Genomic DNA, 461,373 nt, shown 5'->3' with positions numbered 1-461,373 from the left:
TAATGGTGGTCCAGTCAGTAGCTGGAAATGGCCAACTGAGGGTAAAACGATCGATAGCTTCTCGGCTTCCGAAGGGGGCAATAAAGGGATAGATATCGCCGGTTCTCGTGGGCAACCCATCTTCGCTACAGCAAACGGGCGAGTTGTGTATGCTGGGAACGCACTGCGTGGTTACGGTAATCTTATTATCATCAAACATAATGATGATTACCTGAGCGCCTACGCTCATAACGATACAATGCTGGTCCGGGAACAAGAAGAAGTGAAGGCGGGTCAAAAAATAGCAACCATGGGTAGCACCGGAACCAGTTCAGTTAGATTGCATTTTGAAATTCGTTACAAGGGGAAATCCGTAAACCCGCTGCGTTACCTTCCGCAGCGATAGATTGGGCAGAATACGCTGTATTCTGCTCGCCGGATTCACGGGTAGGAGCAGCATATGAGCCAAAATACGCTGAAAGTTAACGAGTTGCATGAAGATGCTGATTTTGATGAAAACAGTACGGAAACTGAAATTTTCGACGAAAAAGCATTAGTAGAGGATGAACCTACTGAAAGCGAGTTAGCAGAAGATGAGCTGTTGGCGCAAGGTGTTACCCAGCGAGTGCTGGACGCGACGCAGCTCTATCTTGGTGAGATTGGTTATTCGCCGCTGTTAACCGCAGAAGAAGAGGTTTATTTTGCCCGGCGTGCATTGCGCGGTGATGTGCCTTCACGTCGGCGTATGATTGAAAGTAACTTGCGGTTGGTGGTGAAGATCGCCCGCCGTTACAGTAATCGCGGTTTAGCACTGCTGGATTTGATTGAAGAGGGAAACCTCGGTCTTATTCGGGCGGTGGAAAAATTTGATCCTGAACGCGGTTTCCGTTTCTCCACTTATGCCACTTGGTGGATTCGTCAAACGATTGAACGGGCGATAATGAACCAAACCCGGACCATCCGTTTACCTATCCATATCGTTAAAGAATTAAACGTTTATTTGCGTACTGCACGAGAACTTTCTCATAAATTGGATCATGAACCGAGCGCTGAAGAGATTGCTGAGCAACTCGACAAACCGGTTGATGACGTGAGCCGTATGTTACGTCTGAACGAACGTATCACTTCTGTTGATACACCGTTAGGCGGCGACTCAGAGAAAGCCTTGTTAGATATTCTGTCCGACGAAAATGAAAATGGTCCAGAAGATACAACGCAAGATGACGATATGAAGCAAAGTATCGTTAAATGGCTGTTTGAATTGAATGCTAAACAGCGCGAAGTGCTGGCCCGTCGTTTTGGTCTTTTAGGATATGAAGCAGCAACGCTGGAAGATGTTGGCCGTGAAATTGGTTTGACGCGTGAGCGTGTCCGCCAGATTCAGGTTGAAGGCTTACGTCGTTTGCGGGAAATTTTGCAAACACAAGGCTTGAGCATTGAGGCGTTGTTCCGTGAATAAATTTACCCGCCTTTCTGCAACACGAAATAGTTAGGGTATAGATAGTTATTCTTATAAAACACAAAAACGGTGAACAGATGTTCACCGTTTTTTTATGCCCGTTTACACCATATTCTTCAGGCGATAAATCCATTCCAATGCCTGACGTGGTGATAATGAGTCTGGGTCCAGTGCTTCCAATGCTTCAACCGCAGGTGGTGTCTCTTCATTTAACAACGTCAGTTGTGAGCCATCAATCTTACTGGCTGCGGCATTATTAGACAGGGACTCGAGCTCTTTCAGTTTTTGCCGTGCCCGCTTAATCACATCACGTGGTACACCGGCCAGGGCTGCGACTGCCAGACCATAACTTTTACTGGCTGCCCCATCCTGCACACTGTGCATGAAGGCGATAGTTTCGCCATGTTCCAGAGCATCAAGGTGGACGTTTACCACACCTTCCATTTTTTCCGGTAGGGTGGTTAACTCAAAGTAATGAGTGGCGAACAGCGTCATCGCTTTAATACGGCTCGCCAGATTTTCAGCACAAGCCCAGGCTAATGAAAGGCCATCATAAGTGGATGTACCGCGACCAATCTCATCCATCAGCACCAGACTTTGCTCCGTGGCGTTATGCAGGATATTGGCTGTTTCCGTCATTTCGACCATGAAGGTGGAACGGCCTGAAGCCAGATCGTCAGCGGCACCTACGCGGGTAAATATGCGATCAACCGGGCCAATGATAGCGCTTTCCGCCGGAACATAACTCCCCATGTGTGCCAACAAAACTATTAAGGCTGTTTGGCGCATATAGGTACTTTTACCCCCCATATTCGGGCCGGTAATGATCAGCATCCGCCGCTGAGGTGATAACGTCAGCGGGTTAGAAATAAAGGGCTCACTGAGAACCTGCTCGACGACCGGATGGCGGCCAGCGGTAATTTTAATCCCCGGTTTATCACTCAGGATTGGGCAGTTGTAGTTGAGTGTTTCCGCTCTTTCAGCCAGATTCGCCAGTACATCCAGCTCCGCCAACGCATTAGCACTGATTTGCAATTCAGGCAGATGTGGCAACAGAAGATCGAAAATCTCTTCATATAACCCTTTTTCAATCGCCAGCGCTTTGCCTTTAGAGGTCAGAACCTTGTCTTCATACTCTTTCAGTTCTGGAATGATATAGCGCTCAGCATTCTTCAGGGTTTGTCTACGGACATAATGAATCGGAACCAAGTGGCTCTGACCACGACTTACCTGAATGTAATAGCCGTGGACGCCATTAAAACCGACCTTCAGTGTATCCAGGCCCAGCTTTTCACGCTCACGGATCTCCAGCCGATCCAGATAATCGGTAGCACCATCGGCCAGAGCTCGCCATTCATCGAGTTCAGAATTATAACCCGGCGCAATGACACCACCATCACGTACTAACACTGGCGGTGCTTCTACAATTGCCCGCACCAACAGATCCTGTAATTCATCAAACTGGCCGACTTGTGACAACAAATTTTGCACGTGGGGAACATCCACCGATTGCAGTAGACGGTGAATCTCCGGCAATTGCTGGAAAGCATGGCGCATCCGCGCTAAATCTCTTGGGCGCGCAGTGCGCAGCGCCAAACGAGCCAGAATACGTTCTAAGTCGCCTACCTGACGCAACGGCGTTTGCAGTTCGGCGGTGATATCTTGTAAGCCGCCGATTGCTTGTTGGCGATCGCTTAATACCTTGATATCGCGAACCGGCATATGCAGCCAGCGTTTTAGCATGCGGCTGCCCATTGCGGTCACACTGCAATCGAGAATAGCAGCTAACGTATTTTCAGACCCACCAGACAGGTTCTGGGTCAGTTCAAGGTTACGACGGGTCGCGGCATCCATAACAATGCCATCTTGCTGGCGCTCCATGGTTAAACCGCGGATATGGGGTAGAGAGGTACGTTGGGTATCTTTGACATATTGCAGTAGGCAACCCGCAGCGCGCAGTGCTTGATGGGCTTGCTCTACACCAAACCCGATTAAATCACGGGTGCCGAATTGCAGATTAAGCTGCTGACGGGCGGTTTCTAGCTCAAACTCCCATAATGGACGGCGGCGCAAGCCATGCCGGTGTTCTATCAACGACATCTGCTCAAAGTTTTCTGGGTAAAGTAACTCTGCGGGATGCGTTCGCTGCAACTCGGCAGCCATGGTTTCAAGATCTGCGGGTTGTGCAACCCTAAAACGACCGGAGCTGATATCTAACGTCGCATAGCCAAAACCGCGCGCATCCTGCCAGATAGCAGCCAGCAGATTATCCTGACGTTCTTGTAGCAGAGCTTCATCACTGACAGTACCTGGTGTCACGATACGCACTACTTTACGCTCAACTGGCCCTTTACTGGTGGCGGGATCACCGATTTGCTCGCAAATTGCGGCAGACTCACCTAACTGGACCAGCTTCGCCAGATAGTTTTCTATCGAATGATAAGGTACCCCAGCCATCGGAATAGGCTCACCTGCGGAGGCTCCGCGTTTAGTGAGTGAGATATCCAGTAGCTGTGAAGCTCGCTTGGCATCACTGTAGAACAGTTCGTAAAAATCCCCCATCCGGTAGAACAATAGAATGTCAGGATGCTGGGCCTTGAGCCGAAGATACTGCTGCATCATCGGGGTGTGAGAATCGAGTTTATCGGTATTATTCATGTGGTTATGATTTATAGTCCATTGAATTTAAAGTTAATTGTGATTTTTATTATTATCGTTAGCTATCACATGATTTTACGGTTAACACGGAAATCTCGCTATCAATGCCGGCACAACAGCCGATAAAAATAAGCTATGAGCTTGAAACAGAAGGGCTGTAATTACAACCATTCATCAAGTCCTTTTTCCAGCCGATATACTAGCCCAGCAGCCCCAAAACTGACATAGGTAAAACTCGAGGCTGCCCGCAAACGGTGTAATAAGCCCCTTGATTTAGGGGCCAGGTGATTTGTGATTGCTGATAAGGTCGGCGTTATTGAAAGGCTGGGTTGGCGGGGAATAAAGCGCGAGCAGTTTGGTACAACTGATCGGCGTAAGCTGTTTCCTTCTGATACCGAGCAATCATGATCAGACTTTGATAAACATTCGGATCATTGTGTAATTGAATATACTGCTCGGCCCATACCCTAAATTGGCGTAATAACATGGGGTCAGGATGCTGGTTAAATCGCAATAATAGATTAACATTTCTTATATATTGATACCTTTCCCACTGGATATAGGGATTGGTCAGGCTATCTAAAGGCTGCATGTTAACCAAGCCACTTCTCTCGGCCAGTGTGAGTACCCGGCCAGTTTTAAAGCCTGTCACCATAAACACCAGTGTGCATAGCGCCGATAAAATCACGGCAGTGTGCAGCCAGCGTTGCCAGCAAGTTGGCTTCGATGTGGTGGGTTGCAGCATATCTTCTGTAACCATCAGGCGGCCAAGTAAAATCAGCACCAGCCAGTGGGCTGCTGATTGATAAAGAGGGAACTCCGTCATCAAATGCAACGCGATCGGCAACGTGAGAACCCACAGAGGGAAAACGGTTTTTGGTTGCATTAAGAGTGGCTTCACATAGCCGATAGCCAATAGCAACATCCCGATCAGTGCGGCAATGCCACCCTCAACCCAACCATAAAGCACTTCATTATGAGGGTGGGAAGGATAAGTTAAGTAAGTCGGTACCCGCCAATGCTGCGCCAACTCATGGGCAAAACTTGACTCAAAGCTACCATATCCCCAACCCTGCCATGGGTGCAGCTGTATCATCTGCCAGGTATATTGCAGTATCAGCCAGCGCTCGGTGTTGCTGGCATCTTTGGATACATGCATACCGATATTCATCTGTTCCAACAGATAAACGGCGACCAGTAAACTCAGCAGGCTACTCAGCCACACCCAGGCTATCTGTCGCTGACGCCAGTAATATAGCGACAGTAATAGCAAGGTTGTTATCCCGCCAACCCAACCGATCCTTGATTGCAACAGCACCAATAAGCCTGGGAATAGCAGCAGGGTAAGTGTGCTGATGCCTCGAACGGCCCGCTTGCTTGATAACATAAACAGATAGATTGCAATGCTATAACCGGTTGCCAGGTAACTGGCCAGTACATTGGTTTGCTGGAATATGCCATAAGGCCGCTGTGCACTATCAAATTCCATCCAATTATCGGATGTAAAAACAAAAAATTGCAACAGAGTCAGCACAGCTTGCCCCCAGGCCGACAAGAGGATGATCACCAGCCATCTCTGTCGCAGGGCTACATTCAGTTTCAGGCGGAACAACCCCAGTAGCAGTATTATCCCACCCCACAGGCCTAAAATCCGCGGTAACCAGGCAACGACATGCTGTAATGAGGCAGGAAATAGCCCCGGCAGGCTTATCATCAAGGCGCCAAACAGCAGCCACAAACGGCCAGGAGAATTTACAAGCTGAGTGGCTTCAGTATGGGGTAAATAGAGTGTTATCGTCAGCAGTGCCATCATGGCCCAGATGATTATATTGGCAGGAAGATGAAGCCCAGCCCCTCCTCGGTTGATTTCATAGTGCATCATGGTGACAAAGGTAATGGACATCAGCGCCATAACAACAAGGTTGAGCACTGGTACTGAAAGAGTGGGTCTTATAGATGGGGGTAAACAAAGTTTCATTTTTCTATCAACAAGTTACATATATAGCTAACATCCTGTTGTACGGAAACAGGTTAACTAATTGTCCAATATTGGGGTTATAACAGCTCAATGGGATAGTGTCTGGCAGCAATTAAAGCTGAATCTTTATCGCTATTCAAATTTATCTCGTTGAAAAATAATGTTTTTATTCTAATATGATGGCCGTTTCATTTTTTTTCTGGCTGAGTAACAAACCAGCGTAATGAGTTCATCACTTTGGTTTCTGACATTCTGGCCCTGTCTTCCTCGACTAGCTTCATTAATACCAATCTTGCCGTATAAATATCCAAGTGCGCTTTATCGGCAAGTTCTCTGGTTTTTGGCCAATTGATAACAGGTGGTGGCGACTCAGTAAACTGCTCCATTAACGAATTACAGTGGTTCTCCAGAATACCCATCACTTCTTCTTTTCTCTGATTCTTCGGTTTCATTGTTATTTACCCTATTAAATTTATATGTTGAGAATGTATAACTTTAAATTTCCTATATTCTTTATTTCTAATCAGTGCTTCCTACATATTATGTGGATATTTCCTACGCCATCGGTAATTGTTCTTACATTAACGTGGTTGTGTTCTCATTCCTTTTTATATGTTTTTATATTCTGTATTTTGTCACCCAGTATCTTACGCTCAGGATTTAACTTTTTGTCATTTTTGCCGCATAAGGAAAATAGGGTTATTAATTTGCATGTGAAATAAATGATATTTTAAGTAATTTAATAAAAACCTTTAAAATCAATCTATTGATTTATTTTTTATGGGTTTTGTTGAGATTTAACATATAAAAAAACCAAGCTAACCTAAGAAGGAATCAAAGGGTTCTCGGGTGTTTATACCATTATTACTAAGGTTTTTCTGCTTCTTAGGCTGAAATGTTAAGGATTTAATGTCGATTATAGATTGGGTCATGAAATAAGCAATCATTAATTTTGAAAAATCGCTCTTTAGCGATCAAATGTGTCGGGATGCTTATTTTTGGAGTGTTATATGTCGAGGGTATAATGTTTATCGATCAATCTTATCGATTTTATTTCGTTACTGTAATCAATTAAGTTAAACACTCTGAATTATAGTTATTTGAATTAAATGACTATCAACTAGATGCCTATATTTGTATTATCTGCCTCGAACAAAATAAGGGCTTTAAACGTTATTTGAATTTTTTTCTTAATGTGCAGGCGTTACCAATGCCTACATATTGACTTTATGGCTCTGTGCAGTTCTCAGCTTGTCCTTTGGTATTTTAACGGCAAGAAGCAACATGCATTTGTATTTTAAAACAACTTCTACGCGGTATTTACTTTGATTTTTTCAAAGCAAATCAGTGTATTAAATTTTAATTGTGTATAAAGGAATCACGTAATGAAACTGAATAAAACAATCTTGGCTGCTGCTCTGGTATTAGGTTTTGCTTCTATGGCTAACGCTGCTGATCAAGGCCAGGGTACTGTGACTTTCAATGGTTCAATCATTGATGCACCTTGCTCAATCGCATCAGGTTCTGATTCTCAGACTGTTGAAATGGGTCAGATCTCTAACGTACTTCTGCAGAATGGCGGCAAATCAAACCCTGCCAAAAAGTTCGACATCAAACTGGAAAACTGTGACATCGCTACTCTGAAAACTGTAACCACTACTTTTAGCGGTGCAGAATCAGAAGCAGTACCTGGCCTGCTGGGCATCACTGGTCTGGCTGAAGGCGCTGGTATCGCCATCGTTGATGGTACTGGTTCTGTTGTGAAACTGGGTCAAGCAACTGCTGAACAGACTCTGATCACCGGCAACAACACTTTGGCATTCTCTGCTTACCTGCAGGGCAGCACAGCTTCTGACGCTATCAAACCAGGTAGCTTCTCAAGCGTAGCTAACTTCATGCTGGCTTACCAATAAGCCCCCCTTTTTTAATTGGACATGCGGATTTATCCGCATGTCTTTTCTCTTGAGAAAGATACGTATTGGATGAGTTAGGTGATTTATGTCCAGGTCTTTTTTTTTGATAGTGCCTCCTTCCTTACTGATGGCGTTATTGCTGAGTTTACCGGTAACGGCAGATCCCATGAAAACAGCCTGGGGCCGCGTGAGTATGGAAGGAAGTATTACTGATACTGCTTGTGCGATAGAGCCCGGAAGCTTGGAACAGACCATCGATATGGCGATTTTGCCTATTGGTAAATTGGTTCAGAACGGTGCAGGGGATGAACACCCGTTTGAGATTCGGTTGCTGCATTGCACGATAGCTCACCCTGATCCAGATAAGTCGAACCAGCAGCATTTTGTTGTGACATTTGACGGTGCCGCAGACGGTAATAATTTTGCAGTTAATGGTGAAGCCGAAGGAGTGGCAATGCAAATTATTGATGATAAAGGCAATGTTTCGACGCCAGGGGTGGCATCACCGGAGATCAATATAATTCCTGCTGATATGAAACTCAATTATGCCCTGCGGTTAGTGGGCAATGGTAAGACACTGCGTGCTGGAACTTATCATTCTAGCGTTCGTTTCAAATTGGATTATTACTGATTTCAATGAGTAAGGTGACATATCCCATGGTATCCGCTCGTTCCATCACCTCCGGTTTTGCCCGTCGTGATTTATTGCGAATTTTGATTGCAGTTGCATTAAGTGGCAATGCTTATGGAGCGCAAGCCCGTGATGATATTCAGTTTAATACCGATGTGCTGGATACCAAGGATCGCGCTAATTTTGACCTGAGTCAGTTCTCCCAACGCGGCTACATCATGCCTGGGCACTATAACTTATTGGTTAGTATGAATAAGCAGGAGCTCAGCGAACAGCCGGTTGTGTTCTACGTCTCAGAAAAAGATCCTAATAAAAGTGAGGCCTGTTTAACACCCCAGTTAATTGAGTTGCTGGCATTGAAAGAAGACAGCTTCCAAAAGCTGACCTGGTCGCGTAATGGGGAGTGTCTCGATATCAGCAGCTTACCCGGTCTGACCGTGGAAGGTGATTTGGCGAAGTCAGCACTGTACCTGAGTGTGCCGCAAGCCTGGCTGGAATACAGCGAACCCGATTGGGATCCCCCTTCTCGTTGGGAGGATGGTATTCCCGGAGTGCTGTTCGATTACAACTTGTTAGGGCAATTGAACCGCCAGGAAACGAACAATACCAATAACAATACGTTAAGCGGAAACGGGACCACCGGCGCTAACTTGGGTGCCTGGCGATTCCGTGCTGATTGGCAAACGCGGGTTGACCAATCATCGGGTTCATCGACTGAGCGTCAGTGGGATTGGAGCCGCTATTACGCCTATCGCGCTATCCCGAATTTGGGTGCCAAGTTGACGCTGGGTGAAGATTTTCTGAACTCCGCCATCTTTGATAGCTTCCGCTTTAGCGGCGCTAGTCTGGCGACCGATGACAATATGTTACCGCCTAATTTGCGTGGCTATGCCCCTGAAATTACTGGTGTTGCCCGTACCAACGCGCGAGTTGTTGTGAGTCAGCAAGGGCGTGTGTTGAGTGAAACACTGGTCGCGGCTGGTCCTTTCCGTATTCAGAACTTGAACAGTTTTGTTTCCGGCACGCTGGATGTGCGAGTCGAGGAACTTGACGGACAAGTTCAACAATTCCAAGTGAATACCGCCAGTATTCCTTATCTGACCCGCCCTGGCATGGTGCGCTATCGCATGGCTGCCGGTAAGCCTTCGGATATCGGACGTCGGTCTGAAGGGCCAGTATTTGGTACCGGGGAATTCTCCTGGGGGATCAATAGCGGCTGGTCATTGTTTGGTGGTGGGATCAGTGGTGAAAACGAATATCAAGCGGCATCCATCGGGGTTGGCCGTGATTTGATGGAATTTGGTGCCGTATCGGTTGATATGACCCAATCTTGGGCCAATTTACCCGAGCAAGGTACGTTGAGTGGCGGCTCTTACCGAGTCAACTATTCGAAAAACTTTCAGGAAACAGGCAGTCAGGTGACATTTGCTGGCTATCGCTTCTCTGAACGTAACTTTATGAGCATGACTGAATATCTCGACGCGCGTTATCGCAACAATGACGTGGGTGGCAATAAAGAGATGTACACCATCAGCTTCAACCAGCAATTTCAAGATCTGGGGCTGAGCGCGTATCTGAACTATAGCCATCAGACCTATTGGGATCGCTCGGCGAATGACCGCTATAACCTGTCGCTCTCGCGTTATTTTGATATCGGTAAAGTGAAAAACGTCAGTTTGACCTTCTCGGCTTACCGTAACCGCTATAACGAAAGCAATGACGATGGCATGTATCTCTCCATGTCGATGCCGTTTGGTAACAGCGCAACAATCAGTTATAGCGCGACGGTGAGTGGCCGTGAACACAGTCAGCGAGTGGGTTATACCGATCGTCTGGATGCTCACAACAACTACCAGATCAATACCGGCGTAGCACGTAGCGGCGCGCTAGTCAGTGGTAACTATAACCACATAGGTAATAGTGCGGATATCAATGCCAACGCCAGCTATCAGGAAGGACAATACTCTTCTGTTGGTTTAGGTATTCAGGGCGGGGCAACTATCACCCCTGAAGGCGGGGCTTTGCATCGGGTTAATACCCTTGGCGGCACTCGCTTGTTACTCGATACCCAAGGGGTATCCGGCGTTCCGGTTCAGGGATATGGCTCATCGATACGGACCAACCAGTTTGGTAAAGCTGTGGTTGGTGATGTGAATAGCTACTACCGCAATCGGGCCAGTATAGATATTGATAACCTGGCAGACGATGTTGAAGCCAGAGGAACCATAGCCCAGGTCACATTGACTGAAGGTGCTATTGGTTATCGCCGCTTTAATGTGATTTCCGGCGAAAAAGCGATGGCCATGATACGTATGGCAGATGGCACATCACCGCCATTTGGGGCCACCGTGTTAAATGAAAATCAGCAAGAGACCGGCATTGTTAATGACGACGGTTCCACCTATCTCAGTGGGATCAAAGCCGGTGAAACCATGTCAGTACACTGGAATGGGAAGGCGCAATGCAGCATCACTCTGCCGCAGGCTCTTTCTCCAGCAATACTGGCGAATCTACTGTTGCCTTGCCAGCCAATAGCGACGGGGGATAAACCTCCGGTGTCGCAGTAGAAAGGTTTGGTAATGAACCTGCGGGTAACCGCCCGTTCAGCTAAGTGAAAACGATCGGCGCCACCAGGTTCTGACAAGATTAATTCGAAGGAAAAGGTAATGAAATTGAATAACAAACTGCGTATCACCGCGATTTTGGTGACGGCACTTATGGCTCAGCAAGCAACAGCAGCGATTGCACTGGATAGAACCCGGGCGATTCTTAATGGCGGCGATAAGTCGATCAGCTTGAACATCAGCAACCAGAATAAGGAGCTACCTTATCTGGCGCAGGGATGGATTGAAGATGAGCAGGGTAACAAAATCAATTCACCGTTGACGGTAGTTCCACCGGTTCAGCGAGTAGAGCCTGGCGCGATGAGTCAGTTAAAAATACAAAGCTTGCCTGCTGTGAGTCAGTTGGCGCAAGACCGGGAAACCTTGTTCTATTTTAACCTGCGTGAAATTCCACCGCGGTCGGACAAACCCAATACTTTGCAGATTGCACTGCAAACGCGCATCAAACTTTTCTACCGCCCAGTTAGCATCGTGCCACAAAAGGCTGATATGTCGACACCTTGGCAAGAGAAGTTACAGCTGACTCGTCAGGGTGATCGTTATCAGGTTAATAACCCAACGCCGTATTACATCACGTTGGTCGATGCCAGTGACGGCAAAGCCGGGAAAACAGCAGCCGACTTCAAGCCGCTGATGATCGCACCAAAAGCGCAAAGCATGTTGGATGTCAGTGCCGCCGCATTGGGCAGCAAACCGGTACTAACTTATGTCAATGATTTTGGCGGTCGTCCCAAGCTGATATTTAGCTGTTCGGGGAGCACGTGTTCTGTGGTTGAAAGCATCAAGTAACGGTGTATTTCAGGGCGCTGCATAAGAAGAATACTGGGCGGGTGTCAGGCTGAACGATGAATAAGGAATATGGGATGACTGTTGTTTGTAAGGGAATAGTTACCCGGCGGGCCATGACGTCCATCTTTGGGATGACAGCCATCGTAGGGACAGCGGCCGCAGTGATGACTATGTTGTTAAGTAGCTCAGCATGGGCATTAAATAAGTCTGCGACAGTCAATGTCTCAGTCACTATTTTTGCCGCACCGCCTTGCGAGATTAACGGTAACAATACTATCAACGTTAATTTTGGCGATACCGTCCTGACATCAAATATTGATGGTAGCAACTACATGCAGCCGGTGAATTATACGTTGAACTGTACTTCGGCCGCCTCTAATGCACTGAAATTAAGCATTAATGGTAATGGGGCAAATTTTGATACCAGTGTCTTGAAAACGAGTAATTCAGGTCTGGGGATCAAGTTGATACGTAATGGGCAGTCATTCCCACTGAATACGGCATCCAACTTTACCTATCCGAATGTTCCTGTATTGCAGGCGGTACCGGTTAAACAAACAAATGCAACGTTGAGCACGGGCTATTTTTCCGGCTCAGCGACCCTGGTTGTGGAGTACCAGTAATGAAAATTAATTCACTGATTTCACGCTGTTCCATTGCGGTGGTACTGACTCTCGGCAGTACGTTGGCCTATGCGGACAACATGCTGTTCTCCGGCACATTAATTAATCCTCCGCCCTGCGTGATTAACAATACCGGCACTATCCTTGTCGGTTTTGGCAATGATGTTCTGACTTCGCGGGTTGATGGCACTCAGTATATGCAGCCGGTGACCTATACATTGAATTGTACTGGGGCTGTATCCAATGCGCTGAAAATGACAATTAAAGGAAATGGTGCTGGTTTTGATTCCAGTGTCTTGAGCACGAATAATTCGGCGCTGGGGATCAAATTACTACGTAATGATCAAGCATTGTCACTGAATAGTGCTTTCACCTTTTCCTATCCGACTATCCCGGTGCTGAAGGCCGTACCGGTCAAACAACCCGGTGCAACGTTGAGCGCGGGAGATTTTTACGGTACAGCGACCATGGTTGTGGAGTATCAGTAATGAAAAACGGATCACTGATATCGCGTTGTTCCATTGCGGTGGTACTGACACTGAGTAGCACGCTGGTGTATGCGGATGACGTATTGTTCACGGGGACATTAATTAACCCCGCCCCTTGTGTGATTAATGGGGGAAATACGATAGATGTGCCTTTCGGGGAAAATCTGGGCGTGAACAAGATCGATGGTATTAATTATACCCGGGATGTGCCTTACAGCATGACCTGCGAAACAACCAGTAGCAGTTTGGAATTAGGTCTAACGATTGTCAGTGCATCGGTTACTACATTTGACTCCGCAGCGATACAAACCGATGTTCAGGATCTGGGTATTCGTTTACTGAAAAACGGTGTTCCTTTTGCACTTAATACCCGTGTTGCTTATGACAAAAATAACCCACCGGTACTTAAGGCCGTACCTGTTAAAGCTGCTGGGGCAACATTAAGTGAAGGAAGTTTTGAGGCTACCGCTACTTTATTAGTGGATTATCAATAGGATCAAATGATGACTAATTTAAATCTGCTGATGCGCCGTGGGCGAGCTATTTTAAGTATTCTAATTCTGAATTTATTTTGGATGATACCGGTATCGGCCGCTGACAATATGCGTTTTCATGGCGCCTTGGTCGCAGAGCCTTGCACTATTCGTCCCGGTGATGAAGCTATTAGTTTGAATTTTGGCACTATCGTCGATAAATATCTGTATTCGAATCAGCGTACATCAGGCAAACAGTTTCAACTACATCTGGTCGATTGCGATATCAGCTTAGGTACGACAGCCAATATTGTATTTACTGGTAATGATAGTGTTAATTTACCTGGGTTATTGGCGGTTGATGGCAGTGATGTTGGAATCGCCATTGGTCTTGAAACAATGGCGGGGACACCTCTGTATCTGAATCAGTCGAGTGACGATATTGCACTTGATACAGGAAATAACGTTATTACCTTGAAAGCTTATGTTCGGGGTGAACCCGAGGCGATATCTCAACGTACTATTAAGCGCGGTGAGTTCAATGCGGTCGCAACATTTAATCTGCAATATTATTAATGGGATCTCCCCTCTAATCTTATTTCAATACGAATATGTTAACGCTGAAAATCATTATCAACAGCTTAAATGCCGATATGCGGATAGAGACAATGGAACTTAAACGAATGACAAAGCCTAATATGCGACTAAGTCATAAATATTGCTGGCTAATTGCTTGCGTACTGTTTTTATTTCCGCTTTATAGTCAGGCCAGTGCCTGGGTTTCGACGCAAACACGAACCGGCGGTCAATATACCGGAACATTCTCCTGGCCGACGGAGGAGTTGAGCAACGTACTTTGTACCTCCTCATCTTGTTCTGTGGCGATATGTCACTACTCCACTCTTGAAGCTGAGCGGTGTGTTAACCCGAGTGGGGCATCAACGCGAGTCATTGTTTCTCAAGGAGCAACGGCGCAGACCATGCGAGATGCGTTTGTCAGTCGCAATGGCGCTTCTGGAAGTTGGAGCACCACGACCCCGGTTTTGAGTTCATCAAACACCTGTTTTGGCATTCTTTATTGGCAAGGGGTTGGTGATTTAAACTTTACCGGTAATCAGATCCCAGGCTCTTATTGTGGTGCGGTTCCTCCAACGCCAGAAACCTGTGAGGTTACCAATGATGTCTATATCAACCACGGCTCGCTTAATCAGCAAAATGTCGATGGTGCGATAAAAAGTGAACCGCTCATTATCAACTGTACAGCCAGAACATCGGTGAAATTAACGCTGGTCGGCGGGAAAAATATTAATCTTGGGCAAAATGGCAATCTGACTTCGACCTTAAAAGTGTCAGGGCAAGACTTATCCAATGGCGTGACGGTAACGGCAGCGATAGGCAACACCCCTTTCCAGATCGAATCAACACTTCATGCGCCAGCATTGCCTGACGCAGGTACATTTAGCGGGAGTGGAGTGGTTATTATGTCCTATCTCTAAATGTAGAATTATATGCATTCATTATTTGAGTGCATGATGATTATGAATATGAAATAGTGTTTTAAATTCGCTATTTTCATATTCATAAGTTGGGTGGTTTTACTGTTGTTTATATATGGCAGGGGGCTCCCATGGCATTTATTTATATATTATTTTAAATTAAATAAATGTTATCTTTAAGTTGTAATGTGTTGTACTAATATAGTATAACGCTGTTGCGTTAGATTAGTTAGGTATTAGGCTATAACCTAAATAATTCGAGTTGCAAGAAGGCGGCAAGGGAGATAATCCCGATGAGTTTACATGAGTAAGCGATTCGGGTTATTGAGCGTAGCCAACACACATGCAGCTTGAAGTATGACGGGTATACAACCTAAAAATGAAACGCATACTTCAATGGGCTATTAAATAAATAGGCTATAAATTTTTCTTTTAAGGATTTTCTCATGAAAAAAATGAACATGGCAGTTGCAAATACAATCGTTGGCGGTACTGGTCAAACTTGTAAAGATACTTTCCAGTGGCAGACTAGCGGTACAACTGCAACTTGCATGGCAGTAACTACTTGTACTGACAAACACGGTAAAGTATTAAGCACTACTTCTGCACCTAGCAACATTGCTAACTGCCGTTAATTAAGTATTTGTTAATTTTTATCGATATTTAATAGTATCCCAGGCAAGTGCGGGAGGGATTTCTGTACTTGCCTGACTTATTTATTCAAATGTGTCATCGATGCTTAAATTCAAGAATTTTCGCATTAATTGAATGTTAGAAAGATTATTTCGTGGGCATAAATGTTATTTGATTCTGTTTATGTCTTACCTGAACTCTGATTGTGAATAGAACTGAATCTATGTCTACTGAAAAAAATATGTTTAGGAGTAAGGGATTTTTTATAGGCTATACACTGTTAGTTATCCTTATTTCTTCATTGATAACAACGGCCTATTTCCACTATTTCGTTCTTAATCAGGATGAACAGGAAACCCTATTCGCTGTCAGCAACAGTGAAGTTGAAAACAGCCCAATCAAAGACGATAAAACTATTATTGAGATCTTCTCTTATGGCTGCCATTACTGCGCCATCAATGAAGAGAATGTCACCCAATTAGAAAACCGCATGCCAGAAGGGACGCGTTTTGTTCGCCTGCATATCAGCAGTGATAAAACCACCGGCTTGGGGCGTTTTGCACCTATTTTCGCCACTTTATCCGTCATGGGTATTGAACCGCAGCATCGCCAAAGTGCCTACAAAGCGGTACTGGAAGACAACATTGACCTGAGTGATAACAGCCAACTCGAAACCTGGCTAAAAGCCAATGGCATTGATGTTGCCCAATATCAGCAAGTCAGCCAATCCGCTGAAGTGAAAGAGTTACTCGCCTATATGACGGCAGTGACTGCGCATTACAAGATAGACGCCACCCCGAGCTTTATTGTCGGCAAAAAATGGATAGCGTTACAGGACAGGGAATTCCCAGCGTTCTCAGATCATCTCTTGTCATTACTCGAGCACGATAAGGCGCTGGAGAAATAATGAGACTGTTAGCCGTATGGGGTTACTTTGCCTGGAGAAACCAGCTCGACAAGCTGGCTTTGAGTGGGCGGTTACTTGCCCGCGGGCAGGCTAGGCTGGCTTGCTGGCTGTTACGGCACGGTGATTATCGTTTCTTACTGATGCTCGGTGCTTTGCGCCGGGCTTTAGGCTTGATGCCAAAGCGACAGAAGAATCTGGCGCGAGTGGCGGCGGCCAACAGCCAGTGTTTATTGAATGGTGACAATAGTCCATCAGCACAGAATTTTATGCGTACCGCCCAGCGCCGTCAGGTATTGGAGCTGGCAGCGACTTATGGCCAAAACCGGCGGGTTTTAGCTCAGTTAGCAGCATGTACTCAGCAGTTAGATAGCCAGGTTCGTGCACTGCATGAGGCCGGCTCACCGGTTATTTTAGCGCCGCTGCATATGGTTTCTGATGTGCTCGCTGGCATGGTGGGGGCTAATGCTTATCCGGGGCAGGCGACCGTGGTGGTATCAGCCAGTGCCGAGGCGTATGAAGAGCAGGCGCGGCAGATGGGCGGGGTGAATATTTCCTATTGTTCCATTCATGCTGACAGCCGTGCAATCGCCGGTAACTTGATGGAAGCCATCATGGAAGCGGCCGAGCATAAGCGCAATATTATGATTTTCCCAGATATTACGCCGGATTACACCGTCAATAACCAGATGGCTGAAACGGCAAAAATACCCTGCCAATTGTTCAACCGCCCAGCCAATTTACACAGTGGCATTATTCGCCTTGCCAGAGCACTTTCAGCGCAGGTGGTTTTTTATTATCTGTACTACGACAAAGAAATAAAAATAAATATTTATCCTGCACTTAGCGCGCGAGAAGTGAAAAGTAAATTACCCGAATTGATTGAAACATCAATGACGCAACATCCGCAAGATTGGCTGTTATGGCACTCACATTCGTTATTTTTTATTAACGAATAATGGCACTCATAAAGAATAGTAGAAAATGGAAAAGATAATCCCGACCCAGGTTTTTCAAAGCGAAACCAATGAATGCGGTTTAGCCTGTATTGCGATGCTGGCACAGACGCAAGGCATCAACGCGCCGTTGGAAAGCTTACGGGAGCGTTATCCTGCCTCGGCGCATGGCACCTCATTGGCTACGCTTTGTACTATTTTATCTGAATTGGCGATACCCGCTTACCCGGTGGTGTTTGAACATCAGGAGCTGTCTGCCTTACCGCTGCCCGCCATTCTGCATTATGGCGCGAACCACTACGTGTTACTTGCTTACCGTAAAGGCAACTATGTCTGTGTGATGAATCCGGCAATCGGTCAGCAATTGTTGCCAATGGATGCTTTGAAAGCGGAAATTAGCGGTTATGCCTTGGTGTTGGATCCAGAAACACCGGCAGACCCAGAGGCGGTGAAGAAAATTGAACACAGTACGCGATTGAGCGCACTGGACTGCATGAGCTTGAAAGAGACCGCCAGTGTTCGTGGCATCTACTGGCTGATGACGCTGGCATTTTTGATCTCGCTGACGCTGTTTATCATGCCGACCATGGTCAGTAGCGCCATTAATGACGTATTTTCTTCTGCGGGTGATAAAGACTTCCCCTATTTCTATTTCCTATTGGCTTTTGTGGTCTCAACGTCACTTGCTTTTTGCGTGCGATACATCACCGAGCGTTATATCAAACACTTTGTGGTGCTAAATAGTGTCGCCGGCTTCTCCCGTTTGCTCAGTCATTCACTTAACTTTTTTGATAAACGCGCACCGGGTGATATTTTCAGCCGCTTCTCCAACTGGCAAATGGCGGCTACGCAAAAAATAGAACTGGATAACGGCCTGCGTACCGACTGGATAATCGGTGCTATTGCGCTGGCGGTGATGTGCTATATGAGTCCGGTGCTGGCGATGGTTTCTGCCGTCGGCGTGATGCTGATGGGGCTTATCAGTATTTGGGCCATCTACCGTGACCGTTATTACACCCAACAGTTACAAGTAAAAGGTGCTGAGCAAAGTGATTTTATTCTGGAAACCATTCAGGGATTTTCCACTATTAAATCAGCCGGTTTGGCCAGTCAACGCCAAGGGGTGTTTGCCGGTCTGGCACTTTCATTATTCAGTGCGTTACAGAAGAAAAAAATTTACGATCAGGTCAAAAATAGTCTGTATCAACTGATCGGCAGCCTGGAAATGGTGTTCTTTATGCTGCTGGCGTTGCCGTTGTTGAAGCAGGGGACGCTGAGTTTGGGGGAATTCTTTGCCTATAGCTTTGTCCGTGAGATCTTTACCTCGTATATCACCAAGATCTTCTATGCGATTTTGCAGAAAAACCAACTGCATGTCATTGATATCCGTGCCCGTGATCTGTTCCCTGCTGGGGAGGCAACCCCCTCAAGCAGCGATTCACCGATCCCACCGGCGATCCCGGCATTTACCCGCCAATTGGTCTATCAGAATATCCGTTTTGCCTATGACGCCAGTCAGCCGGTATTGCGCAATTTGTCGCTGTCACTGACGCGTGGGCAAAGTGTGGCGATCATCGGGGAATCTGGTGCGGGCAAAAGTACTTTGTTGAAAGTGATGGCGGGGTTGATGCCACCACAGCAAGGGCAGGTATTGGTGGATGGGGAGCCGGTAGATTTTCAGCAGGCCCATGCCTTGTTCTTCCTGCAAAGCCAGGAAGATATCCTGTTTAATGCCTCGGTATTACAAAACATCACTTTGTTTGATGGGCATGTCGATGCTGAAAAACGTCAACGTATTGAACGTTCACTCCAAGGGCTGCAATTAACCCCGGTTATCGATAAGTTGCCCGGTGGCCTCAGCGCTTTGGTACGTGAAAGCCATGCCGCACTCTCTTTAGGCCAGCGTCAGCGGTTATTGCTGGCCAGAGCGATGTACAGCGATTGCCCGGTATTGGTGTTAGATGAACCTACTGCCAATCTGGATGAAGATACCGCCCATCAGGTGATGCAGACCTTATTGGCACATTGCCGGGAATATCAGAAAACACTGATCACCGTGACACACAGTGAAAGTGTCTTACCCATGTTTGACAGTGTTTTCCGCTTAAATGACGGTCAGTTGGCGCGTTTTGCGCAATCTGCGGCATTAAGCCGCCTGACACCGGTTGCAGGTTAATTATGCGTATAAACATAGTGAACAACAGACCACGGTTACTCCTGATCCTGCTTATTACACTGCTGTTAGTTATCGGCGGTGGGGTAGTGCTGTGGTTATCTAATAGCGAGCAGGACGTACCGCAATTAAGCGAAACTATTGGTCGCGGTGATATCGAACGAAACGTCATGGCAACCGGCAGCTTAAAACCCTCATTGCAGGTGAATGTCGGCGCGCAGGTCAACGGGCAGCTAACCAAACTCTATGTTAAACAGGGCGATCGCGTCACTCGTGGCCAATTGTTAGCTGAAATAGACCCGACCTTGCAGCAAAACGAGTTACGTAAATCGGAAGCTGAATTACAGAGCGCGCAGGCACAAAAGCAGGCAAGCCAAGCATTGTTACGCCAATATCTACTTGAATTTCGCCGTCAACAGACTTTGGCAACGGAAGGTTCTGGTGTGAAAAGTGCGCTAGAAAAAGCACAGGCGCAATACGACAGCCAGTTAGCACAATTGCACGTTAACGAAGCGCAAATTGTGCAAAGCCAAATGTCACTGGAAACCGCCAAAGCCAATCTGGGTTTTACCCGCATCATGGCGCCGATTGACGGCGAAGTACTGGGGATTGTCACCAAAGAGGGGCAAACCATTGTTTCCTCGCAAACCGTGCCGACAATTTTGGTGCTGGCGAATGTCGATACCATGACGGTTCACACCCGTATTTCAGAAACCGATATTCTCAAAGTCAGCGTTGGGCAGCCACTATGGTTCTATGTGGTCGCTGACCCCGAGCGCCGCTATGAGAGCCGGATGGATGCTATTCAGGAAGCGTCGGCAGAAAGCTTGCGCGAAGAGAGTTCCGTCACATCTAACAGTCAGCAACCTTCTGCCGTCTATTACAACGGCATATTCAGCATTGCCAACCGTGAGCGACTATTGCGCACATCAATGACGGCGCAGGTATTCATTATCACCGCGCAGGCGAAAAATGTGTTGCGAGTACCGCTATCAGCGCTGGGGAGTCAACAGTCAGATAAACGCTATCAGGTTCAGGTCATCCAAGGCAAACAAACGGTGGTTCGTGAGGTATTGCTCGGTCTGCGTAATGATCAATATGCCGAAGTAAAAGAAGGCTTACAGCCAGGTGATCAGGTGGTGCTAATGGGTGCACCTTCGGGAGTCACTAATGCGCGCTAATACCATTGATTCACCATGTCCGTTGATCGAACTTAATGGCATTTATCGCCATTTTGCGTCGGGTAGCCAATCGGTCGCGGTCCTTAAAGATATCTCGCTGTCTATTGGTAGCGGCGAAATGGTGGCGATCATCGGTGCTTCCGGGTCAGGTAAATCGACGCTAATGAATATCATTGGTTGCCTTGATAAGCCAACTCAGGGGGAGATGTCGATTCATAACATCTCTACCCGGCAGGCCAGCAGTGAGCAACTGGCGCAATTAAGAAGCCAGTACATCGGTTTTATTTTTCAGCGCTACCACCTGATGCCATATCTGACGGCAACGGAGAATGTGGTCATTCCGGCACTTTACACTGCTATGCCATCTGCTGAGCGTCAGGAGCGTGCGACCTATTTATTGCGCCGCTTAGGCCTTGGTCAGCACCTGTTACACAAACCAGCACAGCTCTCGGGCGGGCAACAGCAGCGTGTCAGTATTGCCCGCGCTCTGATGAATGGTGCCGGTATTATTTTGGCCGATGAGCCGACCGGTGCGCTCGACAGAGCCAGTGGGCAAGAGTTGATGGGAATATTGCATGGCCTGCATCAGTCCGGCCACACCATTATTATCGTGACCCATGATCGTAATATCGCTAATCAGGCCCAGCGCATTATTGAGATAAGCGACGGTGAAATCATTGCTGATCGCCATAATGAGGCGTCTGAGACGGAGGCTGTTCACGCCGCGTTACCCGCCACACTGGCAACGGGTCGGCCACACTGGTGGTTGAGTGTCAGGGAAGCTATCAAAATGGCCTGGCGCTCACTGCTCGGGCATCGTATCCGTGCTTTCTTATCGATGTTGGGCATCATTATCGGCATCTCATCGGTGGTCTCTTCCATGGCGGTGGGCGAAGGTGCGCGTCAAGAAATTCTAAGTGAAATCAGTCAACTGGGTACCAGTAATCTGGATATTCGTCCCGGATTGGGCTGGGATAAACCGCGCCCTGATTTTGAGCGCGCACTCACGCAGGCAGATGTGGCATTACTTAGCCAACAACCCTATGTCGATAGCGTGTCACCGGTGGTGAGCAAGATGGTTGCCGCGGTGCGTGGCGACAAACAAGTGATGATTTCGCTCTCTGGGGTCAGTAACGGTTTCTTTCAAGTAAAAGGGCTGAGTTTTACTGTGGGCGATGGTTTTACCCAGCACCACGTCAATGCGCGTGAGCCGGTGGTTATCTTGCAACCTGAACTCAGTGACACCCTGTTTGCTGTTGGGGAAAATCCGATTGGCGAAATTGTTCAACTCGATGGTATTCCTCTGCGGGTGATCGGGGTCGCCAAGCGTAATGGTTCGTCATTTGGCGGGTTATTGGCCGCTTGGATGCCTTATACCTCACTCACCGAGCGCATTTCAGGTGATATTCCACTCGAATCAATCACCGTGCGGGTACGTGAGGGTTACAACCTGAATGAGGTGCAGCGCGAGGTTGAAACGCTGCTGGATATGGCCCACGGCCAGCGGGACTTTTTCATTCTAAGCAATGACCAGATGAGCAAAGCGATTCAGAAAACCTCTGATTCGATGACATTGTTAATCACTTCCATTGCCGCGATTTCGTTGCTGGTGGGTGGGGTTGGGGTGATGAATATTATGCTGGTGTCAGTGACTGAACGGACCCATGAAATTGGTATTCGCTTGTCAGTTGGTGCTCGCCCCAGCGACATCATGATCCAGTTTCTGATTGAAGCGGTGGTTATCTGTACTCTCGGCGGCTTGATTGGGATTATCGGTTCGGCGCTGGCGGGGGTGATTTTCTCGTGGGTTACCCAAGAATTTACTATGATTTTTACCTGGCCGCCGTTAGTGCTGGCGTGCAGTTTCTCTGCGCTTATCGGGCTAGGGTTTGGTTTTTTCCCGGCGCGCAATGCCGCCCGTTTGCACCCAACCGAGGCACTGGCACGAGAATGAGCAGACTGATTAATGTAGGACTTATCATGCTGCTGTTAACCGGCTGTGGTTCATTACTGAAAAGCGATTATCAGCGCCCCATGCTGTCGGTTCCCGAGGAGTGGCGGGTTAAAGATACTGGCGGGGGTTACCTGCATCACAGTGTGCACTGGTGGGAAAATTTCGATGATCCACAACTGTCTGACAGCATCAGTCGGATGTTGGTCAGTAATAATGACTTAGCTGCTGCTGGCCTGAAGTTACAGCAGGCGCGCCTGACGGCAGGGCTGACCAATACCAATTTGACACCGGATATCACCATGACCGGTGCGGGCAGTAATACCCGTTCGCTGAATGAAAATACCCAGCCGCGAGAAAGCTATAGCACCTCGCTTGGTCTGAGTTACGAGCTGGATTTGTGGGGCAAACTGGCCCGCGCCCGTGAGCAATCCGCCTGGCTGGTCAATGCGACCGAACAGGATCGACAAGAAACTGCACTGTCACTGATTGGGACCACTGCGGATCTCTATTGGCAGATTGCTAAATTTAACCAGCAGTTGGGCTACCAACAGGCGGCGTTAGCTATTTCGCAAGATACGCTCAACATTGTGCGCTCGCGTCTGGCGGCGGGGGATGCCAGTGAAATTGAACTATTGCAGGCACAACAAGCCCTGCTGGATAGACAAAATCAGTATCAAAATCTCGAACAACTGCGGGAAGCTGCACGTAATGCCATGGCACTGCTATTTAACCGCGCGCCTGATTATCGTCAGGCCGAACGCAAGTCATTGGATTTACAACAGCAAGTTGCGATAGCGGAAAGTTTACCGTTACAGGTGATTGCTCAACGGCCTGATGTGCAGGCTGCCGAATGGCGCTTACGTGCAGCCTTGGCCGGATCTGATGTTGCCAAGCTGAATTTCTACCCGACCCTTTCGCTAGGAGCGAGTTTAGATGCCGGTAGCGCGGTGTTTTCACAATGGTTTAGCAACCCGAGCCGGACACTCAGTGTCAACAGCGCGCTGCCTTTCCTCCAGTGGAACACTGTGCAGCTCACCATCGAGCAGTCAAAGCTGGAAGTGAAATTGGCGGCTGTTGATTTTCGCAGCAAGGTTTATAGCGCCTTGAAAGATGTCGATGACGCGATGACGGCACGGCTGAGCTATCAGCAACAAAAACAGAATCAGTGGCAAAACCTGCAACTCAGCCAACGTCGGCTAATCCTGACTAACAGCCAATATCAAGCAGGTGCCGTCTCATTTCAGACCTTACTGGATGCGCAAGATGCCCTGCTGACCAGTGAAACCAATTTGCTCGAACTTCAATATAACTACCTAAATGCCACCATGAAACTGTGGTTGGCGCTAGGGGGGGGTGTTGATAACAGCAGGGAAAGTAAAGGAATTAAATCATGACAAATACAAATAAACAGCGCCGCGTGGTGGTAACCGGCTATGGCAGCGTGACCCCGATGGGCATGACGGCACAGCAGAGCTGGGCGGCGATTATGGACTATCAATTGGGTTATCGTTATTACGATAAATCTGAGCAGGGTATCAAGTCGCGCTTTTTTGGTTTGCTTGATGCTGAGCCGAATCTGAAATCAGTGCCTGCGGCTATCCGCCGCCGCCTACCGCGTTATGCCCGTTTGGTACTGGCGGCAGCGAAAGAGGCGATGGGGATGGCCTTCGCCGAGCAATCTCCTGAGGCTTATTATGACTTGTTGGACTGCGGAACCATCATTGGTAGCGGTTGGGCGGGGCAGGATGAAACACATGATAACTATGAAGGTTATCTGGCAACCGGGCTGGGTACGCCTTTTGGCTGCTTCCTCTCAATGCCTAATGCGGGCACTGCGGCGTGCAGCCTGTACTGGGGGTTACGCGGCTATCAGAACTCCCCGATTGCTGCCTGCGCTACCGGGACCATTGCCATCGGTGATGCATTTGAAATTATCCGTAGTGGTCGGGCGTCAATGATGCTGGCAGGGGCGGGTGAATCATTGCGCAGCGATGCCGCAGTATGGAATATCGATATTCTGGGTGCACTGGCGCGCGAGCAAGACGATATCACCAAAGCCAGTTGCCCGTTTAGTTTGGATCGCAACGGCTTTGTGCTGTCTGAAGGTGCGGCGGTACTGTGCTTGGAAGAACGAGAAGGTGCGATTGCACGCGGTGCGACCATCCTCGGTGAGATCAAAGGTTACGGTAACTACTCTGATGCATTTGATTTCACCGCACCGGCGGAAGATCGGGTGGCGCGGGTGAAGACTATCCGTCACGCCTTGCAACAGGCCGGTTTGAGTGCTGATGAGATTGATTATGTGAACTTGCACGGCACCTCGACCCAGCTTAACGATCTCAATGAGACTCAGGCCATTAAACAGGCCTTTGGCGAAGCGGCTTATACCACGCCACTGTCCAGTACCAAATCTTATTCCGGCCATCTGATTGCGGCGGCGGGCAGTTTTGAATCCATTATCTGTCTGCAAGCGCTTGAGCATCAGATAATGCCCGCCACCTGTAATTTGAAAAATGCTGATCCACAGTGCGACCTTGATTACATCAGCGAGGGGCATCGACCTAAAGCACTGCGCAATACCCTAAACCTGAGTTTCGGTTTTGGTGGCGCCAATGCCGCCTTGGTTATCGGGCTGGATTGAGCATGATATTCAACTACACCCTCAGTGATGCACAGCGTTGGGCTGCGTTTTCCGGCGATTACAATCCGATCCATTTTGATCTGCAACATGCACAACGGTTCGGCCAACAGGCACTTACCGTACATGGTATGCGTGCGATGTTAGATATCAAATATCAGCTCAGTGCTGGGTTATTACCCTGCTTGCCTGCAACGGATTTTCTGCGTTTTAACACCCGTTTACGTCAGCCGGTTCTGTGCAATACCCCCTACTACCTGCAACTCGAGCAAGGGGCTAGCCAGGCCAGTGGCAATCTGGTGGATATTGGCAGCGGCGAAAACTGTTTTAACAGCAAATTGCGCAGCGCACCGGCGTTGGTATTGTCAGAAAGCGAGCATTGGTCGGTCCTCTCGGCGGATAACCTTCATCAGTTAAGCCAACAGTATCCAGGAGATGCCACGCAACCTGCTGAATGTTGGGGTTTTTTCGATGCGTTGCTGTTTAAGTTATTAGTCGCAGCCCCACAAACACTGGCCACCGCAAAACAGGTGTTACCGGGCATTCAGGCTGACACCTTGATTGATGTCTTTAAGCATGTGCCAGTCATCCAGACTCACCATGACGTGCATTTCAGTGCTGAATTTATGGGCGTCAATAACCCAAATTTATTTGTCCGTGGCGCATTGCGCTACAGCATCGAGCCAACACTTATCGTCGGTAATGCCGATGATGGTTGGGTATTGCGCGCCGCTATTCAGGCCCGCTTAGATGCTGGGGCATTAATTACCACCGCTGTAACATTAAAAACGTGGCCATTAGCCGCGCACTAAATAAGGATAAGACCATGGAAAAGTATCAACACGTCTATGACACCGTTTGTGAAATGTTATCTGACGCCAAAGATCTGGAAATGTCGGCATTGTCGCCGGATATGCCGCTGCATCAGCTAAAACTCGACAGCCTTGATTATGTCGAGCTGATGGTGCTGGCAAAGCGCGAATTCGGGGCGACGCTGAATGCGGAAATGTTTATGGAAAATCCAGATATGACTTTAGGCGAGCTTTGCCAGAAGTTGGCAGAACAGAAGAAATAATATTATGAGTAGGCAATGGGTATTAATTACCGGTGGCAGTCGTGGTATTGGCCGTGCTTTGGTCGAAGAACTGGCCAAAGAGTGGAATGTGGTCTTTACCTGGCGCAGCGGTGAGCAACAGAGTCACGATGTGATAGAAAGCTGTGCCGGCCTGCCTGGCTGGGTAACCCACTATCGTTGTGATGGTAGCGATGAAGCGGATGTCGACCACCTCGCGCCACAACTGCTGGCTAAGTATGGTGCGCCCGGCGCGGTAATCCATAATGCGGGTATTACTGGTGATGGCCTGCATATTCAGCAAAATGGCGATAGCTGGCGCAATGTGATGAACACCAATTTGAACGCTATCTTCTATTGGAATAAGCACCTATTGCCGCCGATGATCATGCAGGGCGAGGGCGCAGTTTTGCTGATGTCGTCGGTAACCGCTATCAAAGGCAATGTCGGGCAGAGCGCATATGGTGCCAGTAAAGCTGCAATGATTGGCCTTGGTCGCTCATTGGCGCTGGAGATGGGGCGTTTTGGTATTCGGGTTAATTGCCTGCTGCCGGGGATAATCGACAGCGATATGACGCGCGCGATGCCTGCCGATGCCTTAAAAGGCTTACGTAAACAGATACCACTACGGCGTTTAGGTGATGCGCAAGAAGTCGCCCGTGTCAGTGCTTTTATGATAGGCAATGACAGCCGCTATATGACCGGGCAAACACTGGTATTGGACGGCGGATTGACCGCCTAATTCAGGTAGCCTGTTCAAATACACTTGGCCTGACCCCATCTTGAATTTCGTATGGATGGCGGGCAAAATCCCACTTTTCGCGGTGTTGTTATCAACGTGTTTGTTGGGTAATCGGGGGGCCAGCCCCCCTTTATATCGTAGGTCGACACAGGATAACGGCGGTTACACCCAACCCTGGGTGCGGAACATTTTTAGCACCGAGACAAAGGCCATCATCTCTTCCGGCGTCCCTAACGTGAGGCGGTTCCAACCCACAGCGGGGGGAAATTCACGCCCGACAAACACGTGATATTGTTTCATGCGGTTTTGATAGGTTTTCACATCCCCGTTCACCTGATGAAAAACAAAGTTTGCCTGCGACGGAACATAGGATAATTTCAGTTCGTCCAGGGTCTGAGTAACAATTCGACGCGCCTGATCGGCTGACTGGCGGCTGTATTGTACAAAGGCTTTGTCTTGCAACGAGGCTAAAGCCGCCGCTGCGCCGGCGGTATTGGTGTTATCCAGCGAAACAAAGTTTTCCACCGCGGCTATCAGTTCTGGATGCGCGATACCATAACCTACCCGAAGGCCCGCTAGCGCGTAAATTTTGGAGAATGTCCGGGTGACCAACAGATTTTTGTGGCCGGCTTGAACCAGCCCGATAGCACTGCGAAATGCAGGATCGCTGACAAACTCGGCATAAGCCTCGTCGATGATAAACAAGGTTTCCGGTGAGGCATTTTTAATCCAGGCTTCAATAAGGTTTGCCGGGGTAATGGTCGCGGTAGGGTTATTCGGATTACACAGATAGACGATTGAACGCCCTTTGAAGCTGGCGACTTTCTGCTGCATTACAGGCAGGTCAAATGCCATTTCTTTGGTCAGAACGACTTTCTCAATGGGAATGTCAAAAGGCTTGGCATAGAGTTCGGCGTAGTTAAATGTAGGGTCCGGCACCACGAGCTGGATTGGTGTATTCGCAAGTTCAGCTTGGCGGATAACCGCTTGAATGACGGCCTGAATCGTCTCTGATGAGCCATTCCCCAGCGAGATATTCTCGGTTTTGAGTTGGTATTCTGTGGCGATATTAGCAATCAATTGTTCGCGGGCAGCATCGGGGTAGCGAAATGCAGTCGGCAACGCGGCGATAATAGCCTGATGCGCTTTTGGTGACATTCCTAACGAGTTTTCATTAAAATTCAACAGCAGTGGCTGCTGTTCAGTAGGGATCCGCGGTTGTGCGTTTATCTTAGACCTTTTGGCCTGAGCCGTTGAAATAAAGTTACCCAGTGTTAATCCGCCCAGTAATAGACCGGATGATTTTAACAGTGTACGACGATCCATGCTAACTTCCCCTGTATACCCCTTTACTTGTTAGCGACGTTCACTCACCCGAATGGCTTACTGACGTAAGTTGAACTGGATTAATGAGCCTTTTTGAGATTCACCCTACGGGCATGGCATACATGCTGTTCAAATCAGTTCATAACCGATTCTCCCTTCACCTACCGCTCACCTGCAACTACAACTTCTTTGGGTATAACGCTCTGTTACATTTTGTTATAAGTGGGATGAGCATAGCCTGAGGCCTTATTTTTAAGCAATAACTTTTATCATAAACTCATTTTTTACCAGTAACTTACAAGATTATTCTTATCACTATCGGCGAATTCAATTTAGTTTGGGTTATTGGCTATTCATGGCGAAGATATCCGTTACAAAATGGATAATAGCCCCTCAACATACCAACGGGTATTGCGGGGGTAATACTCGTTATTGACGCGGAATATATCCCCCTATCGGCCTTTTCCGACCCGTCATCGTGATGCTGCTCACAATAATTTGTGCAGTTGCCTAAAAAAACACGCCTTTATTGCCAATTTTGCAGCCAATCTCCTAATGACTAATGCAAGGTTATCTTCAATACTGATAAGGTGAAATGACATTCCATTTAAATAGATCCGATGTTTTATTATTTTAAGTGAGCTAAATCATCATAAAAAATAGGGGTTTACTGCGTTAACTGACCAGAGACTCAATGAATTATAAAGGCAGGTAATCAGGTGAAAATAATATCAGTAGATGTAACCGTTTTTTCTTATCCGACCCGGCGTGTTTCTGATACCGCAGGGCACTCGCATCCAGGCGCAGAGTCCTTAGCCAAAATGGCCATGCTGACGCTGACCACTGACGAAGGTGATTGCGGTTATGCATTTGCACCACCGGAAGTGATTCGCCCGCACATCGTCAATAGCTTCTTTAAAAAAGTTCTGATTGGGCAAAACCCGTTTGACCGCGAACGGTTATGGAATGATCTGGTGCATTGGCAGCGCGGCAGTGCCAATCAGTTAACCGACCGGGCGCTGGCCATTGCCGAGCAAGCTATTTGGGATTTGTTGGGGCGCAAACTGGGCCAGCCAGTCTATAAATTACTGGGCGGATATCGCGACAAAGTATTGGCTTACGGTAGCACCATGTGTGGTGATGAGTTAGCTGATGGATTGTCGACCCCGGATGAGTATGCGCGCTTTGCCGAGCAACTGGTCGCCCGTGGCTATAAGGGTATTAAGCTGCATACCTGGATGCCGCCAGTCTCTTTTGCGCCAAGTCCGCAGATGGATGTTCGTGCTTGTGCGGCGGTGCGTGAAGCCGTCGGCCCGGATATTGCTCTGATGCTGGATGGCTACCATTGGTACAGCCGCAGTGACGCCCTCTATATTGGTCGCGAACTGCAAAAACTTAATTTCAGTTGGTTCGAAGAGCCGATGGAAGAGCAGAGCATGGCCTCTTACTGCTGGCTGCGGGAAAACCTACAAATTGACATTATCGGACCTGAAAGTCTGGCCGGTAAATACTTTAGCCGCGCTGATTGGGTGAAGGCCGGTGCCTGCGATATTTTACGCGCTGGCGTCCAAGGCGTGGGTGGTATCACACCTTGTCTGAAAGTGGCTCATCTGGCGGAATCGTTCGGCATGGATTGTGAAATCCACGGCAATGGTGCGCCGAATCTGGCGGTAGTCGGTGCAATCCGTAACTGCCGTTGGTATGAGCGTGGGTTGTTGCATCCATTCCTGGATTATGACGAGCCTGCCGCTTATCTCAACAGCATCATTGACCCGATGGACAGTGATGGCTATGTCTCTCTGCCAACGAGAGCAGGCTTGGGCGAAGATATTAATTTCGATTATATCGCCGCCAATACCCTTAGTGCTTGAAGCCGCGGCGGTGCGAACTGCCTACCTGCGACTCCAATCACTTTGGGGATAACTCTATTGTATCGACCTATAAAAACAAGCATTCAGATCTAGCCTTTTCTTACCGGAGATGGTCCATGAACGCGATAATAATAGTAAGAACACTCCTCCTTACCCTACTGATCACCCTGACGTCGACCGGCGTCAGTGTCGCTAAAACACCTGATGACCAACTGATTGTTGGCATGAATATGAATAACCTGCTGTCGCTCGATCCGGCAGCCATGACCGGCAATGATGCTGTCGCTATCATTGTTAACCTGTACGACTCTTTGGTGGAACTGGATCCACACACTCCCAGTAAGGTGCTGCCCGGTGCTGCCACCGAGTGGAAAATCAGTGACGACGGCAAGTTGATCACCTTTACGTTGCGTGAGGGTATGAAGTTTCACTCCGGCAATCCCGTGACGGCGGCAGATTTTGCCTGGTCGATGAACCGCTTGATGCATCTGAATCTGGCACAGGCCACCACCTGGAAATCCTACGGTTTTACCGCCGATAACGTGGAGCAATTGATCCGCGCCAAAGATCCACTGACGGTAGAAATTGAGTTACCGAAACCCACCGATCCCAAGCTGGTAATTTATTCATTAGGTACCTTAGGTAGTGGGTCGATTCTTGATCGCGCCACCGTCATGCAGCATGAGAAAAACGGTGACTGGGGTAATGGCTGGCTAACCACCAATGAAGCTGGCTCCGGCCCATTCAAACTGGATGTTTGGCAGGCAAAAGATGTGTTACGTATCAGCCGGGTAGATAATTACTGGCAAGGTGACGCCAAAATGAAGCGGGTGATATTCCGCCACATGACTGAGTCGCAGGCGCTGCGCTTAATGATTGAAAAAGGCGATATCGATATCGCCAGCGGGATGTCGGTACCGGATATCAAGGCGCTGAAAAGTAACCCGCAAATCCAGGTTGATGAGGTCCAGCGTGGCACTATTTATTATGTCGCGATGAGCCTGAAAGAGCCGCATTTCGCTAACCCTAAAGTACGAGAGGCTGTGCGCTATCTGGTTGATTATGATGGTATTAATAAAACGATTATGCCGGGTTATGGCATCTTCCATCAGCGGCCAATCCAGAAGGGTATGGATGTCACGCTACCGGATCCCGGCTACAAGTTGGATGTGGCTAAAGCTAAAGCATTGTTAGCGGAAGCCGGCTATCCCGACGGTTTCACCACCACCCTGCGGGTATTGTCTGATCCGCCGTTTATTAATGTCGCCACCTCGGTTCAATCGACACTGGCACAGGCAGGGATTCAGGCCAAAATTCTGACGGGCACCGGTAATCAGGTGTATGGCGCAATGCGTGATCGTCAGTTCGATATGCTGGTGGGTCGTGGTGGTGGTGGTGTCGATCCGCACCCGCACTCCAGTCTGCGTTCCATTGCTTATAACCCCGATAACAGCGATGCCGCCAAACTGACCAACTTCCAGGGTTGGCGCACTTCATTCTATGATCAACAACTCAACTCGCTGATCGACAACGCGTTAATCGAGAAAGATCCGGCTAAACAGAAGCAGATGTACATTGAAGTTCAGCAGCGTTATGACGCGCTATTCCCAGCCATTTTGCCGATTTCCCAAATGGTTGATTCGGTCGTCGTGCGTAAAGACGTGATGGATTATGTACCACATCCGTCGACCACAACCCGCCTGTTACAGGTGTATAAGCAGCGTTAAACCGCTGCATGTTGGGGGAGATAGCATGAATGTTTCAGATTGGATGGCTCCGCACGGGATCGTGCGGCGTTTATCGAAGCGCTTTTTGCAGGTGGCCGTAACCTTATTCGGTTTATTGATTCTTACTTTTATTATTGGTCGGGTGATGCCGATTGATCCGGTACTGGCGATTGTGGGTCAGGATGCGGATCAAAGTACCTATCAGCAGGTCTACCTGCAACTGGGGCTGGATAAGCCGCTATGGTCACAGTTCTTTATCTATTTTAACTCACTGATCCACGGTGATCTGGGCAATGCCTTACTCACCGGCCGTCCGGTAGTGGATGACATTATCCGGGTCTTCCCAGCCACCATTGAGCTGGCAACCATGGCGATTCTGGTCGGGGCTGGTCTCGGTATCCCGTTGGGGGTCATGGCGGCAGCACGTCGCGGCAAGTTTGCCGACTATGTGGTGCGGTTTATTAGTCTGGCGGGTTACTCAACTCCGATTTTCTGGGTGGGCATGATGGGCCTGTTGGTGTTCTACGCCTGGCTAAACTGGGTGGGGGGGGCAGGTCGGGTTGATATGGCCTACGACGGTTTAGTTGATCGCCGCACTGGCTTATTGTTGATTGATTCGGCGCTGGCAGGGGAGTGGGAGGTGTTTCGCAGCGCGGTAAACCATCTGGTGCTGCCCGCTACCATTCTCGGTTTCCACTCGCTGGCCTATATCAGCCGTATGACCCGCAGTTTTATGCTGGCGCAGTTGTCACAGGAATACATTATTACCGCCAAAGTGAAAGGATTGTCGGAGTTTCAGGTGCTGTGGGGCCATGCATTCCGCAATATTCTGGTGCAATTGCTGACCGTGGTGGCACTGGCCTACGGCTCATTACTGGAAGGCGCAGTCTTGATCGAAACCGTCTTTTCATGGCCCGGTTTTGGCTCTTATCTGACGGGCAGTCTGTTATTGGGTGACATGAATGCGGTGATGGGCTGTGTATTACTGGTGGGGCTGATCTTTGTTTCACTGAATTTACTGTCTGACATGCTGTATCAGATCTTCGACCCGAGGACGAATCAATGATGCTTTCCTCCGAACCCGATAATGTCGTAGCGCGCCCTGAGATGAAACCTCAGGGATGGAAGCGCGGGCTACGGCGGGTAGTTAATTTCTTCCGTTTGTTAATGGGTAACCCGCTGACGGCTATTGGTGTCGCTATCATCGGTTTGCTGTTAGTGGTGGCATTCTTGGCTCCGTGGCTGGCGACCCATGATCCATTGGCGCAAGATCTCAATAACTCACTACAGGCACCCGGTAGCCAACATTGGTTTGGCACCGATGAGTTTGGCCGTGATCAGTACAGCCGGTTGATTTATGGTGCCCGTACCACGCTGTATATCGTGGCGCTGGTGTCAGTGACTGTGGGACCAATCGGCCTGTTATTGGGGGTGGTAGCGGGTTACTTCGGCGGTAAAGTCGACAGTATCCTGATGCGTATTACCGATATTTTTATCTCATTCCCGAGCCTGGTGTTGGCGCTGGCTTTTGTCGCGGCATTAGGCCCCGGTCTGGAGCATGTGGTTATTGCTATTACCCTGACGGCATGGCCGCCGATTGCCCGTCTGGCAAGGGCGGAAACCCTCTCTTTGCGTAATGCGGACTTTGTTTCTGCGGTGAAATTGCAGGGCGCGTCGCCACTGCGGATCTTGCTGCGTCACATTGTGCCGCTGTGCCTGCCGTCGGTAATCATCCGTATCACCATGAATATGGCCGGTATCATTCTGACTGCTGCTGGTCTGGGCTTCCTTGGTTTGGGGGCTCAGCCACCGGACCCTGAGTGGGGAGCGATGATCTCCAGTGGCCGCCGTTACATGATGGAGTGTTGGTGGCTGGTGACAATTCCTGGTCTGGCGATTCTGCTGAACAGCCTGGCATTCAACTTCCTAGGAGATGGCCTACGTGACATTCTTGACCCCAGAACAGAATAAATCAGTGCCTTTGCTGGAAGTGGATGACCTGCGGGTTAGCTTCGTCAATGGCAAACAGGTGACCGACGCGGTGCGTGGTGTTTCGTTTTCCCTTGGTAAGGAGAAACTGGCGATTGTCGGTGAGTCCGGCTCGGGTAAATCTACGGTTGGGCGGGCGCTGCTCAAGCTGCATCCGGCCAGTGCACAGATCCACGCCAATAGGTTGCGCTTTGCCGAAGTGGATTTGCTGAAGGCCAGTGAAGCCCATATGCGTGAAGTGCGCGGTAAGCGTATGTCGATGATTATGCAGGATCCAAAATACTCGCTCAATCCGGTGGTGTGCGTGGGTGATCAGGTGGCAGAGGCCTATCTGGCGCACCATAAAGTCTCGCGACAGGAAGCGCGCGAGCGCGTATTGGCGATGTTTGATGTGGTGCGTATCCGTCAGCCACAAAGGGTGTATCACCTCTATCCACACGAGGTATCCGGCGGGCAGGGGCAGCGCATCATGATAGCGATGATGCTGATAACCGGGCCGGAAATGGTGATCGCCGATGAGCCAACCTCGGCACTGGATGTCTCGGTGCGTTTGCAGGTATTGGCGATGCTGGATGATTTGGTGCAAGAGCGTGGCTTGGGGCTGATCTTTATTAGTCATGATATCAATCTGGTGCGCAGTTTCTGCGATCGGGTGCTGGTGATGTATGCCGGTAGGGTCGTGGAGTCGATCGCGGCCTGTGACCTTGATCAGGCGCAACACCCCTATACCCGTGGTTTGCTAAATGCATTACCGGATATCGGTAACCGCCGTGATCGCTTGCCGGTTATGGTGCGTGATCCGGCCTGGATGAATGGTTAAGGAGCCTGTTATGTCTGCAAATGCGATGATTGAAATCAATAACCTTAACCTTATTTTTGGCGAAGGCAGCCAGCAGAATCAGGTGTTGTTTGATGTTAATCTGACGGTGAATAACGGTGAGATTTTTGGCTTGGTTGGGGAGTCCGGTTCGGGTAAAACCACAGTGCTGAAATGCCTGGCGGGGCTGTTTAACCATTGGAGCGGTCAGCTAACCTTGAATCAGATCCCCTTGGCACACCGCATTGAGCGTGAGCGCTGCCGCCATGTTCAGATGGTGTTTCAGGATCCCTATGGTTCGCTGCACCCGCGTCATACCATCGAATACATTTTGTCTGAGCCACTGATTATCCATGGCATTGGTGATCGCGACCAACGGATCGACACTATTTTAGATAAAGTGGGCCTCAACCGGCAGTTTCGCCAGCGCTATCCCCATCAGCTCTCGGGTGGGCAGCGCCAGCGCGTCGCCATTGCGCGGGCATTGATTCTTGAGCCGCGGGTATTGCTGCTGGATGAACCGACCTCGGCTCTGGATGTGTCGGTGCAGGCAGAGATCCTAAATCTGCTGGCTGAGTTGCAACAGCGGGAGAAACTAACCTATCTGATGGTGACTCATGATCTGGGGGTCATTGCTCATCTTTGCCATCGGGTTGCGGTGATGCAACATGGCCGGATTCTGGAAACACTGAACACTGAGGATTTGACCACTGATTGCGAAAAAACCGCTTATACCCATATGCTGGTAGATGCCAGCCGCCACTATAGCCGTGATTTGGCGCAAAAAGCTGCCGAGATGTCGTAATCGCGTCAGGCGCTTCTGCGAGGGAGCGCCTGCGCCTCAGGACTCATCAGCCATCTTCTTAAGCCACTGAATAAAGGCGTTAATCTTCGGCCATTGCCGGTCGGATAATGTTGAAATGTAATAGCGTTGTTCACATCTGACTTCCATGTCGGGGAACGGCATAATCAACTCTTGGTTTTCCAACCGTTTATTGACCAGCTTTTTACGGCCCATCGCCACCCCAACATGATTTATGGCTGCGATAATCGCCAAATCGGAGCGATCAAACCCCATGCTGCGCTGGGTGGGATCAAGATCAAAACCGATTTGCTGACTCCAGCTATTCCACTCACTGCGATCGGAATCATAGCTCCAGGCTTGCCGATCGTGCAGTAAGGTGCACTGCCGCAGATTGATCAGATTGCCGTGTAACTGATGTTTTTCCGCATATTCCGGGCTGCACACGGGGACCATCGATTCATCCATCAAGTGTTGATATGACAGTTTCTCCGGCGTTTTATCATCGAAATAAATCGCTAAATCAATGCCGCCGCCCTGAAAGTTAACATTCTCATTGCCGGTCAGAATATTCAGGCTAATGGCCGGATAGCGATGGGCAAAGTCCGCCAATTTTGGTACCAGCCAACATTGGGCGATGGATGGCCGGGAATAGACGGTTAATGTACCGGACAACTCCTGATTTTTTATCTCCAAAATTTCCTGATTCAGGTACTCCAGCGACGATTTAAGTACCCAAAAGACGCGTTCCCCCTCGCTGGTGAGTTCCACTTTACGATGAAAACGCTGGAACAGTTTGAACCCCAACTCCTCTTCCAAACTATTGATCCGGTGGCTAACGGCACTGGGGCTGATGGATAACTCATCAGCCGCCAGCGCAAATGAGCTGTGTCGCGCGGCAATTTCAAAGGTATAGAGTTTGGATAGCTGATAACCATTAAGCAGCTTATTACGGGTGATATAGCTTTTTTCCGGGTACATGCGGCGGCTCAGATAATCATTTTTGACTCAATAGCATATCGTATTTATTGCTGGAGCAGATATTTAGGGTTATCTAATGTGATGCAAACCTGAATAAATCATAAAACTTTGACTGATATTACCTATTTGGGTCAATCTAGTTCATCTGAAGCTGGATTTTCATCATTTGTCAGCCCCGGCTAATTCTTATTCAATAGTGATAGAACTTATTATTAGATGAGGTTGGCTATGGACTCACAAATATGGGTAGTGGGTACGTTATTATCAAGTATCATTATTATCATCTTCACCATTGTAAAACTGAAAATACATCCTTTTCTGGCGCTATTATTAGCCAGTTTTTATGTCGGGCTATTAATGGGCATGAATCCCATTGAGATGGTTAATTCCATTGAAAGTGGGATTGGCGGGACGCTGGGCTTTTTAGCCGCAGTGATCGGGCTGGGCACCATTTTAGGCAAAATGATGGAGATATCGGGTGCGGCAGAGCGTATCGGTATCACCTTACAACGTTGCCGCTGGCTATCACCTGATGTCACGATGGTGTTAGTTGGGTTGATCTGTGGCATTACGCTATTTGTTGAAGTGGGTGTGGTGTTATTGATTCCACTGGCTTTTTCCATCGCAAGAAAGACCAATACTTCGCTATTAAAACTGGCAATCCCGTTGTGTACGGCGCTAATGGCCGTTCACTGTGTGGTACCACCGCATCCGGCAGCCATGTATGTCACCAATGCCTTAGGGGCTGACATTGGCACTGTGATTGTCTACGGGCTGGTGGTTGGGCTGTCAGCATCATTAATTGGTGGGCCGTTATTCTTACGGCTAGTGGGTAATCGACTGCCCTTTAAAGCGGTACCGCAAGCGTTCTCTGAAATTAAAGTGCGCAATGAAGATGAATTACCCTCTCTGGGGGCAACTCTATTTACCGTATTACTGCCCATTATTCTGATGTTGGCGAAAACCGCCGCAGAACTGAATATGGAAAAAGGCACTCCGTTATATTCAGTATTATCGTTTATCGGTAACCCCATTACCGCCATGTTTATTGCCGCGTTTGTGGCCTACTACATGCTGGGCATTCGCCAAAATATGGGTATGAGTGCGCTGCTGGCTAAAACCGAAGATGGTTTCTCCTCGATTGCTAATATCCTGTTGATTATCGGTGCCGGTGGGGCTTTTAACGGCATATTAAAAGCCAGTGGTTTGGCAGATACGCTGGCAGTGATTTTATCCAATCTGGATATGCACCCGATTCTACTGGCCTGGTTGGTGGCCTTGATTCTGCATGCGGCGGTTGGCTCGGCTACGGTAGCAATGATGGGGGCGACGGCGATAGTGGCACCGATATTACCAATGTATCCCAATGTCAGCCCAGAAATTATCACCTTAGCGATTGGCTCCGGTGCCATTGGTTTCACCATCGTCACTGACTCGCTATTCTGGTTGGTAAAGCAATACTGCGGTGCCACCCTTAATGAGACCTTTAAATATTACACCACCGCGACGTTCATCGCCTCGGTGATCGCATTAGGTACGACCTTCCTACTTTCTTACATTATATGACCGAAAAGAGACATGCTATGAAACACACTGAAATTGATAAATTAATTACCGACTTTCCTTTGGTCAAAAAGCTTATCAATTTAGAGGAGGTCACTTGGTTTAACCCGTTATCGACCACATTGGCAGAGGGATTGCCATATGTTGGATTAACGCCGTGGGATGTGGCGGATGCCGAGGCACGGTTGCAACGCTTTGCGCCCTATCTGTGTCAGGCATTCCCTGAAACACAAAAAACCCACGGTATTATTGAATCTGATATCGTGGCGATTCCCACCATGAAAGAGACGTTGCAACAGCGATACGGCGTTGAAATTAGCGGTCGACTGCTATTAAAAAAAGATAGCCACCTGCCGATTTCTGGTTCGATTAAAGCGCGTGGCGGCATTTATGAAGTGTTAAGCCATGCTGAAAAGTTGGCGCTACAGGCTGGGTTATTGGCCGAAACCGATGATTACAGCAAACTGTTCTCAGATGATTTCCGCCAATTTTTCAGCCAGTACAGTATTGCGGTGGGGTCTACCGGTAATCTGGGGATGTCGATTGGCATCATGAGTGCCAAGCTGGGGTTCAGTGTCAGTGTGCATATGTCTGCCGATGCGCGTGAATGGAAAAAACGCAAACTGCGGGAACACGGCGTAAATGTAGTTGAGTATGCACAGGACTACGGCGTGGCGGTGGCACAAGGGCGCAAAGAGGCAGAATCTGATCCGAATTGCTTCTTTATCGACGATGAGAACTCGCCAACACTCTTTTTGGGCTACTCGGTGGCAGGCAGCCGGCTGAAAAAACAGTTTGCCGAGCAGCAGATTGTGGTTGATGAAAACCATCCGCTGTTCGTTTATCTGCCTTGTGGGGTTGGTGGTGGCCCTGGCGGGGTTGCTTTCGGCCTGAAGCTAGCGTTTGGTGACCATGTGCACTGCATTTTTGCCGAACCGAGTCATTCGCCGTGCATGCTATTAGGTGTCTATACTGGCCGGCATGATGGTATCTCCGTGCAGGATATTGGTATCGACAACATCACCGCCGCAGATGGTTTGGCGGTAGGGCGGGCATCAGGATTTGTTGGCCGCGCTATGGAACATTTACTGGACGGTTTCTATACCTTAAGTGATGCTGAGATGTACGATCTGCTCGGCTTGCTAAATCGCGATGAAGGTATTCAGTTGGAGCCTTCGGCACTGGCTGGAATGCCGGGTGCGGCGCGGGTAAATCAGTGTTCTGACTATTTAAGTAATAACCACTTTAGTGCTGAGAAAATGCAGAATGCGACCCATCTGGTTTGGGCTACCGGCGGTGGGATGGTACCTGCCGAAGAGATGAAAAAGTATCTCGCAACAGCAAAGATTTGATTTCATGAGATGATAACAATATAAAAACGGGGTAAATGATTACCCCGTTTTTATATGGGGGATTATGTTATCGGCTGGGCGTCGCCAGCGATGGGAGATAGGTCAACATCGTTGCCGCCTTCTTACATCATAAAAGCAATTTGATCATGATAGCTCTCAGGGATCTGTTTGGTCGGTTATTGCGTTGCGGTAATGTGTGGTGCGACATCTTTATATCTATATTATTGATAGGGGAATTTAACTAAATCATCGCGCCATGGCGGATGAAAAGGTAAAGGGATGTCGCAATGGAAAGAATGGCGTTAGCTGCCGGTGGTGTCGCTGCTCAAAAATCGCCCGGTAGAATTATGCTCGCGGGCGGCGCGCTTGGCGTGGTTTTCGGCGATATCGGTACTAGCCCTCTCTATACACTGAAAACCGTCCTGTTGCTGTCAGGAAATAACCCGACACCTGCAGTGATAATGGGTTTGTTATCACTGATTATCTGGACACTGATTCTGGTTACCTCGGTAAAGTATGCCGTTTTCGCCATGCGTATTGATAACAATGGTGAAGGGGGCATTATGGCCTTAATGTCGCTGTTGGTACGTAAGGGGAAGGGGAACAAGTGGGTTATTTTTTCTGCTTTACTCGGTGCGGCATTAATTTACGGTGATGGTGCCATTACGCCAGCGATATCTGTACTCTCAGCCCTTGAAGGTCTGAAAATTGTTCTCCCAGACGCTCAACCCTATATTTTGCCTGCGACAGTCATTATTTTGGTTGCGTTATTTGCTCTTCAGCCTTTTGGTACCGCAAAAATAGGCAAAGTTTTTGGCCCCATTATGGCACTGTGGTTTTTCGCTATTGCGGGGCTGGGAATATGGGGGATAGTTCAACACCCAGCAGTGTTGCTGGCTATTAATCCATACTATGGCATCAAGTTCTTGTTTTCCCATGGCTTTGCCAGCTTTCTGGTATTAGGCGGTATTTTCCTGTGTGTCACGGGGGCGGAAGCCTTATATGCGGACATGGGGCATTTTGGTAAAAAACCTATCTGGATGGCGTGGTTCGGTTTGGTTTTTCCCAGCCTGTTACTTAATTATGCCGGTCAGTCGGCGCTGATTTTAGCCGGTGCTGATATTTCACATAATATCTTCTTCCGCTTGTGCCCGCCGATAATGCAACTTCCGTTGGTGATTCTGGCGACACTCGCGACCATTATTGCCAGTCAGGCGATTATTACCGGCGCGTTTTCCATGACTCGCCAAGCGATTCAATTAGGGTGGCTACCTCGTTTGCGGATTAAGCAGACAGCCGCTGAGAGCTACGGGCAAATTTATATTGGCACGATCAATTGGCTATTAATGATAGTGACTATATTTCTGGCTGTATTCTTTAAATCCTCTGAAAACCTGGCCGCAGCTTACGGTATTGCAGTGTCGTTAACGATGTTGATGACGTCTGGTTTGTTATTTGTCGCTATGCGCAAGATATGGCGTTGGAATTTACCAACCAGTATGTTAGTGGCGGGGGGATTTCTGATTATCGATACCAGCTTTTTAATCGCTAATCTCATCAAAGTGTTGGACGGCGGTTATATCCCGCTGCTGCTGGCGACCGTGGTCTGTACAGTGATGTTGGTATGGCACCGAGGGGTTAAAGCAACCTCACTCGCTATCAGCGAGAAAGTGGTGGGAAGCGATGAATTCTTTAGTAAAATCCGCGATAAAAATATCCCTCGAGTATCGGGTTCTGCGGTGTTTTTGACCCGCACTCAGAATGAGATTCCCCCAGTCATGCGCTGGCATGTGGCCCGTAATCGCGCCCTACAACAGAAGGTGTTATCACTGACGATCACTATTTTGAATGTTCCACGGGCGGAGGCGGCAGAGCGGCTGGTGATGACCGAGCAAGCGCCAGATTATTGGCGCGGAACGGCACAATACGGTTTTATGGAGCGGCCGCATATACCGGCATTATTACAACGTATTGCCGATATGGATTGTCAGTTTGAGCTGGATGATGTGACCTATTATTTAGGCCATGAAACCATTGTGGGCCGTGAAGATGGCAGGGGATTACCGGCATGGCAACGAAGCAGCTTTGCTTTTATGGTCAGAAATTGCACTCATGTGACTGATTACTATCATTTACCCAGCGATCAGGTGGTAGAGATTAGCCGGCGGGTCGCTATCTAGCCAATTAAAAGCCGCCAGCGTAAAATTTTCCACTGGCGGCTGAGTATGTTACTGCGGTTTAACGTTTAGCCCTTACTGCCCCGGGCGGCAATAATCGTATCGGCGACATTACGTGGTGCTTCAGCATAGTGCTTGAACTCCATGGTATAGGTGGCACGGCCTTGCGACATGGAACGCAGCACGGTGGAGTAACCGAACATTTCGGATAACGGCACTTCTGCGCGGATAATCTTCCCGCCGCCAATCATCTCTTCCATGCCTTGTACCAAGCCACGGCGAGAAGAAAGGTCACCCATCACGTTACCGGCGTACTCTTCCGGTGTTTCTACTTCCACACTCATCACCGGTTCCAGAATCACTGGTGACGCCTGTTTGACCGCTTCTTTAAAACCAAAGATGGCGGCCATTTTAAACGCCAGTTCCGATGAATCCACTTCGTGATAGGAACCGAAAGTCAGTGTTACTTTCACATCCACTACCGGATAACCGGCCAATACACCGGTATTGGTGGCTTCGAGTACACCTTTCTCTACCGCACCGATATATTCACGCGGGACCACACCGCCTTTAGTTGCATCAACAAACGCAAAGCCGCTGCCCGCTTCCTGCGGTTCGAGGGTAAAGACCACATGGCCATATTGCCCCTTACCGCCAGACTGCCGCACAAATTTGCCTTCGACGTCAGTCACGGTTTTACGCACAGTTTCACGGTAGGTCACCTGTGGTTTACCGATATTGGCTTCCACACCGAACTCACGTTTCATCCGATCGACAATTATCTCCAGATGTAGCTCGCCCATACCGGAAATAATAGTCTGGCCTGATTCCTCGTCAGTACGGATACGGAACGACGGATCTTCTGATGCCAACCGTTGCAATGCGATCCCCATTTTCTCCTGATCGACTTTGGTCTTCGGTTCAATCGCTTGCGAAATCACTGGTTCGGGGAACTCCATCCGTACCAAGGTAATCACGGCATCCGGGTCACATAACGTCTCGCCGGTGGTGACATCTTTCAAACCGACACAGGCCGCAATATCACCGGCGCAGATTTCATCGACTTCAATGCGGTTGTTGGCATGCATCTGAACAATACGGCCAATACGCTCTTTCTTGCCGCGAATCGGGTTATAAACGCTATCACCTTTTCGCAACACACCGGAGTAAACCCGCACGAATGTTAACTGGCCGACGTAGGGGTCAGTCATCAGTTTAAATGCCAGTGCCGAGAATTTTTCATTATCATCGGCGCGGCGACTGACTTCATTGCCCTCTTCATCAGTGCCACTGACCGGTGGGATATCGACCGGTGACGGCATTAGTTCAACCACCGCATCCAGCATCCGCTGCACACCCTTGTTTTTAAAGGCACTGCCGCACATCATGGGCTGTATTTCGCCCGCAATGGTACGGATACGCAGACCTTGGGTGACCTCTTCCAGCGTCAGGTCACCGGTCTCCAGATACTCGGTCATTAGCGCCTCAGAGGCTTCAGCCGCTTCAGCGACCATCTTTTCGCGCCACTCATTGGCGGTTGCCAGCAAGTTTTCCGGGATCGGGGCGTAACTGAATGTCATACCCTGAGAGGCTTCATCCCAGATAATGGCCCGCATCAAACGAAGATCTACCACACCGATAAAGTGCTCTTCACTGCCGATCGGAATCACAATCGGCACTGGATTGGCCTTCAGGCGGTCAATCATCATCTGCCTAACGCGGAAGAAATCAGCGCCTGGGCGGTCCATCTTATTGACGAAAGCCAATCGTGGCACACGGTATTTGTTAGCCTGACGCCAGACCGTTTCTGATTGTGGCTGTACGCCACCGACCGCGTCATACACCATGACTGCACCGTCGAGTACCCGCATGGAGCGTTCCACCTCAATGGTGAAATCCACGTGCCCGGGGGTGTCGATAATATTAATACGGTGTTCCGGTAAGGTACGGTCCATACCTTTCCAGAAGCAGGTCACGGCAGCCGATGTAATGGTAATGCCACGTTCCTGCTCCTGAGCCATCCAGTCAGTTGTCGCGCCACCATCATGTACTTCACCCAGCTTATGACTGACGCCGGTGTAGAACAGAATACGCTCAGTGGTGGTTGTTTTACCGGCGTCGATGTGGGCGGAGATACCGATGTTGCGATAGCGCTCGATAGGAGTTTTACGTGCCATATTAAGTCCTTAAAAGATAATGGCAATTTCGGGGCGGGCGGTTTGCTGCTCTGCCGGGAAGTTGTTAAGTTATGATCTTGGTTGATCAATCGGTCGAGAGCAGTATAGTCAAATTGTACGAATATACACGTACAATTTGATTGTTTGTTCTTAAAATATGCAATAATGGCGGCGTACAACGGCTGAGGTAGCTTTCAGCATGGCATGAGAATTAATTGTAGGGTCGAGATGGCGTATAGGCTATATTGCGGCGCGCTAAGCTGTGTAGCGGTAGCCAAATCAGGCGTGCTGGCCTGTCACTTATCTATAGGAATACTATGATTGCAAATCACCCTGAGCGTGAGCAGATCCGGCTGGAAAATGTGCTGACGGCTTTAGGTAATCCGCTGCGGTTAGCGGTAGTACGTAGGTTGGCGGCTGGTGGGGAGCATGCATGTGGCACGTTAGTGCAAGGGTTGTCTAAATCCACCCTGACCCATCATTGGCGCGTATTACGGGAAAGCGGTGTTATCTGGCAGCGGCCTTGCGGGCGCGAGAGTTTGCTATCACTGCGACGCGATGATATTGATGCCCGTTTCCCCGGTTTATTGGATGTGTTGTTGAGCGCGGTGGAGAATGATGCAACCACCGATGAATCAACGGCGAAGCATCTGCCGGAGTGAGTTGAGGGCGACAGTGGCTATTTGCCGCCCTTAGTCAAAAGGTTAAATCTCTTGGGCGTGCGCCAAAACAAAATCTTCCGCTTCTTTCGACCACAAACCGTCGGTTTTACGCAAAATAGCCTGGAGTTGCTGTAATAACGGCAGCTCTTGTGATTGACTCATCAACTCACTTAATGATGTCAGCGGGATATTTTTACCGGTATAGACCAATTTCTTACCACCAATAATCTGCGGTAGATTTAAGGTGGTCTCTGCCGCGTCATTTAAACCCAGAATATGGGAGACCACTTTGCCGGCATTCACCTTCTTCGCTTCAATTAATTTTACTGCTTCGCGCATATCATCGGTATTACCGCCAGAGGTACCGACATAATGGGTAAATGAATAATGGATATCGTAGAAATTAACCGACGCCATAAAATTCTTATCCTGCGGGCCGGCAAAGAAATTAAAGCAGCCGTCCGGTGCCAATAAGCTTGAAGCCAAGGTGACTAATTCTGCGGAGGGTACGAAGACAAATATATCGTCGTAGCCTTTTCCGCCAGTCAAAGCCATTAAACGTTCAAACTGATCCTCTGTTTGTTTGGTATTGAGATAATGTACTGCTGTTGATGATTCGCTCGGATACAGGCGGGCGGCATAATCTAGTTTTTGCTGGTGACGGTCAGTTATCACCAGTAATTGTGGATTGACTGGCCCGTGCAGCGCGTAATCAATGGCCAATAATCCCATCGGACCAGTACCGCCGAGAATTAGCACATTCCCACCAGGTTTTATGCCCATCTTATGCTGGTATGTGCCGGGAATAAGATGGTAATTGGCGTTAAATGCGCCGATAACACAAGAAAGCGGTTCTACCAAGGATCCTTCGAAATAGCTTTCACCTTCATAAGGCAGCAGACAGTCTTGTTCCATCACCTCATTAGGGATAACCACATGGGTGGCTTCGCCGCCGACATAAGGGAATGAATAGCCTGGGCAGTCAGGGCGGTCGGGTAATTGCAAGTTGGCTTGAATCACATAACGGCTGCCGGATTTAAATTTATGCTGCCATTTTTTACCCACTTGTAAAATATCGCCGCAAAATTCATGGCCGATAATAATCGGATTTTCTGCCACATTATCCGGCACCTTTTTATGCTCAGCCCCCAGATTGGCCTCTTTCCACGAAGAAAGACAAATACTGTCGGTCACTACTGTGGCCAGAATTTCATCATCATTTATCTCCGGTAAGATGAAGCTTTCCAGTCGTAGGTCATTCTTACCATATAAACGCAATGCTTTGGTCTTCATTTGGAACCACCTCAATCATTTTTAAATATAAAAAACAGCAGATCGAATAAAAAATCTCCCCGGCATAAATCAGGAAAGAATGCCAAGCCATGAGCCTAAAATACCAAGGCCAAACAAGGAGAAGATAAGCCAGATAGGGTTAATTTTACGTTTGAGTAATCGCATCATTAACAGGGTTAGTGCCAGTGCCAACAGGCCGGGACAGAGCTGATCCAGAATGTTTTGCACCGTCATGGTTACCGTGCTGCCGTCCTGTGCCGGTGTTTTCGAAATCACCAGTGGCACATTGATGCTGGTCCATTTGGTGACCAAAACCCCCATGATAAACAGGCCCAGAATGGACGCGCCTTCCGTCAGCTTTTGTAGCAGATTGCCGCCAAGGTCTTTGACGATATTGACCCCCTTGGTAAAGCCGTATTGCAGGCCGAACCATTTCAATGCCAGACGAACAGAGTTGAAGGATAAGAAGAACAGTATCGGGCCTAGTACATTGCCATTTAGCGCCAGCGAGGCCCCCAAGGCTGCGGTGATTGGGCGTAAGGTTCCCCAGATCAATGGGTCACCGACTCCGGCCAATGGCCCCATTAGCCCGACTTTCAGACTATTAATTGCCCCTTCATCAATGTCGGCCCCATTGGCTCGCGCTTCTTCCATCGCCGCCGTCACCCCGATAACCGGGCCACAGACGGCGGGAGTGGTGTTGAAGAACACTAAATGACGTTTTAAGGCAGCAACCTGATCTTCTTTCAGTGGGTACAAACGCTTGATTGCGGGCACCATGTCATAGCAAAAACCTAAGCCGTGGATACGTTCATAGTTAAAAGAGGCCTGTTGTAAGTTACTGCGTAAGAACATTTTAAACAGATCAGAGCGAGTTAATTGTTTGTGAGGTGTGCTCATTTCAGCGTCTCCTAATCTTCTAATTCATCAAGTTTGGCGTGGCTGGCTGACGTCGCAGGAGCCGCCGGTTTCTGATACAGAGGATTTAACTGGATATATAGCAAGGCAATAATCAGGCCGATGCCACCGAAGGCGAGCAGGCTGAAACCAAGGTAGCCACCGACAATAAAACCGAGGAAGAAGAAGGGCATAAGGTATTTCACGCCCATCATGTTGAGTACCATGGCATAACCGACCACCACAATAAATCCGCCCGCGATTTGTAACCCATGGGTGACTACGGTTGGAATCGCGCTGAGCATGTGACTGACGGTATCGGCACTGACAAAGATGGATACGATCAAAACCGGTATCGCCACGCGCAGAGCCTGAACCAGTAGGGCTGAGACATGCATTAAGTCGATCATGGCAAAGTTGGCTTTTTCTGCGGCCCTATCTGCTGCGTGCTGGAAAACCACGGTAATGGTACGGGCGAACACTGTCAGCACCTGACCGGCTGCCGCCACGGGTAGGGCGATAGCAATCCCGGTGGCAATGTTTTGATGGCCGACAATCACCAGAATGGTTGAGATAATACTGGCGAGGGCGGAATCGGGGGATTGCGCCGCACCGACGTTCATCCACCCGAGGGCGATCAATTCCAAGGTACCGCCGAGAATCACGCCGGTGGTCATATCACCGAGGATCAGGCCAGTAATGGTACAGGCGATTAATGGCCGATGAGTTTGAAATTCATCCAGCACACTGCCCATACCGGCGATGCATGAGAAAATAAAGATTAAGATTATCTGTACTAAACTTATTTCCATGGTGGACCCCTTTCGGCAATATACTCCTATTAACCCTGGCCACTATCGCCATGGATTATCATTAAATAGTTTCATTGCCCAGGTTGAGTAAGCGGATTTAAATGTTTAATAAAACCTGAGTTATTATTTGTCGGTTGTGTTAAATGTCGTTATTTAGACTCCAGTTCACGTATTTTTTTAATCACATCTACCTGAGGGTCGGAAGTGACTACCCGTAAATCCAAATGTACGCCACGTTCAGCTAATGCATAAAAGGCTTTAATATCCTCCTGGTCAACTGATACTGCTTTAGTTAATTGCCTTTTACCTTGTTTAAATGCCATGCCACCAATATTAATAACTTCAATCTTCACGCCTTGATCCACCAGGCGCAAAACATCGGTCGGATTGGTAAATAAATAAAAAACCGTATCATTACTGTAATTAGGATTGTGGTAAACCGCGACGGCTTTTTCTATATTAACCACGTTTACTTTTATTCCCGGAGGTGCTGCCTGTTTTAATAACGTTTTACGAATATCATCGTTATAGACTTCGTCGCTACAGATAATAATCCGCCCAGCTTTGGCCTCTTTCGCCCATACCGTGGTGACCTGACCGTGAATCAGCCGGTCGTCAATTCTTGCCAGATTGATTTTCATATAAAGTCGGCCTCTTCTTCTTCGACATTCTGTAAGTGATGGAATGACTGCACACACTGCGCGCCGATTTCCAGTAAGTAATCAGCCAGTTCTATTACTGCCATCGAGTGCTGGTTATCGGCAATCTCCAGTGCCAGTGGTAGTGATAACCCACTGATAACTTGAATGTTGTGATTGTTGAATGCCAACCGTGCGGCAGCGTTGTATGGGCTGCCACCTTGCAAATCAACCGCAATCAGCCAAGAGCAACTGTCACTATGTGCCATCACATCCTGCATTTTTGTCACTAAATCTTCGGCATTTTCACCACGGTTAAATAACAGCGGGGTAATATTTTGTGTTTCGCCATACACCATATTGACGGAGTTAAGCATTGAAACCGCTAAATCACCATGAGCACAAAAAATGACACTAACCATCATACCTCCTGTTTAGCCTCGGGTTTTACCACCGGCAATGTTGTAGGTAACGCCGGTAATATAGCTGGCACGTTCGGATAATAAGTAAGTCACAAAATCAGCCACTTCTGATAGTTTTCCAGCCCGGCCAATTGGAATGGCATTCTTGGTATAACCGTCACGTAACTGCTCAACTGTTATATTACGGGTGTAGGCCAGTGCTTCTTCATAATCCAGGGTGCGCAAACCGGTTTTCTCCAAAATACCCGGCGCGACGCCCACCACACGAATACCGTATTTTCCCAGTTCTTTGGCCCAGGAGCGGGTAAAACTATATAGTGCGGCTTTAGTTGCGGCATAACAGCTTTGTCCTTCAGAGCCTTCTAATCCACTTTCCGACGTGAGATTAATAATGACACCGCGTTTGTTCTCAACCATATTGCGTGCCACGGCTTGTGACATCAGATACACCCCTTTCTGATTCACATTTACCATTTTTTCAAATTCGTTATCTTTCAGCTCATATTGGCTGTGGCTCTGTTTCGGATCGACCAGCAGACGGGGGAGATTAATCCCGGCATTATTAACTAATGCATCAATATGCCCATGTTGGGTTAGAATATTATCAATTGCAGTCTGTACACTGCTACGGTCTGAAATATCCAATTGAATAAAACTCAGCTGTGGATTATTTTTAATGTCACCGTCAAGTTTATTAACATCGGCTAATTGCACCTTGGCACCTGCCGCCAGTAACTCTTCCACAATAGCGTAGCCAATCCCTGATGCACCACCGGTTACAATGACAACTTTATCTTTTAAATTAAGCCAATCGTTCATAGAATTTCCCTGCTGTTCTGAATTTTGCTAATACTCAGCCATACACCCTAAGGCGCAATTAATTGAGTTTTTTGATATAAAGAGGAAAGGTTAATGATGACTGACAGTAAACTTTTCCTCATGGTATTTCTTTAGCTGCTTTTTATGCCGTTAGTTTGAGTATCTCCTCAGCAGTTTCTTTCGTGGTCACCAGACTATTAATATACTTTCCTTTAATTGCTCCGATGATCCCGCTGATTTTTTCATGGGAATGCGCAATACCGATGGAATAACGGGCTTTTTTAATTTTCTCTAAGTCGATAGTGATCGTCTTATCGCTAATGTAGGTTTCCACCGGGTTGCCCTGCAAATCGTAAAAACGTGAACAAATATCGCCAGCAACCTGTCGGTCATTAAAGTGATCAATAACATCACTGCCATAAAAAGCGCGCCAGGTGGAATTCCCCGAGATATTGGGTGAACCAATACCGAATATAGCGATATCCAGCCGCTGCCAATAGTCAGCGATAGCCTGATAATGCTGAGATTGCACAATGCCATCACGGATAACACTTTTCTCCAGAATTGCCGGGAAATCGATCAACAATGACTCGCCTTTTAATTTCATTGCGGCGCTATAAACCAGGGTATTCACATGATAACGGCTTTCCAGTTTACCTGAGGGGCCACCCACCATCGGGATACAGGTTAACTGACGCGATACCGGTGATATATCCATTTGCTCAATCAGGGTGGCAATCGCACTGCCCCAAGAGAAGCCGAGGATATCGCCATTTTCAATAATTCGGTTTAACAATGCGGCACACTGTTTTGCCATTAATATTAACTGATGTTCTGGCGATTGATCATGTTCTGAAGAGACGACAATCGCCTCACGTAATTTAAAACGCGACTTCAACTGCTGTTCCAGTAACAGATTCTCGTTATAGTTATAATTGATTGAAATAGTAACAATGCCCTGTTCGCGTACTTTTTTTAGCATTCGGCTGATACTGGTGCGATAAATACCGAGCGCGCGTGCTATCTCCGCTTGCGTGAAGTTTTGCTCGTAATACATTTGTGCAATTTTCACCATCAGGCGCAGATCGTCGCTCTTTTCCATTTTCAACCTCTTGCACATTTGTGCAAATGTCATTAAGTTATCTATGGCTTGATATAATCACTTTCCATTTTTGAAGTCAAAAGCACAATATAACGAATAACTCTCAATATCTTCCATAAAAAACCAATTGAAGCGCTATTACCCACTTTAGTTATCGCACAGATGTGCATTTATATTTAATGAATTGATTTATATTAAATAAATTGAAATAGGTTTTTTGTGTGCCGCAACGATCTTGACGACAAAATTTGGATTGTGATCACATTTTTATTTTGCGTGATATGGTTGGTTTTGCACATATGTGCAGAATAGCGCAAAAAAAAGCCCTGATATTAACTATCAGGGCAGGTTTCACTCAGTTTATTTAACCGCAGCGGTTACATCTTGATGCCTGGATCTGTTGGAAGAAATCATTACCTTTATCATCTACCAAGATAAAGGCTGGGAAGTCTTCCACTTCAATTTTCCAGATGGCTTCCATACCCAGTTCAGGATATTCCACACACTCCAGACTCTTAATGCTGTTTTGTGCCAATACTGCGGCTGGGCCGCCAATGCTGCCCAAATAGAAGCCGCCGTGTTTGTGACAGGCATCGGTCACTTGCTGGCTACGGTTGCCTTTTGCCAGCATGATCATGCTGCCGCCGTGGGATTGCAGGAGGTCCACGTAGGAATCCATGCGGCCCGCGGTGGTTGGCCCGAGGGAGCCTGATGCATAACCTTCTGGCGTTTTGGCCGGCCCGGCGTAGTAGATCGGATGATCTTTAATGTATTGCGGCAAACCTTCACCGTTATCCAACCGTTCTTTTAATTTTGCATGGGCAATATCACGGCCAACAATAATCGTCCCACTCAGTGACAGGCGGGTTGATACCGGATACTGAGACAGCTCTTTTAAGATATCGGCCATTGGGCGGTTAAGGTCGATTTTAACCACTTTGCCTTCGGTGCTCTGGCGCAAATGCTCAGGAATATATTTCCCTGGGTTTTGCTCTAGCCTTTCCAGCCAAATCCCTTTGCGGTTAATCTTGCCTTTAATATTACGGTCGGCAGAGCAGGAGACCCCCATCCCGACAGGGCAGGATGCACCATGACGCGGCAAACGCACCACCCGCACATCATGAGCAAAGTATTTGCCGCCGAACTGCGCGCCTAAACCTAAGTCCTGTGCCGCTTCCAGTAGCTCTTGTTCCAGCGCGGTATCACGGAAAGCTTGCCCGTGCTCATTCCCTTCAGTCGGCAGACCATCATAATATTTGGTTGAGGCTAATTTGACGGTTTTGAGGGTACTTTCAGCCGACGTCCCACCAATCACAAAGGCGATATGGTATGGCGGGCAGGCCGCGGTACCCAAGGTGCGCATTTTCTCGACCAGATACTCTTTCAGCTTGCCCGGAGACAGCAGCGCCTTGGTTTCCTGATACAGATAGGTCTTGTTGGCTGAGCCACCACCTTTGGTGACGAACAGGAATTTGTAGTCCTCGCCTTCAGTGCTGTACAGGTCAATTTGTGCTGGCAGGTTGGTGCCGGTGTTCACTTCTTGGTACATATCCAGCGCCGCGTTTTGCGAGTAGCGCAGGTTATCTTCAATAAAGGTGTTATACACGCCGCGTGACAGGGCTTCTGCGTCATTGCCACCGGTCCAAACACGTTGGCCTTTTTTGCCGACGATAATTGCGGTGCCGGTATCCTGACAGGTCGGTAAAATCCCTTTGGCGGAAATTTCCGAATTACGCAGGAATTGCAGGGCAACATATTTGTCATTTTCGCTCGCTTCTGGGTCATCCAAAATAGCGGCAACTTGCTTTTGGTGAGCGGGGCGTAGCAGGAATGAGGCGTCGTGGAAAGCGTGTTGGGCGAGGAGGGTCAGGGCTTCTGGCTCGACTTTTAGCATGTCGTGGCCTTCAAACTGGGTAACCGAGACGTGATTATTACTGACAAGGTAATACTCAGTATCATCTTCCTTTAACGGGAAGGGATCCTGATAGTGGAACGGTTTGTTTGACATATTTTTCTCACATTCAACATCAGTTAGCGAAAGCGTTCGATAACAGAAACAAGCGTTAGTAAGCCAAGCCGATATATTTTTACTTTCCCCTTCGAACTTGAAGTAGCAAGATTGTTAGCGGCGCTCACTTGCCGCCTACCTACCACTCTAATCTCTTTGGGGACATGACTTTGGCGATGATCTTACTATAGATTGTCAGTGCGAGGCGACGGCCCCACCCTCTTTATAAAGGGTGGATCTCATTTTCCGCACTTATCGATGGTTCTGGCAGGATGATGGTGGGACACTATTATATCCTTCATACTTGAAGCTGCCGGAGTGTTAGCTACGTTCACTCACCCGAATCACTGACTTATGTCAGCTCATCGGGATTCGCTTTCTTGCTGCCTACCTGTAACTCCAATTATTTTGGCTATAACTTGATGATGTTATTGTGTTTTTCACTAAGTTCTGCCTGTGATGCAACTACATGACTCTGCTTAACGCCTCGGCAATGCACTTAAACTTGTCAAAACGCGTTCTCAATATCTGGTGTTTTTCAGCATTGGGTAGCAGGCGAGTGATAGGCGGCGGGCTGGCAGTGATGGCGTCCTCAAAACCGCGATAATAGCCGCTTCCCACTGCCGCACATAGGGCCGCAGCCCGGCAACCGGATTGCTGAATATCGACAATTTCTAATGGCAAATTACTGGCATCACAAAACATTTGCATCCAGATGGCCGAGTGAGTGGGGCCGCCGCTGAAACGGATGCAGTCGGTGTTATCGCCCAGCGCCAGAATCTGGTCCTGATGCAACAGATGCGAAAAAACAATCCCCTGATAAATCGCGTAAACAATATCCTGGCGAGTATGGTGCCCGCTCAGCCCTAACAGACCGCCGCTAAGATTGGCACTGTAATTGGAGCCGTATAGCCACGGGAAAAACAGCAAATCTTCCGACTTCGCATAACCCAACTCAGCCCATTGATTGAGTGTTTGATAGCTGTCGGGCAAATCTGGTAGGAATTGCTGTACAAACCACGCCAGATTACTGGCGGAGGTTGGGCTGCCTTCGTGAACAAAGTAGCTACCGGGGATGCAATATTTCCCCCACACATAAGGGTAGTCAGATGGCTGTACGCCTTCGAATACCCGGGTAGCTATTGACCAGGTTCCTGCCACAGCACTGAGCTGGTGGCTATCATGCAAGCCGGAGGTTAACGCCGCACCGACTACATCAAACATACCACCGTATACCGCAATACCGGGTTTTAAGCCACAGGCCTGTGCCGCCTGTTGACTGACATAGCCTGCCAGATCCGCAGAGCCAATAATCGGTGCGGTTTTCTCGGCGACTTCCTCAATGGCGAATATCTTCATCAGTTGCGGATCAAAATTGCCGCTGTATTGGTTATAAAGATTACTGCCAGAGATATTAGTCTCTTCAATGGTGAACTCGCCTGTCAGGCGATAGCGGATATAGTCATGTGCCATTAACACATAACCGCTGCGGTGATAGTTTTCCGGTTCGTTCTCTTTAAGCCAACGCAGTAGGGCTGCCGGATGGGATGGCCACAGTTGTTGTAGGCTGAGTGCATAAGCTTGGTTTGCTTTGCCTTCTTTTTGCCAGCGGCTAACCAAAGTTTGCGCGCGGGAATCGGAAGAAACAATGCCATGGCGCACCGGTTGGCCCTGTTTATCTACCAAATACAATCCTTTACCGTGAGCAGAGAAGCTGATGCCGTGAATTTGCTCGGCCGCCACACCAGCCACCGCCTGCGCATTATTGAGGGTCTGGCGGATAACCTGGCAAGTCGCCGCCCATAGTGCTTCCATATTGCGCTCACAAAACCCTACCTGTGGGCTAAGCACCGGCAAAGCCTGCTCTGTAACCGCAATTTCGCACCCTTCGGCGGTATAAATCCCGGCCTTGGTTACCGTGCCGCCAAGGTCAATGCCGAGAAAATAGTGGCTCATTATGGCTCCTTAGCATGCAGCCGGTAAGGTATCGTTACCCCAACCAGCCAGCCGCATTTTGTCTTCAATCCAGTGGCGGGCATGGATGATGTCTAGCAACGGTTCGGCTGATTTCTCGGTCCACATTTCAATCAGAAAGGTGCCGCGATAGTTCAGACGCCGCAGGGTTTTAAACAGACTAACAAAGTCGACACAGCCTTCACCGAAGGGCACATCACGAAACTGACCAGGGCAATCTGTGGTGACGGCAAAAGTATCTTTCAGATGGATAGCCGCAATTCGGTCAATGCCACTTGCCAGTTCAGTATCCACTTCATTGCCCCACGCGGTGAGGTTGCCAATGTCGGGATACACGGTAAACCACGGCGAGCCAATTTTGCGGTCCAACGCCTTCCACTTGCTGATGGAATTCATAAACTGTGTGTCCATGATCTCTACCGCACACATCACTTGTGCCGCCGCTGCCTGCTGTGCTGCCCATGCCATACCTTGTTCAAAACGGCGGATGGTTTCGCTGTCTTGTGGCTCGTAATAAACGTCATAACCCGCCAGTTGAATGGTGCGAATACCCAGATCTTGCGCCAGCCGGATGGCTTGCAACATGATAGTGTGTGCTTGCTCACGGGTGGCAGCATCACGGCTGCCAAAGGGATAGCGGCGATGTGCCGACAGGCACAGTGTTGGAATTCTCACCCCGGTTTGCTGGATAGCGCTAATAACTGCCATGCGCTCCTCGCGGCTCCAATTTAACCGGGCCAGCCGCTCGTCGCTTTCATCAACCGACATCTCGACAAAGTCGAAACCGCAGGACTTTGCTACCGCCAGCTTTTCAACCCAACTGGTGTCCACAGGCAGTGCTTTTTCATAGATTCCTAATGGGTGAATTCGCATTATTCTGTTTTCCCTATGGCCATCTTACTGAAATTTTTCAATCGGTTATTTTTCATGGCACGTTTGGCTTTCCATTTCTCTTTGAAGAACTTAAAGGCCAGCGCGAAGATAAGCGTGATCCCCCAAACCGCCAGATTGAAGTGCAGGCTGACACCCAGTAGGCTCAGGCCGGTGGCGATGACCTGCAATACCAGTAGCGCACAAAACACATGGCTAACTTTCCCTACTCCGCCGAACGGATTGGTCCCACCCAGCACGATAGCCAACACGGTCAGTAACAGATAAGAGTCGCCATATCCCATGCGTGCTGAGTTAAAACGCGACATCATAATCAGGCCGGCTAACACACATAACAGGCTGGAGATGGAGTAGATAGCAATCATCACGCGGTCAGTACGGATACCACTGAACCAGGTGGCGTTGATATTACTGCCGCACATATAGATAGTTTTACCTAGCCGTGTTTTACCTAATATCAGTGCCAACAGCAGTGAGGCGACGACAAAAATAATCATCGGGATAGGGATGCCCATCACCACCTCTGATCCCATGCTGCGCACAATGGGCGGCATACCACTGAGTGCGGCCCCTTTGGTCAGATAAACACCGATCCCGCTAATAATGGTCATGCAGCCCAATGTCACCAGAATCGGGTGCGCGCCGATGCGAGCGATCATCAGCCCGGTTAGCGTGCCGATAATGACGGCAATCAGCGCCGCCCCCAACAGGGCAATCACCAGCCACATCAATTGTGTCGCGGTGCTGGCATCCGCTGGAACATATTGAATAAGCAACCAGGCCATAAACAGGCCGGTGAGGTTAGCTGTGCCGATGATGGACAGATTTAGCCCGCCGCTGAGCATCGGCACAAACATGGCAAAGGTCAGCAGCCCTAACTCCGGCAATTGGAAAGCGATGCTCAAAAAGGTGTTCGTGGTAAAGAAGTGACCGGGCATAGCCAGACTGAAAGCCAGTGTTGCCAGACAGCAAATACTCAGTAAACCGGAGATGGTGCCGTCGATATGGAAAAACGTGTTCTTTTTCATAAAAAGCCCCTGTCAGACAAAGCCAACATCAGTTTCTTTGCGTTTCTTGTAATGGGTGACGCAAATGGCGGCGACGATCACCACGCCAATCACAATGTTGACGAAGTAACTGGAAACGCCGATCAGGTTGAGGCCATTTTTCAGAATACCAATGAGGAAGACGCCCATCAGTGTGCCAACCACCGAGCCGCGCCCACCGGACAAACTGGCACCCCCTAACACGGCTGCGGCCAGAACATCCAACTCGCCGCCCACCAGTGCACTTGGTACCACCTCACTCATTCGGTAGGTCTGCAACATGCCACCGATTGCTGCCGTTGCCCCTAAATAGCCATAGGCGAACAGATAAAGCAGTGACACGCGAATACCGATACGGCGCGCAGATTCAGGGCTACCGCCGACGGCATATAATTGACGACCAATATGAGTTTTATTCAGTAGCAGCCAGGTGAGTAGGGCAATAGCGAGCATAATGACCAGCGGCAAGCCAATTTGGTAACTCTCGCCATCAACGCTAAAGGGCAGAATGGATCGCTGGGTTATCCACCAGTCCGGCAAGTCATAAATACTGTGGCCGTTGGTTATCCACATCAGGATGCCAAACAGTACCGATTGCATACTGATGGTGATAATGATGGAAACGATATTTAGATAGTAAATCAGTATCGCATTAACGAAACCGAGCAACACGCCGATGGAGATAGCGATAACCAGGCACAATAGCGGGCTGGCAATCACGTCATTGAGTAGCAGTGATGCCACCACGTATTGCACCACCGAGGCCACGGCAGCAAAGGAAATATCGATACCGCCGGTCACCAGTACTACAAAAAGCCCGAGGGCAAAGACGCCGGTGACGGCATAGCTTTCCGTCAGATCCAGCAGGTTTTGAATGGACAGAAACTCACTGCTAAGCAGGGAGAACAGGGCCAGCATAATGACGATAACCCAGGCTAGCCACCCTTCAACGGATTGCGGTTTGAGTCTGCTGATATTAGGCATTGATGGCCTCCGCAAGCTGTTGCTCAGTCATTTGATTCGGGATCAATTCATTGACGATGCGCCCCTGTTTCATATGCAGGATGCGATCACAGTTGTAATAGGCTTCTGGCACTTCGTCGGAGATAAGCAGTACCGAAATACCGACACCTGATAGGCGGTGAATTAGCTTGTAAATACTGTCTTTCGCACCGATATCGACGCCCACGGTAGGGGAGTCAAGAATCAGTACTTTCGGTTTGGTCAGAATCCATTTGGCCAGCACCACTTTTTGCTGATTACCGCCGGATAAGGTTGACAGTGGGTTATCGGGGTTGGTGACTTTAATGTCTAAATCTTTTACCCATTCCTGCACCAGCGCCGCTTTTTTCGTTTCATCAAGTAGGTAGAGCGGGGTGCGAATACGTTGCAATATTGACAGCATCATGTTGTCGGCGACCGATTGCGGCAGTACCGCACCGAGTGTCAGGCGGTCTTCAGAGACGTAACCAATCCCTAGCTCGATGGCGCGGGTATTGTCTTTGATGTGAACCGGTTTGCCATCAATAGCAATCTCGCCGCTATCAGGGTGAGTGATGCCAAACAGACTCAACGCCAGTTCTGTGCGCCCGGACCCGAGCAAGCCACAAAGCCCTAAAACCTCACCGCGATGCAGAGTAAAGGAAATATTCTCAAACTGCCCTTTACGGCTGAGATTATCTAACTGCAATACTACTTTGCCCAGTTCAGCATTCGGTAATTTCTGCTCATGGGTAATGGTTAAACCGGTCATCAGCTCGGTAATCCGCCCCACGGAAAGAGTGCTTGCCGGCCAGGTTCCCACTTTCTCGCCATCACGAATGACGGTAATTCGGTCCGAAATCTCTTTCACTTCATCCAACCGGTGGCTGACAAACACCACGGTGATGTTCTTGTCGCGCAGGTAATTCACCGTGCGCAGCAACTGATTCACTTCTGTTCGGGTGAGAGACGCAGTTGGCTCATCCATAATCACCAAACGGGCATCAGCAACCAATGCGCGACAAATAGCAACCTGCTGACGTTGAGCAATAGGTAAGTTTTGTACCAGCGCATCGGGGTCGATGGTAAAGGCCAATTCTTGTAAAACCTGGCAAGCTTTCTGTTTGAGTTTGGTTTTGCTAAACCAACCGAAGTAACCTTTCAGGTTGTATTCGAAAGCAATGTTTTCCGCCACCGTCAGGTTAGGGAACAGCGACAAGTCTTGATAGATAACCTGCACCCCCAAATCGCGAGCGCGATCAGGGGTTAAACGCAGGTACGATTTATCGTCGATAATAATTTCACTACCGTCATCAGGGGCATACACACCACTGATGGTTTTTATCAGCGTACTTTTGCCACAGCCATTGGCCCCAGCTAAACAGTGCACTTCACCTTTATTCAACGTCAGAGTGATATTTTTGAGTGCCTGATGTCCGCCAAAGCTTTTTGATAGCTCTTTTAGCGTGATAAGCGGCACTCCTTTATCAGCATCAGAAATATTAGTCATAGTGCTGTTCCCCGGAAAACGGCCTCAATGCTGCGGGCCGAAATAAGCACCGAGCAGTGCCCGGCGCTGTTTTTTAGTTTGGATTGTGTTTACAGACCAAGTTTGACCAGACGCTTGGTGTTTTCTACATCCAGTTTTTCCGGGTTATCACTGAGGATGGTATTCCCCTTGGTTTTGATTTCACCCATATCGCCCAGTTTGACGCCGTCTTTAATTGGCTCGCCGTTCATCATGGCGGTGGCTACCTGCACGAATACCTTACCGGCCACCATTGGATTGGAAATATAACCGCCATCAATCGCACCTTTCTCTAACAGCTTGATACCTTGACCCGGAGTAAAGGTACCGAATACGCAGGTGGTGTCGTTTTTCTTACGTTTATCAATCGCGCGGCCAGCGCCAATCGGACCTTGTGAACCGAAGGACATAATACCTTTTAGATCTTTATGTTTAGAGAGCAAGTCATTGGCGGTACGCATGGAGTCATCCACCGACTCAGCAACGCCGAAACGGTCTTCAACCAGGAGCATTTTTGGATAATGTGCTTTTTGATAAGCAATGGCGGCATCGGCCCACTCATTCACCAGTGGCACAGTCAAACTACCGACAAACATGGCATATTTGCCTTCCTCACCCATGCATTGCGCCATATCTTTCATATGGTTAGCGCCCATGCTTTGGGTGTCTAATAGCTCAAAGTCCCAGTCGGCATTGATTTGGCCTGGTGATTCGTGAGTAATGACTTTAATGCCTGCTTCCTGCGCCCGTTTCAGCACTGGCTCCAGCACTTTGGCATCATTTGGCACCACACCAATCACATCGACTTTTTTGGCAATCAAGTCTTCAATAGCACGAACTTGCTCGGCGGGGTCTGCGGTGGTTGGCCCGACTTGCCAGGCATTGACGCCGAGAGCCTGACCTTCTGCTTTAATACCCTGTTCCATCACATTGAACCAAGGAATACCCCCCACTTTAACCACTACCCCCATAGTGAATGGTTTATTGGCTTTTTGTGGCACTTTACTGTCATCCGCCCAAGCGGCATGGGAAGCAATTAATGTGGTTATTAAGCAGGGTAAGATTAACTTTTTCATTATTAAATCCTCTGAAAGAACAATTTTAGAAAGCATCAAGACGTCCTGCTTTGTATATATAAAGAGAGAAAACAAAGCAGCTTGGCTTATTCTTATTGTGTGACTGTTTCACTGGTGTTGACGCTATTATTCCGATGAATAATTTTGTTATTTATCTGATTCAATAATATTTAATTTTGGATTGTCACTGCGATAGTTTTGCGAACTTAATCTATTAGTAATAAGAATATCGACTTCATCTAACATGCATATTTTACAAAATGCATACTGGTCAAATTTACTAGAGTCGGCCAATAATATTTTTTGGCCCGAGACTTGTAACATAACTTGTTTTAACTTGGCGTTAATGTCGTTGCCATCACGCACCCCACTTTCCTGATTAATACCCTGGCAAGAGAAGAAAAAAGTATTGATCTGGAAATTGCGGATAGCATTCTCCGCCACCGGACCATGGAAGTCATCATGGCGGGCAGAATACTCACCGCCAATACCAATGATGCGCACTTTGTCACGGCAGGCCAGTGCCTGGATAATCTTCACTGAGTTGGTGACGACGGTAATCTCAATGTCTGGGATTTGGCGTGCCAGAAACCAGCAAGAGCTACTGTTATCCAGTAAAATACAGTCGCCCGGATGGATAAATTGTAATGCTGCTTTAGCAATTTTCATTTTAGTATCAGGGTGTTCCTCCGTACGTTTACGGAAGGATTCGGCCCGATCAATAGCATTAAGGCTGTAGTGGGTCTCTTTAATATCAATGACGGAGAGATCAGGGCCATCCAGTGCCACCGCGCCACCAAAGCTACGGATCAGTTTTTGCTTTTTTTCCAGCACCGTCAGGTCACGGCGAATAGTTTCTTGCGAAACCTGGCATAATACCGATAACTCAGTTACCAGCGCCGAGCCTTGCTGCTGCACATGGCTACAGATGATTTTATAGCGTTCGGCTTGTAACATATTTACCTCAAAAATTGTCTTAGCGCTTAATGCTAAAAAGCACCCGTAGCACTCATGCTGCTATACCTGAAGTTGTTGGTATTGCAGGTAGCACGTCTGCGGCTTCAAATACGATGATGATATATTGGTATTTATCTGCTGTTTATACAGTGACTGAATTCAAGTATTGCTTTAAGGGGTGTTTTCCTCTGAGATTATGTGGTGAGAATCACATATATTAATATGTTATTCATTTAATTATCATAAATAATGTGATTCATGCCTCATGTTAAGGGCTTCTTTGCCTTACGAATGGTCAATACTGGTAATGAAAGCACACATTCGGGCATGACAATAATGCCCGTTTGTGACCGAATTCAACCGATTCTTTTTGTTTGATGATTAACTCGCCTTTCATCCTCTTTAATTTAGCGATAAATAGAGTTAGGTTAGTTTGCAGCTAGATATTATTTTTGGGGATAGATAAAGCCTGGGCTGAAGAATAGATTTTGAATGGCGGATTTAAGTTGGTTATTTTTAATTAACAGTTTTCTTATTTATTAAGCTCATTACCAATGATGGCTATTTATAGCGAGTTGCTTGTTTAATCACGGCCATTAAATAATCTAACGACATCATGTGCGTTATTGGTGATTGTTAATTGCCGTACTGAATATTATTTCATGAGGTAGCATCATGTTAGAACAGTTAAAACAACAGGTTTTTGACGCTAATTTAGCATTACCAAAATATAAACTCGTGACTTTTACCTGGGGTAATGTCAGCGGTATTGATCGTGAGCTCGGGTTGGTGGTAATTAAGCCCTCTGGTGTTGAATACGAGGCCATGAGTGTGAATGACATGGTGGTGGTGGATTTGGCAACCGGTAAGGTGGTGGAGGGAAATAAAAAACCGTCTTCCGATACCGATACCCATCTGGTGCTATACCGGGCCTTTCCCGAAATAGGTGGTATTGTCCACACCCATTCTCGCCATGCCACCATTTGGGCGCAGGCGGGTAAGTCGCTCTCAGCATTAGGCACCACTCATGCTGATTATTTCTATGGCCCCATCCCATGCACCCGCCTTATGACTGATGCCGAAATTGCTGGCGACTATGAGTATGAAACCGGCAATGTCATTGTCGAAACCTTTGCCCATCAGGCGTTAAGTGCGGGGGAAATACCGGCGGTTCTGGTCAATGGCCATGGCCCGTTTGCCTGGGGTAGCAATGCGGCCAGTGCGGTGCATAACGCGGTAGTGCTGGAAGAAATTGCTTATATGAACCTGTTTACTCATCAACTTCGGCCTGCGGTGGCTAATATGCAGCAAACATTGTTGGATAAACACTATCTGCGCAAGCATGGCGCAAAAGCCTATTACGGTCAGTAAGGTGAATGGCAGCTTAGTGGCGTAGAGCAAGTCTGCGCCATCAGTTACTCCGCATCGACATTGGAGATGACCTGTTCTACATCATCCAGCGTCCCGATTTTTACCTCTCCCGTTCGGCACATTTTACTTTTGTCGATCAGTAAGATGGATTGCGTGGCCCGTTTTAACAGCATGGTCTTAAATTCGGCATTAAACGGGTTTGAATCCCATAAGATGCCATCGGCATCAATACCTTCGCACGAGAAAATAAACAGATCAATTTCGATGGTTTTTAGCAGTGAAAAGAGTGCGGGATTAACGTAGCAGGCATATTTACGTTGTAAGCGACCACCGGCACTGATCAACTCAATATTTTGGTGTTTCACCAATTCCTGGCAAATCCGTACACTATTGGTAAACACCGTTATATCGATATCGGGCAGCTTTTTGGCTAAATACCAGCAGGTGGAACTGGCATCCAATGCGATCACCATTCCACTGTCAATCAGTGACAGGGCATGGTCAGCAATGCTGGCTTTGCTGGATAGGTGACTTTTTAGCCGGGTGGTAAAAGGATCGCCGCTGTCTTTGGTGGCACGCTTAATGCTTTTGGCGCGCCCGTGCTGGCGGATGATCAGCCCTTGCGCCTGTAACTCGTTCAAGTCACGGCGAATGGTCTCTTGGCTGACCTCAAGTAACTGAGCCAGATCTGCGGTTGTCAGCGTTTCATGCTGTTTGATATGTTGCAGGATTTTCTGGTGACGAGATGCTTTCATGATCCTCTCCGTCAGCAAAGCCATGTATACATTGATTGATATTAATATATTGGTTAATACCAACACATCGGTTAATACCAACAAAGAGTACATGGCTAAAGGGATGAGGTTACGTGATCACGGGTTTAAAAAACAGGCGTCACCCCCTTCTTTAATAGAATATTACCGTATTTGGCGGTCTCTCCGGTGATGACGATGGCATAGGCTTGCTGAGCGCGCTGATAAAACGCAAAACGATCAATACGTTCCACTGGCAACGCTTCCTGGCTACCAAACAGGGCATGTAAATAGCGTTTTTCAACCGCGGCATCAAGGGTGTCGCCTGCCACCGCGGCCATCATTACCAATGGTGGCGCGTAGCTGTCCAGTTCAAATAACGGAATAGTGGCCGCTAGCAATGTGCTAACAGATAAACCATCGGCATGAATCACCAACGGGCCACCGTTTTTTCCAATCGCGTGCGCTGGGAAATGGGCATCCGAAAAGATTATTTCATCACCGTGCCCCATCTCTGCCAGCGTTTTTAGCAGTTGTGGTGACAGTAATGGCGAAATGGTTTTAAGCATGAATGGCTCCTTCAGTAATGGGATATGGGCTGTCGCTCAGTGCCTGATAAAGCGGTTGTTGCTCGCCTGGCTGATAGTATTGATAGCGGTAATTGACCTGCTCCCGCGCTTGTTCAGCACTGCGGTAATAGCCAGTGGCACTCCAGACAAACAACGCCGCCCCCAGAACCGTGGTTTCAGCTTCATCAATTACTTTGATGGGCAGATTGAGCACATCGGCTTTGATCTGGTTCCACAAGGTATTACGGCTACCACCACCAACCAGCAGCAGTTCGCGGGTACGGAATTCACCAATCTCTTCGAGTAATGACAGATTGCTTTTTAACTGCCAGGTAAGGCTTTCCAACGCAGAACGGTAAAAATGCCCGCGCCGCGCCGCCAGCGAGACCCCTTGCCAGCCGCCCGATTGATGATGCTGAGCACTGCCCAGTAGGTTGCAATTCATACGTATGCCGTTTGCCCCGGGTACGATAGCCTCAGCTTCACTAATCATTTGCTGGTAGACCTCGGCACTGGCTTCGTTATGCCAATACAACTGCCGCACCCATTCCAGTACCCCTGAAGCTAGCCATTGCAAACCTGGGTTAAACAACCTTGGGCAGCTATCAAGTTCACAAGTGGAACCGGCAAATTGTGGCAATAGTGTCGTATTCACTTTTGGGGTCCGAACCATCAGGATTTCCCAGGTACCGGATGACAGTACCGGTTGATCCAAATCAGCACCCGAACCAAATAGTGCAAACTGAGTATCGTGACCGGCTGATATCACCGGCAAACCCGCGGGTAACCCTAACTCAGCGGCGATATCTGGCAGTAGCTGACCAATGATTTCACCGGCGGCCACCATCGGTGGGAATAAATCAGCGTGAATACCGATCTTTTGTAAAATCGTGCTGCTGAATTGCTCACGTTTGACATCCAACAGTTGGCTGGTGCCAGCCATGGTGCGGTCGGTGGTAAATTCCCCGGTAAGGCGATGGTTGATTAAAGATGAAATAAACAGCCAGGCATGGGCTTGTTCAACTAAATCGGGTCGATTTTCCTGTAACCAAATCAACTTGTATAAGGTGTTAAAACTGAACTGACCGATACCGGATATTTGTTGTAACTTTTCTGCAGACATATAGCGGGAGATACTCTCCATCACCGCCACGGTACGCGGGCATTTCCAACTGATAATGGGGTACAGCATTTTGCCGTTGGCATCCACCAATGCACCGTCTACGCCGAAGGTAGTAACAGTCATGCCATGGATCTTATCCTGATGAATCTGTGGCAGTAATTGGCGGCAACACTGAGCGAAATTGTGCAAGATGCCATCGAGCGGCCACAACTGCCATTGCGGATTAGCCGGATCGGGTTGGCTGTGGTTCGGCATCACAGCTTTCGCCACCACCACACCTTGAGGATCGACTGCGATCGCCCGGATATTAGTTGCGCCGCAATCTAAAACAATGACCACATCGCGCTTCATAAATGCTCCTGTTACTGCTGTTAGGCAGAAAATGTCTTGTCACGGGGGCGGATAACGCGGAACTAAGGGAATATGGGGCGTCGAGGCGGTAACGACGTGAGCCGCTAAATCCTCGGGGCACGATAAACCCTTCGTTCACCTTGCTGACAGCAAGGGTTGTTTTATGACTCAGGTAAGGAGTGCTCCACACCTGAGACCCTGCTCAAACATCACATTATCTTTTGTATAGTGGGCCGTAATTTTGGCAGGCACGGTAATCCTGCCCTTCGATATCCATACCGTGCGCGCCCCACGCAGTTGGCCGGTAAACACTCTCTTCTTCGACGTTATGCATGCATACCGGGATGCGTAACATCGAGGCGAGTGTAATCAGGTCCGCCCCGACATGGCCGATGGTCAGCACGCCATGGTTAGCTCCCCAGTTCGCCATTACCGAATAAACATCGCTGAATGGCCCTTTGCCGGTCAGGCGTGGAGCAAACCAGGTGGTTGGCCAACTTGAATCGGTTCGCTTGTCCAGGGTGTCGTGAACGGATTTCGGTAATTCGACACTCCAGCCCTCGGCAATTTGCAAGACCGGCCCGACGCCTTTAATCAGATTGATACGGCTCATGGTGAAGGGCACCCCACCACGGGTCAGGAAACGCGAAGAGAAGCCACCGCCACGGAAGTATTCATGGATAGCAGGGCACCATTCGGTTGCCGCCAGACAAGCATCGGCTTCTTGCTGGCTCACTTGCCAGTGCGGTTTGATGGTCGGTTTACCTTGCGCATCGTTTTGGCGGCAAGTGCCGTCCAACGCGGCAGAGCCGGAGTTAATCAGATGGATAATGCCGTGTTCGGCAACCCCCTCCAGTTGGTGGCCGGTAACCCGCTGTACCGCTTCCGGTGACCAGTAGGTACGGACATCCGCAAAGATCTGCGCGGTGCCGGTCAGGGTATGGCCAAATAGCATCGCCACGCCGTTCAAACTGTCGTTTTCGGTGGCGACAACCATCGGTTCGCGCACGCCGTTCCAGTCGAACGAACTATTCAGCAAGGCTTCAGCGGTATCGCCATTTGGATATTGATCGGTCCAGTGGCGCTGACCCTGGAAACCGGCAGCAATAGCGTTATAGCCTAAGGCTTCTTCACCAAAACCTTTCGTTGCCAGTGTTGGATTACCTTGCATCATGTCGCGGATACATAACGCCATTTGCAGGCTTTCACGCAGTACCGCGCGGCTGCTTTCCGGTGAACGGCGGTATTGTTCTGCGTTTTTATCCGGTCCGTATTTGAAGTTTTTATCTGCCCATGACAACGCCAGTTCTAGCTCTTGCTCGTCATAGATTTTTTGATCAATGCGGCGGCGCAACTCTGTCATATCGACCGCTTGCACTTTCATTCCTAACCAGGATTCAAAGAAGTTATGGTCAACAATGGAGCCGGCAATCCCCATGGATACCCCACCGAGAGAGAGGTAACTTTTGCCCTTTAAGCTGGCAACGGCTAAACCTGCGCGAGTAAAGCGCAGCAGTTTTTCCTGCACATCGGCAGGGATGCGGGTGTCATTAGCATCCTGCACGTCATGGCCGTAAATGGAGAAGGCTGGCAATCCTTTTTGATTGTGCGCCGCCAGTGCTGCTGCCAGATAGACCGCGCCAGGGCGTTCGGTACCATTAAAGCCCCAAATAGCTTTCGGGCGGAACGGGTCCATATCAATGGTTTCGCTGCCGTAGCACCAACAAGGTGTCACCGTGATGGTTAGGCCAATATTCTGTGCGCTGAATTTATCGTCACAGGCGGCGGATTCTGCCATTCCGGCAATGCAGGTATCAGCAATGACACATTCAACGGGCGTGCCGCAAGGATGGCGTACCACCTCTTGCAGAAACTCTGCGGTGGCACGGGCCATTTTCATGGTTTGCTCTTCCAACGATTCACGCACACCCATTCTGCGTCCATCAATGACTGGGCGAATGCCAATTTTAGGTAATTGAATTGTCTTTTTCATTATTAGTCCTTGTGTTCAGTAGCAAAAATTTAATGTTAATTTGTCCGTTACCCGTATTATTAATTAACAGGAACTGTTTTGTACTTGGCGAAAATAAATATAATGGCAAAACATAAAGCAGGAATAATTTCAGCCGTAGGTATATTCCCTGCCGCATCGCTAACTAATCCCATGATCGGGGTGACGATACCACCACCGACAATGGTCATAACAATAATAGATGCGCCATATTTAGTGTCTTGATTTAGATTCTTAATGCCTAATGAGAATATGGTTGGGTATTGGATTGACATAAACATACTGCACAGGGTAAGTGCTAATAATCCAATGTGTCCGCCGAAGGCCGCAGAGATAATACATAACAACATAGAGATAAATGCATAAGCCGCTAAAACTTTCTCTGGTGCGAAACGAGTAATTAACCAGGTGCCACTGAATCGACCGATAAAGAAACATACCATAGTGGCCGTTAAATAATTAGCCGCATATCCCGGTGTGATATTCGGTAACTCTTCAATGGCATAACGAATTAAATAGCTCCAACATGCGGTTTGTGCGCCGACATAACAGAACTGTGCTAATACCGCCCAGCGCCAATGTGTTATCTTTAATAACCGTGGTAGTGATGCAAAGAAAGAACCGTTATGCGAATCATCCGATTCACTTTTTATTGCCGGGAAACGAGTGATTAAAATTAATAGCGCAACAAAAATAACCACCGCAACAATAATCAGATAGGGTAATTGAACAGCTTTTACTAAACTATGATGATAGCTATTCAAATCCTCAGCAGACAATTTATCCAGCACTTCCTGTGTTTGGTGGGGCACATTGGAGAGTATTAAACTTTGGCCGAACACTACCGCAATAATGGCCCCGAAAGAGTTAAAGGTCTGTGCCAAGTTAATACGGAAGTGACCGGTTTTTTCTGGCCCCAATACAGTGACAAAAGGATTGGCAGCCGTTTCAAGGCAACCTAAACCGGCAGCGATAATAAATAATCCGATTAAAAACAAGGTGTAATTCATCGTTTCGGCCGCAGGCCAGAACAATGCCGCCCCGAAGGCATAGAACAGTAATCCAGTAATAATCCCCGCCTTATAGCTAAACCTTTTCATCAATATCCCGGCAGGTATTGGGATTAAGAAGTAGCCAAAATAGAAGGAGGATTGAATCAGCCCTGCTTGAAAGTTGGTCAGGGTGAAAGCCTGTTGAAATTGAGGTAATAAAATATCATTTAGGTTGTTTGCTACTGCCCAAAGGAAGAACAGTGAACACAGTAATGCGAAAGGAATCAGATACCTTTTTTTATTTTCTGCCTCGTCACTTACCGAGGCGGAAATTTTAGTGCTATCTGTTTGTATTAAAATATTTCCCATGATGCCCTCGTCAGATACTTCACTAGTCCGAAAGTTTGTAATGTTCGACGGAATTATTTTTGTTTAATGAGTGATACTTTCTCTGGCAAGCCACAACTGCCTGAGTGACAAATTTAAATATCCTCATTGCGATAAGTCCCGTTCTTTATAAGGTAAAAATCGCTAAAAAGTATGAGCTGAATCACATTGGTAACTCAATGCTGATATTTTGTGATGATAGTCACTTTAAATAAAAACATTTCATGACCGTTTGAAATGAATTGTGTTTCAAACACACATAGGTAATGACCGATTTTTCTATTTCTGTCACAAACGGTCAGTTGTCGAGAAATATCCCGGCATTTAATCATTCAGCGTCACTTGACCGTTTGCCCATATTGTTTTTTCAAACGGACATTTAATGAAAATAAATAAGATCTAAATTACGATGAAGTCATGAATAGTCATGACATGGCTCACATTTTGGTGTGCTTTATTTTTCAGTTGAATTAAATGAGCGAAAGATATATCCACAGTTGTTAACGCTTATTCGCCTACATCCATTATTCAATGCATTTTTATATTTAGGTATTTGCATCTTAAGAGAGGAACAAATGAAGAGAGAAGCACTGGCGCGCGATATTATCAATACTTGCCTGGAAATGACCCGTTTAGGGTTGAATCAAGGGACTGCTGGCAATGTTAGTGTGCGTTACCAGGATGGATTTTTGATTACGCCCTCCGGTATTGCCTACGACAAACTGACGGAGTCGCATATTGTTTATATCGATGCCAGCGGCCACCATGAGCCTGGCAAAGTCCCTTCCAGTGAGTGGCGTTTTCATCAGGCGGTTTATCATACTCGGGCAGACGCCAATGCGGTGGTACACAACCACTCAGTCCATTGCACCGCAGTATCGATTCTTAACCGCCCGATCCCGGCGATTCATTACATGATTGCCGCTGCCGGTGGCGATGATATCCCCTGTGCGCCCTACGCCACTTTTGGTACCAAAGCGCTGTCTGAACATGTCGCCGTGGCGATGAAGCACCGCAAGGCCACGCTGTTGCAGCACCATGGCCTGATTGCTTGTGAGGAGAATTTGGCCAAAGCGTTGTGGCTTGCTCATGAAGTTGAGGTGTTGGCAACACTGCTGCTGGCTATCTTGCCGATTGTCGATGAGGTGCCGGTGTTATCCAAAGAAGAGATCAGCGTGGTACTGGAGAAATTCAAAACCTACGGTTTACGGGTTGAAGATTAGCGTGCGGGTTAAAATACCGAGAGGAATCAGTCATGAACAGAATGATTTTAAACGAAATGGCGTGGTTTGGGCGCGGTTCACTGGATGCGCTCACCGATGAAGTGACACGGCGGGGATATAAAAAGGCGTTAGTGGTCACCGACAAAATACTGATGGAGTGCGGTGTTGCGGCTTGCCTAATCAGCCGCTTGCAACAGGCCGGTCTGGATTTTGCTGTCTTTGATGCGGTAACGCCCAACCCGACAATCGCCATCGTACAACAAGGTGTGGCTGTTTTTCGCCAAAGCGAGGCGGATTATCTCATCGCGCTGGGCGGCGGTTCGCCACAAGATACCAGCAAGGCCATCGGCATTATTATCAATAATCCTGAGTTTGCTGATGTGCGCAGTTTGGAAGGGGTGGCTGACACCCGCAACGTTTGTGTACCTATTCTGGCCATTCCAACCACCGCCGGTACTGCGGCAGAAGTGACCATTAACTATGTAATTACTGATGAAGAGCGGCGGCGCAAATTTGTTTGCGTCGATCCTCATGCTATTCCGGCAGTGGCATTTATTGATGCTGACATGATGGACAGTATGCCAGCGGCCCTGAAAGCCGCGACCGGAGTTGATGCGTTGACCCACGCCATCGAAGGTTATCTGACTAAAGGGGCTTGGGAACTGACGGATGCTTTGCATCTTAAAGCCATTGAAGTCATCAGTCGTTCATTGCGGGCTTCCGTGCAAGGTGATGCCGCCGCCACCGAAGATATGGCTCTTGGGCAGTATATCGCTGGAATGGGGTTCTCAAACGTAGGGCTGGGGTTGGTTCATGGTATGGCACACCCTCTGGGGGCGTTTTACAACATGCCACACGGTGTCGCCAACGCCATTTTACTGCCTTATATCATGCGTTATAACGCCGCTTATACCGGTGAACGCTTGCGTCAAATCGCGATGGCGATGGGCCTCGACAATGCCCTGAGTGGGTCATTGGCACAGGTTCGTGAGCAAACCATTCAGGCAGTAATTGAATTGAACCGTGATATTGGCATTCCGTCATCCCTGAGTGCGGTGGGTTTGCTGGCTGATGATATTCCCGCGCTGGCAGCAGCAGCCTTCGCGGATGTATGTACCGGCGGGAACCCGCGTGAAGCGTCGATTGATGAAATTATGGCGCTGTATCATCAGGCTTGTTAAACCGAACGGTTATTTGTCACAGATTCATCATAAAGCAGTGAGGAGAAGGCAATCCCCACTGCTTTATTGATACCAGACAACACCCGCACTCCCCATAAGAGGTAGGCTCATAACTGCGGGGAGAACTGTTTATCATCCTAACTATAATAACTGCTGTAGCTGGGCCACTGCGCTCTCATTCATGACACAACCTCTCCCGCAGAATTACTCATTTTTTTGAATTAATCGGATTTCATCTATCACGGATGTTGTCCATTTTCTGGAATGCAACCAAGTGGGAATCTTATGAAAGAGACCAACGAATCCCGGCTATTAACGGCAGAAGTCACGCGCCGAAAACTGGTCCAAACGACGCTTATCGGCAGTCTTGCCATGGCAACCGGGGCCTTTTCGCTCCCGTTCTCCCGCGCCGCCCGTGCGGTGCAATCGGCAATAAATCCGCTCAATGATGACAAAGTGATCTGGAGTGCTTGTACTGTCAACTGCGGTAGCCGCTGCCCGCTACGTATGCATGTCGTTGATGGCGAAATCAAATATGTCGAAACCGACAACACTGGCAATGATGATTTTGATGGCTTGCATCAGGTGCGTGCCTGTTTGCGTGGCCGCTCCATGCGCCGCCGGGTATACAACCCTGACCGTCTGAAATACCCAATGAAGCGTATTGGCGCGCGTGGGGAAGGCAAATTCAAGCGCATCTCATGGGAAGAGGCATTCGACACCCTTGCGGGCAGCATGCAAAGTATCATTAAGGAATATGGTAACGAAGCTATCTATCTGAATTACGGCACCGGCACTTTAGGTGGCACCATGACCCGCTCATGGCCACCGGGATCGACGCTATTGGCGCGGCTGATGAATTGCTGTGGTGGCTACCTTAATCATTATGGTGACTACAGTACTGCGCAAATCGCTGCTGGCCTGAATTACACTTATGGTGGCTGGGCTGATGGTAACAGCCCGTCCGATATCGAAAACAGCAAGCTGGTGGTGCTGTTTGGTAACAATCCGGCTGAAACGCGCATGAGTGGTGGTGGGGTCACCTACTATCTGGAGCAAGCGCGGGAGAAATCCGATGCCAAGATGATAGTGATTGATCCACGCTATACCGATACCGCAGCAGGTCGGGAAGATGAATGGATCCCGCTGCGGCCCGGTACCGATGCGGCACTGGCATCGGCCTTGGCCTATGTGATGATTAGCGAGAATCTGGTCGATCAGCCGTTCCTCGATAAATATTGTGTCGGTTATGATGAGAAAACCTTGCCGGCAGATGCGCCAAAAAATAGCCACTACAAAGCCTATATTTTAGGGCAGGGTGCAGATGAAACCGCCAAAACACCACAATGGGCGCAAGCCATCACCGGTGTTCCAGCCGCAAGAATCATTAAACTGGGGCGTGAAATAGGGTCGGTGAAACCGGCTTATATTGCGCAAGGGTGGGGGCCGCAGCGCCATTCCAACGGCGAAAATACCAGTCGGGCCATTGCCATGTTGGCTATCCTGACGGGGAACGTTGGCATTAATGGCGGTAATTCAGGTGCCCGCGAAGGCTCTTACGGTTTGCCATTTGTCCGCATGCCAACACTGGAAAACCCAGTTAAAACCAGTATCTCGATGTTCCTGTGGACTGACGCGATTGAGCGCGGGCCAGAAATGACCGCTACCCGTGATGGTGTGCGCGGTAAAGATAAGCTGGATGTACCGATCAAGTTTATCTGGAATTACGCCAGTAACTGTTTGATTAATCAGCATTCAGAAATCAACCGTACCCACGACATTCTGCAAGATGATAAAAAATGTGAAATGGTGGTGGTTATCGATAATCACATGACCTCGTCAGCCAAATACGCCGATATCATCCTGCCTGACTGTACCGCCTCTGAGCAGATGGACTTCTGCCTTGACGCTTCCAGCGGCAATATGGCGTATGTGATTTTTGCCGATCAAGTCATCAAACCGCGTTTTGAATGCAAAAATATCTATGAAATGACCACTGAACTGGCAAAACGCATGGGGGTGGAGCAGCAATTTACCGAAGGGCGCACGCAAGAAGAGTGGTTGCGTCATCTCTACCAACAATCGCAACAGGCCATTCCTGAACTGCCTTCTTTTGAGGCGTTCCGCGAACAGGGTATCTTTAAAAAACGCGATCCGGCGGGGCATCATGTTGCCTATAAAGCGTTCCGCGCAGACCCTATTGCCAATCCGTTAACCACACCATCGGGAAAAATTGAGATTTACTCTGCCGAACTGGCACAGATTGCCGCCACGTGGGAACTGCAACAAGACGATGTTATCGATCCGCTGCCGGTCTATGCCGCAGGTTTTGAAAGCTACGATGACCCGCTCAATCAGCAGTATCCATTACAGTTAACGGGTTTCCACTACAAAGCCAGAACCCACTCCACCTACGGCAACGTCGATGTTTTAAAAGCGTCCTGCCGTCAGGAGATGTGGATTAACCCAATGGATGCCCGCGAGCGTGAGATCAAAAATGGCGATATGGTGCGTATTTTCAATGGCCGAGGCGAAGTTCAGATTAACGCCAAAGTCACGCCGCGCATGATGCCGGGGGTTGTGGCACTGGGTGAGGGGGCATGGTATAGCCCAGATGAGAAACGCATTGATCGCGCGGGCAGTATTAACGTATTGACCACTCAGCGGCCTTCTCCGTTGGCGAAAGGGAATCCATCCCATACCAACCTCGTTCAAGTTACCAAGGCATAAGGAGCTGACTGATGACAACGCAATATGGTTTTTACATCGACTCCAGCCGTTGCACTGGGTGCAAAACTTGCGAGTTGGCTTGCAAGGATTTCAAAAACTTGTCTACCGATGTCAGCTTCCGGCGTATCTACGAATATGCCGGTGGGGATTGGCAGCAAGATAACGGCGCATGGCACCAAAATGTGTTCGCTTACTATCTCTCTATCGCCTGTAATCACTGTAGTGATCCCGCCTGTACCAAAGTATGTCCGAGTGGCGCAATGCATAAGCGTGATGATGGTTTCGTTGTGGTAAACGAAGACATTTGCATCGGTTGCCGCTATTGCCATATGGCATGCCCATACGGTGCGCCGCAATATGACGAAGCAAAAGGGCATATGACCAAGTGTGACGGCTGCTATGAAAGAGTCGCTGCCGGTAAGAAACCGATTTGTGTCGATTCTTGCCCAGTGCGGGCACTGGATATGGCCCCTATTGATGAATTACGCGAGAAATACGGTGATTTGGCCGAAGTCGCACCATTGCCAGCAGCCCATTTCACGCTGCCGAATATTGTAGTGAAACCTAATGCCAACAGCCGTCCGGTCAGAGATACCACCGGTCATCTGGCAAATCCGAAGGAGGTATAATATGGGCATGGGATTGCATGAATGGCCACTAATGGTCTTTACGGTACTGGGGCAGTGCGTGGTCGGCGGCTTTATAGTGCTGGGGCTGGCGCTGATATTCGGTGGTTTGAGTCACGGGCAGCAACAGCGAATTCACCGCAGCATTTTGGTACTGTGGGTGCTGATGGCACTGGCTTTTATCGCCTCGACACTGCATTTAGGCTCGCCAATGCGAGCATTCAATTCATTAAGCCGCATTGGCGAGTCGGCGCTCAGTAATGAAATAGCCGCCGGTTCACTGTTCTTTGCGGTGGCAGGTTTTTACTGGTTGTTGGCCGTATTGGGTAAAATGCCAGCGGTACTCGGCAAAGTCTGGCTAGTGGTCGCCATGGTGCTGGGCGTGGTATTTGTCTATGCCATGTGTCGAGTCTATTCCATTGATACTGTTCCTACTTGGGACAACCTCTATACTCCGCTAGGTTTTGTTCTTACCACCTTGATTGGCGGCCCGATGTTGGGTTATTTGTTGTTACAACTGGCCGGGATTAATGGGCGAATGATGCTGCAACTACCGATGATCAGTGTATTGGCACTGATTATCAGTATTGCCAGTGTCATTATGCAGGCGGCCAGTTTGTCGACGATTTACAGCTCGGTACAGCAAGCTTCAGAGCTTATTCCCCACTATGGCACACTGATGGTATGGCGTTTGGTGCTACTGGTTCTGGGGCTGGGTTGCTGGATTTGTCCGTTAATCAGAGGCCGCACACCGACGACGCTCGGCATGGTCTTCGCTATGCTGCTTATTTTTGCGGGTGAGCTAATTGGCCGTGGCGTGTTTTACGGGTTGCATATGACAGTCGGAATGGCAATCGGCGGTTAAATATAGCCTGATGGCGACTGAGCAAAGCCCATGCTGGGTTTACGTCCAACGTGGCTTTGTTCGCAATGCTTCACCCGTTTGATGGCGAATTGATCGCGCTCCTGAGGTAACAAAATGGTTGAAAACAATATGACTTATCAACAAATTGCGCTGACTGGCCACGTATTGGGTGCGCTGTTTTATTGTGAACCGGACAGTCCGGCGTGCGGTGATATTGTGGCGCAACTCAGCAGCGATGAGTGGGTAGCCCAGTGGCCTTATGGCCTGGAAACTCAACTAATGCCCATTGCCGCTTTATTGGCGCAAGACAAGTCAGATGAAACCCTGGAAGAGGCTTGGCAGCGGCTGTTTATTGGCCCATATGCACTGCCCGCTCCCCCGTGGGGATCGGTTTATCTGGATAAAGAAAATGTCCTGTTTGGCGACTCGACGCTCAAACTGCGTGATTGGATGGCGCAGCAGCAAGTGGAGGTGACACTGGAGCAGCAAGAGCCAGAGGATCATTTCGGCTTATTGCTGATGATGGCCGCCTGGCTGGCAGAACATCAACCAGCGGATTTACCGGTTTTACTGGCAGAGCACCTGTTGCCGTGGGGGTATCGTTACCTCGCCTTGCTGCAATCTGATGCCGGACACCCGTTTTATCAGGGGCTAGCTGAGTTAACGACCCTGACATTGACCCACTGGCAACACGAATTACAGGTGACGCCTGCGGTGATTGAGTTATATCGCTGAGTATTAAGAAAATATAGCCTTGTTATTAATATAGATATTATTTTCAGTATATTAACACTGGCTTTCTTTGGTCCAGTCTTCTATTAGGAGGGCTGGAGCCATTGAAAAAGCTTTGTCGTTTGTCACCAAAATGGCTCCAAGGCTGAGTGCATGGGCTGCAATTAATTGATCTAGAGCTCCCATGATATGTCCCTTTTTTTCCATTTTTGCACGTAGTTTGCCATAGCATTCTGCAGCTTCGCTATCCCACGCTTGCAGGGTTACCGAGTCCAGAAAGGCTGCTACCATCGTTTTTAGCGCTTTGTTTTGACGTTTTGCTACTCCGTAGAGCAATTCAGCTTCTGTAATACTGGAAATACAGACATCAGAAGGTTTCACGTGCTGTATGCTGAGCAAAACATTAGGATGACGTCGAAATAAATGGCTCACTGTATTGGTATCAAGCATATACATGGCGCTACTTTATCCCGTCGAATGGGTCACGGTTTGCTGTACCTTGCTGACGTTCATTGATACTCAAGAAATCAGCAGGTACGCGTGTTTTATTGATTAACTGAAGCAGTTGGCTCCAGTCATCCGGTTTAGCTGGTTGCTTCGATAAGATTATATTTCCATTTTCGTCACGGCGAATATAGACTTGATCAGTATCAAACTCGAACTCAACGGGTAACCTAACTGCCTGATTTCTACCATTTTTAAATAACTTCGCAACTCTATCCATCATTTACTCCTTGTTTCTTGGCCTATGCCTTAGCATATGCTCGTTTTTGTTCTGTGCCAAGGGCTAAATTGCTTTTCCCTAATATGTAATTTCTCACTTATCTTTTAACTCTCTTTTTGACTAATTTGTGACCGGCTTCTACTTTCCTTGCACTCACATTGGACAAGCTGCGGGGCGTTTGTATTATTACATTGAATATAAATTTAATAGTGAATATATATTCAATGCGGAGAAAAATAATGAAAAATACCCTACTGAAATCCTGTCTTACCGCAGCATTGATCTCAATGGCGGGTGTTGCTGGTGCCGCCAGTAACGGCCTGATCGCCATTATCACCCCATCCCACGATAACCCGTTCTTTAAAGCGGAGGCGGAAGGTGCTAAAGCCAAAGCGACGGAACTGGGATACACCGTACTGGTGGCTTCCCATGATGATGATGTGAACAAACAAAACCAACTGCTGGAAACTGCCATCGCTCGTAAGGCTAAAGCGATCATTCTGGATAACGCCGGATCAGATGCCACTATCGGGCCATTGAAAAAAGCCAAAGCGGCCGGTATTCCGACTTTCCTGATTGACCGTGAAATCAATGAAACCGGAATCGCAGTATCGCAAATCGTGTCGAACAATTATCAGGGTGCACAACTCGGCGCTGAGAAATTCGTTACGTTGATGGGTGGCAAAGGCAAATATGTTGAATTGCTCGGCCGTGAGTCCGATACCAACGCTCATGTTCGTTCACAGGGTTATCACGACGTGATCGACGAACATAGCGACATGAAGATGGTTGCCCAACAGACTGCAAACTGGAGCCAGACTGAAGCATTCAACCGTATGGAGTCCATTTTGCAGGCTAACCCAGATATCACTGGGGTGATTTCCGGCAACGACACCATGGCACTCGGTGCAGAAGCGGCATTGAAAGCTGCGGGGCGTAATGATGTCATCGTCGTCGGCTTTGACGGCAGTGACTATGTTCGCGACTCCATCATCAACAAAGGCAATATCAAAGCCACTGTATTACAGCCGGGTTGGGCACAAGCTCAGATGGCGGTGGTGCAGGCTGATAAATATCTGAAAACCGGCAAAACCGGGTTGGAAGAAAAGCAACTGATGGATTGCGTATTGATTGATGAAAACAATGCCAAGAATCTGAATGTCTTTGCACTGAAACAATAATCGCGACTGAAACACCCATCTTATAATCACCGGTTATTAAAACCATGGTTTAAGAATGAGGGGCGTAATCGCCCCTCCTGACAGGAGGCAGTATGTGGTTCAGTGCCTTATCGAAAGCAGGCGGTTTGTTGGTTATCAGTACGGTGCTGGTGGCTTGTACCGTGGTTGATTTGGATGAGAACGGTAAACCGATTCTGCCAGTCGATCCTAACGCGGTGGTCAGTGACTATAACCAGCCACCGGACAAAGTCGCCTCCACCATTTGGGTGAGTAAAGTTATGCCGTTTGCCAATAGCAATGCGCTCAGTTGGCAGCAGGTAAAGCAGCAACAAAGTCAGCCAGCAGCAGGGAAAAATAGCCAAAGTCGTTTTGTTCGTTTTAACGGCAAAGTGGTGGCGGTAGACACAGAAGGGCGGGAAGGGTTGATTCGTTTGGCCATTGACGGTGATGAACAAGTGCTGCAAGTGGGGCCAATCGTCAAAGGTAATGCCATTCGTGATGCATCAACGTTTATCCGCTTCGAAGATTTTAAAAATCAGGTGCAATACGCCCAGCTCTCTAAAGCATTAAGCAAGCGTGCTTTGCAGGATGTGGCAAAACCCGATGCCAGTTGGGTCGGGCAGCAAGTCGAGGTATTGGCAGCGGTGACACTCACCCCTACCGGTCTGAGCAATGGTGTGCCGCTCAGTTTGAATAAGGAGAGCCACTAATGGATCACAGACCTGACATCGTCATGCGTGCTGAGGACATTTCAATGCGTTTTCCTGGCACATTGGCGCTAGATGCCGTCAGTTATAACGTTTATCGCGGCAAAGTGAATGTGATTATCGGCGAAAATGGCGCCGGAAAATCTACCTTAATGAAGATCTTGGCTGGGGTACAGCAACAAACATCCGGCCAAATCTACCTGAATGGTAACGCGGTGAGTATTGCCAATACTCGTGAGGCTGCGGCGCTGGGTATTGGCATGGTTCATCAGGAGCTGAACCTGTCGGAAAACCTCAATGTTGCGGAAAACATCTTTCTGGGGCGTGAGATTCAGCAAGGCTTGAAACCCATTAATCAGGCAGCGCAGGAGCTGATTGCTGAACAGTTAATGGTGCGTCTTGATCAGGTTATTTCGCCGAAAGAAATGGTATCAAACCTGAAAGTAGGCCAACAGCAATTGATTGAAATCGCCAAAGCACTGGCAGAACAGGCGGATATTCTGATTCTGGATGAGCCGACGTCGGCGTTGAGTAAAACCGAAGTTGATATCCTGTTTCGGGTTATTCGCGAACTGACGCGACAGGGTGTTTCCATCGTCTACATCTCACATCGTTTGGAAGAGTTGATGGCGATTGGTGACTACATCACTATTTTGCGTGATGGCCGTTTTCAGGCTGAAGCTGCGGTAAAAGATATTGATGTACCGTGGATTGTCCGTGAAATGCTGGGCAGTGACCCGGTTTCCAGTTTTCTTCACCCGGACCGTACATTTGGTGCGCCGATGATGGAGGTTGATAACGTCACGTTAATCAATGAATCCGGCAACACGGTAGTGAATCAGGTCTCATTGCAAGTGCGGGCGGGTGAAATTGTCGGCATCTATGGGTTGATGGGGGCAGGTCGTACCGAATTGTTTGAATGTCTGCTGGGCACGCAGCAGAACTACCTTGGCACTATCCGGCTCAATGGCACGTCGATTAATGCCAAGACCTCAACCGCAGAGCGCATTCGTCTGGGAATGAGTCTGGTACCGGAAGACCGTAAAAAAACCGGTATTTTCCCTGTGTCATCGGTGGCCAATAACCTGACCATTTCCAGCTTATGGCGTCGGTTAAAACACAGCTTCACTATCTGGCAAGAGAGTGAGTCACAAGTGGTGGCATCGGTTATCGGGGATTTGTCGATCAAAGTCTCTTCACCGGAAGTAGAGATTCAGGCTCTCAGTGGCGGTAATCAGCAAAAGGTGGTGATAGGGCGCTCATTACTGACCAGTCCAAACATTTTGCTGTTGGATGAGCCAACGCGAGGCATTGATGTCGGTGCGAAAGCTGATGTGTTTGAAATGATGGTGAAACTCTCTGAGCAGGGGATTGGTATTTTGTTCTCAACCTCTGATCTGAAAGAGATCATGGCGGTATCTGACCGCATACTGGTGATGTCGAATGGCAAGCTGACCGCGAACTTATCCCGTCAGTCGGCCAGTGAATCGGCATTGGTTACGGCAAGTGCACAAGGGTTCGAATGATGAAAGCAACAACTGGCACTGCGTTGGCGAGTCACCGGCCCGGTGGCGCGTCGTGGTCACGGGAAAATATGCTGCTGCTTCTGCTCAAGATGCGCACCTTTATTGCCCTGTTTTTGATTCTTGGTTTCTTCTCCGTGATGGTACCGGGCTTTCTGGCGACAGGCAGCTTGATCATTATGGTGAAGCATATCGCTATCAATGCCTTCCTCGCACTGGGCATCACGTTTGTCATTATCACCGCAGGGATTGACCTCTCTATCGGGGCAACCTTGGGGTTGTGCGGCATGATTGCGGGCTGGATGATCACCCAAGGTATTGTATTACCGATGTTTGGTATTGCCATTTTCCCCAGTGTTTGGGTGGTGGTCCCGGTGGTATTGGTCATCGGAGCACTGATTGGCGCGGTCAATGGTTGGATCATAACCCGCTATAACGTCGCGCCGTTTATCTGCACCCTCGGCACCATGTATGTGGTTCGTGGTGCGGCGATGCTGATTTCTGGCGGTGAAACCTTCCCAGGCTTACAGGGCAATCCACAACTTGGAAACACCGGTTTTGATCTGCTCGGGTCCGGCACGTTACTGGGTTTGCCGATCGCTATCTGGATCATGTTCATTTTGGCTCTGGTGATTGCCTATGTAGCGCGTCGCCTACCTTTTGGTCGCCATGTCTACGCTATCGGTGATAACGAGAGAGCAGCCGAACTGTCTGGTGTCAAAGTCCGGCAGGTCAAAGTTTGGGTTTACACCATTTCCGGTTTCTGTGCGGCAATTGCCGGGATCATTGTTTCCGCTCAATTGGTGGCCAGCCACCCTGCGAACGGCAGCGGCTTTGAGATGAATGCGATAGCGGCCGTGGTATTGGGGGGAACTTCTCTGGCCGGTGGCCGTGGCACCATCCTCGGCACACTGATCGGCGCATTTGTTATCGGTATTTTGGCTGACGGGCTGGTGATGATGGGGGTCAGTGAATTCTGGCAAATGGTTATTAAAGGTATCGTAATTATTGTGGCTGTGATTATCGACCAGATGCAAAACCGTATGCAGCATAAAGCAGCAATTGTGTCGCAAAAAGCCAACGTAGTTGCGCAAGTGGGCAAAAGCGAGCAGGCATAAAGAACCCATAACGGCTAATGGGCTGATGGGGTAACACCGTGCCCTAAGCCGCAGAACACTGAAGAGGTAACGCCGGAGGAGGCTTTCCGGTCAGGCTTGATGAAAGCTATTTTTTAGCACCATCAAGAATAAATATTCGCCAATGAGTAAAAATTCAATGGCGAAGGAAAATATAAGAGAGGTAATGTCATGAATCCGTATTCACTGTCAATCGATGAGCTGGTGAGAAAGGCGCGGGCTATCCGCCGCCGGATCGTCCTGCTTAATGCGAACAGCCCCGCAGGGGGGCATACCGGTGCTGATCTTTCGCAGGTAGAGATTCTGACCGCACTCTATTTCCGCATCCTTAATTGCGCACCTGACCGGTTAACTGATCCTGAGCGCGATATCTATGTGCAATCTAAGGGCCATGCCGTTGGCGGCTATTACTGTTGTCTGGCGGAAGCGGGTTATTTCCCAGAGGAATGGTTGGCAACTTATCAACACGCTAACTCTCATCTGCCGGGCCATCCGGTAAAACACAAAACGCCGGGGATCGAATTAAATACCGGCGCGCTAGGACATGGTTTGCCGGTCGCAGTCGGGATCGCATTAGCGGCAAAACGCGCCAACAGCAAACGCCGAGTGTTTGTTCTGACCGGCGACGGTGAATTAGCCGAAGGCAGTAACTGGGAAGCGGCATTAGTGGCTGCTCACTATCAGTTAGACAATCTGATAATCATTAACGATAAAAACAAACTCCAACTGGCGGGCACCACCAAGTCAATTATGAATACCGACCCGTTGGCGGATAAATGGCGTGCATTTGGTTTAGAAGTAACGGAATGCCAGGGTAATAACATGCAATCGGTGGTGGAAACACTGGAGGCATTACAACCCAAGGGTAAACCCAATGTGGTGATTGCCAACACCGAAAAAGGTGCCGGTATCTCCTTTATTCAAGGGCGCGTGGAGTGGCACCACCGGGTGCCGAAAGGTGCTGAAATTGATCTGGCACTGGAGGAATTGAGCGATGAGTAATGCAGAACATTTGGCCTCAGTGATGGTTGAGCAGTTTATCAAAGCCGTGGATAACGGTGTTGATCTGGTTCCGGTGGTGGCTGATTCCACTTCGACGGCGAAAATCGGGCCGTTTACTGCTCGCTTCCCTGATCGCGTGGTTAACGTAGGTATTGCCGAACAAGCGATGGTCGGCACCGCCGTGGGCTTATCCATGGGCGGGAAAGTTGCAGTAACCTGTAATGCCGCGCCATTCCTGATTTCACGCTCCAATGAGCAGCTAAAAATCGATGTTTGCTACAACAATAGCAATGTTAAGTTGTTCGGTCTCAATTCTGGCGCCAGTTACGGGCCGCTGGCCAGTACTCATCACTGTATCGATGATATTTCTATCTTACGTGGTTTTGGCAATATCGAAATTTATGCTCCCTCTGACCCACAAGAGTGCCGTCAAATAATTGATTATGCTATCGCCCATCAGGGACCGGTCTATATTCGTCTGGACGGCAAATCCTTGCCACAACTCCATGATGAGCACTACCACTTTGTACCGGGGCAGATTGATGTCTTGCAGGATGGTCAGGATATTGCTCTGGTAGCGATGGGTTCTACAGTGCATGAGGCTGTAAGCGCTGCCGCGATACTGGCGGATAACAACGTTTCTGCTGCGGTGGTCAACGTTTCTTCTATTCGTCCGTGTGATACTCAGCAACTGTTAGCCATTCTCCAGAAGAGTCAGCGGGTGATTACCATCGAAGAGCACAACATTAATGGTGGTGTGGGCAGTTTGGTGGCTGAAGTGTTGGCCGAAGCGGGCAGTGGGATCCCATTGGTGAGATTAGGTATTCCTGATGGCGGCTATGCGATTGCTGCCGACAGGGCAGATATGCGTGCCTATCATGGTTTTGATGCGGCAGGCATTGTAGCGCGTGCTCTGCGGTTTTGCCGAGGAGAGTAATCATGTCAACGCCGATTATTCTGGCTATTGATGAAGGCACCACCAATGCCAAAGCCATTGCAGTGGACACTGCCGGGCAGATTCTGGCGAAGGCTTCAGTGCCTCTTCTGTTGAATCACCCAAGGCCTGGTTGGGCAGAGCAGGACCCGCTGGCTATCTGGCAGGCGGTCTCTTTGGCAATCGAAGGCTGTCTGAACCAGTTGGCAGGTGCGCGGGTGGCCGGTGTTGCCATCAGTAACCAGCGTGAGTCGGTGCTGATTTGGGAGCGGGAGACCGGCACACCACTGACGCCAGTGGTGAGTTGGCAATGTCGGCGCTCAGAGCTTTTCTGTCAAACGCTGAGCCAGTTACCGGAGGCGGCAATGATTGCCGAACGCACTGGATTGCCGATTGATCCGCTGTTTCCGGCCGCCAAGGTTCACGGCATGCTGGCAGAAATCCCACGTGGTGTGGAACGTGCGGCTCACGGTGAACTGTGCGTCGGAACCATCGACTGTTGGTTAACCTGGCAGCTCAGTGGCGGCCAAAGTTTCTCGACCGATTTCTCCAATGCAGCCCGTACCCAACTGTTTAATATTCATTCCGGCCAATGGGATCCTGACCTGCTGGCGCTATTTGGTATTCCCAGTCTTTGTCTGCCTGCGGTATTACCCTCGGCGGCTATCCACGGACATACCGGTAATACCGGTATTATTGGCTTGCCACAGGGGATACCGATTGTGGCACAAATCGGCGACTCCCACGCTGCACTCTATGGGCAGGGCGGTGACCGTGCGGGCGAAATCAAAGCGACCTATGGTACCGGCTCTTCCCTGATGACTACCGTGAAGCAGGCGGTAACACAGAGCAATGGCCTGAGTACCACCATTGCCTGGCATGACGGTGAACTACGTTACGCCCTCGAAGGCAATATCACGCATACCGGTTCGGGGGTGGCGTGGGTTTCACGCATGCTAGGTATCACGGATTTAGCGCACTTGACCGAGATGGCGCAAAGTCAGTCAGGTAATCAGGGCGTCTATTTTGTTCCAGCCCTCTCGGGATTAGGGGCGCCTTATTGGGATAGCCAGGCTCGTGGTCTGTTCTGCGGCTTGACCGATGCTACCACCCCTGCGGTATTAGCCCGCGCCGGGTTAGAGTCGGTCGCCTACCAAATAGCCGACGTCTTTTTTGCTATGGAGCGGGCTGGCAACCATCGTCTTGAACGGCTGCGGGTAGATGGTGGAGCGACCAGCAACCGCTGGTTGATGCAATTTCAAGCCGACCTGTTGCAGCGCACGTTGATACGCAACCATACCGCCGAAGTATCGGCACTGGGGGCGGCATATTTAGGCGGGAAAACCCTTGGCTGGTGGCAAGATAACCAGCAATTAGCCGCACTTCCCCGTGAAGTGGAATACATCGAACCGCGCGCTCAAAGTGCGGAGATGCAAGATAACTATAGCCTCTGGCAAACGGCCATCGCGCGTGCGCGTTTTCAGCCGAAATAACCCACACTAGGAGTAAGCATATGTCAGCAATACCTCGTAAGTTAACTTTCGCGGTGATTATCGGCAACCGGGGGTTTTTCCCAAGCTATCTGGTGGCTGACGCGCGCCGTGATGCTCAGGCGCTGTTTGATAGACTGGGCATCAACATCATTATGCTCAATGAAGAGCAAACCCCCTTGGGGGGGGTTGAAAACTGGCGTGATGCCAACGTGTGTGCCGAGTTATTCCGTAAGCACAGCGAAGAGATCCATGGTGTAGTGGTGATTCTGCCCAACTTTGGTGATGAAAAAAGTGTCTCAGATGCTATTCGCCTTTCGGGCCTTAAAGTACCGGTATTAGTACAGGCTGAAGAAGATGCGCTGGATAAAATGGGGCTAGCGACGCGTCGCGACAGCTTCTGCGGCAAAATCTCGTTATGTAACAATCTGCGCCAATATGGCATTCCATTCACATTGACCAAGCAGCATGTTTGTAGTCTAAACAGCGAAATATTTAGCCACGACGTCGAACAATTTGTACAACTGTGCCGTGTGGTGCATGCCATGAAACGGGTGCGTGTCGGGGCTATTGGTGCTCGTCCAACTAACTTTAATACTGTGCGCTACAGCGAGAAGTTATTGGAGAATTTGGGCATTACTGTTGAAACGCTCGATTTATCCGAAGTGTTCTTCCGCGTCGCTAATCTCAGTGATAACGATATTCGTGTTGGTGAAAAACTGGCGCTGTTAAAAGCCAACGGTGACACCAGTGCCATCCCACAAGATAAGTTACACAAAATGGCGAAACTGTTTGTGGTTATCAGTGAATGGATTATCGCCAACGATATCGATACCACCGCCATGCAGTGCTGGACCTCGCTGCAACAGAATTTGGGTATCAACGTCTGTTCCATTATGAGCGTGATGTCCGGGCAACTGATGCCAAGTGCCTGTGAAGTGGATGTAATGGGGGCACTATCGATGTATGCACTGGCGAGTTGCTCACTGGCGCCGGCCTCAATTGCTGACTGGAATAATAACTTTGGCGCAGAACGTGATAAATGTGTGTTATTCCACTGTGGCAACTTTGCCAGTGAAAGTCTGGAAAGCTCAACCATGGGCACCGCTGATATTATCGGAACAACTGTAGGTTGCGAGAATACCTGTGGTGCTGTCCATGGCCGCATGAAATCCGGGCCATTGACCTATTTCCGCCTCTCTTCTGATGATTTTACCGGTCGGGTTCGGGCTTATGTCGGTGAAGGCCGTTCTGTCAGTGACGAGTTAGATACCGTGGGTTGCCGTGCGGTAGTGGAAGTGCCACAGCTGGAAAGCTTACTTACGCATATCTGTAATAATGGTTTCGAACACCATGTGGCAATGAACCATTCAGCGACGGCTCAGGTATTGCAAGAAGCATTCAGTAAGTATCTGGGAGTTGATTGTTACTGGCATGGGAAGTCGCCGCTTTAGTTTCAATGACATTATCAAATGCCGCACCAGGGAGGGCGCGGTGAATCATTATGGTGATTATTAACCGAGCACAGTCGCTTTAAAGTAAGGTTTCGGCGGTTAACCTGTCGGTAATCAATACATCAACATAGTTACCCGTCAGTGCACCACGAATGGCAGCACTTTTCCCTACCCCTCCTGCCAGCGCTACCACTCGGGGGCAGGCACGCAGTTGTGGTAGCGACATACCAATCACTGGATCTTCTTCATCGCTAAGTACCGCATCGCCAGCAGCATCAAAATAATGCAGACATAAATCACCCACGGCCCCACGCTCTGCCAGTAACTTGAGCATCTCTTCGTGATAATAGTTACCGGAGTTTCTCAATAGCTGTGATGGCTCCAGATCACCAATTCCCACCAATACCAGATCAACTTCGGCAAATTTATTCACTACATCGGCAACTTCACCACTGGATATCAAGCGTGCGCGGTCTTCTGTCGAACGTTCAATACTTTGAGCGGGCAGCAAGTAAGCCGGACAATTTAAAATATTGGCTAATGCTTGAGTTAACAAGGTGGCTTGCACATTACCATTGGGGCCAACCCCTCCCAGTAATTGGATAACCCCGCTGGTTTTGATGTTAAGCGGATGAAGATTATCAACCATCGCCCGGATAGTGCTACTCCACGAAGAGATCCCCACCATATCGTTTGGGCGAATACTGGTTTGCATGTAATGGGCAGCAGCAGAACCAATAGCTTGCTTTATTTGGACTGGGTTGGCGTCATCAGCAATATCCACCACAATGGCCTGATCGATTCCATAGTGTTTTTGAATCCGTGATTCGATACCAATAAACATATTGGCAGGCTGAATCACGCTGATTTTCACCACTCCTTCTTTAACGCAGCGGGTGATCGCTCGGGAGACAAAAGATTGAGATAAATGCAGGCTGTCAGCAATTTCAGATTGCTTCATACCTTCGCTGTAATACAGCGTGGCTATTTTCACCAGCAACCGTTGCTCATCTTGTCTCGACATGGTTCCGTCCCGCTAATTATCTGATGCTGGTATTTTTATTCAAAGCTGAATAAATAACAAGCTGTACCGAATTTTAACGTCAGAGAGGCTGTACAAACAAACTGATACCCCTATGACCCCGAGTTACGGGGCGTTAGGTGTGTCTGTTGCAGACGATTCCTCTGTTTTTTCTACTTCTTCTTGTTGGTCAGGAGGCGGCATAACATCGTGGATCATTTGCTCGTCAAAGCTAGGGTTCAGCGCTGGTGACAGTGGGGAACTGACCAGGCTGTCCGGTATTGCCATGTGTGGAACCGGGGCATCGTTAACGAATTCGTCCTGATCTTGTTTCACCGTTCTGCTCAGTGTTATCAGGCTCACACCACACAGTACGAAGAATGCATATAGAATATTGCCACCCAATGGCTGAATCAGGGCACCTACAGCGAGCGGCCCAATACTGGCGCCAACGCCAAATGACATCAGTAAGCATGCCGCCAGTGAAACTCGCCGCTCTGGTGCAATCAGGTCATTAGCCAGAGCGACCACCAGTGGGTAGAGGGTGAACTGCAACATGCTGACGACAAACCCCAGACCCAGTAAAAAATGGAACGAGATATGGGGCACCAGGGCCAGCGGCAGTGCAGTTAATGCCAGTAATAATGCGTTAATACGGATCAGTAGCGTGCGGTTATAGCGATCGGACAACCAACTGAGAGGAAGTTGGGCCACTAAACCGGCAAAGATAGATAATGCCATAAACAGGCCGGTCTCCTGCGTTGATAGCGATTGCAGGCTGGCATAGACCGGTGCCAGACCATAGAAGGAGCCGACAATCATGCCAATTACCAAAGTTGATGCCAGTATTTTGGGAATTGAACTGATAAAGAATTTCAGCTCCATAGGGGCTGGGGACATTTGTTGGGCATTACTGCGCGTTGTTAGGGCTACAGGCACCAGGCAAAGGGCAAAAAATAGCGCAATAATCATCAGGGTGCTCAGACCCAACTCAGGTTGGAGCATTAATACCACCTGACCTAACGCCATACCGGCATAGGTTGCAGCCATATAAACACCAAACACGATACCGCGTTGATTAGAGGCTGCCTGATCATTGAGCCAACTTTCCAGCACCATAAACTGACACATCATACAGAGGCCAATAATCAAGCGCAGAACTACCCATGCGGGGATGTATTCAGTAAGTCCATGGCTTAACACGGCTGCCGTGATAATACCGGCACAGGCGACATAAGCGCGAATATGGCCTACGCGGGCAATCAGAAAATGGCCAACCTTGCCACCGATCACCAGACCAATATAATTTGCGGCAATAATTGCCCCAATTAATGCACCTGAGACATGGATGGCGGTCAACCTTAGCGAAATATAGGTCGTCAATAAGCCTGAACCCAGCAACATCAAAACGGTTGCACTATAAAGTGGGAAAAAGGCGTTAAGCGTTTTTTTCACTATCTCGTCCTTAGTTCATCATCCCGGATAACTATCCAGTACCCCTGATGCAACTTGCCGCATCCTACGTTGCCGATAAATTCGAACAGCCCTTTTGATACTAACAGCTAAGCCTGTGAGGTAAAGCTTTGTACGGGAAAGCGCTTTTTTTCATTCCTCCTTGCGAGAGGTTTCGCATAACTGACAGTGGTTGTCGTTACGGGCTAAAGAAGTGCTACTATCGGCGGCGGGAGATTTTATTAGAGTAGGGGGCAACAATGAGCGAGAAACAATTACGCCAGCTCAGTATTGCAATCGGGAATAAGCTAAAGGCCCGTGGTGCCTGGGTGACCTGTGCTGAGTCCTGTACAGGGGGTTGGGTGGCCAAAGCATTAACTGATATTGCGGGGAGTTCAGCGTACTTTGACCGTGGTTTCGTGACATACAGTAATGCAGCCAAACACGATTTGCTCGGTGTGGACGAAATCACGTTAGCAAATTATGGTGCTGTGAGTGAAGCCGTAGTACGAGAGATGGCGCTCGGAGCATTGAGAGAAGCGAATGCTGACTTCGCGGTATCTATTAGTGGCATTGCCGGGCCTGATGGTGGCAGTGCGGATAAACCGGTTGGTACGGTATGGTTTGCTTTCGCGGCACGTGAAGGGCAGATTTTGGCATGCAAACAGATTTTCCCCGGTGATCGCGATGCAGTAAGGCTGCAAGCGGCTGTTTTCGCGCTACAAACACTATTCGATGATTTTCTGTAAAAATAGGCTTGATACTGTATGATTGTACAGTATAATTAGCGGTAATTTCCTGCATAAAACAACATTCAGTGGTAATGGTAGGGGTAACCCCTGCATACCAGAGAGGGAGTAAAAATGGCTATTGATGAGAATAAACAAAAGGCGTTAGCAGCAGCACTGGGCCAAATTGAAAAACAATTCGGTAAAGGCTCTATTATGCGCCTTGGCGAAGACCGCTCAATGGATGTTGAAACCATCTCTACCGGTTCCCTTTCTCTTGATATCGCATTGGGAGCCGGTGGCTTGCCAATGGGGCGTATTGTTGAGATTTATGGTCCTGAGTCATCAGGTAAAACAACGCTAACGTTACAGGTTATTGCTTCCGCACAGCGTGAAGGCAAGACTTGTGCATTTATCGATGCTGAGCATGCTCTTGACCCAATTTATGCCAAAAAATTAGGTGTAGATATTGATAACCTGCTTTGTTCTCAGCCAGATACTGGTGAGCAAGCATTGGAAATCTGTGATGCATTGACTCGTTCTGGTGCTGTTGACGTTATCATCGTTGACTCGGTTGCTGCATTGACGCCTAAAGCCGAGATTGAAGGCGAAATCGGTGACTCTCACATGGGCCTTGCGGCACGTATGATGAGCCAGGCTATGCGTAAGCTGGCGGGTAACTTGAAGAATGCGAATACCTTACTGATCTTCATTAACCAGATTCGTATGAAGATCGGCGTTATGTTTGGTAACCCTGAAACTACCACCGGTGGTAACGCACTTAAATTTTACGCGTCTGTGCGTTTGGATATTCGCCGTATTGGCGCAGTAAAAGAAGGCGATGTAGTTGTTGGTAGCGAAACTCGCGTTAAAGTTGTGAAAAACAAAATTGCAGCGCCATTTAAACAAGCTGAATTCCAGATTCTGTACGGTGAAGGCATCAATATTAACGGCGAACTCGTTGATTTGGGTGTTAAACACAAACTGATTGAGAAAGCAGGTGCATGGTATAGCTACAACGGCGACAAAATTGGTCAAGGTAAAGCGAATGCCAGCAACTATTTAAAAGAAAACCCAGCGGTTGCGGCAGAGTTGGATAAAAAACTGCGTGAAATGCTACTTAACGGTGGGAACGGCGAACAACCTGTAGCAACAGCAGCATTTGCCGATGAGACTGATGAAACTAGCGAAGAGTTTTAATTAATAAGGTTAAAACAGCGCGTTAGTATCAGCAGATTAAGTAGTTAACAAGCGGCCCATTAATTGGGCCGCTTGAGTAAGTAAATAGCAATTCGTATTCAGCTCTCCACTCCTGCTCATATCCAAAATAATCAGAGCCCGTACCTACCTGCAACGCCGAGAGAGAAGGCTGTTACCCAAAATAATTTGATTACAGCAAGGTAGCCAACGAATGAGTTCCGATGAACTGACCCTTGTCAGTAATTCGGGCGAGTGAGAGCCGCTAACACAGCAGTAACCTCAAGTAAGAAGGGTATATGAATGACCTGTTAAGCCGTGCCATGAGATTACTCTCTCAGCGTGATCATAGTGAATCGGAGTTGCGCCGTAAGCTTGCAGCCCAGCCTTTTTCGGCAAAAGGGAATTGGGGTAGGCGCACCAGCGGTGAAAATAGCAAACCTGTCGAAGATATTGATCCTCAAGCTATCGAACAAGTTATTGCTTATTGCTATCAACACGATTGGTTAGACGATTCCCGCTTTGCCACCAGTTATATTAATAGCCGTAGTCGGAAAGGATATGGGGCACAGCGCATCCGTTCGGAATTGATGCAAAAAGGGGTCGATAAAGAACTAATTCAAGCTGCTTTTGAAATCAGTGAAATCGACTGGTGTCTGCTCGCAAAAGAAGTCGCACAGCGTAAATTTAGTGAAACTTTACCTCTTGAGTGGAAAGAAAAGGCGAAAGTTCAGCGTTATCTCCTCTATCGTGGCTTCTTCCAAGAAGAAATTCAGTCGATTTACAATGATTTTGTCGAATGAATGCACGCGGGATTTTACTTCCCCTCGAAGAAAATTTATCTTATTCCCACTTTTTGTTCGTGAGCTTACCCACTGCGTTATCAATAATTGATGCGCAATATGCTTGCGGGCCATTCTTTTAGCTTGTTTCCGGGGCAATTATGAGCAAGAGCACCGCTGAGATTCGTCAAGCGTTTCTCGATTTCTTCCATAGCAAGGGACACCAGGTTGTATCAAGCAGCTCTTTGGTTCCCAATAATGACCCGACGCTGTTGTTTACCAATGCGGGGATGAACCAGTTCAAGGACGTTTTCTTAGGTTTGGATAAACGGGCCTATTCTCGTGCAACGACCTCTCAACGTTGTGTGCGTGCAGGTGGTAAGCATAACGATCTGGAAAACGTAGGTTATACCGCGCGTCATCACACATTTTTCGAAATGTTGGGTAACTTCAGCTTTGGTGATTATTTCAAACATGATGCTATCAGTTTCGCTTGGGAATTATTGACCAGCGAACAGTGGTTTAACTTACCAAAAGAAAAACTTTGGGTAACCGTCTACGAAACCGATGATGAAGCCTATGAAATCTGGGCTAACGACGTTGGTGTTCCTCGTGAACGTATCATTCGTATCGGTGATAACAAAGGTGGTGCTTTTGCGTCAGATAACTTCTGGCAAATGGGTGATACCGGTCCATGTGGTCCATGCACAGAGATTTTCTTTGATCATGGTGACCATATCTGGGGCGGACCTCCTGGGTCGGCAGAAGAAGATGGCGATCGCTATATTGAGATCTGGAATCTCGTCTTCATGCAGTTTAACCGCCAGTCAGATGGCACTATGCTGCCATTGCCTAAGCCCTCGGTTGATACCGGTATGGGGCTTGAGCGTATTGCTGCGGTATTACAACACGTTAATTCTAACTATGAGATTGACCTGTTCCGCGATTTGATTAAAGCGGTGGCGCAAGCCACTGGTGCAACCGATCTTTCCAGCAAGTCGCTGCGTGTCATCGCTGACCATATTCGATCTTGTGCCTTCCTGATTTCTGATGGGGTTATCCCGTCAAATGAAAACCGTGGTTATGTTTTGCGTCGTATTATTCGCCGCGCTATTCGCCATGGCAACATGTTGGGGGCTAAAGAGACTTTCTTCTACAAATTAGTTGCTCCGTTGATTGCCGTGATGGGATCTGCTGCTGCTGAATTGAAACAACAGCAGGCGATGGTTGAACAAGTTCTGAAAACTGAAGAAGAGCAGTTTGCGCGCACCTTAGAGCGTGGCTTAGCCCTGCTGGATGAAGAGCTCAGTAAATTGACCGGTGACACCCTCGACGGTGAGACGGCTTTCCGCTTATATGATACTTACGGCTTCCCGGTTGATTTAACTGCTGATGTTTGTCGTGAGCGTAATCTGAAAGTGGATGAAGCTGGTTTTGAACAAGCGATGGAAGCTCAGCGTCGTCGTGCCCGCGAATCCAGTGGTTTTGGTGCAGATTATAATAGTATGATCCGTGTTGATAGCGCGAGCCAGTTCTCGGGTTATGACCATGTTCATCAACAAGCTACCGTTACCGCATTGTTCCGCAACGGGGTAGCCGTTGATGAAATTAATGCCGGTGAAGAGGCAGTTGTTGTCTTGAATCAAACACCATTTTATGGTGAGTCTGGTGGTCAGGTTGGTGACAAAGGCGAACTTAAAAATGCTACCGCCACCTTCGTGGTTGCGGACACTCAGAAATACGGTCAGGCTATCGGTCACTTGGGGCAATTGACTCAAGGCACTCTGCGAGTTAACCACAGTATTGATGCTCAGGTTGACGTCGCACGTCGTAATCGCATTCGGTTGAACCACTCCGCAACCCATTTACTGCATGCGGCATTGCGTAAAACGCTGGGTGAGCACGTAGCTCAGAAAGGCTCGTTAGTTAACGACAAGTATTTGCGTTTTGACTTCTCTCATTTTGAAGCGATGAAGCCAGAACAAATTCGTCAGGTAGAAGATCTGGTCAACGAGCAGATTCGCCGTAACTTGCCAGTCCAGACAGAAGTGATGGAACTGGATGCGGCCAAAGAAAAAGGGGCGATGGCCCTGTTTGGTGAGAAGTATGACGACCAGGTACGAGTATTAACCATGGGCGATTTCTCAACTGAGCTGTGTGGCGGTATTCACGCCAGCCGCACTGGTGATATTGGCTTGTTCCGCATCCTGTCTGAATCAGGTACGGCGGCAGGTATCCGCCGTATCGAGGCAGTCACTGGAGAGGGGGCTATTGCACTGCTACACCAGCAAACTGACCTGCTGGCGGATGTTGCTCATCTGGTGAAGGGTGATACCCATAATTTGGCAGATAAAGTCCGTGCCGTGTTAGATCGCAGTAAACTGCTGGAACGTGAACTCCAGCAACTGAAAGATCAACAAGCCGCTCAAGAAAGTGCGTCATTGTCATCAAGTGCGAAATTGGTTAACGGTGTGAAGTTACTCGTTAGTCAGTTAGACAATGTTGAACCAAAAATGCTGCGTACCATGGTTGATGATCTTAAAAATCAACTGGGGTCGGCCATTATTGTGCTGGCAACAACAGCGGATGATAAGGTCAGCCTGATTGTTGGTGTAACCAAAGATCTTACCGGAAAAGTAAAAGCAGGTGAGTTAATCGCAGATATTGCCCTGCAAGTGGGCGGTAAAGGCGGTGGACGGCCTGATATGGCACAAGCGGGTGGTACTGATGTTCTGGCATTGCCAGCGGCATTGGCAAGCGTAGACGCTTGGGTAGCTTCCCGGTTATAAGCAAGTAATGACCTATTAAATCAATACGCCATATCTCTATGCTGGGTATGGCGTTTTTCAATTTTCATGTCATAGTTCGAAAACAAAGTTAAACGCAAAGTTGTTTGCTTCAGCTAAACTTGTATTAGTTAGATACTCGACCAAGCTACTTACATTTTATGTGAATGTGATGGCTTACGTTTTCACGGTGTATGATGGATAATGGCGGGGAAACTGAGAGACCCGACTCTTTTAATTTTTCAAGGAGCAAAGAATGCTTATTCTGACTCGTCGAGTTGGTGAAACACTCATGATTGGCGATGAGGTTACGGTTACTGTATTAGGGGTTAAAGGCAACCAAGTTCGAATTGGTGTAAATGCTCCGAAAGAGGTTTCTGTTCACCGTGAAGAGATCTACCAGCGCATCCAAGCAGAAAAGTCTCAACCGACGACTTACTGATTTTGAAGCAGCGTCTCGTGTTATACGAGACGCTACTGCTGTCTATTCTCCTCAGTTCTGCTGTTTTATCTCCTTTTAACCTTCTTCTCCCTGTAATAATTTTCTATTTTCAATCTCTTTAATTGGCCGCTGGTGAGAGTTTTATTTTTTCCTCTATCGAATTACGCCGCAATAAACACTATCTTGCCTGTTGATAAAACACTCTTTTTGACGTCAAACTGGTCATGTTGTGTGTGAATTGTGCAAATGAACGTGAGTTGGGAAAAATTGTTTGACTTATAAGTGCGGGAAAGTAATATGTGCGCCACGCAGTGCCGATGAGCTTCTTCAAAAGCAAGTCAGGCACAATTCGAAAGAAGCGTATGGTGAGGTGGCCGAGAGGCTGAAGGCGCTCCCCTGCTAAGGGAGTATACGGTCAAAAGCTGTATCGAGGGTTCGAATCCCTCCCTCACCGCCATTTACTATGCACCCATAGCTCAGCTGGATAGAGTACTCGGCTACGAACCGAGCGGTCGGAAGTTCGAATCTTCCTGGGTGCACCATATTTTGCAGTATGGTGAAATAGTCAAATGAACATCAGGTAGTGTCAAAGAATTAATTGCACCCATAGCTCAGCTGGATAGAGTACTCGGCTACGAACCGAGCGGTCGGAAGTTCGAATCTTCCTGGGTGCACCATCTTCTAGGTCATACATCTTGTTGTTAAGTTTCACTTGCTGAAACGCCTCCGTAAAATTAGAAATAAAAATCGCACCCATAGCTCAGCTGGATAGAGTACTCGGCTACGAACCGAGCGGTCGGAAGTTCGAATCTTCCTGGGTGCACCATATTAAGAAACCTCGCTACGGCGGGGTTTTCTGCTTTTTAGCAGCAGATAATTCGTAGAACCGAGCGGTTGGAAGTTCGAGCCGAGCGCAGCGAGACAACGTTGCTTTAGCAACGGCCCGTAGGGCGAGGCGTAAGCCGAGTCATCTTCCTGGGTGCACCATATTAAGAAACCTCGCTACGGCGGGGTTTTCTGCTTTTTAGTTTTTGCTTCATGTTCCCTATAGCCCAGCAAAACGAAATACCTGAATTCTCTTATCTCGTAATCAACGCTTCAACTCATTGGTTTCTTCTATATCAAATAGCAACTTTATTAAGCTGAATTTATTATTTATCAAGTAAATTCATGCAATTATACAGTAAGCGACAATTTAGTTAGTTTGCGATAAAGTAGCTTTTCATTTATTCCTAGGCGCGGGGCCACGATGTACGATCGCTACGAAGGCCTGATTTTTGATATGGATGGCACCATTCTGGACACTGAGTCCACACATCGTCAGGCCTGGCGTCAGGTGCTAACGCCTTATGGTATGCATTTCGATGATCAAGCGATGGTGGCTTTGAATGGCGCACCGACTTGGCGAATTGCCCAGGCAATCATCGCTAATCATCAATCTGATTTGGATCCTCATTTATTGGCCACTGAGAAAACAGCATTAGTGAAGACGATGCTGTTGGATAATGTGAAGCCTCTACCGCTCATAGACGTGGTTAAAGCCTATCATGGGCGTATACCTATGGCTGTAGGGACAGGAAGCGAGCATGCTATGGCAGAGATGCTCTTGTGTCATCTGGGTCTGCGCGGTTATTTCGCGGCCGTTGTCGGTGCTGATGATGTCACCAAACATAAACCAGAGCCTGAGACATTTTTACGCTGTGCGCAGTTACTCGGCGTGCAGCCAGATAAATGTGTCGTCTTCGAAGATGCTGACTTTGGTGTTGAAGCGGCTAAAAGGGCCAATATGGCAATAGTTGATGTGCGCCTGTTGTGAGTAGTACGCTAGCTATTGCTTCTTTATTCGGGAGTAGCTTCCTCAGTGCGACGCTCTTACCCGGAAATTCTGAAATTCTGTTAGTCACTCTATTAACGGCAGGTAGTGCGCCGGCAATGATGCTGGTGTTATCTGCCACTGTCGGAAATACCCTTGGGGGGCTAACAAATGTTGTTATAGGACGTTTATTACCGGAGCTAAAGCCACAGCGGGGGATGAGTACAGCATTAGGCTGGCTCCAACGTTTTGGCCCAGCGGCTTTGTTATTGAGCTGGCTACCGATAGTGGGCGATTTGATGTGTGTGTTGGCAGGCTGGTTGCGAATGCCCTGGGGTCTTGTGGCTTTTTTTCTGTGTTTGGGAAAAGCATTACGTTATATCGTATTAACGGTAATTACGTTGCAAGGAATCGCCTGGTGGCAGTAAAGAATGTGACAAACTTACATAGTCACCTCGATGCAGTTTCAGTATGCTGGCGAGTTATGGTTTTCAAGAGCGGGAGGTCGATTTGATCCCGGATGTATCACACGCGCTAACTTGGCTGGAAGCGCACCCTAAAGCCCTGAAAGGGATCCGTCGCGGTATCGAGCGGGAAACATTGAGAGTGACTGCCGATGGCCAATTAGCCTCGACGGGTCATCCAGAGTCATTGGGTGCAGCCCTGACACATCAATGGATTACCACTGATTTTGCTGAGGCATTGTTGGAATTCATTACTCCAGTCGATGGTGATATTGACCATTTGCTGACTTTTTTACGTGATATCCACCGTTATACGGCACGTAAACTGGGTGATGAACGTATGTGGCCGCTCAGTATGCCTTGCTTTATTGAGGCTGAGCAGGATATTGAATTGGCTAAGTATGGTTCTTCTAATATTGGCCGTTTCAAAACACTTTACCGTGAAGGTTTAAAAAACCGTTACGGTGCGTTGATGCAAACTATCTCTGGAGTGCACTATAACTTCTCTTTGCCGCTGGAGTTTTGGCAGGCATGGGCAGGTGTCACCGATGAAAAAAGCGGTAAGGAAGAGATCTCAGCGGGCTATTTCCGACTGATTCGCAACTACTACCGTTTTGGTTGGGTTATTCCATATCTGTTTGGTGCTTCACCGGCGATTTGCTCATCGTTCCTGCAAGGGCGCGAGACGGCATTACCCTTCGAGCGTAATGATAAGGGGATGTGTTATTTGCCCTATGCCACCTCTTTACGTCTGAGTGATTTGGGTTATACCAATAAATCACAAAGCAATTTGGGTATCACGTTTAATGACCTGCACACCTATGTTGCTGGGCTGAAACGTGCGATCCAAACGCCATCAGAAGAGTACGCAGCACTGGGGCTAAAAGACGGTGACCGTCATCTGCAATTGAATACCAATGTATTGCAGATTGAAAATGAATTGTATGCCCCTATTCGGCCAAAACGGGTTACCCGGGCTGGCGAATCACCGTCAGATGCTTTGCTACGTGGCGGCATTGAATATATCGAAGTGCGCTCTCTGGACATTAACCCATTCTCACCGATTGGCGTTGATGCAGTACAGGCACGGTTCCTCGATCTATTCCTGATTTGGTGTGTATTGGCCGATGCGCCTGAAATGAGCAGTGATGAACTACTGTGTACCCGTAAGAACTGGAATCGGGTTATTTTAGAAGGGCGTAAGCCGGGGCAGACGATTGGCAGGGGATGCAACGATACCCGTGAACCGCTGGAAAAGGTCGGAAAAGATCTGTTTGCAGACCTGCGCCGTGTTGCAGAAGTGCTGGATGGCAAAGACAGTACTGAATATCAACAAGTTTGTGATGAGCTTGTGGCGTATTTTGATGATCCAAGCCTGACATTCTCCGCGCGTATTTTGCAAGCGATGAAAGAAGGTGGTATTGGTGGTATTGGCCTTGAACTCGCGGAGCGATACAAGGAGATGCTGCAAAATGAACCATTGGAATTACTGACAGAAGAGCAATTAAGCGCAGAGCGAGATGCTTCATGGCAGCGCCAGCGTGATCTGGAACTCAAAGATCAACTAAGCTTTGAAGAATATTTGCTGCTTCATGGCGGCCAATAAAAAGAAAAGGCCACATTGCTGTGGCCAAATTAACATCTCTGATAACAGGGATGATGATAACAAATGCGCGTCTTTCACATATTAAGACGCACAGGATTCGAAAAAGTTTCACGGATTGCGAAAAAAGATCAGATAAAAAATTATTTTTTTATGAGGAGGTGACTAAATGCCATTATTGGATAGCTTTACCGTAGACCATACCATTATGAAAGCACCGGCTGTGCGTGTTGCTAAGACGATGAAAACCCCTCATGGCGACGAGATAACTGTATTTGATTTGCGCTTCTGTGTGCCAAATAAAGAAGTGATGCCGGAACGCGGGATTCATACACTGGAGCATCTATTTGCCGGTTTTATGCGTAACCACCTCAATGGCAACGGTGTTGAGATTATCGATATCTCGCCAATGGGATGCCGTACCGGTTTCTATATGAGCCTGATTGGTACGCCGGATGAGCAACGCGTTGCTAATGCCTGGAAAGCGGCAATGGCGGATGTGTTGAAGGTAACCGACCAACGGAAAATTCCTGAACTGAATGAGTATCAGTGCGGTACTTATCATATGCACTCACTGGAGGAGGCTCAGGCGATTGCCAAAGGTATCCTTGATCGTGATGTACGTATCAATCACAACGAAGAACTGGCGCTGCCGAAAGAAAAACTATCTGAATTACATATTTAGTTTTCGATAGGCTAATGCAAAAAAGACGCTGATAAGGCGTCTTTTTTATGTTCGCTAGCCGCATTGGTTACGCAGTTATGCGGAGCTGCCTTGAGACACTATGGGGGCGACTCGCACCTGTTTAATCATGTTCTCTTGTACATCCAGAACATCAATTAGGTAATTGCCGATACGGACCTGAGCACCTACCTGTGGGATCTCTTGTAGCTCTTCCAGCAGCATGCCATTGATGGTACGGGCATCGATCGGAAGTGACCAGTTGAATGCTTTGTTCAGTTCGCGAACGCTGGCGCTACCATCAATGAGTACTGAACCATCGCTTTGCGGATTGACCTCTTCTGCCAGTGTTGGGGACATTGACGTGGTAAAGTCGCCAACGATCTCTTCCAAAATATCTTCAACTGTCACCAACCCTTGAATATCACCATATTCATCGACAATCATGCCGACTTTCTCTTTATTTCTCTGGAATTTCACCAGTTGCACATTCAGTGGTGTGCCTTCTGGAATAAAGTAAATTTCATCAGCTGCGCGCAGCAAATTCTCTTTATTGAACTCTTTTTTCTCCGTCATCAATCGATAGGCTTCCCGCACACGTAACATGCCGATGGCATCGTCCAATGACTGGCGATACAACACGATGCGCCCATGTGGTGAGTGGGTTAACTGGCGCATGATTGACTTCCAGTCATCATTGATGTCAATACCGACCACTTCATTGCGTGGCACCATGATGTCGCTAACTGTAACTTTTTCCAAGTCCAGTACCGATATCAACATATCTTGATTACGGCGGGATATTTGTGAGTGGGATTCATTCACAATACTGCGCAATTCATCTTTGCTGACGGCATCGCTTCTGTGAACATTCCCTCTAATGCCACACAGACGCATCAGCGCGCGCGTAATGGTATTTAACAACCATACCAGTGGCAGCATAATTTTCTGTAGGGGAACCAGTAAGAAACTGCTGGGGAAGGCGACACGTTCAGGATAAAGTGCCGCGATAGTTTTCGGCATCACCTCAGCAAAAATCAACACCACAAAAGTCAGCACTCCGGTTGCTATTGCGACTCCGGCATTCCCGTATAAGCGGATACCAACAATAGTTGCCAAGGCGGATGCCAAAATATTAACCAGGTTGTTGCCGATTAACACCAGACTTATCAGGCGATCGGGACGTCTTAGTAGTTTCTCAACTCGCCGTGCGGCGCGATTACCCTGTTTGGATAAATGGCGCAAACGATAGCGGTTAAGGGTCATCATACCGGTTTCGGAGGCAGAAAAATAAGCCGAGACCACGACCATAATGACCAGAATAATGATCAGCGTGCTAGTTGATACGTGATCCAACACTGTATTCCTTAATGGCGATGGTGGCTCTGTCAGTTCAACTGATCCATACGCTGATGATGGAGAGGATGATTAAGGAACTATAATTTCCTGCACCAAGCGGCTGCCAAAATAGGCCAGCGTAAGTAGAAATGCACCAGCGAAGCTGAACCAAATCACTCTACGCCCACGCCAGCCTTCATGGTAATGGCCCCATAATAGAACAATATAGACAAACCAGGCCATGATCGATAACACCGCTTTATGGACGTTTTCTTTACTAAATATGTTGTCCATATAAAGTAAACCAGTACACAGCGTCAGTGTCAGTAATACCACCCCAATTTGGGTGATATGGAACATTTTACGCTCAATACTCATTAATGGTGGCATGTCTGCATTAAATGTCAGTTTTTTATTCTTTAACTGATAATCGAGCCAAGCCAGTTGTAATGCATATAACGCTGCGATAATAAGTGTCGCGTAAGCAAAAAGCGCCAACCCAATGTGAACGAATATGGTGGGGCTGGTTTCCAGATGAGTAATAAACTCGCCCGGTAGCAAACTGGCAAGGGCCAGGTTGATCATGGCGAAGCTATAGACAATCGGCAGCAAGAACCAACCGCGCCCCCGTGAGGCGACGATAGTCATGATAGTGCAGATCATCAACCCCACGATGGAGCCAATATTCAATAAAGTGAGGTTTTGGCCCCCACCGACATCAAAAATCTGATGCTTCAGAGCAATAGCATGGCACACTAGAGCCACGACGGCAGAAACCAGCGCTAACCGCCGGTAAGCACTATTTTTCTGCACCAAGCTTGGGACAATCAGGCCCAGGCTGAGCAAATAAGCGATCAAAGCCAAAATGGAGAACACGGGCATAGCGGTATATGAGCATCGGCTAAGTGAATTAGATAGCCAGTATAGCGTTGAGCGCGTTCCTCTCCAACCGTTCTCCGACGTGAGAGCAGAGATCGTTTAAGCTTCGTGTTATAATCCCCCCATTGTGTCGCCAGAGCGGCCTGTTTCCACGTTGAGTATGAGACAATGTTTGAGAACTTAACTGATCGATTGTCGCGCACACTGCGCAATATCAGCGGCCGTGGCCGGCTGACAGAAGAAAATATTAAAGAAACGCTGCGTGAAGTGCGCATGGCGTTACTGGAAGCTGACGTAGCCCTGCCGGTGGTTCGTGACTTTATCAACCGGGTAAAAGAGCGTGCTGTCGGGCATGAGGTGAATAAAAGCCTCACACCAGGCCAAGAATTCGTCAAAATAGTTAAAAATGAACTTATCACCGCCATGGGTGAGGTCAATAACGAACTGAATCTGGCCGCTCAACCGCCAGCAGTGGTGTTAATGGCCGGTCTGCAAGGGGCGGGTAAAACCACCAGTGTGGCCAAACTGGGTAAGTTCCTTAAAGAGAAACAGAAGAAAAAAGTGCTGGTTGTGTCTGCCGACGTGTATCGCCCTGCGGCGATCAAACAGTTGGAGACGCTGGCACAGGGTGTTGATATTGATTTCTTCCCGTCTGATGTACAAGAAAAGCCGATTGATATTGTTAATCGTGCCCTGCAACAGGCAAAACTTAAGTTTTATGATGTTCTGATTGTCGATACCGCCGGTCGCTTGCACGTCGATGAAGCGATGATGGACGAGATCAAACAGATTCATGCCGCGATTAATCCGGTTGAAACCTTGTTTGTCGTCGATGCAATGACCGGTCAGGATGCTGCAAACATGGCGAAAGCATTCAACGAAGCGTTGCCGCTCACGGGTGTGGTGCTGACCAAAGTTGATGGTGATGCTCGTGGTGGTGCGGCTCTGTCTATCCGCCATATTACCGGCAAGCCGATTAAATTCTTGGGCGTGGGTGAAAAGTCCGACGCACTGGAACCATTCCACCCGGATCGCGTGGCTTCACGCATTCTGGGGATGGGCGACGTGCTGTCGCTGATTGAAGATATCGAAAGCAAAGTTGACCGTGCACAGGCGGAGAAACTAGCCACCAAGCTGAAAAAAGGTGATGGTTTCGATCTCAACGACTTCCTTGATCAGTTGAAGCAAATGCGCAATATGGGCGGTATGGCCAGCATGTTGAGTAAAATGCCGGGTGCCGGTCAGTTGCCAGAAAACGTGAAATCGCAGATGGACGATAAGGTGACGGTACGTATGGAGGCCATCATCAATTCGATGACGCTGAAAGAACGTGCTAAACCAGAGATCATCAAAGGCTCGCGTAAGCGCCGTATTGCTACTGGTTCTGGCGTGCAGGTACAGGATGTTAACCGCTTACTTAAGCAGTTTGATGAAATGCAGCGCATGATGAAGAAAATGAAGAATGGTGGCTTGGCTAAAATGATGCGTGGCATGAAGGGTATGATGCCACCGGGTTTCCCAGGCCGCTAAACGTCATACCCAAAGTGATTTGGGGTTTCAGGTAGGCGGCCAGTAAACTAATCACGATGAACTTACTCAAGTAAATGATTCGGGTTAGTGCGCGCAGCCAACAACCCTGTGGTTTCAAGTACGAAGGGTATATTTCACGCAGTGGTGTTAACCGTGTGAGATGAGTAATGATTTCCCGCTGAAAACGGCGGTAAACGAAGAAAACTGTACTCATTCCAAAACTAGCGCACAGGAATCTACGCTTTAGATTGCTTTTTGCGCCAAAATGAGTAAAATTTTCGGGCTTTTTATATTGCAACTGGACCCCGTTCCCCGATGGGGTCCAGTTGTTTTATTAACTAAAGAGGATGTTATGGTAACAATTCGTTTGGCTCGTGGCGGCGCTAAAAAGCGTCCGTTCTATCAAGTAGTAGTGACCGACAGCCGTAATGCTCGTGACGGTCGTTTTATCGAACGTGTAGGCTTCTTTAACCCGATCGCAGCTGGTCAGGCTGAAGCTCTGCGTTTGGACCTGGACCGTATCGAACATTGGGTTGGCCTGGGTGCAACAGTTTCTGATCGCGTATCTGCGCTGATCAAAGACGCTAAGAAAGCAGCTTAATCTGTCGCGGTGGTGGTTATTATGAGCAAGCAACTCAATCCAGTGGTTCCCGATCAGCCGATTGTACTCGGTAAAATGGGTTCAACTTACGGCATTCGCGGTTGGCTCAGAGTATTTTCATCCACCGAAAACGCCGAAAGCATTTTTGATTACCAGCCGTGGTTTATCCAGCAGGCCGGTAAGTGGCAGCATGTCGAGTTGGAAGACTGGAAGCGCCACAGTCAAGATCTGATCATCAAAGTTAAAGGTGTTGACGATCGGGATGCCGCGAATTTACTGACTAATTGCGAAATTATCGTAGATTCCAAGCAACTACCCGCACTAGAAGAGGATGATTACTACTGGAAAGACCTTATGGGCTGTCAGGTAGTAACAACCACGGGTTACGAACTGGGTAAAATCATCGATATGATGGAAACCGGTTCTAACGATGTGATGGTAGTGAAGGCAAACCTGAAAGATGCATTCGGTATGAAGGAGCGGTTGGTCCCGTTTCTTCATGGGCAGGTTATCAAGAAAGTCGATCTCACTGCTCAACGTGTTGAGGTAGATTGGGATCCTGGTTTTTGACCTCCGAATTAAACGGCAAAAGTGAGTGGAACAAAACGATGTGGATCGGTGTTATTAGCCTGTTTCCCGAGATGTTCCGCGCAATAACCGATTACGGGGTAACTGGCCGGGCAGTAAAAAATGGCCTGCTGAGCGTGCAGTGTTGGAGTCCTCGTGACTTTACCTACGATCGGCATCGTACCGTGGATGACCGCCCATACGGCGGTGGCCCGGGAATGCTGATGATGGTGCAACCGCTAAGGGAAGCCATTCATGCAGCAAAAGCAGCGGCAGGCGAGGGAGCAAAGGTGATTTATCTGTCACCTCAAGGGCGCAAACTGGACCAACAGGGTGTTTGCGAACTGGCTACCAATCAGAAGATGATTCTGGTATGTGGTCGGTACGAAGGTGTTGATGAGCGCGTACTGAAAACCGAAATTGATGAAGAATGGTCAATTGGTGATTACGTTCTCAGCGGTGGAGAGCTGCCGGCAATGGCTCTGATAGATTCAGTATCCCGCTTTATCCCGGGAGTGCTAGGTCATCAGGCTTCAGCAGAGGAAGATTCCTTTGTTGATGGATTGCTGGATTGCCCACACTACACTCGTCCTGAGGTGTTAGAAGGGATGGAAGTTCCGCCAGTATTACTGTCGGGCAACCATGCCGAGATTCGTCGCTGGCGCTTAAAGCAGTCGCTGGGCCGTACCTGGCTTAGAAGACCTGAACTTCTAGAAAGCCTAGCTCTGACTGACGAGCAAATGGTGTTGCTGGCTGAGTTCCAACGGGAACACAAGCCCTGAAGCAACAGAACTATGAAAGGAGTGTTGTGCCGCGTGCCAACTTCCTGATATATCAGTTTACCTAGGGTAAGAGACTTATTATGAGCAATATTATCAAGCAAATCGAACAAGAGCAGATGAAGCAGGACGTACCTGCATTCCGTCCGGGTGATTCCGTGGAAGTGAAGGTATGGGTTGTTGAAGGTTCTAAAAAGCGTCTGCAGGCATTCGAGGGCGTGGTTATCGCTATTCGTAACCGCGGTCTGCATTCTGCGTTCACCGTTCGTAAAATTTCCAACGGCGAAGGTGTTGAGCGTGTATTCCAAACTCACTCCCCAGTAATCGACAGCATTACTGTGAAACGTCGTGGTGCCGTTCGTCAAGCGAAACTGTACTATCTGCGTGAGCGTACTGGTAAGTCTGCTCGTATTAAAGAGCGTCTTAACTAAGATACAGCTAGCGCTGCATCCAAAAGTTAATAGTTATGAAGGGGTTAGCCATCGGCTGACCCCTTTTTTTATTTCAATGATGACAAAAAAACGACAGAGATTTCAGCGCGATAAGTGGGGGAAGGCGAACTGAGATAATTAGCGTGGCATCACACCACGCTAAAGAGACTAATAGATGATTACAGGCCGTAAACCAGAGTTATTGATGTTGTGGTATCAGTATTTTTAGGCGCGCTGGCAGGTGGCTTAGTGTTATAAGTCACAACATAAGCTAGGCGCAGTGCGAAACTTTTATTGATGGCAACATTTAACGCAGTTTCAGAGTTCAGTGTAGTTTCTTCGTTCGCTAATGCGGAAACCCCTTCGCTAAACACCGTATTATCAGTTAGTTGATAGGTATAGTTCGCACCGCCATAAGCCAATGCTTTAGTGGCTCGACCACCACCATAAAATTCATCGTGGCGAACACCGGGACCAAATTCCACCCGTAGGTTGTGCAACGGTGTGGTCATAATCTGGCGGCCATAACCGGTAGTTAATACCGACCGGGAATCAAAACCGTTGTAGCGATCATTCAGCCAACTGGCTTGCCCGAACAGGTAGTTACTGTCAGTCAGATTATAGCGGGTACGCCCGCCTAGCTGGTAACGTTCGGAAGAGCGTTGATTGTTAGCGCTGGTATTACGTGCGGCTCCCCACAAACTATAGGCGGTGTTAGGTTGGAACCAGGTTAACGTTGAGTTAGCGGTCAACGTTGAGTTAGTGGTATTACCTGATTGTGCGGTATAGCCAGCCTCGACAGTACCATCAAAGCTCTTCTTGGCTGTAGCTGGATCATCTAAGGCAGTAAAAACAGTCCCATCAGCAAGAACTGAAGTGCTGATGAGGGATAAAGCGATTGCGCTGAGATAAAACGGCAACGCCCTGGTATGACGCAAAGAAAACATAATAGGCCCATGGTGAAAAAAATGATTTTTGTGCTGCGGCCCGCATTGTAGCAGTTGTGATCCAACTAAATCAGAAGATATTTCGGATTGAATAATTAATTATAATAAGAAGGTTTTTCCGATGAGTTAATTCTTAAAATGTAATAAAAAGAGTGTATCAACTTTTTACTGTGAGTAATAAAATAATAAAAACAGATATTTTGTTCACAGCATGAAATTCTTATGCCACACAATTAAAGAGGCCAGTTCACAATGGACTGGCCTCTTTGCATATCATCTGTATACCGAGTAATTACATAAAGGTCGTTACCAGTAGGTAACCGGTGATACACGAGCTAATAACACCGATAAGACCTGGGATGATAAAACTATGGTTAATGATAAATTTACCAATCTTGGTGGTACCTGAACGGTCAAAACCGATGCAAGCAAGGTCGCTTGGATAAGTTGGCAGAACAAAGTAGCCATAAGCTGCAGGGAAGAAGGCAATCAACATTTTAGGATCAACACCAAGTTGCAGGCCCATTGGTGCGATGGCGGCTAATGCTGCCGCTTGGCTGTTTACCAGTTTGGAAACCAAGAACAGAACAATGGCATAAGTCCAAGGCTTACTTTTCACGACATCTTCCAATACCAGTTTCAAATCACCCATATGGGCTTGGAAGAAGGTATCACTCATCCAGGCAACACCGAATACCGAGAAGATAGCAACCATGCCAGCTTTAAATACGGCACCGTTAGAGATATCACTGGGTTTAACTTTACAGCCCATCAATATAACCGCACCAGCTATCAGCATCATCATCTGAATAACCAGGTTCATTGACAGTGACTGCAATTTGCCCTTAACTTCAAAGGCTGGTCGCAGATCAGCAAAAGCGCCCAGTAATACCACTATTGCGATAGCTGCGAAGAATATCCAGGTAGACCAGTAGGCTTGTTTCGGGAAAACCTGATTCAATAATGTATCTGTTGAACCATAGATAAAGGAGCGTTGCTCTGGATCTTTAATTCTCTCTTGAAAATCAGGGTCTTTATCCAGGTCTTTACCACGACGCAGACTCCACAAGGCTGCCATTAGTACCCCAACTAAAGAGGCTGGGACTGATACGGCCAGAATCTCCAGAATGCTGTAAGCATGGCCGATACCGTGGTTGGCACCAATAATTGATACTAATGATACGACAGCTACCGATACGGGTGAGGCGGTAATAGCCATTTGTGAAGCAACGGATGCAACAGCCATTGGTCGTTCCGGGCGAATACCTTTCTTAATGGCAATATCAGAAATAATCGGGAACATGGTATAAACAACGTGCCCGGTGCCACATAAAAAGGTTAATGACCAGGTTGTAAATGGAGCTAGTAGCGTAATATGCTGAGGGTGCCGACGTAATAAGCGCTCGGCAAATTGCATCATTACATTTAATCCACCGGCAGTTTGTAATACAGATGCACAACCAATAACAGCTAATATGGTGAGCATGACATCTACTGGTGGTTTCCCTGGTTCAAGCCCAAAGATAAAGGTTAGAATAAATAAGCCGATACCACTTATTAACCCCAGCCCCATACCTCCGTAGCGTGTCCCCAGTAGTAGACATATAATTATAATTATAAATTGTAGTGTTATCATAACGTTCCCTTGCTTCCAACATGAATGAAATTCGGTTAGGTATTTGCTGGTTTTAAGCAATGAGCATGGCTCTTACTCGACTTTCTCTATCAGAGCACAGATTGTATTGATTAAAACTTGGCTAATATCAAGGGAGTATTGTTTAGTTATGTAATTAATTAAATCTGAGATCTGCCTCTATTTTTATATCAGCCCAGACTTTTCTAATTAATTAAAGTGGCGTGAGGAGGGAATTATGGGATATATGGTCTGATTGTGAAAATAATGTATAAATATTGTATTCAATTAATGTGTTAATTTTCTAATAACACTTATTATTTCCCGTTTTAACACATTAATATTATCAATTGGATCATAACTTGAGGGCGGTTTTCCTTTTGCGTTGGCACCGCCATGCTGTTAATGATTGGCATGCATTGATAAAGCGTACAATCGGTCGGGGAATTTTCTGTGATTTTTAACTGCCACATCTCTCAACTAATACCTAATTTCTCCTTCAGTGATTTTAAGTAGCGGCGACTCACCGGGATATGCCTACCGCTACGGGTAATCACTTCGGCTGAGCCGTTATCCATCAGTTGAATTTCTCCCAGTTGTTCAGTATTCACCATATATTGACGGTGGCAGCGGATAAATGGTGTTTTTTCTTCGAGTGTTTTGAGTGACAACTGGGTATAGCCTGATTGCACTGTCCCGACGACATGCACCCCGCTAAGCTCAGAGCTTAGATATTCTACTTCTTCAATTTTCAGCAAAAAAATACGGTTATGACCGGAACAGGGGATATGCCGCAGCATGGGTTCAGTGATTTTATGTAAATTATTATTTACGGTAAGGCCGCGTCTTAAGCGTATTAGCGTTTTTGCCAGCCGTTGATAATCGAGTGGTTTTAACAGATAGTCAAAGGCGTGCTCTTCAAATGCACGGATAGCATATTCATCGTAAGCGGTAACAAACACGATGTGTGGCATGTTTTCTGGATTCAACATTGATGCCAATTCCAGGCCATTAATTCTTGGCATTTGGATGTCGAGAAACACCACGTCGGGCTGTAAGCGCTGGATTGCAGGGATTGCTTCCAGTGCATTACTGCATTCGGCGACGATCTCAATATCGTGTTCTTCACTTAGTCTTTCGCGTAAATCTTCACGCGCAGGTTGCTCATCGTCGACGATGATGACTCTTAACATACAGCCTCCACAAATTTTCCGCATTCTATCATGGCCTCCGAGGGAGGTTGGGACCATCTGCGGAAACTGCGACTTACCGCAAAAGTCGGACAGAAATAGGGCGGTAAAAGTGTGGTAATTATTTATTTACACATATGGATTGAAAACTTTACATGTCATGGTATTGTGTACCCCATCAAACGATAAATACGCTAAACGACATCCGCTAAACAGAGATAGGGTAAAGAATATGATCATGCAAAAAGATGCGCTCAATAATGTCCATATCAGTGCTGAACAAATACTGATAACCCCGGAAGAACTGAAAAACCAGTTTCCTTTGAGCGACAATGATCAGTATGCGATTGAATCCGCTCGCAAAACCATTGCTGACATTGTTCAAGGACGAGATCCACGTTTATTAGTCGTTTGTGGCCCATGTTCGATCCACGATGTGGATGCTGCTCTGGATTATGCGCGTCGTTTGAAAACACTCTCTGCGGAGTTGAGTGATAGCTTATATATCGTTATGCGTGTCTATTTTGAAAAACCAAGAACTACTGTCGGTTGGAAAGGCCTTATCAACGACCCGGCAATGGATGGCTCTTTCGATGTGGAAGCTGGCTTACATATTGCCCGTCGATTACTGCTGGATTTAGTGGGTATGGGGTTGCCGTTGGCAACTGAGGCACTGGATCCGAATAGCCCGCAATACCTGGGTGATTTGTTCAGTTGGTCAGCAATTGGTGCGCGTACCACTGAATCACAAACTCACCGTGAAATGGCATCTGGTTTATCCATGCCAGTTGGATTCAAGAATGGTACTGATGGCAGTTTGGGCACCGCAATCAATGCAATGCGTGCTGCGGCTATGCCACATCGCTTTATGGGAATTAACCAATCCGGTCAGGTTTGTTTGTTGCAAACCCAGGGCAATCCACACGGTCATGTGATTTTACGTGGTGGCAAAACCCCTAACTACAGTGCACAAGATGTCGCTCAGTGTGAAAAACAGATGCAGGATGCGGGACTCACTCCATCCTTAATGATAGATTGCAGTCATGGTAATTCGAATAAAGACTACCGTCGCCAGACTGCCGTCGCTGAATCTGTGGTTGAACAGATCAAGGCGGGTAATCGTTCTATCACCGGTGTGATGTTGGAAAGCCACATCCACGAAGGGAATCAGTCATCTGAACAACCCCGTACTGCTATGCACTACGGGGTTTCAGTGACCGATGCCTGTATTAACTGGGAAAGCACCGAAACCTTGTTACGTGGCATGCATCAAGAATTGCGTTCAGTGCTGGCGGCACGGACTGTAGAGGAAGAGTAAGTATGGTGGCTGAACTGACCGCTTTACGCGATCAAATTGATGAAGTCGATAAAGCCCTGTTGGACTTGCTGGCTAAACGCCTGCATTTAGTGGCAGAAGTAGGTGAAGTTAAAAGCCGTTATGGTTTACCTATTTATGTTCCAGATCGTGAGGCTTTGATGTTGGCCTCACGCCGACAGGAAGCTGAGGCTTTAGGTGTACCGCCGGATTTGATTGAAGACGTATTGCGTCGGATAATGCGAGAGTCTTATACCAGCGAGAATGACAAAGGTTTTAAAACCTTGTGCCCACAATTGCGGCCCGTAGTCATTATCGGTGGGCAAGGGCAGATGGGGCGTTTATTTAGCCGCATGCTGGGCTTGTCTGGTTACCAGGTGAAAACACTGGAGCAAGAGGACTGGCCACAGGCTGAGTCCATTCTGGCGGATGCTGGTATGGTGATTGTTAGTGTACCCATCCATATCACTGAAGAAGTGATTGGGCGATTGCCAAAATTACCGCCAGATTGCATTTTATTGGATCTCGCTTCGGTGAAAAACAAGCCGCTGCAAGCCATGCTGGCTGCTCATGAAGGGCCGGTTGTGGGTCTGCATCCGATGTTTGGCCCTGATGTGGGCAGTCTGGCGAAGCAAGTGGTGGTGTATTGTGATGGTCGCGACCCGCAAGCATACCAGTGGCTGTTGGAGCAGTTACAGGTATGGGGGGCAAGATTACACCGCATCAGCGCTGTCGAACATGATCAGAATATGGCATTTATTCAGGCATTACGGCATTTTGCGACCTTTGCCTATGGGCTACATCTGGCTGAGGAAAACGTGCAGCTAGAGCAATTGTTGGCACTGTCTTCACCGATTTATCGTCTGGAACTGGCGATGGTTGGGCGGTTGTTTGCGCAAGACCCACAGCTTTATGCCGATATTATTATGTCTTCGGAAGATAATCTGGCGCTAATTAAACGTTATTACAAACGCTTTGGTGAAGCGATTACTTTGCTCGAGCAGAGTGATAAACAAGCCTTTGTCCAAAGTTTTCAGAAAGTTGAGCACTGGTTTGGCGATTATGCAGAGCGTTTTCTGGTGGAGAGCCGTTCATTGCTGCGTCAGGCGAACGATAGCCGGCTATAATCATACCCGTCATTGGTTGCACTTGTTACTCGGCCCATCCTTGGGCCTTGTAAATCCTAAGCGTTGTGAATCTCTAAAGCTGCGTTAACTTGGATTGACCGGAATCACGTTCTCGCTTGGGTAGCAACCCAATATTTTCAATGAACGGGTAATAGGTGCTAAGTCTGCCAGCGCTTTTTGCATCGAATCGGACCGTAAATTAGCCTGCACATCAATATAAAACATCTCTTCCCACGGATTGCCATTAATCGGGCGGGATTCCAGTTTCGTCATGATGATACCGTGGTCTCGCAGCACTAATAGTGCTTCAACCAGTGCCCCTGATTGCTGACCCGTCGCCATAATTAAGGTGGTTTTGGCCGGTATCTGCTCTGAAACTTCAATGGACTTACGGGCAAGAACAATGAAGCGAGTGATATTTTGTTGCTGATTCGCCAGATTATGTTCCAGCACCTGCAAATTATACAGTGCACCACCGGCTTCACTACCCAGAGCGGCGGCTGTTGGCGAGTTCATTTGTGCCACTTTTTCCATCGCCGCAGCAGTGCTTTCGCAATACTCAATTTTCCAATGAGGGAAACGATTAATGAACTGGCTGCACTGCTGGAAAGGTTGTGGGTGACTGTATACGGTTTCGATTTTGCTCAGGTCAGTTTCAGTTGCAACCAGAACACAGTGGTCAATAGGGTTGGTTATTTCCCCTACGATGAACAAACTGGTGTGTTGCAGCAAATCATAAACGTCGTTAATAGAGCCGGAACTGGTGTTCTCTATCGGTAAGACGGCGTAATCCGCTTGCCCGGTTTCTACCTGAGTGAAAATATCTTGGAATTTCTGACAACCACATTCAATCAGTTGCTCAAAATGACGAGCGGCATATTGACGTGCAGCCAGATGTGAATAAGAGCCTTTTGGGCCCAGGAAAGCGATACGGGCAGAATGCAGGGCGGTTTGATTAAGCTGATGTTGTAACAGTGCCTGCTGAGTTAAGACCGAGTCTTCGATAATAAGTTGGAACAGACGAGTGACATAAAATCCGTCGAGGTCATAGGGCTTAGCGGCAGTTATCAAGGCATCCAGTAAGTCACGTTCACGCTCTTTATCGCGAATAGGACGATGATGGAGCTGCTTAGCTTTAGCGACATCCACTGCTAATTCACGCCGCTCTGCCAGCAAGGCGAGCAGTTTTAAGTCTAGTGCGCTGATGCGTTCACGTAGCACCAGTAATGGATTATCGGTCATAGGGATTTGCCTTATTTTTCTGAATGATTATACCCTAAATAATTCGAGCAGCAGGAAGGTAGCCAATGCACATGCAGCTTGAAGTATGACGAGGATATACACATAAAAAAAGCCTCCCGCTTGGGAGGCTTTGTTGTTCGTCTTCGCATTCTTTATCACACGACGAAACGCCTCCCAATCAGGGGAAGGTAAAAAAGAATGCGAAGAAAAACACTTTATTGATCATCGTTACTGGTTACCTGTTTTACTCGTAAGTGTGTTGCCACGAAAATAAATAGTAAAGAAAGTCAGTTCTTAAAACTGATCAGACTCTAAATTAACCGCCAGCCTGAATTGCTGTCAATAAAAAACGCGCCCAAAGGCGCGTTAGATCCGAAATGAGATGGATGGCTCCGGCTATTGTTCTTGCTCGGACTCTTCTTCCTCTACATCTACTGATTCCAGATTAGCTTCTTTAACACTACTTGCTGCGCGGCGAGCTTCACCTTTGTGCTGCACTTTATTTAATTGGCGTTCTAGTTTGGTGATAAGCTCATTAATTGCAGCATACATGTCATCATGTTTGGCACTGGCAACCAATGGCCCCATTGGTGTACTGATAGTTGCATCGGCAACAAATCCTTGTGGACCTTTAGACAGTACGATGTGCGGGTTTATTAACTGGGCCTGCCATTTATCCAGTTTGGTGAGACGGTCTTCAACATGCTTGCGAATTGCTGGGGTAATATCCATTTGCTTACTGGTAATGTTGACTGTCATATGACTTACCTCTCTGTCTGCTCCGTCTTGGATAACTTCAGCATACCTCTCTTTCTCACAAAATGTATGATCAAGGTCACTTTTTTTTGTCACTTTTTGCAAAGGTCATGGGAACTGTGATTCAACGTCAGGAATAGCGGCTGGGGGCTTGAATCATTGATTATAATGCCGCATTATTGATAAGTTATATTGCCTGCATTCAGTTAAAAACGGCGTTATTTTTCTGTTTTAGATAGGATATTAGCGCGATAGTCTGATGCAGTGAGTTTTCTCGGCCTACACCAGTAAAGTGAACATCTGCCGTAAGGCAAGAATTGAAAACGGCAGCCTAGGCTGCCGTTTGTTATTTTATCGAGCCAGACAATATCAGGCTGGGTTCGCTGCAATTATCTTGGCAACTTTGTCTGCCTCGGCATTGAGTTGCAGTTGTTTATAAGCATTTTCCATCAATGGCAACGCATCACGGGTTGCTTGAGTATCAGGATAATCTCTCAACATTTGTTCTACACGGTTAACTACCGCGACGTAAGCGCCTCGTTTAGTGTAATATTGCGCCACGGCCAGTTCATGCTTGGCCAGACGATTTTTCAAGAACGTCAGGCGTTTTTGCGCATCAGTTGCGTACTGGCTGTTCGGATAGTTTTGAATCAACTGGTTAAAATCGCGGAATGCGGCCTTGGCATGTTGCGGGTCGCGGTCTGAACGATCAATCCCGAAGAAACCTTGCAATGCGCTGTCATCCAGAGCCATGTCAGTCAAACCACGCATATATAATACGTAATCGATGTTAGGATGTGTTGGATTGAGGCGCATAAAGCGATCGATTGAGGCTTGCGCCAACGGCAGATCAGCAGATTTATAATACGCATAAATCAAATCAAGCTGAACTTGTTGGGAGTAAGGCCCGAAAGGATAGCGGTTATCTAACGCTTCTAGTTGCGTAATAGCTCCCTTAAAGTTACCGTCCTGCAGTTTTTGCTGAGCGGTAGCATAGAGCTCAGAAGGCGGGTTATCGGGAACCACGTCCTTGTTACTGGAGCAACCGGTCAGCACCAGGCTCAACGTGGCGGCAGCCACCAGATATTTCATACGCGTCATGACGTTTTGATTATCCTCGAAGTGTTATTCCGGGAGACTGTCCGTTAAGCTCCCGACAAAGATCTAGATACAATAGCACATTATATTAAACGGCATCGCCGTCAAAACCCAACGTTAACGAACAAGAAGCTGCATATGGCACAACAAGTACAACTCAGCGCAACGGTGGCCGAATCTCAACTCGGTCAACGGTTAGATCAGGCTTTGGCCGAATTGTTCCCTGATTATTCAAGATCTCGCATAAAAGAGTGGATTTTGGAAGACAGGGTTACAGTCGACGGTAAAACAATTAATAAGCCTAAAGAAAAAGTGTTGGGTGGTGAGCTCGTCGCCATTGACGCGCAAATTGAGGAAGATGCCCGCTGGGCGCCTCAAGACATCCCACTGGATATCGTCTATGAAGATAACGATATTTTGGTCATTAATAAACCCCGTGGTTTAGTTGTGCATCCCGGAGCCGGCAACCCAGATGGTACGGTTCTGAATGCGCTGCTCTATTATTATCCTGAAATCATGGATGTCCCGCGCGCGGGTATCGTTCATCGCCTGGATAAAGATACTACTGGTTTGATGGTAGTAGCAAAAACGGTTCCGGCACAAACGCGTTTGGTTGAAGCACTGCAAGCGCGTGAAATTACCCGTGAATATGAAGCCGTAGCCATTGGCAATATGACTGCGGGCGGTCGGGTCGATGAGCCAATTTCTCGTCATTCCACCAAGCGTACTCACATGGCTGTGCACCCAATGGGTAAACCAGCAACTACCCATTACCGGATTATGGAGCATTTCCGCGCCCATACCCGCCTGCGTTTGCGTTTAGAAACGGGCCGTACCCATCAGATCCGCGTGCATATGTCTCATATTAACCATCCACTGGTGGGTGATCAGTTTTATGGTGGCCGTCCGCGCCCACCTAGAGGCGCCTCTGATTCCTTTATTTCCATTCTGCGTGGTTTTGATCGTCAGGCATTGCATGCAACCATGCTGCGTTTGTATCACCCTATCAGTGGTATCCAAATGGAATGGCATGCAGCATTACCAGAAGATATGGTTGAGCTGATAAATGCGCTGAAGGCTGATACTGAAGAATTCAAAGACCAGATGGATTGGTAATGAGTCCCCAACTGATACTTCCAGACTGGCCGATGCCTGCCGGTGTTAAGGCATGTAGCACCACCCGTCACGGTGGTATCAGCGAATCGCCTTATGATTCATTAAACCTTGGTACCCATGTTGGTGATGTTGCAGCCAGTGTGACAGCTAATCGCCAGCGATTAGTTGAACTGGCTGGCTTGCCGCAAATGCCTGTTTGGTTGGAGCAGGTGCATGGTACTCGTGTCCTGCATCTGGATGGTAAGGCGGTAGCTGATGTACAGGCTGACGCGGCTTATAGCCGGGTTGCCGGGCAAGTTTGTGCCGTAATGACCGCAGATTGCCTACCGGTCCTGTTTTGTTCATTAGCAGGCGATGAAGTTGCGGCCGCACATGCTGGTTGGCGTGGTTTATGTGCTGGCGTCCTTGAACAGACGCTGGCGCAGTTCAACGCGGCCCCTGCTTCTATTATTGCCTGGTTAGGCCCAGCCATTGGCCCACAGCAGTTCGAAGTGGGTGAAGAGGTGAAACAGGCCTTTATCAATATCGACCCAGCATCCGCCTCTGCTTTTGTTCCCTCAGGCACTAAATATCTCGCTGACATCTATCTATTGGCTCATTTGCGGCTACAGGCTGCAGGCATTCACGCTATTTATGGCGGTAATCGCTGTACTGTGAGTGAAAAACAGCAATTTTTCTCTTATCGGCGCGATGGAATCACTGGACGTATGGCAAGTTTAGTCTGGCTGATATAACCTACTGAATTAGGACGATCCGCTGACGCATAACGAATTACTTTAAATATAGTGTCGAAATAACCTTGAAAATTTGAGGGATGACCTCATCTAATCTCCAGTAGCAATTTTGACCAATATCGGAGGTGTTATGCGTCTGGATCGTCTTACTAGCAAATTCCAGCTTGCCCTCGCCGATGCCCAGTCTTTAGCGCTTGGGCGCGACAACCAGTTTATTGAACCGTTACATTTGATGAGCGCACTGCTCAATCAGGATGGGGGGACGGTTCGCCCATTGTTGACCTCGGCGGGTATTAATGTTGCCAGTTTGCGCAGCGACATTGAGCAGGCTTTAGGTCGTCTTCCACAAGTTGAAGGTACCGGCGGTGATGTTCAACCATCAAACGAGCTGGTACGTGTATTGAATCTTTGTGACAAGTTAGCGCAAAAGCGTGCAGATAAGTTTATCTCTTCAGAACTGTTCGTGTTGGCAGTGCTTGAAGACCGCGGCACCTTAACTGACATGTTAAAGGCTGCCGGTGCAACAACTGATAAAATAGATAAGGCAATTGAAAATATGCGTGGTGGTGACAAAGTCGATGATCCAGGCGCCGAAGATCAGCGTCAGGCGTTGAAAAAATTCACTATCGACCTGACTGAGCGTGCAGAGCAGGGGAAACTTGATCCGGTGATTGGCCGTGATGAAGAGATTCGCCGTACTATTCAGGTGTTACAACGTCGTACCAAAAACAACCCGGTATTAATTGGTGAACCCGGTGTCGGTAAAACCGCCATCGTGGAAGGGTTGGCACAACGTATCGTCAATGGCGAAGTGCCTGAAGGCCTGAAACATAAACGTGTGCTGTCATTAGATATGGGCTCACTGATTGCCGGTGCTAAGTATCGTGGTGAATTTGAAGAGCGTCTAAAAGGCGTGTTGAACGATTTATCAAAACAAGAAGGTAGTGTGATCTTGTTTATTGATGAATTGCATACCATGGTTGGCGCTGGGAAAGGCGATGGGGCGATGGATGCTGGTAACATGCTGAAACCTGCGTTAGCGCGCGGTGAACTGCATTGCGTCGGTGCGACCACCCTGGACGAATATCGCCAGTATATAGAGAAGGATGCGGCGCTGGAGCGGCGTTTCCAGAAAGTCTATGTTGCGGAACCGACAGTCGAAGACACCATTGCTATTTTGCGCGGGCTGAAAGAGCGATATGAACTGCATCACCATGTGCAGATCACCGACCCAGCAATTGTTGCCGCGGCAACACTGTCGCACCGTTATATTTCGGATCGCCAGTTACCGGATAAAGCCATTGACCTGATCGATGAAGCCGGTTCCAGTATCCGTATGCAAATGGATTCAAAACCAGAATCATTGGATCGGCTGGAGCGCCGAATTATCCAATTGAAACTGGAACAGCAAGCGCTGAACAAAGAATCCGATGACGCCAGTAAAAAACGGCTGGAAATGCTCAATACCGAATTAGAGCAGAAAGAGCGTGAGTACTCTGAGCTGGAGGAAGAGTGGAAAGCTGAAAAAGCCTCACTGACTGGGACTCAGAATATTAAGACTGAGTTGGAACAGGCCAAAATTACCTTAGAACAGGCTCGACGTGTGGGTGACTTGGCTCGGATGTCAGAACTTCAGTACGGTAAAATCCCTGAGTTGGAAAAACAGCTAGCGGCAGCCAATGCGCTGGAAGGGAAAACCATGAAGTTGCTGCGCAATCGTGTCACTGAGGTTGAGATTGCTGATGTCCTGGCGCGCTGGACGGGTATTCCGGTATCACGCATGCTGGAAAGTGAACGCGATAAACTGCTGCGCATGGAACAAGACCTGCATAAACGTGTCATTGGTCAGGATGAAGCAGTCGAAGCAGTATCCAATGCTATCCGCCGTAGTCGTGCTGGGTTATCAGATCCGAACCGGCCAATTGGTTCCTTCTTATTCTTAGGCCCGACGGGGGTAGGTAAAACTGAATTATGTAAAGCATTGGCCACGTTCTTGTTCGACAGCGACGATGCCATGGTGCGTATTGATATGTCAGAGTTTATGGAGAAACACTCCGTATCTCGGCTGGTTGGTGCACCTCCGGGCTACGTTGGCTATGAGGAAGGTGGTTATCTGACGGAAGCGGTGCGCCGTCGTCCTTATTCTGTAATCTTGTTAGATGAAGTGGAAAAAGCACATCCTGATGTGTTCAACATCTTGTTGCAGGTATTGGATGATGGTCGCTTGACTGACGGGCAGGGGAGAACGGTTGATTTCCGTAACACGGTTGTCATCATGACCTCTAACCTTGGTTCAGATTTGATTCAGGAACGTTTCGGTGAAAGAAGTTATACCGAAATGAAGAATATGGTGATGGAGGTTGTTAGCCATCACTTCCGTCCTGAATTTATTAACCGTATAGATGAGGTGGTTGTCTTCCATCCGCTTGGTCGAGCACATCTGGCCTCAATTGCCAGTATTCAACTGGAGCGGCTGTATAAACGTCTGGAAGAGCGTGGCTATCAGGTTACCATTACTCAACCTGCGTTGGAGTTCCTGGGGGAAACCGGCTTTGATCCTGTTTATGGTGCACGGCCATTGAAACGCGCGATTCAGCAGGAAATCGAGAACCCGCTGGCGCAGCAGATACTTTCCGGCAAATTAATCCCGGGAGTACCTGTTACTTTAGATGTGGAAAACGGGCATATCATTGCCAGACAGTAATCGTTAATCCTCAAGGGGGCGAGAAATCGCCCCCTTTTTGTTTTCTTTTTCGCCATATTTGCGATTTTTGCCGTATTAATGAGCGGTTGAAAAGTTTTTTCAAATTAGGGGTTGCAGGCTGTCAGGAACTCCCTATAATGCGCCTCCACTGACCGGGAACAACGAAACAGACTTCGCCGGGTCAGGAAGCGAAAAGAATGATTTTGACTTCGAAAGAAACCAAAGAAACTCTTGACTCTTCAGCGGGAAAGCGTATTATCTGCCTCCCGCGTTACCGTAAGATTCGCCGAAAGGCAAACGGGTAACGAACGCTCTTTAACAATTTATCAGACAATCTGTGTGGGCACTCGCAAGACGATATCGAAGCCTGTTTCGGCAGGCAGAAGAAATATCAAAGTCTTGAAGAGTGACCAAAGCAGTACACATTTGAACTTCGGTTCGAATGCATATTTGCAGAAAGTAATCTTTGAGCATCGCTGCTTTTATTAGCAGCAAATCAAACAAATCTTAAATTGAAGAGTTTGATCATGGCTCAGATTGAACGCTGGCGGCAGGCCTAACACATGCAAGTCGAGCGGCAGCGGGAAGTAGTTTACTACTTTGCCGGCGAGCGGCGGACGGGTGAGTAATGTCTGGGAAACTGCCTGATGGAGGGGGATAACTACTGGAAACGGTAGCTAATACCGCATGACCTCGCAAGAGCAAAGTGGGGGACCTTCGGGCCTCACGCCATCGGATGTGCCCAGATGGGATTAGCTAGTAGGTGGGGTAATGGCTCACCTAGGCGACGATCCCTAGCTGGTCTGAGAGGATGACCAGCCACACTGGAACTGAGACACGGTCCAGACTCCTACGGGAGGCAGCAGTGGGGAATATTGCACAATGGGCGCAAGCCTGATGCAGCCATGCCGCGTGTGTGAAGAAGGCCTTCGGGTTGTAAAGCACTTTCAGCGAGGAGGAAGGCAGTCGTGTTAATAGCACGGTTGATTGACGTTACTCGCAGAAGAAGCACCGGCTAACTCCGTGCCAGCAGCCGCGGTAATACGGAGGGTGCAAGCGTTAATCGGAATTACTGGGCGTAAAGCGCACGCAGGCGGTTTGTTAAGTCAGATGTGAAATCCCCGCGCTTAACGTGGGAACTGCATTTGAAACTGGCAAGCTAGAGTCTTGTAGAGGGGGGTAGAATTCCAGGTGTAGCGGTGAAATGCGTAGAGATCTGGAGGAATACCGGTGGCGAAGGCGGCCCCCTGGACAAAGACTGACGCTCAGGTGCGAAAGCGTGGGGAGCAAACAGGATTAGATACCCTGGTAGTCCACGCTGTAAACGATGTCGACTTGGAGGTTGTGCCCTTGAGGCGTGGCTTCCGGAGCTAACGCGTTAAGTCGACCGCCTGGGGAGTACGGCCGCAAGGTTAAAACTCAAATGAATTGACGGGGGCCCGCACAAGCGGTGGAGCATGTGGTTTAATTCGATGCAACGCGAAGAACCTTACCTACTCTTGACATCCACAGAACTTAGCAGAGATGCTTCGGTGCCTTCGGGAACTGTGAGACAGGTGCTGCATGGCTGTCGTCAGCTCGTGTTGTGAAATGTTGGGTTAAGTCCCGCAACGAGCGCAACCCTTATCCTTTGTTGCCAGCACGTAATGGTGGGAACTCAAGGGAGACTGCCGGTGATAAACCGGAGGAAGGTGGGGATGACGTCAAGTCATCATGGCCCTTACGAGTAGGGCTACACACGTGCTACAATGGCAGATACAAAGTGAAGCGAACTCGCGAGAGCAAGCGGACCACATAAAGTCTGTCGTAGTCCGGATTGGAGTCTGCAACTCGACTCCATGAAGTCGGAATCGCTAGTAATCGTAGATCAGAATGCTACGGTGAATACGTTCCCGGGCCTTGTACACACCGCCCGTCACACCATGGGAGTGGGTTGCAAAAGAAGTAGGTAGCTTAACCTTCGGGAGGGCGCTTACCACTTTGTGATTCATGACTGGGGTGAAGTCGTAACAAGGTAACCGTAGGGGAACCTGCGGTTGGATCACCTCCTTACCTAACGATACGCATTGCGTAGTGTCCACACAGATTGTCTGATGAATGTAAATGAGCAAGAGCACCTGTTGATGAGGGTGATGATTGTGCAATAAGACCTCGGTATCGAGTTTTTACTGCATCAGTCGTTCGAATGTGTCACCACATTCTCACCTTTACACAAAAATACTGAATCAGTGATTCAGTAGAAATTTTTGTGTCCCCATCGTCTAGAGGCCTAGGACACTGCCCTTTCACGGCTGTAACAGGGGTTCGAATCCCCTTGGGGACGCCACGCCGATAATGTGTGAAAGACATTATCAACTGAATATCTTAAAGATGACTTTAACAAGTCGTGTTTAAGATATTGCTCTTTAACAATCTGGAACAAGCTGAAAATTGAAACAATACAGCTGAAACTTATCTCTCCGTAGAATGACTGAGATAAGGATTAACCTGTATTAGAGTCTCTCAAATAATCGCAATGCCAATGTGCATTCTGATGAAGAGAGTCGCGTGAGCTAAGTGAAGGCAAGGCGTACGGCACGGAGGAAGCGGAGTGAACTTCATGTTCATGAGCATTCCGAGTACCGCACAACGCTGTATTGACGACGCGCAACCGACTTGAACATAAGAAACACCTTTGGGTTGTGAGGTTAAGCGACTAAGCGTACACGGTGGATGCCTAGGCAGTCAGAGGCGATGAAGGGCGTGCTAATCTGCGAAAAGCGTCGGTAAGCTGATATGAAGCGTTATAACCGACGATACCCGAATGGGGAAACCCAGTGCAATTCGTTGCACTATTGCATGGTGAATACATAGCCATGCAAGGCGAACCGGGGGAACTGAAACATCTAAGTACCCCGAGGAAAAGAAATCAACCGAGATTCCCCCAGTAGCGGCGAGCGAACGGGGAAGAGCCCAGAGTCTGAATCAGTTTGTGTGTTAGTGGAAGCGTCTGGAAAGTCGCACGGTACAGGGTGATAGTCCCGTACACCAAAACACACTTGCTGTGAACTCGATGAGTAGGGCGGGACACGTGACATCCTGTCTGAATATGGGGGGACCATCCTCCAAGGCTAAATACTCCTGACTGACCGATAGTGAACCAGTACCGTGAGGGAAAGGCGAAAAGAACCCCGGCGAGGGGAGTGAAATAGAACCTGAAACCGTGTACGTACAAGCAGTGGGAGCCTACTTTGTTGGGTGACTGCGTACCTTTTGTATAATGGGTCAGCGACTTATATTTTGTAGCAAGGTTAACCGAATAGGGGAGCCGTAGGGAAACCGAGTCTTAACTGGGCGTCTAGTTGCAAGGTATAGACCCGAAACCCGGTGATCTAGCCATGGGCAGGTTGAAGGTTGGGTAACACTAACTGGAGGACCGAACCGACTAATGTTGAAAAATTAGCGGATGACTTGTGGCTGGGGGTGAAAGGCCAATCAAACCGGGAGATAGCTGGTTCTCCCCGAAAGCTATTTAGGTAGCGCCTCGTGAACTCATCTTCGGGGGTAGAGCACTGTTTCGGCTAGGGGGTCATCCCGACTTACCAAACCGATGCAAACTCCGAATACCGAAGAATGTTATCACGGGAGACACACGGCGGGTGCTAACGTCCGTCGTGAAGAGGGAAACAACCCAGACCGCCAGCTAAGGTCCCAAAGTCATGGTTAAGTGGGAAACGATGTGGGAAGGCATAGACAGCCAGGATGTTGGCTTAGAAGCAGCCATCATTTAAAGAAAGCGTAATAGCTCACTGGTCGAGTCGGCCTGCGCGGAAGATGTAACGGGGCTAAACCATGCACCGAAGCTGCGGCAGCGACACTTAGGTGTTGTTGGGTAGGGGAGCGTTCTGTAAGCCGTTGAAGGTGACCTGTGAGGGTTGCTGGAGGTATCAGAAGTGCGAATGCTGACATAAGTAACGATAATGCGGGTGAAAAACCCGCACGCCGGAAGACCAAGGGTTCCTGTCCAACGTTAATCGGGGCAGGGTGAGTCGACCCCTAAGGCGAGGCTGAAAAGCGTAGTCGATGGGAAACAGGTTAATATTCCTGTACTTGGTGTTACTGCGAAGGGGGGACGGAGAAGGCTAGGCTAGCCGGGCGACGGTTGTCCCGGTTTAAGCATGTAGGCGGAGTGACTTGGTAAATCCGGTTGCTTATCAACGCTGAGGTGTGATGACGAGCCACTACGGTGGTGAAGTAGTTGATGCCAAGCTTCCAGGAAAAGCCTCTAAGCATCAGGTAACATTAAATCGTACCCCAAACCGACACAGGTGGTCAGGTAGAGAATACTCAGGCGCTTGAGAGAACTCGGGTGAAGGAACTAGGCAAAATGGTGCCGTAACTTCGGGAGAAGGCACGCTGGCATTAGGTAATGGGACTTGCTCCCGGCGCCGAAGCCAGTCGCAGATACCAGCTGGCTGCAACTGTTTAATAAAAACACAGCACTGTGCAAACACGAAAGTGGACGTATACGGTGTGACGCCTGCCCGGTGCTGGAAGGTTAATTGATGGGGTCAGCCGCAAGGCGAAGCTCTTGATCGAAGCCCCAGTAAACGGCGGCCGTAACTATAACGGTCCTAAGGTAGCGAAATTCCTTGTCGGGTAAGTTCCGACCTGCACGAATGGCGTAATGATGGCCAGGCTGTCTCCACCCGAGACTCAGTGAAATTGAACTCGCTGTGAAGATGCAGTGTACCCGCGGCAAGACGGAAAGACCCCGTGAACCTTTACTATAGCTTGACACTGAACATTGAGCCTTGATGTGTAGGATAGGTGGGAGGCATCGAAGTGTGGACGCCAGTCTGCATGGAGCCAACCTTGAAATACCACCCTTTAATGTTTGATGTTCTAACTCGGCCCCGTGATCCGGGGTGAGGACAGTGTCTGGTGGGTAGTTTGACTGGGGCGGTCTCCTCCCAAAGAGTAACGGAGGAGCACGAAGGTTAGCTAATCACGGTCGGACATCGTGAGGTTAGTGCAAAGGCATAAGCTAGCTTGACTGCGAGAGTGACGGCTCGAGCAGGTACGAAAGTAGGTCTTAGTGATCCGGTGGTTCTGAATGGAAGGGCCATCGCTCAACGGATAAAAGGTACTCCGGGGATAACAGGCTGATACCGCCCAAGAGTTCATATCGACGGCGGTGTTTGGCACCTCGATGTCGGCTCATCACATCCTGGGGCTGAAGTAGGTCCCAAGGGTATGGCTGTTCGCCATTTAAAGTGGTACGCGAGCTGGGTTTAGAACGTCGTGAGACAGTTCGGTCCCTATCTGCCGTGGGCGTTGGAAGATTGAGAGGGGCTGCTCCTAGTACGAGAGGACCGGAGTGGACGAATCACTGGTGTTCGGGTTGTCATGCCAATGGCATTGCCCGGTAGCTAAATTCGGAAGAGATAACCGCTGAAAGCATCTAAGCGGGAAACTTGCCTCGAGATGAGTCTTCCCTGGGGCTTTAAGCCCCCTGAAGGAACGTTAAAGACTATGACGTTGATAGGCTGGGTGTGTAAGTGCAGCGATGCATTGAGCTAACCAGTACTAATGATCCGTGAGGCTTAACCTTACAACACCAAAGGTGTTTTAGATTTGAGAGATAGAAATTTTCAGCGAAGTTCCGAGATTGGGCTGGCTGGCTGTGTGGAGACATATAGCGGGTTTAGTTTAGACAGAATTTGCCTGGCGGCCATAGCGCGGTGGTCCCACCTGATCCCATGCCGAACTCAGAAGTGAAACGCCGTAGCGCCGATGGTAGTGTGGGGTCTCCCCATGCGAGAGTAGGACACTGCCAGGCATCAAATAAGCAAAAGAGGCTACCCTAACGGGTGGCCTTTTTTGTTTGTCTGTTGTGCAGGTTCGACTTGAGCATGATATGCGACAAATTGCGCTTGCGCTGGCCCCGGAGGGGGGAGACTCATCCTCAAGATGAGACGAATATTGTAGGAAAAAAGCGTCAGGAGCGATTTTAACGTTGCTTGCAACGGCCCGAAGGGCGAATGGTAGGAATGCCATTCGTATACTGCCAGGCATCAAATAAAACCGAGACCCCATGCCAAAAGCGTGGGGTTTTTGCTATGGGCAGAATAGTGAAATAGGTATAAATAGTGACCTTAGAGTAGTTGCGTCGCAGGGCTCATAGTCAGACGAGTCAAATATTGCAGGGGCAGGTGAGTCAAATCCGGCCGTCACAGCGATGAATAAAACAAAAGGCTACCTTGATAGGTGGCTTTTTTTGTTTATGGATTTAGCTGTGAGGATTTGAACCAGGTAAGTAAGGTTTTATCGTAGGAATAGCGTGTTTATTGCTGTAGTGGGGTCAGTTTGCCGCTTGATAAAGGCTGTAACCTGTCATTGCACCGGCGACGTCCCAGGCAAAATCCTTCCAGCTCCAGCCAGTCCCACCTTGACGACTATCATATAACTCCTTACCCGCCCCGATCCCGATAGAAAACAGCAGGCCAAAATTACGGCTCTTGGCATCGGACCAATTTTGATGTTCACCATAGGCAGTGCCAGCGGCGGCTAAAACGGCGGAGGCAAAGAAATGTTGTGCCTTATCTTTCCCAGTCCAATTATCATTAGCCATATGCGTGCATGCAGAACTGAGAAAAAACAGTGGGGCGATAAGTAATGGGCGAAGATAAGGTGGGCACCACATGCCGTCTCTCCTCTGGCTAGATACAAAAAACCCGGCATGTAACCGGGCTTTCATATTTATAGAATGCGGCTAATCAGCCGATCGATACGGATCCTGCGCAAACGACGGATCAATTTGCGAACCTTGACTGGATATTGCTGAATATTCTCAAGCTCAAGGTAATGTGAAACAACTTTAGTATGAGTACGGATACACTCCAGCTCTTTAGCGCGCTGCTCGTGCATCTCATGCTTAGGATCGTGGATCAAAATGGCATTTTCCAGATCCAAACGCCATGCGCGTGGATTCAGGTTATTACCGGTAATCAACTGCCAATTATTATCAACCCACATTCCTTTCAGATGATAAGTATTGTCGCCATCTTTCCACAGGCGCACGATTAATTGCCCGCTATCGACAAAACGCTGTAAGCGACTCAGGAAGCGACGCAGGTTGATTTCGTATAAGTAAGGTAACGCGCCAATAATCTTAAACGGTTGATCTTCTGGAATATAAAAGTCATTTGCTGTTTTGTCACCAACAATAATCTCGACCTGTTTGCCTTCACGCAGTAGATAAATGATATTGCGGACTAACAGTGCTGGCAGATTAAAGTAAGGTGTACAAATAGTGAGTCGTTCGTCAGCGGAGGCCATTAAATGATGAATTGTTTTATTCAGTTGACTCTTTTTGCCTAAGCCAACCAATGGGGTGACGGCCAGTTCATCATTACTCGCTTGTGCCGGAAATTGATAGCCGATGTCGCGCAGTGACGAGCGAAACTGTCGGGTCTCATTTTTAATCTCAGGATTGGTCGGCCGATCAGCACGATCCAAGCGTTGCACCGCTCCTGCACTTAGCATCCGTTGTTTCACGTAATCGACCATAATTTCGGCCAATGATGGGTTCGTGATTAATTGGTATCGGTCATAACGATACTTATCGTTTTGATAGAGGTAGACATCATTGATACTGGCACCACTGTAAATCACAGTATCATCAATGATAAAACCTTTCAGATGCAACACGCCGAGTGCTTCGCGAGTATTGACTGGAACACCGTAAATCGGAACGCAAACATTCTGATGATTGGCCGCCATTTCACAGTACCAATCAGCATTGGTATTGACCGCTGCGGCTCCAATACGCCCACGTTGTGCGCGGTGCCAGTCTACCAGCACGCAAATCTCCAGTTCTGGGCGCTGAAGCTTAGCCTGATAGAGGGCATTCATTACGTCCCGGCCTGCATCATCCTGCTCCAGGTAGAGCGCCACCAGATAAATACGTTTGGTCGCCAGGCCTATTAAATCCAGCAGAGTGGAGCGGAAAACCTTGGGGCAATAAAGTGTTTGGACATCATCAACTGACTGAGGGAGTTTGGGCAGTTGTGCAAGGTGTTGTTGATGTTTACTACGTTTGAATTTTGACAACATCACAGTGCGCTTCTTCTCTTGTTATTTGATGGCAGAACCGCCATATCCTAAAAACACTAATCCATTGAGTTGGGCGATAATACCACTACTTTCGCGGATTGTGCGCAAGTTTTGCCTGCCAAAGACCGAATCGTTTGGGGTTGTGGTATATATCACGGTGATTCATGTAACTGAAATCAAAGTGTCAGCTCCAGATTAACGATCCCATCTTCCATCTGTACATCAATACTAAAACCGAGTTTTTTAGCTAAACCGATCATGCCACGGTTGTTGGGCATGGTGACTGCGGTTAACCGTGTTAACCCATGGCTGCGAGTATACTGAATCATCTTTTCTAATAGTTCCCGCCCCAGACCCAGCCCTTTAAGGTCTGAGCGCACCAACACGGCAAACTCGGCGTCAATATTGTCAGGGTCAGACAATGCGCGCGTGACGCCAATAATTTCAGGGCCATTATTTTTTTGGCGCACAGCGACAAATGCCATTTCTCGATCATAGTCAATCTGCGTCATATTCGCCAAATCATCATGGCTGAATTCATTTATTTCACTGAAGTAGCGATAGTAGAGATCTTCTTTAGTGACTTGATCAATAAACAATTTTAGTAGTGGTTCATCTTCTGGCAAAATTGGGCGGAACAGACAGTGAGAACCATCTTTAAGTTCGACCTTTTGTTCCAACTCGTGTGGATAGGGGCGGATCGCCAACCGTGCCTGCGGATCGCCGCTGACAGGTGCCAGTTGCATCGAAACATCCAACAGCGTGAATTCGCTGCCTGACGCAAGTACCGGGTGAATATCTAACCGGCTGATTTCGGGGCAATCGAGAATTAGATTAGAGACTTGTACCAGTAAACGGCTCAAGCCAGGGATATCCAAGGGTTGTAATGATCCACGGCTGCGAATTTTGCCGCCTTTGACCGCTTGTATAATCAGGTAGCGGGCCAGTGCCATATTGAGTGGCGGCAGCGCGACGGCGGCCTGAGTTTCATGATGCCATTCGATGCCACCTTCACCTAACATGATCAACGGGCCGAAAATCGCATCTTGCTCTACTGCAATTCGCAATTCCTGAGCGCCTGCGCGGTTCGCCATACTTTGCACCAGCAACCCGTGGATACGGGCTTGCGGATAAGTGCGCCTTACCCGGTCAAGAATATCGTCAGCAGCCCGCTGTACTTCAATTGCGGTACGAAGATACAGCATTACGCCCTGGACTTCTGACTTGTGCGGGATATCCGGCGAGCGTAGTTTGATGGCAACCGGATAGCCCAATCGTTCGGCGATATGCACCGCTTCTACGCTGTCACTGGCAATCCAGGTTGGCAGTGTGCTGAGGCCATAAGCTTCAAGTATCGGTTGTACTTCATGGGTATCAAGCTGGGTGGCACCTTCTGCCAGCGCCTGGCGAATCAACTGATGCACGTGGGCGGTGTTGGCGGTGAGGCCGACAGGCAGCGCAGGTGTCTCTTTCAATTGCTTCTGGTTACGGCGATATTCCACCATATGCATAAAGGCAGTAATCGCCCCTTCCGGTGTGCGATAGGTGGGGATCCCGGCTTCGGTGAACAGTCGGCGTGCATCTTGCGATGAATATTCACCACACCAGTTAGTGAGCAGAGTAAGGCGCTTGCCACGTGGGTGCTGACGGATAGCGGAAATCAGTAATTCTGCTGTTTTGCTCCCTGGCGCAGCAGCGCTCGGGGAATGAATCAGCAATAGCGCATCGTAGTCGGTACTGTCCAGTAGCGGTTTAAGCGCCGCCAGATAGCGCTCAGCGCTGGCATCATCGCGCAAGTCTATGGGGTTACGTAAGGAAACAAAAGAGGGTAGCACGGCACTCAGCGCCGATTGGGTGGTATCAGACAGTGTTGCCAACTTGCCATTACGGCTGATCAGCTCATCCAGCGCCATGGCCGCCGGGGCGGAACCATTGCTGACGATCAATAACCGTTCACCCCGTAGTGGGTGCATGTGGCTGAGTGTTTCGACGGCGGAGAATAGCTCGTGAGTATCCTGCACCCGCAGCAGGCCTGCCCGCTGAATCGCCGCATCATAAGCCGCGTCCAGCCCTTGCTGACCATTTAGCAACTGCTGAGCACGTTGTGTGCGGCCACTTTTGACCACCAGAATCGGTTTATTGCGCGAAGCGCTGCGCGAGGCGGATAAAAACCGGCGCGCATCACTGATATGTTCGATATACAGCATAATGGCACTGGTTTTGCCATCTCTGGCCAGGAAATCGAGTAAGTCATCGACATCAATATCCAGGCTGTCACCCAGCGCAATAAAATACGAGAAGCCAACTTCCCGCTGCTGCGCCCAGTCGAGAATGGTGTTGGCAACCGCGGCTGATTGAGAGATAAATGCCAGCCGCCCTTTCTTGATGGGAACGGGTGAGAAACTGGCATTTAACCCTTGCCACGGAGCCAGCAAGCCCAGGCTGTTGGGGCCAAGTAAGCGCATATGATGGCGTTGCGCGCAGGCTTTCAGCTCTGGGAACTGTTCGGTTGCGGCAGACAGAATGATGACTGCTTTACAGCCACGGATGCCGAGATCTTCCAACAGGGCCAAATTGCGGCTGTCATGAGTACACAAAATCGTCAGATCGGGCGTAATCGGCAGGCTAGCGATATCTGCGTAAGCCAATACACCACATACTGCTTTATGGGTTGGGGTCACCGGTAGAATAGGGCCATTGAAGCCGCCATCCAGCAAATTACGCATCATCAGGAAACCGGCGCGATCCGGTTTTTCAGAAGCGCCGATAACCGCAATAGACTTCGGGCGTAGTAGTGCTTCTAATCCACGTTGGCTCATCGTTTATCCCCGTTATCTTTCAAGTTGCAGGTGTGTTGGCTGCGCTCACTCAGCCTGCGGGCTCGCATCAATACTGTTCAAACTGGTTCCAGAACGATTCGCCGCCTTTCTGCGCCCTGAAATCTATTGGGTATAAGTTAAAGACAGCTTATCTGATTTTATGTGCTTTCTTCGACAGTTGCTGTGACTCGCCCCACTGGATGGTGAGGTTTTCCCGCTAAATATTGCTGGCGGAAATAGAGGAAATGGGCCGTTAATTGGTCTGCGGCCTGAATATCACCCGCTTGTTGTAGCAGAGCAGCGGCGACTTCGACCGTGCAGTGTTGCTCTGGGCGTGGGGCTTCGCGTAACAGATAATCCGAGCTATTAGTGACATTGAGTGACAGCATCGGCAGGTCAGCCAGATAGGGACTTTTGCGGAACATCTTTTTGGCTTCGTTCCAGGTGCCGTCCAGCAGTATAAATAGCGGAGGCTTATCGCTAATGGGCAAGTGATTAAGTATCTGCCGTGGCGGTTCAGCGTATTTTTCTGGGAATACGACATATGGCTGACGCGCAGGGTCGCCAATGGCCGCCAGCAATGCAGGGTCAACTTCAGTGCGCGCCCAGAGAAAGGCTTGGGTGTCGGGTAGAATATCTGCGATCAAGCGGCCGGTATTGCTGGGTTTTAGGGGTTCGGTATCAAACATAATCAGGCAAAAGCGGCTGGCGGCTGGCTGCGGTTTTATGGTATCGCACAAACAAAAACGCTCTGCCAACAGGCAGCCCTGACAACGTATTGCGCGACAGCCACGGGCACGATAGGCGCGCGTGGATGCGGCTAAACGCTGCCGGCGTAAACGCAGTACGGCATTTTCCGTCGTGAGGATCGTATCTAATAAAGCATGGTCAGTGATCAATATTTCAGTCACGACGGACTCCTGATGAAATAGCGCTATTCTAATCAACCCATACGCTTAGTCATACCATAAAACAAAAAAACAATGCCCCGACAAAAAACTGTCAGGGCATCAATCTCACCGGGCGACTACGTTGCGCCGAGACGCGATAAATGAGTTAAACTAGCTTATCGGGCGGCTGGCTCTACTGATAATTGCTCATCTAGCCAATGATCAAAAGGCGCTTTTGGCAATGCGCCACTGAGCATGTCGACCATTTTACCGTTGCGGTACAGCATAATAGTAGGAATGCTGCGGATACGGAAACGGGTACTAAGCTCGGGTTCGGCTTCGGTGTTAACTTTGACGAAACGGACTTTTCCGGCGCGTTCTGCGGCAACATCTTCAAAGATAGGCGCGAAGCTGCGGCAAGGCCCGCACCACGGAGCCCAGAAGTCGATGACCACCGGCAGGTCATCTTGCAGCAATTTATCCAGCGTTTCAGTGGTGGCGTTAATCACCTCGCCATCAAATAAAGAGTGGCCGCAGCGCCCACATTTAGCGCCGTCATCAATACGTTCTTCCGGTAGGCGGTTAGTCGCCATACAAGCTGTACATACCGTATTCATAAATTAGCCTTTATTTAGTGTCTCAATAGATAGAAGAGAAAACATCGCTGACTTGTTTCCTTGTTGTTATCTATTATGGAGATAAATGGGATAAGTGCCAAAAAGGTTTATTCGATGAATACGATAGTTGCTAGCTTTTAGCGCTTGCTTATGGCTAACCGGGCGGACATCAGGTAATCTTCGCGCCCTGCGCGTTGGTGGAGAAGACAATGAACGATTCATTTAGTGGCAAAAACGGCAAAGTTAAAGTGATGTACGTCCGCAGTGACGAAAGCAGCAGTGACGACCGTAACAACAATAACCGTAGTAAAAACCAGCGTCCGGCAAGCAAAGGTCGTCCAGGTGACAATGCGAGTCGGGGCAGTTCATCGCGTAATAATGATTCACGTCGTAATGATTCCGGCCGTAATGAACGCGTGAGTCCTAGCCGCCCGGCACGTTCTGAAGGCAATGGCCCTTACGATTCACCGTGGAAAACGGTATCCCGTGCGCCATCAGAAGAGCCAGAGTTTGATCATGGTGGCATCAGCGGTAAAAGTCATGTAGATCCGGCGCAATTGCGCCGTCAGCGGGCTGAAGAAACACGTGTTTATGGTGAGAATGCTTGTAAGGCATTGTTTGAAAGCCGCCCAGACGCTATCGTCCGCGCCTGGTTTGTGCAGTCAGTTACCCCTCGTTTTCGCGAAGCGTTGAAATGGATGGCGGCTAACCGCAAGGCTTATCATGTGGTTGAAGAAGAGGAGCTGGCGAAGGCTTCTGGCACTGAACACCATGGTGGTGTGTGCTTCCTTATCAAGAAACGTCAGGGTCTGGATGCAGAAACCTATCTGCAACAGCAGACTCAGGCTAAAGATTGTGTACTGGCGCTGGAAGATGTGGGTAACCCACATAACCTCGGCGGCATTATGCGGACCTGTGCGCATTTCGGTATTAACGGCGTGTTGTTGCAAGATCCGGCGATGCTGGAATCGGGTGCTGCAGTGCGTACGGCTGAAGGTGGTGCGGAGCATATCAAGGCTATCAATGCAGACGATTTCCTCTCGGTATTGGATACCTTCCGTAAAGCCGGTTACACCATCGTGACCACATCGAGTCATAAAGGTGTCAGTCTGTCAAAAGCTGAACTGCCTGCCAAAATGGTGCTGGTATTAGGTCAAGAGAGTGATGGCCTGACCGACAGTGCCTGGCAGCAGGGCGATATGAGTGTGTCTATCGGCGGTACTGGCCGGGTAGAAAGCCTGAATGTGTCAGTGGCAACCGGTATTTTGCTGTCGGAGTGGTGGCGTCAGAATAGCGCCCAATAATACCCTGGTCCTTGCAGCAGCAGGGTTGTTAGCGGCATTGCTTGCTGCCTACCTGCAACTCCAATGACTTTGGGTATATCATTGAGCTAGAAAAATAAAAAAGGGCGCTGATGATAAGTCAGTGCCCTTTTTGTTGCTCAGCGTTAGCCGCTAGTGCGCACCGCCGCCGCCACCGGAGGTAAAGGGTGGCTTGGCAAACCACACCAGCGCCAGCAGCAGCAGGAATACCCCCGCCGAGAGCCAGAAGATCTCATTTGCTGAGATAATCAGCCCCTGATTGGTAATTTCCCGTGCCAGATAAGCCGAGGCTTGTTGCTGATTCATCCCCAGTTTTTCCAACTCCTGATACATCAATGTCGCATTCGGGTTGAACGGGTTAACAAACTCGGTCAGTTGCGAATGGTGCATCGATTCTCTTTGCGTCCAGAGCGTTGTGGTGATGGAGGTACCAATCGATCCCGCCAAGGTTCGCAGGAAGTTAGACAAACTGGATGCTGCGGCCATGCGCTCTGGCGGCAAGCCAGATAACGTAATGGCGGTCAGTGGCATAAAGAAGCAGGCAATAGCAAAGCCTTGCACAAATTGTGGCCACGCCGATGCACCAAAATCCATTCCCGGTTCGAATGTGTAAGCCCGCCAGTAGAAACATACCGCATACATAATGAAGCTGAAGGTGACTAACTGTCGCATATCAATTCGATGAGAGAAGCGGCCAATGATCGGTGATAACAGCACCGGCAATATGCCTACCGGCGCAGATGCCAAGCCAGCCCAGGTGGCGGTGTAGCCATATACCTCCTGTAGTAGTTGTGGCAGCAAGACAATAGCGCCAAAGTACAACATATAGGCCAGGCTGATACACAAGCAACCAATGGTAAAGTTTCTCGATTTGAATAACGAGAGATCAATCACTGGGTGGTCGTCGGTTAGTTCCCAGACTATCAAGAAGGTAATGGCAATCACGGCAATGACCGTCAGGACGATAATCTCGGTCGAGTTAAACCAATCCAGCTCCTTACCTTGGTCAAGCATGATTTGTAACGCGCCGATCCCAACCACCAATAGCACCAGCCCCACCGTATCAATGGGTTTGATTTCAGTTTTGGTCTCACGCCCTTTTAAGGTACTGCCTGCGACCAAAATAACCACCAGCCCGATAGGGATGTTGATAAAGAAGATCCAGCCCCAGTGATAGTTATCGCTGATATAACCGCCGAGGATCGGCCCAAATATCGGGGCCACGACAATTGTCATCGACCACAATGCCAAGGCCATACTTCGCTTGGCTGGCGGATAATTATTCAGTAACAGGCTTTGCGATAGCGGAATCAATGGCCCTGCGACCAATCCCTGAATCACCCGGAAGAAGATAAGCATCCCCAGGCTGTTGGAAATACCACACAACCATGAAGCCAGAGCAAATAGTCCGGTTGCCCACAGGAACAGGCGCACTTCACCAATGCGCTTGGCCAGCCAGCCGGTGATGGGGATCGAAATAGCATTTGCCACCCCGAACGAAGTAATAACCCAAGTGCCTTGCGAATTGGATGAGCCTAAATCACCGGCAATAGTAGGAATAGCCACGTTTGCAATGGTGGAGTCCAACACCTGCATGAAGGTTGCTAATGATAGCGCGACCGTCATCCAGGCGAGTTGGGCACCCTCAAGCGGTTTTTGTGCCACAGAGGCCTCCGGCGCGCTTAACTTGCATTTGCATCAACATTAACCCGCATTCGCATGAACAATGTCGCTAATCATTTGATTAACCGGTGCTAAATCCAGTGACAGCGCGTTAGTTACAAATGCAGGTTCTTTACGCACATTTTGTGCCAGCACTTGGCCGTCGGTATTGGCGGTATCCACTCTAACCGTGGTAGACAGGCCAATACGCAGCGGATGTTCAGCCAGTTGTTTGTTATCCAGTTCGATACGGACTGGCAGGCGCTGAACCACTTTAATCCAGTTACCGGTGGCATTTTGCGCCGGTAACAGTGAGAAGGCGCTGCCGGTCCCCATGTCCAGACCAACCACTTTCCCCTGATAAACCACGTCATCACCATAGAAATCAGTTATGACTGTGGCGCTTTGGCCAATGCGCATATTCGCTAACTGTGTCTCTTTAAAGTTAGCGTCAACCCACATCTGGTTTGCCGGGATAACTGCCATTAATGGCGCGCCATTGGCAATTTCAGCACCCACTTGCACACTGCGGCGTGAAACAAAACCGTCTACCGGGCTGACAACTTTGGTCCGTTGCAAGGAGAGCCAGGCATCACGTAACTTGGCCGCAGCCTGCTCGACAGCCGGTTGTTTTTCTAATGGGGTATTTAAAACCAATGCCTGATTGGCATTGTATTGTGCAATCGCAACATCCAGCGAAGCCTGTGCGGCATCGACGGCATCACGGGCGTGTTGCAGCTCTTCACGGCCAATGACATTAGCCGAACCGAGCACCACACGGCGTTGTAGGTCATTTTGTGATTTACTCAGTTCAGTTTTTTTCAGGGCAATATTCGCCTGATACTGCTTACTGTTAATCATGAGCTGGTGGGTTTGACGCACACTGTTAGCCAGTGCGGTTTTTGCCTGCTCAAACGCCTGTTCGGCATCAGTTGGGTCAAGAGCCAGCAGTACATCGCCACTTTTAACAAAATCTGTATTTTCGAAATTGACACTGACTACGCTGCCGGGAACCTGCGACATGATCTGTATCTGGTTGCCTGAAATATAAGCATTATCAGTCTCTTGATGATGACGTAACACCAAGAACCAATAAATAAAATAGGCCACGCCAAGGATGATAAAAATAACCGTCAGGAGAAGAAGTATGCGTTTACGTTGCTTCTTCTTGTTCTGCGGTTGTTGCGGGATTTGAGCTTCCGCGCTTGTACTCATGGTCTTCCCCACATTTTATATTGTTTTATTTTGTGAACCCTCATTGACCGGGGCCTGATGACCACCACCCAATGAACGGATCAAACTAATCTTGGCCTGCAATAAATGGTTGCTGGCGCTAAGTTCCGATTGTTGCTGTTGTAGATATTGTGATTCGGTTACCAACAGCTCATCACTGCCGATAATCCCAGTTTTATAACGGACGTTGGGCTGCAATATCCGGGTATTAGCCGAGTAAATCAATCGTCAGTTCAGCCCTTAAAAAATGGCGAACAAAGGCGTGAGTCTCCAGCTATGTGGGGATCGCATAGTTGTTTACTTGGATCAAGTAATGCGCCTGGATAGATATATTGGAATTACTGCTCCGGTACTTCCATTTGATCTAAACGAGACAGTAACTTGCGCGTCAGCGTTTCAAGCTGTTGCTGTTCGTCAGCGTCTAGGGTTGACCAAAGAAAATGCAGACATTTATGTTGTGGGGGCAGCAGCTGATTCAAAAACTCAACGCCCGCCTCGGTCAGATGCAAATGCAAACAACGGCGGTCATTGTGGCTTTCGCGGCGCTCAATCCAACCTTTCTTTTCCAGTTCGTCAGCAATGCGGGTCGCATTGGTGCGCGAAGAACCCAGTGCCGCACTCAGTTCAGACGGTTGGATACTGCGACTTTCCTGCGCATCCAGCGTAATTAATGCCATAAATAAGGTTTCGTTAATTCCTTGTGCTTTCAGCATCTTGTTGCGATTTTCTAGCAACTTACTGTGCATATGCATACACAAGCGTGTCAGTAGAATTTCCTGATAAGGGAAATCTTTCTGGCGTTTGGCACGAAAATTAAGCATCTGTTCTATAGGACTAAACGAACTTTCCATTATAATGAGCCTCATTAATTTCAAATGGTACAGTAACGATAGTGACTAATAATGTAAACGGTATAATTCGAGAAAAATTTAGCAATTCGTGTTATTCAGTCACTGTTTGTAGTAATTAGTATCACTAATTGTAAGGTTATTGTGTTTTAGCTCATAATTCAGGCAATCTCTTATCCCAAAATCATGAGCAATTTGAATGTCAGTCCATAGCTGATCGCGCCAAATAACGTGGCGAAGATAATACTGTTGGTTTTATAAAAGCAGCCACAGATAACCAGAAAGCCAATCAGTGTCGGCATGAGTTTCTGCGGGTTATGCATAATTTCTGGTGTACTGGAAACCACCAATAACGCACAGATAGAAGCAATCCCAATGCTGTCCAACAGCAGTGAAACTCTGCCTCGTTGCAGACCCGCTTGTTTACGTGCTGGTCCCAGGCGCAGTGGCAAATAACGAAACAGGTAATTTACCGTCCCCACCACTAACCCAATAATCAGGACATCTGAATTCATGGTGTCGGCTCCTGCTCGTTATTTTCACTGTGTTCGGTCACCACTTCTGGTGTGGGTTGCAGCAGGGCGGCCAGGCACCCTGCGCCAATTCCGGCCAAAATCGCCACCGGAATAGAGAACAACACGGCGCCGAGCAATGCGCCACTCAGCGAGGCGATAACGGTTAGGCTGTATTGGCGTTTAAATGAGGCCAGCAGAAAGCTCAAGAACAACGCCGGTAACATAAAGGAGAGGGAGGCCTCAATAGCGGGATAATTCTCCAACGGGCCATTGCCAAACATGGCACCGATTGCGGTACCTGCCACCCAAGATAGCCAAGAGGTAAACGCGATACCGAGCATCCAGTTTTCGCTCCAGCGTCGCTCTTCTTTCATTAACTTGGTGGTGGCAGCAGCAAACACTTCATCGGTCAAACCAAATGCCCACAGCGCGGTTTTTTTACCGGATAATTTGGTCAGAATACGGTGTTTGAGTGCCGGTCCATACAAGATATGACGGATATCCATTGCCATCACGGTTAAGGCGGAAACCCATAATGACATCCCGGCGCTGAGCAGGGCGGTAATAACGAATTGGCTGGCACCGGCATAAATGATGCAAGAGAAGAAAATACCTTCCAGCGGGGTAAAACCCAGTTTTACCGAACTCAGACCAAAGGCGAAGGCGACGGGTAAATAGCCGATAACGATAGGCAGGCTATCGGTAATGCCCTCCGTAAAGGTGGCGGTTGACCGGGTAGCTGGCGGAGAGTCGGTGATTTGGCTTGGCATAAGATCTTTGGGTTACAGGGCAAAATAACAAGTTAGGTAACATTACCAGAGTGGTAATTTTCTTAATACCCTATAACCCAAATTTATATCTGCATTGATTATTAGTTAGCTAACTAATTAAGGTCACTCAACGGGTTGATTAACGGGAGGATCAAAGCGTTTACCGGCCAGCCACGTCGTAATATTTAGTATGCACAGCACCAAACCGGCCATTGCCACACCATACCAGCCGGCATGTTGGTATGCTGCTGCTGAAATCAGCGAACCTAACGCCCCGCCGATAAAGTAAGTGGTCATATAACCGGCGGTTAAGCGATTTCTGGCTTCCGGCATCATGCGATATATCACGCTCTGATTGGTGACATGCACCCCCTGAACCGCCAGATCCAACACCACAATGCCGATAATCAGCGCGATGATGGAATGCTGCCCCAGGGCGATAGGTATCCAAGACAACAGCAGTAATCCCAAACCAACACTGGTGGTGATGCGGGCTTTACCTTTATCCGCCAATTGGCCCGCTTTGGTCGCCATCAACGCGCCAGCAGCACCGACCAGGCCAAATAGCCCGATAGTAGCTTCTGAATAGCCGAAGGGGGGAGAAGCCAGTAAGAAGGCCATCGACGTCCACAACACACTAAAGTTGGCAAACGAGAGCGCGCCGAGCAAGGCACGGGTGTGCGAATAAACAGCGAGAATATTGAACCAAGCAGCTGGCCGTAATTTAAACCGGTATGTTGTTTATAGCGCGGCAGGTAGCGCCACAATACCAATGCCATGACGAACATCAGCGCGCTGGCGACCCAATAAATGGTGCGCCAACCGCCAATGGAGGCCAGTGCTCCTGCCACGGTTCGTGCCAGCAAAATCCCCAGCAGCAGACCACTCATAATAATACCGACCACCTTGCCGCGTTTTTCCGGCGCAGCCAGAGTGGCCGCCAGCGGCACCAGTAATTGTGCCACCACTGAGAACAAACCAGTGAGCGCGGTGCCAACAATCATCATAGTGAGGTTTTGTGACATTGCGGTAATCAGCATGCCGCCAGCAGCCAGCAAGGTCATGCCCACAATCAGCCCACGGCGTTCAAACATATCCCCTAGCGGCACCAGGAACATTAATCCCACAGCATAGCCCAACTCGGCCGCAGTAACGATAAATCCAGCTTGATTGACCGAGAGATTAAAGGCTTGTGCGATGGTTTCCAGCAGTGGCTGGGCATAGTAGTTGCTGGCAACAGCCAGTCCGGTTGCGACCGACATCAACACGATCAATGCCGGACTTAACCCGGAGTTTTCAGCTTTTTGTGTCATAAGGAATTATTCTGAATTGATAAGAGCGACAGTATTAGATAATTAGGAATGATAAACCAAGGGATAAATTTTATCTCAGTTCAGATCGGGTTTTAGTTGATACTCGATCGGTGATCACTTTGCTTCAACCAAGCAGGCTAATCGAACCGTGGCCGACTCGCTGGCGAATGACAGATAGCACTCAGCATGAAAATTATCTTATTACTGCGGTGGGCTTGTGTGCTATTTTCCGCAAAAATGCTTATGCTGAAACGATAGTTTCATTGGCCGGAGAAGGGTATGAAACAGATTGATGAACGTTTGCGGGCGCATTATGCACAGTTGACCCCGCAGGAGCAGCGCGTTACTGATTTTATTTTTGATCATTTTGACGACCTGATTAGCTATAACAGTGCTGAATTGGCGCGCTTGAGTGGGGTGTCTAAGGCCACGGTTAGCCGGCTGTTTAAGCGCTTGGGGTACGCCAGTTATCGGGAAATGCGTGAAGAAGTACGCACCTTGCGTCAAAGCGGTATGCCATTGACCGATAGTCGTGATGCGGTACAAGGGAACACCTTGCTGGCGCGCCACTATAAGCAAGAAATGGCGAATTTAACGCATTGGGTGAGTCAGTTGGATAGCCGTCAGTTAGCCGAGGTTATCGATGCGATGATACGTGCGCCGCGTATCTTATTATTGGGGCTACGAAACAGTTACCCGGTTGCTCTGCATTTACGTCAACAGTTGTTGCAGGTGCGCCAGCACGTGCAGTTGGTGCCACAAGCGGGGCAGACGCTGGCAGAGGAGTTGGTGGATGTCACGCCGCGTGATTTAGTTATTGTGGTGGCATTTCGCCGCCGGCCAAAAGTTATCCGCGAGATCCTGCTACAAATGCAGGTACAAGGCGTGCCGACGCTGCTGATTTGTGAGCCGCAAGCTCAGTCAATATTGCCGTTAGCACGTTGGCGGTTGACTACGCCGCTCGACAGCGTATCGGCTTTTGATAGCTACTCTTCGGCCATGAGTCTGGCAAATTTACTGAGTAATTCTTTATTGCATGAAATGCTCGCACAGGGCCGTCAGCGAATTCATCAAATCGCTGATTTATATGATGATTTAGGAGAGTTAGAGCAACGGTAGTTTGTTCGCCATATAGGTCAAAAGGCTATCGTTTAGTTCAGTGTCCGAAGGGGTAACACTCTTCTGGCTGTTGCGACAGCTTATGTCACTTTCACCTCCCGGCGGCGCGCTAACGCCTTCTTTTTATCAATTAATGCACTTTTGTGGTGCATTTTGATTGTTGATTTGCACCTTGATTGTGAGTCTCTCTCTTCGATTTATTCCTTGTGATTCGTGTAGTGAGCCTAAATATGGGCCTCTCGTCATAGGTTATCATTGGCATAGTAGTTGCAACGATGGTTTCAGTATTTGCTTTTAAAGAACCCATCGTTTCATTACTGAGTTATTGGAGATATGCTATGAACATGAAAAAGCGGATGTTGGCCTTGCTGGGTGCTGCACTGATATGGGTTCAGGCTCCTTCGGTGTTAGCCGATCAGTTAGAGCAAATTCAGCAGCGTGGTGTGTTGCGGGTCGCCGTTCCACAGGATTTCCCGCCATTTGGCTCGGTTGGTACGGATCTTCAGCCGCAGGGTTATGACATCGACATGGCACATTATTTGGCCGATAAGATGAAACTAAAGTTGCAACTGGTGCCGGTGACCAGTGCCAACCGAGTGCCTTATCTGCAAACGGATAAAGTGGATTTAGTGATTTCCAGCTTGGGTAAAAATCCTGAACGGGAAAAAGCTATCGCATTTAGCCGTGCCTATGCACCGTTTTTCTTGGGTGTATTTGGTGCTAAAGACGATGCACTGAAGCAACCAGAACAATTGGCAGGTAAAACGGTGGGGGTAACCCGTGGTGCAGTGGAAGATATGGTGCTGAGTGAGTTAGCCCCTAAAGATGCTCAGATTAAACGGTATGAAGATAACAACACTACGCTGTCAGCCTACCTGTCTGGTCAGGTGAATTATTTGGCGACGGGCAATTTGGTGGTCAGTGCACTGGTTCGCCAGAATCCAACCCAGGCACCGGTGGCGAAGTTTATGCTGAAAGATTCACCGTGTTATATCGGTTTGCGTCAGGGAGAAACGGCTCTGAAAGCCAAAGTGGATGCACTGATTGGGGAAGCATTGCAGGATAACACGCTAAATGGTTTGTCCGAGAAATGGTTGAAGGCGCCGTTACCGGCTGATTTGGGTGCATAACAGGAGTTGGCTATGACCTATCAGCTTAATTTCTCTGCTTTGTGGCCTTATCTGCCTGAACTATTGTCGGGCCTGTTGACCACCATTGAGCTGACGGCTATGGCCACCCTCGGCGGTATTGCGCTGGGGATAGCGGGAGCCGCAATTCGCTGTGGTGATAGGGTTATATTGCGCCGGATATGGGGCGGTTATGTAGAAATTGTGCGTAATACCCCATTCGTGGTGCAACTGTTTTTTATTGTGTTTGGTTTACCGGCACTTGGCTTGAAACTTAGTGCCGGTCAGGCAGCCTTATTGGCGATGACTATCAATCTGGGCGCTTATAGCACGGAGATTATTCGTGCCGGGATTCAAGCCAGCGCTAAAGGCCAGTGGGAGGCGGGGCGGGTATTAGGGTTACGCCGTAGTCAGACTTTTTTCCGCGTGATCCTACCGCCGTCGTTACAGCGCATTTATCCGGCGCTGGTAAGCCAGTGCATTATTGTGATGCTCGGTTCTGCGGTGGTATCACAGGTGTCATTTGAAGAACTGACATTTGCCGCCAACCTGATTCAGTCGCGCACCTTCCTCAGTTTTGAAGTCTATCTGGTGACCACCTTGCTCTATTTGTTGTTAGCCATCGCAATGCGCCAATTACTGCTGGCGGTTGGCCGTCGATTCTTTGGGAGCCATAACTCATGATGTTTACTGACTGGGATATCATCCGTAACTTGTTATTGGCCGCCCGCTGGACGCTGTTACTGTCACTAACGGCCTTTTTTGGCGGCACATTAGTGACATTACCATTGATGTTGATGCGCTTGAGTCGTTGGTGTTGGGCAGCTCGTTTTGTCCGTCTATATACCGAATTGTTTCAGGGTACGCCGTTGCTGATGCAACTGTTTCTGGCCTTCTTCGGCTTAGCACTGTTGGGTATTGATGTTAGCCCGTGGGCGGCTGCGGCGATGGCTTTGACACTGTTTACCAGTGCCTTTCTGGTGGATATCTGGTGTGGCAGTATTGCAGCGTTGCCGAAAGGCCAGTGGGAGGCTTCCCGCTGTCTGGGTCTGAGTTTCAGCCAGACGTTATTGCGGGTGATTGTGCCGCAGGCGATGCGTATCGCAATTGCACCGACCGTGGGTTTCTCGGTGCAGGTTATCAAGGGCACAGCACTGGCATCGATCATTGGTTTTGTCGAATTAACCAAAGCGGGCACCATGCTCAATAATGTCACTTATCAGCCGTTTAAAGTTTTTGGCTTAGTGGCGCTGGGCTATTTCCTGATGTGTTATCCGTTGTCGCGTTACAGCCATTATCTGGAGAGGAAATTTCATGCCGCTGATCACCATTAATCAGGTTCAAAAATACTATGGCCAGAATCATGTACTTAAAGGCGTAGATCTGGATATCGAGATGGGCGAAGTGATCTCGATAATTGGCCGCAGTGGTTCAGGTAAAAGTACCTTATTGCGTTGTATCAACGGGCTAGAGGGATATCAGGACGGCAGTATCAAGTTGGGTGGTATGACGGTAACGGATCGTGATTCGCAGGCGCGGGAGATTAGCCGCTCGGTAGGCATGGTGTTCCAGAGTTTTAATCTGTTCCCACATATGACAGCGTTGGAGAATGTGATGCTGGCACCGCGTCGGGTACTGAAAAAGAGCACGACCGCGTGCCGTGAACTGGCGGCGTTGATGCTGGAAAAAGTTGGGCTGGCCGACCGGCTCGATTATTACCCGGCTAATCTTTCCGGTGGGCAGCAGCAGCGTGTGGCGATTGCCCGTGCGCTGGCGATGCAGCCGAAGGTATTGCTGTGCGATGAGATCACCTCGGCTTTGGATCCTGAGTTAGTGGGGGAAGTGTTGAAAGTCCTCGAACAGTTGGCGGCAGAAGGTATGACACTGATTCTGGTGACCCATGAGATGAATTTTGCCCGTGAAGTGGGTGACCGGGTGGTGTTTATGCATCAAGGGCGGGTGTGGGAGCAGGGCGAAAGTCGCGCCTTATTTGCTAATCCACAAACTACTGAATTAAAACAGTTTATATCATCGGTCCGTGGTTTGTAGGCCACATTTCACTGAATTATTTAAGGATGGAGATTTTCTATGTCGGCAATAAACCCTAATCCGCTGTTTTGTCAGATTAACCCACCGGCACGGTTGCTGATGGGGCCGGGGCCGATCAATGCCGATCCCCGGGTATTGCGGGCGATGGCCAGTCAGTTGATCGGGCAATACGATCCGGCGATGACAGAGTATATGAATCAGGTGATGGCGCTATATCGTGGGGTTTTCCGCACTGAGAATCAGTGGACGATGTTGATCGATGGCACCTCTCGTGCGGGTATTGAGGCGGTTCTGCTGTCGGCCATCCGCCCTGGCGATAAAGTTCTGGTGCCGGTTTTTGGCCGTTTTGGTCACTTATTGTGTGAAATTGCCCGCCGTTGCCGGGCCGAAGTCCACACTATCGAGGTGGCGTGGGGCGAGGTATTCAGCCCAGAGATGATTGAAGATGCTATCAAGAAAGTACACCCACGGCTGCTATTGACGGTGCAGGGCGATACGTCAACCACCATGTTGCAGCCGCTGGCTGAGTTGGGCGAGATCTGTCGCCGCCATCAAGTGTTGTTTTATACCGATGCGACTGCATCGCTGGGGGGGAACCTATTGGAAACTGACGCCTGGGGGTTGGACGCAGTATCTGCCGGGTTGCAAAAGTGCCTTGGCGGGCCATCAGGCAGTGCTCCGGTGACCCTCAGCCCACAATTCGCTGAGCAAATTCGGCGGCGCAAATGTATTGAGCAGGGGATCCGTACTCAGGATCATGCTGATGGCGACGAAGAGATGATCTATTCCAATTACTTTGATTTGGGCATGATCATGGATTATTGGGGGCCGGAGCGCCTGAATCATCATACCGAAGCCACCAGTATGCTGTTTGCGGCACGGGAATGCGCACGAGTAATACTGGAAGAGGGATTGGATAACGGTATTGCCCGTCATGCTTTGCATGGTGCAGCGTTGTTGGCGGGCATTCAGGGAATGGGGCTGGCGGTGTTCGGTGATATGAAGCACCGCATGAACAATGTGTTGGGGGTGGTTATTCCGACCGGTGTTTCTGGTGAGCAAGTGCGGCAACTGATGCTAAATGATTTTGGTATCGAGATTGGTACCTCATTCGGGCCGCTAAATGGCAAAATTTGGCGCATCGGCACTATGGGATATAACGCGCGTAAAGATTGTGTGATGCAAACGCTGGTGGCATTGGAGGCGGTATTAAACCGTTTAGGTTTTGCCACGGTTCAGGGCAACGGATTGCAAAGCGCGTGGAATGTCTATCAAGCTGAGAGTGATAAACCGGCTATTGATCCACTAAACGGAGCGAACTGATGGCTGTTACCCTGCCGGATGCCGAGGCAGAGCAGGCTGCATTACGGGTCTTGGCCCGTTGTGATGTGCTGGCGGCAATCAGTGAATCAGCGGATGCGCTGACGCGTGTGTACCTGTCTCCTGAACATTTGCGGGCAAATCAGCAAGTGGGTGAATGGATGCAGGCGGTCGGGATGCGCGTCTGGCAGGATGCAGTTGGTAATATTTGCGGCCGTTATGAAGGGCTGCAACCTGATGCGCCGGCCCTATTGTTAGGCTCTCATCTTGATACGGTGCGCAACGCCGGCCGTTACGATGGCATGCTAGGTGTATTAAGTGCGCTAGAAGTGGTGGGGTATTTGTATCGTCAGCAGCAGCGGCTGCCGGTGGCCATTGAGGTGATTGGTTTTGCCGATGAAGAGGGTACGCGCTTTGGTATCACCCTGCTGGGTAGTAAAGGTATCACTGGGCGCTGGCCGGCCGATTGGTTGAGTAAAACCGATGCTGAGGGTGTCAGTGTGGCGCAGGCCATGGAGAATCTTGATTTTGACCCGGCGGCTATTGTCAGTGCGCGACGTGAGGTGAGTGATTTTTGTGCTTATCTGGAGCTGCATATTGAACAGGGGCCGTGTTTAGAAAAGGCCGATTTGGCATTGGGTGTGGTGACGGCAATCAATGGCGCGCGCCGTCTGAATTGCCGATTTATTGGCTTAGCGGGCCACGCTGGTACGGTGCCGATGGGGCAGCGGCAAGATGCATTGGCCGGTGCGGCGCAATGGATTGGTGCCGTTGAACAGTTGACTGCTTGCTATGGTGAACATTTAGTGGCGACAGTTGGAACACTCAGTTGTTCGCCAGGTGCTGTGAATGTGATTGCCGCAGAGGTGGTTCTGACGCTGGATATTCGTGGCCCGCAAGACTGTCACGTGGACCAGTTACTGGCCAGCTTGTTGGCGCAGGCGCAAGTGATAGCAGCACAGCGCGGCCTGACTTTTTCATCAGAAGAGTTTTACCGTATCAGTGCTACCGAATGTGATATGGCTTTGCGCCAGCGAATCAACGCCAGTATTGATCGGGTACAGGGGCGCTCATTATTGCTGCCCAGCGGTGCGGGGCATGATGCCATTGCTGTTGCTGAGTGCTGGCCAGTAGGGATGTTGTTTGTGCGCTGCAAAGGAGGGGTAAGCCATCATCCTGATGAATCCGTCATGCATAGTGATATTGCGCTAGCCATTCAGGCTTATCTGGAAACGGTGCTATCCTGGCAGCGGGTTTAATACACTTGGGGAGCACTTTTGCGGCACGGCTCCCCCTGGTTTTACCTTTACAACAATAAAAAATCATCAACATCGCGCCATGCCGGAAAGGCTTCGCGATAGCTCTGCAATGTTTCTAAAGACAACTCAGCATCCAGTTGCGCAGCCAGTCCCGGTTCTGCTTGCGCCAACACCTCACCTTGAGCATCCAGAATCACACTGTCGCCCTGGTAGTGATGGCCGTTATCATCATCGCCGACCCGATTACATCCGGCGACGTAAGCCTGATTTTCTATCGCGCGCGCTGTCAGTAAACTTTGCCAGTGTTTGGCGCGAGGAGCTGGCCAGTTAGCGACATAGAGTGCTAAATCATAATCTTGCAAATTGCGTGACCACACCGGAAAACGCAGGTCATAGCAAACTTGCATCAAAATTCGCCAGCCGCGCCATTCCACCACCTTGCGCTCTTTGCCCGCTTGATAGTGGTGGTGCTCACCGGCCATGCGGAATAAGTGGCGTTTGTCATAATGATGAACGCGCCCATTCGGTTCAACCAGCAGGAAGCGGTTCACCGCACCCTCGGTGGTTTTCAGCGCCACACTGCCGCCAATCAGGGCATCAGTAACCGTGGCCCAATGGCGTAACCAGTTGATGACCTCACCTTCTGATAATGCATTTTCAGCCGCATTCATGGCAAAACCGGTGGTAAACATCTCTGGCAACACAATCACATCACGCTGCCGGAGTGGCTCCAACAGCATGTCAAAATGGCGCAGATTTGCCTGTGCATCCAACCATACCAATGGCTGTTGCAGCAGGGTCAGTTTTAAAGTTGACACAATCGCTCCGCCGCAGCATCCAGCGTGGCATCCTGTTTGGCGAAGCACAGCCGGATCAGTTTATGGGGAAACGGGCCTTCACAAAATACCGATAACGGTATCGCGGCCACGCCGACATGTTCGGTTAACCATTGGCAGAATTCAACATCATCAAGATCAGAAACCGCGCTGTAATCGGCCAACAGGAAATAGGTGCCTTCACTCGGCAGAATTTTCAGGCGGCTGGTGGACAGCGCATTAACGAAGCGATCACGACGGGCGCGATAAAAATCGGGCAGTTGCTGCCAGTGCTCTGGTTGGGCATTGAGCATATCCGCCAATGCGAGCTGAACCGGCGTGCAAACCGAAAAGGTCAGATATTGATGAATTTTACGTACTTCGGCACTGATAGCGACGGGGGCGATGCAATACCCCACTTTCCAACCGGTCATATGGAAGGTTTTGCCGAAAGAGGACACTGCAATGGCGCGTTGGCGCAGGTGCGGATGAGCCAGCACACTGGCATGGCCTGTGGCGCTAAAGCAGATGTGTTCGTACACCTCATCGCTCAGCACATAGATATTACGTTCAGCAATCACTTGCCACAGTTGTTCAAAGTCTTCCGCCCGCCAAACAGTCGCTGAAGGGTTATGCGGCGTATTGACGATAACCAGACGAGTACGTTCAGAAACCAGATCAGCAAATTCAGACCAGTCGGTGGCGAATGTCGGGGGTTTCAGTGCTATGCGCTTGAGTATGCCGCCCGCCAGTTTAACTACCGGTGCATAGCTGTCGTAACTGGGGTCAAAGCAGATAACTTCGTCGCCTGGGCGCACCAGGGCGGTAATGGCGGCAAACAGGGCTTCGCTGGCACCGGTAGTGATGGTGATTTCGCTGTCGGCATCGGGCTGCCAGCCGTAGATTTTAGCCGTTTTCTCCGCAATTGCATTGCGCAGCGGCGCCACGCCGGTCATTGGGGCATATTGGTTTGCACCTTGACTGACATGATAGGCCAATTGCTGTTTCAAATAGTCTGGGCCATCAAAATCGGGGAACCCTTGCGATAAGTTAATCGCTTGGTGTTTTTGCGCCAATGCACTCATTTGCGTAAAGATTGTAGTGCCTTGTGCCGGCAATTTACTGTCTGGAATAAAGGATAAAGTGCTCATGGCAGATGAATACTCCTGGCGCTGTATGTTGCCGTCAATATAACACGATGTTAAGATTTGGCAATCAAGACGCTTAGATGTTTAAACGGCTAAATGCCGTAATTCGCTAAGCATAGATAAAAATGTACTAAAGCTGATCGTCGGGCAAATTGCGGTTGCTAAATGTGATGACCCACCTACACCACAACAGGGATATGCAATGACAGAAAATGTACAACTTGGCGCGCTGTTAGCCGCCTGCCACTGGATCGGGGAGAAGGGCTGGTGCCCAGCGACTGGTGGTAATATGTCCCTGCGGCTGGACTCGACTCATTGTCTGGTTACCGAATCGGGTAAAGATAAAGGCAGCCTCACCGCTGACGATTTTCTACTGGTAGAAACCGCCAACAACCATGTTCCCAGTGGGCGCACTCCCTCGGCAGAGACCGGGCTACATACCTTGCTTTATCGTCGGTATCCAGAGATCAATGCGGTGTTACATACTCACTCGGTGAATGCCACCGTGCTATCTCGGGTTGAGCGTAGCCATGAATTAGTATTGCAAGGCTATGAAATGCAGAAATCACTATCGGGTCAGCGTAGCCATTTGGATGCGGTTGCCATCCCTATTTTTGATAATGATCAGGATATTCCGGCGCTGGCCCAACGGGTTGCCGCACTGGCAGATAATAACCCGCTACACTACGGATTCTTGGTGCGCGGTCATGGCCTGTATTGCTGGGGAAATAGCGTGGTGGAAGCCCGTCGTCATCTGGAAGGGCTGGAATTCTTGTTCCAGTGTGAACTGCAACGCCGCTTGTTTGATCTCAATTCTAACGTGGGGGCTAAATGATCCAGGCTATTGTTACCGATATTGAAGGCACCACCAGTGACATCCGCTTTGTCCATCAGGTGCTGTTCCCCTATGCCCGCGAGCGACTGACGCCCTATTTGCGTGCACATCAGCAGGATGAAGAGATTGCCGTAGCGCTAACCAGTTTGCGCCATGAACTTGCACAGCCGGATGCTGATATTGAAACATTGATTACCGCGTTACATGGTTTTATGGATGAAGACCGTAAATCCACGGCGTTGAAAGCGATTCAAGGCATTATCTGGCGCACCGGTTATCTGCAAGGGGACTTTCGTGGTCATCTTTACCCAGAAGTGGCCCGGCAATTGGCCGACTGGCAGCAACAGGGTTTGGGGTTATATGTCTACTCTTCCGGCTCGGTTGCTGCGCAGAAACTGTTGTTTGGTTACAGCGATGCAGGGGATTTACGCCCGCTATTCAGTGGCTATTTTGATACCCATGTTGGGGGGAAACGTGAGGTGAACTCTTATCAGAATATTGCTAGTCAATTAGCTATCGCCCCACAAGCACTGCTGTTTTTATCTGATATCCGTCAGGAGTTGGATGCCGCGCAACTGGCGGGTTGGCAAACTTGCCAACTGATTCGCGACTTTCCTGATAACGAAAGCCGCCACCCACAGGTGAGCCGTTTTGATCAAATCGTTTTGGAGGATTTTACAGCATGAGCGGATTAACGATTTTTAGTGATGAGCAGCCGGAGCAACCGCTGTGGCAAAGCCGTGATGCTGAAGAGATCCAGCAGCAACTGACTGCTATTGGTGTGCGCTTTGAGCGCTGGCAGGCAGATCGTGAACTGGGTGAAAATCCACAGCCGGAGGCGGTGATTGCAGCTTATCAACATGAGATTGACCGGCTGGTGGCGGAGAAGGGTTATCAGAGTTGGGATGTGATTAGCATGCGGCCTGATAACGCTCAGCGGGAAGTGTTGCGTGAGAAATTTTTATCAGAACATACCCACGGTGAAGATGAAGTGCGCTTTTTCGTTGCAGGTGCAGGGTTGTTCTGTTTGCATCTGAACGGTAAAATTTATCAAATACTTTGTGAAAAGAATGACTTACTTTCTGTCCCTGCCGATACTCGCCACTGGTTTGATATGGGGTCTGCACCGAATTTCACGGCTATTCGGGTATTTGATAATCCTGAGGGGTGGGTGGCACATTTTACTGGCGATAAGATAGCCGATGCTTATCCACGTTTGGATTGATCACCTTCTTACTTGAAGCCGCAGCTAACACCGCTGCGGCTTCAATTGCTTTGGGGATAAAATTACAAACATTGCTAATTCTTAGCTTGGAAGAAGCCTGCCGCCACTTGTTCTGGGCTAATGACGCCGCTGTCTAATACCCAACCACTGATCAATGCTGCCGGTGTGACATCAAATGCCGGGTTATACACAGCGGCATCTTCTGGTGCCCAATGGCAACTGCCAAAGCTGCCTGAGACACCGGTCACTTCACTGGCGGCACGCTGCTCGATTGGGATCGCTGCACCATTCGGGCAGTTTGGATCGTGAGTAGTGTGCGGGGCGGCAACATAGAACGGAATATTGTGATAGTGGGCCAACACCGCCAAACTGTAAGTGCCTATTTTATTTGCCACATCGCCGTTGGCGGCAATGCGATCCGCACCAACCCAGATAGCATCCACTTTGCCCTGAGCCATCAGGCTGGCAGCCATCGAATCACAAATCAATTGATATGGAATACCTAACTCACCTAACTCCCAGGCGGTTAAGCGGCCGCCTTGTAGTAAAGGACGGGTTTCATCGACCCACACCTGCTGAATATTACCTTGCTGATGGGCTTTCAATAATACGCCGATAGCGGTACCAATGCCTGCCGTAGCGAGGCCACCGGTATTGCAGTGGGTTAGCAAGTTACTGCCCGGTTTAACCAGTGCCGCCCCATGCCGGGCAATGCGCTCGCACAATTCTCGGTCTTCATCCACCAAATGTAGCGCTTCGCGGACCAAAGTATCGACCCAGTTGGCTTGTAGCAAAGCCTGCTGCATCCGTGCCAGATTATTCATCAAGTTGACTGCCGTCGGGCGGGATTCACGCAGCGCGATGACTGCCTGCTCAAGTTGAGCTTGCGGCAAACCACGTTCTGCCAGTAAAGCCAATAATAAACTTGCTGACAGTCCAATGAGCGGTGCACCACGGACTCGCAATGTTTGGATATGACCAATCAGTAACTCTACCGTATCAGCTAATAGCCACTCCTGACGCTGTGGTAATGCCTGCTGATCGAGTATCCAGAGCTGGTTATCGATAATTCTTAAGCTGGTGGTTTGTAAATCGAGCCTGTTAAGCGTCTGCATTGTCAGTTAAATCCATGTTGCGTTATTGCATCTGGTTTCTTATTCTGCCAACATATCTTACGGATGTGTAGACGTCTATATGGTTTTACGCCTAAATACGGATTTTTTAGCTCTAACAGAGAATAATTTCACAGCTAAGCAAGTGGTTGGCGGTGAGTGAACCAGAATCGGGTAAAGAATAAAGAGGTCGAAGATGTCGCGCTACCATACATTTACTGCTGCGGATGCTGTTGAATATGCTCGCCAATTTGGTCAGGTTGCTAATCCACTGACCTTAGTGATGGCCGATGAAATTGGGGATGGCAATCTCAATCTGGTGTTTAAAATCCGTGATGCGGCCGGCGTCAGTCGGGTGATTGTCAAGCAGGCACTGCCTTATGTGCGCTGCGTTGGGGAGTCTTGGCCGTTGACCTTGGATCGCGCTAGAATTGAAGCGCAAACCCTGCTGACACACAGCCAATTTTGCCCGCAACACACGGTCAATGTGCTGCATCACGATGCTGAATTGGCGGTTATGGTGCAAGAGGACTTATCTGATCACCATATCTGGCGCAGTGAACTGCTGGCAGGTAAACACTATCCGCAAGCGGCGGGACAACTGGCTGAATATTTGGCGCAAACCTTATTCCATACCTCAGATTTTTATCAGTCGGCACAAGCCAAAAAAGCGGCAGTGAGCTGCTATACCAATCCAGAGTTGTGCCAGATTACTGAGGATCTATTCTTTACTGACCCTTATATTGATCATGAACGTAATAATTTTGATCCGGCATTACTCCCTGATGTACTGGCTCTGCGCCAGGATAATGCTCTCAAGGTGGCGGTGGCCTCACTTAAACATCGCTTCTTGAGTAAGGCCGAAGCATTGCTGCACGGGGATATTCATAGTGGTTCTATCTTCGTTGCTGAGGGGCGTTTGAAAACTATTGATGCCGAATTTGGTTTCTATGGCCCAATCGGTTTTGATGTGGGTACCGCACTAGGGAATTTACTGCTCAATTACTGTGGACTACCCGGCTTGGCCGGCCCCCGTGATGCCGCAGCTAGCCGCGAGCAACGGCTGAAAGATGTGCATATTATCTGGCAAACATTTTCCAGCCGTTTCGTGGCGTTAAGTCAGGAAAAAACGCAGGATTTAGCCTTAGCGACCGAAGGATATGTACAACAGTTCCTGCAACAGGTTTGGCAAGACGCGATAGGGTTTTGTGGTACTGAATTAATTCGGCGTACCATTGGCCTGGCACATGTTGCTGATCTGGATAGTATCGCTGATGAAGAGATGCGCCGGGAATGTCAGCGTCATGCGTTGAGTTTGGGGCGTAGTTTGATATTGGCCGCATCACACATTGATAACATTGATAATTTGATTGCTCGCATCAGGCAGAATGGATAGCAAAAATTATTCATGGTACTCGGTGATGGTCTGAACCAGAATATAGTGACCCCGTTAAGTAATGCGGGGCTTTTTATTATTTAAATTACTATATCTAATTATAATTATAAAAAGCATTGTTCATATTTAAGTGATTGGCGGGTATTTAGGCTGTTTTAAAATACGATTAATGTTTTTTATTGTTATTATTAGTGTTCCATGTGGCTTATTATTTCTTTTACTGTAATTGTAGTTGGTGTTATTTGGCTGGCTGGCTGGCTATTATTTTAATGTGTGTTTTCATTTTGTTAAGTTATTACTTCACTCCCTATTTAAATTCTAATTACTTTGATTATTTATTTGTATGTGAATCTATTATTGTTTCATGTCGATAATGAAATATCTACCATAAATAACTATTTGTTATACGTGTGAGATGAATATTAGTCTGAACCAACAGAGGTTACTCTTTGGGATGTTGGTATTTATTAATTCGTCATGCCATTTTACATTCTATTTTATGTTTATTTAATCACTTTATTAACTTGCTAACTAAAATCAACTATGTGGGCCAGTATTAAATGACGGAGGTTATTATTATTTAAACTGGCGTGATCATCATGCTAAGCAGGCGTATTTTATGCGACATTTTTATTATCCAGAAAAATTACGGTATCAGACTAAACTGAGTTCCACAGTAATCATGTTTGCCCTTTTTTTTTGCTCACAGGTAGTCGCCGCTCCTCAGGTCATAAATGTACCGAATGCGGGTGTGATTAGTAACGAAATACGGCAAACAACGCCGGTGCCATTGCGTGCGCCACAGGAAGCTGAAATCAAACTTCCACCTTTGCTCCTTCCTACATCGTTTGGCGGTTCTACCTCGGCGGGAAGAATCATGTTACGTGAGGTTAGATTCGAGGGTGATACCCAGTTATTACGGCACAGTAACGGAAATAATAAAGCACTACGCGCCGTAATTACGCCTTGGTTGGGGCAACAATTAACCTTTAATGATTTACAAGCCATGACGTTAGCGGTAACTCGCTTTTATCGACAACAAGGATTTGTTGCCACTCAGGCAATATTGCCACCACAAACTATCCGTGAAGGTGTTGTCATAGTTCGTATTATTGCTGGCAGATTAGATAAACCGGAGATTAATAATCAGAGCCGGTTGAATACTGATTTTGCTACTGCGGTGATTGAAAGTAATAGTTGTAGCAAAGAAGTGGGTTTTGTTGGCAATAAAGATTGTGCCGCTTCTCCGGCTGAGTTATCCCGCCTTGAACGCACCACCCTTATTCTTAATGAAATTCCGGGGGTTGATGCTGCTTTGGCATTAAAACCGGGAACTCAATCGGGAATGACGAGAGTTTATGCTGATATTTCCCCAGGACAGACTGCGATGGGATATCTCGGTGTGGATAACCAGGGTAATGATTATTCTGGTCATAATCGGTTATTAGTCGGTGGGGTACTCAATAATATGACCGGCTGGGGTGATCAACTACGTACTGATTTGATTTTATCCAGCTCGGTAGATGTATTCAATGGCATGTTGGATTACAACTTCCCCATTAATACTTATGGCACCCGTGCAGCGCTTAATTATAGTTATCTGGATTATACCCTAAAGGGGCCTTTCGAAATATTGGATGCTCATGGCCATTCTAACACTTGGGGCATTAATTTACGCCATCCGTGGATCCGTAATTCGGCAGCTAGAATTGATGTGAATACCGGTTATTATCAGAGCAGAATGCGTGATTCACTGATTATGCTGCCAGAACAAAAGCGCAATCTGGATGCCGGTGAGTTTGGTCTTGGTGGTACGTTTACCGCAGTACCTAGAGGACTCAGTAATTTTACTTTACTGGGTACGGCAGGCCATCTGTCATTGGATGACGAATTCAGTCAAAGCATGAATTCCTTAACTGGTATTGGTGGCACTTTTGCCCGTTTTAATTATCGTGCCGGTCATGATCAGGGTTTTGGCCCTTATTTCACCTTTTTCAACCAATTTACCGGTCAAATAGCCAGTAAGAATCTTGATAGCTCACAAAAACTGTTATTAGGTGGGCCGCTGGCGGTGCGCGCCTATGGCATTGGTGAAGGGGCGGTGGATAAAGGCACTCTTTTCACTACCGAATTACGCACCCACTGGCAACTCTTACTTCCCACATGGGCAGGAACTGGGAATCAAATCACCTTTGCGGCATTTTTTGACCAAGGGTGGGGCTCTTACTATCGCCAGCCTATCGCGGGCCTGACGGGGAATAATATTAACCTGTCTGGCTTTGGTGCCTATATCACACTCTTTCGTCCGGCAGATTACAGCTTGAATCTGACTTGGGCACATCGAACCGGCCAGGCTGCAATTGCACAACCGGATAACGACCAACTTTGGCTTAGCGCTTACAAGATGTTTTAGCGCTTATTGGCATATTTGTCAGATTTAATGGACGTGAATAATGAACAGTAAATTATACAAACTTATTTTCTGCCGTCGGTTGGGATGTTTAATTGCTGTCGGAGAGTTTACCCGAACTTACGGACGGTCCTTTTCGTCTGGCGGCAAAAAAGTCATTAATGACAATAATACAAAAGCTGGAATATTAAGCCACCTGGCCATCATGACGGGATTAGCTCTTGGCATATTACCGCTACGGGTATTCGCCCATCCCTCACTGCCGGTTAACGGCAATATTATTAGCGGTCAAGGTGTGTTGAATGTTCACAACACCACCCTTACCGTGACTCAGCAAAGCGATAAGTTGGCAATCAATTGGGGCAGCTTTGATATCGCGCAGGGGAACAGCGTTATTTATAACCAGCCAGGGCAGCAGAGTATTGCGCTGAACCGGGTGCTTGGTCGCGATGCATCGCAGATATATGGCAGCCTAAAAGCGAATGGACAGGTCTTTTTACTTAATCCGAATGGCATTCTGTTTGGAAAAGGTGCGCAAGTTGATGTTGGTGGTTTGGTTGCCAGTACTAAATCCATGTCAAATCAGGATTTTGTTTCTGGGCGCTATACGTTGACCAGCCGAAAACATGAAGGCAAGTTGGTTAATCAGGCTAATTTGCACACCACCACTGGTGGCTATATCGCGCTGATTGGCCAGCAGGTTGATAATCAGGCTTCCGGTGTTATCGCGTCGCCGCAAGGAAAAGTAGCATTAGCGAGCGGGAGTCGTGTCACCCTTAATCTGGATCACGGCAGCTTGCTGAGTGTGCAAGTCCAGGGTGAACAGGTCAGTACTTTGTTGCAAAACGGCGGGCTGATTCAGGCTGATGGCGGGGTTATCCAACTGACAGCGCGCGGCAAAGAGATGTTAATGAATACTGTGATTGATAATACCGGTATTTTGCAGGCGCATAGTTTATCTGAAAAAAATGGCGTTATTTACCTCGATGGCGGCAGTGAAGGGGTGGTGAGCCAGCAAGGTGTTATTGATGTCAGTAGTGCGCAGGGCCGTGGCGGGAATGTTATCTTGCAAGGTGAAAAGATACATTTGGTCGAAACGAGCAAAATTGATGCTCGCGGGGCTGAGGGCGGTGGCAAAGTCCTGGTCGGGGGCGATTGGCAGGGTAAAAATAATGCGATAAAAAATGCCCGAGCAGTCGTCATGGATAAAGGTGCGGATATTGATGTTTCTGCTTCAAACCACGGGTCGGGTGGTACCGCCGTGCTCTGGTCAGAAGATTACACTGGCTTCTATGGCAATATTTATGCTCGTGGTGGGCTACAGTCAGGTAATGGTGGGCAGGTAGAGACATCCAGTAACCGTAATTTACAGGCTTTTGGTCAGGTTGATACTGCGGCTATTCATGGTAGTCAGGGGAGTTGGTTACTTGATCCCGCAGAGGTAAGTATTGTTGGTAGTGGTGCTGAAAGCGGGGTAATGGTTCAGATTGGGGACATTCCTGCTGGATATGTGAAAAATACCCAGGTTTTCGCTCCGACGGTCAAGGTAGCGCAAATATTGAATAGCAGTATCAATACTCAACTCGATCGCGGCACCAATGTGACGGTGACTACCACTAATCACACTTTAACCAATTGCCGCTGGTGCAATATTACGCTAGAGGCTGATATCAATAAAACAGCGGGTGGCGATGCTACGCTGACGTTACATGCTGACGGCAATGTTGTTATTAACAATAATATTACCGCTAATCTTGGCAAGCTGAATCTTAATTTATTAGCGGGTAATTCTACTGCCGACTCTGTTATTACATTAAATAATAGTGATGTGTTGTTAAATAAAGGGGATTTATTGGCAAAACATGCCAATGATAACAGTGCGACTCGTATTATTATTATGGGTGGGAAATATGATGTCGGCAACCTCACTCTTGAAGGAAATGCTGGGGTGGCATCGCAAATTGGGGTGAGTATCAGTCATGCTGCTAATATTTCTGTAGCAGGTGAAACGCGTATAGCGGGTGAAAGTAGTAATGCTAATGGGCAAGGGTGGCGGGGTATTGATATATCTGAGGATTCAGTCTTGACTGGTTCGGGTAATATTTTATTTGATCTTAAGTCTAATTCTAAAAGTTCGTGGGTAGGCACATTTACGAATGCAACCATTACCGGTGATAAAGATATCACATTCCTGGTAAATACCAATGGTAGTGCATATGGTGGAATGGATTTTATTAATGGCAGTATTTATTCTAAGTCTGGCAATGTTTTATTTGATATCAATGGTGATATCTTTACCCAGACTAACCTTGGGTTACGAATAAAGGAATCACAAGTTAATGGAAATAGTGTTAAATTAAATATCAATATCACTGGAGTTGATGGTTTATTACTTAGAGATAGTAACCTTACGGCAACTGCCGGTAATATTGATGTTGATGCCACTACTACCAATAAAGGGCTGTGGATCTCAGGTGACACTAATATAAATGCCAGTGGCGATGTTAATCTGAAAGGTGTAACCACGAACTCTACAGTTGCGGGTGCTGATGCCATCAGGATAAGTGGTAACTCCAGTAGTGTTCAGGTCAATATGACTGCCGGTGGTAATATATCGCTGGTGGCGGTTAATGAAGGAACGGAAATCGGTACCACAGTTGTTGCGGATTTTGCCAATATAAAAGCACAGGAAGGAGATTTTAATTTAAATATCAGTGGGGTCAAAGGCAGTCCTTTCAATAATGTCACTATCAGTGCCGATAATATTTTGATGAATGGTAATATCATCGGTAATGAGGTTATATTGATGAAGAATACAGTTCTTACTGCTAAAAATGATATTAGAACCAATTTAACCTCCGCCGCACATAAAGCCTTCTGGTTCAGCGGTAATGGTGCGATGACGGCAGGCCAAGATATACTATTAGTTGCCAATACCTCAGCACTCGCTGTGGAGGCGGTGACAATAAATGGGACCTCATCTAACAAAGTAAATATCACTGCGGGGAAAGATATATCAATAGAAGCCAATAATCATGGCAATACTTCAGGGGCGGGTATTGGTATTGATGGGGCTAATATTGAAACTAAAAACGGAAACTTCACAGTAAATAACAATGGTTCAAAAGGCATAACCTGGGCCAATTTAGATCTCACAGCAAATGAGGTTAACGTTGTCTCTAACTCGACTAGCTCTGCCGGATTGGCAATACGTGAATCTAATATTACTGCTACAACAGGTGATATTAATGCCAATGTAACCTCCGAAAAAGAAGGTATTTTGATTAAGCCAAATACCATTTTTAATGCTAACAAAGATATTAATCTGACGGGAGTTGCCACCGTTGATGGCGAAGGGATTTTTATTCAAGGGGATTCAAATACGTCACATAATAATCTTAATGCACAAGGAAATATCACCTTAAATGGTAAGGCTGATATGGGGGCTGCTACGCGAGCATCTGTCTATCTATTAAATACGACGCTGACATCAACTGAGCACAATATTGATATCAATGGTCTGTCTCAAGGTTCGAGACATGTTTATTTTACTGATGTAGAACTTAATGCTACTGCGGGGAATGTTACTGTTTATTCTGAAACACTGGCCGCTTTACCGACTTCATTAAGCACTGCATTAAGTTTGGGGGGGAATATCAGTATAAAAGCCAAAAATGGTTCGATGATCGGTAAAGCATTTAATACGACGCAGGGCTCAGGCGTTGGTTTTAGAGCCAATAGTACCTTGTCGGTTGAAGGGAATATTGCGTTTCAAGGCGAGACAGAAGGCAATGGTGCTACCCGCAAAGGGATTGATTTTAATGGGGTGAATACACTCAATATTGCTAAAGGTAGCCAATTATCTCTCCTCGGTGAAAATAAAGGGGCACCAGCGACTGCTGGCGGAGGGGGTATTACCCATACAGATGCAGCTCAGTTAACGATAAACAATAATGGTTCTTTCAAAATGGAAGGGCGCTCAACCAGCGGTGTCGGCATTAACTTTCCTGCCAGTAATAATAGCGTGATATTAAGTGGCGAGGGTGACACTCTCATTAGCGGCAGTAGTGTCGAAGGTATTGGGGTTGCTATTTCCGGTGTGGTTAATAACGGTACCGGCCCGGTCACGATTGAAGGAACCAGTATTGATAGCGCCGGTGTTCACCTCTTCAGTGCCGAGCATCAAATTAATCATATTAATGTCACCGGGAGTTCAACCCATGCCGAAGGTCTGCGCATTAGCGGCAATGCCACTATTACTGATACCACTCTGACCGGAGAATCAATTAATGGCAATGGTGTGAAAATTGATCCACTGCCGGGTTCTAATATTGTCACTCATGCCGTGTTAGATAATGCCACGCTCAATGGCAGTAGTACTAATGGCATCGGCGTAGAGATTGCCAATGATATAAAGGGTGTCCATCAGAGTGTTATTAATGGCAGCACCGATGGTGTTGGTTATGGCATGGATATAGCAGAAAATTTATATGTCATCGGCACCAGTGAAACCGATTTGCTGACATTAAATGGGGTGGCAACAACAGATACCGGTACTGGGATAAAACTCAATGGCAATAATGATTTAAGTAATACCAGCTTAAATGGCTCGGCTGTGGATGGTATTGCATTGCATATCATCGGCCCACTGACCAATCAAGGCAATACGGTATTGAACGGCACTGCTTCCGGCAGCGGTATTGGTGTGTGGGTTAATGGCCAACTGAGCGACAGTGTGGTGAATGGGACTGCGGCCAGTGGCATTGGTGTTCAAGTTATGAATGGTGTGCTTGATGACAGCCGCATCAATGGCATCTCCGATACTGGTTCTGGGGTTGGCGTCAATGGCGACACGGTGCTGAATGATACCGTGCTGGTGGGAAATAGTTCGGATGGTAAAGGGGTGGAGATCGTGGGCCGCCTGTCAGGTAGCCACGGCAGCGCAGTACAGGGTGAAGTGGTTAACGGCACGGGAGTGTATATCGATAGAGATGCCACTCTCACTGGTGGTGGTACGGACGATCTGTTTGCTGTCAACGGTAATGCGATGGGCGATAAAGGCACCGGTGTGCAACTGGAAGGTAATAATACCCTTGATAATACCACGCTAAACGGTAGCGCCACTCAGGGTACCGGTGTTGATATTGCCGGTCCGCTGGTGAATAACGGCAATACTCGCGTGGTGGGTATTGCCACTGGCGGCAACGGGGTGGCGTTGAACGGGGCGATCGCTGGCGGTACGGTCAGCGGCACCTCAGACAGCGGTACGGGTGTCAAAGTTGATGGTGATATCCAACTTAATGACACCATCATTAACGGTAACAGCTCTGACGGCAAAGGGGTGGAGATCGCCGGTAACCTCACTGGCCGCAATGGCAGTGCGGTACAGGGCGATACCACTAACGGCACCGGGGTGGACATTGGTAAACAAATCCTCCTGGAGGGCGGTGGCCTGGGTGACCTGCTCAATGTTACCGGCAACGCCACCGGCGAGAATGGCACCGGCGTGCAGTTTGACGGTATCAATCTCCTTGATAACACCACCCTAACGGGGAATGCCACTAACGGCACCGGGGTGGATATTAATGGCTTACTACAAAATGAAGGTAACACCACGATTGGGGGGCAATCGGAGAATGGCAACGGTGTCCAGCTTGGAGGGGCAGTCAGTGGCGGCACAATTAATGGTACATCAGCTAATGGCAGCGGCATCAAGGTGGCAAATGACAGTAATCTGGACCACGCCATCCTCAACGGCAACAGCCCGGACGGTAAGGGGGTGGAGATCGCCGGTAACCTCACTGGCCGCAATGGCAGTGCGGTACAGGGCGATACCACTAACGGCACCGGGGTGGACATTGGTAAACAAATCCTCCTGGAGGGCGGTGGCCTGGGTGACCTGCTCAATGTTACCGGCAACGCCACCGGCGAGAATGGCACCGGCGTGCAGCTTGACGGTATCAATCTCCTTGATAACACCACCCTGACGGGGAATGCCACTAACGGCACCGGGGTGGATATTAATGGCTTACTACAAAATGAAGGTAATACCACGATTGGGGGGCAATCGGAGAATGGCAACGGTGTCCAGCTTGGAGGGGCAGTCAGTGGCGGCACAATTAATGGTACATCAGCTAATGGCAGCGGCATCAAGGTGGCAAATGACAGTAATCTGGACCACGCCATCCTCAACGGTAACAGCCCGGACGGTAAGGGGGTAGAGTTCGCCGCTAATCTGACAGGTGGCAACGGCAGCGTGGTGCAAGGCGATACCACTAATGGCACCGGTGTTGATATTGGTGAAAACGCCTCGCTCAGTGGCCCTGCAGCGGATGATCTGCTGACGGTGACCGGCAATGCTAGCGGTGAGAAAGGCACCGGTGTTCAGTTCGGCGGCAACAATACGCTGAATGACACCACCTTAGGCGGTAATGCCAGCGATGGTCATGGCGTGGAGATCACGGGGCTAGTATTCAACAGCGGCAATACGACGATTAATGGTGATGCCGCAGGTGATGGTCATGGTGTGCATATTGGTGGCCCAATTAGTGGGGGGAGGGTGAACGGCCGTTCCGGTAATACTCATGGTATTTTCCTCAATGATTATGCAGCGATAACTGACATTACGCTTGGCGGGAATACCGGCTCATATAAGCCATCGGTGTTTTTCACCTTGCCGGAGAATATTGGTGACAATGTGATTATCAATGGCAAACCTGTTAATAAAAATAATTTTGGCGGTAAAGTCAGGTCGGCTCCTAACCCCGGTGAGAAATCGACTGGAGATAGTACGCAGGTAGCTCAGTCTCAGGAGGGGGGGAATCAGCCTCGTTACTCATAAGACGAAATCAAATTCTCGGCGCCCTCGAAACACAAACTTTACCGCCCTCTATCCTGACTGAATATGAGCATGATAGTACAGACCATATCAGCCTCACGGTTTGTATTCCTAAGGGTATAACCTCCGAACAGGTTACCAATGAGCACGAGCTATGCGGGACCCATGTTCTCGGTAAGTGGAACCCCCTGACTAAAATATCGGGTCAGGAGTAATGGATTTTTAACTCTCTAAATTTGCTAGAGAAATCGTGATGTCGATGTGACAAGGTGAGCTGACAATGGTGGAGAAAACGGCTGAATTAGCATCAGCGGTAGAGCAGTCGACCGCATTTTCATTACCCTATTTCGAGTTTTTAGTGTGTGTGCGGCGCTATGAGGAGGCGGGGCGATTACTGGTCTTGATGTTGGAGCAACTGGACCGCCAATATGGCCGCTGGGATGTTTTTTCGCTTAAGCATCAATCGGTACAGCAACAGGAGCATTACTGTAATCGCCTGGCTGCGGCTATTGGCAACCTACTTTCTGATCCTGGTTTTGTGGTATCCGATAAAGGTTTTTTACAACTGATTAATTTCCATCGCTGGATAGCGTTGATATTTGCCGCATCACCTTTTGGCCATGCGGATCATGTGATTACCAACCTTAATCAAGCGGGGGAGGGATGCGCCCATCCTTTGCGCTTTGAGCACCATAATTTTCTGAAATTTTGCCTGATGTATTTACCTGAATCGGGTATTCCGCTTCAGCCGGATATATTGTGGCAATTTAATCCCCCTGTGGCCGCGGCACTGTTTCTGGCGTTACTGTCGCCACGTATTTTACCCAGCGCTGCTGGGCATGCGAAACGTGAGCGGCTATTAGAGTGGTTACCTGAAAAACTACTAACGCTAGAGAATCTTGAGGGCTTACCTGAACGCATCCTGCACGATGTTTATATGCATTGCAGTTATGCAGATAGAGCAGCAAAACACGCCATAAAACGCAGTATTAATTTTCACTTACGTAACACGCTGCTGCGCAATGGGCTATCTGATAACCACTCCCTCCCACCTGCGCGGGATAAACCATTGATGCTGGTTATCCTGGAGTGGTTTAACAGCGGCCATTCTATTTACCGTACTCACTCCAGTACGTTGCGCGCCGCGCGTGAGCAGTTTTCCACCCATGGCGTCACCATTGTGGGGGCCACTGATGCCATCACCCGTGACGTTTTTGATGATTTTACCGAGGTCCAGCGGGCGGGGGCGGTTGAGGCTATTGTGGCATTGGCGCAACAATTGCGACCGGATGTTATCTACTTCCCCAGTGTCGGGATGTTTCCACTCACCATTGCACTGACTAATTTACGCTTAGCGCCCTTACAGATAATGGCACTAGGCCATCCGGCAACGACCCATTCCAGCTATATTGATGCGGTATTAGTGGAAGAGGATTATCTGGGGGATCCTCAGTGTTTCTCCGAAAAAGTGGTTGCGTTACCCAAGGACTGTCTGCCCTATGTGCCGCCTGCCAATATTTGCCAGCCGGAACCGATACAACATTTCGATGAGCGCCCAGCGGTACATATCGCGGTTTGTGCCTCGGCGATGAAAATTAACCCTCGCTTTATCGATACCTGTGCTGAGATTGCCCGGCAAACATCAACGCCGGTGATATTTCATTTTTTGGTGGGTTTTTGCTGGGGAATTACCCATCGAGTGATGGAAAAAGCCGTTAATGCTGTTATCCCTCAAGCTAAAATCTATGAGCATTTGGCCTATCAGGACTATTTATTGGTCATTAATCAGTGTGACCTGTTTATTAATCCTTTTCCTTTCGGCAATACCAATGGCATCGTCGATACTGTGCGTCAGGGGTTACCCGGTGTTTGCCTGAGTGGGGCTGAAGTACACGAACATATCGATGAGGGATTGTTCCGTCGGCTGGGATTATCTGAGGAGTTGATTGCACATGATTTGGCTGAGTATATTGCGGTTACCGTGCGGCTGATCACCGATATTGAGTGGCGTAATAGCCTACGTCGCCAGTTGTTAACAATTCAGCCTGATAATGTGCTGTTTAGCGGGAAACCTGAGCAATTCGGGCTAATTATTAGAGGCCTGCTTGATGATTGTGGTGCTGAAAGAGGATAAAAAAAGCCTCCTGAATCGGAGGCTTGAGTAGACACTAACATCAATAAGACTTATTTATTACGCTGCTTCAGTTTGCCGTTGTTTGGTTGGCTGCTTTAGTGCGGGCTTGGCTGCCAAGGCATCGGCTGCAAACTCATCGACATTAATTGAGCGCAGGCGACTCTCTTCTGCTTTAGTCAAAATAGCGGCCTCTTCAACATTGATTTTCCCTTCAGCCAGCGCATTTTTTGCCAGCACATCCAGGCGAGTAAATGGCAGGCTTTTACCCGCTTCTTTACTCAGGCGCTTATGAATTGGCTCTGCTGCAATCACATCTTGCAAAGCGGCTTCCAGCAAACCTACTGGATTAAACTCGCTCGGTGTCAGATACTGACCACGACCAATACGGCTGCGGGTTGCTGACGGTACTTGCAGTAACTGCGCCAGTTGATGGTCCAACAGGTCTGACGGTGCCTGATGTACGCGACCAAACGGGAAGACCACCAACCGCATTAACCCGGCAATAACGCCATTTGGGAAGTTACGCAGTAAATCATCCAGAGCCTGCTCTGCCTGATGCAGGGCATCCTGCACACCCCAATGAACCAGCGGCAGATCTTCTTTTTGGCGGCCTTCGTCTTCATAGCGTTTCAACGTTGCTGATGCCAGATACATTTGGCTGAGAATATCCCCCAGACGGGCAGAGATACGTTCACGACGTTTCAGGCTGCCACCCAACACCCCCATTGAGACATCAGACAGTAAAGCTAAATTGGCGCTCAGGCGGTTCAGATGCTGGTAATAACGGCGAGTGCTGTCTTTGGTTGGTGTGGCACTGGTGCGGCCATTGGTCAGCCCCAACCAGAAACTACGGATTTTGCTGCTACCCACATGGCCCAAATGACCGAACAGCGCTTTATCGAAGGCGGCAACATCATTAGATTGTGCTGCTGCCATTTCATCCAGAACAAACGGATGGCAACGGATTGCCCCCTGGCCGAAGATAATCATGCTACGGGTCAGAATGTTAGCGCCTTCAACGGTGATACCGATAGGGGCACCTTGGTAGCCACGGGCTACGAAGTTGGCCGGACCAAGGCAGATCCCTTTACCGCCGGCAATATCCATGGCATCCATCACAGCGCGTTGACCACGGTGGGTACAGTGATATTTAACGATAGCGGATAACACCGCCGGTTTCTCACCTAGCATAATACCGCTGGTAATTAAGGTTGCCGCCGCGTCCATCACATAAGCATTACCGGCGATTCGTGCCAACGGCTCTTCAATCCCTTCCATTTTACCGATTGAGATTTTGAACTGACGACGAATATAGGCGTAAGCACCGATCCCCATCGCCACACTTTTTAAGCTACCAGTGGCATTGGACGGCAAGGTAATCCCGCGGCCAACAGACAGGCATTCCACCAGCATGCGCCAGCCCTGCCCAGCCATTTTTGGCCCGCCGATGATGTAATCAATCGGCACAAAGATATCGTTGCCACGGGTCGGGCCATTTTGGAATGGCACATTCAGTGGGAAGTGACGACGACCAATTTCCACCCCAGGGGTGTTGGTTGGGATCAGCGCACAGGTGATGCCTAAATCAACGGTATCGCCCAACAGATGTTCAGGGTCAGACAGTTTGAACGCCAGCCCGAGCACTGTGGCGATCGGGGCGAGGGTGATATAGCGTTTATTCCAGGTCAGGCGCATGCCCAGTACCTGCTTACCTTGCCATTCGCCCATACAGACGGTGCCGGTATCTGGGATTGCGCCGGCATCAGAACCCGCTTCTGGGCTGGTTAGGGCGAAACAAGGGATCTCGTCGCCACGAGCCAAACCAGGCAAATAATGATTTTTTTGCTCTTCAGTGCCGTAGTGTTGCAGCAATTCGCCGGGGCCGAGAGAGTTAGGTACACCAACAGTGATGGCCAAAATGCCAGACACGCCAGACAGTTTTTGCAGTACACGTGCCTGAGCATAAGCTGAGAAATCAAGGCCGCCGTACTCTTTCTTAATGATCATCGCAAAGAAGCGGTGTTCTTTCAGATACGCCCACAGTTCTGGTGGCAAGTCAGCCAGTTCGTGGGTAATTTGGAAGTCATTAGCCATACGACAGGCTTCTTCTACCGGCCCATCAATAAAAGCTTGTTCTTCGGCAGTTAACTGCGGTTTTGGGTAGTTATGCAGTTTCTTCCAGTCAGGCTGGCCCTGGAATAAATCACCTTCCCACCAAGTGGTACCTGCATCAATCGCTTCTTTTTCGGTGCGTGACATCGCAGGCATGACTTTACGGAACATGCGCAATGCTGGTGCAGAAAACAGTGACTGGCGCAGTGGGGTCAGCGTCAGGGGTAGCAAAACAATCACCAGAGGCAATAATGCCCAGAATGACCATAACTGCAACGCTCCCATCGCGGCGGTGTAAACGACAAGAATCAAACTACTGAGATAGAGGTTCACCTGGTGATAGAACAGCACACCAATAAGAACCAGTAAGGCAACAATGCTAAGAACCATCATAGTGAAGCTCCTGAGATGTAGGAGGTCTGACCTGTTGAGAGATACATTTGTTGTAGTCCATCTCATTATTTTTATCAATACCATTACATGTTATTTACAACTCATCTCACAAACTGCCCGCATTAATAGTTAAAACTCTTATGTCTTATTCATTACAGTGCTTCTCGCTGTTTATGCTATCCGGTACACTGACGGCTGATGAATATCGATGCCATAGAACTATAAAGAGGCTCCCATGTACCAGGATTTAATCCGCAGTGAATTGAATGAAGCAGCAGACACACTGGCAAACTTTTTGAAAGATGATAGCAATATCAATGCTATTGCGAGCGCAGCCGTATTATTGGCTGATTCTTTTAAGGCTGGCGGTAAAGTCTTGTCATGCGGTAATGGCGGTTCCCATTGTGATGCCATGCATTTTGCCGAAGAGTTGACCGGCCGCTACCGCGAGAATCGTCCAGGTTATCCGGCGATTGCTATTTCAGATGTTAGCCATATCTCTTGTGTTAGTAATGATTTTGGTTATGACTATATCTTCTCTCGTTATGTTGAAGCCGTCGGCCGCGCAGGGGATGTATTACTCGGTATTTCCACTTCCGGTAATTCAGCTAATGTCATTAAGGCGATTGATGCTGCTCGTGCCAAAGGGATGAAGGTGATCACCCTGACGGGTAAAGACGGTGGCAAAATGGCGGGTACGGCAGATATCGAAATTCGGGTTCCCCATTTTGGTTATGCCGATCGCATTCAGGAAATTCATATCAAAGTGATTCATATCTTGATTCAATTGATTGAAAAAGAGATGGTTAAAGCCTGATATGTCGTGGTGATCAACGGTATTATCAATCTCGTTGATCACCTAGACGGTGAGCGAGAGCAGCTACAACGCTGCAACACCAAGAGCTAAGATATACGCGGGAGGTTGGTTATGTGCGAATTGCTCGGGATGAGCGCAAATGTTCCCACGGATATTTGCTTTAGCTTTACCGGCCTAGTGCAAAGGGGCGGGGGGACTGGCCCACATAAAGATGGCTGGGGTATTACCTTTTATGAAGGTAATGGTTGCCGCACGTTTAAAGATCCCCAACCCAGTTTTAATTCACCCATAGCCCGTTTGGTACAAGACTACCCGATAAAATCCTGTGCGGTGGTTTCTCATATCCGTCAGGCAAATCGCGGTGAAGTGGCGTTAGAGAATACCCACCCTTTTACCCGCGAAATGTGGGGACGAAACTGGACGTATGCCCATAACGGCCAACTTAAAGGTTATCGTCAATTAGAGACCGGTACTTTCCGGCCTATCGGTCAGACTGACAGCGAATATGCTTTCTGCTGGCTACTTAATCAATTGGCAAAGCGCTACCCTCGTACTCCCAGTAACTGGCCAGCGGTATTCCGCTATATCGCTACCCTATGTGAGCAGTTGCGGGCCAAAGGGGTCTTTAATATGTTGCTCTCGGATGGGCGTTTTGTGATGGCGTTCTGTTCGACCAATCTGTATTGGATTACGCGCCGGGCACCTTTTGGTAAAGCGACCTTACTGGATCAAGATGTTGAGATAGATTTTCAACGCCAGACCACACCCAAAGATGTGGTCACGGTGATTGCGACTCAACCCCTGACAGGTAATGAAACCTGGCACAAAATTGCACCAGGTGAATTTGCATTATTCTGTTTTGGTGAGCGAATTTGATTTGGTGAGCGCATATTGCGATACCGGTGCATTGGAGACTGGCGGGCGGCTGAGTACATACTGCCCGTTGATCACTGCAACGGATGGGGGCATCCGGTTTTTGGTAAAATAGGCATATCCCGGCTGCAATTGCCGCCAGAAGCTGTAATCCGACGAGTTACGGTGGCGTTGCATATTTTGTTCAGTCATACGGAATGGATAGATACTGATATCCACTTTTTCCTGACCAAAGATAAATGCCGTTTGCACGTAGTTAAATATCTCGTCCATATAGGCATCGGTCATTGCATAACAGCCGATTGATTTGCAAGCGCCGTGGATCATCAGATATTTCCCTGAATAACCCTGCGACTTATCATAATCATTTGGGAAGCCAATATTGATTGCCCGATAAAACTTACTGTCAGGTTTTAAATGGCGCATATCAATACTGTAAAAACCTTCCGGGCTTTTAAAATCCCCTTCACGGCGTTTTGGGCCAAGGCCACCTGAAAATTCACAGATGCGATAGCTTTGCACTAAACGATATTCACCTTGTAGCCTGGCGTATAATTCCAGGGTACGTTCTTCTTTGAAAATCTGAATATAGACCGATGACCCGAGTAATTGTTGTTTTAGCTCTTTGGATACTGCCACAGGCTCACTGGCTGAGCTGGTGAAGGATACCGCAGGCAAACCAATTATCACCACAAACGTAAGCATCGCAAACAACCGTGCGATTTTGCCCATTTATTATTCCTACTTATATTATGTAAATTATGCCACTGCATTTTTCGATTTATAGGCGCAGATTATCAGTCGGAAAAATTTTAGCAATATATGTTTTGTATAAAATAACCACAAAGTCGGTAAACATGAATTAACGATACGGTTTTACCGAGTGGATAGATAAATTAGCCGTAAAATATTCGTGTTTGCTTGACCCAGGTCACTGCATTTGTCAGACAGTGCGGAATGAAAATGCTAAAATCGTCCACTGCTGATGGCTTGCACATGTAATCGTTATAACAGCCATTTTACCCTGAAATCATTCAATGTGGGTATCAGTACTCATTACCGCGATGCTTTCAATTAGCGTTTATGTTTATCTAATTGACTGGGTATTAAACCGTCGTTTAACTGAACCATGAAAGTATCTTATCTTTATGTGGCTGTACGCTCTGGGCTAAGTACAGCATTTGATATAACTAATAAAGTCGCTCAAACCTATGATTAAAATAAAGAAAGGACTCGACCTACCCATCGCCGGAGCACCTGTGCAGGTGATAGAGGATGGTCCTGCTATTCGTCATGTGGCTCTGCTCGGTGAAGAGTATGTGGGCATGCGCCCCTCAATGTTGGTGCAAGAAGGTGATTGGGTTAAGAAAGGCCAGGCGCTCTTTGAAGATAAAAAAAATCCAGGGGTGACCTTTACTGCGATCGCCAGTGGCAGAATTAGCGCTATTAATCGTGGTGAACGCCGGGTGCTACAATCTGTTGTGATAGAGATTGAAGGGGATGAGCAAGTACCTTTCCCACACTATGATGCAGCGGACCTTAATCATCTGAGCAATGAACAGGTGCAAAGCCTATTACTGGCGTCTGGTTTATGGACCGCATTCAGAACCCGCCCGTTTAGTAAAACCCCTGTTCCTAGTAGTCGCCCACGCGCTATTTTTGTCAGTGCAATGGATACCCAACCGCTGGCAGCCAATCCGCAGGTCATTATTGCCACTGAGTCAGACGCCTTTAAGCACGGTTTAACTGTTCTTACGCGTCTAACTGAAGGCAAGGTGCATGTGGGCCATGCCCCGGGGCAGGTGGTTGCCAACCATTCTAATGCCCAGATAACTTATAATGAATTCTCCGGCCCCCATCCTGCGGGTCTGGTTGGTACCCACATCCATTTTCTTGAACCGGTGAGCTTGCGTAAAATGGTGTGGCATGTGGGTTATCAGGATGTGATTGCTATCGGTAAATTATTTACCCGTGGTGAACTCTGTACTGACCGCATCGTTGCGCTGGCGGGTCCACAGGTAAATCAACCGGTATTAGTGCGTACCCGTTTGGGTGCCAGCCTGGCTGAATTAACCGCGGCTAAGTTAAAAGAGGGGGAGAACCGTATTATCTCTGGTTCAGTCCTCAGCGGCACGGCTTTCTCCGCAACTCATGGTTATTTGGGCCGTTTCCACCAGCAAGTATCGGTTATCCGCGAAGGGCGAGAAAAAGAACTATTTGGTTGGGTAATGCCAGGTCGCGATAAATATTCGATCACCCGCACCACGCTGGGCCATTTCTTCAAACGCAAACTGTTTGCTTTCTCAACCGACATGCACGGCGGGGAGCGCGCTATGGTGCCTATTGGCAACTATGAGCGGGTGATGCCACTGGATATCCTGGCAACCCATTTGTTGCGTGATCTGTTATCCGGTGATACCGACAGCGCGCAAGCGCTAGGGTGCCTGGAGTTAGATGAAGAAGATTTGGCTTTATGTACATTTGTCTGCCCCGGTAAGTACGAATACGGTCCGGCACTGCGCGACATATTGACCCAGATTGAGCAGGAAGGATAACTGATGGGCCTGAAAAATTTTCTTGAGAAAATAGAGCACCACTTTGAAGCGGGTGGCAAATTAGAGAAGTACTATCCGCTATATGAAGCCGCAGCCACTATTTTCTATACGCAGGGCAAAGTAACACCGGGTGCTTCCCATGTACGAGATGCAATCGACCTGAAAAGGATGATGATTCTGGTATGGCTGGCGGTATTCCCAGCCATGTTCTGGGGCATGTATAACGTAGGGCTACAGGCTATCCCGGCGCTAAACCAACTCTACAGTGGCGCGGAACTGCAACAGGTTATAGCCAGTGACTGGCATTACTGGTTGGCACAAATGCTAGGGGCGTCATTGGCTCCAGATGCTGGCTGGGCAAGCAAAATGGTGCTGGGGGCGGTTTATTTTCTGCCTATCTATGCCGTTGTGTTTGTGGTCGGTGGTTTTTGGGAAGTGGTATTCTCTATTGTCCGCAAGCATGAAATCAACGAAGGTTTCTTTGTCACCTCGATTCTGTTTGCCCTGATAGTCCCTCCCACATTGCCATTATGGCAAGCAGCACTTGGGATCTCTTTCGGTGTGGTTATTGGTAAAGAGATTTTTGGTGGCACTGGACGTAACTTCCTCAACCCGGCACTGGCTGGGCGTGCTTTCCTATTCTTTGCTTATCCGGCACAGATATCCGGTGATTTGGTGTGGACTGCCGCTGATGGTTTTTCTGGTGCAACTCCATTGTCACAATGGAGTGTCAACGGTAGCCACAGTTTGGTTAATACCATTACTAATCAGCCTATTACGTGGATGGATGCTTTCCTCGGTAATATTCCCGGATCTATTGGCGAGGTCTCTACGCTGATGATCCTGATTGGCGGTGCCATTATTCTTTTCGGCCGCATCGCCTCGTGGCGGATTGTGGCTGGGGTCATGATTGGCATGATTGCTACGGCCTACCTATTTAACTGGGTTGGTTCCACTACCAATCCGTTATTTGCCATGCCGTGGTATTGGCATCTGGTACTCGGTGGTTTCGCTTTCGGGATGATCTTTATGGCGACCGACCCAGTGTCGGCTTCCTTTACCAATAAAGGGAAATGGTGGTATGGCGGCTTGATTGGTGCGATGTGTGTGTTAATCCGCGTCGCTAATCCAGCTTATCCCGAAGGAATGATGCTGGCGATCCTGTTCGCCAACCTGTTTGCACCGCTGTTTGACTATGTGGTTGTTCAGGCCAACATCAAGCGGAGGAAAGCGCGTGGCGAGTGATAAACCAAGAAATAATGACAGCATCAGCAAAACGTTGCTGGTGGTAATTGTGCTCTGTCTGGTGTGTTCTGTGGTGGTTTCTGGTGCGGCTGTTGGTTTGAAAGCCAAGCAGCAGGAGCAACGGCTATTAGACAAACAGCGCAATATTCTAGCGGTGGCGGGTTTGTTGCAACCAAGAATGCCGGCAGAAGACGTTCAGCGGGAATTTGCGCTGCGCATTGAACCACGGCTGCTGGATTTGCAAAGCGGTGCGTTTATTCAACAAGATCCGGCAACCTTTGATCGTGCTCAGGCACTGCGTAGTGACCAAATGAGCATTGCCCTGACGCCCGCACAGGATATTGCTGGCATCCGCCGGCGCGCGAATGTCGTTGAAATTTATCTGGTACGTGGTGAAAGCGGGCAAATCAACAAGATAGTTCTCCCTGTTTATGGCTCCGGTCTGTGGTCAATGATGTATGCCTTTGTTGCCATCGACACTGACGGCAAAACGGTGCGTGGTATCACCTACTACGATCAGGGTGAGACCCCAGGGCTGGGAGGCGAGGTTGAGAACCCAATTTGGCGTAATCAATGGATTGGTAAGCGGCTATTTGACGAGCAAGGCCAACCGGCTATTCGGATTGTTAAAGGGCGCGCACCGGCTAATGATCCTCATGCGATCGATGGTCTGTCAGGTGCAACCTTGACCTCTAATGGGGTGCAAAACAGCTTTGATTTTTGGCTCGGTGAAAACGGCTTTGGCCCGTTCCTGAAAAAAGTGCGCGAAGGAGCGTTAAAAAATGGCTGATAGCAAAGAGATTAAACGGGTTTTATTTGGGCCGTTATTTGATAACAACCCGATAGCCTTACAGATCCTTGGCGTTTGTTCCGCGCTGGCGGTGACCACCAAGCTGGAAACCGCATTAGTGATGACGCTGGCCGTTACCTTGGTAACGGCGTTCTCCAGTTTCTTTATCTCACTGATTCGCAATCATATTCCAAACAGCGTGCGCATCATTGTTCAGATGGTGATTATTGCCTCGCTGGTGATTGTGGTCGATCAGATCTTACGGGCTTATGCCTATGAGATATCCAAACAGCTATCCGTATTTGTCGGCCTGATTATTACTAACTGTATTGTGATGGGGCGTGCTGAAGCTTATGCGATGAAATCGCCGCCGATTGAAAGCTTTATGGATGGTATTGGTAATGGTTTGGGTTACGGCGTAGTGCTGGTGTTGGTGGGTTTTGTTCGCGAACTGATTGGCTCCGGCAAATTATTTGGAGTAACAGTATTTGAAACCGTCCAGAACGGCGGGTGGTATCAGCCGAACGGATTGTTCCTGTTGGCACCAAGCGCATTCTTTATCATTGGTTTGCTGATTTGGGGTCTACGTACCCTGAAACCTGCGCAGATTGAGAAGGAGTAATTGACGATGGAACATTACATCAGTCTGTTTGTCCGCGCGGTGTTTGTGGAGAATATGGCGTTAGCATTCTTTTTGGGGATGTGTACTTTCCTCGCTGTTTCCAAGAAAGTGTCGACTGCCTTTGGCCTTGGTATCGCGGTAACGGTGGTATTGGGTATCTCAGTACCTGCGAATAATCTGGTTTATAACCTGGTGCTGCGTGATGGCGCATTGGTTGAAGGGGTTGATCTTAGTTTCCTCAACTTCATCACCTTTATTGGTGTTATTGCTGCCATAGTGCAGGTGTTGGAGATGATTCTCGATCGCTATTTCCCGGCACTTTATAACGCATTGGGTATTTTCCTGCCACTGATCACCGTCAACTGCGCCATCTTCGGCGGCGTCTCCTTTATGGCGCAACGAGATTACAACTTCCCTGAGTCCATCGTTTATGGCTTTGGTTCGGGTATCGGTTGGATGCTGGCGATTGTGGCCCTCGCAGGTATTCGCGAAAAAATGAAATATGCCAATGTGCCTGCGGGCTTACAGGGGTTAGGGATCACCTTTATCACAACCGGATTGATGGCCTTAGGGTTTATGTCTTTCTCCGGTGTGAATTTATAAAGGCAGGAATAATTCATGGAAATAATTCTGGGCGTAGTGATGTTCACCCTCATCGTACTGGCATTGACGGTGATGATTCTATTTGCCAAATCAAAATTGGTGAATACCGGTGATATTACCGTTGATGTTAATGATGATGCGGACAAAAGTTTTACCGTTCCGGCAGGGGATAAGCTGCTCAACATGCTTTCCAGCCAAGGTATTTTCGTTTCTTCAGCTTGTGGTGGTGGCGGTTCCTGCGGGCAGTGCCGCGTGACAATTAAAGAAGGTGGCGGGGATATCCTGCCGACGGAACTTTCACATATCTCAAAGCGTGAAGCGAAAGAAGGCTGCCGGTTAGCTTGCCAGGTTAGCGTTAAGCAAAATCTGAAAATTGAATTGCCAGAAGAAATCTTTGGGGTGAAAAAGTGGGAGTGTGAAGTTATCTCTAATGATAATAAAGCCACATTTATCAAAGAACTGAAACTGAAGATTCCAGATGGTGAAGTGGTGCCATTCCGTGCCGGTGGTTTTATCCAAATAGAGGCCGAACCGCATACTGTTAAATACGCGGACTTCGATGTGCCTGATGAATATCGCGGTGATTGGGATAAATTCAATCTGTTCCGGTTCGAGTCAGTGGTCGTTGAACCAACGGTGCGTGCCTACTCGATGGCAAACTACCCGGAAGAGCGTGGCATTATCATGCTTAACGTGCGTATTGCCACGCCACCACCGTCAGTTCCTGATGCACCGCCGGGCATTATGTCCTCTTATATCTGGTCACTAAAACCCGGTGATAAGGTGACTATCTCTGGTCCATTTGGTGAGTTTTTTGCCAAAGATACCGATGCCGAGATGGTCTTTATTGGCGGTGGGGCGGGTATGGCACCGATGCGCTCGCATATTTTTGATCAGCTTAAGCGGCTACATTCGAAGCGTAAAATCAGTTTTTGGTATGGTGCGCGTTCACGGCGTGAAATGTTCTATGAAGAAGATTTTGACCAGTTACAGGCTGAGAATGATAATTTCCGTTGGCACGTTGCATTATCAGACCCACAGCCGGAAGATAATTGGACGGGATATACCGGCTTCATTCATAACGTGTTGTTAGAAAATTACCTTAAAAATCATCCGGCACCGGAAGATTGTGAATTCTATATGTGTGGCCCTCCGATGATGAATGTGGCAGTTATCAAGATGCTGAAGGATCTCGGTGTGGAAGACGACAATATTATGCTTGATGATTTTGGTGGCTGATTTGCCATTACACGGCTTTTTACTGCAATTGGGGATATTGTGCAGAAACAGATAACACATTGGTTCATGGCAGTGGTGGGGATTTTGCTGCTCACAGGATGTGGTCCTGAGCAAGTGAATCTCGAAGGTAAAACCATGGGAACTTCATATTCAATTAAGTATATGAGTGACTCATCCACACCCAGCCCAGAGAAGTTACAGCAGGAAATAGACCGCGAGTTGGAACAGGTTAATGACCAGATGTCGACATATCGGCCCGACTCTGAATTGAGTCGCTTCAATCAAAGTCGTGCCGTGAATACACCTTTCGCGGTTTCAGCGGCGACGGCTAAAGTCGTGCGTGAGGCTATTCGCATTAATCGCCTGACCGATGGTGCGCTGGATGTCACCGTCGGACCTTTGGTTAACTTATGGGGCTTTGGTCCTGAAGGGCGGCCAGATGTTGTTCCTACTGAGGCTGAAATTGCCAAACGTCGGGCATGGGTCGGTATTAATAATCTGGCCGTAGAAAATGGTGCCTTGCTCAAACGGATCCCTGAGTTGTATGTTGATCTATCCTCTATTGCCAAGGGATATGGGGTCGATGTTGTAGCCGAATATCTGGAAACGCAAAATATCACCAACTATATGGTTGATATCGGAGGGGAAGTACGGACTCGTGGCAATAATGGGGAAAATAAACCTTGGCGCATTGCGATAGAAAAACCTGTCGCAGGTTCTGCGCAAAGTGCTCAAGAGGTTATCGAACCTGGACGTATGGCAATAGCAACCTCAGGGGATTATCGTAATTACTTTGAACAGAATGGTGTGCGTTACTCACATACGATTGACCCGGATACTGGCCGACCAATTAACCACCGATTAGTCTCAATTACTGTTTTGGACCCAAGCTGTATGACCGCAGATGGACTGTCGACTGGGTTAGATGTCCTTGGGCCAGAAAGAGGGATGGCACTCGCTAATTTACTGGGTATTCCAGTGTTTATGATAGTAAAAACCGATGAAGGTTTTGAGGAACGCTATTCTGATGCGTTCAAACCTTATCTGCAAAAACGGCCTTGATAGGAGAGGATATGTTGACTGTTTTTATCGCATCCTTTGTCTTTTTTCTATTGGCCATCGGCGGGATGTCGTTAGGTTATATCGTAAAACGTAAAACCTTACAGGGCAGTTGCGGAGGAATAACGGGTTTGGGGATGGAGAAAGTATGTGATTGCCCTGAGCCTTGTGATTCTCGTAAGAAGCGCTTGGCTAAGGAAGCCGCTCGCCAGAAAAAATTGGATCAATACCGTATCCTATAAGATGTGTTATAGATTACGATGCTTTAATGCCGAGCATTCTGTATAAAACGTGGTTATATGCACGACAAGCAAATTTAGACATAACCCCCCAGCCAACTCAGTGTTGACCAGGGGGGTATTTACGCTTTAGTGCTATTCGTGGCTGATTAGTCTACGTCGATAATGCTGTTTTTTCATTTTCTGATTTACGTCTATACCATTGTGGTTGTTCTTTACTTATTTATTCTTACTTACTCACTATACTTTTAAAAAGTGCAGGAGAATCAACCATAACTCCATTTGCCTGTAATTCCCTCGCTTTTTTATAATCTTCGGGAGTATTGATGCCGAAGAAAATAATATGTGCGTTGGTATTCCTTCTAAAACAATCCATCGCCTCTTTATCCCAACTTAATACTGCATCAGAACGCCCTTCGCCCAACGTGTATTTTTCTACCACTTGTACTTTGCGATGTAACTCTAAACCATACCAACGTTCTTTATTATCTGCTGGCAATTCACATTTATGATCCATCGTAATATTAGCTAATTGAGTCCGAGTAAAGTTGCGGCTTTCAAATCGATTGATTTTATGTGAGATATCACTGGTTTCATTCACTTTATCCAGTGCTTCCAGATAGTTATCATCCGTAGAGTAAACTCGGGTACGTACGAAGCGATCTTTTTCTCCTTTGCTGGTTGCGGTAAGCGTCTCTTTTAGGGCTTTGGCAAAGGTTATTGGGTTGGCATCGGGCGATTTAATGTCCAGATAGAATGTCGTGTCAGGATACTTCTTCAGCACTTCATCAAGTGTGGGAATACCTGTGTGTGTGCCAGCCTTCGGTTGAATATGATGTTTCTTATCATAGGCAACGCTCGCATCCACTTTAGCCAGTTGTTGTGCAGTATAACCTGAGATGGTACCGGACTTATCTGTCAACTCTTTGAGGTCTATAGGGCGATACAATACCGGAATATTATCTTTCGATAGTTGTAATGTAATCCATATGGCGTCAGCACCATTAGACAGTGCTTTATCGATAGCCGGTAAGGTATTTTCTGGCGCATCAGCCGTTCCTGCACGGTGGGCAATAATTTGTGGCGCTGCAAGGGTAACAGATTGGGCGTTAACAACAAAGGTAGCGGAAAGGAGTAGGGTAGCCATTATATAATTTCGCATAATATATAGTTTCCATTCATTATCTAATAATGAATTTTATGAGGTGAAGGTTAATCATATAACTAACATTTTTCGACCTTGTCGAATTTAATGGTTTTTTATTAAAAATAAATGACAAAATGCAAAAAAAAACCAATAACAGTATTCAATTCTGTTATATACGTAATTAGTTGGTGTTTTGATTAGGATAATTATGACTCATCGCGGTGGTTATCTTGATATGAATAAATAGGGTGGTATTCATCAACGATAGAATTACATACTGATATTGATGATGTTTATTCCCTGTCGCGGAGTGAGAAAATTCTGTATAAATCTTAAAAACCATTAGTTAAGCAGACAAAGATTGTATTAGTGTGAGGTGAGATTTCACTGGGTTGTTGCACCTTTAAGTGCCAGATTTTAAGAAGGAATACTGTGTGTCGAAATTGCGGGTTGGTGTGATTTTTGGTGGTAAATCGGCTGAGCATGAAGTGTCGTTGCAGTCGGCTAAAAACATCGTAGAGGCGATTGATAAGGAAAAGTTTGATGTCACGCTACTGGGTATTGATAAACAGGGGAAATGGCATGTTAACGATGCATCCAGCTATTTGTTAAATGCAGAGAATCCAGCGCTGATCTCCCTGAATCACTCAAACAGAAATGTAGCGTTGATTCCCGGTCAAGAGCGCCAGCAACTGATTGCGGCGGATAATGCCACAGCATTGGCGCAACTGGATGTTATTTTCCCGATAGTACACGGTACATTAGGCGAGGATGGTTCTTTGCAAGGCTTGCTGCGCATGGCCAATATCCCCTTCGTTGGGTCCAGCGTGCTGGGATCTGCGGTCAGCATGGATAAAGATCTCACCAAGCGGTTACTGCGTGATGCCGGGTTGAATATTGCCCCTTTTATTACGCTGACACGGACAAATAAAGATAATTACAGTTTTGAGCAGATAACGGCAAAACTTGGCTTACCTTTATTTATCAAACCGGCAAATCAAGGCTCCTCGGTTGGGGTGAGTAAAGTACGCAATGCGGCTGAATACCAGCAGGCTGTTACGCTTGCGTTTGATTTTGACCATAAGGTATTAGTTGAATCAGCTATTGTTGGGCGCGAGATTGAATGTGCGGTACTGGGTAATGATAACCCTCGAGCTAGCCTGTGTGGTGAAGTGGTCGTCAGTGATGAATTTTACTCCTACGATACCAAGTATATTAATGAAACCGGTGCTCAGGTGGTTATCCCTGCAGTGATAGACAATGCAGCCAGCGACAATATTCGCGCAGTAGCATTAGCCGCGTTTCGTACGCTTGAATGCCGTGGTCTGGCACGGGTAGATGTCTTTTTAACGCCAGAAAATACCGTTATTATAAATGAAATCAATACACTACCTGGTTTCACTAATATCAGTATGTACCCCAAACTCTGGCGCGCCACGGGAGTCGGTTCTACAGAGTTGATCACAACACTGATTGAACTGGCGTTAGAACGGCATCAGCAAGATAAGTCATTGAAGAGTTCTATTTTTAGCGACCACTAAATGAAGATTGTGGTTGAACCCAGCGGTTGCCTGTAGGCAGCCGTTGCGTTTGGTGATCAGTTCGATCTGCGCGGCAAACGGGCTGGTGTGATTCTTTCGAGAGGTAATGTGGATTTAGGCCGTCTAGCCAGCTTTATCGGCGGGACTTGCTGATATTGGAGAGGACTGAGTAAACAGCTAGCAGGCTAGCCTCCGATAAGCAATCTGAGGCGGGTTGAGGATTAGGATAATCTTGAATTTTTCCTATTTAACTGTATCCTTATACAGTGGTTTGGTTGGGGAAAGATAACATGCGTAAGATTATTCATGTCGATATGGATTGCTTCTTCGCGGCAGTGGAAATGCGCGACGATCCCAGTTTGCGTGATATTCCCATCGCGATTGGCGGCAGCCGCGATCGGCGTGGAGTGATCAGTACGGCCAATTACCCTGCCAGACGTTATGGTGTTCGTAGTGCTATGCCAACGGCGATGGCACTTAAACTCTGCCCACAGCTTAAAGTTATTCCTGGCAGAATGGCGGCTTATAAAGAGGCGTCGCTGCATATCCGTGAAATTTTCGCTCGCTATACCCCGCTGATTGAGCCGCTCTCGCTGGATGAAGCCTATCTGGATGTTTCTGATTGCTCTGCATGCAGTGGTTCTGCCACTTTAATTGCTCAGGAAATCCGTCAAGCCATTTCTGATGAACTGAGTCTGACCGCCTCCGCCGGTATTGCCCCGATAAAATTTCTGGCCAAAATTGCGTCAGATCTGAATAAACCGAATGGTCAATATGTCATCACCCCTAATCAGATTCAGCCTTTCCTGCATGATTTGCCGTTGAGTAAGATTCCTGGCGTGGGGAAAGTGACCGCTAAACGTTTACAAGAACTCGGGTTGGTTACTTGCGGCGAGGTACAAAACTATCCGCAGGCTGAACTATTAAAGCGTTTTGGCAAATTCGGTCATGTGTTGTGGGAGCGTAGCCACGGTATTGATGAGCGGGAAATATCCCCGGACAGATTGCGTAAATCGGTCGGTGTTGAAAGAACGCTGGCGGAAGATATTCATGACTGGGAAAGTTGTGAGGCATTGATTGAACAGCTTTATATTGAACTGGAAACTCGATTACGTAAAGTGAGGCCGGATCTGCATATTGCGCGTCAGGGTATTAAATTGAAATTTCATGATTTTCAACAAACTACGCAGGAGCATGTCTGGCCGGAACTGAATAAGACTGATCTGCTACAAGTGGCGCGCACTGCATGGAATGAACGGCGAGCCGGGCGGGGAGTTCGCTTGGTAGGGCTACATGTCACTTTACTGGATCCACAACTTGAGCGGCAATTATTGCTTAGTTGGGAATAGTATATGCAATAAAAAACGGCGGGTCGAAGCACCGCCGTTATCACATAAAGATCAATCAGATTTGTTTATGCCCGTTCTGGAATGGCTTTTAGCAGGGCGGTCAGTAACTGCCAATATTGACCCACGCTTTCGATATGAACTTGTTCATCCGGTGAATGTGGGCCGGTCATGGTTGGCCCAATCGACACCATATCCATATCCGGGTAAGGTTTTTTGAATAAACCACACTCCAGACCCGCGTGGATAACCATGATGTTCGGTGTTTTGTTGAACAGTTTTTGGTATGTTTCCCGCACCAATGCCATGACAGGAGAGGTTGGGTCCGGCTGCCAGCCAGGGTAACCGCCTTTCGGTAGCGTTTGTGCACCAGCCAACTGACCAATTGCCGTCAGCATGCTCACCACGTAATCTTTGCCGCTGTCGATCAGGGAACGAATCAGACAGATGATTTCTGCTTCGTTCTCATTCATGGTAACCACACCGACATTCAGTGAGGTCTCAACCACGCCTTTAACTGCATCACTCATGCGAATTACACCGTTTGGCGTGGCATTCAGCAGTGCCACTAAACGCTGCTGTGTGTCTTTAGTCAGCGCTTTTGTCTCAGTGGATACCGGTTCGAGCAGGAGTGCCAGATTTTTTTCCACCGCCGCCAGCTCGTTTTTCAACGTTGCCAGATACGCCTGACTAAGGCTTTTCAATTGATCGACTTTATCTGCACTAACTGCCAGGATCACCGAACCCTCACGCGGGATAGCGTTACGCAATGTACCGCCATTGAGATCCAATACGCGCAGATCCAGATCTTTTGCGTGTTCAAACAGGAAGCGGGCCAGCAGCTTGTTGGCATTGCCTAAACCTAAATGGATATCCGCACCGGAGTGACCACCTTTAAGGCCTTTTAAGGTCAGTTTCAGGGTTTGGAACCCAGCAGGAACGGCTTCGCGCTTCAGGGTCAGAGTGGTGATAAAATCAATACCACCAGCGCAACCCATATAGATTTCACCTTCCTGTTCAGAATCGGTATTAATCAGAATATCGGCTTTCAACCAATTAGGTTGCAGTCCGAAGGCACCATCCATACCGGCTTCTTCGGTCATGGTCAGTAACACTTCCAGTGGGCCATGTTCAACGCTGTCATCAGACAATACGGCCAGCGCAGAAGCCATACCAATGCCGTTATCCGCACCCAATGTGGTGCCACGGGCTTTAACCCATTCACCGTCGATATATGGTTGGATAGGATCTTTGGTAAAGTCATGTACCGTATCATTATTCTTCTGCGGAACCATATCCAGATGAGCTTGCAGCGCAACTGGCTTACGGTTCTCCATCCCTTTGGTAGCAGGCTTACGCAGCAAGATATTACCGACCTTGTCACGCTCAGCGTGCAGACCTTTTTCTTTGGCCCACGTCATAATGTGCTGCGCCAGCGCTTCTTCATGGTAAGACGGATGGGGGATTGAGCAGATTTTTGCGAAAATATCCCACAACGGCTGAGGCGAAAGTTGAGACAGTTCAGACACTGTAAGTCTCCTGTAACAGCATGCTCATATCGGCAACCTCAGGATGAAGATGTCAGAGATGCTATCGGGTTGATGACTAAAGATTTTAAGGGTAGTGACAAACCGCCATCGGAATGGCGAGATGGTTTGAGAATATCACTTTCATCGGCATTACGCGCGTTTCGCCGCACAATTACCGCATTAGACCCGATTAATTAACCCGATAATTGCTGGTTTTTATCCGGCTGGCTCACTATAATCTCGCGCAACCTTTTTTCCCCTTCTGATACATGGCAAGCCACTCCTTTACTGGCTGGGATTACACTTTATGAGCGAAAAATACGTCGTTACCTGGGATATGTTGCAAATTCACGCCCGCAAACTGGCACAGCGTTTACTGCCAGCCGATCAATGGAAAGGGATTATTGCGGTAAGCCGTGGTGGTTTGGTGCCTGCGGGTATTCTGGCGCGTGAGCTGGGTATTCGTTATGTCGACACCGTTTGCATCGCCAGTTATAACCATGATAACCAAGGCGAGCTTAAAGTCCTGAAACGTGCTGAAGGTGACGGCGAAGGCTTTATTGTGATTGATGATTTGGTTGATACTGGCGGCACTGCGAAAGCTATCCGTGAGATGTATCCGAAGGCACACTTTGTTACTATTTTCGCCAAACCTGCTGGTCGCCCATTAGTTGATGATTATGTGGTTGATATTCCTCAGGGCACCTGGATTGAGCAGCCGTGGGATATGGCTGTAACCTTTGTTGCTCCTTTAAGCGGTAAGTAATTTAGTTGGCTTTAAACGCCTGGTCAGCTCCGGGCGTTTCATTTTCTCCGCAGTATGAGTACACTTGACCCCATCTGACCAGCCCTTATCGGGCCTGAATCACGGCTTATGGAGGCTATCGTTACCATGGCACAAGCCAACCTCTCTGAAATTCTGTTTAAACCAAAGTTCAAGCATCCTGAAACTTCAACTCTCGTGCGGCATGCTCACTGCAACCATCCTATGACGGTACATTCTGCCTTGGACGGTGATACCACCAGCCATTGGTATCGGATGATCAACCGTTTGATATGGACCTGGCGCGGTGTTGATCCCCTTGAAATAGAAGAAGTGTTGTCACGCATTGCCTGTTCAAAGGCAGAACACAGCGATAACGAACTGCTAGATACCGTGGTGGGCTATCGCAATGGTAACTGGATTTATGAGTGGGCCCATCAGGGGATGCTGTGGCAGCAAAAAGCCATGGAAGAGACTGACCCATTGAATGCTGGTCAATACTGGTTAAATGCGGCCAATTTATACAGCATTGCGGGTTACCCACATCTGAAAGGTGATGAGCTGGCCGAGCAAGTCGAGGTGTTATCAAACCGCGCCTATGAAGCCGCCGCTGAACACCTGCCGTATAACCTGAAAGAGCTTAATTTCGCGATTTCAGATGGCGGTACGCTGGCGGGGTTCCTGCATATGCCGACTGTTGGCAGTGCGCCATTCCCAACGGTATTGATGTGTGGTGGGTTGGATACATTGCAAAGTGACTATCATCGCCTGTTCCGTGACTATCTGGCCCCGAAAGGGATAGCCATGTTGACGGTGGACATGCCATCGGTGGGGGCTTCGTCGCGTTGGAAGTTAACGCAGGACACCAGTTATCTGCATCAGCAAGTATTGCAGGCATTGCCGGATATCCCTTGGGTTGATCATCAGCGAGTCAGTGTTTTCGGTTTCCGTTTCGGTGCCAACGTAGCGGTGCGCCTGGGGTATTTAGAGCCGCAGCGGGTGCGTGCTGTGGCATGCCTTGGGCCGATTGTGCATTATCTTCTGTGTAACGCTGACAGCCAGCGCCAGGTGCCAGATATGTATATGGATGTTATGGCCAGCCGATTGGGAATGGCTGATGCGGCAGATGAAACGCTTAGAACAGAAATGAACCGTTATTCGCTGAAAACACAGGGGTTGCTGGGGCGGCGTTGCCAAACACCTATGTTGGCGGGCTACTGGGAAAATGATCCATTCAGCCCGAAAGAAGAGGCGAAGTTAATCTGTTCTTCCTCGGCGGATGGCAAGCTATTACCTATATCATCAACGCCGCTGTACGACAATTTCCACCGTGCATTATTGCAAGCCAGTGAGTGGTTAGAAGATAAAATGCGTTAATGAGTTGCTAATTTTTAACAGTTTGCTAAAAAGGATCGTCTATATAAGGAGATTTAAGAATGACGTCGACCAGTGCTCATCCTAAAAGTAAGCTTATGAAACGTTTTGCCGCTTTAGGACCATATCTGCGTGAAGGGCAGTGCCAGAGTGACCATTTTTTCTTTGACTGTTTAGCTGTTTGCGTCAATGTGAAGCTTGCCCCCGAGAAACGTGAGTTTTGGGGCTGGTGGATAGAGTTGGAACCGGCAGAAGACCATTTTACCTACGTTTACCAGTTCGGCCTGTTTAATAAAGAAGGCAGTTGGAAAGCGGAAAAGATTAAAGATCCTGAAATACAAGAGAAACTGGAGACCACGCTGCGTGGTTTCCATAAACGCCTTGCTGAGATGTTGACTTCAATTGAAATGAGATTGGAGCCAGCGCAGCATTTTAGCGATCAGCCGCTGAAGTTGTCCGCTTAGAAGTCTGTTTGTTAATGCCTAATTAAATAGAATATTCCCCCTTTAGCACAATAAAAGGGGGAATTTCTCATTCTGACTGTTGGCATTATGCCTCCCGCCTGCTACAAAGACCCATCCCCTTCGTACATAGAGCCGCAGGGTTGTTAGCTACGTTCATTCACCCGAGTCACATTTGTTCTTACATGAATAAGCTCATCGGGATGAGTTCGCTGGCAGCCATACTGCAACTCCAATTACTTTGGGTATATATTGTTTCTTTAATTCATCCCAATGGCAGAAAAATTATGAGTGGCAGCCAGACATTGGTTGTGAAATTGGGGACTAGTGTTCTGACCGGCGGTTCCCGTCGTCTTAACCGTGCCCATATTGTTGAACTGGTGCGCCAATGTGCCCAGCAACACGCAAAAGGTCATCGTATTGTTATTGTCACCTCCGGGGCGATTGCCGCCGGGCGTGAACACTTGGGTTATCCAGAATTGCCTGCCACTATTGCCTCAAAGCAACTGTTAGCCGCAGTTGGGCAAAGCCGGCTAATCCAGCTCTGGGAACAGCTGTTTTCCATCTATGGCATCCATATCGGTCAGATGTTACTGACCCGTGCTGATTTGGAAGACAGAGAGCGTTTTCTCAATGCCCGTGACACCATGAATGCCTTGCTGGATAACCGCATCGTGCCGGTAATCAATGAGAATGATGCTGTCGCCACCGCTGAAATCAAAGTAGGCGATAACGATAATCTCTCGGCACTGGCAGCCATTCTTGCCGGTGCCGATAAGCTACTGTTACTGACCGATCAGGCGGGGTTATACACGGCTGATCCGCGTAACAATCCTGAAGCTGAGCTTATTCGCGAAGTGCATGGTATCGATGATGCTTTGCGCGGAGTTGCTGGCGATAGTGTCTCAGGCCTTGGCACTGGTGGTATGGCCACTAAACTGCAAGCAGCAGATGTTGCCTGCCGCGCTGGTATTGATGTGATTATTGCCGCGGGCAGTCAGTCCGGTGTTATTGCGAATGTGATTGATGGCACGCCGGTTGGTACTCGCTTCCATGCACTGGAAACCCCGTTGGAAAACCGTAAACGCTGGATTTTTGGTGCACCGCCAGCGGGTGAAATTACGGTCGATGATGGGGCTGTAGCCGCTATTATGGAGCGCGGCAGTTCGCTGCTGCCCAAAGGTATTCGCAGTGTTCAAGGGGATTTCTCCCGTGGTGAAGTGATCCGTATCCGCAATCTTGGCGGGCGGGATTTGGCCCACGGTGTATCACGCTATAACAGCGATGCGCTGCGCATGTTAGCGGGGCATCACTCGCAACAAATCAGTGAAATCCTCGGGTACGAATATGGCCCGGTGGCGGTTCATCGTGACGATATGATTGTTAGCTAAGGAGCGAGCATGAGCATGCTGGAACAGATGGGGAAAGCCGCCAAACAGGCTTCCTGGCAGTTGGCAATGTTGAGCACGGCAAAGAAAAATCAGGCGCTGGCAGTAATAGCTAACCTGTTGGAATCTGAAAGTCAGGCTATTTTGCATGCCAACGAGCAAGATATGCAGGCTGCACGTGATACGGGCATGAGTGAGGCGCTGCTCGATCGGCTGTTATTGACCCCGGCACGCTTAGCGGCTATTGCTAATGATGTGCGTCAGGTATGCCGCCTGAATGACCCTGTGGGCCGCGTTATTGATGGCAGCCTACTTGACAGTGGCTTAAAGCTGGAACGCCGCCGTGTGCCTCTGGGGGTGATTGGTGTCATTTATGAAGCGCGTCCTAACGTTACGATTGATGTCGCCAGCCTCTGCTTGAAAACCGGCAATGCCGTGATTTTGCGGGGTGGCAAAGAGACTCATCACACTAATCAGGCAACCGTGAAGGTTATCCAGCAGGCACTGGAACAGTGCGGCTTACCCGCGGCGGCAGTGCAGGCGATTGAAAGCCCTGATCGGGAATTGGTAAATCAGTTACTGCGTATGGATCGCTATGTCGATATGTTGATTCCACGGGGTGGGGCTGGTTTACATAAACTGTGCCGTGAGCAATCAACCATTCCGGTGATTACCGGTGGTATTGGGGTTTGTCATACCTTTGTGGATGAAAGTGCTGATTTTGAGAAAGCGTTATTAGTGATTGAAAACGCCAAAGTTCAGCGGCCAAGTGCGTGTAACTCATTGGAAACCTTGCTGGTTCATCAAGCTATTGCAGAGCGCTTCCTGCCTGTACTCAGTACCCGAATGCATGCCTTTGGCGTGACACTGCATGCCAGCCCGCAGGCGCTGCCGTATCTGACCGAAGGTAAGGCCAAGGTAGTGGCTGTTGAAGCTGCTGATTATGACGATGAATGGTTATCTCTGGATTTGAATGTGGATATTGTGGCTAATATCAATGCTGCTATTGACCATATTCGCGAGCATGGCACCAGCCATTCTGATGCTATTCTGACCCGCTCACTCAGTAGCGCGGAACATTTTGTCCGGGCGGTGGATTCATCGGCAGTTTATGTCAATGCCAGCACCCGTTTCACCGATGGCGGCCAGTTTGGTTTAGGCGCTGAAGTGGCAGTAAGTACGCAAAAACTTCATGCCCGTGGCCCGATGGGGTTGGATGCATTGACAACCTATAAGTGGATTGGCTATGGCGACGATTTAGTGCGTAGCTAATTACCAGATAGAACATATACAGTAAAACGACATCTGGCTGCTGCTGCTGTCGTTTTATTTTTTTCTCTGGTTAATCTCCCTGTGAAGTATCAGCCTTTAAGTGTGAAATAGATCATTATTCGATGTAACGCGTTTATGGCTATTCATCAATTTACCTACCCAAAAATAGACAACCAAACACTTGTTGGGTTGCTTCTGCGTGTATTGTTATCCTCTTGATTATCTATCTTTATTTTTAGTGGAATATCCTTCCTGTCAGAATATTACTATTTAAAACTTATTTTCCTATCGGAAGAACTTGAGTTACCTCACAGAAAATGTGCTGTAACTGCTTGAAAACACGCTTACGATCGTTCTCTCAACTTTGAAATAGAGTAATAAAATACGCTTTACTCTATTTAGTCAAAATAATAAAACAAGCACATGTTTAAAAACAAACAAGTGTCCATTATGACCAGCCGAGAAAAACAAATATTGCAGCTTCTGAGACGAGATCCATTGATCCCCCAGCAAGAAATTGCCGATATTCTAGGCATTAGTCGCTCGGGGGTGGCGGGTCACATTATGAATCTAATGCAAAAAGGTTATATCAAAGGAAAGGGATATATATTATCTGAGCACAGTTATGTGGTGGTGGTTGGCTCGGTAAATATGGATGTTTGTGGTTATGCAGCCAGTAAGCTCATTTATGAAGATTCCAACCCAGGGAAAATAAAATGCACCCCAGGCGGTGTTGGGCGAAATATTGCTGAAAATATTGCACTATTAGGCAAAGAGTGCCATCTCATCTCGGTGGTGGGAGATGATTTTTATGGTGCGACCCTGATTGATGAGGCTAAACGCGCCGGTGTCAATGTCAGTAATTGCCACAGTTTGCACAGTGAAAATACCTCTACTTATGTTTCGTTACTCGATGATGGTGGCGAAATGTTGGTGGCGATTAATGATATGCGCATATTAGAAAAACTAACGCCGTCATTATTAGCAACCACCAAAGAGATAATTCAACACGCGGGAATATTAGTCGTCGACTGTAATTTAACCGAAGAAGCCCTCTCATGGATATTTACCAATGCCGGTAATGTTCCTGTATTCGTCGATACGGTTTCAGCATTCAAAGCACCCAGAATTAAAAACTGGTTATCCCATATTCACACGCTGAAACCTAATCGTCTGGAAGCAGAGATACTCAGTGGCATGAAAATTAACAGCCACGATGATATTCCGGTGGTGGCGCACTGGTTTCACCAACAAGGCGTCCAGCGCCTGGCATTAAGTATGGGAAAAAAGGGGGTTTATTTCAGTGAAATTGATGGACAGGTTGGCTGGTCATTGCCACTGAATATCAACATTGTGAATGTTACCGGGGCCGGAGACGCGATGATGTCTGGTTTAGCAAGTTGCTGGCTGGATGACATGGAATTTGCTGAGAGTATCCGTTTTGCTCAAGGGTGCTCAGCATTAACGCTCTCTTCGGAACTGACTAATAACCCCAATCTGTCAAATGGCAGTGTTAAAAAACTATTGGAATTACAACCATGACAAATAACGCAATGGCACAATCTTATTTAGATATATCACCAGAGGTTGCACAGGCTTTGGCGCAAAATAAAGCCGTCGTCGCATTAGAATCTACCATTATTTCTCATGGGATGCCTTACCCACAAAATGTAGAAACAGCGTTACTGGTAGAGCAGAAAATTCGTGAGAATGGCGCTGTGCCTGCCACTATTGCCGTTATAAACGGCCGGATGAAAGCGGGCCTATCCCGTGACGAAATAGAATTGCTGGGCAAGGAAGGCCATAGCATTATGAAAGTCAGCCGTCGTGATTTGCCTTTTGTGATAGCAAATGGACAACATGGTGCTACAACAGTGGCTTCCACCATGATTATTGCACAAATGGCGAAGATTAAGGTTTTTGCGACCGGCGGTATTGGTGGTGTACACCGTGGTGCGGCCACCACATTTGATATTTCCGCCGATTTACAGGAGTTGGCGAAAACTAATGTGACGGTGGTTTGCGCCGGCGCTAAATCTATTTTGGACTTAGGTCTAACCATGGAATATCTGGAAACTAATGGGGTGCCGGTTATTGGTTATCAGACTCGGTCACTGCCCGCTTTTTTCTGTCGGACCAGCCCGTTTGAGGTCAGTATTACCTTAGACAGTGCTGAGCAAATTGCGGCAGCAATGAATGCCAAATGGAGTATCGGCCTGCGTGGAGGAATGGTTGTTGCCAACCCCATCCCACCACAATATGCTTTACCCGAAGAGATGATCAATGCTGCCATTGATCAGGCAGTAAAAGAATCAGAAGAGCAGGGGGTTATTGGTAAAGAAAGTACGCCATTCCTGTTGGCCAGAGTAGCTGAATTAACCGGTGGTGACAGTTTAAACGCTAACATACAGTTGGTATTTAATAATGCGCAGTTAGCTGCCAAAATTGCCTGCTCCTATCAGAGCATTATTTAATAAAGAACGGTAACACGCTTTAAATATTGTCCTTATTACAAAATACTTGCTCATATCTTTGAGGTGCCCTGACACATTTGTTGTCCGAGGGGCACCTTTTCGAGCATGAGCTATCTATATAGGAACTTCGAGGTACTTCGGGGGGGTTATGGATTTATTGCGTAGTTTGGCGGGGATATGCATTTTATTGTTTATCGCCTATGTTTTTTCAGTAAATAAAAGAAAGATAAGATTACGGACCGTCGGGGCTGCATTATTATTGCAAATAACATTGGGTGCAGTCATGCTCTATGTTCCTGCTGGAAAGTGGTTTATCTCTTCGATTGCTAATACAGTGAATAGAGTTATTTCATATAGTGACGCAGGTAGCGCATTTATTTTTGGTGGTTTAGTTAGCCCAAAAATGAATGAGTTATTTGATGGCGCCGGTTTTGTTTTTGCTTTTCATGTCCTGCCGGCCATTATTTTCATCACTTCATTAATTTCTATTCTTTACTATCTCGGCATTATGGGATGGCTAATTAATATTCTCGGTTCTATATTTCAAAAGTTACTCGGTATCAGTAAAGTAGAGTCATTTGCCGCTGTCACCACTATCTTCCTTGGTCAGAATGAGATCCCAGCGGTAGTTAAACCCTTTATTAATAAGATGAACAGCAATGAACTGTTTACCGTCATCTGTAGCGGTATGGCGTCCATTGCAGGTTCTATGTTGGTGGGCTATGCCGGGCTTGGGGTCCCGATTGAATATTTATTGGCTGCTTCGTTAATGGCTATCCCTGGCGGGATATTATTTGCGCGTATTATCAGCCCGGCGACAGAAGAGTCAAAAGTTGAATTCAACGAGATGACATTCAGTGACAAACGCCCTGCCAGTATTATTGAAGCGGCAGCCAGTGGCGCGATGCTGGGATTGAAAATTGCGGTCGGGGTTGCCACCGTCGTGATGGCATTTGTTGCATTGATTGCGTTAATTAACGGCATTATTGGCGGAATTGGCGGCATCTTTGGTTTCGAACAGCTCAGTCTGGAAAGTATCCTTGGCTATGTGTTCTCGCCTCTGGCTTATATTATGGGCGTATCTTGGGAACATGCTTCACTGGCGGGTGGTTTTATCGGCCAGAAATTAGCCATTAATGAGTTCGTAGCCTATTTGAGTTTCTCTCCTTATCTGAAAGAAACCATAGCGACATTAGATGTAAAAACGATTGCAGTTATCTCTTTTGCGTTGTGTGGTTTTGCCAACTTTGGCTCAATTGCTGTCGTGGTGGGCGCTTTCAGTGCTGTTGCACCCGAAAGATCATCTGAAATTGCGCGCTTAGGATTCCGTGCGCTACTGGCGGCAACATTATCTAATCTGATGAGTGCCACAATCGCCGGGCTATTTATTGGTTTGGGGAGTTTATTACCGGGCTAGGCTTATTGATATTTCTTCTGGTGCATTAATCTACTGATAAAAAGGATTAATGCACTAATCAACCCTTTAATCTAGCGGATGGCGCTTGAGATAGTAACTGACTTTATAATCAACCGGATTAAAGGTTATCACCGAAAAATCTACCACGACTCCGTCAGTTCCATTGGATACGGCGAGTAATTGCAGCAGCAGGGTACGTGGGTCGCAATGGAGTTGCAGGGCAAACTCCTGACTGGCGACAATAGGTAAAAATGTCTGCCGGCAACCTTCAATCTGATAATTAGCATGTTTTTCAATAAAGTCATATTTAGATGATTCAAGATGATGGTAAGTTAAATCCGGCATCAGAGAGACTGGCAGATAACTCTCTTCTATCTGAATAATCTGTTTGTCAGCATAACGTAATCGTTTGATATAATATATTTTATCGTCTTGATTGATGTTTAACTGACTGGCAATGTCTTGCGATGCCCTAATAATTTTGAACTCAGAAACTTCAGTATGTGGTGTCTTGCCGAGCATTTTCATCTGTTCGGTGAAACTGTTCAGATGATTATTATCATGTTTAAGATCTTTCCCGATAATAAATGTCCCTCGCCCTTGTTGCCGTTCCAGTAAACCATCTTGAATTAAGACATCCAGTGCTTTTCTGACTGTCATTCGTGATGCACCAAAACGCTCTGCTAACTGAATTTCTGATGGTAAGCAATCACCCAGCGAAATATCCTGATGATTTATTAATTTTCGAATATTTGTTACCAGATTTTTATATACCATTTTTATACCTATTCAGAGGGCGGCTTGTATCATGAATATTTTTGTAATTCATTGATAATTAATTATTAAAATTTCATTGGTATAAAAAATGACTCAAATGTCTAATTTGAGCGTTAATAATGTACAAGTCAGACTGATGATTTAATGCTGCCTGGATCACAAATTTTTATCAATTGCCACGTTCTCTCTCTAGTGCTCTCCGTTTAAGATTAGTTGTAAAGGATATTGGTCTGGTTCAGTCCAACAGCGTATTCAAAGCCTATGCGGGTTTCTTATATCTTGAAATCCTGGGGTGGAAATTAAACTTTCGGTTTTTTTATAAAAATAATTAAAGTAATTCAAGCATCTGCCGATAACCATACTGATACTTATATGCTCATTAAAATAATCTGGGTAGCCAGAGCAATAAATTAAAGATGGGGAATGGCAGGTGAGCGAAACGTCTAAAGAAAATTTTGTCAAAACGAATAAATTAGCGATCTGTGCAATTCTTCGAGATTTAAAGAAGAACGATACCGCAGTGATGGTTATGCATGCGCGCGGACAATTTATCAGCCGTATTCTGGATGTGGTACCTGAGACGAATCAGTTTATTTTTGATTTTGGTAGTGTAGAACACGAGAACCGTCTGGCCCTTGCTGCTAATCAATTGACTATTATTGCAGAACCTACGGGCGCAAAAATTGAATTTACTTGTAATTCACTGAAAGAAATAAAATATTTATCACTACCTGCCTTTAGCTCGGCTATTCCTGAGCAGCTTTATTTTATCCAACGGCGGGAATATTTTCGTGTAAACATTCCTCAATGGCCCCCTTATTATTGTTCTGGGAAATTTACTGATGGCAGTAATTTCTCGTACACATTAGGGGATATTTCCCTGGGGGGCATGGGTCTGTATGCAGTGAAAGGCAGTGAGTTCCCCCTTCAGGAATGCGGTATATTACGAGATGCCTCAGTGGATTTATGTGGTTTTGGTGTTTTTAAGCTGGACCTGCAGTTTATCCGGGCCATTGATAAACAGGTAGTGAATAACAAAGGTGAAACCCTCACAGTACAACGCTTGAGTTTTAAATTTCCTCGTCTGAGTCCAATCCAAGAAAAAGGGCTGCAACGCGCCATTTTTGAGTTAGAGAAACAGCAAACTGCCAAGGCACGAAAATTTCAAGACAGCATCTAGTTTCTGAAAGTATGGGGTGATTACCAACAGTCTGTGTAATAGTGGCAAGGCGGCAGGTATTTAAATTACAGTACCTGCTGTTAATGTAACCTTTTGATTTATTTCTCTCATTTTATGCCCTGATCCTTAATTTCTCCTTTGGGCTATAGTTAATACTATTCAGCTTTTTTGCTGTCGTACGTTTATTGCGTATCGTCAGCCTTTACTCGCCCCTTTTTTATGACTGGATACTTTGGTGTATCCGTCTTTTGCTTTCCACCTTCACTCGGCATTTTTGACAGCATTCTGCCTGTAAGGCGTTTTCTGCTCAATATCACGCGGCTCGCACGGCTCAGGAAGCTCACCTGAGCAATCCGTTTGGATACGCCTTTTAACGGCTATTCCCGACTTTTCATTATGCAGATTGCCATCAGACTGTATGAGCACCCGACCAGAAAGGTACCTATGAAATTATTTCTAAAGGCTATTCTTGGATCACCCACCGCAGCGACTCCCCCTTGGCATGATACTGCACCTGTAAGGGATGAGCTATTCAGTGTGGAGCGATTGGAACAGCATGCTGAGAGCCTTGCCAAAGCGCAGTCGATAACTACCCACCCACCACGGGTATCTACTCTGCATGCCCGCCTGAATGATAATGCCAATACGCTGCTGGCAGCATATCGGGCCAGTGCCGCAGAACTGGAAAAGGGCCGCGCAGTAGTCCCTGCGGCTGAGTGGCTGTTGGATAATTATCATCTGGTTGAAGAGCAGATCCGCGAGATCCGTGATGATTTGCCGCCGGGTTATTACCGTCAATTGCCGAAGCTGGCCGACGGCCCCTTCGCTGGCTATCCACGGGTATTTGGCATTACCTGGGCTTTTGTGGCGCACACTGACAGCCATCTGGACCCGGATGTATTATGCCGTTTTATTATGGCGTATCAGCGTGTTCAACCGCTGACTATTGGTGAACTCTGGGCGGTGGCGATTACGCTGCGTATTGTGCTGATAGAGAATTTACGCCGTCTGGCTGATCAGATAACTCAAGGTCGTAAAGATCGGGCAGATGCTGAGGCGCTGGCGAATCGCTTATTGGACGCCGGCGATAGCCGATTGGCTCTGGAGTCTGATATTACGGTGCGATCCAGTGAGCCTTTATCTGAGCAATTTGCATCTCAATTGGCAAAGCGGTTACGTGATCAAGACCCACGCACCACGCCAGCATTGGGCTGGCTGGAAGATCGCCTTCAATTACAAGGGCTATCGATTAGTGAAGTTGTACAACGAGCTCAACTACGGCAGGGGTCATCTAACGTTTCGGTCCGAAATGTTATTACCAGTATGCGGTTGATCTCGGATATTGACTGGGCTGATCTGTTTGAGAGTGTAAGCCTGGTCGATGAATGCTTACGCCAGGGCAGCACCTTCGCCAGTATGGATTTTCAAACCCGCAATTTGTACCGCAGTGCCATCGAACAATTATGCCGAGGTTCCACCTTCACTGAACTGGAAATTGCCGCTCTTGCCCTGCAAGTCGCACAGACTTCAGCCGAGGCCGCAGAGCCAGAGAATGTCGAACGCTGCCGTGACCCAGGCTATCACTTGATTGGGGCGGGAAGGCGTGAATTAGAGAATCAACTCAGATTCAGTCCTTCAATACGTTTGTGGTTTAGCCGCTTGAGCGTCAGCTTTGGTGTTGGCGGTTTTATGGCGGCCATTTTCCTGGTCACTGCCGGATTACTGGCATTGGTGCTGTGGGCACTCTCTTTCCCCGGACTGGCGACGGGCTGGCTGGTATTATTTACCTTAATCGCATTTATCCCTGCGACAGATGTGGCAACTGCCCTGGTAAACCGCGTTATCACCTGGAGCTTTGGTGCCACGATTTTACCGGGATTGGAGCTAACCAGTGGCGTACCGGATGGATTGCGTACCTTGGTGGTGGTGCCCACGTTGCTCACCAGTAAAAGCGATTTATTGGAGCAAATCGAGCAGCTAGAAGTCCATCATTTATCGGGGGCTACAGGTTCTCTTACCTTTGCTCTGTTGTTGGATGGGGTTGATGCAGACCAGCAAGTCATACCGAGTGATGGTCCACTACTGCTATTAGCCGATGAGGCTATTGCACGGCTTAATCAACGATATGGCCCCGGTCCTGCCGGGCCGCGCTTTCTGCTGTTGTACCGTCAGCGAAGGTTTAATGAAAGTGAAAACCGTTGGATGGGCTGGGAGCGTAAACGGGGCAAGTTGCATGAACTTAACCGCCTGTTACGGGGGGCGACGGACACCTCATTTATTGCCACCGCCGCCGGTGAACCACAGGTGCCAACCGATGTGCGTTATGTCATTACGCTGGATGCCGATACCCGACTGCCGCGCGATGCTGCCCTGCGCTTGATTGGCAAAATGGCGCATCCGCTGAACCAACCACGCTTTAGTGCAGACCAGCAGCGGGTCATCGATGGTTATGGCATCCTTCAGCCGCGTGTGACGCTGGCATTGCCGATGGGCAAAGGTGGATCGTTATACCAACGGGTATTTTCTGGTCCTGGGGGGATGGACCCTTACGCTGCCGCAGTTTCAGATGTTTATCAGGATATGTTTGGCGAAGGCTCTTATACCGGCAAAGGTATTTATGATGTTGATGCGTTTGAAGCCTCGCTGGCCGGCAGGGTGCCAGAAAATGCCTTACTCAGCCATGATCTGTTTGAGGGGATTTTTGCCCGTGCCGGATTGGCTTCGGATATTGAAGTGGTGGAAGAGTCACCCGCCCGCTATGACGTAATTACCAAGCGTCAGCATCGCTGGACGCGGGGTGACTGGCAATTATTGCGTTGGGTGGTCAGGAACGACAAAGACAGCAAAAATGTTCCATTGCTGGGCCGTTGGAAAATGGTGGATAACTTGCGCCGCTCACTGGTTGCTCCCTTTGCGCTAATGTTGCTGGGTTGCAGTTGGATGCTACCCATGCCTGCTGCGTGGGTTGGGGTGCTGGTAGTCATCTTGCTGATCGCGTTCCCCTCTTTTCTACCCATTTTGTTCTCATTATGGCCGGCTCAGAATACTCGGCTGAGTAACCATTTACGTTCTTTACTCGATGATACTAAACGAGCAGGCAGTCAGACGTTGTTGTCATTGATTTTCCTGGCTGACCACGCCTGGCAGATGGTTGATGCTATTGGCCGCACGCTAATTCGCCTATTTATTACCCATCGTAATTTACTGGAGTGGACCACCGCCGCACAATCTGCCGGTAAACCCCACCCCGGTGTCGCCGGTTTTTATCGCCATATGGCGGGTGGAACGCTATTAGGTTTGCTGATGGCCGCCATTGCATTGATGGTTTCGCCCTTGGCCTGGCCACTGATTTTACCCTTTGCCATTATATGGTTTTTCGCTCCGGCCATCGCGTTGTGGGTCAGTCGTTCCCATCAGGTAGCACAACATAAACCGATAACGGCGGAAGATATCCCCGAGTTGCGTCTGACCGCCCGGCGCACTTGGCGCTTCTTTGAAACCTTTGTTACGCCTGATGAAAACATGCTGCCGCCTGATAACTTTCAGGAAGATCCAAAACCTGTGGTGGCACACCGCACTTCACCGACCAATATGGGATTGTATTTACTCTCGACTGTGGCTGCTCGCGATTTTGGTTGGGCGGGTACCTATCGCACCTTGATGCGGCTGGAAGCAACTTTTGAAACCTTTCATAAACTGGCGCGTTTCCGCGGGCATTTCTTTAACTGGTATGGCACGCAGGATCTACGGGCGCTGGAACCGGCTTATGTTTCTTCGGTCGACAGTGGCAACCTGGCCGGGCATTTGATTGTGCTGGCCAATACCTGTGAAGAGTGGGCGGCAGAACCGCTGGCGACTAACGGCGCTAAGGGGTTGATGGATAACCTGTTGTTGGCCGAGATATCCTTTAACGCGTTACCCGCGGGTGATGCTGATTTTAAACGTAAGCTGTGGGCAGTTTTAGAACAAATCCGTATGGATTTAAAGGGAGTCGGTGACACTGAAATGTTACCGCTGTCGTTAAAACCGTTATTGGTCAAAGCCTCAGCGATGGTGCATGGTGTCGCACGCTCTATTGATGATAATGCATTTATTGATTTGAGTTATTGGATTGAAGTACTGATTTTGGCGGCCGCTGAACATGAATATGACCAGCAACTCACGCAGGAGATGCAGGAGCAAGTTAATGATCGGTTGTTGAAATTGGCTGCTGAATCCCGCCATATGGCGCTGGCGATGGATTTTGCTTTCCTGCTTGATCCCGAGCGTAAATTATTATCCATCGGTTATTCGTTGGTGGATAACAGCCTTGATCCGAGTTGCTACGACTTACTGGCCTCAGAGGCTCGCCTTGCCAGTCTATTTGCTATCGCCAAAGGCGATGTACCGACCCGTCATTGGTTCCGTCTGGGGCGAGCGGCGACCCCGATTGGTAAAGGGGCTGCGCTGATTTCATGGTCTGGCTCGATGTTCGAATACCTGATGCCCTCACTGGTGATGCGTGCGCCGGCGGGCAGCTTGCTGGAACAAACGAATCAACTGGTGGTTGAACGGCAACAGGCTTATGGCCGCAGCTTGAATATCCCGTGGGGCATTTCTGAGTCGGCGTACAGTGCACGTGATATCGAGTTTACTTATCAATATTCTAACTTTGGTGTCCCTGGGTTGGGGTTAAAACGTGGTTTATCAGAAAATACCGTAATCGCGCCTTATGCTACCGGGCTGGCAGCTATGATTGATCCACACGGTGCGCTGCAAAACTATGAAAAACTGGCGGAGATGGGTGCGTTAGGCCGCTATGGTTACTATGAAGCACTGGATTTCACCCGCTCGCGCTTGCCGGAACATCAGCAGGTGGTAATTGTACGCAACTATATGGCGCACCATCAGGGAATGACCATTGTTGCTATTGCCAATACCTTACAGCAAGGACGGATGCGCAACCGTTTTCACCATGAGCCAATGATTCAGGCTTGCGAATTACTGTTGCAGGAGCGGATGCCTCGCAATGTGGCGATTGCTTATCCTCGGACCGAGGAGGTGTTGCTTTCAGCGGTGGCAGACAGTGCATTACCAACCATTCGCCGCTTGTCCTCACCGGTTATTGGAGCACCCGTGACTCACCTGTTATCCAATGGCCGTTATGCTGTGATGCTGACCAGCGCGGGGGCTGGCTACAGCCGATGGCTGGATGTCGCGGTCACTCGCTGGCGGGAAGATACTACTTGTGATGATTACGGCTCCTTTATTTTCCTGCGTGATTTGCGCAGTGGCCGCAGTTGGTCTGCCGGGGCGCAACTGGCCGCCAGTGATAATTCCCATCGTGAGGTGATTTTCAGTGAGGATCATGCCGAATTTATCTGCCGCGACGGTACGCTGACCAGCACCATGGATGTGCTTATCTCCAGTGAAGATGATGGTGAAGTACGGCGGATCTCGTTACTTAACACGGGTCGCCGTGCGCGGGAGATTGAACTGACCTCTTATGCTGAAGTGGTACTCACTGCGGCCGCAGCAGACAGTGCGCATCCGGCATTCGCCAAAATGTTTGTGGTTACTGAATATCTGGCGGAATTGGGTGCATTAATTGCGACGCGGCGGCCCAGAACAGCACAAGAACCGCAAGTCTGGGCGGCGCATTTCTTGGTTGCTGATGGCCTGCCGATGAGTGAGCTGCAATATGAATCGGATCGGGCCAAGTTTATTGGTCGCGGTAACCGGGTTATTAGCTCGGCTGCCATGCAAGTGGGAGTGGCACTGTCAAATACCGTGGGTACAGTGCTGGATCCGATATTCTCACTGCGCCAGAGCTTGCTGGTACCGGCGGGCAAGACGGTTACGGTTTCCTTCTGGACACTGATTGCTTCATCGAAAGAAGCTTTGCTGGATATGGTGGATAAACACCGGGACCGCAGTGCGTATGATCGTGCTAAAACATTGGCTTGGACCCAGGCTCAGGTGCAGTTACGCCATTTGGAGATTAAAGCTGAGGAGGCGGCAGATTTTCAGCAACTGGCCGCGCCTATTTTGTATGCCGATGCCCGCTTCCGTTCGCCATCGACAACTATCATACGTGGTGCAGGGGCCCAATCAGCATTATGGACTCAATCCATATCGGGTGATTTGCCGATAGTTCTGCTGCGTATTGATGATATCGAAGACATTGATCAGGTGCGGCAATTACTGCGCGCACATGAATACTGGCGCATGAAACGTTTGGCGGTTGATCTGGTTATCATCAATGAACGGGCGTCTTCTTATGTACAAGATTTGCAAATCGCTATAGAAACCGCAGTGCGCAGTAGCCAGTCACGGCCACACTTGGGTGATCAGCTACGACAAGGTTCGGCCTATGCCTTGCGTGCTGATCTGATGAGTGCAGAGACTCGATCGCTACTCCGTTCGGTTGCTCGGGTGGTGTTATCAGCCCGTTATGGCACATTGGGTAATCAACTCAACCATCTGTTATTCACTCTGGACAAGAAAATTGTTCCTTCAGATAAAAAGCTGTTCGCATCGGATAAAAAGTTATTCACATCAGATAAGCGCCTGTTAGCACAGGATAAAAAGTTATTAACAGCAGATAAGAAAGTCAGTTTCTCACTGGTCAAACCGGTTAACTTGCCGACGGCAACCTTATTACCCTTACCTGAAAATCTGGAGTTCTTTAATGGTCTGGGAGGGTTTGGCTTGCAAGGGCAGGAATATATAACTTGCCTGAATGATGGGGAAAATACCCCCGCGCCCTGGGTGAATGTGATTTCCAATCAGACCTTCGGTTTTCAGGTTTCGGCTACCGGTAGTGGCTATACCTGGGCTGAAAATAGCCGAGAAAACCAGATAACGCCGTGGCTCAATGATCCCGTTATCGATTCGTCTGGCGAATGCCTGTATCTGCGCGATGAAGACTCTGGGCTGCTCTGGAGTCCTACGGCACAGCCGATCCGCGATGGTGGCACCTATATCGCTCGCCACGGTCATGGCTATAGTCGGTTTGAGCATCAGGCTAATGGTATTGGCATGACGCTGCTGCAATTTGTGCCGCTGGCGGATCCTATCAAGATATCCCGTCTGACATTGCGCAATATGTCGGATAAACCACGGCGTATCTCGGTGACCGCCTATGCCGAATGGGTACTGGCGACTTCTCGCGGGGCGACCGGGCCATTTATTATTACCGAAATGGATGAACCAACCGGTGCCATGTTGGCGCGAAATCCCTGGAGCACCGCCTTCCCCGGCAGAGTTTCCTTCGCTGACTTAAATGGACAGCAAACTAGCTGGACCGCCGATCGTAGCGAGTTCCTCGGACATTATCGAGACAGCTCTGCACCGTTAGCCCTATCGGCAATAATACCGCTTTCCGGTACGACCGGTGCCGGGTTTGATCCCTGTAGTGCGCTGCAACAAACGATTGAACTGGCGGTGGGTGAACAGGTCGAGGTGGTGTGGTTTATCGGCCAGTGTGCTTCAGTGAGTGAGGCACAAGCTTTAATTACCCGTTACCGTACGGCAAATCTGGATGCGGTGTTGAGTGACGTCACCGATTACTGGCGTACCTTGCTGAAGGCTATCCAAGTGAAAACGCCGGATCGGCAGATGGATATCATGCTCAACGGCTGGCTGCTTTATCAAACGCTGGCATGCCGTGTTTGGGCAAGGTCGGCATTTTATCAGGCCAGTGGCGCTTATGGTTTCCGCGATCAATTACAAGACGGCATGGCGCTAACCTTTGTTCAACCGGATACGACGCGACATCACCTATTGCGCGCCGCCGGGCGACAATTTATCGAAGGTGATGTACAGCACTGGTGGTTGCCTCACTCCGGGCAGGGGGTGCGAACTCGCATCTCTGATGACCGGGTTTGGCTCTCTTTTGCCACCGCCACGTATATTCTTGCAAGCGGTGATAGCGGTGTGCTGGATGAAACAGTACCGTACCTCGAAGGGCCGATATTGCACCCAGGCGAACACGATGCTTTCTTCCAGCCACTGGTGGCACAGGAAAGCGCCTCACTGTTTGAACATTGTGCCAAAGGGTTGGATCAATGCATTGAATTGACCGGAGAGCTTGGTTTACCGCTGATGGGGACCGGTGACTGGAATGATGGCATGAATAGAGTCGGTGAAGGGGGAAAAGGGGAGAGTGTTTGGTTGGGTTGGTTGCTGGTGGCAACGCTGAAAATGCTCATTCCGTTAGCGAGCGAGCGTGACCCTCGACGGGCCAGGCAGTGGCAGGAACATCTCAGTGGTTTAATCGAGGCATTAGAGCGGGAAGCATGGGATGGCGACTGGTATCGCCGTGCAACCTTTGATAATGGCAGTTGGCTGGGATCTAAAGCGTGCAACGAGTGCCGTATTGACTCTATTGCCCAGTCGTGGGCGGTGCTATCGGGGGCCGCCGACCCACTACGAGCCGTACAAGCAATGGCTTCACTGGAACAACATCTTATTCGTCCCGATGATGGGATGGCACTGCTATTCACTCCGCCTTTTGACAAAACGCCAGATGATCCTGGTTATATCAAAGGCTATCCGCCTGGTTTACGGGAAAACGGGGGGCAATATAGCCATGCTGCCATGTGGGTGATTTTAGCCTTTGCTGAATTAGGTGAGGGGGATAAGGCCCGCAACCTGTTTGCATTGCTCAATCCGATAAATCATGGCAATACCCCTGCGGGGATTGCGCGTTACAAAGTCGAACCCTATGTGGTCGCAGCCGATGTCTATTCAGTCGCACCTCATGTTGGGCGCGGTGGCTGGACGTGGTATACCGGTTCTGCGGGCTGGATGCAGCGCGCGGGTATGGAAGGTATTCTGGGGATCCGGCGTGAAGGCGGGGAACTGGTGATTAATCCTTGCATACCCGCCAGTTGGCCGGGATTTGAGGCGACGGTTAATCTGGCTAACACGCGCTATGTTATTCGTGTTGAAAGTCCGGCCCAGCGCTGTCAGGGGATTAGTTCGGCGACATTGAATGGTTTGGCACTCGCCTATCAATCCGACGGGGTACGAGTTGCTCTGGATGGTGGCGAATACGAACTGATTATTATTTTATAACCAATATCGATTCAGTCGGGGTAGTCAATTAGCACTATCTTGACTGAACAAAATAAAAACTGAAAAATATGTTGAATTATCATGCAACTGCCCCAATATTATACACTTGTCACTAAGGAGGTTGCGCATGGGAATTAGCGAAGAAGAGAGTATCCGCCGTCTGACTGATGAGAAAAGCTCTATTGGTCATTCGGCTAAATGGGTGGCAATCATTTCTGCCATCTATTTCATTATAATGCTGTTTTATCAGCATGAGTTAGGTGTGTTAACACTGGCGGGCGGGATTTTTGTTGTATCGTTTTCCATTTGGATGAAGAAACGCCAAAAAGTGAAATCTTACAAAAACCAACTGCAACAGATGGGCGACGATAAAGCAGTTTAACGCAGGCCACCATCTGATGAACCGTTAGTCCGATGTTCCGGCTTTTATTTTTCGTTTGCAGTGATGCAAGCGCTATCTGCTTATTGTCTTTCGCCTTGTAGTCGCCTGTTTATCCCTATGGTTTTCTTGCCAGTGATTTGGACATATTAAATCCTGTTACTACAAATGCCATTTGCTCATACAATCTTTTCGCTTGTGGATTATCCGCAGCGACCCGCAGTTTTATCTCAAATATGCCCTGAGCGACCAGTATATTTTCTAATTCCTGTAAACACGCAGAACCATAGCCTTTACGCTGATGTTGCGGCAGAACATAGAAATCTTTAATAAAAGCTGCGCTATCATTGTTAGCCTGGCCGTACCATAAATAGCCCACCAGTGCATTATTATCGCTCTCGCCATCCTTATTTTCGATGCAATACAGACGGTCACCGGGAGTATTAACACCCTCTGGTAAGTAACCATCAAAAATTTGCGTTGCATGATCCAATGCTTGCTCGATGCTATAACCACTATTGGATGATAAATCTTGCGCATACTCACTAATAAAGAGATTCCGATAGTCGTTTAGCTCTTCGGTATGCATTGCTCTGAGTGTGACCATAATATTCCCTTGGTATTTGAAGTGCTAAGGGGGTTAGCGGCGCTCTCACCCCTGAATAAGCTTATGGAGATGCGTTTACTTGCGGTCTGCCTACAACTCCAATAGCTTTGTGTATATAGTAGATTTAGTTTGAGATAAACATAGTAACGTTTTGTAGGAAATAGGATACATAAATTAAATCAGAAGGTTAAACCATAAAAGGGGATGTAATGACCATGCAGAATAGCCATAAAGATGCCGTTGAGCGGCAATTTGGCGATCAAGCCAATGCTTATCTGACCAGTGCGGTTCACGCTCAAGGTAAAGATTTACAGCGTCTGGCTACACTATTGCAATCTGATGGCGATGCCCGTTTACTTGACCTTGGATGTGGTGCCGGACATGCCAGTTTTACCGCTGCGGCAGTGGTGAAATCTGTAGTTTCTTATGATCTTTCAGCGCAAATGTTGCAAGTGGTCAGTCAGGCGGCAACAGATAAAGAACTGACTAATATTGAAGTACAGCAAGGATTAGCAGAGTCATTGCCGTTTAATGATCAGAGTTTTGATATTGTTATCAGCCGTTATTCTGCCCATCATTGGCATGATGTCGGCCAAGCGTTACGAGAAGTTAAACGTGTATTACGCCCCGGCGGAAAGATAATCTTTATGGATGTAGTTTCCCCCGGTCATCCGCTGCTGGATATTTATTTACAGACCGTGGAGGTGTTACGTGATACCTCACATGTGCGAAATTACTCTCCCGGCGAATGGCTGGCACTAGTGACCGATGCCGGGTTAGTGATAAATGAAGTCACCTCCGATAGACTCTATTTGGAGTTCAGTAGTTGGATTGCCAGAATGCGTACTCCACAGCATTTTGCTATCGCGATCCGTGAGTTACAAAAATCAGCATCTGATGGTGTAATCAAGCATTATGAGATCCAAACTGATGGTTCATTTACCAGTGATATTATGATGATTGTAGCAAAGCGTGACTGATACCCGTCACCTTTCAAGCCGCCTGCATCTTGCAATATATAGGGTCTACCAGCAGGCGGCGGTGTTAATGCATCGACGATTTCCCATAAATATTTGTGATTTATTTTTCTAATGACACAAATTAATTTATTTTCTCCTTATTACTCTCACAATGATTGAGCTTCTTTACATTGCATTACGTCACCTTGCGTTGGTCCGCCCATAATTAACCTCAGCAAGACGTTACATATAACCCGTCAGTTGGAGCATATTATGAAACTATTACCTGTTATCATCGCTGCACTTATTACTACCACCTCATTCGCCACTCTGGCCGCGCAAGAAATTAGCTCAGAACAAGCCACTAAATTGCAAAGTATGGGGGTGATTTCTCTTTCTAATGTTAGCGGTTCACCCATGGATGTGGAATCAGCATTGAATACCAAAGCGAGCGCTGATGGTGCCAGCCACTATCGGGTCATTGGTATCAGTAACCCTGGTGATTCCAGCCATTACAACGCCAGTGCCGAGATTTATCGTTAATGTTCTAAGCCTAAGTTAGTGTGAGTGAAATATTTAGATACTATATTGATATGGCAATATTTTTTTAATCAGACTCTAAAAATAGGTTAACAATAATGGGTCATTGTTAACCTAAGACTGTACATTTCATTATTACCCATCGGTACTATCAATTTATCTGCTAAAAATAATTAACTCTTAGAGCAATCTTAATGCGCTCTTAATAAATATAAGGTGTTATTGTGGTCCATTCGGGTTTCCGAGGAGAGGCTATGCTAAACACTGTCCGGCGTAATTTTAAAAGTCAGTTTTCCTATTTACAGCGCTTTATTGCCTCACCACGTACCGTTGGTACGTTAGCTCCTTCTTCGCCTTGGTTATGTCAGGCGATGTTGAATCAGGTAGATTGGACCCAAAACCTTAATATTGCTGAATTAGGGGCTGCTGATGGTGTGCTGACAAAGCGTATTTTGTCACATATGTCAGCAAAGTCTCACTTACAGGCCTACGAGATTCAGCCACACTTTGTTCATGCATTACACCAGATTAAAGATTTACGTTTGCAGGTAGCTGATCGTTCAGCCGAACAGTTGGATCAGAATTACGATGTGGTATTTTGTTGTTTGCCATTACTCTCGATCCCAACCAAAATCAGTATTAGAATATTGCAGCAAACTCAGCAGCGCTTACGCGCTAACAGCGGAGTGTTAGTCTTATTTCAATACAGCCACCTTTCCGAGCCACTGTTATCTCGTTATTTCACGTGGAAAAAGATACGCGTGGTACGTAATTTCCCTCCTGCATTGGTGTATATTTGTCAGCCCCGTTAATGGTCTAACCTTGATAGTCACCTCATATTACCTGTGCAATAGCCTCTGGTTTGCCAGAGGATTATCAGGTAAAAAGCCCAATCGTATTGATCAAATACACGCTTGAGTGTGACTTTCAGCGACTTTTCGCTCTCATCCAAATGCCTTCCCAATTCAATTGAGCTGATAGATAAGTAGGTTGTACTGGCAGGTTTACGTTTCGATCAGTTTGATGCTTTCGCCGGTAAAGGGCGGCCTTTCGTCATCAATCCCGATAGCTCTGATAGTCAATTGGTCCCTCGTACCGGTGTGGTCTATAAGCTGACACCGAAAGTTTCTCTTTATGACGCTTACAGTGGATCCTTCAAACCTAATTTGTCTATTGCCAACCAGATTGATTGCCACCGCAGCAGGGGTAATCTTGGGCGGTTGGCAGTAAAGTAGAATGGCTAATGGTGTATCGTTAATTTTACGATGCTGTAAAGTTTGCACTACCTTTAATTATCGGTATGATTCGCATCTACAGTGTAGAGCTGAGTGTTAATACTATTTAGCTGGTCGACAATAGTGGCCAGTTTTTTGATGCCGAGAATTTATCCTCAGAAGTTGATGCGAAAGGACTTTCAAGTAATGACACAGACTATCTTCATGGTAGGCGCGCGCGGTGCGGGTAAGACAACGGTAGGGAAGGCGTTGGCACAGGCGTTGGGATATCGTTTTATAGATACTGATCTGTTTATGCGGCAAACCTCACAGTTGAGTGTTGCTGAAGTGGTTGCTCGCGAAGGCTGGGAGGGTTTCCGCCAGCGGGAAAGTATGGCTCTACAGGCTGTCACTGCGCCTAAAACTGTTGTTGCAACCGGTGGCGGTGCGGTGCTCGCTCTTGAGAATCGTACTTTTATGCGTAAGCATGGGCAGGTTATCTATTTACGCGCATCAGCGAATGTGTTGGCTGAACGATTAGCCGAAGCCCCGGAAGATGCCCAGCGACCAAGTCTTACAGGTAAACCGATCGTAGAGGAAATGCAGGATGTGCTGGCTAGCCGGGAAGCTCTGTATCAAGAGGTTGCCCACTATGTGCTGGATGCGACTCAAGCGCCGCAAGATGTTGTTGAACAAATTTTGCAGTTTCTGACTGATGAAACCGTAAAGTAGCTGGGAAAGTAAGCGTAATTTATCCGATGAATAATTAGCCCACCTGATTGCCTGATAATTATACGAAGCGTACAATTATCACCTACGTAATCATTTCAGCGTAAATCGTTTGCGTTGATAAATGCCCCTTAAGGCAAGGCCGATCAAGGCGGGCCGATGAAAACCTTCAAATCCTTTATTCACCAACACACCAATTTTATGCCAGCGTTCTGGTCAATATTGATTGTGATTTTTGAAACCTCGCTGGCGCTGTACATCTTACGCAACCTCTAATACCACTCTTATTTCGATAAATGAACCTTCACGACAACTGTGAAGGTGTTTGCTATGGCTAATTTTCAACCATATGGCAGCTATTTACCGGCCCCAATAGGGCTATTTGCCGCTAAATTGTACGCTTTATCCACAACTTCGGGAGTGAATCCGGCGATGATCCCATTTCGCCATAATAATCAGTGACAGAGCGTTTATAGAAACCCTAATATGAAAGCTCAATCTTGATTAAGACGCGGGTACAAAACTATGCTGAAATTTAATGAGTATTTTACCGGGAAAGTGAAATCTATTGGTTTTGACAGTGACAGCATTGGGCAAGCTAGCGTTGGGGTGATGGAAAAGGGAGAGTACACCTTCAGTACGGCTAAAGCGGAAGAAATGACGGTGATCACCGGCTGCTTAAAAGTACTGATTCCTGGTTCGGCTGGCTGGGAAGTGTTTAAGCCAGGTGAAACCTTCTACATTCCAGGGGAAAGTGAGTTTAACCTGCAAGTTGCTGAAGCATCTTCGTATCTGTGTAAATATTTGAGCTAAAGAATTCAGATACTCGCCCTCTCATCGCGAAAGGGCGATATCAGCTTAAGCTGTGTTATGCACCTAAGTTAGTGCTGAGCCTCGCCACCCAAGGCTTCAATCAGATTTTTAATTAAGGCGGCCAGTTCACTGGTCATCAGAATAAAATCGGCATCGAAGCGCTGCGCAAAATCATCCCGATCAATATCATCATTCTGTTCACGCAGCGTGTCAGCGAATTTCAGACGCTTAAGTGAGCCATCATCGGACAGAACCAATTGAACGCGTTCCTGCCAATCCAGTGCCAGTTTAGTGACCAGCTTGCCCGCTTCAATATGTACTGCGATTTCATCACTGAATAGATCCTGCTTCTTGCAACGGATCACGCCGCCGTCTTCCAGAATGGCTTTCAACTCAGCTTCATCCATCAGCGCAAATCCGGCGGGCAATTCTTTACTACGCACCCACTCGGTTAACGTCAGCTCGATAGGGTTTTCTAAGGTCAGTGGTACCACCGGCAAGGAACCCAGACTTTTACGCAACAATGCCAAGGTGTCTTCAGCCCGTTTAGCGCTGGCAGCATCAACCATAATCAGATCGTTGACGGTATCAATCCACAAAAAGGTTTGGTTAAAGCGACTGAATGCGCGTGGCAATAAACTGTGCAAAACTTCATCTTTTAATGCGTCTTTTTCAGTTTTTTTCAGTTTACGATGCTGTTCACCTTCCAGGCGCTCAATTTTGGCTTGCAACTCTTGCTTAATCACTGGTGATGGCAAGATTTTCTCTTCTTTGCGGGCACAAATGACAATCTGGCCATTAACCGTATGGGTTAATGCATCGCTATGCGACCCCATCGGTGATACCCAGCCCGTTTTTGCCATATCCTGACTGCCACACGGCGTGAAACTGAGGGCGCTTAACTGTTTCTCCATTTCATCCGCAGATAGTGAAACTTCCCGGCTCAAACGGTAAACCATTAAATTCTTAAACCACAACATAGTGTTATCCCTGGCTCGGGCGCGCCTGGAGCGCGCGAGTTAATCAAACGCAGGGCGGCATGATAACGAATTGACGCCTCGGCCCCTAGTAAAAAGAATAAGAAAAAAACAGAGCCAACCGCTCATCGGCTGAGCGCTATTTTAATCCACAGGGATTCAAACACGACAGAATGCAAAATAGCGGGCGACAAAGATTGTGTCACTGGGGTGTATTGTCCAAACTGAAAGAAGAAGATTTTTATTGTCGTCACGTTTTTGGCAAGCAGGGCCTTATTTTTTGATAAAATCGGTTATCACCAACAATGAATTTTCCTGTCAATGAGGTAAAGCGCTATGCGCATTGGTATAGATCTGGGTGGCACCAAAATAGAGGTCATCGCATTGGCCAACGACGGGCAGGAGTTATTTCGTAAACGGGTTGATACACCCCGCCACGATTATCAAAATACCTTGCAGGCGATTGCAACGTTAGTTGCAGATGCGGAGCAGGCGACGGGCCAGCAGGGGAGTGTGGGGGTGGGTATCCCAGGGACTCTCTCTCCGTTTACAGGCAAAGTAAAAAATGCCAATTCAGTGTGGCTGAATGGTCAGATGGTAGATAAGGATTTATCAGAACTACTCTCCCGCCCAGTGCGATTGGCAAATGATGCTAACTGTTTGGCGGTATCAGAGGCTACCGATGGTGCGGGGGCGGGGAAACATCTGGTATTTGCGGCCATTATTGGTACCGGCTGTGGCTCTGGTATTGCTATTGATGGCCGGGTACATGCCGGCGGCAATGGTATTGCGGGTGAATGGGGCCATAACCCTTTACCGTGGCAAAATGATGAAGAGCGGCAATATCAACAGGAAGTAGCCTGCTATTGCGGTAAAAAAGGGTGTATTGAGACTTTTGTCTCCGGCACCGGCTTTGCGACAGATTATTTTCGTATGAGTGGCAAGCAGCTTAAAGGCCACGAAATTATCGCCTTAGTAGCACAAGGGGATGCCATCGCAGAGCAAGCAATGAGTCATTATGAACAACGCTTTGCCAAGTCGTTAGCCCATGTCATTAACCTGTTTGACCCAGATGTGGTGGTATTAGGAGGTGGCATGAGCAATGTTGAGCGGCTATATGCAACCTTGCCCGCGCTAATCAGCCCATGGGTATTTGGTGGTGAGTGCCAGACCCCGGTGCGTAAAGCACTTCATGGCGATTCTAGTGGTGTGCGTGGGGCCGCTTGGTTGTGGCCTGCTATTACCCAGCATCCTTGACACTACAGCGTTGTTAGCGGCTCTCGCGCACCCGAATCACTTACTTGTGTAAGCTCATCGGGGCTTACTCGTTTGCTGCCTAGCTGTAATGCCAATGCTTTTGGGTAATACTCTTTGTCCTTGACACGACAGCATTGTTAGCAGCTCTCGCGCACCCGAATCACTTACTTGTGTAAGCTCATCGGGACTTACTCGTTTGCTGCCTAGCTGTAATGCCAATGCTTTTGGGTAATACTCTTTGTCCTTGACACGACAGCGTTGTTAGCAGCTCTCGCGCACCCGAATCACTTACTTGTGTAAGCTCATCGGGACTTACTCGTTTGCTGCCTAGCTGTAATGCCAATGCTTTTGGGTAATACTCTTTGTCCTTGACACGACAGCGTTGTTAGCGGCTCTCGCGCACCCGAATCACTTACTTGTGTAAGCTCATCGGGACTTACTCGTTTGCTGCCTAGCTGTAATGCCAATGCTTTTGGGTAATACTTTTTGTCTTTGACACTACAGCGTTGTTAGCGGCTCTCGCGCACCCGAATCACTTACTTGTGTAAGCTCATCGGGATTAATGAGCCTCATCCTTGAGGCTCACCCTGCGGGCTAGCATAAATGCTGTTCAAATCGGTTCCCGACCGATTTGTAGCTCGTTTGCTGCTAATGACGCTGGTTAATATGCGGTTTTGCTATACCTACTTGACCTGGAAGATACTGTCTAAGCGGCTAACGCCCAGTCCGTTGACTTTCTTCACTTTAATCTGCACTGGAATCCGGTCTTTCATTGCTTCAACATGGCTGATGACTCCAATGGTTTTGCCCGACGCATTCAGGCTATCCAGAGCATCCAGCGCAGTATCCAGTGTTTCAGCATCGAGCGTACCAAAGCCTTCATCAAGAAACAGAGAGTCAATGCTGGTTTTATGGCTGACCAGATCCGACAGCGCCAGAGCAAGCGCCAAACTGACTAAAAAGCTTTCGCCCCCAGACAAGGTGCGGGTATCTCGTATTGCATCCGCCTGCCAGGTATCCACAACTTGCAGCTCTAATGCATCGCTGGTTTTGCGTTGTAACAAATAGCGGCCATGTAAGCGGCTGAGCTGGTTGTTTGCCAGATAGACCAGATGATCGAGTGTCAGACCCTGAGCAAATTTGCGGAATTTATCACCCTCTTTGGAACCAATTAAATAATTGAGATAGCTCCAATCTTCATATTGCTGCTGACTGTGCTCAATTTGCTCAAACAGTGCATGCTGGTTACTACGGCGCGCTGTGTCGCTTTCTAACTGATTGCGTAACTCGCCTTGCCGTAATGTATTGGCCTTTAGTTGCATCAACAATTGCTCTGATTGCTGTTGCAATACTACCAATTCAGATGCTTTATCGACACCCGCCGGACACTGCTGTAATAGTTGCTCCAGCGCTTCACTGGCATGTTGCTGGCGGATGTTGACTTGTTGTTGTCGTTCGCTCAATTGCTGTTTTAATTGCTGCAAACGTTGCCTTTCCTCTTCATCCAGCAGTGCGGCGTTTAAGGCGGCTTCGTCCTCGAACTCGCTGATCGCCAGTGCTTGCTGTAATTGAGCTTGAGCGGTGGCAGCGCGCTGCTGATTATGCTGATATTGTTGCTCTAAGCCCGCCAGCTCCCCCGTTAATCGGTTTAGCTGGGACTGAGTCTGTTGCAGGATTTCTGCCGCATTCTGTTGTATCAACTCAGCTTGCTGTTGTTGTTGGCGCAACACCTGACGAGCCTCAGTAGTACTGATATCACCAAACAGTGCCTGACGTTGCTGACTCTGTTGTTGTAATAGGGTTTCAGCCTGTTGGTGTTGTTGGGTGAGCGCCGATAACTGGTCAATGCACTCTTGTAAATGGCGACGCTCTTCTTCAATCCGCGTTTCCAGTGTTTTTTGCCCCAGAACCAACTGTTGTTGTTCTTGCTGATTCTGCTGCCAACGCTGGTGTTCCTCTTCCCGCAGAGTCAGCCAACTCTGCTGCTGGTCTGCTGCTGGTACTGATAATGATAAATCAGCCAAACTATTATTGAAGTCTTGGCGCATCTGAGCTAAATCATCTTGCTGGCGTTGATGCTGTAACTGCAGTTTCTGTTGGGCTTGCTGAGTATCTTGCTGGCGCTGAGTGATTAATGCCAGTTGTTGCAAGTGTTTTTGCTGCTGTTGTTCTGCTTGAGCCAGAGCATCTTTAGCTTGTTGGTATTGCTGGTTTAGCCGCTCATATTCAGCCAATTTCCGCTGGCAGTGTTGCTCTGATTGTTCCTGCTGTTCCAGCCAATCCATTAATGCTGCATGTTCATGTAATGCAAATGTCAACGCCAGAGGTTGCGCCAGCAGCTGCCAGCGCTGTTGATAATCGGCCAATTGCTGGCGGCTGTGCTGTAACTCTTGCTCTAGATGCTGCTGCTGTTGCTGCATACTGTTTTTTTGTGCGCTTAATTCTGAGCCTTCAGTGGCGAGTTGTTCAACCTGACGGCGCAGTTTCTCGAGGCGTTCGGCTGTTTCCGACGGTTTTACCGCCTGATACTCAGTGATAGCGGGGTGATCCAATGCGCCACATAGTGGGCAGGCATCTCCCGGTTGGAGTTTGGCTCTTTCCGCTTCCAGTCTGACTATCTGATTTTCGCGTTCCCACAAGGCTTCCAGATCAGCATGATGTTGTTTTTGATGTTTGTAGCGCTGACGTTTTTCTTCTAACTGCTGTTCAAGCTGTTTTAATTGCTGCTGTTGGCTGGTGAATTGTTGCTGTTGTTTATCGTGCTGTGCCTGAACTTGTTGTGCTAAAGGCGATAATGTGGCGAGTTGTTGCCGGGCCGGTCGCTGTTGCTGCAACTCGTCAAGTTGTTGGCGCAATTGTGTTGCGGGCTGTTGCTGCTCGAATGCTGCTAATTGCTGCTGGATGCTACCTGCTTGCGAGGCCGCGTGTACTAATACGGCCTGTTGCTGTTTATCCTGCTCATTTAATGTGGTCGCTTGCTGTTGCAAGCTGCTCAGTAATAAGGCTTGCTGCTGTAATTGCTGCTCGTTAGCCACTGACTGCTGGTGCTGTATGTGCAATTGGCGGAACTGTTCGCGCCATAACGGTAGGTACTTTACCCAGTGTTGATGGTGGGGATATTGCTGTGCATATTCAGCTAATTGTTGCAGGCGCTGATGCGTCTTTAGCAACTGCTGCTCATTTAACTCAAGTTGCTGTCTACCTTGTTGTTCTTTGCCGCGCAATTGCTGCAATTGAGTGGCAAATTGCGCTAATGAGTGCTGTTGTTGCGCGATAAGGTTATCCAGCGGTACCACTTTTTGCTCAATCAGTGTTTCTTGTTCATGCTGCTTGGCCGCCTGTTGTTGGCGTGCGGTATTGGCTTGTTCCAGAGCTTGAGCCAGGGGGGTTAGTTGGCTCTGAAGCTGTTGCTGCTGTTGGGTCAGCGCGGTGATACGCAGTTGTGTCTGTTGTGCATCCTGTTGGCTGAGTGAGCAGTCACGCAGTAAAGGGCGCAACTTCTCAGCCGGTTCACTACGGGCCAGCCGGTGTAATTCAGGTTGTGCCTGCTGATATTCTTGTTCAATAATTGTTTGCTGCTGCTGATATTCTTGTAGATTCTGTTGCTGTCTTTGCCAGCCGGTTAACCAGTTTATTTGGTTTTGACTCGCTGATTGTGCTGAAACAAGCTGCTTTTCTTGTTGGTGGAGATCATCGATTTGTTGCGTTAATGCCAAGCGCTGTTCTTCATTGAGCAGTTCAATACCACTGGCACGTTGATGTAAAGCATCCAGATTGGCCTTGGCCTGTTTATGTTGCTCAAAGACATATTCAGATAGCCGCCCGTAGATATCAGTCCCCGTTAGCTCTTCCAATAATTCGGCACGGTCATTGGCATCGGCATTGAGAAAAGCAGCAAACTGCCCTTGCGATAACATCATTGATTTAGTGAAACGGCCAAAATCCAGGCCGGTGATCGCTGCAACCATCTCCAACTTATCACGCACTTTATCGGCCAGGATTTTACCGCTGTCGCATAGCGCCAACTCAACTTTAGGGGCTTGCAGATTGCCTTTCGGGCTGTTTTTTGCCCGCCGCTGGCTCCAGAATGCACGATAGCAGATGCCTTTTACTTCAAACTCAACTTCGGCTAGTGACTCCGCTGTGTGGCGTGTCATTAGCTCATTTTGGCTGGGCGTGACAGTCAAACGTGGTGTTTGGTGGTATAGCGCAAGGCATATGGCATCCAGCAGTGTGGTTTTACCTGCGCCTGTCGGGCCAGTGATAGCGAATAAACCGTTGCTGGCAAAAGGTTCGGCGGTGAAATCTATCTTCCACTCCCCTTGCAGAGAATTAATGTTTTTTAGACGTAAGCTTAAAATCCTCATGCAGGCTGCTCCTGTGCGGCATCTTTATCTTGCGTGATGTCATCAACCACCTGATTGAACATTTGACGCATCCGCTGTTGGCGCGGCTCGGCTAAGTCTGGCTCCAGCGCCAGCCTGCGTTCAAACACATCGGTAACACTCAGCTCATTGAGTGTCTCTTTTTCCTGCCGCTCGATACTGTTGTTACGTTGTTCTTTACTGCGACGTAACAATACAATTTCAACCGGTAGCTCTGTGGTCAGAGCCTGAATACGGCGTTGGATATCAGTAAGATAGTCTTGGGTGGCAACTTCTATATCTAGCCATACGGGTAAGCCTTGATGCTCAGAGAATTGAGCCAGTTGCTGCTCTATTTGCGCTAAATCCCCTTTAATTAATTGCATTGGCTGAAATTGTGGGATGAAGAGAGGGGTAACTGATGCCAGTGCCTGTTGGTGGAATTCCACCAGATAGACGCTTTTCTCCTTGCTCAATTCATCAAAACTGAGAGCAATGGGGGAGCCGCTATAACGGATATGTTCAGTTTTAGCCACTTGCTGGGCGCGATGAATATGGCCTAAAGCAATGTAATCTGCTGGTGGAAATGCCTGCGCGGGGAAAGCATCCAATGTACCAATATAGATATCGCGAACCGAGTCTGTCGTGGTGACGCCAACGGTAGTCAGGTGCCCGGTGGCAATAATGGGCAGTAGCAAACCCAGTTCGGTACGCAATTCAACCGCCCGCTGATACAGTGCCTGGTAGTGGCCCGCGATCGCTTCTTGTAAAGCCAGTTGTTTTTGCCCTCCAGATTCACCCGCCTGACTGGTGACTAAGTCCCTTGGCCGTAAAAACGGGATCGCACACAGCAGAGCCGCAGGTTGATGTTGGCGGTCTTTTAGAATAATGATTTGTTGATCGAGATTGCTGTTGGCGCACGAAATAACGGTGGTATTGAGATAAGAGAGCAAACCCCGTGATTCATTCAGTGTTGACACAGAATCGTGATTACCCCCCAATACCACTAACTGACAGCCAGTGGGTTGGAGCTCAACCACGAAACGGTTATATAGCTCACGGGCGTAACTGGGCGGGGAGCCAGTATCAAAGATATCACCTGCTACAATTAGCGCATCTACCTGATTTTCTTCGATCTGATTAATGAGCCAGTGCAGAAATGCCTGATGCTCAGCAGCGCGGCTTTTAGTGAAGAAATGCTGGCCTAAATGCCAATCAGAGGTATGAATAATGCGCATAAATCTCCCGCACGGCAGGTTATCAGTCAAAGATAATGGCGCTGATTATAAACGCTGCCCGCCGGATGTCGCGGCTAAAAAAAGGCTAGGAGGAAAATCTCCGAGACGTCTCGCAAACTTGACTGCTGTGTTTTGCAATTATCATGAAATTTATCACTATGCTTATTGCTAGTAGAAGCGTGATGTTTTTCATAAAAATGTCACAAAACTGACGCATAATGGCTCCCGAAATCAAATAGTGACCACTAACATACTGGCAGGGTTGATGATGGCAAGACGCATACTTGTGGTGGAAGATGAAGCGCCAATCCGTGAGATGGTGTGCTTTGTGTTGGAACAGAATGGTTACCAACCATTAGAAGCCGAAGATTATGACAGCGCAGTAACTCGTCTGTCGGAGCCTTTCCCTGATTTAGTGTTGTTGGACTGGATGTTACCTGGCGGCTCGGGTATTCAGTTCATTAAACATATGAAACGTGAAGCGTTGACCAGAGATATTCCGGTGATGATGCTGACGGCCCGTGGCGAAGAAGAGGATAGGGTGCGCGGTTTGGAAGTGGGCGCAGATGACTATATTACCAAGCCGTTTTCGCCGAAGGAGCTGGTTGCGCGTATTAAAGCAGTGATGCGCCGAATATCGCCGATGGCTGTTGAGGAAGTTATTGAAATGCAAGGGCTAAGCCTTGATCCTTCCTCACATCGAGTTATGGCCAATGAGCAAGCGCTGGATATGGGGCCGACCGAGTTTAAGTTATTGCACTTCTTTATGACCCACCCGGAGCGCGTTTACAGCCGTGAACAGTTGCTTAATTATGTTTGGGGCACTAACGTTTATGTAGAAGATCGTACGGTTGACGTGCATATTCGTCGGCTACGCAAGGCGCTTGAAATTGATGGTCATGACAGAATGGTACAAACTGTCCGGGGAACTGGATACCGTTTCTCAACGCGCTACTGAGTTTTCAGTGCCGGAGAATTCGTTGTGTTAGAACGCTTATCATGGAAAACGCTGGCTCTCGAGCTGGCTCTTTTTTGTCTGCCTGCATTACTCCTGGGTGCCTTCATCGGCTATCTTCCGTGGCTATTGCTGATTTCAGCTGTCGCGGCGCTGGTTTGGAATTTCTATAATCAACTTAAGTTATCTCACTGGTTGTGGTTAGACCGTAGCATGACACCACCTGCTGGTCGCTGGAGCTGGGAGCCTTTATTTTACGGCTTGTACCAAATGCAGTTGCGAAATCGTCGGCGTCGGCGCGAACTGGCTTTGCTTATCAAACGTTTCCGCAGTGGTGCCGAATCATTGCCTGACGCGGTAGTTATTACCACAATTGATGGCAATATCTTCTGGTGTAACGGTTTAGCTCAGCAGTTGTTAGGGTTTCGTTGGCCGGAGGATAACGGCCAACATATCCTTAATTTATTGCGCTACCCAGAATTCAGCCAATATCTGCAACAACAAGAGTTCTCCCGCCCGTTGACTCTGCAACTGAACAATGGTTATTACGTCGAATTTCGTGTGATGCCTTATTCAGAAGGGCAATTATTGATGGTTGCCCGTGATGTTACTCAGATGCGGCAGTTGGAAGGTGCAAGGCGTAATTTCTTTGCCAACGTCAGTCATGAATTGCGTACGCCACTGACGGTGTTGCAAGGTTATCTGGAAATGATGAATGACCAAGAGCTGGTTGGGCCATTACGGGATAAAGCACTGGGGACCATGCAAGAGCAGACTAAGCGAATGGATGGGTTGGTAAAACAGCTCTTGACGCTATCACGAATTGAAGCGGCACCTAATGTGGATATGAATGAGCGGGTGGATATTCCGTTGATGCTGAAAGTGTTACAGCATGAAGTTCAGGCTCTCAGTAACGGACGACATGAGATTACCTTCCGGGTTAACGACCAATTAAAAGTGTTTGGTAACGAAGACCAACTGCGCAGTGCGGTATCAAATCTGGTTTATAACGCCGTCAATCACACGCCTGTTGGTACCCAAATTGAGGTGTGTTGGCAGCAAACGCCACAAGGTGCACAATTTCAGGTCAGCGATAATGGGCCGGGAATCGGTCCTGAACATGTTCCACGGCTAACGGAGCGGTTCTATCGGGTGGATAAAGCCCGATCACGGCAAACGGGGGGCAGTGGATTAGGGCTGGCAATTGTGAAACATGCATTGAGTCATCACGATGCACGTTTAGAGGTCATGAGCGAAGTCGGTCTGGGGACTCGATTTATCTTTACCTTGCCGAATCGATTGATTGTTCCCGCAGTTTTAGCCGAGAATGCAGTCAAATCCTAAAAACTGCATGGATACCAAGCTGATGAAATGGGCAAAACTGACGTTGTTGCATGTCATGCTATGGTTTAGCCATGCCGTTTTAGCGCAATCTGAAGCGGTATTTTCCCCTCCGGTTGCTGTTTTGCCGATGGCTTCCGTGCCTGCCACCAATACCTTATCAGGCAACCTCTCCAGTGTGGGTTCTGACACCTTAGCCAATCTGATGTCCTTGTGGGCAGATGATTTTAATCATCACTATCCTGGTGTTAATTTGCAAATTCAGGCGGCAGGTTCCTCTACTGCCCCTGCGGCGTTAGCTGTCGGTGCCGCCCAGCTTGGTCCGATGAGCCGCCCAATGAAAGCGGGTGAGATCAACGCATTTATTCAACGTTATGGCTATCCGCCACTGGCAGTTCCTGTGGCAGTTGATGCATTGGTGGTGTTTGTTCATCAGGATAACCCACTGAACAAACTGACTTTACCGCAGCTTGATGCTATTTTTTCGCAAAATCGCCGATGTGGAGAGCCACACCAGATTCAGCGCTTTGGTGAGTTGGGATTGGAAGGGGCGTGGGCGGCGCGTTCCTTACAACGTTATAGCCGGAACTCAGCTTCGGGGACCTATGGATACTTCAAACATAAGGTACTGTGCGATGGTGATTTTATAAATAATGTCAATGAGTTGCCTGGGTCCGCCTCTGTGGTACAGGCGGTGGCTGGCTCATTGAATGGCATTGGCTATGCCAGTATTGGTTTTCGTAACAGTGGTGTTAAACCGTTGTCACTGGCGGCGGTGGGGCAAGATTTTGTGATGCCAACTCCTGAGAATGTTAAAGATGGTCGCTACCCTTTATCACGTTATCTGTATATTTATATCAATAAAGCTCCGGGCCAGCCACTGGAGCCATTGACTGCGGCGTTCCTTGAGCGGGTTCTATCACCTGAGGGGCAAAAGAGGGTCACCCATGACGGTTATCTCCCCCTGCCTCCCGAGATACTGATTCACACCCGAAAAGCGTTAGGTTTTACTGATTAAGGTGTTTCAGTCGTCGTTTTTTGCCTATGCAATCTTGCATCATTTCTGTGCGTAAAATGATCAACCTCTCCTGAGTATTCGTCACCAGATTGGCGGTAAATTGTTAACGACTGGCTACAAATAATACAAATCATATGGCGTGTATTTCTTAAAACATGGCATGATTAACTGGTTTGATAACATTATCTGGATGATGGCTCTGCTTTTATGATCCCGACTTGCCTTTCTCCGCTATAAACGGTCTACTTAGCGCCGTTGTTGGCCTATTCCACCTGCAAATAACTTCAAAAACACTGCATACTGACGAAATAGATTGCTTATTAACCGCCGGAGTTTGCGTTTATCAGAGCTTTGTATCGTTTCGATCACGTAGGAAAGACCACAACTTAGAACTTTTCCTTTTGGTCATTTAACTAGGCAACGCACATCACTATGAGTCATCGTTTATCGTCTAAAGATATTATGGCATTAGGTTTTATGACCTTCGCCTTATTCGTTGGAGCTGGCAACATCATCTTCCCGCCGATGGTTGGTTTACAATCGGGTGAACATGTATGGTGGGCAGCTCTTGGCTTCCTGATAACCGCGGTTGGCTTACCGGTTATTACCATTATCGCACTGGCCCGGGTGGGCGGGGGGATTGATGCCCTGAGTAGCCCAATTGGCCGTAGTGCTGGTTTGGTACTGGCTACCGTCTGTTATTTGGCTGTCGGCCCACTGTTTGCCACGCCACGAACCGCAACAGTTTCCTTCGAAGTGGGCATCGCCCCTTTGACTGGTGATGGCCCGTTGCCGCTGTTTATTTATAGTGTGGTTTATTTCGCGCTGGTGATTGGCATTTCGCTCTATCCGGGGCGTTTGCTGGACACCGTCGGTCATATTCTGGCCCCACTGAAAATTCTGGCGCTTGCTATCTTGGGTATCGCGGCGTTGATTTGGCCTGCCGGTCCGTTGATTTCAGCCACTGATGCCTATCAGAACGTGCCTTTCTCCTCCGGTTTCGTTAATGGTTATCTGACCATGGATACCTTAGGTGCCTTGGTCTTTGGTATCGTTATCGTCAATGCGGCCCGTTCGCGTGGAGTGGTTTCCGCAGGGCTGCTGACGCGCTATACCATTTGGGCAGGATTGATTGCCGGTATCGGTTTGACGCTCGTTTACTTGAGCTTGTTTAAACTTGGCAGTGGCAGTGGCAGCCTGACGCCTGACGCACAGAATGGCGCAGTCGTGTTGCATGCTTATGTTCAGCACACCTTTGGTGGTTTGGGCAGTGTGTTCCTGGCCGCATTGATTTTCATTGCCTGTATGGTGACCGCTGTGGGCCTAACGTGTGCCTGTGCTGAATTCTTTGCTCAGTACTTGCCGCTGTCTTATCGGGCGCTGGTATTCATTCTCGGTATCTTCTCAATGATGGTATCGAATTTGGGCTTGAGTCACCTAATTCAGATTTCCATTCCGGTACTGACAGCGATATATCCACCATGCATCGTGCTGGTTTTGATGAGCTTTACTTTGCGCTGGTGGCATCATGCCTCACGTATCGTGGCTCCGGTTATGCTGGTTAGTTTGCTGTTCGGTATTCTTGATGCGGTGAAGGCTTCTACATTCGCGCACTTCCTGCCTGAATGGACTCAGCATCTGCCATTGGCTGAACAAGGTCTGGCGTGGTTATCGCCTTCCCTGCTGGTATTCGTCGTCGTAGGGTTGTACGATCGCCTCTGCTGTCGCCAGGAAGTTGCTGCTAAGCAATAACGGCACAGTTATAGGATTTTTTTAGCCACGGCTCATCCCCGTGGCTTTTTGCTGAAAAAAGACGGGGCAATGTACATGGAATTACCAGTCAAAAATAAGCTGAAACGGGGCCTGACGACCCGTCATATCCGCTTTATGGCATTAGGGTCAGCAATAGGTACCGGCTTATTCTATGGTTCGGCTGATGCGATAAGAATGGCAGGGCCTAGTGTGTTATTGGCATACCTGATCGGTGGCGTGGTGGCATTTATCATTATGCGCGCGTTGGGTGAGATGTCAGTGAATAACCCACAGGCCAGCTCTTTCTCGCGCTATGCACAAGATTACCTTGGGCCAATGGCGGGCTATATCACCGGCTGGACGTATTGCTTTGAGATTTTGATTGTTGCTATTGCTGATGTGACCGCCTTCGGTATCTATATGGGGGTCTGGTTCCCGGACGTGCCTCATTGGGTATGGGTGCTGAGTGTGGTGCTGATTATTGGCGCAGTTAATATGATGAGTGTCAAAGTCTTCGGTGAGCTGGAGTTCTGGTTCTCATTCTTTAAAGTTGCCACCATCATCATCATGATTCTGGCCGGGTTTGGTATCATTATTTGGGGTATTGGTAACGGTGGACAGCCGACCGGTATTCATAATTTATGGACTAACGGCGGCTTCTTCAGTAACGGTTTCGTCGGCATGATCCTATCATTGCAACTGGTGATGTTTGCTTATGGTGGTATTGAGATTATCGGTATTACCGCCGGAGAAGCGGAAAATCCAAAAAGCTCCATTCCGAAAGCAATTAACTCAGTGCCGTGGCGTATCCTGGTGTTCTACGTCGGGACCCTGTTTGTCATCATGTCTATCTACCCTTGGAATCAGGTGGGCACGAACGGTAGCCCATTTGTACTGACCTTCCAGCATATGGGGATTACCGTTGCGGCAGGTATTCTCAATTTTGTGGTGATCACCGCTTCATTATCTGCCATTAACAGTGATGTCTTTGGTGTCGGGCGTATGTTGAACGGAATGGCGGAACAGGGCCACGCACCAAAAGCCTTTGCGGCAATATCCAAGCGTGGTGTGCCTTGGGTGACGGTGTTGGTGATGATGTTTGCCATGCTGATTGCGGTTTATCTGAACTACATCATGCCGGAAAATGTATTCCTGGTTATCGCATCGCTGGCGACTTTTGCCACTGTATGGGTATGGATCATGATTTTGTTTTCCCAGATTGGTTTCCGGCGTTCATTAAGCAAAGAACAGATTAAGGCGCTGGATTTCCCACTGCGTGGCGGCACCTTTACTTCGGTGCTGGCAATCATTTTCCTGGTGTTTATCATCGCTCTGATTGGCTGGTTCCCGACAACCCGCATTTCACTGTATGTAGGGTTAGTGTGGATTGCATTGCTGTTGGTGGGGTATTACTTGAAAGTGCGCCATCAAAAGAAACAGCTAGAGCTTGCCAAAGAAACTGAATAATACTGAGTCAATACCTACTATCAAGCCGGGAGATTTCTCGGCTTTTTTTGCTCTATACAATCTGGGGCATTCTGCTATTTACCTACATACTTCTCCTCCCCCAATCTCATCCCTGATATTTATAGTGACAGATGAGGGGGAAGCAGCCACTACATGACATTATTTATATCGGCGAGCTGTATATTCAGATAAATCGCCTATCTCAGGTGAATGTGTCGCGGCGTTAATGTCTGCACCAGATAGCCTTAACAGGAATGGTTTTGGTTAACGCAGGAGAATTTTATGCTTAGTGGTTGGCATCTTCCGGTCCCGCCTTTTGTTCGTCAGCGAGGCGACGCATTACAGATTACTTTATGGTTGCATGGCGAATGGTTGCATGGCGACACATTACCAGCACAGGTTTTCTTACGCTGCGAACCGGATAATGAAGAATGGCTACTGACGATGAAAGGCCAACAGCGTGATGGCTTTTGGTGTTATCGCGCGACGCTGCCTTTACATGAAGGGCAACCTACACGGCGCTACTGTTTTAAACTGTTATGGGATGACGACCAACAATGGTTCGGCCCGCTGGGATTCTCGCGGGTTCCTCCGGCGCAACTGGCTCAGTTTGCCATTGATATGCCCGACAGTGGCCCTGACTGGGTGGCCGACCAAGTCTTTTATCAGATATTCCCCGATCGGTTTGCCAGTAGTCAGGGTGAGCACGGCGTGCAAAATGGGAGTTATCATCATCACGCTGCGGGTCATTCGGTGGCTCGTCGTGCATGGCAACAACCATTGGATGACACTAATGCCGCTTCAACATTCTATGGCGGTGACCTGGCGGGTATCAGCCAAAAAATCCCTTATTTGCAACAACTTGGCGTTACGGCGTTGTATCTAAATCCAATTTTTACCGCACCCAGCGTACATAAATATGATACGCAAGATTATTATCAGATAGATCCCTATCTGGGCGGCGAGGCGGCTTTTCTGCAATTACGTCTGGCTACCCGTGAGGCCGGCATAAAATTGGTACTTGATGGGGTGTTTAATCATACCGGTGATTCCCATCATTGGTTTGATAGGCACCAGCAAGGGGATAATGGTGCTTGTCATCATCAGGACTCACCTTATCGGGGCTGGTTTAATTTCTTCCCCGATGGGCGAGCGTTGGATTGGAAAGGTAATGCCAGCTTGCCAAAACTCAACTTCGCGAGTGAGGACGTGGTAAATCAAATCTATCGGGGCGACGATAGTGTGGTGCGTTATTGGTTACGCCCCCCTTACAGCATTGATGGTTGGCGGTTAGATGTGGTGCATATGTTGGGGGAGGAGGGCGGAGCAAAAGGGAATTTGCGCCATTTAGCCGGTATTTATCAGGCAGCAAAAGAAGAAAATCCGCAGGCCTATATTCTGGGGGAACACTTTGGTGATGCACGTAATTGGTTACATGCCGGTGTAGAAGATTCGGCAATGAATTACATGGGTTTTGCATTACCGGTGCGTGGCTTTTTAGCGGGCCAGGATGTGGCTTATCATCCAATAAAACTCAACGCTGAGGATTGTGCCTACTGGATGGATGAGTACCGAGCCGGATTGCCGCACGGCCATCAGTTGCGTTTATTTAATCAACTGGACAGCCATGATACTGCTCGTTTTATCACGCTACTAAATAATGATAAAGCCCAGATGCAGATGGCGCTGGTGTGGTTATTTAGCTGGATTGGTGTGCCTTGCTTATTTTATGGCGATGAAATTGGTGTTGATGGTGGCAATGATCCGTTCTGCCGCAAACCCTTCCCGTGGGATCAGGCTCAGTGGGATAATGACCTATTGAAGTTATGCCAACGACTGGCGGCTCTACGGCACAAAAGCATGGCGCTGCGGCGTGGTGGTTGTCAGGTGGTTTATGCCAATGGTGACACTTTGGTGTTTATTCGTAGCTACCAACGTGAACGAGTGATGGTCGCGATACAACGTATTAGTGATATCAATGTTTCGTTGCCAGCATCCCCTTTACTCAATGTCGCTAAGTGGCTGCGTCTGGAAGGCTCATCTGAGCTGGATGGCACTGAGTCAGGCGTCAATCTGCACTTGGCTGGCGAGAGTGTCACTTTGTGGCGTGGTGTTGGTGAGCGCTAACTTAATCGTTAGCCAGCAGTGATAGCGATTAAAAGCGGCCAAGCGCCGCTTTTCCTTTTGTTGAGATATTATATATATGATAGGTAATCGTATGGCTGGCCAAACAGTGGGCAGGTAATATTCAGCAAAGGGAAAATGATATGAGCACAATTAAACGAAAGGCATTGATCATTGGCGCCTCAAGAGGTTTGGGACTGGGGCTGGTTGACGAACTTAATCGCCGTGGTTGGTCAGTGACTGCGACGACACGCGGTGCTGCGAAAGATACCGTAGCCCATGCCGCCCATTGGCTAACATTGGATATTAATAAACCTGAAAGTATTAAGCAGTTTTTGCCACAGGTACAGGGGCAGATATTCGACCTCATATTTGTTAATGCGGGTATCTCTGGGCCGCAGCATCAATCAGCTCTTGAGGCGCAACCGGAAGATATTCTGGAATTATTCCAAACTAATGCCGTTTCACCTATCCGTATCGCTCAGCATCTGCTGACACAACGTAATCCAACTCAAAGTGTATTGGCCTTTATGTCTTCTCAGTTGGGGAGTATTGGTCACAATGCCTCCGGCCATAAACCTCTCTATTCAGCCAGTAAAGCCGCACTGAATATGATGACCCGTAGTTTGGTTGCTGAAGTGGCCGATCCGGCTCTGACGGTGCTATCGATTCATCCCGGTTGGGTAAAAACGGATATGGGCGGGGATGCGGCACCCCTGACTATTGCGACCAGTGTGAAGGGTGTGGTCGACCAAATTGAGCACGCTTCGGGTAAAGGGGGGCATGGATTTATCGATTATCAGGGGCAGTCATTACCCTGGTGATATATACCCGTCATACTTCAAGCTGCATGTGCGTTGGCTGCTTTCGTTCACCCGAATCACTTACCTGAGTAAGCTCATCGGGATTTACTCGATTGCCGCCTTCCTGCAACTCGAATTATTTAGGGTATATAATGAAGTGGTAAATTCCTCCATCGATATATTGATGGAGGATGAGTTACATTAGTAAGCCATTACTATCAGTAACCGATGGCGGCACCGGCAGGGCGACGGACATCGTTAGCGCCGTACAGGTAACCTTCACGAACTTTGCCGGAAACTGCCGAGTCATTCCCCGAGTTGGCCGGGCTGACACCCTCCACTCCGGCCAAACCCACCAGAATCAGTTCGGCTGCACCCCATGGGTTCTGTTCGACCATCTTATATCCCATGTTTTTCAGCAGATTAAGGCTATCTGCGGATACGCCACGTTGTTCGTAATATACCTCATCAGGTAGCCATTGGTGATGGATGCGTGGTGCATCTACCGCCTCTTGTGGTGCTATGCCATGATCAATGACATTGAGGGCTGTTTGCAGGGTGATGGTGATAATTCGGGAGCCACCCGGAGAGCCTAACACCATAAATGTCTTACCGTCTTTGGTCACTAATGTTGGGCTCATAGACGATAGTGGGCGCTTACCGGGGGCGATGGAGTTGGTTGCCCCCTGTACTAAACCATACAGGTTTTGCTCGCCCACTTTGACGGTGAAATCATCCATTTCATCATTCAGGAAGAAGCCAGTACCTGGGGCAATCACCACGGCACCAAAGCGGCCGTTAACCGTGTAGGTCGTGGAGACCGCATTACCTTCATTATCGACGATAGAGTAGTGGGTAGTTTCTGGTTTTTCATGAGGTTGCATCCCCGGTTGTACTTCTACCGAAGGTGTCGCTTTGTTGGCAACGATTTGCTTGCGGATATCGGCGGCGTAGCTTTTGCTCAACAGGCGATCAATCGGATTCTTAACAAACTCGGGGTCACCGAGGAAAGTATTGCGGTCCATATAGGCATGGCGCATGGCTTCTGTCAGTGTATGAATGTAAGCAGCCGAATTAAAACCCATGCTTTTTAAGTCATAGCCTTCAAGCACATTCAAGGTTTCACATAATGTCACTCCACCGGAACTGGGTGGTGGTGAGGAAACAAATTTATAACCGCGATAACTACAAGTAATAGGGGCAGTTTCAGTGATTTTATAGTTGGCGAAATCAGCGGCAGTGAGGATACCTCCGCCTTTTTTGGCCGCGGCTTCTACCGCTTGAGGTATTTTACCTTGATAGAAAGCATCCGGCCCTTGCTCCGAGATTGCGCTCAGGGTTTCAGCCAGATCAGCCTGAACTAAACGATCTCCCGGTTGCAGTGCTTCACCATCTTTGCGCAAGAAAATACGCGCGGATTCAGGGTCTTGACGGAAACGTTTGACGGTAGTGTCCAGAATGTCAGTATCGGCACGCGTCAGTACAAAGCCCTCACGGGCCAGTTTGATTGCTGGAGCCATCACTTGCTGGCGCGTCAATTTACCGTATTTCTTCTGCGCGCTATCCATTCCCAATACCGTGCCAGGGACGCCGGCTGCCAGATAACCATACAAGCTGGCATCTTTAGTGACTTTTCCCTCTTTATCTAAATACATATCGGCGCTGGCAGCCGCTGGTGCAGTTTCACGGAAGTTTATAAATGTGTCAGTTCCATCGGCAAGGTGAATGGTCATAAAACCACCCCCACCGATATTGCCACAGCATGGGTTTACGACAGCCTGTGCATATCCCACCGCCACTGCGGCATCAACGGCATTGCCACCCATTTTTAAAATATCAGTCCCCACTTGTGAAGCGAGATATTGCGAGGTCACCACCATGCCATGTTTTGCTTCCACCGCCGGTGTAGAGGCCGCATGCAGTGTACCACTGACCAGTAAAGCCAATACAGCCAAGGGTTTGTTCCATTTTTTTAACAACATTCTGACTCCTGTTAGTTCCTGCCCGCCAGGGATGACCTGATCATTTTTGTCTGGCAGCTTAAAAGCGCTGCTTATGGTGTGTGCAAAAAACACACCAGTAATAATTAATAGCAGAATTAATGTTTATGGCTGCTAATTAATTGGCGGCGAAAGGAGAGTTTGTCAGTTGTTGCCTGGCAGATAGGTTGATTTATGCTTGAAAGGCGCCAAGATAAATAAAAATAACTTATTGAAAATAAATAAGTATTTACGGGTTTGATACGCTGGGAATGGAAAAGATTATTATATAGACTCTGCGGCGGGTGCTTGAAGCTGTCTGCTTTGGGCATCGTTTGAACCAGTGCTGTAAGTGCCTTGGTAAAAACAGTTGTTGTCATAAAGCAGATAGGAAAAAGCCCCGTACTGAGGTTAATCAATACGAGGCTCCCTAATGCCTAGCAACATTACGGTAGCTTCTTACCTGCTGAAAGGCAAGGAGGCTGAATATGCCACAAAAATATCCCCTTCTTACTTGAAGTTACAGCGTTGTTAGCTGCTCTCGTTTACCCGAATCACTTACTTATGTAAGCTCATCGGGATTTACTCGTTTGCCGCCTAGCTGCAACTCCAATTACTTTGGGGATATATCAGTATTGTTGGTATGTCGTCGTTTGGTTTTATATCAGTATAAAAAAAGCCAGTCAGGGTGAACTGACTGGCTTGATACCCCCGAGTAAATCAGGGGCGGCATAAACTGTTATTACAGTTTAGAGGCGTTTTCAGACAGGTATTTAGCTACGCCATCTGGTGATGCGCCCATACCTGCTTTACCTTTCTCCCACTGAGCAGGGCAAACTTCGCCGTGTTCTTCGTGGAATTGCAGTGCATCAACAGTACGGATCATTTCGTCGATGTTACGGCCGATTGGCAGGTCGTTAACGATTTGGCTGCGAACGATACCATTTTTGTCGATCAGGAATGAACCGCGCAGTGCAACGCCAGCTTCTGGGTGTTCAATGCCGTAGGCTTTCTGAATTTCACGTTTGATATCAGCAACCATTGGGTATTTAACTTCACCAATGCCGCCTTTATCAACTGGGGTTTTACGCCATGCGTTGTGCACAAACTCAGAGTCAAAAGAAACACCAACAACTTCAACGCCACGTTTCTGGAATTCTTCGTAACGGTGGTCGAAAGCGATCAACTCTGAAGGACAAACGAAAGTGAAGTCCATTGGCCAGAAGAACAGGACGGCAGGGCGGCCGTTCAGGTGTTTTTTCAGGTTGAAGTTTTCAACGATTTCGCCGCTACCAAGAACAGCAGCTGCTGTAAAATCAGGGGCTTGACGAGTTACCAGAACCATAAATTACTCCTGTTAATAGGGATGGATTAACCAGTTGTCTTAAAAGTATCGGCACAGCATAGGTATTTAAGCGCAATGAATAAAGGGATAAATACCAATCGCTGTGATAGCTTTTACCTATCGTTACGACGTTTTTAGTTTCGTAGTCTTGCTAAGATACCCATTCTGGCAGAAAGCGCAAGTGACTTAGTAGCAATAACCATACAAATAAAGATGTTTTAAGCTAGATTTGTTGGCGTTGTGCCTGCAACATCATGGCAGGATAAAACGCCCAAAACAGTTGTTCTAACGGCTGATAGTGTTGTTCTATATCCTGAAAAGAGCCAGCAAGTGCTGCCAGTTTGGGCCGCCGATTAGCCATACCTTGTAACACATCAGCTATAAAGGGTAGTTCAGCATAGCGTTCCAGCCAACGCTCCTGCCACAGATAGGCATTAAGGTGCTGAAAGCGCGCGGGTGTCTGTGGTAAATGGGGCACAATCTGGTTTTGCGCATGCTGGATAAACCCGGGCAGCGTGTAGTCCGGCACCAGTTTATCCCAATTACGTGCCAGAAAATGATCCCACAGCACATCCAGAGTGATAGGGGCAACTCGGCGGTAATCAGCACTAAAATAGCGACGGGCTTCTTTGACCAGCGGCTGTGCGTCGGTCATGACATCAACGCGGCGATGCATCATAATCCCAGCCACAATCTCAGGGGCATATTCATCTTGTGGATTACCACGGACGAAATCTGCCAGCAGATTGCCCAGTAGGGAACTGTCAGCCAGTGTGGCTAAATGGAGGTGAGCGAGAAAATTCATCTGCAAAGTATATCCCTTCTTACTTGAAGTTGCAGCGGTGTTAGCTGCCGTCATTACGCGGTCAATTTCCTGGCCCACCTCTGCGAAGCTACTGTAAGCCGTGCTCAAATCCGCATCTGGCAGATTTGCCAACTGAATCACTGGTGGGAGTCAGCTTATCGAGATGCGTTCATTTACTGCCTGGCTGCGACGACAATTATTTTGGCTATAGCAAATGACCACCAATTGTCCTTATTTCTTGCAGCCAGCCCTTGAGGGCTCTAGACTAGCGGCCTGTTTTTGTGAACCGGCTCCAATCATACTCGTGAGATGGGTCTGTTCTGATATCAAGTGGAAAGCTATGCGTGTTGCCGATTTTTCTTTTGAGCTGCCGGAATCTCTGATTGCCCATTACCCCCAGCCCCAGCGTAGCGGTTGCCGCTTACTGTCACTGGATGGCCCGACGGGAACGTTAACGCACGGCATTTTCACCGATTTGCTGGATAAACTGACGCCCGGCGATCTGCTGGTATTTAACAATACCCGCGTTATTCCAGCGCGCTTGTTTGGCCGTAAAGCCAGTGGCGGTAAGCTTGAAGTGTTAGTAGAACGTGTTTTGGACGATCATCGTGTACTGGCCCATGTAAAAGCCTCCAAAGCACCTAAACCGGGCGCTGAACTGCTGTTGGGCGATGACGAAAGTATTCGAGCCACGATGTTGGCACGCCATGACACCTTGTTCGAGTTGCGTTTTGACGATGAGCGGGATGTTTTTACTATCCTAAATGCCGTCGGCCATATGCCTTTGCCTCCTTATATTGACCGCCCTGATGAAGATGCTGACCGTGAATTGTACCAAACAGTCTACAGTGAGCGCCCAGGGGCAGTCGCCGCACCAACGGCCGGTTTACATTTTGATGAGCCAATGCTGGCCGCACTGCGCGAGAAAGGCATTGAGATGGCTTTCGTTACGCTACATGTCGGCGCGGGGACGTTCCAACCCGTGCGTGTAGACACCATTGAAGAGCACATCATGCATTCCGAGTATGCAGAGGTACCTCAAGATGTGGTAGATGCTGTTTTGGCTTGTAAAGCGCGTGGCAATCGTGTCGTGGCGGTTGGGACCACCTCGGTACGCTCATTGGAAAGTGCCGCTAAGGCGGCAGAGAACAGCCTGATTGCTCCGTTCTTTGGTGACACCCGTATCTTTATCTACCCGGGTTATCACTACCAGGTTGTGGATGCTTTAGTGACCAACTTCCATTTACCTGAATCAACATTAATAATGTTGGTGTCTGCTTTCGCTGGGTATAAAAATACCATGAATGCATACCAGCAAGCGGTGGCGGAACAATACCGCTTTTTCAGTTACGGCGATGCGATGTTTATCAGCCGTAATCCACGGGCACCGCAAGAGACGGTTAACCCGTAAATTTTAGGTCACACATATTGTGTGATCCGGCAATAACAACATTAGACTGTTTCTCTAATGTTATTGCTTATTAGCGATTAATGGTTAACGGAAATTTACTTTAACTTCATTAACTTACAAGCGAAATTCGGTTGGCGTTTTCACTGCTTCCAGCGTCGTGTGCCAGAAATGTGACAATGCCACTGAATTTGCTTAAATGTTCACCGCTCAGGTGGGCGTATTTATTTACCATTTCAAGCTTCTCCCATCCTCCCAATTCTTTCAGTACCATGATCGGCGTTCCGCTCTGAACATGCCAACTTGCCCAAGTATGGCGAAGGTCATGGAACCTGAAATCTTCAATCCCTGATAACAACATGGCACGGTCAAAGTCGGTCCTGTTGATATACCCCTCTCTGGCCCCATCAGCAGAAAATACAAATTCATTATCAACCGGTATTTTCCTCATGATGGCCACAGCATCATCGTTAAGCGGTAACGGCCTTGCCCTTCCAGACTTGGCATTGTCCGCTGTGATGACTGCAACCCTACGGCCTAAATCAACATCCTTCCACTTCAGCGAAAGGATCTCCCCAAGCCTAGCCCCAGTAAGCAATGCGAATGAACACACATGCTTCATCCAGTCATGCCGCAGATTATCGATAAGGCACTTAGCCTCACTCTTTTCTATCCAGCGGATCCTCACTTTTGGCTCACGTTGAGACTGAACATATGGTTGCCTGTTCAGCCACCCGCTTTTATCTGCCAGTGAGAATCCTCGCATGATGAATGATCGGTACCGGTTTCTGGTTGCATTAGCTAAACGCTTTCTGGTCATCAAGTTATGCGTTGGCAGATTGTCTGTTATTTCCTCGCCGGATATCGAAGAGATAACCCGCCCACCAAAAACACCAAGCCAGTAACGGGCGTATATCTGCTTAATGTGGAAACTTGATTGCCCCTCCGCATCACGCAAAGCCAGTATTACCAAATCCTCAAATAACTTTTCTGGGCGCTTATCCAGATTTTCTACTGCCCACAACTCATGCTTTATCTTGTCGTGGAGCTGCTGAGCCTTTGTTTTTTCCTCGGTGCCAGCAGAGCGTCTAATTCTCGTTCCATCTGGCGCTGAGACATCGATCCAGTACGTTTTACCTCTTTTGTAGATCGGCATCGTTTCTTCTCCTTACCGCCTACAACAGCCAGCCGGATAACATTGTTGTCATTTGCGGCCTGTTGTTCAAACTTTTTAAGACTGTCAGAGTTAGCTCTCCAACAATCACCAACTTTAAACATGTGAAATTTGAGTGGGTTTCTGTAAATGGTTCCGGCTGAAACCCTTATGATCGCGGCGTATTCTTTAACCTTTAGAAATTCCTCGACCTCTTGCATATGGCCCTCCCGAGGAACCCCATCACCTATTCCACTTAAACTGACCATTCAGAACGCCAATAGCGAAAAGAAGCCAAGCCAGCTTGTAGCCAAGTGGCTTTAGCTTTTCGTAGTGGCGCAGAATGATAGGTCGGGTGATGGAGTCTTTATTTGTGTTAGCCGGCAGAGCGGCGAGTGTGGTTTTAATTTCGTTGTTACAGTTTTTTGCGGCTGACAGGAGGGCGTTTTGCTTCTCTTCTGGAGTCACGTATTACTCCTTCAGTCTTTAGCGTCAACCGGAACCAGCCTCCGCTCCGCAACAGTATCGACACACTCATCAAAGTCAGATGTGTACGCATCGAGTAGTTGCTCGCGGTCCTGATACTTCTGCATACCATCCCACCATAATTTCTGACCGGTACCACGAACTACTGCCAGTCGTTTGGCCCAATGAGGGGCACCGTCAAAATCACTTGGCGCACCTGATAACTGCTTCCATTGCATCATCCGAACATCCCCCTAACAGCTTCAGTCTCAATTGTGTAAATGGTTGCCAGCACCGCCCATGCGATGATGACGATAAAGAACTAGGCACCGTCTGATATTTTTGGTAGTTTCATGCCGCCTCCGAACTGCCAGGTATTAATTTGATTGATTGATCGCACTCATTGCCCCAAGTATCCCACCCCTCTAAATCCTTCCTTGAAAACAACTCAATACGCTTTACATCGCCATACAGCAATTCCAGCCGGTGGCGTACTTCCCACGGCTTTTCGCTATGCTCGCCAAGCGGTGAGTAAACAACTTGCTTGATGCTGGCATTGAGCCGCTCAAGGCCATTGCCACGCACTGCGATCAACACATCTTCCGTATTGGCCCGCGTGTAGTTGCCGCCGTTCATCCGTGATTGGGTATTGAGCAGGGCGAGGAAGTCATAGAAGTCGTTAACCTCACCGGCCGCCAGCGCCTTATTTATGTGGTCCTCCGACAACTGGTTCAGCTTTACCCAGGTGAAACCCTTCATTGTGCGCACCTGAAATCCCCATGCTTCAGCGAGCTGCTTGGCTTCGTCATTGAAGTTACCGGTGTACCACATAGCGAGAACTGCATCGGGTGCTGCGAGGGACCAAACAGGGAGGCGCTTTAAATCGGTGAGTGACATCGTTTTGTAGTGATTAACTGCTGCGCCATTACTGGCCTTATTCCCGTACTGCCAGGGTGGGTCACAATAGATAAGCTGATATCCACTCATGCCGCCTCTCTTAACGCTTTCAAGTGCGGCGCATTAGCCTGGAAAACTGCTTCAGCGAAACCGCGAGGTGTGGCGCTTCGAATGTTCTTCACACGCTCTGACTTACCGCCCAGCTTTAGATGTTGAGTTGAATAACCTTCAGGCACAGGAACTGGCAACTTATCCGGCATCACAAAGCCCCCTCCAGTCCATAAACAGGTTTTCTTCGGGTAGGCATCCCGCGGAGCAATGTAATCTGGGTATGTTGGATGAACGTCATCAACTGGCAGATAGCCGCCGTAATCACTTGGATTGAAAATGAAATTAGGCTTTCCAAATATGCCACTGAAAACACTTACTGGATTTTCGAAGAACCACGGTGCTCCAGTTATTTCACCAATCATTCGGCATTGTTCAGCAACGAGAGCAGCCTTAGCCTGAAAGTGGGTGTCCGCATTGCGCTTCTTTTCGAAGTGAGCTGCACCACTAACAGCAACATCAGTGCACGGTGGAAATCCAGCAACAAACACAATTTCTTCATTCCGGATAACATCACCTAGAGCGCCGGCAGCCGTCAGAACTGTGTCTGGCCACTTTCGTATTCCCGCTTGGTTACTTTTTTCAATGTGCTGCGGGTCAATTAAAATTGCATCATACCCAGCCGCTACCCACGGTGCTGCCATAATCCCTGTCAGGTCGCACAGGCAAATAATCGTTCCTCTACTCATGCCGCCTCCATTATCTTTCTCACTTTCGCTTTCACTGACTTCACTGTTTTAACTGGCGTTGGCGGGACAACTTGTTTTGGCGCCGGTCTCTTTGATTTATCGCCGGTTCGTAGTCGCTGCTTTATTCGCATATCCCACACATACGCTTCTTTGTGGTCACGGCCGTCATCCGGCGCGCGGCCAATAGTCAGAATTAGTTCGCTGATATCGTCCATATCAACCTCACAGATTTAGAATGGTTTTTACATCATCCGGCTCGCAGCCAGACGACATGATATGAGTGCCTTCATGTAGCGACACAACAACATCGGCAGGCATGACGCCGTACCGTTTCCACAATCCCTGATGTAGAACTTGCGCTAATTCATCCGTGCTAACGCGACCCGCAGTGAAGTAAGCGCGGGGTAATTTGACGATGATTGACATAGGGACACTCCAGATAGTGAAATCCGTTTACTGAGAGTTCCGTGGTGGGGTTAACGCTCTATAAGTTTCTTCTCGCCATTTACCCATCCTTCCTGATAATCCGTCTCGCCTTTACTTACACAAACCGCGAGATGTTCAACGTCTTCCCAGTTCATGTTATTTGCTGCCCAGTCCTCAATGTCGTATGGGCTTCCTGCGAATAACGGGCGGGTATCATCTTCAAGGCTTTCTTCAATGCTTACGCCATCACGCTTGGCGTAGTAGATGGCCCTATTCATTGCGATAACTTCGACGGGAACGGCCCACTTGCTGCCGTCAGGCATAGTTATTTCTAAGTGCTGCATAGGTAACCTCTGAATTTAGGCAATAAAAAACCCCGCATTAGCGAGGTTCGTTGAGGTGGTGCTTGGTTAGAATATCTTGAAGTATTTATTCATTCCGCGCTCACCCTCATCCATTAAGCTCCACCCGAGTTCATTTCGAGTGATATGGGCGTTAGCTTGCTCGGCATCGTAGAAGTGATTGACCTTTTTTAGCTCGGCAATGAATCTTGCTGTGGTAACCACTTTCCTTCCACTTGGCTCTATCTGCACTGCATCCATGAATGCGCTATGTACATCAGCCCGGCGCGCCATTACTTCTTCTCTGGCGGGGTGTATTCCATTTTACCCATCGTTCTACCCGCTTCCCTGTAGTGCTTCACTCGGTCACGAAAATACTCACGCAAATGCTCTGGCTGCTGGTCCTCTATTTGAGCAGGGATAACCGGCATGTTGTAGCGCTCTTTGAATGCAACGCCTGATGCGGCTAAGTCCACAGCCATCTTGTCTTTGTCGTCTTGCGGTATATCAGCGAGATTGTAGCTCATGGATTCCTCCTATTCGTTTGGAGGAGTATAGCGCGGTTACCGATACACTTCGCCGCAAACAAGCACAACGTCGGGCCTGCGCTCTTTAATCAGCGTTGATATTTTCAAACATTCGGATTGAGTGGGGTAGATGTCTTCTGTGACTGGTATGGCGTTGCAACTATCGTTAAAGCAGGAAGTAGTGAGAAGAACAAAGCCGATTAGCATTAGTCCTCCGGACAATTTATTCTTTTTACGAGCGACTCATACTGCATAGCAATCGTTTCGGTATCTGGAGTAATTTCATCGAACATGATTAGAAGTGCTTCTTTCTGAATGACCTCTGCAACCTCCTTCACCATGCTATTTTTCACCCCAGCCATGAATTTGGCTATTTCACTATCCTCCGCTGGTTTGGCTTCTAGATATAATAGTGTACCATCTTGAAAGTTATCCCAATCAGACTGGTCATGCAGACAAACCAATCGCGCCGTTCGTGTTCCGTCAGAGTCATAATCACTCAACACAATTTTACCAATCGGCTCCAACGCTTTCAACTCTGCAAGTTGCTCACGCAGTGATAGCAGTTCAGCATTTCTTGCTTGCCACCCCTCCCATGCCATCGTGTGATCTGTAGCGATGTAGTTACCAAACCTGTTTCGCTTCATGTTCAGCGGGTGCCATATGTTAGCGTACCAAGTTTCAAAATCTTGGCGGTCTACTTCTTCTTCACTCAGCATCTGCATTCCCCTCTACCTGCTTACCAGAGTCGTAGTAACAGTCGGTAATGAACATCTTTCCTAACTTTGTCACCTTTAGAGTTTTTGGGGTTATTAACTTAAGATTCACCATGATGACTGTGATGGTGTAGCCGCAGTGCCAGTCACAAGCGCGTTTAAGCACGCTATGTCCGAGGAAGTGACGAAAGTCTGTGCGCCCAAAATTGGTACCTTCGAATGCTTCAGCGATAACTTCGTCAGTGATTTCGGGTGCATGCAGGTATTTAGGTGAGTTGCTCATCACTTACTCCCCCTCGACCTTGCCAACGGCTGCTTTGATTGCTTCAACTACATCCTGTATGTTTTCAACGCTTGTACGATGACGAGCTACGTCCGTTAATTCAGCATGAATTGCGGCAACTCTCGGCAACACAACCGGCTTCTGCGAGGCATTAGCTGGATTAAGGAACGGAATGTCTGACGCTGCCATGCGTGCACCAATCGCGGCATCAAAGTGGTCTAATCTCAATTCCATTAAATTTCCGGAACTGATAAGGCCAGTTCTTGTCTCGACATCCCAACTGTCGCTGTCTTCACCCCATGCATCTTCATCACGCAGAAAGCGATATCTGTTAGCGTCACGAATGACGCCAGAATCAATAGTCACCGGAACCATTTCGTTTGCCGCTGATAACGCTGTTTCTGCTGCCAATAATTTAGTATTTATGTCTGCTATTGAGTTCATCAGTCGTGTAATTTGGTACTCAAGTAGCCCACCAACATTAGTTTTCCCTATATGTTCAGCCCATTCATTATTTTGCAGAAGCGTGATGATATCTCCGACATCAGAAGCTAAGTTAGCGTATACATCACGCTCTTTCTGCGCCCCTTCCAGTTGGGCTATCAGCTGCTCTATCCGTAAATCACGCCATGCAAGCTCTACTGCAATATCTGACTTGCTGTGTAAATCTTCCGCGGTCATTGCATGAATATGTACACCGTAATGGTTCGTTCCCATCACGGCCTCAAGTCTTACTTCGGTGTCGTATTGCTTTATCTCAGACATAACTGTTTCCTCAGCAGATTGCTGTAATGGGGTGGGGGATTAGGCTGCCTTTGGGATGGATAATGAAGCGCGTTTACATATCACTGATTTAAGCGTTCTGCCGGTTAGGTGTGCTACTTTCTCATCGGCATCCTTGCCGAGCAGCCGCAATTCCGTTTCTGTCCAGCGTCGCGCTGGGCGGGTGGATATTAGTGCAATTCCCATCGATGAAGCTTTTGCATAAATCGACTGAAGAGAGCGCTCAAGCTTTTCAGCTATCAGGTCGCCGGGCATGTATCCGGCAACCTCTCTCATAAACTGCTCTTCATATCCTTCCCATGGTTCATAGGGTTTCATCATTGAATCCCCCACTGGTCACCAAATTTGAAGCCTAAAACGTCAAGAGCCTCATCCATGGTCTTAATGAATTGGGGTATCTTTGTAGTGGTCTAATCATTCCGGACACTTTGTTAGAGATATAATGAGCAACACTAACGAGGTGAGAATGCGAAAAAAATCATTTACTCATGAGTTTAAACAAGAGTGCATCAATCTGGTTCTTCAACATAAGTACCCGGTGACTCAGGCCGCTGAAACAATGAATATTGGCCTTTCAACCTTACAACGCTGGCTAAGGCAGTATCGCGGAGAGATCCGCGGAAATACACCGATAGCCAGTGCTATAACACCGGAACAACGGCGAATACAAGAACTTGAAAAGCAGGTACGGCAGTTGCAGAGCGACAATGACCTGTTAAAAAAGGCTTCGGCCTTCTTCGCCATGGAAATGAACAACGACAAAAAGTCGCGGTGAAACTGAAGAAGGTCGGTGCAAATATCCAACAGGTATGCCGCTGCTTATCGCTCACGCGCAGCGTATTTTATGCCCGTAGTCGTCGGCTAATGATCAAGCCCGATGTTCTGATGTTGCACGCGGCGGCTAAGCATGTTCACGCTGAAATGGATGCCACATATGGCAGCCGGCGCATGTGCATCGAGTTACGGGAACAAGGTTTTAACGTGGGCAGATACCGCGTTCGGCAGATAATGAAAAACTTATTACTGGTAGCTAAACGGCCCGGGCGTCATCGCTATCCACGCGGTGGAAAACCCGCTGTCGTGGCCGCTAATCTGTTGAACCGGCAGTTTAATCCAGAGACATTGAATACCTGGTGGTCAGGTGATATTACCTATCTGCGTACCGCTCAGGGCTGGTTATATCTGGCTATCGTGATGGACTTATGTTCAAGAAAAATAGTGAGTTGGGCCTTCTCAGATAAACCGGACAGCGACTTGACTGTCCGGGCCTTAAGGCTGGCGGTCAATAAACGACGACCCACAGGGTCTGTGGTGTTCCATAGCGATCAAGGGTCGCAATATACCAGCGCGCAGTTCCAATGCTGCCAGCAGGAGCTGGATGTTACAGGTAGCATGAGCCGAAAAGGTAACTGCCTGGATAATGCTGTTACGGAAAGGTTTTTCCGCAGCCTGAAAGCTGAGAGGGTTAACTATCGTCGTTATGAAACCCGAAGTCAGGGTATCGCTGATGTTATCGATTATATTGACAGTTTTTATAATCTGAAAAGGCGGCATTATCGGCTGGGAAATATATCGCCGGATGAATATGAACGCCGACTACAGCAATGTGCCTAAATCCGTGTCCGGTTTTAGTTGACCGTTACACTTCAACTCAAATGCATCCTGGAATTCGTTGTCTTTGTCGATAATGATTGAGTGCATGTTCTCGCGGCGCATGCGCGGGTCATAATTGCTAAACCACCACTGGTCACATCCTGCGACCCACATGGAGTATTGAACCTGAGCCATGTACTCCTTTTTTACCGCCTCAATGCCGCCAAGGCGAAACTTAACGTACTGAGATGATGTGTAAGGTGACTTCAGCTCAAGTCCTCGCCCATCGCTGCACATGCCATCAGGTGAGCATGCACAACGCATTGATTCATCCTTGTAATAAATGGGTGGCTGGGTAGTTGTCAGATCATTTTCAAACTCAAAAAGAAACCTTGCAGCCTCTTCGTGTTTCTTCCCCCAAAGTAGGGGGCGGGCGGGTATTTCGTCGGGGATCCTTCCCGTACAGACTTCAGCAATCAAATCCATCATGTATGTTTCAGCCATGCCAGATAGAACGCCTGCATCCTTGTCCTTTTTTGACTTTGGTTCCGTCAAAATATCGCCAACTCTTGAAGCTGTAATGCATGCTAACCGGCACATTTTCCACTCGTCGCTTCCTTGCTCGATAGCGGAAATGTCAAGGCCAAGCCGCTGTGATGCTATTGCGTCGCTAAGCATTTGCGGCCTCCTTGCTATTGGCTAACCGGCGTTCCATGCTTGATATAAGCATCCCTGCTTCTTCGTAAGTCAGTTCAGATTGGTTATTAACTTCACGTCCTGTGAGTGTTTTGCATGCTTTTTTTAGACTGTCGAATGTGGAATTAACCTGGATAAGAATGGAGTTAATTCTATCGTTTTGCTCGGCCGTTATTGGCGTAACATCTCGCTCAGTCGACTTTGCATTATCAAAGTTGTTTCCCTCTCCGCCCTCCGTGTTCACATAGTTGATAGCCGCATCAAGGCGTTCGGCGCGAGGCCAATACTTACTAGCCCGCTTAACGATGGTCTTCCGTGCCATCTCATCCCAAAAATTCTTCCATGGACCATTCTTGGCGTTACTTGTAGCTTCTGTTGCCTTTATTTCTGCAAGGCTCATCTCCTCCGTGAGATAGTCGCCCCCCGGAGTTTTGACGGTACAGTAGCCACCAACGACCGTCCCTCTTTCGCCAAAAGCGTTGTATTTATGGGATGGTGCCCTATCTAGCCCATTAGACTCATACACATCATTGGAGTGAACCAGCTTGCACTGCCCCCACAGAATGGAGCCAGTTGATTGAGCAAGATGTAAAAGCCCCATGTAGCTTATATCGAGACAAACCACGCCTTTACGCGGAACTAAATACGCAAGTTTGCTGGCAGGGTTGAGAGTTATTCCGATAGCTGCCAGGTTAATGATGGCGTTTTGTGCACTGGATGGGTTGCCAACGGCAGTGTTGTAAAGAGTTTCGTTTTTCTGGAATGCCTGAATTGCGAATTGGCTTTCTTTGGCCCATATCACACCATGATCCGTTAGCGTACTGGAGAATAGCGGCTCCTGTTGCTGTACAAATTCAACGATATTGAAACTCATCACGCCGCCTCCCCGTGCCCGTCAATCATCATTGCTCGCTCGTACTTCGCTGCAATAAGCATTGAGTCCCATAAAAATTGAGATGCCATTTCTTGGAAGTCAGAGTTATTAAGCATTAGGTGAAGCGCCTTTTGGTTTAAGTCACAGAAGCCGACCTGTTTAAACAGCGCCTCAATGTGCTTAATCTTGATTTCGGTATTCAGCTCGGCTGTTCGCGCTTCCAGCGCTTTCTCATCGCGAGAATCAAATCCTTTTGTGATTTTATCGAGAGCCATAATTTGAGATACGTTCATTTCAACCCCCGATAAAATAAGCAATTGGCAACTTGCCACAGGTCGTTATTACCAACGCGGCGAGCATCAACCGCGAGCAATTGAAGTGCTTTTACGATATCCATTAAGGCTCACCTCGCTGGTTCAATGTTTTGGCAATCCAGAGCAGAAGTTCTATAAGTGGATTGCGTGGTGGTTCATCAGAGCAGCCCACGCAAGGCCACCCTGCACAAATTAGCTGTTGCATGGGTTAACTCCGGATTGATTAGTAGCTAATGCGGGTGTGGGGGATTTCTTCGTCTTTCAGTGCAATTAGGACTTCGATTGCCTGTTCGCGGGTTATGCTAGTGCGATCAAGAAGAGCGGCTACGATTTCGGTGCCAACTGCCTTACGATGCTTCTCATTAGCCGCGCGCTTAGCCGCTTCATCGGCAACACGTTTCTCTTCTGCCAGTCGAGCATCTTCTTTCTGCTTGGCTTCACGTTGAACTCTCTCAGCTTCCTGCTGTGCTTTACGTTTCTCGGCGTCGATAGCTTCCTGCTTCTCGCGCTCAACACGCTCAGCCAATTCCTTGGCATCACGCTCGGCTTTGGCGGCGTTATCCTTGATAGCCTGTTCAGCTCGTTCCTGAGCTAGTTTTGCATCACGTTCACGTTGTTCTGCGGCTTCAATGTCACGCTTGGCTTTTTCTTCAGTTTCCCGCTTCGCTTTTTCTGCTGCCTGTTGAGTAATGAATTCCTCATGGGCCTTACGCAGGCGTTCAATTTCATCAGCTTTCGCTTTGGCGTCACGGTCGAAAGCATCATTCATTAGCAGGGCCATTTCATGGGCCACTTCAATTTCAGCTGCCAACTGCTCAGCTTTCTTCTTGGCTTCAGCTTCCTGCTTTAACCGGTCCTGTTCAGCCTCCCACTCAGTCAGTGGTCGGCGCGTTTCGTCGCGAATTTCATCGCATTCAATGACAAAGCGGCGAAGTTCGGCCTCAATAATTTTCGGTTGCTCTTTCAGGTGGCGAAGATACTCACGACCCGGCTTTTCGATAGCTGTCTTACTGCGTGATGCGCTGGCGGCAAGTGATGCTATCCGTGCTCGGCCCTTTGCAGTCGACACATCAGGAACTTCATTAACTGCCTGGCGGATCTGGTTGAGGTATTTATCAAGGCCGTTCGTGACGTACAGTGTCGGGTAGGATTCAGGCTTAATGTCGATTACCACCAAGCCGGTGTTTTCGTCTGCCATGCTCATTTCCTTGTGTTTTAGGTACAAAAAAAGCCGCATTAAGCAGCTCGTTGTTTGTTTCAGTGGTCTTGCCAAAGGCCCCTAAACAAGAGCCAGTGGTAAGGTCACTCATTAGCGGTCACATAATTACCTCTCCAGATTTGCGCCTGTTATCCATGGTCAGGCTCCTTATAGAATCTAGTGGTCTTATTGCTGCCACCGGTTAAGTGGCAGGGGTAAGGTCACTGGCTAATCGTCGTCACCCCATTCATCGCATCCAGTCTCGACGGGGTCCTTCCCAGCATCATAATCTTCACGCCACGCTTCTTTATCTGCGACACTTTCACCGCGTAAATCAGCATATTCAGTAAGCGCTTCGTACCACTCTTCGAAAGTCGAATCTTTTTTCGTTGATGAAAAATCTGCCATCATTCATTCCTCATTTACCCGCCAATAAAAAAGGCCACCTAAGTGACCTAATTCCATCCCTGTAATTCAAAGTTTCCTTGTCCCCAACACAAGCTATTACCGATAAAAATACTTGCACTTTGAGTAGAGCGCTTCCTCGCTGCTGCCTTGAAAATCTCCTCAGCATTTACTCTGCCAGTGAAGTCTCTCGATGCTATCTCTTTATCAAATTCTTTTGGTTCAACAGACTTCCCTCTGTAGTGGTTAAAAACCTGCACAGAACCATCACGAATTTCGATGGTGTGCTTTTCTCCAATATTCCAATCAAGCGTAATAGTTTTTGTTTTCATCTCTTACCCCTTAACTATGTGGTGGGCTTCTTTGCGAACGTTATGTTAGATGCCTGAACTGTCTTAACCACCTCAGGCGGCGGTGGTTCTGCTATTCCCCAACAGCAAAATCGGTTATTATTCAATCACCCCAACAGTAGAAGGAATTATACCGTGAACGATAATCGCATTATGGCGCAAGACCACATGCCACCACGGATGCAACCAAAACCGCAGCCGAAGCCAGCAACACCAAAACCGCCAGGCAGCAAACAATAAAATTAGGAAACAAATGGACAGAGAAGAACTGCTTTATAGAGTTGAGTACTCATATAATTTTGAACATCTATTCAGCACGCTAACGTGGCGAATAGATAAACTTATTTCCTTGGCTCTTCTCGTTCTTGGTTCTGCTGTCTTTTCCGGAGTCCGTGGAGTCTTTTGGTATGGTTTGGCAGTGGCGGTTTTAACGGCGATACAAATAACTTATCAGTATGCAAAATCATCAGAACATTCGTCGCGACAGAGTAGGGAATATTTAAAGATCCTAACTCTTGAAAGTCGTTATTCTGATGATGAATTGCTAGATAAGCTTGTTGAGCTGGAAGATAACGACCTTAAGCCATGGCTCATACTCTCTGACATATCCTTGGTGAGGACAAATATCAGAAAGGAATACCCAGAAGATCAAGACCCTCACCTGTCTCGGACTAAGCGTTTTATTGCATGGTTTGCTGGAGATAATCCGCGCCGGTGAACCACTCGAAGGATCGATGATGACCCGTAGAGATATAACCCCTAACCACGCTATTCCTCGCCCAACACCAAAACCGCCTAAACCAAAAGGCTGAATTTATCGCGGTAGTTAATTCTACCGCGCCGTAACGCTCTCACTTTTACGGAAGCCTGCTGCAAACTTAGCTACCTCTGGCAAGCATATATTGTCCGCACTTGGTCGCTCACTGCTGCGAACCGGTACCGGCATCGTTGCTTTGTATACCCTCGATGTGCAGCCCTCAGAGAGCTTTGTGAACGCTGCTTCAATACGGCTTGCCAGCACTCGGTTGGCATCCTTCGCCGCGAAGAATTCACCTGTACGCTTAAATTTGCGTGTCTTTGAATTCTCTTTAGCTGGTTTGATTGTGATCGCTACCATGATTACCTCCGGTGATTGGCTTTGGTTGGGAAGACCCTCTATGGGTGACCTCCACGCTCTCAGCGTGGCGCTCTAAGCTTGGCTAACTTGTTATCTCCCATCGTGCGCACTCAGAGAAATATTCCGCCAACTCTTGCAACCGTCACCACCATCGCGAATGGTCGACTACCGGTTAACACTGAGCTACCTCCCACCAAAGCCAACTTCTCTTTGGTCTCCCAGACTATCCGGGAGAAATCCGTCACGAGGATTGATTAGCATCTCTGCTTTCGTTCCCCGCTTTGTTAATGAGCAGCCTGTCGTCCTGACTGGCGCGGCGAGTAGTTCCTGTCTGCCGCATCGATGTTTCGTTTCGATGGGATGACTATAGCAATGCGTATTATTAATAGCAATACGTATTATGGATAATTCAATAGCTATTGCTATAAGTTAATGTTTTGAATTGGTATTTATTTAGAAAAAATCTATAGCTAAGCGAAATGTCGGTGGTTTCTCAGAATGGGAATTAACAATACGGATAGTGTTGATTTTTTTTGTGGCTGGGATAAAGTATAAAATCACTGTATGAATAAACAGTATTTAGGGGCGTAACGAATGGTTGCCTCCTCGATTTATACGATGGAGGGCATAATGATTCACATATTACGAAGGGTAAATGCAGGGGAATATGAGGGGTACACCCTGAACGATCAGGGTGTTGATGACTATCTTCTGAGGTCACGAAGTATGAAAATTGCCACACCTACCAGCTCTGCGGACAGAGATAGATCAACTAGTGGGATGCGTGAGTCATCCACCGATAGATATCCATTGCTACCACCATCAAGGAACCGGTAAACAGATGCTGACCCGCCATTTATGGCTACAACTAGATCATTGGTACCAGGCTTTAATGATGTGTCTACAATAACAATAGAGCCAGCAGGGGCCTCGCCACATCCGCTATTTCTATCTAGGATATAAGCCCTCCAAGATGGAGTTACCTTCCCATCAGGAGCCACTACGGAATCATTAGTCTGCCCAGCAACCGTCCAAACAGGGACGTAGCTATTGCTATCAATCCTATCAACTCTTGGCGTGGGATTATTACCTTCCATATCACCAACACCATTCGCCAGCCACTCCGCGTTCACGTTTAAAGCGTTCGCAATGTCTACTAATTTCTTAGTTCCTTTGGCCTCTCCTCTGATTAGCCTCCAGATTGTTGGCTGAGAAATTCCTGATGCCTTAGCTAAGGCACCTTGAGTCATATTTCCGCGCAACTGCATCGCGATATTTAGGCGTTCTGCAAGAGTAGTTTTCATACTCGTGAATCTATAGCCGAGCGTATTGCTCGTCAAATCCGTTTCGCTATTGCATAAACTTATACGCATTGCTATTATCACCATGTACACAATACTAAAAGGAATAATCATGACCAATAAGGCTATTGAGCGAGCGGTCAAAATCGCAGGGAGCCAGCAGAAACTCGCAGATCTTTGCGGAGTTAAACAGCCAACTGTATGGCGCTGGCTACACGGTGGTGGCATCGACTTTCGTTATGTAAAAGCAATCGTCAAGGCGACAGGCGGGAAAGTTAAACCGCACGAGTTGGGACAAGACCTAACTGACCTAGCTGAATTTCTGAAAGCAAGTTAAGCACTACCGCTCTTTAACACTACTGACCTCACCCCGGAAAGTCTGGGGCTACCAAAGTGACAAGCTCACAGCTTTGTCACGTAACAACATCTAACAAGGGAAGAGTACGCAATGGAACGTGCACAGAAACGCACTAACGCAATTGAATTGGAAGTACAGGTTATGAATGGCATCAGCAGCAAGGGCCAACTGGAAGCCGCTAGGCACGTAGGTGTTGACCGGTGCCAGATAAGCCGCTGGATATCAGGCAAGGACAGCATGTTGAGCAAGTTCTGCCGGTTGCTGGAGTTTGCCGAGATTGAGAAGCCTGAAAACATTCTGGCAATAGCAGGGAATGAAGCAAGGGAGATAGCAACGACACTTCGAATGATGCGGTTGTTGATTAACCCGCAAAAGCAAAAAGCCCCGGCGGTAACCGAGGCTTCAGAACAGCAAATAACTATGTCGTTTTAACTGGACAAAACAACAGGAGTAATTATGCGAAAGAAACAAAGAAATAGCAATAGAAGCGATGTTACTCAGCAGCGTTCTGCAAAGCCAGACGAATTAGTCATGGTCTGTGTGGACAACCCAATATTCGGTCACAAGCGCGTTGAGAAATTCAAGGAGCTTAAGGCTATGCAGGGGAAAGCCAATGAGTAACGCTATCGATTATAACAGCAATGTCTCACCTATCAGGCCTCATCTGGAGGTCGTGGAGTGTCGTGTGGCAGATACCAATGATGGCTTCATCATGCTGGCCATGGAACTTTATGAGGAGCTTATAGGCGCTAATCTGACGAAGAATCAAGCCAAGGTGGTGCACGCTGTATGTCGCAAGACTTATGGCTATAAAAAGAAGATGGATCGCATTGCCGACAGCCAGTTAGCAATTCTATGTCGAATCAGTAGAGAGAAGGTCTGCACTGCAAGAAACGAACTGATTGAGATGAAAGTCATCCTTTCAGATGGTCGAAAAATAGGGCCAAATAAAAACATTTCTGAGTGGAAAATTCCGGTAAGCACCCGAATAGGTAACATTGTTACCAAGAAGGATACAAAAACTGTTACCGACTTGGTAACACCAACTGTTACCGACTTGGATACACACAAAAGAAATACTTTAAATAAAAAAGAAACTACCCCTAAATCCCCAGAGGGGACTTTGGTTGAGAAGGATAAATCAAAAACCAAACAGTCAGCATCGTCAAAGTTCACATTCGACCGTGAGCGTTTCAAAGAAACATGGAACCAAAAAGCAAATAAGCACGGCTTGCCTCGCATAGTAAGCATCAGCACCACTACCGAGAAAGGGCTTAAACGCCTGTATGAATCCCACCTTAAGCATTGCAAAGAAACAAAGCGCATCCCGCGAGACATGGACACCTTCATCAATGGATACATAGAGTTCGGTTATACGCCAAGCTCGTTTGCGATGGGTGAAAATCCGGCTGGTAAGAAATACGGGATAGATACTGCTCTAACCCAAAGGATCATCGACCAAGTTATTAGTCAGGAGGCTTAACATGGACAGTTACGACTTTGAAGAGCAGTTGATTGGCTCGATGATTATCAAAGGCGATCACATCGACTGCCATGAAATCACCGGCAAACTTCCTGCTGACGCTTTTGAAAATTTCCACCTACGCAGCATGTACAAGGTGATCGTTGCCCTACTCAGCAAGTGTGAGCCAATCGACCCGTTTACTATTCAGGACGCGGTTCCTGATTCAACCAAGGGAATGGTTCTTACAGTTTCCTCGCGTTGCAAGTCTGCGGCAAATATCAAGGCGTGGGCCAAGCGCGTTCGTCAGTGTTGGATGCTACGCAAGGGTGAGTCTGAATTCCTCAGAGCGGCAGAAATCCTGCGCAGCGCTGGATCTCACAATATCAACGAGTGCATAGCGGAAGTATCAGGAATTGTTTCTCGTTTGCAGTTTGAGACGAATGACAAGGTTCCCCGCAGAGTGGGTGACATGCTGGACGATTACATGCAGGTTCTGGAAAAGCGAATGCAAGGTTCTGAGTCTGGACTCTATCTGAAAACCGGCATTGAACCGATGGACGAAGAATACGGCGGCTTTGACCGTACTGACCTGATCATCATCGCCGGACGCCCCGGAATGGGTAAGACTGAATTGGCAATAAACATTGCTAACTCAATCGGCAGGCAGAAGGGGAGAGGCCTTATTGTGTCGATGGAAATGTCCGATATGCAAGTTGTTGAGCGTCACGTTGCAGATCGTTCCGGGCTGGCAATTGGGGCTTTACGCAATCCACTAGGGATGATTCAGGAGCAATACACCCGGCTAACAGCAGCGACAGGCACTCTGCTGAACGAAAATAACTATGTCATCGACGGGTCTTTCACCGTTGACGAATGTATAGCGCACGCTGAGCGAATGAACATGGATGGAGGGTTGAGTTTCCTTGCGATTGATTACCTTGAACTGATGAATTTGCCAAAGGCTGATCGATATGACCTATCCATTGCAGCAGTGACCCGCAAGCTGAAACAATTCTGCCTTCGAAATAAAGTCCCGGTCATTCTCCTCGCGCAACTTAACCGTAATGCGGAAGGCCGGCAGGAGAAGCGCCCGAACATGAGTGATCTCGCTGGATCAAGCTCTATCGAGAAAGATGCAGACGTTCTTATCTTCCCGTATCGCGACGAGGTTTATAACAAGAACAGCAACATGAAAGGGCTGGCAGAAATCATTATCGGCAAATACCGCTCTGGCAAACCAAATACGTTTTACATGGGCTGGCGAAATGGTCACTTCACTAACATTGATCAGGAAGATGCTGCGAGACAATTTGCTGCTAATGAAAATGAGCCTAAACAGGCTGCCAACTGGCGCTAATTCGAGGAAATCATGATGGACATAACTAAATCGCGGGAAGATTTTGAAAAGTGGGCAAATAGACTTCCATCCATATCCATTACTGGTCGCTTAGAACGATGCGGCGAAAACTATGTTGATGATTATCACACGGTATTTTGGCTAGCTTGGAAAGCCAGCCGTGAAAGCATTGAGGTGGAGTTGCCGAAACGACAGTCACTCTACGCATCTGGATATGGTGATGGTTATTTCGTCCCAAGTATTTCAGGCGAAGGTTTGGAATATGACGAAGTAGTTGAGGCCCTCCGCACTGCCGGTATTCGAATCAAGGGAGAGAGTGAATGAGTGAACTAGCCAATCAAATAATTGACGTTTTCAAGAAATACAAAGAATGGCAGGACGATAATGTAGGTGCTGGATACCCAGTGCAAATGGCTACGTGGAGCATTCGAAACCACTTGGAGAATGAGCACAAACAAAAATTCAGTTGCGCCGATATCAGAAAGGAAATTAAAGGAATGCCGGCCATCTGTCTGGACGAATACTATTCACGCCGCGGCAATTCAGTATGGAGATACACAGTATGAAAGAGTTAGATAGTTTTACTGTAGAAGAGATTGAAGAAATTATAAGTTCCTGCCAGCAAGAAATTCACAACACGCCAACCAGCGATGAGTTTCCTGTAAGCCCTCGATTACTGCTTTCACTAGCCCGAATCGCGTTAGCTGCAAAGAGGGCTGAGCCTGTTGCTTGGAAATGGCGTGGTGCAGTTGGTGATATTTGGACGGAGAAAAAAGAAAGGGCTGATTTCGTTACGAAGTTCTGTCCAGAATTGCCCGTGACTGAACTCTACACCACCCCACAGTTGAACTCTCCGGAGATACCGGAAGGTTGGAAGCTGGTTCCCAACGTAGTAACTACAGAAATGACTGATGCCGCAAGGATAATTGACGGTCGATTATCGGCGGAAAAGTACCACCGAATCTATCGCTTAATGCTAGCCGCTGCGCCGGAGAAGCCACTATGACCACTAACCTTAAGCCCTGCCCATTCTGCTCATCACCTGTTAAGTGGTGCGGAGAAAATGAGGTAGACCCAGAAGATAATCACCTTTGCCATCACATTCAATGTACCAATCCCGAGTGCGCCGCTGATTTTGATTTCAACACTAATAACATTGAGATTCTTCCCGAAGAAACAGATCATCTTTCTGCTGAAGAATTAATGGTTCCATTCAGAGAAGAATGCGCACTACGGTTCAACCGGAGATGTGAATAATGCTGCCAATATGCAAGCACTGCGGGAAGGTCTGCTGGAAAAGCTGGTGCTATCGCTGTGACAAGGAAAGCGGCTATCAGGAAAAATAGAGGTGACCAATGCAAATCGATATGGTCAAGAATGCCGGTGGCGTTTTTGTTCCAGCGTTCGATCATGACTTACCCAGGTTAACCAAGTTCAAAAACGGCGAGATGTACACCGCCGACATTAAGCTAACTAGAAATCCTGCCTTCCATCGAAAAATGTTCTCCTTCTTTAACTTCTGCTTTGCTCACTGGGCAGCGGAAAATGCCGGTTATGAATTCACAGACGAATATACCCAGAAAGAAGAATTCAGGAAGAACCTGACTATTCTGGCTGGATTTTTTGACGTCGTGACAACCATCAAAGGCGAAACGAAGGTGAGGGCAAAGAGCTTGGCTTACGCGAACATGGAGCCTGACGAGTTCGAACGCTGCTACAACGCAATGGTAAACGCCGCAATAAAACACCTGTTCGGGCGCACGACTGACCAGAATGTTATTCAGCAACTTCAGTCATTTTTTTAGGAGAAATTAATGCTCATAGAAATGGAAGGAAAAAGATTCGGAAGATTAGTTGTTAAGGGGTATTCCGGCCACTCAGGCAGCGGTAAATCACTATGGCGTTGCCAGTGTGATTGCGGGAAAAATAAGGTGATTCTGGGTGTGAGTCTTAGGCATGGTAAGGCGTTAAGTTGTGGTTGCCTGCAAAAAGAAATCACCTCCAAAAATAGCAAGACTCACGGAATGACAAAATCCAAGGCCTACAACTCATGGTCAGCGATGATGCAGAGATGCACTAATAGAAAGTCAGAAAATTTTGCCAGCTATGGGGGGCGAGGGGTAACAGTTTGCGACCGATGGTTGAAGTTTGAGAACTTCATTTCCGATATGGGAGATCCAAGCAATGGAGAAACTATCGACAGAATAGATGTTAATGGGAATTACGAGCCTTCTAATTGCAGATGGTTGTCGATGAAAGACCAATCAAGAAACAGACGAAACAACAGAATTATACACACTCCAAAAGGAGATATGTGCGTCTCTGAGGCAGCGGAAGTATTTGGCATTGGTGTGCAAACGCTTTTCTACAGATTGAATCACGGGTGGGATACTGAAAGGGCGCTTAACCTTTAACTTTATAGCTACTTCTGAGGTGGCACATGATTACTCTGATATTAGTCGCAGCTTATTTCTGGATGGCTGGCGTTGTATCTGAATGGGCTCATGAAATTCAAGGCAGTAAAGAAACAGTTTCGGGGTATGCAAGGGCATTTTGCATTGGCATTACATGGCCCTATTGGCTTTTCCTGTGCAAATCAGGAGGGCGCACATGATGGATGCAATAGCTTTTTATAGCATCATTGGAATTTACTCAATGGGTTATTTCTCCTGCAAGCTGGATGAAGAGGAAAATATAAGTTCAGCATGGGCGCTGCCATTGGCAATCCTGTGGCCCATTTTAGTTATCGGGGTGTCTATCTTCCGTTTATGGAAATGGTGGCGAAAATGAAAGAGATTGAACACTTTGAATTCGAACTAATTAAGGTTGGCAGGGCATTTGTTAAAGCACTTCAGGATTGTGGAATGTTCGCTGCTGAAATAAAACAGCAAGATGTGATAGCGGCCCGCAAGCCAGCACCAACCGAACCATGGCGACAGAAAGGGAGAAAGCCCTGGAGGCAGCGCCGATGACGCGACGTAGCCCAACCCAGATAGCCATAGACAACCTGATATTCCGCAAGACCTCCAGAACCAAGCCTAAACCCCCAATCCCCGCCAGCGAAATACCCACATATGACCACATATGCGTTTTGCTGCAAGCAAAATTCGACAGAGTAAGGAGAACGCGATGTTAACGCTTAAGCACTTTCTCGATAGGCCAACATGGGCCGCCGCCGCTGGTTATGACTTCAATATCATTGATTGCATGTCATACGCCGCCGCCAGATACGGCGATATCTGGTCAACCCTGCGAGACCATATATTGGACTTTCCCGATATTGAGGTTCGCGAGGTGCCGCTATCGATACTGATCATGCTTGCCGGATTATTCGGGATTGTTGTTTACCCATTCATTTTCTGGATATTTGGCATAATCCTCAACGTTGGGTGTCGGAGAGTTAGAGCCAAATACCATGGGCAGCCTCAATCTGAGGTTGTTCAAGTAAACCTGCGCGACTGGTTGAATAAGTGCGAGAAGAAATTCAACAAAGGCGGTCGCCATGCCTGAACTCCCCCAATCAATATGTATCTTCTGCTTCCTGATGCTTAACAAGGGTGAAACCTACGCTCATCAGAAATGCATTGATAAAGCAGCGAAGGAGGCCGGGAATGATAACCAAACTCCCAAAGAGCCGGAATTGTAAAGTATGCAACGAGAGGTTTAAGCCAGCCGCGATATACGAGTGGTGGTGCTGCGAAAAGCACAAAGATGTGCACATAAAGCAGTTGGCGAAAAAAGCTCATGATGATGCGTTAAGAAAATCTGAACAGCGAAGGCGACAGAAAGAAAAGGAGGAAAGAAAAGAACTTAAAGTTAGGAAGATAAACGCCAAGCCAAAAGCATATTGGACTAAGCAAGCACAGCAAGCCGTCAACGCCTTTGTAAGAGCACGAGATTCAAACCTACCCTGCGTATCATGTGGCAATACTTCAGCAGTACAGTGGGACGCTGGGCACTACAGAACAACCGCAGCAGCACCTCAATTCAGATTCGACCCCCGACAAATCCACAAACAATGTTCAGTATGCAACCAGCACAAGAGCGGGAATATCGTTCCGTACCGTGTCGAGCTGATCAAGCGTATTGGCATTGAAACCGTTGAGGCTATCGAGAATAACCACGAACGCCGGAGTTACACCGTCGAAGAGTTGAAAGGTATTCGTGATTACTACCGGCTGGAATTGAAGCGGCTTAAAGAAACTCAGGAGGCAGCGTGAAACCAACCGCATGGCAGGAACTGGCAAAGGCACCCAGAAAGAGTTATTTGGGTAAATACAAAAAACTTACACCAATGCAGGAGCGATGGATTAAAGCGATCCTTTGCGTATGGGCCGAGGAATTTGGCGGTAGTGGTTACGGTGGGGGAGTGGATGGGGTCGGGATATGGAGATTCATATCTGGATGGAGTGTTGAAGATACGGATAGATTTACCCGAACGCTTGAGGACTTGCGAAAGCTTGGGTATCAGGGGATTGAGTTGCTTACTAAAGCTCAGTCGATTTTATGGCCTAAACGAACTATCAGCGACATGTTACAGCGCGCCAACGATGAGGATGAAGCTGATTTCGTCGAGAAGGCCATTCTTAAAGCTTTTAAAACCGACAATCCAATATATGTGATCGCCTGTAAGTACTATGTTGACAGGAACCCTGTGCAAGATCTCGCAAATTATATGCAATACCAAGTTTCACCCTGGTTGACTAACAAACAGTGCGCAGATCGAGTTAGATGGTGCATTAGTTTATTTGATGCGAAGGTGTATATGGTTCTGCAAGATGATTTAAGGGCCGAGTTAGAGCTAATAAAGTCTGCCGCATAAATTTATTTTCATTTTTACTTGAAAATAAGTAATGAAAGTGTATATTTCATGTAGGCTCGGGAGCAAAAAGCGAAAGAGCGGTGAGTTAGGGAATAAGCGGCGGCCCCTAACTCACAGATACCGCCGAGTTGGTCACTTCGACTTAGGTCTGGAACTCCAACCGTTCTGGCTGAGAGGTCGGTAAAATTAGAAGCCCGAGGTTAACGCCTTGGGCTTTTTGCATTCTACATTCGCGCATACCAATTTTAAGGCTCACTTCGGTGGGCCTTTTTTATTTCCACTACACGCCCAGCCCGTATGGGAGGGGGAGATATGAAAATGCATAACAACCCTGACCTTATGGACATCATTACCCGATGGATAGCCGCACATCGTCCCGAGTTGGGCTATGGCGGGATCGCTGGGATTATCGCCTGGTTACGTGGCCGGTATAACGAGAAGCCATGGCGTAGATGTTTTTTGGATGCACTGATGTGTGCTGCGATAGCTTTTGCGGTGCGTGACCTACTTAATTTCTTCGGGTTATCGACCGACCTCGCATACCTTTCAAGCGTAATTATTGGTTATCTCGGCACGGATTATTTATCCAGCTTGTTCAAGTGGAAAGTAACGGGCCGGCCGATTGAAGAAGGGAAGGGTAATGACAAGTAATTTCAGATTCAGCCAGCGGAGTGAGGGGAACCTCAAAGGCGTTAATGCTGACTTGGTTAGAGTGGTTCGCCGCGCCCTTGAGCTTTCGGCTGTTGATTTCGGCGTTATTGAAGGTGTCCGCACGGTAGAACGGCAAAAAGAGCTGGTGGCCACTGGTAAAAGTCAGACCATGAATAGCCGTCATATCTCCGGCAATGCGGTTGACCTGCTCCCTACTGGTGCCAACTGGAATGATTATAAATGCTGGTTGCCGGTATTGGATGCCATGCACCGCGCTGGTAAAGAGTTGGGTGTTAAGTTGCGTTTCGGTATCACCTGGACAGATAACCCGAATGACAAGCCAGCAAAGTTCTTGGATGCCCCTCACATTGAGATACCCGCATGAAAGAAACCCTATTGAGATTGATAGCCGTCTTACTGGTGATTTCAATTTTAGTCGGCGGCGGGTACTGGTGGGGTAGCGATAGTAAAGATTCGGAATGGTCTCTCAAGTGGACTAAGCGCGATAAAGCTGACCTAACGGCAGAGCTAGCCGCCAAAAAGAGTGCCACCGATAAAGAGGCCCAACTTCAGGCTGCACAATCGGCCGGATTAAAGGCATATCAACAAGGGGTAGTAGATGCTGAGAAAAAAGCAAAAGGCACTATTGCTGCTTACCGTGCTGGCAATATCAAGCTGCAAAAGCGTTTCGAGTGTCTCGCCACTTCAGTTGGGGATATGCCCGTTACTCCCGCCAGTGGACAGCTCACTGATGCAGCCAGAGACTGCGGATTTTCAGACGCAGATGTCGGGTTTCTTATTTCAATCGCTGAACGAGCCGATAAGTTAGTCGAGAAGGTCACAGCGCTGCAAAAGGTTGTCACTGACGACCGCCGAATAATCAATGGTAGTAAATTCGAGTAGGTGGCATTGATGCACAAATTTCTAGCAGTGCACACAGCTTAACAGTATCTAAACGGCGTTGATAATTTATAAATAAAGCCTTGATAAGGCCATTATTTAACTGTATAAAAAAACAGTACAACTACTTATTATTAATAATAATTCATTAATAATTAACAGGTTAATTAAATCATAAGGATTGAAATATGAACGTTCGTTTAGCTGTATTACTTATTGCCGTTGCATCATCATTTTCTGCTGTAGCCGCTTCAGAGAGTGACATTCAGGATGCAAAAGTTATCACTGTCACTACTGATGTCGTGTCTGGTCACCTTAACATTGCCAATGGTCGTAACTGCTTGTCTGAGAATGCACAGGGAAAGCCGGCACTGTTAGCTTGTGAGAGCGCAGAGAAAGTCAGCCCTGAAAAAAGTACTGTTCGTTACATCGTACTGAAAAGCGGTCAATGCCTGTCTGATGCAGGTGGCAAAACACCGGTCATGGCCGTCTGTGATTTTCAGGATAAGAAGCAACAGTGGACAGCCCTTCAAGGTATTGGTACGGATGTCCGTAATATGGCATCAAATAAGTGCCTGACGACCGCAGGGCTGGACAAGCCGGTGACGATGGCTACATGTGCTGGCCTGCCAGCTCAGAATTGGACATTACCTCAGTAAAGTAGCATTACAGGTGGCATTCATTGAGTGCCATCGATAATGCACAACCTAAGCCACTGGCCTTATAAGTCGGTGGTTTTTCTATTTAGGGATAGACCATGGCAACTCTTAAGGATTTATCTAATCAGCTCCAGCAGATTAAAAAACAGCTCCCTTTTGCTGCTGCTCAGGCGCTAACAAGTGTTGCTCGCCAGATTGCAGCCGCTCAGAAGGTGGGTATGCAGCGCAATCTTGATAATCCGACCCCTTTCACTGTTAATTCTGTTGGCTCGTTTGGTGCCCGCAAAGACCGATTACAGGCCAAAGTATTTGTGCGTGATATTGCTGCCAGTTATCTCGAACCGTTCGAGTTCGGCGGCCAGCACAAACTCAATGGTCAGGCGCTGCTTAACCCTAAAAACATAAAGCTTAATAAGTTCGGAAACTTAGCCCGTAATAAAACGCAGCAGCTCAAAGCTAAAGAAAATGTGTTTGTAGGTGAGGTGAATGGCGTTAGTGGTTTCTTCCAGCGTAAGAAAGGGAAGAAAAGCAAAAAGGTTAAGAAGCGTCAGAAGCGCTCTCCTAACGGGGTGCATCGCGCCAGAGAGAAACAAAAAGCACCTAAGCTGCTGATTCAGTTTGGTGACGCATTGGCAGTTAAACCAACGCTTGGATACTTCGACCGAGCGAATGCAATGGCACAGGCTTTAATGCCTGGTGCGTTAAGCCTGGCAATCGAGCAGGCATTGAAGACGGCTAAATAGATGAGGTATCACAGTGAATAACGGCACAATTAAGAATGCACAAATAACATGCGAAACAGGTGGCACGGTGCTTCAGGCTGCATACTTAAACGCTGCTCAGGAAACGCTACAGCAGCTATTGGCCAGTGAGTTAACAGGAAAACAACCCTATCCCATTCTGTATAAGCAAGGCGATGTAGAACAGCGCGCCATTGAATTAGCTCAAGCTGTAGGGAGTGCTTTTACTGCGCTTGATTGCTTACCGGGTCGATTGTCTGATTTACATTCTCGGGCAATTCGCACTGAAGAATTATCATTGAAGCTAGCTCAGACTGTTGCCACATTGCTTGATCGTATTACTGGCACTTCATTAGGTGGGGATTTTGCTGACACCCGTCCTGTCTCGTCAAATCAAATTGGCCGCACTCACACCGCAGTCAGGCGAACAGAGGATTATCTCAATGAAGCGCTGCATGTGTTAGGTGAGATAGATAAGGCGCTTAATTAACACGTTATTAGCCGAGGCGCTGATAAGCAGGTAGCAACTGACTATCCTTTCAGCTCAAAACCGGAATCATTATGAGCCTGTATGACAATCATTATCATCTATAAAAAATGGGTCCCTCCTGAGACCTTTGTAATGTACGGGCATTGCGCGCCCCGTTCTGCGTCTAGCTATCAACTTTTGAAATTTGGGTAACAGGTAACAACTGAGGTAACACATGAACCAGTCAGATTTTGCCAAACTTCACAATGTCAGTCGAAAGACGGTTACGGCGTGGAAGGCGCGTGGGTGGCTGGTTTTAGCGGGTGATGACATTGATGTCGAGGCATCAAATGCCAACATTGAGCGCTTTCGGAAAACTGTTACCCGACCAGAAAAAAAAGTTGCAGGTAACACGCAGGGTAACAAAGCAGGTAACAAGACGGGTAACAGAGCCAAAGGTAACAGACCTGATAAAGATCCGGTGGATTCTCCCGCAGACGTTGTGAAGAAAATGATTGCTGAAAGCGGTGTCGAGATGACAATCGATGAAGCCAGAGAAATGAAAGAAAACTTTCTGGCGCTGCTCACGCGGTTGGAATATGACATTAAATCAGGTCAGGTACTTCCTTACAAAGAGATGATTGAGGCGGTAGGTAGCGAATATTCACGCATGCGTACCCGCCTGATTGCCATCGCTCCCGAACATGGTCCCCGCTTGCGGGTGCTGGCCTCAACCACTAACGATGCGGAGTTTGTTGAAGCACTGCAAGAAGTGGTTTACGAGGCAATGGAGGAGCTAAGCCTTGATAACAATAACAACGGAGAGAGCAGTTGACCCAGCCGCTTGGCAAAACTTCTCCACGGAACTGCATCAACGACGCAAGAACGTAAAGCCACCCGAACCTCTATCATTGAGTGAGTGGGCCAATAAGCATGCGGTATTGTCAAAAGAGACCAGTGCACAGACTGGACGATTTCGCTCTTTTGCTTATCAGGATGGCATTATGGATGCAGTAACTGACCCACTGGTTACTCAGGTGTCCGTCATGAAATCTGCCCGAGTGGGTTACACCAAGATTTTGGATCATGTTATCGGCTATTACCTGGTACATGACCCTTCACCCATTTTAGTTGTGCAACCCCGCGTTGAAGATGCGGAGGATTACAGTAAGACTGAAATTTCTCCCATGCTTAGGGATACCCCTGTTCTCGCTGAGATATCCGGTGATCCGAAAGCCAAAAGCAGTAACCAGACCATCCTTAAAAAGCAGTTTCTCAACGGTTCTAATTTAACGCTGGTAGGGGCAAACAGCCCTGGTGGATTCCGTCGTATAACTTGTCGAATTATTGCTTTTGATGAAGTTGATGGGTATCCGATAGCGGGGGCCGGTGTTGATGGTGACCAGATAGCATTGGGTACCAAGCGTTCAGAGACATTCTGGAATAGAAAAATAATATTAGGCTCAACCCCGACGGTTAAAGGAATTAGCCGCATTGAGAAGGCTTATGCTGAAAGTGATCAGCGTAAATATTATGTTCCATGCCCTCACTGTGGTGAGTTCCAAACGCTGGAATGGGGTGGGCCAACAACGCCTTACGGAATTAAGTGGGATAAAGACTCTGACGGTAATGGATTACCCGATACCGCCTATTATGTTTGCCGCCATAACGGTTGTGTGATCCATCACAACGATAAAGCCGGAATGGTGAAAGCGGGAAGGTGGCAGGCAACTATGCCCTTTAAAGGGCATGCGGGTTTTCATATTTGGGCGGGATACAGTCTCTTCCCTAACGCGGCATGGAAGTATCTGGTTGCCGAGTGGTTGCGGGTAAAATACGACCCTTTGATGCGCCAGACATTTATTAACCTTGTCTTGGGTGAACCCTATGAAGATCGCGGTGAAAAGGCGCTCAGTGAAAAAAGCTTAGCAGAACGTTGTGAGGTTTATTCCGCTGAAGTCCCTGATGGTGTTGCCGTCGTCACCGCCGGTATCGATACACAAGACGGACGACTTGAGATTGAGGTGGTGGGCTGGGGCCGGAATGAAGAAAGCTGGTCTATCGCTTATGACGTTATTGAGGGGGATTTAGAAACTGACGAACCCTGGCGGCGGCTTGATGCTTACCTGAAGCAGACATGGCGGAGAGCGGACGGGCGAGGTTTTACGATTATGGCTGCCTGTCACGACTCAGGCGGGCATCATACACAGAAAGTGTATGAGTTTTCCAAAGAGCGCATTGGACGGCGGATATGGGCGATAAAAGGCGAGTCGGCAAGAGGCGGTAAGCGTTCACCCATCTGGCCAACAAAGCGACCATCTTCTCGGTCAAAGTCTCAATTCAAGCCCATTATACTGGGTGTTAATGCTGCAAAAGACGCCATTCGTTCCCGCCTTCACATGGAGCAACCGGCGGCTGGCATCCCTTCTGCTGGGTATATGCACTACCCAGTTGAGCGTGATTTACACTATTTTAGCCAATTACTTGCAGAGCGCTCCGTTGTTAAAACGGCGGGCGGGCAACGTTATCGTGTTTGGGAATTATTGCCTGGGCGCGCAAATGAGGCATTAGATTGCCGGGTATACAGCTATGCAGCATTGAAAGGGTTGCTGCATTTTGGATTAAATCTTAACCAATATGCTGACAGCCTTTTAAGTCATCCTGAAAAATTACTGCCTCCTTCGGACGTTACAGAAGACAAGCCCAACTTGCGTTTTCCGGGCGTCATTATTCCAGAGTCACAACCCACTACACCCAAAAGTAGAGCCAGAAGGCTGGCGTAAGGATATCCATGTTCAATGCAAACACTAGCCTACTGGCCGGTGCGATGAGTCGCGCCCAATTAGAAGAGGCATTAAACCGAGCGCAGCAAGCCTATATCGAATTATCGTCCGGCGCGAAGGGCGTTTCGTTCTCCTATGCGCAAGGGGATGGCACCCGATCGGTTACCTATCAGCAAACAGATATTGGGATACTCATGGGGTTAATTCAGTTTCTTCAGGCTCAGCTAGGCATCGTTAAGCGTCCACGCAGGGCGATAAGGTTTCGTTACTGATGAAAAACCCAGTAAGGATTTTAGGTCCTGACGGTAGCCCCTTGCCGCCATCCAAATCAAGGGCATCGATGTTGAGTGGTTCCCGAGGGGTTCCGTATGACGCTGCTGATTCATTCAGTGATTCTATGGCCAATTGGCAGCCGTCCTTGTGGTCACCGGATAACGAAATCAATACCTCCCGCGATCAGGTTGTTGCCCGCGTTCGCGACATGGTACGTAACGATGGTTGGGCCTCGGGCAGCGTTACCCGCATTTTGGATAATGCCGTTGGTGCGTCTTTCCGGCCGCTTGCCAAGGTTGATTACCGGACTTTGGCACTGATGACCGGGAACCCTAAATTTGACGCGAAATGGGCTGATGAATATGGACGGGCCATTGAATCAGGCTGGCGAACGTGGGCGAATGATCCGAACCGGTATTGTGATGTGGAAAGGAAGAAAACAGTCGCCCAACTACTACGGCTTGGTTTTCGCCACAAACTGACTGACGGTGATGCGCTCTGCGTTATGCAATATCGACCTGACCGTCTTGGCTATGGGCGTGCGCAGTATGCCACGACCATGCAGATAATTGACCCGGATAGATTAAGCAACCCTCAGCAAAATTTCGACATGCCGAATATTCGTGGTGGGGTAGAGATTGATGAGGATGGGGTGCCTATTGCTTATCACATCCGAAAAGCTCACATGGGCGACTGGTGGAGCGGTAAAGAAACCATGACCTGGGAGCGTATCCCGCGTGAAACTGACTGGGGCCGCCCAATCGTCATCCATGATTTTGATAGTGACCGGGCCTCCCAGCATCGGGGTATCAGTATTTTCACCCCCATCGTTCAGCGTCTTAAAATGCTGATTAAGTACGATGAGGTTGAGTTGCAGTCGTCAATCCTGAACTCCATTTTTGCCGCCTTTATCACATCACCTTATGACCCGAGTTTAGTGGCGGAAGCCCTTGATACGGGTGAGGAAGTTAACCGTTATCAAGACATGCGCCGTGAGTATCACGATGAAAAACGCCTGTCACTACAGAGTGGCGCACGTATTCCGATACTGGCACCCGGTGAGGAGATGACCACCCTTAACGCGGTTCGACCAACCAGTAACTTTGTGGCTTTTGAAAGCGCGGCGTTACGTAACATCGCCGCATCATTGGGAATTTCTACCCAGCAACTGACACAAGACTGGTCAGATGTTAACTACAGCTCAGCCCGTTCCGCCATGTTGGAAGCTTGGAAAACCCTGACCCGCCGGCGCGATGATTTTGCTACAGGTTTCGCCCAGCCAATATTGTCGTGTTTTATCGAAGAATTGCATGATTTAGGTGAGGTTCCCTTACCTGCGGGCGCGCCTGATTTTCTCACCGCTAAGGCGGCATATTGCCGTGCTCAGTGGATGGGGCCCGGTCGTGGTTGGGTTGATCCTGTGGCTGAGAAGAAAGGGGCTATTCTCGGGATGGAAGCTGGATTGTCTACTCTCGAAATGGAAGCCGCTGAGAACGTGGGTGAAGACTGGGAAGAACTGCTGGATCAGCGCCAGCGAGAACGTGAGGCATACATTGAGCGTGGGTTGCCTATCCCTACATGGCTGCAAGCTGACACCTTTGCACCTGATCAACAACAAAAACCGGAGGCACAGTGAATCTTCCACATTTAGCCCAGCGGCTCTTTAACACCCCGCTGGCACTTCATCCGCACAAGGCTGAAGTCGTTATGGCGGCATTGACTGACCGGTTCGGTCTGACGCGCATTCAGTCTAATGCCGATTGGGCCGACGAAGAGGATGATTTCTTTTCACGCAAGGGTCGTGATTGTGGCTATGACGTTATCGAGGGCGTGGCGGTCATTCCGATTCAGGGCACGTTGGTGCAAAAGTTAGGCACCCTGCGACCTTATAGCGGCATGACAGGCTATGACGGTATTCGGGCCAGCTTTCTGACAGCAATGAATGATGATGCGGTGAAGGGCATTTGTTTTGATATCGATTCACCGGGCGGTGAAGTCGCCGGTTGTTTTGATTTGGTCGATGAAATTTATGCCGCCCGAGGCGCTAAACCCATTTGGTCAATCCTGTCCGAAAATGCTTATTCGGCTGCTTATGCGCTGGCCAGTGCAGCGGATCGGATTATCGTTCCTCGCACCGGCGGGGTTGGTTCTATCGGCGTCATCGTGATGCATGTTGACTGGTCGCAGCGCATAAAAAGCGATGGGGTACAGGTCACGATAATCACTTTTGGCAGCAGAAAAGCCGAATCAAATCCCTACGAAGCATTAAGCGAAGAGGCAAAGAAGTCCATTCAGTCTGATGTTGACGAGATGGGCCGCTTGTTCGTGAATACCGTTTCCCGCAATCGCGGGATAGCAGAGAGAACCATCAGAGACACTGAGGCGGCATGTTTCTTAGCGGCTGATGGTGTGCAGTTGGGGCTGGCTGATCAAGTTGCCCCGCCTGATGTCGCATTCCGCGATTTATTAACATTGGTTGGAGAAAAGTAATGGCGAAAATTAAAGGTTTTACACACCTGTTTGGCTTGGGTGCCAAAGCAACAGAAGAGACCGAAGACGATAAGAACAAGGCCAAAAAAGCCAAGGGTCGTCAGGCTGAAGAGGATGAAAAAGACCCTGATGCCGAAGAGAATGACGACGACAATAGCCCTGATGATCAGGATGAAAAAGACCCTAACGCAGAAGACGACAGCGATGATGCTGATGCGGATGAAGGGAGTGACGATGATGGTGATGATGATAACGAAGACCGTAACGTCAAAAAAGGCCGCAGTGCTGAACGCCAGCGCTGTGCGCGTATCTTTGGCAGTAAACATGCTACCGGGCGCGGAGATTTAGCTGTTTCTCTGGCGCTTAATTCCGGCATGAGTTCTGCCGCTGTGATCCGTGTTCTTGCCTCCACCGCAGCTACTTCACCTGCATTAGCCCCTCGTAAACGTTCTTTGGATGAGCGGATGCAAGCCCACGGTAATGCACAGCCCGGACAAGACACCGCTGCCGCATCAAAAGGCGCGTCACTGGTCAATAAGATGACCAGCCTCTATGACTCTGCAAAAGGTAAAAAATAATGGATAACTTTGGACAAAATGCATTTCAACCGGGCATGCGCTCATCGTTGTTTATGCCAGACCAGTTAGTCTCTGGGACATTACAACTGGTCACTGATACTGGCGTTATTGCTCAGGCGGCTGCGATACATTTGCGGGGCACAGTGTTGGGTAAAATTACGGCATCAGGTGAGTACGTCAAGTCTGTTAAGACCGCCACCGATGGCAGTGAGGTTCCGGTCGCCATCCTCGTTGATGATGTGGATACGACAACAACATCTCAGCGCGGAGGCGTTTATTTGATGGGGCAATTCAATCAAAACCGCATTATTCATGATGCTTCATGGACGCTGGCTGAATTAAAAACCGATCTACGGACCTACTCAATCTTCCTCGAAGACAGTATCCAGGCTCCAGTCTAAAACCTAAATTCCTTACTTTGCACCCAATGCCATTCACCTGGTAGGGGCTTACTCGTCCTCAATCTTTGTCTGGCGGCTCTGGCTGCCAGAAAATCAAAAGAGACACTACATGAATATTTTTGATACCAACGCGTTGGTTCAGGTTGTTCCTAACCTAAAAACTAGCCAAAACTGGCTATTGGATCGCTTCTTTCCCAACATCGTTACCTATGAGACTGAAGAGGTTTCAATTGATGTGGACATCGGTAAGCGCCGTCTGGCGCCTTTTGTCTCGCCGTTAGTCGCCGGTCATTTGGTTGAAAGCCGAAAATATCAGACCAATACCTTTAAGCCTGCTTACATTAAAGATGTGCGGGTTCCAGATCTGCGCAAACCAATCCGACGTCAAATGGGTGAACGTATTGGGGGGGAGTTCACCGCGACTGAACGTGAGATGCTCAATATTCAATTTGAAATGGAAGATCAAGTTGACATGATCAACCGTCGTATGGAATGGATGGCGGCCAGTGCACTGACTAAAGCAAAAATCATGGTCGTGGGGGAAGGGTTTGAAACGGCTGAGATTGACTTTGGCCGCTCAAGTTCTCTGACGATTACGCTGAGTGGGTCAGATAAATGGCCTTTATCTGTTCCCGCAGGCACGACAAATACCCAGCCATCAGATGATATTGAAGACTGGCAAACATTGATGTTGAAAGAGTCTGGGGCGGTGGCCACTGACCTGGTATTTACGACCACTTCATGGAAAGCGTTCCGTCTGGATACCACCATTAAGGACAATGCTATTACATTCCCAGCATTGAGTCCGTTTGGTAATCAGGTCGATGCCGGTCCGCGAATCAATAAAGGCGCAGTCTATAAAGGTCGCTGGGGCAACTTTGATTTGTGGTTGTATAACGACTGGTTCGTTGATCCCGTTGATGGCATTGAAAAGCCGATGATCCCCGATGGTGCCGTATTGATGTCAGGTGCTGATCTAATGGGTACTCGCGCCTTTGGTGTCATTCTTGACCCCGCGTTTAATTATGGGCCTTTGGCGTTCGCACCTAAATCATGGGTTATGCCTAACCCCGCCCAGCGTTATTTGATGATGCAATCTGCCCCGTTGGTGATCCCAAGCCGGGTTAATGCCTCACTCTGTGCGACGGTGGTGTGATATGGCAACAAAAACACCGAGCAAGCAGCAAGCCAGCATCAACGAACTGGGCGGCTTGCCGCCCGAGTTCGCGGCTGATACCCAACAGGAACAGAATGATGAAAAAGTTCTTTCTGAATCTGATGTTCATGAAAACTCAGCAGAGAGTGAGATGGGGGATGATGATTCTGCTGACGAATCTGACGAGTTGGAGGTTGTTGTCGTAAAAGGCCAGACTCTGCGCCATAGCGGGAAAACTTATGCGGAGAATAGCCGTTTATTCCTGCTACATGATGATGCTGAACGACTGATTAGCCTGGGCGTGGTTGCTGATGTGAAATCCTTACGGCAGCAGGCAGCTAGCACTATTGGCCCCTCAATAACCGTCGATGATGGTGTGAAGATAAATCGAGGTGGCTGATGGGTATCAACTGGGATCAGCATCTTCTTGCACCCCTACAAGCGGTATTTGGTGACCCGGTTGATTACCGGCCTGATGGTGGTAAGCCAACTTATACCATCAGCGGCATCTTTGATCGGGCTTATACCACCATTGATACGCTGGATGACGGTAGCACCATTAACACCACCAATCCCGTTTTAGGGGTAAGAGACAGTGAGTTTCGTTCACCACCTAAACAGGGGGACCGGGTATTTATTGGCATCGTTGCTAATGAGCCGGTCAATACCTTGTTTGTTGTAGCAGATGTTCAGCCAGACAGTCACGGCGGCAGCAAACTCATTCTTAATCGGACAAGATCATGAATACAGCGCAAGTCAGGCAACTGGTTGTTGATGCCATTATCGGAAATACAGATGCGGGAAACCGCGTCTACTCCCCGCGTGACTGGCCAACCACTGAGGAGTTGTATCCGGTTATCTTGGTGCAAACCCTTATCGAGGAAAAACAGTCATTAGGCCGCAACGCCCCGCAGTTCAACACCATTACCACCGTGCGTATCACTGGGCGATTGCAGGAGCTTGACGGCGAAAATGTGAATGATGGGGCGAATAAGGCAGAGCTGGCGCTCGAACGGTTGCGAGAACAAATTGAGCGGGCGGTGATAAACAGTTATGACCTCACTCGTCAGATACAGCAGTTTGCCCGAGTCCGTTCAACCATTGCTCTGGATTCGGGTGGTGAAGGGCATATGGCTCAATTATTGATGGAACTGGATATCGAGTATTACCAGGGGCCGGAAGACTTCTATCCCATTAATGCCGACAGATTAGACGGTATGGATGTCACGATCGCCATGCCAGATGGCACTACCGAACCCGTAGTTTCAATCAACTTCCCGGAGTAAACCTTATGATTGTTAAACCCGTAGCCGGTCGCACTGTACGCGACCCGGTTAAGGGCACCTTTTTGCCTGAATCCGGCTCTGAGGTTCCCGATAATTCATTTTGGCGTCGTCGTTTAAACGACGGTGATGTGGTGCGCGAACAGCCTAAAGAGGCTAAACCTGCGCCAGAAACCACCAAAGCGGAGAAAACCAAATAATGACTATTCCTTTTAATAATATTCCGAGCAATCTTCGGACACCGCTTTTCTTCGCTGAATTTGATAACTCACAGGCGAACACGGCGACAACGACGCAGCGAACTTTAATCATCGGCCAGATGTTGGCTTCAGGCTCGTTACCTGCGGATATTCCGGTACTGGTTTCCTCAGTGGCTACCGTGGCGGGGCAAGCTGGTGCAGGTTCAATGTTGCATGGTCAGATGGCTGCATACTTAGCGAATGACATCGCCGGTGAGATCTACATTTTACCGTTGAGCGATGCGGAATCCATGGTTGCGGCAACGGGTAAGATTACCGTGACCACGCAGGCATCAGCAACTGGGGTTATCTCTCTGTATATCGCGGGTATTCGGGTGCAAGTCGCGGTGGTGGCGACTGATGAGGTGGCAGAGATTGCCACTGCATTAACTTCCGCCATCAATGCCGCCAGCGCCTTGCCTGTCACTGCTGCTGCGGTGGCGGCGGTCATCACGCTCACCGCTAAAAACAAAGGTGCCCACGGTAACACGATTGATTTGCGGCTGAACTATTTGGGTAGCGCCGGTGGCGAAACAACACCAGATAGCCTGGTACTGACATTTACGCCAATGGCTGGCGGTGCGGGTGCGCCTGAACTGGATGATGCGCTGGCTAATTTGCAGGACAGGACCTTTGATTTCATTATCAATCCATACACTGACACTGCGTCACTGAATAAAATCAAAGACTTCTTGTCAGACAGTACCGGTCGCTGGAGTTATGCCGAGCAGCTCTATGGCCATAGCTTTGCGGCTCAATCGGGGACTTATGGACAACTGACAGCCGCAGGCGAATTACGCAATGATCAGCATGCTTCTCTGTTGGGGGTAAATGGCTCGCCAACACCAAGCTATATCTGGTCAGCGGCTTATGTTGGCGCTATTGCGCAAAGTCTGCGTAACGACCCCGGCCGCCCGTTACAAACCTTGGCAATCAGTGGCGTACTGGCTCCCCCACTGGCCAGCCGCTTTACCCTGACCGAGCGTAATAACCTGCTGCACAGCGGGATATCCACGGTCACTACCACCGACGATGGTACGGTACAGGTAGAAAACATCATCACCACCTACCAAAAGAACAAGTATGGCGCGGAAGATGACAGCTATTTGCAGATTGAGACCTTATTCCTGCTGATGTTTGTCACTCGATTCCTGCGTACTCAGGTAACGTCGAAATTCGCCCGTATGAAGCTGGCGGCCGATGGCACCCGTTTTGCCCCCGGCTCGGCGATTATTACCCCGAACGTGATCCGCGCTGAATTGATTGCCCAGTACCAGACGTTGGAATTTAACGGCTATGTGCAGGATGCCAAAGGGTTTGCCAAGGGATTGAAGGTCGAAAAAAGCGCCAGTAACCCGAATAGAGTTGATGTGCTGTGGACCGGTGTCCTGATCAATCAGTTGCGTATCTTCGCTGTTCTCAACCAATTCCGCCTCCAGGCATCAGCATAAGGATTCATTATCATGGGTGATACATCCAATCGCCTCGCGGGAACAGCTTATGTCACCGTTGACGGCCTGACCATCATGGTTGCGGGGCAATTTAAATACAGCCCCTCAAAATTCAAGCGTGAAACCCTGACGGGAATGGATGGGGTGCATGGTTATAAAGAAACCTTTAGCGCCCCGTTTATTTCCTGCCAAATCCGTGACAGTGGCGGCACGTCGATCAGCGATTTTAACGACCAGACCAATGTCAATATTGTCTGTGAATTGGCCAATGGCAAAACGATTATCGGCAGTGGTATGTGGTCGGTAAATACCCAAGAAGTAGATAGCACCGAGGCGACTGCTGATATTCGCTGGGAAGGTGGTTCTGTATCGGTGACGGAGAACTAAGATGTCTGAACTGGAACGCACTAAAACAATCCCCCTCGTTAAGCCTATTTCTCATGAAGCCACTAAAACCACCTATGAGGCTATCGAACTCAGTGAGCCGATATTGATTCAGGTTCAGCAGTTTTATGACGAACAGGCTAAATCTGGTGCACTCAGTGCGATGGGGCTGCTTATTTCGCTGGTGTCGAATGTACCGCGTGAAGCCATCAAAAAGATGGCTTTTACCGACTATAAAGCCTGTGAGGTCTACATGATGGGTTTTTTAGCCTACTCCCCTCAGGTGGAGAATGGGGTAACGAACTAGCAGATGTGACCTATTACTATGGGTGGGGACCAGCAGATGCCTGGTCCCTGACCTATAGCCGATTACAGTGGTGGTATCAGCAGGCGGTCAGAATTAACAAGGTGAAGGCGGGGAAAAATGGGTAATGCATTTGATTTTGAACTGACCGCGACAGATCAGGCGTCGGCCTCCATTCAGCGTATCGAAGAGGCCGTTAAAAATCTCATTCCTGATCTGGATAAAACCCGTGATGGACTTAAATTAGGGGGGCAGGGATCAGTTGAAGGTATTGACGACCTCAATGCTCGTCTAAAGGGAATGGGGCAGTTTGCGCGTGAAGGTGTGCAGTTTGTCGGTGATATGGTGCCCCCGCTAAAAATGGTTGGTGAGATTGGCAGCAAGGTACTCAGGTTTGGTGCGCTTGGCGCTGTTGGTTATATTGGCGTCAAAGCCGCTCAGGGGTTAAGTGCGGCTGCTGATTCGGCCTATTCGCTTGATGTGGCGGCTAAAAATGCCGGTATGTCAGTTGATAATTTTAGCCGTGTTAGCGGTGCAATGCAGATTTTGGGGGTAGATAGCGACACTGCTCGCCAGTCTGTTGAAGGGCTATACAAGACGTTTAATGACCCTTTGTGGGCACGTAACGATGTGACACAGGAGTTATTGGCTCGGAACGGCATTGTCATTGAACGCCTCAAAGATGGCACGGCAGATGTCTATAAAACGCTGGACAATGTTGCCAAAATATTCCCTAAACTTTCGCCCCAAACTCAAAAGACTTTGGCTGATGCCTTAGGGTTTGATGCTCCTATGTTGGTATTAATGCGGGAAGGTGTCAGGTACAAAGAATTACTGGCTAAATCGGATAGTTTTGGCTTGACGGTTGACCCAAAAATTAATGCACAACTGGTTGAATTGAATGCTCAGTTAAAGGAGGCCAGCGCCGCGCTTGATGGGTTGATGACCAAAGGAAAAATATGGGCAGCCCAAAAACTTTTACCTGATGAAAATATGGTCAAAGGAAGTGCTGCAACTCAGCTTCATGATATGAAGATGCGCGAGAACGATGATGAAAACTCGTTTGCACATGGTGATAAACAGAAAGATATTCTTCATCGGGCGCGAGTAGACGATAAATTCAAAGAGACATTATCGTTTAAAGAGAAAGCCTATTTAACGTTTGGATATCCAGATAAGGATTTTACCCAAAAATTAAATGATCAGTACGGTGCGGACTGGGAGACGCAGGAAAAGAAACGGCTTGAGATAGAAAAACAAAAAAACGTCGCTCCCGTTAAATCACCCTACATACTCCCCGGCGAAGATCAGCAGCAAGCGAGACTAAAACAGTTAGAGTCACAGTATAACCTTCCTTCAACCTTGCTTGATCGGGTCTACCTGAATGAATCTAACCGAGGTAAAAATCTACTATCACCCAAAGGTGCTGAGGGGCCATTCCAATTTATGCCAGCGACAGGCAGAGACTACGGATTAAATACGCGGGAAGATCGCATGGACTTTAATAAGTCCAGTGAGGCGGCGGCTAAGTATTTGGCCGGCCTACTAAAAGATTTTGATGGTGATGTTAATCAAGCCGTTGCGTCCTATAACTGGGGGCAGGGGAATGTCAAAAAGCATGGGTTGGGAAAAGCCCCTGCTGAAACGCGTAACTATCTCCAGAAGATTATGCCGGGGTTACCCGCTATTCATCCCCAACCAGGCGAGTTAAATACCGGCACCTCTGATATCAACGCGCTACCGCCAACATCCATAAATGCATCCCAGCAAAGTGGGAGAGACATTAATGATATCACCCAAGGTATTGGTGGAGATAAGTCAGAAATTGAAATTACGCTGATTAATGATAAGACAGGTGAACGTCACAAAATAGCTACCCAAAAAGGGGCTAAAATATCAACATCAATGAATTACTCGGGTTAATTTAATTGTATACCTGACATCTTCTAAATGTACTATTAATAGCTTAGTTAAACTGGTTGGAGATTCGATTGAAACATATTTTACTGTTGGCTATGTTCATGTCTTTTCCTTTGTTAGCAGAACCTGTTGAAATAGTGGCGGCTAGAAGTGCTGCGGGTATCTGGGGGCTTGGTTGCAACTATGGTAATTCTTATTTAAAAAGACTTATTAATGGAGAAGATAGAGATGAAGCAATGGCTTCAGAGCTTCATAAGCTGGATGAGAAAATAAAAACAACCATCTCATTTTATGAAAAAGGAAACTCTGTTGATAAAGACGGAAAGGCATTTATTTTAGGGTTATCCAGTAAGTACTCTATCGACGGATTTAAATCGAAAGTTCACGACGCCCCAATTAATTGTGAAGCTTCATCGAGAGTGGTTGAGATAAAAATTCTTAGATCGCTATTGGGTGATGCTGAAGCTAAAAACGAACTATCTGACTGGAATTATTATAAATATCAATAAATTATAATAAATCATCAGAGTGGTCAACCTGACCTAATGGTAAGCTGGCTACTAAAGTATTGAATCTCAGCCTAGTAATTCAAAAATGTAGTCACCTTATTGTGAACCCGCCATTGTGCGGGTTTTTCCATTTATGGAGGGAGTCAAATGTCACTGATCAGCAATGCACTTTCTGATTTATTAGGTACTGGTGGTGATAGTTGGCAATGGTCTGAACACCTGCACCCTGCCTCTTTTCGTGGTGTTCCTTTTGCTGTATTAACTGCTGAGGGTGTTTTTGGTCGTCGCCAGGCCATTCATGAGTACCCTTATCGAGATACTGCGTGGATTGAGGATTTAGGCCGTGCTACTCGCCGCCTGACTATCCGTGGTTTTCTTATTCAGAGTAGTGGCCTTTATAACGCGCCTGACGTCATGACCCAGCGTGATTCACTGATTGCTGCCTGTGAAATGCCGGATGCGGGAACATTAGTACACCCAACGCTGGGTGAAATGACGGTCAGTATTCCTGAAAGTGGTCTTCGTCTGAATGAAGGGGCTGAGTCAGGGCGCGTTTTTGAATTTACTCTGACCATCATTGAGTCTGGTTTACGGGTATTTTCTGTTACCAGTTCAGCAGATGCCGTTTCGTCTATTCAGTCATCATGGTTTGGGCTGGCCTCCAAATCCGTTGCGACATTTATTGCGACGGTAAAAGGCGAGATCCGCTCTGTCACTCAAACCATCAGAACGCTGAAAAGTACGGCTGCATTCTGGGTCAATATGGTGAATTCAACAACCAGCGAGGCAACAAACCTTGGGAATATGCTCCGCTCTACATTAGGCCGGGATCGTTATGGCCGCTACAACCACGGCACGGTTGGCGGCAGCGTGTCGGGTGCGACTGCATCCATTAGTACACAAAATGACACGGCCAATCTATCCGCGCTGGTGGCACAAAGAATGGCGGTATCAGTTGAGGGTCGGGAGTCAGTCAACAAGGCCACGGAGGCATTACGAACAGCCGCTACAGTTGAAGGGCATGCGAATGCTGTTCTTGCTGTTGTGAATGCCATCTTGGCCAGCGGAGCCAGTACCCTTGATTTAATCCGTATGATGCAAGAATTAACGGAAGTTGATGACAATACTTTTCGACCTAATCCCAGTGACAGCAATACCGCAGCCGCCAGCTACCAACTCATTATTGTATTGTGCGCCGGTGCGATGGTGTTTGCTGCTTCGCAATATCAACCTGAAAGCTACGACGATGCGGTCGATATATTGACGCGGGTCTGTGATGTTGTAGACAGTGCGGCGCTTTCTGCGGCTGACAGGGGTAATGATGAGGTATACCAGGCACTAAACGACTTGCGCGGTTCAATCGTCACGCTGTTACAGCAGACCGGCGCGAACCTGTCTCGTGTTGAGACCGTCAATTTTAACCGATCATTACCCGCGCTTAATCTTGCCAATCGGCTCTATCAGGATGCACGACGGGGTGACGCGTTGGTGAAAATGGCTAACCCCGTTCACCCGGCATTTATGCCCGTCCGATTTAAGGCGCTGAACTCATGAGTGATGATCTGACACTACGCATTGGCAATAAGCTGATTTCCGGCTGGGATAACATACGGGTCACGCGCAGCATAGAAAGGTTACCCAGCGATTTCAGCCTGTCATTGATGGACCTTTATCCAGGGAGTAACAATCAACAGTGGGTTAACCCGGGAGACGCTTGTGTCGTTAATTTGGGGGATGATGTTGTTCTCACAGGCTACATAGACCGTTGGGCACCGATGATCAGTCGTAATCGCCGCGAAGTGAGGGCGACGGGACGGAGTAAGTGCCAGGACTTGGTTGATTGCTCCGCAGAGTGGCCAAACAATGTGATCAGCCAATCGACAGCGCTACAGATAGCTCAACGGTTAGCGATGCCCTACGGCATTACGGTGTCCAGTGATGTTACCGACCTCGATATTGTTCCCCAATTTACATTGAACTGGGGGGAGTCCTCTCAGGAAATTATTGACCGTATCACGCGCTGGGCGGCATTGCTGTATTACGATCTACCCGATGGCAGTTTATATCTAACTCGGGTGGGGACGCGAAAAGCAGGCAGCGGGGTAGCGCAGGGCATCAATATTGAAGACGCTGCTTATAACTCGGGAATGGACCAACGATTTTCTGACTATATCGGCGTTTCGATGTCTGTTAGTCAACTTCAGGAGCAGGTTCAGGATGCAGGATACGGTTCAGTTACGTTAGCGCGAAGCCGCGATCCTGAAGCAGCCCAAATGCGCTATCGAAACCGCATTATCATTGTTGAAAGTACCATGAAAGCCCTAAAACTGGCTCAGCAATGTATTGATTGGGAAATGAACCGCCGTTATGGACGCTCTAAAGAGCTGTTGGTGACGGTCGATAGCTGGCGGGATAAAGACGGAAAACTGTGGGAACCTAACACGCTGATCCCCATTGATTTACCTGTTTTTGGTTTAAAGGATGAACTCTGGCTGTTATCGGAGGTGACCTATCTCAAAGACGACCACGGCACCTCAGCCCAAATGGTACTGATGCCGCCTGAAGCCTTTACCGTTCAGCCTTATCAGTTCTATTCAAATCTTATGGAGTTGAACCCACGATGAGCGAATCAGGGCAGCTATCCCAACTATATCGCCAGATAAAAATGATACTCGGGATAGGACGGGTCACAGCCAGCAATGATGGTGGCACCGTTCAAACCGTTCAATATCAAACCCCGCTTGAAGTCCGTGATGATACGCCGAGATTGGCCGAATTCGGCTTTTCGTCAGGGTTACCCGCTAACACCGATGTGGTGATTGGGTTCCTCGGTGGTGACAGGTCGAGTGCGGTGATCATTGGTTCAAACCATCAGTCATTTCGTCATGTCGGGCTAAATTCGGGTGAAACGGTGATCTATTCGCAGTGGGGGCAATACATCAAGTTAACGGAAAACGGCATCATTATTGAGGCCAATAGCCAGCCAGTCACGGTCAATAATGCCACTGAGGTAACGGTTAATGCCTCGGTAAAAGTGCGCCTAAATACCCCGTTACTGGAGGTCAGCGGCGATATTGTCGATAACGCTGGCAGCAATGGCACCACGCTGAAAACCCTACGCGAAGCCTATAACACCCACAATCACCAACTGAAAAATGTGCAGGGCGGTAGCGCGACATTAACCAGTGAAGTGACGGGTAAGGTGGTTCAATGACAACCGATATCAAAACAATCTGGGAGCCTGACAAATTGCTGGGCGACTGGCAGACCGGCGGCGGTGGGCTACTGGATGGCAATGATTTAGAGACCGCCATTTTGATTAGTCTGTTCACTGACCGGCTGGCCCGTGCTGATGATGCTATCGATGGCGATGATCGCCGGGGGTGGTGGGGCGATACCGGATCGGAGTACCCGATCGGTTCCCGTCTGTGGTTGCTGCGCCGCGAAAAACTCACTACCAAGGTAGCGCTAAAGGCTGAAGACTATGCCAATGAAGCCTTGGTTTGGTTGCTTGATGATGGTGTGGTGACGGCAATCAGCACCAATGCCCAGATAATGTACCCCAACCGATTGAATCTCATCATCAACTATCAACAACCCGCGCAAACACAGGCGTCTGTTAAATTTTCATGGGTATGGGAGACCTAATACATGCCATTTAATCGCCCCACATTAAGCGAACTGCGTCAGCGCAACCTGTCTTATATACAATCAGAACTCAAGACGGGCGGTAACTTACTGCGTTTCTCCAATATCGGTGTGATCAGTGATGCTGATGCCGGAATGGCGCATTTACATTATGGTTATCTGGATTATATCGCGCTGCAATCCACGCCTTATAATGCCACTGACGAATATCTTGCCGCGTGGGCTGCGTTGAAAGATGTTTTCCGCAAACCCGCCAACCCTGCAACTTCTCCTACAGTCGAGTTTAGTGGGACCGTAGGCCGTATCATTAGCGCCGGTAGCCTTTTAAACAGGGCCGATGGTTATCAATACAGTCTCGACCATGAGTTAACACTGGGGGCTGTTGGTACCGCCACCGGTTCAATCACTGCTGTACTCCCCAGCGTATTGGATGACACTACTGGCGGCGGTATCGCGGGGAATGCGGATGCCGGAACGTCTCTTACACTCGACGTTGCAATTGATGGTGTCCTGTCAGTGGCCACAGCGATAGTTAAGATATCTGGCGGCGCTGATATTGAATCAGAAGATGCTTTTCGTTCTCGTATGTTACTGGCCTATCAAAATACCCCGCAAGGTGGCAACGATACCGATTATCGAAATTGGGCGTTGGCCGTGCCTGGTGTGACACGTTGTTGGGTGAAACGTCGCTTACAGGGGGTAGGTACGGTTGGCATTTATATCATGTGCGATGGCAATGATTCAGGTGGTTTTCCGGTCGGGACTGATGGCGTCTCTCAGCTTGAAGAGTGGGGCGCAGTAAAAGCAACGGGTGATCAGGGGCGTGTTGCAGATCATGTCTATCCCTTACAGCCCATTATCGCCATCATTTATGTTTGCGCACCGGTAGCAGCCCCCGTAAATTTTGTGATTAGTGGCATTTCTACGGCATCCAGTGAAACTACCTCGGCAATAAATACGGCTATTGATGAGGTGTTTTTTACTGAGGGTGAGCCGGGTGGAAAAATTTTATTGTCGTCACTGCTGCTGGCCATCGGTGATGTTGCAGGAACCGGTGGTTTTATTCTTGATTCACCGACGACTAATATTCAGCTTGAAACCGGTAAGTTACCTGTCCGGGGAACGGTGACCTATCCATGAGTCGATATTCTGTTAATGAATATACCGCCGCTCTTCAAGCACTAATGCCTGGTGGTCTGGTTTGGCCCCGACAACTTAACGGTATTCAAACCAATACTTTACGCGCACTAGCCCAATCCTTTCAACGTAGCGATGAAGATGCCCGTGATTTGCTTGATGCAGCTTTTCCATCAACAGCAACGGCAATGCTTCCTGAGTGGGAAGCGACGCTCGGATTACCTGATTTATGCGCGATAGGTGAGATTGACAGCATTATCCAGCGGCAGCGGGCCGTAGTATCCAAACTGTTTGGTATTGGTGGGCAGTCTGTTACTTATTTTATTCGTGTTGCGGAGGCATTGGGTTACTCCATTGCTATCACCCAATACCGGCAAGCCTGTGCCGGGATGTCCGTTTGTGGTGATGCTTTAAACGGTGACGAGTGGCCCTTCACCTGGCTGATTACTGCACCAGAAACCACTATCAATTATGCCCAGTGCGGTTTAACTTATTGTAGTGACCCCCTACGTTCGTGGGGAAACAAGCAGCTTGAATGTCGATTAACCGTATTAAACCCTTCTCATACCATCCTTAAATTTGGCTACGTTAGCTAACTAATCAATATCTATTAATTTAAAGCGCCTTTCCTGGCGAGGATTATCTATGCAAAAAATTGGCGATATACCGAATACGCGTGCTGACAGTAATGGCGAATTTACCGACGGCAATGTTGCTGGTGGTGTTCCACCTACGATATTGCCAGCAGAGTGGTTTAATACTATTCAGCGTGAATTAATGAGTATTCTAACAGCCGCTGAAATAGAGGCTGATAGTGATACGTTTAATCAAGTGCTTTTATCGATACAGAAGCTGATTGGCGAGGGAATTCCTGATCTTAAAGACGCCTCATTAACCCAAAAAGGGATTGTCCAATTAAGTAATGCAACCAACAGCACTAGCGAAACACTCGCCGCGACCCCTAAAGCTGTTAGAGCGGTTGATGTTGCGTCGTTAAAAATTGCCAATAATTTATCTGAAATTAACACCGCTGGCCCCGCTGCTGTTGCTGCAACTCTCGCAAACCTTGGTTTAGGCGACGTCGTCCATCTGCCCCAATTAACGGGCGTTGTTGGCATATCACGTAATGCAAAAATGAGTGTTACAGCAGCATCGGCAACGGCCACTTTCACAGCTGATGAAATCATTGTCCAAACGGAGTTGGGTGGACTGCAATATAAGCTCGCTAATTTCAACAAGACAATCAACCTGGCTACAACAGGCGCGGGAGGGATGAATACGGGTACCGCACCCGTTAATGGATTCGTGGCTTTATATGCGATTTACAACCCGACAACTCAAGTGTCAGCCTTGTTTGCTGTTAACGCGACATCAGCAGTGGTACCAGAAATTTGCGGTGTAACAATGCCGGCCGGATACACTGCATCAGCATTGCTGACTGTTGTATCCACTGATGCATCATCGCGCTTTAATGTGGTGATGGTTCAGGGGCGGCATGTCTCAATTCAGTACACAGCCATGTACGGTACTACATCAAATGTTGCCAGCTCTCCGACCAGCGTGAGTGGGGTTATCCCAAGAAATGCAATCAGCGTGTCTGGCTCGATTACAATGTCATCAACTACCGCCGGACCAATTTCTGCTGATATCTCCGGGCCGAGCGCGATCGGCAATCAGCGGATAGCGAACTACATGAATGCTACAGAAAGCAACACTTCAAATTTCAGTCAGATTCCCATTGCTACGCCATCCACGGTGACACTTGCAGTTAGCAGTAGCACCACAACTTTCAGTTGTTATTTTTATGCTTCGGGGTATTCAATATGAAATATATACAAATCGTGAACGGAAAGGTTATCGCTGAATTCTCTTGTTTCCAAGATGAGGAAATATTCCCAGGGATTATAGAAGTTGAAGATGATGATCCGCGCTATGTTGATTGGTACAACTCAGTACCTCATTTCATGGCTGGAACTGAAGACATGTAGATTTGATGACGGGCAGGGATGCCTATGAGGTGGGGTGTGTCAGATTTGTGCCAGAACAATGACACAAAATGGCACAAATCAGCAAAGCATGACAAACACCACTTAAGCTGGCTGGCTTGTGTAGCGGGTTAGACAGTTGCTATCATGCGTTCCTTTTAATCACGCATTAGACTGTTTCTCTAATGCTGGAGGTTATGTGAAGTACGAATTACAAACAACTGATGGGCGCGCCCGTCGTGGTCGTCTAATCTTTGAACGTGGCGTGGTAGAAACCCCGGCATTTATGCCTGTTGGCACCTATGGCACAGTTAAAGGGATGACACCGGAAGAAGTAAAAGAGACCGGTGCGCAGATTTTGCTGGGTAACACTTTTCACCTGTGGTTGCGTCCAGGTCAGGAAATCATGAAGTTGCATGGTGACTTACATGATTTCATGCAGTGGCATGGCCCGATTCTGACTGACTCCGGCGGCTTCCAGGTATTCAGCTTGGGTGCGATGCGCAAAATCAAAGAAGAAGGGGTGACGTTCCAAAACCCGATCAACGGCGATAAAGTGTTCCTTAGCCCAGAAAAATCAATGGAAATTCAGTACGATCTCGGCTCCGATATCGTGATGATTTTTGATGAATGCACCCCCTATCCCGCGGACTGGGATTATGCCAAGCGTTCGATGGAGATGTCATTGCGCTGGGCTGCCCGTAGTCGCCAACGCTTTGATGAACTGAACAATAAAAATGCATTGTTTGGTATTATTCAGGGTGGCGTTTACGAAGATTTACGTGATGTGTCAGTAAAAGGGCTGGTAGATATCGGTTTTGATGGTTACGCTGTGGGCGGTTTGGCGGTGGGTGAGCCAAAAGAAGATATGCATCGTATTTTGGAGCATGTTTGCCCGCAGATTCCGGCGGATAAACCACGTTATCTGATGGGCGTGGGGAAACCAGAGGATCTGGTAGAAGGTGTGCGCCGTGGTATCGACATGTTTGACTGTGTGATGCCTACGCGTAATGCCCGTAACGGCCATTTGTTCGTGACGGACGGTGTGGTAAAAATCCGTAATGCCAAGCATAAGAATGATGTTGCAACGTTGGATGAACATTGTGATTGCTACACTTGTCGCAATTATAGTCGTGCCTACTTGCATCATCTTGACCGTTGCAACGAAATACTGGGTGCGCGACTGAATACTATTCATAACCTGCGTTACTACCAACGCTTAATGGCGGGTTTACGTCAGGCTATTGAAGAGGGTAAATTAGAGGTCTTCGTTGAAGATTTCTATGGCCGGATTGGGAAACCTGTTCCGCCATTAAATGCCTGATTTTAAAATTATTGCCTTTGTATTTGTAGATCTAACAGTTACGATTTACCGTTTCTGTTTTATCGCACTGATTTCACATTACTGATATTGATAACAATGAGGGAATTTTAATGAGTCTTTTCATTTCCGATGCTGTCGCATCCGCTGGGGCTCCGGCTCAAAGCAGCCCGTACTCCCTGGTGATTATGCTGGTGGTATTTGGTCTTATTTTCTACTTCATGATCCTGCGTCCACAGCAAAAACGTGCCAAAGAACACAAAAAACTGATGGATTCTATTGGTAAAGGTGATGAAGTGCTAACCACGGGTGGTTTACTTGGTCGTGTAACTAAAGTTGCGGAAACGGGTTATATCGTAATCGCACTGAACGACACCACTGAAGTGATGATCAAACGTGACTTCGTTGCTGCCGTTTTACCGAAAGGTACAATGAAGGCTCTGTAATTTTCGATTTTCCCGAAGGGAATTGCCGTGTTAAACCGTTATCCTTTGTGGAAGTATCTGATGCTGATCGTTGTGATCTTCATCGGTCTGCTATACGCACTTCCCAACCTTTATGGTGAGGATCCGGCTGTTCAAATCACTGGTGCGCGAGGAATCGCCGCCAGTGAAACAACGCTGGTCCAAGTCCGTGACGTTTTAGAAAAAGACAACATAGCGAGCAAGTCTATTGCGCTGGAGAACGGTGCAATCTTGGCTCGCTTTAGAGATCCTGACGTCCAGTTGCGTGCCCGTGAGGCACTGATGGCTGCGATGGGTGACAAATACGTTATCGCGCTGAATCTGGCTCCGGCAACACCCTCTTGGCTTGCCAAGTTAGGTGCAGAGCCGATGAAGCTGGGTCTTGACCTGCGCGGCGGTGTGCACTTCCTGATGGAAGTGGATATGGATACTGCGCTGGGCAAACTGCAAGAGCAAACGATGGATACCTTGCGCACAGATCTGCGTGAGAAAAATATCCCGTATGCCACGGTGCGTAAGCTTGATAACTATGGTGTTGAAGTGCGTTTTCGCGACGATAAAACCCGCGATGATGCCGTCAGCTACCTCTCTTCTCGCCACCGTGATCTGGTCATTGGCTCCAATGGTAGCAATACCTTAAAGGCAGTGATGACTGATGACCGTCTGCGGGAAGCGCGTGAATATGCAGTTCAACAAAACATTACTATCCTGCGTAACCGGGTTAACCAGTTAGGTGTAGCCGAGCCGTTGGTTCAGCGCCAGGGATCGGATCGTATTGTGGTTGAATTACCGGGTATTCAGGATACCGCGCGTGCCAAAGAGATTCTTGGTGCGACGGCAACACTTGAATTCCGTCTGGTAAATAGCAATGTTGATGCCTCTGTTGCTGCCTCCGGTCGGGTACCGGGTGATTCAGAAGTCAAAAATACCCGTGAAGGTCGCCCGGTTGTCTTGTACAAGCGCGTTATCCTGACCGGTGACCATATTACTGACTCAACCTCCAGCACCGACGAATATAACCAAGCTCAGGTTAATATCTCGCTCGATAGCGCCGGTGGTTCTCTGATGTCTAATTTTACCAAAGACAACATCGGCAAGCCGATGGCGACTTTGTTCGTAGAATATAAAGACAGCGGCAAAAAAGATGCTAATGGCCGAGCGATTCTGGTTAAGCAGGAAGAAGTTATCAACGTAGCGACTATTCAGTCACGCTTGGGTAACAGCTTCCGTATTACTGGCATTGATAACCCGGCTGAAGCTCGTCAGCTTTCCCTGTTGCTGCGTGCTGGTGCTCTGATTGCACCTATCCAGATTGTGGAAGAGCGTACTATCGGGCCAACTTTGGGGTCACAGAACATCACCCAAGGTCTGGAAGCTTGCTTGTGGGGCCTGGCGGTATCTATCCTGTTTATGGTGATTTACTACCGTAAATTTGGTGTGATTGCCAGTACGGCGCTATTGGCTAACCTGGTGTTGATCGTGGGTGTGATGTCCTTGTTACCGGGGGCGACATTAACCATGCCGGGTATTGCCGGGATCGTATTGACATTGGCGGTAGCAGTTGATGCTAACGTACTGATTAATGAGCGAATAAAAGAAGAGTTCAGGAACGGGCGGACGATCCAGCAAGCGATTCATGAAGGGTACAAAGGTGCCTTCTCAAGTATCGTCGATGCGAACGTAACGACGCTTATCACGGCAATTATTCTTTATGCTGTGGGTACCGGTTCGATTAAAGGCTTTGCCATTACAACGGCAATCGGTGTTATAACGTCAATGTTCACCGCTATAGTCGGTACTCGTGCCATCGTCAACCTGCTTTACGGCGGCAAGCGCATTAACAAGCTGTCTATTTGAGGAGTACGTTGTGGCACAGGATTATACTGTTGAACAACTGAACTATGGCCGTAAAGTCTATGACTTTATGCGCTGGGATTACGTCGCTTTCGGCGTCTCGTTGTTGCTGTTGGTGGCATCGATTGTGGTGATGTCCACTAAAGGGTTCAACTGGGGTCTGGATTTCACCGGTGGTACGGTGATTGAAATTAACCTGGAAAAACCTGCGGATCTGGATCAACTGCGTGACACGTTGGAAAAAGCGGGCTTTGAATCGCCAATTCTGCAAAACTTTGGTAGCACCCGTGATGTGATGGTACGTATGCCACCCGCCACCGGAACTGCCGGGCAGGAATTGGGCAACAAAGTCATCTCTGTTATTAATGAGTCAGTTGATAAGAATGCTTCGGTAAAACGTATCGAATTCGTCGGGCCAAGTGTGGGCAGCGATTTAGCCCAGGCAGGCGGCATGGCGTTGATAGTCGCGTTACTGTGTATTCTAGTTTATGTTGGTTTCCGTTTTGAATGGCGTCTGGCGCTGGGGGCGGTTATCGCTTTGGCCCATGACGTGGTCATTACCATGGGGATCTTGTCGTTATTCCAGATTGAGATCGATCTGACCATCATTGCTTCATTGATGTCGGTTATTGGTTACTCACTAAACGACAGTATCGTGGTATCGGACCGTATTCGTGAGAACTTCCGCAAAATCCGTCGCGGTACGCCTTATGAAATCATGAACGTGTCTCTGACCCAGACCTTAAGTCGTACTATTATGACCTCTGCAACTACGCTGATGGTGGTATTGATGCTTTTCATCTTCGGTGGTGCGATGCTGCAAGGCTTCTCACTGACGATGTTGATCGGTGTTTCCATCGGTACCGTTTCATCCATCTACGTTGCGTCCGCGCTGGCGTTGAAACTGGGTATGAAACGTGAACACATGTTGCAGCAGAAAGTTGAGAAAGAAGGCGCAGACCAACCTTCAATCCTGCCTTAAGTTGTAAGTGGTAGTACGAAAAGAAAGCCCTGATACAATTAGTATCAGGGCTTTTTTATTCGTGTATTAACCTAATGCTTCCGCCCCATTTATTTGCAGTGTAAATATTATCGCGTTATCTTTATTTTATTGAGTAATTTGTTTTCTCTATGAATATTTATTTAATTTTTATCCATGGTTTAATTGAGTAAGAGTAAAAAATCATTAATTTTATTTTTATAAAAACTATATAAGTAATTCGATAGTTAATTATTTTAATATTATTTATTATTCTAACTTGATTTATATGCTTAATGTAGTTGGATGATGTGAGTAAATTATCGGAGAATATATGAGTGATGTGAATTTTAACGGAGTTTACATAGCTAATGATATGATATATAAGTGTTTTGATGATATTCTACAAGGAAGCGATGATTGTGATTTTGTGTGTGGTGTTAAACGTGAGCTTAATGATATTTTTGAATCATTTAAGATTAAATATGATTTTAATCAAAAGTCAAAGTTTAATGAATTTGAGATCAATTTGGGTAAAAGTGATAATGAAATTGATCTTGTAACACTCATTAATAATTATATGGGGAGTGAGAATAAGCTTACGAGTAGAGTAAATGGTATTCATTATAATTTTATTAAAAGTATTAACTTGAATTTTAATCAATCAACACTTAGTAAAAAATATGAACTTACTTTAAATCATAACGGTCGTTATGATTTAATAAAAAAAGAGTCGCCAACCTCCGTGGTTAAAAGTGCCGGTTATAATGATTTTATTTCTTACCTAAATATATCAGTTGGAACTCCAAGTGAGCAGGTAATAAACGTAAAGTCTTTAAAAAATGAAAATGTGGGGTTTGAATATTGTCAGGGTGATGAAGTAGTAGATATATGCAGTGCAAATTTCCCTAAGTGGAAGGATGTTATAATTACTCATGGAAGAGGTGGGTTGAGTAATAGTGAATGGAATGAAAATTATAATTCAATCAAATCGGAAAACTCTGGAAAAGGATGTAAATTTTGGAATGAATATTATACGTTAACAATAACTAATACTACATTACCGCAAGCTTTAGAGAATGATTTAATTTATCTTAAAAATAGAATAATCCCAAGTATATCCGATATGATTAAAGTGGTAATGGATAAAGCATACCCCCCTTCAAAGGGATTATGGGGGCGATTAATTGATTTTATTGTTGCTCATTTATTTCCTTCACTATCTAAGGAAGTAAATGAGAAAATGATTAAGTCTAAAAGTGAACTTGAAGATTTTTATTTGTTACTATTGGGTGCAAAAAAAGAAGTGCAAGATGCAGAGCAAAATATAGACAAAGCCCCCTGTATTTATCACTTGGCCCTTCAGTTATTAAAACAATGCATACCTGCGCAATACCCTTTCGACCCTCTCAATATATTATCCCCAGATCGTAAAGTTTGGTTAGCACTGCAAAAGGAATGGCTAGAGCCGCTAAAGCCACCAAACCAGAACCCGCTCAATAGTTGAATAAAGATAAACTGCCGTTTCCGCACTTTGTTGTCGTGGCAGTTCGCGGTAAACTGGGGCTAAGTTTTGGCTCACTCATCAGGAAGCACTATGCATTGCCCGTTTTGTGCCGCTGTGGATACTAAAGTCATTGACTCCCGTCTGGTGAGCGATGGTTCGCAAGTGCGCCGTCGCCGCCAGTGTTTAGATTGTAATGAACGTTTTACCACTTTTGAAGTGGCAGAACTGGTGCTACCGCGCGTGGTTAAAAGTGATGATGTGCGCGAACCCTTCAACGAAGATAAATTACGGCGTGGCATGCTGAAAGCATTAGAAAAGCGTCCGGTTAGCTCTGATGATGTCGAAACAGCAATAAGTCATATCAAATCCCAATTGCGCGCCACGGGCGAGCGGGAAGTTCCGACGAAAATGGTGGGTAACCTGGTAATGGAAGCCCTCAAACGGCTCGATAAAGTGGCCTATATTCGCTTCGCCTCGGTCTATCGTAGCTTTGAAGATATTCGTGAATTCGGTGAAGAAATTGCCCGTTTGCAGGATTAATTCGCGCCAAATGGTTATTTAGCGAGGGTCGCGCAGCCATAAAGCGGCGCAATAAACGGAAGGAAAGCCATGCAGACTGATGAGTTCTATATGGCCCGCGCTTTTGAACTCGCGCGGTTAGGGCGGTTTACTACCTCGCCAAACCCAAATGTTGGGTGTGTGTTGGTGCGTGATGGTGAAATTGTCGGCGAAGGGTATCATCTGCGTGCCGGAGAGCCACACGCCGAAGTACATGCATTACACATGGCGGGTGAAAAAGCGCGCGGTGCAACGGCTTATGTCACCCTTGAGCCTTGTAGTCACCACGGGCGCACGCCGCCTTGTGCGGATGCACTGGTGGCCGCTGGTGTAACCCGAGTCGTGGCGGCAATGCAGGACCCCAATCCGCAAGTTGCCGGGCGCGGGTTATATAAATTGAAACAGGCCGGGGTTGCAGTCGACCACGGTTTGATGTTGGCGGAAGCTGAAGCCGTGAATCTTGGTTTCCTAAAGCGGATGCGTACCGGTTTTCCTTATTTGCAATTGAAAATGGCGGCATCATTAGATGGACGTACCGCGATGGCCTCGGGTGAAAGCCAGTGGATTACGTCGCCACAGGCACGCCAGGATGTGCAGCGTTTTCGAGCTGAGAGTTCGGCGATTCTCAGTACCAGTGCCACCGTAATAGCGGATGACCCTTCGCTCACGGTGCGCTGGTCGGAGTTAGATGCCCAAACGCAAGCCTTGTATCCCCAAGATTCGCTGCGCCCACCGGTTCGGATTATATTGGATAGCCATAACCGTGTAACGCCTGAACACCAAGTGACACAACAAAATGGCCCATGCTGGCTGGCGCGCGTTGAGGCGGATCAGCAGCCATGGCCAGATAATGTCGAGCAGTTATTGTTACCTCGCCATGGTAATGGTGTGGATTTGGTATTATTGATGATGCAACTTGGCAAGCGGCAAATTAACTCAGTGTGGGTTGAAGCCGGGCCACAACTGGCAGGCGCACTATTACAGGCCGGTGTGGTTGATGAGTTAATTCTGTATATCGCGCCAAAACTGTTGGGTAGCGATGCCCGCGGATTGTGCCAGTTGGCTGGATTAACGCATTTAGCACAAGCCCCTGAATTTGTCTTCAGTGATGTACGTCAGGTGGGGCCAGACTTACGTTTGCGTTTGAAACCGAAGTATTAATTGAATTTTCCGGCAGAGTTTCCCGAAGCTCAATCATCGTCTTGCCAAGCGTTTTGTAAATGCGCAGGGGCGGGGCGTGAAAGAATATGATAGAATCCGCCCCCCTGCGGGGTATGAACCCATATTGAGGAAAGCTATGAACGTTATCGAAGGTGTTGTTGCTACTCCTAATGCCCGCGTGGCGATTGCAATTGCGCGTTTTAACAACTTTATCAACGGCAGTCTGCTGGAAGGTGCAATTGATGCCCTGAAGCGCATTGGTCAGGTAGCTGATGACAACATTACTGTTGTTTGGGTACCGGGTGCCTATGAGTTGCCGCTGGTTGCCAATGTATTAGCAAAAACAAATCGTTACGATGCGGTAATTGCGCTGGGTACGGTTATCCGTGGGGGAACTGCGCACTTTGAATATGTTGCTGGTGAAGCGAGTTCTGGCTTGGCAAGTGTCGCCATGAATAGCGATATTCCAGTCGCTTTCGGTGTGCTGACCACAGAAAGTATTGAGCAGGCAATTGAGCGTGCTGGTACTAAAGCGGGTAATAAAGGTGCAGAAGCTGCCCTGACCGCACTTGAAATGATTAATGTAATCAAAGCTATTAAAGGCTGAATTTAGTTAAGGGGAATTCCGTGAAACCTGCTGCTCGTCGCCGCGCTCGTGAGTGCGCTGTTCAAGCGCTTTACTCTTGGCAGTTGTCTAAAAACGACATCGCTGATGTTGAATTACAGTTCCTGTCGGAGCAGGATGTCAAAGATGTAGACATCTCCTATTTTCGCGAATTGCTGTCAGGGGTCGCAGTTAATGCCACATCTTTGGATGCGTTAATGACACCTTTTCTTTCCCGCCAGCTCGAGGAATTAGGTCAGGTTGAAAGAGCTATTCTGCGTATTGCACTGTTTGAACTGAGCAAACGTAATGATGTCCCTTATAAAGTGGCAATCAATGAAGCTATCGAACTGGCCAAAACTTTCGGTGCGGAAGATAGTCACAAGTTCGTAAATGGCGTGCTGGATAAAGTAGCTCCGACAGTACGTAAAAAGAAATAATATACCCAAAGTCATTGGCAGCGCTAACACCGCGTCAAGTGAAGAGGGATATGATTAAGGCCGGGAACCGGCCTTAATCATATATCGGTAAACACTCCTGGAATTGTATTATGGCATGTGGCGAATTTGACCTCATTGCCCGCTACTTTGACCGGTTTAGAAGTAATCGCCGGGATGTAGAGCTGGGTATTGGAGACGACTGCGCACTTCTCACAGTGGCAGAAAAACAGCTGTTGGCCATCAGTACGGATACACTGGTGTCGGGCGTTCATTTCCTACCGGATATCGATCCGGCCGATCTTGGTTACAAATCTTTAGCGGTAAACCTTAGCGATTTAGCTGCAATGGGTGCCGATCCTGCCTGGTTATCTCTTGCTCTAACCCTACCCAATGTAAATGAAGACTGGTTGCAGGCATTCAGTGATAGCTTATTTGATCAGCTTAACTATTACGGTATGCAACTGATTGGTGGTGATACGACTCGTGGGCCATTGAGTCTAACGCTGACCATTCAAGGGTTGGTACCGGAAGGGCGGGCATTGACCCGAGCTGGTGCGCGAATTGGTGACTGGATTTATGTTACCGGTACGTTGGGTGACAGTGCCGCAGGACTGGCGATTTTGCAAAATGCGTTGCGAGTTGATAACGAAGCCGATAGGTCTGCATTAATTCACCGTCATTTGCGGCCACAGCCACGCGTGCTGCAAGGGCAGGCATTGCGCGACCTTGCCAGCTCTGCCATTGATATCTCCGATGGGTTGATTTCTGATCTGCAACATATCCTGAAAGCGAGCAATTGTGGGGCGCGTATTGAGTTGGATGCATTGCCTTACTCTGATGCGCTAACACGTCAGGTTGACGCTGAACAGGCTCTACGCTGGGCGTTGAGTGGTGGTGAAGATTATGAGTTGTGCTTTACCGTACCTGAGATAAACCGTGGTGCACTGGATGTCGCGCTCAGTAATACCGGCGCAGGCTATACTTGTATTGGGCAGGTAGGCCCGCAATCGGAAGGTGTTAAATTCTTCCGTGAAGGTAAGGCAGTACAACTGGATTTTCGTGGTTTTGATCACTTCTCAACAGGTAAATCCCATGGATGAAGCCAAACGCCGTTTGCGGTTAACCAATCCTTGGCATTTGCTGGCCACCGGCTTTGGTAGTGGTTTATCACCATGGGCACCCGGTACCATGGGGTCAATTGCGGCAATCCCATTCTGGCTGCTATTGATCCAGCTCCCATGGCAGCTTTATTCTTTGGCTGTGATGTTCAGCATCTGCATTGGTGTCTACATTTGTCATCGTACCGCCAAAGATATGCAGGTTCATGACCATGGCAGTATCGTTTGGGATGAATTTGTCGGCATGTGGATAACCCTGATGGCATTGCCCGTCAATCATTGGCAATGGGTCGCTGCGGGTTTTGTCGCGTTCCGAGTTTTTGATATCTGGAAGCCTTGGCCGATTCGCTGGTTTGATCGCAATGTCCATGGTGGCATGGGGATCATGATCGATGACATTATTGCCGGGGTGATTGCGGCTGCTATTATTTTTGTCGTGGGGCATTACTGGCCAGCAGATCTGTTCTACTGATACCCGTCATCTTTCAAGTTGCAGGTGTGTTGGCTGCATTCGCTTACCCGAATCACTGACTCATGTCAGCTCATCGGGATGCACTTACTTGCCGCCTTCCTGCACTTTGAAATCTATAGGGTATATGTGTGGTCATCTTTCAAGTTGCAGGTGAAATTCGAACCAAGGGAAACACTCCGTTCGGGTCGTAGTGGCACGAGCCACCGGAGTGGCTGTAGGAGTGGTCGGCCTTGGCTCAATCTGCGTAAATTAAGTTGTTATCACGCCAGCCACGTTTCAATCTGGCGTTGTATACCCGCAGCATCTAACCCAAACTCAGCGCGCATTTCCTCTTGTTCACCTTGTGGCACAAAGCTGTCCGATAAACCGAGATTCAGTACCGACACTAATTGCCGTTTCGCCATCAGCAATTCATTCACACCACTACCCGCACCACCCATGATGGCGTTCTCTTCCACGGTGACTAATACCTCATGGCTGGCAGCCATTTCCAGTACCAACGCCTCATCCAATGGCTTTACAAAACGCATATCCACCAAGGTGGCATTGAGGTTATCGGCCACGAGCTGTGTCTGAGCCAGTAAAGTACCAAAGCACAATATGGCAATCTTTTCACCTTCACGACGCACAATACCTTTACCTATCGGCATGATCTCTAACGGTTTCAGGTCGGTACCGGTGCCGTTGCCGCGTGGGTAACGTACCGCCGCAGGGCCGTTGTGGTGATAACCGGTGTGAAGCATCTGACGGCACTCGTTTTCATCGCTTGGGGTCATGATGATCATATTTGGAATGCAGCGCATGAATGAGAGGTCAAACGCACCCTGATGGGTTTGGCCATCCGCGCCCACCAGGCCACCACGGTCAATAGCAAATAGAACGGGCAGGTTTTGGATGGCAACATCGTGAATCAGTTGGTCATATGCTCGTTGCAGGAAGGTGGAGTAGATAGCCACAATCGGTTTGTAGCCCCCAATGGCTAACCCTGCGGCAAAGGTCACTGCATGTTGCTCAGCGATAGCCACATCGAAATATTGCTGGGGGTATTCACGAGAGAAACGCACCATCCCAGAGCCTTCGCGCATAGCAGGGGTGACGGCCATTAACTGGCTGTCTTTGGCGGCGGTTTCACATAACCATTCACCAAAAATCTTGGAGTAAGTCGGCAGGCTACCCTGGCTTTTCGGCAAAGTACCGGAGGCGGGATCAAACTTCGGCACAGCATGCCAGCCAATCGGATCTTTCTCAGCCGGTGCGTAGCCTTTGCCCTTTTTAGTCATGATGTGCAGCAGCTGCGGGCCTTTCAGGTCACGCATGTTTTTCAACGTTTGTGCCAATGCTTGTACATCGTGCCCATCAACCGGGCCAATATAATTAAAGCCTAACTCTTCGAATAAGGTACTTGGCACCACCATCCCTTTTAGGTGCTCTTCAGTCCGTTTCAACAGGTCTTTAATCGGTGGTAAGCCAGAAAATGCCTTTTTGCCACCTTCACGCAGGCTGGCATAGAGCTTACCCGATAATAACTGAGCCAGATGATTGTTCAAACCACCGACATTTTCTGAGATAGACATTTCGTTATCGTTGAGGATAACCAGCATGTCTGAGTGAATATCACCGGCATGATTCATTGCTTCGAAAGCCATACCCGCCGTAATAGCACCGTCACCGATAACACAAACAGTCCGCCGCCCTTTACCTTCCCGTTCAGCTGCGACAGCCATCCCCAGGCCTGCACTGATTGAGGTTGAGGAATGGCCAACCGAGAGCACATCATATTCACTTTCACCACGCCAAGGGAAAGGATGTAAACCATCTTTCTGGCGAATAGTACCGATCTGTTCGCGACGACCGGTTAATATTTTGTGAGGATAAGCTTGATGGCCTACGTCCCACACCAGATGGTCGAAAGGTGTGTTGTAGACGTAATGCAACGCGACAGTTAGCTCGACTACGCCCAGCCCGGAAGCAAAGTGCCCACTGGAGCGACTGACGGACGCGAGCAAATACTGGCGTAGTTCATCACATAACTTCGGCAGGCTTTCTTTGGGCAACATGCGCAGTTCTTCAGGATTTTCTGCAAGTGCCAATGTCGGGTATTTGGCTATATCAAGGCTCATTCGATGCTCATATCAAAAGTGGGTGCATACCCTTAGAATCTGTTGCAGCAGGAGGGTTCGCTTTACCTGACTGCAACGCTAAGTTCTTGGGGTATAACAGCGTTTATTAACGGTCAGTATATTTCTAATTATCACGCTCAATAATAAAACAGGCTAACGCCTGCAACGGCGCTATGTTATAGGATTGTTCTGACAAGGTATTCAGGGCGCTGAGCGCTTCCTGATACAGATCCATCGCTTTAGCTTTAGCGCAATCTAACCCCAGCAGTGCTGGATAAGTGCTTTTGCCGAGTTGTTGATCTGAACCCTGACGTTTACCAATTGTAGCTGTATCGCCAATAACGTCTAAGATATCGTCCTGAACCTGGAAGGCCAGACCAATGGCCTCACTGTACCTGTCAAGTAACGGTAACGCTTCGCGCCCTGGTGTGCCCGCAGCCAATGCACCGAGGCGAACCGCGGCACGGATCAATGCGCCGGTTTTGTGGCGGTGGATGCGTTCAAGCTCTTCCAGTGAAATCTGGCGCGCTTCGGCTTCCAGATCCAATGCCTGACCCCCACACATCCCCGCGACACCGCTGGCCTTAGCTAATTCGGCAATCATCGATAAGCGATCTTTATCTGCCACATCGGGCATCTGCGCTTCAGCCAGAATAGAGAACGCGAGCGTTTGCAGTGCGTCCCCCGCCAGAATGGCATTGGCCTCACCAAATTTCACATGGCAAGTCGGCTGCCCACGACGTAAATCATCGTCATCCATCGCCGGTAAATCATCATGAATCAATGAATAGGCATGGATACATTCAATTGCCGCCGCAGGAGCATCTAAATTAGTCAGCGACAGACCAAACATTTGGCCGGTGGCGTAAACCAGATAAGGGCGCAGCCGCTTACCGCCGAGCACGGCACCATAACGCATAGCGGCGACTAAGTCGCTGTCGCCAAAGGGTAGCGGAGCAATAAAATCAAGCAGCGCCTGATTGACCCGTTGCTGATGAGCTGCAAGTTGATGATGAAAATCAGCAGATGAGTGGGCGATAGACATAAGGCTATTCAGTATCCGGGGTGAAAGGTGCCAAGGGTGCATCTACATCATCACTGAGAAGAACTTGCACTCGCTGTTCCGCTTGTAACAAGGTTTGCTGCCCCTGGCGGGCCAGTTGCACACCCCGTTCGAATTCGTTTAACGCTTCTTCCAGCGCTAATTCACCGGACTCCAGGCGGGTCACAATCTGTTCCAGTTCACTGAGAGATGTCTCAAAACTGGTCACTTTGGTTTCTGGTGTTGCGGGTTTTTTCGCCATAGCTCTATTCGACTCGATATTTTTATGAAACGTAACATTAATGGTGCGTAACGCATTCCTGCTAATGAGGTTTTTTCTGAGAGTAACTCACCATACCAATTACATTCGGGCCAAAAAATTATTACCGGCTATTCTAGCGGATAATGAAGGGGAAATCGTGACGTTTAAGTCGGGTTTTTAGTACGCAGTGGCACGTCTAATAGTGATATACTCCTCGGCTTGCATGTTTTCGCTAAAGCCTTTGACTGTTGCTATCAATAGCAGCGCCATCACTCCATAACCAGACAACTAAAGACTGCCATGAAGTTTATCATTAAATTGTTCCCAGAAATCACCATCAAGAGTCAATCTGTGCGATTGCGCTTCATTAAGATCCTCACTACGAATATCCGCAATGTACTGAAAAACCTTGAGGACGATACCCTCGCGGTAGTCCGTCATTGGGATCATATTGAAATTCGTACCAAAGATGACAATCTTGGCCCGGTTATCTGTGATGCGTTGACCCGCGTGCCGGGGATTCACCATATTCTCGAAGTAGAAGATCGCAGCTACACCGATATGCACAATATTTTTGAGCAGACGCTGGAAGCCTATCGCGAGACACTGATCGGGAAAACTTTCTGTGTGCGGGTGAAGCGCCGCGGTAAGCATGAATTTTCGTCAGGTGATGTTGAACGCTATGTTGGCGGCGGTCTGAATCAGCATATTGAAAGTGCAAAAGTTAAACTGACCCATCCTCAGGTTACGGTTCATTTAGAAATTGATCAGGACAAACTGACACTGATCAAGGCGCGTCATGAAGGGTTGAGTGGCTTCCCGATCGGCACACAAGAAGATGTGTTATCGCTGATTTCAGGCGGTTTTGACTCGGGTGTGTCCAGCTATATGCTGATGCGTCGTGGTTGCCGCGTGCATTATTGCTTCTTCAATCTCGGCGGCTCGGCCCATGAAATTGGTGTCAAGCAAGTAGCTCATTATCTGTGGAACCGTTTTGGCAGCTCCCATCGGGTGCGTTTTGTTGCCATTGATTTTGAACCGGTTGTCGGCGAAATCCTCGAAAAAGTCGAAGATGGTCAGATGGGCGTGGTACTCAAGCGCATGATGGTGCGTGCGGCATCGCAGGTTGCAGAACGTTATGGTGTGCAGGCACTGGTTACCGGTGAAGCTCTGGGGCAAGTTTCCAGCCAAACATTAACCAATCTGCGGTTAATTGATAATGCTTCAGACACCCTGATTTTGCGCCCACTGATTTCCCATGATAAAGAGCACATCATTAATCTGGCGCGGCAAATAGGCACTGAAGATTTCGCAAAAACCATGCCGGAATATTGCGGCGTGATTTCGAAAAGCCCGACGGTGAAAGCGGTTAAAGCCAAGATTGAAGAAGAGGAGTCCCACTTTGATTTCTCTATTCTGGACCGGGTCGTCAGCGAAGCCAAAAACGTTGATATTCGTGAAATTGCCGAGCAAAGCCGTGAGCAGGTTGTTGAGGTTGAAACTGTTGCTGAACTGGCCGATACCGATGTGTTGCTGGATATTCGCGCACCGGATGAGCAGGACGAAAAGCCGCTTAACGTGGGCAGTGTAGAAGTTCACGCATTACCGTTCTATAAACTGAGTTCGCAATTCGCCAGTCTGGATCAGAGCAAGACTTATCTGCTGTATTGCGATCGCGGGGTGATGAGCCGTTTGCAGGCGCTTTACTTGCGTGAGCAGGGGTATACAAACGTAAAAGTGTACCGCCCTTAAATTATTATATTTAACGGCTACTGCGCTTTGCCATTCTGGACTTGCGCAGTGCTCGCCGCCGTCACGTACTACGTGTACGCTCCGTTGGCTGTGCGCTGGGCGCATCCAGACTGACTTTGCTCGCTACGCCTCGTTGGGGATAGTTAACGGCTACTGCGTGTGTGGATTTTGAGCTTGCGCAGTGGTTGCTATGTTCATATTCACTATATACCCAAAGTAATTGGAGTTGCAGGTAGGCAGCCAGCAAACTCATCCCGATGAGCGCACGACGGTAAGTGATTCTGAGTAGTGCGCGTAGCTAACAACCCTGCGGCTTCAAGTCCGAAGGGTATAGTTATAAATACCTGGCGGTAGTACCAACTGCCAGGCGATTTCTTCGGCCTTTTCCCTGCCGAGCAGCAAAAATACGATCTTCAGTGCGAAATCGAGGGAAGTACCCGGCCCTTGGCTGGTGACCAAATTCACCCGCCGATCATAAACTACCCGCTGATCCATCCATTTAGTGGCATCGATTTTATCTTTCAGTGCTGGGAAGCCGGTCATATTGCCAACAGGGAACAAATTGTGATGCTCAAGTACCAAGGCGGGAGCAGCGCAAATGGCGGCCACCAGTCGTCCTTCATTATGGGTTTGACGCACAGTAGCAACCAGCAGTGGGCTATCGCGAAAACATTCCGCACCTTTTATGCCACCAGGCAGGACCACCACATCAAATTTCTGATCCGCCACATCCACTAAACGGGTATCTGCCAGCAAGCGGACACCGCGTGAACAGACAATTTCCAATGCTCCATCACTGGCGACACTGGCGGTTGTTACCTCGATACCGGCGCGCACCAGAACATCAATAGTGGTGACCGCCTCGGTCTCTTCGCTACCAGGAGCCAGGCAAACCAGCGCCGATACGCTCATACTCATTTTCCTTACGTTTTATTAAATCATATAAGTGGGCATTTTCCGGCAACGTCATACCGTGGTTGCGCGCACGCCGCAGTAAATAACCAGTAATGTAATCTATCTCGGTATGCCGCTGGCAGCGTAAATCCTGCAATAACGACGAGGTATTATCTGCGGTACTCTGGATAACATCGTTAACATAACTTAACAGGCTGCTGGTTGAGGTGTGGTAGCCCTCCATCTCCATCACACTGGCTACCTCGGCACATAAACTGCTAATCAGCTCCGGGTAGCGCTGCAAGTCACCATTGCGGCAGTTATACAGCCCTGTGAGCGGGTTAATTACACAGTTTACCGCCAGTTTTTGCCAACAAGCTGCTGATATATCGTTATGCCAGGCGACATCCGGCAGTGCCTGATGTAGTACATCGGCCAGATGGCTGATATCTATTGCCGTTGGCGAGGTTGGGCCAATATGTGTAATCCCACTGGCAACATGGACTATCGTGTTGCCGTCATGCCGGGCTGCATGAGTGGTTACACCATGCAGGAAGGTATACTCATGGCGCGGCAGTTCGTCCTCTGTGCCCATACCATTATGCAGCAGTAAAATTTTACACTCAGGGTTAAGCTTGGGTAATAGGGCGATGACAGCGCTGGATACTTGCCACGCCTTTAAGCACACCAGTAATAATTCACTTTTCGACAAGTGCTCTGGATCATTAGTCGGCAGGTTCTGGTTGAACGCCTCATTGCTTAACGTAATAACATTGACTGAACAAAAGGGCTGTGGCACACGGAGCCAGCCTTGTACATCATGGCCTTGCTGATACAGCGCTGATAGCCATAACTGCCCGAGAGCTCCGCAACCAAGCACAGTAATTTTCATTGAAACCCCCTTGGTGTAAGCGGAAAGCACACTGCATCGTTCTAAATGTTATGCTTTGATTATACCCTAAATAATTCGAGTTGCAGGAAGGCGGTAAGCGAGTGAACCCCCAAGAGCTTACATAAGTAAGTGACTGGGGTGATTGAGCGCGGCCAACGTACATGCAGCTTGAAGTATGACGGGGATATAGACTTTTTAGTCATTAAACGCAGGGCTAGCAACAAATCGGGTCCGCTAATAATGGCGGCTTCGTTGAGTAATTGTCTGCGGCATGGCTTTGTCTGCGTAGATAAAGCGGTTATTATGCTTGCCAGTCATCTTATCAGGAGGAGGGAATATGCCATCTTTCGACATCGTATCTGAAATTGATATGCAGGAAGTGCGTAACGCAGTTGAAAACGCCACCCGTGATCTGGCGAACCGTTGGGATTTTCGTAATGTTCCGGCGAGTTTTGAGCTAAATGAAAAGAACGAAAGTATCAAAGTCGTCAGTGAATCTGATTTTCAGGTTGAGCAGTTGTTGGATATCTTACGTGCTCAATTGAGCAAGCGTGGTATTGAAGGTGCTGCATTAGAAATCCCGGAAGAGATGGAGCGCAGTGGGAAAACCTACAGTGTGGACGCCAAGCTGAAACAAGGGATCGAAAGTGTCCAGGCTAAGAAGCTGGTTAAGCTGATTAAAGACAGCAAGCTGAAAGTTCAGGCACAAATTCAGGGCGAACAAGTCCGGGTAACAGGTAAGGCACGTGATGATTTACAGAGTGTCATGGCCTTGATTCGTGGTGCTGATCTGGGGCAGCCGTTCCAGTTCAATAACTTCCGCGACTGATATTGAGTTAACGAGCCAGGTACAAAGGTGTTGATAGCCTTTGTACCTTAGCGCTCTCTTATACCGCGTTAACTAACTGCTCTAACTGGTTGCGATTAGTCTGTTTGGTATCAACTTTGATATATGCACTGCGTTCGGCCATCACTACAACCGCTTCTGTCACCCCTGGTTGAGCCTTGAGCCGCTGTTCCAATGCTGAGTCTTTCACCGCCAATTCAGATAAGGTAATGCGCAGGCTACTGACATAGGGGGGTTCTTGCATAGTTGCACTGACTGCAAACCACACTAGCGCAATCACCGCACCGCCAGCAAACACCATACTTGCCCCTTCCATGCCAAATAGCCATCCCCCCAAGCTGCCGCCAATAGCCACGCCAATAAATTGACTGGTGGAATAGATCCCCATTGCCGTGCCTTTATACCCGGCTGGTGACTCTTTACTGATCAACGAGGGTAAAATAGCCTCCATCACATTGAACGCAATGAAGAATAATTGCACTCCAGCAATAATCACCCAGAGGTTGTGACCGGCAGACCACAGCACTACTTCGGCGGCAAACAGCACCGCAACGCAGCCCATAAAGACCTGTTTCATGCGGCGTTTGACTTCAGCATAAATAATGAACGGCACCACCGCTGCGAATGAAATCAGCATTGTCACCAGATACACTTTCCAGTGTTGAGCCGGGACTAAACCTGCGCTGGCCATAATCTGCGGTAATGCAACAAAGCTCGACATCAGCAAAATATGCAGGCACATAATGCCAAAATTGAGCTTAAGCAACCGGCTGTTACTTAACACCTTACTGACGCTACCTTTAACAATACTGGACTCGCGGTTAAGTACATGGTTATCAGCATCCGGCACCACAGCTAATGTAATGACAATACCTAATAGCGCCAGTATGGCGATAGCCCAGAACAGGGCATGCAGGCCAAAGGCATGGGTGACGATAGGCCCGAGCACCATGGCAATCGCAAAGGTAATACCAAAACTGACACCGATAAATGCCATGGCTTTGGTACGATTTTGTTCACGGGTCAAATCAGATAGCAGCGCCATGACGGCAGCGGCAATGGCACCGGAGCCTTGTAGCGCGCGGCCCAGAATAATGCCCCAAATAGAGTCACTCATGGCAGCAATCACACTACCAAGGGCAAAAATTAACAGGCCGCCCACGATCAGCGGTTTGCGGCCAATACGATCGGAAACTAATCCAAAGGGGATCTGAAAAATAGCTTGAGCCAGTCCGTAGATGCCAATGGCTATGCCGATTAGCGCTTCGCTGGCGCCAGACAGTGCCATACCATAGGTGGTGAGAACCGGCAAAACCATAAACATGCCCAGCATGCGCAGTGAGAAAACGCTGCCCAGCCCCCAGGTTGCCCGAAGCTCAAGCGGAGTCATTTTATTGTCGTTCATTACACCTCAAAAAACATTCTGCACGATATCGTCATCTTTCAAGGTGCCGGTGTGTTGGCCGCACTTTGAAATCTATAGGGTGTATTGTAATGATGTTAATAGGGGCCGGTAAATCTATTGATGTTTAGAATGTATTACAGGCGAGATTTTAGGTGAAAGCAGGGTAGGGCAGAAAGAGAAAGTGGCTGGCAGGAACAGGCCCATCAGCCACTCTATTTGTGTCTATCAATGTGGTAGGTGTTACCCGACGTAAGTCAGTAATCCAACCGAGGAAGGGACATTGAAATCGACTGACATCATGACGCTCAATGACGTAATAGCAATGATTGAGAAGACAAAAAGTTTTCTCGCCCATACGCTGTCATTGGTCGCTTTGTAGCCACGTAATGCCATTCCCAGCCACCAGACACTGACCGCCGCTGCGACAACCAGATACTTATAACCGGCATAACCACTTAATGTCAGCATCAGGGTCGCAACCATAAACGCCAGAATATACAGGGTAATATGGTTTTTGGTGACCGATATGCCTTTTATTACCGGCAGAACCGGAATGTTGGCAGCCTGATAATCCTTAAAGCGGAAAATTGCTATGGCATAGGAGTGCGGCATCTGCCACAGACTGAAAATCAGCAGCAAAATCAATGCACCCATATCGAACTGGCCGGTGACCGCACAGTAACCAATTACTGGTGGTGCGGCTCCTGACAAGCTGCCGATCAATGTCCCGTAGACTGACTTGCGTTTCATGTAGAGGCTATAAACCCCGACATAGATAACGAAACCGATAATCGCCAGCATCATTGCTAATAGATTGGCGGCCACGTAGAGCAACAGCATGCCAACAATACCCAGTACGGACGCATAAATCAGGCTCACTTTCGGATCGATAAGCCCTTTGACCAGGACACGATTCTTCGTTCTCTCCATGATGCTATCGATATCACGGTCGATATAGTTGTTAAATACGCACCCGGAGGCAACAACTAACGAGACACCGATCAGGGTGGCGAGAAAAAGGGGGTAATCAATCACGCCTTTGGAAGCGAGGAGAAATCCCCCAACGACAGAAATTAAATTGCCGAAAATAATTCCTGGTTTAGTTACTTGCAGGTATTGCTTAATCATCACATGCAGCTCTTCAGTCAACCATCATATTGATGTTGAGGTTGTACATAATCCAGAGTGAGCCCACTACAACGATTGCGATAATCATAGCGGTGAACAGGAACGCCACCAGATTCCAACGTTCTTCAGACGATCCATTCATATGCAGGAAGTACACCAGATGCACAATAATCTGCACCACAGCTAAACCGACCACTGTGGCCAGAATAGTTGTATGAGAGGCGGTACCGCTCATCACCATAGCGAATGGAATAACTGTCAGAATCACCGATAGAATGAAGCCAATAAGATATGACTTCAAGCTACCGTGGCTGGCTCCACCGTGAGTCGTTGTTGGGTGACTAGATGTTGGATGACTCATTACATGACTCCTAACAGATAGACAACGGTGAATACGCAGATCCACACCACATCCAGGAAGTGCCAGAACAAGCTCAGACACATCAGACGGGTGCGGTTGGTTTCATTCAATCCGCGTTTTGCTACTTGAATCATCATAATGATGATCCAGACCAGACCTGCGGTAACGTGAATACCGTGGGTGGCAACCAGTGCGAAGAAGCTAGACAGGAACGCACTGCGATCCGGGCCATAGCCTTCAGCAATCAGGTGATGGAATTCATAGATTTCCATTGCCACAAAGCCCAGACCGAACAAGAAGGTCAGACCCAACCAGGTGTTGACCTGGTTTTTATGGCCTTTGTTCATGCCCAGCATCGCAATGCCGTAAGTAATACTACTGAACAACAACAGGAAGGTTTCGACCAGAACAAAGTTCAAATCGAAGATATCCCGCCCTGAAGGACCGCCAGCGGTCCCGTTTACCAGCACTGCATAGGTTGCGAACAATGTCGCAAACAAAATACAGTCGCTCATCAGGTAGATCCAGAAGCCGAAGACTTTCGTCGCTCCCGCATCGTGATGCCCATGCTCTGCATGGGCGACGTTGTGGTTAGTCAGAGTTTCAGTTGACATGATTCACGCCTGCTTTGCTGATTTGTTCATGATGAAGATCCTCAATGCGCTCAACTTCTGCAACTGGCACATAGTAATCAACATCCTCGTCGAAGCTCTTCACAATCCAGGTAACAATCATGCCGACGAAGCCAATAATGGCCAGCCACCAGATGTACCAGATCATGGCAAAGCCGAAGATCAAGCTGAAGCCAGCAATAATCACACCTGCACCGGTATTCTTCGGCATGTGGATTTCTTCGTATTTCGCCGGACGTTTGTACGCTTCGCCTTTCTCTTTCATATCCCAGAACTCGTCACGGTCGACGACGTTAGGCACTACGGCGAAGTTATAGAACGGCGGTGGGGAAGAGGTAGACCACTCCAGCGTACGGCCACCCCATGGGTCACCAGTCAAGTCACGATTTTGTTCGCGGTCACGGATACTGACGAAGACCTGAATAACCTGACACAAAATACCGCAGGCAATCAGTACTGCACCACCAGCAGCCACCATCAACATCGCGTGGAATTCTGGATTGATATCTTGGCTCAGACGACGGGTCATACCCATAAAGCCCAGAACATACAGCGGCATAAAGGCTACGAAGAAACCGATTATCCAGAACCAGAAGGCACGGATACCCCATTTCTCATTAAGCGTAAAGCCAAAGGACTTAGGCCACCAGTAAGTCAGGCCAGCAAAGCAACCGAACACCACACCACCGATAATTACGTTATGGAAGTGGGCAATCAGGAACAGGCTGTTGTGCAGTACGAAGTTCGCACCTGGAACCGCCAGCAGAACCCCGGTCATCCCACCGATAGAGAAGGTGATGATGAAGCCAATGGTCCACAGCATTGCAGAGTGAAACTGAATACGGCCCTGATACATGGTGAACAACCAGTTGAAGATTTTCACCCCGGTTGGGATGGAAATGATCATCGTAGCTATACCGAAGAAGGCGTTAACGTTGGCACCGGATCCCATAGTAAAGAAGTGGTGTAGCCAAACGATAAATGACAATACGGTGATAGCGATGGTTGCCCAAACTAAAGAGGTGTAACCAAACAGACGTTTTTTAGAGAACGTCGCAGTAACCTCGGAGAACACCCCGAACACCGGCAGGACCAAAATGTACACTTCTGGATGGCCCCAGGCCCAAATCAAGTTGATGTACATCATCATGTTGCCACCCATATCATTGGTAAAGAAATGGGTGCCAAGGTAACGGTCCAGAGTCAGTAACGCGACAGTTACGGTCAGGATCGGGAAGGAAACGATAATCAAAATGTTGGTGCAAAGTGCCGCCCATGTGAAGACAGGCATCTTCATCATCGACATGCCAGGTGCACGCATTTTCAAAATAGTGGCGAAGAAGTTAACACCGGTCAACAAAGTCCCCAGACCGGAGATTTGTAGACTCCATATCCAGTAATCTACCCCGACACCTGGGTTGTACTCTTTACCTGATAGTGGCGGATAGGCCAACCAACCGGTTCCCGCGAATTCACCGACCCCCAGAGAGATGTTAATTAACACCACCCCGACCACAAAGAACCAGAAGCTCAATGAGTTCAGGAACGGGAAGGCAACGTCACGAGCACCGATTTGTAGCGGTACGACCACGTTCATCAGACCCACAACAAAAGGCATCGCCATGAAGAAAATCATGATAACGCCGTGAGCGGTGAAGATCTGATCATAGTGATGAGGTGGCAGGAAGCCGGCCTCACCAGCGGAAGCAAGTGCTTGCTGGCTACGCATCATGATAGCGTCGGCAAAACCACGCAACAGCATGACCATGGCGACCAGGATATACATGATACCGATTTTTTTATGGTCAACCGAAGTCAGCCATTCGCTCCATAACCATTTCCATTTGCCGAAATAGGTCAGAGCAGCAACAAGAGCCAGCCCACCTAGGACAATTGCAGCAACGGTAACCATAATGATTGGTTCGTGTAGCGGAACCGCATCAAGTGTTAATTTTCCCAACATCGTTTTATTCCTCGGCTCCGGCGTGAGCGGCGTGTTCGCCCATATCCATGCCCTGGCTCATATCCATACCTGAATGGGTATCATCGCCTTTCTGGTGCATGTTCATATCGCCCATAAACTTGCCAATAATTCCTTTAAACAGCTCCGGTTTAACACTGGAGAAATACTCAACCGGGTTATTTTCGCTCGGTTCAGCCAGTTTATTGAAATCGTCAGTGGTATTCAGGGTGTTCGGCGATTTTTTCACCTGTGCGACCCACTGGTTGAACTCTTCCTGCGTCGGTGTTGCGATTGCAGTGAATTTCATACCAGAGAAGCCTTTGCCACTGAAGCTACTGGAAATACCATTATATTTACCAGGTTCGTTAGCAATCAGATGCAGTTTGGTTTGCATCCCGGCCATCGCATAAATCTGCCCGCCTAACTGAGGGATAAAGAACGAGTTCATTACTGAGTTAGAAGTGATTTTGAAATTCACCGGAACGTCAGTAGGGAAGGCCAGTTCATTAACTGTAGCAATACCTTGTTCTGGATAGATAAACAGCCATTTCCAGTCAAGGGAAACCACTTCAATAATGATCGGTTCTTTACCAGCCACTACGATAGGTTTGAACGGGTCAAGTTCGTGGGAGGTTTTCCAGGTTATCGTCGCCAAAATAGCGATGATAATGATTGGAACAGCCCAGACAACAAGCTCAATTTTGTTGGAATGGGACCAGTTTGGGGTGTAGGTCGCACTTTTGTTGGACGCGCGGAACTTCCATGCAAAAGCAAACGCCATAAAAATAACCGGAACCACGACGATCAACATTAAACCGATAGCAGTAAGTATCAGTGTTTTTTGTTCGACTCCGATTGCGCCTTTGGGGTTCATCAATGCCATATCGCAACCACTGAGCATTACAGTGGCTGCAAATAAAGACAACATACCCATATTTTTAATGTATTTCTTAAGTCTCATCTAACGACCTCAATTACAAAAGGGCTCTATTGTCGTTTCATGTGTGCGGGCATTTTACGGGAAGGTTGCAAGACTGTAAACATGCTTAAGATTGTGTCAGCGGCTTGTTGACACTTTATGTTAAGGGGGTCACAGATGTTGCCTTGCGCGGTAATTTACTAATAGCAACAATATGTTGGCGGTAGGACATAGCTGCCAGACTGCGGATGTTAAGGAAAAACAACAGTAATTAGCCTTTTACTCATGGGAAATACTGATTTTAAATTCGTAGATAGACTTATTTTATGTAAATAATATGTAGTGTAAAAGTAAATTAAAATATATTCCGAGGTGATCTAAATAGCCACCTCGGAATCATTTAGCTAGAAATTATATTTAATAGAGTAAATGATGGCATCTTGTAAAAAGTCTTCCCCCAACTTGTTATAAGCATAGCGGTACTGAATACCGGTGGTAAATTGCTTAATCGGTGTCCACCACAGTGAAATGGCACCATTCACACCGTTACGGCCGCCATTGCCTGCTGCATAGCGTTCTGCACGGTTGAATTCAAGCTCGTTCCAGTTGGTAATACTGAATTTTTCATCAAACGCGGTGAAGTCATAACCTGCAACCCAACCCACCACATAACCGTTATTACCTGAATAATAGGTTTGATCAACATAATGTAATGCCACGAAAGGCTTCATCCACACGCCCGCTAGCGTTGCGTTATAGCCAATACCGTACAGGGTGTTCACTTCGTGGAAGTTACTGTAATCATTACCTTCAGCACTCGGTAGCGAGTAAGTACCATAGACGTGACCGTACAGATTGAAACCGGTATCACCTAAATAGTAGCGGCCAGTAGTTTTAAAGGTGTAGCGCTGATTATCGCCGGGTTGTGCTGTTTTTGAATTAAATGGGTTTTCTAGATCAAAGAAACCATAGACCTCCCCCCAGCTATAACCTGCACCCCCTTCTAACTCGATATAAGCGAAGTCATCTTTATGTGATGAACCCCCTGATTTATGCGTAGTGCTTCGGGTCCAGTCAAGATAGTTCATGCTGATATTACCAAAACCCCACTGGTATTCAGCTTGTGCAACTGGAGCCAAAGTGACTGTTGTCAGCGCGAGCGCACCGATAAGAATTTTACGCATAAATGCCTCTGTGTAGTTGAAAGATGTCAGGGGAAACAAAAGGACACAGTCCTTAACAAAAAGTGCGCTCATCATAGTCCCACAGCACGAAAGGATAAATAGTTGAAAGTGATACGGATCTCATTTTGTGAATAGCAATGTGCAACTGTTACTTAAATATGTGACTCATATCAATAAGTGAGCAAGGAAGGATTCAGGTGGCTTATTTTACTGGCATAAAAAAGGCCGGTATAAGTACCGGCCTTTGTCATCTAATGCAGTTTATTAGGCTAATTTTTCGCGCCTGAGTGCCAGATAATCTAATATTCCACCCAGAAGCATCCCGACTACGCTGAGCTGAATACCGCGTAACAACAACATATCAGCTACGTGTGGAGCGGCGGTCCAATCCAATGCGTTACTTATCAGTAAAATTAGCCATATAGCTAACAATATGCAGCCAACCGTCAACAAGCGTAGCGCCCAGCGATAAGCGGTTTTAAAAGCAGTTCGAGGCATAAATTCATCAGTTTTCTGGGTGTGTTCCAGCGTTTGGCGACAAATATACAGTAGGAATAGGCCTGGAATGGCTGCCGCAATAGAGAATAGATAGAACAATGGCCAGCCATGTGTTTCAACAAACCATCCAGCAATCGGGCCAACATAAACGCGCCCAACGGCGGACAGCGCCGATAACAGGGCAAATTGTGTCGCGGAGAATGACTTGTTACACAATGTCATCAGCAATGCGACAAAGGCCGCAGTTCCCATGCCACCACACAGATTCTCCAGGAAGATGGCACTGCCCATGGAGAAGATATTCTTGTCAGTGATGGATAACAGCCAATAACCCACATTCGAGATAGCTTGTAAAATACCGAATATCATCAACGCGCGGAACAAGCTCAGGCGTTGCATTAACAGGCCGCCATACAGTGCGCCAATAATTGTGGCAATCAGTCCTAATGATTTATTCACCAACCCGACTTCACCGGCATCAAACCCAACGCCACGGATCAGAAAAGTGGTACTCAAACTCGCGGCAAAGGCATCGCCCATTTTGTACAACACAATTAACAGCAGAATCAGCCATGCATTGTTGCGGCCAAAGAAATCACGCAATGGGGCGACGATCGCCTGTTCCAACGTTTTTGGTGGCGCGATACGGATATCAGGTTCAGGAGCTAATAAGGTAGCAAACACCCCAATTAACATTAACCCGGCCATTAACCAGTAAGTGGATTGCCAGCCAAGATAGCGATCCGCTATCCATAGCGCCAGCCCGCCAGACACCAGCATTGCGAGACGATAACCCAGTACAGAAACTGCGGCACCAGTACCGCGCTCTTCTGCGGTGAGCAAGTCGGTTTTATAGGCATCAAAAACAATATCTTGCGATGCCGAACAGAAGGCGACCAACACGGCGATTGCCGCCAACCACCATAAATGCTTCGCCGGCTCCATAAAGCCCATGGCAATAATCGCGGCGATTAATAACAGTTGGCTTATCACCAACCAACCGCGCCGACGGCCAAGAAACGAGGGAGTGTAGCGGTCCATCAAGGGGGACCAGAGGAACTTGAAGACGTAGGCCTGACCAACCAGAGAGAAGATACCAATGGTTTTCAGATCGACGTTCTCAACCGTCATCCATGCTTGCAGCGTACCACCGGTAAGGGCCAAAGGAAGGCCGGAAGCAAACCCCAACAACAGAAGAATAAGGGAGTTACGTTGGGTAAAAAGGTTTGAATAGCGATTGGGCATGTGAGACCTACATGCTCTGCCCCAAGGTCGAGGCAAAGCATTCTGTTAAGCAGTAATAATGATATTAAGCAAACAACCGATTAGCGGGCATTTTGTTTGATAAAGCCGCTGACGCTAGTATCTTGCGCCATATCTGCAATAACATCGCTCAACACCGTATTAACGGCATTGGTGATTTTTTCGTTAGTTGCAGTAAATGCGCCCTGAACGTTGTAGCTGGCACGGTAGTTTTTAACCTGTTTATTACCATTTTTTGCGGTCGCAGTAATGGAAATATCCGCTTTAGTGGTGATGTTGTAGCGCAGGTTACCTTCCTGTACATCGGCAAACAGTTGGTTTACTACAATCTGCAAATCAACTGGAGCATCGGTACCAATCATATAGCCACGAGCAGTCATCTGTTTTTCCAACACTTCCTGTAACAGGAAGCGCAGGTCACGGGATGGGGTTAATACCACCAGTTGGCCTTCACGATTTACTTTAGCCAGTGCAGCATCTTGACGCTGGTCTGCACCATTAATGCTGATAGTAATCCCCATCAGAGTTGGATCTTGTGGTGGTAATACCACCTTCGGGGTGACATTCAGAGTGTTGTTACTGGCAGCACAACCCGCCAGTATAAAAACAGCCAACAGCGGGAAAAGAATTTTCTTTAGCATGTTCACTTTCTCAATAGTTATGGAATTCTTTAATAATCAGAGCGGGATAGCTGCCATGTTATTTTGCGAATGTGCAGTCGCGCCATCATAGCACTGAGATTGGCTGGTGGAAGATCCTGATGTAGAGAAATTCAGCAAAAAAAGTGATTTTTCGCCCTGTGACCTTTCATTTCGCTTAAAGACCTTACAAGTAACCTTTTCCCCTGACTATCAGATTAGCCTTATACCTTAAATGAGCAGAAGGGAGATATTCGGGATATTTTGTATCTGAAATGTTATAAAACAGCGAAAATCAACTAATATTGCAGTAGATAGTGGGCTTGCAATAGATAGGTATTGGGTTTGGAATAGATAGGTAGTAGGCAGCTTTCTGCCTCAGCGGTAAGGAGATTATGATGATTTTGATTCGGGAACAAATTGAAGAAAAACTAAAAGTGGCATTTGAACCGGATCATTTGGAGGTGATTAATGAAAGTTATCGCCACAATGTTCCAGCCGGTTCTGAAAGTCATTTTAAAATTGTGATCGTCAGCGATAAATTTCAAGATCAGCGCTTTCTCAGTCGCCATCGTGCGATTTATAGTGTGTTGGCTGATGAGCTGGCCGGCACTGTTCATGCATTGGCTTTACATACCTACACGCTGAAAGAGTGGGCGGGGTTACAAGACACGGTACCAACTTCTCCATCTTGTCGTGGCGCAGGTACATTGGCTTAGCAGGTACATTGGCTTAAGTGACAGTATTAATCCAAAACAGGCTGGATAACAGTAGTAATTCCGGCCTGATTTAGGGTATTAGTAGGTGAGAATTTAGCAAGCGGCCTCAGGGCCGTTTGTGTTTCTGTATAGGCGACACCTTTATTTCCTTAGTGCGCCACAGGAGTTTTAGCTGAGGGAACGATTCACGCGTGAATTTTACCGCGACAACATTCGCTTGCTTTCCTCGACTCATAACCTGTGCGCCGCTATAATGTCGCGTCTTATTTTTCCGGAATGGTTTCGGGACGCTTCTGACATCTGGGATACTCGGTTCTGTATAATGCGGCCGTCCCGGTTCTTAGAGGGTGTTTTCAGAGTTAGCATCATTTAATGGTGTTGCTTTGTTTGCAGCTTCTGGAGTTGACCGAGCACTGTGATTTTTTTGAGGTAACAAGATGCAAGTTTCTGTTGAAACCACTCAAGGCCTTGGCCGCCGTGTAACAATTACTGTTGCTGCTGACAGCATTGAGAAAGCAGTAAAAAGCGAATTAGTGAAAGCCGCTAAAAGTGTTCGTATCGACGGTTTCCGTAAAGGCCATGTGCCGATGAACATCGTTGAACAGCGTTACGGCGCATCTGTTCGCCAGGATGTTCTGGGTGACCTGATGCAACGTAATTTCGTTGATGCGATCATTAAAGAAAAAATCAACCCAGCTGGTGCACCAAACTATGTGCCTGGTGAATTCAAGCAGGGCGAAGATTTTACTTATTCCGTTGAGTTTGAAGTGTACCCAGAAGTTGAGTTGAAAGATCTGGAAAGCATTGAAGTAGAAAAGCCAGTTGTTGAAGTAAACGACGCTGACGTTGATACCATGCTGGAAACTCTGCGTAAGCAACAAGCTACCTGGAAAGAAACTGACGCTGCTGCGACTGCAGAAGATCGCGCAACTCTGGATTTCACCGGCTCTATCGACGGTGAAGAGTTTGAAGGTGGTAAAGCGTCTGATTTCGTACTGGCAATGGGCCAGGGTCGTATGATCCCAGGTTTCGAAGAAGGTGTTATCGGCCATAAAGCCGGTGAAGAATTCACCATCGACGTAAACTTCCCAGAAGATTACCACGCAGAAAACCTGAAAGGTAAATCAGCTAAATTTGACATCGTGTTGAAGAAAGTTGAAGTGCGTGAGCTGCCAGAACTGACTGAAGAATTCATCAAGCGTTTCGGCGTTGCTGATGGTTCAGTAGCAGGTCTGCGTGCTGAAGTGCGCAAAAACATGGAGCGTGAGCTGAAAGGCGCAGTGCGCAACCGTGTTAAAACTCAGGCAATTGACGGTCTGGTCAGCGCTAACGAAATTGACGTTCCAGCGGCACTGGTTGAAGGTGAAATCGACGTTCTGCGCCGTCAGGCTGCACAGCGTTTTGGTGGTAACGAGAAACAAGCTGCTGAACTGCCACGTGAATTGTTCGAAGAACAAGCTAAACGTCGCGTAGTTGTTGGTTTGTTGCTGGGCGAAGTTATCAGCCAGCACGAGCTGAAAGCGGATGAAGATCGCGTTAAAGCACTGATCGAAGAAATGGCATCTGCTTACGAAGATCCACAAGAAGTGATTGAGTTCTACAGCAAAAATAAAGAGCTGATGAACAATATGCGTAACGTTGCTCTGGAAGAACAAGCAGTAGAAACTCTGCTGGCTAAAGCCAAAGTAACTGAAAAACCAACTACCTTCAGTGAACTGATGAATCAGACCACTGCTGCGTAATGTTTTTTAGCGCATCAAGCTGGATGTAATATATCGCCAAAAAATTGGCGTTGCAGGTAGGTTGCAATTGAACAAATACCGATGAGCTAAAGCAGTAAAGTGATTCGGGTGAGTGTCGGTAGCTGGCACTCTGCAACTCCTGATACGAAGGGTATATCCGGTTTTTTGATTGATTAAGCCCGTAGCCTTTGGCTACGGGCTTTTCTTTTTGTAACAATAATCACTCAATAGTATGATTAATCTGGCATGTTTCGCCCTAATCTGCGCTATATTTGAAAAGTGAAATGCAATACTTAACAGATGAACAATCAATAGAGCGTCAGGATTACAGCAAAGATAATGAGCGTCCGCTTGGTTAAAAAAAGTGCTCAGGGGCTTGAAAAAGACGATTAATCCCCCAATTAACCTAACAGACGTTCATATAAGATGTTGATGAAACACTGGCTGATTACCACCGTCGAATGTGTCTGGGTAACCAGACGGCTTGCACGCGACCTTGATGCATGAACATAGTCATCATTACTTATCTCAAGTAGAATCGGTTATGAATGGCGCCAAAGTAAATTCTATTAGGAGACGGTAATGTCATACAGTGGCGAACGAGATCAATTTGCACCTAACATGGCTCTGGTGCCAATGGTGGTTGAGCAGACTTCACGTGGGGAGCGTTCTTACGATATCTTCTCCCGTCTGTTAAAAGAGCGCATTATTTTCCTGACCGGTCAGGTTGAAGACCATATGGCCAACCTGATTACGGCACAGATGCTGTTTCTGGAAGCAGAAAATCCAGAAAAAGACATCTTTTTGTATATCAACTCACCAGGCGGGGTGATCACTGCTGGGATGTCAATTTATGACACCATGCAATTCATTAAACCTGATGTCAGCACTATCTGTATGGGCCAGGCATGTTCAATGGGTGCGTTCCTGTTGACTGCGGGTGCTAAGGGTAAACGTTTCTGCTTGCCGAATTCACGGGTAATGATTCACCAACCGTTGGGCGGTTTCCAGGGGCAGGCGACAGATATTGAAATTCATGCCAGAGAGATTTTAAAAGTGAAATCGCGCATGAATGAACTGATGGCACTTCACACGGGAAAATCTCTTGAAGAAATAGAGAGAGACACTGAACGTGACCGTTTCTTGTCGGCTGAAGAGGCTGTAGGATACGGATTAGTTGATTCCGTGTTCACCCGTCGTGACTAACGACTTATTTCTGTGAGCCGATATACTATAGTGTATGTAAATAGAACAAATCGTGTAATCGAACAGTTGTATTGCACATTGTTCACTAACTACCCGATATATCGGCTGTCCGCTGAAGGTTAGCGTGGCGTCCAGCAATAGCGAGAATAGTCTCCCTGCCACCATAGTTTCGGGTGTGGCAGATACTGAAGAAGAGGTTTACTGATGACAGATAAGCGCAAAGACGGTTCTGGAAAGCTGCTGTATTGCTCTTTCTGCGGCAAAAGCCAGCATGAAGTGCGTAAGCTAATTGCCGGGCCGTCAGTGTATATCTGCGATGAATGTGTCGATTTGTGTAACGACATTATTCGCGAAGAGATCAAAGAAGTTGCCCCGCATCGGGAGCGCAGTTCGCTGCCTACGCCGCACGAAATCCGCCACCACCTGGATGATTATGTCATCGGTCAGGAACCGGCGAAAAAAGTGTTGGCAGTTGCGGTATACAACCACTATAAGCGTTTGCGCAATGGTGATACCAGTAATGGCATCGAACTGGGCAAAAGTAATATTCTACTGATTGGCCCAACCGGTAGTGGTAAAACACTGTTGGCAGAGACATTGGCTCGTTTCCTGGATGTGCCGTTTACCATGGCAGATGCGACCACGCTAACTGAAGCAGGTTACGTGGGCGAAGATGTTGAAAACATCATTCAGAAGTTATTGCAGAAATGTGATTACGACGTGCAGAAAGCGCAACGTGGTATCGTCTATATCGATGAAATTGATAAAATTTCACGTAAGTCTGATAACCCGTCTATCACGCGTGACGTCTCGGGTGAAGGTGTGCAGCAGGCCCTGTTGAAATTGATTGAAGGGACGATTGCTGCCGTACCACCACAAGGTGGCCGTAAGCATCCGCAGCAGGAGTTTTTGCAGGTTGATACCTCTAAAATTCTGTTTATCTGTGGTGGTGCTTTCGCCGGCCTGGACAAAGTTATCGGGCAGCGCATTAACACCGGAACGGGTATCGGTTTCGGGGCTACGGTAAAAGGCAAGTCAGAAAAAGCAACCGAAGGCGAGTTGTTGAGTCAGGCTGAGCCAGAAGATTTAATTAAATTCGGCTTGATCCCTGAATTTATTGGCCGTTTACCGGTAGTTGCAACACTGAGTGAATTGAGTGAAGACGCGCTGATTCAGATCCTGAAAGAACCGAAAAACGCACTGACCAAACAGTATCAGGCGTTGTTCAATCTCGAAGGTGTGGAGCTTGAGTTCCGCGATGAGGCGTTGACCGCAATCGCCAAGAAAGCGATGGCGCGTAAAACAGGTGCTCGTGGCCTGCGTTCTATCGTAGAGGGCGCATTGCTAGATACCATGTACGATTTACCGTCAATGGACAGTGTGGAGAAAGTGGTGGTAGATGAGTCAGTTATTGCTGGCCAATCTGCGCCGATGCTGATTTATGGCCAACCGGAAGCCCAAGCTTCTGGCGAATAATTAGCCAAATAATCCAGATGGTTAGTATGACAATGGGGGATTTTATCCCCCATTTCTTTTTCCTCGCATTGTAATCGTTGAATGTAAGACATTCGTCCCCATATACTCAATTACCTATTTAGTGAAACTCGTGATGACTCGTGTTTCACGAGATTCCCAGTAATCTGGCGGAAGCTAAACTAAGAGAGAGCTCTATGAACCCTGAGCGTTCCGAACGCATAGAAATCCCCGTATTGCCTCTGCGCGATGTGGTGGTTTATCCGCATATGGTGATCCCACTGTTTGTTGGCCGGGAAAAGTCGATTCGGTGCCTGGAAGCGGCAATGGACCATGATAAAAAAATCATGCTGGTTGCGCAGAAAGAAGCTTCTACTGATGAGCCTGGTATCAACGATCTGTTTTCAGTAGGCACTGTAGCCTCGATTTTACAAATGCTGAAGTTACCTGATGGCACGGTCAAAGTGCTGGTTGAAGGGCTACAGCGTGCGCGTATTACCACGCTTTCCGACAGCGGTGAGCATTTTGCTGCTCAGGCAGAATATCTTGAATCGCCAGTGATGGACGATCGTGAACAAGAAGTATTGGTTCGCACGGCGATTAATCAGTTTGAAGGCTATATCAAACTGAATAAAAAGATCCCACCAGAAGTGCTGGCTTCACTGCACAGCATTGATGATGCAGCACGTCTTGCGGATACTATCGCGGCACATATGCCGTTGAAGTTAAATGATAAACAGGCTGTTCTGGAGATGTTCGATGTCACCGAACGTCTGGAGTACCTGATGGCGATGATGGAATCAGAAATCGATCTGTTACAGGTTGAAAAACGGATTCGTAATCGCGTCAAAAAACAGATGGAAAAGAGCCAGCGCGAGTACTATCTGAACGAGCAAATGAAGGCCATTCAGAAAGAACTGGGCGAGATGGACGATACGCCTGATGAGCACGAAGCGCTGAAGCGTAAAATCGAAGCGGCCAAAATGCCGAAAGATGCACGTGAAAAAACCGAAGCTGAGCTGCAAAAACTGAAAATGATGTCACCGATGTCTGCGGAAGCAACCGTAGTACGTGGTTATATTGATTGGATGTTGCAGGTGCCTTGGAACAGCCGCAGTAAAGTTAAAAAAGACTTGGTAAAAGCGCAGGAAGTTCTGGATACCGATCACTACGGTTTGGAACGAGTTAAAGATCGTATTTTAGAATACCTCGCAGTACAGAGCCGTGTTAGCAAGATTAAAGGGCCAATCCTGTGCCTGGTAGGGCCTCCTGGGGTGGGGAAAACCTCTCTGGGGCAATCTATTGCTCGTGCTACTGGCCGCCAGTATGTCCGTATGGCGCTGGGAGGGGTGCGTGATGAAGCGGAAATCCGTGGTCATCGCCGCACCTATATCGGCTCTATGCCGGGTAAATTGATCCAGAAGATGGCGAAAGTTGGGGTGAAGAACCCACTCTTCCTGTTGGATGAGATTGATAAGATGGCGTCCGATATGCGCGGTGATCCTGCGTCAGCACTGCTGGAGGTTTTGGACCCAGAACAAAACGTTGCATTCAACGATCACTATCTGGAAGTGGATTATGATCTGTCGGATGTCATGTTCGTTGCCACCTCCAACTCCATGAATATTCCAGCGCCGTTGCTGGATCGTATGGAAGTTATTCGCCTGTCCGGTTATACCGAAGATGAGAAACTCAATATTGCCAAGCAGCATCTGTTGCCGAAACAGTTTGAGCGCAACGCCATTAAGAAAGGCGAACTGACCATCGATGACAGTGCCATTATGAGCATTATCCGTTATTACACCCGTGAAGCTGGGGTGCGTAGTCTGGAGCGTGAAATCTCCAAACTGTGCCGTAAAGCAGTAAAAAATCTGCTGATGGATAAAACGGTTAAGCACATTGAAATCAACGGTGACAACCTGAAAGACTTCTTAGGTGTGCAGAAGGTCGATTATGGCCGAGCTGATACTGAGAATCGCGTAGGTCAAGTGACTGGGCTGGCATGGACGGAAGTGGGTGGTGACTTACTGACTATTGAGACTGCATGCGTTCCGGGCAAAGGCAAGCTGACTTACACCGGCTCGCTGGGTGAAGTGATGCAAGAATCAATTCAGGCGGCACTGACAGTGGTACGTGCGCGCGCAGATAAATTAGGTATTAACCCTGATTTCTACGAAAAACGCGATATCCATGTGCATGTGCCTGAAGGTGCGACGCCGAAAGATGGCCCGAGTGCAGGTATTGCTATGTGTACCGCGCTGGTTTCTTGTCTGACCGGTAACCCAGTGCGCGCGGATGTGGCGATGACCGGTGAAATCACCTTGCGTGGTTTAGTATTGCCAATCGGCGGTTTGAAAGAGAAATTGCTGGCAGCTCACCGTGGCGGGATCAAAATTGTGCTGATTCCCGAGGATAACAAACGTGATTTGGAAGAGATCCCAGACAATGTTATCGCTGATCTGGAGATTCATCCGGTTAAACTAATTGATGATGTTTTAGCCATCGCGTTGCAAAATCCAGCCTTCGGGGCACAGCCGGTAGCGTCAAAATAGTGACGGATCGCAAGAAGTATTGATAAAACTGATGCTGGTAAGTGAAATGCTACTTGCCAGCTATTTTTTGTGCCGCTAAGTTAGTTCGTCTGTCCGACAAAAGTTTATGCCTTTGGGCTGCTTGCCAAGGTTGGATAGGATTGATATAACAGCTGCGCTGTCGTGTTGTCCGTAGGGATTTTCGGCGCGACGATAGAATTCTAAAGGGGATGAAAGAGTGAATAAGTCACAACTGATCGACAAAATTGCCGCAGGTGCAGATATTTCCAAAGCGGCCGCTGGGCGCGCGTTAGATGCAATTATTGCTTCTGTTACTGAATCTTTGAAAGAAGGGGATGATGTAGCTCTGGTTGGTTTTGGTACTTTTGCAGTACGTGAGCGTTCTGCACGTACTGGCCGCAACCCTCAGACAGGCAAAGAAATCAGTATTCCTGCTGCTAAAGTACCAGGCTTCCGTGCCGGTAAAGGCTTGAAAGACGCAGTAAACTGATTGCCGCGTCAATTCTCATCTGCGCGTATACCCAAAGGAAATGAAGTAGCAGCCAGGTTGTAAGCGAACGAATACCGATGAGTCTGCTCAGGTCAGCGATTCGGGTTAGTGAAAGTAGCGGGCACCTGTGCAACTTCAAGTACCAAGGGTATATATTGTTTGTGTTAAACAATAACCTGACGCAGTTGAGCTGGTAAGGTAAGATACAAGGCGCATCGTTAATGATGCGCTTTTTTTTCGCTTAGGCAGTTGAACTGGCTGAGCGTTAAACGGGTGTAAAATGTTAGTCTGACGAGAGAATATCAGCGACCCGTTTATAGCAAAAATAGGCAGTAACAAATAGAGTAAGCAGTTTAACGCGCAGCAGCACGAAGGGCTGTCGCAAGGAATGCTGGGTTTATTTAGACCTGCGCAACAGTTTTAATCCATATTACAGCGGAGTATTGTCACATTATGATGGACAATTTACGCGCGGCTGCTAATAACGTCGTGCTCAAAATCATTCTGGCCTTGATCATGTTGTCCTTTATCCTGACCGGGGTTGGCAGCTATCTGATTGGCGGTTCCAACGACTTCGCAGCCAAAGTTAATGGCCAAGAGATTAGTCGTGCTCAGTTAGAACAAGCTGTACAGAGTGAGCGTGGCCGCTTGCAGCAGCAATTAGGTGAACAATTCTCCGCACTGGCCGCCAATGAAGGCTACATGCTGCAATTACGCCAGCAGGTATTGGGGCAGTTGGTCAACAACATGTTGCTTGACCAGTACGCCAAAAAACTGGGCCTGACTGCTAGCGACGAACAAGTTAAAGATGCCATCCGCCAGGCACCTTATTTCCAGACCGATAATAAGTTCGATAACAACAAATATCTCGAACTGGTTAATCGGATGGGCTACACCCCTGATCAATTCGCGCAATTACAGCGTCAGCAGCTCATTAATCAACAATTGCTGCAAGCGTTTGGTGATACTGGCTTTGTTCTGCCTATCGAAGCACAGGCGATGTCAGAGCTGATTTTGCAGCAACGTGAAGTTCGTCTGGCGACAGTTGATCTCAAAGCCCTTCAGGCACAGCAGAAAGTCACTGATGAAGAGCTGCAAGCCTACTACGACCAGAACAAGAATAGCTTCATTGCACCGGAACAGATGAAAGTCAGTTTCATTACGATGGATGCTGCCGCGATGCAGGACAAAATCACGCTCACCGAGGAAGATATCGCGGCGTATTATGAACTGCATAAAAGCAGCTATACCCAGCCGGAACAACGCAACTACAGTGTGATTCAGTTTAAAACTGAAGCTGAAGCCAAAGCGGCGTTAGAGGAGCTAAAAAAAGGTGCTGATTTTGCTGCGATGGCAAAAGAGAAATCTACCGATATCATTTCCCGCAAAAATGGGGGTGAACTGGGGTGGTTGGAACCAGAAACTACGGCTGATGAACTGAAACAAGCGAATCTGACCGAGAAGGGCCAACTGTCTGATGTGGTTAAATCTTCGGTGGGTTATCTGGTTGTTCGCTTAAATGACATCAAACCTGCCCTGGTTAAACCTTTGTCAGAAGTGCATGATGCACTGGCAAAACAAGTTAAGCAGGAAAAAGCTGTTGACGCTTACTACGCGTTACAGCAAAAGGTCAGTGAAGCCGCTACCAGTGATAACGAATCTCTAGCCTCAGCGGAAGAAGCAGCAGGTGCTAAAGCTAAGCAAACTGGCTGGTTTACTCGCGACGCAGTACCTGCTGAGGTTAACTTCAAACCGGTTGTACAGGCAATCTTTGACGGTGGCCTGGTCGGTGAAAATGGTGCGCCAGGTATTAATTCAGATGTAATCACTGTTGACGGCGACCGTGCTTTTGTTATCCGCATTGATGCTCATAAACCTGAAGGTATTCAACCATTTGATCAAGTACGTGATCAGGTTGCTGAGTTGGTGAAACGTCAGAAAGCAGAACAATTGGCACGTGTTGATGGTGAGAAACTCCTGACTGCTCTGAAACAAGGTAAAGGCGAAGAGGCGATGAAAGCTGCTGGTATCAGCTTTGGCGAGAAGAAAACCTTGTCACGTGCACCAGACGATGATCAATTAGTGCAGACTATTTTTGCCTTGCCTCATCCGCAAAAAGATCAGTCGGTTTATGGCTTATCCCAGGATCGTCAAGACAACATCGTACTGATCGAACTGCTATCAGTAACGCCGGGTAAATTGCCGGAAGGCGAGATGAAGACCTTTAGCGCTAAAATGCTAGAAGGGTCAAGCGGTGTGACTTTTGATGCATTGATGGCAAATCTGCACAAACAGGCAACCATTAAGATGGGGCCAGCGGAGCAACAGCAGCCGCAATAAAACCATAATTGCCATGAGTCTCGCATACATCTGCAACTCGATGTAATAAAGAAAGGTCGCTTTGGCGACCTTTCGCATATCTGAAATCTACCCTTTGTGATGAATCGGAGGTTGCGGCAAGGTAGTCATGCTGTCAAACACAAGGAGGATACAGCATGAAATTCATAGGAAAATTATTTGTTATAACCGCATTGTTCGCAGGTCTGAATATCCAGCAGGTAGTTTTTGCCGCTCCCGTCAGCCCTACGAGTACGACTCAGAATAAAGACCTCAATTCGCAAAGCCATACTCCAATAAATAGCCAGCTAAAAGCAGGCTCTTCGCCTGCCAAAGTGGCGGATAAGACCAATGCAACGGCAACAACCACAGCTGGCAGCTCAACGGACAGTGCATATAGCCAAATCAATATTAATAGTGCTAATGCGGAACAGTTGGCCCAGTTCCTGAGCGGAATTGGCAGGAAGAAGGCAGAGGCTATCGTTAATTATCGCGAGCAGTTCGGCCCTTTTACTGATGTTGAGCAGTTACTCGAAGTTCCAGGTATCGGCCCCTCGTTTTTAGAGAGAAACAATACCAAGCTTAAAATGTAACTTTAGTTGGTGATGGGGATGTGCTGTGGTCAGACAGATATCAGTGACTATTTTCACCACAAATAATCCCCATCTTTTCATAATGTAAGTCGCAGTAGCAGAGGGAAACTGTGATTTCGCTCTAGATTATATCGTAAGCATGCGATGAAGTGATTTCCCTCTGCTAATCTTGCTGTGAGGTCGTACCAGTTGTGCGGGTATTCTCTTGCCAACTCTATTTTACTGCCGAAGGTACGTAATTTTTATTCACTGTCTGGAGAAGCTCGCTGTCATGCATACTCATATTAAAGTCCGGGGTTTTCATATTGATGTTTTCCAACATGTTAATAATGCCCGCTACTTAGAGTTTCTCGAAGAAGCGCGTTGGGAATGGCTTGATGGGGAGCCAGCAGCGCAATGGATGGCTGAAAACCAAATCGCTTTTATCGTGGTTAATATCAATATCAACTACCGTCGGCCTGCAGTATTGGGGGATCTGCTACGAATCGATAGCCAGTTATTAAAGCTAAACGGTAAAAGTGGTGTGATGAAACAGACTGTCACGCTAGAGCCTGAATCTATTCCGGTGGCAGATGCAGAACTAACGTTTGTCTGTATCGATCTGCGTAGTCAGAGAGCATTGCCCATTGAGGGAGAACTAAGGGAAAAACTGGACGAGTTTGTCAATCGAGGTATTACAGGATAACTCGGCTTTGTTGCCGGGGAGGGATATTTTCCCTGAATATCTGGTTAAATGTGCAATGGCCGCGATATACCTCGCTCTGATGAGCGAGGTCACGATTAGAACAAGGCAATGGGTCGATTACAGTGGCTATCTGAGTGAACAATAATCAAGCTAGCCCGGTTTTTTGTTTCAAGCTCAATAATACTTTTGGCTTATTAGCAAGATAGAACGCCAGCCCTTTGGCTCGTAAATGGCAGGCAGCACATTGGCCGCAACCATCGCCTTGAATCCCATTGTAGCAAGTAAGTGTCTCGTGGCGGACCAGCTCGAGTTGCTGATAATAATCAGCTAGTGCCCAGGTTTCTGCTTTATCCAGCCACATTAAAGGGGTAATGAAAGCGATATCTCGGCCAATACCCAAATCTATTGCATGGTTGAGTGCCTTCACGAACTCATCCCGGCAATCAGGGTAGCCGGAGAAGTCAGTCTCACAAACCCCGGTGATAACCGTCGGAGCTTGCACTTGATAAGCATAAATTGCGGCTAAGGTCAGGAATAGAATATTGCGACCAGGGACAAACGTACTGGGAACCGTATCGGCATCCTCTTCATCAAAAGAGGGGATAGGGATACTGTCTCGGGTCAGACTGCTCACCGCTAACTCATTGAGCATGCCAACATCTAGCACTTTGTGTGCTTTAGCACCAAGCTGCGTGGCAAGCGCGCGAGCAACATCAATTTCTGCGCGGTGGCGCTGTCCGTAATCGAATGTAATGCAGTGGACTTCATCATATTGCTGTAATGCTTGAATTAAACAGGTAGTGGAATCTTGCCCACCACTAAATACAACGACAGCGCGTTTCATACTGTGACCTCGTACGGCTGTGAGCCTCGAAAGAGCCAACCCACAGCAAAATAAAGAATTGGCGGTATGTTACTCAGTTCACGGACGAAAGGGTAGCAACCTGCATTTGGCAATCAGGTAGTCGCCGGTGGGAGCCATGCCTGATTGAAATCAAACCAACCATATGCGGTTAGGGTAACACCGTTAATCCGTGGCGGAGCATTGACCTGATACTGATAATTGAATAGTGGGAGAATCAGCCCTGCCAGCATCAGACCATTATAATATTCACGCAATTGGCGGAAACGCTCAGCCGCAAGTTCAGTTTGCTGAATCTGTATCAGTGTTTGTTGCTGTAGTTCTAATTGAGCAGGGGAGAGTATACCGCGCCACAGCGGATCAAGTTGGAGCCAGCTTTCCATCGCCGCTTCAGGAGATTCACCAACTAAGTGGTCCGCTAATAATAAGTCTGCCTCTTCAATTTGATGAGTATCTTTCCACTGCTTATCACGACTGGCGCGGATTTCTAATGTGCAACCATGGGTTGCCAATACCGCTTTTAGTTGTTCGGCAACACTCTCAAGTTCCATTGGAGGTTGATAGGTCAGTATCAGATGGGCAGGCAATGGCGGGTTTTCATCGGCGCTAAACTGGGGGATAGGCCAGCCAGGTAGCATTTCATGACTAGGCGTTATCACACCACGCCGAATGGATAACTCTTCTAAGATGCCGGAAGTTTGCACTAGCATCAGCAATTTGGCTATTTGCTGGGGAGTAATATTATTGAGGTGCCGATTGATGGCCAGATAGCAAAATCCAAGGCTCATACTGCGCTGAACAGGGCGGGCTAAAGGGAAATCCTCCTCCTGTCCAATGGTTATACGTACCGGGTGTTGGCAACTCCCATCCGCTGACTGTACGACAAGGCTTGGAGTTATCCAGTATTCAATGAATTCCAGATAAGGATGTTGCAAATGGTAAAATTCGTGCTGTTCCAACCGGACCAGATGTGGGTTAAAGGTCGCTAACTTAAATGGGCCAGCCCCCAGAAGTGGGGCGTCGGGATGAAACAGTTTACACGGTAAATCTGCCAGCCGATGTGCCAGCCAGTAATCAGGATGCAGCAGCGTAAATTTCAGGCATAAAGCATGGGGCAGGGTAATCGTTGCAATATTGGCAAAACTCGGTTGGCTGCGTGGATTTGCCCGCAGCAGTGCCAGCGTTTGCAACAACTGCTCGCTGCGGATATGTTCCCCATTATGCCAACGTAATTGACTGCGTAAGAAGAATTGCCAGGTTAAACCATCATCGCTGACTTGCCAGTGATGGGCCAGATCCGGTTTTGGCAGTGGGTCTCCGGTGTTAAATCGGGTCAGGCCAGCATGTAAAGTATAAATCAGATGCTGCTCTGCCCGGCCACTGACGGTCATTGGATTTAACGGTTCAAGCTCCCGATAATAAGGGATTCGCAGTATTGGGCTATCGGCTTGCCATTGTCCCCCCATGTGAGGGTTTAGTAACGCTTGAAGGCGTTCAGGTTCCAGTTGGGCGAGTGCGAGAGCAGCTTGATGGTCACCTTGCTCAAGGAACAATTGCAGGTAGGTTGCACGCAGTGCATCAGGTTTTTTCAGGCATTGCAGTTGTGCTCGTTTTCCTCGGCCAACTTGTGAATGCCAACTGAGCCAGTCATTTGCTTGTAGCTGTTGAATCAGAGTGCGGGCATGTCGCTCACTGCAAAATAGTAGGCCTGCCAGTTCACTGACGGTGGTAGCCGCCGGTTGATCGCCGAACTTTTGGTACAAGCGCTGATATTGGGTTAGTCGGTGAATAATGCGCATAATTAAGATGTTATCCCATTAAGGCTATTTTAGCTCTTGGACGAACTCATCAAATGCCTTTATTTTTAAATGACTTAGGGAACTGCACGGTTCATTCTCATGTGGCGATGAGTTACAACGTGATCTGGCACTCTCAGTGCTGTGCGTGTTCAAACTGATAGTATCCATTACGCCTATTCGGGCTGCTTATAAATCAGGAATAGTTTAATTTAATTGTTCACTATTAGTTCCGTAAATAGTACGTCATAATTTTATTCATACCACCAGTTTTGCTGTTATCGAGGTTTTAAATGTACCGTTTAGCCGCTTTTGATATGGATGGAACCTTACTGATGCGCGACCATAAAATTGGCGGCGCTACATTGAATGCGTTACACCAGTTGGTGGACAACGGGATGATCCTAACCTTTGCTACCGGTCGACATTATATTGATATGAAAGGGATTTTATCTCACTCAGGCATAAATGGTTATTTGATCACTGGCAATGGGACCCGAGTCTGTGATGTAGAGGGTGAAGCATTATACGGTATGGATTTGCCCGCAGAACTGGTGGAGTTTGTGTTACGAACTCCGTGGCAGACCCGTGCCAGTATCCATATTTTCCGTGATGATGGTTGGTTTACTGATTGTAATGACCCTGCGCTGCTGACTGCACATAAAACCAGTGGCTTCCAGTTCCAGCTCACGGCACTGAGCGCATTGCCTCTAACTGGTAATCATAAGATTTGCTTTATTGCCTCACATCAGGAATTGACCGAGCTTAAAACCCAGCTTGAGCAGCAGATGGGCGGCGAAGCCGATTTTTGTTTTTCAGCGGTTGATTGCCTTGAAGTGTTGCCTCGTGGATGCAACAAAGGGGCGGCTTTAGAGCGATTAAGCCATCATCTCAATTTAACACTGGCCGATTGTATGGCCTTTGGTGATGCGATGAATGATAAAGAGATGCTATCGCGGGTAGGTCTTGGCTTAGTGATGGGAAACGCATTACCGCAATTGAAGCAAGAGTTACCTCAGTTACAGGTTATTGGGCGCTGTGAACAACAAGGCGTCGCTCACTATTTGCAACATTGGCTAAGTTCACCACACCTCACCTATTCCCCCGAATTCTGAGGTTTATCTCCTTGGTACTTAGAGTTGTAGCAGTGTTAACGGGCTTATTCACCCGAATCACTGATGGTGTCAGCTCAGCGGATCACTCGCTTGCTGCCTAACTGCACCTTTTGATGACTTGAGGATAGCTATTAGCCAGCCGGATAATCATCCGGTTTTTTTCTGCCAAAATTCGGTTTTCCTCGGTCATCCAAGAGGGGAAAACCGAATTTTATCGGTTAATTACAGGTTATTTAATTCATTACTAAATGGGGTCAGATCACCAATGTTATTACTGACCCATTCGGTATTGTAATAGGTATCCAGATAGCGTTCGCCACTGTCGCAGAGCAACGTCACAATAGCGCCGGTTTTGCCTCGCTCACGCATCTGTTTGGCTAATTGTAATGCGCCCCAGACGTTAGTGCCGGTGGATGCCCCCACTTTGCGTCCCAAAATACCTTCCAACCAATGAATGGTTGCAACACTGGCAGCATCGGGTACGCGCAACATACTGTCGATCACTTCTGGAATAAACGAAGGCTCAGCCCGTGGGCGGCCGATCCCTTCAATACGGCTGCCGCAACTACCGGTAACCGTGCGGTCGCGGTTACAGAAACAGTCATAAAATACTGAGTTCTCTGGGTCGACTACCATCAATTGGGTGTCATGCCCTTGGTAGCGGATATAGCGGCCTAAGGTCGCCGATGTGCCGCCAGTGCCAGCACTCATGACGATATAGTCAGGTACCGGGAAAGGTTCACGCGCCATTTGGCGGAAGATGCTATCGGCAATGTTGTTATTGCCACGCCAGTCGGTAGCGCGCTCTGCATAAGTGAACTGATCCATATAGTGGCCATTCAGGTCACGAGCCAGTTGTTCAGATGCTGCATAAATTTGCCCAGCGCTTTCAACAAAATGACAGCGACCACCATAGAAGGTGATCTGCTCGACTTTGCGCCGCGCAGTGCAACTTGGCATAACTGCAATAAAGGGCAGGCCAATCAGCCGGGCAAAGTAGGCTTCAGACACTGCCGTGCTTCCTGAGGAAGCCTCGATTATCGTTGTTCCTTCTGTAATCCAGCCATTACATAAGCCATAAAGAAACAGTGAACGAGCTAAACGGTGCTTTAGGCTACCGGTTGGATGGGTGCTCTCATCTTTTAAATAGAGATAAATACCGGGAAAAGCCGGCAGGTTTAGGCGGATCAGGTGAGTATCAGCGGAGCGTTGGAAGTCAGCTTCTATTTCACTGATAGCATTTTTTACCCAAGTGTTGGTCATTTCATGGCCTGCGATGTAGGTAGTAAACTAATGATGACTAGATTAACGGTTATTAAAGAAAAAAACGTTGCCATTTTTCCTTCTTTATCGCCAAATGGTAGAAATTTATTCTATGGTTACTCGTTATGTTAGATAAAACTGACCGTAAACTCCTCTGTATGTTGCAAGAAGATTGCACTCAATCACTGCAAGTACTGGCCGAAGCCGTCAATCTTACCTCCACACCCTGCTGGAAACGGTTAAAACGCCTTGAGGATGAAGGATTTATCCGTGGGCGCGTGGCACTGCTGGACAGCGAAAAATTGGGGTTGGGGCTTACGGCATTTGTGCTGATTAAAACTCAGCAGCATAATAGTGGCTGGTATCAGGAATTTGTTGAATTTACTAAGCAAATGCCAGAGGTGTTGGCGTTCTATCGTATGGCCGGAGAATATGACTATCTGATGCAGGTCGAAGTTGCCGATATGAAAAGTTACGACAATTTTTACAAACGCATGGTTAATGGTGTTCCGAGGCTGATTGATGTGACATCAAGTTTTGCGATGGAAAAAATCAAATATACAACTATGTTGCCTGTTCCTGAGTGAATATTTGGATTAAAAGCCCTTTTACCGATGCTATGCTACCCCCTTCATCGCGCGTAGCGAGAAAATACCGATGTATTCGGTGTCAGACCAGGAATAAAACTGAGTGAGATTGTTTGCACAACTAGGCTGGTATTTTCGCCGTGAATGGCGCCGCTATGTAGGCGCGGTGTTGTTGTTAATTATTATCGCTATCCTACAACTGTTGCCGCCTAAACTGGTCGGAGTAATTGTGGATGGTATCAGCACAAAACAGATGCCTACCAATATGTTACTGGTATGGATTGGTGTGATGCTGATAACCGCTATTGTGGTCTACCTACTGCGTTATGTCTGGCGTGTTTTATTATTTGGTGCCTCTTATCAATTGGCTGTGGAGTTGCGGTCAAACTTTTATCGCCAACTTAGCCGCCAGGCCCCTGGTTTCTATTTACGTCACCGTACCGGCGATTTAATGGCTCGTGCGACGAATGATGTTGATCGCGTGGTCTTTGCTGCCGGTGAGGGGGTGCTGACGCTGGTGGATTCGTTGGTGATGGGATGCGCGGTGCTGATTGTAATGAGCACCCAAATTAGCTGGCAATTAACACTGTTATCATTGTTACCTATGCCGGTAATGGCGGTGGTGATCAAATATTACGGTGACCAACTGCATCAACGTTTCAAATCGGCCCAAGGGGCATTTTCTACGCTGAATAACCAGGCGCAAGAAAGCCTGACCAGTATTCGCATGATTAAAGCTTTTGGCCTGGAAGATCATCAATCACAGCAGTTTGCTCAGGTCGCGGCAGAAGCCGGTGCCAAGAATATGTATGTCGCACGTATCGATGCCCGTTTTGATCCAACTATCTATATCGCCATCGGGATCGCGAATTTATTGGCGATTGGCGGCGGCAGTTGGATGGTGGTTAATCACAGTATTACTTTGGGTCAACTTACCAGTTTCATCATGTATCTGGGGCTGATGATCTGGCCCATGCTTGCCTTGGCGTGGATGTTCAATATCGTTGAACGAGGCAGTGCCGCCTATAGCCGTATTCGCAGTTTGCTGGAAGAAGCGCCGGTGGTTAAAGATGGTGATATTGAGCTGAGCGATGGGCGTGGCACACTCGCGGTGAATATTCGCCATTTCTATTACCCAGGTAGTGAACAGCCTGCGTTACATGATGTGGCGCTGAAATTAGCACCGGGGCAGATGTTGGGGCTATGCGGGCCTACAGGGTCGGGTAAGAGTACCTTACTGGCATTGATTCAGCGGCAGTTTGATGTGGATGATGGTGCTATTTGTTATCAAGGGCATGCGCTGTCTGATATTAGGTTGCATGACTGGCGTGGCCGTTTATCTGTGGTCAGCCAAACGCCATTCCTCTTTTCTGATACGGTTGCTGGCAACATTGCATTGGGTAAACCTGATGCCACGCAGGCTCAAATTGAGCGGGCCGCTCGTTTAGCCAGTGTGCATGAAGATATTTTACGCCTTCCTCAGGGTTATGACACTGAAGTGGGTGAGCGCGGTGTGATGCTATCTGGCGGGCAGAAACAGCGGATTTCCATCGCCCGCGCACTGTTGCTGGATACTGAGATCCTGATTCTCGATGATGCGCTATCCGCAGTTGATGGTCAGACCGAATATGAAATCCTAAAAAATCTGCGTGAATGGGGTGAGCATCGTACCGTGATTATCAGTGCGCACCGTCTTTCAGCGTTGACCGAAGCCAGCGAAATTTTAGTGATGCAACATGGTGGCGTGATGCAGCGCGGGACACATAACGTATTAGTCAGTCAATCCGGCTGGTATCGGGAGATGTACCGTTATCAACAACTGGAGGCAGCATTAGATGATGGTGAGTCGGAGGCCAAAACCGATGAGTAAAGTTCAGCAACTTTGGCCGACACTTAAGCGCCTGCTCTCCTATGGCTCCCCTTATCGTAAACCGTTAGGGTTGGCGGTATTGATGTTATGGATTGCGGCTGCCGCCGAGGTCAGCGGCCCGCTTTTGATAAGTTATTTTATTGACCATGTGGTCGCAAAAGGCACTTTGCCCCTCGGTTTAGTCAGTGGGTTGGCATTGGCTTATCTGTTGCTGCAACTGTTGGCAGCAGCATTGCATTATTTTCAGGCATTGCTTTTTAACCGTGCTGCCGTAGGTGTGGTTCAGCGCCTACGTATTGAAGTGATGGATGCCGCTTTGCGTCAACCTCTCAGTGCGTTTGATACCCAGCCGGTCGGGCAATTGATTTCCCGTGTCACAAATGACACCGAAGTCATTAAAGATTTATATGTGATGGTGGTCTCCACCGTATTAAAAAGCGCGGCATTAATTGGCGCGATGCTGGTGGCGATGTTCAGTCTGGATTGGCGTATGGCGCTAATTTCTATCTGTATCTTTCCAGCAGTGCTGGTAGTGATGGCCATTTATCAACATTACAGCACACCCGTAGTGCGGCGAGTCCGGGCTTATTTGGCTGATATTAACGACGGTTTTAATGAAATTATTAACGGCATGGGCGTGATTCAGCAGTTTCGCCAGCAAGCTCGTTTTGGCGAACGTATGGAGTCTGCCAGCCGTGCGCACTATATGGCACGCATGCAAACTTTACGCTTGGAAGGGTTTTTATTGCGCCCGCTGCTGAGCCTGTTTTCTGCCTTGGTACTGTGTGGTTTGTTACTGTTGTTCGGTTTCAGTCCTGATGGCTCAGTGGGGGTGGGTGTGCTGTATGCTTTCATTAACTATCTGGGCCGCTTAAATGAACCCTTAATTGAACTCACATCACAGCAGTCAGTCATGCAGCAAGCTGTGGTGGCTGGGGAACGTATTTTTGATCTGATGGACCGCGCCCAGCAAGGATACGGTACTGATGATCGCCCACTGACCAGTGGCCGTATCCAGGTGGATAATGTCAGCTTTGCTTATCGTAGCGATAAAATGGTACTGCAAAATATCTCCCTTGATGTACCTTCGCACGGGTTTGTTGCTCTGGTCGGGCATACCGGCAGCGGAAAAAGTACGTTGGCTAACCTGTTGATGGGCTACTACCCGGTGCAACATGGTGAGATTCTGCTAGATGCTCGTCCTTTATCCGCGTTATCCCATCAGACCTTGCGCCAAGGGGTGGCCATGGTGCAACAGGATCCAGTGGTGTTGGCTGATTCCTTTTTTGCCAATGTGACTTTAGGCCGTGATATCTCTGAACAGCAAGTGTGGGAAGCTCTGGAAACGGTGCAACTGGCCCCTTTAGTCCATGCGCTACCCGATGGATTGCACAGTCTGCTTGGTGAGCAGGGGAATACCTTGTCAGTTGGGCAAAAACAGTTGCTGGCGATGGCGCGAGTATTGGTACAGGCTCCGCAAATCCTGATTTTAGATGAGGCGACTGCCAATATTGACTCTGGTACTGAGCAGGCCATTCAGCGGGCATTGCAGCTAATCCGAAAAAATACCACGCTGGTAGTGATTGCTCACCGCCTTTCAACCATTGTTGATGCTGATACCATCTTGGTGTTGCACCGTGGTGTGGCAGTGGAGCAGGGTAAGCATCAAGAGCTGCTGGCCGCCCATGGGCGTTATTATCAAATGTATCAATTGCAATTGGTTAGCGAAGATTTAGCCGCCATTGATCAGGTAGAGACGGCGGTAAGTTAATTAATAAGTTGTGGGGCTAAGCGGCCCCGCACTATTTTCTGTGTTTTCCTAAGTCAAATCGTTAATGCATATCCCCGTTAATGCCCATTTTGCAGCTTTCGTGCACCATAATCTTGCAATGCAATAGGTCGTCGATGCTGTCGTGCACTTCTGTGACGCGCTTCGCACTATTTTGGTGCGCGAAAATTATTCAATACGATGAATTCAGCCGCTACACGGCTGACTCATGTATCTCAACCGCCCTAGCTTCGCCATTTCCGCATTAAATTATATCTATCATTACTTATGGCATAGCCTTTGCTTTACTTCATTTGTGGCAGACATGAATTCGACTTAATTCGAGAAGGGGCAAATATGAAGCTGGTTACCGTGGTTATCAAACCATTTAAGCTGGAGGATGTGCGTGAAGCCTTATCCTCTGTGGGTATTCAGGGGCTGACCGTAACCGAAGTAAAAGGATTTGGTCGCCAGAAGGGACACGCAGAGCTCTATCGGGGAGCTGAATACAGTGTCAATTTCTTACCTAAAGTGAAAATTGATATCGCAATTGCTGATGATCAATTGGATGAAGTGATTGACGTGATCAGTAAGGCGGCCTATACCGGCAAAATTGGTGATGGCAAAATTTTCGTTGCTGAATTGCAACGTGTTATTCGCATCCGTACCGGCGAAACCGACGAAGCAGCACTGTAATTTGCAGGCTCAAATTTAGTGAATAGGGATGGGTTGATGATGAAAAAACTTTTATCCATGTTGGGCCTGAGTTCGGTAGCGATGCTGCCTTCTTTGGCAATGGCCGCAGCACCGGCTGTAGCTGACAAAGCTGATAATGCTTTTATGATGATTTGCACCGCGCTGGTGCTGTTTATGACTGTGCCCGGTATTGCCCTGTTCTACGGCGGTCTGCTGCGTTCCAAGAACGTATTATCGATGATGACTCAGGTCATGGTGAGCTTTGCTCTGATCTGTGTGCTGTGGGTGCTCTATGGCTATAGTCTGGCTTTCGGCACCGGCAATGCATTCTTTGGTAGTTTCGATATGGCGATGCTAAAAGGTATTGGTTTGACCAGCCTGAGTGGCACTTTCTATCAATATATCCATGTGGTGTTCCAGGCTTCATTTGCCTGTATCACGGTCGCACTGGTGGTGGGATCATTCGCCGAACGTATTCGTTTCTCTGCGGTATTAATTTTTGCAGCACTGTGGTTCACCTTCTCATATTTGCCGATGGCACATATGGTATGGGGTGGTGGTTTCCTGGCAATGGATGGCGCACTGGACTTTGCCGGTGGTACTGTTGTGCATATCAACGCCGCGATTGCTGGTTTGGTGGGCGCTTACTTACTGGGTAAACGTGCTGGTTTTGGTAAAGAAGCGTTCAAACCTCATAACTTACCTATGGTGTTTACCGGTACTGCGATTCTGTATATCGGTTGGTTTGGCTTCAATGCCGGTTCAGCCAGTGCCGCGAATGAAATTGCTGCACTTGCCTTCTTGAATACGGTAGTTGCAACAGCGGGTGCTATCTTGTCTTGGGTCTTTGCTGAGTGGATTTTACGCGGCAAACCGTCGCTGCTGGGGGCATGTTCCGGTTGTATCGCAGGTTTGGTTGCGATTACGCCAGCGGCAGGTACAGTCGGGGTTGGCGGTGCATTGATTATCGGTCTGGTCGGGGGTGTTGCCGGTCTGTGGGGTGTGGTTCTGCTGAAAAAATGGCTGCGGGTAGATGATACCTGCGACGTATTCGGTGTCCACGGCGTGTGTGGGATTGTCGGTTGTATCCTGACCGGTGTCTTCACCTCGGCTTCACTGGGCGGTACAGGTTACGCCGCTGGCGTCACTATGGGCCATCAGGTAGGTGTGCAACTGTTCAGCGTCGGTGTGTGTTTGGTCTGGTCTGGTGTTGTTGCCTTCGTTGCCTTTAAAATTGCTGACCTGTTGGTTGGCCTGCGGGTACCAGAAGAACAAGAACGCGAAGGTCTGGATGTTAACAGCCACGGCGAAAATGCATACAACCAATAAGCTAGAAGTAGCAGTAAAATAAATAATAATGATGATAGCAGCAGGGGCGATATGATATCGCCCCTGTTCTATTTTTGGCAAAGGCTATCGAGGTATCATCGATGCAAACGAATGACACCTTCCTGCACGGTAGAAGCCACTAATATCCCTTCCCGGCTGTAAATCTGGCCACGGACAAAGCCCCGCGCGCCGGAAGCAGAAGTGCTTTCTACTGCATACAGCAGCCAATCGTCCAGGCGAAATGGCCGATGGAACCACATAGAATGATCTATCGTGGCAATCTGCACTCCTGGCTCCAGGAAACCAATCCCATGTGGCTGCAAGGCCGTTGGCAGGAAATTAAAATCAGAGGCATAACCCAGTAAATACTGATGAACCCTCAGGTCATCTGGCATGGCACCGTTGGCGCGGAACCAGACATAGCGATTCGGTTCTTCTACCGAGCCTTGCAATGGGTTGTGGAATTTCACCGGGCGCATTTCAATTGGCTGATGGCCGATAAACTTTTCCCGTACTTTTTCGGGGATCATATGTGCGAACTGGCGGGCAATGTCTGTTTCTGACATCAACCCTTCCGGTGGGGGAACGTCCGGCATGGTATTTTGGTGTTCGAACCCCTCTTCTTGACTCTGGAACGATGCCGTCATATAGAAGATGGGTTTACCATTCTGAATCGCACTGACCCGGCGGGCGCTGAAGCTGTTGCCATCACGTAGTGTTTCGACGTCATAGATAATGGGCTTGCTGCTGTCCCCTGGGCGCAGAAAATAGCTGTGGAAAGAATGTACTGCCCGCTCTGCCGGTACGGTTTGTTTTGCTGCATAGATAGCCTGACCCACTACCTGACCACCAAATACCTGGCGCAAGCCCAGATCTTCACTTTGGCCACGAAAGATACCTTCTTCAATTTTCTCAAGGAAGAGCAGATCGAGTAGTTTTTCTAATGCTTGACTCATGTTGTGGCCCCTGATGGTTGAGTTTATACACAGTGTGCTGAATCCGTTGGGCGCTCGTCAATATATTGCTGTGAAAGGCCTGTTCAACTGAGGAATATCGGATAAGGAATAGTCTGATAAATGCCTCAATGGGGTAAGCGTCAGCGGGAAGTAGAATATTGTGCTATAATTGGCTTGCTAGGTGGTTGAAGCCACTTATTAAACGCCGGCTGTTGTGTAGATAGCTTGCATCTTAATAATAAGAAGGAGTGCGACCTATGAAACCTTGGCAATCAATGAAATTCTGGCAGATAGCGGGTGGGGCAGCATTAGTGGTAAGTTTGGCTGGGTGTGCTCATCGAGGGGCTGATGTTCCGGTTCCCGCGCCGGCAGGTGTAACCACTGCTGCCGCACCTATTGCACAGCCTGCTGTACAGGGGACAGTGAACATCCGCGAGCGCATTGCATTACCACCTGATGCCGTAGTTACGGTTACGCTGTCGGATGCCTCACTGGCTGATGCACCATCACGGGTTATCGCCCAGAAAGCAATTCGTACTGAGGGCAAACAGGCTCCGTTTAGTTTTGCTTTGCCGTTTAACCCAGCCGACATCCAGCCAAATGCACGTATTATTGTAAGTGCAGCGATCACTCGCAATGGCCAGTTATTGTTTATCACCGATACCATTCAAGAAGTGATCAACCGTGGCGCGGGTACCCAGGCTAATCTGTTATTGGTCCCTGCAACCTCTGTTGCTATAGAAACAACCCCAGGGGGACCGGCAACAATACAGGGCGCGCCTACCATAACAGGCAGTGCGACCATCCAGTAATGTTTAACCCGCCATGAGCCGGTTTTTCAGAAAAGCCAATTAATTTGGCAATAGCGCCACAGGATAGCCACTATTCTGTGGCGTTTTTATTAGCGGTATTGCCAGCGATAGCGGCGTAAATCAATTCTACCCGAAGTATCGATATCAATACCTTCAGCCAGTAATGCCTTTTTTTGTCTAAGATAATCATCACCAATTAATGATATTTCGCCATGACGATTAATCACCCGATACCAGGGTAAGGCAGAGCCTTCCGGCAAGCGTTTGAGAACTCCACCGACTTGGCGTGCAGCTCTGGGGGAGCCAATCAGCCGCGCGATATCGCCATAAGTGGTCACCTGTCCATAGGGGATAGCGGCCACCACTTGGAAGACCCGTTGGCGGAAACTGTCGACAAACGGTAGGTCACCCGATTCTGTGGGCAAATCTGATATTGCAGATTCCCACTGATTTTGGCTCTCTGTTTTTGATGATGTCACAGCATTCTCTTTTTTATCTGCATGGGCGGATAGTGCGACGTTATAGAAATAAATAGAGCGATATAAATAGAACGAGATAAATAAATAACATCATCAATGCTTTTGGTGCCAGCAGAAAAGAGATTTAACCCAAACCTGAGGGGAAGTGGGCAAGAAACCACCGGTTAGTGCGGGTTGTCTTGCTATTTGGTGGGTCATGGTCGATAATGCCCACCGCTCCAGAGTACAAGGAGCCGTTAACGTCAATGGAGGTCCTGTTGGTTCTCCCGCAACACTAACTTGTGAACTCGGTCAGATCCGGAAGGAAGCAGCCGTAGCAGGCGAGGTGTGTGCCGGGATGTAGCTGGCAGGGCCTCCACCATTTCTGATAAGTGCATGATATCCATCATATTAAACACTTGTTTCGTGCATTGAAACGGCAGTGATACAACTTTTGTGTATCACCTAGGGCGCTAATCAATGTCACATCTTATACTTTCCCGTCATGGAATCTGGTACTACCATAGAGTCTACCTGACACCTAGAAAACGTCGTGAAATTCGAATCAGCTTTATCACAATGATATTATGCCGGTGCATAGTGTTTTTGGTGCTTCCGTATCGATAATCTGAATCCTATTCAAACCTTTCTACTTTGAAACTAGCTTGTTTTTTATTATCTGTCCGTCTTTCATGATGATAGTCAGGTTTTTTTCAGGATCTGCCAGCAGTCCGACATCAGCGAGTGGATCGCCGTTAACCAGCAATAAATCAGCTAAGGCTCCGACTTCGACAACACCAAGTTTTCCTGGATATGGATTGCGTCGATCTGATAGTGCTAACAATTTTGCATTATCAGATGTTGCCATTCTGAGCACTTCGGCGGGCGTATACCACCGTGTCATTGTAGAAAGCTGTGAGCCTTGTCGGGCTGCCAAATTTCCATCAAATAAAACATCTGTTCCGAACGCAACTTTCACCCCGTATTTTTTAGCTAAGCGATAAGCGTTATCAGTCCCGGCAAAAATCTGCGCTGCTCTGGCTTGTCCCGCGGGATCGGGCAGTTGATTTGCATTCTCGTCCGCCAAAAAAGGCTGCAGACTCCACCATGTACCTGTATCTGCCATTAATTTTGCAGTTGCATCATCTGCCAATTGACCATGCTCAATTACTTTTGCTCCAGCTTTGATAGCATTGCTAATGGCTTCAGGGGTATAAGCATGGACTGTCACATAAGTACCCCAATTAGCCGCGGCCTCGACTGCGGCGTGAATTTCATCGACGCTAAGTTGAACTGTATCTAATGGGCCATAGGGAGAAGATACGCCACCGCCTCCTGTCAACTTGATTTGGCTAGCTCCTTGCAACAATTGCTCTCTGGTGCGCTTTCGAATTTCATCGGCTGAATCAGCTATCGCAGACATGCCAATTCGTTCTGGGTAACTTAATTGATCAGGGGTAGCCGGTATTTCTGAAAGCATCCGAAAATCACCATGACCACCCGTTTGTGAAATCATTGCTCCTGATGGCCAGATGCGTGGCCCTTTGATTACGCCATTATCAATTGCGAGTTTTAAGCCAAACGCGGGTCCACCCAAATCTCGAACGCTGGTAAAACCGCGTAGAAGTGTTGACTCTGCTTCAGCACCGGCCAGCAATGTGATAAAACTTAACGGAGCGGTTGAAGCTAATGCCATGGAAGGACGAGCCATAAAAGTATGCCAGTGGGCATCGATAAGGCCCGGCATCAATGTTTGACCATTGCCAGCGATATGCACGGCATCAGTTGCTGGATTAATCGGTTGAGCAGAAATTTGAGTGATTTTATTGCCTTCAACAACCACATTCATTTTGGACGTTAAGGTTGTGCCGTCAAAGACCCGGACATCTTCGAAGATAGTCATTGGTAATTTATTTGGCGATTGAGCATAAGATAGTGAGGGTAGGAGGCTGACCATACAGGCAGCCACAAATGTTGTTTTGATTGTCTTTGACATCAGTATTTTCCTCTTGTATCTGAGAACAAGATAGCGTTGAATATTATATATATCTTATCATCTCTTTTATTTTGGCACTGTTGCAAATAGCTGCTTAGGGCAAACTGTTGATGATAGGAGCTTGGATCCATTTTTTGCCCGACTGCTGCCGTGATTATATCTGGCATGATCTCGCGGCGGGGCTTTATTTCCTTAGCGATTGATACCTATTTCTTCGTCAGCCAGGGAGACGTTGTGCTCCAAAAAATAATATCTGCACCAAGATAATCGTCGGCAAATTGTACAAACTCATCCTTGCTAAATGGCTTACCCGTGTTGGGGTTCTTGTAGGTCAAGGTAGGCTCCTGCACTGCCATGGCAATGAGTGCTAGCCTCCACCATTTCTGATGTTATCTTCCTAGTGTGCTTACCTAAAGTGTCAACCCTTCTTGTTGAACCTCTTCTTTACGTTTTCTTATGCTATTGGTCAGATATTTTCAGCTAGACGTATTAATGAAGGGGAAAATAAGATTTTTCTCATTTATTTATTGGTTTAGGTGTCTATTTACATTTAAGATTTAGCAAAGGATTAATAATATTTTGAAATTATTAGCGCTAAGAGTGAATTTTAATAAATGAAGCGGACAAAGCACTTTGACTTAAATGCCCTTCCACTCTGCTGATAACTCACTGGATTTACCTAAATCTGATATGCAATAACGCGGGATTCAAGTTAACCTTCAATACCGTGGGCCTATCAAGACATTTATCTCAAATTAAAACACGAACGAATTGCCTGGTTCATTGAAGCCGATAACGACTATCGGCTCAACGTTGTGTGTCTTAACCAGCGTTAAGCAGACTATTTCACATGTTGCCAAACCGTAGGTGGGATTTTATCATAAAGCTTATTCATTGTGAGTTCAGCCAGGCGATGGTCTGCCGCTGAGTAAAATAATTCCAACTCATCATCGGAAAGCTCATACTTATTCTTTTCAATTACACGTTCCAATGTATCAATAGTCGTACATTTTCTTAAACGCATCAGGTAGTCAGTTTTTGTCATGGTGGTTTTTCTTCTCGATATACAAATTAATATAGGGAAACTATCCCTTAAGTTTTCATCAGGGTACAGATGTATTCTCCTGAGAAAAGTCTGAATAAACGCTCTTTGGTTTTTTGCCAGCGCCGCAATTCAGGATCATTGATTCCGTAACTACTAAACAAAGTATATGTATCGTCTAAATATTCTTCCACTAACTCTGAAAGGTCGCCGTCATCCGGGTATTTTATTTTAAAACTCATCACAAATGAAGCTATATGCTCGATCAAATCATTGAGTTGCAGATTTACGGCAGATGTTGGGTCATTTACCCACCCATGATGGCTGTCGCCAAGGGTAGCAATGCCTTCATCATACAAGTTTTCACATAGAAACTTCAACTGGGCAATGTCATGCCGTTTAGGCGAGTACTCATCCATATCATCCCCTCCGTAAAGTCTTAATTCGGTGTTGATAACACAATGTGAGTAGATAGATAATCATATAAATGTAGAAGCTTATCGTTAACGTAAATAAACTTGTCTTGATATGAATATAAATCATTTCTTCGCTCACCGCGCAACTTTATTACTTAATCTTACAATTCGTCAGCGGTTGAGGGCCTGTCATTGTTAATTATATCAAAAGTGATTCTTTCTGGATGTACAATAAATGTTACAGCACCGGTTAAGGTTTCTTCAGTATTGATATCCAAACAGGGGTTAAAGATATGCCATTGGTAACAGTAAGTCATTGAATAGCAGTTATCTTCTACGTGAGAAATATCAAGAATTTCTAATGAACCCGCCGTGTACCTGGCATTTTCCGAATAATACATTAAGCCGGAAACCAAACTTCCTTCAATTTCACGGATATTATTGCTGATAACACTCTTGAGTAATGAAATCGCGTAACACCCTGAGGTGAAGTCCCCAGCTATTTCATTGTTCATTAATTGTCCGCTCATGGTGGCAAGATTAATTCATTCCTGTATCGCTATTGTAACAAAAAATGCTTTGGCATTTGTTTTTCAGCAACTACGAGCATGATTTGAATCAAAAAAATCAAATTTAATGAGATTTTTTCAACTAATACTATCAGCTACATGTTGTGATGTTATTTGATGCACTTGCTTTCAATAACACGCTCTTCCTATAAAATAACGCAGTCTAAATAGGGTTCTTCATATTTAGGGTTATTACTCACGATTAATTTAACTACTCTCTATTAACCTAGAATGCTCAGCGGGTTTGGTCAAGAGCAGGGGGGGATATTACCTGTTTTCTATTGTGTAATTTATCGTTTTGCGAGCATTACCGAACAATGTTGAGGTTAGAATACCAAAACCCTGCCTGACCTCACCAGTGGAGTAACAGTAAAAATTGTTTAATTTACTGTTACTAAGCATGTTTGCGCTGTCTAGTTTGCCATTAGCGGCAAGTTTGCTTCCGTTTACTGAGGGCGGTGGGGCTAGCGTGCTAAAACTTGTTACTTTTAAAACTCGTCAATCATGATGTTTTCTTGAATTTAATAATTTTATGTGATGTTATAACGTATCACATGAAAACACATGCTCTGTTCTACTATGAATAAACACGCTTTCCTTACCTGGTTAAACCAGCCTTCCTACTGGACATTGTTCTCACTTTCGTCATTACAGCGCATCTCTGGCGTCGCCTTACTTTGCTTGCTGCTGTGGGGAGCTATTTATTGGGCGAATATATTGCCATGATAAAGTTGAGAAATATTGAGATTGGATATGATCGGCATGCACTTACCCCGCCAATTAATGGTGGTTTTGCTGCCGGGTCTCTCACGGCCATTATTGGGGCAAATGGAGCGGGTAAATCAACCCTACTTAAAACATTGGCAGATTTACAACCCGCAGTGATGGGGGAAATAACTTTTACCGGAGAAGATCGCCCTCAAATAGCCTATCTCCCACAGCAAGCTGAGTTAGATAAACAGTTCCCCATTGTCGTTCAGGATGTCGTGGCGATGGGATGCTGGCCCCAAAGTGGGCTACTAGGGGGCATTAATCATCAATCACGGCAACGAATCAAAAAGGCATTAGACACGGTCGGTATGCCGGAAATGGCGCGCCAACCCGTCGCTGAGCTTTCCGGCGGGCAGTTACAGCGGGTGCTGTTTGCCCGTCTTTTAGTGCAACAAGCACAACTGATATTACTGGATGAGCCTTTTACCGGTATTGATAGCCAGACCGTGCGGCTGTTACTCGATGTTATTCATCGGTTACACGATGAGGGGCGGACGATTATTGCTGTCTTACACGATATGTCGATGGTCGCTGAACATTTCCCCCGCGCCTTGTGGTTGACACCTCTTGGTAACTGTTGGGACTCATCTGAGCAGGTTCTGGCGCAATGGCATCACTGCCACAGCTCATCTTGCGCACTCTCTTCTCTGGCTCCTCAACCCGAACAGCAAAGGGTTATCAACTGATGACATTGTTCCATTTATTTGCTGATCCTTTTGTAGATTTTGGCTTTATGCGGCGGGCATTAGTCGCCTGTCTGGCTTTGTCACTCAGTTCAGCTCCTTTAGGGGTTTTCTTGTTATTACGGCGAATGAGCCTGGTGGGGGATGCTCTATCTCACGCGGTATTGCCGGGAGCGGCTATCGGTTACCTCATTTCAGGAATGTCACTGGTGGCAATGGGCGTGGGTGGGTTTATTGCCGGATTAGCGGTTGCTATGTTGTCCGGTTGGGTCAGCCGACGAACACTATTAAGAGAAGATGCCAGCTTTGCCGGTTTCTATCTGGGCTCGCTGGCATTGGGGGTCACGCTGGTCTCTCTACGTGGCTCGAGCATGGATCTGCTCCATGTGTTATTTGGTTCTATTTTGGCTGTTGATGTCAGTGCCATGACTATGGTCGGCGTTATCACGACGGTCTCGATGTTGGCTTTAGCGGCGATTTATCGCGCACTGGTGATTGAGTCATTCGACCCTGTCTTTCTACGGGTCAGTATGGGGCGCTGGCTGATGGTGGTCCACGCTCTGTTTTTATCGCTGGTGGTTATCAATCTGGTCGCCGGGTTTCAGATTCTTGGCACCCTGATGTCGGTAGGATTAATGATGTTGCCTGCTGCCAGTGCCCGTTTTTGGGCCAAAAATCTCCCTCATACATTAGGTATTGCCATGGCCATCGGCATGGTTGCCAGTTTTGTCGGCTTGTTGTGGTCTTATTACGCCTCGTTACCTGCCGGGCCGGCAATAGTCCTTAGCGCCAGCCTGATTTTCTTTGTATCTATTTTATTTGGAACGCGTGGTGGTGTTTTAGCAACCGCGCGCCGTTAAGAAGTACCGGTCGTTAAAGGAGAGTTAAATGAAGCGTTTACCTATTAGTTTGGCGGTAGCTGCCCTACTGTCTAGCCCATTGGCGATGGCAAAAACTGTTGAAGCTGTAGCCAGTTTTTCTATTTTAGGCGATATCGTCCAGCAGGTGGGGGGCGAGCATGTCAATGTGGTGACATTGGTCGGCCCGGATGGGGATCCCCATAGTTTTGAACCGATGCCGAAAAATAGTAAACAGTTATCTAACGCTGATGTGGTGTTTATCAGCGGGCTAGGGCTTGAAGGGTGGTTGGAGCGTTTGATCAGTGCTTCTGGCTATAAAGGGCAGGTCGTTGTCGCCTCAACCGGGATCGATACGCGTAAAATGGATGAAGAGGGAAAGAGGGTGACGGACCCCCACGCATGGAACAGCATGGCGAATGGTATCAAGTATGCCAACAACGTAATGAATGCATTGATTGTCGCCGATCCTGAGGATGCTGATTATTTCCGTAAACGTGGTGGAGAATACATTCAGCAATTGGAAAAACTGGATGCTTATGCGAAAGCTCAGTTTGCCACGATCCCGATAGATAAGCGTAAGGTCCTGACCAGCCATGATGCTTTCGGCTATTTTAGCCAAGAGTATGGGGTTAACTTCTTATCGCCCGTCGGATTTTCCACTGAGGCTGAAGCCAGTGCCAGCGATGTAGCCGCGCTAATTAAACAGATCAAACAAGAGAAAATAAAAACGTATTTTATTGAAAATCAGACTGATCCGCGTTTAGTAAAACAGATTGCCGCAGCCAGTGGTGCTAAAGCTGGTGGTGAGCTTTACCCTGAAGCCTTATCCGCAACCGGTGGCCCGGCAGCAACCTATGCTGAAGCTTTTAAACACAATGTAGATACCATTGTGAACAGTATGAAGTAACTATAAACCAATAAACAAAGTGGCTAGTGCTCAGTCTTTGATTTTGGTCAGAGGCTGAGTACTTGACCTTGGTTGATAACTCTCTTCTTTAACATGAAAAAGCCCCGTTGGGCAGCAACGGGGCTTATCAATACCATCAACTGATGGGCTAAAAACCAAATCAAAATCAACGCTTCTTATGAGTCCCTCCCTGAACTGCTTTAAAACGTGGATTACTTTTACAAATAACGTATACCCGACCACGGCGACGAACGATTTTACAATCGGGATGACGGTTTTTAGCTGAACGTAATGAACTCAATACTTGCATGATTAACTCTCAGGATTAGCTGGTTTTTTTAGTCAAGAAGCGACCAAAACGTTGATTGAAGCGCGCAGTACTGCCTTCTTTGGAGAACTCTTTTTGTTTACCGGTGTAGTACGGATGTGAGGCTGAGGAGATATCCAGCGTGACATAAGGATAGGTCTGCCCATCGCGCTCAATGGTGCGTGCTGTGGCAATGGTGGAACCCACGGTGAAATAGGTATCTGCGCTGGTGTCGTGAAAAACCACTGTCCGGTAGTTAGGGTGGATGCCGGGTTTCATAAAAACTCCAATTGTTATGTTATACTATAACAATAATTATGCGCTATTCACTTTTGAGTTTCAAGTACAGAAAATAAAAAACCCGCAAACCTAAGTCTGCGGGTTTTCTTAATGATGTATTTCATCAATTGTGGTGACGTAAGGTTTACTTGGCCTTATGGTCAACCGCATGCGAGTGTTCTACATCTTCGTTTTTTCGACTAAAGCGACGGCGAACCACCACGAAGAAGACCGGAACAAAGAAGATAGCCAGTACAGTTGCGGTTACCATCCCGCCCATAACACCTGTACCTACCGCATTCTGTGCACCAGAACCTGCGCCACTACTGATAACCAGTGGCAGAACCCCTAGGATAAAGGCTAATGACGTCATCAGAATTGGTCGCAGACGCATACGTACTGCTTCCAAGGTTGATTCCACCAAACCTTTCCCTTCTTTGTCCATTAAGTCTTTAGCAAACTCAACAATCAAGATGGCGTTCTTGGCCGATAGTCCGATAGTGGTCAATAAGCCTACCTGGAAGTAAACGTCGTTATTGAGCCCACGCAGAGAGGCCGCCAGTAACGCGCCCACAACACCCAGCGGTACCACCAACATAACTGAGAATGGAATCGACCAGCTTTCATACAGCGCAGCCAGACATAAGAACACCACAATCAGTGAGATGGCATACAACGCGGGAGCCTGGTTACCTGACAGACGTTCTTGATAAGACATGCCGGTCCAGTCATAACCGATGCCGCTTGGCAATTTAGACGCCAGATCCTGCATCAGGTCCATTGCCTCACCGGTACTTTTACCCGGCGCTGCCTGACCCAGAATTTCCATGGATGGCAGACCGTTATAACGTTCAAGTCGAGGTGAGCCGTATTCCCATTTCGCGGTGGAGAAAGTATTAAACGATACCATCTGACCGGTGTTGTTACGGACATACCACTTATCGATATCACCCGGTAACATACGGAAAGGCGCATCAGCTTGTACATAAACTTTCTTCACACGACCACGGTCGATAAAGTCGTTTACGTAACTGCCGCCCATCGCTGAACCGAGCGTGGTATTGATATCGGAAATCGAAACACCAAGAGCCTGTGCTTTTTCCTGATCAACTTCCACTTTGAACTGAGGTGTATCTTCCAGTCCGTTCGGCCGCATACCGACCAGCATATCTGAGTGTTGCGCCGCCATACCGAGCAGTTGGTTACGCGCTTCAGTTAATTTCTGATGGCCGACGTTACCCTGATCAATTAACTGGAAGTCAAAGCCGGTAGCAGTACCCAACTCCACAATCGCTGGCAAGTTAAAGGCGAAGACCAAACCGTCTTTGATTTGCGAGAAGGCAGCAGATGCGCGGCCGACAATTGCTGGAACTTTGTTCTGTTCTCCCGGACGCTCATCCCAGTTTTTCAGACTGACGAATGCCAGACCCGTGTTCTGACCCTGACCACTGAAACCGAAGCCGTTAACGGTAAATACAGAGTTAACCACGTCTTTTTCTTTGTCGAGATAATAGTCAGTAACCTGATTTAGCACTTTCTGAGTACGTTCTTGCGTCGCACCCGCAGGCATTTGCACCATGGTCAGGAATACACCCTGATCTTCTTCTGGTAAGAATGATGTCGGCAAGCGTAGGAACAACACGCCCATACCAATCACTATCAGCAGATAGATCAGCAGATAACGGCCAGTGCTGCGCAAAATGTTGGCAACGCTGTCAGTGTAGTGATGGGTGCTTTTCTCGAACATGCGGTTAAACCAACCGAAGAAGCCGGTACTCGGCCCATGTTCACCTTTGGTTATAGGTTTCAGCATTGTCGCGCACAGTGCGGGTGTCAGAATCAATGCCACCAGAACCGAGAGCACCATGGCTGAAACAATGGTGATAGAGAACTGACGATAAATCGCCCCGGTTGCGCCGCCAAAGAAGGCCATCGGGATAAATACTGCCGACAGTACCATCGCGATCCCCACCAATGCGCCCTGGATTTGCTCCATAGACTTTTTGGTGGCTTCTTTCGGCGGTAGCCCTTCTTCCTGCATCACACGTTCGACGTTCTCTACCACCACGATGGCGTCATCTACCAATAGACCTATCGCCAACACCATCCCGAACATCGTTAGGGTGTTTATCGAATAGCCAAAGGCGGAGAGAATAGCGAAAGTACCCAGCAATACGACCGGTACTGCAATCGTTGGAATCAATGTTGCCCGGAAGTTCTGCAAGAACAGATACATTACCAGGAACACCAAAATGATAGCTTCAACCAGTGTTTTAACCACTTCGTTAATAGAGATTTTAACGAATGGGGTGGTGTCGTACGGATAAACCACTTTCAACCCATTCGGGAAGAAGGGTTGTAATTTCGCCAGTTCAGCTTTTACTGCAGCAGAGGTGTCCAGGGCGTTAGCACCGGTTGCCAGTTTAATACCGATACCTGCCGCAGGTTTACCATTATAACGGGCGATGATGTTATAGCTTTCAGCACCCAGTTGAACGATAGCCACATCTTTCAGGCGAACCTGCGAACCGTCAGTATTCACTTTCAGCAAGATCTGGCTGAATTCTTCTGCGTTGGTTAAACGGGTCTGCGCAATGATTGATGAGTTCAGCTCTTGACCAGGTACGGGTGGAGTCCCCCCTAACTGGCCTGCTGCGACCTGATTGTTCTGTACTTTAATGGCATTAATAACATCAACCGGTGTCAGTTTGAAATTATTCAGTTTATGCGGATCCATCCAGATACGCATTGCGTATTGGGAACCAAATAACTGAACGTCACCCACACCGGCGGTACGGCTAATTGGATCTTTAACGTTAGAACCCACATAGTCCGCGATATCTTCTTGTTTCATGGTGCCGTCTTCAGAAATAAAGCCGGCAACCATGAGGAAGCTACTACTGGACTTTTCAACGCTCACGCCCTGCTGCTGCACTTCTTGCGGCAGTAATGGCATCGCTAATTGCAGTTTGTTCTGGACCTGAACCTGAGCGATATCTGGGTCAGTGCCTGAGTTAAAGGTCAACGTCAACTGAACGTTACCGGAGGAATCACTGCTGGAAGACATATACAGCAGGTTATCGATACCGTTCATGTTCTGTTCGATAACCTGCGTAACTGTATTCTGAACAGTAGTCGCATCGGCGCCAGGATAGTTGGCGGAGATTGTAATTGCCGGTGGCGCAATGGTTGGATATTGCGCAACGGGTAATTTCATTATCGCAAGTGCACCAGCCAACATCAGAATGATGGCGAGAACCCAAGCGAAAATAGGGCGATCTATAAAGAACTTAGCCATGAATTACCGGCTCCTTTTAAGACTTCTTCGCTGTATCAGCCGGAGCTGCTTTTTGCGCCGGGTCAGTAACTTCCTGCACTTTTACCTGCACGCCCGGTCTGATTTTCTGCAAGCCGGAAACAATAAGACGATCACCTGCTTTCAATCCTTCAGTAACCAACCATTTATTACCAATGGCCTGATTAGCAACCAGCGTGCGCATTTCAACTTTGTCATCTGCGCCGACAACCATAGCAGTAGCTTCGCCACGTGGGTTACGCGTCACACCTTGTTGAGGCACCAACAGTGCATCAGGTCTGACACCTTCATCCAAACGGGCACGAACAAACATGCCAGGCAGCAGCGCCTCGTTCGGGTTAGGGAAGATGGCACGGATAGTAATTGAACCGGTCGTTTCATCGACGGTGACACCAGAGAATTCCAGAGTACCGGTTTCTGCGTATTCAGAGCCGTTTTCCAGTAACAAGCGAACCTTGGCCTTACCGTTTTCTTGCTTGAGCGTGCCATCAGCCAGCTCTTTTTTCAGGCGCAAGAATTCATCGCTTGATTGAGTCACATCGACATACATCGGGTCAAGTTGCTGAACTGTGGTCATTGCCGTTGCCTGACCACTGGTCACCAATGCACCTTCAGTAACTGAAGATTTACCGGTACGCCCACTGATTGGCGACGTAACCTGAGTATATGCCAGGTTAATACGCGCTGTTTCTACCGCCGCTTTTGCTGCCAGAACACTCGCATTAGCTTGCATTGAGTCAGACATAGCCTGGTCATACTCTTGCTTACTGATGTAATTGGTACCCAGTAATGGTTTGTAGCGATTCACTGTCAGGCGGGCAATTTCAGCGGCAGCTTGTGCTTTCGCTAAATCACCTTTGGCGCTGTCATAAGCGGCCTGATATGTGGCTGGATCAATTTGATAAAGTGATGTTCCTGCGGTGACATCACTGCCTTCAACATAGTTACGTTTAAGAATGATCCCGCTAACTTGTGGGCGAACTTCTGCAACACGGAATGCGGACGTGCGGCCCGGTAGTTCGGTTGTGATATTCAGTGGTGCTGCTTTCAATGTCACAATACCAACTTCAGGTGCCTGTTGAGCATGGGCTTGCGCCGCATCTTTATCATTACATCCTATAAGTACTAAGCTGCCTGAAAGTACCAGAATTGCAGCCAGAGGCATTACCCCTCTGTTTTTGCTCATAGATAAACCTCAAGTGTCCGATTTTTAATTTAATTCAATGGATCACAAGCTTTAAAACCCATTGCTGCGTAAATTATATGTGCGTGCTATGGTACATACATTCGTGAATGTATGTAAATCGCACCCCCTCGAAAAAACAACGCTATGGCACGAAAAACCAAACAGCAAGCCGAAGAGACCCGGCAACAAATTCTTGATGCCGCAGTGCGGGAGTTTTCTGCGCATGGCGTTTCCGGCACTTCACTTACTGATATTGCCGCCGCCGCAGGCGTAACCCGAGGCGCAATTTATTGGCACTTCAAGAATAAGGTAGACCTGTTTAACGAAGTTTGGGAGTTATCAGAGTCTAAAATTGATCAGCTCGAATTAGAGTATCAGGCAAAATATCCCGATAATCCACTCCGCATCCTGCGTGAAATACTCATCTATGTTCTTGTTTCTACGCGTGAGGATTGCCGACGCCGTGCACTAATGGAGATTGTATTCCATAAATGTGAGTTTATCGGTGAGATGACCTCAGTCCATGACGCGCGTAAAGTTCTTGATTTAGCTAGTTATGAGCGAATTGAATCGGTTTTGCAAGACTGTATTGATGCAAATCAATTGCCCGTCAACCTTGATACTCGTCGAGCTGCGATTATCATGAAAGCTTATATTACAGGTTTGATGGAAAACTGGCTCTTTATGCCAGAAAGTTTTGATATAAAACAAGAGGCACCGGTATTAATTGATGCCTATCTGGAGATGCTAGGCCATAGTCTTTCGTTGCGAAAAGGGCTAAATAGCAAAGCATCGGATTAACTGGAGGTTTATATGAGTAGTTCACTGGTTGTGATTGCGAATGGGGCTGCCTATGGCCATGAGTCATTATTTAATGCTCTGCGTTTATCTATTGCGTTAAAAGAACAACAAGCCGATCTCGATTTACGCCTTTTTTTAATGTCTGATGCCGTCATTGCTGGCCTTAACGGGCAACAACCACGTGAAGGTTACAATTTACAGCAGATGCTAGAGATTCTTACAGCACAGAATGTTCCGGTTAAATTATGCAAAACTTGCGCCGATGCCCGTGGTGTGACTGGGTTAACGCTGGTTGATGGTGCAGAAATCGGTACTTTGGTTGAGTTGGCTCAATGGACGTTAGCCGCTGATAAAGTTCTCACATTCTAAGTAATAATGGGATTACTGCTCTTCCCCGAATCAACCGATATTGCTGGTTGTTACATCCTATTCAACAACAACTGCGTAACAGCCCGCATTATTACAGCTATTCACGTTCTGAAAGATTTTTCTTATTATTACTCGAGACTGAACGTGATAGGATTTCAGCCTCTCTGTTGAAATGAAGTTCAAATATGAGCAGCAGATCCCATAATCAATATTCTTTACCCTTATCCATGCCAGTCATGACGTCAGTGGGGGCATTTTTATTACGCCTTCAGACAATGCTTACCCTGCTTATAATTGCCTTTATATCTTTGCCATCGACTTTTGCATCTGGAATCAATATTGATGTGCCGACCCGCACTGAGGTATTAAGCCAACTGGATACACTATCAAAACAAAAAATATTGTCGCCAGCGGAAAAGCTATCACAGCAGGATCTAACTAAAACGTTGGAATACCTTGATACCATTGAGCGTACCAAGCAAGAGGCCAGTCAACTTAAACAACAACTGGCACAAGCTCCCGCAAAATTACGGCAGGCGACAGAGGGGCTGGATGCGCTTAAGAATAGTACCGCTGACACGCTGACTCGGGAGTCATTGGCGAATTATTCGCTGCGCCAATTGGAATCACGTCTAAATGAAACGCTGGATGATTTACAATCAGCTCAGGAAGACCTCTCCGCTTATAATAGCCAGTTAATTGCCCTGCAAACTCAGCCCGAACGGGTGCAGAGTGCGATGTATAACGCATCAATGCGTTTAATGCAGATTCGCAATCAACTCAATGGATTAGCGCCAAATCAAGAGGTTCTGCGTCCAACCCAGCAGCAAGAGTTATTGACTGAGCAGGTGATGTTAAATGCGCAGCTGGATTTGCAACGTAAAAATCTGGAAGCTAACACCACCTTACAGGATTTACTGCAAAAACAACGGGATTACACTACTGCTCACATAAACCAACTGGAGCGCTACGTACAGCTACTGCAAGAGGTGGTCAGCGGCAAACGATTAATCCTATCAGAAAAAACAGCCAAAGAAGCGCAAGCACCTAATGATGCAACTGATATTCAAAATGATCCGTTAGTTAGCCGAGAACTGACGATTAACAAAGAATTAAGTCAGCGCCTGATTAATGCCACGAAAGAAGGCAACACCCTGGTACAACAGAATATTAGAGTTAAAAACTGGCTGGACCGCGCGCTGCAATCGGAACGTAACTTAAAAGAACAAATTACCGTATTACGCGGTAGCTTGTTGCTTTCGCGTATCTTGTATCAACAGCAGCTCAATTTACCGGCTGCTGGTTTGATAACCAATATGGGTCCACGTATTGCTGACTTGCGCTTGGAGCAATTTGAAATAAATCAGCAACGTGACCAGCTATTCCAGGGGGATGACTATATCCAAACCCTGATGAATGACAGTAAAGAGAAGATCAGTCCTGATGTAGAAGACGCGCTGGGGCAAATTGTTGATATCCGCCGTGAGCTACTGGATCAGTTGAATAAACAGTTGGGTAACCAACTGACATTGGCTATCAATCTGCAAATTAACCAACAGCAGTTGCTCAGCGTCAATGAATCACTGCAACATACTCTGACACAGCAGATTTTTTGGGTCAGTAGCAATAAACCGATGGACTGGTCTTGGCTAAAAGCCTTACCGGGCGCACTTAAATCTGAACTGAGCAATTTTCACTTTACCCTGTCACCGGGTGATGTGTTAGCGGGGTTGATCAAATCAGTGGTGTTCTTGCTACCCATGTTGATTGTGGTGGGGGTGATCCGATCACGCTATAACATCATTAATAAACATTTGGATAGACTGGCGGCTGACGTCGGGCAACTCAAGCACGACAGCCAAATGCATACGCCAAATGCCATTATGCTCACTTTACTGAAAGTCTTGCCTGGGGCCTTAATTATCCTAGGTTTTGGCTATTGGTGTCTGCGTTCAGACTTTAATCTTAGTGACTTCCTCTGGAGCTTATTCCAACGTTTGGCGCTGTTCTGGCTAATATTTGATCTGACCTATCGTATGCTCTCGCCAGGGGGAATTACCGAGCGACACTTTATGATTGCGGCTGACCGATGCGCGCATTATCGCCGCCAAATGGTGCGATTAGGGGGGGCATTGTTGCCGGTGATATTCTGGTCGGAATTGGGAGAGAAAAGTCCACTTCGATTGGTCGATGATGTCATCGGGCAAATTGTTATTGTTATTGCATTGGCACTGCTGGCCCTGTTTGTCTATCCATTCTGCCGCGATAGTTGGCGTGAAAAAGATTCCCATGCGGTGCGGTTGGTGATTGTGACTGCGGTTGCTGTAACCCCCATCATATTGATTGGCTTAATGATGGCAGGATATTTTTATACGACACTACAACTGGCTGGTCGCTGGATTGATAGTCTGTACTTATTGTTCCTGTGGAATATCGTTTACCTGACGGCAATTCGAGGTTTAGGGGTTGCCGCGCGGCGTTTGGCCTATCGTAGGGCAATTGCCCGGCGGCAAAGTTTGGTGAAAGAGGGGGCTGAAGGTGGTGAGCCGGTTGAAGAGCCGCCATTAGCCTTGGACCAAATTAACCAACAGTCATTACGCCTGACAACGATGGCGCTCTTCCTGATTTTTGCCACTTGTTTCTATTGGATTTGGGCGGACCTGATAACGGTTATTTCCTATCTGGATAGTATCTCTTTGTGGCATTACACCTCAACAGTCGCTGGTGCTAGCGTCGCGCAGGCTGTGACCTTGGGGAATATGCTGGTGGCTTTGATGGCATTGGTGGTTGCCTATGTTCTGACTCGTAACTTGCCGGGCTTACTTGAGGTTGTGGTATTGTCGCGCCTGCAACTGCGCCAAGGCACTTCTTATGCCATCACCACCATTCTGACTTATCTCATCACGGCGGTCGGTGGGATAACCGCGTTAAGTTCGCTCGGTGTTTCGTGGGATAAATTGCAATGGTTAGTGGCGGCACTGTCTGTTGGTTTGGGGTTTGGCTTGCAGGAAATCTTTGCCAACTTTGTATCCGGTTTGATTATTCTGTTTGAGCGGCCCGTTCGTATCGGCGATACCATTACCATTGGTACTTTTTCGGGGAATGTCAGCAAGATACGCATCCGTGCGACGACAATTACCGATTTTGACCGTAAAGAAGTCATTATTCCGAACAAAGCATTTGTTACCGAGCGCCTGATCAACTGGTCACTGTCAGATACCATTACGCGCATCATCATTAAAGTGGGTGTCGCCTATGGTTCTGATCTGGCGAAAGTAAAAGATGTACTGTTACAAGCCGCCCATGAGAATCCACGAGTTATGGTTGATCCTGAACCACAAGTCTTCTTCCTAAACTTCGGTTCCAGCACTCTTGATCATGAGTTACGCCTGTATGTTCGTGAATTGAGAGATCGCAGCTATACGGTGGATGAATTGAACAGGGCTATTGATAAGTTATGTCGTGATAATGACATTAATATCGCCTTTAACCAGTTGGAAGTGTATCTGCACAAACCAGATGGTACCGAGGTTCAGGAAGTCAGTCGCCCGCTTGATAAACAAGGTTTACCGGCTGAGCAATCGGAATTGGGAGATACTAAGCCTGACTTACCGGATATCAATAAGCCGCTTGCTTAAGGCATTAGGCTGTATAGGCAGTAGCGCGCCATTACTGATGGAGTCTCTACAGGTCGGGTCATATACCTGCATCACTAAGGCGACACGTTAGTGTATCGCCTTGGCTAAATAGCAGAAGTGATATCTTCAATCTGAGTTTTGACGGCGGAGCTTACGCTGATAATCAAGTTGCACGATCGCTAACGCCGCCAGTGCTGTCTCGGGCGCTATCTCATTGCATTCCAGCAGATAGATAAGATCTACTGCCAGTTGCAGTTCTGGTGGAGCTTTTTCAACTGACATAATCTGACCAACATTTGATTTGCAGTTAATCGGGAAGTCGGGTGTGAATATCGTACCAGGGTTCCACCTGACCTGATTCAACCTATATACCCACTAGATTTCAACATGCTGGAAAGCGGTAAGCGAGGTAATCCCGATTAACTGACACCAGTCAGTAATTCGGGTGAACGCAAGCCGTCAACATCTGCATTTGAAAGAGGGCGGGCATAAACATTATAGAGAACTATTTGCTGTCGGAATCTCAATGATTCAAAAAATGTGACAAATATTCAAAAACCGTTCTCTTTTTTCTCAATACTGCGTTCTATTCTTATCAACGCCTGCCGGCAGCGCATTAGGCGCCCCTCGAGTGCCGCTAGCTCTTTCTGTATTTTCTGCTGCTCAGATAACAAACTTTGCTTACCAAGTTGGCTCTCTCTATCCTGAATCATGGCCAATATTCGCCGTTCATAATCTTGATGTTCAGCCAGCTTATGGTAAGGGTCCAATTTATTATCCCGAGGTTCAGGATTGGATTTTCTTAATTTTTGTGTAGCCAATTCTCTTTGCAATGCAGAAATCTGGGCAACCAGTTTTTCAGCGAGAAAAGCAACCTGTTGTGTGCGATTATCAGCAACCACCTGCTTTAGTTGGGCCATATTTTTACGTATTTCCTGAAGATAATCGCGGAAACGGTTGCCATGATTACCAAACAGGTTTAGATCAAAACGGGCTTGCTGAGAGGGGGTGTTTGCCTGAGGGCCAACTTGCGCTGACAGCGCTTCAATTTGGCTTTCAAGCACCTGCAATAATTTTTCCGTACTCATGGCGCTTCTCCTTGGCATTTCCCGCCAGCTTGCCTTCGAATGGCGGCAGATACAAGCTTGGAGGAGGGTAAATAAAATAGATACCGATGTCTTGTGCAAATAATGGCAAGAATATCTATTGATGATGTTCAACGCATGGGTTAATGATAACGCTTCATTAAAGTGATGATAAAGGGAGCTTATGTCTCGTTGGTTTTTGATAACCTTGGGTTGGCTGGCGGTGATATTGGCAACGTTAGGTGTCGTGCTTCCTCTGTTACCCACCACACCGTTTTTGCTGTTGGCCGCTTGGTGTTTTGCACGATCCTCCCCGCGATTTCATCACTGGTTGCTCTACCGTTCATGGTTTGGTAGCTATATACGTACCTGGCAACAACATCGAGCATTGCCTGTGGGCACTAAATGGAAGGCAATACTGGTTACCATACTTACATTTGCTGTTTCACTTTGGTTGGTGAAAATCTGGTGGGTGAGAGGCATATTACTTATTATGTTAATCCTACTGTTGACCTTTATGTGGCGAATGCCAGTTATTGACCTATCGCAACAAAAACGGCGCTGAGCAATTCACACTAGTTGCATTTTAGTGCCAGTTTGCATAGATTTGAGCGTTTTCGTGCGCGGGGTAATCCCTCGTTGCATCCTTAATGTTAAGGATGCAGTGACTTTAACTATCGGAGTATTATCGATAGTGAGACTAAGTTACTCAGCCGATGCCATTTAACATCGACTGGCCGCGCTTAAGTATGTACAGCAGTTTTATCAGGCACAAATTATGACCGCTACTGCACCTAATACAGCACAACAGCTTCAATATATTAAAGACAGTATCAAAACCATCCCCGATTATCCAAAAGCGGGAATACTGTTTCGTGATGTGACCAGCTTGCTAGAAGATCCATTAGCCTATGCCGCTAGCATCGAATTGCTGGTAGAGCGCTATCTGGGTAAAGGCGTGACTAAAGTAGTGGGTACTGAAGCTCGCGGCTTTCTGTTTGGTGCTCCGGTCGCCCTGTCGCTGGGTGTCGGTTTTGTTCCGGTGCGTAAACCCGGTAAATTGCCGCGGGAAACTATCAGCGAAAGCTATGAGTTGGAGTATGGCACGGACAAACTTGAGATCCACACCGATAGCATTAAACCGGGCGATAATGTCTTAGTGATTGACGATTTGCTGGCTACCGGCGGCACAATCGAGGCAACGGTTAAGCTCATCCGTCGGCTGGGTGGCGTCGTGACTGACGCTGCATTTGTGATTGATTTGCCTGAATTGGGTGGCGAAGCGCGCCTGACTCAGCAAGGGATCACTTGCTATAGTTTGGTCTCGTTCAGCGGGCATTGATTTTATCCCCAAAGAATGTGGAGTTGCAGGTAGGCTGCAAGTGAATACATCCCGATAAACTTACCCAGGTAGCTTATTTGGGTGAATGAAAGCTGCCAACAGCACTCTGGACTGAAAGGTGGTAGGCATAATAATCTGGTGGTCATCAACGGTGACTGTCAGATTATTCGATGAATGTTGGGAAAATATTATCAATGCAAACTGCCATTCACTTATTAGAGTGGCAGCGAATAAATACGTGAAGACTCGCCCCATGGGTGATAACCCAATCCAGTAAAAGTAAAACCATACTTTTCGTAGAACCCGATATGGTCAGTACATAAATGTAGTGTATCAAAACCTAATTGTTTGGTTTCTTTAGCAATATGCTTGATCAGTAATTCACCATAAGCATACCCTCGGTGTTGCTCTTCAATATAAAGCGCACATAACCAAGGGTACAGATCCATACGGCTAATAAAATCATTGGTGATTAATCCAGCGCAACCAATAATTTCATTATTCATTTCCATCAAATACCATTGAGGTAAAGGATTTTTAGCTGCAATACAAAGACTGATGCAATCCTGATAAAGCATTTTAGTCTCTTCCGTGGCCCACTTATTCTGAAAATAGCGGATAGATTGATCTTTATACTCAGGGTGACTTCTCACCGAGATGATTCTTATCATTATTATTTTCCTAACGCACTAATTATACTCACTATTTTTGGTAAAGATCCCAGCGATTACCGTAAATATCTTCGAATACAACCACCATGCCATATTCCTCTTTGCGAGGTTCTTCGCAGAATGTCACTCCTTTTGATTTCATCAACTCATAATCACGCCAGAAGTTATCTGTCTCAAGAAAAAGGAATACTCGACCACCACATTGATTACCAATAAACGCAGTTTGATGGTCATTGGATGCCCGAGCTAGCAATAAACGACACTCACTGTCTTCTGTCGGCGAAACCGACACCCAACGTTTCCCTGGTTGTGCCTCATCTTCTCGCAGAAAAAAACCTAACTTTTCGGTATAAAATTCAATCGCTTTATCGTAATCATCAACGACGATAGCAATATAGCCCATCCCTCTTTTTTTACTTGTCATAAATCCGTCCATTGTTAATTGACCCAAACTGGGTGCCGCTGATTATTAACTATAACTTCTTGATAGCCTAGGCATCGGCACCGATTGAATACCATGCAAAATCCAGCAGTCAGGGAAGCACCTTACACTCTGCTAATCTCCGTTACCTGTCAGAGCAAATTTCCGATCGTACTAAGGCCGGTATTTCGGAATAGATTGCCAGCATAACATCCAGATTGTGGAATAAAAATGAACAGGCCACCGTTGTAAAATTCATTGCTGGCAATATCGATTCTTTCAACATGGGGGAGAGTCCGAAAGGAAATAAGAACGGGTTTATTACGGCATCGCAGGGTACAAAGAATCGACAACTCTACTTCCACAAAGTAAATTTGTGGGAATGACGATGGGCGTACTGGTACACTAAGATTCAACCTGTAGCTATTCGGGTTAATGTGTTCAAAAACAAACCACTTAATATATGTAGGTTAAATAGTGGTTTTTTTACTGGTGATTAAATTATTCTTTATAAATCAATGATGAAGTATTAATGAGCTATCAGGTCCTTGCCCGTAAGTGGCGCCCCCAAACGTTCGCAGACGTCGTTGGTCAGGAGCATGTCCTGACGGCGCTGGCTAATGGCCTTTCATTAGGGCGAATTCATCACGCCTATCTATTCTCCGGCACCCGTGGCGTTGGCAAGACGTCGATTGCACGGCTATTAGCCAAAGGTCTTAACTGCGAAACCGGCATTACAGCGACGCCTTGCGGTACCTGTGCTAACTGCCTGGAGATCGAGCAAGGCCGTTTTGTTGACCTGATCGAGATAGATGCCGCCTCGCGCACGAAGGTAGAAGATACCCGAGAACTGCTGGATAACGTTCAATATGCTCCAGCCCGTGGCCGCTTCAAAGTGTACTTAATTGATGAAGTGCATATGCTGTCGCGCCACAGTTTCAATGCACTACTAAAAACACTTGAAGAGCCGCCAGCCCATGTGAAATTCTTGCTGGCGACTACGGACCCTCAGAAACTGCCGGTGACCATCCTTTCCCGCTGTTTGCAATTCCATCTCAAAGTGATTGATGTTGAGGTTATCCGTGGGCAGCTTGAAAAAATATTACTGGCAGAGCAAATCAGTAGTGATGCGCGTGCATTACAATTATTGGCACGGGCGGCCGATGGCAGTATGCGAGATGCGCTTAGTCTGACAGATCAGGCCGTTGCGATGGGCGATGGGCATGTGACGACAGCTACAGTCAGTCAAATGCTGGGAACGCTGGATGACGAGCAACCCTTGGCGATTATCGAGGCGCTGGTCAGTGCCGATGGTGCGCGGGTGATGGCTCAGGTAGAACAAGCGGCATCACGTGGTGTCGATTGGGAAAACTTATTGGTCGAAACCCTAAGTTTGCTGCACCGCATTGCGATGGTGCAACTGCTGCCATCAATGTTGGATAATCACTATGCGACGGTTGAGCCTCGGTTACGCGAACTGGCCCGCACATTGCCACCTGCTGATATTCAGTTATATTATCAAATTCTGTTAGTGGGCCGCAAAGAGCTGGCTTATGCGCCGGATCGCCGCATGGGGGTTGAAATGACCTTATTGCGAGCGTTAGCTTTTCATCCTAAAGCGATAATTGCCGAATCGCAGAGTGTATCTGTCAGTGCGCCAGCAGCGATTGGGGGTAACAATGCACCGCAGCACTCCCCAAATACGCAACAGCCCGCATCTACTCACTCAGGGCCACCGCAAGATGCACCACCGCTAGGGCTTGCCGCTGAAGTGAGTACTCAGCTCCCAGATTCTACTGCGCAGCTCCTTCAGGCACGGACCCAGTTGTTGCGACAATCCGGGACAACCACACCAAAAAAGAATGAGCCGGCAGCGCCAGGAAAAGCGCGGCCGGCAACCTCGGCACTGGAGCGTCTAGCTTCGGTGACTGAGCGCAGCCAGCAGCGTCTGGCCGCTAAATCAACCGAAGAAAAGAAACCGGCGAAGAAAGAAGCTTATCGCTGGACCGCGCAAAATCAGTCTGAGGTCGTAGCTGAGCCAGTTACCACGCCTAAGGCGTTGCGCTCTGCGTTAGAGCATGAAAAAACACCGGAGCTTTCTGCCAAATTGGCTGAAGACGCCATGGTGCGGGATCCTTGGGCGGCAGAGATAGATAAGCTACATGTTCCGAAATTGGTACAGCAGCTTGCGTTGAATGCATTTAAAGAAGAAATAGAACCGGGTAATATTTGTCTTCACCTGCGTTCTAGCCAGCGGCATTTAAATTCGCCCACGGCACAAAAGGCGCTGGCTGATGCATTGAGTGAATTACACGGTAATGCTGTCACACTTAGCGTTATCGAAGATGACAACCCGGCGGAGCGTACTCCGCTGGAATGGCGGCAGGCCATTTATGAAGAAAAGCTGGCACAAGCACGCCAGTCGATTATTGCGGATAATAATATTCAGACACTGCGTCGTTTCTTCGATGCAGAATTGGATGAAGAGAGTATCCGGCCGGTTTAACCGCTGCGGTAAGTGCATGGTGTACTGACGCGGCCCCTTGCTATGAGAGATGACTATGTTTGGTAAAGGCGGTATTGGCAATTTAATGAAACAAGCCCAGCAGATGCAGGAAAAAATGCAGCAGATGCAGGAAGAAGTCGCCAAATTGGAAGTTACCGGTGAATCTGGCGCGGGCTTGGTAAAAGTAACCATCAATGGGGCGCATAACTGCCGCCGGGTTGAAATTGACCCAAGCCTATTGGTTGAAGAAGATAAAGAAATGCTGGAAGATTTGATTGCTGCGGCATTGAACGATGCAGCGCGTCGTATCGATGAAACGCAAAAAGAGAAAATGGCTTCGGTCTCCAGTGGTATGCAATTACCACCAGGCTTTAAGATGCCGTTCTGATGCAAACCAGTCCACTCCTTGAGTCATTAATGGAGGCGTTGCGCTGCCTGCCGGGCGTTGGCCCGAAATCAGCGCAACGTATGGCATTCCAACTGCTACAGCGTGATCGTAGTGGTGGAATGCGGCTGGCGCAGTCATTGACCCGTGCGATGTCCGAAATCGGTCACTGTGCTGATTGCCGGACATTTACCGAGCAAGACCGTTGCACTATCTGCTCCAACCCACGCCGGCAGCAGAATGGCCAACTCTGTGTGGTCGAAAGCCCGGCAGATATCCATGCTATTGAACAAACCGGCCAGTTTGGTGGGCGTTACTTTGTGTTGATGGGGCATTTATCTCCCATGGATGGCATTGGCCCTGGCGATATTGGTTTGGATTTGCTGGAAAAACGGCTTGAAACTGAAACTATCACTGAAGTCATTTTGGCAACTAATCCGACCGTAGAAGGGGATGCCACTGCCAACTATATCGGCCAGATGTGTGGTCAGTATGGCGTATTAGCCAGCCGTATCGCTCATGGCGTACCAGTAGGCGGCGAACTGGAAATGGTTGATGGTACGACATTATCGCACTCACTGGCTGGGCGTAATCCTATTAAGTATTGATCCCATTATTTATTGTGGGCGACAGTCTTGTTATTGATTATCTTACGAATAAATTCGTTAGGGATAATAAGTCAATCGCCCTCGATTCTCTATTTTTTTCTATCCTCATACTTGAAACTTTCACCTATTGGCCCCATCTGATACTCATTGTTCGATTTTATGTACCTGTCGGTAATTTGGATTGAGGTAATTAATGAGTATGAAAGGTCAAGAAACCCGTGGATTCCAGTCTGAAGTAAAACAACTCCTCCATTTGATGATTCACTCGCTTTATTCCAATAAAGAAATTTTCTTGCGCGAGTTGATCTCTAATGCCTCTGATGCGGCAGACAAACTGCGTTTCCGCGCGCTGTCTAATCCTGAATTATTTGAGGGCGACGGTGAGCTGAGAGTGCGTTTATCTTTTGATAAAGAAAAGCGTACTTTGACTCTAAGTGATAACGGCATCGGTATGAGCCGTGACGAAGTTATTGATAATCTTGGTACCATCGCGAAGTCAGGGACCAAAGCATTCCTTGAGTCTATTGGTTCAGATCAAGCCAAAGATAGCCAATTAATCGGCCAGTTTGGTGTCGGTTTCTACTCCGCATTTATTGTGGCAGATAAAGTCACCGTCCGTACCCGTGCAGCCGGTGCGCCTGCTGATGCTGGCGTATTCTGGGAATCGGCAGGCGAGGGTGACTACACCATCGCGGATATCACCAAAGAAGAGCGTGGTACAGAGATAACCCTGCATCTGCGTGAAGGTGAAGACGAGTATTTGGATGATTGGCGCTTGCGCTCAGTCATCAGTAAATATTCAGACCATATTGCTTTGCCAGTTGAAATTCAAAGCAAAAATGAAGAAGACGGCACGGTCACCTGGGAGAAAATCAATAAAGCTCAGGCATTATGGACGCGCGGCAAAGCAGAGATTACTGACGACGAATATAAAGCATTCTATAAACATATCGCGCATGATTTCACCGACCCGATGAGTTGGAGCCATAACCGCGTCGAAGGTAAGCAGGAGTATACCAGCTTGCTGTATATCCCAGCTCAGGCCCCGTGGGATATGTGGAATCGCGACCATAAGCATGGTTTGAAACTTTACGTGCAGCGCGTGTTCATTATGGATGATGCTGAGCAGTTCATGCCGAATTACCTGCGTTTTGTTCGTGGTTTAATAGATTCTAATGATCTACCGCTGAACGTCTCGCGTGAGATTCTGCAAGACAGCCGCATTACTCAGAATCTACGTAGTGCGCTGACTAAACGTGTGCTGCAAATGCTGGAAAAACTGGCTAAAGATGATGCTGAGAAATATCAGCAGTTCTGGCAGCAGTTCGGTATGGCGCTTAAGGAAGGCCCAGCGGAAGACGGTAGCAATAAAGAAACTATTGCCAAGTTACTACGCTTTGCTTCAACCCATACCGACAGCTCAGCGCAGACAGTGTCTTTGGAAGATTATGTCAGCCGTATGACTGAAGGGCAGGAGAAGATTTATTACATCACTGCTGACAGCTATGCTGCGGCGAAGAACAGCCCTCATCTGGAACTGTTCCGCAAAAAAGGCATTGAAGTATTGCTGTTATCTGATCGCATCGATGAATGGATGATGAGCTACCTGACCGAGTTTGACGGTAAAGTTTTCCAGTCAGTCAGCAAAGCAGATGACTCACTGAATAAGCTGGCAGATGAAGAGCGTCCAGATCAGCAAGAGGCCGACAAAGCGCTGGAGCCATTCGTTGAGCGGGTTAAAACCCTGCTGGGCGAACGCGTGAAAGATGTCCGCCTGACGCATCGTTTGACGGATACGCCAGCGATAGTGACGACTGATGCCGATGAAATGAGTACGCAGATGGCGAAATTGTTTGCTGCTGCGGGCCAACAGGCACCAGAAGTGAAGTATATCTTTGAATTAAATCCTGAACATAGCTTGGTTAAACGCGCTGCTGATGTGACTGACGATGCTCAGTTTGCTGAATGGGTAGAGTTATTACTGGATCAATCGCTGTTAGCTGAACGGGGAACATTAGATGATCCTAACCAGTTTATCCGCAGAATGAATCAGTTATTAACGGCTTAATTGAGTAATAGAACGCCTCAGATAGATGTGTTATCTGAGGCGTTTTTTTATTTATTTTCAATGGGTTGTTTTTTTATTTCTCCTGGATGTCATTGATTCTCTCCTGCTAACCGGCCTCGCGCGCCTTGAGCCAACCCCCCTGAAAATGGTATGGTTGCTTGTTTTCCGCAATTTCGATTTTTTTAAGAGCTTATCCCCGTTGGCGTCATTGTTGCAGCCAGTTTTAACATGGACAGCGCGGAAGAGCCGGAGCGTACACATCGTACGTGAGGATCCTGAGCACTGCCTTGGTTCAAAATGGCAAATAAAATAGCCCTAATGGGATAGGCTCTAAGTAAAAACACATAGAAAAACTACATAGCAAGGGGATTTACGCAATGCGTATCATTCTGCTGGGCGCTCCGGGCGCTGGTAAGGGTACTCAGGCTCAATTCATCATGGAGAAATACGGTATTCCGCAAATCTCTACTGGTGATATGTTGCGCGCCGCTGTAAAAGCAGGTTCTGAGTTAGGTCTGAAAGCGAAAGAAATAATGGATGCCGGCAAACTGGTTACTGATGAGCTGGTTATCGCATTGGTTAAAGAGCGTATCACCCAGGACGATTGCCGTGATGGTTTCCTGTTAGACGGGTTCCCACGTACTATTCCTCAGGCTGATGCCATGAAAGAAGCCGGTATCAAGGTTGATTATGTGCTGGAGTTTGCTGTACCAGACGAGTTGATTGTTGAACGCATCGTCGGGCGTCGAGTACATGCTGCTTCAGGCCGTGTTTACCACATTAAATTCAACCCACCTAAAGTTGAAGATAAAGATGATGTGACAGGTGATGAACTTACTATTCGTAAAGACGATCAGGAAGCCACTGTTCGCAAACGTCTGATCGAATATCATCAACAAACCGCACCACTCGTTTCTTACTATCGTAAAGAAGCTGATGCAGGCAATACGCAATATTTTAAGCTGGACGGAACCCGTAAAGTAGCAGAAGTCAGTGCAGAACTGGCGACTATTCTCGGTTAATTCTGGATGGTAAGATAGCTAAGGCGGCCTAAGGTCGCCTTTCTCGTTTTACGGATCTCGTTGAAGACTTATTCGTAAGCTCGAATAATAAGCGTAATATCCCCCACAAGGATTTTGCATCATGCAAAGTAAGCTCGGCGTATTAATGGTCAACTTGGGGACACCGGACGCCCCAACACCGCAAGCAGTAAAACGCTATCTGACTGAATTCCTGAGTGACCGCCGGGTGGTTGATACTTCCCCGTGGCTGTGGTGGCCTCTGTTACGCAGTGTCATTTTGCCTATTCGATCTCCTCGCGTGGCTAAATTATACCAATCAGTCTGGATGGACGAAGGGTCACCGTTATTGGTCTATAGTCGGCGGCAACAGAAAGCATTGGCGGCACGTATGCCAGAGATCCCGGTTGAGTTAGGTATGAGTTATGGCTCACCAAATCTGCCAGATGCTATCGATAAGTTATTAGCCCAAGGTGTGACTAAGCTGGTGGTTTTGCCGCTTTATCCGCAATATTCCTGTTCGACCAGTGCCGCTGTGTGGGACGCTGTTGCCCGTATTCTGAAAGGATATCGTCGGTTACCATCGGTTTCTTTTATCCGTGATTATGCCGAACATCCCACCTATATTTCGGCATTACAGCAAAGTGTTGAACGTGCTTTTGCGCAGCATGGCAAACCTGACAGACTAATACTTTCCTTCCATGGTATTCCTAAGCGCTATGCTCAACTGGGGGATGATTATCCACAACGCTGTGAAGATACTAGCCGCGCGTTACGTGGCAAATTGGTGTTGCCAGCCGAAAATATCATGATGACATATCAGTCTCGCTTTGGTCGTGAACCTTGGTTGACGCCTTATACCGACGAGACATTAAAAAGTCTCCCCGCCCAAGGTATTAAGCATATTCAGCTGATCTGCCCTGGTTTCTCTGCTGATTGTCTTGAAACACTGGAGGAGATCAAGGAGCAGAACCGGGAGATTTTCATGCACGCCGGTGGTGAGAAATTTGAATATATCCCTGCGTTGAACGACGATGAGGGGCATATAGACCTTTTAGAACAGTTGATAAAACAAGAAATTGCTCAACTATCTCTTAATTCGTAATTTTTATGTATCGATTGGTATATTAATGATATGTGATTACATATTTACCTACTCCTTTCTCTTGTAATGCCTGTTTAGATGTATGAGAATTAGGCTTTTATAAACAACAGGTATGTAAGTATGTGACTTAACTATTTGTTTTTATTTGATTTTTAAGTTGAGCAAAAGACTGAAGTTTTAGAGTAGTGCATTGGTAGCTGTTAAGCCAAGGGCGGTAGCGTGATTTTATTTTTCACGATTTGAATTTATATATTTTTGAGAGATATACTCTGTATTATGAGAGATAAAAATAATTGAGTATCTTTAGCAATCATGAACAATATAGTCTAATCCAATAACTGGAAATGAAAATGTCAGTTTTACGAAGAAATATATTTTCTTTACTTCTATTACAAGGCAGTAACTATATTATTCCACTCCTTACATTGCCATATTTAACTCGAGTTTTGGGCGTGGAAGGTTTCGGTATCTATAGCCTTACTCTTTCTTTAGCACAGTATTTTGTTATTTTAATAGATTTTGGATTTAATTTATCGGCCTCGAAGAAAATTGCTGAACATCAAGATAATCCAGAATATATATCTAAAGTTTTTTTTGAAACACTTTATTCCAAATCAATATTATGCGTCATTTCAATTCTTATAATTATTTTACTTACGATTACAAGTACGCATGCTGTTATCCAAAGTGAGTTGATTTATACTGTATTAATGTTAATTGGTACCACGTTAATGCCTGCGTGGTTTTTCCAAGGCATAGAAAAACTATCTGTTGTGACAAATTTAATGATAGTAGCAAAGCTATCAATGCTACCTTTATTTTTTATTTTTGTTCACAGTGATGCGGATATAAAATATGCAGTAATAATTCAATCGTCAATGAATTTATTGGCTGGTATCATAGCAATAATATATATATATCGGAAAAAACTTGTAAGAGTAGTTAACTTCTCTAGTCTAAAGATAGCGCATACATTAAAAGATTCTTTCCCGATATTTTTTGCAACATTATCTATTAGTCTTTATACCATGAGTACAATAATTATAATTGGTATATTCAGTAATGTTTATGAAGTCAGTATATTTACGGCAGCTGATAGAGTTAAAGGGGCTATTTTAGGTGTATTTTTAGTTCTAGGAAATGCATTTTACCCCAGAATAAATTCGTTATTGGTTAATAAAAAAGAAGAGGCCTACTCTTTAATCAGAAAGATTTTCTATTGGCAGGGTGGCTTGTGCATTGCTATAACAATCTGTGTCATAGTTTTCTCTAAATTGATTACTAAAATAATGTTTGGCTCTGAATATTCGGAGGTATCAACACTTTTAATTTTATTTTCTCCTGTTTATATTCTGGTTATACAATCGACTGTACTAGCTAACTACATTTTATTACCTCATGGGTATAAGAAATCTTATACGATTTTACCAATGATTTCGGCAGTAATTCATATCCCTCTTTGTGCATATCTTGCCTCTAAATATGGAGCTTGGGGCGGTATTATTTCAATTATTACTATTGAGGCTTTATCATTTATATGTTTGATTATGATTCTTAAGAGAAAAAATCTCTTATTTGAAATACTTTCGAGAAACAAACATGGATAATAAAAAAATACTTTCGTTGATTATACCTGTCTATAATGCTGGTAAGTATCTTGAGTCATGCCTAATTTCTGTATTTTCACAATGGGATAACATGCTTGAAGTTATCATTATCAATGATGGTTCAACTGATAACTCTGCTGATATAATCAGTAAATATAGTAAAATATATGACTTTAAATATTTGTCACAAGATAATTCAGGTGTATCCGTAGTGCGAAATAAAGGTGTAGAGATCGCCACAGGAGATTATATAGTCTTTGTCGATGCTGATGATATCTGGTGCGATAAAATATATTCTAGTATCAAAAAAATAATTATAAAAAATGCACCTGATTGTATATTATTTAACTACATTGAATTAACTGAAGGTAAAGAAAATAAATTCGATTTAATAAATAAGAATGAATTCACTAAAAGTAATCTAGAATCAGTTAAGATTGGTATAGCCAATAGTGAAATGTTTTATCTCTGGCGGTGTGTTTTTAATAAAAATATCTTTGACAATATAATTTTTGATGTTGGACGTAGATTTGAAGATCAATTGATTTTTCCTATTTTAATTAGTAAATGTGAATCCATCTATGAAAGTAAGGATTACATTGTTAAATATAGACAAAATCCAGATAGTATTACTAAAAACCTGAATGTTTCAGATCTTGATGATAGCGAGGTCGGGCTGTTAAGATTTAAAGATCAGTATATAAAATATCATAGTAGATATTGGACTGCGATTATCGCAAGTGTATTTGTATCTCATATATCTAAATGTGCCAGAATATACCATATTGATAAAAAAACAGCACTGAGGAGTTATAGGAAATCTTTCGAAATAATATCATTAAGGCCAATTATTTCTTCAGGTAACATAAAGTCTATTTTATATTATATATTTAGCGATATAATGTTTTATCGATTGGTTTCGGCTGTTAAAAATGAGGTGAAAAAATAGTATGGTTACTGTTACTATATTTACTCCTACTTTTAATAGAGCTAAAGTGCTAAAGCGCTGCTATCTTTCCATATTAGAGCAAAATAGAAATGATATTGAGTGGTTAATAATTGATGATGGTTCGATAGATAACACAATTGATGTTGTAAATAATTTTCAAAATGAAAATAGAATAAAAATAAGGTATATCTATCAAGATAATAGTGGGAAGCAAGCTGCTTGGAATAAGGCGGTAGAGAATGCGAGTGGTGAGTATTTTATCGGGTTGGATTCCGATGATGCTCTTATTAGTGGTTCAATAAGCAAATTACTTTCAATAACAAAAGTACTGGATGATAAAGACATTATTGGTATAAGAGCTTTGTCTGTTAGCTCAGAAACAATGAAACCTAATAATTATTACTTATCCAATGAAGATAAGAAAAGCTCATGGTTAGATGAGTTTCGTTCAGGTATCCGTGGTGAGAGAATTGATTTGTTTAAAACAGAGTACTTACAAAAATATTATTATCCAGTTAAGCCAGGAATTAATTTTATTCCTGAAATTTGGTTTTATAGTACGATATCTAAAGAGTATTCATTTTTTTATAGTTCAATTCCAGTTCGCATCTTTTTTGATGATGAGAAAACGAACCGGCTCAGTCAGTCCTCAATAAAAAAGCATGCAATAGGCCATTATATCTCGCGTAAGGCATTACTGGGTAATACTCCAAAGGTTGTATGGTTATATAGGCCATTGGATTTTATAAAAACTATCATACGTATTAATCAGGCTATCGCTATGATGGATGAGAAGTATGTAATTGAAGAAAAAAATTCACTCTTACTTAAAATTGTTACACTGCCTGGTGTAATAATTCGTAAAATTAAGTCACAACAAGGGATTTCATGAAAGTAATTGCTTTCTTTGGTGGCGATATTAGTCTCACCGGTGGTACTGAGAGAGTCAGTTTAGCTCTTGCTAACTATCTGGTTAAAGATGGCTATCGGGTTATTATTATCAGTTTAAGTGGTAATGCTTCGCCTTTTTTTCATGCAGATGAAAGAATAAAAATCGTATCACTTTTTGATAAAAAAAAACGCTTCTCACTTGCTTATTTGTCTGTCGTTTTTAGATTACGCCGTATCTTAATAGATGAATCAATCGATGTTTTGATTGATGTTGATACAATGTTAGCATTATTTAGTACTACAGCTTTATTAGGAACCAAAAAAAAACATATCTCGTGGGAACATTTTAATTATAAAAATGATCTAAATATAAAGTCACGAAAACTAGCCAGGAAAGTAGCAGCCAAATATGCTGACGCAGTAGTCACGTTAACAGAAAAAGATCGCCAGTATTGGCTAGAAGAAAATAAATATCCAGAAAGAATAATATCGATACCTAATCCATTACCCTTTGATGTAAAAGATAAACTAATTAAAAAAAACTCAAAAAATGTTTTGGCTCTAGGACGATTTACTTACCAGAAGGGTTTTGATCTCTTAATCGATATTTGGGCTAAAGTACAAGAGGAAAATCGTGACTGGAAACTTATAATCGCAGGTGATGGTGAGGATAAGCAATTTTTATTAGATAAAATAAAGAGATTAAATCTTAAGAATATAGAGTTACTACCCACTACTCCTTATGTGAGAGAGTTATATAATCAGTCTAATATCTATGTAATGACTTCTCGGTTCGAAGGATTCCCTATGGTTTTGCTTGAAGCTAAAGCAAGTGGACTACCGATAATAGCTTATGATTGCGATACTGGCCCTTCAGAACTCATCACTGACTATGAGGATGGATTTATTATACCCTTTGATGATAGTGATAAATTCGTAAAACAACTTCTTATACTGATTAATAATGAAGAATTAAGAGAAACCATGTCAATTAAATCATTAGAGAATGCAGAGCAGTATAGAATAGAGTCTACGATCGGAAATAAATGGAAAAACCTGATCGAAATGTTAATGAGTGAAAATAGAGTTTAGAATTTAACTCCAATTGGATAAGAAGATACCAGTGAATTTATTATACATTATTACAGGGTTAGGTATGGGGGGGGCTGAAAAACAGACGCTCTTGCTCGCGAATAAGATGCTTTCGGCTGGACATAATGTCATGATCATATCGCTGACAGGTGAGACGGTAGTAAGGCCTGAACAGGGTATCCACCTGAGAGAGTTAAATTTAGATAAGAGCATTTTTAATCTATGTAATGGATTCTTCAAAGCTAGACAAATAATAAAGAAATTTAAACCTGATGTCATTCATAGTCATATGTTTCATGCCAACATATTCTCCCGGATACTTCGACTATTCACCAAAATTCCAGTTTTAATATGTACTGCGCATAATACTAATGAAGGTAGTACGCTGAGAATGTTAGCGTATAGATATACTGACCGTCTCGCTTCGCTATCCACTAATGTTAGCCAGGATGCTGTTGATTCTTTTGTTAGCAAACGGGCTTCTACTGCCAATAGAATGATTGTGGTAACAAATGGAATTGATACCTCTCAATTTGATTTTTCGGTAAGTGATAGACAGACGAAAAGAGCTGAGTTAGCTATATCAGATGAGACACCAATGCTATTGAGTGTTGGAAGGTTAATGGAAGCAAAAGATTATCCAAACTTACTGAATGCATACTCTTTACTTCTCAAAAATTATAGCTATAAAATTATTCCACGACTATTCATTGTGGGAACGGGTCATCTTGATAGTTATCTTAAAAACATGGCCAGTGAACTTGCTATTGAGCAGTACGTTACCTTTCTTGGACGCAGGGATGACATCCAGCAACTAATGTGTGCTACCGATATTTTCGTGTTGTCTTCCGAATGGGAAGGGTTTCCGCTGGTTATTACTGAAGCGATGGCATGTAAGAAGTTAATTGTTGCTACAGACTCTGGTGGTATTAAGGAGGCTTTAGGTGAATGTGGCGCTGTTGTCCCAGTTAAAGATCCTGACGCTTTGTCTAATGCTATATATAAAATGATAAATTTATCTGATGACGATAAAATATCGTTAGGCGAAAAAGTTAGAGCGCGTATCGTAAAAACAAATTCTATTGATAAAATAGTTGACCACTGGATATCTATATATACTTCTTGCAGAAAATAAGAGTTTAATTTATTTTTTTTGTAAGGAAACTAAAAAATATCAGTGTTTATTGTTTTAATTATCACGTCTATGCGGTTTTTCTGGGGGGTATATGCCAACTGTAATGTTATTACTACTTTTTTTTCTGATTGTGTCATTTGTACTAACGTATTTATTACGAATTTACGCCTTTAAAAATAATATTATTGATACTCCTAACTCACGTAGTTCACATGTAATTCCAACGCCAAGAGGTGGTGGTGTTGCTATTGTTATAAGTTTTTTAATCGGCTTAGCGATTTTTTATTTTCAAGGTTATTTAACGACTCTTACGACAGTCGGGTTAATTGTCTCTGGTGGGGTAATTGCTATAGTCGGATTTTGGGATGACCACGGGCATATTGCTGCTCGTTGGCGTCTCATGGCACATTTTTCTTCAGCAGCATTTTTATTGTTTTGTCTAGGCGGTTTCCCGCCATTAACTATTTTTGGGACAATAATCTATTTGGGTATTGTCGGTAACATTTTGGGCCTGCTATTTTTGGTATGGATGCTTAATCTCTATAATTTCATGGATGGTATTGATGGTTTGGCGAGTGCTCAAGCCGTAATGGTCAGTCTCGGTGCGATCGTGATCTATATAATTAGTGGTGATAAAGTTGGCTTAGATAACTATCTGGTTCTTTGGTTGCTGGCGGTGACTGTCTTAGGGTTTTTATTATGGAATTTCCCTCCTGCAAAGATATTTATGGGAGACGCAGGTAGTGGTTTTCTGGGATTAATCATAGGCTCTCTAGCGATAAGTGCCGGTTGGATAGAATCAAAATTTTTCTTCTGTTGGTTGATCCTATTGGGTCTATTTATTGTCGATGCAACATGGACTCTCATTCGTAGAATTTTGGGTGGTTTTAAAGTTTATGAAGCTCATCGAAGTCATGGTTACCAGATTGCATCCAGAAGATTTAAAAGACATTTACCAGTTACATTATCTGCTATCGTTATAAATATTGTTTGGTTATTCCCTATTGCATTGCTCGTCGGACTAAATACCATTAATCCAATGGTTGCTTTGATTATTGCCTATGCTCCAATTATATATTTGGATTATAAGCTTGATGCGGGTGTGAAAAACAATTAAGTCAGTTGCGTTTTATTTTAATTCTGACTAAATTTTCTTAAATAGTCATTGGTTTGAATTGCGTTTTCTGGCTTGGGATTAGGTATTATATGTTTCTCGTATTTCTATTATCTTTACCAAGAACTGTTAAAAGAATTATTATGTTGTTATTAGATGCTACTCTCATCGGGTTAGCATATTGGGGCGCTTTTTGGGTTCGCCTGGATGTTGATAGTCCATTTAGCAGCACTGAACAATGGGCTGCATTGGCCGTAATTATACCGCCAACGCTTTTAGTCTTTATCCGACTCGGGTTGTACCGTACTGTACTTCGCTATGTCAGTGCGAAAATTGTCACTACCGTGTTCGTCGGTGTAATACTTTCTACGGGTTTACTTGTTTTTGGTTCCTACTTCTTAGGTGTCTACTTGCCAAGAACAGTATCAGTCATGTTCTTTGTATTCTCGTTAGTCCTTATTTGTGGTTCTCGGTTGTTCTTCCGCATGTTACTGAACTATGGTGTTAGAGGACAAATTCCTGTTGTTATTTATGGCGCAGGTGCTTCTGGTCGGCAATTGTTGCCTGCTTTAATGCAAGCTAGCGAATATTTTCCTATTGCGTTTGTTGATGATAATCCTAAGTTACACAAAGCAGTTATTCATGGATTTACTGTTTATCCTTCAGAGAAACTTGAGTATTTGATAGGTCGTTACGGTATTAAAAAAGTCTTACTTGCAATGCCAAGTGTTAGCCAAAGCCAGCGTAAAGCTGTGGTTGGTAAGCTAGAAAATCTTTCTTGTGAAGTCTTATCTATCCCTGGTATGTCGGACTTAGTTGAAGGCCGAGCACAAATCAGCAGTTTAAAGAAAGTCTCAATTGAGGAATTATTGGGGCGTGATCCAGTTGTACCTGATGAAAAGTTATTAGCCAAAAATATCACTGGCAAGGTCGTTATGGTAACCGGTGCTGGCGGTTCAATTGGCTCTGAATTATGTCGCCAAATAATTATTGAAAAACCACAATTATTGGTTCTTTTTGATGTCTCTGAATTCTCTCTTTATTCTATTGAAAATGATATAGCGGCAATATGCAGGAGCCATAAAATTGATTCGGAATTTGTCGCATTACTCGGTTCAGTTCAAAATGAAAGTAGACTAGTGCAAGTAATGACTAACTTTCAAGTGAATACTGTCTACCATGCTGCCGCTTATAAGCATGTTCCACTGGTTGAGAATAATGTTATTGAAGGTGTGAGAAATAACATATTTGGCACTCTATTTTGTGCAAAGGCAGCCATTAAGTCGGGAGTCGAAAAGTTTGTTTTGATATCGACTGATAAAGCGGTGCGGCCAACCAATACCATGGGGGCCACCAAGAGAATGGCTGAACTTGTATTGCAGGCATTATCTAATGAGCAATGTCATACAAAATTCTGCATGGTACGTTTTGGCAATGTTCTAGGTTCCTCAGGTTCTGTTGTTCCGCTATTTAAGAAACAAATCGCTGAAGGGGGGCCAATCACGCTCACCCATAAAGATATTATCCGCTACTTTATGACTATCCCCGAAGCGGCACAACTGGTTATTCAAGCTGGGGCAATGGGGCAAGGAGGCGATGTGTTTGTATTAGATATGGGAGATCCTGTTAAGATTATCGACTTGGCTAAGCGCATGGTCAACCTTTCTGGGCTTTCAGTTAAGAGTGATGAAAACCCTGATGGTGATATTGCGATAGAAATTTCAGGTTTGCGCCCAGGTGAAAAATTATACGAAGAGCTATTGATTGGAGAGTCGGTACAAAATACCTATCATCCCCGAATTATGACTGCTACTGAGGTGATGCTTGAATGGGATAAACTAAATGTATTGCTCAGTACAATTGAAAGTGCTTGTAATGACTTTGATTATGAATATATTCGCTCTTTATTATTAGAGGCTCCTGTTGGTTTTCAACCAACAGATGGTATTTGTGATTTGGCTTGGCAAAATAGCTATCACAAAAAAAACATGTCTATTAATGTTAATTAATGGGGTTAGGGGCATTTATAAATAGGTTGGTGTTTTTATCGCTTATGGAAAAAATATGAAAAACATTGCATTCGTAATCACTAAATCAATAATTGGTGGTGCGCAAGGTTGGGTTTTAGAACAAGTTAAATTACTTAAGGATGATTGTAATATAATATTGATAACCTCTGAACCAGGCTGGTTAACAGAAGCTATAGTTTGCGATAAAATTATTATCATCCCTGAGATTAGAAAAATGGCCAGTATTAAAGCTATTTATTGTTTATATAAGGTGCTCAAGGATAATAAAATTGATGTAGTGGTTTCAAGTTCAGCTAATGCAGGTCTTTACAGTCGTCTGGCTCGTTTATTTTTACGTTTTCGCGGCGTGTATGTTTCACATGGCTGGTCATGTATATACAATGGCAATGTGTTAAAGTTTATATTTTGTTATATTGAAAAACTGCTTTCAAATATTACTGATGTGATTTGGTGTGTGTCTCAAAGTGATGCTGATAAGGCGGTTAATATTATTGGTATTAAACCTGAAAAGATTGCGGTCCAGCTTAATGCTATAACACCATTGATTGAACGTTCTGATCGGCCGTGTAAAAATAAAATAATTTATGTATGTCGACTTGCTTATCCTAAACGACCTGATTTGATGTTGAAAGTTGCTGCCGTTAATCCTCATTTTAATCTCGATATGGTTGGAGATGGTGAGTATTATAAAGAACTTGAGAAAGAATATAGCAGTTATAAAAACATTCATTTCTATGGGGAAATTAAAGGATTTAACAGGTTTAATGACTATGATGTGTTTGTGCTAACATCTGAAAGTGAAGGTTTGCCAATGGCTGCGATTGAGGCGGTCAGTGCTAGTCTACCTATCATCATAAGTAATGTGGGGGGTTGTGCTGAAATAGTCGACCAAAATGGTATTCTGATAAATAACACGACAGAAAACCTAGAAAGTGCTCTCAATACCATATTTTCAAATTATGACTTCTTTTACAAATCTGCACAGATGCAAAAGAGTAAATTCGATATAAAGAATGTTAAAGATAAGTGCAGAGAGATAATATTTGGGCCGTAATATGAAACTCTAAATCATTACATTTTAAAGGTAGATTATGACTGTTTTAGTTACTGGTGGTGCAGGTTATATTGGCTCGCATACGGTATTAGTATTATTGGAGCAAGGGGAAGATATTGTTGTATTAGACAATTTATCTAACGCTTCTGCTGAGTCATTATTACGTGTTTCCGAAATTGCTGGCTGCTCGGCTACATTTTACCAAGGTGATGTATTAGACAAAAGTTGCCTAAGAAAAATATTCTTAGAGCACAGTATTGATTCTGTTATTCACTTTGCTGGCCTAAAGTCGGTAGGTGAGTCAGTGATTAAACCTATAGAATATTATCAAAATAACGTTACAGGTTCTATCACCCTACTTGAAGAAATGTTAATTGCAGGTGTAACGAAGCTGATATTCAGCTCATCAGCCACAGTATACGGTGATCCTGAGTTTATCCCACTGACCGAGGATGCGCGTATTGGAGGCACGACCAATCCATATGGTTCATCGAAAGTCATGGTTGAACAGATATTGAAGGATTTCTCTTTTGCTCACCCCGAGTTTGCGATAAGAGCATTGCGTTATTTTAATCCTGTTGGCGCCCATCCTTCAGGTTTTATTGGCGAGGATCCAAATGGAAAGCCAAACAATCTGTTGCCGTTTATTACTCAAGTTGCGGTTGGTAAACTGCCAAAATTAGCCGTATATGGTAATGACTATCCGACTAAAGATGGGTCAGGCGTACGTGATTATATTCATGTTATGGATCTTGCTGATGGGCATGTTTGTGCACTTAATCGGCTGACTGCTGGGTACAAAGTTTATAACCTGGGGTCAGGTGTAGGATATTCAGTACTTCAGATGGTGAGTGAATTTGAACGCATTTCGGGCAAAAAAATCCCCTATGAAATAACGGCGCGTCGGGCTGGTGATATCGCGGAGTGCTGGGCAAGTACTGAACTCGCGCTCAAAGAATTAGATTGGAAAGCTAAGAGGAACCTAACGGAAATGATAAAGGATGCATGGAACTGGCAACAATCAAATCCTAATGGTTATGCCCGCTAAATTCATGCTTACATATGCTAAAATTCCTTATCTTCCCATTTCAATTTGTAACTCAAAACAATGAAATTTCCTGGTAAACGCAAATCTAAGCACTACTTTCCGGTGAATGCCCGTGACCCTTTATTGCAACCGGCGCAGACTGAAAATGAAGTGAGTACCTCTTATATCGTTGGCATTGACCAGACGTTGGTTGATATTGAAGCCAAGGTTGATGAGAGCTTTATTGCCCGTTATGGTCTGAGCCAAGGGCACTCTTTAGTGATTGAAGATGATATCGCTGAAAACCTTTATCAGGAACTAACTGCTAATGGGTTGATTACTCATGAGTTTGCTGGCGGTACCATTGGTAATACCTTACACAACTATTCTGTCCTTGCTGATGATCGTTCCATCCTGTTGGGCACCATGTGTAGCAATATTAAGATCGGTAGTTATGCCTATCGCTATCTGTGTAATACCTCAAGTCGCACTGACCTGAATTATTTGCAGGCAGTTGATGGTGCTATTGGCCGCTGCTTTACTTTGATTAGTGATAATGGTGAGCGGACTTTTGCTATCAGTCCCGGGCAAATGAATCAGCTACGTCCTGAAAGTATTCCTGAAGATGTGATTGCAGGAGCTTCTGCTCTGGTGCTGACTGCTTATCTGGTGCGTTGTAAGCCGGATGAGCCGATGCCTGCTGCCACAATGCAAGCCATCAGCTATGCGAAGAAGCATGATGTTCCGGTCGTGATGACCCTGGGGACGAAATATGTTATTGCAGATAATCCGCAGTGGTGGCGTGATTTTCTCAACGAGCATGTTTCTATATTAGCGATGAATGAAGATGAGGCTTATGAACTGACGGGCCTGAATGATCCGTTGATGGCTTCTAACATGGCATTGAATTGGGTGGATTTAGTGCTTTGTACTGCCGGCCCGAATGGGCTTTATATGGCAGGATATACCGAAGAGGCGAATAAGCGCCAAACACAGCATCCATTATTACCTGGCGCTATCGCAGAATTTAACTTGTATGAATTTAGCCGGGCAATGCGCCAAGCGCATTGTGATCATCCATTACGTATCTATTCTCACATTGCCCCTTATATGGGCGGGCCTGAGAAAATAATGAATACCAACGGGGCAGGGGATGGTGCATTATCCGCTGTGCTGCATGATATTGCGGCGAATGGCTATCATCGTAATAATGTTCCGAACTCTAGCAAACATGTGCATAGTTACCTTAGCTACTCCTCCCTGGCACAAGTGTGTAAATACGCCAATCGGGTCAGTTATCAGGTATTAAACCAGCATTCGCCGCGTTTAACACGTGGCTTGCCTGAACGGGAAGATAGTTTAGAAGAGTCTTACTGGGAGCGGTAAGATACCCGTCATACTTTAAGTTGCAGGTGTGTTGGCTGCTCTCATTACTCAGCCCATCCTTGGGCCTCGCAAGGCGAGGCCGCTGCAAGCAGCGTTCAAATCTGCTCCCGGCAGATTTGTCACCCCAGTCACTTACTCGTGTAAGCTTCTGGGGATTTGCTTAGTTGCTGCCTTCCCGCAACTCGAATTATTTAGGGTATAGAACTTCAATTATAAACACAGATATAATTTTAAATTGGGCAAACTGGCATTTTATCTTCTTCAGTCAGCGTTTCTATTTTCAGCATATTAAGCATGCTGTTGGCGATTTCGCGCTCCCCCATAACAACCTGGTTAGCGCCACGGTCTGAGATATAAACCACTTCATCGTCATAATGGGCGCGGGCGATTATCTCAAGGTCTGGCCGCTTAATTCTGGCTGATGCGACTATTTCACCGGCTTCGTAGCCATTTGGTATGGTCAGCAATAACCAACGGGCGCAATCCAGACGCGCCAGTGACATAATATCTGCGCTTGCAGCATTACCTAATACCGCATTAATACCTTGTTCACGGAGTGCTTCCACTCGCGGGCGCGAATTTTCTACGACGACCAGCGGGATGCCTTCCGCATGAAGTTTTGCCCCTAATAAGCTGCCAACCCGGCCATATCCCACCAATAATGCATGATTGCATAAATCTACAGGTATCTGTTTTTCCTCTTCTACCGCCTCTTCCAGAATAAGATCTTCTATCGTCTCATTTTTGGCTAAATAGCGATCTAGCAAGGTGAAAAGTAACGGGTTGAGCATAATAGACAGAATCGCTCCCGCCAGTACCAGATTACGGCCATGTTCAGACATTAAACCAAGAGAAATACCCAGCCCCGCCAGAATAAAGGCGAACTCCCCAATTTGGGCCAGGCTAACGGAAATAGTGAGTGCTGTGCGTTTTGAGTGGCCAAACAGCCGCACCAGAATGAAAGCTGCCACCGATTTACCGAAGATAATGATGGTCAATGACGCTAACACTGCTAAGGGTTCTCGTAGCAAAATCATCGGATCGAATAACATGCCGACTGAAACAAAGAACAGCACGGCAAAGGCATCACGCAGCGGCAAGGTATCTTGTGCGGCACGGTGGCTCAGCTCAGATTCGTTTAATACCATTCCTGCGAAGAATGCGCCGAGAGCAAATGATACGTCAAACAACCCTACAGCGCCGTAGGCTATCCCAAGCGCCAAGACTAAGACTGCTAGAGTAAAGAGTTCTCGCGAGCCAGTACTGGCTGTTTTAGCCAGTATCCAGGGCACCAGCCGACGACCGACGACAATCATTAAGGTTATGAAAGCGATCACTTTACCAATAGTAATCGCTAGCTCTGTAAACAGTTGGCTCAGGCTCGTGGTTTCGTTGCCCATGACTCCGGCAAATGCGGGTAATAACACTAATGTCAGTACCATTGCCAAATCTTCAACAATCAACCAGCCGATAGCAATCTGCCCTCGCTGACTATCAATCAGTTGCCGTTCTTCCAGTGCGCGCAGTAATACCACGGTACTGGCGGTTGACAGACATAACCCAAAGACCAAGCCGGTGACTAAATCCCAGCCTAATAAATGAGACAAGCCCATACCTAGCAGAGTAGCAACGGCTATTTGTGTCACGGCTCCGGGGATGGCGATTGCTTTTACTGCGAGGAGGTCTTTAAGCGAGAAGTGAAGTCCGACACCAAACATCAACAAAATAACACCGATTTCAGCCAGTTCGGGAGCTAATGAAGTATCAGCAACAAAACCCGGCGTGAATGGCCCGGCAAGCACCCCTGCGGCAAGGTATCCCACCAGTGGTGAGATGCGTAGGCGGTGGGCCAGGGAACCCAAGAGGAAGGCGAGAACAAGGCCTCCGACGATCGTGGTGATTAAGGGTGTTGAGTGGTGCATCCAGACTCCTTCTCGTTATACCCGCCATCTTTCAAATTGCAGGTGTGTTGGCTACGTTTATTACTTGGCCCATCTCTGCGAGGCCGCTGCAAGGAGCGTTTAAATCCACTCCCAACAGATTTATCACGCGCTTGCCGCCTTTGGGATGAGTATTGGGATATGTGGAGCAGCAAGCATTTCACAGCAATAACATCAGTTTATTGTATTTATGCGATCAATGCGCGATAAAAATTCATTTTTTATCGATAAAAGTCTGGTTTGGCATGGAAATTGTTTGAAGTGGTTATTTGTGGGGGACTTGCTGTTTTTGTCACGATTACACAGGGGACTCTCCCGACTGAAGTGCTAGTCTCAGTCGGGATTATAAGGTTATTACTATTACTTATCTTCTATATTGGGCAATAAGGCAGTAAATATCCCCAGTAATGGCAGGAATGCACATATTTGGTAAACCAGCTCAATACTGGTTAAATCAGCAACATACCCTAGTACAGCCGCACCTAACCCACCCATACCGAAAGCAAAACCGAAGAATAGACCGGATACCATCCCCACTTTCCCTGGGATCAACTCTTGGGCATACACCAGTATTGCAGAGAAGGCTGATGCGAGGATGACGCCAATGATTACGGTTAAAACCCCCATCCAATACAACGAAGCATAGGGTAAAATAAGGGTAAATGGCGCTACACCCAGTATTGACCCCCAAATAACATATTTTCGCCCTATCCGATCACCAAGAGGACCGCCAATTATGGTGCCAGCGGCGACTGCGAATAAGAACACAAATAAATGTATTTGGGCGTTTTGTACTGAAACACCGAACTTATGCATCAAATAAAAGGTGTAATAGCTGCTAATGCTGGTCAAGTAAAAGTATTTAGAGAATATCAGCACCATTAAAATAACTAACGTCTTAATAACCGTCTTTTTAGGCAGTAATTTTGCCGATGAGGTTTTTATCACTTTGCCATGTGTTGCTCTTTGCTGTTGCTGATACCACTTACTGACTTGCAATAGCACCACAATGGCCAGTAAGGCTGCGAGAGAGAACCAGCCGACATTGCCTTTACCATAAGGAGCGATAAGAATTGCAGCTAATAGTGGGCCGAGAGCGCTACCGAAGTTGCCCCCGACTTGAAAAACTGACTGAGCCAGGCCATGGCGACCACCGGATGCCATGCGCGCGACCCGTGATGACTCAGGATGGAATACCGATGAGCCGGTGCCAACCAGCGCTGCTGCCAATAAAACCACAGGGAAAGTGGTTGCCACCGCCAGCAGCAATATGCCTGATAAGGTAAAACCCATACCAATAGGCAAAGAGTAAGGTTGGGGGTGCTTATCGGTATACAGCCCTATCAGGGGTTGCAGTAGTGATGCAGTAAGCTGGTAAGTGAGCGTGATTAGCCCTATCTGAGTAAAACTCAGTGAAAACTCGGCTTGTAATAAAGGATAAATCGCTAGAATCAACGATTGGATCATATCGTTGAGTAGATGAGATACGCTGATAGCCCCCAGAATAGAGAAGGATGTGCGTTTTACAGCGGCATTAACGGAGGGCTGGAATCCAGTCTCAGAACGATCGGTCATAGTGAGTATTCGCCTAATAATTTCACTGTTAATAATATGTTGGTAACGAATACATATTATGCAGATCGAATGATTTTTACTACATCTGACATAATTTGATATATATTCCAAAGTTATGAAATTCATTCATACATCATCAGACTACAATGCCTACGGCGTCACGGTATGGTGTTGATTTATCGTGCTATTGATATGCATTACACTCTTTTCACTCATTAAACCGGGATTTATCAGGCCGGTTTTTAACGACTACATGGAGATTTGCCATGCGTTTTTCATTACCGACCACAGCATGTGCCTTGGCTGTGTCGCTGGCGTTTGCACCGGGATGGGCTGCTGCCTGGGAAAAAGATAAAACTTACGATATCACTATATTGCACACTAATGATCACCATGGGCATTTCTGGCAAAACGATCACGGCGAATATGGTTTAGCGGCACAGAAAACTGTCGTTGATAGTATTCGCAAACAAGTTGCAGCCGAGGGCGGAAGTCTACTACTGCTGTCAGGTGGGGACATCAACACCGGCGTGCCTGAGTCTGATTTGCAAGATGCGGAGCCTGATTTTCGTGGTATGAACCTGGTCGGTTACGACGCGATGGCCATCGGCAATCACGAATTTGATAATCCATTGAGTGTGCTGCGACAACAAGAGAAGTGGGCAACTTTCCCGTTGTTATCGGCCAATATCTACCAGAAAAGTACGCAACAACGCTTATTTAAGCCTTATGCCTTGTTTGATAAGCAAGGGGTGAAAATTGCGGTAATTGGTTTAACGACTGATGATACTGCCAAGATCGGGAATCCCGAGTATTTCACCGATATTGAATTCCATGTCCCGGCCGTTGAAGCAAAACAAGTCGTCGATCAACTGCGAAAGACCGATAAGCCTGACATTATCATCGCCGCTACCCATATGGGGCATTACGATGATGGCAAGCATGGTTCGAATGCTCCAGGTGATGTAGAGATGGCTCGCAGCCTCCCCGCAGGCTATTTAGATATGATAGTGGGTGGTCACTCGCAAGATCCGGTTTGTATGGCCAGTGAGAACCATAAGCAGGCTGATTATGTTCCCGGTACACCTTGTGCGCCTGATCGTCAGAACGGAACCTGGATTGTTCAAGCTCATGAGTGGGGTAAATATGTTGGTCGTGCTGATTTTAAATTCCGCAATGGTGAGTTTAAACTGGTGAGTTATCAGTTAATTCCAATCAATTTAAAGAAAAAAGTTGAGAAGGCTGATGGTACCAGTGAGCGGGTCTTTTATACCCAGGAGATTGCGCAAGATCCATCGATGCTGAAGCTACTTACGCCTTTTGAAGAGCAAGGTAAGGCGCAGTTGGATATTAAAGTTGGCAGTGTCAATGGCAAGCTAGAAGGTGATCGTAGCAAGGTTCGTTTCGAACAAACCAACCTGGCGCGGATGTTATTGGCTGCGCAAATGGAACGAGCGGGTGCAGACTTCGCGGTGATGAGTGGTGGTGGGGTGCGTGATTCTATCGATGCCGGTGATATCACGTATAAAGATGTGCTTAAGGTCCAGCCATTTGGTAATACATTGGTTTACGCCGATATGAAAGGCAGCGAGGTCGAGAAGTATCTGGCTGTGGTGGCGAATAAAAAAGTCGATTCAGGTGCTTATGCACAATTTGCCAATGTCAGCTTGGTCGCTGATGGTAATGGCGTCAGTAACGTAAAAATACAGGGTAAGCCATTAGACCCGAATAAAATGTATCGTCTGGCCACCCTGAATTTTAATGCATTAGGCGGCGATGGCTACCCGAAAATCGATACCTTACCGGGCTATGTGAACACCGGTTTTATCGATGCTGAAGTGTTAAAACAGTATATTGAAAAGCACTCTCCGCTGGATGCCAGTCAGTATCAGCCGAAAGGTGAGATTGTTTATAAGTAAGGCGTGAAGCCAGAAGCCTCCATTTGGCAGTGGAGGCTTCTGGTGAATTGCATGAGATATAGGCAGCGCGGTGCGGGTTTGTAATGCAATAAATTAATTAATCGCGCTTAGCAATATCGGCAAAGCTGCCTTGTAGCAACTGGCATAAATCTGTTGCAGCCAATTCAATATCTAACCCCCGCTTTCCGCCAGAAACGAATATAGTGGCATACGCCTGTGCCAAGCTATCGATAACCGTCGGTAAGCGCTTTTTCTGCCCTAATGGACTGATACCACCGACTAAATAACCGGTGGTGCGCTGCGCCAATTGTGGGTCAGCCATCTCCGCCTTTTTGGCACCCAAAGCACGCGCAACTTTTTTCAGATCAAGCTGGGTGGCGACAGGGGTAACGGCAACCGCCAAATTTTTGGCATCACCATTCAAGGCGACCAGCAAGGTTTTATAAACCTGATCAGCATTAAGCCCCAACTTTTTAACGGCTTCATCGCCAAAGTTGGTTTCTGCTGCGTCATGGTGATAAGGATGTAATGTGAACGGAACTTTTTGTTTTTCCAGCAAAACGACTGCAGGTGTCATAATAAACGTCCAATTAAAAATGAAAATTTATTCCAGTGGATTATCCTACACCCAATCATTGCGATAGAGTTAAAAATTAACCTAATAAAATCAATGGCATCATGATGGATTGCCGGAGTTATGATGAATGTAAGTTGCTAATCTAATCGTCAGGTTGCTACCCTGTACCTGCAGCTCATATTATCCGCAAGGAGTGTGGGCGCTTAATAACTAAAATAATGAAAATTCCTCTTTGACTGGCCGATAGCGATATCGGCCATTTTTTTACTTTTATTGGTGATTACTGCTCGCTGAGTTGCAACAAATCAGGAAGATTACCCTCGCCATACAGATGCAGTGCACCGACCGCGACCACATAACGCCCGGCTGGCAGATGTTCTAGTTGCTGCTGCCAGCGTTTATTCCGTTGAATCATCAGCACATCGTATAGATTTTGGCTAAAAGTTGGCGCCAGTGTGGTTAGGTCATTGGTGGGGGGATGTTCCAGCCACCAGCCAATCATGGTTTGCAGCAGGCGTGCGTTGGTGTGCCAATGGGTCAGAGTATCAAGCAGTAAAGACATGCCGTTATCAGGTAATGTCTCCAGTAAATCGAGTTGCATTTGTGTTCCTTCCAACTCTATAACACTTTTTTCTTGTGCTGCTGCCGCTTTCAATAATTGATAATCGATGCCGTATTCCCCACGCAATCCCAGACGTTGAGCCTGGCGAGCCTGAAGCATTAAGGCGACCTGCCATGCCGGTAGAAAGGCCATCGAGTGCGGATCAGTGCTCAGCTCTTCGCAGCGCTGTAACAGTTGCTGATATTGCTCCTCAGGTAATCTATCGATTAATGCTTCGCTGAGGGTATCGGTACCAAAAGGTGAGGAGGTGTCGGTGATATCAGCTTCGACAATAAGTGCATCAGCCTGATTCAATTTATTCAGTAATTCGTGGGGGAGGGGGAACATGTTCTCGGTTCCCATATGAATACTGCCGACCATATGGAAGTGGCGTTCACCGGGTAAGGTGATATCCAACGCCGGATAGGGGTAGGTCGCCGGTGTTAGGATACCGAGAAATCGTGCGATGTGGCGTAATAATTGGCCCATATCCATGTGGTTCCCTTTTTAGCATTTCTTAACATGCTAAACGCTAAATGGCGCACATGAAAGTGTTGTGCGCCATTAGGCTATACCCTTTGTACTTGAAGCCGCAGGGGGTTAGCTGCTCTTGTTACTCGGCCCATCGCTGAGCCTACCTGCAACGCCAATGACTTTGGGGATATCAGGAGCGCTTACTGCTTAGGTTTAAAACGCAGTAAACGGTTAGCGTTGCTGACTACGGTAATGGATGACAGCGCCATGGCCGCCCCTGCCACCACCGGGCTAAGTAATGTTCCGGTGAACGGGAACAGAATTCCCGCAGCAATCGGAATACCCAGTGCGTTGTAGAAAAACGCACCCAATAGGTTTTGCTTCATATTGCGCAATGTTGCTTTGGCAAGCTCCACGGCATCCGCAACCCCATGCAGACTGTGGCGCATTAGCGTGATAGCCGCAGTTTCAATCGCGATATCACTACCACCACCCATGGCAATCCCAACATCCGCTTGTGCCAGTGCAGGGGCATCATTGATACCATCACCAATCATCGCCACTTTATGTCCGGCGGCTTGCAGTTGCTTGATAGCCTCAGCTTTACCCTCCGGCAATACACCCGCGATCACCTGATCAATACCGGCTTCTTTGGCAATGGCATTGGCGGTAATTGGGTTATCACCGGTTAACATCACCAGACTGTATCCCAGTTGATGCAACCGTTGCAGAGCGCTGACACTGTCGCTGCGCAGTGGGTCGCGGATCGACAGCAGTGCCGCGGGTTTACCCATCGCGCTGAGGATAACCGGGGTAGCACCACTTTCAGCTTGCTGCTGCATGAGTGATTGCAACTCACGGGTATCAATGCTCTGTTCCTCCAGCAGGCGGTTGTTCCCTAGCAACAAAGGAATGCCGTCAACTTCACCACTGACACCCAAGCCACGTAAGGTGCGGAACTGACTGACGGTAGCCAGCGTCAGCCCTTCGGCACGTTGCAAAATAGCGCGAGCCAATAGGTGATTAGAGCCGGTTTCTAGTGCTGCGGCCCATCCCAGCGCTTGTTGTTCGCTGACACCGTTAAAGGTATGAATTGCCACCACTTGCGGGTGACCTTCCGTTAGTGTGCCGGTTTTGTCGAACACCAACGTATCGAGATTACTGGCTTGCTGCAATGCATCGGCATCACGTACCAAAACACCAAACTCGGCCGCCCGCCCGACGCCAGAGATGATAGACATCGGCGTCGCCAGTCCAAGCGCGCAGGGACAAGCGATAATGAGCACTGTGGTAGCAACCACCAGGGTGTACACCAACTGAGGCTGTGGACCGAGGAAATACCAAATCAGCCCGGCGATAACAGCAATTGCCACCACGGTTGGCACAAATACCGCCGAGATTCGGTCCGCCAATTTGCCGATTTCTGGTTTACTGCTTTGCGCCTGACGAACCAGTTTGATGATGCGAGCCAGTGTAGTTTGGCTACCAATGGCATTGGCGCGGAACAGTACCGACCCATCCTGTACTTGGGTACCTGCATGTACCACATCACCTGCTGATTTTTGTTGTGGGATAGGTTCGCCGGTCAGCATGGCTTCGTCCATCCACACTTCGCCCTGCACAATTTCACCATCAACCGGTACTCGGTCACCGGTAGTCAGACGCAAGGTCATGCCCAATTGGACCTCAGCCAGAGGGATCACTTGCTCGCCGTCGTCAGATACCCGCCGTGCTGTCGGTGGTGCCAGGTCCAGCAGTCGCTCCAACGCATTAGATGAGCGCTGTCTGGCGCGTTGTTCCATCGCATGACCAAGGTTAATCAAACCGATTATCATGGCGCTGGCTTCATAATAGAGGTGGCGCGCCTCCATCGGGAAAACATCCGGCCAGATATTCACCGTAATGGAATAGAGCCACGCCGCTCCGGTACCTAGTGCCACTAAGGTATCCATGGTGGCACTGCCATTTTTCAGGCTGATCCAGGCGTTGCGATAGAAATGGCCACCCGCAAATATCATCACCAGCAGAGTAATCACCCCGACAATAAGCCACGGCGTCTGGGTTTCTGGCGTTAGCGTCATACTGCCGCCGAATAACCCCCATCCCATCAGTGGGATACCCAACAGCAGGCCCAGCGCTGCTTGCCATTGGAAGCGCTTCATACTGGCTTGGGACATCTGTTGCTGACGTGCGCGGCGCTCGCCTTCGTCTTCAATAATTTCTGCACCATAACCGGCATTTTTGACGGCTGCGATTAAGGCTTCATTGCTTGGGTTACCGGTGACTAACGCGCTACGTTCCGCCAAATTGACGCGCGCAACCTCAACCCCATCAACCCCTTCCAGAGCATGTTGTACTTTGGATACGCAACTGGCACAGCTCATTCCGGTTAGTAATAACTGGACGCTATCGATATCTACCGCTGTGGTTGGGTTAGCGGTCTCTGTTTTATTAATCTCAGGTGTTACTGCCGGAATAGTTGAAGAGGCCGCTGCCTGATATTCCGGCTGAGATGGGGCTGAGTGAGTCAGCGGCTCAGTTTTTGGGGACGGGGCACCTGGCAATGCAGCGTGGTAACCCGCCTGTTCCACGGCATTAATCAGCACCTGCGGATCAGCTTTACCATACACTTTAGCGCTATCCACACTCACCACGGCTGCAATTACACCGGGAACGGCTTCCAGAGCTTGGCGTGTGGCTTCAGTACAATGGCCGCAGCTTAAGCCTGAGAGCTGTAATTGTGTATCGGGTGTTTGGGCTGCTTCTGCCTGATAACCGGCTTGTTTGACAGTATCAATCAGCGTGTTGATATCGGCTTCACCGGTCACTTTGGCATAGTTAACGTCGACTTCAGCATGATGAATATCTTCACGACTTTCTAAGGCGGTTTTCACTCGCTTGGCACAATTCATACAGGAAAGACCATGCAAGGCCAGCACTGTGGTTTGCAACATAATTAACTCCTTATCGAGTAACCACTTATCCGTTCATTTCGTCGGGATAAGTTTAGTCGGTAATCCCAGTCACATCGCTTATTGTCGCTGATAATGGATTTATCCATAACCTTAAGCTGTACAGGTTTTATTCCGCTTGACTGACATCGTTATTTTCACTAATTATGGAGGTTAAACCTTCCAGCAAGGGGAAGGTCAAGGGGGAAGTATGAACATAAGCGATGTGGCAAAAAAAACCGGTTTAACTAGCAAAGCCATACGTTTCTACGAAGAAAAAAAACTGCTGACACCGCCTATCCGCACTGATAACGGCTATCGCAGCTACAGTGCCAATCACATTGAAGAGTTAACACTGCTACGTCAGGCACGGCAGGTTGGCTTTACACTGGATGAATGTCGCGAGTTACTGGCATTATTTCATAACCCGGCCCGCCACAGCGCGGATGTGAAAGCGGCGACGCTACTAAAGGTTGCGGAAATCGAGCAACATATTGATGATCTTAACCAGATGCGCTTGCGCTTGTTAGCGTTGGCAGATGAGTGCCCAGGGGATGATGGCGCAGATTGCCCGATTATCAATAATTTGTCGGGATGTTGTCATTCGGCAGCTAAGCAGGCTGGCGATGATAAGGATAAAGTTGTTAACAAACAGATGGTTGTGGGGGGTGAAACAGTTGTTAGTTAACTGACAGGCCGCTCAACTGACGGCCTGCCGGTCAATATGCTACTGACGATAATATAGGTATTACTGAGGGATGGCGCGGACATGCAAGGTATTGCCTTCCACGAATATCACTTCAACTTCGGTACCAACACCCAGTTCGGTCGCGCAATAAATACGCCAGCTACTGTCACCAACCCGCATGCGACCAAAACCATCAATAGTCGGTTCGGTCAATGTGGCTCGCGTACCCAATAGCTGATGGGTACGTTGATTCAGCATGGCAGGTTGTGGTTTGATGCGTTTACTCAGCCAATACCACCACAGGAATGCAGCAACCACCGTCAGGACGGAAAATAGCACGCCTTGCATCTCCCAGCTAAAGGGAAATAGCCAGACTAACGCGCCCACGACTACGGCGGCAACGCCGCTCCACAGCATATAACCACTGGCACCTAGCATCTCGGCGGCCAGAAGCAGCCCGCCGAGGGATAGCCAAAACCAACTTGGATTCGCGGCAATTTCCTCCAGCATGGTTATTTACCTCGGCTGTTTTTACTCTCGCCAATCAGTTCTGCAATCCCACCGATAGCACCCATCAGGCTGCTGGCTTCTAGCGGCATCATAATGACTTTGCTGTTATTGGCGGAGCCGATGTGTTGCAGTGCGTCGGTATATTTCTGTGCCACAAAGTAGTTAATGGCTTGAATGTCACCGGCAGCAATAGCCTCAGAAACCATTCTGGTAGCTTGAGCTTCAGCTTCAGCACCACGCTCACGGGCTTCTGCTTGCAAGAATGCGGATTGACGTTCACCTTCAGCTTTCAGAATCTGTGATTGCTTCTCACCTTCAGCACGCAAAATTGCGGCCTGACGAACCCCTTCGGCTTCCAGAATATCAGCACGTTTAGTACGTTCCGCTTTCATCTGAGCATTCATCGCAGAAATCAATTCAGCCGGTGGGCGCACATCACGGACTTCAATACGAGTCACTTTAATGCCCCACGGGTTGGTGGCTTCATCAACAATATGCAACAGGCGGCCGTTGATGTTGTCACGTTGGGACAACATTTCATCCAGCTCCATAGAACCTAAAACAGTACGGAAGTTGGTCATGGTCAAATTGATGATGGCCGATTCCAAATTGCTGACTTCATAAGCTGCTTTTACTGGGTCAATAACCTGGATAAAGCAGACTGCATCAATTGCTACGTTGGCGTTATCGCGGGAAATGATCTCCTGGGATGGGATATCCAAGACTTGTTCCATCATATTGATTTTGCGACCAACACGATCCATAAATGGCACAACGATGTTCAAGCCTGGCATCAGGGTTTTGGTATAACGACCAAAACGCTCGACAGTCCACTGAAAACCTTGTGGAACAATTTTGATTGAGGAAAACACCACAATCAGGGCTACAACGATAAGAACAGGGATGACCGTAAACATATTTAACTTCCTGTCAGCAATGATATTTGTTTCTTAATATTACGTGACCGGTGGTTAAATGCCTAACTAAAGGCAGGTAAAAGCGTGTAAATGAGAAAAAACTTGGCTGGGGCAGAATAAAACCGCGCGGGATGCCCCCGCGCAGTAGCAAATAAGGGATCGCCAAAAAGGTTATGGCGATTAACTTTCGCTGTCAGTACAGTAATGAGTAAAGTTGACGACGATATTTGGCGGCCAGTGCATCGCCGGTGCCTAGTGCAGCTAAAATATCCATTAATGTCTTACGTGCAGTACCGTTCGCGGCAGCCAGATCTTTCTTCAAATGGCTCAGCAACAGCTCTAAAGCCTCTTCATTGCGGCCAACCTGATGCAGTTGTAGCGCCAATTGCACCGCGAGTTCGACGTTATCAGGCTGCTCAGTCAATTGCTGTTGTAACTGTTGGATCTCTGGCGTGTCGGCAGCTTGTTTGAGCAACTCAATCTCAGCAATCAGCCCTTGATAACGGGTATCACGGTCTTGCAGTGGAATGGTTGCCAGCACCGTTTCAGCATCTTCACTGCGGTTCAACTGAATTTGCACTTCAGCCAGTTGCAGGCCAATTTCACTGTTTTGCCCACTCAGCGCCCAGGCATCTTTCAGCAGTGGCAGTGCTTCTTGCACTTTGCCTTCGCTTAACAATTGTGCGGCTTCGGCAACTTTCAATTCTTCAGGTTTCGGCAATACCCGTTGTAATAGCTCGCGGATAACCTCTTCCGGCTGTGGTCCTTGGAAGCCATCCACCGGTTGACCGTCTTTAAACAGATAAACCGCCGGAATTGAGCGTAAACCAAACTGTGACGCCACCATCTGCTCTGCATCGCAGTCGACACGAGCCAGAATGAATTGACCGGCATACTCTGCGGCCAGTTTATCCAGCACTGGCGTCAGTTGCAGACAATGCTGGCTGCGTTCGGACCAAAAGTAGAACAGTACCGGCACGGCCATGGATTGTTCTAAGGCCTGGTGTAGGTTTGCTTCAGTAATATCAATCGTAGTAGGTGCTAGCATGAATTATTTCTCTCATCCGTTTTAACACTAGATGGGGGCAGATTATGTTGCTTCAACCCCAACTATTTTTGGATAGTCAGTTAGGCATTACCGCGCAGGACTTTATCTAACATTCGCCCCGGTAGGATGCGGCGCAATAGGGTCAATGCATGGGCCACTAATGTGACAGGATAGCGCAATTGTGGGCGCGGGCTTTCCAGTGCATGGCGTAATTTCGGTAATATAGCCTGCGGGGGCAGGGTAAATCGCTTTGCGATACCGGGATTATTGACCGGTTTATCGGCCTCGGCCTGATTGACGTTTTGTGTAAAATGGGTACTGATAGGGCCGGGTTCAATCAGACAAACATGTACACCACTGTCGTGCAGTTCCATACGTAGTGCATCAGACCACGCTTCCAACGCATATTTGCTGGCCGCATAAGCGCCGCGACCCGCGGTAGAAACCAACCCCATCACCGAACTGGTTTGAATTATACGCCCTTCTCCGTGAGGCAACATTGCTGGCAACAGCAATTGCGTGAGCTGGTGGGTGCCGAATAGATTGGTGGAAAACTGCTTTTCCAACTGCTGGCGTGAAATGGTGTGCAATGGGCCATACAGGCCGAAACCACCATTGTTAAACAGGCCGTATAGGCGCCCGCCAGTCAGTTCGATAACCTGCGCAGCAGCACGTTCCACACTGGCACTGTCATCCAAATCCAGTTCAATACCTTCCAGACCCAATTGCGTCATCTTTGCCACATCATCAGGTTTACGGCAGGCGGCCAGTACGCGATAGCCCCTGTTTTTCAAATCCTGTGCCGCAACCAGCCCGATACCGCTGGAACAACCGGTAATTAATACAGTTTTTTGCATAACTTTACCTGGTGAGTGATTCTATTTGTTTGAACAAGTGTTATTACTGCTTATTGGTCACTAATGGTTTAAGTTGTTGCGCCATCCAATCCGCGATGAAGGGTTGGGCCGCGGCGTTAGGGTGTAAGCCATCATCCTGCATCCACTGCGGTTTCACAGCAACAGCTTCCATAAAGAAAGGGACCAATGGAATGTTAAATTGCTGTGCCAGTTGTGGATACATCGCGGTGAAAGCATCAGTATAACGGCGACCATAGTTAGGCGGAATGCGGATTTGCATCAATAAAGGTTGTGCTTTTGCTTCCAATATCTGATTGATAATTTGTGTCAGATCCCGTTGAGTATCTTGTGTTGGAAAACCACGCAGACCGTCATTTGCTCCCAGTTCTATCAGCACCCAGCGCGGCTGGTGTTGTTTGAGTAGGGACGGTAGGCGGGCCAAACCTTGAGCGGCGGTGTCACCACTGATACTGGCATTGACTACCTTCGGCAGTGACGGTGTTCCCTGCCATGTTTTATCCAGCCGTGAAGGCCATGCTTCGGCAATCGGCAGGCGGTAACCGGCGCTTAAGCTATCGCCAAGAATTAACAGTGTATCGGTTGCGGCGGCACGCAAACTGAATAATCCCAACAGTAAAAGGAAGGGAAGATGCCAGCGGAAAACGTTCTTGAAGTTCATCATCTTAATAAATACGTCGGCCAGGGTGAGCAACAGCTCTCCATCCTTACCGGAGTTGAGCTGGTTGTCAAACCCGCCCAGACAATTGCGCTGATTGGTGAGTCGGGTTCCGGTAAGTCAACTTTGCTGGGGATACTGGCAGGGCTTGATGATGGCAGCAGTGGTGAGGTGAGTTTACTCGGCCAGTCTTTGACCGCCATGGATGAAGAAGGGCGCGCGCAATTACGTGCAAAAAACGTCGGCTTCGTGTTTCAGTCATTTATGTTGGTACCCACACTCAATACGTTAGAGAACGTTCAGCTTCCTGCATTGTTGCGTGGAGAGAGCGAACGCAATAGTAAGGCCCATGCGGTGGAGTTATTAGAGCAACTCGGATTGGGCAAACGGCTACATCATCTGCCCGCTCAGCTTTCTGGCGGTGAGCAGCAGCGGGTAGCACTGGCCCGAGCCTTCAGTGGGCGGCCTAAAGTGTTATTTGCCGATGAACCGACCGGTAATCTTGACCGCCATACCGGTGACAGAATTGCTGATCTGCTGTTTTCATTGAATCGGGATTATGACACCACACTGATTCTGGTTACCCATGATGTACAACTGGCGGGGCGTTGTCAGCGCCGCTTGCGGCTGCGGGACGGCAAATTGTGGGAGGAAGCATGATTTGGCGCTGGTTTTGGCGTGAGTGGCGCTCACCCTCACTGTTAATTGTCTGGCTGGCATTAACACTGGCGGTGGCTTGTGTGCTGGCGCTGGGTACCATCAGTGACCGGATGGAAAAAGGGCTGAGTCAGCAAAGCCGCGATTTTTTAGCCGGCGATCGGGTGCTGAGCGCGGCGCATCCGGTTCCTGAAGCGTGGTTGCTGGAAGCTAAACGGCAAGGGTTGACCGTCAGTCGCCAGTTATCGTTTATGACCATGACTTTCGCGGGCGATCGCCCACAACTGGCTGATGTAAAAGCCACAGATTTAGCCTATCCGTTGTATGGCAAATTAGATACGTTGCCTGTTGGCGCGGTGCTGGAACCGGGTACGGTGTTGGTGGCACCAAGGCTGTTGTCGCTGCTTGGGGTTAAGGTCGGCGATATGCTGGATGTCGGTGATACTTCACTGAAAATTGTCGGTGAAGTGATTCAGGAGCCTGATTCTGGCTTTAATCCATTCCAAACCGCGCCGCGTATTTTGATCAATCTGGCTGACGTGGAAAAGACCGGCGCGATTCAGCCGGGTAGCCGTCTGACCTATCGTTATATGTTCGCCGGCCAGCCTGATGGCGTCACCCAATTTAGTGACTGGCTTACGCCACAATTGAAACCAGAGCAGCGGTTGTATGGTTTACAAGAATCAGGTGGCGCGCTGGGGAAATCGCTGCAACGGGCGCAGCAGTTCTTGCTGTTATCGGCGCTATTGACGTTACTACTTTCGATTGCTGCCGTTGCGGTGGCGATGGGCCACTATTGCCGTAGCCGCTATGATTTAGTTGCGGTACTGAAAACATTAGGTGCAGGACACCGTGCACTGCGGCGGTTGATTATCGGTCAGTGGCTGTCGGTGCTGGTGTTGGCAGGCCTGTGTGGCAGCGTGATTGGCCTCTTATTCGAGAAGGTTTTAGTTCGTTTATTGTCACCGGTATTACCGGCCGCATTGCCAGCAGCCGGTTTATGGCCATGGGTATGGTCAATGGGTTCGCTGGTATTGATTTCGCTGCTGGTGGGTGTTCGCCCCTATCGGCAACTGCTCGCGACCCAGCCGCTACGGGTTTTGCGCCGTGATGTTTCCGCGAATGTTTGGCCGCTGCGTTACTTTATTCCTGCAATGCTGGTTATCGTGATTGGCTTATTGGCATTGCTGATGGGGGGGAACGCGTTATTGTGGGCCATTCTGGCTGGCATGGTGGTATTGGCGTTATTACTGGGCGTGATTGGCTGGGGCAGTCTGGTACTGTTGCGCCGCCTGACTGTTACCCGTCTATCATTGCGTCTGGCAATCAACCGTTTGCTACGTCAACCGTGGATGACGTTAACGCAACTGGCGGCATTCTCCTTATCCTTTATGCTGTTAGCATTATTATTGGTACTGCGTGGGGACCTATTGGATCGTTGGCAGCAACAATTGCCGCCGGACAGCCCGAATTACTTCTTGCTGAATATGACACCGCAACAGGTGCCACAGGTAACTGAGTTTCTGACGCAACATCAGATAACGCCATCAACGTTCTATCCAATCGTGCGGGTACGGCTGTCTGAAATTAACCAGCAACTGGCCACCGAGCGGGTGCGCGAAGATGAACCCGGTGGCGAGGCGGTTAACCGTGAATTGAATCTGACCTGGCAGCAAGATTTACCGGCGCACAATATTTTGACCGCCGGTCAATGGCCACCTAAAGCCGATGAAGTGTCGATGGAACAAGGAATTGCTGACAGACTGGGGATTAAAATTGGCGATAAACTGACATTTAGCGGCGATACGCAGTCATTCGAAGCCAAAGTTAGCAGTATTCGTCAGGTGGATTGGGAAAGCCTGCGGCCAAACTTCTACTTTATCTTCCCGCCGGGTGCATTGGACAAACAGCCACAAACCTGGCTGACCAGTTTCCGCTATCAAGGAGACGGGGAGGTGCTGACACAACTGAATCGGCAATTCCCAACACTCAGTTTGCTGGATATTGGCGCGATGCTTAAACAGGTCGGGCAGGTGTTGCAGCAGGTGAGTCGTGCACTGGAAGTGATGGTGATACTGGTTATCATCTGCGGCACTTTATTGCTGCTGGCGCAGGTTCAAGTCGGGATGCGTCAGCGCCGTCAGGAGCTGGTGGTTTACCGGACACTTGGCGCAAGTAAACGCTTACTGCGAGGTACCTTGTGGTGGGAGTTTGCCTTACTGGGGTTGGTTGCCGGGCTGGCTGCTGCCATCGGAGCTGAGGCGGCACTGTGGGCATTACAGCGCTTAGTGTTTGATTTCCCGTGGCAGCCTAATTGGGTGATGTGGTGGCTGTTGCCGTTGGCTGGCGCGCTATTGTTGTCATTGTGTGGCGGTTGGTTAGGTGCGCGTTTGTTACAGGGAAGGGCGCTGTTCCGCAATTATGACAGTTAGCCTATTTGGGTAACCTGGCGTTGCAGTGTGGCTGCAACGCCAATGATTTGTGGGGCAGGCCAGATGAGTTACAGCTTATCCTGCGCCCAGATCAGCGCGTTCTGGTATTCCGCTGGTAACAACGGCGCGAGTGCGGCCAGAGCTGCACGTAATTGTGCGCCATCGGGATGGTTCAAATTCATATGACCTACTTTACGGCCTGCGCGCACTTCTTTTTCATACCAGTGCAGATGCACCAACGGCAGAGATAGCCATTCGATGTTCACTGGCGTGCCAATCAGGTTGACCATCGCTGACGGGGTGTTAACCACCGGCGTCGGTAAGGGCAGGTCCAAAATGGCGCGCAGGTGCAGTTCAAACTGGCTTATTGACGCACCATTTTGCGTCCAGTGACCGCTATTATGCACCCGTGGTGCCAGCTCATTGATCAACAGATTGTCGCCAACGATAAAGCACTCCATGGCCATTACGCCAACATAATTCAGCTTATCCATAATGGCTGACAGCATTTTTTCAGCTTGTTGCTGTAATCTGCTATCGGGCTGTGGCAAAGCCACGCTCATACGCAGGATGCCATCTTCATGCAGATTGTGGGTTAACGGGTAAAACACCGATTTGCCTTGGCTGCTGCGTGCGCCGACCAGCGAAACTTCACCGCTGAATTTAATCCCTTGCTCAACGATGCATTCACCGTAAGCATCAGTTGGCAAGGTATCTTGATCACCTGCCCGCAACCGCCACTGACCACGTCCGTCATAGCCTCCGACCCGACGTTTGACAATGGCTAGCTCACCTAATGTTGCAAAGACCTGCGGCCATTCGCTGCTACTTGCTAATAGCTGCCAGGGTGCGGTTGGCAGATTCAGGCTATCGAGCAATTGCTTTTGTGTCAGGCGATCTGCCAGACGCGGGAAGATATCGCGGTTAACAAAAGCCGTGTGTGTGGCGAGTTCGCGGGTTAACGCTGTTTCTGGCCAGCGCTCAATCTCGGCGGTAATCACACTGTGCTGATAAGGCACGGCTTCAGGTTCTGCATCCAAGCCCACCGGATAAACTGCAATACCCAGGGGTTCGCCAGCCTGACGCAGCATGCGTCCTAGCTGACCATTACCTAATACGCAAACTGGTTTCATGCCTTCACCTGTAAGTCTGGCACCCGAGGATCTGGATTATCCAGCACTTCGTCAGTTTGGCTTTTGCGCCAATCAGCCAGACGAGCGGCTAATTCAGCATCGTGCAATGCCAATATTTGTGCGGCCAGCAAGGCGGCATTGGCAGCACCGGCTTTACCGATAGCCAAGGTTCCCACCGGGATACCGCGCGGCATTTGTACAATCGAATACAGGCTGTCGACGCCACTCAGCGCAGCACTTTGTACCGGAACACCTAAAACAGGTACCAGCGTTTTTGCCGCAATCATACCCGGCAGATGTGCAGCACCACCGGCACCGGCAACTATCACCTGTAGGCCATTGGCTTGGGCTGACTCGGCAAAACTGAACAGCTTATCGGGGGTGCGGTGTGCGGAGACAACTTCCACATGAAATGGAACATTGAGCGTGGTGAGCACGTCAGCGGCGAACTGCATGGTGGCCCAGTCACTCTTGGACCCCATTACGATAGCGATTTTAACCCCGGCTGCATAAGCCGAATCGAGGTTAGCTCCCATGAGTGTAAAGCTCCTGTGATTGCGCAAGCGTCGGCCAGAATGATTTTACTTAAATCGTGACTGGCGAAGAGGGCGTAGAGCATATCATGAGCCAAAGGCGAGGAAAACGGTTGCGTCGCGGCTTTTAGTGGGATTTATCGGTTTTTTATACCCACTCGCCAGATAAACCTGAAGGTCAAAATGGGAATTTAATCAACTCAACACTGTCTGCCGTGACTTTGACCATCGAACCCTCAACATGCCAGGCACCGAGAACCACACGATGGGCGGTTGTGGCGGGGAGTGCTACGGGGTGAACCGCTGGGCGATGCGTATGCCCGTGGATCATCCAACTGACGCCATTACGTTGGAAGCTATCAATCACTGCTTGTGGATTTACATCCATGATAAGTTCAGATTTGCCGCTATTGTTCTGCTGACTTTGGTTACGCATATAAGCCGCAATGCGTAAACGAAAACGCAGAGGTAGCCACAGGAACAGTTTTTGAATCAGTGGATTATGTACTCTACGACGAAAATGCTGATATTCGGTGTCATCGGTGCACAGTGTATCACCATGTAAAATAACAATTTTACGGTCATACAGTTCGACGACTATCTCTTCCGGCAGCAGGATCATCCCGCTTTCTTGAGCAAAGTGTTTACCGAGCAAAAAGTCACGATTACCGTGGATAAAGTAGCAAGGTATACCCCGTTGTTGGAGTGATTTCAGCGCAGCGGCAACTTGCCGGTACAGTGGTTCGGGGTCATCATCGCCAATCCAGGACTCGAACAGATCACCCAGGATATATAACGCATCAGCATGAATGGCTTCACGCTGTATAAAATGCAGGAAACCGGCAGTGATTGCCGGTTCCTGAACGCTAAGATGCAAATCTGCAATAAAAAGCGTGCTCATTAAGCTGTCATTATTCGCTGATAGTGACGCTTTTGATGATCACATCTTCTTTTGGTACATCCTGATGCATACCGCTACGGCCAGTAGCAACGTTTTTGATTTTATCAACAACGTCCAAACCTTCAGTAACTTCAGCAAATACGCAGTAACCCCAACCATCTGGGCGCTCTGAACGGAAGTTCAGGAAGTCGTTGTCGGCAACGTTAATGAAGAACTGTGCAGTGGCAGAGTGCGGATCGTTGGTACGCGCCATTGCCAGGGTGCCACGGGTGTTTTTCAGGCCGTTGTTAGCTTCGTTTTTGATAGTTGCATCCGTGGTTTTCTGGTTCATGCCCGGCTCAAAACCACCGCCTTGAATCATGAAACCGTCGATAACACGGTGGAAGATAGTGTTATCATAGAAGCCTTTACGGCAGTAGTTCAGGAAGTTTTCAACGGTAACCGGCGCTTTATCCGCGAAGGTATTGACGACGATATCGCCGTGATTAGTATGAAACGTGACCATAATAATGTTCCTGCTAGTGTAATAGTGTATTCACAAATGAGTCGTAACTCTTTAGACGGCTCTTATATCATAACTCTGAGATTGAGTCAGCACTCGAAACGCCAGCAAGAAGTGTGAAAAAGTGCTGAATCAGTGGCTGATTTACCGCATAATCTGGTGATATCCTTTTATCTCCCTCGCCCTTGACGTTGTTTGCGCTCTACCGGCAACGCCAATGAGTTTGGGTATAAACCATGCTTACCGCAAAACAAAAACCACGGAATGTCCCGATGCTAAAGATTTTTAATACACTGAGTCGCCAAAAAGAGGAATTCAAGCCTATTCATGCCGGTAAAATTGGTATGTACGTATGCGGGATCACCATTTATGACCTGTGTCACATTGGGCATGGGCGTACTTTTGTCGCTTTCGACGTCGTGGCGCGTTATTTGCGTTATTTAGGTTACTCTCTGACGTATGTGCGTAATGTTACCGATGTTGACGATAAAATTATCAAGCGCGCATTGGAAAACAATGAAAGCTGTGAGCAACTGACGACACGTATGCTGGCAGAAATGCATAAAGATTTCGATGCACTGAATCTTGAACGCCCTGATTTAGAGCCGCGTGCGACTCACCATATTCCTGAAATTATTGCGCTGACTGAGCGTTTGATTGCCCGTGATCACGCTTATGTCGCGTCAAATGGCGATGTGATGTTTGCTGTGGACAGTGACCCTGATTACGGTTTGCTGTCCCGTCAGGATTTGGATCAATTGCAGGCCGGTGCCCGGGTTGAAGTGGCTGATGTTAAACGCAATCCGATGGATTTTGTCTTGTGGAAAATGTCTAAACCGGGTGAACCAAGTTGGGCATCACCTTGGGGCCCGGGCCGCCCTGGCTGGCATATCGAGTGCTCGGCGATGAATGGCAAACAGTTGGGCGCACATTTTGATATTCACGGCGGTGGTTCTGATTTGATGTTCCCGCACCACGAAAATGAAATTGCGCAATCTACCTGTGCCCATGATGGTCCCTATGTGAACTACTGGATGCACTCCGGTATGGTGATGATTGACAAAGAAAAAATGTCTAAATCACTGAATAACTTCTTTACTATTCGTGATGTGCTGGCCTATTACGATGCTGAAACCGTACGTTACTTCCTGATGTCCGGCCACTATCGCAGTCAGCTTAACTACAGCGAAGAGAACCTGAAACAGGCACGTGCCTCACTAGAACGCCTGTATACCGCTCTGCGTGGTACTGATGCGAGTGCGATGCCTGCGGGTGGTGCAGAGTTTGAAGCGCGTTTCCGTGCCGCAATGGATGATGATTTCAATACTCCAGAAGCCTATTCGGTACTGTTTGATATTGCCCGTGAAGTAAACCGCCTAAAAACTGAAGATATTATGGCGGCGAATGGCTTAGCGGCAGAATTGCGTAAACTGGCCCATGTGCTGGGATTATTAGAGCAGGATCCAGAGCTGTTTTTACATAGTGGCGCGCAGACTAATGACGACGAAGTAGCAAAAATAGAAGCGTTAATTAAGCAACGTAACGATGCCCGTAGCAGTAAAGATTGGGCGCTGGCCGATTCGGCCCGTGATCAGTTGAATGAGCTGGGTATTGTGCTGGAAGATGGCCCACAAGGGACGATATGGCGCCGTAAATAGCATGGTATTGGGTGGATAGGTGCAATTTAGCTATCTGCATCTAAAAAAATTGCGGTTCTGGTGCTGACCAGTAACCGCATTTTTTTGCCCTTATCTCGCCATGGCAGTCTTTCGCAATAACCAGCTAGAACTCGCCTTTGCTGAGGTGATTAGGCTTTAACCTGCACTTTCATGCCTTGAAACTCAACAATCTGGTCAGCCAGGATTTTGCAGCGCTTACGTGTTTCTACATTCCCGTCGACTTTCACCTGTCCATCTGCGATGGCGGCTTTCGCTGAGGCACCGCTGTCGTTCCAGCCCTGTAACTTTAATAAGTCACACAGCTCAACGTGTGGGTGTTTTTCCAAATGAAAAATGTCCATTCCTGTCCTTACAATCAATTTTCGTTGATGTCGTGATATTCCTCGCAGGCTTGCAAGGTATTTTGTATCAGTGTTGCAACGGTCATCGGCCCGACGCCACCGGGAACCGGTGTAATCCAACCCGCACGCTCAACGGCGACATCAAATTCTACATCGCCGACTACTTTACCACTTTCCAGACGGTTAATGCCTACATCAATCACGATAGCACCAGGTTTAATCCATTCACCGGGAATAAAACCGGGTTTACCCACGGCAACCACCAGCAAGTCAGCATTTTCCACATGTTGGCGCAGATTTTTGGTAAAACGATGCGTGACGGTGGTAGTGCAACCTGCTAGCAGCAGTTCAAGGCTCATCGGGCGGCCTACAATATTGGATGCACCGACCACAACTGCATTGAGGCCGTATGTCGAGATATTATAACGCTCCAGCAAAGTAACGATGCCGCGTGGGGTGCAAGGGCGCAATTTCGGTGCGCGTTGACACAGGCGGCCCACGTTATACGGGTGGAAGCCATCTACGTCTTTATCTGGGTGGATACGTTCCAGCACTTTGACATTATCAATGCCTGCAGGCAGTGGCAGTTGCACCAGAATCCCATCAATTTCACCATCGTCATTCAGTGAATCAATCAATGCCAGCAACTCTGCTTCAGTGGTGGTCACTGGCAGATCATAAGAACGCGAAACAAAACCGACCTCTTCGCACGCCTTACGCTTACTGGCGACATAAATTTGTGAGGCTGGGTTGACACCAACTAATACTACAGCAAGGCCGGGAGCACGCTTACCGGCAGCCAAACGTTTCTGTACCAACGCAGCAACTTCATTTCTTACCTGCTGAGCAATCGTTTTACCATCAATAATTTTTGCTGACATCAGTGGAGGGATCCATCAATTAAAAAAAGCGGGAATGTGCCTATTTTGTCAGAAGCGGGTCGTGCTGTCAGGCATATAATAACGATTAATTAACGATTAAATAGCCAGATGATAAACCGTAAGGCGAAAACCCATTGACTCGAAAGAGACTGCCCGTATAATCCAACCCGCAACTGACTACCGGCAGTGTTCTGTGCTGCGGTAAATATCAAATGCGCCCTTAGCTCAGTTGGATAGAGCAACGGCCTTCTAAGCCGTAGGTCACAGGTTCGAATCCTGTAGGGCGTACCATCTATACTTCTTTTGCCGTCTATCTAAGTCTACTAATCCCTTATATAATCAGCCTCTCTGACAATTCCTAGCATCCCAACGTCTACCTACATCCACTGCAATCAACAACAAAGTGGGGGTACTATTGGGGGTATGTCTAGGTTCAATGAAGTGAGATACCCCCAAATGAAATTGAACGCTCGACAGGTCGATACTGCAAAGCCAAAAGAGAAGCCCTATAAGCTATCTGATGGAGGTGGATTATTTTTGTTAGTAAAAACTACTGGTTCACGTTGTTGGCGGCTGAAGTATCGGATCGCCGGTAAAGAAAAATTGCTCGCATTTGGGGTCTATCCTGATATCACTCTTGCTGAAGCTAGAGCAAAAAGAGATGAGGCAAAGCGTATACTCGCAGTGGGCGGCGACCCTGGTGAAGAAAAGAAAGTAGAAAAACAAACCAGAAAAGTCAGCATTGATAACACGTTCGAAGCTCTAGCCAGAGAATGGCATGCCTACAAAAGGCCCAATTGGTCCAAAGGTTATGCTGAAGATTTAATGGAGTCATTCGAAAAAGACATCTTCCCTTACGTTGGCAAACGTCCAGTTGCCGAAATCAAACCTCTAGAAATTCTCGAAACCCTACGCAAGTTAGAAAAGCGCGGCGTCCTCGATAAAATGCGTAAAATCCGCCAGGCATGCAGCCAAACTTTCCGTTATGCGATCGTAACTGGCAGAGCAGAGAACAATCCAGCAAGTGAACTAGCTGGCGCTCTGGCTGTTCAGAAGCATACGCATTACCCCCACCTCTTAGCGAACGAGCTTCCCGCATACCTTAATGCTCTCAACGCCTATAGCGGCAGTACAGTCACTAGAATAGCAACACGACTCCTTATGCTTACCGGTGTTCGTACAACTGAACTACGGGCTGCTGAGTGGCTAGAATTTGACTTGGACAAAGCCGTCTGGGAAGTTCCCACCGCCAGAATGAAAATGCGTCGTCCTCACTTGGTTCCCTTATCAGAGCAAGTTTTGGCATTACTGCGTCAATTACATGAGATTACTGGGCGATTTAAACTGGTATTCCCCGGTCGTAATGACAGCTTAAAGCCAATGAGCGAAGCCAGTATTAATCAGGTCATAAAACGTATTGGTTATCATGGTAAAGCCACTGGTCATGGTTTCCGTCACACTATGAGCACCATTTTACATGAGCAGGGGTTTAATACTGCGTGGATAGAAACACAGTTGGCACACGTGGATAAAAACAGCATTCGTGGTACCTACAATCACGCCCAGTATCTGGATGGTCGTCGAGAAATGCTTCAGTGGTATGCCGACTATATGGATAGCCTGGAACGTCAGTCAAAAGATTAGTTTTGGATAAAATTCTTCCGTGAGGAATAAAAAAGGGTCGGTTCAGTAGGTTCAGTCGGTTCAATATTTTAGTTTATTGATTTATAAGTTAATTAATTCATTTTTTGAACCGACCCTGAACCGACTTTAGGCCATTTGAACCGACCCTAACCGCGTTATCTCCCGCAAAACTGGCTTTCCCTCAGCTAAATCACCCTAAACCTGTAATTGATAAGCCGAAATTGTTCACCACAGTTTGATGTGAAAATGTGAAGTGGTGTCATGCATTAGTGGGGTAGGTGCTGGACGAGTATACAGTGGTGATTTATAGTAGACCTCAAGAGAATAAGGCTATGCCTAGGCTGATCCCCGAAAACTAGTACACCTCTACTGGCTGGCATAGTCCTCAATATTTAGAGGATGCGAGGTGGCGTATATGGGATTACCAAAGAGAGAATATTACACACTCCAGCAAGCTGCTAAAAAAGCAAACTGCGAAATAGGGGATCTTTTACACTTTGCGGCAATCGGTATTTTGCAGATCTGCGTTCATTATGAGTCTAATGAAAAATATAATAGCGATTGTTATTTTAATACTGATATTTCTGATGAGTTAATTGATGAATTGCGTAAAACCCCTGAAGGGTGCGTTATGCATTACTCATCTAAATATAATATTATCTCAATGGATTCTAATGCTTATTTTTTTACAGCGGAAGAAGATCAACCTTGTTGGCCCGATTATGTGAAGGGGTGGTTCGCTATTTCTCACATTGAATTAACGTTGCCTGCTTTTGAAAGACAAAGAAAAGCTGATGTTTTTCAATTGATTCAACCAAGATTTAATATTGATAACTCTGCTGGGGAATGGGGGGCTTCCACTGAGGGATTTGAACCGGGCGGCCCTTGCTTTTATGAGTCTCGTACATTTTCAGTTGAAGACTTTGTAATTATGGATGATGAGTTAACCGTATTGATGAATGGCGGACAGAAAATTAATTTATTTGGTTTAGTCGATGAAATTAAACGTGAAAAAGGAACAGTAAAAGAAAATATAGGAAACAAAACTTTCACATCAATGGCGAAGCTAATAAAGTCTCTTCTATTTCTTGTTTATAAAGATGAAGATATATTAAACAATCCAAGAAAACATTTTGATAATCTTCAAAGCGAAATTAACAAAGATTTTGATACGCTTGGACTAAAGTTACCTGCCGGAAAAACTATCGATAAGTGGCTTAAAGGGGTCGATCTGGATAGGAGCTGATATTTATAATTTTCCACGATAAATTGGAATATTCCAAAGTTCTGACGTACTACAAAGATAAGATTAACCCCGTTGTCTACCAGCGTCTTTCTAAGGCGCATCAGTAAAACAGGGGGTTACATGTCTCAATCTTCTTTAATTCGTTTTCATGAGGTACAAAAACGCACTGGCTACAGTAAGGCGTGGTTATATCGCCTGATGAACCAGAATCGCTTCTCTCAATCCATTAAAATAGGTACCCGTTCTATTGCCTTCGTTGAAAGCGAAATTGACGAGTGGATCAACCAACGCATCGCTGAATCCCGCAAAGAGGTCGCCTAATTAAGCATATAGGGTGTGCATTTGTTGCGTGTATTTGCGTTAGGTTTAATCCAGCATTTGATTTCCATCGCTACAACTATCAAGCGATTTAACGAAGAGTAATTAAACATGAAAAAATTAAATGCCTTAATTGGCAGTACCCAAACTCAGCCTAAAATCGTACTCAGCGGTATTAACGTTAATGGTTTGCCTATCGAGTTTGTTGATCAGTGGACAGAGTATTGGACTAAACAAAGTTTCGCTATTTCTGTCCCTGCGAATATTCGTCGTCAGTATTATCCTGATGACTCAGCATTCAGTGTAGCCATGCGCAAAGCTGGCTATGTTCCGGTTCGTACGCGAAAGTTGACAGGGAAAGACGGACGATTCTGGTTGTATCGAGTAACCGGCAAAGATAAGGGGGTTGTCGCACCAGTTCCCGCTAATAGCAAGGCTTACAACCCATTTGTGCAGGTGTCACACAAGCCTCGATATGGTTATAACGAGGTCGCTTTAGATGGAAAATTACTTCATGTATACGGTGACCACATCCGTTTACTGACTAAAAAGCGGGTTCGTGTGAATGGTAAACAGGTTCAGGGCTACACAGCTAAAGGTCTGCGTGTGGAGGTGGTGACATGATGCTTACAACTCCAGTAGCCAGCCAGAAAAAGGCATTTCCCTTGGTTGGCACCCTGAACCGACTATCTTTGAGCGAGTCGGAGACTAACCCGTTAATTTCGGAGCAGTTGAAAGTCAGTAATACTGACGCTCAAAATTTAAACTACGAAACTTCCGTAGTACCTGAAGCAAGCAATCTATACCAATCTCCAGAATATAATGGAGATTACCGCTCAGCCAAATATTCGGCTCAGCAAACGCCGCTCAAAAACGGCAATTCACCGAGTTTAACCAAACACGAACAGTATTCGGGTTCAGGCAAAGAAAAGGGTAGCATTCACAGTGCTACCCTTTGGGATTACTCAGATGGTTCAGCTTTGGACTTCTTACGCTGGCGGCGTTTAATTTCGCCTTGCGCCGCAGCAATCAAAAATCCTGCAGTGCTTTCGCCATCCTCTTTAACTTTCTCAATGGATTCTAAGTCTTCTAGAGGTAATCTCACTGATACCTGTAGTGACTTGTTGTTCCTTCTACCTGTAGCCATTACTGAATCCTATACGATTAGGTGGTGTTCAGTATGCACGATTATTTTTCTAATTCAATCATTGACGTGGTGTTCACTTGTAGATACATTGGTGGTGTTCACCTTGAATGTATCATGGTGTATACATGGCAACGCCCCGCAGTGCTCGAACACTGGCAGGGCGTCTAACCACAATGTAAATGAGGCTTACACTATGGCATTACAACATAGTACCCAAACTCGCCCTAAATTTCAGTATCTCTTTCTCGCAGTGTGCCGTTCTGACCTGAACGCAACGCCGCACCGCGAATCAGTCACTGCCCATTCTGAACAAGATGCTCGCCGCTCTCTGGCTGGTCAGTTCGTACTTTCCTTTGCTGGTCGTATTCCTGCACAGGGGGTATGCAATGCTTAAAAAATACCGTGTTGAATTTAGCGCATTAGACGCTGCTGGTGGTGCTCTCAAACTGTCATGGTGTGGTGAAGCTGAAAGCCTTGATAAAGCATCTGCCACTGTTCTCTTGGGGGCTACAGAGCGCCGGTTAAGCAACGTTCAGATCACCAGCATCATGCAGCTCCTTGATGAGGATGATATCTACCCACCTTCATACAAAGAAACTCAAGCCCTGATTGCTGAACTGATGGGCAGCCGTGGTAAGCCAATCCCTGACACCAGCGAGAATGTATCTCGCACTCGCTTATTACGCGTCAAAGCAGGTCTGCTTCATTTGTTGACGGTTGTTATTCCTCTGATTGAGAACGAGCAGCAACGATTGCAGGTGTATTGGTGGGCTGAGGCGGTACATAACATCGTACGGTTTGAAGAGCATGATGCGAAAAATGAGCAGGGGGTGTGCAATGTCTAAAAAAACTGAACTGGCTCCGCTAGCGGCCAAAGATTTGCAGGTTATTGAGTATCGCGGTCAGCGTGTGGCAACCACCGAGCAGCTTGCGGCTGGGTATGGCACAACGGTGATTCGTATTCAGCAAAACCACCATGAAAATAAATCCCGTTTTGTTGAGGGTAAGCATTTCTTCAAAGTGGTTGGTACTGAACTCAACAATTTGCGACTAGTTTTAAGCGAACTGCAAATTTCACCAAAAACTCGCTCACTTATGCTCTGGACTGAACGCGGTGCGGCCAATCACGCGAAGATGTTAGAAACGGATCAGGCGTGGGACTACTTCAACGACCTCACTGAGTTTTACTTCTCCCGACGGGATGCATTGCCAGCACCTGCAACCATTCCCGACCTCAGTCGTCTGGAAATCCTTAAGTTGGCTATCGACTCTGAGCAAGGCCGTTTAGCTGAAAAGCAACGCGCCGACAAAGCTATTCGTACCAAAGGCCAGATTAGCCGTAAACGTGAAGCCAGCGCCCTCGGCAAACTAAGTGCAGCCACTCGCAAATGTCGTGTACTGGAAGAACGGCTGGGGGAAAGTACAAAGCATGCCACGGTGAAAGCTGTAGAAAATGTGACTCATCAGAAGTTTGCGTGGCATCCGTTGCGGAAATGGTGTCTTGAGAATGGCTTTAAACCTGAGATTGTGCCGGATCCACAGTATGGCTCTGTAAAATCATGGCCTCGCGAAGCATGGCTGGCAGTACATAGCATCAATCTGTCCGATGTTATGGGGGTGACTCATGGCTAAATTAGCTCCCTGTGAAGTATCTGACCTTCTTAATGAAATCGCTTCGATTTTAAAAGTCAGTTCAATGATGATTGTAGTGGTCTAATCATTCCGGACACTTTGTTAGAGATATAATGAGCAACACTAACGAGGTGAGAATGCGAAAAAAATCATTTACTCATGAGTTTAAACAAGAGTGCATCAATCTGGTTCTTCAACATAAGTACCCGGTGACTCAGGCCGCTGAAACAATGAATATTGGCCTTTCAACCTTACAACGCTGGCTAAGGCAGTATCGCGGAGAGATCCGCGGAAATACACCGATAGCCAGTGCTATAACACCGGAACAACGGCGAATACAAGAACTTGAAAAGCAGGTACGGCAGTTGCAGAGCGACAATGACCTGTTAAAAAAGGCTTCGGCCTTCTTCGCCATGGAAATGAACAACGACAAAAAGTCGCGGTGAAACTGAAGAAGGTCGGTGCAAATATCCAACAGGTATGCCGCTGCTTATCGCTCACGCGCAGCGTATTTTATGCCCGTAGTCGTCGGCTAATGATCAAGCCCGATGTTCTGATGTTGCACGCGGCGGCTAAGCATGTTCACGCTGAAATGGATGCCACATATGGCAGCCGGCGCATGTGCATCGAGTTACGGGAACAAGGTTTTAACGTGGGCAGATACCGCGTTCGGCAGATAATGAAAAACTTATTACTGGTAGCTAAACGGCCCGGGCGTCATCGCTATCCACGCGGTGGAAAACCCGCTGTCGTGGCCGCTAATCTGTTGAACCGGCAGTTTAATCCAGAGACATTGAATACCTGGTGGTCAGGTGATATTACCTATCTGCGTACCGCTCAGGGCTGGTTATATCTGGCTATCGTGATGGACTTATGTTCAAGAAAAATAGTGAGTTGGGCCTTCTCAGATAAACCGGACAGCGACTTGACTGTCCGGGCCTTAAGGCTGGCGGTCAATAAACGACGACCCACAGGGTCTGTGGTGTTCCATAGCGATCAAGGGTCGCAATATACCAGCGCGCAGTTCCAATGCTGCCAGCAGGAGCTGGATGTTACAGGTAGCATGAGCCGAAAAGGTAACTGCCTGGATAATGCTGTTACGGAAAGGTTTTTCCGCAGCCTGAAAGCTGAGAGGGTTAACTATCGTCGTTATGAAACCCGAAGTCAGGGTATCGCTGATGTTATCGATTATATTGACAGTTTTTATAATCTGAAAAGGCGGCATTATCGGCTGGGAAATATATCGCCGGATGAATATGAACGCCGACTACAGCAATGTGCCTAAATCCGTGTCCGGTTTTAGTTGACCGTTACAAATAGGTACATTGCGGTAAATGAGAGGCTCACTATGCTTACCGCGGCTAGAATTGTAGGGATTACATATTCTTTCATTACTCTTCCTTGAGATATGGACTAGCTGGATGCCTTTGGGGGCCACTGAGTTTAAAGCATCATAGATCGAATAGTTTGTAACACAAATACTGGGGATTTATCAGGGGAGGGGATAATGGCCGATGGGTCACCGGCCTGATACAGAGAGATTAAGCCTTAAACGGTCGCCCGATTTACCCATATTTTAACTATTTCACACGTTCAATGCTGGTTGTGCGTCAATTCTATACTCAGCAACTTACCTATCTAAGTGGGCTTTCTCTCACGACGTATTGCTTTTGGCATTTTTTGTATCCATTCATCAACCAATTCACGGTTGTAGAAGCAAGCAGCTGTTTCGTGAGGGATTCCATTCCCTGAAACGTGTTTGTACTCGCGCCCCTCCATCCACGAAGTATCTCTAGCATATTTAATGGTATTTTTCTTTAAGCCAGTTATAGCCATCAATACTGATTCCGAAACCCAACGTGACGGTACTAACTGAATAATGTTATCCATAACTATGTTGCCTCTTAATTTTCTCTGACAAACGATTTTTTGTGAACATCTTTTATAGTTTAGACATAGAGGAGATTAATAAAGTTGGTATTGGGGTTTTTTTAGTCAATCAGATGAGTGATAAACAGTAACATATTGAAGATTAATAGTTATTTTTGGTTATCGTCAGGTTGAAGGAAGTTCAACAAGCTATTGAACCGACTTTGTAGAGAGATGAACCTACCGTGAGTCGGTTCAATTTAAAATTAATTTGTCTTATATATCAAATAAATGCGTCCGTGAACCGACTGAACCTACCGAACCGACCACTTTCTGGTTATATATAGAGAAATTTTATTTGCGATTATGAATCCATAATCAACTGTTAAATTGGTGGTCAAATAACAACCATTAAAATGAAGTGCGATGATATGAAATCATTCTGATAGCAAATACCGTCTTTCACGATTCTTGGTAATTTATTTGTACAGGTTTGGGGAAGGAAAATTATTTGGGGGTATCATTGGGGGTATCTTGAAAATCGAACTTGGTAAATATATTTATTTAACAGTATGTTATGCGTTTAATTCCACTCCTGTAGGTTACTAATCCCTTATAGCATCTCTGGAACTTCCTCGTATCCCTACGCTTATCCGCATCGACTGAATTTTATAGATAGTTGGGGGTATAAATAGGGGGAAGCCGAGGTTCAATGGGATGAGATACCCCCACATGAAATGGCTCTGTCGCATTAAGGCGTTGTTAGGTAGCATGCTGTTTTTTGTGATGTTACCTGCCCATGTCTCTGACCCGAAACGCCTTTTGTTGCCTGCATTATCCCGTCGATATTATTGCTCAGTGTGTCCGCTGGTATCTGGCTTATTCACAGAGTTTACGCAACCTGGAAGAGATGATGGCAGAGCGTGGTATTGTCGTTGACCATTCCATGCTGCATCGTTGGGTGCCGCTGTTAGATAAGGTTTTTCGCCGACACAAACGCACAGTAGGTCGGCGGTGGCGAATGGATGAAACTTACATCAAAATCAAAGGCCTGTTGCGATATCTGTACCGCTTGGTCGATACTGTAGGTCAAACCATCGACCTTTTGCTGGCCGCTAAACGGGACTCTGCGGTTGCATTGCGCTTCTTTCGCAAAGCTATTCGTCAAGGGTTTGAATAGCCATGTGTATAATCATAATTTATATACAACTCCTCCTTTATAATAATATAAAGAGGCGTATGTCACTCCACAGTGAACATACGCCATTTCTATATAACGGTTACTTATATTGCTAACGATCATTTACAGTAAAAATTTAATTTCATCACCCAGAATATCACTGATATCTTCATGCATTTTTGTCGTTGTATGCATGTTATCCCAGAAGATAAATGCTCCATTACTATTTTTACATTCCTCTTTAGGTGATGCACCTGCAATATAATCAAGACTGGAATCTCTCAGATTCAGACAAGTATCTTTAGCGTTTACATAATTAAAGCTTGCGGGATTTTTGATTATTTTATCAAAAGCTGCATTTAAATCTGGCATAATCCATTTGACATCAGGATAGGTTAATTTTAAAGAATTAATTAACGAGCTTAGTTTCGTATTAAACTCAATGGATTTGTTTTTTAACTTATCTCTGTCGGACTGACTCCAGTTCTTAACCGCAGGGATAGTTGAGAAATCAGGGAGAGTAAATATCGCAACCTGCTTAGCTCCCAGACTTTTCAATCGAACTAAAGAGGTTTTATAGTTATTAACAATATCATCAGGTGATTTGTTTCCCGTGATAAAATCATTGCCGCCAAACATAGCAAGAAAAAGAGTTTGACCAATATCATATCCATTAGATTTTTTCATATAAGACTCAAATGAGTCTAATTGCTGACTAAACCCTGAGAATATCAGATTACTGCCACTCTCTGCATTGCCCGTTGCCCATGTGTAGCCAGGCACCTTGATATGCTTTTTACTCAGGTATTCATGCCAAACAAGTCCGTTTGAAAAATGCCCTAAAAACCATGTATTACTATTTGGCACTGTTCCATAAGAACCGTTATAAACATTAATCGTATCAGATAAACTATCACCGAAAACAACCATTCTATCCAGTTTCGCTTTGCCAACTTCTACTAAGGGAATATTACTTCCTTCATTCCAGAATGAGTAATAATAGGATAGAGTGTAATCAGATGCGTAAGGTATTAAGTCACTATAGTTAATGTCTTTTTTATTTAGTGTATTAATGCAAACATTTTTTATTTCTTGGTGGCTAGATTTTGTATAAAACATATTAGCTAGAATGGCGTTAGAATACCAATGACCATTAACTGTAGCATAATTGTTGGCTGCGTTACCCGCCCGTCCCCATTCCCAAGATGAAGTTGCATCAAAATTTTTATCTTTATTTTTCCTATAGACACACTTTATATAGGTGTAGGTTTCACTATTCTTCGCAGAATGTTGCATACTCCTTTCAGGTGGAATACTTGTTTCTGAAATTGAACTCGTTTCTTTCACTGCATAAGCTGAAATGCAAAAAATATATAAAAATAAAGCCAGAGGTATTTTATTCATTTTTACTTTCCTTTTGTAATTAACTTAAGATAAAGCTGCAAAAATGCAGCTTTATATAGATTAAATTATTTATTTCACTGTTTTTGGTGATAAGAAACACAAATATTTGCAGCTTGACCGGATAGTTCACTTCGATCGCTGGCAATAAAAATACCAGAAATATATTTCCCCTCGAGCGCAAACTTTCTGTAGTTTGTTGAATAGCGCTGACCAACAGTTAAGATACGTCCGTCGCTTAGGGTAAACTTGGCTTCGTCAATAGCACCATTACCCCAGGTTTCTATTGTCTCAATGACACCCCCATTGAGGTCAATTGAACTAGATTCGCCGGTAACAGTTCCTTGTTGATACTTATTACCATTTTCAAAGGTCACTTCTAATCCACCTACCCGTAAAGCGCCTCCGATACGTTGAATAAAACCTTTAACTGACTTGATTTGGTTTATACGGCCATTTATTAATTTTGGCTTAAATGGCTCCGGCATATTAATTTCGTCTTTTAATGCAAGAATTCGTGCCTGACTGGTTGGCCAGCCAAAGAAGGTTGAATAACTCAGTGTTTTTAAATACAGTCCCTTCGTATTGCTTCCATTTTTCTGGATATTTTGAATGATCTCGGTGTACTCCAAGCCATGCACCCGACAGTAGCCATGTACATACATAACATTGTTAGCCACAGTATTAGGCGCAGAGTCGTTGTATTGGATCTCTAATTCTGTATCGTAAATCCCTTGGATATAGCCTTCGACATGTTTAACCAATAGATCAATATTTCGTTGAAGTTGCCCAACTTCATTACTGTTCAGTCCAATATCGTCTTTACGCTCAATGCCCATAGTCCAGTACATTATTTGCATTAACGCGGTTGCTGAATACATCGGCAAAATATGATAGTTAGTTTTGTGATCAAAAGTAGTAAACTTGCGTTGTACACTGTCCAAATGTACCGATACGCTCATAAATAGACTTTTGGCTTCAGGTGTACCAGGATGATCCTGCAAAGCTGCAACTACGGAGGCAATCTTCCCCTTAAGTTCGGCAATATCACCCAATAGAATACCTTTAATAGCCTTAAGTACATTCTCTTCAATAAGTTGTTGTACCCGACCCAAAATTTCCTGCCAGATATCCCTCTCTTGGTCTTTCCAAAAGAAATCAATAATAGAGGATAAGTAATCACCGACATAAGGAATGAATGATATCCCTTTAAGCACTGCTTGCTTAAGAATTGCTGAGGAGTCCCAGTCAAATTCAAAGGCTGAAGTAGCATATACATTGTAAGGAACAAGTGCCGCTGTATTGCTATATTCTGTAATGTTATTCATTTAATATACCTATAGTTAAAGTTTAAAATAAAAAATCATGTCGCACTTTTTAAGACATTACTTTATTAAAGACAATTAATGGCCTCACTTCTGCATAAGCAGAAGTCAAAATTTAATAGTAAATGTTTGGCCTTAACTATTGCGAAGGTGAGACCAGTTAATGTTTTATTTTCCTTTTTATAAAAATAAATTACCTTATATTAAGGCGGTGTTTATTTTTCCTCAGCGGTGACATATGCCTTACGGTTTGTATTGTTAATTAGAACAACCTTACTGTAATATAATGAATTAGATGGTGAAACTAATAACTTAGAATCACCGACATTTACGTCAATAGAGGTATACAAGAACCATTGACTCGTAAAGCTGTGCGACCAATAATATTGAGCTGTAATTATATTTGCAGCACCATCATTAGTGATCATTACATTTCGACGACTTTCAGGAATAATCGGTGTGCTGCGATAAAGGACCTCGGTACTTGAGTTAGGAGCAACCTCAGTTGGCACCCTAGCTCTGGCTTGTGCTGCGGTCAAAGTTAAATTCTCGGTATCAGCCTCAGTTAAGTTTTTAACGTCTACTTCATTTGTATCGGTATTGATAGTGATAGTTACCTTGTTCATATTTTACATCCTCTTTTTATGCCAACCATAGTGTTGGTGCCAGAAGAATACTCAACATGTCACTCATTAAAAAATCAATATTAGGTTAAAAGTAATGTTATTAGTATTTGTATGTTTTTATTTTAATTATTTATTATGTATTTTACCTTACTGCTATATTACTTTGACTTATAGATTCGGCATAATGCGGTAATTTAATTTTTATTACAATTAGTCGCAAGTTAACCAGTTACTGACAATGTAGATTTGATTAGTTGATAGAACACCTTGCTATAATTCAATGTGTTTTTTTACTCTGATTGGCACAGATAAAACCCCCATAAATAACCAATGGGATTCAACTCTGAGATTATATTACTGGATTTTTTCTGAAAGAATGCAATGAGAAATATAATGTTGATTGAAAATTGGAACATTGTTGGCTCATGATTATTACGGCCACAACTCTAGCAAGAGTTCATTTTTCATTACCATAATACATATGAATCTCGCCATCATAGAGGGGCAAGATATGACTCTTGACTTTTCGTAGGGGACTTTAGGTGTTTCATGTCAGAAAAAATTAGCTCTGCGGTAGTGGCTTTATCCAGATTACACTTTTCCAACGCTAGATATAGACGGGAAAAATAATCTGGATAATTGCCCCAGCGCTCAACATCGAATGGTGGTGCGTCGCTTCTTTCAAAAATAGAGCGAGGAATAAGCTCGAAAGGATAGCTATTTTGGTTCGATAAGTTCGCGCTGTAATCGAATAACATCAACAGGGACAGGCTGATTAGCTAAAGAGTTTTTCGCCAAAGCGGTACGAGTCTTTTGACGGAATAAATCATTTTTTGTCTCCAATTCAGTTTGATTTTGAGCTTGTCTAGTTATGACAAAAGCTAAATTTTCAGCCTGACTTTTTAGTTGTAAAAGCCGGTTATTTAATAAGCCATTTTGCATTTTAAATTGTTTATTATCTTGCTGAATTTGGTTATAAGCTCGTTGCTGATAGCGTATCCATAATACACAAACAAGTAGTATGGCTAGAAATAGTCCGATACTATACATTTTTGAAATAGGTAATATCATGGGTAGCTCTTTCGTGAGAGTTCAAAATGTGGGCCATCCTTTAACGTCTTCCAATCGCCCCCCCATACTATGAGAATATTTAATTTTTCTGCGGAAATTTTCATTGCGTTTGCAACTACTTTAAATGCACTCCAGTTATCCCATGGAATAGATTGATTTATCCATGGGGCAAGATCTACAGCATGTCCAGTTAAATGACGACTATTTAACGTTTGGCTTTTACCGGTTAGTACCATTTGGCGTTGACGTGAAATATCACGGACGCCTTCAATGACACAAAAATCTATATCTGCAATCTCAAGTGCCAAATACACAATGTTAATAAGATGGGGATGAACGCCCCGTAAATTACTCTTACTGATGTGGCTAAGAATAAAGTTACTCATTTTACCTCCCTGAAGGATTGAAGAAACGACGCCATATATAGCTCAGAGCTGTGCTGCCCATTGCACCAAACAATCCAGAAAATATGAATGTCATGTAATAGCTAGCACCGCTTTCAAAGCTCAATAATCCACCTAATAAACCGGTGAAACTCGATATTATTACTTGGCTAATTACAGCCATCCAACTCCATTTGCAGCGGGTTCCTTGTTTATCTATTAGATATCTCACCACCCCTCCCCAGGCAGATAAGACACCGATGATTACCCACGTAATAACTTGTGTTTCTGCTGGGGGCTTTAGTGACATGATGTATCTCCATTTATTAGCCATATTCAATGGCTGATTTCGAATATCTGTTCATTATATTTCACCATAAAAATTAGTATAAATAATTATCTTAACCTGTAACTGGAGTAGTTGATTTTACTTCAGCACATGGGCTAAATAATAGTCAGACCCATGTCTATATATAAAAATATATTTTAGCTTTATTCTTGGTCCATAGCGAATGGATGAATATACTTCTTTTATCATAGTCGATTTATGTTAATTTTTCGTACTTGTTGGATTTCAAATAATATCTTGCAGTCTCTATACTATCCAAGTCATTTGCAATTATTTATGTTTATCCTATTTGTTACTTGTGATCATCTTTAATTATAATTTAGCTGTCGTTATTGTCAGTGTCTTAAGATTGCTTACCGGCTAACTAACCAAGATTATATGGCGTCGTTTTTGTTAACATTCAGTAGAGATTTGAGCAATAAGCAGAGAATTCCATTATTTGTTGTGATAATGGTTATCGTATCTCGATGAACTTTACAATGTCCACCACTATTCATAGAAATAGATATCTGGATAGCATCCCCTATGGCGGATAATTTACTTCTTAGCCGATAGGCTAACTGTGAGACATTGCCTTTAACTATAGTATTCTCTCTTCCGCTCCAGACATGAGTTATAATTTCATCTATAGGTATCTTATTGTTTTTTCTCTTACTTATTAGTAATTCTAGCATTAAAAATTCCTTTTCTGTTAACATAATTTTCTTATTGTTATAATGCAATGATTTTTGTGCCCCATCGATAAACAAGATTTTCATTATCATTCTCCATATGAGTGAATTATCTATTAACTAAAGATGATAATTCATGGAGTGATTAATTAACATGCTAAATTATATTTGAATTTTATTTTTTGAACAAAGTAACAGAACATGTGATTGGTAATTCTTTCTATTTTTTTGTTATTGTAATCTTGGATGTTATATTTTTAATTTTTCGAGTTTGGATTGCATCATTAACGTGATTTTTCTGTCGCAATGATACTCCTTATCAGGTAAGAAATGCCGTTGATTTTAATTGGAATTATCGCACTAAAAATATTACTACCCTGATTATTCATACGAAATATGTAAATCCCCCATTCGTTTAGCTCTGGTTTAAGTTTGCCGTGAAAATTAAACTACTCCATATTTGTAGGTTTGTTGCATTAACAGAGCGAGGTCGGCAAAATAGCACTGCCTATTTTTCAGGCCGCCAGCAGATAAAATTGTTCTGCCGGTGACAATTGGTCATCAGTAGGATGATGAAGTTGTCCTTTGCGGATTATCTGTAACAGCTCAATACCAGGCGGATACACTGAGCAATAATATCGACGGGATAATGCAGGCGATAGAAGGCGTCTCGGATCAGAGACATGGGCAGGTAACATCACAAAAAAAAACAGCATGTTACCTAACAACGTCTTAATGCGACAGAGCCTGCTATATCCCATTCGCTCTCATCGGGCTAAATTTGTACTAAATTGATTGGGACTTTGATAGATAAAGTCTGTGATGAAGATAAGTACTCACTATTTACTGACTTACCACTATTAATGCAACACAGTCGTATAACCATCAATTCGTATTTATTTGAATAATTAATAAAAGCATCTATTTTTATTAAAACAATTCAACTTTATATGGATTATAATCCTTTGTTTTAATTCAATATTAAAAATTAAATTTGAATAGATAAAAATAAACTCGATCTCCCTTGCATTTTATATTTACCAGCTATAATTAATTTTGCATGACTACTTAGCGAATTATTCATCATGCATGTTCCTTTGTTGGTTAATTCTTCTGAAATATTACGAAGGTGGATGCCCGTGTTTTTAATTTAATATTAAATTAATTCATCGGCTGTGTTCCGTTCAATGACGATTAAGTCCAATTACGTGGAAATTTATCTATGAAAGCAAGTAGTAATAAAGTTGTCGATCAGCTTGATGCCGCGATATCACGGAGTGGTTATAATGCAGTAAGCGAGTTTTTTCAGTATCATGTGCGTGGTGACGACTTAGTGATTAACGGTAAGCCTTCTTACTCCAATGACGATGCTGGATTACAAATTACTCGCACTGATCAAACGTGGAATGGTAAATATGTTTTTGATCAGCCGGTAAAGCTGACTTATTCATTTTTAGATAGTGTTACTCGAATTCCGGGGGGCGATAAGGGTTTTGTTAAATTTAACCCTGCACAAATTGCCACTGCTAAATTATCATTACAGTCATGGTCAGATGCTGCCAATATTACATTCACAGAAATCACTCCCAACCAAAAAGCTAATGTTACATTTGGCAATTTTACACTTTCTCACGACGGCTCAATGGCTGATTCACAGGCCTATGCACTTTTGCCCGGCAGTGGAAGTTCATCTGGTTCTACCTGGTACAATTATAACGTCGATAATATACGCCACCCGGATACCATGGAATATGGACGGCAAACACTAACCCATGAAATAGGGCATGCTCTAGGCCTTAGCCATCCCGGTAATTATAATGCAGGGGAGGGAACACCGACTTATAAAGATGTGACTTATGCGGAAGATACCCGTCAGTTCAGTATTATGAGTTATTGGAACGAAAAAAATACCGGAGGCGATAACAAAGGGCATTATGCTGCTGCACCGATGTTGGATGATATTGCGGCTATTCAGCATTTATACGGAGCGAATATGACGACCCGCACCGGTGATACCATATACGGTTTTCATTCCAATACCAATCGTGATTATTACACTGCAGCGGACAGCAGTAAGGCATTAATCTTTTCGGTCTGGGATGCCGATGGTAACGATACCTTTGATTTTTCCGGTTATAGCAATGATCAACGTATTAACTTGCATGAGAAATCCTTCACTGATGTCGGTGGTCTGAAAGGCAACGTTTCCATTGCGGCCGGTGTGACTATCGAAAATGCGATTGGTGGCTCAGGTAACGATATCATCGTGGGTAACGACGCTCGTAATACCTTAATGGGAGGTGATGGTAATGATATCTTGTTCGGCGATGGCGGTGCTGATGTGTTGTGGGGGGGGACAGGTAAAGATATTTTTGTATTTGGCAAAGTTAGTGACTCCACCCCACAAGCTGCTGATTGGATAATGGATTTTGAACGTGGCATTGACAAGATTGATCTTTCAGCTTTCAATTTTTCCAACAGTGGCGGCTTCCATTTTGTTAATAGTTTCAGCGGTAAAGCAGGCGAAGCTATGCTGACTTATGATGCTGGAAGCAATGTTAGTGAGCTAGCATTAAATAATGTGACAGGCGACCATTTATTCTCCGATTTTTTAGTGAAAATAATTGGGCAGCCAGCACAAGAAACAGATTTTATTGTTTGATAACCTATATTTATGAAACAAAAATAACGTCTAATGAATTTTATTAGACGTTATTAGTAAGTTAAACCAGGAATGATGAGGTTATATAGTGATATCGTCTGTGCTTTATGCAAGTAATTAGATATTTTGGTTTTGTTGATTTTAATTGTCATTCCTTGATTTTAATAATTCAAAGCATATAATTAGAATGCATCGTGATGATTTGATAATTATTTTTTACCTATTAATTAGTCGGCAAATTATATTATATCATAGTATAGCTTTATGTGATGCCACTACAAAGGATATGACATGGATTCACTTTCTTACATGGGAAAATATTTATCCATTAATTAATGTGGGCTGTCGACGTGGTGGTAAATTTAATTAATTACAAGGAACTTGACGTTGAAATCAATCAATAAAATAGCTAATGATCAGATCGATAACACTATTAACCAAAGTGGCTATAGTGCTGTTATTGATTTATTTCGTGACTCAGTTCGAGGCGATGGTTTTACTACGTCAAGTGGAAAGGTTAGTTTTGATTTAGGTAAGTCGGCTCTGCAGTTAAACCGTAGCGAACTAAATTGGAATGGAAAAACGACCTTAGGGCACGATGTTGATCTAACTTATTCATTCCTCGATTTGCAGTCTCAAAAATCGGATGATGTTCACGGGTTTATTAAATTCAATCCTGAGCAAGTGGCACAAACTAAATTTTCACTGCAATCCTGGTCTGATGTCGCTAATATCCACTTCACCGAGGTGGGGCCAACCGAAAAAGCCAATATTACATTGGGCAACTATTCATTAACGGCTGATGGGCAGTTGGCGAGAGGGCAGGCATATACCAGTTCCAGTTACACTTCTGGTCCTAACGAAAGAATAGCTGATACCAGCACTTGGTATAATTACAATATGGATAATATCCGAGAGCCAGAGAAAATGGAGTATGGTCGCTTGACTCTGGCGCACGAATTGGGACATGCACTTGGTCTGAGTCACCCTGCGAATTATAACGCCGGACAGGGTAATACTTTTGCCAAGGATGCGGTTTATGGTGAAGATACTCGTCAGTTCAGTATCATGAGTTATTGGGATGCTTGGCAATCCGGGGCTGACCATCAGGGGCACTACGCGTCAACGCCACTGGTAGATGATATTTTTGCAATTCAGCGTCTTTACGGTGCGAATATGGATACCCGCACGGAAGATAATATCTATGGTTTCAACTCCAACACTCAGCGCGACTCTTTTACCCTGACAGATAGCAGTGATCAGAAAGTATTCTCTGTTTGGGATGCGGGCGGCATTGATACCTTTGATTTCTCAGGCTATAGCGTTGATCAACGTATCAATCTGGAAGAAGCTGCTTTTTCTGATGTCGGGGGATTAAAAGCTAACGTTTCAATCGCCGCCAACGTGACGATTGAGAATGCCATTGGTGGTTCTGGTAATGATGTTCTGGTGGGTAATGGAGCAGATAACGAACTACGTGGTGGCGCAGGTAATGATGTTCTGTTCGGCGGCGGCGGCGCAGATAAACTTTGGGGGGGCAGCGGTAGCGATATTTTCGTTTTCGGCCGGACCACGGATTCTTCACCAAGTGCGCCAGACTGGATCATGGATTTTGAGGGCGGTATAGATAAAATCGATTTATCCGTTTTTAATACTGGCAGCGGTGGTATTCACTTTGTCGATCATTTTAGCGGTTCTGCCAGTGAAGCATTATTAACTTATGATCCGCAGACTAATATCAGCGATTTGGCATTAAATGTTGATGGCGGGCAATTATTACCTGATTTTCTTGTGAAAATTGTGGGGCAGCCAACTCAGGCAACTGATTTTATTGTTTGATGTGATTGCTATCCAACGTCTGGTTGATTTAATCAGACGTTTTTATCACGTATTACAGAAGTAGTAATTAAAAAACTCTCAACCGTGTTAGAGATGAAAATAGCATATAAATCAAGAATAATGAGTTTTATAGTTGCATGTAGAGTGGGTTAATTATTGCTGAATGCCTCTTTATATTATGAATTATGGAACAGTCTGATCTAAAGATAGCGTTTATCTTATAGGGCTGTGCTGATAAGAGTAAACCAGCGTCCGGGTGATAAGCCGAGCACTGTTTATAATGGAGTATTTATGGTGAAGAGGTCATTACGTCAACCTTATCGGTCACTGTTTAGTGCCATATTGGCGATATCAACTTTAATGAGTTCAGGAGCGATGATGGCGAGCAGTCTGGTGCTACCGAATGCCAGTGATTTAAGTGGTCAATGGCAATTACAGTTAAATAGCTCTGTTGTGAAAGTCTGCGGCATTGAGCTGAAATCCACGGCAATTAAACCCAACTTGACCTGGCATGCCAGCGGAGAATCCTCCTGCCTTAAACAGTTACTGGGTAGTGCTCCGCAGGGCTGGCGTCCAACGCCGGACGGCATTACTTTAACTGATGGGACTGGTAATGCATTGGCATTTTTTGAACGAGCACAAGAAGGTTATGAAATGACTTTGCCGGATAATACCGGAGTGGTCACATTGCGCCGTATACCGAATTAACACCAATCTACTTCATCTAATGACTTTATTTTTTTCCTTGAGAGGTAAAGCCATAAACATAATATTTCGCTTGTCAGAAAATCATTAAAGGAAAGATATGGTTTCTCATTCAATTCCTAATTATGACCGATTACGAGAAGCGCTAGGTGCATGTCGTCAGAGTTTCTACGGTGTGGGTGTATTCAGTGCCATTATTAATATACTGATGTTGGCACCTTCCTTGTATATGTTGCAGGTGTATGACCGGGTTTTGGCTTCGGGTAATGAGATGACATTGCTGATGCTAACATTACTCATGGTTGGTTTATGTTTTTTTATGGGAGCGCTAGAGTGGGTGCGTAGTCTGGTAGTTATCCGTCTTGGTACCCGACTGGATTTGCGTCTCAATCAACAGGTTTTCAATGCGGCTTTTGAGCGTAACTTGCGTGATGGTGATGCCAAAGCAGGACAGGCGTTAACGGATTTAACTCAATTACGCCAGTTTGTCACCGGTAATGCTCTGTTTGCCTTCTTCGATGCTCCTTGGTTTCCGTTATTTCTCGCTGTGGTTTTCCTGTTACATCCGTGGCTGGGTCTGCTGGCGTTGGGTGGTGCTATTTTTCTGATCATCCTCACCTGGTTAAACCAACGTATTACCCACCACCCATTGGCGCAAGCCAATAAGCTGTCAATGCAAGCAACCCATCAGGCCAATACGCATTTACGCAATGCGGAAGTGATTGAAGCGATGGGAATGTTAGGCAATATGCGTAAGCGCTGGTTAGCGCAGCACTATGGTTTTATCCGTCAGCAGAATCTGGCGAGTGAACGCTCTGCGGCTGTGACTGCTTTATCGAAAAGCTCGCGCATTGTTTTACAATCTTTGATGCTAGGTTTGGGGGCATTACTGGCGGTAAACGGTGAGATTACCGCGGGTATGATGATCGCCGGATCTATTTTGGTCGGGCGAGTGCTCAGTCCTATCGACCAGTTAATTGGGGTCTGGAAGCAATGGGTTGCAGCACGTCAAGCCTGGAACCGCTTGCATTTACTGTTACACAATCATCCCCATCGTGAAGACAGCATGTCCTTGCCAGCACCGACAGGTGAGCTGAGTGTTGAACACATCACTTTCCGCCCCAATACCAATCAACCTCCGCGTTTGCATAATATTCATTTTTCTCTTAATGCGGGGGAAACTCTGGGGATTCTGGGTGCTTCCGGCTCGGGGAAATCCACTTTGGCACGCTTGTTAGTTGCAGTACAAGCGCCGAGTCAAGGGACTGTGCGGCTGGATTCAGCCGATATGAATCAGTTAGATAAAGAAGTATCGGGTGCATATATCGGCTACCTTCCACAAGATATTCAATTATTCAGCGGTACTCTGGCGGAGAACATTGCCCGATTCGGTACCACTGACAGTGGGAAAGTGGTTGCCGCTGCAAAGTTGGCCGGGGTTCATGAGCTGATCCTCTCACTGCCTCAAGGTTATGACACGGAGCTTGGTGAGAGTGGTGCGGGTCTGTCGGGCGGTCAACGCCAACGGATAGCGCTGGCAAGAGCAGTATATGGTGATCCTTGTTTTTTGGTGCTGGATGAGCCGAATGCCAGTTTGGATACCGCCGGGGATCGTGCCCTGTTGACGGCACTGGATGCGCTACAAAAACGCGGTTGTACCTTGGTGTTGATCACTCATCGTCCTGCGTTGACCGCTCGTGCACATAAGTTATTGATCCTGAATCAGGGGCAACAGCAGCGATTTGGTCCGGCAGGTGAAGTGATGGCCGAGCTACAGCAGCTAAATGCGTCCAATCAGCCTGAACTAAAGCGCGCGGCGCAAACAACAGGCATACCGGGTTGAGTGGCAATAAGAAGAGAAGCAAGTCATATGTCCGAACACAATAAAAAAACGGAACAGGTATTTTTGCAGGAAATACAACGCAGTGAGAATCGGGCATTGTCTTGGGGATGGGGGTTGGTATTGGCCGGTTTTGGCGGTTTTATCCTTTGGGCTCTACTGGCCCCGTTGGATAAAGGGGTTCCGATTACGGGTACTGTGGTGGTTTCTGGCAACCGAAAAGCCATTCAGCACCCCGAAGGCGGTATTATTGACCACATTATGGTTCATGATGGCGACAGGGTCGTTGCCGGTGAAGTGCTACTGACTTTAAATGCTGTCAGGGCACGCTCCGCCAGTGATGGACTAACATCGCAGTACTATCAGTTGCTGGCGAACGAAGCTCGTTTATTGGCCGAGCAAAAGGGGGATAAACAGTTGGTGGAGACGCCTCGTTTACAACAGGTGCAGCGGCAGATTGGTATGGATGAAATACTGGCCTTACAACAACTATTACTTGATAGCCGCCAACAGGCATTACAGTTGGAAAGTGATGGATTACGCGCCAATATTGCCGGTTTACAGGCCGCGATGGGGGCGCAGAAGCAAGTTCTTGGTAGCAAGAATAGCCAAAAGCAAGCATTGTCCCAACAGTTGGACGGATTGAAATCGTTAGCGGATGAGAACTATGTCCCGCGCAATAAAATGCTGGAAAGTAAGCAGCTTTATGCGCAACTTAACGGCGAAATAGCGCAAATTGTCGGCGAAATTAAACGGGTTGAACGGGAAATACAGGAACAGAATCTCCGTATCCAACTGCGTCAACAAGAATATCGGAAAGAGGTCAACACCCAGATGGCGGAAGTGCAATCCACCATAACTGAAGTGTTCAGTCAGTTGGAAAAAGCGAATTTCGATCTGGCAAATATACAAATGCGGTCGCCGGTAGCCGGTACCGTGGTGGAGATGAAAGTCTTTACCGAAGGTGGTGTTATCGCTGCAGGCCAGTCCCTGATGGAAATTTTGCCTGATGACCAACCGCTCTTTGTGGATGCGCGAGTACCGGTAGAAATGGTGGATAAAATCCACTCTGGCTTAGCGGTGGAATTGCAGTTCACAGCGTTTAATCAGAGCACTACGCCGAAAGTAGAAGGGACGGTAAAATTGTTGTCGGCTGACCGGATATTAGATGAACGAACCCAAGAGCCTTATTACAGTTTACGGGTAGAAGTCAGTGAGGCGGCGCGGCAGAAGTTGGATCACTTAGAAATCAAGCCCGGTATGCCGGTTCAAGGATTTGTCCGTACCGGTGAACGCTCAATGATTAATTATCTATTTAAGCCATTGATGGATCGCTTGCACATAGCATTAACGGAAGAGTAGGGAGCATTGGATGCCATTAACTTTACGAATCATTTTTTTCATCCTGCTAGTGTTACCTGAGCGGGGAGATGCACTGGGATTACTCGATGCATGGGAATTGGCAGTACATAATGATCCACAATTTCGGGCTGCGGGTTATGAGCGGGATGCAGGGCAAGAGGAGGTTTCTCTAGGTTTATCTGGTTTATTACCCTCCTTGCAATACAGCTATGGGGCAAACACCAATTACTCCACAGTGAGTCAGGCTGATAACCGCAGTAACAGTAAGGTAAAACGGGATTACGATAGCTATGTCTCCATGCTGTCTTTGCGGCAACCATTAATTGATTACGGCGCCTATGCCCGCTATCGCCAAGGCATTGCGCGTAAATTATTCGCAGATCAACGTTATCGGGATAAAAGTCAGGAATTGATCGTCCGGCTGTATCGGGCTTATAGCAGCGCCTTATTAGCTCAGGAAAAAACGGCCTTATTAAATGCCCAATTACGTGCTTATGAGGAACAGATCCAACTGAATCGTCGGTTATTGGTTGCCGGGGAGGGCACACAAACAGATATTGATGAAACGGCTGCACGCCTGACGTTGACTCAGGTACAACTTATTGAGCAACAAGATGCGTTGGATAGCCAGTTAACCGAACTGGAAAATATGATGGGTCGATCGGTTAATTTGGCAGAGTTACGGCCATTAACGTTGGACACTCTGCCACAGAATATCAGCGATGACCGCACACTGGCGCAGTGGCGCTGTCTGGCTATTCGCTATAATGCCCGTCTTGCCGGCCAGCGGGAGAATCTGGATGCCAAACATTATGAAATAGAAAACAGTCGTAGCGGTCATCTGCCGACCTTGCAACTGGTGGCCTCCTCCCGTAATTCTCGCTCTGAAGCGGAATATAATTATAACCAGAAATATGATACGCAAAACATTGGTCTACAGTTGAATGTGCCTATTTATGCGGGGGGGAGTGTTTCCAGTGCGACTCGGCAGGCAACGGCACATTATCAACAGTCGCAGGCGGAGCTCGATCAAGAAACCAGACAGGTATTGGCGGAACTCAAACGCCAGTTCAATCTCACGAGTAGTGGTGCCGCCAAAATACGTGCGTGGCAAATGACGGTAGATTCCGCGCAAAAGGTACTGCTGGCTACCCGGCGCAGCGTATTGGGCGGTGAACGAATCAATCTGGATGTCTTATTGGCTGAGCAGCAACTGTATAACTCGCGGCGGGATTTGGCAGAAGCGAAATACAGTTGGCTCCAATCATGGCTAGAGCTACGCTACAACGCAGGGACTTTGCAAGAAAATGATATTCTGCAATTAGCTGCGTGGTTTGAGCCAGAGAAACGCTAAAACTGGTTGTCACTCCCAACCTCAGAGCAGACACTTCAAGCCTGAATGTTCCGAGATAACGTTTTTGCATCAATAAGCTCCTCTTCTATAGCGGCTTAGACATCAAGTTTACGGCCAGTCAGCCATTCCACCATTGCCGGGTCGCGATGCGAGAAGAACGCGCTGGTTGCGGTATCAAGAGCTGCTATCTGTAGCATGTCTTCAGAACTGAGTTCAAAATCGAGAATGTTGATATTCTCTTCCATACGCTCTTTTCGCACTGATTTTGCCAGCGAAACGATGCCGCGTTGGACGATCGAGCGCAGGATAACCTGACCCACGTTTTGCCGTACTTCTCACCAATCGCAGTTAATACGGGATGCTGGAATAGCCCGTTTTTCCCTTCAGCAAAAGGTGCCCAGGCTTCAGGTTGAATCCCATGGTTTTGCATCCACGGTAGTGTTACGTGCTCCGAAGGCAGCTGCCAATAGCCGTTCCCAGCGTATTTCAGCCAGTAGCGGCATGCGACTCATTAGGACGGATAAGAAAGAGTATGTCAGCGGCCTGCTGGACTCTGACCTGTGGGAAATCACCCGCGATGAGTGGAATGCCCTTCAGATCAGCTGATAGTAGTCATGGATTGTCCGCTCACAGCGGACCTGATGACCTTGCTATCTGTTCACATATCATTCAGAGCCCACACCAATTGTCTTAACGTTCGTAAAGGCGGAGACCAAATGCTGATGGATAAAGGGAACTAAACTATTTGGCATCAGTGGTTATCTCGCTGGATGCACGATTTATGCTTACGACCCAGTAATCAAGCAAGTATTCAGTTGCTCTACTATGAAGAAAGAATTCCTAAAACTGTTGTTTGAAGAGTCGCGAACAAAAAATTGATACCGTAATAAACGTGAGATATCCCTATGCCGATATTCTAGAAAGTAGCTCACTGGCCGCTACTGGGTGGCCAGTTGCCGCTTGCTCACTGGGAGGAACGAATACCATTGATATAATAGAAAGATAATTTTCAATAGGAGAAAATATTATTGCCAGATAATTCTTAATCTAGAATCGTACTCGATTAACCATGCAATATAAGAAGAGGTCAGAGTTCATTCACCTTTATAAGATATGTTATGCTGACCAGATTAATGCCACATAAAAATAAATTAAAATATTTGGTGAAGTAATTTAGTAAGTAGACAAGGGAAATGGAGATAAAAATGGATAAAAGCTATATTATCAATGGGAATGTCATATTCTATCCTGGCAGCGGTATAGTATCTTCACTATTAACAGGTAATACAGTTAAACTTAATGCCCCTACGGCACAATTATTAGAGGCTTTTGTCTCCCGTGTGGGAATGACAATTTCACAAAGTGAACTTTATAATATTGCCTGGGGTGAAAAAGGTTCGAGTGTCACTCCTAACACGTTGTATCAAAATATCTCTTTATTACGAAAAGCACTCAAAGATGTTGGTGTTATCGGTGAGTCTGTAACAACTGTTAGAGGGAAAGGTTTTATTTTTACTATGGCAACAGTTATAGAGAATATGACTGATAACGAGATTGTGAAAAACATCAGTTTAGAGTGTAGCGATAACAAAACAAAAAAAAGATGATTATTGTATATTCAATAATGATGGGGGTTTGTTTTATACTAATTTTACTGTACTTTTTTATAAAATCACAACCTGGTTATTTTGTTGCAAGAAAGTCTGATGGATTTTCCTTTAGTCATATAAATGAAAAATGTTTCATATATTATGATAATAGTAATGATATGAATTCAATCATCCCCGATATAGATGTTTTTTTAGAAGGCACTCTATCATCTTGCCAAGGTTACCCCTATATTTATATATCTCTGAGTGAACTTCACTCCACTATTTCACTAACATCGTGTAAAAATGAAATCATAAACAACAGTAAAAATGTATGTAAGACAGAGTTGTTTTATGATTTTGACTCACTAAATAGATAATACTGCATTACCGTACGTCAGATAATAATGCTGTATAACCAGATTGTTTTTTGAGCGATCAATACCTCTTCTAATGTATTCATCTAATTTTTCAGTATATCCCCACATTTTAAATAGATATAAATTAATTAAGGGAGCCAAAGTGTGAGTATTGTACTCATACATGGCTTTAGGTTATCAAGAGGATGGTAAAAATGATATTTTTAATATTAATCAATATGTTACATTTGAATTTTGGATGGGCGTTAAGTAGGATAGGCAACTGAAAAATTTAAGTTATCTATCTTAACTATATATATTGTGCTAGTTAAGAATTAATTAAAACTGTTTTATTTTATTTTTTGCAGACATGAAGTAATAATCCCACCTCTTAAAAAACGAAGAGTGGAAGTTTAGTTATGTGCAAAAGGAATAAAGATATTATTAAGGATGGTGGTAATTTAAGAACAAAAATTGCCACCATTGTGTGTTTCGCATTTTCAGTACTCTCTACTTCACCTCAAGCTGCGGCTGAAGATGGCACCATTACTTTTACGGGAGCAGTCTCTGCTGTTACTTGTAAAATTACTGGTGGAACAGAAGCAGGGAGTGCCGGGACTAATGATTTTACCGTTCCGCTTAAAACTGTCAGTACTTCTGCATTATCAAGTGTTGGTCAACGTGCGCAAGCAACTAAATTTTATATAGCACTAACAGGAGCAGAATGTACTGATGGCGCAAAAGCAAATGTGAATTTTGAAAGAGCCAGAGGCACGATTGACGATAGCACTGGCAATTTGAAGAATTCTGCTGTAGACGCTGCAGCTAATGTGCAAATTAGTATTCTAAATAAAGATACTACTCCTTTAAATTTAGCGGTAGCTAATGATAAACATCAAGAAGAAACTATTTCAGGTAACAGTGCTCGATTTGATTATTGGGCAGAATATGTAGCCACCGGAGTGGTGACTGCGGGTAATGTAGAATCAAGTCTTATTTATTCTATAGTTTATAACTAATTTTTGGGGGCTTGCTCTTTAAGAGCCAGTCCCCGATGATTATTTTTTTCAATAGTTTTAGGATGTAGGAAATGAAGTTATTAAAAATACTTCTAATAGGTTTTTTTGCGTGTGGAGGATATTCGGCCTATGCCTCTATTCAAATTATGGCAACGCGAATAATTTTTGATGAAAAAAGTAAAGAACAAGTTATTAGAGTCAATAATATTGGGGGGCTCCCCTCATTAGTCCAAGTGTGGTTAGAATCCGATAGGGATTCCATAGATTCTGGTGATGTGGAAAAAGAAGATTTGCCTTTTGTTATTAGCCCTCCAGTTTCGCGAATAAATGCGGGGAAAGGAAAGTCGTTTAGAGTTTTTAAAACAGAAGAAGCAAAAGTAAAATTTCCCCGTGATAGAGAGACATTGCTCTGGGTAAATGTGCTTGATATACCACCAGAGGTGGAAAATGATAATGCAAAAAATAAGCTAAATCTTGCATTTCGTACACGCTTAAAGTTCTTATATCGCCCAATCGGCTTATCTTCAGATCCAAGAGTTGCGGCTGAAAGTGTTAGTTGGGTGGCAAAAAGGACAGGTAAGGCGATTAATATCAAAGGTGAGAATAAGTCACCGTATCACATATCAATCGGTAAATTTGTAGTAACTGATGGCAGCAAGAAAATTGATTTAACGGGAGGGATGATCCTTCCTTATTCGAACTATGAATTTGATTTTAAGGTTACAGACCTTAGTAATCAGCCTATTAAATTATTTTATAGCTATATTACTGATTTAGGTGCATTTGTAGAAAAGGAAATAATATTAGAATAATAAGTTAAATATAAAATAACAATACAGGCGCTATGATTATAATGAAATTTTTCATTTTTGGTATTACCCTATGTTTTTTCCCACTACAGTCATTTGCTGTGGGGAAATATAATTCTATTCCACAGGGACAGGTTAAATTTAAGTCTGGCTTTATGAAGTTTTATGATCATGGGATTAATTTAGAGGATTTTGATGGTGAAGATACAGTAAAAGCTGGAAAGTATTATGTAGAAATGAATTTAAACTCAAAAAATATTGAAAGTTTAAATGTTAACTTTATTGAAACAAATAAAGAACAAGGTGTTCAACCTTGTTTCACTCCGAAAGATATACTGGCTTTTGGTGTAAGACTGAGCATGCTCCCTCAGGACTGGCAAGGCAATGGTTGCATCTTAATTAACGATATTATCCCAGATGCAACAATAACTTTTGACGATAGCGATCAGAAGCTATATCTGACGATACCACAGGTCTATGTGGAGAGTACGCCTAATGGATATATTAGACCAGAGTTATGGGATGAGGGTGTACCAGCATTAACCTTAGCTTATAGTTTTAATGCATCTAATTATAAAAACTCATCTGAATATAATGATAATAAAAAAACAAACAATTTTATTATGGCAGCTTGAATACATCAGCAAAGCTAGGACCATGGCGATTTTATACTAATGGTATGGCAAATAGTAGTAGTGATGAAAGTGTAACGTGGAATAACCAATCTGCTTATATACAGAGATCATTCGCGGCCAATCAGTCACAATTTATCCTTGGAGATGTGAATACTACTGGGGCTATGTTTAATACCACGCCACTTCGGGGGGCCAGTCTATATACTGATGATCGCATGCTGCCAAATTCTATGCGGGGATATGCACCAGTAATCAGAGGGGTCGCCGACAGTAATGCCTTGGTCACCATCCGACAAAATGGCAATGTTATCCATGAAACAAATGTTCCCCCTGGCGAGTTTATTATAAATGATTTAAATACAGCCGGTTATGGTGGGAATCTTGAAGTAACTATCAGAGAAGCAAGCGGAAATATAAGAGTACAAGTTGTGCCTTATTCTAGTATTCCTCAACTTTTACGTGAAGGATACTCAAGATACACGGCCACAGTAGGTGAAATAATAAGCTCAAACCTTAGTGATCCACCTATGTTATTTGAGGGGAGCTATCAATATGGATTTAATAATTATATTACTGGCTATGGTGGTATACAGAAAACTATATCAACTGATTATTTTGCATTGCTTGGTGGGGTTGCATTTAATACACCAATCGGTGCGTTAAGTTTTGATGCGACACGTTCTTCAACTTCAGTTAAAGCAGATGATGAATCGCAATGTGACTCTACATTTTGCAATATGAGTTTTAAAGTAGGCCTGGCGAAGGTCGTTGAACCAACAAAAACTAATTTTAGCTTAATGGCATATCGCTATTCAAGTAGTAATTATTTTACATTAATGGATGCGCTTAATACCGTTGAGGCCCAAAAGAGTGGCAAAGGTATTCGGACTGAAAATTATCGCGAAGTACTTGAAGCAAATATAAATCAAAATCTATCCCCTGGTTGGGGAAGCCTCTTTTTAACAACCTACTATGGTCGATACTGGCATAAAGATGTTAATGAGAAGAATACGTTAAACTACCAAGTTGGCTATGCAAACTCGGTAGGGTCAGTCAATTATAGCTTAGGTTTTAATCGGTTAAATAATCGCTATGGTAATGGTGAGAATACCTTACGTTTATCACTCAGCATTCCATTAGATACGGCTTCAAGTTATCGTAATAGGCCAAGATTAACGTCGACAATAAGTCATAATGATCGCGAGTCCCGATTAAAAACAGCGATTAGTGGTACTGTGGGCGAACATCAAGAATATAGCTATGGATCTTGGATCGATGGAACAAGCAATAGTGATCGCAATTTCGGCGTTAACGGTGGATATAGTGGTAACACATCATTAATAAATCTTGGTTATAGCCAAGGTAGATCGAACTCTATGGCTTCAGTAAATTTAAGTAGTGGTATTGTCGTGCATGCCGGCGGAGTGAACCTATCGCATTCTATTAGCGATACCCTGGGTATTATTGAAGCCAAAGGTGCGACTGGAGCCAGTATTTATCCTTATACAAATGCGCGGGTAGCTAAAAATGGATATGCTATTTTACCGTATTTGTCACCATTTCAATATAATGATATCTCTCTTAATGTAAAAGATATGCCAACTAATATAGAGATTGAAGAGGATAGAATTAAAATAGTGCCAACAGCAGGTGCTTCTGTATTGGTTAAGTTTGATACTAAAAATATTAATAACCAAATTCTTAAGATTAAGAATGAAGAAGGACACTATATCCCCTTTGGGGCCAACGCCTATAATGCTGCTGGTGATTCACTAGGTGTGGTTGGTCAAGGTGGGAATATCATTCTCTCGAGTGAGAAATCGCAGAGTATTACTATTGTTTGGAACAGTAAAGAAGGTATACAGAAATGTTTTATCAACTATATACCTGAACTCTATTCTGACTATGAAAACATAAAAATCGTCAACACTATTTGTCGTAATGAAAGTAGCCAACCTAATTGAGGTGAATGTTATATGTTAATTATTAGGATGTTAACCCTTATTGCTTTGTCGTTAGGTTGGATGAGTTCGAGTGTAATAGCTGCAACCTGTTCGGGAAATGTAGCAACGGTTGCTATGCCTCAATTGGTTCTTAACCCAGCAGAAAATGGAGCAATAGGTACTGTTCTTGGATCGCGGCTTATTCCCGTTAATACATTAAATTATACCTGTGGGGTGGGGGTAAAAACCCGCCTAACGTCTACTTATACGCGCGGTAATTCTTTATCAGCTCTTCCTGATGTATACAGTACTGAAATTGGTGGTGTAGGAATCAGAATAAAATGGCCCGTTAGCCGTGACGCTGCTTATTTTCCAACGATTCAAGATTGTCAATCGCCTTGCACCATAAATAATGACGGTTTATTAATCGAATTTATTCAAATCGGAAAAATAACAGCGGGGGATATCCCCCAGGGTGAAATTGCAAAGGTTGTCCTTACTGCAGCTGAGGAGACAAGCAATAGTGTAACATTATTATCTATAGTGTTAACAGCCAATACTTCAGTTGTTGTACGTTCCTGCATGATCGCAAATTCAAATTTAAATATTGATTTGGGCAGCTATCCTCTTTCTGATTTCAATACAGGTAATAAACATGGAACTCAAGTTCCATTTTCAATCTCAGTATATTGTCCACAGGCGTCTTCTGTAAAAATAGCATTTACCACTGTTGAACAACAACCTGTAGGCTCCTCTAGAGGGGTTATCCGAAATACTATTCCCGTTGAAAATGGTGGTGCGAAAGGAATAGGGACAAGGATGTTAACTGGGAATGGGATTATTGCTCAACAGGTGGATGGTACAAAATCATCCGAAATTATATTTAACGTAGATGAACATAAAGATCTGAACTATTTTGCTCAAATATACATAGTGGATTCAGATAGGAAAAACATCACATCAGGAAATGTTGCTGGCCAAGTTTATTTCAATTTAACGATAGAGTAATATCATGTTTGGTATCGTCAGAATGGTTATTATTAATAGGATGTATTTAACAGGCTGCATTGTCGCGCCATTCGCATTTATGTGCGCACAGGTTAATGCTCAAATACAGCCACCACAATTAAATACTCAAGCATCAAACGCATCCAGAGAATTAGATAGACTGGAACGTAGCCGTACACGCTCAATGATTCAAGATGAAAAACGTAGAGAGAGCGAAATAAGACGTCAGAATAATATTCTCAATGAGCAGCATGAGGATAGTCTTTTGAAGTCAAAATATACGTTTTTTATTCATCATATTAGTATTGAAAACGATGATATCTATGCCAATTCACCACAAAGGCAGAAGATTATTATGCAATTCTTAGATACTGAGATGGGACAAAAGGAGATAATGGAATTGGTTAAGGATTTGACCAATTTCTATGTTGGCAAGGGTTATGCGACAACGCTGGTGACTGTTCAACCGGGTAGTTTACGTGAGGGGGTACTTAAATTAGAGGTATTATGGGGGAAGATTTCAGGATTTAGTGTCGAGGGGAATCCACCCACATTCTTTGAAAAAACCAGACTGTTTAGTGCAATTCCTTTTGCCCAAGGGAATAAGCTTAAAATGTCAGATATTGACCAAGGGTTGGATAACTTACTTCGAGTTTCGAGGACTGATAAATTACAAATTGTTCCATCGGATGACTTTGGCTACTCAACTTTAGATCTCAGTAATTCAGCGTATTTCCCTATCTCACTCTCTGTAGGGATGAATAACTCAGGCCGTGAGGCTGATGGTTGGCATCAATACAATTCGACTTTGACAGTAAATAATTTTTCCGGATTTAATGACTCTTTATCTTTCTATTATGCTTACAATGATTTGTATGCCAAAACCGATAGTCAAAGTTCTTGGTCTATGAATTACAGTTTACCACTTGGCTATTGGTTGCTAGATGCTTCCTTATATCGTTCTGAATATGAGAAGGTTATTGGTGGATACTTTGGTGGCTATCATAGTGAAGGTTCTTCCCAGCGAGCTTCTACTAAATTAAGCCGAGTTATTTTTCGAGACGCAGTGGGGAAGTTTAGTGCTTATACAAAAGTCGAAGGCCGCGATAATACTAATAAAATAGAAGATATAAAAATAGGGGTTAGTAGTAAAAAATACAGCAGTATTGCCCTTGGGGTAACTCGGGTTGGCACACTTTGGGGGGGCGGTTTATTTTGGGATCTGAGTTCGACTGCGGGTGTTCCCTGGTTTGGTGCAGCATGGAAAAATGAACCTGACTTAAAAGGGTTTGATCTAAACTACATAAAATATAATGGCATAATTAGCTGGTCTAAGTCATTGGCCCAATATGGTCCAGTGAGTTTATCATATGAAGTTAATTCAGGATTTCAATTTACAAAAGATATATTAGTGAGTGATGGTAAACAATCAATTGGTGATGAATATACCGTTCGTGGTTACAAAGAAAGTTCAGTATCGGGACATAACGGTGGTTACATTTCCAATACAGTTCAGCTGCCCATTGCTATCAATAAATTGGGGATATGGCAGGTGTCGCCTTTTGCTGGCTATGATCTTGGTTTTATTAAAAACAACTGTACTGATGATATGGGCTCGTGCCCTGCAGAGTATTTAACTGGAGCTGCTCTTGGCCTTAAGGCTGTAGGTAGTCATTTCTCCACTTCATTAACATTGGGTTATCCTCTAACCAAACCATCAACATTAAGGAATTCTGATATTGATTCTAGAACACTAAGTTACAGGTTTGATTTACGATTCTAAATAAATAAGAAATTCTATCTTAATAAAGTTATATCCAGCAAACTGCAGGAGCTTTACGCATGAGCAAAAATAAAGGTAAGACCAATAATTCTACATCATCTTTTATTGGGAAACTAACTCAAGAAAATCTACATAAAAAGTTGTGCCCTATTTATTTGGCATTGGTTGCAGTATTGCCCAGTTTGTCTTATGCAAACTTAGTTCCCGATACAAGTTCAAATGCGCCAACGATTTCAGAGTCAGCCAATGGAACACCGACAGTAAATATTATTAATCCAAACGGTAATGGGATTTCTCACAATAAGTTTGATGACTTTAATGTTGGCCCAGATGGTTTGATTTTTAATAACAGCATGCAGGATGGTGTCAGTAGCATAGGTGGTTATATAATTAAAAACGGTCAGCTACAACAAGAAGCTAGCGCTATCATTAGTGAAGTTACGGGTGCCAAGGGATCGTATTTAAATGGCACAATGGAAGTGTTTGGGAAAAAAGCTGACCTTATCATTGCAAATGAAAATGGCATATCTGTGAATGGCGTATCAACCATTAATGCGAATAACTTAACTCTCAGTACAGGTCGAGTGGAATATGGTGAGAATGGTAATATTCAATTAAATGTTAATAAGGGTACGATTGCAGTAGAAGGACAGGGACTATCTACTGAAGGATTAACCCACTTTGATATGATCAGCCGTACGGTAAAACTCGATGGTGAAGTCTCTGGGAGTGCCGATATTAAAGTTGTTGCGGGGCTAAATACTTACGACACACAAACACGACAGCACCAGATTCGTAACTTATCGGCTGCAGATACCCCTAAAGTTGCTATTGATGGCAGTTCATTGGGTTCCATGTATGGGGGAAGAATACAGCTAATCAGTACCGAAAGCGGTGTTGGGGTTAGACATAAAGGTAGCTTAGTCGGTAATCAGACTGTTGAGATATCGGCCGATGGTGATTTAGCACTGACAGCAATTAGCAGCAAGTCAGGTGATGTTAATTTATCTGGCAACAATATCGATATTTCAGTTAATGAAAATACAGGTTTTGGTGGTGTTATCAGTAATGGTGACCTAATTATTAGAGCTTTATCTCAAGCTAAACTCAGTGCTGATGCAGTATCAAAAAATGGCAATATTAGAATTACTGCTGACTCATTGTTGCAAAATGCAGCACGTATTTTTGCAATGAGCGGTGATAGTGACAAAATAGATGTAACATCAATTTTCATTGATGTTAAGGGTGAATATAAAATAACAGGGACACTTTTCGCTCTTGATGCTTCAGGTAAAAAAATAGAGAATGCAATTATATCCCTTGTGGATGGTAATTATATTGTATCGATTAACGGCGAAACTATTGATTCCGCAACTATAAGTTCTGATGCTGCTATTAGCAGTCAGTCAGGCAATGTTATAGTTAAGGCTAATTCATTTTTAAATCAAGGTGCTGGAGTTAATAGTCAGAAGGGGACGTTAAGCTTCACTATTAACGAACTATTTGACAATGATGGTGTTGTCAATGCGAGTGGTCCGCTGAGCATTGTCGCTAATGATTTACATAATAAAGGTGTTTTATATACTGAGCAAGACGCAAATCTTATTCTCGGATCTCTAATTAATAAAGGATTACTGCAAGCTGATAAAAAAAATACCATTAAGTCAAATAGTATTAATAATAGTGGGCGAATTGTCTCAGCCGCCTCAATGTTAGATATTTCCATTGTCAATGGAAGTGCCATTAATAGTGGTGTATTGTCCGGTAAAAATGTTGCTATTCGCCAAGTTAGTGATGGCGGTTTATTGGAAAATACCGGGGTAATTAACTCAGAAGAATCTATTGATATAACAACAGAAAGTGTTTTCAATAGTGGTGATATCACAGCAGCTAAAGATTTATCACTAAATATCAGTAAGGAAGTTAATAATCAAAATGGGGGTAGTATACTCTCAGGTGCCAATCTGAAAATAAATAGCAGTGGGGTTCATGCAGTTAATATAAATAATAACAACAGTTTAATTCAAGGTGGTGCTATTGAAATTAGTAACGCTAACACTATTACAAATAGTAATAATGCAAAACTAATTTCAGAAGGCTCACTTAAGCTTGATGACATTAAAGAGTTAAATAACAAAGGTAGTTCGTCACTCATTCAAGCGAACGAGATTATATTAACGAATATTGATAGCATTAAAAATACTGATGAAGCAAAAATACTCGCGGCTGATCAGTTGTCAATTAGCCATTCGTCAGAATTAATTAATCAGAACTCATCTATACTCGCCTCTGGTGATATTCATTTGAGTAATATAGAAACGATAAAGAATGTAGATGGATTTATTAATGCAGATGGAACTGTAAGCATAAATAATAGTACTAATCTGTTTAATACAGGAACTGGAACCACCCAATATTCTGGTTCAGGGATAATCGCGAATAATATTGATATTCATTCTGTTGCCAATGTGGAAAATTCCGGTGGAAGTTATATTTCAGCATTGGGAGAATGGTTAAAACTAGAACTTATTAATAGTATTATAAATGATAAGAGTGGTGTTATAACATCAGATAATGGCCTAATGATATCTAATATAGATAATCTAAATAACAAAGGCGTTATATACTCTGGTGCTGATATGTCTCTAGCTAATATTGGGTCTTTATCCAATATAGGTGATGGGACGGGAAATGTTGGTGTTATTAATGCGGGTAGAAATTTATACGTCAGTTATGTCAGTAGTTTTATTAATTCCATTGCGGCAATTATTAATTCTGATGGTGACGCCACCTTCAAAAACATCAATAAACTAGATAATATTAATGCGATAATTCAGGCATCAGGGATATTGTCCGTAGAGGCTAATACTATTGTAAACAGTAGTGATAAAGGGTCATCAGCTGGTGACGCTATCATTATTGGTGTTGGTGGGCTTACAGTGGAGTCAGACTCTATTTCTAACCTGAATGGAGCGACCTTATTTTCTGATGCTGATATTTCTATTAGATCAAAAAATGTAAATAACAGTGGCTCTAATATCAGTGGTAATAATGTTGATATTCAATCTGATAACTTAAATAACAGTGTCGGTTATATTTATTCGGCTAAAAATTTATTAATTAAGCTAGCTGAATCTTTGAATAATTTATCTGGTGACATTTTTAGTGATAATAATCTCTCTTTAATTCTCTCTAAAGATTATCGCTACAATGATGATAGTGGTGATATTAATGCTAGAGGTGAGTTCTCTATTAAGACTACGGGTTCTATCATTATTGACCGTATTCTGGAAAGTGCTGCAAGCATACTACTTAATGCAGATGAGAACATTAAAATTTCAAGTAATCAATCTATTTTGAGTCTTAAGGATGTCATTCTTAAGGCAATTAATATTACTAATAGTAGTGGGGCTTTGATTTTCTCCTCGCAAGATATTATTATTGATGCAGAGAAAGGTAAGTTTCTAAATGAAGAAAATGCTAATGTTCTTAGTATGGGTAAAATTGATATTGTTGCAGAGAATATAAAGAATGATGGTGGTAATATTCGTTCTCAAGGCGATATGGCATTAGATGCTAAAATTATTGATAATATTAGTAAGTATGATAATCCTGGATGGGTTACAGGCCCTGCACAAAATGCTGAAGGTTCACATGAATGGAAGCAAGGGTTTATTAGCCTGGTATATTATAACGCAAAACTCTCAGGTTCAATTCCAACGTGGATTGGTGATTTTAAATTAACTAAAATGGCCGAAATTTCATCCGGCGGTAATTTAAATATTAATCAAAAGAATATTTATAGTACTAAAACGTTAAATAATACAGGTGGTATTATTCAATCAAGTAAGGATATGATAATATCTGGAACTGTTAATAATGCACCTGAATATAATGAAATGTCATTTTTCTATTATTTGACGGAGACGCTGAGTACCCTGATTGAGCTGGAGGTATATAGAAAAGTGATAGGTAGCGATTCTGGTTATGCTCAGTTTAATACGCTATATCAATTGCTGGACTTTTATTTCGGTGATGGAAGTCCGGAGTCTGTCTCAGGGCAGGGGTCATATATATATGATTCTAAGTCCAACAGCTTTAATAGCTTAAAAGAAATGGCCAAACAGAGTGAACAATTAAACAGTGTTATGAAAAGATTGTTCGGCGATGCATGGTTATCTGAAAGCCAAGAAAAACTATCACAAGATTGGGCCAGGGTAACTGGCTCCAATAATGCTTCTTTGAAAGATTTAAAAGATTATGGTTTGTCGGATAATAACGGTGGGATTATCGCAGGCGGTAATCTGACTCACAATGGTGGAGCATTTAACAATGGATTATTCGGTGCGAAACTTGAAGGTGAAAAAATAACAGTTGCCATCGGTGATAAGGAGGTTGTGGTAACTCAAAATCCTTATGAAATTAATATTGGGTTGAAAACAATTGCCGAACTGACGAAAGGATTAAGTACCACAAAAACCTATACCGAACTCGCTAAAATTCAGGGGTTATTTGTTTCTAACCAGAAATGGAAAGATGTTGATTTCACTGCCAAGGTCGGGGATGGTGCCAGTAACCCTATTTATCCGTTTTATGAAACTCGAACTGAGATGATTGATCAGAGCCTTTTCTTTGGTTCGCAATATTTCTTTGACCAAATTGGCTATATACCAGAAACACCTGTTTTGGTTGTGGGCGATAATTATTTTATTAGTGAAGTTATTCGCCGCCAATTAAACGAGTCTGTTGGGACATTCTTCAGTGTGCGCGATGGTGTTGATGGCACCGAGTTGGTTGAGAAATTAATGTCCAATGCTGCAACTGTGAATGGAGTAGAAGATTTTACCGTCGGTAAAGCTTTAACTGATGAGCAGATTGCCGGACTGGATAAAGATATTGTTTGGTTTGTAACGGAAAATATCGATGGTCATGATGTACTCACACCTAAAATTTATTTCGCAACAACGACGTTAGAACAATTAGAAAGTGGCCGCTATGATGGTTCCGCTATAGTCCACGCTGGCGGTAATATGGATGTTGATGCATCCTCCTTTAATAATGTTAATGGCCAGATCAGTGCCGGTGGCAATATTAATATTCAATCAGAAGGCAATATTAATAATAGTAGTGTGGGCATGAATGGTGGTATCACTTCAGGTGGAGATTTATCATTGGTCTCCAGTGGTGGTTCTATAACCAACAGTGGCGCTGCTCTTAGTGCCGGTAATGATCTCACTTTGCAGGCAGATAATGGTTCAATTGAGCTTACTGCCAGCCAAGGCGCTAATGTTTCCGGTAATCAAGAACTTCATTATTATAATGATGGTGTCACCGCCGGTGGTAGCATTGACATGAGTGCCAAAGATATTACGGTTAATGCTGTTGATATTGCTGCGGAAAAAGATATCAGCCTGACTTCAACTGAAGGTGATGTCACCTTCAATAATATGTATGAGGTTGAGGGGAATTATGAATACAGCCATAAATCTACGGGGATACTAAGTCACGAATCGACAGAAACTGTCAGCTCAAGTGCTACGAGTGTTGATAGTTCGGTCAACGCTGGCGGCAAGTTTACCGTTAATTCCGCGAATGATATTGTTCTCAAAGGTGGTGAATATAATGCCCAATCGGGTGAATTGAAGGCTGCTGGCGATGTAGACATCCAAACATCACAAGATTACAGCTATTCTGAAACCACGGTTGAACGCACTGATCTAAAATTTGGTGCAGGCGCGAGTGGTTTTGGGCAATCGGCAGGTTATGATATTAGCGGTCTGGATGGGGAAAGTAGTAGTACCAGCACCGGTGAGCATAATAATCTTGGGTCGGATATCACCAATGCCGGGTCTAAGCCTGGTCGTGCTCCAACATCTTCCTCGGGTAATTTCCAAGCCGGGTTAGAAACCGTCACGACGGTTGATACTCAGCAAACGACGACAAATAATAATGCTTCACTTAACTTTACCGATTCTATGACATTAGAAGCGGGAAACACGGTTGATATTGGCGGTGGTAATTTTAACACTGAAGGTGCGTTGACTATTGTTGCCGATGAAGTCAAGTCTACAAAGTATGAAGATGAAGTGATAACCACGAGTGAGGAAACCGTTTCGTTTTATGGCGTAAAGGGTGAAGCTCATAGTTCAGTGGCTGATGCTGCTGATAAAGTCGGTAATTTGGTTGAAAAGGGCAATGACGGGCAAGAAATTGATGCCGGTTTAACGGCGGCAGAAGTGGCAGGTAGTGCTTCTAACCTTATGTTTAATGATTTGCTTGGAGGCTCAGTCTCAGTTGGATTCGATACCACGACGACCAGTAGTTCATCGACGACTAAAAGTGAAAACATCACTAATATAAATGCTGGTAATGTATCAATTACTAGTAATGGCGATACCACGTTAAAAGGTGTCGAATTATCGGCAGACAGTGTAGAGATCACTACTGGCGGTGATTTGAATATTTTAGCCGCCGAGTCCTCAACTGAGAGTTGGTCGCAAAAAGATACCCACTCTGCAGGCGTCAGTGCCGGGGCCTCCGCCGCTCCTACAGGAGCTGGCGCGGGAGTTTCTGTTGATTACCATGGCAGCACTTCAACCTCAACTGGCTCAAGCCACACATATACTAACTCCAACCTTAATAGCAGTGATATTAGCATTAACACTGGGGGAGATATGACTTTAGCTGGCGGTAATATTCAGTCAGAAACCGCCAACCTTAATATTACTGGCGATCTGAATGTGCAGAGTGTGCAAGATACGGTCAATAACCAGACTAATAGTAATGAGTGGGGTGGATCAGTCGGGGTTGCTGTTTCAACCAATGGAGGACTTATCCCAACATTGGCTGGGAACTACGGCCAAGGTGGCGAACATTATGATTCGAAGACTACAGGGACCCAGACCGGTATTAATACCACCGGTGAGCTGAATATCTCTACAGGAGGGGACCTCAATCTTACTGGCGCGCACATTGTTTCTGATTCCAAAACCGGTACTGTAGATGTTGCGGGCAATATTAACGCAGTCGAGCTATCAGATACTATTGATCAAGATGGTGCTTACGGTGGTGGTGGTGGTGGTATTTCTAAAACAGGCTTACCGACAGTCAATGGCTATTACAACACTGTGGAAAAAGTTGAATATCAGGAAGATCAAAAAGCGACCATCGATGTTGGTAATATTAAAGGAAATGTACAAGGTGAACTGAATACCGATGGTGAAACACTTTCTCAAGTAAATGTTGATAAAGTTACAGCATCAAATAGTATTTCATTTACTGCTGGCGGTTTATCTAGTTCAAATAAACCGGCAAAAAATGGCAATACATCAAAACCACCGAAAACCGCGCCGGTGAAAACTGACAAACCGACACCACCGAAACCTACTCCGGTGGAAACTGACAAACCGACACCACCGAAACCTACTCCGGTGGAAACTGACAAACCGACGCCACCGAAACCTACTCCGGTGGAAACTGACAAACCGACACCACCGAAACCTACTCCGGTGGAAACTGACAAACCGACACCACCGAAACCCACTCCGGTGGAAACTGACAAACCGACACCACCGAAACCCACTCCGGTGGAGACTGACAAACCGACACCACCGAAACCCACTCCGGTGGAAACTGACAAACCGACCCCACCGAAACCCACTCCGGTGGAAACTGACAAACCGACACCACCGAAACCCGCTCCGGTGGAAACTGACAAACCGACACCACCGAAACCCGCTCCGGTGGAAACTGACAAACCGACACCACCAAAGAATCGACCATCAAAACCAGTGAAAGGAGAGGAGAAGCCAAATCATATGAGCCCTAGTTATCCAGGTTCTAAACTAGGTGGTGATTTCAAAGGTCATTTACCAAAAGATGATAAAAACTCTTCTCGGTGGATCAAAAAAACTGCCACAGGAGATGAGCCAGTATCATACCCTAAGCCATCCGAGATTCGGCAGTCTACACCGCCGTCTAAAGCGCCAGTTTCTTCGGGTAAGCCGCCTGCAGAAAGCAATCCAAATCATATGAGCCCAAGTTACCCAGGCTCGAAACAGGATGGTAGTTTTGTCGGTAGTTTACCTAAAGATGATGGTACATCGTCAGGTTGGATCAAACACCCGACAATATCAGTGCCAACGGATTCGTCCAAACGATAGCCTAGACTAGGTCTATCGAGATAATACTAACAACAGGCTGCCATTACTTTGCAGCCTGTAATTTAACAATAGGATCTATTTATCCAATTCTTTCTACCGATGCTGAGTTTTAAAGGTGATATAACATGATGGAGATGATTCGGTATAATAAGGCTGTTATAAAAGCCGAACAAATTGTACCTACTTAATTATAATGGAATTTAGGATCATCTTTACGAGATGAAAATAGAATGTTTATGAAAAATATACTCTCCATCTGCATTAAAAAAAATTTGAAGATTTCTATTTTGATTTTTATCATGATCTCTATTTGTTTGTTTCTCTTTTTAAGAGGCAGTAATGATGAAAAAGAGAGAGGATTAAATATAATAAAATGTAATGCTGAAGTCATCATTCACAGTAATGTACCTGGTATGGTTGCCAATGTTAACATTGATTTTTCAGTCAATTCTACTAATGGTATTGTTTCTATTGATGGTAAGCTTTATAAGGATCATAAGAGTATAGGGGTGATTAGTCGCAGGATTATTTTTTACGTCTACTCGATTAATGATATACTCTTATTAAGATCAGTAAACAATTGGGCTAGCGAGGTAAATAGTATTGATGATACTTTGATTAATGAAGTCATGATCCATGAGTTCTACACCACACCAAATAGAAAAATGCAAATTACGTTCTCGAAAAAAGAGGAGGGCTATTTTGGGATATCTACAAAAAGCATTCCATTTATATATTGCTCGCCACGGTAGACTTGCTGATGAGTATAATTGTTGATGGTTTTAATTTTTACAAACAGTCCTTACTTTAGATAGCACATGTCATTTAACTGCTATATTGCTCCAGTCGTTATGGTATATAATATTTAAAATTGTGGTGAGGATCCTGGCTCGTCGTTCTTCAACCCTAGAAACGAAATGTAAGTTCAAGTTGCATTCATCTGTCGCTACTCATTCAGTTTACTGTGAAAAAAAGTAGTCTTAGCAGAGAAGTACTGCACAATACTCTCAATGGGTCGTATCTTACTTAATCTGATATTGTCAATCCGAGTCAGATTAACCTTTGTGACGAACTGCTAATCCTTGGTAGATTTGCCATCGCAATGTTCTCTTTTATTGATTATTATTGCTGACTATCTATAATAAATTTTTGATACGTATCATTGGAAATAATTGGCATGAGTAAATGTTATACTATAAATGATAATATTACATTTTACCCTGAAAGTGGTATCCTCTCATCCTCTTTGGGTGGCGCTCGCATTAAGATCAACGTGCCAACAGCACAATTACTAGAGGCGTTTGTTAATAGAGTTGGTTTGATAATATCGCAAAGTGATTTGTATTCAATTGCTTGGGGTGATAATGGTGTGAATGTCACACCGAACACTCTGTATCAAAACATTTCATTATTACGTAAAGCATTGCAAGATATCGGGTTGTCTGGTGAAGCCATCACGACTGTAAGAGGAAAAGGGTTTATCTTTACGGTCACTAAAGTTGCAGAATGCGAAGTCGATATTGACCCTGAAGATGAAGTTGATGAAATTATTATCGAGAATATTGTCCCTCAGCAGCAAGATGAGAAATTAGTAACCAAAAATAAATATAAAATATATAATATAGTATTACTATTCGCATCTGTGTTGATTTTCTTTGGCGCTGTGTTTTATTTTATCCATAAAAGTATTCCTAAGCGTATAATCGATTATCCTAAAAACTTCACATTTTTATCAAAAATTGATGGGTGCAGTATATTCACCAGCACTGAATTACATAACTTGGAAAGTCAGGAGAAAGTTAATACGTTTCTAAGTGGCCAATCATTAGAGTGTAATAATTACCCTTATATTTACTTAAACTATACAATAAGACACCCTACAATATCAGTTATTTCTTGTGAGTTTGAAGTTAATTATAGTAAGAAGAATAATTGTAGAACTGAAATATTCGTCAATCATGGTGGTTTTAATGAAATCAAATACTAAATACATACTGCTGATTTTCATATCAGTCATCATGATTGTTTCCGCTATTGCTTATGCTTATTTTTTAGCGGATAACAACAATAAAAAACTAAATTGCCATGGTGTGCATTATACGTATAGTAAAAATTTTAACATCAAGTCCAATGTTGAAATAAATCTATATAGCAAAAATGGTTATATGATAATAAATGGAATTGTTACTAATAATAACATACCCTATCAATTGACCAGGAAGACACTATTTAATATCTCTGATATTGATAATAAAACGATTCTGACTTTTACTGGCGTTGAGATTAGTCTTTCAGACGAAGTGAGCCGAACTGATCTTGAGCAAATGCTACCTAGTTTTATGTCTCAAGTAGGTAGTAATCTCTTAATTTCTATTTATAGAATTAACAATAATAATTATATTATTGAGTCTAATGGTGTGGCAAGTTTTCTGTGTAATAAGGATTAGTTTATTGGGTGTTCTGCTTAAAGGTCGGCATGGTTTTGACTATTTTAAATAGAGATATTTAAGCAGTTTTTTATCATACCCTATATCTTTATTATTTCTTTTTAAGGTTATATTCATTATTCTGAATATTAACCAAGTCTTAACTTGGCTAAATTCCGCTCAACTAAAGCCCATTTTCCTCTCGCAGTTGTAGTGAAATTCCCATGCAAGAAAATGACATAATTATTCTTTATTTCAATATGTTATGGTGCATACGTGACACTTTGATATGGGCTTCTTTGCATAATTTCATTAATTAATTTTTATTAAGACCTTATGATTTATATTATTTTTTAGCTTATGTTTTAATTGCTGCTCTAATTTTTTAATTCAAGTAAAGAGTACATTTTTATGCGCTGCATGATAACTATATCTGACCACAATAATTTTTTTTCGTATGGGTTGTATCATTTATTTAAGAGCCACCTTAAAGTTTGTTTATTGGTTAAGACTACGAGTCTTGACAATGAAACTGATGATGGCTTTATCGCTATATCCTTTTGTGAGAATGTCAGCGTTACTCTTAAAATTAGAGACAAAAAACATATGGCAAAAGAACTGGCTTCGGAAGTTGTCATTTTTAGGAATGACAGCATTAATCAATTAAGCCGTAAAGTTGAATGTATAATCGCCAATATGTTAAAGCATGGTCACGGGCATGATGTTATCTATAATGATCGTGGGGTAATTAAATTAACGTCAACTCAAATAAAAATTTGCAAATTTTTTTATGATGGGATTACCACTAAGACTGCTTCTCTTTTGCTGAATTTAAGTGAGAAAACCATTAGCACTCACAAACGAAATGTTATGAGGAAGATAAATGTTATTAATAATCAAGGGCTATATCTCTGGATTGAAAAGAATAAGAATCACTATTTTTAAATAGACGTGAAAATAAATTAATTTAAAATAATAAGGTTTTGCTTTGATGAACGATGTTGCTCTTGTTAATAAAATTTATTTCATATTGAAAATAATACTGTCTATCGTGTTCGTCTATTCCGTTTCATTTTTACTGCTAAAATTTAGATATGATAAAAATGATGTTATTAATTGTAATGCGAATCTGACCATTCATAGAGAAGAGTTGGGACTAATGACAAAACTTATGGTCGAATTTTCTATGAATAATAAAAATGGAATTGTCTATATTGATGGCGTTGTTTATAAAAATAATGAGAAAGTAGGCACGATAAGTCGTAGAACCTTTTTTGATGTAACAGCGATTAATGATGATTTGTTATTAACATCGAAGAGAAACTGGGTGACTGAAACTAATAATGTGGATGAATCTTTATTTTCAGATCTGATGCTATCGAGGTTTTATTTAGTTGATGATCATCCCATGGCTGCTTTCTTCACTAAAAATCGTAACGGAAGTTATTATATTTCGACTAAAACAATGCCCTATGTGTACTGCTCTAAGGTTTTAAGAGATCGCTAGAGTTTAGCTTTTTAGAAATAGTGCTCTATTAGCATACTGAGGATATCATTGCTGGTCAGCCTCCTGTAAGTAACCCGTCAACGCGAACCACTCATTCCGGCATACTGATTATGTCCCCTGGAGGAGACAGCCATGTGCAAGCTCCATTATCTGTTAATTGTCTTTATGCAGTCTATTGGGGTTAGGGAACCTGAAAAGATGTCGGCCAGCAAAGCTGGGCTATCTCAGGTAACTGACTTCAACACATAATCCCAATTGGTGGATTTAGCTGTCATGTTTCAAACATATTCGGACTGATATTCTGTATTGTCGGTGTTGAACAATACATTTAAGAGTAAAGTTAAATGTATTTAAAATCAATTGGTTAGATATTTATTTTTATTAAAAGTAAACCTGAAGAGTCTTAACTCCACCTTAATTAGACTAAATCATTAAATTTTTAGCTCTCTCTAGGACACACTCAAATCCTTAATCAACGTGTCATTAGAGGAATAAATACATGCGTTCAACACTTTTAACTTTATCACCTGCCGCTTTGTTATTGTTGGCTTCGGCTGGAACGGCCTTTGCAGCAGAATCTGGGCGTAATGCTATGATAACGATAGAGGCTAGCATCGTAACTGCCACCTGTGATGTATCGGTCACTGACCGATTGAATTTGAATAACCACACAGCAGCCGTTTTCACTGCCGCTAATACTTTTATTGATACGACGGCACAAAATTTTGATGTGAGACTTATGAATTGTGGAAAACCGTCGGCGGAGGATGATAAGGCGAGCTTGCGTATTTCGGGTTCAACACTGAGCGGTGGCAGTAACAATATCTTTAACAGCGATAATAGCTCTAGTGTTGGTGTCATGGTCAAACATGAAGGCACCATCCTACAAAGTGGAGACTCTATTCTTGTTGGGACTGCGGGTAGCACGCCAGCACCTGGAGATTTTGAAAAATCGATTTCTTTAAGTGCCGCGTTAGCTACCACTAATATATCAGCCATCGAAAATACAACGATTAGTGCACCAATTACATTTAGTTTTGTTTATAACTAACCATTTCTGATGGCAGGTGATGATAACTCCCTGCCATCAGGCAAGAGGAGTTTGAGTAATGAAATTTTTATTTCGCACGCTGTCTTTGATATTTGTTGGTTTGACTGCCACTCAAACCGTTCAGGCTGGCGGATTTGGTATTAGTGCCACTCGGCTGATTTACCCACAGGGAGCGTCGAGTGTTTCACTGACTTTGCGCAATACGCAACCAGATGCTCCTTATTTGGTACAGACCACAGTCAGCGCTTCTATTGATGGGAAAGGAGTCGCCCCTTTTTTGGTCACTCCTCCGTTATTTCGCCTCGAACCAAATAGTAGCAACCAAATTCGGATTTCTGCTAATGGTGTGGCTTTGCCCAGTGATCGTGAATCGGTTTTCTATATTAATGCTCGGGCTATACCCAGTAGTGTTGCAGGAACAGGAGAAGATCAGCAACAAAGCGTGGGTGGTGAAGTAAAACTGGGCGTTGCGAACGTCATCAAGTTATTTTATCGCCCTGCTGGATTAGCCCCGACTGTCGCCAATGCCCATAAGAATCTACAATTTACCCTAGTGAAAGAGGGATTACAGGTTAATAACGCCTCACCCTATTTTATTAACTTTTCTGGCATCAGTTTTGCCGGAGAGGCGCTATCTTTGGCGCGCGCCGAAGCCAGTATGATTGCCCCTTTCAGCAGCCATATCTTCCCGACCAAAGTTAAACAAGGGGAGATCCGCTGGCGGGTGATCAACGATCTTGGAGGTATCGATGCCTTTACTAAAGTGGTGCCGTAATGCGGGTTCTGCGAGCTTTTTCATCTGTGTAGTCGCTCTGCCGGTACAAGCTGCTGAAATAGTGGATTTCCGTGCCACCATTGTTCCTGGAACTTGCGAAATTAAGCTAGATCAAGAGTTTTTGGATTTGGGGAGCGTCCAAACAAGCTCGTTGTTATCGGGAGCCGTGGCTGCATCCAATACTTTCTCTCTGAAAGTACAAAATTGTAGCGGGACGGCACCTGGTAGCCAAAAACCTGTTATCCAGGTCACTGGCAATGGTGATGGCAGTGGCAGCAAATGGCTGTTTCGTGATGCTGACTCAGACGCTCAAGGGGTTGGTGTGCTGCTAACTCAAAACATGAATACCGTTCGCCATGCTGACAAGCTGCAATTTCAAGGAATAGTCCCGCCAGCCACTGGTGCCGCTATGGCATTTTCCGCAGGGGTATCCTGTATTGATTCGGGGGGCTGTAATCCAACCACCGGTAAACTCATTGCTCGAGTTACCTTCAATTTTCTTTACGATTAAGAGCACATTATGATTCGAGCCCTTCGTTTCCGAGACTTGCAACTTATCAGTGGCTTACTCCTTAGCCTCTGGGGAAATAGCGTTTTTGCTGCTGATGGCGGAATAAGCCTTGGACAAACGCGGGTCGTATTTAATGAAACTGATCGGGCGCGCACTGTTCTGGTTAAGAATGATGGCGATAAAACTTATTTAATTCAGTCTCTGGTTCAACTGGGCCCAGATAATAAGCAAGCAACACCATTTATCGTGACACCACCCTTATTTCGGCTGGAGCCTAATAGTCGTAATTTGCTGCGTATTATACGTCAGAATGAAGGAACATTATCGCAGCAACATGAATCGGTGTTTTATTTATCTGTTCTGGCGATTCCTGCTCAAGCCTCCGAGCTGACAGAGCAGGCCCAGTTATCAATGGGAATTCGTTTTTTGATTAAGCTGTTCTATCGCCCCGATGGGTTGAATATGACCCCGGAAGACGCTTACTGCAAATTACAATTTACCCAAGTCGCTGAGGGTATCCGTGTAGAAAATCCTACACCCTATTTTTTAACGCTGGGGCAATTGAATATTAATCATCGCGCCGTTAGTTTCGAGCAGTACCCGGCAATGATTGCCCCTCACAGTAATCAAATTTATCCAGCTATTTCACCGTTGGCAATGGCTGACTGGCGAGTGATTACCGATTACGGGATCCTCTCGCCGAAATGCGAATATTCACCGCCATAATTTCTGGAGAGTAAATGAAAAGTTTCTGGACTCGCCTGTCATTAATAATGATTGGGAGCTTACTGATGCTGAACAGTTTATCGGTGAGCGCAAATCAGGCTGAACTTAAAGGTATTTCCTTTTATGTGATGCGGGTTATTTACCCGGAAAAAGCCAGTCAGGGTGTTGCATTAACCGTCTATAACAAAAGTGATCAGCCTTTTTTAATGCAATCTTGGATTCGGAGTATGGATCCTCAAACTGGCGGCGTTGCACCGCAGGGCAAAGTCGTTACTCCGATGCCCTTTATTGTCACTCCGCCGCTGCAACGACTGGAGCCTAATAGTGATTTGACCTTGCGTATTCGGCGTACCGGAGGGGAGTTAGCACAGGATCGGGAGTCAGTATTTTATATTGCTACCAAGGCTATCCCATCTACACCTGCGAATATGGCGCAAAACGGCGGTCAATTAACGTTAGCTGTTGTCAGTAATCTTAAACTATTTTACCGCCCGTCCAGCCTGCCGGACAGTGGGGTGGCAGGTGCTGCCTCACAATTACGCTTCCATCTGGAAGGTAATACGCTGGTTGCTGAAAACCCAACGCCGTTTTGGTTGACATTTTCTCGGTTAAAAGTTGGTAACTATTTGTTTGATAATGCGGCTATGCGCCTGATGGTTCCACCAAAAGGGCAGCAACGCTATAACTTGCCTGCGGGTACAAAGGGGCCAGTTGAGTGGCAATTGCTTGATGAGACAGCGTGGAATACGCCATTAGAACAACAAAAATCACTTACTGGCTCATCTCGATATTGATATCCAGTTTACCGACAAACTTATTTTAACTGCTGGTTAATCATATGTTTTTAATTCCAATTTTGTGTATTGGCAAAACAGATAAACCAGGTTGAGCTAAATATCATGAAACGACACGTTAATGGGATAAAAATATCACCTATATTTACGGGTGCGATATTACTTACGTCTGTTCTGCCCGCTTGGGGCCGGGATTATTTTGATGCCGGGCTACTAATGCTTGATCAAGAGCAGTCTGAAAAAGTGGATTTGACTCAGTTTGAGACTACCGATCAGGTGCCTGAAGGGGCCTATCTGGTGACGGTATTTGTTAATCAGATTGAGCGCGGCGAGCAAACAATCACTTTCCAAAAAGGCTCGCGGAATAAGGTTGAGCCACTCCTCACACCAGCGTTACTGAATGAGTTAGGCGTGAATACTAGTGCACTGCCGACATTCTCAAATTTACCACTGGATAAGCCAGTGGAGGATTTGCCTGCCCTGATTCCTCATGCACAGGTGCAATTTTCGTTGGCCAAGTTGCGGCTGGATATCAGTATCCCCCAAGTCGCAATGCAGCCAAATAGCAGCAGTCAGGTTGATCCCTCATTGTGGAATCAAGGTATTCCGGCATTTTTGCTGAATTATAACTTGAACGGCAGCCGCAGCCGACGTTCTTCCCAATCAGACTTGGGAACATCAGAGCAAACAAGCCTCTTTGCCAACTTACGGGCGGGGTTGAACTTTGATGCCTGGCGTTTACGCAGCCTGATTACCCATAGCCGGAATACGACGAATGGTGATAATCGCGCGGGTGAAAGTACGCAGGACACCCAGTTTATCAATAGCTACCTGCAGCGGGATATCCAGGCTTGGCATTCTGAAATATTGGCAGGTGAAAGCAGCAGTGGCGGGGATGTTTTTGACAGCATTCCGTTCCGTGGTGTCAAACTTAACTCAACCGAAGAGATGTTGCCCAACAATCTGCGTGGCTTTGCTCCGGTTATCTCTGGTGTTGCGCAAAGCAATGCGAGGGTAACCGTGAGGCAGAATGGCAACATTGTGTATCAAACCTATGTTGCACCAGGCCCGTTTACGCTAAATGACTTGGGGCAGAGTGGTTCTTCAGGTGATTTGACGGTAACGATAACTGAAGCTGATGGTTCCGTTCGCACCCAGACTGTCGCCTATTCAACACTGCCGGTAATGTTACGTCCTGGTGCATTTAAGTATGAACTGACCAGTGGGAAATATAATGGCAGCACCACTGTTGGTTCTCAGGAGTCAACCTTTGGACTCGGCACTTTGGTTTATGGCTTGCCCTATAATCTCACGCTGTATGGTGGTGGACTGGTCGCGGATGATTACTTCTCAAGCGTGGTGGGGAGCGGGCTGTCTTTAGGGAACTTTGGCGCATTGTCTGCGGATGTCACTCAGTCGAACGCTAAGCTGAAGGATGTGGATGACCGGCAAAAAGGGGAGTCATATCGGTTGCGCTATGCCAAAAATATTGCCAGTACCGGCACATCAATTGATGTCGCGACTATGCGCTACTCGACCCGAAATTATTACAGTTTTTCCGATGTTAACAACAATGGCTACCAATTACGCGACGATCAGTTGCCCTGGTCACAAGACCGTAAGCGCAATAGTTACCAGTTACGTTTGTCTCAGAATATGGGGGATTTAGGATCGCTATATATCTCTGGGATGCGGGATAACTATTGGGACAACAGTAAGGTCAATAACAACCTTACTGCGGGCTATAGCAACAGCTACCACGGGGTGACTTACGGCATGAATTACAGTATTGACCGCATTAAAGGGGACAATAGCTGGCCGGAGAACAGACAGTTATCCATGAACGTTCAAGTACCATTAAGTTTGTTGAGCGGTTCATCACTTGCTAACCGTAGCTTCGCCAGTTATCAGATGACAAATAACAACCAAGGTAGTGTTCAGAATCAGGCGGGTATTAACGGAACATCAATGGATGACCGTCTTTCTTACAATGTGACACAAGGCTGGTCTAACGACGGCAGCAGTGACATGGGGTCGGTGAATACTGGTTACCGTGGCAGCAAGGGCATGGCGAGTATGGGATATAGCTATGGTAGTGGCTACCGCGCGGTGAATATGAATGCCAGCGGCGGGGTGGTGGCACATGCCGACGGAGTCACATTGAGTCAACCTTTGGGCGATACCGTTGCATTAGTCAGTGCACCAGGCGCCAGAGGAAGTAAGGTGATGAGCGGCAATAATCAGGTGGACAGTCGTGGTTATGCGGTGGTGCCTTATCTCTCAAACTACCAGCGCAATAATATTAGCCTGGATCCGGCAACCCTGCCTGAAGGGGTTGACATAACGCAGTCAAGCCAAAATCTCTACCCAACTAAAGGTGCAGTGGTTAAGGCTAACTTTGCAACACGCGTCGGTTATCAAGTATTGGTTACTTTGAGTAAAAGTGGCGGATTAATACCTTTCGGTGCCGTGGTTGCCGTTGAAGGGAGTGCGGGTGAAGAGCCGAATACCAGCATTGTTGGAGATGCAGGGCAGGTCTATCTCAGCGGGCTACCAGAAAGTGGTCGTCTAAAAGTGAAGTGGGGGGGGGATACTAGCCAGCAATGCAATGTAGCGTTCAATTTGGCGAACACTCCAGCCCCGTCAGCGGCTAATCCGATACGTCATTTGCCATTACGTTGTGAGGTTTAACATGTTGAGCACCGAGAATTCACCCAATAGAGGGGTAAACACCGTGACAAATAAAATAAGCACCACTGGTTTTACGCGGTTACGAATAGGGCTTTGTCTGCTGTCGTTGGGCGTTATTATGCCATTACAGGCAGCTATCATTGAGATTGGTAGTGGTAGCCAACAATGGGCAGGCCCAGCCATTAATCAAAATATTTCCACCAGTTTTGGTGACTACGATATGTATATGACGCTCAATCCAAATTATGGTCTTGTTGCCATCACGGGGGCGGGAATTCCTGAAACCTTGGGTTGCGTTAATAACACCGCCCTAAGTGATGTTGATGGAATTCAAGGGTATAAGATTGCTCAAGGTATTTTTTTGGTACCGCAGGCATCTTTCACTATGATTTATCAGTTAAATGCTGGCTTATCAGAAACCATGAGCGGAACTTTTAGCAATTCGGGAGTCCAGGGGACAGTCTCTGGATCTGGAAATGCTGCTGCAACGCCTGCAAATTCTGCCTGGTGTTTATCACCCCGGGCAATCTCGACACCCTCTTTTTTCGAGGAATCTAGCGTCCGCAGTGGATCAATAACGGGCAATTGGGTCATTATCACCGATGGGACCCAGCAAGATGGAGTATTCTCCATTCCTGAGATGTATTTTAGCAGCAGTGCATTATCGAGTGCTACGAAGGCAAGTATTCTTACTGGCTATCAGGTTAAAGTTTCCACACGGCAATGCTCGATCAATATTAACAAATCGATCAACTTTGGCGAAGTAGAACATAATTCGACTTTGGGGGCTGAATTAGAACTAGTGAAGGATAGTCTGGTGGTGGGATGTACCCAAAATGGCGCTAATCCTGCCGCTAATATTAATATAAAATTTCAGGCTAATTCAGGGCTTTATGATGGTGAGACGACTCGATTATCCCTCAATGAGGGCGGCGGCTATATCACAGGTGAAATAACGGGAGTTACAGGAGCTGGAACATGTAATCTCACGCAAGGTCTGAAGTTTAATGGTGAACCAATGAAATTAGGTTCAATTAATGCGGGTGAATCTAGTGAAGTTTTCTCAAATGAACTCACCTGGCGACTATGTTCCGGTGGCGACACATTACCTGTTGGTAACGTTACCGCCTCGGCAACTGTCGATGTTATTTTCAACTGATAGTCGAATAAGTCTAGTGAACATATATTATTATATTTAATCTACAGTATATAAAAATATTCTAATTTATAGATAAATAAACAAGTAACTGAAGTGGTGGCATGTAGGGATCAGCATGCCGTGTCGTATTCTTGTATGAAAATCCTTCATTGAGGCTAAGAAGTTATTCTCATCGAGACAGTCAGTGACATACTCATTAGAAATTTGAGTATGGAATACCTTAGGTTTAGACGACCTGTATCATTGAATCGGCCTAAAAAACCATTTAGGCCACTCAATTATCATAGAGATAATAGGCGAAATGAAGAGGTTCTGAGCTTTAAAATAACAGTAATACAGTCGGATTTTACACTTGAGGAAACTTGATTTAATAAATTAAAACAAAAGGTTAACTCTTAATTTAATTTGATTAAGACTGTGTTTCTTTCTTTTGAAAACAATAAGTATTAAATTTATATCACGTTTTAGATATCGGGAAACTGAGGGACTAACAATGAGCGAAATTATTATGGATAGGAAAGTGAGACGACGTTTTTTATGTAAAGATGTTAACGCTGGCACCAGAGGTAAACTGGCTTTAGGTATTGTACTTGTTTTTATTGGTGCAATGGGGATGCTATTTGCAATTACTCAATAGTTTAGTCAAAAGCCCTGAGTTGGCAAAATTTCATCAATATTATTTATTTCATATTTTAAGATGGATGTAAGAGTGACATGTTATGACATCCATCTTTATTACTCCATCGATACACATTGTTTTCCTAAAAATGATATGCATACCATGTTAATTAAAATGGTCAAATTTCCACTATCACTAAGCCATTCTATCCTGCTGTGAACCTATCTCTGCAAATAACCTTCTTCAGTCTCTAAAATTATTATCCAGAATCATAATGTTTTACTTAACCCCCTATGAAATGGATAAATGAGTTTTTAGTTTAGATTGTGGGATTTTAGTATTAAATGTAAATATTTGTTTTTATTGTTAACCTCATCTATCACATATTAAAAAAAATTAAAATAGGGTATATCGTCTTTATAGTGCGACATAATGCCTCACTTTATGATGAATATTTAAACATAATATCATCATTACTTTAAAACAAAATGACTTATCATTAAAAATTGAAAATATTTTCAATATCATTAAATTCTTGTTTTATTTTTTTAATATGTGCTCTATGTTTTAATCGTGGATTGGCCGAGAGGTTTATCCATGCTGAAATCTTAAATTATATTATCTAAATTCTATTAAAGGATATTCCTATGAAAAAGATTAACGTAATTATGTTAGCTGCAACCTCAGTATTATCAGCATGTTCCTTTTATGTATCAGCCGCTACGGTTGATGTATCGAAATTGATGAAGGATACAAGTTACACACAAAATACGTCCATGACCTCAGACTTGATGTTGATTAAGCACGGCGGCCATGGTGGTGGTCATGGAGGGAATGGAAACGGAGGCAACGGTAACGGCGGTAACGGCAACGGTGGTAATGGTAACGGTGGCAATGGTGGTAATGGCGGTAATGGTAACGGTGGTAATGGCAACGGCGGCAATGGAGGTAATGGGGGGAACGGGGGCAATGGTGGTAGTGGTAATGGTGGTAACGGCAATGGGGGGAATGGTAGCGGTGGGAATGGTAACGCGGGCAACGGAAGTATGTAATAACGAATCCCCCCTTATTGGGGGGATATCAATTACGCCTAGGGAATTAATAGCCATAGATGAAATATAAATACATTGTTAAACAGGGGTTAAACAAAAGTTAATTTAATTTATATTTTATGTTGATCTAAGCAATTTTGTAATCTATGTTTCATTTTATATATATACGTGACTGATTAAAATGAAAATATTACAGGCACTACCTCAGCATAAGAAGCTAGCTATCATTACTTGGGCTAGGATTTTTGCAATATGTAGTCAGCTTCTATTAAGTGTTATTTTATTTAAAGGGAAATCAAACTACATCTATTCATTTGTATTCCCCATTGCTATTATTTTATTTTTATTGTTACTCAGTATCGTTGTGACATTATACAGGATGAGGCTTCCTTCACCACTAGAAGAAAGAGAACTTGTTGCTCAGATTTGTATTGACTTACTTTTATTTACTCTCTGGGAGGAGTTGAATTTCCATGGAGAAATATTAAGTGTTTCATTTTACCTTCCAAGTGTAGTAATGGCCTTTGCTATTCTATCTAATAAAAACATTGCATTCATAGTGATTTACTCGGCTATTTTATTTTATATTTCATCTAAGTTAACATTATCAAATCATCTCGAAATTACGCATAGACCTAAAAGTATAGAATACTATGCTCCGTGGGTGAGTTTTTTAATGTCCACATTTATTATCATTTTCTTTATAAAAAAGATGAATGACGTGTCAATTGAATACAATAATGATTTAATTCGCTCAAAAGAATATCAAAAACAGTCGGATATAATATTTTCTTTTGGTCTGCAAGCTGCGTCTTCTGCCCACGACATATCAAAACCTATATCAACAGCGGTTCTGGCCTTAGAGGAGATTAAGCTATTTAAACCAGGGGAGCGATCGGGTAAAGAGTTTGATGAGTATTTAAATTTAGCCTTGGAACAAGCAAAAGAGTGTACGAAAAAATTAGCTAATATGTCATTTTCATTAGGATTTAATGAGTTTGAAAATGAAGAAGCTATCAACTTATGTTTATGGCTTGACGGCGTATTTGGTTCATTTAAACTTAAGTGTAATAAAAATATAATTTATAAATTACCCAACACCTGCGTATATATCAAAAATGCTGGCATTCTCCATACTATTATTGTTAATTTACTTGAGAATGCTAATTCGGCTATTCCCAGTGACAATGGTTTCATTCAATGTGGTTGTAAGATAGAAAATGGTAATGCAATTATAAGCATAACTGATAATGGATGTGGTATACCAAATGATTTAATCAACCTCCTAGGAAAACAACCGGTAAAAAGCACAACCTCTGGATATGGTATTGGCTTGATGTTAGCCTTTTCTAATGCAGTCAGAATTGGTGCTAAAATAAAACTATACTCAGATTATACCGGAACAACAGCCACTATTAGGGTGAGATTGTTATGATGGAAAAGATCTTAATTTTGGATGATGATGATGTATTTACTAATACGCTATCAACGATTCTGCTTAGAAAAGGATTCTTTGTTAATATAGCAACCACTGGAGTGCAGGCCGTCAGAATGGCCGAATCTACTCAGCATATGTATATTGTGATAGATCTGCAGTTGAAAGATGACTCTGGGCTAGCATGGGTTTCTGCATTAAGACATCTTAACCCATTATCTAGAATTTTAATTCTGACAAATTACTCTAGCATCACTTCAGCCATCATTGCGTTAAAGAAAGGGGCTGATAATCTTCTGCAAAAGCCAGTGAGTGTGGATAACATTCTATTAAGTCTTCGTAATGAAATACCAACATTAAAAAATGATAAGGGTAGCCCATTTACCTACCCCTCACTAGAACAAATGGAATGGGAGTATATAAATAAAGTTGTGGATGATCATCTTGGTAATATTTCTGCTTCGGCAAGAGCGTTGAATATGCATCGACGAACATTACAACGCAAACTTTTGAAAAAGAATATTCCTAAACCTTCATAGAAATGATTTATGCTGGAGAGGTATATTTCAATGTTTAGTTTACTGGCCGAAACTTACCGTTTTCTCAATAACTATTTCTGGTTCTGTCGCATTAAGGTGCCGTTCGGTAACATGCTGTTTTTTTGAGATGTTACCTGCTCATGTCTCTGATCCGAAACGCTTTCAGCCGCCTGCATTATCCCGTCGATATTATTGCTTAGTGTGTCCGCTGGTATTTGGCTTACTCACTGAGTTTACGCAACCTGGAAGAGATAATGGCAGAGCGTGGTATTGTCGTTGACCATTCAACGCTGCATCGTTGGGTTAAAAGTGGTGCCAACACGGCAGCGCTGACTATACTCAACGCCGACAAACCAGAAGAAGAAATCATTACTGTCAGGCAGAACAAGTATCTGAATAATCTGGTTGAACAAGATCACCTGAATATTAAACGCCGCATACGCCCGATGCTGGGATTCAAATCGTTTCGACGGGCACAGACGATCCTGGCTGGCATCGAACTGATACATATGATACGCAAAGGACAATATCAACCTCCGAAAAATGAGGGATTGTCACCAGCAGAACAATTTTATCTGTTGGCTGCCTAAAAAAACGGCAGCCCAACCTTTGCTGACTGGCCTACGCTAATGCGACAGAACCATAAAAATGCTGCCTATCAATTCCTTAAACGGGTGTTAAAACCCTATCCTGTTGAAAGACAGCAGAAAATACTCAATACCGATAAACATTCGTCATACGGTTACGCTATTACTCGTTTGATGAAAGAAGGAAAGCTACGGGATGATGAGAAGCAGCGGCAAGTCAAATACCTGAATAATCGTATCAAGTCTGACCAGGTCCCCATCAAAAAATTGGTAAAAGCGGCCGGGGGGTTCAAACGGCCAAATCGAACCTGGTCAACGCTTCAGGGATTTGAAACATTGCGACGACTGAATAAAGGTCAATTTGATATTTGGCTACGCGGTGACGAACCTGAATGTCGAGTGCGGGAAAGATCCGCCTTTATGAATCGGCTCTTTAACATTGAGACGGTTTTAGCCTAATGATTCCACCCATCAATGAGTAAAATCACCGACTCTCATTATTTGCAACAAGCCCATTTAGATGGGGTAACCATACTGGTTAAAGGAAATGTGAGCAATCAACACTACTCGGCTGTAAGAGTTTATATGGGTTATGGGTACCGACGAAAAACCCAAAAATATCAGCTATCGCGTTGATGTTGATAGTAAAATAACTGAACCAATGATATGTAAAAAATTAAATAAAATTGTAAGTTATCTCTTTTCAAGAGTATCAAATTATGCGATCTGAATAATTCAGTTCCAACTTTTTTTTAACTTATTTTTACCATATCAATATACAAATACAAGGAAGGTTAGTCACTATGCAAATTCCAATGGTAGCTCTCATTCTCGGGGTTATAACCCTATCCGGGTGTGCTACGCCTAAACAATGGGAAGCAACTGGAGGTGGAAAGTCTGATGGGATCGTTCAGATTTCTTATGAACAAGGCCAGTTTGAAAACGGACAAAGTTCAGACTCCCAAGGTTTAACAGTAGCCACAGAGCGTTGCAAATTTTGGGGATATAAGAGTGCATTGAAGTCGGGTACTGAGAAATCTATTTGCAAGACTATGGGGAAGTACAATTGTTTGCAAACGACAGTAACTCAGGATTATATCTGCGAGAAATGACTTTAGAATTCACTTAATCTTTTGTGAGCTCCTGCTAAAGGGGCTCAACTGTTTGTCAGCCTCCATTAAGGCTCTGTCGCATTAGCGTAAGAAGTTAGCAAAAGTGGCACTGCGAGTTGTTTAGGCCGCCAACAGATAAAATTGTTCTGCAGGTGGCAATCCCTCACTTTGCGGATGTTGATATTGCCCTTTACGTATCATGTGGATTAATTCGATGCCCGCCGGAACGATGTGAATCCCAGCATCATGCGTATCCGACGTTTGATATTTCGGTTATCCTCGGCGATGGTTAGCAGTTGTCCCAATTGGCCCGGGCAATCCCAACCTTGGCCTTTGCAGTACAAAAAATCATCTTAACGTACAATATTTTCCGTTTCCCAAACGGAGTCCATAATGAGGAGCAAAGGCTGGGATATAAAATGTGGGAGAAGACTTGAATAACAATAAACATATAAAAACCACTACTTACATATGGAAATACTTTTCATCCAAGCGCTCTAAATAAACCATTGAATATGATTCAGCGATGTGAGTATTTACTGCTAATTAAAAATTAATAATTGTCTGAAGTTTATATATTCATTAACGAGTTACAGTAAAAGTCAGACTTTCGCACCACAAATTAGCTCATTAAATGCACTATTAGTGCTTCTTTTATGAGCTTTAATGTGTAGAATGCCGCTCTCCAGAAGGATTTTAGTCAATGTGTTAACCAAGGAAAGCCATTCACCTCATATTTCAGATACCCTTATGTTTAAGACTATAACCCCCGTTATGATTGCGATTGTCTCTTTATTTACATTTCCCGCGCTTGCCGAACCCTCAGGGAAATTGGTGAGCTCATCATCCTTACAAAATGCGTCAATCCAGTCTGCGTCTGGGCGTCATGAGACACAAAAACTCAAAAAAATCCTGACCCATTATGATGAGTGGGAAGGTGTCAGTTACAAGCTTGGCGGGAATACACGTAAAGGTATCGATTGTTCTGCTTATATGCAGCGCATTTTTGAAGATGAGTTTTCCCTGAGTTTGCCAAGAAGTGCCCAGGAACAAATGAAACAAGGCTCTCGGATCACCAAGGAAGCTTTAGATACAGGCGATCTGGTTTTTTTCAAAACCTCACGACAAACACGACATGTGGGTGTTTACATCGGGGAGGGCAAATTTATCCATGCCTCGAGCAGCGTGGGTGTGACCATCTCAAAGCTTGATAATAAATACTGGGGAGCGCGGTATGAGCAAGCACGGCGTATTAATCATACGGAAGCATAAACTCACTATACCACTACAATCATAGCTCTTACCCATTGCCGCCAGTTCCTGGCGCATTCCCGAGCACTGTGCGGACGACAGATTTTGACATGTTGCATCAATTGCAGCATCAAAAGCTTTATCCTTCGCATCAAGGTCACTTACCAGATTCTCAGTCTGAGTTTTCTTCTCACCTTCCAGATACGGCAGTGACCATTTCGCATCCTGACGTTGTTTCTCGTTAGTCGCATTCAGCGCATTATTTTCCACTAAAAATATATTTTGAATCAACGAGCTAGATCTTTAGATAGTAAAAGAACCAGTAGGCACATCCAACACCAACCCCCACTAAACTAGTCTTCAATACTTTATGAAAGTTATCATTCAAATATCCTAGCATCTGATCACCATCACCATCACCATCACCATCACCATCACCATCACCATCACCATCACCATCACCATCACCATCACCATCACCATCACCATCACCAATCCAATACCCAAGCACTTGAAAAATAAAACTTACAAAAAAAAGCATTAAAGAGAAAGCAACGCATAAATACAACAGTACCAGTAGTGATTTTTTACTTATTAACATTGCTATTCTCCTTATTTTTTATTGAGTTTTGTAATGCATCTATCGCCGGTGCTTTTCTTAATCACTTCAGCCAGATACGGGGCTGAGGCGCCTGCTAGCGTTTTCGTCATATCGCCACCTGCCAGGCCCTGTATGGCCGCTGTTGCCGCCTGAAGACCTTGTTGCAGTGCACTGCCGGTGCCGTATTTTTGCATTTCGGCTTTGTATTCTTTTGTCTCACGCAAGGCTTCCGCATCGCCTTTCAACTCAGGATGGCGTTTCAAAGCTTCCTCAAGCCCGAGGATATCTCCCTGCGTCCGCGCAATATCCATTGCCTGACCGCCAATTTCGCCAATCAGTTTCGCTTCTTTCAGGCGATTCTGCTCTTTCTCTTTATCAAAGATCGGATTGATGCTGCCATTGGCATTGTCGGTGTCGCGGCTCAGGTCATCGACATTCTGCTGTTGTTTATCGGTGTCACGAATAGTGATGGTAATGTTCTCTTTCGCCCGCAGATTAATGTCGTTATCGGCCACCACATGACTGCCGATGACCGCGATATTGTTGCCGCTGACATCAATGCTGCCTGCCGATAGCATGGAGCCGACCGCCAGTGTCTGACTCAAGCTATCTTCGGTGCGCGTGGTGGTGCTGGAGGCCAAGGTGATCTCCTGCGGGTAGTCAACAGCGGCAAGATTTAGGCGCGGATTGGGTACGGCAGAGCGGCGAACTGGTGATTGGTGGCGGCTGGCTTACCGAGTACGGGATCACCGATGTTGAGCAACGGGAGATTACCGCTGCGCCCGGTGTTATTCGGTTGCAGCGGCGGGGAGTTGGAGTGTTTAGGTCTTAAAGGCAGTAACCCCGGCTTTGGCCGGTGTAATAGGTCTAAGATTATTGCCCAAAATATTTCCATGCTAGTGCATGCTTTTTTGATTCAACATGCAGATAACTTTCAATTTCTTGCCAAACTGACTCATTTTCATCAGATGCTGTAATTAACGATTCAACAAGCCCAGTTGCAACAGCAGTAGCTAGCTCATCATTATCAGACCGCATACCTGTTTCGATGTGCTGGAACAAGGTTGATTTCTCCAACTGGCTTAATGAACCTAGCTGGTTTACCAGTGCTTTACCCACTAGTGAAAACAGCAAGATCGTAGGCGGAGGTTCTGGCAACCAATATTCGATACATCTGTTTACTTCATTTTTTATATACTCTGATGTTTGAGCAAAAACACTCAGATAATCATCAATACATTTATCCATTATTACTTACCCTTAAGAGCATTTTGCATGTCTTTCAGAACGTTTTCTGCCGCAGCTTTATCACTTGAAGAAGCTTGAGGATTCTTATTTAGCCAATCTTGCAATGCCTTGGAATATGTTTGAGCCTTTTCAACGTGCCCTCTACCACCAACTTTTTCTCCAGTAGCTAATTCGTAGCGAACAGCATCCGCTGTACTTCCACTGCCAACTTTGGCATTCGGTCGGTATAAGTCATCAATTAAGTTTTTAAGATTTTCATCTTTAACATTTGGTTTTTCCATCGATGCACGTAATGAGTCCACATATTCTTCATGCTGCCCCCTACTTTTAGGGTCTGATGAAGAGTTACTATTTCGTCCTGCTTCCTCATCCTCTGGCCCCCACCCTCCCGGTGTTCCTGAACCCGCCCCACCAATCTCTTTCTTCTGTTCATCCGTCAGATCCTTGCCGATATTCGGATTCTGGCTACCGTTAGAGTCTGATTGGTTCTGCGCTGCAACCACCGCCAACAGCACACAGCTTGCATTTTTCAGACAGGCCGCGTCTAACCCTTCCTTCACTTTCTTGGTCAGCGCCAGCGCGGCTTGCTCGTTAGCTCCGCCTTTGCCTGCTTCGGCCATCGCGGCGGCGTTCAGCGTTTCTTGCGCCATCATCTGCGATATGAGGCCAAGACTGGTCATATTGTTGCTGAGTTCGTTCTTACCTGCCTGCGCACCGGATACCGCGCCAGCAGTATCACCACCGGCCAAGCCACCAGCCAGACCCGCCGCCAAGCTACCCAGTGCAACCAGCGTTTGCTTCTGCTCTTCGCTCAGTTGGCTGACCGGGATATCACCGTACAGTGATTTCTTGATGTTTTCACCGATCAGCGCCGAGGTTGCCGCACCCGCAGCTCCCGCCAGACCGCTGTTACCACTGGCCTGCGCCACCACTGCGCCCAGAACCGCATGAGCCATGACTCGACTGGCTTCATCCGGCGCGTACTGTTTTATGATTTCCGCCAGATACGGCGCTGCAGCACCACTCAGCGCCTGCGCCATATTCCCCCCCGCCAAGCCTTGCACCGCCGCCGTAGCAGCTTGGATGCCTTGCTGCAATGCGCTGCCAGTGCCGTATTGGGCTTGTGTGGTTTTATAGGCGGAAGTGCTGGTTAGCAGCTTGTCATACATCGCTCGCTCTTCCGGTGTCGCGTCCTGGCCTGGTGCCTTGATGCCTTTCGCTTCCAGCTCCGCTTTACCGGCGTTTGTCGCCAGGATCTTACCTTGCGTTGCCGCAATGTCTATCGCCTGACTACCAATATCACCAATCAACTGCGCTTCCCGCAGCCGGTTTTGCTCTTTCTCTTTATCAAAGATAGGCGAAAGCGCATTATTAGCGTGTTCAACATCATGGCTCAGATTATCAACATTTTGCTGTTGCTTATCCTTGTCACGCACCGTGATAGTGCCATCGGAGACTGCGGCATGGGTGGTGCTGTCGGCGTGGCCTTCATTGTTAGCCCCGACCAGCAAGCCGTTGGCCATATTCCCGGCAAACTGACCGCCGATGCTACCGCCGGTACTGATGCCGACACTTTGATGCTCTACCTTGAAGTCCGCTTTATTACCGATATCACTGAACCCCAGCGTGCCGGTATCCAGACTGTTTTTACTCTTGTCCGCGGTGCTGGCAATCACTGCGCCATCGAGCTGAGTGTGTTCACCCACGGTGATATCAAAGCCGCCAGAGCCTGCAAAAATACCGGTCTGCTCCTGTACCGAGTCATAATTGCTGTGCAGCTTATCTTTACTGATGCTCAGGTTGGCAGAGCCACCGCCGCCGACCACCGCCATGCTGACACCGCCGCTGGTACTGGTCTGCTTCGCATCATAGTTATCGCTGTCTTGCTGGCTTTGCAGTAACAGGTCACGGCCCACATCCACTTTGACGGTTTCACCGCTGGCTTGCGCGCCTATCAGCGAAGTATCACGCCCGCTGCTGAGCGACAGTGTGCCGCCTGTGTCAATCTGGGTTTCAGTCCAGAAGGTGCCGTCGCCGTGCTCATTGCCCTGACCCTTGTTGGCATTGGCAAAGATGCTCAGGCCACCGCCAGCGCTACCGAACCCCAGACTGACCCCCACACTGCCACCGCTGCTGCTGTTGCTGCCGTCGGTTTTCTGCGTGTTGGCGGCACCGAGCAACAGCACATCACGCGCCGCATCCAGGGTGGTATCGCCACCGGCTTTGAGCTGGCTGCCTTGCACCACAATATCGCCGCTGTTCGCCGGGTTCCCCTCACCGGTGGCCGTCACGCTCAGGTTGTTGCCCGCCGTCAGGGTCGAGCCTGTCACACTGGTCTGTTCCTGATGTTGCTGCGAGGCCGATTTTTGTGAGCCTAATGAGGCACTGACGCCGAACATGCTGGCAGTATCGCCCCCTTGCGCCTGTACCAACTGACCGGCTTGCACCGCCTGCGCACCACTGAGTGCCGCTTTAACCCCTTGCAGCGCAGACAGTCGGCCATTGCTCTCTTCGCGGGCATCTTTGGCGGTGGTGACCGCGGTATTGAGGGCGCTGCCAACCGCGCCAGACAGTGCCAGTGTCAGGCCGCTACTTTTTTGCTCAACGGTATGGGTCTGGCTGCTTTGATTCTCCGCCGCCAGAATAGCGACGTTTTTGCCGGTCAGATTGATGTCTTTACCGGCTAACACCTCAGAGCCTTGCACCGTCAGGTCTTCACCGGCAGTCATGCTGACATTGCCCACCGTGCTGCCGACAGTAGAAATCGATTGACCGGTATCGATCATTTTGGTGCTGTTGCTTCCCACGGTGACACCAATCCCGCCAGTACTCATCAGGCCGGATTTTTTCTGCTCGAACAGGTGAGATTCACTCTTGCTTTTCCGCGTAGTACCGCATGAACATCACCTTTACCCCCGAACCGATCCCTGAACTGACACTGGCAGTCTGCACGTTGGCCGCATTGGGATTTACCACTGGTACCCCGTTGCAACTGACACGCCAGCATCACACGCTCTGGATCACTGTCGTCACTGCCGAAGCCACCTAGGAAGTGCTGTGCGAAGCCAGCCAAGACCGGCAGGATTTAGGGGCGGATTGGGTGTTGGATAACGGCGAGCTGATTATCGGCGGCGACTGGCTGACCGAGTCCGGCATTGCCAGCGCTGAACAGCTGGAAATCACCGCCGCACCCGGAATGATCCAGTTACGACGGCGGGAAGATGGGGGATTTAGGGCTTAGCAGTAATACCTTCGGTCAGTTGAACTGCACCCATAAAGTTGGCCGGGGGTCTGTATTACTCACAAGAAGATAAATTATCTATTTTCTTTATGTCTAACAGTAACTGCTGATCAAGAGTAGTTTTATCTACTTGATTTAAAATATGACTTATCCTTTTTAAAGAAGATAAAACACCTTTTGCTTCCTTGTGACTTAAAGATGCGATTGATGATATTAATTGCCCATCGTAATCATCTCCGGCTAGAGGATCTCCTTGCAAGATCGATTCTGCTCTTGGTAATACATGAACTAAAAACAGATCCTGTCTTATAGCTCGAGCAATATCCCCAACATCCAACTCATCAAGCGGCGCATCTACGATACTGCTAAACCACTCATCAAGAGATGACCTAGTGTTAGGCTCATAATTACCGCCTTCTGCTATTAATAGATCCCTAAACGTTGTCATATGCCGTACCCTTTGATCGCCGATTCTATTTTGTTAATCGCTTCTGTTGCTCTTCCGTAAGCTGCCTGAGCTTCCGGATTATTAATATTTTTTAGCGTGTTTGCATGATTCCTTAAACCATTAAGGGTATCTTGCATCTCTTTCATATGGTTCCAGTTTTCCCCACTTCCATTAGGTTTAGGAATAGGGTTGTTGTCCATATCTTTAAGAGAACCTGTAATATCATGATCTTTCAGAGAGTTTTTAATGAGGTTGTCGATTTTTCTCATGGCACTTTCTTGCTTCTGATTCAGCTTATCGACTTTTTTCTCTTCCGATTTGTTCGGATCGTTTTCTGGCGGTGGTGGTGTTCCCGTTCCAGACCCCGAACCACCCAGCTCTTTCTTCTGCTCATCCGTCAGATCCTTGCCGATATTAGGATTAGAACCAGACTCATCTTGGCCTATCATGCCCTGCATCGCTAATATCACTAGCTGTGCGGCAACTGGACAATCACCACCGGAAAGGCATTTCGTCACAACATCTTTACCAAACTCTTTCACCGCCGCATCCAACTTCTGGGCGATTGCAGCGTTGGCTTCAGTTTGAGGCGTTGTCTGTCCTGCTACTGGCGGAGGAGGTGCAAGCAGGGAAAGCAAGAAGTTATTCTCCACCGCATTCTTCCCAGCCTGCGCTCCGGCAACCGCGTCAGCGGTGCTGTCACCGGTTAAGCCACCGGCCAATCCTGCTGCCAGTGTACCCAATGCGCTGATGGTTTGTCGTTGCTCTTCTGTCAAGTCTTCACGTTTGATACCAGGATACATCTGCTGGGCGATATACTCACCCATCGCTGCACCCGAAGCGCCCGCCAGCGCACTGTTGCCGTTGATCTGCGCCACGACTGCACCCAGCACCGCATGGGCCATCAGGTTAGCCGCCTGATTATCTCCCGTGCTTTTCTTAATCACTTCCGCCAGATACG

General features: G+C 46.8%; 415 protein-coding genes, 6 tRNA genes, 3 rRNA genes, 2 other RNA genes, 14 pseudogenes and 2 other annotated features (2 of these 442 only partly in view). Of the genes and pseudogenes, 284 read left to right on the top strand and 156 right to left on the bottom strand.

Annotated elements, in window-relative coordinates:
• Together nlpD and rpoS are read left to right on the top strand one after the other, a co-directional pair.
• Positions 1–385, top strand: the end of a protein-coding gene (gene nlpD, locus V1955_RS18040) for a murein hydrolase activator NlpD (RefSeq protein ID WP_193784841.1). Its footprint begins 581 nt before the window's first position; the window shows 385 of its 966 coding nt (coding positions 582–966); its start codon lies beyond the left edge, outside the window; it ends in the stop codon at positions 383–385.
• Positions 386–439: 54 nt separating this feature from the next.
• A complete protein-coding gene (gene rpoS, locus V1955_RS18035; protein WP_019210991.1) occupies positions 440–1,438 on the top strand; it encodes an RNA polymerase sigma factor RpoS in 999 nt (332 codons plus the stop codon).
• 102 nt (positions 1,439–1,540) lie between these two features.
• Here rpoS and mutS read toward each other — a convergent pair whose 3' ends face one another.
• The 3 genes from mutS to V1955_RS18020 all read right to left on the bottom strand — a co-directional run bounded on the left by mutS (position 1,541) and on the right by V1955_RS18020 (position 6,526).
• Positions 1,541–4,096 carry a DNA mismatch repair protein MutS gene (gene mutS, locus V1955_RS18030; RefSeq protein WP_420072832.1) on the bottom strand — a complete coding sequence of 852 codons (2,556 nt, stop codon included), beginning with the start codon at positions 4,094–4,096 and terminating at the stop codon, positions 1,541–1,543.
• Positions 4,097–4,409: 313 nt separating this feature from the next.
• Positions 4,410–5,999: a Wzy polymerase domain-containing protein gene (locus tag V1955_RS18025; RefSeq protein ID WP_442821246.1), complete on the bottom strand. Its 1,590-nt coding sequence runs from the start codon at positions 5,997–5,999 to the stop codon at positions 4,410–4,412.
• A 263-nt stretch (positions 6,000–6,262) separates the two neighbouring features.
• Positions 6,263–6,526, bottom strand: coding sequence for a faeA-like family protein (locus tag V1955_RS18020; protein WP_442821245.1), 264 nt, complete (start codon positions 6,524–6,526; stop codon positions 6,263–6,265).
• A gap of 933 nt (positions 6,527–7,459) precedes the next feature.
• On the opposite strand from V1955_RS18020, the gene V1955_RS18015 reads away from it, so the two are divergent.
• The 20 genes from V1955_RS18015 to V1955_RS17920 all read left to right on the top strand — a co-directional run bounded on the left by V1955_RS18015 (position 7,460) and on the right by V1955_RS17920 (position 27,364).
• Entirely contained in the window at positions 7,460–7,987 is a 528-nt protein-coding gene (locus V1955_RS18015; protein ID WP_083160381.1) for a fimbrial protein, read from the top strand.
• Positions 7,988–8,114: 127 nt separating this feature from the next.
• Positions 8,115–8,618, top strand: coding sequence for a fimbrial protein (locus V1955_RS18010; RefSeq protein ID WP_193784840.1), 504 nt, complete (start codon positions 8,115–8,117; stop codon positions 8,616–8,618).
• 26 nt (positions 8,619–8,644) lie between these two features.
• Positions 8,645–11,185, top strand: coding sequence for an outer membrane usher protein (locus tag V1955_RS18005; protein ID WP_442821244.1), 2,541 nt, complete (start codon positions 8,645–8,647; stop codon positions 11,183–11,185).
• A 99-nt stretch (positions 11,186–11,284) separates the two neighbouring features.
• Entirely contained in the window at positions 11,285–12,031 is a 747-nt protein-coding gene (locus V1955_RS18000; RefSeq protein ID WP_372568708.1) for a fimbria/pilus periplasmic chaperone, read from the top strand.
• Positions 12,032–12,105: 74 nt separating this feature from the next.
• Positions 12,106–12,654, top strand: coding sequence for a fimbrial protein (locus V1955_RS17995; protein ID WP_193784839.1), 549 nt, complete (start codon positions 12,106–12,108; stop codon positions 12,652–12,654).
• A complete protein-coding gene (locus tag V1955_RS17990; RefSeq protein ID WP_083160371.1) occupies positions 12,654–13,142 on the top strand; it encodes a fimbrial protein in 489 nt (162 codons plus the stop codon). Before V1955_RS17995 ends, V1955_RS17990 begins: the two co-directional genes overlap by 1 nt.
• The gene (locus V1955_RS17985; RefSeq protein WP_083160369.1) at positions 13,142–13,636 is read left to right on the top strand and encodes a fimbrial protein; all 495 of its coding nucleotides are present in this window, start codon (positions 13,142–13,144) and stop codon (positions 13,634–13,636) included. The genes V1955_RS17990 and V1955_RS17985 overlap by 1 nt, the downstream gene beginning before the upstream one ends.
• 9 nt (positions 13,637–13,645) lie before the next feature.
• A complete protein-coding gene (locus tag V1955_RS17980; RefSeq protein WP_083160367.1) occupies positions 13,646–14,191 on the top strand; it encodes a fimbrial protein in 546 nt (181 codons plus the stop codon).
• Between the two features lie 92 nt (positions 14,192–14,283).
• Positions 14,284–15,111 (top strand): MrpH family fimbial adhesin, encoded by an 828-nt coding sequence (locus V1955_RS17975; RefSeq protein WP_083163847.1) that lies wholly within the window; start codon positions 14,284–14,286, stop codon positions 15,109–15,111.
• A 446-nt stretch (positions 15,112–15,557) separates the two neighbouring features.
• A complete protein-coding gene (locus tag V1955_RS17970) occupies positions 15,558–15,746 on the top strand; it encodes a DUF4762 family protein (RefSeq protein ID WP_005167317.1) in 189 nt (62 codons plus the stop codon).
• Between the two features lie 221 nt (positions 15,747–15,967).
• Entirely contained in the window at positions 15,968–16,651 is a 684-nt protein-coding gene (locus V1955_RS17965; RefSeq protein ID WP_372568710.1) for a DsbA family protein, read from the top strand.
• On the top strand, positions 16,651–17,607 hold the full coding sequence (locus tag V1955_RS17960; protein WP_083160365.1) for an ABC transporter: 957 nt from the start codon (positions 16,651–16,653) through the stop codon (positions 17,605–17,607). Before V1955_RS17965 ends, V1955_RS17960 begins: the two co-directional genes overlap by 1 nt.
• Before the next feature lie 25 nt (positions 17,608–17,632).
• Positions 17,633–19,780, top strand: a complete 2,148-nt coding sequence (locus tag V1955_RS17955; protein WP_083160363.1) for a peptidase domain-containing ABC transporter — start codon at positions 17,633–17,635, stop codon at positions 19,778–19,780.
• A gap of 2 nt (positions 19,781–19,782) precedes the next feature.
• A complete protein-coding gene (locus tag V1955_RS17950; RefSeq protein ID WP_083160361.1) occupies positions 19,783–20,958 on the top strand; it encodes an efflux RND transporter periplasmic adaptor subunit in 1,176 nt (391 codons plus the stop codon).
• On the top strand, positions 20,948–22,912 hold the full coding sequence (locus tag V1955_RS17945; RefSeq protein WP_372568711.1) for an ABC transporter permease: 1,965 nt from the start codon (positions 20,948–20,950) through the stop codon (positions 22,910–22,912). Before V1955_RS17950 ends, V1955_RS17945 begins: the two co-directional genes overlap by 11 nt.
• The gene (locus tag V1955_RS17940; RefSeq protein ID WP_420074288.1) at positions 22,909–24,306 is read left to right on the top strand and encodes an efflux transporter outer membrane subunit; all 1,398 of its coding nucleotides are present in this window, start codon (positions 22,909–22,911) and stop codon (positions 24,304–24,306) included. The genes V1955_RS17945 and V1955_RS17940 overlap by 4 nt, the downstream gene beginning before the upstream one ends.
• Positions 24,303–25,553, top strand: a complete 1,251-nt coding sequence (locus V1955_RS17935) for a beta-ketoacyl-[acyl-carrier-protein] synthase family protein (RefSeq protein ID WP_372568713.1) — start codon at positions 24,303–24,305, stop codon at positions 25,551–25,553. The genes V1955_RS17940 and V1955_RS17935 overlap by 4 nt, the downstream gene beginning before the upstream one ends.
• Positions 25,554–25,555: 2 nt before the next feature.
• The gene (locus V1955_RS17930) at positions 25,556–26,362 is read left to right on the top strand and encodes a MaoC/PaaZ C-terminal domain-containing protein (RefSeq protein ID WP_083160355.1); all 807 of its coding nucleotides are present in this window, start codon (positions 25,556–25,558) and stop codon (positions 26,360–26,362) included.
• A gap of 14 nt (positions 26,363–26,376) precedes the next feature.
• On the top strand, positions 26,377–26,625 hold the full coding sequence (locus V1955_RS17925; RefSeq protein ID WP_042568505.1) for an acyl carrier protein: 249 nt from the start codon (positions 26,377–26,379) through the stop codon (positions 26,623–26,625).
• A 4-nt stretch (positions 26,626–26,629) separates the two neighbouring features.
• Positions 26,630–27,364: an SDR family NAD(P)-dependent oxidoreductase gene (locus V1955_RS17920; protein ID WP_442821243.1), complete on the top strand. Its 735-nt coding sequence runs from the start codon at positions 26,630–26,632 to the stop codon at positions 27,362–27,364.
• Positions 27,365–27,526: 162 nt separating this feature from the next.
• On the opposite strand, the gene V1955_RS17915 is transcribed toward V1955_RS17920, so the two are convergent.
• Complete coding sequence (locus tag V1955_RS17915; RefSeq protein WP_442821242.1) at positions 27,527–28,690, bottom strand: pyridoxal phosphate-dependent aminotransferase; 1,164 nt, start codon at positions 28,688–28,690, stop codon at positions 27,527–27,529.
• A 719-nt stretch (positions 28,691–29,409) separates the two neighbouring features.
• Between V1955_RS17915 and V1955_RS17910 the strand changes: the two genes are divergently transcribed.
• From V1955_RS17910 to V1955_RS17885, 6 genes are all read left to right on the top strand, one after another.
• Positions 29,410–30,561 (top strand): mandelate racemase family protein, encoded by a 1,152-nt coding sequence (locus tag V1955_RS17910; RefSeq protein WP_372558083.1) that lies wholly within the window; start codon positions 29,410–29,412, stop codon positions 30,559–30,561.
• A gap of 224 nt (positions 30,562–30,785) precedes the next feature.
• Positions 30,786–32,288 (top strand): ABC transporter substrate-binding protein, encoded by a 1,503-nt coding sequence (locus V1955_RS17905; RefSeq protein ID WP_442821458.1) that lies wholly within the window; start codon positions 30,786–30,788, stop codon positions 32,286–32,288.
• Positions 32,289–32,313: 25 nt separating this feature from the next.
• Positions 32,314–33,354 carry an ABC transporter permease gene (locus V1955_RS17900; RefSeq protein WP_050132832.1) on the top strand — a complete coding sequence of 347 codons (1,041 nt, stop codon included), beginning with the start codon at positions 32,314–32,316 and terminating at the stop codon, positions 33,352–33,354.
• Positions 33,355–33,395: 41 nt separating this feature from the next.
• A complete protein-coding gene (locus tag V1955_RS17895) occupies positions 33,396–34,259 on the top strand; it encodes an ABC transporter permease (RefSeq protein WP_072088690.1) in 864 nt (287 codons plus the stop codon).
• Positions 34,222–35,097, top strand: a complete 876-nt coding sequence (locus V1955_RS17890) for an ABC transporter ATP-binding protein (protein ID WP_080608135.1) — start codon at positions 34,222–34,224, stop codon at positions 35,095–35,097. The genes V1955_RS17895 and V1955_RS17890 overlap by 38 nt, the downstream gene beginning before the upstream one ends.
• 25 nt (positions 35,098–35,122) lie before the next feature.
• Positions 35,123–35,899 (top strand): ABC transporter ATP-binding protein, encoded by a 777-nt coding sequence (locus V1955_RS17885; protein WP_083163844.1) that lies wholly within the window; start codon positions 35,123–35,125, stop codon positions 35,897–35,899.
• Between the two features lie 36 nt (positions 35,900–35,935).
• On the opposite strand, the gene dsdC is transcribed toward V1955_RS17885, so the two are convergent.
• The gene (dsdC, locus tag V1955_RS17880) at positions 35,936–36,877 is read right to left on the bottom strand and encodes a DNA-binding transcriptional regulator DsdC (RefSeq protein ID WP_050089255.1); all 942 of its coding nucleotides are present in this window, start codon (positions 36,875–36,877) and stop codon (positions 35,936–35,938) included.
• 228 nt (positions 36,878–37,105) lie between these two features.
• Between dsdC and dsdX the strand changes: the two genes are divergently transcribed.
• The 3 genes from dsdX to V1955_RS17865 all read left to right on the top strand — a co-directional run bounded on the left by dsdX (position 37,106) and on the right by V1955_RS17865 (position 41,972).
• Positions 37,106–38,443, top strand: a complete 1,338-nt coding sequence (dsdX, locus tag V1955_RS17875) for a D-serine transporter DsdX (RefSeq protein ID WP_005181856.1) — start codon at positions 37,106–37,108, stop codon at positions 38,441–38,443.
• A gap of 17 nt (positions 38,444–38,460) precedes the next feature.
• On the top strand, positions 38,461–39,792 hold the full coding sequence (locus tag V1955_RS17870) for a D-serine ammonia-lyase (protein WP_442821241.1): 1,332 nt from the start codon (positions 38,461–38,463) through the stop codon (positions 39,790–39,792).
• Between the two features lie 296 nt (positions 39,793–40,088).
• The gene (locus V1955_RS17865; protein WP_442821457.1) at positions 40,089–41,972 is read left to right on the top strand and encodes a potassium transporter Kup; all 1,884 of its coding nucleotides are present in this window, start codon (positions 40,089–40,091) and stop codon (positions 41,970–41,972) included.
• A 65-nt stretch (positions 41,973–42,037) separates the two neighbouring features.
• Here V1955_RS17865 and fusA read toward each other — a convergent pair whose 3' ends face one another.
• On the bottom strand, positions 42,038–44,146 hold the full coding sequence (fusA, locus tag V1955_RS17860; RefSeq protein ID WP_083160343.1) for an elongation factor G: 2,109 nt from the start codon (positions 44,144–44,146) through the stop codon (positions 42,038–42,040).
• A 317-nt stretch (positions 44,147–44,463) separates the two neighbouring features.
• On the opposite strand from fusA, the gene V1955_RS17855 reads away from it, so the two are divergent.
• The gene (locus V1955_RS17855; protein ID WP_005181869.1) at positions 44,464–44,808 is read left to right on the top strand and encodes an ArsR/SmtB family transcription factor; all 345 of its coding nucleotides are present in this window, start codon (positions 44,464–44,466) and stop codon (positions 44,806–44,808) included.
• A 42-nt stretch (positions 44,809–44,850) separates the two neighbouring features.
• On the opposite strand, the gene V1955_RS17850 is transcribed toward V1955_RS17855, so the two are convergent.
• The 15 genes from V1955_RS17850 to V1955_RS17780 all read right to left on the bottom strand — a co-directional run bounded on the left by V1955_RS17850 (position 44,851) and on the right by V1955_RS17780 (position 61,252).
• The gene (locus V1955_RS17850; protein WP_442821240.1) at positions 44,851–46,101 is read right to left on the bottom strand and encodes a zinc-binding dehydrogenase; all 1,251 of its coding nucleotides are present in this window, start codon (positions 46,099–46,101) and stop codon (positions 44,851–44,853) included.
• A gap of 69 nt (positions 46,102–46,170) precedes the next feature.
• The gene (locus V1955_RS17845) at positions 46,171–47,001 is read right to left on the bottom strand and encodes a PTS system mannose/fructose/sorbose family transporter subunit IID (RefSeq protein ID WP_083160339.1); all 831 of its coding nucleotides are present in this window, start codon (positions 46,999–47,001) and stop codon (positions 46,171–46,173) included.
• An 11-nt stretch (positions 47,002–47,012) separates the two neighbouring features.
• Complete coding sequence (locus V1955_RS17840; RefSeq protein WP_193784718.1) at positions 47,013–47,810, bottom strand: PTS mannose/fructose/sorbose transporter subunit IIC; 798 nt, start codon at positions 47,808–47,810, stop codon at positions 47,013–47,015.
• A 149-nt stretch (positions 47,811–47,959) separates the two neighbouring features.
• Positions 47,960–48,451, bottom strand: a complete 492-nt coding sequence (locus V1955_RS17835; RefSeq protein WP_372558090.1) for a mannose/fructose/sorbose PTS transporter subunit IIB — start codon at positions 48,449–48,451, stop codon at positions 47,960–47,962.
• Positions 48,448–48,870, bottom strand: a complete 423-nt coding sequence (locus V1955_RS17830) for a PTS sugar transporter subunit IIA (protein WP_442821456.1) — start codon at positions 48,868–48,870, stop codon at positions 48,448–48,450. The genes V1955_RS17835 and V1955_RS17830 overlap by 4 nt, the downstream gene beginning before the upstream one ends.
• A gap of 12 nt (positions 48,871–48,882) precedes the next feature.
• A complete protein-coding gene (locus V1955_RS17825; protein WP_083160331.1) occupies positions 48,883–49,689 on the bottom strand; it encodes an SDR family oxidoreductase in 807 nt (268 codons plus the stop codon).
• Positions 49,690–49,831: 142 nt separating this feature from the next.
• A complete protein-coding gene (locus tag V1955_RS17820; protein ID WP_083160323.1) occupies positions 49,832–50,791 on the bottom strand; it encodes a sugar-binding transcriptional regulator in 960 nt (319 codons plus the stop codon).
• Positions 50,792–51,155: 364 nt separating this feature from the next.
• Positions 51,156–52,799, bottom strand: coding sequence for a class I fumarate hydratase FumA (gene fumA, locus V1955_RS17815; RefSeq protein WP_083160309.1), 1,644 nt, complete (start codon positions 52,797–52,799; stop codon positions 51,156–51,158).
• 465 nt (positions 52,800–53,264) lie between these two features.
• Complete coding sequence (locus V1955_RS17810; RefSeq protein WP_442821239.1) at positions 53,265–54,755, bottom strand: FGGY-family carbohydrate kinase; 1,491 nt, start codon at positions 54,753–54,755, stop codon at positions 53,265–53,267.
• 9 nt (positions 54,756–54,764) lie between these two features.
• Positions 54,765–55,646, bottom strand: a complete 882-nt coding sequence (locus V1955_RS17805) for an L-ribulose-5-phosphate 3-epimerase (protein ID WP_442821238.1) — start codon at positions 55,644–55,646, stop codon at positions 54,765–54,767.
• The gene (locus V1955_RS17800; RefSeq protein WP_442821237.1) at positions 55,646–56,692 is read right to left on the bottom strand and encodes an ABC transporter permease; all 1,047 of its coding nucleotides are present in this window, start codon (positions 56,690–56,692) and stop codon (positions 55,646–55,648) included. Before V1955_RS17800 ends, V1955_RS17805 begins: the two co-directional genes overlap by 1 nt.
• Before the next feature lie 12 nt (positions 56,693–56,704).
• Entirely contained in the window at positions 56,705–57,694 is a 990-nt protein-coding gene (locus tag V1955_RS17795; protein ID WP_083160301.1) for an ABC transporter permease, read from the bottom strand.
• Positions 57,687–59,201, bottom strand: a complete 1,515-nt coding sequence (locus V1955_RS17790) for a sugar ABC transporter ATP-binding protein (RefSeq protein WP_442821236.1) — start codon at positions 59,199–59,201, stop codon at positions 57,687–57,689. Before V1955_RS17790 ends, V1955_RS17795 begins: the two co-directional genes overlap by 8 nt.
• A gap of 89 nt (positions 59,202–59,290) precedes the next feature.
• Positions 59,291–60,295, bottom strand: coding sequence for a substrate-binding domain-containing protein (locus V1955_RS17785; RefSeq protein ID WP_083160297.1), 1,005 nt, complete (start codon positions 60,293–60,295; stop codon positions 59,291–59,293).
• A 147-nt stretch (positions 60,296–60,442) separates the two neighbouring features.
• Positions 60,443–61,252 (bottom strand): DeoR/GlpR family DNA-binding transcription regulator, encoded by an 810-nt coding sequence (locus V1955_RS17780; protein ID WP_005181936.1) that lies wholly within the window; start codon positions 61,250–61,252, stop codon positions 60,443–60,445.
• Positions 61,253–61,927: 675 nt separating this feature from the next.
• Between V1955_RS17780 and V1955_RS17775 the strand changes: the two genes are divergently transcribed.
• Entirely contained in the window at positions 61,928–62,623 is a 696-nt protein-coding gene (locus V1955_RS17775; RefSeq protein WP_442821235.1) for an L-ribulose-5-phosphate 4-epimerase, read from the top strand.
• Positions 62,624–62,667: 44 nt separating this feature from the next.
• Here V1955_RS17775 and fucR read toward each other — a convergent pair whose 3' ends face one another.
• The 5 genes from fucR to fucP form a co-directional block, all read right to left on the bottom strand.
• Entirely contained in the window at positions 62,668–63,402 is a 735-nt protein-coding gene (fucR, locus tag V1955_RS17770; protein ID WP_329956815.1) for an L-fucose operon activator, read from the bottom strand.
• 101 nt (positions 63,403–63,503) lie between these two features.
• Positions 63,504–63,944 carry an L-fucose mutarotase gene (gene fucU / locus V1955_RS17765; RefSeq protein ID WP_372568725.1) on the bottom strand — a complete coding sequence of 147 codons (441 nt, stop codon included), beginning with the start codon at positions 63,942–63,944 and terminating at the stop codon, positions 63,504–63,506.
• On the bottom strand, positions 63,937–65,418 hold the full coding sequence (fucK, locus tag V1955_RS17760) for an L-fuculokinase (RefSeq protein ID WP_420073783.1): 1,482 nt from the start codon (positions 65,416–65,418) through the stop codon (positions 63,937–63,939). The genes fucU and fucK overlap by 8 nt, the downstream gene beginning before the upstream one ends.
• 214 nt (positions 65,419–65,632) lie before the next feature.
• Positions 65,633–67,411: an L-fucose isomerase gene (gene fucI / locus V1955_RS17755; RefSeq protein WP_372568727.1), complete on the bottom strand. Its 1,779-nt coding sequence runs from the start codon at positions 67,409–67,411 to the stop codon at positions 65,633–65,635.
• 59 nt (positions 67,412–67,470) lie between these two features.
• Complete coding sequence (fucP, locus tag V1955_RS17750; protein ID WP_083160284.1) at positions 67,471–68,790, bottom strand: L-fucose:H+ symporter permease; 1,320 nt, start codon at positions 68,788–68,790, stop codon at positions 67,471–67,473.
• Positions 68,791–69,383: 593 nt separating this feature from the next.
• Between fucP and V1955_RS17745 the strand changes: the two genes are divergently transcribed.
• The 6 genes from V1955_RS17745 (at position 69,384) to dmsD (ending at position 76,168) form a co-directional block, all read left to right on the top strand.
• Complete coding sequence (locus tag V1955_RS17745) at positions 69,384–70,031, top strand: L-fuculose-phosphate aldolase (protein WP_005181951.1); 648 nt, start codon at positions 69,384–69,386, stop codon at positions 70,029–70,031.
• A 32-nt stretch (positions 70,032–70,063) separates the two neighbouring features.
• A complete protein-coding gene (gene fucO / locus V1955_RS17740) occupies positions 70,064–71,212 on the top strand; it encodes a lactaldehyde reductase (RefSeq protein ID WP_372568728.1) in 1,149 nt (382 codons plus the stop codon).
• 285 nt (positions 71,213–71,497) lie between these two features.
• Positions 71,498–73,942 (top strand): dimethylsulfoxide reductase subunit A, encoded by a 2,445-nt coding sequence (dmsA, locus tag V1955_RS17735; protein ID WP_083160278.1) that lies wholly within the window; start codon positions 71,498–71,500, stop codon positions 73,940–73,942.
• An 11-nt stretch (positions 73,943–73,953) separates the two neighbouring features.
• The gene (locus tag V1955_RS17730; RefSeq protein ID WP_442821234.1) at positions 73,954–74,571 is read left to right on the top strand and encodes a DMSO/selenate family reductase complex B subunit; all 618 of its coding nucleotides are present in this window, start codon (positions 73,954–73,956) and stop codon (positions 74,569–74,571) included.
• A gap of 1 nt (position 74,572) precedes the next feature.
• Entirely contained in the window at positions 74,573–75,433 is an 861-nt protein-coding gene (locus V1955_RS17725; RefSeq protein WP_442821233.1) for a dimethyl sulfoxide reductase anchor subunit family protein, read from the top strand.
• A gap of 129 nt (positions 75,434–75,562) precedes the next feature.
• Positions 75,563–76,168: a Tat proofreading chaperone DmsD gene (gene dmsD / locus V1955_RS17720; RefSeq protein ID WP_372569856.1), complete on the top strand. Its 606-nt coding sequence runs from the start codon at positions 75,563–75,565 to the stop codon at positions 76,166–76,168.
• Positions 76,169–76,219: 51 nt separating this feature from the next.
• Here dmsD and V1955_RS17715 read toward each other — a convergent pair whose 3' ends face one another.
• Both V1955_RS17715 and V1955_RS17710 read right to left on the bottom strand, forming a co-directional pair.
• Positions 76,220–76,621: a type II toxin-antitoxin system VapC family toxin gene (locus V1955_RS17715; RefSeq protein ID WP_420073778.1), complete on the bottom strand. Its 402-nt coding sequence runs from the start codon at positions 76,619–76,621 to the stop codon at positions 76,220–76,222.
• Positions 76,622–76,625: 4 nt separating this feature from the next.
• Entirely contained in the window at positions 76,626–76,889 is a 264-nt protein-coding gene (locus V1955_RS17710) for an antitoxin (protein WP_083160272.1), read from the bottom strand.
• Between the two features lie 239 nt (positions 76,890–77,128).
• Here V1955_RS17710 and V1955_RS17705 point away from each other — a divergent pair, with 239 nt between their 5' ends.
• The 8 genes from V1955_RS17705 to V1955_RS17670 all read left to right on the top strand — a co-directional run bounded on the left by V1955_RS17705 (position 77,129) and on the right by V1955_RS17670 (position 86,316).
• Positions 77,129–78,070 carry a D-ribose ABC transporter substrate-binding protein gene (locus V1955_RS17705; protein ID WP_050086418.1) on the top strand — a complete coding sequence of 314 codons (942 nt, stop codon included), beginning with the start codon at positions 77,129–77,131 and terminating at the stop codon, positions 78,068–78,070.
• 92 nt (positions 78,071–78,162) lie between these two features.
• Positions 78,163–78,780, top strand: coding sequence for a DUF2291 family protein (locus V1955_RS17700; protein ID WP_083160269.1), 618 nt, complete (start codon positions 78,163–78,165; stop codon positions 78,778–78,780).
• On the top strand, positions 78,780–80,303 hold the full coding sequence (locus V1955_RS17695; RefSeq protein ID WP_442821232.1) for a sugar ABC transporter ATP-binding protein: 1,524 nt from the start codon (positions 78,780–78,782) through the stop codon (positions 80,301–80,303). Before V1955_RS17700 ends, V1955_RS17695 begins: the two co-directional genes overlap by 1 nt.
• On the top strand, positions 80,303–81,418 hold the full coding sequence (locus V1955_RS17690) for an ABC transporter permease (RefSeq protein ID WP_372559834.1): 1,116 nt from the start codon (positions 80,303–80,305) through the stop codon (positions 81,416–81,418). The genes V1955_RS17695 and V1955_RS17690 overlap by 1 nt, the downstream gene beginning before the upstream one ends.
• A 189-nt stretch (positions 81,419–81,607) precedes the next feature.
• Positions 81,608–82,438 (top strand): transketolase, encoded by an 831-nt coding sequence (locus tag V1955_RS17685; protein ID WP_005181977.1) that lies wholly within the window; start codon positions 81,608–81,610, stop codon positions 82,436–82,438.
• Entirely contained in the window at positions 82,431–83,375 is a 945-nt protein-coding gene (locus tag V1955_RS17680; RefSeq protein WP_420073098.1) for a transketolase family protein, read from the top strand. The genes V1955_RS17685 and V1955_RS17680 overlap by 8 nt, the downstream gene beginning before the upstream one ends.
• A gap of 2 nt (positions 83,376–83,377) precedes the next feature.
• Positions 83,378–84,865, top strand: a complete 1,488-nt coding sequence (locus V1955_RS17675) for an FGGY family carbohydrate kinase (protein ID WP_420073097.1) — start codon at positions 83,378–83,380, stop codon at positions 84,863–84,865.
• Positions 84,866–84,885: 20 nt separating this feature from the next.
• Entirely contained in the window at positions 84,886–86,316 is a 1,431-nt protein-coding gene (locus V1955_RS17670) for an L-fucose/L-arabinose isomerase family protein (RefSeq protein ID WP_083160258.1), read from the top strand.
• A 79-nt stretch (positions 86,317–86,395) separates the two neighbouring features.
• Here the strand turns inward: V1955_RS17670 and V1955_RS17665 are convergent, their stop codons facing one another.
• Complete coding sequence (locus V1955_RS17665) at positions 86,396–87,340, bottom strand: sugar-binding transcriptional regulator (RefSeq protein ID WP_442821231.1); 945 nt, start codon at positions 87,338–87,340, stop codon at positions 86,396–86,398.
• 123 nt (positions 87,341–87,463) lie between these two features.
• Positions 87,464–88,792, bottom strand: coding sequence for an MFS transporter (locus V1955_RS17660; RefSeq protein WP_083160254.1), 1,329 nt, complete (start codon positions 88,790–88,792; stop codon positions 87,464–87,466).
• A 257-nt stretch (positions 88,793–89,049) separates the two neighbouring features.
• Between V1955_RS17660 and pncC the strand changes: the two genes are divergently transcribed.
• The 14 genes from pncC to luxS all read left to right on the top strand — a co-directional run bounded on the left by pncC (position 89,050) and on the right by luxS (position 99,289).
• Positions 89,050–89,538, top strand: coding sequence for a nicotinamide-nucleotide amidase (pncC, locus tag V1955_RS17655; protein ID WP_083160252.1), 489 nt, complete (start codon positions 89,050–89,052; stop codon positions 89,536–89,538).
• A gap of 114 nt (positions 89,539–89,652) precedes the next feature.
• On the top strand, positions 89,653–90,717 hold the full coding sequence (gene recA / locus V1955_RS17650; RefSeq protein ID WP_083160250.1) for a recombinase RecA: 1,065 nt from the start codon (positions 89,653–89,655) through the stop codon (positions 90,715–90,717).
• 296 nt (positions 90,718–91,013) lie between these two features.
• Positions 91,014–91,517, top strand: coding sequence for a recombination regulator RecX (gene recX, locus V1955_RS17645; protein ID WP_083160248.1), 504 nt, complete (start codon positions 91,014–91,016; stop codon positions 91,515–91,517).
• Positions 91,518–91,657: 140 nt separating this feature from the next.
• Positions 91,658–94,285 carry an alanine--tRNA ligase gene (alaS, locus tag V1955_RS17640; protein WP_372568732.1) on the top strand — a complete coding sequence of 876 codons (2,628 nt, stop codon included), beginning with the start codon at positions 91,658–91,660 and terminating at the stop codon, positions 94,283–94,285.
• 253 nt (positions 94,286–94,538) lie between these two features.
• Positions 94,539–94,724, top strand: coding sequence for a carbon storage regulator CsrA (gene csrA, locus V1955_RS17635; protein ID WP_002209449.1), 186 nt, complete (start codon positions 94,539–94,541; stop codon positions 94,722–94,724).
• Positions 94,725–95,088: 364 nt separating this feature from the next.
• Positions 95,089–95,181: transfer RNA gene (locus V1955_RS17630), tRNA-Ser, on the top strand.
• An 8-nt stretch (positions 95,182–95,189) separates the two neighbouring features.
• Positions 95,190–95,266 (top strand) — tRNA-Arg (locus V1955_RS17625).
• Positions 95,267–95,324: 58 nt separating this feature from the next.
• Positions 95,325–95,401 (top strand) — tRNA-Arg (locus V1955_RS17620).
• Between the two features lie 72 nt (positions 95,402–95,473).
• A tRNA-Arg gene (locus V1955_RS17615) sits at positions 95,474–95,550 on the top strand.
• A gap of 27 nt (positions 95,551–95,577) precedes the next feature.
• Positions 95,578–95,711, top strand: a non-coding RNA gene (locus tag V1955_RS17610) — RtT sRNA.
• 262 nt (positions 95,712–95,973) lie between these two features.
• On the top strand, positions 95,974–96,540 hold the full coding sequence (yqaB, locus tag V1955_RS17605) for a fructose-1-phosphate/6-phosphogluconate phosphatase (RefSeq protein ID WP_083160244.1): 567 nt from the start codon (positions 95,974–95,976) through the stop codon (positions 96,538–96,540).
• A complete protein-coding gene (locus tag V1955_RS17600) occupies positions 96,537–96,965 on the top strand; it encodes a YqaA family protein (RefSeq protein WP_083160242.1) in 429 nt (142 codons plus the stop codon). Before yqaB ends, V1955_RS17600 begins: the two co-directional genes overlap by 4 nt.
• Positions 96,966–97,008: 43 nt before the next feature.
• A complete protein-coding gene (gene gshA / locus V1955_RS17595; RefSeq protein ID WP_193784717.1) occupies positions 97,009–98,607 on the top strand; it encodes a glutamate--cysteine ligase in 1,599 nt (532 codons plus the stop codon).
• Positions 98,608–98,773: 166 nt separating this feature from the next.
• Positions 98,774–99,289 carry an S-ribosylhomocysteine lyase gene (gene luxS / locus V1955_RS17590; protein WP_083160240.1) on the top strand — a complete coding sequence of 172 codons (516 nt, stop codon included), beginning with the start codon at positions 98,774–98,776 and terminating at the stop codon, positions 99,287–99,289.
• Positions 99,290–99,364: 75 nt separating this feature from the next.
• On the opposite strand, the gene V1955_RS17585 is transcribed toward luxS, so the two are convergent.
• Positions 99,365–100,642, bottom strand: coding sequence for an HlyC/CorC family transporter (locus tag V1955_RS17585; RefSeq protein ID WP_193784716.1), 1,278 nt, complete (start codon positions 100,640–100,642; stop codon positions 99,365–99,367).
• Between the two features lie 72 nt (positions 100,643–100,714).
• A complete protein-coding gene (locus V1955_RS17580) occupies positions 100,715–101,506 on the bottom strand; it encodes a cytochrome C assembly family protein (RefSeq protein WP_083160235.1) in 792 nt (263 codons plus the stop codon).
• A 165-nt stretch (positions 101,507–101,671) separates the two neighbouring features.
• Here V1955_RS17580 and ffh point away from each other — a divergent pair, with 165 nt between their 5' ends.
• The 5 genes from ffh (at position 101,672) to rplS (ending at position 105,411) form a co-directional block, all read left to right on the top strand.
• A complete protein-coding gene (gene ffh, locus V1955_RS17575) occupies positions 101,672–103,033 on the top strand; it encodes a signal recognition particle protein (protein ID WP_442821230.1) in 1,362 nt (453 codons plus the stop codon).
• Between the two features lie 352 nt (positions 103,034–103,385).
• Positions 103,386–103,634: a 30S ribosomal protein S16 gene (rpsP, locus tag V1955_RS17570; protein ID WP_005182026.1), complete on the top strand. Its 249-nt coding sequence runs from the start codon at positions 103,386–103,388 to the stop codon at positions 103,632–103,634.
• 21 nt (positions 103,635–103,655) lie between these two features.
• Complete coding sequence (rimM, locus tag V1955_RS17565; protein ID WP_032905542.1) at positions 103,656–104,204, top strand: ribosome maturation factor RimM; 549 nt, start codon at positions 103,656–103,658, stop codon at positions 104,202–104,204.
• 38 nt (positions 104,205–104,242) lie between these two features.
• Entirely contained in the window at positions 104,243–104,983 is a 741-nt protein-coding gene (gene trmD, locus V1955_RS17560; RefSeq protein WP_005182033.1) for a tRNA (guanosine(37)-N1)-methyltransferase TrmD, read from the top strand.
• A gap of 80 nt (positions 104,984–105,063) precedes the next feature.
• Complete coding sequence (rplS, locus tag V1955_RS17555; protein WP_005182038.1) at positions 105,064–105,411, top strand: 50S ribosomal protein L19; 348 nt, start codon at positions 105,064–105,066, stop codon at positions 105,409–105,411.
• A 179-nt stretch (positions 105,412–105,590) separates the two neighbouring features.
• Here rplS and V1955_RS17550 read toward each other — a convergent pair whose 3' ends face one another.
• From V1955_RS17550 to btsR, 3 genes are all read right to left on the bottom strand, one after another.
• A complete protein-coding gene (locus V1955_RS17550) occupies positions 105,591–106,358 on the bottom strand; it encodes a DUF481 domain-containing protein (RefSeq protein ID WP_083160229.1) in 768 nt (255 codons plus the stop codon).
• Between the two features lie 292 nt (positions 106,359–106,650).
• The gene (locus V1955_RS17545) at positions 106,651–107,994 is read right to left on the bottom strand and encodes an anaerobic C4-dicarboxylate transporter (protein WP_372558120.1); all 1,344 of its coding nucleotides are present in this window, start codon (positions 107,992–107,994) and stop codon (positions 106,651–106,653) included.
• 473 nt (positions 107,995–108,467) lie between these two features.
• The gene (gene btsR, locus V1955_RS17540) at positions 108,468–109,184 is read right to left on the bottom strand and encodes a two-component system response regulator BtsR (RefSeq protein WP_083160225.1); all 717 of its coding nucleotides are present in this window, start codon (positions 109,182–109,184) and stop codon (positions 108,468–108,470) included.
• Positions 109,185–109,419: 235 nt separating this feature from the next.
• Here btsR and V1955_RS17535 point away from each other — a divergent pair, with 235 nt between their 5' ends.
• Positions 109,420–110,499, top strand: a complete 1,080-nt coding sequence (locus tag V1955_RS17535) for a 3-deoxy-7-phosphoheptulonate synthase (RefSeq protein WP_083160223.1) — start codon at positions 109,420–109,422, stop codon at positions 110,497–110,499.
• Between the two features lie 2 nt (positions 110,500–110,501).
• Complete coding sequence (gene tyrA / locus V1955_RS17530) at positions 110,502–111,623, top strand: bifunctional chorismate mutase/prephenate dehydrogenase (protein ID WP_083160221.1); 1,122 nt, start codon at positions 110,502–110,504, stop codon at positions 111,621–111,623.
• A gap of 84 nt (positions 111,624–111,707) precedes the next feature.
• On the opposite strand, the gene pheA is transcribed toward tyrA, so the two are convergent.
• From pheA to bamD, 3 genes are all read right to left on the bottom strand, one after another.
• Positions 111,708–112,865: a bifunctional chorismate mutase/prephenate dehydratase gene (pheA, locus tag V1955_RS17525; RefSeq protein WP_083160219.1), complete on the bottom strand. Its 1,158-nt coding sequence runs from the start codon at positions 112,863–112,865 to the stop codon at positions 111,708–111,710.
• A 102-nt stretch (positions 112,866–112,967) separates the two neighbouring features.
• Positions 112,968–113,092 (bottom strand) — a sequence feature (Phe leader region).
• A 169-nt stretch (positions 113,093–113,261) separates the two neighbouring features.
• Entirely contained in the window at positions 113,262–113,624 is a 363-nt protein-coding gene (raiA, locus tag V1955_RS17520) for a ribosome-associated translation inhibitor RaiA (RefSeq protein ID WP_083160217.1), read from the bottom strand.
• A 366-nt stretch (positions 113,625–113,990) separates the two neighbouring features.
• Positions 113,991–114,722: an outer membrane protein assembly factor BamD gene (bamD, locus tag V1955_RS17515; RefSeq protein WP_032905545.1), complete on the bottom strand. Its 732-nt coding sequence runs from the start codon at positions 114,720–114,722 to the stop codon at positions 113,991–113,993.
• 135 nt (positions 114,723–114,857) lie between these two features.
• Here bamD and rluD point away from each other — a divergent pair, with 135 nt between their 5' ends.
• The 7 genes from rluD (at position 114,858) to rrf (ending at position 125,094) form a co-directional block, all read left to right on the top strand.
• Positions 114,858–115,835 (top strand): 23S rRNA pseudouridine(1911/1915/1917) synthase RluD, encoded by a 978-nt coding sequence (rluD, locus tag V1955_RS17510; RefSeq protein ID WP_083160215.1) that lies wholly within the window; start codon positions 114,858–114,860, stop codon positions 115,833–115,835.
• On the top strand, positions 115,835–116,569 hold the full coding sequence (gene yfiH / locus V1955_RS17505; RefSeq protein ID WP_420073588.1) for a purine nucleoside phosphorylase YfiH: 735 nt from the start codon (positions 115,835–115,837) through the stop codon (positions 116,567–116,569). Before rluD ends, yfiH begins: the two co-directional genes overlap by 1 nt.
• A gap of 130 nt (positions 116,570–116,699) precedes the next feature.
• Positions 116,700–119,273 (top strand): ATP-dependent chaperone ClpB, encoded by a 2,574-nt coding sequence (gene clpB, locus V1955_RS17500; RefSeq protein WP_372558124.1) that lies wholly within the window; start codon positions 116,700–116,702, stop codon positions 119,271–119,273.
• A 509-nt stretch (positions 119,274–119,782) separates the two neighbouring features.
• Positions 119,783–121,325, top strand: a 16S ribosomal RNA gene (locus V1955_RS17495).
• A gap of 198 nt (positions 121,326–121,523) precedes the next feature.
• A tRNA-Glu gene (locus tag V1955_RS17490) sits at positions 121,524–121,599 on the top strand.
• 359 nt (positions 121,600–121,958) lie between these two features.
• Positions 121,959–124,866 (top strand): 23S ribosomal RNA (locus V1955_RS17485).
• A 112-nt stretch (positions 124,867–124,978) separates the two neighbouring features.
• Positions 124,979–125,094, top strand: a 5S ribosomal RNA gene (gene rrf, locus V1955_RS17480).
• Together the 16S, 23S and 5S rRNA genes with 1 tRNA gene alongside form the textbook arrangement of a ribosomal RNA operon.
• 522 nt (positions 125,095–125,616) lie before the next feature.
• Here rrf and V1955_RS17475 read toward each other — a convergent pair.
• The 5 genes from V1955_RS17475 to trxC form a co-directional block, all read right to left on the bottom strand.
• Positions 125,617–125,958 carry a YfiM family lipoprotein gene (locus tag V1955_RS17475; protein ID WP_083160207.1) on the bottom strand — a complete coding sequence of 114 codons (342 nt, stop codon included), beginning with the start codon at positions 125,956–125,958 and terminating at the stop codon, positions 125,617–125,619.
• Between the two features lie 56 nt (positions 125,959–126,014).
• Complete coding sequence (gene pssA / locus V1955_RS17470) at positions 126,015–127,367, bottom strand: CDP-diacylglycerol--serine O-phosphatidyltransferase (RefSeq protein ID WP_442821455.1); 1,353 nt, start codon at positions 127,365–127,367, stop codon at positions 126,015–126,017.
• A 179-nt stretch (positions 127,368–127,546) separates the two neighbouring features.
• Positions 127,547–130,189, bottom strand: a complete 2,643-nt coding sequence (locus V1955_RS17465; protein WP_442821229.1) for a bifunctional acetate--CoA ligase family protein/GNAT family N-acetyltransferase — start codon at positions 130,187–130,189, stop codon at positions 127,547–127,549.
• Positions 130,190–130,347: 158 nt separating this feature from the next.
• Positions 130,348–131,100 (bottom strand): tRNA-uridine aminocarboxypropyltransferase, encoded by a 753-nt coding sequence (locus V1955_RS17460; protein ID WP_083160201.1) that lies wholly within the window; start codon positions 131,098–131,100, stop codon positions 130,348–130,350.
• Positions 131,101–131,255: 155 nt separating this feature from the next.
• The gene (gene trxC / locus V1955_RS17455) at positions 131,256–131,696 is read right to left on the bottom strand and encodes a thioredoxin TrxC (RefSeq protein WP_372568735.1); all 441 of its coding nucleotides are present in this window, start codon (positions 131,694–131,696) and stop codon (positions 131,256–131,258) included.
• A gap of 209 nt (positions 131,697–131,905) precedes the next feature.
• Here trxC and V1955_RS17450 point away from each other — a divergent pair, with 209 nt between their 5' ends.
• Positions 131,906–133,000, top strand: coding sequence for a tRNA/rRNA methyltransferase (locus tag V1955_RS17450; RefSeq protein WP_083160197.1), 1,095 nt, complete (start codon positions 131,906–131,908; stop codon positions 132,998–133,000).
• A 150-nt stretch (positions 133,001–133,150) separates the two neighbouring features.
• Here V1955_RS17450 and emrB read toward each other — a convergent pair whose 3' ends face one another.
• The 7 genes and pseudogenes from emrB to V1955_RS17415 all read right to left on the bottom strand — a co-directional run bounded on the left by emrB (position 133,151) and on the right by V1955_RS17415 (position 139,359).
• Positions 133,151–134,683, bottom strand: coding sequence for a multidrug efflux MFS transporter permease subunit EmrB (gene emrB / locus V1955_RS17445; RefSeq protein ID WP_083160195.1), 1,533 nt, complete (start codon positions 134,681–134,683; stop codon positions 133,151–133,153).
• Between the two features lie 39 nt (positions 134,684–134,722).
• Entirely contained in the window at positions 134,723–135,895 is a 1,173-nt protein-coding gene (emrA, locus tag V1955_RS17440) for a multidrug efflux MFS transporter periplasmic adaptor subunit EmrA (protein WP_083160193.1), read from the bottom strand.
• A 15-nt stretch (positions 135,896–135,910) separates the two neighbouring features.
• Positions 135,911–136,102 (bottom strand): annotated as a pseudogene (locus V1955_RS17435) (efflux transporter outer membrane subunit); the annotation flags it as partial.
• 149 nt (positions 136,103–136,251) lie between these two features.
• Complete coding sequence (mprA, locus tag V1955_RS17430) at positions 136,252–136,764, bottom strand: transcriptional repressor MprA (protein ID WP_083160191.1); 513 nt, start codon at positions 136,762–136,764, stop codon at positions 136,252–136,254.
• Positions 136,765–136,934: 170 nt separating this feature from the next.
• Positions 136,935–137,276: an L-valine transporter subunit YgaH gene (gene ygaH, locus V1955_RS17425; RefSeq protein ID WP_083160189.1), complete on the bottom strand. Its 342-nt coding sequence runs from the start codon at positions 137,274–137,276 to the stop codon at positions 136,935–136,937.
• Positions 137,273–138,046 (bottom strand): AzlC family ABC transporter permease, encoded by a 774-nt coding sequence (locus V1955_RS17420; RefSeq protein ID WP_083160187.1) that lies wholly within the window; start codon positions 138,044–138,046, stop codon positions 137,273–137,275. Before V1955_RS17420 ends, ygaH begins: the two co-directional genes overlap by 4 nt.
• 123 nt (positions 138,047–138,169) lie before the next feature.
• Positions 138,170–139,359, bottom strand: a pseudogene (locus V1955_RS17415) (MFS transporter).
• A 279-nt stretch (positions 139,360–139,638) separates the two neighbouring features.
• Here V1955_RS17415 and V1955_RS17410 point away from each other — a divergent pair.
• From V1955_RS17410 to hpxK, 7 genes are all read left to right on the top strand, one after another.
• Complete coding sequence (locus V1955_RS17410; protein ID WP_442821228.1) at positions 139,639–140,478, top strand: MurR/RpiR family transcriptional regulator; 840 nt, start codon at positions 139,639–139,641, stop codon at positions 140,476–140,478.
• Between the two features lie 338 nt (positions 140,479–140,816).
• Entirely contained in the window at positions 140,817–141,608 is a 792-nt protein-coding gene (locus V1955_RS17405) for a transporter substrate-binding domain-containing protein (RefSeq protein WP_083160183.1), read from the top strand.
• 12 nt (positions 141,609–141,620) lie between these two features.
• Positions 141,621–142,289, top strand: a complete 669-nt coding sequence (locus V1955_RS17400) for an amino acid ABC transporter permease (protein WP_083160181.1) — start codon at positions 141,621–141,623, stop codon at positions 142,287–142,289.
• Positions 142,286–142,939: an amino acid ABC transporter permease gene (locus V1955_RS17395; RefSeq protein WP_372558134.1), complete on the top strand. Its 654-nt coding sequence runs from the start codon at positions 142,286–142,288 to the stop codon at positions 142,937–142,939. The genes V1955_RS17400 and V1955_RS17395 overlap by 4 nt, the downstream gene beginning before the upstream one ends.
• The gene (locus tag V1955_RS17390; protein ID WP_083160177.1) at positions 142,920–143,654 is read left to right on the top strand and encodes an amino acid ABC transporter ATP-binding protein; all 735 of its coding nucleotides are present in this window, start codon (positions 142,920–142,922) and stop codon (positions 143,652–143,654) included. Before V1955_RS17395 ends, V1955_RS17390 begins: the two co-directional genes overlap by 20 nt.
• Positions 143,655–143,693: 39 nt before the next feature.
• On the top strand, positions 143,694–144,977 hold the full coding sequence (locus tag V1955_RS17385; RefSeq protein ID WP_442821227.1) for a pyridoxal-phosphate-dependent aminotransferase family protein: 1,284 nt from the start codon (positions 143,694–143,696) through the stop codon (positions 144,975–144,977).
• Positions 144,977–146,233 carry an allantoate amidohydrolase gene (hpxK, locus tag V1955_RS17380; protein ID WP_420073159.1) on the top strand — a complete coding sequence of 419 codons (1,257 nt, stop codon included), beginning with the start codon at positions 144,977–144,979 and terminating at the stop codon, positions 146,231–146,233. Before V1955_RS17385 ends, hpxK begins: the two co-directional genes overlap by 1 nt.
• Positions 146,234–146,280: 47 nt before the next feature.
• On the opposite strand, the gene V1955_RS17375 is transcribed toward hpxK, so the two are convergent.
• Complete coding sequence (locus tag V1955_RS17375) at positions 146,281–147,051, bottom strand: amidohydrolase (RefSeq protein WP_083160173.1); 771 nt, start codon at positions 147,049–147,051, stop codon at positions 146,281–146,283.
• Positions 147,039–148,199 carry a pyridoxal phosphate-dependent aminotransferase gene (locus V1955_RS17370; RefSeq protein ID WP_083160171.1) on the bottom strand — a complete coding sequence of 387 codons (1,161 nt, stop codon included), beginning with the start codon at positions 148,197–148,199 and terminating at the stop codon, positions 147,039–147,041. The genes V1955_RS17375 and V1955_RS17370 overlap by 13 nt, the downstream gene beginning before the upstream one ends.
• Before the next feature lie 199 nt (positions 148,200–148,398).
• Here V1955_RS17370 and V1955_RS17365 point away from each other — a divergent pair, with 199 nt between their 5' ends.
• Genes V1955_RS17365 through V1955_RS17355 form a run of 3 tightly spaced genes read left to right on the top strand, consistent with a single transcriptional unit; the run spans position 148,399 to position 150,256 of the window.
• Positions 148,399–149,031, top strand: a complete 633-nt coding sequence (locus tag V1955_RS17365; RefSeq protein WP_372568738.1) for a methylthioribulose 1-phosphate dehydratase — start codon at positions 148,399–148,401, stop codon at positions 149,029–149,031.
• Complete coding sequence (mtnC, locus tag V1955_RS17360) at positions 149,028–149,717, top strand: acireductone synthase (protein ID WP_372568739.1); 690 nt, start codon at positions 149,028–149,030, stop codon at positions 149,715–149,717. Before V1955_RS17365 ends, mtnC begins: the two co-directional genes overlap by 4 nt.
• Positions 149,714–150,256 carry a 1,2-dihydroxy-3-keto-5-methylthiopentene dioxygenase gene (locus V1955_RS17355; protein WP_083160165.1) on the top strand — a complete coding sequence of 181 codons (543 nt, stop codon included), beginning with the start codon at positions 149,714–149,716 and terminating at the stop codon, positions 150,254–150,256. The genes mtnC and V1955_RS17355 overlap by 4 nt, the downstream gene beginning before the upstream one ends.
• 74 nt (positions 150,257–150,330) lie before the next feature.
• Here V1955_RS17355 and mtnA read toward each other — a convergent pair whose 3' ends face one another.
• Positions 150,331–151,371, bottom strand: coding sequence for an S-methyl-5-thioribose-1-phosphate isomerase (mtnA, locus tag V1955_RS17350; RefSeq protein WP_442821226.1), 1,041 nt, complete (start codon positions 151,369–151,371; stop codon positions 150,331–150,333).
• A gap of 193 nt (positions 151,372–151,564) precedes the next feature.
• Between mtnA and mtnK the strand changes: the two genes are divergently transcribed.
• The 4 genes from mtnK (at position 151,565) to V1955_RS17330 (ending at position 164,146) form a co-directional block, all read left to right on the top strand.
• A complete protein-coding gene (gene mtnK, locus V1955_RS17345) occupies positions 151,565–152,764 on the top strand; it encodes an S-methyl-5-thioribose kinase (protein WP_083160161.1) in 1,200 nt (399 codons plus the stop codon).
• 619 nt (positions 152,765–153,383) lie between these two features.
• Complete coding sequence (locus V1955_RS17340; protein ID WP_442821225.1) at positions 153,384–155,177, top strand: ShlB/FhaC/HecB family hemolysin secretion/activation protein; 1,794 nt, start codon at positions 153,384–153,386, stop codon at positions 155,175–155,177.
• A 40-nt stretch (positions 155,178–155,217) separates the two neighbouring features.
• The gene (locus V1955_RS17335; RefSeq protein WP_442821224.1) at positions 155,218–162,015 is read left to right on the top strand and encodes a two-partner secretion domain-containing protein; all 6,798 of its coding nucleotides are present in this window, start codon (positions 155,218–155,220) and stop codon (positions 162,013–162,015) included.
• Positions 162,016–162,292: 277 nt separating this feature from the next.
• The gene (locus tag V1955_RS17330; RefSeq protein ID WP_372568743.1) at positions 162,293–164,146 is read left to right on the top strand and encodes a glycosyltransferase; all 1,854 of its coding nucleotides are present in this window, start codon (positions 162,293–162,295) and stop codon (positions 164,144–164,146) included.
• Between the two features lie 57 nt (positions 164,147–164,203).
• Here the strand turns inward: V1955_RS17330 and fadE are convergent, their stop codons facing one another.
• Positions 164,204–166,651, bottom strand: a complete 2,448-nt coding sequence (gene fadE / locus V1955_RS17325; RefSeq protein WP_442821223.1) for an acyl-CoA dehydrogenase FadE — start codon at positions 166,649–166,651, stop codon at positions 164,204–164,206.
• A gap of 235 nt (positions 166,652–166,886) precedes the next feature.
• On the opposite strand from fadE, the gene lpcA reads away from it, so the two are divergent.
• Both lpcA and V1955_RS17315 read left to right on the top strand, forming a co-directional pair.
• Positions 166,887–167,468, top strand: a complete 582-nt coding sequence (gene lpcA, locus V1955_RS17320) for a D-sedoheptulose 7-phosphate isomerase (protein ID WP_083160151.1) — start codon at positions 166,887–166,889, stop codon at positions 167,466–167,468.
• A 111-nt stretch (positions 167,469–167,579) separates the two neighbouring features.
• Positions 167,580–168,344 carry a class II glutamine amidotransferase gene (locus V1955_RS17315; protein ID WP_102970460.1) on the top strand — a complete coding sequence of 255 codons (765 nt, stop codon included), beginning with the start codon at positions 167,580–167,582 and terminating at the stop codon, positions 168,342–168,344.
• On the opposite strand, the gene dpaA is transcribed toward V1955_RS17315, so the two are convergent.
• Entirely contained in the window at positions 168,318–169,073 is a 756-nt protein-coding gene (gene dpaA, locus V1955_RS17310; protein WP_083160149.1) for a peptidoglycan meso-diaminopimelic acid protein amidase, read from the bottom strand. The two genes, V1955_RS17315 and dpaA, sit on opposite strands and share 27 nt — an antisense overlap.
• Positions 169,074–169,552: 479 nt before the next feature.
• Between dpaA and V1955_RS17305 the strand changes: the two genes are divergently transcribed.
• From V1955_RS17305 to nqrM, 8 genes are read left to right on the top strand one after another with little or no spacing between them, the layout of a single operon-like run.
• On the top strand, positions 169,553–170,896 hold the full coding sequence (locus tag V1955_RS17305) for a Na(+)-translocating NADH-quinone reductase subunit A (RefSeq protein ID WP_420073270.1): 1,344 nt from the start codon (positions 169,553–169,555) through the stop codon (positions 170,894–170,896).
• A gap of 3 nt (positions 170,897–170,899) precedes the next feature.
• Complete coding sequence (locus tag V1955_RS17300) at positions 170,900–172,141, top strand: NADH:ubiquinone reductase (Na(+)-transporting) subunit B (protein ID WP_083160144.1); 1,242 nt, start codon at positions 170,900–170,902, stop codon at positions 172,139–172,141.
• Positions 172,131–172,931: a Na(+)-translocating NADH-quinone reductase subunit C gene (locus tag V1955_RS17295; RefSeq protein WP_083160142.1), complete on the top strand. Its 801-nt coding sequence runs from the start codon at positions 172,131–172,133 to the stop codon at positions 172,929–172,931. The genes V1955_RS17300 and V1955_RS17295 overlap by 11 nt, the downstream gene beginning before the upstream one ends.
• On the top strand, positions 172,924–173,553 hold the full coding sequence (locus V1955_RS17290; protein WP_083160140.1) for an NADH:ubiquinone reductase (Na(+)-transporting) subunit D: 630 nt from the start codon (positions 172,924–172,926) through the stop codon (positions 173,551–173,553). Before V1955_RS17295 ends, V1955_RS17290 begins: the two co-directional genes overlap by 8 nt.
• Positions 173,554–173,559: 6 nt before the next feature.
• A complete protein-coding gene (gene nqrE, locus V1955_RS17285) occupies positions 173,560–174,156 on the top strand; it encodes an NADH:ubiquinone reductase (Na(+)-transporting) subunit E (RefSeq protein WP_004392325.1) in 597 nt (198 codons plus the stop codon).
• 15 nt (positions 174,157–174,171) lie between these two features.
• Complete coding sequence (gene nqrF / locus V1955_RS17280; RefSeq protein ID WP_442821222.1) at positions 174,172–175,395, top strand: NADH:ubiquinone reductase (Na(+)-transporting) subunit F; 1,224 nt, start codon at positions 174,172–174,174, stop codon at positions 175,393–175,395.
• A gap of 39 nt (positions 175,396–175,434) precedes the next feature.
• Positions 175,435–176,457 (top strand): FAD:protein FMN transferase, encoded by a 1,023-nt coding sequence (locus V1955_RS17275; protein WP_083160136.1) that lies wholly within the window; start codon positions 175,435–175,437, stop codon positions 176,455–176,457.
• Between the two features lie 11 nt (positions 176,458–176,468).
• Positions 176,469–176,696 (top strand): (Na+)-NQR maturation NqrM, encoded by a 228-nt coding sequence (gene nqrM, locus V1955_RS17270; RefSeq protein ID WP_083160133.1) that lies wholly within the window; start codon positions 176,469–176,471, stop codon positions 176,694–176,696.
• A gap of 226 nt (positions 176,697–176,922) precedes the next feature.
• On the opposite strand, the gene V1955_RS17265 is transcribed toward nqrM, so the two are convergent.
• Positions 176,923–177,840, bottom strand: a complete 918-nt coding sequence (locus V1955_RS17265; protein ID WP_442821221.1) for a glycerophosphodiester phosphodiesterase family protein — start codon at positions 177,838–177,840, stop codon at positions 176,923–176,925.
• Between the two features lie 434 nt (positions 177,841–178,274).
• Between V1955_RS17265 and ddlA the strand changes: the two genes are divergently transcribed.
• Together ddlA and dinB are read left to right on the top strand one after the other, a co-directional pair.
• On the top strand, positions 178,275–179,381 hold the full coding sequence (ddlA, locus tag V1955_RS17260) for a D-alanine--D-alanine ligase (RefSeq protein ID WP_083160129.1): 1,107 nt from the start codon (positions 178,275–178,277) through the stop codon (positions 179,379–179,381).
• A gap of 290 nt (positions 179,382–179,671) precedes the next feature.
• Positions 179,672–180,730 carry a DNA polymerase IV gene (dinB, locus tag V1955_RS17255; RefSeq protein WP_083160127.1) on the top strand — a complete coding sequence of 353 codons (1,059 nt, stop codon included), beginning with the start codon at positions 179,672–179,674 and terminating at the stop codon, positions 180,728–180,730.
• Positions 180,731–180,795: 65 nt separating this feature from the next.
• Here dinB and pepD read toward each other — a convergent pair whose 3' ends face one another.
• A complete protein-coding gene (pepD, locus tag V1955_RS17250; RefSeq protein WP_442821220.1) occupies positions 180,796–182,256 on the bottom strand; it encodes a beta-Ala-His dipeptidase in 1,461 nt (486 codons plus the stop codon).
• Between the two features lie 307 nt (positions 182,257–182,563).
• Between pepD and gpt the strand changes: the two genes are divergently transcribed.
• From gpt to V1955_RS17210, 8 genes are all read left to right on the top strand, one after another.
• Entirely contained in the window at positions 182,564–183,022 is a 459-nt protein-coding gene (gene gpt, locus V1955_RS17245; protein ID WP_083160123.1) for a xanthine phosphoribosyltransferase, read from the top strand.
• Positions 183,023–183,148: 126 nt separating this feature from the next.
• The gene (gene frsA / locus V1955_RS17240) at positions 183,149–184,396 is read left to right on the top strand and encodes an esterase FrsA (RefSeq protein WP_372568750.1); all 1,248 of its coding nucleotides are present in this window, start codon (positions 183,149–183,151) and stop codon (positions 184,394–184,396) included.
• Between the two features lie 59 nt (positions 184,397–184,455).
• Positions 184,456–184,857, top strand: coding sequence for a sigma factor-binding protein Crl (gene crl / locus V1955_RS17235; protein WP_083160119.1), 402 nt, complete (start codon positions 184,456–184,458; stop codon positions 184,855–184,857).
• Positions 184,858–185,141: 284 nt separating this feature from the next.
• Entirely contained in the window at positions 185,142–186,245 is a 1,104-nt protein-coding gene (proB, locus tag V1955_RS17230) for a glutamate 5-kinase (protein ID WP_083163836.1), read from the top strand.
• A 15-nt stretch (positions 186,246–186,260) separates the two neighbouring features.
• Entirely contained in the window at positions 186,261–187,514 is a 1,254-nt protein-coding gene (gene proA / locus V1955_RS17225) for a glutamate-5-semialdehyde dehydrogenase (protein ID WP_420073550.1), read from the top strand.
• Positions 187,515–187,937: 423 nt separating this feature from the next.
• A complete protein-coding gene (locus V1955_RS17220; RefSeq protein ID WP_442821219.1) occupies positions 187,938–189,056 on the top strand; it encodes a PfkB family carbohydrate kinase in 1,119 nt (372 codons plus the stop codon).
• Complete coding sequence (locus V1955_RS17215; RefSeq protein WP_083160113.1) at positions 189,053–189,988, top strand: pseudouridine-5'-phosphate glycosidase; 936 nt, start codon at positions 189,053–189,055, stop codon at positions 189,986–189,988. The genes V1955_RS17220 and V1955_RS17215 overlap by 4 nt, the downstream gene beginning before the upstream one ends.
• 148 nt (positions 189,989–190,136) lie before the next feature.
• Positions 190,137–191,405: a NupC/NupG family nucleoside CNT transporter gene (locus V1955_RS17210; RefSeq protein WP_083160111.1), complete on the top strand. Its 1,269-nt coding sequence runs from the start codon at positions 190,137–190,139 to the stop codon at positions 191,403–191,405.
• A gap of 66 nt (positions 191,406–191,471) precedes the next feature.
• On the opposite strand, the gene V1955_RS17205 is transcribed toward V1955_RS17210, so the two are convergent.
• Positions 191,472–192,182, bottom strand: a complete 711-nt coding sequence (locus V1955_RS17205; protein ID WP_083160109.1) for a GntR family transcriptional regulator — start codon at positions 192,180–192,182, stop codon at positions 191,472–191,474.
• A gap of 430 nt (positions 192,183–192,612) precedes the next feature.
• On the opposite strand from V1955_RS17205, the gene V1955_RS17200 reads away from it, so the two are divergent.
• The 3 genes from V1955_RS17200 (at position 192,613) to V1955_RS17190 (ending at position 202,804) form a co-directional block, all read left to right on the top strand.
• The gene (locus V1955_RS17200) at positions 192,613–193,362 is read left to right on the top strand and encodes a flagellar brake protein (protein ID WP_083160107.1); all 750 of its coding nucleotides are present in this window, start codon (positions 192,613–192,615) and stop codon (positions 193,360–193,362) included.
• Between the two features lie 444 nt (positions 193,363–193,806).
• Positions 193,807–202,422: a GH36-type glycosyl hydrolase domain-containing protein gene (locus tag V1955_RS17195; RefSeq protein WP_442821218.1), complete on the top strand. Its 8,616-nt coding sequence runs from the start codon at positions 193,807–193,809 to the stop codon at positions 202,420–202,422.
• Positions 202,423–202,549: 127 nt separating this feature from the next.
• A complete protein-coding gene (locus tag V1955_RS17190; protein WP_083160103.1) occupies positions 202,550–202,804 on the top strand; it encodes a hypothetical protein in 255 nt (84 codons plus the stop codon).
• A 115-nt stretch (positions 202,805–202,919) separates the two neighbouring features.
• Here V1955_RS17190 and V1955_RS17185 read toward each other — a convergent pair whose 3' ends face one another.
• Positions 202,920–203,408, bottom strand: coding sequence for a GNAT family N-acetyltransferase (locus V1955_RS17185; protein WP_083160102.1), 489 nt, complete (start codon positions 203,406–203,408; stop codon positions 202,920–202,922).
• Positions 203,409–203,617: 209 nt separating this feature from the next.
• Here V1955_RS17185 and V1955_RS17180 point away from each other — a divergent pair, with 209 nt between their 5' ends.
• From V1955_RS17180 to ppnP, 7 genes and pseudogenes are all read left to right on the top strand, one after another.
• The gene (locus tag V1955_RS17180) at positions 203,618–204,388 is read left to right on the top strand and encodes a class I SAM-dependent methyltransferase (RefSeq protein WP_420072922.1); all 771 of its coding nucleotides are present in this window, start codon (positions 203,618–203,620) and stop codon (positions 204,386–204,388) included.
• A 252-nt stretch (positions 204,389–204,640) separates the two neighbouring features.
• Positions 204,641–204,910 carry a YdgH/BhsA/McbA-like domain containing protein gene (locus tag V1955_RS17175; RefSeq protein ID WP_083160099.1) on the top strand — a complete coding sequence of 90 codons (270 nt, stop codon included), beginning with the start codon at positions 204,641–204,643 and terminating at the stop codon, positions 204,908–204,910.
• Positions 204,911–205,161: 251 nt separating this feature from the next.
• Positions 205,162–205,719 (top strand): class I SAM-dependent methyltransferase, encoded by a 558-nt coding sequence (locus tag V1955_RS17170; RefSeq protein WP_083160097.1) that lies wholly within the window; start codon positions 205,162–205,164, stop codon positions 205,717–205,719.
• A 177-nt stretch (positions 205,720–205,896) separates the two neighbouring features.
• Positions 205,897–206,097, top strand: a pseudogene (locus V1955_RS17165) (TonB-dependent receptor domain-containing protein); the annotation flags it as partial.
• Between the two features lie 231 nt (positions 206,098–206,328).
• Positions 206,329–206,853, top strand: a complete 525-nt coding sequence (gene aroL, locus V1955_RS17160) for a shikimate kinase AroL (protein WP_442821217.1) — start codon at positions 206,329–206,331, stop codon at positions 206,851–206,853.
• Positions 206,854–207,180: 327 nt separating this feature from the next.
• Entirely contained in the window at positions 207,181–207,312 is a 132-nt protein-coding gene (locus V1955_RS17155) for a hypothetical protein (RefSeq protein ID WP_265331634.1), read from the top strand.
• Positions 207,313–207,375: 63 nt separating this feature from the next.
• Positions 207,376–207,663 carry a pyrimidine/purine nucleoside phosphorylase gene (gene ppnP / locus V1955_RS17150; RefSeq protein ID WP_005189270.1) on the top strand — a complete coding sequence of 96 codons (288 nt, stop codon included), beginning with the start codon at positions 207,376–207,378 and terminating at the stop codon, positions 207,661–207,663.
• A 68-nt stretch (positions 207,664–207,731) separates the two neighbouring features.
• On the opposite strand, the gene rdgC is transcribed toward ppnP, so the two are convergent.
• Entirely contained in the window at positions 207,732–208,643 is a 912-nt protein-coding gene (gene rdgC / locus V1955_RS17145; protein ID WP_083160093.1) for a recombination-associated protein RdgC, read from the bottom strand.
• Between the two features lie 333 nt (positions 208,644–208,976).
• Here rdgC and mak point away from each other — a divergent pair, with 333 nt between their 5' ends.
• A complete protein-coding gene (mak, locus tag V1955_RS17140; RefSeq protein ID WP_083160091.1) occupies positions 208,977–209,897 on the top strand; it encodes a fructokinase in 921 nt (306 codons plus the stop codon).
• A gap of 683 nt (positions 209,898–210,580) precedes the next feature.
• Here the strand turns inward: mak and V1955_RS17135 are convergent.
• Positions 210,581–214,264, bottom strand: a complete 3,684-nt coding sequence (locus tag V1955_RS17135) for an AAA family ATPase (protein ID WP_442821216.1) — start codon at positions 214,262–214,264, stop codon at positions 210,581–210,583.
• On the bottom strand, positions 214,261–215,499 hold the full coding sequence (gene sbcD, locus V1955_RS17130) for an exonuclease subunit SbcD (protein ID WP_083160087.1): 1,239 nt from the start codon (positions 215,497–215,499) through the stop codon (positions 214,261–214,263). The genes V1955_RS17135 and sbcD overlap by 4 nt, the downstream gene beginning before the upstream one ends.
• Before the next feature lie 268 nt (positions 215,500–215,767).
• Here sbcD and phoB point away from each other — a divergent pair, with 268 nt between their 5' ends.
• From phoB to V1955_RS17095, 7 genes are all read left to right on the top strand, one after another.
• The gene (gene phoB / locus V1955_RS17125) at positions 215,768–216,457 is read left to right on the top strand and encodes a phosphate response regulator transcription factor PhoB (protein WP_025377384.1); all 690 of its coding nucleotides are present in this window, start codon (positions 215,768–215,770) and stop codon (positions 216,455–216,457) included.
• Positions 216,458–216,481: 24 nt separating this feature from the next.
• Positions 216,482–217,798: a phosphate regulon sensor histidine kinase PhoR gene (phoR, locus tag V1955_RS17120; RefSeq protein ID WP_083160085.1), complete on the top strand. Its 1,317-nt coding sequence runs from the start codon at positions 216,482–216,484 to the stop codon at positions 217,796–217,798.
• Between the two features lie 22 nt (positions 217,799–217,820).
• Positions 217,821–218,813: a PstS family phosphate ABC transporter substrate-binding protein gene (locus V1955_RS17115; protein ID WP_372568758.1), complete on the top strand. Its 993-nt coding sequence runs from the start codon at positions 217,821–217,823 to the stop codon at positions 218,811–218,813.
• Between the two features lie 432 nt (positions 218,814–219,245).
• Positions 219,246–220,565 (top strand): branched-chain amino acid transport system II carrier protein, encoded by a 1,320-nt coding sequence (gene brnQ / locus V1955_RS17110; protein WP_083160081.1) that lies wholly within the window; start codon positions 219,246–219,248, stop codon positions 220,563–220,565.
• Between the two features lie 75 nt (positions 220,566–220,640).
• The gene (gene proY, locus V1955_RS17105; RefSeq protein ID WP_083160079.1) at positions 220,641–222,032 is read left to right on the top strand and encodes a proline-specific permease ProY; all 1,392 of its coding nucleotides are present in this window, start codon (positions 220,641–220,643) and stop codon (positions 222,030–222,032) included.
• 282 nt (positions 222,033–222,314) lie between these two features.
• On the top strand, positions 222,315–224,159 hold the full coding sequence (gene malZ, locus V1955_RS17100) for a maltodextrin glucosidase (RefSeq protein ID WP_442821215.1): 1,845 nt from the start codon (positions 222,315–222,317) through the stop codon (positions 224,157–224,159).
• A 140-nt stretch (positions 224,160–224,299) separates the two neighbouring features.
• Positions 224,300–224,980 carry an SDR family oxidoreductase gene (locus V1955_RS17095; protein ID WP_442821214.1) on the top strand — a complete coding sequence of 227 codons (681 nt, stop codon included), beginning with the start codon at positions 224,300–224,302 and terminating at the stop codon, positions 224,978–224,980.
• Positions 224,981–225,177: 197 nt separating this feature from the next.
• On the opposite strand, the gene ggt is transcribed toward V1955_RS17095, so the two are convergent.
• From ggt to V1955_RS17080, 3 genes are all read right to left on the bottom strand, one after another.
• Positions 225,178–226,941, bottom strand: coding sequence for a gamma-glutamyltransferase (gene ggt / locus V1955_RS17090; protein WP_442821213.1), 1,764 nt, complete (start codon positions 226,939–226,941; stop codon positions 225,178–225,180).
• 739 nt (positions 226,942–227,680) lie between these two features.
• Positions 227,681–228,283 (bottom strand): peroxiredoxin C, encoded by a 603-nt coding sequence (locus tag V1955_RS17085; RefSeq protein ID WP_004393160.1) that lies wholly within the window; start codon positions 228,281–228,283, stop codon positions 227,681–227,683.
• Positions 228,284–228,506: 223 nt separating this feature from the next.
• Positions 228,507–229,088 (bottom strand): acyl carrier protein phosphodiesterase, encoded by a 582-nt coding sequence (locus V1955_RS17080; protein ID WP_083163835.1) that lies wholly within the window; start codon positions 229,086–229,088, stop codon positions 228,507–228,509.
• A 340-nt stretch (positions 229,089–229,428) separates the two neighbouring features.
• Here V1955_RS17080 and queA point away from each other — a divergent pair, with 340 nt between their 5' ends.
• Positions 229,429–230,499, top strand: coding sequence for a tRNA preQ1(34) S-adenosylmethionine ribosyltransferase-isomerase QueA (gene queA, locus V1955_RS17075; RefSeq protein ID WP_442821212.1), 1,071 nt, complete (start codon positions 229,429–229,431; stop codon positions 230,497–230,499).
• A gap of 109 nt (positions 230,500–230,608) precedes the next feature.
• On the opposite strand, the gene V1955_RS17070 is transcribed toward queA, so the two are convergent.
• From V1955_RS17070 to V1955_RS17005, 14 genes are all read right to left on the bottom strand, one after another.
• The gene (locus V1955_RS17070) at positions 230,609–231,652 is read right to left on the bottom strand and encodes a tyrosine-type recombinase/integrase (protein ID WP_442821211.1); all 1,044 of its coding nucleotides are present in this window, start codon (positions 231,650–231,652) and stop codon (positions 230,609–230,611) included.
• Positions 231,653–231,892: 240 nt separating this feature from the next.
• Complete coding sequence (locus V1955_RS17065; protein WP_050297890.1) at positions 231,893–232,117, bottom strand: hypothetical protein; 225 nt, start codon at positions 232,115–232,117, stop codon at positions 231,893–231,895.
• An 11-nt stretch (positions 232,118–232,128) separates the two neighbouring features.
• Positions 232,129–232,356 (bottom strand): hypothetical protein, encoded by a 228-nt coding sequence (locus V1955_RS17060; protein WP_442821210.1) that lies wholly within the window; start codon positions 232,354–232,356, stop codon positions 232,129–232,131.
• A 109-nt stretch (positions 232,357–232,465) separates the two neighbouring features.
• The gene (locus V1955_RS17055; RefSeq protein ID WP_442821209.1) at positions 232,466–233,101 is read right to left on the bottom strand and encodes an MT-A70 family methyltransferase; all 636 of its coding nucleotides are present in this window, start codon (positions 233,099–233,101) and stop codon (positions 232,466–232,468) included.
• A complete protein-coding gene (locus V1955_RS17050; protein ID WP_442821208.1) occupies positions 233,098–233,808 on the bottom strand; it encodes a dcm methylase in 711 nt (236 codons plus the stop codon). Before V1955_RS17050 ends, V1955_RS17055 begins: the two co-directional genes overlap by 4 nt.
• On the bottom strand, positions 233,805–234,023 hold the full coding sequence (locus V1955_RS17045; RefSeq protein ID WP_442821207.1) for a hypothetical protein: 219 nt from the start codon (positions 234,021–234,023) through the stop codon (positions 233,805–233,807). The genes V1955_RS17050 and V1955_RS17045 overlap by 4 nt, the downstream gene beginning before the upstream one ends.
• A gap of 7 nt (positions 234,024–234,030) precedes the next feature.
• Positions 234,031–234,234 carry a hypothetical protein gene (locus V1955_RS17040; RefSeq protein WP_145554894.1) on the bottom strand — a complete coding sequence of 68 codons (204 nt, stop codon included), beginning with the start codon at positions 234,232–234,234 and terminating at the stop codon, positions 234,031–234,033.
• A 50-nt stretch (positions 234,235–234,284) separates the two neighbouring features.
• Positions 234,285–234,578: a hypothetical protein gene (locus tag V1955_RS17035; protein WP_442821206.1), complete on the bottom strand. Its 294-nt coding sequence runs from the start codon at positions 234,576–234,578 to the stop codon at positions 234,285–234,287.
• Between the two features lie 66 nt (positions 234,579–234,644).
• Entirely contained in the window at positions 234,645–234,869 is a 225-nt protein-coding gene (locus V1955_RS17030; RefSeq protein ID WP_442821205.1) for a hypothetical protein, read from the bottom strand.
• Positions 234,869–235,102 (bottom strand): DNA polymerase III subunit theta, encoded by a 234-nt coding sequence (locus V1955_RS17025; protein ID WP_442821016.1) that lies wholly within the window; start codon positions 235,100–235,102, stop codon positions 234,869–234,871. Before V1955_RS17025 ends, V1955_RS17030 begins: the two co-directional genes overlap by 1 nt.
• A gap of 206 nt (positions 235,103–235,308) precedes the next feature.
• Positions 235,309–235,821 carry a hypothetical protein gene (locus V1955_RS17020; protein WP_442821015.1) on the bottom strand — a complete coding sequence of 171 codons (513 nt, stop codon included), beginning with the start codon at positions 235,819–235,821 and terminating at the stop codon, positions 235,309–235,311.
• Positions 235,811–236,101 carry a hypothetical protein gene (locus V1955_RS17015; RefSeq protein WP_442821204.1) on the bottom strand — a complete coding sequence of 97 codons (291 nt, stop codon included), beginning with the start codon at positions 236,099–236,101 and terminating at the stop codon, positions 235,811–235,813. Before V1955_RS17015 ends, V1955_RS17020 begins: the two co-directional genes overlap by 11 nt.
• Before the next feature lie 3 nt (positions 236,102–236,104).
• A complete protein-coding gene (locus tag V1955_RS17010; protein WP_442821203.1) occupies positions 236,105–236,866 on the bottom strand; it encodes a hypothetical protein in 762 nt (253 codons plus the stop codon).
• A gap of 39 nt (positions 236,867–236,905) precedes the next feature.
• Entirely contained in the window at positions 236,906–237,205 is a 300-nt protein-coding gene (locus V1955_RS17005) for a hypothetical protein (RefSeq protein WP_442821202.1), read from the bottom strand.
• Positions 237,206–237,350: 145 nt separating this feature from the next.
• Here V1955_RS17005 and V1955_RS17000 point away from each other — a divergent pair, with 145 nt between their 5' ends.
• Positions 237,351–237,659 carry a transposase gene (locus tag V1955_RS17000; protein WP_050136220.1) on the top strand — a complete coding sequence of 103 codons (309 nt, stop codon included), beginning with the start codon at positions 237,351–237,353 and terminating at the stop codon, positions 237,657–237,659.
• On the top strand, positions 237,656–238,498 hold the full coding sequence (locus V1955_RS16995) for an IS3 family transposase (RefSeq protein WP_342222724.1): 843 nt from the start codon (positions 237,656–237,658) through the stop codon (positions 238,496–238,498). Before V1955_RS17000 ends, V1955_RS16995 begins: the two co-directional genes overlap by 4 nt.
• On the opposite strand, the gene V1955_RS16990 is transcribed toward V1955_RS16995, so the two are convergent.
• The 6 genes from V1955_RS16990 to V1955_RS16965 all read right to left on the bottom strand — a co-directional run bounded on the left by V1955_RS16990 (position 238,481) and on the right by V1955_RS16965 (position 242,296).
• Positions 238,481–239,155, bottom strand: a complete 675-nt coding sequence (locus V1955_RS16990; RefSeq protein WP_442821201.1) for a lambda exonuclease family protein — start codon at positions 239,153–239,155, stop codon at positions 238,481–238,483. The genes V1955_RS16995 and V1955_RS16990 overlap by 18 nt on opposite strands.
• A complete protein-coding gene (locus V1955_RS16985; protein ID WP_442821200.1) occupies positions 239,148–240,047 on the bottom strand; it encodes a recombinase RecT in 900 nt (299 codons plus the stop codon). Before V1955_RS16985 ends, V1955_RS16990 begins: the two co-directional genes overlap by 8 nt.
• Positions 240,047–240,340 carry a hypothetical protein gene (locus tag V1955_RS16980; protein WP_442821199.1) on the bottom strand — a complete coding sequence of 98 codons (294 nt, stop codon included), beginning with the start codon at positions 240,338–240,340 and terminating at the stop codon, positions 240,047–240,049. Before V1955_RS16980 ends, V1955_RS16985 begins: the two co-directional genes overlap by 1 nt.
• 244 nt (positions 240,341–240,584) lie before the next feature.
• A complete protein-coding gene (locus tag V1955_RS16975) occupies positions 240,585–241,559 on the bottom strand; it encodes a hypothetical protein (RefSeq protein WP_442821198.1) in 975 nt (324 codons plus the stop codon).
• Positions 241,560–241,787: 228 nt separating this feature from the next.
• Positions 241,788–241,970: a hypothetical protein gene (locus V1955_RS16970; protein ID WP_442821197.1), complete on the bottom strand. Its 183-nt coding sequence runs from the start codon at positions 241,968–241,970 to the stop codon at positions 241,788–241,790.
• 44 nt (positions 241,971–242,014) lie between these two features.
• Complete coding sequence (locus tag V1955_RS16965; RefSeq protein ID WP_442821196.1) at positions 242,015–242,296, bottom strand: hypothetical protein; 282 nt, start codon at positions 242,294–242,296, stop codon at positions 242,015–242,017.
• A gap of 271 nt (positions 242,297–242,567) precedes the next feature.
• On the opposite strand from V1955_RS16965, the gene V1955_RS16960 reads away from it, so the two are divergent.
• Entirely contained in the window at positions 242,568–243,032 is a 465-nt protein-coding gene (locus V1955_RS16960) for a hypothetical protein (protein ID WP_442821006.1), read from the top strand.
• Between the two features lie 114 nt (positions 243,033–243,146).
• On the opposite strand, the gene V1955_RS16955 is transcribed toward V1955_RS16960, so the two are convergent.
• Positions 243,147–243,431: a transcriptional antitermination N peptide gene (locus tag V1955_RS16955; RefSeq protein ID WP_442821195.1), complete on the bottom strand. Its 285-nt coding sequence runs from the start codon at positions 243,429–243,431 to the stop codon at positions 243,147–243,149.
• A 704-nt stretch (positions 243,432–244,135) separates the two neighbouring features.
• On the bottom strand, positions 244,136–244,735 hold the full coding sequence (locus V1955_RS16950) for a helix-turn-helix domain-containing protein (protein WP_442821194.1): 600 nt from the start codon (positions 244,733–244,735) through the stop codon (positions 244,136–244,138).
• 109 nt (positions 244,736–244,844) lie between these two features.
• Between V1955_RS16950 and V1955_RS16945 the strand changes: the two genes are divergently transcribed.
• The 12 genes from V1955_RS16945 to V1955_RS16890 all read left to right on the top strand — a co-directional run bounded on the left by V1955_RS16945 (position 244,845) and on the right by V1955_RS16890 (position 250,702).
• Positions 244,845–245,069: a helix-turn-helix domain-containing protein gene (locus V1955_RS16945; protein ID WP_011816499.1), complete on the top strand. Its 225-nt coding sequence runs from the start codon at positions 244,845–244,847 to the stop codon at positions 245,067–245,069.
• A 111-nt stretch (positions 245,070–245,180) separates the two neighbouring features.
• Complete coding sequence (locus V1955_RS16940) at positions 245,181–245,522, top strand: CII family transcriptional regulator (protein ID WP_442821001.1); 342 nt, start codon at positions 245,181–245,183, stop codon at positions 245,520–245,522.
• A 24-nt stretch (positions 245,523–245,546) separates the two neighbouring features.
• Complete coding sequence (locus tag V1955_RS16935) at positions 245,547–245,711, top strand: hypothetical protein (RefSeq protein ID WP_442821000.1); 165 nt, start codon at positions 245,547–245,549, stop codon at positions 245,709–245,711.
• 64 nt (positions 245,712–245,775) lie between these two features.
• Entirely contained in the window at positions 245,776–246,573 is a 798-nt protein-coding gene (locus V1955_RS16930; RefSeq protein WP_442820999.1) for a replication protein, read from the top strand.
• A 1-nt stretch (position 246,574) separates the two neighbouring features.
• On the top strand, positions 246,575–247,912 hold the full coding sequence (locus V1955_RS16925; protein WP_442820998.1) for a replicative DNA helicase: 1,338 nt from the start codon (positions 246,575–246,577) through the stop codon (positions 247,910–247,912).
• A gap of 12 nt (positions 247,913–247,924) precedes the next feature.
• Positions 247,925–248,236 (top strand): hypothetical protein, encoded by a 312-nt coding sequence (locus V1955_RS16920; protein WP_442820997.1) that lies wholly within the window; start codon positions 247,925–247,927, stop codon positions 248,234–248,236.
• Positions 248,233–248,478 (top strand): hypothetical protein, encoded by a 246-nt coding sequence (locus V1955_RS16915; protein WP_442820996.1) that lies wholly within the window; start codon positions 248,233–248,235, stop codon positions 248,476–248,478. Before V1955_RS16920 ends, V1955_RS16915 begins: the two co-directional genes overlap by 4 nt.
• Positions 248,475–248,918 carry a hypothetical protein gene (locus V1955_RS16910; RefSeq protein ID WP_442821193.1) on the top strand — a complete coding sequence of 148 codons (444 nt, stop codon included), beginning with the start codon at positions 248,475–248,477 and terminating at the stop codon, positions 248,916–248,918. Before V1955_RS16915 ends, V1955_RS16910 begins: the two co-directional genes overlap by 4 nt.
• Positions 248,915–249,169: a Lar family restriction alleviation protein gene (locus tag V1955_RS16905; RefSeq protein WP_442821192.1), complete on the top strand. Its 255-nt coding sequence runs from the start codon at positions 248,915–248,917 to the stop codon at positions 249,167–249,169. The genes V1955_RS16910 and V1955_RS16905 overlap by 4 nt, the downstream gene beginning before the upstream one ends.
• 98 nt (positions 249,170–249,267) lie before the next feature.
• On the top strand, positions 249,268–249,717 hold the full coding sequence (locus tag V1955_RS16900) for a DUF1367 family protein (protein WP_442821191.1): 450 nt from the start codon (positions 249,268–249,270) through the stop codon (positions 249,715–249,717).
• A gap of 9 nt (positions 249,718–249,726) precedes the next feature.
• On the top strand, positions 249,727–250,326 hold the full coding sequence (locus tag V1955_RS16895) for a hypothetical protein (RefSeq protein ID WP_442821190.1): 600 nt from the start codon (positions 249,727–249,729) through the stop codon (positions 250,324–250,326).
• A gap of 196 nt (positions 250,327–250,522) precedes the next feature.
• Positions 250,523–250,702 carry a hypothetical protein gene (locus tag V1955_RS16890; RefSeq protein ID WP_442821189.1) on the top strand — a complete coding sequence of 60 codons (180 nt, stop codon included), beginning with the start codon at positions 250,523–250,525 and terminating at the stop codon, positions 250,700–250,702.
• A 51-nt stretch (positions 250,703–250,753) separates the two neighbouring features.
• On the opposite strand, the gene V1955_RS16885 is transcribed toward V1955_RS16890, so the two are convergent.
• Positions 250,754–250,996: a hypothetical protein gene (locus tag V1955_RS16885; RefSeq protein ID WP_442821188.1), complete on the bottom strand. Its 243-nt coding sequence runs from the start codon at positions 250,994–250,996 to the stop codon at positions 250,754–250,756.
• A gap of 45 nt (positions 250,997–251,041) precedes the next feature.
• Between V1955_RS16885 and V1955_RS16880 the strand changes: the two genes are divergently transcribed.
• From V1955_RS16880 to pgpA, 45 genes are all read left to right on the top strand, one after another.
• Positions 251,042–251,422 carry a hypothetical protein gene (locus V1955_RS16880; protein WP_442821187.1) on the top strand — a complete coding sequence of 127 codons (381 nt, stop codon included), beginning with the start codon at positions 251,042–251,044 and terminating at the stop codon, positions 251,420–251,422.
• A 101-nt stretch (positions 251,423–251,523) separates the two neighbouring features.
• Positions 251,524–252,132, top strand: a complete 609-nt coding sequence (locus V1955_RS16875) for a recombination protein NinG (RefSeq protein WP_442821186.1) — start codon at positions 251,524–251,526, stop codon at positions 252,130–252,132.
• Positions 252,129–252,734, top strand: a complete 606-nt coding sequence (locus V1955_RS16870; RefSeq protein ID WP_042562423.1) for a hypothetical protein — start codon at positions 252,129–252,131, stop codon at positions 252,732–252,734. Before V1955_RS16875 ends, V1955_RS16870 begins: the two co-directional genes overlap by 4 nt.
• Before the next feature lie 312 nt (positions 252,735–253,046).
• Positions 253,047–253,385, top strand: a complete 339-nt coding sequence (locus tag V1955_RS16865) for a phage holin, lambda family (protein ID WP_442820990.1) — start codon at positions 253,047–253,049, stop codon at positions 253,383–253,385.
• A complete protein-coding gene (locus V1955_RS16860; protein WP_442821185.1) occupies positions 253,375–253,770 on the top strand; it encodes a M15 family metallopeptidase in 396 nt (131 codons plus the stop codon). The genes V1955_RS16865 and V1955_RS16860 overlap by 11 nt, the downstream gene beginning before the upstream one ends.
• Positions 253,767–254,288 carry a DUF2514 family protein gene (locus V1955_RS16855; protein ID WP_442821184.1) on the top strand — a complete coding sequence of 174 codons (522 nt, stop codon included), beginning with the start codon at positions 253,767–253,769 and terminating at the stop codon, positions 254,286–254,288. The genes V1955_RS16860 and V1955_RS16855 overlap by 4 nt, the downstream gene beginning before the upstream one ends.
• Positions 254,289–254,473: 185 nt before the next feature.
• Positions 254,474–254,944 carry a ricin-type beta-trefoil lectin domain protein gene (locus tag V1955_RS16850; RefSeq protein ID WP_442821183.1) on the top strand — a complete coding sequence of 157 codons (471 nt, stop codon included), beginning with the start codon at positions 254,474–254,476 and terminating at the stop codon, positions 254,942–254,944.
• 98 nt (positions 254,945–255,042) lie between these two features.
• Positions 255,043–255,687, top strand: coding sequence for a hypothetical protein (locus tag V1955_RS16845; protein ID WP_420072078.1), 645 nt, complete (start codon positions 255,043–255,045; stop codon positions 255,685–255,687).
• Between the two features lie 13 nt (positions 255,688–255,700).
• Entirely contained in the window at positions 255,701–256,174 is a 474-nt protein-coding gene (locus tag V1955_RS16840; RefSeq protein ID WP_420072077.1) for a hypothetical protein, read from the top strand.
• Positions 256,175–256,388: 214 nt separating this feature from the next.
• Positions 256,389–256,988, top strand: a complete 600-nt coding sequence (locus tag V1955_RS16835; RefSeq protein ID WP_420072076.1) for an RNA polymerase subunit sigma-70 — start codon at positions 256,389–256,391, stop codon at positions 256,986–256,988.
• Positions 256,957–258,936 (top strand): phage terminase large subunit family protein, encoded by a 1,980-nt coding sequence (locus tag V1955_RS16830; protein ID WP_420072075.1) that lies wholly within the window; start codon positions 256,957–256,959, stop codon positions 258,934–258,936. The genes V1955_RS16835 and V1955_RS16830 overlap by 32 nt, the downstream gene beginning before the upstream one ends.
• A gap of 8 nt (positions 258,937–258,944) precedes the next feature.
• On the top strand, positions 258,945–259,208 hold the full coding sequence (gene gpW, locus V1955_RS16825) for a gpW family head-tail joining protein (protein ID WP_420072074.1): 264 nt from the start codon (positions 258,945–258,947) through the stop codon (positions 259,206–259,208).
• On the top strand, positions 259,208–260,845 hold the full coding sequence (locus V1955_RS16820; protein WP_420072073.1) for a phage portal protein: 1,638 nt from the start codon (positions 259,208–259,210) through the stop codon (positions 260,843–260,845). Before gpW ends, V1955_RS16820 begins: the two co-directional genes overlap by 1 nt.
• Positions 260,842–261,699, top strand: a complete 858-nt coding sequence (locus V1955_RS16815) for a S49 family peptidase (RefSeq protein WP_420072072.1) — start codon at positions 260,842–260,844, stop codon at positions 261,697–261,699. The genes V1955_RS16820 and V1955_RS16815 overlap by 4 nt, the downstream gene beginning before the upstream one ends.
• A complete protein-coding gene (locus V1955_RS16810; protein WP_420072071.1) occupies positions 261,699–262,277 on the top strand; it encodes a DNA primase in 579 nt (192 codons plus the stop codon). Before V1955_RS16815 ends, V1955_RS16810 begins: the two co-directional genes overlap by 1 nt.
• Complete coding sequence (locus V1955_RS16805) at positions 262,277–262,678, top strand: head decoration protein (RefSeq protein WP_050097012.1); 402 nt, start codon at positions 262,277–262,279, stop codon at positions 262,676–262,678. Before V1955_RS16810 ends, V1955_RS16805 begins: the two co-directional genes overlap by 1 nt.
• Before the next feature lie 109 nt (positions 262,679–262,787).
• The gene (locus V1955_RS16800; protein ID WP_442821182.1) at positions 262,788–263,834 is read left to right on the top strand and encodes a major capsid protein; all 1,047 of its coding nucleotides are present in this window, start codon (positions 262,788–262,790) and stop codon (positions 263,832–263,834) included.
• 1 nt (position 263,835) lies between these two features.
• Positions 263,836–264,234 carry a hypothetical protein gene (locus V1955_RS16795; protein WP_442821181.1) on the top strand — a complete coding sequence of 133 codons (399 nt, stop codon included), beginning with the start codon at positions 263,836–263,838 and terminating at the stop codon, positions 264,232–264,234.
• Positions 264,234–264,578 carry a head-tail joining protein gene (locus V1955_RS16790; protein WP_226720283.1) on the top strand — a complete coding sequence of 115 codons (345 nt, stop codon included), beginning with the start codon at positions 264,234–264,236 and terminating at the stop codon, positions 264,576–264,578. The genes V1955_RS16795 and V1955_RS16790 overlap by 1 nt, the downstream gene beginning before the upstream one ends.
• Positions 264,575–265,120: an ATP-binding protein gene (locus V1955_RS16785; RefSeq protein ID WP_442821180.1), complete on the top strand. Its 546-nt coding sequence runs from the start codon at positions 264,575–264,577 to the stop codon at positions 265,118–265,120. The genes V1955_RS16790 and V1955_RS16785 overlap by 4 nt, the downstream gene beginning before the upstream one ends.
• A 5-nt stretch (positions 265,121–265,125) precedes the next feature.
• Positions 265,126–265,317 (top strand): DUF2635 domain-containing protein, encoded by a 192-nt coding sequence (locus V1955_RS16780; protein WP_083159848.1) that lies wholly within the window; start codon positions 265,126–265,128, stop codon positions 265,315–265,317.
• Complete coding sequence (locus tag V1955_RS16775) at positions 265,317–266,807, top strand: phage tail sheath subtilisin-like domain-containing protein (RefSeq protein WP_442821179.1); 1,491 nt, start codon at positions 265,317–265,319, stop codon at positions 266,805–266,807. The genes V1955_RS16780 and V1955_RS16775 overlap by 1 nt, the downstream gene beginning before the upstream one ends.
• A gap of 12 nt (positions 266,808–266,819) precedes the next feature.
• Complete coding sequence (locus V1955_RS16770; RefSeq protein WP_049602789.1) at positions 266,820–267,194, top strand: phage tail tube protein; 375 nt, start codon at positions 266,820–266,822, stop codon at positions 267,192–267,194.
• A gap of 1 nt (position 267,195) precedes the next feature.
• Complete coding sequence (locus V1955_RS16765; protein ID WP_080608340.1) at positions 267,196–267,498, top strand: phage tail assembly protein; 303 nt, start codon at positions 267,196–267,198, stop codon at positions 267,496–267,498.
• Positions 267,499–267,615: 117 nt separating this feature from the next.
• Positions 267,616–269,418: a lytic transglycosylase domain-containing protein gene (locus V1955_RS16760; RefSeq protein ID WP_442821178.1), complete on the top strand. Its 1,803-nt coding sequence runs from the start codon at positions 267,616–267,618 to the stop codon at positions 269,416–269,418.
• 68 nt (positions 269,419–269,486) lie between these two features.
• Positions 269,487–269,924: a hypothetical protein gene (locus tag V1955_RS16755; protein ID WP_442820684.1), complete on the top strand. Its 438-nt coding sequence runs from the start codon at positions 269,487–269,489 to the stop codon at positions 269,922–269,924.
• A 147-nt stretch (positions 269,925–270,071) separates the two neighbouring features.
• The gene (locus V1955_RS16750; RefSeq protein ID WP_442821177.1) at positions 270,072–271,478 is read left to right on the top strand and encodes a DNA circularization protein; all 1,407 of its coding nucleotides are present in this window, start codon (positions 270,072–270,074) and stop codon (positions 271,476–271,478) included.
• On the top strand, positions 271,475–272,548 hold the full coding sequence (locus V1955_RS16745; protein ID WP_442821176.1) for a phage baseplate assembly protein: 1,074 nt from the start codon (positions 271,475–271,477) through the stop codon (positions 272,546–272,548). Before V1955_RS16750 ends, V1955_RS16745 begins: the two co-directional genes overlap by 4 nt.
• Positions 272,545–273,138: a phage baseplate assembly protein domain-containing protein gene (locus V1955_RS16740; RefSeq protein ID WP_049678647.1), complete on the top strand. Its 594-nt coding sequence runs from the start codon at positions 272,545–272,547 to the stop codon at positions 273,136–273,138. The genes V1955_RS16745 and V1955_RS16740 overlap by 4 nt, the downstream gene beginning before the upstream one ends.
• On the top strand, positions 273,135–273,572 hold the full coding sequence (locus tag V1955_RS16735; protein ID WP_049678648.1) for a phage GP46 family protein: 438 nt from the start codon (positions 273,135–273,137) through the stop codon (positions 273,570–273,572). The genes V1955_RS16740 and V1955_RS16735 overlap by 4 nt, the downstream gene beginning before the upstream one ends.
• Before the next feature lie 3 nt (positions 273,573–273,575).
• The gene (locus V1955_RS16730; RefSeq protein ID WP_420072308.1) at positions 273,576–274,712 is read left to right on the top strand and encodes a baseplate J/gp47 family protein; all 1,137 of its coding nucleotides are present in this window, start codon (positions 273,576–273,578) and stop codon (positions 274,710–274,712) included.
• A complete protein-coding gene (locus V1955_RS16725) occupies positions 274,709–275,305 on the top strand; it encodes a YmfQ family protein (RefSeq protein WP_420072307.1) in 597 nt (198 codons plus the stop codon). The genes V1955_RS16730 and V1955_RS16725 overlap by 4 nt, the downstream gene beginning before the upstream one ends.
• Before the next feature lie 49 nt (positions 275,306–275,354).
• Positions 275,355–276,536, top strand: a complete 1,182-nt coding sequence (locus V1955_RS16720) for a phage tail protein (RefSeq protein ID WP_442821175.1) — start codon at positions 275,355–275,357, stop codon at positions 276,534–276,536.
• Positions 276,533–276,697: a hypothetical protein gene (locus V1955_RS16715; RefSeq protein ID WP_442820962.1), complete on the top strand. Its 165-nt coding sequence runs from the start codon at positions 276,533–276,535 to the stop codon at positions 276,695–276,697. The genes V1955_RS16720 and V1955_RS16715 overlap by 4 nt, the downstream gene beginning before the upstream one ends.
• A 196-nt stretch (positions 276,698–276,893) precedes the next feature.
• Positions 276,894–278,018 (top strand): tRNA guanosine(34) transglycosylase Tgt, encoded by a 1,125-nt coding sequence (gene tgt, locus V1955_RS16710; protein WP_083160069.1) that lies wholly within the window; start codon positions 276,894–276,896, stop codon positions 278,016–278,018.
• Between the two features lie 110 nt (positions 278,019–278,128).
• Positions 278,129–278,461 carry a preprotein translocase subunit YajC gene (gene yajC, locus V1955_RS16705; RefSeq protein ID WP_005166605.1) on the top strand — a complete coding sequence of 111 codons (333 nt, stop codon included), beginning with the start codon at positions 278,129–278,131 and terminating at the stop codon, positions 278,459–278,461.
• 27 nt (positions 278,462–278,488) lie between these two features.
• Complete coding sequence (secD, locus tag V1955_RS16700; protein ID WP_083160067.1) at positions 278,489–280,336, top strand: protein translocase subunit SecD; 1,848 nt, start codon at positions 278,489–278,491, stop codon at positions 280,334–280,336.
• A gap of 10 nt (positions 280,337–280,346) precedes the next feature.
• Positions 280,347–281,315 carry a protein translocase subunit SecF gene (gene secF / locus V1955_RS16695; RefSeq protein ID WP_083160065.1) on the top strand — a complete coding sequence of 323 codons (969 nt, stop codon included), beginning with the start codon at positions 280,347–280,349 and terminating at the stop codon, positions 281,313–281,315.
• Between the two features lie 331 nt (positions 281,316–281,646).
• Positions 281,647–282,819: a hypothetical protein gene (locus V1955_RS16690; RefSeq protein WP_442821174.1), complete on the top strand. Its 1,173-nt coding sequence runs from the start codon at positions 281,647–281,649 to the stop codon at positions 282,817–282,819.
• Between the two features lie 90 nt (positions 282,820–282,909).
• Positions 282,910–283,359 (top strand): transcriptional regulator NrdR, encoded by a 450-nt coding sequence (gene nrdR, locus V1955_RS16685; RefSeq protein WP_005182112.1) that lies wholly within the window; start codon positions 282,910–282,912, stop codon positions 283,357–283,359.
• 69 nt (positions 283,360–283,428) lie between these two features.
• Positions 283,429–284,538: a bifunctional diaminohydroxyphosphoribosylaminopyrimidine deaminase/5-amino-6-(5-phosphoribosylamino)uracil reductase RibD gene (gene ribD, locus V1955_RS16680; RefSeq protein WP_083160061.1), complete on the top strand. Its 1,110-nt coding sequence runs from the start codon at positions 283,429–283,431 to the stop codon at positions 284,536–284,538.
• A gap of 136 nt (positions 284,539–284,674) precedes the next feature.
• Positions 284,675–285,145: a 6,7-dimethyl-8-ribityllumazine synthase gene (ribH, locus tag V1955_RS16675; RefSeq protein WP_442821173.1), complete on the top strand. Its 471-nt coding sequence runs from the start codon at positions 284,675–284,677 to the stop codon at positions 285,143–285,145.
• Between the two features lie 20 nt (positions 285,146–285,165).
• Positions 285,166–285,582 carry a transcription antitermination factor NusB gene (gene nusB, locus V1955_RS16670; RefSeq protein ID WP_083160059.1) on the top strand — a complete coding sequence of 139 codons (417 nt, stop codon included), beginning with the start codon at positions 285,166–285,168 and terminating at the stop codon, positions 285,580–285,582.
• Positions 285,583–285,692: 110 nt separating this feature from the next.
• Positions 285,693–286,682, top strand: coding sequence for a thiamine-phosphate kinase (thiL, locus tag V1955_RS16665; protein ID WP_083160057.1), 990 nt, complete (start codon positions 285,693–285,695; stop codon positions 286,680–286,682).
• Positions 286,675–287,172 (top strand): phosphatidylglycerophosphatase A, encoded by a 498-nt coding sequence (gene pgpA, locus V1955_RS16660; protein ID WP_032905591.1) that lies wholly within the window; start codon positions 286,675–286,677, stop codon positions 287,170–287,172. Before thiL ends, pgpA begins: the two co-directional genes overlap by 8 nt.
• A 260-nt stretch (positions 287,173–287,432) precedes the next feature.
• Here pgpA and dxs read toward each other — a convergent pair whose 3' ends face one another.
• The 3 genes from dxs to xseB all read right to left on the bottom strand — a co-directional run bounded on the left by dxs (position 287,433) and on the right by xseB (position 290,596).
• Entirely contained in the window at positions 287,433–289,292 is a 1,860-nt protein-coding gene (gene dxs / locus V1955_RS16655) for a 1-deoxy-D-xylulose-5-phosphate synthase (RefSeq protein ID WP_083160055.1), read from the bottom strand.
• Between the two features lie 124 nt (positions 289,293–289,416).
• A complete protein-coding gene (gene ispA, locus V1955_RS16650; protein ID WP_083160053.1) occupies positions 289,417–290,337 on the bottom strand; it encodes a (2E,6E)-farnesyl diphosphate synthase in 921 nt (306 codons plus the stop codon).
• A 4-nt stretch (positions 290,338–290,341) separates the two neighbouring features.
• Entirely contained in the window at positions 290,342–290,596 is a 255-nt protein-coding gene (xseB, locus tag V1955_RS16645) for an exodeoxyribonuclease VII small subunit (RefSeq protein WP_083160051.1), read from the bottom strand.
• A 300-nt stretch (positions 290,597–290,896) separates the two neighbouring features.
• On the opposite strand from xseB, the gene thiI reads away from it, so the two are divergent.
• A complete protein-coding gene (gene thiI, locus V1955_RS16640; RefSeq protein ID WP_083160049.1) occupies positions 290,897–292,348 on the top strand; it encodes a tRNA uracil 4-sulfurtransferase ThiI in 1,452 nt (483 codons plus the stop codon).
• Between the two features lie 315 nt (positions 292,349–292,663).
• Here thiI and yajL read toward each other — a convergent pair whose 3' ends face one another.
• Positions 292,664–293,260 carry a protein deglycase YajL gene (gene yajL / locus V1955_RS16635; RefSeq protein WP_083160047.1) on the bottom strand — a complete coding sequence of 199 codons (597 nt, stop codon included), beginning with the start codon at positions 293,258–293,260 and terminating at the stop codon, positions 292,664–292,666.
• Positions 293,223–294,134, bottom strand: coding sequence for a 2-dehydropantoate 2-reductase (gene panE, locus V1955_RS16630; protein WP_083160045.1), 912 nt, complete (start codon positions 294,132–294,134; stop codon positions 293,223–293,225). Before panE ends, yajL begins: the two co-directional genes overlap by 38 nt.
• A 337-nt stretch (positions 294,135–294,471) precedes the next feature.
• On the opposite strand from panE, the gene V1955_RS16625 reads away from it, so the two are divergent.
• Positions 294,472–294,963 carry a YajQ family cyclic di-GMP-binding protein gene (locus V1955_RS16625; RefSeq protein ID WP_083160041.1) on the top strand — a complete coding sequence of 164 codons (492 nt, stop codon included), beginning with the start codon at positions 294,472–294,474 and terminating at the stop codon, positions 294,961–294,963.
• A gap of 58 nt (positions 294,964–295,021) precedes the next feature.
• Here the strand turns inward: V1955_RS16625 and V1955_RS16620 are convergent, their stop codons facing one another.
• The 9 genes from V1955_RS16620 to V1955_RS16580 form a co-directional block, all read right to left on the bottom strand.
• Entirely contained in the window at positions 295,022–296,386 is a 1,365-nt protein-coding gene (locus tag V1955_RS16620; protein ID WP_102970458.1) for an MFS transporter, read from the bottom strand.
• Positions 296,387–296,626: 240 nt separating this feature from the next.
• Positions 296,627–297,514 (bottom strand): heme o synthase, encoded by an 888-nt coding sequence (cyoE, locus tag V1955_RS16615; protein ID WP_083160039.1) that lies wholly within the window; start codon positions 297,512–297,514, stop codon positions 296,627–296,629.
• A 13-nt stretch (positions 297,515–297,527) separates the two neighbouring features.
• Positions 297,528–297,875 carry a cytochrome o ubiquinol oxidase subunit IV gene (locus tag V1955_RS16610; RefSeq protein ID WP_032812973.1) on the bottom strand — a complete coding sequence of 116 codons (348 nt, stop codon included), beginning with the start codon at positions 297,873–297,875 and terminating at the stop codon, positions 297,528–297,530.
• On the bottom strand, positions 297,875–298,489 hold the full coding sequence (locus tag V1955_RS16605) for a cytochrome o ubiquinol oxidase subunit III (RefSeq protein WP_083160037.1): 615 nt from the start codon (positions 298,487–298,489) through the stop codon (positions 297,875–297,877). The genes V1955_RS16610 and V1955_RS16605 overlap by 1 nt, the downstream gene beginning before the upstream one ends.
• Positions 298,479–300,470 (bottom strand): cytochrome o ubiquinol oxidase subunit I, encoded by a 1,992-nt coding sequence (cyoB, locus tag V1955_RS16600; RefSeq protein ID WP_083160035.1) that lies wholly within the window; start codon positions 300,468–300,470, stop codon positions 298,479–298,481. Before cyoB ends, V1955_RS16605 begins: the two co-directional genes overlap by 11 nt.
• A 4-nt stretch (positions 300,471–300,474) precedes the next feature.
• Positions 300,475–301,431, bottom strand: a complete 957-nt coding sequence (gene cyoA, locus V1955_RS16595; protein WP_442821172.1) for a cytochrome o ubiquinol oxidase subunit II — start codon at positions 301,429–301,431, stop codon at positions 300,475–300,477.
• Between the two features lie 362 nt (positions 301,432–301,793).
• Positions 301,794–302,573 carry a nucleoside-specific channel-forming Tsx family protein gene (locus V1955_RS16590; protein WP_083160031.1) on the bottom strand — a complete coding sequence of 260 codons (780 nt, stop codon included), beginning with the start codon at positions 302,571–302,573 and terminating at the stop codon, positions 301,794–301,796.
• A 264-nt stretch (positions 302,574–302,837) separates the two neighbouring features.
• Complete coding sequence (gene ampG, locus V1955_RS16585) at positions 302,838–304,316, bottom strand: muropeptide MFS transporter AmpG (RefSeq protein WP_083160029.1); 1,479 nt, start codon at positions 304,314–304,316, stop codon at positions 302,838–302,840.
• 80 nt (positions 304,317–304,396) lie between these two features.
• On the bottom strand, positions 304,397–304,975 hold the full coding sequence (locus V1955_RS16580) for a lipoprotein (protein ID WP_083160027.1): 579 nt from the start codon (positions 304,973–304,975) through the stop codon (positions 304,397–304,399).
• Between the two features lie 395 nt (positions 304,976–305,370).
• Here V1955_RS16580 and bolA point away from each other — a divergent pair, with 395 nt between their 5' ends.
• The 9 genes from bolA to V1955_RS16535 all read left to right on the top strand — a co-directional run bounded on the left by bolA (position 305,371) and on the right by V1955_RS16535 (position 316,769).
• Positions 305,371–305,691: a transcriptional regulator BolA gene (bolA, locus tag V1955_RS16575; protein ID WP_083160025.1), complete on the top strand. Its 321-nt coding sequence runs from the start codon at positions 305,371–305,373 to the stop codon at positions 305,689–305,691.
• Between the two features lie 437 nt (positions 305,692–306,128).
• Entirely contained in the window at positions 306,129–307,433 is a 1,305-nt protein-coding gene (tig, locus tag V1955_RS16570) for a trigger factor (RefSeq protein ID WP_083160023.1), read from the top strand.
• Between the two features lie 582 nt (positions 307,434–308,015).
• A complete protein-coding gene (gene clpP, locus V1955_RS16565) occupies positions 308,016–308,639 on the top strand; it encodes an ATP-dependent Clp endopeptidase proteolytic subunit ClpP (RefSeq protein WP_005272733.1) in 624 nt (207 codons plus the stop codon).
• Between the two features lie 204 nt (positions 308,640–308,843).
• Complete coding sequence (gene clpX / locus V1955_RS16560) at positions 308,844–310,115, top strand: ATP-dependent protease ATP-binding subunit ClpX (protein ID WP_004703362.1); 1,272 nt, start codon at positions 308,844–308,846, stop codon at positions 310,113–310,115.
• 194 nt (positions 310,116–310,309) lie between these two features.
• A complete protein-coding gene (lon, locus tag V1955_RS16555; protein WP_005182204.1) occupies positions 310,310–312,664 on the top strand; it encodes an endopeptidase La in 2,355 nt (784 codons plus the stop codon).
• A 217-nt stretch (positions 312,665–312,881) separates the two neighbouring features.
• Complete coding sequence (gene hupB, locus V1955_RS16550) at positions 312,882–313,154, top strand: nucleoid-associated protein HU-beta (protein ID WP_004392663.1); 273 nt, start codon at positions 312,882–312,884, stop codon at positions 313,152–313,154.
• Positions 313,155–313,607: 453 nt separating this feature from the next.
• Positions 313,608–315,494 (top strand): peptidylprolyl isomerase, encoded by a 1,887-nt coding sequence (ppiD, locus tag V1955_RS16545; protein ID WP_442821171.1) that lies wholly within the window; start codon positions 313,608–313,610, stop codon positions 315,492–315,494.
• A gap of 155 nt (positions 315,495–315,649) precedes the next feature.
• Positions 315,650–316,084: a ComEA family DNA-binding protein gene (locus V1955_RS16540; protein ID WP_372568766.1), complete on the top strand. Its 435-nt coding sequence runs from the start codon at positions 315,650–315,652 to the stop codon at positions 316,082–316,084.
• A 271-nt stretch (positions 316,085–316,355) separates the two neighbouring features.
• Positions 316,356–316,769, top strand: a complete 414-nt coding sequence (locus tag V1955_RS16535; RefSeq protein ID WP_372568767.1) for an acyl-CoA thioesterase — start codon at positions 316,356–316,358, stop codon at positions 316,767–316,769.
• A 145-nt stretch (positions 316,770–316,914) separates the two neighbouring features.
• On the opposite strand, the gene queC is transcribed toward V1955_RS16535, so the two are convergent.
• Together queC and V1955_RS16525 are read right to left on the bottom strand one after the other, a co-directional pair.
• The gene (gene queC / locus V1955_RS16530; protein ID WP_083160015.1) at positions 316,915–317,613 is read right to left on the bottom strand and encodes a 7-cyano-7-deazaguanine synthase QueC; all 699 of its coding nucleotides are present in this window, start codon (positions 317,611–317,613) and stop codon (positions 316,915–316,917) included.
• 113 nt (positions 317,614–317,726) lie between these two features.
• Entirely contained in the window at positions 317,727–319,430 is a 1,704-nt protein-coding gene (locus tag V1955_RS16525) for an SgrR family transcriptional regulator (RefSeq protein WP_442821170.1), read from the bottom strand.
• Positions 319,431–319,720: 290 nt separating this feature from the next.
• Here V1955_RS16525 and cof point away from each other — a divergent pair, with 290 nt between their 5' ends.
• Entirely contained in the window at positions 319,721–320,542 is an 822-nt protein-coding gene (gene cof / locus V1955_RS16520; protein ID WP_372568768.1) for an HMP-PP phosphatase, read from the top strand.
• A gap of 222 nt (positions 320,543–320,764) precedes the next feature.
• Here the strand turns inward: cof and V1955_RS16515 are convergent, their stop codons facing one another.
• Positions 320,765–321,805 (bottom strand): PLP-dependent cysteine synthase family protein, encoded by a 1,041-nt coding sequence (locus tag V1955_RS16515; RefSeq protein WP_083160009.1) that lies wholly within the window; start codon positions 321,803–321,805, stop codon positions 320,765–320,767.
• 125 nt (positions 321,806–321,930) lie between these two features.
• Here V1955_RS16515 and V1955_RS16510 point away from each other — a divergent pair, with 125 nt between their 5' ends.
• The 5 genes from V1955_RS16510 (at position 321,931) to amtB (ending at position 328,055) form a co-directional block, all read left to right on the top strand.
• Complete coding sequence (locus tag V1955_RS16510) at positions 321,931–322,392, top strand: Lrp/AsnC family transcriptional regulator (RefSeq protein ID WP_442821169.1); 462 nt, start codon at positions 321,931–321,933, stop codon at positions 322,390–322,392.
• 103 nt (positions 322,393–322,495) lie between these two features.
• Entirely contained in the window at positions 322,496–324,262 is a 1,767-nt protein-coding gene (locus tag V1955_RS16505; RefSeq protein WP_372568769.1) for a SmdA family multidrug ABC transporter permease/ATP-binding protein, read from the top strand.
• Positions 324,255–326,033 carry a SmdB family multidrug efflux ABC transporter permease/ATP-binding protein gene (locus V1955_RS16500; RefSeq protein ID WP_083160003.1) on the top strand — a complete coding sequence of 593 codons (1,779 nt, stop codon included), beginning with the start codon at positions 324,255–324,257 and terminating at the stop codon, positions 326,031–326,033. The genes V1955_RS16505 and V1955_RS16500 overlap by 8 nt, the downstream gene beginning before the upstream one ends.
• A gap of 354 nt (positions 326,034–326,387) precedes the next feature.
• Complete coding sequence (gene glnK, locus V1955_RS16495; RefSeq protein ID WP_002208627.1) at positions 326,388–326,726, top strand: P-II family nitrogen regulator; 339 nt, start codon at positions 326,388–326,390, stop codon at positions 326,724–326,726.
• Positions 326,727–326,765: 39 nt separating this feature from the next.
• On the top strand, positions 326,766–328,055 hold the full coding sequence (gene amtB / locus V1955_RS16490; RefSeq protein ID WP_083163833.1) for an ammonium transporter AmtB: 1,290 nt from the start codon (positions 326,766–326,768) through the stop codon (positions 328,053–328,055).
• A gap of 95 nt (positions 328,056–328,150) precedes the next feature.
• On the opposite strand, the gene tesB is transcribed toward amtB, so the two are convergent.
• Positions 328,151–329,011, bottom strand: a complete 861-nt coding sequence (tesB, locus tag V1955_RS16485) for an acyl-CoA thioesterase II (RefSeq protein WP_083160001.1) — start codon at positions 329,009–329,011, stop codon at positions 328,151–328,153.
• A gap of 257 nt (positions 329,012–329,268) precedes the next feature.
• Here tesB and V1955_RS16480 point away from each other — a divergent pair, with 257 nt between their 5' ends.
• Positions 329,269–329,823 carry a YbaY family lipoprotein gene (locus tag V1955_RS16480; protein ID WP_372568771.1) on the top strand — a complete coding sequence of 185 codons (555 nt, stop codon included), beginning with the start codon at positions 329,269–329,271 and terminating at the stop codon, positions 329,821–329,823.
• Between the two features lie 89 nt (positions 329,824–329,912).
• Here V1955_RS16480 and V1955_RS16475 read toward each other — a convergent pair whose 3' ends face one another.
• Positions 329,913–330,257: an MGMT family protein gene (locus tag V1955_RS16475; protein WP_227746600.1), complete on the bottom strand. Its 345-nt coding sequence runs from the start codon at positions 330,255–330,257 to the stop codon at positions 329,913–329,915.
• A 300-nt stretch (positions 330,258–330,557) separates the two neighbouring features.
• Between V1955_RS16475 and ffs the strand changes: the two genes are divergently transcribed.
• Positions 330,558–330,654, top strand: an RNA gene (ffs, locus tag V1955_RS16470) — signal recognition particle sRNA small type.
• 276 nt (positions 330,655–330,930) lie between these two features.
• Here ffs and V1955_RS16465 read toward each other — a convergent pair.
• The 4 genes from V1955_RS16465 to V1955_RS16450 all read right to left on the bottom strand — a co-directional run bounded on the left by V1955_RS16465 (position 330,931) and on the right by V1955_RS16450 (position 334,250).
• The gene (locus V1955_RS16465; RefSeq protein WP_442821168.1) at positions 330,931–332,277 is read right to left on the bottom strand and encodes an amidohydrolase family protein; all 1,347 of its coding nucleotides are present in this window, start codon (positions 332,275–332,277) and stop codon (positions 330,931–330,933) included.
• 841 nt (positions 332,278–333,118) lie between these two features.
• Positions 333,119–333,322, bottom strand: a complete 204-nt coding sequence (gene ymoA / locus V1955_RS16460; protein ID WP_002208622.1) for an expression modulating protein YmoA — start codon at positions 333,320–333,322, stop codon at positions 333,119–333,121.
• A 47-nt stretch (positions 333,323–333,369) separates the two neighbouring features.
• A complete protein-coding gene (gene tomB, locus V1955_RS16455) occupies positions 333,370–333,738 on the bottom strand; it encodes an Hha toxicity modulator TomB (RefSeq protein ID WP_083159993.1) in 369 nt (122 codons plus the stop codon).
• Positions 333,739–333,896: 158 nt separating this feature from the next.
• A complete protein-coding gene (locus tag V1955_RS16450) occupies positions 333,897–334,250 on the bottom strand; it encodes a hypothetical protein (RefSeq protein ID WP_083159991.1) in 354 nt (117 codons plus the stop codon).
• A gap of 618 nt (positions 334,251–334,868) precedes the next feature.
• Between V1955_RS16450 and V1955_RS16445 the strand changes: the two genes are divergently transcribed.
• Genes V1955_RS16445 through V1955_RS16430 form a run of 4 tightly spaced genes read left to right on the top strand, consistent with a single transcriptional unit; the run spans position 334,869 to position 337,525 of the window.
• Positions 334,869–335,030 (top strand): hypothetical protein, encoded by a 162-nt coding sequence (locus tag V1955_RS16445; protein WP_442821167.1) that lies wholly within the window; start codon positions 334,869–334,871, stop codon positions 335,028–335,030.
• Entirely contained in the window at positions 335,027–335,761 is a 735-nt protein-coding gene (locus V1955_RS16440; protein WP_083159989.1) for a metal ABC transporter ATP-binding protein, read from the top strand. The genes V1955_RS16445 and V1955_RS16440 overlap by 4 nt, the downstream gene beginning before the upstream one ends.
• Entirely contained in the window at positions 335,761–336,618 is an 858-nt protein-coding gene (locus tag V1955_RS16435; protein ID WP_083159987.1) for a metal ABC transporter permease, read from the top strand. Before V1955_RS16440 ends, V1955_RS16435 begins: the two co-directional genes overlap by 1 nt.
• 28 nt (positions 336,619–336,646) lie before the next feature.
• Positions 336,647–337,525, top strand: a complete 879-nt coding sequence (locus V1955_RS16430) for a metal ABC transporter substrate-binding protein (protein WP_083159985.1) — start codon at positions 336,647–336,649, stop codon at positions 337,523–337,525.
• A gap of 166 nt (positions 337,526–337,691) precedes the next feature.
• Here V1955_RS16430 and ykgO read toward each other — a convergent pair whose 3' ends face one another.
• The 4 genes from ykgO to acrA form a co-directional block, all read right to left on the bottom strand.
• Positions 337,692–337,835, bottom strand: a complete 144-nt coding sequence (gene ykgO / locus V1955_RS16425) for a type B 50S ribosomal protein L36 (RefSeq protein ID WP_002208618.1) — start codon at positions 337,833–337,835, stop codon at positions 337,692–337,694.
• A 15-nt stretch (positions 337,836–337,850) separates the two neighbouring features.
• Positions 337,851–338,111 (bottom strand): type B 50S ribosomal protein L31, encoded by a 261-nt coding sequence (locus V1955_RS16420; protein ID WP_083159983.1) that lies wholly within the window; start codon positions 338,109–338,111, stop codon positions 337,851–337,853.
• Positions 338,112–338,256: 145 nt separating this feature from the next.
• Complete coding sequence (acrB, locus tag V1955_RS16415) at positions 338,257–341,409, bottom strand: efflux RND transporter permease AcrB (RefSeq protein ID WP_102970455.1); 3,153 nt, start codon at positions 341,407–341,409, stop codon at positions 338,257–338,259.
• Positions 341,410–341,425: 16 nt separating this feature from the next.
• Positions 341,426–342,613, bottom strand: a complete 1,188-nt coding sequence (acrA, locus tag V1955_RS16410; RefSeq protein WP_083159981.1) for an efflux RND transporter adaptor subunit AcrA — start codon at positions 342,611–342,613, stop codon at positions 341,426–341,428.
• A 144-nt stretch (positions 342,614–342,757) separates the two neighbouring features.
• On the opposite strand from acrA, the gene acrR reads away from it, so the two are divergent.
• The 3 genes from acrR (at position 342,758) to mscK (ending at position 347,421) form a co-directional block, all read left to right on the top strand.
• Positions 342,758–343,414 carry a multidrug efflux transporter transcriptional repressor AcrR gene (acrR, locus tag V1955_RS16405; RefSeq protein ID WP_083159979.1) on the top strand — a complete coding sequence of 219 codons (657 nt, stop codon included), beginning with the start codon at positions 342,758–342,760 and terminating at the stop codon, positions 343,412–343,414.
• Between the two features lie 12 nt (positions 343,415–343,426).
• Entirely contained in the window at positions 343,427–343,783 is a 357-nt protein-coding gene (locus tag V1955_RS16400) for a DsrE/DsrF/TusD sulfur relay family protein (protein WP_083159977.1), read from the top strand.
• A gap of 185 nt (positions 343,784–343,968) precedes the next feature.
• Entirely contained in the window at positions 343,969–347,421 is a 3,453-nt protein-coding gene (gene mscK / locus V1955_RS16395; protein ID WP_193784714.1) for a mechanosensitive channel MscK, read from the top strand.
• A 126-nt stretch (positions 347,422–347,547) separates the two neighbouring features.
• Here mscK and rsmS read toward each other — a convergent pair whose 3' ends face one another.
• Together rsmS and priC are read right to left on the bottom strand one after the other, a co-directional pair.
• Complete coding sequence (gene rsmS / locus V1955_RS16390) at positions 347,548–347,703, bottom strand: pleiotropic regulatory protein RsmS (protein ID WP_050086075.1); 156 nt, start codon at positions 347,701–347,703, stop codon at positions 347,548–347,550.
• Between the two features lie 269 nt (positions 347,704–347,972).
• Entirely contained in the window at positions 347,973–348,509 is a 537-nt protein-coding gene (priC, locus tag V1955_RS16385) for a primosomal replication protein PriC (RefSeq protein ID WP_420073245.1), read from the bottom strand.
• A 181-nt stretch (positions 348,510–348,690) separates the two neighbouring features.
• Between priC and V1955_RS16380 the strand changes: the two genes are divergently transcribed.
• On the top strand, positions 348,691–349,071 hold the full coding sequence (locus tag V1955_RS16380) for a DUF454 family protein (RefSeq protein WP_083159971.1): 381 nt from the start codon (positions 348,691–348,693) through the stop codon (positions 349,069–349,071).
• A gap of 213 nt (positions 349,072–349,284) precedes the next feature.
• Positions 349,285–349,848, top strand: coding sequence for an adenine phosphoribosyltransferase (apt, locus tag V1955_RS16375; RefSeq protein WP_083159969.1), 564 nt, complete (start codon positions 349,285–349,287; stop codon positions 349,846–349,848).
• Between the two features lie 215 nt (positions 349,849–350,063).
• Here the strand turns inward: apt and V1955_RS16370 are convergent, their stop codons facing one another.
• Positions 350,064–350,519, bottom strand: a complete 456-nt coding sequence (locus V1955_RS16370) for a GNAT family N-acetyltransferase (RefSeq protein ID WP_372568774.1) — start codon at positions 350,517–350,519, stop codon at positions 350,064–350,066.
• 31 nt (positions 350,520–350,550) lie between these two features.
• A complete protein-coding gene (locus V1955_RS16365; RefSeq protein WP_372558216.1) occupies positions 350,551–350,943 on the bottom strand; it encodes a VOC family protein in 393 nt (130 codons plus the stop codon).
• A 529-nt stretch (positions 350,944–351,472) separates the two neighbouring features.
• Here V1955_RS16365 and dnaX point away from each other — a divergent pair.
• The 16 genes from dnaX (at position 351,473) to V1955_RS16285 (ending at position 370,916) form a co-directional block, all read left to right on the top strand.
• Entirely contained in the window at positions 351,473–353,446 is a 1,974-nt protein-coding gene (gene dnaX, locus V1955_RS16360; RefSeq protein ID WP_442821166.1) for a DNA polymerase III subunit gamma/tau, read from the top strand.
• Positions 352,777–352,840 (top strand) — a sequence feature (DnaX frameshifting element). Its footprint overlaps the gene before it by 64 nt.
• 55 nt (positions 353,447–353,501) lie before the next feature.
• On the top strand, positions 353,502–353,834 hold the full coding sequence (locus V1955_RS16355; protein ID WP_019081276.1) for a YbaB/EbfC family nucleoid-associated protein: 333 nt from the start codon (positions 353,502–353,504) through the stop codon (positions 353,832–353,834).
• A complete protein-coding gene (gene recR / locus V1955_RS16350) occupies positions 353,834–354,439 on the top strand; it encodes a recombination mediator RecR (RefSeq protein WP_083159961.1) in 606 nt (201 codons plus the stop codon). The genes V1955_RS16355 and recR overlap by 1 nt, the downstream gene beginning before the upstream one ends.
• Positions 354,440–354,638: 199 nt before the next feature.
• Positions 354,639–356,507: a molecular chaperone HtpG gene (gene htpG / locus V1955_RS16345; RefSeq protein ID WP_372559842.1), complete on the top strand. Its 1,869-nt coding sequence runs from the start codon at positions 354,639–354,641 to the stop codon at positions 356,505–356,507.
• Between the two features lie 377 nt (positions 356,508–356,884).
• Positions 356,885–357,529 carry an adenylate kinase gene (gene adk / locus V1955_RS16340; RefSeq protein WP_083159957.1) on the top strand — a complete coding sequence of 215 codons (645 nt, stop codon included), beginning with the start codon at positions 356,885–356,887 and terminating at the stop codon, positions 357,527–357,529.
• 118 nt (positions 357,530–357,647) lie between these two features.
• Complete coding sequence (gene hemH / locus V1955_RS16335) at positions 357,648–358,631, top strand: ferrochelatase (RefSeq protein WP_442821454.1); 984 nt, start codon at positions 357,648–357,650, stop codon at positions 358,629–358,631.
• A gap of 350 nt (positions 358,632–358,981) precedes the next feature.
• A complete protein-coding gene (locus tag V1955_RS16330; RefSeq protein WP_442821165.1) occupies positions 358,982–360,238 on the top strand; it encodes a flippase in 1,257 nt (418 codons plus the stop codon).
• Positions 360,231–361,187 carry a glycosyltransferase gene (locus tag V1955_RS16325; RefSeq protein ID WP_372568776.1) on the top strand — a complete coding sequence of 319 codons (957 nt, stop codon included), beginning with the start codon at positions 360,231–360,233 and terminating at the stop codon, positions 361,185–361,187. Before V1955_RS16330 ends, V1955_RS16325 begins: the two co-directional genes overlap by 8 nt.
• A gap of 1 nt (position 361,188) precedes the next feature.
• A complete protein-coding gene (locus V1955_RS16320; protein WP_083159949.1) occupies positions 361,189–362,079 on the top strand; it encodes a glycosyltransferase family A protein in 891 nt (296 codons plus the stop codon).
• Positions 362,076–363,170, top strand: a complete 1,095-nt coding sequence (locus V1955_RS16315; protein ID WP_372568777.1) for a glycosyltransferase family 4 protein — start codon at positions 362,076–362,078, stop codon at positions 363,168–363,170. The genes V1955_RS16320 and V1955_RS16315 overlap by 4 nt, the downstream gene beginning before the upstream one ends.
• A gap of 31 nt (positions 363,171–363,201) precedes the next feature.
• On the top strand, positions 363,202–364,305 hold the full coding sequence (locus V1955_RS16310; RefSeq protein ID WP_442821164.1) for a glycosyltransferase: 1,104 nt from the start codon (positions 363,202–363,204) through the stop codon (positions 364,303–364,305).
• 91 nt (positions 364,306–364,396) lie between these two features.
• Positions 364,397–365,422, top strand: a complete 1,026-nt coding sequence (locus V1955_RS16305) for an MraY family glycosyltransferase (RefSeq protein ID WP_442821163.1) — start codon at positions 364,397–364,399, stop codon at positions 365,420–365,422.
• A 140-nt stretch (positions 365,423–365,562) separates the two neighbouring features.
• A complete protein-coding gene (locus V1955_RS16300) occupies positions 365,563–367,428 on the top strand; it encodes a polysaccharide biosynthesis protein (RefSeq protein WP_442821162.1) in 1,866 nt (621 codons plus the stop codon).
• Positions 367,429–367,483: 55 nt separating this feature from the next.
• The gene (locus V1955_RS16295; protein WP_083159939.1) at positions 367,484–368,503 is read left to right on the top strand and encodes a glycosyltransferase; all 1,020 of its coding nucleotides are present in this window, start codon (positions 367,484–367,486) and stop codon (positions 368,501–368,503) included.
• A 37-nt stretch (positions 368,504–368,540) separates the two neighbouring features.
• Positions 368,541–369,551 (top strand): UDP-glucose 4-epimerase GalE, encoded by a 1,011-nt coding sequence (gene galE / locus V1955_RS16290; protein WP_442821161.1) that lies wholly within the window; start codon positions 368,541–368,543, stop codon positions 369,549–369,551.
• Positions 369,552–369,611: 60 nt separating this feature from the next.
• On the top strand, positions 369,612–370,916 hold the full coding sequence (locus tag V1955_RS16285) for an inosine/guanosine kinase (protein ID WP_420072931.1): 1,305 nt from the start codon (positions 369,612–369,614) through the stop codon (positions 370,914–370,916).
• Between the two features lie 230 nt (positions 370,917–371,146).
• Here V1955_RS16285 and ybaL read toward each other — a convergent pair whose 3' ends face one another.
• Both ybaL and V1955_RS16275 read right to left on the bottom strand, forming a co-directional pair.
• Positions 371,147–372,838, bottom strand: a complete 1,692-nt coding sequence (gene ybaL / locus V1955_RS16280; protein WP_420072932.1) for a YbaL family putative K(+) efflux transporter — start codon at positions 372,836–372,838, stop codon at positions 371,147–371,149.
• A gap of 378 nt (positions 372,839–373,216) precedes the next feature.
• Positions 373,217–374,431, bottom strand: coding sequence for an MFS transporter (locus V1955_RS16275; protein ID WP_083159931.1), 1,215 nt, complete (start codon positions 374,429–374,431; stop codon positions 373,217–373,219).
• Between the two features lie 266 nt (positions 374,432–374,697).
• Here V1955_RS16275 and ushA point away from each other — a divergent pair, with 266 nt between their 5' ends.
• Positions 374,698–376,350 (top strand): bifunctional UDP-sugar hydrolase/5'-nucleotidase UshA, encoded by a 1,653-nt coding sequence (gene ushA / locus V1955_RS16270; protein ID WP_442821160.1) that lies wholly within the window; start codon positions 374,698–374,700, stop codon positions 376,348–376,350.
• Between the two features lie 97 nt (positions 376,351–376,447).
• On the opposite strand, the gene ybaK is transcribed toward ushA, so the two are convergent.
• The 3 genes from ybaK to copA form a co-directional block, all read right to left on the bottom strand.
• The gene (ybaK, locus tag V1955_RS16265; protein WP_083159927.1) at positions 376,448–376,927 is read right to left on the bottom strand and encodes a Cys-tRNA(Pro)/Cys-tRNA(Cys) deacylase YbaK; all 480 of its coding nucleotides are present in this window, start codon (positions 376,925–376,927) and stop codon (positions 376,448–376,450) included.
• Positions 376,928–377,207: 280 nt separating this feature from the next.
• On the bottom strand, positions 377,208–378,017 hold the full coding sequence (locus V1955_RS16260) for a TraB/GumN family protein (RefSeq protein ID WP_372569858.1): 810 nt from the start codon (positions 378,015–378,017) through the stop codon (positions 377,208–377,210).
• Between the two features lie 185 nt (positions 378,018–378,202).
• Positions 378,203–380,956: a copper-exporting P-type ATPase CopA gene (copA, locus tag V1955_RS16255; protein ID WP_442821159.1), complete on the bottom strand. Its 2,754-nt coding sequence runs from the start codon at positions 380,954–380,956 to the stop codon at positions 378,203–378,205.
• Between the two features lie 208 nt (positions 380,957–381,164).
• Between copA and cueR the strand changes: the two genes are divergently transcribed.
• On the top strand, positions 381,165–381,641 hold the full coding sequence (gene cueR, locus V1955_RS16250) for a Cu(I)-responsive transcriptional regulator (RefSeq protein ID WP_442821158.1): 477 nt from the start codon (positions 381,165–381,167) through the stop codon (positions 381,639–381,641).
• 60 nt (positions 381,642–381,701) lie between these two features.
• Here cueR and V1955_RS16245 read toward each other — a convergent pair whose 3' ends face one another.
• The 5 genes from V1955_RS16245 to tesA all read right to left on the bottom strand — a co-directional run bounded on the left by V1955_RS16245 (position 381,702) and on the right by tesA (position 385,652).
• Positions 381,702–382,151 (bottom strand): NfeD family protein, encoded by a 450-nt coding sequence (locus V1955_RS16245; protein WP_083159921.1) that lies wholly within the window; start codon positions 382,149–382,151, stop codon positions 381,702–381,704.
• 2 nt (positions 382,152–382,153) lie between these two features.
• Positions 382,154–383,068 carry an SPFH domain-containing protein gene (locus V1955_RS16240; protein WP_004704953.1) on the bottom strand — a complete coding sequence of 305 codons (915 nt, stop codon included), beginning with the start codon at positions 383,066–383,068 and terminating at the stop codon, positions 382,154–382,156.
• A gap of 193 nt (positions 383,069–383,261) precedes the next feature.
• On the bottom strand, positions 383,262–384,116 hold the full coding sequence (locus V1955_RS16235; RefSeq protein ID WP_442821157.1) for a co-chaperone YbbN: 855 nt from the start codon (positions 384,114–384,116) through the stop codon (positions 383,262–383,264).
• An 80-nt stretch (positions 384,117–384,196) separates the two neighbouring features.
• Positions 384,197–384,973, bottom strand: coding sequence for an SDR family oxidoreductase (locus V1955_RS16230; protein ID WP_372558231.1), 777 nt, complete (start codon positions 384,971–384,973; stop codon positions 384,197–384,199).
• A 43-nt stretch (positions 384,974–385,016) separates the two neighbouring features.
• Positions 385,017–385,652 carry a multifunctional acyl-CoA thioesterase I/protease I/lysophospholipase L1 gene (tesA, locus tag V1955_RS16225; RefSeq protein WP_193784833.1) on the bottom strand — a complete coding sequence of 212 codons (636 nt, stop codon included), beginning with the start codon at positions 385,650–385,652 and terminating at the stop codon, positions 385,017–385,019.
• Between tesA and ybbA the strand changes: the two genes are divergently transcribed.
• Positions 385,623–386,309: a putative ABC transporter ATP-binding protein YbbA gene (ybbA, locus tag V1955_RS16220; protein ID WP_372558232.1), complete on the top strand. Its 687-nt coding sequence runs from the start codon at positions 385,623–385,625 to the stop codon at positions 386,307–386,309. The two genes, tesA and ybbA, sit on opposite strands and share 30 nt — an antisense overlap.
• On the top strand, positions 386,306–388,738 hold the full coding sequence (gene ybbP, locus V1955_RS16215) for a putative ABC transporter permease subunit YbbP (protein ID WP_372568786.1): 2,433 nt from the start codon (positions 386,306–386,308) through the stop codon (positions 388,736–388,738). The genes ybbA and ybbP overlap by 4 nt, the downstream gene beginning before the upstream one ends.
• Positions 388,739–388,806: 68 nt before the next feature.
• Here ybbP and purK read toward each other — a convergent pair whose 3' ends face one another.
• From purK to ppiB, 4 genes are all read right to left on the bottom strand, one after another.
• Complete coding sequence (gene purK, locus V1955_RS16210) at positions 388,807–389,871, bottom strand: 5-(carboxyamino)imidazole ribonucleotide synthase (protein ID WP_442821156.1); 1,065 nt, start codon at positions 389,869–389,871, stop codon at positions 388,807–388,809.
• Positions 389,868–390,407 carry a 5-(carboxyamino)imidazole ribonucleotide mutase gene (gene purE, locus V1955_RS16205; RefSeq protein WP_083159909.1) on the bottom strand — a complete coding sequence of 180 codons (540 nt, stop codon included), beginning with the start codon at positions 390,405–390,407 and terminating at the stop codon, positions 389,868–389,870. Before purE ends, purK begins: the two co-directional genes overlap by 4 nt.
• Positions 390,408–390,582: 175 nt before the next feature.
• A complete protein-coding gene (locus V1955_RS16200; RefSeq protein ID WP_442821155.1) occupies positions 390,583–391,305 on the bottom strand; it encodes a UDP-2,3-diacylglucosamine diphosphatase in 723 nt (240 codons plus the stop codon).
• Between the two features lie 10 nt (positions 391,306–391,315).
• Entirely contained in the window at positions 391,316–391,810 is a 495-nt protein-coding gene (gene ppiB / locus V1955_RS16195) for a peptidylprolyl isomerase B (RefSeq protein WP_005182430.1), read from the bottom strand.
• Positions 391,811–392,079: 269 nt separating this feature from the next.
• On the opposite strand from ppiB, the gene cysS reads away from it, so the two are divergent.
• Positions 392,080–393,465 carry a cysteine--tRNA ligase gene (gene cysS / locus V1955_RS16190; RefSeq protein WP_442821154.1) on the top strand — a complete coding sequence of 462 codons (1,386 nt, stop codon included), beginning with the start codon at positions 392,080–392,082 and terminating at the stop codon, positions 393,463–393,465.
• A 149-nt stretch (positions 393,466–393,614) separates the two neighbouring features.
• On the opposite strand, the gene ybcJ is transcribed toward cysS, so the two are convergent.
• Together ybcJ and folD are read right to left on the bottom strand one after the other, a co-directional pair.
• A complete protein-coding gene (ybcJ, locus tag V1955_RS16185; protein WP_004390634.1) occupies positions 393,615–393,827 on the bottom strand; it encodes a ribosome-associated protein YbcJ in 213 nt (70 codons plus the stop codon).
• Between the two features lie 14 nt (positions 393,828–393,841).
• Positions 393,842–394,708: a bifunctional methylenetetrahydrofolate dehydrogenase/methenyltetrahydrofolate cyclohydrolase FolD gene (gene folD / locus V1955_RS16180; protein WP_083159903.1), complete on the bottom strand. Its 867-nt coding sequence runs from the start codon at positions 394,706–394,708 to the stop codon at positions 393,842–393,844.
• Positions 394,709–394,922: 214 nt separating this feature from the next.
• Between folD and V1955_RS16175 the strand changes: the two genes are divergently transcribed.
• The 10 genes from V1955_RS16175 to V1955_RS16130 all read left to right on the top strand — a co-directional run bounded on the left by V1955_RS16175 (position 394,923) and on the right by V1955_RS16130 (position 401,980).
• Positions 394,923–394,999 (top strand) — tRNA-Arg (locus V1955_RS16175).
• 165 nt (positions 395,000–395,164) lie between these two features.
• On the top strand, positions 395,165–396,352 hold the full coding sequence (locus tag V1955_RS16170) for a tyrosine-type recombinase/integrase (protein WP_050288483.1): 1,188 nt from the start codon (positions 395,165–395,167) through the stop codon (positions 396,350–396,352).
• A 415-nt stretch (positions 396,353–396,767) separates the two neighbouring features.
• Positions 396,768–397,598 (top strand): hypothetical protein, encoded by an 831-nt coding sequence (locus tag V1955_RS16165; protein WP_099460549.1) that lies wholly within the window; start codon positions 396,768–396,770, stop codon positions 397,596–397,598.
• 120 nt (positions 397,599–397,718) lie between these two features.
• Entirely contained in the window at positions 397,719–397,919 is a 201-nt protein-coding gene (locus tag V1955_RS16160; protein ID WP_442821153.1) for a helix-turn-helix transcriptional regulator, read from the top strand.
• A 108-nt stretch (positions 397,920–398,027) separates the two neighbouring features.
• Positions 398,028–398,540, top strand: coding sequence for a hypothetical protein (locus tag V1955_RS16155; RefSeq protein ID WP_442821152.1), 513 nt, complete (start codon positions 398,028–398,030; stop codon positions 398,538–398,540).
• Positions 398,537–399,457, top strand: a complete 921-nt coding sequence (locus V1955_RS16150) for a host cell division inhibitor Icd-like protein (protein WP_442821151.1) — start codon at positions 398,537–398,539, stop codon at positions 399,455–399,457. Before V1955_RS16155 ends, V1955_RS16150 begins: the two co-directional genes overlap by 4 nt.
• The gene (locus tag V1955_RS16145; protein ID WP_442821150.1) at positions 399,450–399,908 is read left to right on the top strand and encodes a hypothetical protein; all 459 of its coding nucleotides are present in this window, start codon (positions 399,450–399,452) and stop codon (positions 399,906–399,908) included. The genes V1955_RS16150 and V1955_RS16145 overlap by 8 nt, the downstream gene beginning before the upstream one ends.
• Positions 399,901–400,695 carry an ORF6N domain-containing protein gene (locus tag V1955_RS16140; RefSeq protein ID WP_145602848.1) on the top strand — a complete coding sequence of 265 codons (795 nt, stop codon included), beginning with the start codon at positions 399,901–399,903 and terminating at the stop codon, positions 400,693–400,695. The genes V1955_RS16145 and V1955_RS16140 overlap by 8 nt, the downstream gene beginning before the upstream one ends.
• A 137-nt stretch (positions 400,696–400,832) precedes the next feature.
• Entirely contained in the window at positions 400,833–401,141 is a 309-nt protein-coding gene (locus V1955_RS16135) for a transposase (RefSeq protein WP_050136220.1), read from the top strand.
• Positions 401,138–401,980: an IS3 family transposase gene (locus tag V1955_RS16130; protein WP_342222724.1), complete on the top strand. Its 843-nt coding sequence runs from the start codon at positions 401,138–401,140 to the stop codon at positions 401,978–401,980. The genes V1955_RS16135 and V1955_RS16130 overlap by 4 nt, the downstream gene beginning before the upstream one ends.
• A gap of 353 nt (positions 401,981–402,333) precedes the next feature.
• On the opposite strand, the gene xisR is transcribed toward V1955_RS16130, so the two are convergent.
• Positions 402,334–402,585: an excisionase family protein gene (gene xisR / locus V1955_RS16125; RefSeq protein WP_167312756.1), complete on the bottom strand. Its 252-nt coding sequence runs from the start codon at positions 402,583–402,585 to the stop codon at positions 402,334–402,336.
• 778 nt (positions 402,586–403,363) lie between these two features.
• Here xisR and V1955_RS16120 point away from each other — a divergent pair.
• Positions 403,364–403,729 (top strand): annotated as a pseudogene (locus V1955_RS16120) (IS6 family transposase); the annotation flags it as partial.
• A 138-nt stretch (positions 403,730–403,867) separates the two neighbouring features.
• Here V1955_RS16120 and V1955_RS16115 read toward each other — a convergent pair.
• The 9 genes and pseudogenes from V1955_RS16115 to V1955_RS16075 all read right to left on the bottom strand — a co-directional run.
• A complete protein-coding gene (locus tag V1955_RS16115; RefSeq protein WP_442821149.1) occupies positions 403,868–405,148 on the bottom strand; it encodes an SGNH/GDSL hydrolase family protein in 1,281 nt (426 codons plus the stop codon).
• A 74-nt stretch (positions 405,149–405,222) separates the two neighbouring features.
• Positions 405,223–406,473 (bottom strand): insecticidal delta-endotoxin Cry8Ea1 family protein, encoded by a 1,251-nt coding sequence (locus V1955_RS16110; RefSeq protein WP_442821148.1) that lies wholly within the window; start codon positions 406,471–406,473, stop codon positions 405,223–405,225.
• A gap of 212 nt (positions 406,474–406,685) precedes the next feature.
• Positions 406,686–407,096, bottom strand: a complete 411-nt coding sequence (locus tag V1955_RS16105; protein WP_372568819.1) for a hypothetical protein — start codon at positions 407,094–407,096, stop codon at positions 406,686–406,688.
• A 717-nt stretch (positions 407,097–407,813) separates the two neighbouring features.
• The gene (locus tag V1955_RS16100) at positions 407,814–408,167 is read right to left on the bottom strand and encodes a DUF2570 domain-containing protein (RefSeq protein WP_083159811.1); all 354 of its coding nucleotides are present in this window, start codon (positions 408,165–408,167) and stop codon (positions 407,814–407,816) included.
• Positions 408,164–408,553, bottom strand: coding sequence for a M15 family metallopeptidase (locus V1955_RS16095; protein WP_083159808.1), 390 nt, complete (start codon positions 408,551–408,553; stop codon positions 408,164–408,166). Before V1955_RS16095 ends, V1955_RS16100 begins: the two co-directional genes overlap by 4 nt.
• Position 408,554: 1 nt before the next feature.
• Positions 408,555–408,860, bottom strand: a complete 306-nt coding sequence (locus V1955_RS16090) for a phage holin family protein (RefSeq protein ID WP_083159806.1) — start codon at positions 408,858–408,860, stop codon at positions 408,555–408,557.
• A 413-nt stretch (positions 408,861–409,273) separates the two neighbouring features.
• Complete coding sequence (locus V1955_RS16085) at positions 409,274–409,657, bottom strand: winged helix-turn-helix domain-containing protein (protein ID WP_193784707.1); 384 nt, start codon at positions 409,655–409,657, stop codon at positions 409,274–409,276.
• Between the two features lie 428 nt (positions 409,658–410,085).
• A pseudogene (locus tag V1955_RS16080) lies at positions 410,086–410,184 on the bottom strand (IS6 family transposase); the annotation flags it as partial.
• Positions 410,175–410,255, bottom strand: a pseudogene (locus V1955_RS16075) (IS6 family transposase); the annotation flags it as partial. The pseudogenes V1955_RS16080 and V1955_RS16075, both read right to left, overlap by 10 nt.
• A gap of 537 nt (positions 410,256–410,792) precedes the next feature.
• Between V1955_RS16075 and V1955_RS16070 the strand changes: the two are divergent.
• The 6 genes from V1955_RS16070 to V1955_RS16045 all read left to right on the top strand — a co-directional run bounded on the left by V1955_RS16070 (position 410,793) and on the right by V1955_RS16045 (position 419,332).
• Positions 410,793–412,232, top strand: a complete 1,440-nt coding sequence (locus V1955_RS16070; RefSeq protein ID WP_442821147.1) for a serralysin family metalloprotease — start codon at positions 410,793–410,795, stop codon at positions 412,230–412,232.
• A gap of 387 nt (positions 412,233–412,619) precedes the next feature.
• A complete protein-coding gene (locus V1955_RS16065) occupies positions 412,620–414,071 on the top strand; it encodes a serralysin family metalloprotease (RefSeq protein ID WP_442821146.1) in 1,452 nt (483 codons plus the stop codon).
• Between the two features lie 291 nt (positions 414,072–414,362).
• The gene (locus V1955_RS16060; protein WP_372568823.1) at positions 414,363–414,779 is read left to right on the top strand and encodes a protease inhibitor Inh/omp19 family protein; all 417 of its coding nucleotides are present in this window, start codon (positions 414,363–414,365) and stop codon (positions 414,777–414,779) included.
• Between the two features lie 97 nt (positions 414,780–414,876).
• Positions 414,877–416,619 carry a type I secretion system permease/ATPase gene (locus tag V1955_RS16055; protein ID WP_372568824.1) on the top strand — a complete coding sequence of 581 codons (1,743 nt, stop codon included), beginning with the start codon at positions 414,877–414,879 and terminating at the stop codon, positions 416,617–416,619.
• Between the two features lie 27 nt (positions 416,620–416,646).
• The gene (locus V1955_RS16050) at positions 416,647–417,978 is read left to right on the top strand and encodes an HlyD family type I secretion periplasmic adaptor subunit (RefSeq protein WP_442821145.1); all 1,332 of its coding nucleotides are present in this window, start codon (positions 416,647–416,649) and stop codon (positions 417,976–417,978) included.
• Between the two features lie 10 nt (positions 417,979–417,988).
• Positions 417,989–419,332 (top strand): TolC family outer membrane protein, encoded by a 1,344-nt coding sequence (locus V1955_RS16045; protein ID WP_442821144.1) that lies wholly within the window; start codon positions 417,989–417,991, stop codon positions 419,330–419,332.
• 95 nt (positions 419,333–419,427) lie between these two features.
• Here the strand turns inward: V1955_RS16045 and V1955_RS16040 are convergent.
• Positions 419,428–419,771: pseudogene (locus V1955_RS16040) on the bottom strand (aldo/keto reductase); the annotation flags it as partial.
• Between V1955_RS16040 and V1955_RS16035 the strand changes: the two are divergent.
• The 22 genes and pseudogenes from V1955_RS16035 to V1955_RS15930 all read left to right on the top strand — a co-directional run.
• Positions 419,771–419,938: pseudogene (locus tag V1955_RS16035) on the top strand (GNAT family N-acetyltransferase); the annotation flags it as partial. The pseudogenes V1955_RS16040 and V1955_RS16035 overlap by 1 nt on opposite strands.
• 599 nt (positions 419,939–420,537) lie before the next feature.
• The gene (locus V1955_RS16030) at positions 420,538–420,939 is read left to right on the top strand and encodes a winged helix-turn-helix domain-containing protein (protein WP_442821143.1); all 402 of its coding nucleotides are present in this window, start codon (positions 420,538–420,540) and stop codon (positions 420,937–420,939) included.
• 760 nt (positions 420,940–421,699) lie between these two features.
• On the top strand, positions 421,700–422,299 hold the full coding sequence (locus tag V1955_RS16025; RefSeq protein WP_372568828.1) for a fimbrial protein: 600 nt from the start codon (positions 421,700–421,702) through the stop codon (positions 422,297–422,299).
• A gap of 71 nt (positions 422,300–422,370) precedes the next feature.
• Positions 422,371–423,111, top strand: coding sequence for a fimbrial biogenesis chaperone (locus V1955_RS16020; RefSeq protein WP_083159786.1), 741 nt, complete (start codon positions 422,371–422,373; stop codon positions 423,109–423,111).
• Positions 423,112–423,152: 41 nt separating this feature from the next.
• Positions 423,153–423,743 (top strand): FimD/PapC N-terminal domain-containing protein, encoded by a 591-nt coding sequence (locus V1955_RS16015; protein WP_442821142.1) that lies wholly within the window; start codon positions 423,153–423,155, stop codon positions 423,741–423,743.
• On the top strand, positions 423,740–425,707 hold the full coding sequence (locus tag V1955_RS16010) for a fimbria/pilus outer membrane usher protein (RefSeq protein WP_442821141.1): 1,968 nt from the start codon (positions 423,740–423,742) through the stop codon (positions 425,705–425,707). The genes V1955_RS16015 and V1955_RS16010 overlap by 4 nt, the downstream gene beginning before the upstream one ends.
• A gap of 12 nt (positions 425,708–425,719) precedes the next feature.
• A complete protein-coding gene (locus V1955_RS16005; RefSeq protein WP_420073907.1) occupies positions 425,720–426,694 on the top strand; it encodes a fimbrial protein in 975 nt (324 codons plus the stop codon).
• Between the two features lie 4 nt (positions 426,695–426,698).
• On the top strand, positions 426,699–428,477 hold the full coding sequence (locus tag V1955_RS16000; protein ID WP_102970452.1) for a ShlB/FhaC/HecB family hemolysin secretion/activation protein: 1,779 nt from the start codon (positions 426,699–426,701) through the stop codon (positions 428,475–428,477).
• Between the two features lie 59 nt (positions 428,478–428,536).
• Positions 428,537–436,639 carry a two-partner secretion domain-containing protein gene (locus V1955_RS15995; protein WP_442821140.1) on the top strand — a complete coding sequence of 2,701 codons (8,103 nt, stop codon included), beginning with the start codon at positions 428,537–428,539 and terminating at the stop codon, positions 436,637–436,639.
• Positions 436,640–436,875: 236 nt separating this feature from the next.
• Complete coding sequence (locus V1955_RS15990; RefSeq protein ID WP_442821139.1) at positions 436,876–437,391, top strand: hypothetical protein; 516 nt, start codon at positions 436,876–436,878, stop codon at positions 437,389–437,391.
• A 425-nt stretch (positions 437,392–437,816) separates the two neighbouring features.
• Positions 437,817–438,626 carry a winged helix-turn-helix domain-containing protein gene (locus V1955_RS15985; protein ID WP_083159777.1) on the top strand — a complete coding sequence of 270 codons (810 nt, stop codon included), beginning with the start codon at positions 437,817–437,819 and terminating at the stop codon, positions 438,624–438,626.
• Positions 438,610–439,086 carry a hypothetical protein gene (locus V1955_RS15980; RefSeq protein ID WP_227746554.1) on the top strand — a complete coding sequence of 159 codons (477 nt, stop codon included), beginning with the start codon at positions 438,610–438,612 and terminating at the stop codon, positions 439,084–439,086. The genes V1955_RS15985 and V1955_RS15980 overlap by 17 nt, the downstream gene beginning before the upstream one ends.
• Before the next feature lie 480 nt (positions 439,087–439,566).
• Positions 439,567–440,010 carry a helix-turn-helix transcriptional regulator gene (locus V1955_RS15975; RefSeq protein ID WP_193784704.1) on the top strand — a complete coding sequence of 148 codons (444 nt, stop codon included), beginning with the start codon at positions 439,567–439,569 and terminating at the stop codon, positions 440,008–440,010.
• Between the two features lie 46 nt (positions 440,011–440,056).
• Positions 440,057–440,572: a hypothetical protein gene (locus tag V1955_RS15970; RefSeq protein ID WP_083159773.1), complete on the top strand. Its 516-nt coding sequence runs from the start codon at positions 440,057–440,059 to the stop codon at positions 440,570–440,572.
• Between the two features lie 499 nt (positions 440,573–441,071).
• Positions 441,072–441,623, top strand: coding sequence for a fimbrial protein (locus V1955_RS15965; RefSeq protein WP_083159771.1), 552 nt, complete (start codon positions 441,072–441,074; stop codon positions 441,621–441,623).
• A 58-nt stretch (positions 441,624–441,681) separates the two neighbouring features.
• Complete coding sequence (locus tag V1955_RS15960) at positions 441,682–442,398, top strand: fimbrial biogenesis chaperone (RefSeq protein WP_083159769.1); 717 nt, start codon at positions 441,682–441,684, stop codon at positions 442,396–442,398.
• Positions 442,373–442,909: a fimbrial protein gene (locus V1955_RS15955; protein ID WP_420073797.1), complete on the top strand. Its 537-nt coding sequence runs from the start codon at positions 442,373–442,375 to the stop codon at positions 442,907–442,909. Before V1955_RS15960 ends, V1955_RS15955 begins: the two co-directional genes overlap by 26 nt.
• A gap of 9 nt (positions 442,910–442,918) precedes the next feature.
• Positions 442,919–443,635 carry a fimbrial biogenesis chaperone gene (locus tag V1955_RS15950; RefSeq protein ID WP_083159765.1) on the top strand — a complete coding sequence of 239 codons (717 nt, stop codon included), beginning with the start codon at positions 442,919–442,921 and terminating at the stop codon, positions 443,633–443,635.
• A gap of 14 nt (positions 443,636–443,649) precedes the next feature.
• Positions 443,650–444,429, top strand: a complete 780-nt coding sequence (locus V1955_RS15945; RefSeq protein WP_083159763.1) for a fimbrial biogenesis chaperone — start codon at positions 443,650–443,652, stop codon at positions 444,427–444,429.
• 105 nt (positions 444,430–444,534) lie between these two features.
• Positions 444,535–447,120 carry a fimbria/pilus outer membrane usher protein gene (locus V1955_RS15940; RefSeq protein WP_372568838.1) on the top strand — a complete coding sequence of 862 codons (2,586 nt, stop codon included), beginning with the start codon at positions 444,535–444,537 and terminating at the stop codon, positions 447,118–447,120.
• Positions 447,121–447,163: 43 nt separating this feature from the next.
• Entirely contained in the window at positions 447,164–448,279 is a 1,116-nt protein-coding gene (locus V1955_RS15935; RefSeq protein ID WP_420073794.1) for an adhesin, read from the top strand.
• A gap of 493 nt (positions 448,280–448,772) precedes the next feature.
• The gene (locus V1955_RS15930; RefSeq protein WP_193784703.1) at positions 448,773–448,916 is read left to right on the top strand and encodes a hypothetical protein; all 144 of its coding nucleotides are present in this window, start codon (positions 448,773–448,775) and stop codon (positions 448,914–448,916) included.
• Positions 448,917–449,680: 764 nt separating this feature from the next.
• Here V1955_RS15930 and V1955_RS15925 read toward each other — a convergent pair.
• The gene (locus V1955_RS15925; protein ID WP_420074124.1) at positions 449,681–450,007 is read right to left on the bottom strand and encodes a hypothetical protein; all 327 of its coding nucleotides are present in this window, start codon (positions 450,005–450,007) and stop codon (positions 449,681–449,683) included.
• Between the two features lie 124 nt (positions 450,008–450,131).
• On the opposite strand from V1955_RS15925, the gene V1955_RS15920 reads away from it, so the two are divergent.
• From V1955_RS15920 to yecR, 5 genes and pseudogenes are all read left to right on the top strand, one after another.
• Positions 450,132–451,385: a sensor histidine kinase gene (locus V1955_RS15920; protein WP_442821138.1), complete on the top strand. Its 1,254-nt coding sequence runs from the start codon at positions 450,132–450,134 to the stop codon at positions 451,383–451,385.
• Positions 451,382–451,924: a response regulator transcription factor gene (locus V1955_RS15915; protein ID WP_083159755.1), complete on the top strand. Its 543-nt coding sequence runs from the start codon at positions 451,382–451,384 to the stop codon at positions 451,922–451,924. Before V1955_RS15920 ends, V1955_RS15915 begins: the two co-directional genes overlap by 4 nt.
• 140 nt (positions 451,925–452,064) lie before the next feature.
• Positions 452,065–452,514, top strand: a pseudogene (locus V1955_RS15910) (DDE-type integrase/transposase/recombinase).
• 45 nt (positions 452,515–452,559) lie between these two features.
• A pseudogene (locus tag V1955_RS15905) lies at positions 452,560–452,970 on the top strand (DDE-type integrase/transposase/recombinase); the annotation flags it as partial.
• A gap of 344 nt (positions 452,971–453,314) precedes the next feature.
• Entirely contained in the window at positions 453,315–453,623 is a 309-nt protein-coding gene (gene yecR / locus V1955_RS15900; protein ID WP_083159751.1) for a YecR family lipoprotein, read from the top strand.
• A gap of 120 nt (positions 453,624–453,743) precedes the next feature.
• Here the strand turns inward: yecR and V1955_RS15895 are convergent.
• Positions 453,744–453,910 (bottom strand): annotated as a pseudogene (locus V1955_RS15895) (IS6 family transposase); the annotation flags it as partial.
• A 418-nt stretch (positions 453,911–454,328) separates the two neighbouring features.
• On the opposite strand from V1955_RS15895, the gene V1955_RS15890 reads away from it, so the two are divergent.
• Positions 454,329–454,895 carry an NlpC/P60 family protein gene (locus tag V1955_RS15890; RefSeq protein ID WP_372568841.1) on the top strand — a complete coding sequence of 189 codons (567 nt, stop codon included), beginning with the start codon at positions 454,329–454,331 and terminating at the stop codon, positions 454,893–454,895.
• Here the strand turns inward: V1955_RS15890 and V1955_RS15885 are convergent.
• The 6 genes and pseudogenes from V1955_RS15885 to V1955_RS15860 form a co-directional block, all read right to left on the bottom strand.
• Positions 454,824–455,144: a DUF6862 domain-containing protein gene (locus tag V1955_RS15885; protein ID WP_372569861.1), complete on the bottom strand. Its 321-nt coding sequence runs from the start codon at positions 455,142–455,144 to the stop codon at positions 454,824–454,826. The genes V1955_RS15890 and V1955_RS15885 overlap by 72 nt on opposite strands.
• 25 nt (positions 455,145–455,169) lie before the next feature.
• Positions 455,170–455,475 carry a hypothetical protein gene (locus V1955_RS15880; protein WP_442821137.1) on the bottom strand — a complete coding sequence of 102 codons (306 nt, stop codon included), beginning with the start codon at positions 455,473–455,475 and terminating at the stop codon, positions 455,170–455,172.
• A 44-nt stretch (positions 455,476–455,519) separates the two neighbouring features.
• Positions 455,520–455,948, bottom strand: a pseudogene (locus V1955_RS15875) (hemagglutinin repeat-containing protein); the annotation flags it as partial.
• A gap of 203 nt (positions 455,949–456,151) precedes the next feature.
• Complete coding sequence (locus V1955_RS15870) at positions 456,152–456,370, bottom strand: hypothetical protein (RefSeq protein ID WP_420073756.1); 219 nt, start codon at positions 456,368–456,370, stop codon at positions 456,152–456,154.
• The gene (locus V1955_RS15865; protein ID WP_083159741.1) at positions 456,349–456,723 is read right to left on the bottom strand and encodes a DUF7674 family protein; all 375 of its coding nucleotides are present in this window, start codon (positions 456,721–456,723) and stop codon (positions 456,349–456,351) included. Before V1955_RS15865 ends, V1955_RS15870 begins: the two co-directional genes overlap by 22 nt.
• 2 nt (positions 456,724–456,725) lie before the next feature.
• Positions 456,726–459,509, bottom strand: a complete 2,784-nt coding sequence (locus V1955_RS15860; protein WP_442821453.1) for a hemagglutinin repeat-containing protein — start codon at positions 459,507–459,509, stop codon at positions 456,726–456,728.
• A 110-nt stretch (positions 459,510–459,619) separates the two neighbouring features.
• Here V1955_RS15860 and V1955_RS15855 point away from each other — a divergent pair.
• Positions 459,620–459,964, top strand: a pseudogene (locus V1955_RS15855) (hypothetical protein).
• Between the two features lie 55 nt (positions 459,965–460,019).
• On the opposite strand, the gene V1955_RS15850 reads toward V1955_RS15855, so the two are convergent.
• Together V1955_RS15850 and V1955_RS15845 are read right to left on the bottom strand one after the other, a co-directional pair.
• Positions 460,020–460,412, bottom strand: coding sequence for a contact-dependent growth inhibition system immunity protein (locus V1955_RS15850; RefSeq protein ID WP_442821136.1), 393 nt, complete (start codon positions 460,410–460,412; stop codon positions 460,020–460,022).
• Positions 460,409–461,373: pseudogene (locus tag V1955_RS15845) on the bottom strand (VENN motif pre-toxin domain-containing protein); its annotated part runs 106 nt beyond the window's last position; the annotation flags it as partial. The gene V1955_RS15850 and the pseudogene V1955_RS15845, both read right to left, overlap by 4 nt.

The organism is Yersinia sp. 2545 StPb PI (assembly GCF_052217125.1).
Lineage (GTDB): Bacteria > Pseudomonadota > Gammaproteobacteria > Enterobacterales > Enterobacteriaceae > Yersinia > Yersinia enterocolitica_E.
This window is presented reverse-complemented; position numbering and strand designations above follow the sequence as displayed.

What these genes read in the sequence shown, in the direction of transcription:
- rpoS (WP_019210991.1), top strand. Translation starts at nt 440, where the DNA reads ATGAGCCAAAATACGCTGAAAGTTAACGAGTTGCATGAAGATGCTGAT.
- mutS (WP_420072832.1), bottom strand. Translation starts at nt 4,096, where the DNA reads ATGAATAATACCGATAAACTCGATTCTCACACCCCGATGATGCAGCAG.
- V1955_RS18025 (WP_442821246.1), bottom strand. Translation starts at nt 5,999, where the DNA reads ATGTCCATTACCTTTGTCACCATGATGCACTATGAAATCAACCGAGGA.
- V1955_RS18020 (WP_442821245.1), bottom strand. Translation starts at nt 6,526, where the DNA reads ATGAAACCGAAGAATCAGAGAAAAGAAGAAGTGATGGGTATTCTGGAG.
- V1955_RS18015 (WP_083160381.1), top strand. Translation starts at nt 7,460, where the DNA reads ATGAAACTGAATAAAACAATCTTGGCTGCTGCTCTGGTATTAGGTTTT.
- V1955_RS18010 (WP_193784840.1), top strand. Translation starts at nt 8,115, where the DNA reads ATGGCGTTATTGCTGAGTTTACCGGTAACGGCAGATCCCATGAAAACA.
- V1955_RS18005 (WP_442821244.1), top strand. Translation starts at nt 8,645, where the DNA reads ATGGTATCCGCTCGTTCCATCACCTCCGGTTTTGCCCGTCGTGATTTA.
- V1955_RS18000 (WP_372568708.1), top strand. Translation starts at nt 11,285, where the DNA reads ATGAAATTGAATAACAAACTGCGTATCACCGCGATTTTGGTGACGGCA.
- V1955_RS17995 (WP_193784839.1), top strand. Translation starts at nt 12,106, where the DNA reads ATGACTGTTGTTTGTAAGGGAATAGTTACCCGGCGGGCCATGACGTCC.
- V1955_RS17990 (WP_083160371.1), top strand. Translation starts at nt 12,654, where the DNA reads ATGAAAATTAATTCACTGATTTCACGCTGTTCCATTGCGGTGGTACTG.
- V1955_RS17985 (WP_083160369.1), top strand. Translation starts at nt 13,142, where the DNA reads ATGAAAAACGGATCACTGATATCGCGTTGTTCCATTGCGGTGGTACTG.
- V1955_RS17980 (WP_083160367.1), top strand. Translation starts at nt 13,646, where the DNA reads ATGACTAATTTAAATCTGCTGATGCGCCGTGGGCGAGCTATTTTAAGT.
- V1955_RS17975 (WP_083163847.1), top strand. Translation starts at nt 14,284, where the DNA reads ATGGAACTTAAACGAATGACAAAGCCTAATATGCGACTAAGTCATAAA.
- V1955_RS17970 (WP_005167317.1), top strand. Translation starts at nt 15,558, where the DNA reads ATGAAAAAAATGAACATGGCAGTTGCAAATACAATCGTTGGCGGTACT.
- V1955_RS17965 (WP_372568710.1), top strand. Translation starts at nt 15,968, where the DNA reads ATGTCTACTGAAAAAAATATGTTTAGGAGTAAGGGATTTTTTATAGGC.
- V1955_RS17960 (WP_083160365.1), top strand. Translation starts at nt 16,651, where the DNA reads ATGAGACTGTTAGCCGTATGGGGTTACTTTGCCTGGAGAAACCAGCTC.
- V1955_RS17955 (WP_083160363.1), top strand. Translation starts at nt 17,633, where the DNA reads ATGGAAAAGATAATCCCGACCCAGGTTTTTCAAAGCGAAACCAATGAA.
- V1955_RS17950 (WP_083160361.1), top strand. Translation starts at nt 19,783, where the DNA reads ATGCGTATAAACATAGTGAACAACAGACCACGGTTACTCCTGATCCTG.
- V1955_RS17945 (WP_372568711.1), top strand. Translation starts at nt 20,948, where the DNA reads ATGCGCGCTAATACCATTGATTCACCATGTCCGTTGATCGAACTTAAT.
- V1955_RS17940 (WP_420074288.1), top strand. Translation starts at nt 22,909, where the DNA reads ATGAGCAGACTGATTAATGTAGGACTTATCATGCTGCTGTTAACCGGC.
- V1955_RS17935 (WP_372568713.1), top strand. Translation starts at nt 24,303, where the DNA reads ATGACAAATACAAATAAACAGCGCCGCGTGGTGGTAACCGGCTATGGC.
- V1955_RS17930 (WP_083160355.1), top strand. Translation starts at nt 25,556, where the DNA reads ATGATATTCAACTACACCCTCAGTGATGCACAGCGTTGGGCTGCGTTT.
- V1955_RS17925 (WP_042568505.1), top strand. Translation starts at nt 26,377, where the DNA reads ATGGAAAAGTATCAACACGTCTATGACACCGTTTGTGAAATGTTATCT.
- V1955_RS17920 (WP_442821243.1), top strand. Translation starts at nt 26,630, where the DNA reads ATGAGTAGGCAATGGGTATTAATTACCGGTGGCAGTCGTGGTATTGGC.
- V1955_RS17915 (WP_442821242.1), bottom strand. Translation starts at nt 28,690, where the DNA reads ATGGATCGTCGTACACTGTTAAAATCATCCGGTCTATTACTGGGCGGA.
- V1955_RS17905 (WP_442821458.1), top strand. Translation starts at nt 30,786, where the DNA reads ATGAATATGAATAACCTGCTGTCGCTCGATCCGGCAGCCATGACCGGC.
- V1955_RS17900 (WP_050132832.1), top strand. Translation starts at nt 32,314, where the DNA reads ATGAATGTTTCAGATTGGATGGCTCCGCACGGGATCGTGCGGCGTTTA.
- V1955_RS17895 (WP_072088690.1), top strand. Translation starts at nt 33,396, where the DNA reads ATGAAACCTCAGGGATGGAAGCGCGGGCTACGGCGGGTAGTTAATTTC.
- V1955_RS17890 (WP_080608135.1), top strand. Translation starts at nt 34,222, where the DNA reads ATGGCCTACGTGACATTCTTGACCCCAGAACAGAATAAATCAGTGCCT.
- V1955_RS17885 (WP_083163844.1), top strand. Translation starts at nt 35,123, where the DNA reads ATGATTGAAATCAATAACCTTAACCTTATTTTTGGCGAAGGCAGCCAG.
- dsdC (WP_050089255.1), bottom strand. Translation starts at nt 36,877, where the DNA reads ATGTACCCGGAAAAAAGCTATATCACCCGTAATAAGCTGCTTAATGGT.
- dsdX (WP_005181856.1), top strand. Translation starts at nt 37,106, where the DNA reads ATGGACTCACAAATATGGGTAGTGGGTACGTTATTATCAAGTATCATT.
- V1955_RS17870 (WP_442821241.1), top strand. Translation starts at nt 38,461, where the DNA reads ATGAAACACACTGAAATTGATAAATTAATTACCGACTTTCCTTTGGTC.
- V1955_RS17865 (WP_442821457.1), top strand. Translation starts at nt 40,089, where the DNA reads ATGGCGTTAGCTGCCGGTGGTGTCGCTGCTCAAAAATCGCCCGGTAGA.
- fusA (WP_083160343.1), bottom strand. Translation starts at nt 44,146, where the DNA reads ATGGCACGTAAAACTCCTATCGAGCGCTATCGCAACATCGGTATCTCC.
- V1955_RS17855 (WP_005181869.1), top strand. Translation starts at nt 44,464, where the DNA reads ATGATTGCAAATCACCCTGAGCGTGAGCAGATCCGGCTGGAAAATGTG.
- V1955_RS17850 (WP_442821240.1), bottom strand. Translation starts at nt 46,101, where the DNA reads ATGAAGACCAAAGCATTGCGTTTATATGGTAAGAATGACCTACGACTG.
- V1955_RS17845 (WP_083160339.1), bottom strand. Translation starts at nt 47,001, where the DNA reads ATGAGCACACCTCACAAACAATTAACTCGCTCTGATCTGTTTAAAATG.
- V1955_RS17840 (WP_193784718.1), bottom strand. Translation starts at nt 47,810, where the DNA reads ATGGAAATAAGTTTAGTACAGATAATCTTAATCTTTATTTTCTCATGC.
- V1955_RS17835 (WP_372558090.1), bottom strand. Translation starts at nt 48,451, where the DNA reads ATGAAAATCAATCTGGCAAGAATTGACGACCGGCTGATTCACGGTCAG.
- V1955_RS17830 (WP_442821456.1), bottom strand. Translation starts at nt 48,870, where the DNA reads ATGGTTAGTGTCATTTTTTGTGCTCATGGTGATTTAGCGGTTTCAATG.
- V1955_RS17825 (WP_083160331.1), bottom strand. Translation starts at nt 49,689, where the DNA reads ATGAACGATTGGCTTAATTTAAAAGATAAAGTTGTCATTGTAACCGGT.
- V1955_RS17820 (WP_083160323.1), bottom strand. Translation starts at nt 50,791, where the DNA reads ATGGAAAAGAGCGACGATCTGCGCCTGATGGTGAAAATTGCACAAATG.
- fumA (WP_083160309.1), bottom strand. Translation starts at nt 52,799, where the DNA reads ATGTCAAACAAACCGTTCCACTATCAGGATCCCTTCCCGTTAAAGGAA.
- V1955_RS17810 (WP_442821239.1), bottom strand. Translation starts at nt 54,755, where the DNA reads ATGAGCCACTATTTTCTCGGCATTGACCTTGGCGGCACGGTAACCAAG.
- V1955_RS17805 (WP_442821238.1), bottom strand. Translation starts at nt 55,646, where the DNA reads ATGCGAATTCACCCATTAGGAATCTATGAAAAAGCACTGCCTGTGGAC.
- V1955_RS17800 (WP_442821237.1), bottom strand. Translation starts at nt 56,692, where the DNA reads ATGAAAAAGAACACGTTTTTCCATATCGACGGCACCATCTCCGGTTTA.
- V1955_RS17795 (WP_083160301.1), bottom strand. Translation starts at nt 57,694, where the DNA reads ATGCCTAATATCAGCAGACTCAAACCGCAATCCGTTGAAGGGTGGCTA.
- V1955_RS17790 (WP_442821236.1), bottom strand. Translation starts at nt 59,201, where the DNA reads ATGACTAATATTTCTGATGCTGATAAAGGAGTGCCGCTTATCACGCTA.
- V1955_RS17785 (WP_083160297.1), bottom strand. Translation starts at nt 60,295, where the DNA reads ATGAAAAAGTTAATCTTACCCTGCTTAATAACCACATTAATTGCTTCC.
- V1955_RS17780 (WP_005181936.1), bottom strand. Translation starts at nt 61,252, where the DNA reads ATGTTACAAGCCGAACGCTATAAAATCATCTGTAGCCATGTGCAGCAG.
- V1955_RS17775 (WP_442821235.1), top strand. Translation starts at nt 61,928, where the DNA reads ATGTTAGAACAGTTAAAACAACAGGTTTTTGACGCTAATTTAGCATTA.
- fucR (WP_329956815.1), bottom strand. Translation starts at nt 63,402, where the DNA reads ATGGCTTTGCTGACGGAGAGGATCATGAAAGCATCTCGTCACCAGAAA.
- fucU (WP_372568725.1), bottom strand. Translation starts at nt 63,944, where the DNA reads ATGCTTAAAACCATTTCGCCATTACTGTCACCACAACTGCTAAAAACG.
- fucK (WP_420073783.1), bottom strand. Translation starts at nt 65,418, where the DNA reads ATGAAGCGCGATGTGGTCATTGTTTTAGATTGCGGCGCAACTAATATC.
- fucI (WP_372568727.1), bottom strand. Translation starts at nt 67,411, where the DNA reads ATGAAAAAGACAATTCAATTACCTAAAATTGGCATTCGCCCAGTCATT.
- fucP (WP_083160284.1), bottom strand. Translation starts at nt 68,790, where the DNA reads ATGGGAAATATTTTAATACAAACAGATAGCACTAAAATTTCCGCCTCG.
- V1955_RS17745 (WP_005181951.1), top strand. Translation starts at nt 69,384, where the DNA reads ATGAAGAGAGAAGCACTGGCGCGCGATATTATCAATACTTGCCTGGAA.
- fucO (WP_372568728.1), top strand. Translation starts at nt 70,064, where the DNA reads ATGAACAGAATGATTTTAAACGAAATGGCGTGGTTTGGGCGCGGTTCA.
- dmsA (WP_083160278.1), top strand. Translation starts at nt 71,498, where the DNA reads ATGAAAGAGACCAACGAATCCCGGCTATTAACGGCAGAAGTCACGCGC.
- V1955_RS17730 (WP_442821234.1), top strand. Translation starts at nt 73,954, where the DNA reads ATGACAACGCAATATGGTTTTTACATCGACTCCAGCCGTTGCACTGGG.
- V1955_RS17725 (WP_442821233.1), top strand. Translation starts at nt 74,573, where the DNA reads ATGGGCATGGGATTGCATGAATGGCCACTAATGGTCTTTACGGTACTG.
- dmsD (WP_372569856.1), top strand. Translation starts at nt 75,563, where the DNA reads ATGACTTATCAACAAATTGCGCTGACTGGCCACGTATTGGGTGCGCTG.
- V1955_RS17715 (WP_420073778.1), bottom strand. Translation starts at nt 76,621, where the DNA reads ATGTATATGCTTGATACCAATACAGTGAGCCATTTATTTCGACGTCAT.
- V1955_RS17710 (WP_083160272.1), bottom strand. Translation starts at nt 76,889, where the DNA reads ATGGATAGAGTTGCGAAGTTATTTAAAAATGGTAGAAATCAGGCAGTT.
- V1955_RS17705 (WP_050086418.1), top strand. Translation starts at nt 77,129, where the DNA reads ATGAAAAATACCCTACTGAAATCCTGTCTTACCGCAGCATTGATCTCA.
- V1955_RS17700 (WP_083160269.1), top strand. Translation starts at nt 78,163, where the DNA reads ATGTGGTTCAGTGCCTTATCGAAAGCAGGCGGTTTGTTGGTTATCAGT.
- V1955_RS17695 (WP_442821232.1), top strand. Translation starts at nt 78,780, where the DNA reads ATGGATCACAGACCTGACATCGTCATGCGTGCTGAGGACATTTCAATG.
- V1955_RS17690 (WP_372559834.1), top strand. Translation starts at nt 80,303, where the DNA reads ATGAAAGCAACAACTGGCACTGCGTTGGCGAGTCACCGGCCCGGTGGC.
- V1955_RS17685 (WP_005181977.1), top strand. Translation starts at nt 81,608, where the DNA reads ATGAATCCGTATTCACTGTCAATCGATGAGCTGGTGAGAAAGGCGCGG.
- V1955_RS17680 (WP_420073098.1), top strand. Translation starts at nt 82,431, where the DNA reads ATGAGTAATGCAGAACATTTGGCCTCAGTGATGGTTGAGCAGTTTATC.
- V1955_RS17675 (WP_420073097.1), top strand. Translation starts at nt 83,378, where the DNA reads ATGTCAACGCCGATTATTCTGGCTATTGATGAAGGCACCACCAATGCC.
- V1955_RS17670 (WP_083160258.1), top strand. Translation starts at nt 84,886, where the DNA reads ATGTCAGCAATACCTCGTAAGTTAACTTTCGCGGTGATTATCGGCAAC.
- V1955_RS17665 (WP_442821231.1), bottom strand. Translation starts at nt 87,340, where the DNA reads ATGTCGAGACAAGATGAGCAACGGTTGCTGGTGAAAATAGCCACGCTG.
- pncC (WP_083160252.1), top strand. Translation starts at nt 89,050, where the DNA reads ATGAGCGAGAAACAATTACGCCAGCTCAGTATTGCAATCGGGAATAAG.
- recA (WP_083160250.1), top strand. Translation starts at nt 89,653, where the DNA reads ATGGCTATTGATGAGAATAAACAAAAGGCGTTAGCAGCAGCACTGGGC.
- recX (WP_083160248.1), top strand. Translation starts at nt 91,014, where the DNA reads ATGAATGACCTGTTAAGCCGTGCCATGAGATTACTCTCTCAGCGTGAT.
- alaS (WP_372568732.1), top strand. Translation starts at nt 91,658, where the DNA reads ATGAGCAAGAGCACCGCTGAGATTCGTCAAGCGTTTCTCGATTTCTTC.
- csrA (WP_002209449.1), top strand. Translation starts at nt 94,539, where the DNA reads ATGCTTATTCTGACTCGTCGAGTTGGTGAAACACTCATGATTGGCGAT.
- yqaB (WP_083160244.1), top strand. Translation starts at nt 95,974, where the DNA reads ATGTACGATCGCTACGAAGGCCTGATTTTTGATATGGATGGCACCATT.
- gshA (WP_193784717.1), top strand. Translation starts at nt 97,009, where the DNA reads ATGCTGGCGAGTTATGGTTTTCAAGAGCGGGAGGTCGATTTGATCCCG.
- luxS (WP_083160240.1), top strand. Translation starts at nt 98,774, where the DNA reads ATGCCATTATTGGATAGCTTTACCGTAGACCATACCATTATGAAAGCA.
- V1955_RS17580 (WP_083160235.1), bottom strand. Translation starts at nt 101,506, where the DNA reads ATGCCCGTGTTCTCCATTTTGGCTTTGATCGCTTATTTGCTCAGCCTG.
- ffh (WP_442821230.1), top strand. Translation starts at nt 101,672, where the DNA reads ATGTTTGAGAACTTAACTGATCGATTGTCGCGCACACTGCGCAATATC.
- rpsP (WP_005182026.1), top strand. Translation starts at nt 103,386, where the DNA reads ATGGTAACAATTCGTTTGGCTCGTGGCGGCGCTAAAAAGCGTCCGTTC.
- rimM (WP_032905542.1), top strand. Translation starts at nt 103,656, where the DNA reads ATGAGCAAGCAACTCAATCCAGTGGTTCCCGATCAGCCGATTGTACTC.
- trmD (WP_005182033.1), top strand. Translation starts at nt 104,243, where the DNA reads ATGTGGATCGGTGTTATTAGCCTGTTTCCCGAGATGTTCCGCGCAATA.
- rplS (WP_005182038.1), top strand. Translation starts at nt 105,064, where the DNA reads ATGAGCAATATTATCAAGCAAATCGAACAAGAGCAGATGAAGCAGGAC.
- V1955_RS17550 (WP_083160229.1), bottom strand. Translation starts at nt 106,358, where the DNA reads ATGTTTTCTTTGCGTCATACCAGGGCGTTGCCGTTTTATCTCAGCGCA.
- V1955_RS17545 (WP_372558120.1), bottom strand. Translation starts at nt 107,994, where the DNA reads ATGATAACACTACAATTTATAATTATAATTATATGTCTACTACTGGGG.
- btsR (WP_083160225.1), bottom strand. Translation starts at nt 109,184, where the DNA reads ATGTTAAGAGTCATCATCGTCGACGATGAGCAACCTGCGCGTGAAGAT.
- V1955_RS17535 (WP_083160223.1), top strand. Translation starts at nt 109,420, where the DNA reads ATGCAAAAAGATGCGCTCAATAATGTCCATATCAGTGCTGAACAAATA.
- tyrA (WP_083160221.1), top strand. Translation starts at nt 110,502, where the DNA reads ATGGTGGCTGAACTGACCGCTTTACGCGATCAAATTGATGAAGTCGAT.
- pheA (WP_083160219.1), bottom strand. Translation starts at nt 112,865, where the DNA reads ATGACCGATAATCCATTACTGGTGCTACGTGAACGCATCAGCGCACTA.
- raiA (WP_083160217.1), bottom strand. Translation starts at nt 113,624, where the DNA reads ATGACAGTCAACATTACCAGTAAGCAAATGGATATTACCCCAGCAATT.
- bamD (WP_032905545.1), bottom strand. Translation starts at nt 114,722, where the DNA reads ATGACGCGTATGAAATATCTGGTGGCTGCCGCCACGTTGAGCCTGGTG.
- rluD (WP_083160215.1), top strand. Translation starts at nt 114,858, where the DNA reads ATGGCACAACAAGTACAACTCAGCGCAACGGTGGCCGAATCTCAACTC.
- yfiH (WP_420073588.1), top strand. Translation starts at nt 115,835, where the DNA reads ATGAGTCCCCAACTGATACTTCCAGACTGGCCGATGCCTGCCGGTGTT.
- clpB (WP_372558124.1), top strand. Translation starts at nt 116,700, where the DNA reads ATGCGTCTGGATCGTCTTACTAGCAAATTCCAGCTTGCCCTCGCCGAT.
- V1955_RS17475 (WP_083160207.1), bottom strand. Translation starts at nt 125,958, where the DNA reads ATGTGGTGCCCACCTTATCTTCGCCCATTACTTATCGCCCCACTGTTT.
- V1955_RS17465 (WP_442821229.1), bottom strand. Translation starts at nt 130,189, where the DNA reads ATGAGCCAACGTGGATTAGAAGCACTACTACGCCCGAAGTCTATTGCG.
- trxC (WP_372568735.1), bottom strand. Translation starts at nt 131,696, where the DNA reads ATGAATACGGTATGTACAGCTTGTATGGCGACTAACCGCCTACCGGAA.
- V1955_RS17450 (WP_083160197.1), top strand. Translation starts at nt 131,906, where the DNA reads ATGAACGATTCATTTAGTGGCAAAAACGGCAAAGTTAAAGTGATGTAC.
- emrA (WP_083160193.1), bottom strand. Translation starts at nt 135,895, where the DNA reads ATGAGTACAAGCGCGGAAGCTCAAATCCCGCAACAACCGCAGAACAAG.
- mprA (WP_083160191.1), bottom strand. Translation starts at nt 136,764, where the DNA reads ATGGAAAGTTCGTTTAGTCCTATAGAACAGATGCTTAATTTTCGTGCC.
- ygaH (WP_083160189.1), bottom strand. Translation starts at nt 137,276, where the DNA reads ATGAATTCAGATGTCCTGATTATTGGGTTAGTGGTGGGGACGGTAAAT.
- V1955_RS17420 (WP_083160187.1), bottom strand. Translation starts at nt 138,046, where the DNA reads ATGCCAAGCCAAATCACCGACTCTCCGCCAGCTACCCGGTCAACCGCC.
- V1955_RS17410 (WP_442821228.1), top strand. Translation starts at nt 139,639, where the DNA reads ATGAAACAGATTGATGAACGTTTGCGGGCGCATTATGCACAGTTGACC.
- V1955_RS17405 (WP_083160183.1), top strand. Translation starts at nt 140,817, where the DNA reads ATGAACATGAAAAAGCGGATGTTGGCCTTGCTGGGTGCTGCACTGATA.
- V1955_RS17400 (WP_083160181.1), top strand. Translation starts at nt 141,621, where the DNA reads ATGACCTATCAGCTTAATTTCTCTGCTTTGTGGCCTTATCTGCCTGAA.
- V1955_RS17395 (WP_372558134.1), top strand. Translation starts at nt 142,286, where the DNA reads ATGATGTTTACTGACTGGGATATCATCCGTAACTTGTTATTGGCCGCC.
- V1955_RS17390 (WP_083160177.1), top strand. Translation starts at nt 142,920, where the DNA reads ATGCCGCTGATCACCATTAATCAGGTTCAAAAATACTATGGCCAGAAT.
- V1955_RS17385 (WP_442821227.1), top strand. Translation starts at nt 143,694, where the DNA reads ATGTCGGCAATAAACCCTAATCCGCTGTTTTGTCAGATTAACCCACCG.
- hpxK (WP_420073159.1), top strand. Translation starts at nt 144,977, where the DNA reads ATGGCTGTTACCCTGCCGGATGCCGAGGCAGAGCAGGCTGCATTACGG.
- V1955_RS17370 (WP_083160171.1), bottom strand. Translation starts at nt 148,199, where the DNA reads ATGAGCACTTTATCCTTTATTCCAGACAGTAAATTGCCGGCACAAGGC.
- V1955_RS17365 (WP_372568738.1), top strand. Translation starts at nt 148,399, where the DNA reads ATGACAGAAAATGTACAACTTGGCGCGCTGTTAGCCGCCTGCCACTGG.
- mtnC (WP_372568739.1), top strand. Translation starts at nt 149,028, where the DNA reads ATGATCCAGGCTATTGTTACCGATATTGAAGGCACCACCAGTGACATC.
- V1955_RS17355 (WP_083160165.1), top strand. Translation starts at nt 149,714, where the DNA reads ATGAGCGGATTAACGATTTTTAGTGATGAGCAGCCGGAGCAACCGCTG.
- mtnA (WP_442821226.1), bottom strand. Translation starts at nt 151,371, where the DNA reads ATGCAGACGCTTAACAGGCTCGATTTACAAACCACCAGCTTAAGAATT.
- mtnK (WP_083160161.1), top strand. Translation starts at nt 151,565, where the DNA reads ATGTCGCGCTACCATACATTTACTGCTGCGGATGCTGTTGAATATGCT.
- V1955_RS17340 (WP_442821225.1), top strand. Translation starts at nt 153,384, where the DNA reads ATGCGACATTTTTATTATCCAGAAAAATTACGGTATCAGACTAAACTG.
- V1955_RS17335 (WP_442821224.1), top strand. Translation starts at nt 155,218, where the DNA reads ATGAACAGTAAATTATACAAACTTATTTTCTGCCGTCGGTTGGGATGT.
- V1955_RS17330 (WP_372568743.1), top strand. Translation starts at nt 162,293, where the DNA reads ATGGTGGAGAAAACGGCTGAATTAGCATCAGCGGTAGAGCAGTCGACC.
- fadE (WP_442821223.1), bottom strand. Translation starts at nt 166,651, where the DNA reads ATGATGGTTCTTAGCATTGTTGCCTTACTGGTTCTTATTGGTGTGCTG.
- lpcA (WP_083160151.1), top strand. Translation starts at nt 166,887, where the DNA reads ATGTACCAGGATTTAATCCGCAGTGAATTGAATGAAGCAGCAGACACA.
- V1955_RS17315 (WP_102970460.1), top strand. Translation starts at nt 167,580, where the DNA reads ATGTGCGAATTGCTCGGGATGAGCGCAAATGTTCCCACGGATATTTGC.
- dpaA (WP_083160149.1), bottom strand. Translation starts at nt 169,073, where the DNA reads ATGGGCAAAATCGCACGGTTGTTTGCGATGCTTACGTTTGTGGTGATA.
- V1955_RS17305 (WP_420073270.1), top strand. Translation starts at nt 169,553, where the DNA reads ATGATTAAAATAAAGAAAGGACTCGACCTACCCATCGCCGGAGCACCT.
- V1955_RS17300 (WP_083160144.1), top strand. Translation starts at nt 170,900, where the DNA reads ATGGGCCTGAAAAATTTTCTTGAGAAAATAGAGCACCACTTTGAAGCG.
- V1955_RS17290 (WP_083160140.1), top strand. Translation starts at nt 172,924, where the DNA reads ATGGCTGATAGCAAAGAGATTAAACGGGTTTTATTTGGGCCGTTATTT.
- nqrE (WP_004392325.1), top strand. Translation starts at nt 173,560, where the DNA reads ATGGAACATTACATCAGTCTGTTTGTCCGCGCGGTGTTTGTGGAGAAT.
- nqrF (WP_442821222.1), top strand. Translation starts at nt 174,172, where the DNA reads ATGGAAATAATTCTGGGCGTAGTGATGTTCACCCTCATCGTACTGGCA.
- nqrM (WP_083160133.1), top strand. Translation starts at nt 176,469, where the DNA reads ATGTTGACTGTTTTTATCGCATCCTTTGTCTTTTTTCTATTGGCCATC.
- V1955_RS17265 (WP_442821221.1), bottom strand. Translation starts at nt 177,840, where the DNA reads ATGGCTACCCTACTCCTTTCCGCTACCTTTGTTGTTAACGCCCAATCT.
- dinB (WP_083160127.1), top strand. Translation starts at nt 179,672, where the DNA reads ATGCGTAAGATTATTCATGTCGATATGGATTGCTTCTTCGCGGCAGTG.
- gpt (WP_083160123.1), top strand. Translation starts at nt 182,564, where the DNA reads ATGAGCGAAAAATACGTCGTTACCTGGGATATGTTGCAAATTCACGCC.
- frsA (WP_372568750.1), top strand. Translation starts at nt 183,149, where the DNA reads ATGGCACAAGCCAACCTCTCTGAAATTCTGTTTAAACCAAAGTTCAAG.
- crl (WP_083160119.1), top strand. Translation starts at nt 184,456, where the DNA reads ATGACGTCGACCAGTGCTCATCCTAAAAGTAAGCTTATGAAACGTTTT.
- proB (WP_083163836.1), top strand. Translation starts at nt 185,142, where the DNA reads ATGAGTGGCAGCCAGACATTGGTTGTGAAATTGGGGACTAGTGTTCTG.
- proA (WP_420073550.1), top strand. Translation starts at nt 186,261, where the DNA reads ATGCTGGAACAGATGGGGAAAGCCGCCAAACAGGCTTCCTGGCAGTTG.
- V1955_RS17220 (WP_442821219.1), top strand. Translation starts at nt 187,938, where the DNA reads ATGTTTAAAAACAAACAAGTGTCCATTATGACCAGCCGAGAAAAACAA.
- V1955_RS17215 (WP_083160113.1), top strand. Translation starts at nt 189,053, where the DNA reads ATGACAAATAACGCAATGGCACAATCTTATTTAGATATATCACCAGAG.
- V1955_RS17210 (WP_083160111.1), top strand. Translation starts at nt 190,137, where the DNA reads ATGGATTTATTGCGTAGTTTGGCGGGGATATGCATTTTATTGTTTATC.
- V1955_RS17205 (WP_083160109.1), bottom strand. Translation starts at nt 192,182, where the DNA reads ATGGTATATAAAAATCTGGTAACAAATATTCGAAAATTAATAAATCAT.
- V1955_RS17195 (WP_442821218.1), top strand. Translation starts at nt 193,807, where the DNA reads ATGAAATTATTTCTAAAGGCTATTCTTGGATCACCCACCGCAGCGACT.
- V1955_RS17190 (WP_083160103.1), top strand. Translation starts at nt 202,550, where the DNA reads ATGGGAATTAGCGAAGAAGAGAGTATCCGCCGTCTGACTGATGAGAAA.
- V1955_RS17185 (WP_083160102.1), bottom strand. Translation starts at nt 203,408, where the DNA reads ATGGTCACACTCAGAGCAATGCATACCGAAGAGCTAAACGACTATCGG.
- V1955_RS17180 (WP_420072922.1), top strand. Translation starts at nt 203,618, where the DNA reads ATGACCATGCAGAATAGCCATAAAGATGCCGTTGAGCGGCAATTTGGC.
- V1955_RS17175 (WP_083160099.1), top strand. Translation starts at nt 204,641, where the DNA reads ATGAAACTATTACCTGTTATCATCGCTGCACTTATTACTACCACCTCA.
- V1955_RS17170 (WP_083160097.1), top strand. Translation starts at nt 205,162, where the DNA reads ATGCTAAACACTGTCCGGCGTAATTTTAAAAGTCAGTTTTCCTATTTA.
- aroL (WP_442821217.1), top strand. Translation starts at nt 206,329, where the DNA reads ATGACACAGACTATCTTCATGGTAGGCGCGCGCGGTGCGGGTAAGACA.
- V1955_RS17155 (WP_265331634.1), top strand. Translation starts at nt 207,181, where the DNA reads ATGGCTAATTTTCAACCATATGGCAGCTATTTACCGGCCCCAATAGGG.
- ppnP (WP_005189270.1), top strand. Translation starts at nt 207,376, where the DNA reads ATGCTGAAATTTAATGAGTATTTTACCGGGAAAGTGAAATCTATTGGT.
- rdgC (WP_083160093.1), bottom strand. Translation starts at nt 208,643, where the DNA reads ATGTTGTGGTTTAAGAATTTAATGGTTTACCGTTTGAGCCGGGAAGTT.
- mak (WP_083160091.1), top strand. Translation starts at nt 208,977, where the DNA reads ATGCGCATTGGTATAGATCTGGGTGGCACCAAAATAGAGGTCATCGCA.
- V1955_RS17135 (WP_442821216.1), bottom strand. Translation starts at nt 214,264, where the DNA reads ATGAGGATTTTAAGCTTACGTCTAAAAAACATTAATTCTCTGCAAGGG.
- sbcD (WP_083160087.1), bottom strand. Translation starts at nt 215,499, where the DNA reads ATGCGCATTATTCATACCTCTGATTGGCATTTAGGCCAGCATTTCTTC.
- phoB (WP_025377384.1), top strand. Translation starts at nt 215,768, where the DNA reads ATGGCAAGACGCATACTTGTGGTGGAAGATGAAGCGCCAATCCGTGAG.
- V1955_RS17115 (WP_372568758.1), top strand. Translation starts at nt 217,821, where the DNA reads ATGAAATGGGCAAAACTGACGTTGTTGCATGTCATGCTATGGTTTAGC.
- brnQ (WP_083160081.1), top strand. Translation starts at nt 219,246, where the DNA reads ATGAGTCATCGTTTATCGTCTAAAGATATTATGGCATTAGGTTTTATG.
- proY (WP_083160079.1), top strand. Translation starts at nt 220,641, where the DNA reads ATGGAATTACCAGTCAAAAATAAGCTGAAACGGGGCCTGACGACCCGT.
- malZ (WP_442821215.1), top strand. Translation starts at nt 222,315, where the DNA reads ATGCTTAGTGGTTGGCATCTTCCGGTCCCGCCTTTTGTTCGTCAGCGA.
- V1955_RS17095 (WP_442821214.1), top strand. Translation starts at nt 224,300, where the DNA reads ATGAGCACAATTAAACGAAAGGCATTGATCATTGGCGCCTCAAGAGGT.
- ggt (WP_442821213.1), bottom strand. Translation starts at nt 226,941, where the DNA reads ATGTTGTTAAAAAAATGGAACAAACCCTTGGCTGTATTGGCTTTACTG.
- V1955_RS17085 (WP_004393160.1), bottom strand. Translation starts at nt 228,283, where the DNA reads ATGGTTCTGGTAACTCGTCAAGCCCCTGATTTTACAGCAGCTGCTGTT.
- V1955_RS17080 (WP_083163835.1), bottom strand. Translation starts at nt 229,088, where the DNA reads ATGAATTTTCTCGCTCACCTCCATTTAGCCACACTGGCTGACAGTTCC.
- queA (WP_442821212.1), top strand. Translation starts at nt 229,429, where the DNA reads ATGCGTGTTGCCGATTTTTCTTTTGAGCTGCCGGAATCTCTGATTGCC.
- V1955_RS17070 (WP_442821211.1), bottom strand. Translation starts at nt 231,652, where the DNA reads ATGCCGATCTACAAAAGAGGTAAAACGTACTGGATCGATGTCTCAGCG.
- V1955_RS17060 (WP_442821210.1), bottom strand. Translation starts at nt 232,356, where the DNA reads ATGATGCAATGGAAGCAGTTATCAGGTGCGCCAAGTGATTTTGACGGT.
- V1955_RS17055 (WP_442821209.1), bottom strand. Translation starts at nt 233,101, where the DNA reads ATGAGTGGATATCAGCTTATCTATTGTGACCCACCCTGGCAGTACGGG.
- V1955_RS17050 (WP_442821208.1), bottom strand. Translation starts at nt 233,808, where the DNA reads ATGAGTAGAGGAACGATTATTTGCCTGTGCGACCTGACAGGGATTATG.
- V1955_RS17045 (WP_442821207.1), bottom strand. Translation starts at nt 234,023, where the DNA reads ATGGACGATATCAGCGAACTAATTCTGACTATTGGCCGCGCGCCGGAT.
- V1955_RS17040 (WP_145554894.1), bottom strand. Translation starts at nt 234,234, where the DNA reads ATGTCAATCATCGTCAAATTACCCCGCGCTTACTTCACTGCGGGTCGC.
- V1955_RS17035 (WP_442821206.1), bottom strand. Translation starts at nt 234,578, where the DNA reads ATGCAGCACTTAGAAATAACTATGCCTGACGGCAGCAAGTGGGCCGTT.
- V1955_RS17030 (WP_442821205.1), bottom strand. Translation starts at nt 234,869, where the DNA reads ATGGCGCGCCGGGCTGATGTACATAGCGCATTCATGGATGCAGTGCAG.
- V1955_RS17025 (WP_442821016.1), bottom strand. Translation starts at nt 235,102, where the DNA reads ATGAGCTACAATCTCGCTGATATACCGCAAGACGACAAAGACAAGATG.
- V1955_RS17020 (WP_442821015.1), bottom strand. Translation starts at nt 235,821, where the DNA reads ATGCTGAGTGAAGAAGAAGTAGACCGCCAAGATTTTGAAACTTGGTAC.
- V1955_RS17015 (WP_442821204.1), bottom strand. Translation starts at nt 236,101, where the DNA reads ATGAGCAACTCACCTAAATACCTGCATGCACCCGAAATCACTGACGAA.
- V1955_RS17010 (WP_442821203.1), bottom strand. Translation starts at nt 236,866, where the DNA reads ATGTCTGAGATAAAGCAATACGACACCGAAGTAAGACTTGAGGCCGTG.
- V1955_RS17005 (WP_442821202.1), bottom strand. Translation starts at nt 237,205, where the DNA reads ATGATGAAACCCTATGAACCATGGGAAGGATATGAAGAGCAGTTTATG.
- V1955_RS17000 (WP_050136220.1), top strand. Translation starts at nt 237,351, where the DNA reads ATGCGAAAAAAATCATTTACTCATGAGTTTAAACAAGAGTGCATCAAT.
- V1955_RS16990 (WP_442821201.1), bottom strand. Translation starts at nt 239,155, where the DNA reads ATGCTTAGCGACGCAATAGCATCACAGCGGCTTGGCCTTGACATTTCC.
- V1955_RS16985 (WP_442821200.1), bottom strand. Translation starts at nt 240,047, where the DNA reads ATGAGTTTCAATATCGTTGAATTTGTACAGCAACAGGAGCCGCTATTC.
- V1955_RS16980 (WP_442821199.1), bottom strand. Translation starts at nt 240,340, where the DNA reads ATGAACGTATCTCAAATTATGGCTCTCGATAAAATCACAAAAGGATTT.
- V1955_RS16975 (WP_442821198.1), bottom strand. Translation starts at nt 241,559, where the DNA reads ATGGCAGACGAAAACACCGGCTTGGTGGTAATCGACATTAAGCCTGAA.
- V1955_RS16970 (WP_442821197.1), bottom strand. Translation starts at nt 241,970, where the DNA reads ATGATGGCAGATTTTTCATCAACGAAAAAAGATTCGACTTTCGAAGAG.
- V1955_RS16965 (WP_442821196.1), bottom strand. Translation starts at nt 242,296, where the DNA reads ATGAAAACAAAAACTATTACGCTTGATTGGAATATTGGAGAAAAGCAC.
- V1955_RS16960 (WP_442821006.1), top strand. Translation starts at nt 242,568, where the DNA reads ATGGACAGAGAAGAACTGCTTTATAGAGTTGAGTACTCATATAATTTT.
- V1955_RS16955 (WP_442821195.1), bottom strand. Translation starts at nt 243,431, where the DNA reads ATGGTAGCGATCACAATCAAACCAGCTAAAGAGAATTCAAAGACACGC.
- V1955_RS16950 (WP_442821194.1), bottom strand. Translation starts at nt 244,735, where the DNA reads ATGAAAACTACTCTTGCAGAACGCCTAAATATCGCGATGCAGTTGCGC.
- V1955_RS16945 (WP_011816499.1), top strand. Translation starts at nt 244,845, where the DNA reads ATGACCAATAAGGCTATTGAGCGAGCGGTCAAAATCGCAGGGAGCCAG.
- V1955_RS16940 (WP_442821001.1), top strand. Translation starts at nt 245,181, where the DNA reads ATGGAACGTGCACAGAAACGCACTAACGCAATTGAATTGGAAGTACAG.
- V1955_RS16935 (WP_442821000.1), top strand. Translation starts at nt 245,547, where the DNA reads ATGCGAAAGAAACAAAGAAATAGCAATAGAAGCGATGTTACTCAGCAG.
- V1955_RS16925 (WP_442820998.1), top strand. Translation starts at nt 246,575, where the DNA reads ATGGACAGTTACGACTTTGAAGAGCAGTTGATTGGCTCGATGATTATC.
- V1955_RS16920 (WP_442820997.1), top strand. Translation starts at nt 247,925, where the DNA reads ATGATGGACATAACTAAATCGCGGGAAGATTTTGAAAAGTGGGCAAAT.
- V1955_RS16915 (WP_442820996.1), top strand. Translation starts at nt 248,233, where the DNA reads ATGAGTGAACTAGCCAATCAAATAATTGACGTTTTCAAGAAATACAAA.
- V1955_RS16910 (WP_442821193.1), top strand. Translation starts at nt 248,475, where the DNA reads ATGAAAGAGTTAGATAGTTTTACTGTAGAAGAGATTGAAGAAATTATA.
- V1955_RS16905 (WP_442821192.1), top strand. Translation starts at nt 248,915, where the DNA reads ATGACCACTAACCTTAAGCCCTGCCCATTCTGCTCATCACCTGTTAAG.
- V1955_RS16900 (WP_442821191.1), top strand. Translation starts at nt 249,268, where the DNA reads ATGCAAATCGATATGGTCAAGAATGCCGGTGGCGTTTTTGTTCCAGCG.
- V1955_RS16895 (WP_442821190.1), top strand. Translation starts at nt 249,727, where the DNA reads ATGCTCATAGAAATGGAAGGAAAAAGATTCGGAAGATTAGTTGTTAAG.
- V1955_RS16890 (WP_442821189.1), top strand. Translation starts at nt 250,523, where the DNA reads ATGATGGATGCAATAGCTTTTTATAGCATCATTGGAATTTACTCAATG.
- V1955_RS16885 (WP_442821188.1), bottom strand. Translation starts at nt 250,996, where the DNA reads ATGTGGTCATATGTGGGTATTTCGCTGGCGGGGATTGGGGGTTTAGGC.
- V1955_RS16880 (WP_442821187.1), top strand. Translation starts at nt 251,042, where the DNA reads ATGTTAACGCTTAAGCACTTTCTCGATAGGCCAACATGGGCCGCCGCC.
- V1955_RS16875 (WP_442821186.1), top strand. Translation starts at nt 251,524, where the DNA reads ATGATAACCAAACTCCCAAAGAGCCGGAATTGTAAAGTATGCAACGAG.
- V1955_RS16865 (WP_442820990.1), top strand. Translation starts at nt 253,047, where the DNA reads ATGAAAATGCATAACAACCCTGACCTTATGGACATCATTACCCGATGG.
- V1955_RS16860 (WP_442821185.1), top strand. Translation starts at nt 253,375, where the DNA reads ATGACAAGTAATTTCAGATTCAGCCAGCGGAGTGAGGGGAACCTCAAA.
- V1955_RS16855 (WP_442821184.1), top strand. Translation starts at nt 253,767, where the DNA reads ATGAAAGAAACCCTATTGAGATTGATAGCCGTCTTACTGGTGATTTCA.
- V1955_RS16850 (WP_442821183.1), top strand. Translation starts at nt 254,474, where the DNA reads ATGAACGTTCGTTTAGCTGTATTACTTATTGCCGTTGCATCATCATTT.
- V1955_RS16845 (WP_420072078.1), top strand. Translation starts at nt 255,043, where the DNA reads ATGGCAACTCTTAAGGATTTATCTAATCAGCTCCAGCAGATTAAAAAA.
- V1955_RS16835 (WP_420072076.1), top strand. Translation starts at nt 256,389, where the DNA reads ATGAACCAGTCAGATTTTGCCAAACTTCACAATGTCAGTCGAAAGACG.
- gpW (WP_420072074.1), top strand. Translation starts at nt 258,945, where the DNA reads ATGTTCAATGCAAACACTAGCCTACTGGCCGGTGCGATGAGTCGCGCC.
- V1955_RS16820 (WP_420072073.1), top strand. Translation starts at nt 259,208, where the DNA reads ATGAAAAACCCAGTAAGGATTTTAGGTCCTGACGGTAGCCCCTTGCCG.
- V1955_RS16810 (WP_420072071.1), top strand. Translation starts at nt 261,699, where the DNA reads ATGGCGAAAATTAAAGGTTTTACACACCTGTTTGGCTTGGGTGCCAAA.
- V1955_RS16805 (WP_050097012.1), top strand. Translation starts at nt 262,277, where the DNA reads ATGGATAACTTTGGACAAAATGCATTTCAACCGGGCATGCGCTCATCG.
- V1955_RS16800 (WP_442821182.1), top strand. Translation starts at nt 262,788, where the DNA reads ATGAATATTTTTGATACCAACGCGTTGGTTCAGGTTGTTCCTAACCTA.
- V1955_RS16795 (WP_442821181.1), top strand. Translation starts at nt 263,836, where the DNA reads ATGGCAACAAAAACACCGAGCAAGCAGCAAGCCAGCATCAACGAACTG.
- V1955_RS16790 (WP_226720283.1), top strand. Translation starts at nt 264,234, where the DNA reads ATGGGTATCAACTGGGATCAGCATCTTCTTGCACCCCTACAAGCGGTA.
- V1955_RS16785 (WP_442821180.1), top strand. Translation starts at nt 264,575, where the DNA reads ATGAATACAGCGCAAGTCAGGCAACTGGTTGTTGATGCCATTATCGGA.
- V1955_RS16780 (WP_083159848.1), top strand. Translation starts at nt 265,126, where the DNA reads ATGATTGTTAAACCCGTAGCCGGTCGCACTGTACGCGACCCGGTTAAG.
- V1955_RS16775 (WP_442821179.1), top strand. Translation starts at nt 265,317, where the DNA reads ATGACTATTCCTTTTAATAATATTCCGAGCAATCTTCGGACACCGCTT.
- V1955_RS16770 (WP_049602789.1), top strand. Translation starts at nt 266,820, where the DNA reads ATGGGTGATACATCCAATCGCCTCGCGGGAACAGCTTATGTCACCGTT.
- V1955_RS16765 (WP_080608340.1), top strand. Translation starts at nt 267,196, where the DNA reads ATGTCTGAACTGGAACGCACTAAAACAATCCCCCTCGTTAAGCCTATT.
- V1955_RS16760 (WP_442821178.1), top strand. Translation starts at nt 267,616, where the DNA reads ATGGGTAATGCATTTGATTTTGAACTGACCGCGACAGATCAGGCGTCG.
- V1955_RS16750 (WP_442821177.1), top strand. Translation starts at nt 270,072, where the DNA reads ATGTCACTGATCAGCAATGCACTTTCTGATTTATTAGGTACTGGTGGT.
- V1955_RS16745 (WP_442821176.1), top strand. Translation starts at nt 271,475, where the DNA reads ATGAGTGATGATCTGACACTACGCATTGGCAATAAGCTGATTTCCGGC.
- V1955_RS16740 (WP_049678647.1), top strand. Translation starts at nt 272,545, where the DNA reads ATGAGCGAATCAGGGCAGCTATCCCAACTATATCGCCAGATAAAAATG.
- V1955_RS16735 (WP_049678648.1), top strand. Translation starts at nt 273,135, where the DNA reads ATGACAACCGATATCAAAACAATCTGGGAGCCTGACAAATTGCTGGGC.
- V1955_RS16730 (WP_420072308.1), top strand. Translation starts at nt 273,576, where the DNA reads ATGCCATTTAATCGCCCCACATTAAGCGAACTGCGTCAGCGCAACCTG.
- V1955_RS16725 (WP_420072307.1), top strand. Translation starts at nt 274,709, where the DNA reads ATGAGTCGATATTCTGTTAATGAATATACCGCCGCTCTTCAAGCACTA.
- V1955_RS16720 (WP_442821175.1), top strand. Translation starts at nt 275,355, where the DNA reads ATGCAAAAAATTGGCGATATACCGAATACGCGTGCTGACAGTAATGGC.
- V1955_RS16715 (WP_442820962.1), top strand. Translation starts at nt 276,533, where the DNA reads ATGAAATATATACAAATCGTGAACGGAAAGGTTATCGCTGAATTCTCT.
- yajC (WP_005166605.1), top strand. Translation starts at nt 278,129, where the DNA reads ATGAGTCTTTTCATTTCCGATGCTGTCGCATCCGCTGGGGCTCCGGCT.
- V1955_RS16690 (WP_442821174.1), top strand. Translation starts at nt 281,647, where the DNA reads ATGAGTGATGTGAATTTTAACGGAGTTTACATAGCTAATGATATGATA.
- nrdR (WP_005182112.1), top strand. Translation starts at nt 282,910, where the DNA reads ATGCATTGCCCGTTTTGTGCCGCTGTGGATACTAAAGTCATTGACTCC.
- ribD (WP_083160061.1), top strand. Translation starts at nt 283,429, where the DNA reads ATGCAGACTGATGAGTTCTATATGGCCCGCGCTTTTGAACTCGCGCGG.
- ribH (WP_442821173.1), top strand. Translation starts at nt 284,675, where the DNA reads ATGAACGTTATCGAAGGTGTTGTTGCTACTCCTAATGCCCGCGTGGCG.
- thiL (WP_083160057.1), top strand. Translation starts at nt 285,693, where the DNA reads ATGGCATGTGGCGAATTTGACCTCATTGCCCGCTACTTTGACCGGTTT.
- pgpA (WP_032905591.1), top strand. Translation starts at nt 286,675, where the DNA reads ATGGATGAAGCCAAACGCCGTTTGCGGTTAACCAATCCTTGGCATTTG.
- dxs (WP_083160055.1), bottom strand. Translation starts at nt 289,292, where the DNA reads ATGAGCCTTGATATAGCCAAATACCCGACATTGGCACTTGCAGAAAAT.
- ispA (WP_083160053.1), bottom strand. Translation starts at nt 290,337, where the DNA reads ATGTCTATCGCCCACTCATCTGCTGATTTTCATCATCAACTTGCAGCT.
- xseB (WP_083160051.1), bottom strand. Translation starts at nt 290,596, where the DNA reads ATGGCGAAAAAACCCGCAACACCAGAAACCAAAGTGACCAGTTTTGAG.
- thiI (WP_083160049.1), top strand. Translation starts at nt 290,897, where the DNA reads ATGAAGTTTATCATTAAATTGTTCCCAGAAATCACCATCAAGAGTCAA.
- yajL (WP_083160047.1), bottom strand. Translation starts at nt 293,260, where the DNA reads ATGAGCGTATCGGCGCTGGTTTGCCTGGCTCCTGGTAGCGAAGAGACC.
- panE (WP_083160045.1), bottom strand. Translation starts at nt 294,134, where the DNA reads ATGAAAATTACTGTGCTTGGTTGCGGAGCTCTCGGGCAGTTATGGCTA.
- V1955_RS16625 (WP_083160041.1), top strand. Translation starts at nt 294,472, where the DNA reads ATGCCATCTTTCGACATCGTATCTGAAATTGATATGCAGGAAGTGCGT.
- V1955_RS16620 (WP_102970458.1), bottom strand. Translation starts at nt 296,386, where the DNA reads ATGAACGACAATAAAATGACTCCGCTTGAGCTTCGGGCAACCTGGGGG.
- cyoE (WP_083160039.1), bottom strand. Translation starts at nt 297,514, where the DNA reads ATGATTAAGCAATACCTGCAAGTAACTAAACCAGGAATTATTTTCGGC.
- V1955_RS16610 (WP_032812973.1), bottom strand. Translation starts at nt 297,875, where the DNA reads ATGAGTCATCCAACATCTAGTCACCCAACAACGACTCACGGTGGAGCC.
- V1955_RS16605 (WP_083160037.1), bottom strand. Translation starts at nt 298,489, where the DNA reads ATGTCAACTGAAACTCTGACTAACCACAACGTCGCCCATGCAGAGCAT.
- cyoB (WP_083160035.1), bottom strand. Translation starts at nt 300,470, where the DNA reads ATGTTGGGAAAATTAACACTTGATGCGGTTCCGCTACACGAACCAATC.
- cyoA (WP_442821172.1), bottom strand. Translation starts at nt 301,431, where the DNA reads ATGAGACTTAAGAAATACATTAAAAATATGGGTATGTTGTCTTTATTT.
- V1955_RS16590 (WP_083160031.1), bottom strand. Translation starts at nt 302,573, where the DNA reads ATGCGTAAAATTCTTATCGGTGCGCTCGCGCTGACAACAGTCACTTTG.
- ampG (WP_083160029.1), bottom strand. Translation starts at nt 304,316, where the DNA reads ATGCCCAATCGCTATTCAAACCTTTTTACCCAACGTAACTCCCTTATT.
- V1955_RS16580 (WP_083160027.1), bottom strand. Translation starts at nt 304,975, where the DNA reads ATGCTAAAGAAAATTCTTTTCCCGCTGTTGGCTGTTTTTATACTGGCG.
- bolA (WP_083160025.1), top strand. Translation starts at nt 305,371, where the DNA reads ATGATTTTGATTCGGGAACAAATTGAAGAAAAACTAAAAGTGGCATTT.
- tig (WP_083160023.1), top strand. Translation starts at nt 306,129, where the DNA reads ATGCAAGTTTCTGTTGAAACCACTCAAGGCCTTGGCCGCCGTGTAACA.
- clpP (WP_005272733.1), top strand. Translation starts at nt 308,016, where the DNA reads ATGTCATACAGTGGCGAACGAGATCAATTTGCACCTAACATGGCTCTG.
- clpX (WP_004703362.1), top strand. Translation starts at nt 308,844, where the DNA reads ATGACAGATAAGCGCAAAGACGGTTCTGGAAAGCTGCTGTATTGCTCT.
- lon (WP_005182204.1), top strand. Translation starts at nt 310,310, where the DNA reads ATGAACCCTGAGCGTTCCGAACGCATAGAAATCCCCGTATTGCCTCTG.
- ppiD (WP_442821171.1), top strand. Translation starts at nt 313,608, where the DNA reads ATGATGGACAATTTACGCGCGGCTGCTAATAACGTCGTGCTCAAAATC.
- V1955_RS16540 (WP_372568766.1), top strand. Translation starts at nt 315,650, where the DNA reads ATGAAATTCATAGGAAAATTATTTGTTATAACCGCATTGTTCGCAGGT.
- V1955_RS16535 (WP_372568767.1), top strand. Translation starts at nt 316,356, where the DNA reads ATGCATACTCATATTAAAGTCCGGGGTTTTCATATTGATGTTTTCCAA.
- queC (WP_083160015.1), bottom strand. Translation starts at nt 317,613, where the DNA reads ATGAAACGCGCTGTCGTTGTATTTAGTGGTGGGCAAGATTCCACTACC.
- V1955_RS16525 (WP_442821170.1), bottom strand. Translation starts at nt 319,430, where the DNA reads ATGCGCATTATTCACCGACTAACCCAATATCAGCGCTTGTACCAAAAG.
- cof (WP_372568768.1), top strand. Translation starts at nt 319,721, where the DNA reads ATGTACCGTTTAGCCGCTTTTGATATGGATGGAACCTTACTGATGCGC.
- V1955_RS16515 (WP_083160009.1), bottom strand. Translation starts at nt 321,805, where the DNA reads ATGACCAACACTTGGGTAAAAAATGCTATCAGTGAAATAGAAGCTGAC.
- V1955_RS16510 (WP_442821169.1), top strand. Translation starts at nt 321,931, where the DNA reads ATGTTAGATAAAACTGACCGTAAACTCCTCTGTATGTTGCAAGAAGAT.
- V1955_RS16500 (WP_083160003.1), top strand. Translation starts at nt 324,255, where the DNA reads ATGAGTAAAGTTCAGCAACTTTGGCCGACACTTAAGCGCCTGCTCTCC.
- glnK (WP_002208627.1), top strand. Translation starts at nt 326,388, where the DNA reads ATGAAGCTGGTTACCGTGGTTATCAAACCATTTAAGCTGGAGGATGTG.
- amtB (WP_083163833.1), top strand. Translation starts at nt 326,766, where the DNA reads ATGAAAAAACTTTTATCCATGTTGGGCCTGAGTTCGGTAGCGATGCTG.
- tesB (WP_083160001.1), bottom strand. Translation starts at nt 329,011, where the DNA reads ATGAGTCAAGCATTAGAAAAACTACTCGATCTGCTCTTCCTTGAGAAA.
- V1955_RS16480 (WP_372568771.1), top strand. Translation starts at nt 329,269, where the DNA reads ATGAAACCTTGGCAATCAATGAAATTCTGGCAGATAGCGGGTGGGGCA.
- V1955_RS16465 (WP_442821168.1), bottom strand. Translation starts at nt 332,277, where the DNA reads ATGTCAAAGACAATCAAAACAACATTTGTGGCTGCCTGTATGGTCAGC.
- ymoA (WP_002208622.1), bottom strand. Translation starts at nt 333,322, where the DNA reads ATGACAAAAACTGACTACCTGATGCGTTTAAGAAAATGTACGACTATT.
- tomB (WP_083159993.1), bottom strand. Translation starts at nt 333,738, where the DNA reads ATGGATGAGTACTCGCCTAAACGGCATGACATTGCCCAGTTGAAGTTT.
- V1955_RS16450 (WP_083159991.1), bottom strand. Translation starts at nt 334,250, where the DNA reads ATGAACAATGAAATAGCTGGGGACTTCACCTCAGGGTGTTACGCGATT.
- V1955_RS16445 (WP_442821167.1), top strand. Translation starts at nt 334,869, where the DNA reads ATGCTCTGTTCTACTATGAATAAACACGCTTTCCTTACCTGGTTAAAC.
- V1955_RS16440 (WP_083159989.1), top strand. Translation starts at nt 335,027, where the DNA reads ATGATAAAGTTGAGAAATATTGAGATTGGATATGATCGGCATGCACTT.
- V1955_RS16435 (WP_083159987.1), top strand. Translation starts at nt 335,761, where the DNA reads ATGACATTGTTCCATTTATTTGCTGATCCTTTTGTAGATTTTGGCTTT.
- V1955_RS16430 (WP_083159985.1), top strand. Translation starts at nt 336,647, where the DNA reads ATGAAGCGTTTACCTATTAGTTTGGCGGTAGCTGCCCTACTGTCTAGC.
- ykgO (WP_002208618.1), bottom strand. Translation starts at nt 337,835, where the DNA reads ATGCAAGTATTGAGTTCATTACGTTCAGCTAAAAACCGTCATCCCGAT.
- V1955_RS16420 (WP_083159983.1), bottom strand. Translation starts at nt 338,111, where the DNA reads ATGAAACCCGGCATCCACCCTAACTACCGGACAGTGGTTTTTCACGAC.
- acrB (WP_102970455.1), bottom strand. Translation starts at nt 341,409, where the DNA reads ATGGCTAAGTTCTTTATAGATCGCCCTATTTTCGCTTGGGTTCTCGCC.
- acrA (WP_083159981.1), bottom strand. Translation starts at nt 342,613, where the DNA reads ATGAGCAAAAACAGAGGGGTAATGCCTCTGGCTGCAATTCTGGTACTT.
- acrR (WP_083159979.1), top strand. Translation starts at nt 342,758, where the DNA reads ATGGCACGAAAAACCAAACAGCAAGCCGAAGAGACCCGGCAACAAATT.
- V1955_RS16400 (WP_083159977.1), top strand. Translation starts at nt 343,427, where the DNA reads ATGAGTAGTTCACTGGTTGTGATTGCGAATGGGGCTGCCTATGGCCAT.
- mscK (WP_193784714.1), top strand. Translation starts at nt 343,969, where the DNA reads ATGAGCAGCAGATCCCATAATCAATATTCTTTACCCTTATCCATGCCA.
- rsmS (WP_050086075.1), bottom strand. Translation starts at nt 347,703, where the DNA reads ATGTCAGTTGAAAAAGCTCCACCAGAACTGCAACTGGCAGTAGATCTT.
- priC (WP_420073245.1), bottom strand. Translation starts at nt 348,509, where the DNA reads ATGAGTACGGAAAAATTATTGCAGGTGCTTGAAAGCCAAATTGAAGCG.
- V1955_RS16380 (WP_083159971.1), top strand. Translation starts at nt 348,691, where the DNA reads ATGTCTCGTTGGTTTTTGATAACCTTGGGTTGGCTGGCGGTGATATTG.
- apt (WP_083159969.1), top strand. Translation starts at nt 349,285, where the DNA reads ATGACCGCTACTGCACCTAATACAGCACAACAGCTTCAATATATTAAA.
- V1955_RS16370 (WP_372568774.1), bottom strand. Translation starts at nt 350,519, where the DNA reads ATGATAAGAATCATCTCGGTGAGAAGTCACCCTGAGTATAAAGATCAA.
- V1955_RS16365 (WP_372558216.1), bottom strand. Translation starts at nt 350,943, where the DNA reads ATGACAAGTAAAAAAAGAGGGATGGGCTATATTGCTATCGTCGTTGAT.
- dnaX (WP_442821166.1), top strand. Translation starts at nt 351,473, where the DNA reads ATGAGCTATCAGGTCCTTGCCCGTAAGTGGCGCCCCCAAACGTTCGCA.
- V1955_RS16355 (WP_019081276.1), top strand. Translation starts at nt 353,502, where the DNA reads ATGTTTGGTAAAGGCGGTATTGGCAATTTAATGAAACAAGCCCAGCAG.
- recR (WP_083159961.1), top strand. Translation starts at nt 353,834, where the DNA reads ATGCAAACCAGTCCACTCCTTGAGTCATTAATGGAGGCGTTGCGCTGC.
- htpG (WP_372559842.1), top strand. Translation starts at nt 354,639, where the DNA reads ATGAAAGGTCAAGAAACCCGTGGATTCCAGTCTGAAGTAAAACAACTC.
- adk (WP_083159957.1), top strand. Translation starts at nt 356,885, where the DNA reads ATGCGTATCATTCTGCTGGGCGCTCCGGGCGCTGGTAAGGGTACTCAG.
- V1955_RS16330 (WP_442821165.1), top strand. Translation starts at nt 358,982, where the DNA reads ATGTCAGTTTTACGAAGAAATATATTTTCTTTACTTCTATTACAAGGC.
- V1955_RS16325 (WP_372568776.1), top strand. Translation starts at nt 360,231, where the DNA reads ATGGATAATAAAAAAATACTTTCGTTGATTATACCTGTCTATAATGCT.
- V1955_RS16320 (WP_083159949.1), top strand. Translation starts at nt 361,189, where the DNA reads ATGGTTACTGTTACTATATTTACTCCTACTTTTAATAGAGCTAAAGTG.
- V1955_RS16315 (WP_372568777.1), top strand. Translation starts at nt 362,076, where the DNA reads ATGAAAGTAATTGCTTTCTTTGGTGGCGATATTAGTCTCACCGGTGGT.
- V1955_RS16305 (WP_442821163.1), top strand. Translation starts at nt 364,397, where the DNA reads ATGCCAACTGTAATGTTATTACTACTTTTTTTTCTGATTGTGTCATTT.
- V1955_RS16300 (WP_442821162.1), top strand. Translation starts at nt 365,563, where the DNA reads ATGTTGTTATTAGATGCTACTCTCATCGGGTTAGCATATTGGGGCGCT.
- V1955_RS16295 (WP_083159939.1), top strand. Translation starts at nt 367,484, where the DNA reads ATGAAAAACATTGCATTCGTAATCACTAAATCAATAATTGGTGGTGCG.
- galE (WP_442821161.1), top strand. Translation starts at nt 368,541, where the DNA reads ATGACTGTTTTAGTTACTGGTGGTGCAGGTTATATTGGCTCGCATACG.
- V1955_RS16285 (WP_420072931.1), top strand. Translation starts at nt 369,612, where the DNA reads ATGAAATTTCCTGGTAAACGCAAATCTAAGCACTACTTTCCGGTGAAT.
- ybaL (WP_420072932.1), bottom strand. Translation starts at nt 372,838, where the DNA reads ATGCACCACTCAACACCCTTAATCACCACGATCGTCGGAGGCCTTGTT.
- V1955_RS16275 (WP_083159931.1), bottom strand. Translation starts at nt 374,431, where the DNA reads ATGACCGATCGTTCTGAGACTGGATTCCAGCCCTCCGTTAATGCCGCT.
- ushA (WP_442821160.1), top strand. Translation starts at nt 374,698, where the DNA reads ATGCGTTTTTCATTACCGACCACAGCATGTGCCTTGGCTGTGTCGCTG.
- ybaK (WP_083159927.1), bottom strand. Translation starts at nt 376,927, where the DNA reads ATGACACCTGCAGTCGTTTTGCTGGAAAAACAAAAAGTTCCGTTCACA.
- V1955_RS16260 (WP_372569858.1), bottom strand. Translation starts at nt 378,017, where the DNA reads ATGGGCCAATTATTACGCCACATCGCACGATTTCTCGGTATCCTAACA.
- copA (WP_442821159.1), bottom strand. Translation starts at nt 380,956, where the DNA reads ATGTTGCAAACCACAGTGCTGGCCTTGCATGGTCTTTCCTGTATGAAT.
- cueR (WP_442821158.1), top strand. Translation starts at nt 381,165, where the DNA reads ATGAACATAAGCGATGTGGCAAAAAAAACCGGTTTAACTAGCAAAGCC.
- V1955_RS16245 (WP_083159921.1), bottom strand. Translation starts at nt 382,151, where the DNA reads ATGCTGGAGGAAATTGCCGCGAATCCAAGTTGGTTTTGGCTATCCCTC.
- V1955_RS16240 (WP_004704953.1), bottom strand. Translation starts at nt 383,068, where the DNA reads ATGTTTACGGTCATCCCTGTTCTTATCGTTGTAGCCCTGATTGTGGTG.
- V1955_RS16235 (WP_442821157.1), bottom strand. Translation starts at nt 384,116, where the DNA reads ATGCTAGCACCTACTACGATTGATATTACTGAAGCAAACCTACACCAG.
- V1955_RS16230 (WP_372558231.1), bottom strand. Translation starts at nt 384,973, where the DNA reads ATGCAAAAAACTGTATTAATTACCGGTTGTTCCAGCGGTATCGGGCTG.
- ybbA (WP_372558232.1), top strand. Translation starts at nt 385,623, where the DNA reads ATGCCAGCGGAAAACGTTCTTGAAGTTCATCATCTTAATAAATACGTC.
- tesA (WP_193784833.1), bottom strand. Translation starts at nt 385,652, where the DNA reads ATGAACTTCAAGAACGTTTTCCGCTGGCATCTTCCCTTCCTTTTACTG.
- ybbP (WP_372568786.1), top strand. Translation starts at nt 386,306, where the DNA reads ATGATTTGGCGCTGGTTTTGGCGTGAGTGGCGCTCACCCTCACTGTTA.
- purK (WP_442821156.1), bottom strand. Translation starts at nt 389,871, where the DNA reads ATGAAACCAGTTTGCGTATTAGGTAATGGTCAGCTAGGACGCATGCTG.
- purE (WP_083159909.1), bottom strand. Translation starts at nt 390,407, where the DNA reads ATGGGAGCTAACCTCGATTCGGCTTATGCAGCCGGGGTTAAAATCGCT.
- V1955_RS16200 (WP_442821155.1), bottom strand. Translation starts at nt 391,305, where the DNA reads ATGAGCACGCTTTTTATTGCAGATTTGCATCTTAGCGTTCAGGAACCG.
- ppiB (WP_005182430.1), bottom strand. Translation starts at nt 391,810, where the DNA reads ATGGTCACGTTTCATACTAATCACGGCGATATCGTCGTCAATACCTTC.
- cysS (WP_442821154.1), top strand. Translation starts at nt 392,080, where the DNA reads ATGCTAAAGATTTTTAATACACTGAGTCGCCAAAAAGAGGAATTCAAG.
- ybcJ (WP_004390634.1), bottom strand. Translation starts at nt 393,827, where the DNA reads ATGGACATTTTTCATTTGGAAAAACACCCACACGTTGAGCTGTGTGAC.
- folD (WP_083159903.1), bottom strand. Translation starts at nt 394,708, where the DNA reads ATGTCAGCAAAAATTATTGATGGTAAAACGATTGCTCAGCAGGTAAGA.
- V1955_RS16170 (WP_050288483.1), top strand. Translation starts at nt 395,165, where the DNA reads ATGAAATTGAACGCTCGACAGGTCGATACTGCAAAGCCAAAAGAGAAG.
- V1955_RS16165 (WP_099460549.1), top strand. Translation starts at nt 396,768, where the DNA reads ATGGGATTACCAAAGAGAGAATATTACACACTCCAGCAAGCTGCTAAA.
- V1955_RS16160 (WP_442821153.1), top strand. Translation starts at nt 397,719, where the DNA reads ATGTCTCAATCTTCTTTAATTCGTTTTCATGAGGTACAAAAACGCACT.
- V1955_RS16155 (WP_442821152.1), top strand. Translation starts at nt 398,028, where the DNA reads ATGAAAAAATTAAATGCCTTAATTGGCAGTACCCAAACTCAGCCTAAA.
- V1955_RS16150 (WP_442821151.1), top strand. Translation starts at nt 398,537, where the DNA reads ATGATGCTTACAACTCCAGTAGCCAGCCAGAAAAAGGCATTTCCCTTG.
- V1955_RS16145 (WP_442821150.1), top strand. Translation starts at nt 399,450, where the DNA reads ATGCTTAAAAAATACCGTGTTGAATTTAGCGCATTAGACGCTGCTGGT.
- V1955_RS16140 (WP_145602848.1), top strand. Translation starts at nt 399,901, where the DNA reads ATGTCTAAAAAAACTGAACTGGCTCCGCTAGCGGCCAAAGATTTGCAG.
- V1955_RS16135 (WP_050136220.1), top strand. Translation starts at nt 400,833, where the DNA reads ATGCGAAAAAAATCATTTACTCATGAGTTTAAACAAGAGTGCATCAAT.
- xisR (WP_167312756.1), bottom strand. Translation starts at nt 402,585, where the DNA reads ATGGATAACATTATTCAGTTAGTACCGTCACGTTGGGTTTCGGAATCA.
- V1955_RS16115 (WP_442821149.1), bottom strand. Translation starts at nt 405,148, where the DNA reads ATGAATAAAATACCTCTGGCTTTATTTTTATATATTTTTTGCATTTCA.
- V1955_RS16110 (WP_442821148.1), bottom strand. Translation starts at nt 406,473, where the DNA reads ATGAATAACATTACAGAATATAGCAATACAGCGGCACTTGTTCCTTAC.
- V1955_RS16105 (WP_372568819.1), bottom strand. Translation starts at nt 407,096, where the DNA reads ATGAACAAGGTAACTATCACTATCAATACCGATACAAATGAAGTAGAC.
- V1955_RS16100 (WP_083159811.1), bottom strand. Translation starts at nt 408,167, where the DNA reads ATGATATTACCTATTTCAAAAATGTATAGTATCGGACTATTTCTAGCC.
- V1955_RS16095 (WP_083159808.1), bottom strand. Translation starts at nt 408,553, where the DNA reads ATGAGTAACTTTATTCTTAGCCACATCAGTAAGAGTAATTTACGGGGC.
- V1955_RS16090 (WP_083159806.1), bottom strand. Translation starts at nt 408,860, where the DNA reads ATGTCACTAAAGCCCCCAGCAGAAACACAAGTTATTACGTGGGTAATC.
- V1955_RS16085 (WP_193784707.1), bottom strand. Translation starts at nt 409,657, where the DNA reads ATGAAAATCTTGTTTATCGATGGGGCACAAAAATCATTGCATTATAAC.
- V1955_RS16070 (WP_442821147.1), top strand. Translation starts at nt 410,793, where the DNA reads ATGAAAGCAAGTAGTAATAAAGTTGTCGATCAGCTTGATGCCGCGATA.
- V1955_RS16060 (WP_372568823.1), top strand. Translation starts at nt 414,363, where the DNA reads ATGGTGAAGAGGTCATTACGTCAACCTTATCGGTCACTGTTTAGTGCC.
- V1955_RS16055 (WP_372568824.1), top strand. Translation starts at nt 414,877, where the DNA reads ATGGTTTCTCATTCAATTCCTAATTATGACCGATTACGAGAAGCGCTA.
- V1955_RS16050 (WP_442821145.1), top strand. Translation starts at nt 416,647, where the DNA reads ATGTCCGAACACAATAAAAAAACGGAACAGGTATTTTTGCAGGAAATA.
- V1955_RS16045 (WP_442821144.1), top strand. Translation starts at nt 417,989, where the DNA reads ATGCCATTAACTTTACGAATCATTTTTTTCATCCTGCTAGTGTTACCT.
- V1955_RS16030 (WP_442821143.1), top strand. Translation starts at nt 420,538, where the DNA reads ATGGATAAAAGCTATATTATCAATGGGAATGTCATATTCTATCCTGGC.
- V1955_RS16025 (WP_372568828.1), top strand. Translation starts at nt 421,700, where the DNA reads ATGTGCAAAAGGAATAAAGATATTATTAAGGATGGTGGTAATTTAAGA.
- V1955_RS16020 (WP_083159786.1), top strand. Translation starts at nt 422,371, where the DNA reads ATGAAGTTATTAAAAATACTTCTAATAGGTTTTTTTGCGTGTGGAGGA.
- V1955_RS16015 (WP_442821142.1), top strand. Translation starts at nt 423,153, where the DNA reads ATGAAATTTTTCATTTTTGGTATTACCCTATGTTTTTTCCCACTACAG.
- V1955_RS16005 (WP_420073907.1), top strand. Translation starts at nt 425,720, where the DNA reads ATGTTAATTATTAGGATGTTAACCCTTATTGCTTTGTCGTTAGGTTGG.
- V1955_RS16000 (WP_102970452.1), top strand. Translation starts at nt 426,699, where the DNA reads ATGTTTGGTATCGTCAGAATGGTTATTATTAATAGGATGTATTTAACA.
- V1955_RS15995 (WP_442821140.1), top strand. Translation starts at nt 428,537, where the DNA reads ATGAGCAAAAATAAAGGTAAGACCAATAATTCTACATCATCTTTTATT.
- V1955_RS15990 (WP_442821139.1), top strand. Translation starts at nt 436,876, where the DNA reads ATGAAAAATATACTCTCCATCTGCATTAAAAAAAATTTGAAGATTTCT.
- V1955_RS15985 (WP_083159777.1), top strand. Translation starts at nt 437,817, where the DNA reads ATGAGTAAATGTTATACTATAAATGATAATATTACATTTTACCCTGAA.
- V1955_RS15980 (WP_227746554.1), top strand. Translation starts at nt 438,610, where the DNA reads ATGAAATCAAATACTAAATACATACTGCTGATTTTCATATCAGTCATC.
- V1955_RS15970 (WP_083159773.1), top strand. Translation starts at nt 440,057, where the DNA reads ATGAACGATGTTGCTCTTGTTAATAAAATTTATTTCATATTGAAAATA.
- V1955_RS15965 (WP_083159771.1), top strand. Translation starts at nt 441,072, where the DNA reads ATGCGTTCAACACTTTTAACTTTATCACCTGCCGCTTTGTTATTGTTG.
- V1955_RS15960 (WP_083159769.1), top strand. Translation starts at nt 441,682, where the DNA reads ATGAAATTTTTATTTCGCACGCTGTCTTTGATATTTGTTGGTTTGACT.
- V1955_RS15955 (WP_420073797.1), top strand. Translation starts at nt 442,373, where the DNA reads ATGCCTTTACTAAAGTGGTGCCGTAATGCGGGTTCTGCGAGCTTTTTC.
- V1955_RS15950 (WP_083159765.1), top strand. Translation starts at nt 442,919, where the DNA reads ATGATTCGAGCCCTTCGTTTCCGAGACTTGCAACTTATCAGTGGCTTA.
- V1955_RS15945 (WP_083159763.1), top strand. Translation starts at nt 443,650, where the DNA reads ATGAAAAGTTTCTGGACTCGCCTGTCATTAATAATGATTGGGAGCTTA.
- V1955_RS15940 (WP_372568838.1), top strand. Translation starts at nt 444,535, where the DNA reads ATGAAACGACACGTTAATGGGATAAAAATATCACCTATATTTACGGGT.
- V1955_RS15930 (WP_193784703.1), top strand. Translation starts at nt 448,773, where the DNA reads ATGAGCGAAATTATTATGGATAGGAAAGTGAGACGACGTTTTTTATGT.
- V1955_RS15925 (WP_420074124.1), bottom strand. Translation starts at nt 450,007, where the DNA reads ATGGCTATTAATTCCCTAGGCGTAATTGATATCCCCCCAATAAGGGGG.
- V1955_RS15920 (WP_442821138.1), top strand. Translation starts at nt 450,132, where the DNA reads ATGAAAATATTACAGGCACTACCTCAGCATAAGAAGCTAGCTATCATT.
- V1955_RS15915 (WP_083159755.1), top strand. Translation starts at nt 451,382, where the DNA reads ATGATGGAAAAGATCTTAATTTTGGATGATGATGATGTATTTACTAAT.
- yecR (WP_083159751.1), top strand. Translation starts at nt 453,315, where the DNA reads ATGCAAATTCCAATGGTAGCTCTCATTCTCGGGGTTATAACCCTATCC.
- V1955_RS15880 (WP_442821137.1), bottom strand. Translation starts at nt 455,475, where the DNA reads ATGTTAATAAGTAAAAAATCACTACTGGTACTGTTGTATTTATGCGTT.
- V1955_RS15870 (WP_420073756.1), bottom strand. Translation starts at nt 456,370, where the DNA reads ATGGAAATATTTTGGGCAATAATCTTAGACCTATTACACCGGCCAAAG.
- V1955_RS15865 (WP_083159741.1), bottom strand. Translation starts at nt 456,723, where the DNA reads ATGGATAAATGTATTGATGATTATCTGAGTGTTTTTGCTCAAACATCA.
- V1955_RS15860 (WP_442821453.1), bottom strand. Translation starts at nt 459,509, where the DNA reads ATGATCGATACCGGTCAATCGATTTCTACTGTCGGCAGCACGGTGGGC.
- V1955_RS15850 (WP_442821136.1), bottom strand. Translation starts at nt 460,412, where the DNA reads ATGACAACGTTTAGGGATCTATTAATAGCAGAAGGCGGTAATTATGAG.